The organism is Natrialbaceae archaeon AArc-T1-2 (genome assembly GCF_030273315.1).
GTDB lineage: Archaea > Halobacteriota > Halobacteria > Halobacteriales > Natrialbaceae > Tc-Br11-E2g1.
In genome coordinates, this window is sequence record NZ_CP127174.1 from 900,967 (window position 1) to 1,344,778 (window position 443,812).

Here is a 443,812-nt window from a genome sequence, read left to right on the forward strand (position 1 = left end):
AGTGGGAAGTAACGGAGTCCACGCTGTCAAAGCGTGATGGCGACTACTACCTCAACCTCGGGTTTCGCAAACCGAAGCCCGAGAAGCAGGCCGAAAGACAGGATGACGACGAGGACAGGACAGTTCTCGGCGTTGACCTCGGCATCGTCAACATCGCCACCACCAGCACGGCGTACTTCGCCTCGGGGAGAGAAGTCAGGCATCGACACCGGGAGTTCGAGCGGATTCGAGGCAACCTTCAGCAGACCGGCACACAATCAGCTCATCGGACGATTCAGCAGATGAGTGGGAGGGAGTCACGGTATCTTCGTGACGAACTCCATCAAGTCGCTAACCGGATTCTCGAAGAAGCGCGGACACACGACTGCGAGTACATCGCGTTCGAGAACCTGAAGCACATTCGAGAACGTGCGCCACCTGTCAAAGAGTTCCACCAGTGGGCGCACCGTCAGCTTGTTGATCTCGTGGAGTACAAGGCTGAAACCGAAGGGATAAGCGTCGAGTTTGTTGATCCGAAGAACACGAGTCGGCGATGTCCCGAGTGTGGGCACACGAGCGACGGGAATAGGGTGAAACAGGCGGATTTCGAGTGTGAGTCGTGTGGTGCGACGCAGAATTCGGATTACGTGGGTGCAAAGAATGTTGGGTGGCGGTATGTCCGTCGCGGCCTACAGTCGTCGCGGCGGACGGGCAACAGTCAACTCGCCCTGAAGTCAGGAACGGTGACGTCCTCAGGTTTCTGCGAAACCTGATGTGCGAACGAGACGCGACGCGTCTCGTCAACGCCGAACCGGGGATTTGTCCCGTCCGACTAACTACGGTCGGCAGAGGCCGAGTTCACTGACAAGCCCCGCGCCACCGTGCGCGGGGCAGTTGACGACGACGTACTTACAGCGAGAGCTCACGCGCTTTTCACAGCTGACGATCTACTGTGGCGTCCCGGCGATCGTCGCGGCGATGCTCATCGGGTTCCTGTACGCGGACACCGCCGGACCGACGATCAGCACCGACTACCTGCCGTTCGTCGTCAGCGGACTCGTCGTGGTCGTCGTCTCGCCGCTTGCTCTTTTGGTCTCGTACATCCTTCGGACGGCGACGGTGACGCGCCGGACGGCCTCCATCGGTCCGATGTTACCCCAGAAAGATCCCGCCGAGGGCCCGTTCGACGTCACCTACGGTGACGAGTCCGGGACCGACTGAATCAGATACCTCGTCCTTGCAACTGCTCCTCTTCGGGCAAGTCGACGTTCGCGTCGCCTTTCATCCCTTTGCCGAGGTTCTTCGAGATGTCGGCGAGTGTCTCCGGATCGTCCCAGTTGGTCGTCGCCGCGACGATCGCTTCGGCCATCGCCTCCGGGTTCTCCGCGCCGAAGATGCCGCTGCCGACGAAGATGCCGTCACACTCGTGGTACATCATGAGCGCGGCGTCGGCCGGCGTCGCGATCCCGCCCGCGGCGAAGTTCACGACCGGCAGCCGGCCGACTTCGGCGGCCTCGTGGACGAGTTCGGCGGGTGCTTCGATCTCGCGGGCGTAGGCCTCACGCTCCTCGTGGTTCATCCCCTCGAGCCGGCGGATCTCGCCTTTGATCGTCCGCTGGTGGTGGACGGCCTGGTTGACGTCGCCGGTGCCGGCTTCGCCTTTGGTGCGGATCATCGCTGCTCCTTCGTCGATTCGACGCAGGGCTTCCCCGAGATCGCGTGCGCCACAGACGAACGGTGCGGTAAACTCGCGTTTGTCGATGTGGTAAGCGTCGTCGGCCGGCGTGAGCACCTCAGATTCGTCGATCATATCCACGCCGATCGCCTCGAGGATCTCTGCTTCCTTCCGGTGGCCGATCCGTGTTTTACCCATCACCGGAATGGATACCTCGTCGACGATCGCCTCGACGTCTGCCGGGTCGGCCATTCGGGCGACCCCGCCGCGTTTGCGGATGTCCGCGGGGACGGCCTCGAGTGCCATCACGGCGACTGCGCCGGCGTCCTCGGCGATGCGAGCCTGCTCGCGGTCGACCACGTCCATGATGACGCCGCCTTTCTGCATCCGAGCGAAGCCGCGTTTGACGAGGTCGGTCCCGCGTCGAAGCTCCTCGAGATCGGTGTCGTCGGTCATGCTACGGCGTTGGGAGGGGGGGTACTTACGCGTGTCTCTTTCGCCAATACCACCCGGTGATCGCGACGATCGAGACGACTGGCGACGACCGCCGTTTCACGCCGTCGCCGTGCTCGACACGCGAAGCGAGTCAGGTCGTTTATACGAGCCGGGGTCGTCGAAGCGGATAGAATGTGGCCGCTCGGACACGTTGCTATCGCGTACCTCTGTTACTCGCTCGTCGCACGCACGCGGTACGAACGACCGCCGGATCACGTGCCTGCCGTGGTCGTGGTGTTCGCCAGCCTGTTTCCGGACCTCGTCGACAAACCGCTCGCGTGGTACCTTGGCGTGCTCCCGACCGGACGGACGCTCGCTCACTCGCTGCTCGTGTTGGTTCCGCTCGTGCTCGTCGTCGGCCTCGTCGCCGACCGGGCCGGATACGCGGCCGTCGGCGTTGCCTTCGCGATCGGTGCGCTCTCGCACGCGCTCGTCGACGCCCTGCCGGCACTGTGGGGCGGAACCGACCCGAGCTTTCTGCTGTGGCCCGCCCTTCCCGTCGAGAGCTACGAGAGCGGGTCCCCGTCCGTACTCGCGCTCCTGGCTGACTCGCTCGACGATCCGTACTTCCTCTCGGAGTTCGTGTTCGCGGCGATCGCACTCGTCGTGTGGCGTCGGGACGGCTATCCGGGGCTGGCACCGATTCGCTCGAGAATCCAACGCTGAGGGTCGGCGACCGCTACCGTTTTACAGTTTCCGTTCGTCGTCGCCTGACGATGACGGGATCGACCGGACTCCCCGAGCGGGATCCGCTGCCGACAGTGTTCGCTCCCCTCCCGAAGCGACTCGAGGACCTCGGGCTCCGGTACGCCTGGCTCGTCGTCGCGATCAACCTCGCCGGGACAGCGTTTGGCTTCTGGTACTACCGCCACCAGTTCGCCGAGACCGCAACGGTGATGTGGCCGTTCGTTCCCGACAGCCCCGTCGCGACGTTGCTCATCGCACTCGCGATCGCTGCCTGGAAACTCGGGTACGAACAGCCCTGGCTCACAGCACTCGCGTTTTTCGGAAATATCATTCTGGGGCTGTGGACGCCGTACACGCTGCTTGTCTTTCACGAAACGTATACGGCCCAGACCCATCCGCTGATGTACCAGTTCCTCTTCTGGAGTCACCTCGCGATGGTCGTCCAGGCGCTTGTCCTCCATCGAATCACCGACTTTCCGGTCTGGGCCGTCGCCGTCGCGCTGGCGTGGTACGGGCTCGACCTGATCGTCGACTACTTCGTCCCGATCGTCGGCGAGCCCCACCACACGACGATTCCCGTCCCCCGCGACGAGCCGATGTTCCTCGCGGCCGACGCGCTCGGAGTCATCGCTGCCGGCGAGACGACGTTTACCCTGCTCGCACTCTTTCTCGCACTCTCGGTCCGGGTGAAGAAACTCGAGACGGGTGCCGTCGACGGCGATCGGATCGAGTGACGGTCCGGAGCCGACGGGGACGGTCGAACGGCCCGGGAACGGTTCTCGAGCGACGGACGATGCGAGTGATTCGTCGGTCGTCACCGTTCACGCCTGTCGGTGGGAACGACGCGAAAAGAAGGGCGGTCCGCGAGAGGACGGTCGTCCGGTGACGGATCTTCGCCGGACGACGTCAACGATCAGAAGAGGCCGTCGTCGTTGTCGTCGTTGTTGTTGTTAACTTCGTCGTCTGGTTCGTCATCGACCTCGTCGTCTGGTTCGTCATCGACCTCGTCGTCTGGTTCGTCATCGACCTCGTCGTCTGGTTCGTCGTCGACCTCGTCGTCTGGTTCGTCGTCGACTTCGTCGTCGGGCTCGTCGTCAACTTCGTCGTCGACCTCATCCGGCTCAATGGTGACGTCCGTCTCCAGCAGGTTCATGTCGGGGTCACGGAAGGACGCGGTCTCGCCCATCGTTCCCATATCGCCGGCACTCGGGTCGACTGCGTCGTTTTCGACCATGATGTAGCCCAGCGGACCTGCCTCGCCGGCCTCGACGCGAATCGGATACACTTCCCAGTCGTCCGGATCGTCGAACTCTTCCTCGTCCGGATCGACGTTTTCGAGGAAGTCATTTTTCGACAGCGTCTCTAGCTGTGCCAGGACGTGGAACTCCGCCTCCGGATAGTAGTCCTGCCCGTGGATTACGATTTCGCCCTCTTCGTCTTCTTCTTGTGCCATCACGCCGGCGTAGGTGCCCGTCGCACCGGCACCGACTGCGAGAGCTGTCGCTGCCAGCGTTCCCTTTTTCATAAACGAACGCCGCGTATCGTCCGAACTCTCTTCTCGTGCCATGTTTCTCTCGTGCCCCGCGTGGGGCTATGGGCAGTGGAATCAGGACATGAATAATACTCAAGGACATAAGTACGTAAAGACGTTCGGCGATTCAATGGCGTCAAGCGCAGTCAGTGCAGCCTCTTGAAGTTCATCCAGTGTGTCGAACAGACGGTTGCCCAGTGTCTGGTTGAGTCGTCGCCAACACTCTTCCACGGGGTTCAGCTCCGGTGAACCCCGTGGAAGGTAACACAGTTCGATCGGCGTTCCTTCGGCGAATTCCTGCACCCTATTCGCTGTAAAATAAGACGCATTGTCCAAGACGACGCAGATCTTTTCGCCGAACTCGGTTTGGAGAGCGTCGAGCAACCGGATTGTGGTGTCGCTGTTGAAATTTTCTTCACACGGGAGAAAGAACGTCTCGCCGCTATCGCTGACTGCCCCGAGGAGTTTAACACTGTCCCACGCGCCCGTCACCGGGAGTGACGGGCGCTCTCCCTCCGGAAACCACGCGTAGATCAGCGTCGAGAGCACTTGACGCGTCTGATCAATGGTCAGGATCGTGTATTCGTCGTCCAGGTTGTCGAGCTTTTTTTGAACCCGTTTTTCCACGCTTTTTGGGCCCGTTCGTCGGACTTGTGGAACTCCGGCCGGGCTGTCTTCCAGGACAGCCCGGCCTCGGACATCAGTCGTCGGACGTGTCGTTCGCAGTACTCAACGTCGAACTCCTCAGCGAGATAGTGACGAGCGAGTGGAACAGACCAAGCAGGCGCGTCAAGTCCAACGTCCTCTGGTGAGCTATGGAGTGCTTCAACGAACCGCTCGTACTCTTGATCGGAGAGTTTTGAGGGCCTTCCTGAACGATGATCGTCGTAGACAACCTCCTCGAACGGCTCATCAGAGAGCCGTTCGAGTCGATCAAGCCACTGCGAGAGCCAGGCACCAGTATATCCATACCGCTCAGCGACTTCTTCTAACGTCGCATCGTCTTCTTCGAGGTAATTGATCGCCGCCATCAGCCGTTGTGCCGGCTTCTTTCCCTCGACCTCCGCCAAGACCTGGCGGAGGTCTTCGGTAGAGACGTTGTCGAGAGAGTTCATAATCGATCAATGTCTCGCCTTGTTTAAAATACTTTTAGCCGACAGTATAAGCGATATCTATTGTTGCACCGTCTCAGCGGAGTGGTCAGTGTCGCGTTCGGACACGAATCGACGAAACAGCACGGCGGCATCGGGATATCCGGAGTTCTAATACGAACTGTTTTTCTCATAGCCACATTTCGGCAACCATTAATTTTGCCGAAACGTAGTTACCATCGCTGCATTACCACCGGAGAACGCGTTGTGCCGTCTCGACGGACGCCCTCGGAGTCGGTTGGAGTCGAACAGTTTCTTCGAGGCGAGCAGTTGTCGCCTCGAGAATCCTGTCGTTATGTCGCACAATCGAACGTGTACGACGACGCCGTTTCCAGGAAACCTGAGACGATAGCGGCCGTCAACGGCCGGATCGTCGACGATACGATCTGATCGCGGGTCATCTGACAGGGTAAACCTATGTTACGACCGTTCCGGACGGGTAATTCACGTTTCATTGTCCTCGACCGTCGCGTCGACGACGGGGCAAAATCCGACTCCGGATCGAAGGCAACATCGGTTCGGTGACGGTGACGGTTCGATCGAGCGTCCGTTTCGGCCGGTACGCGCCGGATCGGTCACATCTGGTGTCAGAGACCTGTCGTCGTCGGCACCGCTCGGTCCGTCACCGGCGATCGACGTCAGTTCGTCCACGGATGCTGGTAGATCGCGGCGACTTCCTCCGTGGCAACCTCTCGAGCCGTCTCACGCTCTCCCTGATCGACACGTCCGTTCATCTCGGAGATCGTCGGTCGTGTCACTCGCCGGTACGTCGGTCGGACGAACGAAGACGCCAGTTCGATGACTCGTGTAAAGCCGATCGAGTCGGGTCTGTTCGATCGCTACTCGACGATGACGACCGCCGATTCGGTCTCGAGCATCTCGCCTTCGCCCGAGTAGGTGCGCTCGTACTCGACGTCGAACAACTCGCCTTCGAGTTCCTCGCCGGCGACGCACAAGACGTCGTCGTCTCGCGAGCGTTGCCCGCTCGCATCATCCACAGCGCGTGGCTCTGTGCCCTCAATCTCGTACTCGCCGCTCTCGATCGCGGCGTCGATCTCGCCGACTTTCTCGCCGTACCGCGGGCCGACCTGCGAGTAATCGAGGTCGATCGCGGCCACTTCGGTGGTGATCTCCGGCTGGTCGGCGAGTACCTCGAGGTCGTCGACGTGCATCACAGTTCTGACGGCGTCCTCAAAGCCTTCGATCGGGCCGTAGACCGACACCGATTCGAGCTCTTCGTTCAGCGGGAGCTGGCGTTCGCTTTTGTACCGCCGTAGCGCTGAGATGACCTCCATCGCCGTCTCGCCGGCCTCGAGGTCGGCCTCGTAGCCCCGGGGTTCGGGCCAGTCCTCGGTGTGAACGCTGTCGAAGGCGTCGTCTCGCGGCTCGCTATTCGCATACAGCGCCTGCCAGATCTCCTCGGTGATGTGTGGCAGGTACGGGGCCCACAGTTTGAGGAACGTCCGGTGAGCGACTCGCAACGCGTACGCCGTCGAGGGGTTGTCCTCGCGTTCTTTCGCGATCTCGAGGTAGTCGTCACAGAACGTCCCCCAGAAGAACGTCCGGAGCCGATCGCGGGCCTTCGCGAACTCGTAGGCCTCGAGGTGGTCGGTCAGGTCCGCGATGGCAGCGTCGAGTTCGGCGAGCAGCCAGCGGTCGATCGCCTCGAGTTCCTCGGGTTCGTCGGGCTCGGCCGGTGCGAGTGTGTCGACGAGCTTCGAGGCGTTCCAGAGCTTTCGCAGTAGCTTCTCGCCTGCGGTGAGGTCTTTCTCCTGATACGGGAAGTCGTCGCCGACGGAGGTGCCGGCTGCCCAGTAGCGGGCGGCGTCGACGGGATAGGCCTCGAGCACCTCGTCGGGAGCGACGACGTTGCCACGCGATTTCGACATCTTCTCTCGGTTCTCGTCTAAGACGTGGCCGTTGATCATCGTCGCGTCGAAGGGGACCTCGCCGGTGTGCTCGTAGCACTTGACGATCGTGTGGAACAGCCAGAACGAGATGATGTCGTGGCCCTGGGGACGGAGGTCGAACGGGTAGAGTTCGGGGTTGTCCATCCGGAACGCCGCCGCATCGGCGTCCCAGTCCCAGCCGGCGTTGATCAGTGGCGTGAGCGAGGAGGTCGCCCAGGTGTCGAAGACGTCGTCTTCGGGGTCGAACGCGTCCGCCCCACACTCGGGACAGGAATCGACTGGCGGCTCGTCGCTTAGCGGGTCGACCGGCAGGTCCTCGCGGTCGGCCATCACCGGGTGGTCACACGCCTCGCAGTACCACACCGGGAACGGGATCCCCGAGTCCCGTTGTCGGGAGATCAGCCAGTCCCACTCGAGGCCCTCGATCCAGTGTTTGTAGCGAGTAAACATCTTCTTGGGGTACCAGTCCATCTCCCGGCCGGCCTCCAAGTACTCCTCCTTGTGGTCCAGAATTTCGACGTACCACTGCTTCGAGACCCGGAACTCGACGGGCGTGTCACAGCGTTCGTGGACCTGGACGGTGTGGGAGATTTCCCAGCGGTCCCGAAGGTAGCCTTCCTCGTCTAAGTCCTCGACGATGGCCTCGCGAGCTTCCTCGGTCGACAGGCCCTCGTACTCGCCCGCGAGGTCGGTCATCGTCGCGGACTCGTCGATCGCCACCCGAAGCGGGAGGTCGTGGGCCTGGTACCACTCGATGTCCTTCTGGTCGCCGAAGGTACAACACATCACGACGCCGGTCCCTTTCTCCATGTCGACGCGCTCGTCCTCGATGATCGGCACCTCGTGGCCGAAGATCGGGATGCGAGCGGTCTCGCCGACGAGGTCGGCGTTGTCCTCGTCGTCGGGGTGGACGAACACGGAGACACACGCGGGCAGGAGTTCGGGACGGGTCGTCGAGATGACGAACTCCTCGCGTGGGGCGTCGTCACCGACAACTTCGAACGCGATGTCGTTGAAGTGCGAGCCCTGCTCCATGTCCTCCATCTCGACTTGCGAGATGGCGGTCTCACATTCGGGACACCAGATCGCCGGGGCCTTCTTGCGGTACTCCCGGCCCTGTTCGTAGAGATCGAGGAAGGAGAGCTGGGAGATCCGCTGGACGCGGGGCTCGATCGTCTTGTAGGTGTTGTCCCAGTCGATCGAGCAGCCGAGTGCCTGCATCTTCTCGGTGAAGTCCGCCTCGTACTCCTGACAGACCTCCCGGCAGAGCTGCTGGAACTCCCGGCGCTCGTAGTCCTGGTGACGGATGTCCAGTTCCTTCTCGGTCAGCCGCTCGCTCGCGATCCCGTTGTCGTCGTAGCCGAAGGGAAAGAGTACGTCGCCGTCGTGCATTCGCTGGAACCGGGCGGCGAAGTCCTGCAGCGTGTGACCGTAGAGATGACCCATGTGCAGATCACCCGACACCGTCGGCGGCGGCGTGTCGATCGCGTAGACGGTGTTCGGGTCCGTCTCGGGATCGTCCTCGTAGGCGTAGGTCTTCTCCTCGACCCACGTCCGTTGCCAGCGCGGTTCGGCCGTCTCGGGGTCGTACTCCCCCTCGAGGGAGACCTCGAGCTCGCGGTCTCGCTCCGGCGTGTCCGTACTCATGTTCTCACCGCCCTCCGTGGGCGCGGTCGATACCGGGTGCGTCGTCGGGAGCGTCGGTCGTACATACGTGTCCTTGATCGATGCATACCGGTCGGCCACAATACATCCGTCGAATCGTGGGTGATGAGGTTGGGGCTACGAGGCCCCTACGAAAACGGCGAGACGACTGCCGACGGACCGGCGCATACGCTTCGTTGAACGGGAACCCATTAGGACTTTTCGTGTTCACGTCCGCAAATCTGGCGGAACCGGTATCATTTTGCGGACGGGGACGGTGTCGTCTCGTATATGAAACACGCCAACGGCCCACTCTGTTCGATCGACGTCGGCGAGCGAACGGCGACGACGGAGGACGTAGACGACGTCCTCGAGTCGTTCGTCGGCGGGCGTGCGGTCGGGACGAAACTCGCCCACGACCGGATTCCCTTCGATGCCGACCCGTTTGGTCCCGAGAACCGCCTGTACTTCGCGACGGGCCCGCTCCAGCACTCGACGATGAGTTTTACCGGACGGATGTCGGCGACGGCTATCTCGCCGCTTACCGACGGCCTGCTGTCTTCGAACGCCGGCGGCTTCCTCTCGCGCAATTTCACCGCGACGGGCTACGGCGCAGTCGAGATCACAGGCGAGAGCGACGAACTCGTCGTCGTCCACGTCACCGACGGGATCGACGAGCCACACTCGTCGGGCAGCGAGACGGAGTCTCGCCCGCGTGTCGAGTTCGAGGAAGTACCAGAACTCGAGGGGGCCGAAACCTCCGAGATCTGTGCGTACCTCGAGGACGAACACGGGCTCGGCCCGGAACACACCGCCACCGTCGGCCCGGCCGGCGAGAACGAGGTTCGCTTCGCCTCGATCATGACCTCCCGCGAGCGGGCGTTCGGTCGGGGCGGTCTCGGCGCGGTGCTCGGCTCGAAGAACGTCAAAGCGATCACGTTCGAGGGCGACGCGACCTCCGACGTCGAGATCCCGTCCCTGCAGATGGACGTCCACCGCGAGGCCGCCCAGTCAGAGCACATCATGAAACGCCAGGGGACGACCTCGGTGACGGAGTATGCAAACCACGTCGAGGCCTTGCCGACGCATTACTTCTCCGAACTGTCGTTCGACGGCATCTCGGGAATCAGCGGCGACCGCGTCGAGGAGAAGAAGTACGAAAAAGGGACCTGTTCTGCCTGTGCGTTCGCCTGCAAACTGCCCACCCGTGACGAGGACGAAGACCTCGAGACGGAAGGCCCGGAGTTCGAGACGCTCATGGCCTTCGGCTCGAACTCGGGCGTCGACGACGTCGTCGAGGTGATGAAAGCGAACAAGCTGTGTGACGAACTCGGGATGGACACCATCTCGGCTGGCGACGTCGTCGCAGCGTACCTCGAAAGCGTTGACGAGTTCGGTAACGCCGAACTGATCCACGAGACCGTCGAAAAAATCGCCTCCCGGGAGGGCATCGGCGACACGCTCGCGGAAGGGATCGACCGCTTCCACGACGAACTCGGCGTCGAAAACTGGACCGTGAAAGGTCTCGAGTTTCCCGCCCACGACGGCCGCTCCTTACACGGGCAGGGACTGGGGTTTGCCACCTCGAACCGTGGTGCCGATCACATGTACGGCGAGTTTTACTCCTTCGAGTACCCGCTCGTCGACGAGGAGCGAGCGCTCGACAAAAGCGGTCTCGAGGGCAAGCCGTCGACGCTCGTCGAAAACGAGAACCTAAACGTCGTCAAAGACAGCGCCGTCCTCTGTAAGTTCTCTCGTGACTTCGTCACGCCCGACCGCCTCGAGACGTTGCTCGACGCCGACTACGAGCAGTTGCTCGCAGTCGGGGCTCGCGTCGTCTCCCTCGAGCGTCACTTCAACAACCAGCGCGGCTTCGACCACGAGGACGACCGCCTGCCCTACGAGCTGCCCGAATTCGAGACGGCACTCGAGAGCTACTACGCCGAACGCGGCTGGAACGACGACGGCACCGTCCCCGAGGAGACGCTCGAGGAGCGTCCGGCCTGACAGTCCGAGTTACTCGAGTCGATCCAACACGGCGTCTTTCTCGTAGGCCAGCGAGAGCGAGCGCGACCGTCCGCGACCCTCGACGTCCGCGTACTCGGCGTCGATCAGTCCGAGCTGGTCGAGTTTGTTGACGAGTTCGGAGTAGCGGGTGTAGCCGAGGTCGGTCTCCTCGTGGAAGGCCTCGTAGACGTCGCCGGCCTGATCGCCGTCGTTTCTGGCGACGATCTCGAGGAGAGCCCGTTCGTTCGCCTCGAGCCCCGAGAGGCTCCGGGAGAGGTGAACGTACTTCGAGGTCTCGTAGGCCTCCTCGACGTCCTCGCGTTCGACGACGCGGCTGGCACGCATCTCTGCGTTCAGCCCCGCTCGCCGGAGGAGGTCGATGCCGACGCGCAGGTCGCCGCTTTCTGCGGTCAGCTCGGCGACGCGTTCGAGCACCGGTCGGTCGACGACGCCGTCGTGAAAGCCCCGCTCGACTCGTTCCATGAGGATGTCGACGATCTCTGGTTCGTCGTAGACGGGAAAGTAGACGTCCTCGGGCCGGAAGACGCTCTGGACGCGGGAGTCCAGCTCCTCGATCGGCTCGAGGGTTGGGTCCGAGGAGACGACGACGACGCCGATTTTCGCGCCGGGATACTCCTCGTGGGCGCGCAACAGCGAGTACAGCGTATCAGAGGCTTCGTTCTCGTAGAAGAGGTAGTTGACGTCGTCGAGCGCGACGACGAGGATCCGGTCCTGTTCGACGAGTTTCTCGGCGATCTGACCGAAGAGCTTCTTGAACGAGATGCCGGAAGAGGGCGGTTCGTAGTCGAAGGTCCCCTCGAACAGTCGCGAGAAGACGGAGTAGCGAGTGGCGTTGACCTGGCAGTTGACCCGGATCGTCCGAACCGTGCGAGTCTGGGCACCGACCTCGTCGAACAGCTTCTGGATGGCGGTGGTCTTGCCGGTGCCGGGCGGCCCACGGACGACGACGTTGAGCGGCTGTGAGCCCCGGACTGCCGGCCGCAACGCGTAGCCGAGACTCTCCATCTGGGAGTCGCGGTGTTTGAACGTCTCGGGGAGGTATCCGAGTTCGAAGACGCGCTCGTCTCTGAACACGGACTCGTCCCACGATAGCATCCCCTCTTCGGGGTCGTCGGACATCACTTTCACCACGCTCTCGGAGCTACTTAGTTGTTTGCTGGTTCGCGCTGGTCCGTACTAGTGTCAGTGCCAGCGTCAGCGTTCGACCCTCGAGAACGCCGTCGGAGCCCCGACGAGCGTCAAGCCTCCGGGATCGGCTCGTCGATCCACTCCTCGTAGAACGTCTCGATGTCGGGTTCGAATTCGTGGATGATCGGATAGCCCGGCATCACGTTGTTCACCTCGAGCAGCGTCTTGCAGCCAGGGCAGAAGTACTCTCGAAGTTCCATGTAATCCGGATGAGGGTGCATGTTTTCCGGGTAGATTTCGAGGTAGTCTTCTTCCGTATCTCGAACGTTGATCAGCGCGTCTTTCTTCCAGTTCTCGTCGTGTTCACAGAACTCGTGGCCGCACTCACACTTGATGAGCCAGTGGTCCTCGGGCTTCGCAACGACGAACAGGTTGTCCGCATACGGGATGATGATCGGGTCATCCCAGTCGACCCGGTCCTGGAGAACGTCCCGGACCTGCTGGAACCGGTCCGAGTCTTTGAAGTCACTCATCATGTTGTGCAGCTGATTCCACTCCAGATTGTCGTCGACGAGGTCTTCGATTATCTCGCGTGGGTATGATTCTGGCATTGATGTTCACCTCTGTCTTAGTCGTCGTCCGTCGGTTGTTCTAGCGGTGTATCCTGGAACGATGCTTCAGGGCTCGGCAAATCCTTGATGGACCGCTCGCTCCCCCAGGTGTAGGGCACTGCCGGTTCGTCGTCTCGGCCAACGCCGAGCCAGGTTTCGTGGCTCTTCGTCGGGTTCTTCCACTTCTGTTTGAGGCCGGACGCGAAACGATTCTCGAGTGATGTCTCCGCCTTGTCGCTCACCGTGAACCGGAAGTCGTCCGGCAGGTCCCAGAAGTCGCGGTAGAAGTCGGCGAACTGCTTGCTCATCCGCATGCTGCTCTCGTAGGTCTTTTTGACGTCGTCGATGAGACCCTCTTCCTCGCGAATTCGCTGGCGCTCGTCCTCGTACCACTCCGAGACGGGCTGGGTGATCTCTTCGCGTTCTTCCATCCGTTCTGTCCGGAGCTGGTCGGTCGCCTCTTCGTCGAGTTCCCACTCGCCCTGCACGGCGGAGTTGTGTTGTGCCTCGTCGTCGACGTTCTCCACGACGACGGCGTAGGCGTCCTTGGCGTGGCGCGGCAGGACGTACCCGTCGTGGATGTCCTCGAGCACCTTCTCGGGCTCTCGTTCGAGCGGGTCACCGAGCCCTGACCCCCCACGGAGGTAGTTCAGATACATGTCGTAGTCGTCGAACTCCTTGGGCGTGCTGATGCCCTCCGGTCGGCGGGTTATCTCCCCGTCGATCTTGGACTCGAACTCGCCGCTTTCGGGGTCCAGGTCGTGTTGTGGGTACTCCTCGCCGTTCTCGAAGCGTTCTTCGAGGTCCGTGTTCCGGGCGTTGAGGATGTAGCCGGAGGCAGCGGGATAGCCACCGAAGAGGCCGCCGTCGCTGGTCATGTAGCCGTTGCCCATCTCGTAGAGCAACCACCTGCTCACGTCCTTGACCGTTCGCATCGACTCGAAGCCGGAACCACCTGTACGGCGGCCTGCGCCACCAGTATTTGGTTTGACAGCGCGGCCGAGGAACGGAAGCGGTTCGGTCATCTCCCACACTTCGGCGTCGCCCATGTCGCCTTCGGGGTTCCAGATCGCCGCCGCGTGCGGTTCGCCGTCCTCGACGTAGCGAGCGCCGACGCCTTCACAGGCCGACTCGAAGGAGTTGACGGCGTGGAGCTTGTCGAACTGGTCGATGCCGCCGCCCTGCAGCCAGTTCGACGTGTTGGCGTTGCCGGCGTTGATCTCCTCCCAGAACCCGCGGGCGAAGTATCCCCGCGAGAGGTGTTGCCAGAGCGGTGCCCACGCCGACACGAGGAAGTGCCAGGCGTAGGCGTGAGCCGTCTCCGTGTTCTGGGTGTTCGCCCACGAGCCGACCGGCAAGTGAAAGTCACACGCGTAGTAGGCACCGTCGTTGACCAGTTTGTTGGGTATGACCGTCTGTGTTAACATCACCCAGATGCCGCCCTGTATCGCGGCTGGCGTGCAGTTGTACGGGTGCCAGCCCCACTTATTCGCACCCTCGAAAGACACCTGAAACGATCCGTCTTCCCGAACGTGGAGTTCCGAGGGGGCGTGCATGAGGTGATTCTCGTTCGCGTACGCCCGGGTGAGATTATCCTGGCCCTCGTAGAGTGCGTCCACGAACGATGCACCGCGGTATGTCCCCGGCAACATCGTCTTCTGGATACGACTTCTGAACCCACGCCGGCCGTCCTCGACGACTTCACGAGACAGTTGTTTGAATTTCTCGATACCGTACTCGTCGATGAGATCGTTCACTGCTTTACGAATCATCAGACAACCAGTCATCCGGGTCCGTTCGTCGAGTTTCAGGAAGTCCGGCGTTCTGGTCTTATCGGGGAAGTCGTTTTTCCAGGAGTTGTAGATCTCGAGGTCTTCACCGATCTTTCGGGCCGTGTAGTGGGCACCGTCACCGAATCGGGAGGCCTGGGACACGTTCATGCTCCCGGGACCGACCGCACCGGTGTCGATAACGTGGGTCACACCGCCGGCCCAGGCAACGAGCTCCCCGTCGTGGAAGATCGGAATGATCGTCATGATATCACACGGGTGGACGTCGCCGACGTGTGTGTCATTATTCACGAAGATGTCGCCGGGCTCGATACCCGGACTCTCTTCGTAGTCGTGGTTGATCATGTACTTGATCGCCTCACTCATCGTGTGGATGTGCACGATGATCCCCGTCGAGATGGCGATCGAGTCTCCCTCTGGGGTAAACAGCCCATAGCACAACTCACCTTCCTGTTCGACGATCGGGGTTGCGGCGACCTCTTTCGAGGTCTCTCGCGCATTGACCAGTTCGCCACGTAGCTGGGCGAACATCTGCTCGTACTCGATTGGGTCTTCCTCTTTTAGCGAGAGCTTCTCGAACCCGGCATAGTGGCCCGTCTTTTCGGTCTCTTCTTCGAGTTCTTCGAACTGTTCGCGAAGTCCCGTTCCATCCCAGCCGATACCGTCTCCCTTCTCTTGTTTCTCTCTGAACCGTTCTTGCTCCCGGTGCATTCGAGGAAAGTTTTCCTCGGACTTCCCGTGGGTTCTCTCTCCTGACGCATCTGATGGATGCTGTTCTGAACTCATTGTTGCTTGTCTGGTGTTCTCATCTGATTACAGCCAGATGTGAGCTGGTGCAGCGCATCCACCTCACGGCCAGGACAGCCACCCGCCAGGTGACACCTGCAGTGAGGTAGATGCATGTCTACACGAGGGCGGTGGAACGCCCTCTCTCAGGTCTCCTGCCTGAGGTGGTGCACGCGGTGCTCGTCGAGACGGGTTTCGTACTCCGGCGGAACGATGTACGTCGTTGCCTCCCCTTCCAGCACTGCGGGACCGCCGAGTTCGTTCCCGGGTTGGAGCGCGTGGAGATCGTAGATCTCGGTCTCCAGCCACTCTCCGTCCCAGTAGGTCTCGCGGGGCTCTTTGTAGGCGTCCTCGGGTGGATCTGACCCCTGCAGTTCCTCGGTTGGAATTTCGGGCTTGACGACGTCGCGAACGCCACGGACGGACGCCTGCGTGATCGTGTGCCCGAGTTCTGGAGACCGCGCTTCTTCGGAGTACTGGCGCCGATACCCTTCTTCGAACGTGTCGATTAACTCCTCGAGTTTTTCCGGCGTATCGACTCGGCCCACTGGTGACCGGACGTCGATACTGTTGAGTTGACCCTGGTACTGGCCGAGGATGTGGTACTGGAACTCGACTTCGTCTAGTCCAATGTCACTTTTGGCGAACTCGTCTTCGACTTTCTGCTCGAGGGCTTTCCAGACCTCGGTCAGTTCCGCCCCGGCGGTGTCGGCCGCATCTTCCATCGACAGATCGGCGTCGATATCGATGCTGGTCGTCTGGTCGTACCGGTATTCGTAGTCGGCTGCACCACAGCCGAACGCGGAGAAGCCGGCCGCCCACTCCGGAACGAGAACTTCGTCGAAGCCGAGATCCGTGGTGTATCCAGCGGTGTGGACCGGGCCGCCCCCACCGTAGGAGAGACACTTGAAATTCGATGGTGCGTATCCCTCACCGGTCACGACGGACTCGAGGTCGTTGCGAAGCTTGTTTTCGAGGATGTCGATGACACCCTGGGCAGCCTCGTAGACGCCCATATCCAGCTTGTCGGCGACCTGTTCCTCGATCGCCGCTTCGGCAGCGTCACGATCGATGGGCATGTCACCACCCAGGAAGTTTTCCGGATCGATCCAGCCCAGCGCAACGTGACAGTCCGTAACAGTCACCGTCTCGACGTCGGTTTCGGTTGCACAGACGCCGACCTGGTCTCCCGCACTCTCCGGACCGAGTTCGATCTTATCGAACGTGGGATTCACACGGACGTAACTGCCGGTTCCCGATCCGACACTGTCCATATTGACCATCGGCAACGAAAGGAGGAGGCGAGCCATCTCCGGACTGTAGTCGATCTTCCAGTCGTTGTCGATGATGATCCCCATATCGAAGCTCGTTCCGCCGATATCGGTACAGACCAGGTTCTCGTAGCCGAGCTCTTTCCCGAAGTAGTTCGCTCCGATCATCCCACCGATAGGGCCGGAGATCAACGTCCGTGCCAGTTCGTTCGCGTAGATATCGATCGTTCCACCGTGGCTCGCCATCACACGAACGCCGACCTCGCCGCCGTGGTCGTCGACGGCCTCCTGAACGTTCTTCAACTGGTCACGTGATGGCTCCGCAGCGAAGGCTTCAGCAACGAGTGTGTTTAGCCGGCCGAGTTCTTTCAGAGTCGGATAGTACTCGCTGGACAACATCACCGAGGTATCGACACCCCGTTCGTCGATGACTTCCTCGGCAATTTCTTTCGTTCGTTGCTCGTGTTTGTCCTCCTGATAGGAGTGGAGAAACATCACCGCGATCTCGTCAACATCCTGATCGAGGAGATCCGTAACGGCCTCGCGGACGTCGTCCTCGTACTGCTCTAAGGGGATCAACTCGTTACCCTTGACGTCGATCCGTTCTCGCACACCCCGAATACGGTTACGTGGGATCAGCGGTTCGGGATGTTTGTGCGTGTTGACGTGCAGGCGATCCGAGTACGAAAACCCAGTGTAGGACTGTCGGCCACGTCCCATTCGGAGCGTGTCCTCCATCCCCCCAGTGGTGAGAATGCCGACGTCGACTTCGCTCTCGCGTTCGACCAATCGATTGAGCATTGCAGTTCCCGAATAGACCGTCGAAACGAGGTTCGGGAACGCATCTTCCACGCTCAGATCCCAGGTATCGAGGGCGTCCGCGGAAGATTTGATGAATCCTCGTGATTCGTCGTCCGGTGTGGTCTTTGCCTTTCCAACGGTGAACTCTCCCTCCGAATCCATGAGGAACGTGTCTGTCATCGTACCGCCAGCGTCGATGGACAGTGTTTCTGCGTTGTGGCGCTCCGAAGGGTTGTCTTCTGAACTTGCCATCGACGACTTCGTCAACATGTGACAAGTTATCTATTACCACGTACCTGGGAAAATCGGAGAAACGCGTCACGATAGACCGCGACATATGTCTCTCTTTAAGTGGGATGTACCCGGTTGCAAGAAGCGCCCGGATCGGTTCCGACGACCTCGTGCAGTTACCCGTGATCGCAGAATCGTCGATCGTACCCGACAGGACACCGCCACTGTCGATACACCCGGTCATGATTCGTTCAACAGTCGGCTGCCGGGAGTGGCCTCGATACGGGTTCAGTCGGCCGTTCAGTCCACGAGACCGTTGACTGGACCACGACCGGGTGTAGATCAGTCATCGTCAGCCGCTCGTTCCCGGTCACGAAAGGTCGACGCCGGACCAGGGAGGTCCCGAATAGAACGATCCGTCCACGTGTACGGGACATACGGTTCGTCCTCGACATCGAGCCACGTTTCGTGTCCCAGCGTGGGGCTATCCCACATCGGACGGAGTCCGGAATCGAACCGGTTGTCGAGAGATCGCTGGGCTTTCTCACTGAGTTCGAATTCGAACTCCGCTGGCAGGTCCCAGAAGCGACGGAAGAACGTCGCGAACTGCTTGCTCATCCGCATGCTGCTGACGTAGGTCTTTTTGACGTCGTCGATGAGCCCCTCCTCGTCGCGGATTCGTTCGCGTTCCTCGTCGTACCATTCCGAAACCGGTTGAGCCTTCTCGGTGCGTTCTTGCATTCGCTGCTCGCGGAGTCGTTCGGTCGCTTCCTCGTCGAGTTCCCACTCACCCTGCACGGCGGAGTTGTGTTGTGCCTCGTCGTCGACGTTCTCCACGACGACGGCATAAGCGTCCTTGGCGTGTCGCGGCAGGACGTACCCGTCGTGGATGTCCTCGAGCACCTTCTCGGGCTCTCGTTCGAGCGGGTCACCGAGCCCCGACCCGCCACGGAGGTAGTTCAGGTACATATCGTAGTCGTCGAACTCCTTGGGCGTGCTGATGCCCTCTGGCCGGCGGGTTATCTCCCCGTCGATCTTGGACTCGAACTCGCCGCTTTCGGGGTCCAGGTCGTGCTGTGGGTACTCTTCACCGTTCTCGAAGCGTTCTTCGAGATCCGTGTTCCGGGCGTTGAGGATGTAGCCGGAGGCTGCGGGATAGCCACCGAAGAGGCCGCCGTCGCTGGTCATGTAGCCGTTGCCCATCTCGTAGAGCAACCACCTGCTCACGTCCTTGACGGTCCGCATCGACTCGAAGCCGGCACCGCCTGCCCGACGGCCCACACCGCCCGTGTTTGGCTTGACAGCACGACCGAGGAACGGGAGCGGTTCGACCCGCTCCCACGCTTCGGCGTCGCCCATGTCGCCTTCGGGGTTCCAGATCGCCGACGCGTGCGGTTCGCCGTCCTCGACGTAGCGAGCGCCGACGCCCTCACAGGCCGACTCGAAGGAGTTGACGGCGTGAAGCTTGTCGAACTGGTCGATGCCGCCGCCCTGCAGCCAGTTCGACGTGTTGGCGTTGCCGGCGTTGATCTCCTCCCAGAACCCGCGGGCGAAGTATCCCCGCGAGAGGTGTTGCCAGAGCGGGGCCCACGCCGACACGAGGAAGTGCCAGGCGTAGGCGTGAGCCGTCTCCGTGTTCTGGGTGTTCGCCCACGAGCCGACCGGCAAGTGAAAGTCACACGCGTAGTAGGCACCGTCGTTGACTAACTCGTTGGGGATCACCGTCTGGGTGAGCATCACCCAGATGCCGCCCTGTATCGCGGCAGGCGTGCAGTTGAACGGGTGCCACCCCCACTTGTTCGCACCCTCGAAAGACACCTGAAACGTCCCGTCTTCCCGAACGTGGAGTTCCGAGGGGGCGTGCATGAGGTGATTCTCGTTCGCGTATTCTCGTGTGACGTTCTCCTGGCCCTCATAGAGGGCGTCGACGAACGAAACGCCACGATAGGTGCCAGGGAGCATCGTCCGTTTGATGCGACTCCTGAACCCGCGGCGACCGTCCTCGACGGCCTCACGGGAGAGTTGCTTGAACGTATCGACGCCGTGTTTGGCTATCATCTCCTTGACGGAGTGTCGTATCATCAGACAGCCTGTCATCCGGGTTCGTTCGTCGAGTTTCAGGAAGTTCGGCGTTCGCGTCTTGGCTGGATACTCTTTCTTCCAGGAGTTGTACAGTTCGAAGTTCTCGCCGATCTTTCGGGCCGTGTAGTAGGCGCCGTCGCCGAACCGGGAGGCCTGCGAGACGTTCATGCTCCCCGGACCGATCGCACCGGTATCGATGACGTGGTTGACACCGCCGACCCAGGCGACGAGTTCCCCCTCGTGGAAGATCGGAATGATCGTCATGAGATCACACGGGTGGACGTCGCCGACGTGGGGGTCGTTGTTGACGAAGACGTCTCCGGGCTCGATGCCGGGATTCTCTTCGTAATCGTGGTTGATCATGAACTTGATCGCTTCGCTCATCGTGTGGACGTGCACGATGATTCCCGTCGAGACGGCGATCGAGTCGCCCTCTGGCGTGAAGAGGCCATAACAGAGCTCACCCTCCTGCTCGACGATCGGCGTCGCGGAGACCTCTTTCGACGTTTCGCGTGCCGTAACGAGGTCGCCACGGAGCCGTGAGTACAGCTGCTCGAAACGGATCGGGTCTTCCTCTTTCAACGCCAGCTCCGACAGACCACAGTAGTGACCAGTCGCCGCCGTCTTGTCCTCGAGCTGTGCGATCTGCTCGCGGAGCGTCTTTCCGTTCCAGCCGATTCCTTCACCACGCTGGCGCTTCTCGCGCACTCGTTGTTTTTCACGCTTTGCTTCGGCGCGTCGTTTCTCGGTTCGATCGGACGAGTTCATGGATTGTCGTCTGCTGCTGGATTTGTGCGAACGGCGGGTACTCGAGGGAGTCCGGGCGGGCTAGGCGTCATATTCGAGTTCCTCGAGAATGATGACGTGGTCGCCGACCACGAAGTCACCCGAGATCGTTTCGTGGAGCAGAATCGACTGGGTGAGGTCGTCGATCCGTGCCTTGCCGGTCAGCGTTCGTTCAGTGATCTCGATGCAGATTCGGTTCGCGTCGGATTCGGTCGCAAACCCGACGAGTTCGGACACGTCGTATCCGTCCGGCAGACAGCTGATCGTGTAATCGACGTCGTAGTTGATCATGGGTTTTGTCTCCTGTATTAACGAACCGAGACACCGCACGGTCGGCACCCGGACGAAGTGAATCGTTTCGCCAGCACCCACGACCGAGCCGAGGACCTCCCTGACAGCGGATTGTTTGTCGGCCGATTTGAGCAGGACGATGGTTGTCATTCTTGTGGTCCGAAAAGTAGTGCACAGAAGTTGTGTTCGACACGACGGAGACGCGCGCTCAGCGTCGACCTGCTGATATCCAGTTCGTTCGCGATTTCCTCCGCCGTCACCTCCTGGGGCACCTTGAAATACCCCATCTGGTAGGCCGTTTCCAGGACCTCTAGCTGTTCGCTGGACAACTTCCCCGACAGGCTCTGTTTGATCTTGTTGCCCCCGAGTGGAAACCCGAGGCGGTCGGTCTGGGTCGTCCCCATCAACTCGAGGGAGCCGTGTTCGTCTTCGATCGCGGTCGCAACGTGTTTGAGGTGAGTCCAGTCCTGGACCGACGCCACGACCTCGAGGTGAGCGTTCTTCCCGACGATCCGGTGTGGAATCGCCCGGTTTTCCGTCAGAAGCGACAGCACGGATGCATCCGAAAGGCCGACCATCACGCTGAGATAGTACATATGCTGATTCAACTCCGTCCGGGTCACGTCCACGATCTTCACATCAGATAATTGATTAGATAGACGGCTCTCCGTGATTTCGGAGTCGAATGAGGCCGTTAAAAAGAGAAAAACCATGTCGCCAGCTACCGGCAGTGCGTTGTCGATCTCGACGCTTTCGACCGGTTCCTCGATGTCGAATAGTTGCGCCGGGATTCCTGCCAAGCCTATCTTGAATTCGATTCTGAGCATTTGTCAGCCGGGTCCGCAGTACTTCGGTTCCGAGGTCGTGAGTGCTGTGATCTCGTCACCGCCCGTACCCGGAGCGTCACAGACCGGAAGCTCCCGTGGCGGTAACTCGACGTGGCCCGCCGTGTGGTCGTGAGCCTCAGTTTGAGACACGGTAACAATAGACTACAGGAATCGGCCAAAAAGTGTGTCGGTGACACACCGGCGTTGCCGTCCCGAAACTTGTTTGTGAATAGATACCGATAAGCATGTTCGTATGGAACGGCCGAACGTGGCGAACGATCCCGAGCGAACGTCGAGACGCCTGCTCTCTCGAATCGCCGACGGAGGTGGAGACGGACCGGCACGGGAGACGCTTCGTCGATTCGACCCGGACCGTCTCGAGGCGGCGCTCGACGGACCGGACGTTCGGACGGCGTTTTGGCTCAACGTCTACAACGCGTTCTCCCAGCTGTTGCTCTCCGAATACGACGGACAATCCGTCGACGAGGGGCTGTTCGACGTCCCGTTCGCGTTCGCCCGTACCGAACTCTCGCTCAACGACGTCGAACACGCGATCTTGCGAAACGGCGACCCGTCGGGACTCGCCTACGAACCGACCGCACCGGCCGCGTTCACCGCGAGGTTCCGCGTCGGTCGGACCGACCCCAGGATCCACTTCGCGCTCAACTGCGGTGCGAGGAGCTGTCCGCCGATCCGGTGGTACACGTCCGAATCGCTCGAGCGAGAACTCGAATGCGCGAGCGAGCAGTATCTCTCCAGTGCGGTCGAGTACGACGCCACGACCGGGACTGTCTCGGTGCCGGAGCTGTTCGAGTGGTTCGCACCGGATTTCGGCGGCGAGTCGGGCGTCGTCTCGTTTCTTCGCTCTTACGGCGCGGTTCCGGACGCCGCCGACCCCCGACTCGAGTACCGCGAGTGGGACTGGACGGTAGTCGCCGGGAACGTCGCTTGCGGAGACGCCTGAGGTGACCGTCGTGCGGTCGAGCCGGGTCAGCCTCCCGGCCGCGTCGGTGGCGACCCCCCGCCAGAAGCCGACAATTATACGTACGGTAGTTACTTGATGAATTAGCGATAACGGATTGAACGATATGACGGCAGAACCCTCGGCCGATATCCCCGACTTTCTCCGCGAGCGGCTCGACGAACTCGGCCTCGAGGCACTCCGGGCGACGGCCGAGTTCGCACGCAACGGTAGCTACGTTGCACCCGAGGAGGTGCCCGACGATGTCGTCGAAGCGTTCGCGTTGCAAGACGACGAGACGCTCGAGGCGGTCGCGACGTACGTCGAAGAGCTGGGGACGACGAAAGCGTCGTCGATCGGAGCCACGGCCACAAAGAGAGACGACGACGCAGGGAACGACGATACGGAGGGCGACGACGGCGGATGGGCAACGAGCAAGATCAGAGACTGGCGCGGACGGTAATCCGGCAGGACCGCAAGGCAGCTCCGCGGTTGCATCGGTATCGACTCACGGCCGCCGGTATCACACCGTGTCGACGCGTTCGATTCGACGCTCGAGGTCGACCGGCGCGATGTGATCGCGATGGGCGAGACGGACGTGTGCTCTCCCTAGCTTTTCGACTTCGTCGTCACCGGCCGAACGGAGCACGAACGGACAGTTCTCACGCGGACACTCGAACCTGTATGCCATAGCGTGATGTACGATACCGAGCGACGAAGGGACTGTACTTGCAACTGCTGGCAGGCGAATACCCCCGGGTTCCGCCGACCACGTCACTCGAACTTCTCGAGCAGCCGATCGTAGAACGCGGCGTCGTCTCGAGTCGTCGATCCGGATCCGGCCCCGGACCCCTCGCGCGCCTCACCGGCGAGTTTCTCGACGATCAGCTCGGGCGTCGAGCGGGCGAGGTGATCGTTGACCGGCGAGCGGTTGACCCGGAGTTCGCCGTCGACGAGCCCGACTGCCTCGATGCCGTCGACGGTGACCGCGACGTCGGCCATCTCGCGGATTTCGCCTGCGAGGTGTGAGACGAACACCGCCGCCGCGCCGTTTTCGTGGAGCGCTTCGAGGATGCCGGCGATGATCTTCGCGCTCGCGCCCGGTTCGGTGATGCTCTCGAGTTCGTCGACGAGCACGAGCGACCCCTCGCCTCCCTCCGCCAGGTCGGCAAATTCCCGGACCGTCGACTCGAAGGCACCGGCGTCGAGGGTGCCCTGACTCTTGGCGTGATAGTGGAGGTCTTCGAAGCGTCGCAGCCGGGCGCTCTCGGCGGGCACCGCCAGCCCCATGTGCGCCAGCACGACGACGCTCGCGATCAGATCGAGCGTCGAGGTCTTTCCACCGCTGTTGACGCCCGAAAGCAAGGTGACGCCGGAGACCTCGTAGTCGACGGGATCGATCGCCTCGAGCGGCTCCTCGAGCAGCGGCGACCGGCCGCCCTCGATAGCGAAGCCGACATCGTCGTCAAAGACCGGCATCGTGCACGCGAACTCGCTCGCAAAACGGGCGATCGCGTACTCGACGTCGAGTTCGAGGGCGTTCCGAACGAGTCGGCTCGCACCCGCGCGTTGATCGGCCAGGTCGGCGGCGAGTTCGCGTTTGAGCCGGGCGGCGCGGCGTTCTTTCGCCGCCGAAAGCTCCTCGCGCAGCCGTGAAATCACCGCCTCGTCGCGCTCGACGGGAAACGTGGGTTCGTCGCCGAACGCCCGGCGGGCAATCTCGGCCTCGCCCGGATCGAGTTCGAGTGCGTCGATCAGATGGTCGCGGGCGGCTGCGACGGCGTCTGCGTACTCGTCTGCGAGCTCCCGGGAGAGCAGCGAGTCGACGCCGGCACCCCGTTCGACCAGCGAGAGCAGGTCCGAGCCCTCGATCGTGACGTCCTGCTCGCGGATCGCCTCCCTGAGCCGGTCGTTGGCGACGCTTTCGGCACTCGCGGCGGCTGCCTCGAGGTCGTCGACGGCGGTCGACAGTCGGTCGAGTTCGTCGTCGCCCGCGACGGTGCCGTCGGCGGCGAGTCGGTCGAGACAGCTCTCGAGCGTCTCGAGGTCACACTCCGTCTCGAGGTCGGCACGCCGGTGGACCGCAGCCGCGGCACGGAGCGAGTCACGGTTGCGCGCGAAAAACGAGAGCGTTCGTTCGGGGACGATCTCGGCGGGCGTCTCGAGGGCGTCGGGTCGGACCTGAACGTCGCCGTCGACGTCGATGCCGGCGAAGGAGTCGTCGAGCGCAATGACGGTCGCGTACCCGCGAGCGAGTTCCGCGAGGTCGCGGGCGTCCTCGACGACCTCGATTGAGAGTTCCGGGACCGCCTCGCGAGCCTCGCTGTATCGCTCGGCGTCTGCCGTCGCCAGACAGCGGTCCCGAACCCGAACGTCGCCGGGCGTCTCGAGCGGCTCGACGTCCTCGAGTGCGGTGAGAGTCTCCTCGTCGGGGTCGCGCTCGATCGCCTCGCGGGCGAACGACCGCACCTCCTCGATGCGCGATCGACTGGAACTCGGGTACAGCGTCTCGAGCCGGCAGGCCCCGTAGTGGGTGACGGTCCGCGCTTTGAGCAACGCGAGCAGCTCGCGGTAGATCTCTCGCGCCCGGTCGGTCGCGAGAAAGCCGCCGGGGTCGTCGTGTTCGTGGCGGATCGCCCCGCGGGCGATGCGTGCCGCACGTCCCTGCGTGATTCCCGGAGCCTGTGCGATCTCGGCGACGTCGCCCGCCCGAAGCGCCCGCTCGGGATCGTCCAGGTCGGCGAGTGCCCGTGCCGTCTTCTTTCCGACCCCCGGGATCGACTCGAGGTCCATCGGACGGCGTATCCCACCGAGGCGAGAAAAATCCCCCGCCCGTTTTTTCGTCCTCGAGCGGTAGTCGTAGGCATGGTCGACGCACGCGAGTACCACCAACGGACGAAACACGCCCCGCGGAACGTTCGCGGCGGCGGCCGACTCGACTTCGAGAACAAGCCGACGCCGTACAAGCAGTACGCCGAGCTGTCCCGAGAGGAGCTTCCCGACGACCCGTCCGGTCCCACGACGCCCGCACTCGAGGCGATAACCGTCGACGGACCGACGCCGCCGGGGCGTGACCTCTTCGGCGACCTCGAGGCCGACGAACTCGACCGCGAGACGCTCGGAGAGCTCTGTCACTACGCCGCGGGGATCACGAAAGAGATCGAACTCGAGAACCGAACCGTCGAGTTCCGGGCTGCGTCGTGTACCGGGGCGTTGTATCACGTCGACCTCTACCCCGTCTGTGGCGACCTCGAGGATCTCGAAGCCGGCGTCTACCACTACGATCCGCGAACCGAGTCACTCGACGTCCTCCGGCGGGGCGACTACCGCGGCGTGCTCGCGGCCGCAAGCGAGGACGACCGCGTCGCCGACGCGCCGGTTACGTTCGTGGCGACCTCGACGTGGTGGCGCAACGCCTGGAAGTACGGCGAACGGACGTTTCGTCACGCCTTCTGGGACTCCGGGACGATCCTCGCCAACCTGCTCGCGGTCGCTCACTCCCGGGGGCTCCCCGCGTCGGTCACGCTCGGTTTCGCCGACGATCCCGTCGGTTCCCTTCTCGGGCTCGATCCGAGCGACGAAGCTCCGCTCGAACTCGTCCCGGTCGGCGTTGCCGAGTCAGCTCCGGCCGAGCCGGATGTCGACCCTATCGATCCGGAGACGGACCCGCTCTCGCCGGACCCGAAGACGTACTCGCTCATCGAACGGGCCTGGCGGGCCGGCACCCTCGCCGACGGCGACCGTGCCGAGGAGTGGCGACGTACGGCCAGGGACGCGGCCCCCGTCGGCACTCGGAATCCGGGCGACGGCGACACCGTCTCCCTCGAACCCGTCTCCCGCGAGACCGCCTCGAGTCGGCCGCTCGCGAACACGATCGTCAGGCGAGGCTCCTGTCGGGAGTACGACCGGGAACCGATCTCGTTTCGCAAGCTCTCGACGATCCTCGACCGGGCGATCCGTGCCGCCCCGCTCGACGTCCGCGACGAGGACGCCCCGGCGCTGTCGTTCGTCGAGCCCTTTCTCGTGGTCAACGGCGTCGACGGACTCGAGGCAGGAACCTACCACTACCACCCGGACGAGGCCCAGCTCGAGCGGCTCCGTCGGGGCGAGTGTCGCCAGGAGGCAGGTCACCTCGCGCTCGATCAGCGCCTCGGTGCCGACGCCGCCGTCTGTCTGTACTTCCTGACGGACCTCGAGGCGGTCACTGACGCGCTCGGCGACCGTGGCTACCGGCTGGCCCAGCTCGAGGCGTCGCTCGCGGCGGGTCGGCTCTATCTCGCGACCTACGCCCACCGGGCGCTCGGCGGCACCGGGTTGACGTTCTACGACGACGTCGTCACGGACTTCTTCGAACCTCGGGCCGACGGCGCGACGCCGACGTTTCTGTACACGATCGGCCGGCCGGCGAAGTGACGGCCGGGAAACGCTCATGAGCTAGCACTGCGTACGTATTGGTATGGTATGACGACACATGAATGCACCCGGTGTGGGGCCGAGTTCGGCCCCACGTCCACGCACACGGAGATCGTCCGCCGGGACTTCCTCGGCGACCTCAACCCGCCGACGGTCGAACGCCTCTGTGAGACGTGTCGCCACACGTACCTCGAGGAGTTTCTCGAGTCCTAGGACTGCTCGCGAAACTCGAACCGAGCGCCGCCGTCTTCGCTCTCGGTGACGTCGAGGTCCCACTCGTGGGCGTCGGCGATCCGGGAAACGATCGCGAGGCCGAAGCCAGTCCCCTCCTCGGCGGTCGTATACCCTCGCTCGAGCACCCGGTCGCGTTCGTCCTCGGGGATGCCGGGGCCGTCGTCGGCGACGAAGAAGCCGTCGTCGAACGCGAGCGGGCCAGCACGGACGGTGACCGACGGATCGCCAACTGGCTCGCCGTTCGTAGAGCCGTGCGCTACGCTGTCGTCGGCCTGTGGCCGACTGCTCGTGGAACCGTGTTCCACGCTGTCGTCGGTCTGTGACCGACTGCTCGTAGAGCCGTGCTCTACGCTGTTTCGAAACAGATTCGACAGCAACCCCCGCAACCGTTCGGGATCTGCCTCGACGCGACCGTCCTCGACGACTAACTCGGCGTCTCGGTCGCCGACCTCTCGCCAGGCCTCCCGTGAGACCGACTCGAGTGAGGTCTCCTCGGCCTCGAGAACGAGCCGACCCTGCTCGGCCATCGACAGCAGGTCGTCGATCAATCGACGCATGTACTCGGCGATCTCTTCGAGTTCACCGACGTCGGATCGGATCGCGGGTGCGATCGACGCGAGTGGGGTGTCCGGGTCGGCGTCGAGGTGGCTTCGGAGCCGCTCGAGCTGGGCCTCGAGCAGGGTCAGCGGATTTCGCAGGTCGTGTGCGACCATGCGACCGTACTCGCCGAGTCGTTCGTTCTGTCGCTCGAGTTCCCGCTCGTAGTTTTTCAGTTCCGTGATGTCCTGGTTGATTCCGACGAATCCGACCGGGTCGTCGTCGCTGTCGTCGGTGATGGGCGCGATCGTCTGATCGACGACGTACCGGGTGCCGTCTGCACGCTCGTTGGCGATCTCGCCGCGCCAGACGTCGCCGTCGAGGATCGTCTCCCAGAGGTCTTCGTAGAACGACTCGTCGTGTTCGCCGGAGTTCAATATTGCTGGGGTCCGTCCGACCGCCTCCGAGACCGCGTAGCCGCTCATCTCCTCGAAGGCCTCGTTGACGTACTCGATCCGTCCGTCCCGGTCGGTAATGATGACGCCGTGGCCGGCGTGTTCGACGGCGCTGCGGAACCGCCGCAACTCCCGCTCGCGGCGTTTCCGGTCGGTGATGTCGCGGACGGTGCCGACCTGGTACGGGTCGTCGTCGACCGTGATGTGTGAGGTGACGGCCTCGACGGGGAGCTCCTCGGCGGTGTCGAGCCGACGCAAGCGCGTCTCCTGGACGCGGGTCTCGCCCTCCTCGAAGGAGCCCCAGTAGCGATCGAACTCGTTGCGATCGAGCGCCGGCGTTACGTCGGCGACGTGACGGTCGCGGAGCTCGTCGACGCTCGTCCCGAGCAGTTCGGCGAACCGGTCGTTGACGTATCCGAACGCCCCGTCTGTTCCGTAGGTGCCGATACCGATGCCGACCTGGTCGACGGCTCGCTTGAGAAAGGCCAGATCCCGTTCGCGACGTTTCCGGTCGGTGATGTCCTGGTTGATTCCGACGAAGCCGACGGTCTCGCCACGGTCGTCCTCGATCGGTGCGACGGTCTGGTTGATGACGTACCGCGTCCCGTCCCTGCGCTCGTTTATCACCTCACCTCGCCAGACCTCGCCGGCACGGATCGTCTTCCAGAGGTCCTCGTAGAACGAGTCGTCGTGTTCGCCGGACTGGAGTATCGACGGCGTCCGTCCGATCGCTTCCTCGCGCTCGTACCCCGTTACCGACTCGAACGCCGGATTGACGTACTCGATCTCTCCGTCGTCGTCGGTGATGAGTACGACGTGACCGGCGTGTTCGACCGCGTTGTGAAACCGTCTGCAGTCGACTTTCAGACGTATGGCGGATATCGCGTGGGCGATCTCGGGTCCGAGCTCCGACAGAAACGGTGGTCCGATGCCACGCCGTGCGGTCGTCACCGCCGCAACGAGGACGTGACGGCGCTCGCCTACTGCGGTCGAGTGAACCGTCAGTCGGTCGTCCGCCTCGAGGTCGATTCCGGCGGGGACGCGTCGCACGTCGTCGCCGGCCTCGACGGTCACCGGACGATCCGTTCGGATCGCATCGACGAGGACGTCGCAGGTCGCGTCGTGACAGGCTTCGAGCACCGAGCCGTCGTCGGTCGTCTCCGTTCCGCCAGTCGTCAACATCTCGAGCGTTCCCGTCGTCTCGTCGTAGGTCGCGACCTCGATTCGGGCGACGGGATCGTACTCGAGCAGCGCCTCCCGAACCGTCGTCACCACCCCGTTTCCGTCGTTGTCGGCGGCGATCGGACCCGGATCGATCGTCGACGGCAGCGTGTGGCGGGTGAGTCGCCGGCTGATCCGCCGACGGGCCTCGAGGGCTGTCGCCGTCGTCTGAGCCCGGTACCGAACGGCGGCGTTTACGATCCGGGCGGCGAGAATCTCGCGTCCGCCACCTCCCGTTCGAACGCAGTCGGCTCCCTCGACGGCGAGTAGCTCCCGAACGAACGACTCGTCGGTGTCGGCGTCGGTGTAACAGACGACCGGCAGGCGTGACGCCCGGTTCCGAACCGACTCGAGCAGCGACAGGACCGTCTCCGCCGCCATCGTCGGCCCGAAGACGAGACAGTCGACGCTGCCGGCTTCGACGGCCTCGATGGCGGCTCCCGCGTCCGTCTCGACCGTCACCGAGAGACGGCCGCGCCGTCGTTCGAGCCACGTCGCCGTCTGCGCCGCGGTGTCGCCGCCGTCGTCGGTGTCGAGGTAGCAGACGGGTATCGGTCCGTCCTCGAGCGGACCGTCCGACGCCGACGCCGTACTCGGAGCTATTCCACCCCCGAGGCGTCCGTCATCCTGATCCATCTTCTACACCATAGCCTACCGACGCTATTACGTTCTTTGGCCGCAATGAGGACGGAAATCAAAACACTCTCGCGACGCGATACGCCGTCGGTTGGGCCCACCGTTAAGGCGGCTGGGCTGGTACCGTTTCTCGGACCCGGCATGTACGAGGCGATCCTCGTCGCGATCGATCGGAGCGAGACGGCACGTGTCGTCCTCGAGAGCGCGATCGAGCTGGCCGACGGCCTCGAGGTGACGGTACACGTCCTCACCGTCGTCGAGCCATCTGGAAGCCCCAGACGGTTCGGCGTCGCGGAGGTCGACGCACTCAACCGTGCGGCCGAGCGTCTCGTCGACGACGTCGTCGACGCCTACGACGCTCGTCCCGATCGGGACGTCGACCTCTCCGTCGAACTTCGCCGCGGCCGACCGACCGAGGTGATCGTCGCGTACGCCGACGAGATCGACGCCGACTTGCTCTGTGTCGGTCGAAGGTCTCGAGGACGTCCGGCCAGCGTAGGAAACACGACCGATCACCTCGTACGGTCGTCGCCCGTCCCGGTCGTCGTCGTTCCGGATCCGAACGCCGACTGATACGGACCGCCACAATACATTTCCCCCCGGCCTGCGTCCGGCCGACCGTGACACACTACCTGGTTCCGACCGACGGCTCCGAACAGGCGACCGAAGCGCTCCGTCACGTCCTCGAGCGGGACGCAGACCCCGAAGTGACGGTCCTCTACGTGGTCGAACTCGGCCGCACCGGACCGGAAGAGTTCACGCCGAAGTGGGTCGACGCCGAGCTCCAACACGACGCCGAGAAGCGAGCCGAGGAGACGCTCGAGGACGCACAGTCACTCGCCGCGGAGTACGACCTCGAGATCGAGACGGCGACCGCCATGGGAAAGCCGGCGCGGTCGATCGTCGAGTACGCCGAGAAAGCGGACGTCGACCACGTCGTGATGGGAAGTCACGGCCGTGACGGCCTGTCCCGGGTCCTGTTAGGAAGCGTGGCCGAGACCGTCGTTCGTCGGGCATCCGTCCCGGTGACAGTCGTCCGGTGACGGGAGCAGGCGTGCGTTCTCGAGGCAATCTCGCAACCGACAACGCTTCATTGCTGCAGTCGTTGCCTGCGTCTAGATGAGCACGGAGCACATCGAGGTGCGAGGTGCACAGGAACACAACCTGAAGGACCTCGACGTCTCGATTCCTCGCGAGGAGCTCACCGTCGTCACCGGGCTCTCGGGCTCGGGGAAGTCCTCGCTCGCGTTCGAGACCGTCTACGCCGAGGGCCAGCGTCGGTACATCGAGAGTCTCTCGGCGTACGCCCGGAACTTCCTGGGCCAGATGGACAAACCCCAGGTCGAGACCGTCGAGGGGCTCTCGCCGGCGATCTCGATCGACCAGAAAAACGCCGCCAACAATCCTCGCTCGACGGTCGGGACGGTGACGGAGCTACACGACTACCTCCGGCTGCTGTACGCCCGCGTCGGGACGCCACACTGTCCGGAGTGCGGTCGCGAGGTCGGCGAGCAGTCGGCCCAGAACATGGTCGAACGGCTGTTCGAGCTCCCCGAGGGAACGAAAGCGAAACTCGCGGCCCCCGTCGTCCGCGACCAGAAGGGAGCGTTCGAGGACCTGTTCGAAGAACTCGTCTCGGAGGGATACGCCCGCGTCGAGGTCGACGACGAGGCCTACGACCTGACGGTCGACGACCCCGAGTTAGACGAGAACTACGACCACACCGTCGACGTGATCGTCGACCGCGTGAAGATCAGTGCCGCGGACCGGCCCCGCATCGTCGACAGCGTCGAGACCGCCCTCGCGGAGGGAGAGGGCATCCTGAAGGTGATCCTGCCGGATCCGCCCGCGGAGGCCGCAGACGACCTCGGCGAGGAGGCCCGGTCGACGGGCGCACTCGGCGACGAGAGCGAGAGCGACGACGACCGCCTCGTCGTCGAGTTCTCGAAGGACCTCGCGTGTACCCACTGTGGCATCGACGTCCCCGAAGTCGAGACTCGCTCGTTTTCCTTTAACTCGCCCCACGGTGCCTGTCCCGAGTGCGAGGGACTCGGCGAGACCAAGGAGGTCGACGAGGGTCTCGTGATCCAGGACGAATCAAAGCCCCTGAAGGAGGTCTTCGAACCCTGGAGCTACAACCGGTCGTACTACCGGACCCGGCTGGACGCCGTCGCTGCCCACTTCGACGTCTCCCTCGAGACGCCCTTCTCGGCGGTCGATCCGGAGATCCGGGAGGCGTTTCTCTACGGCACCGACGAGGAGGTGGTGTTCAAACGGCAGACGAAAAACGGCACCCGCCGGAAGAAAAAGCGCTTCGAGGGGATCATCCCCAATTTGGAGCGGCGCTACCTCGAGACGGATTCGGACTCCACCCGCGAGCACATCGAGGACTACATGTCGGTGACGGAGTGTCCAGCCTGTGAGGGCACGCGGCTGAAACCTGCCTCTCGCGCGGTGCTTATCGACGACGTCTCGATCACCGCGGTCAACGCGATGAGCATCGGCGACGCCCTGGAACACTTCGAGTCGATGGAGGCCGACCTGACCGAACGCGAGAAGGTCATCGCCGAGGAGATTCTCAAAGAGATCCGCGCCCGGCTGGGGTTCATGTGCGAGGTCGGCCTCGAGTATCTCACCCTCGATCGGGAGGCGTCGACGCTCTCCGGTGGTGAGAGCCAGCGCATTCGCCTCGCCACGCAGATCGGTTCCGGGCTCGTCGGCGTGCTGTACGTCCTCGACGAGCCCTCGATCGGGCTCCACCAGCGGGACAACGACCGGCTGCTCGACACCTTGGAGGAACTGCGCGACCTCGGCAACACCCTGATCGTGGTCGAACACGACGAGGAAACGATGCGTCGCGCGGACAACGTCATCGACATGGGTCCCGGCCCCGGCAAACGCGGCGGCGAGGTCGTCGTCAACGGTCCCGTCGAGGAGCTCAAGGCCTGTGAGGAGTCGATCACCGGCGAGTACCTCTCCGGGCGAAAACAGATCCCGGTGCCCGACGACCGGCGAGACCCCGACGGCGCACTGACGGTGCTCGGTGCCCGCCAGCACAACCTCGACGATCTGGACGTCGACCTCCCGCTCGGCTGTTTCACGGCGATCACCGGCGTCTCGGGCTCGGGCAAGTCCACCCTGATGCACGAGGTGCTGTACAAGGGACTCGCTCGCGAGATGAACGACAACACCTCGGTTATTCCAGGCGACCACGACGCGATCGAGGGCATCGAGGAGATCGAGACGGTGCGGCTGATCGACCAGTCGCCGATCGGCCGGACCCCCCGTTCGAATCCCGCGACCTACACCGGCGTCTTCGACTACATCCGGGAGCTGTTCGCCGAGACCAAGCTCTCGAAACAGCGGGGCTACGAGAAGGGGCGGTTCTCGTTCAACGTCTCGGACGGCCGCTGTGAGGAGTGTGGTGGCCAGGGGACGGTGAAGATCGACATGAACTTCCTCTCCGACGTCTACGTCCCCTGCGAGGAGTGTGACGGCACCCGCTACAACGACGCCACGCTCGACGTCACCTACAAGGACAAGACGATCGCCGACGTGCTCGAGATGTCCGTCGAGGAGGCTTACGACTTCTTCGAGTCCTCGAGTCGCATCCGCCGGCGGCTCCAGCTACTCAAAGACGTCGGGCTGGATTACATGAAACTCGGCCAGCCATCGACGACGCTGTCGGGTGGGGAGGCCCAGCGGATCAAACTCGCCGAAGAACTGGGGAAGAAAGACACCGGCGACACGCTGTACCTGCTCGACGAGCCCACGACCGGCCTCCACAGCGAGGACGAGCGCAAACTCATCGACGTCCTCCACCGGCTGGTCGACGACGGCAACACCGTCGTCGTCATCGAACACGAACTCGATCTCGTGAAAAACGCCGACCACGTCGTCGACCTCGGCCCCGAGGGCGGCGAACACGGTGGCGACGTGGTGGCGACGGGCACCCCCGAGGAGATCGCCCGCCTCGAGGACTCGCATACGGGTCGGTACCTCCGGGACCTGCTTCCGGACGTCGACCTCGAGGGCCCGCGTGGCGAACGCGTCGAACCTGTGACAGCACCGACCGACGACGACTGACGATCTAAGCCACGTCCTCGAGGACGCGGTGGGCGTAGAACGCGACCGAAAAGTCCTGCGGGCTCGGCAGGGCACAGCCGAGCCAGCCGACGACGGCCGCCGTCGCGACGGGATCGTCCGCCCCCGGAAGGTGGCCGCCGACGCCGAGTGCGAGCACCGGCACGGCGAGTGCAAGCGGCATCAGCGCCGCGATCCGGAGCACCCACGGCGACTCGTGGCCGGTCGGCCGCGGTTCGACCCGCGCCCACGGCGTGCTCGCGAGCGCGGCGACGACGCCGTCGGATCGGTCGGGAACGTACTCGAGCGTGTACTCGACGCCGGCGAGTTCGAGGACGAACGCGTGGGCGTGTTCGTGTACGATCAATCCGACCACGACGGCGAACGCGAGAACGGGGGCAGCGACGATCAGGTCCGATCCGATCATTCGTCCGCCGGATTCGTCGACCCGGCTATCAATCCGTCGGTTCCGTTCCGAACGCGGACGGCTCACAGCCAACAGTTAAATATAGGGAAGTGCTACCGCAGCCCATGCCATTCACCGAGGATCTCGAGTTCGGTCACGAGGACCGAAAGCGAATCTACGAGTACGTCGAACGACACGGGGCGGTCGAGCCCGATGAGATTCGGAAACAGTTGAATCTCGATCCGGGCGGGGCGCGCCATCACATCGCGATCCTCAAACGGGACGGTCGCCTCGAAAACCGGAACGGAACCCTCCAGGTCACGATCGACGCTGGAGCCGAAGAGGAGTACAGAAAAGAGGACCTCGAGTTTCACATCCGACCGGCCAGACAGGACGACCTCTCGGGCATCGTCGGTGCCATTCGACAGGTCGCCAGAGAGCGGACGTACATCGTCGCCGAGAGCGTCGCCGACGAGATCGACCACGAGGACGCACTGTTGCGGTACAACGAGGTCGAATCGCGGATGTTCTTCGTCGCGACGGTCAGCGACGAGGTCGTCGGCTGGGTTCACCTCCACAGTCCCGAACTCGACAAACTAAGCCACACTGCCGAGCTCACCGTCGGCGTCTTAGAGGAGTATCGCGGCCACGGCATCGGCTCACACCTGCTCTCGCGCGGGCTCGAGTGGGCCAGCTCGAACGGCTACGAGAAAGTGTACAACAGCGTTCCCTCGACGAACAAGGAGGCGATCGCCTTCCTCGAGTCACATGGCTGGGAGACCGAAGCGGTCCGGGAGGACCACTACAAGCTCAACGGTCACTACGTCGACGAAGTGATGATGGCCCTCAAGCTGTGATCGGTCGTCGACGGGGGCGGTTCAGGCCGGCGCTCCCTCGCTGTCGGCGATCTCGAACAGATACTCGTCCATCCCGAACCGTTCGACGTCGTCGACCGTCTCGAGGAACCGCCCGATCTCTTCGGGAAGCTGCGCGCCGAGGTTGTCCGCGTCGCCGGGCTGGACGCGTTCGGAGAGGGTCAGAAGCGTCGCCCGGGTGATATTCAGCGCCGCCTCGCGGGAATCGAGCTGTGCTCGGTGTTGGACCTCGCCGATGAAGTCGTCGTACTGCATACGCGACGGTTCGTAGCTCGAGCCGATGAGTCCAAACCTTTCAGGTGTAAGCGTACCGCCTTCCCGACTGTCGGTCGGTTCGCGTACCGCACTCGGACCGATCACCGCACGATCGTCACCGGCACCGGCGAGCGACGAGCGACTTTCTCCGCGACACTACCCAGCAGGATCCGGCTGGCACCTGTTCGTCCGTGGCTGCCGATGGCGACGTGGTCGACGTCCGCTTCCTCGGCGTACTCGATGATCGATCGGGAGACGCCGCCGATTACGTGCTCCGTTTCGATCTCGACGCCCTTCTCGTCCGCCCGGTCGCGGACGTCCCCGAGGAGGTTTTCGGCTCGCTGCTCGTGGTTTTCGCGGATCTGTTCGTAGTTCGCCATCGCGCCCCCCTCGATCCCGGTCGCCGCATAGAAGTCGGCCGGATCGATGACGTGGAAAGCCGTAATCGTCGCGTCCGGGTACTCCTCGAGGGCGAACTCGAGGGCTTGCATCGACTGCTCCGACTCGTCGACCGGGACGAGGACGTGTTCTGCCATGGTCCGGCTATTGTCGTCGGGAAATAAGTATCTAGTCACCTCGGTCGAGCCACGACTGGGCACAGGTTGTCGGTTCGCGATCGGAACTCGGCAGTCGCACGCTCGAGTCGGCGGCAGGAACGATCACTTCGGTCGTCTCCGACGTCGACGCGTCGGCGAAAAATCGGACGTCGAATCGATATTCGTTACTTCGCGCGACCCTGTCCGCCCGTGTTGCTCGGGCGAACCTTCTCGGCACCCTTACCGCGGGTATCGAGCCCGCGGTTTTTCTTGCCGGCGCTGGTGAGCCCGCGCAGCGCACGGTTCTCGTGGGCGTCGTCACAGATCCAGTTCAGGTCGTCGTCGTTCTGGATAGCGGGGTGGTTCGGATCCACGAGAATCACTTCGAACCACTTCTGACTGCCGTCCTCGCCGACCCAGTAGCTGTTTAGCACCCGCAGGTTGGGGTACTTTCGGGTGACGCGTTCCTCACCGATGCGCTGGATGTTCTTCCGGCGACCGATGCGGTTGACGCCCTGTCGCTTCGAGCGTCGACCGGCCGTGAACCGCTCTTTGCGCGCGGTGCCTTTCCGGACCGAGACGCGAGCGACGACGATGCCTTGCTTTGCCTTGTAGCCCAGTTCGCGGGCCTTATCGAGTCGCGTCGGGCGGTCGATTCGCTCGATTGCGCCCTGCTTGCGCCACTCCTGTTTTCGTTGCCACTGCAGTTCCCCGAGCTTCCCGTCGTCGGGGTTCTTCCATGCCTCCTTGATGTGAGAGTAGAAGCTTCGTGCCATCGTATCACCTGCGGGCTTGCTGGTTCAATCCGTCCGTGGATCACATCCCGACCTGTGGTAGTTCCGAACAGGTGCCCGCTGGTGCCCGCCGACCAGCGAGTTATCCGAACGTATCCAACTCTCGAGTATAAGCGCTTCGAACCGACCTCGTGACGGACGTCTGTCGACCGTCACCCGGAACGGGACACGACAGCACTGCGGGACCGTTCTATATATCTGAATGTGGTTTACCGGTGGCCGAAATCCGAATCAGATCCGGCCGATGACGCTCAACAGCGCCTTCGTCAGATCGCATCCGCCTCGAGCGATTCGAACGAGCCCGCTTCGATCGCGTTCGCGACAGTCGCTGTGTCGATCTCGGGCACCACCTGGGGATACTTTCGACGGAAGTAGCCGATCAGGTTCGTGACGTCACGGCGAAGGAACTCCGCGGCGTTTTCGTGGTCGGTCGGGACGGCCTGGGGCCAGTCGAAGATCGTGACGCCGTCTTCGCTCACGAAGACGTTGTACTCACTCATGTCCGCGTGGACGTACCTCGATTCGTGTGCTCGCGCGAGTTCGCGAAGCAGTAACTCGAGGACGCCGAGGACCTGATCGTCCTCGAACGTCGCTCGCGAGAGTTCGACGCCGTCCATCTTCTCCATGACGATCGCGTGACGGTTCTGGTCGATCGGCCGTGGTACCGACACGTCGGGATACAGCGTCTCGAGGGTCTCGTACTCGCGTTCGGCGGCCTTCCGGGCGGTGTACATCCAGGAGACGTGATCTCTGTCCGCCGTGTAGTCCCGTTCTTTGTGTACCTCCCGAAAGTTCGTGTACCCCTCGCGATGGTACTTCAACGCGAGCGGTTTGTACGACCGGACCTCGTAGACGTCGCTTTCCTTGCCGACCCCGAGCGAGGATCCGAACTCGGAGATCGTATCGCGTTCGACGAGCGTGTGCAACGCGAGCGCGTCGTAGCCTTCGAACGCGAGGGTGTAGCCTTCGTACTGGATCGTCTTTTTCTCGATCAGCCCGCGTTTGAGACAACGCTCGAGGCGGTACTCGACCTCCTCGGGAGTCAGTCCCGAAAACGTGGGGAGTTTCTCGCGTTGGACCCACTCGGAGAAGCGCATCCCCTGTTCGATCCCCGACAGCAAGTAGAAGTCTTCCGTCTCGAGTTCCGGCAACAGGCCGGCGACGTTCCGCACCATATCCTCCGTAGCCGGCGTGCACGTAAAAACGTCGTGACGGGTGATGACCAAGATAAACCAAATATAGCTATATGGAATTCCAGGGCGAGCTACCGGCAGGAGCACACGAGGAAAGACGTGTGACTCACAGCGGTCCGTATATCGAACACAGTCCGAACGGCCGGAAGCTTCGAGACCGGAGACAACGCCGAGTTACACCGACCTCGAGTCGGCGCGGCCGTCACTCCATGACGTCCAGATCGCGGAAGTACGTGACCGAACACGGCGCAGAAAGGATGATCTCTTTGGACACCGAACCGAGGACAGCCCGCTGTGCTGGCGACCCCCGCTGGCCGGCGAGAATCAGCCGATCCGCGTCGACGTCTCTCGCGAGTTCGACGACGGCCTCGTCGACGTCGCCGCGTTTTCCCCGGATCGCGGTGTCGACACCTGCCTCCTCGAGTCTCGATTGTAGATCCCCGACCGGCGGACGACGGGCGGCGACCTCGTCGGGATCGACGTCCTCGGCCCGGGCCTCGAACCCGAGGTTCTCACGGAAGTCCTCGTACTCCTCGGTCGTGAACGCGTGTCCGATCACCACGGTCGCATCGAGCGGCTCGGCGAGTTCGAGGGCCGTCTCGGCGAGGTCGTCCGCACGCGCCGTATCCATCGGCCCAACTGCAAGTAAAATTGTCTCGATCGCCATACTCGCATGTGCCGATTCCACCCGCTTAAGGGTTCTCGTCGGTGGCGGTGACGGTCCGAACGCACTCGAGACGTGGCTGCCCGGATCTGTCCGGCGAAAAACGCCGACGGGGTTCGGGGCCTCGGTTCTCACCTCGGCATCACGTTCCGTGGCCGCTGAGACGGACCGTTGTACGTCTTCACCGGCGCACTCGCGACCGTTCTGCGGGTGTACCGAGGCGTCGGTACAGCAATCCGCATAAAGTAGCCGGACAGATACGGCGTCAACAACATCCTGCAACAGTCCGAGCGGGGACACCGCGTCGTCGTAATCGCTAACTCGCTCGCCGACGAGACCTCGAGTATGACCGACGTTGCAGGCCGGGAGTGGCGACTGGTCCGGGACGACGCCCGCGACGGGCCGACCCAGATGGCACTCGAGGAGGTCGCTGGCGAGACGGCACTCGCGGAGGGGGTCCGGACAGTTCGGGTCTTCTCCTGGGAGCCGAGCACGCTCTCGCTCGGCTACCGGACCGATGCCGACGCGGTCGACTGGACGTTCTGTGAGCGAGCGGGGATCGACGTCACACGACGCCAGACGGGCGGCGGCGGCATCTACCACGACGCGTACGCGGACATCTCGTACACGATCGTCGCGCCCGCCGAGGACGTCCCCAGCGACCTGATGGACTGTTACCGGCTGTTCTGTGAGCCGATCCTCGCAGCCCTCGAGACGATGGGCGTCGACGCCGGCTTCGCGGCCACGGAACGGGCGGCGATCCTCGAGCCCTCCTGTTACCTCCGGGACGTTCATCCGGCCCACGACGTCGTGGCTCCAGCCAGCGACGGGCGTGCGAAAAAGCTCAGCGGTAACGCCCAGTACCGCCAGCGCGACGTCGTCATCCAGCACGGCTCGATCAGCTACGCCCGCGAGCCCGCCCGCCACCTCGGGGTCTTCGCCGATCACGAAACCTCGTCGGCGGCGTTCACCGACCGGGTGACGAGCATCCGCGAACAGGCAGCGATCGATCGCGAGACCGCCGTCGAGACGCTCGCGGACGCGCTCGGGGAGTGGTGTAACGCCGAGGAAGGCGACTGGCGCGAAGACGAACTCGAGGCCGCACGCGAACTCGCCGCCGACAAGTACGGCACCGACGCGTGGATCCGCGACCGGGACGCTCAAGCGGCGGACTCGAGCCGGTGACGGCCGCCGTCAGCGATCGGCGACGGCGTTCCGAAGCGTTCCGACGCCCTCGTAGGTGACCTCGACGTCGTCGCCGGGTTCGATCAGGCCGGGGTTCTCGGGGCTGCCGAAGGCGATCACGTCGCCCGGTCGGAAGGTGAACCGACGGGAGAGATGTGCGATCAGCTCGTACGGCCCGAACAGCATCAGGTCGGTGTTCGCCTCCTGGCGGCGCTCGCCGGCGACGTCGGTCCACATCTCGATCCCGCGCGGATCGAGGTCGGTCTCGAGCCACGGCCCCAGCGGCGCGGCACCGTCGAAGGCCTTCCGGGCGGTCCGACCGACCTGATCGAGCGCGTCGACGTCGTTCAGGATCGTATAGCCCCGGACGACCTCGGGGACGTCTTCGGGCTCGAGGTCGCGACAGCGCTCGTCGATCACGGCCGCCAGCTCGCCCGCGTAGGTCAGCTCGTCCGTGAAGTCGGGGTAGGGAATCGGTCGGTCGTGACCAACGAGTGCGGTCGGGGGTTTGATGAAGAAGTCGGGTTCCTCGGGTCGTTCGTATTCCATCTGCTCGAGCGTCGCCGCGTAGTTACGTCCGACGCAGTAAAGCGCCGAGGGCTCACACGGCGGGAGGAGGTGGCCGTCCCGGCCGACCTCGTAGCGACCGTCGTCGGCGTAGACGACGCCGTCTTCGTACCGCCCGGCAACCGGCCCCTCCGGAGTCGCAAGTCGTGCGAGTCGCATACGCCCGCTCGCCGAGCCGAGGGGTTAGGTATGTCGATCCGTCCGAACGCCGCTCGAGCGTGATCGACCCGCCCTCGGACGCATCGATCGGAACGTGGCGAACGTTGCCGGGGCTGTCGACGGGGCGAGACGGACCGTCCGGACCGGCCGGTCGGCGTATCGTCGGCAAAGCGGCGATCTGAACCGATAGACGCCGCCAATCGGCGTCACAGGCACGGTCCAGATTTACCCTCGCTGGTAGCTTTATCCCGTTGTCTGACCAACAGTATCGTGTATGTCCGACTACGACACCGACGTACTCGTCTCGGCTGACTGGGTCGAGGACCACCTCGAGGAGTTCCAGTCCGACGATCCCGAGTATCGACTCGTCGAGATCGAGAGCCCGAGTCCGCCAGACAACGACTTCCCCTCGCTGTACGACGAGGGCCACATCCCGGGCGCGATTGGCCTCAACTGGGACGAGGACCTCTCCGATCCCGACCAGCGCGACATCCTCAAAAAGGACGACTTCGAAGACCTCGTCGGCGAGATCGGAATCAGCGAGGACTCGACGGTCGTCTTCTACGGCGACGGCCACATCCCCAACTGGTTCGCCGTCTTCGCCTACTGGGAGTTCAAATACTACGGCCACGAGGACGCCCGGGTCTTAGACGGCGGGAAGGACTACTGGATCGAAAACGACTACCCGCTGACCGACGAGGAGCCGGAGTTCTCGGCCCAGGAGTACGAGGCCCGAGGGCCCTTCGAGAGCATCCGCGCGTACAAGGACGACGTCGACAAGGCCCGTGAGGCCGGCCTCCCGATGGTCGACGTCCGATCGCCCGAGGAGTTCACCGGTGACCTCATCGCGCCGCCGGAACTCGACGAGACCGCCCAGCGCGGCGGCCACATCCCCGGCGCGTCGAACGTCCCCGTGCCGACGAACCTCCGCGACGACGGCCGATTTCTGCCACCGGACGACCTCGAGGAGCTGTACGCCGAGGAGGGCATCGACGGCGACGAGTCGGTCGTCACCTACTGCCGGGTCGGCGAGCGCTCGGCGATCGCGTGGTTCGCCCTCTCCGAACTGCTCGGCTACGAGGACGTCCACAACTACGACGGCTCCTGGACCGAGTGGGGCAACCTCATCCGCGCGCCGATCGCGAAAGGCAAGGAGTAGCGACGCCCGGTTTCGATCTCCCACGATCACCGAGTCCGTCTCCTCGCGACTCAGCGACGAAACGAGACCGTATGCCCCGGAGCAGCCGTCACCGGAGCCCCGAAGCGGCAAGACGACTGCCCTCGAGCGAACGAACCGTTTCCCTGTGTCGCGATTCACCGGAACGTTACGCGAGTGGGTCCGGCGTGGCGAAGCTCACGCTGCGAGCAGGAGGTAGGTTCGAGCACCACATCGCTCGAGCGAGACGCGGTCGGTCTCGAGGTCCTCGCGGACGAGCCGTCGGATCGCCGTGAGATCGAGTCCTGTGACGTCGACGCGTCGTCGGACTGTCGGGTCGGCGACTCGCGGTTCGATGCCGGGTTCGACAGTTGCCGATTCGATGCCACCCTCGCTCTCGAGCCAGTTCGTGTCGACGTTCATAGCTCTCCGATCGGACCGACGGGACGTCAAACCGACCCGTCCGAAGTGAAAGTGAAAGTAGACAGCTGAGACGCTCGAGACGACTCCAAGTCCGGTCTGGGTCGGGCGTATCGGTCAGTCGAGACGGGCAACCGAGACGCGTGTCGTTCCGCAGTCGGTCTCGATGGTCGTCTCGTCGACGATCGCGTCCGTCGCCCGATCGCGCCACGCCTCGAGGGCGTCCGCGCGGGCCTCGCGAACCCGTTCGGGGGAAGCCTCGTCGGGGAGGTCTCCCTCGATCGCTGCGAGCGTCGGAAACTCCGAGACGACCGCATCCGCGAGCAGATCGGCCGGCGAGACGTGGATCGCGTCGGTAGCACGGTCGGTCCCGTGAGAGACGTGAATGCGGGCACGCATCCGGCCGTGAAACGGTGGCGTCACCCGAAGGACGGACGTGCCGGGGTTCTCTCGCGTGTAGACGAACGCGTCGACGACGTCCGCCGCGGAGATCGCGAGCGAGCGAATCACACCGGGATCGTCGTCTCCGGACATCGTCGTCGGTTGGCCCCAGGACGGTTTAGACGTAGTGGTTCGTCGATCAGTCCCCGAAAGACGGTGACGGTCGCAGTCGTCGCGCTTTTGCCAGCGTGGTCCGACGGCACAACTGGATGCACGTCGTCGTCCCGTTTGCTGCTGGCTCGCCAAAAACCCGTCTGGCCCCGGTACTCGACCCCGACGAACGGCTGGGGTTCGCCCGGGCGATGCTCGAAGACGTCGTCCACGCCGTCACCGAGACGGGCAGAGAGCCGACGGTGCTCGCGACCGAGTCGGTCGACGCCGACGTTCCGGTTCGGGTCGACGATCGGCCGCTGACCGACACAGTTAACGACGTCCTCTCGTCGGCGGACGGGCCGGTCGCGATCGTGATGGCTGATCTCGCACTCGCGACGGCCGACGCACTCGAGACGCTGTTTTCGGCCGACGGCGACGTCGTCCTCGCTCCAGGTCGCGGCGGAGGGACGAACGCCGTCGTTAGCCACCATCCCGGCTTCCGTGTCGACTACCACGGGGTCTCCATCCTCGACCACCGACGGGCCGCACGCGAGGTCGACGCCGACCTCGAGACGGTCGACTCGTTTCGACTGGCGGTCGACGTCGACGAACCCACTGATCTGGTGGAAGTGCTCGTCCACGGCGACGGCCGCTCGCGATCGTTCCTCGAGGACGCGGGATTCACACTCGAGACGAGCGACGGCCGGGTAAGCGTCGACCGCGATTCCGGTAGCGAGTGAGGACGGCGTTTCGTTGCCCGATACACGAGCGACTCGAGCTTAGCTCGCCATCTCTCGACACGACTCCGCACACGTCGGCAGAACCTCGGCACACACTCGACAGTGTTCGTGATCGAACTGCTCGCACTCCTCGGCACACGCTTCGCACACATCGGCACAGACGGCAGCCAGATCACCGTGATAGTCCGAGTCGCGAGCCATAAGCCTCGCGTGTAGCGTCGTCAGATCCGCGACGTCGCGACAGAGCCGGACACACTCGGCCATCGCTTCGCCCTCGTCGGCACAGGCGTCCGCACACCACTCACAGGCCTGTGCAGCCTCGAGGCAGTTGTCGATACACTCCTGCATAACCTCGTCCGCGTGTGAAAGGTCTTGTAACGACATGACAACACGGAGTACGCGTCGTCGTCCGGTCAACTCCGTGCATGCCGCTGCAAGCGGCTGTCACGGGAACACGGACAGCGGACGAGCCTCCTGACGGGAAGTTCTAGCTGTCGACGACGGCAGCACCATCGTCGACGTGCTCGTACTTGTCTTCGAACTCTTGGATCAGCAGCCCCATCTTCGCGTACCAGTCGTTCAACATACGCCGCATATCGCCCGCGATCTGAGACGGGTCGGTCGGGTAGTAGACGTGGTAGTACCCGCCCTGGTCGTAGTTGATCTGGTCTTTCTGGATGAACCCGCTCTGGAGCAGTCGCTGGATCGACCGGTAAGCGGTCGAGCGTTCGCGATCGACCCGCTCTGCGACCTCGTCGATCGTCATTGGCTCGTCGTGCTCGACCATCGCCTGAAAACACTCCGTGTCGAGTCGCTTGAGCCCGTGGATACACTCGAGCAGTCCTTCACACTGCATATCTCGTTGTAGCTGTTCTGCCATTGGATCGGCCATTACCCTGACATAGGAGAGCCGTCGATAAAAGGATTTTGTGAGTATTGTACAATTGTATTTGAAAGCTACTAGCGGATGCAGCGGTTTCGTTGCGTCCCACCACGGTGGTGCCGTCGGTCGCGTCGCGTTCGAAGCCGATATCGAGTAATCGCCCACCGGTCGACCCTCCCTTCCGGAGAATCAAGTGGTATCGAGGCCACTACACGTTCATGGTTATTTTTCTCTCTCTTGAACCAATATTCGATATCTGGGGAAGTGAATGCGTGGCCCAACACCGTATCACTGCGTATCGAATACCCTTGTATTGGGTTATCAAAACAATATTATACCGTCGGGACCTACCACCGGTATGAAAGCAGTACTGGCGACCGATCTGTCGGCAGCGAGCGAAGCGACGATCGAGAACGAGGTCTGTCTCGAGTGTCTCGGACGGATCGGCATCGATGAGATCCACCTGGTGACGGTCGTTCCGTCGAACGTACACGCCGGAATGCCGGGCATCGACTTCGAAAAGCGACGACGGAAGGCTCTCGAGCGCTACCGTCGCGCCATCGAGAGCGCCGGGTTCGACATCGAGACACACGTCGTCCGCGGGACGCCACACCGACGTATCACCGGCATCGCGGAGACGATCGGCGCCAGCCTGACGGTCGCTGGCTCGCGCGGACAGAGCCCACTCGAGAACCGCGTCATCGGATCGACCGCCAGAAACCTCGCTCGAACGACGGAGACGCCGCTTTTGATAAACCGGATCGAGCGCGAAGTCGACGAGCCCACCATGGTCCGAACACACCTCTTCCAGCGGATGCTGTATGCGACCGACTTCTCCGACAACGCCGAGCGGGCATTCGAGGCGTTCTCGTATCTCCGCCACGCCACCCAGGAGGCGACGCTCGTCCACGTACAGACGCCGAAAGATCCGGGACTGTCCGAAGGGGACGATCCCGGCGAGCAACTCGCGGAGTTGGCGAGCCAGCTCAACGCGTGGGGGATCGAGACGCAGACGGACGTCCGTCAGGGCGATCCAGCCGAGGAGATTCTCGCCGCCGAGGAGACGCACGATCCGACGACGATCCTCGTCGGTTCGCGCGGGCAAAGTCGACTCCGTCGACTGTTGCTCGGTAGCGTCTCCGAAGACGTCGTCGCTCGAGCGACCGGCAACGTACTACTCGTGCCGCCGGCTCGCGTGACCTGATTCCAAGCTCCGATCGAGCGCCGACGGTCGATCACGATAACCGACGCCCTTTTACTTTCGCACATTGTATTGTGTGATAGCTCCAATATAGAGCACAATAACCATGAGCACGGAATACGACGTTACGGAGACGCTCGACGTGAAAGGACAGTCCTGCCCAATGCCGGTCGTCAAGACGAAACAGGCGATCGACGACCTAGCAGAGGGTGACGTCCTCGAGGTGGTGGCGACGGATTCGGGGAGCATGAGCGACATCGACGGCTGGGCAGCGGGCACCGACGGCGTCGATCTCCTCGAGCAGGTCGAGGGCGACGGCGTCTACAAACACTACGTACAGAAGACTGACTGAGATGAGTACGGACAACCCCACACCGGCCGACGACGCCGATCCCGCGGTCGACGCCGCCGACTTCCAGGCGCTTCGTGAACGCGTCGACGACCTCGAGTCGTCGCTGGCCGACGCCGATAGCGACGACGACGGCAAGAAGATGACGATCATCGCCACGCAGGGGACACTCGACATGGCGTACCCGCCGCTTATCCTCGGGAGTACGGCCGCCGCCTTCGGCTGGGACGTCGTCGTCTTCCACACGTTCTGGGGACTCGACATCCTCCACGAGGAAAAGGCCAGAGAGCTCAAACTCAGCGCCGTCGGCAACCCGAACATGCCGGTGCCAAACGCCGTGGCGGCCCTGCCCGGCATGGACGCGATGGCCACCAAGATGATGCGAAAGAAGATCGCCGACAACGAGACCGCCACTATCGAGGAGCTGATCGAGCTCTCGCTGGATCAGGGCGTCGATCTGCAGGCCTGTCAGATGACGATCGAGCTGATGGACTACGACGAAGACGACTTCTACGACGGCGTCACCACCGGTGTCGGCGCGGCCACCGCGATCCAGCACATGGCCGAGTCGGACATCCAGCTGCTCGTCTAACCACTCACCAATGCATGGATCCGAAACCGAACACACCTTGGCGAAACCGAGTCTCCGCGTCGTCGAAGCGATCGCCGATGCGGAAGACGTCCACCCCGCAGATCTCGAACCACCGCTCAACGACGTCGTCGATCCGACCGCGCTCGACCTGTTGTTCGAATCGACCGCCGCAGACGACGACACCACTCGTCGTGGCCACGTCTCGTTCCAGTACCGGGACTACGACGTAACCGTCGACTCGAGTGGGACCGTCGAGCTGGCGTAACGACGGTTTTGTCGACGCTGTCGCGGTCGAGAGCCGACGGTGCGGCGTTCGCAACCGCTAGACGGCGAGACACCGCCCGCATCGTCACACCTATGGCTGAACCGCCCCTACGGGCGAGCGTGCAGATCGTCGGCTACGAGCGAAGCGGGGTCGGATCGGCGGTGCTCGTCAGCGACGACGGCGACGTTCGACGCCGCTCGCTCGAGTCCGGCACCGAACTCGACGGCACGCTGGGACGTCGCGTCTGTGCCGGCACGATCGACGGCGACGTCCATCAGCCGTGTGATCGACCGACCGCACCGTTTTGTGCATATCATACGAGCACGTGGGTGTGTGCGACGTGTACCGGCACGTGTCTGAAAGACGAGATGGACTGTCACGAGACTCACGCGGTCTATCTCGCAGCCTTCGCTCCTGACACGTTCAAAGTCGGCGTCACGAAACGCCGTCGCCTCGAGACCCGACTTCGCGAGCAGGGTGCGGATCGTGCCGCACACATCCGGACCGTCGAGAACGGCCGGATCGCCCGCGAGATCGAAGCCGAGATCGCCCGCCGGCTACCGGACCGCGTTCGGACGGCCGCCAAAATCGAGGGTCTCACAGCAGCCGTCGACGAGGACGCCTGGGAGACGCTGCTCGCCGAGTACGACGTCGCCGAGCGGTTCGATCTCGAGTACGGCCTCGACCTCGAGACCAGGCCGATCCGCGAGACGATCGCCGCGGGGACCGTCGTCGGTCTCAAAGGCCGACTGCTCGTGCTCGAGCAGGGTGGAACGAACTACGTCGTCGACCTGCGTGACCTCGTCGGGTACGACCTCGAGACGGGCGAGAGCGATCGGAGCCGTCAGTCCTCGCTCGACTCGTTCGGGTAGCCGGTCTCGTCTCGGCCTACGCGAACTCGACTGCCTCGCGTTCGAACCGTTCTGACTCCTCGCGCCATCGCCAGGATCCGATCTCGGGGTCGTCGGCGAGCGAGACGATGACGTACGATCGATCGGGCCAGGCCGCCGCCTCGACGTCCGTCTCGCTCGGCGAGAGTGGGCCACGTGGATGTGAGTGATAGAAGCCGACGATCTCTTCGCCGCGGTCCTCGAGTCGCTCGAAGATCGCCAGTTGCTCTTCGGGATCGATCCGGTACCGATTCAGAGGGGTGTCGGCCGCGTTTTCGGCGGGGTAGTGCGAGCGAACGCGACTGCATTTCTCGTCGAACTCGCCACCGAAGACGCCACAGATCTCCCGTGGGCTGCCCGCTCGAGCGTGTTCCAGGATCGCCTCGCGAACGTCGGCCGGGATGGAGATCACGGCTCCGTCGCCTCGCGTTCGAGGTCGGCGACCGAAACGGCGACGTCCGTGGGCGGCCCCACAAAGTGGTCGGGCTGGACGATCGCCGCGAGGTACTCGAGGGTGTCGACGAGTCGCGGGCCGGGCCGGTTGACGTAGTGGTGGCCGTCCATCGCCCACACCCGATCCTCGCGGACGGCGGTGAGGTCGCTCCAGCCCTCACGCTCGGTGAGATCACCGATATTTTCGGTGATCTGCTCGAGGTCGAACCCGCAGGGGGCGACGACGAGTACCTCGGGATCGTACGCGAGCACGTCGTCCCACTCCCGTGGCGTCGATCGATCGGCCGGATCGGCCATGCCGTACTCCCCGCCGGCGGCTGTGACGAGTTCGGGGGTCCAGTGACCGGCCACCATCACGGGGTCGGTCCAGTCGAGGACGGCGACGCGTGGCCGCTCGAGGGCGTCCGAAGCTGTCTCGCGCACGTCGTCGATCCGCTCGCGACGTCGCCGAACGATCTCGGTCGCCCGGCGTTCGCGGTTGGTCACCCGACCGATCCGTTCGATGTCGCCGAGAACGTCCGCGACCGTGTGCGGATCGGTCGTCACGATTTCGGGATCTGCCGTAATCGCTTCGACGGCGCGTTCGATTACCGCCTCGTCGACCGCACAGACGTCACACATTCCCTGGGTGACGATCACGTCCGGCTCGAGGTCATCCAGTAACCCGACGTCGACCTCGTAGACACCCTCGTCACCCGTCTCACGGACCTGCCGATCGATCTCGGTGCTCGACGCGTCGGCGTCGATTCGCGAGGTCGTGACCGAGGGAATCTCCCCGACCCAGGGTGGGTAGTCACACTCGTGGGAGACGCCGACCGGCTCGAATCCGAGTTCGGCGACGATCTCCGTCGCGGAGGGTAACGTCGTGACGATTCGCATACGTCAGATACGAACCCCGACGGCAAAAGGAGTCGCGTTAGCGGATCCCACGTGGGCCGTCTTCGTCCTCGTTCTTACCGTCGTCCTCGTCGAGTCCGCCGCCGTCGGCACCATCGGCCGGCGTCTCCGGATCGTCGTCCGTCGGCGCCTCGGTGACGTCGATCTCGGTGACGGTCGACTCGTCGGCGGTCTCGTGGCCGCCGGCCGACTCGAGATCGGTCCGTTCGACGTCGCCGTCCTCGAGCGCGTCGTCGACAGCGCCTTCGTCGATCTCGATGACGACCCCGTCGGCGGTTTCGCGACGGCCGAGTAGCGTCTCGAACGCCGTCTCCGTCTCTTCGTTTACGGCCCAGGCGAATCGGAGCAGCCGGTCGAGTTCCGGGTCGACGTCGGTGCCGAGCCGATCACGGGTGAGCTGGTCGATGCTTCGTGCGCCTTCGGGGTGGAGATACTGGAACGGGTGATCGTTCGGAACTTCGCGCAAGTCGACGTCGAACGACCACAGGTACGGCACCACCTGTACGGCGTATCCCTGTGGTTTCGGGGCGCGCCTGCCTGCGGCCGTCAGTGCGATCGTCAGTGCCGTCGAGCGGGCGTCCGTATCGTAGTAGACGCCCGGGACGCCGGGAATCGAGAGTCTCATCGTCGGGAGGTGGCGCGCGCTCGGCGTGAACGTGTACCCGGCACAGTCAGCCCCGTTTTGTAGGGACGGACATCGTCTGGACCGATGGTTGCTTCAGGTCACAGAAAATCCGGACGACGGTTCGAATCGGTACAGTGGCCGTCAGAATCCCGTGAACTTGTCCCGCCGGTAGAGATCGAGTTCGGACACCGAGGAGTGCTCTCGCGTCGCGGCGAACGCGATCGCCTCGGCGATCTCTTCGGGTTCGGTGACCTCGCCCTCCTCGAACCGCTCGGCGAACGTATCGCCGTCGGTCGTCTCGAACTCCGAGCGGACCTCCGAGGGGTTGACGATCGTCACTCCGATGCCGTCGTCGCCGACCTGTGCGGCGACGCTCTTGGCGAAGCCACGGACCCACCACTTCGTCGCCGCGTAGGCGGGGTTGAACGGCCGCGGGTACTGTCCCGCGAAACTCCCCACGAAGATCAGGTGTCCCTCGCGCTCGCGAACGTGAGGGATCGCTTCCCGCGTCGCGAAGAAGACACCGTCGACGTTCGTCTCCTGCATCGTCCGGTAGTCCTCGGTGGCCATCGTCTCGACGTCGCTGCCACGGCCCAGCCCCGCGTTGTTCACCAGGACGTCGAGTCCGCCGAACCGATCGACGGTCGCCTCGACGAGCGCCTCGACCTCCGCTTCGACGCGAACGTTCGTCGGCGCGACCAGCACCTCGACGTCGTACTCGGCCTCGAGGTCGGCCGCGATCTCCTCGAGTCTCGCCTCCCTGCGGGCTGCAATCGTCACGTTCGCGCCCTCGGCTGCGAGTTCGTGGGCCGTTGCCGTGCCGATGCCGGCGCTCGCCCCGGTGACGATCGCCGCCTGTCCCTCGAGTCGTCGGTCGTTCGTCATGGCCGGAGCAACGTCGTCGACCTTGTTCGGTGTTTCGCTCCGCGGGGATCAGTACCCCTCGAGGTCGTACAGCTCGCCGTACTTCGATTCGGCGTACTCGAGGAAGGGGTCGGCCGTCAGCCGCTCGCCGGTCGCCCGTTCGATCAGCTCGGGAGTGGTGTAGCGTTTGCCGTGGGCGTGGACGTTCTCGCGGAGCCAGCCGTTGAGGTCGTCGAACGCGCCCTCGCGGGTCCGGTCGTCGAGGTCGCCGAGGTCGTCCTCGGCAGCCGCGTACAGCTGTGCGGCGAGCACGGAGCCAAGCGAGTACGTCGGGAAGTAGCCAAAGGAGCCGTGCGACCAGTGGATATCCTGCAGACAGCCCTCCGCGTCGGTCTCGGGGCGGACGCCCAGATACGCCTCGTACTTGTCGTTCCAGACCTCGGGGACCTCGGCGACCTCGAGCTCGCCCCTGATGAGCTCGCGTTCGATCTCGAACCGGATCACGATGTGGAGGTGGTAGGTGAGCTCGTCCGCCTCGACCCGGATGAGGTTGTCGTCGTAGACCTGGTTTGCGGCCTCGTAGGCCTCGGCTGGCGTGACGTCGTCGGTCGCGGGGAACCTGTCGGCGACGGCAGGGAGAAACCGCTCCCAGAACGGCCGCGAGCGGCCGACGTGGTTCTCCCAGAGCCGGGACTGGGACTCGTGGACCGAGAGGTCACGGGCCTCGCCGAGTGGGGTGGCGTACCCCTCGTCGGGCAGCCCGAGGGTGTAGTTCGCGTGGCCGAACTCGTGGACCGTCGAGGTGAGCGAGCCGAGCAGATCCGTCTCGTCGAACCGGGTGGTCACGCGGGCGTCGAACTGAGTTCCCGAGGAAAAGGGGTGTGGCGCGGTGTCGAGTCGACCCCGGTCCCAGTCATAGCCCAGCGTGTCGAGGACGTCGCGACACAACGCTTCCTGGGCGTCCGGATCGAACTCGCCGTCGAACGCGTCCGTCGCGAGGTCGGCGTCAGCGTCGCCGATCGCGTCGATCAGTGAGACGAGTTCGTCGCGCAACCGCTCGAGGACGTGTTCGGCGGTCTCGAGGTCGACGTAGGGTTCGAACTCCGCGAAGAGCACGGCGTAGGGATCCGCGTCGGGGTCGACGTGCTCGGCGTACTCGCGTTTGAGCGAGACGAGTTCCTCGAGGACGGGTGCGAACGTCTCGAAGTCGTCCTCGGCTTTCGCTTCCTTCCACGTGGGGTGGGCGTTCGTCGTCGTCTCCGAAATCCGCTCGACGAGCTCTCGGGGGACGCTCGTCTGGCGATCGTACTCCCGGCGAATCTCCCGAACGACTGCGGCTTGCTCGTCGGCGAGGTCGGCCGACTCGAGTTCCTCGAGGAGGTCGCCGGTCTCCTCGTCGGTCAGCAGTTCGTGAGAAAGCGACGACAGCGTCGAGAGCTGCTGTGCCCGGGCTGGCGTCCCCTCGTCGGGCATCACGACCTCCTGGTCCCACTTGAGCACGCCGGCGGCGTTGTCGACGTTTCTGATTCGCGTGACTCGCTGCTCGAACTCCGCGTAGACGTCCGGGTCCGTCGTCGAGGTCTGGTCTGTCGCCATCGAATCGGGGTACGGCTGGAGGAGCTATCAACGTCGGGGTTCGAGGACGGACGCTCACTCCGCGTCCCGTTTCGACTCGCTCGAGTCCGAGTCTGGCTCGCCCGCGTTCTGGTCGCCGACGACCGCGCCCACGACTCGTTTTGCGAGCAGCGCGGGCACGTCCGTCGGCAGCGTGAGATACTGTTTGCCGGCTACGAGCCCACCGGCGAGCACCAGCAGGGCCGTCCCGACGACCGGCTCGCCACGGACGAGTACGAACTCGAGGCCGGCCAGCGCGGCCGGAATCGCGAGAATCAGCGTGCCGGCGAGCGTGATCGTATCGAGGATCCCTGCCATCGGCCGACAGGACGTGGGCGACGCCCAAAAACACGACGACCCGGAACGGCTTTCCCCTATCGCCCGTCATCCACGGCTATGTTCACGGGAATCGTCGAGGAGACGGGTGAGATCCTCGCCCGGACGGCAACGGACGACGGGCTGCGACTGCAGATCGGGGCCGACGAGGTCGCGACGGACCTCGAGCACGGCCAGAGCATAAGCGTCAGCGGGGTCTGTCTCACGGTCGAGACGTTCGAGGAGGGCGAGTCCTTCGAGGTCTTCCTGGCCGAGGAGACGATTTCCCGGACGTACCTCGGTGATCTCGAGGACGGCGACGTGGTCAACGTAGAACGGGCGATGCCCGCGGACGGCCGGTTCGACGGTCACGTCGTCCAGGGTCACGTCGACGCGGTGGCGACGGTCGAAGCCGTCGAGTCAGCGGGCGAGGACTGGTTCTTCGAGTTCCGGCTGCCGGAGGGGTACGACCGCTACGTCGTCGAGAAGGGCTCGATCACGCTCGATGGCATCTCGCTGACCGTCGCCGACCTCGCCGAGGACCGCGTGACCGTCGCGATCGTGCCGACGACCTACGAGGTGACGACGCTCTCTGCGAAGGAGCCCGGCGATCCGGTCCACCTCGAGGTCGACGTGATCGCGAAGTACGTCGAGGGGCTGCTCGAGGGATACGTCGAATAGCCCTAGCGTCGCGAGGGATCGAACTCGGTCAGCTCCGATCGGGGCTCGCCGGTGTCGCCGGCGCTTACGTCGCGGTAGGTACGGCGGTAGTGGGCGATCTTGCGATAGAGGTAGTAGCCGATCGCGACGTTGTATCCGACGACGTAGGTGACGAAGACGGCGTCGGCGGTGACGGGGTAGAGACCCGCGACGAAGCCGGGAATGAAGCCGACGGTGATGTTGTACGTCGCGTGGACGAATGCGGCGACGAGCAGTCCCTTGGCGATGAGCGGCCCTGCGTACTGGCGGTTGAACTTCGCGAGTCCGAGGTAGTAGCCCGCGATGGCGGAGTAGATGACGTGGCCGGGACCGACGAGCGCGCGGACGGTCGCGATCTCGGTCGCAGCCGTGTACAGCCCCGCCTCGGGACCGACCTCGGCGACAACTTGCGTAATGTAGATGACGTTCTCGATCGCCGCGAAGCCGAGGCCGGCGACGGCGCCGTACACCGTGCCGACGATGACGGCGTCGAAGCTCTCGCTTCGGTAGGCGAAGACCCGGACGGCGAGCAGCTTGACGATCTCCTCGACAGGGCCGACGATCAGGTAGAAAAAGAGGGCGGCACCGACGACCGGGATCGGGTAGAAGACGCCGGCACCGATCGTGTTGATGACGGCGGCGAACGTCGCAAACAGGACCGCGAGTGCGAACGTGGCCACGAGCAACCCGAGTGGCTCCCGCGTCGTGATGTCCGCCCGCCAGATGTACGCCGCGAGCAAGAGGGCGGGCACGATCGACAGCAGGAAGAAGACGCTGATCGCGGGCTCGTCGGCGACGAGCACGGCCGGCGAGGCGAGCAACGCGAGCGTGAACATGAACGCGGCCGCAAGAACGACCCCTCGGAGACCGTAGTTCAGTGCCGCGTAAACGCTGTACGCGAGGTGATCGAGCGTCGATCGGGGCTCCCACGTCGAGACGTCGTAGAGGTCGACGGAGTCGTCTGCGGCTCGCTCGACCGGATCGCGCCTGCGTGTCATGCCCGCACGTACGGGTTCCGCCCCGGTAATACGTTGGTTCGCGGAACCGTCTTCGACGGAGGATATGCGGCCGACGACTCGGAATCCACAAAGGCACCGCGTTCTAACTCGAGGGCATGTACTTCGACCGACGACTGCGGCCGATCGATCCGTGGACGGGGGTGGCCGGTCGACGATGACGACCGTTCGCGTTCGTGGCATCTACACGACGGCAGTGACCAGGCTGCTCGAGACGGCCGACTGTGAGGTCGTCCAGGCTTCCGAGCCGATCCGGGACCGGTTCGACGAGACGTTCGGGTTCGAGCCCGCCGACGTCACAGTCGAGACGACTCGCGACCGACAGGGCGTCTCGGTGTCGGGCGAACCGGACGCCGTCGAGGCGGTCACAGCCGAACTCGAGTCGGTCGCGATCGACACGTTCCGGTGGGACGCAGACGCTCCGCGAGGGGCGGTTTTCGACGCCGAGGTCGTCCAGACGGCCGGCGGCGGCGGTGCGGTCGAACTCGGCGACACCGTCCGGGGCTATCTACCCTACGACGACGTCGACGGCTACGTCGACGTTGGTGACCGCTACCGGGTACAGGTCCAGGATCCGAAGCCGCCGTGGGACGACGACCGTCCGCTCGTGCGCCCGACCCTCGCAGTCGAGGGCGGACTCCTCTCGCTCTCGCGGGACCGGACCGGCGTCTCGGCGGCAACCGACGGCGAGGAGGCGACCGAACTCGTGGGCATGACCGACCTGCTGTCGGCCGAGCCGCCGGAGGGGTGGGGGGTGCGCTGGAACCGCATCGCAGCCGAGGCCAATCTCGAGGCGATGGACGACGCGCTTGCACGTGCAGCCGAACAGGCGCGAACGCTCGAGGACGCCCTCGGAGGCGTCGACGACGAGCCGGGCAAGCCACGACGGCTCGCGACACCCGAAGCGACGGTGTGGCTCTGGTTCGGTCGCGAATCCAGGTTCGCGCTGGACGGAGTTCGTCGCGACGTCGAGACGACGATGCCCGGCCATCACCGGATCAAGGCCGCGGATCGAACGGCGAGTGCGGCCGTCGACTTCGCCGAATCGGTCTGTGGATCGCAGTGGAACGACGACGGCGACGACGATGGCGACGCGTTCGCGTTCCCGTTCGACGCCGTCTCGCGTCGGTTCGGCCCCTCCGACGACGATCGGCTCGCGCTCGGCCACGGCAAACCCGACGGCCGCCTGCTCACGCTCGGGACCGGCGACGTGACCGACTGGGATCCCGAGGGAACGATCACGCTCGAACGCCGGATGCACGGCGGCGGAACCTACGACGCACTCGACGTGCCGAAGGAAGACGGCGACGTCGCGGTCACCAAGCTCCGGGAAGGTCGGTGGTGGTATCCGACGACGTACAAAAACGAAGACGGGGAGACGAAGGGCACGTACGTCAACGTCTGTACGCCCGTCGAACTCTTTCCCGACTGTGCCCGGTACGTCGACCTCTACGTCGACGTGGTCCGTCACCGCGACGGTACCGTCGAGGTCGTCGACGACGACGAACTCGAGGCGGCCGTCGACGACGGGCTCGTCTCGACGGCGCTGGCCGAAACGGCACGGAACGTCGCAAGCGCCGTCGAGCGAGCGCTCTCGAAGTGACGACGTGGACGCGACTCGGCCTCGACGGTTCGGTGCCAGTAAGACAAGTCCGGCAAACGCAGCCGCACAACCGAACCCCTATCAAGGCAGCCCAGTAAGGAGCGGGTATGACAAAGCGGCACGTCTCGCTCCCCGACGAGGCCGAGGCGGGTATGCGTGAGTTCATCGAGACAGTCGACGAGCGACTCTCGAGCGACGAGGACACGTGTTCGATCGTCGAGGACGTCCTGGTCGACCTCTCGGGCGACCGAGACGCATACGACCGATGGCAGGCAGGTGCGGACGTCTCGCCCGCCGAACGGATCCGGCTCCAGAGTTACGACCCCTGTAACACCACCCTCGAGAGCGAGTACTACGCCGAGAAAGACGAAGCGAAGTTTCGCCGATCGAAACACCTCCAGTGGCTGTGGCGCCAGTTCGACAGCCTCCCGATCGCGGACAACGTCGAATTCGCCTTGCGGTTCCGACAGATGCTCGCGAACCACCTCTTCGAGGAGTGTGGCGAAAAATGCCGGTTCTTCAAGGGTATCACGTTCACCTACGGACACAACATCTCCGTCGGCGACAACGTCGTGATCCACGACGACGTCCACTTAGACGACCGCGGCGAACTCTCGATCGGCGATCGCGTTTCGATCTCCGACGGCGTCCACGTCTACAGCCACGATCACGACGTCGTCGACCAGACAGAGGTCCGCAACTACCACACGATAATCGAAGACGACGTCCGGCTCACCTACGACGCCGTCGTCCGTTCGGGCTGTAGGGTCGGCGAGAACGCCATCGTCGGCGCTCGCGGCGTCGTCCAGAACGACGTGCCCGCCCACCACATCGCCGTCGGCATGCCGGCAAAGAGCGTCAAGATCAAACCCGGCTGGGAGTCGACCGCGACGCCGGTCGACGAGGCCGGCGTCAACCGACAGGAACAGCGCCGGATCGAGTACGACCTCCCCGACGACCTCAAGCAGTTCGACGAGTTCGGACGCGACCTCGAGCCACCACGGTAACTCGTTCACATTCCCGTGACGGTCGCGGGTAGTGACGGGCCACGGAATATCCAAGTGCTTCGAGAACGTATGTCACACCGATGGAGCTCTGGGGCTGGCTCGTCGGGTACGTGGTCCTGTTCGCCCTGCTTCACCTGTTACTGTACTACGCCTACGTCCGCCGTGGAAGCGACGACGGCTCCCCGATGCCGTCCTTTGCCGACGGCAACCGCGCCGGTACCCAGTACTCTTCGAGCTCCGACGGCTACTCCGGATCGGGCGACGACACCGACGCCGAACCGGAGTTCGACGGCGAGACGATCAGGTGTCCCCACTGCGGCGTCCGGAACGACGCCGACAAGACGTACACGTACTGCTGGAACTGCATCTCGACGCTTCGGCAGTGATCGGCTGGTGGCAAGTTCCGCCACGAGTGACGCCCGCCCGGACAGCCAATCTCTCTCCGGTTGAAACGCACCACGAATCTGTACATCTAACCGAAAGTTCTGTAAATACTACGGGTAATAAACGATTGCGTTTTATATCAGGAGTTCTCTCGCAAAGACGCGATCGTATGTACGACCGAGACCCCACGTCCAACCACGACACGCCACGTCCTCCCGCAGTGTATCGCGTCACGCACGACCCGGACGGTCCCGCCACGCTTAGTACGACAGTCGTGCACGCACTCGCCGACTGCCTCGGCGTCGACGTCACCGACGCGACGTTCACGCTGTACGACTCGATCGACCCCGACGCGCTCGATGCCATCTTTCGACCACGTTACGACGGGGCGGCCCGCACCGGCGGTCACGTCTCGTTCGTCGTCCAACGACACTACGTCACGGTCTACGCCGACGGCGAGATCCTGATCGAGCCGACCGAGGCTACTCGGTAATCGCCGTCTCGAGCGCCTCGAGGTGATCGATCCCGACCACGGCGACGACGTCACCACGGTTGCGAATCGACTCGAGGCGATCGACCATACACCGTTCGCGCGTTTCGTCACGATACGCGGACGCGCCGTTGTCGTCCCCGATCAGCGCCCGAACGCCGGCGACGTGGGTCCGCTCGTGTGCTGCCTGGCGGGCCGGCGGATCGGCGTGATCCACCGCGTACTCGATCCGGTCGTCACACGCGACCGTCATCGCGGTCGTACGTGTCACCGTCGCTGCGAGTCGACACGTCATCGCCTCACGGGTCGCACTGCCGAGTCCCGACATCACCCGTTTCGCGGTCTCGAGCGGGACGCGATCGGCGACGAGTCGCGCGATCAACCGGCGCAGAAACGACCAGTTCGGCGCGTCGATTCCGACGACGTCGGCGTCGGGTGCGGCCTGGATCGCCGCGCTCATCTCGCCGCCGAACCGCGGCGGCGTCGCGTCCTCCCGGGCGTACATCCGATACAGATCGATCGCGGCGGAGGGCAACTCGAGGGCGAGCACGGCCGGTCGAACCGACTCGAGAACGCTCCGGACGCGGGCGACGCTCGCCGGATGATCGTGGACGACGCCGACGAGGAAGACGTCGCCGTCGTCGCCCGAAATTCGACGACAGAACCGGGGATCGACCCGGGGGTCGTCGAACGTAGCGGCAAACGAAGAGTCGGCCATGAACTCGCATGGACGTACGTGAGCGGCGATATAATCCTTCTGTTCCTCGGCTCAACGTCAGCTTGATCGAGCGGACGCTGAATGAGAATCTCGGCCCCAACGCGTTCTCGTCGCGGAACTCGATCGTTTCTGATGCCAATCGTCCGTTTTACCGACCGTTTTGGGATAACTGGGGGCGAGTCGGCAAAACGACGGCGTCGCTTTATTGCCGTCTCGACCGTCTGCTTTCGCAGGTCGTGAGAAAGGATCGACCGTGACGCCTCCCAGCCCGTCTCGCGGTCGTGACGACTATCGGATATACACATGTCCAGAACGACACTCACCGCGGACGACGAGGGGAAACGCGTCCTGAACACCGACGGAACGGCAGTCGGCCGAATCGTCGATGTCGAGGACGGTCGCGGCTACGTCGAGCCGGATCCGAGCCTCACCGACACGATCAAGGCAAAACTCGGCTGGGGCGACGTCAGCGAGACCGCTCACCCGCTCGACGAGGGCAGCATCGAGAGGATCACCGACGACGAGGTGTACCTCCGCGGCAATCTCTAAGTCGACCGAGTGTCGACCGCGTCGTGTCGCACCACCAGGTGTTCGCGTCGAGTGATACGCATCGAGAAAGATGGTGACGTTGGAACGGAAAGTGAATCGAGTATGGTGCCCTCGCTGTCTCGACTCACATGTCCAGTATCGCTTGACCTGGATCGTGTGACCCTGGTTAGCCCGATACCGGACGCCCCATCGGAGTAGGACCTGCTGGCCCTCTTACGCCATCCTCCGCCCGTCCAACCACCCCGACCGTTCGTGGCCGTCGTCGCCAGGTGGGACATGGGAAACCGGCGTATTTAGCGTTGTGGCCGCCTGCTCAGAGGGCTTAGCTCTTGTGGCCGACGGCGAGATAGACGTCCGAGCTCCGGGTTCGTTTCGGATCGATCGACGGCCCACGGGGCGTGTGATACTGCCGGACGTACGTCGTGAACGATTCTTGCCGCCCCGAAGTGGCGAGAACCGTCACACAGTTACGTCCGATAGTATGAGACCTACCGCATCTCCTCTAGCGTTTGAACGGTGTCCGACATGATCCACGCCGTTTCGCTACCAGGCTCTTCGAGGCAGATCGCAAAGAACGAATCTCGTCCATCGTCGACAGTAATCCGGTACCCACGGCTCGTTAGCACCTGGCCCTCGTCGGGAGGGGATTCACGACTAGTCACGGTTGTACTTCGAGGCAGTCGCGGATAACGACCTCGGTTCGCGACGAGCACAGGAGCGGTCGACGATCTCGAGTGACGGAAGCGATGCGCCGTCGAATCCAGCAGACGGAGGCGTGGATCACCGCACGAGGAGACAGAACCGGGTCCGGTATGCGCCGGCCGGGAATTGAACCCGGGCTATGAGCTTGGGAAGCTCATGTCCTACCACTAGACCACCGGCGCTCGTCTACGCATTCTTTCCGTTCTGGGCACTTGAACGTAGCGCTCTCGACGGAACGATCACGAATCTTGACGTCCGGTCACTTTTTCGCGGCGAGGCGAGTCTATTTGGCCGCGTCGGCCATACGGGCGAGCGATGATGGACCTTCGGTTCTCGGAGGCAGAACTGGAACTGCGACGCGAACACATTACCGACTTCATTCGCGAACAGGTCGACGCCGCGGGTGTCGACGGAGTCGTCCTCGGACTCTCCGGTGGGATCGACAGTACGCTCACCGCCTACCTCGCGGTCGAGGCCCTCGGTGCCGACGCCGTCCACGGCCTCGTTCTCCCCGCCCGAGTCAGCGACGACGAGCACATGGGAGACGCCGAACGGGTCGCTCACGACCTCGAGATGCCCGTCGACGTCATCGAGATCGAGCCGGTGATCGAGACGCTGCTCGAGGCCTATCCCGAGGCGGAGGACGATCACGTCGCCGTTGGCAACGCTCGGGCGCGCGTACGGGCAGTGTTCAACTACCTCGTGGCGAACCACGAAGACCGGCTCGTACTCGGCACCGGCAACCGCAGCGAGGCCGCGGTGGGCTATTTCACCAAGTACGGCGACGGCGCGGTCGACTGTCACCCAATCGGGAACCTCTACAAGGCACAGGTCCGCCAGCTCGCCCGTCACGTCGGCGTGCCGGAGGAACTGGTCACGAAGACGCCGACGGCCGAACTGTGGGCCGACCAGACCGACGAAGAGGAGATGGGACTGGACTACGACACGCTCGATGCCATCCTCGCGACGCACGTCGACGGCCCGCTGTCGTCTGCCGCTGCCGCCCGTCACCTCGCCGTCGACGAGGAGACCGTCGCGACCGTTCGCGGCATGTACGAGGCGAGTGCACACAAACGAACCGTACCGCCGGCACCCGAGCCGCTCGAGTAGCGGACTACTCCCGCAACGCGGCCAGCTCCTCGGCGTGGGCGACGACGAGGTCTGCGAACGCCTCGGCCTCGCGTCGTTCCTGGCGTTTTCGGTCGCCGTCGTCGCGCAGTCGTCGTTTCAGTACGGAGAGTGCGTCGGCGGCGTTGTCGGCGAGTTCCGTCGCAACCGTCCGGGGGTCGTCCTCGATCCGCGAGATGAGTCCCATCCGGAGTGCCTCCTCGGCGTCTACCACCCGTCCCGAGAGCGCAAGCTCGAGGGCGTCGCCCTCGCCGAGCACCCGCGGGAGCCGGACCGTCCCGCCCCACGCACCGAAGAGACCGAACGTTACGCCCGGCTCGCTGAACGTCGCCTCCGGCGTCGCGACCCGGAGGTCACAGGCGAGTGCGAGTTCGAGACCACCGCCTCGTGCCGGTCCGTCGATCCCGGCGACGACGATCGACGACGACTCCTCGATCGCGGTCGCGACCGCCTGGCCGCGTTCGGCGAATCGCCGTGCCTCCGGCCCGTCGAGTTCAGCGACGACGTCCAGATCCGCCCCCGCACAGAAGGCTGGTCCGGTTCCTTCGAGATAGACGATCGGTTCGGTGGCGTCGACGATCGCAGCCTCGAGTTCGTCGAGTCCCTCCCAGGGAAGCGCGTTGCGCGCGTCGGGACGATCGATCGTCACGGTGCAAATCTCGCCGTCGGCGTCGGGTTCGATCATGCCGAAACGTGGGATGGCGTTTCCAAAGGTCTTTGCCTCCTCCGCCGTAACCCCCCGATGATGGACAGGGCCGCCCGCTGCCGGCGCGCCGCCCGCGACGCCGTCGCGGACGTCGAACCGCCCCGGTTGCACGACGTTATCACCGACCTGCTCGAGGCCGCATCGATGACGCCGGGTGTACTCACGCTCGAGAGCGCCGTCGCGATCGACGCCGACGCCGACGCCGACGTCGAACCCGTCCTCGATCGCGCCGCCGGCGTCCAGCTCATCTACGAGGGCCTGCGCCTGACGCGATCGCTCGCACACGCCGAACCGTGGGCAGACGCCAACACCCACACCTACACCGATGCCGACGTCGTAAGCGACGACCTCGATGCCGACCTCGAGATCCTCGCCGCCGACATCCTCGTTGCCCGCGGGTTCTACCTGCTCGCACGAACCGGTGCCGCAGAGATGGCCGTCCGGACCGTCCAGGCGTTCGGCCGCGACCAGACGCTGCGCGAGCAGCCGGACGCCGACGCCGAGGCTATCGACGCCAACCTCGAGTGTGACGTCCTCGAGCTCGCGGTGACTGCCGGGACGTCCGCGGTCGGGTCGACGCCGCCGGCCGAGCTGTTCGCAATCGCAAACGACGTAAGCGACGCCGTTGGCGTCGGCTTTCCACCTGCGACAGAGTGTCTGTCCGATCTCGATATATCGGAGATGGACGCGACCCCGGGTGAGGAGGCTGCGACCGATCGAGCAACGTCGGCGACTGACTCGTGATCGCGTGACGCGCGACGGATGCACACCCCCGTGGTGAATCGAAACCCATAAAGATGACTCCCGGCAACAAGCAAGTGCGTGCCTGGGTAGCTTAGCGGTAAAGCGCGTCCTTGGTAAGGACGAGAGCCCGGGTTCAAATCCCGGCCTAGGCTTTGTCGTTTCCTTCAACTCTCATCGCCTGATATGGATTGCTGTACTCAGCTACCTGGGCAACCGAAAGACGAGTCGCGGTTGCCATGGGCTGACAGTAGTCAGTACGAATCGCACTGGCTCGAGACGGGTCTGCTCGGCCGACCTCGAGCAGTCAGACGGATTCCCGAAAGCCGAAACTCGGTTTCCGGTGGGTATCGCTACGAATCGAACTCGGCTCGGCGTCGATAGACGACCGGCTCGCGGGCGACGCGTTCGACGGTCCCCTCGCGCTCGAGGCGCTCGAGGTGAGCCGCCGCCTCGCCGGCTCCGAACTTGACGTGGACGTCCGCGAGGTCACCGAACAGCTCGCAGGCGAGTTCCCACGGCGTCGCCGGGCCGATCGCCTCGAGAGTCCGCGTGACGCGTTCGGTTCGCTCGCGGTGGTGGGCACGGACGACGTCGATGCGATCGGACTCGAGGCTCGTCCCGTGACCGGGCAGGAGCCGGCCCGGTCGCTCCTCGAGACGGTCGAGTGTGTCGCGATACGTCGCGAGTGGATCGGTCGTTCGGGTGTCGCTGCCGCCGACGTTCGGGGTGTACGTCGGCAAGACGGCGTCGCCGACGAACGTCACGTCGGCGGTCCCGAACGCGGTGTGACCAAGCGTGTGCCCCAGCGTGGCCAGCACCTCGAGGCCGGCGACTCGGTCGCCGTCGGAAAGCGTCTCGACCGGGTGGGTGTCGGACATCGACGACGGCTCGTCGCCTGCGATCACCGACGCGACCGTTTCGTGGGGGACGCCCCACGACCGCATCGCCGTCGCGTCTCGCTCGAGTCGGTTCTCGCGCTCGGCGGCGTAGTCGGCGACCAGGGTCGCGTCGTCTTCGCCCATCGCGACCGTCGCGTCCGCCTCCATCGCCAGCCGCGGCGCGAGTCCAGCGTGGTCTGCGTGCCAGTGTGTGACGAGTACGTGTTCGACGTCTGCGAGCGCTACGTCGGCGCGGTCGAGTCCGGCCCGGAGGTCGTCCCAGGCATCGTCGGTCGGCGGCCCGGGGTCGATTACGACACCCCGGTCGGGCAGGACGTACGCGCTGTTCGTTCCTTCCGGCGTTCCCTCGCCGACGGCGACGCGCTCGACGATCATGGCCGATCGATATACCGCGAGTTCCCTTACTCCGACGGTTTCGGGCCCTAGTAATGTTTGAACAACAGCGCACGGACGTCGTCTTTCGTCTGAACGTCCTCGGTCGTGCCGTCGGGAAGGGTGACCCGATACCGGTAGTCCGCAGACGGCGACTCCGCCCACTTGTCGTCGTGAGTCTCGAGCAGGCTCATCATCCGGTCGAGCATGTCGTCGTCGGTGGCGTCTCCGTTCGAGTCGTCCGCGGACGCGTCGTCCGAGTCGCTGGCGGTCCCGTCGTTATCCACGTCTTCGGTTGCGTCCGCCGTCTCGAGCTGGCTCTCCTCGTCGTACGACAGCGTCCCCTCGTCGGTTCCGGAATCGTCGGTCGTCGACGGGGACGGTTCCTCGAGTTCCGTGGCGCCGTTTTTCATCTCCCCCTCCTCTCGCGAAACCGCGAGATCGTCCATCGACGGCGCTTCGAACCCGCCATCGACCTCGAGGTCGTCCTCGAGGGTATCGATCAGGAACTGGATGGCGTCGTGGTCGCGGACGTGACCGTACTTGCCGACGACCGTTTCGGACAGCTCCTCGCGCAGGCGCTGGACGTAGGCGTACTGCTCGTCGGTGACCTCGAGCGTCTTCATGTCTCCCCGATGTCGTGGCGGGTACATAATAGTTCCAGCACGCACCGTCTCGACGTCACCGGGGTGGCGAGAATCGTCACACAGTTACGTCCGATAGTATAAGGTCGCCGCCGAGGTAGGCCCGGTATGGCACTGGAAGAGTCCCGGACGGATCTCGAAGCGGGCGAGCCCGCGCCCGCGTTCGAGCTGCCCGGCACCGACGGCGAGACGTACACGCTCGAGTCATTCGCCGACGACGAGGCGCTGTTGGTCGTGTTCACCTGCAATCACTGCCCGTACGCGAAAGCGAAGTTCGACCTGCTCAACGACCTTGCGTCCGAGTACGACGACGTCTCGGTCGTCGGTATCAACCCGAACGACGCAGCGGAGTATCCCGAAGACTCCGTCGAGAAGATGAAAGCGTACGTCGAAGACGGAACGATCCAGTACGACGCCTACCTCCGGGACGAGTCCCAGGAGGTCGCTGCCGAGTACGGTGCGGCCTGTACGCCCGATCCGTTCCTCTTCGAACGGGACGACGGCGAGTTCCGGCTCGTCTATCACGGCCGGCTCGACGACGCCCTGAACCCCGACGACGAACCCACTCGATACCACATCCGGGAGGCGATCGACGCCGTGCTGGTGGGCGAGGACGTCGACCTCGAGTGGCAACCCTCGCGGGGCTGTTCGATCAAGTGGAACGACGACTATTGACCTCCTTCCGCGTGAACGCGGCGGAATCCCACCACGGGATTGTAGGCCGAGCGAAGTGACCTGTTGGTTTCAAGACGCATACGTTCCACGCGTCTCCTGCTGGATTTCAGCATCGGCTTGGGTGTCTTGTGGCCCGATCATCAGCGTGCTCACACACGTCGCAGATTCCACTCGTTTGCAGGCGTGAGCTATACTATCGGACGTCTCGACCTCGCCACCGCGCTGTTCGGCAACGATGAACCGAACCTCGACGACGGCCGACTCGTCATGGGCCGAGACCCCGTCGTGGATCCGGTCTGCGAGTTCGGGTAACTGTCCGGGGTCGTCGCCGGAGACGGTGACGACGACCTGATCGATCGACCGGAACGGGTAGTCGTCGTCGAGGACTACCTCGACCGAATCGAGCTCGAAGTCGTCGTACACGGGCTCTTCGAGGGCCGTCTCGACCTCGTCGTCGGCCGCCGACGACAGCTGGGTCGACTGGAAGTCGAGCAGAGTGATGCCGGCAAGTGGCGCGGCGAGTACGAGTAACGCGACCGCGAAGACGGCCGCATACGTGTAGGTCGGACGGCGGGTCGGCGACACCTCGAACAGCCCCTGGGGACGGTAGCCGGCGACCCACAGCGTGGCCAGGGCGGCGAGGTTGATCGAGAGTACGTTGACGGCGACGAGTACGGCGGCACCGGCGGCCGCGCCGTACATCCCCCAGGCGACCGTGATTCCGACCGCGGCGGCGGGCGGGATGAGCGCGGCGGCGATCATCACGCCGACGATGGCCTCCGAGAATCCTCGAGTGAGACTCAGGATGCCGGCAACGCCAGCACCCAGCGCGACCGCGAGCGAGAACACGTTGGGCGAGACCCGCTCTTGTAACTCGGCGACGACGACGATATCGACGCCACCGGGCTCGAGCCCCGCCAGTCTGGCGAGCGAAGCGAGTCCGATCGAGGCGGCGACGACGACCGCCAGGCCGACGACCTGGTAGCGAAACCCCGTCGCTTTCAGCCCGTCGTCGCCGGTGACGATGCCGACGCTCGAGGCGAGTGCGGGGCCGATAAGCGGCGCGATCACCATCGAGCCGACGACGACCGCCGGCGAGTCCGCGAGCAGTCCGGACGTGGCGACGACGGCGCTTATGAGCAACATCACGACGTAGATGGGAAACGCTGGCGTGAGTTCGTCCGCTTTCGTCCGGAGCACCTGCCGCGAGGTCCGTTCGCCTTTCGCGCCGTCGTGGCTGTGTTGTTCGAGCAGGTCGTCGAACTGCTGGGAGATGACCGTCTCGGCGTCGACGACGACGACGCGTGCCTCCTCACCGACCCCGGCCTGGTTCAGGCGGTCGAGCGTCGGCTCGACGGCCCGCGTCGGGAGCGGAAATCGGACGACAGCCTCGTAACCCCGGCCGCTCGTCTCGTCGCTGACGACGTAGTCGACTCCTTCGTCCTCGAGGATAGTGAGCACGGCCTGGCGGCGTCCCTCCGGAACTGTGATCTCCAGGTACCGCATGGAGGGTTCGACCACGGACGGATGGATATACTCTCGGCCGTGATGGCCGACGTATAATCCGTCTCGGACGTAAACGCCGTCCGTGACTCACGATCCATTCGATACCGACACTCCCGTCGTCGGCATGGTCCACCTGCCGCCGTTGCCCGGCTCACCGCGGTTCGACGGCGACCGCGAGGCGATCCGCGAGCGCGCCCTCGAGGACGCCCGGACGCTCGAGGAAGGCGGCGTCGACGCCGTGCTCCTCGAGAACTTCGGGGACGCACCCTTCTATCCCGAGGACGTGCCGACACACGTCGTCGCCGACCTCGCCTCGGTCGCGACCGAGCTGACCGAAGCCGTCGACCTCCCCGTCGGGGTCAACGTCCTGCGAAACGACGCGACTGCGGCGCTGTCGGTGGCAGCCGCGTCCGACGCGTCGTTTATTCGTGTGAACGTCCACGTCGGGACCGCCGCGACCGATCAGGGGCTGCTCGAGGGACAGGCCCACGAGACCCTGCGACTTCGCGAGCGACTCGAAGCCGACGTGGCGATCCTCGCCGACGTCCACGTCAAACACGCCACGCCGGTCGGGGACGACACGCTCGAGCGAGCCGCCCGCGAGACGGTCGAGCGCGGGCTGGCCGACGGCGTGATCGTCTCTGGCCCGGGTACCGGTACCGAGACGGCCCTCGAGGACGTCGCCCGCGTCACAGAGACGCTCGCGGATCGAGAGGTCGGCGTCTTCGTCGGCAGCGGCGTGACGAACGAGACGATCGACGATCTGTTCGCGGCCGGTGCAGACGGTGCGATCGTCGGGACGGCGCTGAAACGAGACGGCGAAACGACGAATCCAGTCGCACTCGAGCGGGTTCGAGACGTCGTCGACGCCGTCATCGACCCCTGATACGGACGATAGTATGACTGTGGGTAAACGTTACGTGTATCGATCGCTAGCATTCCATGTGTGATGGTGTCAATTGACAATGCCCCCGGTGAACGCCGGGGCACAGAGACAGGACGTGCGTTCGAACTCGACGAGGTGCTCGCGGCCCTGCACACGAGGCGGCGACGGTACGTCGTCTACTATCTGCAGGAGGTCGAGGTGGCGACGGTCAAAGAACTCGCCCAGAAGAGCCTCGAGCTCGAACCCGACGGGACGGACGTGCAGGCGACGGACGTAGAGTGCCGGCGTCAGCGACTCGTCCACGGCGATCTCCCACAGCTCGCGACCCTCGACGTTCTCGAGTACGATCCGGCGAGCGAAACGGTTCGATACGACGATCCGCCGGCAGTACTCGACGGGATCTTGCACGTTTGCAAAGAACTCGAACGGTGACTCGAGCGCTGCCCGCTCTTACGGCTCGGTCGTCGCCGCCGAAACCAGCGTCGAAACGCGTGCGTTCTCTTTGATCCGGATGCCGCCGTCGGCGACCGACAGTGGCACGAGCGGCAGATGCGACCGAACCCGCACGGACGGGTGTGAGCCGCCGCGGGCGAGCAGGTCGTTTCGCGGCTGGAGGAGGGCCGGCTCCTCGAGATCGGTGAGAAACTCGTTGTGCTGGAGGACGTACTGGCCGCCCTCGAGGTGCCACCACTCGTAGTCGTCGTCGGGATTCCGTAGCTCGGTCGGGTGTGGCTCGAAGTCGGCGTCTTCGAGTTCGTCGCCGCCGAAGTCGAGGCGGCCGGGGGCAGCGACCTCGTAGATGGCGCTGACGGTGAGGTCGACGCCGTGGTCGTGGACCTGGACGGGTTCATACACCAGGTTGTCGACGCGTTCCGCGAGCGGATGTTCCGCGGACATATCACGCGGGACAACGGAACGAGCGGAGAAAAAGGTGAGCACTCGGCGTCGACCGCGACGACGGGGCCGGGTTCGGCGGGAGAGCTTTGGGACGCGAACCCGACGGTCGACTATGGTCCTGACAGACGAGGTCGCCCGGTTCGTTCGCGCGATCGGACCCGACCCGGACGAGACGCTGATCGAGATGGACGAGTACGCCGCCGCCGAGGGCTTTCCCCACGTCGGCCCCGAGGTCGGCGCGTTCCTACGGCTGCTCGCCCGGATGGTCGACGCCGAGCGAGCCTTCGAGTTCGGCTCCGGCTACGGCTACTCGGCGTACTGGCTCGCCGAGGCGTTACCCGACGACGGCGAGATCGTCCTCACGGAGGTCGACGAGGACGAACTCGAGCTCGCCCGTGAGTACATGGCCGACGGCGGCTACGACGAGCTCGCCCGCTACGAGCTCGGCGACGCCCTCGAGACGATCGAACGCTACGACGGCCCGTTCGACGTGGTCCTGATCGATCACCAGAAACACCGCTACCTGGAGGCGTTCGAGGCGGTTCGAGAGCAGGTACCCGTCGGAGGCGTCGTCGTCGCCGACAACGCGATCGCGGCGACGCCGATCCAGACCGAGAAGCTGCTGGCGATTCTCGACGGCGAGTCACCGTCCGAGCTCACCAAAGAGACCCGCGGCGTCGCCGACTACCTCGAGGCGGTGACAACCGATCCCGACTTCGAGACGGTCGCAGTGGCGCTCGGGGAAGGGATCGCGGTCAGCTACCGTACCGCCTGATCAGACGACGAGGTCCATCAGGGGATCGCCGACGAAGTAGAGAACGACGCCTGCGAGCACGATGATCAACACCCAGAGGATGAGATAGATCATGGTCTTTCGGACGAGCGCCTGTCCCTCCTCGAGTGAGGGTGCTTCGGATTCGTTGGTCACCATGAGCGGGTGTAGATCTCACCATCACTAAAAGTTGCCGGCATACGCCACTAAAACTTGCCAGTACGCCCCGCTGTTGCCGGTAGCCAGCTCCGGTCGGCGTCGCCAGGGACGGGAACCTATTTGGCCGTCTCGGCCACAACTCGAGACATGGTTTCGGCACTGTTCGATCCGGACCGGTGGGAACCGATCGACGAGCTCGACACTCGGGATATTACCTATCATCGAGCCGTCGACGGAGGCACCGTTCGGATCGCGTTCGACCGCCCCGAAGTACGAAACGCGTTCCGTCCCGGCACCGTCGACGAGCTCTACGACGCCCTCGACCACGCGAAGCGCCAGACCGACGTCGGCTGTGTCCTGCTTACGGGCAACGGTCCCTCGCCGGAGGACGGAGGTTGGGCCTTTTGCTCGGGCGGCGACCAGACGATTCGCGGCGACGCCGGCTACGAGTACGAGGGAACCGAGGAACGAGCATCCGAGCAGGGCCGGCTGCACATCCTCGAGGTCCAGCGGCTCATCCGGCACATTCCGAAGGTCGTCGTCTGCGTGGTGCCCGGCTGGGCCGTCGGCGGCGGTCACTCCTTACACGTCGTCTGTGACCTGACGCTTGCGAGCGAAGAGCACGCGAAGTTCCTCCAGACCGACCCGGACGTCGGCAGTTACGACGCCGGCTTCGGTTCCGCGTACCTCGCCCGCCAGGTCGGCCAGAAGAAAGCCCGCGAGGTCTTTTTCCTCGGAAAGACCTACTCCGCGGAGGAAGCCGCCGAGATGGGCATGGTCAACGAGGTCGTCCCCCACGAGGAACTCGAGGAACGCGCCCTCGAGTGGGGCGAGGAGATCAACGCGAAGAGTCCGAACGCGATGCGGATGCTCAAGTACGGCTTCAACATGGCAGACGACGGGCTCGTCGGTCAGCAGGTCTTTGCGGGCGAGGCCACCCGGCTGGGGTACATGACCGATGAGGCCAAAGAAGGCCGGGACGCCTTCGTCGAGGACCGGGAGCCGGACTTTTCGGAGTTCCCCTGGCACTATTAATCGGCTGATACTTCGTTCAAGCTGTGTGAACGTCGCATGAGCGGGAACCAACCCTTTTACGCCGGATTCGCCTTCTCTCCAACATGGACCGGCCGGACGACCGTGACCTCCTCGCACACGCCCTCGTCCCCGTCGCCCACGCCGAGGACGCCCGAAAGACCGCCCGTGCACTCGAGGTTTACGACCCCGCTCACGTGACGGCGCTGCACGTCGTCGAAAAAGGCGAGGGCGTCCCGGACAAGACGCCCGTCGAGTATTCACACGAACTGGCCGAGGAGTCCCACGCCGCCGTCCGCGAAACCTTCCCCGAGGCCGGAGAGCACATCGCCTACGCACGCGACGTCGTCGGGGCCACCCTCGAGGCCGCCGACGAGGTCGACGCCAGCGCCATCGTCTACCGCTCACGCGGGGGTGGACGGATCGTGCAGTTTCTCTCGGGAGACCTCTCGGTGAAACTCGTCATCCGGGCTGGCCGCCCCGTGGTCGCGCTGCCGACCGATTCCGGCGAGTGACCGTCGCGGCCTCTCGCTATCGAATGGTTTCACACGACGCGGACACCGAACTTACGCGGGATCTGGGCACGTTCGCGGTCTTTACCACTGCAGCCGGCACCATGATCGGGGCTGGCATCTTCATCCTTCCCGGGCCGGCTGCGGCCGGAGCGGGACCCTCCGCGGCACTCTCGTTTACCTTCGCCGGGATTATTGCGCTGGTCGCGACCATGTGTGCCGTCGAACTGGCGACGGCCATGCCTCGGGCCGGCGGCCCCTACTTCTTCGCGAGCCGAGCAATGGGACCGCTGGTCGGCACGGTCATCGGCCTCGGAGCCTGGCTCGCGCTCATCTTCAAGGGCTCGTTCGCCCTGGTCGGGCTCGGATGGTACGTTACCTACTTCTCGGCTGTTCCAGTGCTCGCCGTCGCCGTCGTCGGTGGTCTCCTTCTGATCGTGATAAACTGGGTGGGTGCGGAGAAAAGCGGCGGGCTTCAGAACCTCGTCGTGATCGGACTCGTCGCCATCCTCGCCGTCTTCGCCGGCCGGGGGATCTTCGCCGTCGAGACCGCGACCCTCTCGCCGTTCCTCGAGGATGGCTGGGGCGGCGTGGTCACCACGACCGGCCTCGTCTTTATCTCCTATCTGGGGATCGTCAAGGCCACCGCGATCGCAGGCGAGGTCAAAGAGCCGGGGACCACGCTCCCACGGGCGCTGCTCGCCGCCGTGGTGTTCGTGACGACTCTGTACGCAGCGGTCATGGTGATCGTCACTGGCGTGTTGCCGATCGACGCGGTCGTGGAGAGTACGGCTCCGGTCGCTGACACCGGGGAGGTGTTCCTCGGCGCGCTCGGCGGTGCGCTCGTTGCCCTCGCTGGCATCTTCGCGACGGTCTCGACGGCGAACGCGGCGATCCTCTCCTCGTCACGGTTCCCCTTCGCCATGGCTCGAGACGGCCTGATGACTCCGAAACTGCGCCAGTCCTCGCCCCGGTTTGGGACGCCGACGCGGTCGATCTGGCTGACCGGTCTCGTCATGATCGCCCTCGCGCTCGCCTTCGACGTCGAGGGACTGGCCAAACTCGGCGGCACGTTCGGCATCCTCGTATTCGCGCTGTTGAACGTGACCGTCGTCCTTCTGCGGAGTGCACGACCGGAGTGGTACGATCCGGACTTCCGGGTGCCGTTCTCGCCGATCCTCCCGCTCGCCGGTGCGGCGGCCGCACTTCTCTTGATCCCATTTATGGGACTCCTCTCGCAGGTGAGTGCGATCGCCTTCGTCCTGCTCGGGATCGTCTGGTACTACGCACAGACTCGAATCGGCGAACCGGTCGAGCCGGACCACAACATCGGCGATCAGCTCCAGCGGGTCCAGTACCGGAAAGCACTCGAGGAAAAAGAGTCACAGCTCGCCGACGGGTCGGCGGCGGGGCCGAAGATCGTCGTCGAGGTCGTCGAGGAGAAAGAAAACGAGGACCTACTCTCGATCGTCGCAGCCTTTGCCGACCGCCTCGAAGCGGACCTCGAGACCGTCGTCATCTCCGAGGTCCCGCCGCATATCCCGCTGTCGGAGTACGACCACGACATCGACGAGGAGTGGGTCGCCACGCTCTGGCAGCGACTGGAAGAGAAAGACTGCGAAGTCGACATCGAGCACGTCCTCGCTCGTGATCGGACCGACGCCCTGCTCGATTTGATCGACGACCGGACGGAACTCGTCGTCGTCGACTGGCACGGCCCGATCAGGGAGCGTCATCTCCGGGAGAGTCACGTCGACGAGGTCCTCCGGTCGGAACTCCCGGTTCGGGTGGCCGTGTTGAAACACCGGGATACGAGCGATCTCACGGACATCGTGGTCGCCACCGAGGAGAAACCCTACGACCGCGCCGAGGTCGAACTGGCCGATGCGATCGCCGCCGCGACGGACGCGACGCTGACGCTGACGAAAGTCATCCCCGAGGACGCCTCCGAGGAGAGGATCACCACGGCCGAGGAGTACCTTGCCAGCCTGGAAGAACTGGTCAGAAGCCCCGTCGAGACCGAACTGATCCAGCGCGACGACGTCAGAGCGGCCCTGGTCGAACGGGGCAACGCCGCGGATCTACTGGTACTCGGTGCCCCCTCCCACCCGGATCGGCTCCACGACTTCTTCGGTCAGACCACGGACGTCGTCGCCGCCGAAACCGAGGCGTCCGTCCTCGTGGCAAACGAGGCGGAAACACACCTCCCGTGGTACCGACGGGTGAAACGACGGATCGTGGGCGAAGGGTAATGGTGGGTCGATGACATTGCGCTGTACGACCACATCAGGTGCGAAATGTGAGTCTAGGACAGCGAGAGGCCGCGAATTTCGACGCTGTTACCGTCTTCTACCCGCCCAATCACCCGGCCGTCGGTCTCGGCGACGAGGTTCTCGGCTCGATCCTCGGAGACGGCGACGACGAAGCCGGTTCCCATGTTGAACGTCCGGTGCATCTCCTCGTCGGAGACGTTGCCCTCCGCCTGAACGAACTCGAAGACCGGCCCTGCCGGGAGTGGGTCGTCGATGACGTAGGCGTACTCGCCCATCCGGAGTAGGTTCGTCCACCCGCCACCCGTGACATGGGCTGCGGCGTTGACTCCGTGGGAACGCATCGGCTCGAGTAAGTCCGTGTAGATCCGAGTCGGCCGGAGCAGTTCCTCGCCGATCGTTCGCTCCTCGTCGCCCGGGAACGGGTCGGTGTACTCGTGGTCGCGGGTGACGGCCTCGCGGGCCAGCGTCAGCCCGTTGGAGTGAATGCCGTTCGACGGGAAGCCGACGAGCACGTCGCCGACCTGGGCCTCGCCCTCGAAAATCTCGTCTTTCTCGGCCAGTCCCACACAGGTCCCCGCGAGGTCGAAGCCCTTCACGACCTCGGGCATGACGGCGGTCTCGCCGCCCAACATCGCGAGGTCGGCCGTCTCGAGGCCGACGGCCAGCCCCTCGCCGACCTCGTTCGTGACGTCCTCGTCGGGCTCGTCGATCGCGAGGTAGTCGACGAACGCCACGGGGGTAACGCCGGCCGCGACGAGGTCGTTGACGTTCATCGCGATGCAGTCGATGCCGATCGTCGAGTAGTCCTCGATGGCCTCGGCGACGAGCAGCTTGGTGCCGACGCCGTCGGTCGCAAGCGCCAGGTAGCGGTCGCCGATGTCGAGCAGGCCGGCGTACTCGGTCGTCAGGCCGCTGCCGAAGGCCTCGAGCAGCGCCGCCGTGGCGTCCTCGCTGGCCTCGATGTCGACTCCGGTGTCGGCGTAGGTGAGTCCGTCGTCGTCTCGATCGCTCATACCCGGGAGAGCACGGGGCGCGAGCAAAAGGCCACCGGTCCGGGCTCGTGTGACGACGGAGGGCCCGATCGAGATCGGCCTCGCCGGCGTCCATCACTCCGGCCGGGCGGAACGGTAGCCGGCGACGGCCTCGTCGACGAAATAGACGAGGACGGTGAGGACGACGACGGCGATCCCGACCGACTCCAGCTCGACGCCGACGATGGAGCGATCCCCGGCGGAGACGATCACGGCTCCGGCCCCGAGGAGGACGACGAGCATCGCCAGGTACCGCCACCGTGCCTCGACGGGGACAATCCCGCCCTCGCCACGGAGAGCGAGATAGAGGTGTGCGCCGCCGAAGACGAGCCCGTAGAACAGCAGTGCCACCCAGACCGGTGCCGGCCCCGTCTCCGGTAGGATGCCGGCGTACTCGAGGGCGAACAGCAGGAACACCGCAAGCAGGACGGCACAGACGTGGACGATCGTTTCGCGGGAGACCATACGCGTACCTGCTCGAGTCGCGCAAAAAACGTTGCGTCGGTGTCGGATGGAACGCGTCTCCCACGAGCGGTACTGACTTCCCCTCGAGCGACGATACGTCAGCTATGACCGACGATCGCCTCGAGTACGAACCGATCGGAACGATCCACACGCCGTTCGAGTCGCCGGAGGAGATGCCGATCCAGCCCGCCGGGGCAGACGCGGACGGGACTGTCGAGCTGGCGCCCGCGTACACCGAGGGATTGCAGGATCTGGACAGGTTCAGCCACTGCCTGTTGCTCTATCACTTCCACGAATCGAACGACGAGGTCGCCATGACCGTTGAGCCGTTTCTCGACGACGTCTCGCGCGGTCTCTTCGCGACGCGAGCCCCCCAGCGACCGAATCCTATCGGCCTCTCGGTCGTCGAAATCGACGCGATCGACGAGAACGAGCTGACCGTCACCGGCGTCGACGTCGTCGACGGGACGCCGCTGCTCGACGTCAAACCGTTCGTCCCCCAGTTCGACGTTCCGGCGGACGACGTCGAGACCGGGTGGCTGGACGCCTCGACGTCCGCGATCGAATCGACGCGAGCGGACGACAGGTTCGTCTGATACGGATTGCTGTCCCTGTGTCCCGGGGCAACCGCGGCCCGTCTGTGGGTTCGCCGGTACTGATTTACATCGGACCGTATTACGCCCGGCTCCAGCCGAGGTCGGTCTCGAGGTCTGCCCGAAGCAGCTCCGCGACGTGGCAGGTCCGTTCGCCGGCCTCGACGATCCGCTCGAGGACGTCGTCGTCGGCGTCGGCGTCGATCGTCACGTCGAGCGCGATCGATTCGACGGACTCGCTGTCGTCCGCCGGTGAGCCGACCGCCCGAACCTCGAGGGTCGCGAGATCGACGTCGCGGATGTCGGCCTGGATGCCGATGCTCGAGGCCAGACAGGCAGACAGCGCCCCCAGGAAGTAATCGACGGGCGTCGGTGCACTGCCGCCGCCGAAGTCCTCGGTGACGTCGAAGGGCCAGCGCTCGCTGCCGGCGTCGACCGCCCCCGAGAGGTCGGGCTCGAGGCTCGCGGTGACGTCCCGTTCCGGGAGTTCGACCGCGCCCGCGCCGTCGCCCCGCCAGTCGACGTCCGCCGGGACGTCCGCGGCCGTCACGTCGGGAAGCAACGGCCAGGGCTCCTCGAGGTGGCCGACCAGCGTCTCGAGGAAGCGGGCGGCGTCGGCCCCGTCGACGACGCGGTGGTCGAACGAAAGATCGACCGGAAGCGTCCGCCGGACCGTGAGTTCGCCGTCGCGGGCGACCGGCCGTTCCCGCAGGGCGTCGACGCCGAGGATGGCGACCTGTGGCGGGTTGATGACGGGGTCGAACGATTCGACACCGAGCGGACCGAGGTTCGTGACGGTGAACGTGGCACCGGTGAGATCCGTCATGGTGTACTCGCCAGAGCGTGCCCGGTCGGTCATCCTGGCTCGTTCGCAGGCGAGATCGCCGATCGAGCGCTCGTCGACGTCCCTGACGACCGGGGTGAGCAGTCCGTCCTCGACGTCGACGGCGACGGCAATGTGATGTGACTCGTGGAGTCGGTGGACGCCGCCCTCGAAGGTCGCGTTGAACGACGGGTGTTCCTCGAACGTCGCCGAGAGGGCGGCGAGGAGGACGTCGGTCACCGTCACCGACTCCTCGTGGACGAAAGCGGCGGCCGTCGCGGCGGCGCGGAGCTCCTCGGCGTCGGCGATCCGGCGTTCGGTGACGTGGACGGCCTCGCGGTAGCTCCTGCCGAGTCGGTCGCTGATCGTCCGTCGCATTCCGTCGAGGGGGCGTTCCTCGAGAATTCCCTCGGGCGTGTCGTCGTTCTCCTCGTCCTCTTCGGCTTCGGTCTCGACGTCGTCGACCGGTTCGTCACCGCCGTCGGTCATCGCCTCGAGCCCGACGGTTGCCTCCCCGGATTCGACCGCCCCGCTCCGTTCTCCTGTCGCGACTGGCTCACCCTCGTCGACGAACCAGGCCGGGAGTCTCACGCGATCGCTCCCCGTCTCGAGGTCCGGAATCTCGACTCCGTCTCTCATGGAGAGACCAACACCAGGCGACGGCATAAAGTCGGGGAGTGGACGATCCACAGCCGTCAGCTCGAGTCGAGAGTGTCGAATGAGGAGGCGGTCCGAGTCGGTCTACCACCAGAATCCGAACACGAGGAAGAAGCCGACGAGCAAGGCGACGCTCAACGCGAACGTGCCGGCGAAGACGGCTTTGCTCCACCCGAGGACGGATTTACCATCCAGCGGGCCAAACGGGATCATGTTGAACGCGGCCAGAAAGAGGTTGATCAAGACCCCGAGGTGGCCGATCACGCCTAAGACGCCGGGGAACGCGATCAACGGGAAGAAAAGCACCGCGAGCACGAGGTTCGTCGACGGTCCGGCGACCGCGATCAGCCCGTTCTCTCGCTCGGTGATCCGGCCGCTGTGATAGACTGCACCCGGTGCAGCGACGAGAAAGCCGATCAGGGCGCTCATGACCGCGAGAAACAGCATCTGGTAGTCCGCCCGGAACTCGGCGACCTGTCCGAACTCGATCGCGACGACCTTGTGGGCGAGTTCGTGTGCCAGGAAGGCGACGCCGACGGTGACGAAGCTCAACGCCGTAAGCGTCAGAAACGAGCCGATCTCGAAGCCGCCCGCCGCCGGCGGGTCGAGAAACAACGCGAACGCGACGCTCAGGGTAACCCAGGCGACGCCGAGGTCGAACCGCTCTTTATCGCTGAAGGAAATCTCGGGTTCGGTACGGTAGCTCACGAGATCACCTCCCGGATCCCCTCGAGGGTGTTCTCGGCACCGGCGAGCAGTTCGGCCATCAGGGCATCGACACCGCCGATGTCGGGCGCGAGCCAGGGCAACACGACGAACGGGAACAGGACGGTCGCGATCATGCTCCCGACGTTCGTCAGCGCGACGATCATGATGAGCCGAAACAGGGGCACGTCGAGCATCTCCTCGAACAGCTCCCCGATCGGTTTCTCGGTGTCGCCGATGATGTCGTTGAGAAGCTGGATGTCGCCGACGTTGACCGGCCGGTGGCGCAGTTCGACGTAGCCGGCGAACCAGCCCGGAGCGAGCAGCGGATTGATGCTCGTCAGCCACGCGACCGCACCGCCGACACCCGCGCTGGTCCATCGCGCGCCGGCCAGGCGAGCAAGCGTGAACGCGAAGACGCCGTTGAACAGCACCCAGGCGAGAAACACCTGGAGCAAGAAGGTGTTCTGGACGCCCGCCATGAGAAGCAGGAAGAAAAAGCCGACAAAGCCGATCATGACGAGGTAGCTAAGGACTTTCAGCACCGAGAACCGTCGCCCCGAGTCGGTGCCGGTGATCGACTCCATCGGCGGCAACGAGTCGGGAGCCTCGAGGTGCCGTTCGATACCGGCTTTGTGGCCGGCGCCGACGACGGCGACGACGTCGTATCCCTGCTCTCGTAACGCGTGGAGCTTGTGGGCGATGTAGGCGTCGCGTTCGTCGATCAAGGCGTTTGCGCCCTGGGGACTGAAGCGTCGGAACTCCTCCATCATCGCCGAGACGACGTCGCCGTCGGTCAGCTGTTCGATGTCGATCTCGTCTAGCTCTTCGGGGTCGTCCGCGAGGGCATCGAGGGCGATTCCGATCATACCGCCGACGAGCACGCCCAGTCCCAGTCCGGCGAGTGCGCCGACACTTCCGCGGATCGTCAGGGTGCCGGCACTCTCGAAGGTGGTGGCCTCGAGCGGGCCGATTCCGGTTCCGGTGACGACGAGCGCGAGCGACCCGACGACGCCGATTCCGGCACCGGCGAACAGCCGCATCGAGAAGCCATCGAGGAGTCCGCCGGTGTACTCCGGGGCGTTCTCGAGCGACGGCAAGAACAGCAGTCCGAGTAAGAGTCCACCGACGACGCCGATCCCGCCCGCGCCGACGTACTGCAGCGTCGCGGAGTCAGTGACGCCGAGTGCGAGCGTCTCGCCCAGCCCGAGAAGCGGCGCGACGAACGCGGCGAAGATTAGACCGACGAAGACGCCGAGTCCGGCACCGAGAGAGAAGCCGATCGTCCGCGGATCGGTGATTCCGAGCGCGAGCCCGCCGACCATCCTCAGTTTTTCGGAAACCGAAAGCCGGGCCCAGAACCGCTGGATCGTCACCTGGATGTCCCGATCGACGAGGGCGACCCCGGAGCCGTTTCGCTCGGCGGCGTCGATCGCAGCCTGCATGTCAGCGCCGGGTTCGATGTCGAAGCGCTCGCCCAGCCGGGACTGGACGTACGACAGCATCCAGTAGGCGAGAAACTGGAAGACGGTGTTGCCGCTCAACAGATCACGGGCCTCGATGTCCTCGGGGGTTCCACCTTGCATCTGGCGGAACCGACTCTCGTCGAGTTCCACGGCGACGACGTCCGGTCGCTCCGCATCGACGGTCTCGTGTACCTCCTCGACGCTCGCCTCCGAAACGTGTGCCGTGCCGAGAACCGTGACGTCGCCACGCTCGCGTTCCGGCGGATCAGGAGGGTCCGGAACGCTCGCGTCGCCTGCATCACTCATTAGCGACTGTAAACGGACCACGACTTTTACCAGTATCGAAGCGCCCACCGGAGACGGCCGAGAAGAAACGAGGCCATGATCGGACGGGAAGACTGATCTCTCTCCCTCGGCAACCACCGCCGATGACCGACCTGATGGAGACCTACATCGAAAACCGCGAGATGGTCCAGCCGAACCACACGAACATGCTCGGGACGACCCACGGCGGGACCGTCATGAAGTGGATGGACGAGATCGGCGCGATGTCCGCGATGCGGTTTTCCGGCGAAACCTGTGTCACCGCCTGGGTCAACCAGATGAACTTCGAGCGGCCGATCCACCTCGGCGACACCGCCTTCATCACCTCCTACGTCTACGACGCGAGCGAGACGAGCGTCAACGTCCGATTGCGCGTCTATCGCGAGAACCTCCGGACCGGCAACCGGGAGAAGACGACCGAATCGTACTTCGTCTTCGTCGCCATCGACGACGACCACAACCCGACGTCCGTCCCCGAACTCACCGTCGCCACCGAGAAGGGCGAACGGCTCCGACAGGAGGCGATCGAGGGCGAGGCTGGCAGCCGGTAACCGAACGGTGGCTTCTACCCGTCGAGGACGGTCTCGAGGTCGGCGAGTGACTCGAGCACGTGATCCGGTTCGATCGACGACCGCTCGAGGTCGGCTCGCGTCGTGAGCCCGGTCAGGACGACGGCGGTGGTCATCCCGGCTCGTTCCCCGAGCGCGACGTCGGTGTCGAGTCGGTCGCCGACGACGATCGTGTCCGTGGGATCGGCTCCGAGCCGTTCGAGTGCGGCGTCGGCGGCGATCGACGACGGTTTGCCGAGGATGGCGTCCGGCTCCCGTCCCGCGATCGCTTCCATCGCGGCCAGTATCGCTCCCGAGCCCGGGACGGCCCCGTTCTCGGTCGGGATCGTCGCGTCGGGATCCGTGCCGTAAAAGGGGACGTCGCGCTCGAGGGCCACCAGAGCGTCCTCGAGGCGATCGTAGCCGAACGACCGATCGATCGATCCGACCACGAGATTCGCCGCCGTCGGATCGTCGGTCAGACTGAGACCGGCCGCACGCAAGATTGCGGCGAGACGGTCCTCGCCGACGAGGTAGACGGCGTCCCCGTGGTGGTTCGCCGCGAGATACTCGGCCGTAACCGTCGCCGACGTGAGCGCGTTCTCGGGGCCGATCTCGATCCCGTGAGTCTCGACCCGCGTTCGGTAGTGAGCCCCGCCACGCGTCGGGTTGTTCGAGAACAGAAGCGGCGAGATCCCCGCCGCCTCGAGCGCCGCCAGCCCGTCGGTCGCGCCCTCGAGCAGCCGATCGCCGCGGAGGATCGTCCCGTCGACGTCGACGATGGCCGCCTCGTAGCCTGTCATCGCTCGGAGAGACGAGCGCGGACCGGTTGAGCGTTCCGGGTTCCGCGGAAGGGAGACGAAGAGGCGATGGAACGAAACACGATACGCACCGCGTAGAATCGCTGTCGGTCGACGTCGATCACTGGAACGACGCCCTCGACTTCGGCGACGGGACTTGGGACGGCTCTACCCTCGAGGGTTCCGTCTCAGCGACATCTCAGAGTGCGACACCGGCGAAGAGGCAAGCCACGGCGGGGGACTCCGATCACGCGTCTAGAAGCCGCCGCCGGTGATGAGTTCGATAAAGTCCTGGACGGACAACGCCGCCAGCACGATCGCGAGAAACACCAACGCGGCGTTGGCGACGTTCAGCCGCCGCGAGTTGCGGTGTTCACCCATCGTCTCGCGGTCGTTGACCGCCCAGAACAACAGGACGGCCGCGACCGGCAGCGCGAAGATCCCGTTGTACATCGGAAACAGGATCACCATGTCCACGACCGACAGCTCGAGCCACCAGCTCACGGCCGGCGAGAGGACGCCGATGCCGGTCAGCGACGCGAAGATCACGTTGAACAGGCGATCGCCCTTGCTGACGTCGTAGCCGGCAGCCTGCGGAACGATGTACGCCGGCGTCCACATGATCGGGATGATACTGTTGAACGCGGCGGCGATCACGCCACCGACGAACAACACCATCGCCCACACTCCCAGCACTTCGACGAGCGCTTCGCCCGGCGTGATGAACGACTCGAGGGTCGTATACCCCATCGGACGCAACAGGGCAGCAGAGGCGATGAGGATAGCGATCGTCGTCACCCCGCCGACCGCGTAACCGACCGTCAGGTCCACGCGCGCGTCGGACAGGTCGCTCTTTTCGGTCCACCCCTTCTGGTAGACGAGGATCGACTCGAGAAAGAAGTTCGGCCACAGCGCGGTCGTCCCGAGCAAGCCGGCGGCCATCGCCAGCGCGCCGAACGTGTCCATCGTCGGCACGAACCCGACCGCTACCCCACCGGGATCGGCACCGCTTGGCAACGCGACGATGACGTAGACGACCATCAACGAGAGCATCATCGCGATCATCAGGTTCTCGACGGCGTCGTAGTTCAACACGCCGACGGCGATCGCCGCGAACGTCGTCACCACGGCGATCGGTTGCCAGGGAATCGTTCCGCCGAGCAGAAACGAGACGCCGGCGCCGACGGCCGCGACGAGCCCGAGCGTCCACGCTACGCAGCCGACCGACAGGAATATCGCGATCGCTGTGGCCGCGGGTCGACCGAGCTTCTCGCGGACGAACACCATCAGTGAATCGCCGTGAATGCCCAGTCGGGCGCTCATGTCTTGTGCCATAAACCCGAGCAGCGCGGCGCCGACGACGGCCCACAGCAACGTGTATCCGTGCATCACGCCCGCCTGGCTGGCAATGAACACCGACCCGGATCCGAAGTAGCTGGCGACCATCACGAACGCCAGCCCGTACTGCTGGACGTGACCGGTCAGATCCTCGACGAGGGTAGCTTCTCGGAGACTCATACGTCGATCCTCGAAGAAGGAGGCGTTCTCGAGCGCGAGGGGCAGTCTCTATCGTGTGATACCCGTTCGTCGTATCGAAGGTCGAACGTCGATGAGGGTCGATGCATGGTAGTTGTATTCGCGTTTGTGACGTGTCTCCGACCGAATAGTTACCGTTCGCGAGGGCGTTCGGTAGCTGGCTCCCAAACCCGAACCGACGTGGTCGTCATTGTAGCCGTTCCGGGGAGAGAACACTCCCGGAATATTCAAACAATTAACAGGGCTGACCTCTCCGTCTTGCCGTATGCGGGACGGTCAGCCTATCTCTCGTCACTGTGTCCGTTCGGGATCTCGAGACGACGTGGGAATCCTTATCCACGAACCCGCCCAACGGCGGGTATGGGACTCGAAGTCGATCCACCGGAACCGCCCGAGCTGTCGTTCGTCGACCCGAACGAGTACGAAGACGCCACGATCGGTGACGGCACCGCCACCGACGTCGACTATCGACGCGAGGAGCTCCAGGCGTTTCTCGAGAACGGTGCCTGGGCGGAAGCGTTCGACGAGTGGGCCGCCGAGACCGACCTCACCAACAGGGAGTACGAGATCGCCCGTGATCTCGAGTTGTTCGCCGAGTTCGATTTCTTCTGGGACGACTTCGCCGACCGGGTCGGCTATCACGCGCCGGGCATCCCGGAAGACTGGCAGGAACGGGCGTATCACTCCGAACTCGACTCCTGGGGGACAGTCTCGTCGATCAACGCCGAACTCACGGAGTTCGGTCAGATCGTCTGTGTAACGCTGAAATCGGAGTATATCGACTGGGAAGCCGAGTACGAGCCGCCGGAAGATCTGCCTGACTTCGAGTGAAGAAATCCGTCCGGGACCCAAAGGCACATTTACGGGCACCGACTAAGCGCACACATCAGATGTCTCGAAGCCCGTCTTTACCCGACCGCCCTCGACGTGAGATCGATCCGGACCTCCCGGACGACGAGCGGCTCGAGGCGCTTCGTGATCACTTCACGGACATCGTCGACGTCCACCAGCAGCTTTCGGAACAGCTCGAGACGGCACAGCAGCGCCGGCAGGATCTTCGCGAGAAGGTCGACCGCATCGAACGCGAAAACGAGACGCTAAAGAGTACCTCGCTGTACATCGCGACCGTCGAGGACGTCCTCGAGGCGGAGGTCGTCGTCAAACAACACGGCAACAACCAGGAGGTGTTGACCGAGGTCTCGCCACAGATGCACGACCGCCTCGAGGCGGGCGACCGCGTCGCCGTCAACGACTCTTTCGGTATCCAGACGATCCTGAACGCCGAGACCGACGCCCGCGCTCAGTCGATGGAGATCGACGAGAGCCCGTCGGTCGGCTACGAGGATATCGGCGGCATCGACGAGCAGATCCGCGAGGTGCGTGAGGCCGTCGAGCAGCCGCTTTCTCAGCCGGAGATGTTCGAGAAGGTCGGCATCGATCCGCCCTCGGGCGTGTTGCTGTACGGCCCGCCGGGGACCGGCAAGACGATGCTCGCGAAGGCCGTCGCGAACCAGACCGACGCCACCTTCATCAAGATGGCCGGCTCCGAACTCGTCCGGAAGTTCATCGGCGAGGGGTCGCGGCTGGTCCGTGACCTCTTCGAGATGGCCCGCGAGCGCGAACCCGCAATCATCTTCATCGACGAGATCGACGCCATCGCCTCGAAGCGCACGGAGTCGAAGACCTCCGGTGACGCCGAAGTCCAGCGGACCATGATGCAACTCCTTTCGGAGATGGACGGCTTCGAGGCACGCGGCGACGTTCGGATCATCGCCGCGACGAACCGCTTCGACATGCTCGATCGCGCCATCCTCCGGCCGGGGCGGTTCGATCGCCTCATCGAGGTTCCCGAACCCGACCACGAGGGTCGCGAGCAGATCTTCGAGATCCACACCCGCGGCATGAGCGTCGCCGGCGACGTCGACTTCGACGACCTGGCCGACGAGACGGACGGCTACAGTGGCGCAGAGATCGAAAGCGTCGCCACCGAAGCCGGTATGTTCGCCATCCGCAACGACCGCACCGACGTCCAGATGACCGACTTCGAGAACGCACTCGAGAAGATCGAAGACGACGACGGCAGCGACGTCATCTCCTCTGCTGGCTACTTCTATCAGTAACGGGCAACTCGCTCGAGCGGTGTCGACGTAACAAACCCACTAGAAGACGACGCGACGAAATCGAGAATACGCCGAGGACAGCGACCGGGTCCGAGAGCTGTGAGCCGGCCGATCCGGGAAGACAGGTCCGTGACGATCAGGGGAACGAGCCGGCTTCCTCGAAAGAGTCGACGACGCGTTGAATCGCGACGATGTACGCCGCTTGCCGGAGCGTCTCGAGGTCGTGTTTCTCGTAGGCGTCGGTCAGGGCGTCGAAGCCGTCGACGATGATCCCCTCGAGTTCCTCGTTGACCTTCTCCTCGCTCCAGTAGAACCGCTGGCGGTTCTGGACCCACTCGAAGTAGGAAACGGTGACGCCGCCGGCGTTTGCCAGAATATCAGGAATGATGAGAACGTCCTCGGTTGCCAGCACCTCGTCGGCGGCAGGGGTAAGCGGCCCGTTTGCGGCCTCTGAGATCACGTCGGCACTAACGTCCTCGGCGAGATCGGCGTCGATTGCGTTCTCGAGGGCGGCGGGGATGAGAAGGTCGACGTCGAGGGTGAGCAGTTCCTCGTTCGTGAACTCCTCGTTGGCCTCGCTGTAGCCCGAGACCGTCCCGGTCTCGTTTTTGAACGCCTTGACGTCGCGAGCGTCGAACCCGTCCGCGTTGTAGATCGCGCCGCTCGAGTCGGAGACGGCGACGACGTCCGCCCCACGGTCCTCGACGAGTTTCGCGGCGATCCAGCCGGCGTTGCCATAGCCCTGGATGGCGACGGTCGCGTCAGAGAGGTCACGCCCGAGGTAGTCGAAGGCCTCGCGGGCAGCGATGATCGTCGAGCGGCCGGTCGCCTCGACGCGACCCTCGCTGCCGCCGCTGTCGAGTGCCTTCCCGGTGATGACTCCTGGCTCGGTCGTGTTCTCTAAGGTCTCGTAGGTGTCTTTGATCCAGTTCATCTCCCGCTGGCCCGTGTTGACGTCGGGTGCGGGAATGTCTTTGTCCTCGCCGATGAACGGGCGGAGCTCCTTTGCGAACGCGCGTGTGAGCCGTTCGATTTCGCTGTCGCTGTACTCGGTGGGATCGACGACGATGCCGCCTTTGCCGCCGCCGAACGGGATGTCGACGACAGCACACTTGTAGACCATCCATCCCGACAGCGCCGTGACTTCGTCGCGGGTGACGTTTGGGTGGTACCGGATACCGCCTTTGTACGGCCCGCGGTCGCCGTTGAACTGGGACCGAAAGGCGGTAAAGCGCTCGAGCGACCCGTCGTCGAGCTCGACGGTGAGGTTCGTCTCGAGCACGCGTTCGGGGTGTTTGAGCCGCTCGATGACGTCGTCGCCAACGTCTAAGTATTCGGCGGCGTCGTCGACCTGTGACTGCAAGCTCTCGAACGGGTTCGCTTCCTCGGACATTGTACTGGATTTTCGGCGACCCCAAATTAAGCGTGTCGAATAACGCCGAAGGTATGAGATATAATAGCATATCATATGTAAATACAGTATTTATCCCATTGTATGGTAATACCACCGTTCGTCTTCGAGGGTGTTATCGAAGAAAACGAATGTTCAGTTATACGGCATCGTCGTCGACGTCGGCTGCTCCGGCGCGCTCGAGGATGCGCTCGGCCTGGGCGATCAGCGGGGCGTCGATCATCTCGCCGTCGACGGCGAAGACGCCCCGATCTTCGACGTCGGCCTCGCGTTCCCCCTCGAGGACGGCCCGGGCCCACTCGAGGTCGTCCGGGTCCGGCGTGAACGCTTCGTTGATCGTGGCGACCTGATCCGGATGGATCGCCAGCTTGCCGTCGTAGCCGAGTCCGATGGCGCGTTCGGTGGCCTCGACGAGCCCGTCTTCGTCCTCGAGATCGGTGAAGACGGTGTCGATCGCGTCGACGTCGAAGGCGGCGGCCGCGGTCACGACGCGTTGGTGGGCGTAGCGTGTCTCGGCTCCTGTACGGGTGCGGATCGCACCGACGTCGGCGACGAAATCTTCGGCCCCGAAGATCAGCGCGTCCGTCTCGCTGACGGCCGCGATCGCGTCGGCTTCGAGGACGCCACGAGCGCTCTCGACGAGCGCGAGGATCGAAACGTCGACGTCGTAGCTCGCGAGCCGACTCGACAGCGCTCCAACCTCGTCTGCGGACTCCACCTTCGGGAGCATGACGCCGTCGAGACGGACGTCTCCGGTGAGCACGCCCTCGAGGTCGTCGTTGACGCCGAAGCCGATGGGGTTGACCCGCAGGCAGACGTCGCAGTCGGGATCGAACTCGGGATCGGCGAGGACCTCGCGGACGGCCTCGCGTGCGTCCGCCTTTCGGTCCGGTACGACGGCGTCCTCGAGGTCGAAGACGATCACGTCGGCTCCCGATTCGGGCGCCGTTCGCATCATCCTCGGTCGATCGCCGGGCGTGAACATGACGCTTCTGCGAACCATACTCACGCTCTCGATAGGCGGCCGTTTCATACTACCGGCGCCTGCGGCCGGCTGTGGGTCTACGGCCAGAGACCGCGCATATCGTGGGCTTCGCCGACCCGTCGCAACGCGACGATGTACGCGGCGTCACGCCAGGTAACGTCGCGATTCTCGTACTCCGTTTGCATCGCCGCCCAGGCGTTGAGCATCTCGTTTTCGAGTTCCTCGTTGACCCGCGATAGGGTCCACGTGCGGCGGCTGATGTCCTGGAGCCACTCGAAGTACGAAACGGTGACGCCGCCGGCGTTCGCCAGGATGTCCGGGATCACGGGGATCTCGCGATCCTCGAAGATCCGGTCGGCCGTCGAGGTCGCTGGCCCGTTCGCGCCCTCGACGATGAGATCGGCCTGGATCTCGTGGGCATTCTCGCCCGTCAGGACGTTGCCGACCGCGGCCGGGATGAGGACGTCGACGTCCAGCGTGAGCAGTTCCTCGTTGGTCAGCGACTCCGGAGCGTCGTACCCCGAAACCATCCCGGGCCGTTCGTCGTGGTCCTCGACGTCGTTGGTGTCGAGCCCGGCGGGATCGTAGATCGCACCGTCGACGTCCGAGACGGCGACGACGTCCGCGCCGAGGTCCTCGAGGTAGCGGGCCGCGTTCGCGCCGACGCTACCGAATCCCTGGACGGCGACGGTCGTCTCGGTCACGTCGCGATCGTCGTACTCGAGTGCCTTCCGGGTGACGATGCCGACGCTTCGACCGGGGGCTTCCTCGCGACCGTACGAACCGCCGATGACCGGCGGCTTGCCGGTGACGATCCCGGGCGTGGTCTCGCCTTCCTGCATCGAGTAGGCGTCCATGAACCACGCCATCGTCTGTGGATCGGTCCCCATATCCGGCGCGGGAATGTCTTTCATCGGTCCGATCACCGGCCGGAGCTCCTGGGCCAGCCGTCGGGTGAGTCGTTCTTTCTCGTCTGTGCTCAGGTCCTTGGGATCGACGACGACGCCACCCTTGCCGCCGCCGAAGGGGATGTCCATCAGCGCACACTTCCAGGTCATCCACATCGCGAGCCCGATACACTCCTGTTCGGTGACGCCTGGATGATAGCGCATCCCGCCTTTGTAGGGTCCCCGGACGTCGTCGTGGTGAGCCCGGTAAGCGGTGTACACCTCCGTCGAGCCGTCGTCGCGCTCGAGCGGAACCGTGGTCCGGTAGACGGACGTCGCACGACGGAGTCGCTCGAGCGTGCTCTCGGTCACGTCGAGGTGAGCGGCCGCCCGCTCGAGCTGGCGGCGGGCGGTCTCGACGGCGGTCTCTTCTTCCGGTTCGTGAGCTGGGTCAGTAGAAGCCATGATCGGTCGGCTGTCTCCGGCGTGGAGTCACTGTCGGCGCGACTGGCTGTCGCCGCCGGCGCATTCGGTCAAATTTGACCGCCGAGATTCTTAGTCCTTGTCACCAATCTCAGGTACGTGCAATATTTGCACCACCGACTGACAGCGTGTCGGACGGCAGCCGTCGGTGCGACGCACTAGAGGAGCAACGACAGCGCCGCGAGCACCAGGAAGATCAACACGAGCCACTTCGCGATGCTCATGCTGATACCGGCGACGCCTGTCGCACCGACGGCAGCGGCGATGATCGCGATGACGAAGAACGCGAGCGCGAGTTCTAACATGCTCGGTGATATCGCCGTCGGACCGATAGGACCTCGCCTTGAATACGCCACCCATCGCGACGCCTCGACGACACGTGACGGTCGCGGTGAATCGGAGCCGGAACCGGTTCAAACCACCGTCGAGATCAGAGTCATATTGACGACGACGGCGACGAGCCACGGCAGGGCGAGCCCCGCTGGCACGATTGGCCGGTACGCGGGCTCGAGCAGCGACCGACAGGCGAGTCCGACGCCGACCGCTCCCGCTTTCAACGCGAGCATTCCGGCCAGCCCCCAGCCGTCGATCGCGGCTCGAGCGATCGGATTCGACTCGGCGAGCCCGAGGTGGAGTCCGACGAACGTCGTCACCACGTCGCCGACGAGCGAGATGGCGACCAGCAGCCAGAGATACCACTCGAGGTCAGTCATCCCGTCGAACCCGTCGTCGAGCCGTCGGACCCAGTTCGCGTCGTCGACGCTCATAGCCTCCCGGCCGGGATCGAACCGGCCCATACCCCAGCGGTGGGAGCGCGGCGGTCTCGCTATAGGCCGGGATATCGGATCGGCTATCATTGTTATGTCAACCGTAGACGCCGAGGATCGATCTTAGGGCGTCGTTATTACTGGCTTCACCGGTCCTCGAGGACGGCTCGTGCCGCCAGGCGGCCGCTTTCTATTGCGCCCTGGATCGACGACCACCGCGTGTAGTCGCCGGCGAGGTACACCGGGCCGGCGGGATCGCGGACGTCGGGCAGGTCGTCGTGAACCCCGGGCGGCTGGGCGAACTGGGCGAAGGGTACCCGCTCGGTGTGGACGAGTTCGATCCGGTCGAACAGCCGTTCGGGATACCACGACGCGAGCGCCTCGGCCGTCAGCTCGGCCAGCTCACGGTCGCTTTCCGCGCGGTCGCCGAGGAAGGTCGCGCTCACGAGCGTCGCGTCCTCGGGCGCGTACTCCGGGGCGACCTCGCTGTGTGGAACGATCTGGTTCGGTCCCGCCTCCCCGGCGTTCAACAGCAGCCGCCCGTCGGTCCCGAGGTCGGTTCCCTCGGACAGCGCGTAGTACTGGGTCACGCAGGCACGCGCCTCGGTCGGAACGGACTCGAGGCCGGTCAGCTCCGCGGCCGTCGGCGGATCGGTAGCGACGACGACCGCATCGGCCGTCCGCTTCTCGCCGGCTACGGTGACAGTCGCCGTCTGACCGTTCGCCGACACCGACGTCACCGTGGCGTCGGTCTCGATCGTCGCGCCGGCCTCGCGGGCGCGTCTCGAGAGCTGTCGCGGGATTGCGGCCATCCCCTCTGCGGGGACGCCGACCTCGCCCGTGGCGAGTGCCCGAAACGTGTACTCGAAGACGCGCTTGGAGGTCGACAGCGACCGATCGAGCGTGATTCCTCCGTAAAAGGGTGCGACGAAGTTCTCGCGGAACTGTTTGGAGAACCCCTGCTCGCGGAGGTACGTTTCGATCGAGGTGTCCGGTCCGTCGAAGATCGACGACGGATCCGACGCCGTCAACCGCCGACGGAGTCGGAGCACGCGCAGCTTGTCGCCGATCGTGAGATCGGGGTTGAAAAGCGTCGCCGGGAGCGCGGTCGGCTCGCGAAGCGGATCCGACAGCGTCGATCGGTGCCCCGGGCGGGCGATGCAGGCCCCCGGCGAGAACGTCCGGAGGTCGAGGGCCTCGAGGTCGAGCTCTCGTCTGACGGCCGGGTAGGCGGTAAACAACACCTGAAAGCCCCGGTCGAACTGGTAGCCGTCGCGTTCGACGGTCCTGACGCGGCCACCGATCTCATCGCGGCGTTCGAACACCGCCACCGTCGCCCCGCCGGCCGCGAGGTGGCGGGCGGCGACGAGCCCGGCGAGTCCCCCGCCGGCGACGATTACGTCCAGTTCCGACGTCATGTCAATACGTTCGAACGCGACACATAAAGACGTAGAGCCAATCCAGGTCGGGCCGAACTGAACGGATAGACAGGGATTTGGCCGCGGGACCGAAACCACCGGTATGGAGACGAACGAGACGCTCCTCGACCTCGAGTGCATCGACTGCGGGGAGACCGTCGACGCCGAGACGGCGGCCGCTCGCTGTCCGGAATGCGGAGGGATTCTCGACCCGGTCTACGACTACGACGCGATCGACCTCGATCGCGAGACGCTCGCGTCCCGACCGCGTGACTCGATGTGGCGCTACGAGGAGTTGCTCCCGTTCGCCCGCGAGCGGGCGGTGACGACGAACGAGGGGGCAACGCCGCTTGTCGACTGTGGGGGCCTCGCGGCCGAACTCGGCGTCGAGCGCGTACTCTTCAAAGACGAGGGTCGAAACCCGACGGGATCGATCAGAGACCGCGAGGCTGCCGTCGCCGTCACCGCAGCCGCCGAGGCCGGCGTCGACGACGTCGCACTCCCCGCCGCGGGCGACGCCGGCCAGGCCGTCACAGCCTACGCCGGACGGGCCGACCTCGAGGCACACGTCTATCTCCCCTCGCGTGCGAGTCACACGACGAAGTCGATGGTGAACGTCCACGGTGGAGAGATGACCGTCGTCGGCGGGCGGTTTCCCGACGCCGCCGGGGCCTACGAGGAGGCGCTGGCCGAACACGACGGCTGGGAGCCGCTTTCGGCGTTCGATACCCCCTACCGCCACGAGGGAGCGAAGACGATCCTGTTCGAACTGCTCGAGGACCTCGAGTGGACGACGCCGGACGCAGTCGTCGTCCCGGCCGGCGACGGCGTAGCGCTCGCCGGACTGTACAAGGCCGGCACCGAACTGCTCGAACTCGGACTGATCGACGAAATTCCCCCACTGTACGCCGCCCAGGCGGAAGGCTGTGCCCCGATCGTCGAGGCGTTCGACGTGGACGCGGAGGCCCACGAGCCGATCGACCACCCCGACACCATCTGTGGCGAGATCGAGATCCCCGATCCCGCCGGCGGTGCACTCGTCCTCGAGGCACTCCGTGCGACCGACGGCGGTGCGGTCGCGACCGACGACGACGCGATTCTCGAGGCGGGTATCGCCGTCGCGAAAGGCGAGGGCCTCGAGATGGCTCCCTCGGCCGCGGCGGCGGCAAGCGGGACGTGGGAACTCGGCGAACGCGGGACGTTCGACGGCGACGAGACGGTCGTCGTCCTCAACACCGGCGCGGGTAACAAAGAGAGCGACGTGTTACGCAGTCACCTGATGGGCAAGGGGATCTGAGACGTCCGAAGAACCGACGACGCTTAGTTTCCAGGTCCGACGCCGACGTCCGCCCACGGGACGTCGCCTTCCTCGAGGATGGTTTCGGGCTCTAACGCGTCGGCGTTGAACGCCGCGGCGAGTGCGGGCTCCGGTGGACGCTCCTCGCCCTCGTAGTCGGGATCTGCGGGCTCGGTTGCGGGACCGCCTCTCTCCTCACCGACGACGATCCGCATCCCCATGCCGAGGAACTCGTGTGGCGGACAGTACAGGTCCCAGACCCCCGGCTCGTCGAACGCACACAGCCAGTACGTGCCGGTGTCCATCATCGGCGAGGAGACGGGCTCTGCGTCGTCGGGTGCGCGGTGGGTTCGACCGAAGGCCCTGTGAAACGCCGCGACGGCGTGATCCGGCGTGTGGAAATCGAACCGGATCACGTCGCCGGGTTCGATCGCCAGCCCCGCGGGCTCGAAGAAAAACTCCGGTGGCCGATCCTCGTCTTCGTCGGGGTAGTCCATGAGAAGCTCGACGGTGTGGTCGTTCTCGACGGGCTGTTCGTCGTCCATCGAGACCGACGGGTAGCCGTAGCGAGGATGGAGATCGCCGGTATCACCGTTGCCGTTGCCCCCCTCGTCGTCATCGTCTTCCCCACCGTCGTTGCCGTTTCCACCGTTTTCCCCGTCGTCGGCTGGTTCCTCGGGGTCGTCGTCGCTTCCGAGACACCCCGCCGTCAACACTCCAGCCCCCACGATACCGCTGTACTGGAGGAATTGCCTTCGACTGTCAGAATTTTCTGACATTATATCCACACGATCATTTCGAAACCGGTTACAAAAGCGTGTCGGTTCAGCTATCGAACGCAGTGGACGTCGGAACTCGGCGAACGCGGGACGTTCGACGGCAACGAGGCAGTCGTGATCGTCACCACCGCCGCGGGAAACGACGGGAGCGACGTGTCATGCAGTCACCTGATAGCGGATCCCGAGTTCGCTCCCTCGCAGGTTGAAATCGCGTAGCGGAGCTTTGGCCGGTTTGGCTGATCGCTCCCGTGCTTGTGCCATCTCTTATCCCTGAATTTTACTCCGTACAACAGACTTATCTCACCGATAGAAATACCCCTACCGGTCGATGAGCCGGTAATGGCCTCACAAAACAGAACGGTCGAACCATCGACAGGTGTGTCAGGCCGCCTTCGTTCCGTCGCTTCTACAGTTGGCGTGTACGCGCCACTGATCGGATTGCTCATGACGATCGTCGCCCTCGGTGTGGTGTTCAGAACACAACTCGATTTCACACAGCAGCCACTCGAGTCCTATCGCATCTTTTTCGAGTTGCTCATCGCCGGACTCATCGTCGCGCTGATTCGAAGCAAGGTCGGTCTCGTCACGTATGGGATGTTCGGACCGATCATCATCTCGTTTATCCTGATCGAGAGTGGCATCTTCTGGGGACTCGTCCTGTTCACGAACGTGTTCCTTGTGGCGCTGGGGACGTACCTGATTTTCGAGCCGTTCCGACTCGGAACTGCCCACCGGATCGGTGGACTCGTCATGGTCGTCTCGATAGCCATTACGTCGTTTCACGTCATGAGTGACATCGGCGTGCTTCCGGAACGGGTCGACGCACTGCAGGTGTTCTTCCCGGCGATCGTCACCGCGTGGTACGCAGACCGCTTCGCTCGCGAACTCTCCGAACGCGGCTGGCGGGCACCTGCGGTCCGGTTCTCGTGGACGGTCGTCGCCATCGTCTTCGCCGCTTTCATCATCGGGAACGAGGCCCTCATCACCTGGTTCATGCAGACGCCGGAGACGTGGGCGCTCGTGCTGGCGGCGAACGTCTACCTCGGAACCCGATCGAACATGCGGATCAAGGAGTATCTACGGTTTTCGAACGTCTACAGCGGGTCACGGCTGGCTGCTGTGAGCAGCACGATCCGTGCAGGGATCCACAACATCGGGGCAGGTATCCGGACCCTGTTCGGCGGAAATGCCTCCCGCGTCGAACCGTCGACGGTGATGTCGATGAGCCGCCGAAATCGACTCATCAAGGAGTACAACCCATCACACCTCTTTCCGGAACTCGACAAGGCGTCGATGAAACGCGCGTTTCACGGCACTGGCGTGCCGACGCCGGAAACGTACGCACTCGTCGACTCGCCGAACGACCTCGAGACGGCAGCTGCGATCTTCGACTCGCGAGACGAGTTCGTCATCAAACCGGACAGCGGGTACGGAGGCGAAGGGATCATCGTCGTCACTGGTCGAACCGAAGACGGGTACTTCGAGACGTCGAAGGGAATCAAAACCCACGACCAACTGCTCGGTCACGTACGATCGATCGTCGAGGGACAGTACGAACCGATGGGACTCGAGGGCGTTGCGGTGATCGAGGGGCTAATTCACCCCGACGAGCACTTGCTCTCGATCGCCGGCCAGGGCGTCCCCGACGTTCGGGTGATCGTCTTCAAGGGATTCCCGATCATGGCGATGACCCGACTTCCGACCGAGGAATCGGACGGGGCTGCTAACCTCCACATGGGGGCGGTCGGCGTCGGTCTCGACATCGCAAATGGGGACGCCCTGGGCGGATACCAGAGTACGAACAAGTGGTTCGACGAGCATCCCGACACCGGCGTCGACCTCGAATCGTTCACCATCCCCAACTGGGAGGAGGTGCTCTCGACGGCGGTCAAAGCCGCCGAAGTCTCCCGGCTCGGCTACACCGGCGTCGACATCGTGATCGACGAAGACGAGGGGCCGATGGTCCTCGAGATCAACGCACGACCCGGTCTCGGGATCCAGAACTCGACGTTCGACGGCCTCCTCGAACGGACGGCGTTCATCGAGGCACTCCCCGACTCGTTCGATCTGAAATCCCCCGACGAAAAGATCACACTCGCCAGGCGGTGGGACAGCGCCGACTGGATCGACGAAGCCCTCGAGTTGTCAAAGCAGGTAGCGACGCCACAGTGGGAGACGGGAGACGGTGCCGACGATATCGGTACCGGTGTCGAACTCTCGATGCGGAACGATGCCGGTAGTGCAACCGACGGCGGTGTCGAGGACAACGATCCAACCGCCACCGATGGCGTTCGGCCGGAGGTGAACGACCGATGAATCGCCGGACCTACGGCGCGGTCGTGATGCTCGCACTCCTGTTACCGGGTGTGTGGCTTTCGAACGGCTACGTGGTGACGGTATCCGTCCCCGACGAGCTGCCGATCGCTGTAGCCGGTCCGATCGATATCGACGCCCCCGTGCTGTTGTTCGCCGGCATTCCCACGCTGTTCATCGTCTTGATGGCCATCGAGGCGACCGGCCACGTTCGCGAACGGAAGCCACCCAGCTAGACGTTCGCGCTCGAGTCGCGGTCACTAGAGCCGCGACAGCGTCGTCTCGAGCGCGTCGGCTGCGGCCTCGACGTCGGCGACTCGCACGTACTCTCGTGGCGCGTGTGCGACCGCACCCTCGTCGTCGGCCAGCACGCCAGGGCCGAAGACGACCGTGGGCGCGTCGGAAGCGAAGTACGACGCTTCGGTGGCAGCGGTGAACGGACGTATCTCGCCGCCGGAAGCGTCGGCGAGGGTCGTCGCGACCCGATCTTCGGGGTCGGTCTCCCAGGCCTCGAGAAACGGCGTCGGCCGGTCGGTAAAGGTAAAGTCGACGTCGACGCCGGACGCCGCGGGAACGGCCTCCCGCAGATGCGAGCGCAACGCCTCGCGGAACTCCGCGGCGCTCTCGGGCGGGACGCTCCGGCGGTCGATTGTCAGCCGACAGCTCGCAGGCACCTGGTTGGTCGCCTCGCCGCCCTCGACGACGGTCGGGGTGAGCGTCGCTTCCCCGAGCTGTGGGTGGTCGGGTGGGGCTTCGGCGCGGTCGGAAAACGTTTCGAGCGCCCCGAGGACGGACTCGAGGGCGGCGACCGCGTTGGTCCCGCTGTCGGGTTCGGCGGCGTGGGCGCTCGCGCCCGAGAGCTCGATCGTCCCCTGGAACCGCCCCTTCGCGGCGGTACAGACGTCGAGGTCGGTCGGCTCGCCGACGATTACGGCGTCGGCGTCGTGAACTGGCGAGTCGGGATCGGAGACGAGGTCGTACGCGCCGGTCGAGAGCACCTCCTCGTCGGGCGTGATCGCGAGCGTCAGCCGACCGTCGCCGGGGTCGACCGCGAGGAAGGCCGAGAGCAATGCGGCGAGTGGCCCCTTCGCGTCACAGGAGCCACGGCCGCGAATGACGCCCCCATCGCGTTCGAAGGGGACGTGTGGCGAGACGGTGTCGATGTGGGTGTTGAGCAGGACGTGTGTCCCGTCGCCGTCGCCACGCGTCGCGAGCACGTTGCCCGCGTCGTCGACCTCGGGTTCACACTCCTGTTCCTCGAGCGTCTCGACGAGAAACGACCGCATCTCGGTGACGTCCTCGTTCGAGGAGTACTGGACGGCTCGCTCGAGGAAGGCGATCGGATCGAATGCGTCGACGCGGGTCACTGTTCGGCGACGCCGACGGCGACCTCGCCGTCGAACTCGCGTTCGACCGGGCCGGCGAGCAAGACGTCGCCGTCGTCGAAGGTGACCTCGAGGTCGCCACCCGGCGGGGCCACCTCGATCACGTCGGCGTCGGTGTGCCCGAGCCGTCTCGCGACCGCCGCGATGGCGACCGCGCCGGTGCCACAGGCGTCGGTCTCGCCCTCGACGCCACGTTCGTAGGAGCGCTGGCGGAAGCCGCCGTCGCCGTCGGGGCTTGCGATCGTCACGTTCGTGCCCCGCGGGAAGCGGTCGGCGTGGCGGATCGGCGGCGCGACCGACTCGAGGTCGACCGCGTCGACGTCGTCGACGAACGCGACGGCGTGGGGGACCCCGGTGTTGACCATGGTGATCTCGAGACCCTCGAGCTCCGCTTCGATCACGGGTTCGTCGGCCGCGACCGGGATCGCGTCGGGCTCGAACGTCGGGTCGCCCATCTCGACGGCGACGCCGCCGTCGGTACGTTCCGCACGCAGCGTGCCCGCCTGGGTGTCGATCATCACGCTCTCGCGGCCGGTCTCGCGCATGGCCCACTCGGCGACACAGCGTGCGCCGTTGCCACACATCGGGGCCGGGCGGCCGTCGGGCTGGACCAGCGTCATCACGACCCGCGGCGGATCGAAGGCGGGCTCGAGTGCCAGAAAGAGGATGCCGTCCGCGCCGACGCCGTCCTCGCGGTCGCACTCGCGTTTCGCGAGCTCGCCGCGGTCGGGGACGAACTCCTCGGCGTCGATGATCAGAAAGTCGTTTCCAGTCCCGTGGTACTTCTCGAAAGCTACGTGCATTCTCCTGAGGGGGGCCGTTGTGGGAGCCTGGTCGTCCGCCGTCTTATCCCCCGCGATTTCCCGCGCGGCCCGTTCGGGTCGGGTGACGTCTGCGACGGTCTCGCGACGGCGGGCGAGACGGGCGACGCCCGCTTCGAGGACGACCGAGGCCGGCCGCGGCCGGGAGTTGTAGTGACTGCCCATCTCGTAGCCGTACGCGCCCGCGTTCCCGATCGCGAGGACGTCCCCGCGTCGGCTCGCCGGCATGGGACGATCCTCACAGAAGACGTCCGAACTCTCACAGATCGGTCCCGTGATCGTCTGGGCGACCGTCTCGCGGTCGTCGACGTCGGGCGCGAGGTTTCGGATCGGGTGGTAGGCGTCGTACATCGCCGGTCGAAGCAGCGTCGTCATGCCCGCGTCGACCCCGACCACGGTCGTTTCCGGGGCCTCCTTGACCGTATTGACTCGGGTCAACAGGACGCCGGCGTCGGCGACGAGGTAGCGGCCGGGCTCGATCACGAGTTCGGCGTCGACCTCGCCCAGGGCCTCCCGGGTCGCTTCAGCGACGGCCTCGAGGTCGAGTGGCTTCGCCTCGGCGCGGTAGGGGACGCCGAAGCCGCCGCCGACGTCGACGAACTCGAGGCTGCCGACAGCGCGTTCGACCTCGCGGGTAAGCTCGCCCATCCGTTCGACGAACGCGCGGTGGTCCTCGAGCGCGTCCGCGGAGACGCCCGAGCCAACGTGGGCGTGGAGCCCGACGACGTCGAAGCCGCTCGCGCTCGCGTCGGCGAGGACAGAGACGGCCCGTTCGGCCGGGACGCCGAACGTTGCGTCCGAGCCCGTCCGGACCTTCTCGTGGTGGCCCGCGCCGATACCCGGATTCACGCGGAGCGCCAGCCGTCCGTCGTAGCCCAGGTCGGCGAGGCGGTCGATCGTGTCTTCGGCTCCCGCGACGATCGTCAGCTCCGGGTACTCCGTGGCGGCCTCGACGGCGTACTCGAGGTCGCGTTCGGGCGGGCTGACAGCGGTGTAGTGGACCTGCGAGCCGTCGGCCCCCGCATCGAGCGCGCGCTCGAGTTCGCCCGCGGAGGCGCACTCGATGCCGCCGCCTTCCTCGAGGACGACGTCGAGGACGTCCCGGAGGGCGTTGGCTTTCGCCGCGTACAGCACCTCCTCGTCGGCGAACGCGCTCGCGAGTCGCCGATAGTTTGCCCGGACGCGCTCGAGATCGAGGACGTAAAGCGGTGTCTCGTAGCTCGCCGCGAGGCTTCGGAGCCTGCCGGCGTGCCACTCTCCGAGCCGACGGACCGGTGGATCCGCGACTGTCCCGGGCTCGGTCGCGAACGATGCCCCCATCCCGTCGTTTCTCACTCCCTGAGCACCTCCTCGCGCTCGGTCGACTCGAGGGTGCGGTCCTCAAGGTCGGTGGCGACGACGGCGGGTTTGTACGCGCCGCCCTCGAAGAGGTCGTGGTCGCCGACCGAGGACTCGACGAAGCGGGTGAACGCACGCCGTTCGGGCGGCAGTTCGCCGTAGAGGACCTCCTCCTCGACGAGGTCGTACACCGGGATCCGTGGCGTGAGCAGGGTGTTCTCGCCGACGACGCTGTCCGCGCCGACGACGAAGCCCGAGGTGACCCGACAGCCCGCACCGAGCGAGACGCCGTCCTCGACCACGACCGGGGCGCTCTCGACCGGCTCGAGCACGCCGCCGATCAGCGTGTTCGCGCCGAGTTTGACGTCCTCGCCGATCTGGGCACAGGAGCCGACGGTGTCACAGGAGTCGACGAGCGTGCCGTCGCCGACGTAGGCGCCGATGTTGACGAAGCTCGGGCTCATCATGATGCAATCCTCCCCGAGGTACGCGCCACGACGGATCGTCGTGCCGTCGGGGGTGTTCCGGGTGCCCCGCTCGCCCAAGTCGGCGGTCTCCCGCAGCGGCAGGACGTCGTAGTGGTCGACGCCGCCGTACTCGAACGCCCGGTTCTCCCGGAGGCCGAAGTTGAGCAGGATGCCGCGTTTGACCCACTCGTTGGCTTCCCACGAACCGTTGTGCTTCTCGGCTGCGCGGATCTCGCCGGCCTCGAGCGCCTCGAGGAACGCCTCGAGGGTGGCCAGGTCGTCCTCGTCGGCGGTGGCCGCGTCGACCTCGTCGTTCTCGTATCGCTGCTGTAGGTCCGTAATCTCGCGTTCCAGGCTCATTCGTCGATCACGTTCGCGAAGTCGTACCAGTCCGCCTTCCGTCCTACGATCCATTCGGCGGCGTCGACCGCCCCGGCGGCGAAGACCCCGCGGTCCTCCGCCCGGTGGGTCAGTCGCAGCTCCTCGTGGTCGTCCGCGAGGACGATCTCGTGTTCGCCCCGGATCCCGCCGGCCCGGAGCACGTGGACGCCGATCTCGCCCTCCTCGCGGGGCTGTTCGCCCTCGCGGCCGTACGTGCGGCCGGCGAACTCGCCGTTGTCCTCGATCTCGGCGAGCAGCCGGTTCGCCGTCCCGCTCGGGGCGTCTCGCTTCCCGTTGTGGTGGGTCTCGACGAGTTCGACGTCGTAGCCCGGCAGGTTCCGAACGGCCTGGCCGACGACGTTGAGAAGTGCCTGGACGCCACGGGCGAAGTTCGGCGCGTGCATGACCGGAATCCGCTCGCTCGTCTCCCGGAGTCGCTCGCGTTCGCCGTCGTCGAAGCCGGTCGTACCCGTGACGAACGCAACGTCGGCCTCGGCGCAGGTCTCGGCGTACGCGAGCGCCGACTCCGGTCCGGTGAAGTCGATCACGACGTCCGGCTCGCGGTCGGCGACCAGCCGGTCGAACTCGGCTGCCGGCTCGACCTCGACGCCGTCGATCGGCTCCGCGACCGGGCTCCGGTTGACCGCGAGGGCGGGCTCGCAGTCTTCGCGTGCGGCCAGGACGGCGAGGACCTCACGACCCATCCGGCCGGCCGCGCCGGTGACGCCGATCCGGACGGTCATTCACCACCCTCCGCGTCGGCGACCGCGACGGGTTCGGACTCGAGATCGGCGAGGATCGCCTCGAGTTCCTCTCGGTGGTCCTCGGCGAGTCGGGACAGCGGCGAACGAAGTCGGGCTGGGCCGTACCCGCGGATTTCCATGGCTTCCTTGACCGGAATCGGGTTGGTCTCGACGAACAGCTGGCGCATCAGTGGGCCGAGCTCGTGGTGGAGCTTGCGGGCGCGGTCGTAGTCGCCTTCGAGTGCCGCACCGACCATCGCACAGGTCCGTTCGGGCTCGACGTTCGCGACGACGCTGATCGTCCCTGCCCCGCCCATCGAAAGCAACGGCAGCGTCACCGCGTCGTCGCCCGAGAGGACGGAAAAGTCTTCTTCGACCGTGCGTTCGACGATCTCACCGATCGCCCACATGTCTCCTTCGGCGGCCTTGTAGCCTGCAACGTTGGGGTGTTCTGCGAGGGAAACGACGGTGTCGGGCTCGATCGTCTGGCCCGTTCGGGAGGGAACGTTGTAGACGATCTGGGGCAGGTCGACGGCGTCGGCGATCGTCCGGTAGTGCTCGAGCAGGCCGCGTTGTTCGGGCTTGTTGTAGTACGGCGAGATCAGGAGGAGGCCGTCGGCGCCGGCGTCGGCGGCGCGTTCTGAGAGTTCGAGTGCCTCGCGGGTGTTGTTCGACCCGGAACCTGCGATGACGGGAACGTCCTCGACGGCCTCGATGACGGCCTCGACGACCTGGACGTGTTCGTCGTGGGTCAGCGTCGCCGACTCGCCCGTCGAGCCGACGGGGACGAGCCCGTCGACGCCCGCGGCCTCGAGCCGTTGAGCGTCGGCCTGCAGCGTTTCGAAGTCGATACGTTCGTCGTCGCCAAACGGCGTACACATCGCCGGGAAGACGCCGGTGAAGTCGATGTCGTGTGTCATAGCTGGTGTGGTCGTGATCGGAGTCGCGATCGTGATCGGTCGCGGTCGCAGTCGGTTACAGGCGGTGCGATCCGGAACGCGCCCGAGACGAGGTCGCTACGCTCGCCTCGAGCACTCTTCACGCACGTTTTTTAAAAGGAACGGCGTTCGCTCCGCTACGGGAAACCTCGGCCGTGACGAACGCGGAGCGAATCATAGACGGACGGTCATCGGGAACGAACTTATGGATTTCGTTATTCCACAGAGATAGAAGCTGTCACTGGAGTCTCATAGTGGCAGTCACAACGTGTCGGAAAGTGTCATCGACGGTAGAGAGCGTTATACCGGGGAGAAATCCCGCGGAATTTATACGTGGTGAACGCTTACCGACGCCCATGACAGACTTCGGACTGAAAGTTCGAATGTTCGTCGTCGGCTCGATCCTGGCGGCACTGTATCTCTTCGTCGGGATCGTTGGCCTGACGATCCTTGGCACGGGCGCATGGCCGATCGTCCTGTTGTTGCTCGTTACGTTCCCGGTCATCCAGTACAAGATCGGGACCTGGGCCGCGACCAGAGGAGCCGAGAAGATGCCCGAGAGCGGCCAGTACGCGGACATCCATCGGATGACCGAATCGCTAAGCCGTGACATGGGGATCGACAAGCCCAAGCTGATGATCCAGGAGATGGGCGTCCCTAACGCCTTTGCGACCGGCCGCAAGGGCAACGGCGTCGTCGTCGTCAGCGAGGAACTCATCCGGCTGCTCGACCGTGACGAACTCGAGGGCGTCGTCGCCCACGAACTCGCCCACATCAAGAACCGCGACGTCCTGATGATGACGATCGGGAGTTCGATCGGGATGATGGTCGGCTACGCCGTTTACTTCGTCTACGTCTTCGCCGGCGAGGACAACCCCGGCGGCTTCATCGTGGGCTGGGTGCTCTCGATGGTCGCCCAGATGCTGGTGACGGTGCTGGTGATGGCGATCTCGCGGTACCGCGAGTACGTCGCCGACGACGACGCACGCCAGTACATCGGCAGCGGCGAACCCCTCGCCCGAGCACTCGAGAAGATCTCGAAGGGTGCACAGAACCGCGAGTCGACCATCGATGACAGCCAGGCCGCACTCTGTATCTTCAACTCAGAGCGCGGTCTGCTCCAGACGGTGTTTGCGACCCACCCACCGATGGAAAAGCGTATCGAGAAACTCCGCTACTGATACGGACCGTTGTACGTCTGTCCCGGTACAACCGCAGAATGGTCGCGGTTGCGCCGGTACACCGTTACAGCAATCCGTCTGAACCAACCGCCGTTTCTTCCGATCCATCCTCGAGTTCGTCCGATCGCATCCTCGAGTTCGTCCGATCGCATCCTCGTGAGCGGACGTCTCGAGGGAAGCGGTTTTGGGCGTCGCCGGCGCATCTTCGAGCATGACGGACATCCACCCGGGCCAGCGCGTCGCCATGCTGGTCGACGCCCAGAACCTCTATCACACGGCCCAGAGCCTTCACAGTCGTAACATCGATTACTCCTCGCTGCTCGAGAAAGGCGTCCAGGACCGCCAACTCACGCGCGCGATCGCGTACGTCATCCGCGCAGACTCACCCGAAGAGGAGAGTTTCTTCGAGGCACTGACCGACATCGGCTTCGAGACGAAGATCAAAGACATCAGGCGCTTCGCCGACGGGACGAAAAAGGCAGACTGGGACGTCGGTATGAGTCTGGACGCGGTGACGCTCGCGAACCACGTCGACACGATCGTCCTCTGTACGGGCGACGGAGACTTCTCGCGGTTGTGCTCGCACCTGCGTCACGAAGGCGTCCGCGTCGAGGTGATGGCCTTCGAGTCCTCGACCGCCGACGACCTCATCGCAGAGGCCGACACGTTCATCGACCTCGAGGACCGAACTGAAACGTTCCTGCTTTAGTCGATCGCGCCGTCCCGGACGGTTCCGACGAGGAACGCCCCGCCGGCGACAACGAGCGTCGCCAGCGCGAGTATCGAGACGTGAAGCGTCGAGTCGAGCACCGTCGGGCTGGCGAACGTTACCGCACCGACGGCGACGAGGACGAGGCCGAGACCGACCTGCGTGAGGTCCATATAGTCGTTATCTAGCGAGCACTAACCTAAAATATTACTTATCGTCGTTAACGTTGCTATGCCATTACGTACCATTCCTCGGAGTCTATCGCCGTGCCGCCGGCATCGCTCGTCTTCGAAGGGCTTTCGCCCCGTCGCACCGAACCGACGACGATGACCGAGCCAGTCGACGGACAGACGTCGCTGCCGTCGCTTCGAACGATCGCGGACTACCAGTTCGGGGCCGGCGCTGGCGAGACGCTGTTTCCACGCGGGGAGTCACCGACGATAAAGCGAACCTCCTCCGGCCGACCCCAGCAGGTCCACGTCGACGGGGACCGTCTCGTCTCCTTCGGCACCGACGGTCGGTTCACCCTCGGCCTCGAGGGCGGGCGACGGCTCGTGACGGCGCTCGAGTATCCCGCCTACCGCGTGGTCGTCGACGACGAGAGCGAGCCGTTCGTCCGCGACGGGAAAAACGTCTTCGCGAAGTTCGTCTGCGAGGTCGGCCCCGAGGTCCGGCCGGGCGACGAGGTGCTCGTCGTCCACGAACGCGGCGCGTTGCTGGCGGTCGGTCGCGCCGAGCTCGGAGCCGAGGCGATCGCTGACTTCGAGACCGGGATGGCCGTACACGTCCGCGAGAGTGCACCCGCGCGGGAGTAGTTATTCCTCGGGCGTCTCGTACTCGTCGTAGATTCGATCCATCCTGGCGGCCATGATGAAGTCCGTCTCGTGGAGGCCGTCGATCTTGTGAGTCCACATCTCGACGACGACCTCGCCCCACGAGAGGTGCAGATCGGGATGGTGCCACTCGTCTTCTGCCAGCTCGCCGACCTCGTAGGTGAACTCCAAGGCGTCCCGGAAGTCCTCGAACGCGTAGGTTCCCTCGAGGTGATGGTCGTCGACGATTTCCCAGACGTCGGTCTCGATCTCGTCGTACAGCTCCGTCAGCGCCGAGCCCGAAAGCGGCTCGTCGTCGCTCGTACAGGCCGTACACTCTCTGTCCGCGAGTTTGGTTTCTGTCATGTCGTCTCGACTCTTGGATACGTGGCGTGAAAACGCTTACACCGGTCCGCTACGCGAGGTCGCCGGTTACTTCCTCGCGTAAGGCCCCCATCTCGACGACGCGCTCGGCGTGAGCGTTGTGCTGGTGGATCGACTCGTCGTTCGACTGTTTCATCGTGATCACGGCGTCGTCTGGCAGCTCGTCGAACTCGGCGACGACGCCCTCTGCCATCGAGCGCACGCAGTCTTCGACGAACTTCGCGTCGTCGTGGGCGTCGAAGGTCATGTGATCTTCGTCTGGCCGTTTCGCGAGGTTGTAGATTCGGGCGCTCATCGCGTCGCGGGCGACGTCGATGATATCGTTCAAATCGACGTCGGGGTCGCCCGCAGATTCGACGGTCAGGGTGGCGTGGCCGCGCTGGGAGTGGCCTGGCTGTGGGACGTCCTCGAGGAACTCGCTGATCTTCTCCTCGGGAACGTCGAGCTCCTCGAGTTTCCCTTTCGCTCGTGCGACGGACATCCCCTGCGAGCAGGGACAGACGGTCATCCCGGTGGCGCGAGCGCCGATCTCCTCGCGGGTGCCTTCCTCGGTCGCCGTCGCCGAGGCGATGAGATCGACGCTGTACTGGGTTTCCCGATCCGTTTCGGGCGTGCGCTCGCGCCGGACGAACTCGGCTTCCATCGCCACCTCCGCACGCGTGGTGTAGTCGTGTTTCTCGAGCAGTCGTTCGGCGGCATCGCCACAGACGTCCTCGACCCGGTAGGCTTCCTCGCGGGTCGCCTCCTCTAAGATCTCGTCGATGACCTCCATGTTGCGGCTCATGTCCGCCCCCTTTCGCCAGGAGGGCAGATCGACGAACACCTCGAACTCGGCCATCAACACGATGGGGCGTTTCTCCTCGCGGGCGATTTTGACGAGCTTTTCGACGCCGGTGACGCCGACCTGGCTCAACCCGACGGTGACGTCGGGTGCGGTCGCCTGCACGTCCGGCAGTTGCTGACTCATTGTCTGACACTCGGGCGAGCGCGCGATTAGGGCTTTCGAATGGAGTACTTCCAACCGACCACGCGCCGGGTCTCCGTTACGTGTCTCTGGTGACACGGTGAAGCTACGAAGGGATTTTCGGATCGTATCCGTCTCCGCTTTAAGTGCCTCTGGTCACAAGGTAGAGCTACGAAGGGATTTTCGCCGTACTCGTCGATCGTACTGCAGAGCCGTGCTATCGTCTCTCGCGTTCGGGTGACGGGTTTATCCGTCTCTACGTATGACCACCACTGTATGAGTGGTGACGGCGCTGCTCCAGGAGCGAAGTCACGACGGCCGTCCGACGAGAGGCGTCGCCTCGAGACGCGTCCTGGGGCAGGGTCGCTCTCTCGCGTGGCTGCCCAACGCGATGCGACGGTTCGCCGGTGGGGCGTCGTCACGCCGAGTGCGACGGTCATCGGCCGGGCGGACACACCGGAGAACGACCTCTCCGAGAACGTCAGACGATTGCACGACGAACAGCACGCGGCGACGGCCGGTCACGGCGCACGCGCACATCGTCTCGACCGGCTGCGAACGACCCAGGCGATGTGCAACGCGTTGGAGCTTACGCCCTGGCAGCGAGACGTCACACTCGGGATCATGGACGAGATCGACCTCACCGAGTTCGGTAGCCAGCGGGCGATCCCGAAGGTCGCGCTCGTGGTGATTCGCCACGTCGTCGACGTCGACCGGCGACGGTACTTCGGGCTGGACGACGTCGACGTCGGCGAGCTCTCGCCCGACCGGATGGACGAGCTGTTCGCCCGCTACCGGGCCCACGACGTCACCGACGACCCGACGTTCGAGCACCTCGCCGCCCAGCACGGCCTCGACATCACCTCCCTCAATCGTCTGCGCCGGGTGCTGAAAGCACAACTCGAGGGCGAGCCGTTGCCGGCGTACGGCCGGAATCCGAACCGCGATCCGAACCTGCCGGCGCTTACCGACGACGCTGATTCTCCGGCTGCGGACGAGAACGCACGCGAGTGAACCGGTGACCCGACCCTATCGGATCGTCACTCGAGTTTCTCGAGCGCCTCGAAGAAGTTCGTCCGCGGTCCGGCGATCGTCACGGGGTCGTCCGCGACTGTGACGGTGACGGTCGTCGGCACCTCGAGTGCCCGCCTGTTACGGCCGTCGCTGATCGCCCAGGCGGTCTCGGCACCGGCCACTCGAAGTTCGATCTCGCTGTCGTCGTCGATCACGAGCGGCGGCATCGCGTCCTCGGCGCACATCTGTGTCACCACGAGCGCGTCAGCGGCCGGGTACACGAGCGGGCCGCCCTCGCTCAGGTTGTAGGCGGTCGAGCCGGTCGGCGTCGCGACGAGGATGCCGTCGGCGTGACTCCGGGCGTAGGACTCGCCGTCGACGCGGACGTCGATTTCTGCGCCCCCGCCGTGACCCCGTCGCGGTCCGTGGACGACGACCTCGTTGAGCGCCGGCTCGAGCTCCCAACCGTCACCACGGGCCGTGATCCGATCGACGGTCGTGGTCTCGAGTTCGCCTGTCGTCCGCAGCACGTCGACGAGCGACGTGACCGCGTCGACGGCCTCCTCCGGTGACACCGCGTTGAGAAACCCCACCTCGCCGAGGTTGACGCCGACGAGCGGTGCGTCGCCGGCTTCGCGTGCGACGAAGAGGAAAGTGCCGTCGCCGCCGATGCTCACGACCAGATCGGCCGTCTTCATCGCTGCGACCGGCGCGCTCGAGGCGTCGATCGCGGCTCCGGTTTCGTCGTCGACCGTGACGGTCACCTCGTCCGTCGAGAGCGCCTCGAGGAGGGTCGCGGCCAACTCCTGTGCACGTTCGGTGTCACGCTTGGCGACGATTCCGACCTCTACACCCATCGTCGGTCGATACCGCCTCGCGGGCAAAAAACCCCCCGTCGGCGTGGCTGTAAGGCAACGGTAACACGAAGGTAGGACCCCGTTTGCCATCCATACTTTTCCGAGCGTTCGTCGTCGATGGGCCATGGCAGAGCGAACGCACTCGAGCGAGACGATGACGCGTTCGGAACTGGCAACGTATCTCTCGGCGCTGGCGGCGGAGTTCGAAGCAGACGACGATGAGATCGCCGTCGAGGTCGGGAACAAAAGCGTCACGCTCCATCCGCCAGAGAACGTCGAGTGCGACGTCGAGGTCGTCGAGCGGTCGTCGGTGCTTCGCGGGAGCCGGGAGACGGTCGACATCGAACTCAGCTGGAAGCCCTGATGATGAGGCCGTGACGGCTCGCGGACTCGAGGTGGCTGTCGTCGCCGGGTTCGTGACGCCCGACACTCGAGCGAGGCCGAGTCATCTAGAAGTTCTTTTCCTCGCTCGCACACGCTATTCGTATAGATGTACGATACGATCCTCTTCCCGACCGACGGCAGCGATCACGCGAGTCGGGTCGCAGACCACGCCATCGACGTCGCGAAGACGCGAGACGCGACGCTACACGTCTTCTCGGTCGTCGACGACCGGGCGTTTCTGACCCTCTCGGACGATCGTATCGAGGAGGTCAGAAGCGAACTCGAGGAGAACGCACTCGAAGCGATCGACGAGGCCGTCACGGCCGCGGAAGACGACGGCGTCGACACCGAATCCGACGTCGACGTCGGCAATCCGGCGGAGTGTATCGTCGACTACGTCGCGGACAACGACGTCGACCTCGTGGTGATGGGGACGAGCGGCGACGACTACGAGCGAACCGTCGTCGGCAGCGTCTCTCGACGCGTCGTCGAGGCCTCGCCTGCCCCCGTGTTGACCGTCGGACTCGACGCCTGACCGGATCAGTTCAGTGAGATGAGACTGACGACCGAGTCGAAACGCCAGCGCCGTATCCGCAACGCCTAGAGTGATGTGGTTGTCGTCCGTGATGACGACCGATGCGCCGTTCGATCGTCGTCGCGGCCGTCTTGATCGCCATCGCGTTCGTCCTCGTCGGTGGTCCGTCGCTTTTGCTGTCGTCGTCGACCAGCGACGTTGCACCCGACGACGAGGCGGATCCGGAACTGGTCTCGCTCGAGGGAGCCGACGGCGGCTTCTGGCCCTATCTCAACGCCCGCGAGCGCCACGAGAAGCGAAGCCCGGTAAACGTCATCGTTCGCGGCGACACCGACGAGGTCGTGCGACTGCTGTCCGAGGCCGAGGACACTGACTGGGAGGAGACGGACGACGACCACTTCGACGCGGACGAGCTGCTCGAGTCAGCCACTCCGAGTAACGACAGCGACGCCGAGGAGCTGCGACCGCTGTCGCCGACTGCGATTCCCTGGTCACAGGCCGACGGCGCGACCCGGTACGCCTACCTCGACCCCGGTCCCAGCGGGGAGTCGACCTGGACCACGGAGACGCTCCAGCTCGAGGACGGCGAGTACTACGGCTACCGCTACCACATCCGCCTCTACGAGAGTCCGAACGACGACCAGTGGATCGTCATGCAGACGCACTCGGAACACTTCGACTGGTTCACACTCAGACACCGCGTCGACGGCGTCGAGGCCGCCCAGGCGCGTATCGAGGCCGACCTGTTCGCGAATCCGGCGCTCGACCCTCACGAGGACGTTCAGCGGATCTACATCGGCAACGACGGCCCGGCAGACGCCGACGGCTGGGCGACGAAGGCGGATCTCCGGGCCGCGGCGATCGTCGCGGTCGCGATCGGACTCGCAGCCGGCCGTGACCTCCTCGAGCGGACCGGCGAACGGATCGAGAGCCGACTGACCGAGACCGATCGTAGACGTCTCGAGGCCGCTTCCGATCGTTTCGAGGCCCGACACCTGGTCCTCGCGGCGACGATCCTCGCGGTGATCCTCGGCGTTCGTATCGCCGGTGTCGCGCTGGACCGGACCGTCGACACATTGACGGTGCACATGATCGCGGGATTGCTCTATCCCCTCATCGCCGTTTTCCTCCCGGTCGCGACGTACGCGATCGCAAGCGGCCTCGAGCGTCGCCTCGACGCGGCGGTCGTCGCCACGACGTCGCTCGCCGTCGCGATCTGGCTCGATTACGCCTTACTCGGAGTCGACGTGTTGCCGATCGACGTGGTCGTCCAGCGGATGCTCGTCGTCGTCGCGCTCGGGCTGATCGCCGGCGGTGCCACGACACGCGCGACGCGGGCCGGGTGGCGAAACGACGTGTTGCTCGTCGGCGTCGTGACGTGGGTGCTGGTACTCGCCGGGACGCTGTTTGGCTACCTCTAGCGGCGCTTTTGTCCACTAGTTTTTAAATCGGACGTCGAAGATGTACAGTCCAATGCCGAAGAGGACGCCGACGGTGGCGACATCGCCGAGTGCGGCCGATCCGGTTGCGATCCAGCCGAACTGGGCGAGCCCACCGGCGACGAGGGCGACGCCGGCGGCCATCGTCGGTGACTGCTCGCTCGCGTGTCGAACGAGCATGCCACCCATCCCGACCGCGATACAGCCAAAGAAGGCGTGTGCGACCAGCTGGACGGTCTCGCTTCCCGTGAGAATGCCGTACAGTACGAGCGCGAAGTAGAGCACGATCGCACCGACGAGCCATTTCCGTACCGACCCAAACGCGTCGTCGAACTCTCCCATGGCGGGCCAACGACGTCTAGCCGTTAGTTTCCAGCGGTTCGGTCCACTCGAGGCCGAGTCCCTCGTGAACGACGAACTCGAGGGCGTTGATCAGATAGTGCGCGACGACCACGACCAGGAGACTGCCGGTGAGGATGAATACGGCCGCGAGGACGAATCCGAGCGTACCTGTCACGAGGATGCCGGCCGTCCCCTGCATTCCGTGTCCGAGCGCGAACACGACCGAGGAGCCGACGGCGAGCAGCCACGGCGAGAGATCGAAGCCGGCGGCGAGGACGCCGATCAGCGCCGCCCGAAAGAGCAGTTCCTCGAAGACGGCGATGATGGGCAACACGATCAGCAACAGCGCGAGCCACCCCCTAAGCGTGTCGGGAGCGAGCATCCGTCTGAGCTCCTCGTTGTGGTCGATTCCGGCCCGCTTCGCACCCGCCGCCCCGAGTTCGTTCGCGACGTAGAGGACGAGCCCGACGCCGACACCGAGTACGAGCCCGGAGACGAGATACTCGCGGGTGAACGTGAGTCCGAACGCCTCGGCCGGGATCGCCGTGTAGATCGCGGCGCCGATCAACACTCCCGCGAACAGTCCCTGTGAGATCGCGACGTTCGCGAGCAACTCGGCGGTCGACAGCGACTCCGGCGAGACGCGGGGATCGGGCGTCTGCTCGCGTTCGTCGACCGTACGCGGCGTCTCCTCGTCGGTGGGTGTCGGTGTCGTCTCGGTCCCGCCGGGATCGGTCGCTGACGGCGTCTCGCTCGCGTCGATCGTCGTCGTCTCGAGGTCTACGCGACTCGTCCCATCTCGCGTCGGGGTCGGCTCCTCGCGATCGCGCGAGGACGTCGACGGTGCTGACTCGGGATCGGCGAACGCCTGCTGTGTGAGGTGTGAGAGAACGAGTAACAGTACGAGGACGACGCCCGTCACGCCGGCGAACGTCGTCCATTGGGGCATCTATTGTGGACTCGGGCTCGAGCTGCCGGCGACCTGTTGTCCTTCGAACGCCGAGCCGGTGATCGACTTGAGCCGATCGACCAGCGAGTCCTTCTTCGGCTCGCCCATCAGGGCGACGTCTAGGACCTCGCTGATGTTCGAACAGGGGATGATCTCGACCATCTCGTCGTACTCGTCTTCGATCATCACGTCCTGTTCGTTCGCCTTGGGGATGATGACCTTCTCACAGCCGGCTTTCGCTGCGGCCTCGATCTTGTGAGTGACGCCGCCGACGGGGAGGACGTCGCCACGCACCGACAGCGAGCCGGTCATCGCGACCGACTGGTCGACGGGGATGTCCTCGAGCGCGGAGATGACGGCCGTCGCCACCGTGATGGAGGCGGAGTCGCCGTCGACGCCCTGCTGGCCCGCCTGGACGAACTGGATGTGGACGTCCTTCTCCGAGAGATTCACGTCGGAGAACTTCTTGATGATCGCCGAGACGTTTTGGACCGACTCCTCGGCCATCTCCTTGAGCTGGCCGGTCGCGATCACCTGGCCCTGTCCCTGGGCGGGCGCGATCTCGGCCATCACGGGGAGCATGATACCGGAGTCTTCGCCCATGACGGCGAGGCCGTTGACCCGGCCTTCGACGCCGTCTTCGGTGACCTGTAGCTCGTAGTCCTTGCGCCGATCGATGTAGTCGTCGGCGAGCTGTTGCTCGATCGAGCGCGAGCGACCCTTGGCCTCGAGGACGTGCTCACGGGTGGTGTACTCGACGTCCTGGGCGCGGGCGATGTCGCCGGCGACGCGGACGAGTCCACCGAGGTTCCGGAACTCGAGCGTGAGGTGTTCCTTGCGACCGGCACGGCGTTTGGCCTCGAGGATGAGCTCCTCGACGGCCTCGCGGTCGAAGTGAGGAAGCCGACCGTCGCGGTCGACCTCCTGGGCGATGAAGCGGGCGTACTTGCGACGCATCTCGGCAGTGTCCTCGATGGTGTCGTCCATATACACCTCGTAGCCGTATCCCTTGATACGGGAGCGCAGGGCGGGGTGCATGTTCTCCATCGCGTCTAAGTTCCCTGCGGCGATCATGACGAAGTCACAGGGGACGGGCTCGGTCTGGACCATCGCACCCGAAGAGCGCTCGGACTGGCCCGTAATCGAGAACTCGCCTTCCTGGATCGCCGTCATCAGCTTCTGTTGGGTCCGGACGTCGAGCGTGTTGATCTCGTCGACGAACAGCACGCCCTTGTTGGACTTGTGGATCGCGCCGGGTTCGACGCGGTCGTGACTCGGCGTCTCCATGCCGCCGGACTGGAATGGGTCGTGGCGGACGTCACCAAGCAGGGCACCGGCGTGGGCGCCGGTCGCGTCCTCGAACGGCGCGGTCCGCTGATCGCCGTTATCGACGATCATGTTCGGCACCATCGCGTCCGTTCCACGACTCGTATAGCGGAAGATGAGCCAGATGATACCCGCCGCAAGGATGCCAAGCAGGATGTTGGTCGTCAGGATCGCGTACCCGATGATGATCGCGATGATGATCCACATCAGGATCGAGCGCATCTGGTTGCGCTTTCGGGCTTCCTCCTTGTGTGCTTCGATGATCTGTTCGCCCTTGCCGGCGGGGACGGTCCGGACTTTCGGCTCGTTGCCGTCGTCGGGGTTGTGATAGACGAGAACGTCCTGGAGATCTTCCTGTGGCAACAGCTGGCTCATCGCTTTCGCCAGCATCGACTTGCCCGTCCCGGGCGAGCCGATCATCATCACGTGACGGCGCTGTTTGGCGGCTTTGATGATGATGTCGCGTGCTTCGTCCTGGCCGATGACCTGATCGACGAGCCGATCGGGGACTTCGATCTCGGCCGTCGAATCGATCTTGAGCCCGCCGAGCAGATCGTCTTCGGCGATGTCCTCGTCGATCTCGACCCCCGGATCGACCTCGACCGCGCTGCCGAGGTCTTCGACGGTCTCGATGTCGTCGTCCTCTTCGTCGCGACCGTCGTCCCAGTCCTCGGTCGGCTCGGGGTCCGACTCGAGGTCGCCGTCGCCTCCGGCGTCCTCGTCTCGACCGTCGTCGGGCACCGACCAGCTGTCTCCCTGCTGGTCGGACGGCTCCTCGTCCGGAGCCGTCCCGTCGGCCGCTTCGGGAGGGTCGTCAACGTTCGTGTCGTTACTCATAGAACTGTGTTCGGTACCAGAACCGAAGGGATTGCGACTGATATACTTTCTCCCTTCTCACAACCGCTACCTCTCTCGTCACGGGCCAACGCGAGTGAATTCGGTCATTTCGGTCGGAACTGTTGCTCGCCACGCTTAAGAGTACGAGGTGAGAAGACGTCGGCAATGACCCGAGGGTTTTACATCGGTCGATTCCAGCCGTTTCACAACGGTCATCGCCAGGTCGTCGAAGCGATCGCCGAAGACGTCGACGAACTCGTCGTCGGGATCGGCAGCGCCGGCGACTCTCACTCGGCACGGGACCCGTTCACCGCCGGCGAACGCATCATGATGATCACGAAGGCGCTCGTCGACTCCGAACTCGTGACGTACGTCGTCCCGATCGAGGACTTAGAGCGTCACTCGGTGTGGGTAAGCCACGTCCAGAGCATGAGCCCCGACTTCGACGTCGCCTACTCGAACAATCCGCTCGTCATCCAGCTCTTTCGAGAAGCCAGCGTCGAGGTCCGTCAGTCACCCATGTTCAACCGCGACGTTCTCGAGGGTGCCGAGATCCGACGGCGCATGATCGAAGGCGGCGAGTGGAAACACCTCGTCCCCGACGCCGTCGTCGAGGTCGTCGACGAGATCGACGGCCTCGAGCGACTCCGAATGATAAGCGAGACGGACGCCAACGGTAAGTGACCGAACCGTGATCACCCTCGCCTCGGACTTCGGCTCGCCGTATCCGGCGGCGATGAAAGGCGTCTTGCTCGAGCGTACCGACGCCAGGTTGGTCGACGTCGCCCACGACTTCCCCCGCCAGGACGTCCGCGCGGCGGCGTTCTGGCTCCGGGAGACGCTGCCGTACTTCCCGCCGGCGACGCACCTCGTCGTCGTCGACCCCGGCGTCGGCACCGACCGGGATGCACTCGTCGTTCGGGCCGGACAGTGTACTCTCGTCGGCCCCGACAACGGCGTCCTCCGTCCGGTCGCACGCGAACTCGCCGGAGACGGCGCTCTCGAGTACTTCCGAATCGACGACGATCACGACGACCTCGTACCGGTCCGTCTCGGAAACGCGACCGCAGCGAAGAGCACCACCTTCCACGGCCGGGACGTCTTCGCCCCTGCGGCCGCTATCGTCCACGAGACCGACCGCGAGAGCCTGGCGGCACGTGCCGTCCTCTCGCCGACCGACGACGTCGTCGACCTCGTGCTTCCCGAGGCGACCGTCGCCGACGATCGTGCGACCGGCGAGGTGCTCGTCGTCGACGACTTCGGCAACGTCGTCACGAACGTCCCCGGCACGTCCCTCGAGGGTCGCGACGCCGTCCGGGCGAACGACGAACGGGTTCCCGTCGAACGGACGTTCGCCGCCGTCGACCCCGGCGAGCGGCTGGCGACTGTCGGCAGCCACGGCTACGTCGAACTCGACGTCAATCGCGGTCGAGGCGAGGAAGCGTTCGGCCTCGAACCCGGCGACGTGGTCGTCCTCGAGCTCGAGTCCGAGTCCGGGTAGTAACACATGGGAACGGCGACGTTCGACGGCAGAACCAAGAAAAATGGGCCGACGAGAGGGTGAACGGACGGCTATTCGGCAGCGATAACGTCGTCGATGCGGGCGATCATCGTCGCGGCCTCGGTCGCGCTCTCGACTGCTTCTCGTTTGACGTCGGCCGGGTCGACGACGCCATCGTCGACGGGATCGTCGATCGTGACTTCTTCGCCGTCGGTGATCAGGCCGGCCCGACCTTCGGACTCGTGGGCGGCACGCAGGTCGACCAGCGAGTCGATCGGGTCCTGCCCGGAATTCGCGGCGAGCGTCCGCGGGACGACGTCGAGCGCGTCGGCAAACGCCTCGACGGCGAGCTGTTTGCGGCCCTCGACGCCGGCGGCTTCGGCGCGCACGCGGTCGGCGATTGCGATCTCGGTTGCGCCGGCACCCGGGACGACCTCGCCCGAGGCGAGTGCGGTCGCGACGACGTCGAGTGCGTCACGGATCGTGCGCTCGAGTTCGTCGACGACGTGTTCGGTGCCGCCGCGGACGAACACCGTCACCGTCTCCGCGGCCGCGCCGCCTTCGACGAACGCGAGATCGTCGTCGCCGTATCTCTCGGTGCGGATCCGGTCGGCGTGGCCGAAGTCGTCCTCGGAGAGGTCCTCGAGGGCGCCGACTCGACCCGTGCCCGTCGCGGAGGCGATCTTGCGGGCGTCGGAGCTGCTGAGGTTCTCGAAGGTGAGCACGCCTTCGTTGGCGAGGTGAGTCGCGACGCGATCGTCGACGTCCTCCGTCGTGAACACGACGTCGACGCCGGAGTCGGCGATCGTCTCGGCGTAGCCACGGAGTTCGGACTCCTCGTGGTCGATGGCGGCGTTGAGCTGGTCGATCGAGTCGATCGCATACTCGGCGTCGACGTCGCCCGTTCGCACTTCCAGGGCGACGTCGAGAATCGCGATATCGGCGTCCTCGACGTCGCCAGGCATCTCGTCGTGGATGGGCTCTTCGTCGACGACGATACCGGGGACGAGTTCGGTCGCGCTCGAGGAGGCACCGACCTGGGTGTGGACGGCGACGTCGTCGCGTCGGACCTCGTCGTCGGCGACGTGACGGACCGCCTCGACGACGGTTTCGGCGAGCGCCTCCGCGGTGAGGCCGCCGGTTCCCTTGCCGGTCATGCTCGATTCGGCGACCTCCTCGAGGAGGTCGTCGTCGACGTCGGCCTCGAGAACCATCTCGTCGACGGCGCTCTGGGCGATGCGGGCGGCCTCGTGGTAGCCCTCGACGATCGTCGTCGCGTGGACGTCCTGTTCGATGAGGTCTTCCGCTTCACCGAGAAGGGTGCCAGCGAGCACCGCGGCCGTCGTCGTTCCGTCGCCGACCTCCTCTTCCTGGGTCTCGGCGACCTCGACGATCATCTGGGCTGCGGGGTGTTCGATGTCCATCTCGTCTAAGATCGTCGCGCCGTCGTTCGTGATGACGACGTCCCCGCTCGAGCCGACGAGCATCTTGTCCATACCGCGTGGACCGAGCGTCGTTCGTACCGATTCGGCGACCGCCTTGCCGGCGACGATGTTCGACGACTGGGCGTCGCGTCCCTGTGTTCGCTGACTGTCCTCGCTCAGGATGAACATGGGCTGTCCGCCCATGCGTCGCTGTTCTGCCATAGTTGGATCCTCAATAGAGGTATCATCAGCACTTCTATATAACTTTTGCCCTCCCGGATCGCTTCCGTCTGGCGATTGGTCCTCGATCACGGTGGCCGACGCCGGGAACCGGCCGCCGTCGGGATCGATGTCCACTTCTGTCGGATTCGGCCGGTAGCAAAATATAGGATGGCTTCCAATCGCCGGTCGATGCTCGAGTTGGAACACGAGTTCCGGGTCGTCGACGTCCACGCCCGGTTGACGCCGACCGAAGGAATGGGGGGACGTGGACGGACGACGACGCCGGACCGTCTCGAGCGCGAATTTCACCAGGCCGGAATCGTCAAGGCCGTCGTCACACCCGCACCTACTCCCGACGCGAGCTATCTCCGGGCGAACAACGGAGTCGCACGGCTCAGCGTCGACCGGCCGTTCGTCGCGTTCGCCCGTATCGACGGCTCCCGGGCTCCCGACGCGATCGCGAACCCCCTCCGCAGCGTCATCGGGGGCCAGCGATCCCACCACACCACGCCCGAGGACGTCGAACAGTACGGCTACGACGATCGGTTTCACGGGTTTGCGATCGACCCGTCCGTCGACGGCCTCCCCGGAGCGTCCGTCCTCGAGACGCTCGAGTCGGTCGGCCTCCCGGTACTCGTCAGCGGCGGCGTCGACGCCTCACCCGAGGTGCTCGCCGAGACGGTGCTCGGACGTTCGTTTCCCGTCGTCGTTGCCCACTTCGGCGGTCATCCGCTGAACCGCGAGCTGATGGATCGAATGATCGACCTGCTCGGAGAGTACGATGACTGCTATCTCGACACGAGTTTCGTCCGCTATCGCGAACAGCTCGAGCGCGCCCTGCTCGAACACCCGGACAGGGTCTTCTTCGGCAGCGGCGCGCCGGCGTGTCATCCCAACGTCGCCGTCATGGAGATCCTCACGCTCGACGTCTCCGAGGACATGCTGCGACGTGCGTTCTCGAAAAACGCCTGTCGCGTGATCGAACCGCTCGCGCCCGAGTGGGAGTGATTGTACCGTACTGTGACCGCTCCGAAGTCGATTATAGGATGAACAGGCGCAAAACCTCGCGCTTCAGCGCGGGGAGGATGTCAATCGTACACCCGAACGGCACGGTCGTGGCGCGTGGAGAGTCCAGCCGGGTTTCGACTCGGCGGATCGTCGGCACGACGGGCACGGAGTCCGTCCGCTAGACCGCGGACCGTACTGGTCGCGACGGCGATGCCGTTTTGCAGCCAGTCGGTCGGTGTTTCGTCGCCGCCGAGGACGCGCCGGGCGTTTGCGATCCCGTCCCGGATCGCACTGCCGAGCGGACGGGTAACGACCGTCGGATGGACGCCGTGGTTTTTTCCGAGCGTGTACGCGGTTGCCCAGTACTGATCTCCCCAGCCGCCGTCGTTCCAGCCGGTGTCGATCCGTCCCCCGTCGACGCTGAACTCGCTTCTGACGCGCAGCTCCGGACGCCAGGCGACGGTCACGTCGAGCGTCGCGAGCCGATACGCACAGTCGCGGACGCCGCCGACGGAGAGGTTCTCGTCGAAGCCGTCGAGTCGCTCGAGTACAGTGCGATCGAACGCGACGTTGTCGCCGGCGATGTCGTCGATCGAGCGACCTGCGACGGCCTGTGGCGACGTCGCGCTCTGATCCGGCCCGCCGCTGACGGGACCGGAGACGACGTCGGCACCGGTTCCGACCGCGGTCTCGAGGGCGTCGTACCACGACGGTGCGACGACGTAGGCGTCACCGACGAACGCGATAACGTCGCCTCCGGCGACGCCGATCCCCGCGTTCCGGGCGACGTTTCGGTTTCGCTCGGAGACTTCGACGAGCACGTCGACGTCGTCTCTGTCCCGGACGACTCCCGTCGTGCCGTCCGAGGACGGCCCGTTGACGACGACGACCTCGACGGCCGACGGAAGCCGAGACGCGAGCGCGTCGAGACAGGTGAGCAGTCGCTCCCGGTCGTTGAGCGTCGGAACGATCACCGAGAGCTCCATAGAGAGTGATAGCGATACCGAACGGTAAAAATACACTGGGATTCACCCTTAGTGAGACGTCGCTCGGCTGAGACTGGCCGTAACCGATCGACGCGATGGACGGCCCACTCCAGTCGGACCCTCATCGGACCCGCGTATTCCAGTACGAAACCGACGCGAGGTGGTCCACGTTGGGAACCCGTCCGAGCGTCCGATCGAGCGACCGGATCGGCTCGGCGAAGCTGTTGGGAAGCTGGCGATACAGTCCGTACGGAAAGAGAAAGTCGTCCTCGACGTCGACGAGCGTCAGGTTCGTCTTTGCGAGCAGGACACTCACTTCGCTTTTCGAGTACAGACGCGATCCCATCGGCAACGCCCAGTTGTAGATGCTGCGCGTCGAAAACCGGTTGAACGTATCGAAGACGATCTGTTCGCTGGAGACGCGACGCATCTCCGCTAAGAACGCTTCCGGGTCGTCTGCGAGGTGGAAAAACCGCATCGCGACGACGGTGTCGAAGTGATCGTCCGGAAACGGCAGCCGGCCCGCATCGCCACGGAGAAACTCGAGGGTGTCCGAGACGCCGGCCTGGCGTGCCTTCTCGCGTCCGCGCTGTAACATCGGTGCCGAGATGTCCAGTCCAACGACGTCAGCACCGCGCTCTGCGAGCATCACCGTGAACCGACCGGTCCCGCAGGCGATCTCGAGAATGCTCCGGTCTTCGACCGGTGCGATTGCCTCGAGGACCGCCTCCTTCTCCCGGCGGTCGATCAGCTGACCGCCTCGAGAGAACCGCTTGTCGTCGTACTCCGCGGCGACGTCGTCGGCCTGGTACCACTCCTGTCCTTTCACACTGGCTGTGACTAGTTCCGCCGTGGATAAAACGATACTGGAGTCGATCGATCGAAACCGAGTGCTTTTGTCCGGTGGTACCGTATAACATAGCATGCCGACCTGCAACCGATGCGGTGCGACGCCGGCGACGGACGACCTGGTTCGACACGAGTCCGGCGGTCTGTTGCTCGTCCACTGTCCGGAGTGTCGGGGACTGATGGGGACGTACCGCGAACCCGGTCGGCGTCGCTAGCCGCGTCGGCCGTCGGTCCGCCGGTCACTTCGCCTCGTCGGGCGAGTCGGACAGCCCCGGCCGCCGCCGCCGCCGTCGTGTCTCGAGCAACGTCCGACATCGTTTCCCCGGCCCGCCCTCGATCGGCCAGCCGCGGGTTCGCCAGGTTGGCGGCTCGGGCTCGTACTCCGAACAGGAACCGCGACATTCGCCAGCCGTCTGGCATCGTCCTTTCGAGACACACCACGGCAGCAACTGATCGCGCGCGCGAAGCTCGAAATATCGACAGTCTGGACGCATCGTCTCGACGAACGACCGCCAGCCACGTTCGTAGGCGCGCTCGGCGATCTCGAGTCGCGTCGTCGCTTTCGTCTCCGGAGAGACGGACTCGAATCGCGCGGCCGATCGGTCCCGGTCACCGCCGGACGGCCGCTCGAGGATCCGCGTCCCCGGCTCCTCGACCGGCAGCGTCCGTGGATGCCACGCGACCGTGGCCGCAAGCGTGCCCGGGTCGAACACGAGGATGCCCGCTTCGACCGGCAGATCCTCGAACAGGACCGGTTCGACCGGCTCGTTCGTCTTCCGTGTTGCCACCCAGACTTCGTCGGCCAGTCCCATCGCCACGTCGTACTCGAGTTGACTCGCCAGGTCGCGGGCGGCGCTGGCGTCGACGTCGGGTTTGTTCTCGATCGCGACGACGCGCTCGAGCCAGTCGGGGTAGGGCCACTTCCGGCGAATCTGGATGCGTCCGGAACGCTTGCGCGTCTCGAGGATTCCCCGGTCGGCCCCGCGGTGGATCGCCTCACGGACGTACCGCCACGGGTAGTCGGGTTCGGGGAGGCTCTCCCGGTAGTAGGTCCAGTCTGCGGGTGCGTTCCTGACGACGTGCAGGAGGTCGCCGTCGAGCCGGTCCGGACCGAATCGGGCACGTTCGCGGAGAGCCTCGCGGTCGCACTCGAGGACGATCGTGTCCCACAGCCTGTGTTTCGTCCCGAGCTGACGAGCGACGACGACGGCACGATCGTCGACGGGTTCCCAGTTCAGTTCGGCCCACCGGCAGGTCCGCAGCTCGAAGCCGAATTCGGCGTCGGTTCCGAGCGTTGGCCACGTCGATGCGTCGTTCGTCTCGTCGGTCACTGCTTTGTATAGCCGCAGTCGCTCCAAGAACGCTCCGGTCGTCTCGCCCCGACCGCGGCCACCGATCGAAGCGAACGCGTGTCGGCCGATGATGCCTGTTGGATGGAAAGTGTTTTTTCCCCTGGCAAACCACCCTTGGCACATATGCGGTTATCCACCGCCATCACAATCGCCCTCTCCGCCCTCCTCGTTACGTCCTCTCTTGGGGTGGTGGCTGCCGCACCGTCGGGCGTCGGCCCCTCGGCCGACCGGTCCCCGCAGGTGGCGGACGTCGACCACCCACCGCTCGAGCCCGCCGAGCCACAGCAGGTGATACGGATCAACGTCTCCGCCGACGGTGATACGACCTGGACGATCGAGAGCCGCTACGTACTCGAGGACGACGACGACGTCGACTCGTTCCAGTCGTTCGCCGACGCGGTCGCAGACGGTGACCGCGACGCCGGCTACGACGCCGCGACGTTCGAGCGGTTCCTCGACACCGCCGAGGAGTCGACCGACCGAGAGATGGAGATCGAGGACCTCGGCTGGGACGAGCCACGGGTGATCCCGGACGACGGTGACGACGACGACACCCGTATCGGAGTCATCTCGTACTCGGTCGAGTGGTCCGACTTTACCGCCGTCGACGACAACCGGATCTACCTCGGCGACGCGGTCACGACCGACGACGGGCCGTGGCTCTCGCTTGCCGACGGCCAGCGACTCGTCGTCGAGTCCCCCCCGAACTACGGCTTCGAGAACCCGCCGATCGGTGCCCAGGACGGGGCTCTCGTCTGGGACGGCCCACACGAGTTCGACGACGACGAACTCGAGGTGACGTTCCTGCGTGGCGTGACCAACGGCGGCACCAACGGCGGCGCCGGTCCGTCCCTCCTCGACTCGCTTCTGTCCCCGCTGACGGTCGTGACCGGGGTTGGGCTGGCCGTTCTGTTCGTTCTCGTCGGCGTCGGCGGCTACCTGCTGGCGTCACAGCGTCCGGTGCCGTTTCTCCGCTCCGACGAGGACGACTCGATGACTGCCTCTGACTCGGTAACGGGATTCGACGCCGACGGTTCGGCCAGAATGGAGCCGGACACAGACGATGGGAACGAGACCTACACCGTCAGCTACGACGACGACCGCGTTCCCGACGCAGACGAGGTCGACGTCGAACTGCTTAGCGACGAGGAACGCGTCCACCGGCTGCTCCGCCAGAACGGTGGCCGCATGAAACAGGCCTCGATCGTCTCCGAGACCGGCTGGTCGAACGCCAAAGTCTCCCAGCTGCTCTCTGAGATGGACGAAAACGACGAGATCGAGAAGCTCCGGATCGGTCGCGAAAACCTCATCACGCTGCCGGAAGTCGACCCGACCGAGATCGACTGACGATCCAGCCATAGCGCGGGTGTGAGTAGCCACCGATACCGTTTTCACGACGGCGTGTGTACACCTCCCATGGGGATTCTCGATTCGGTTCGTGCCGCGCTCGAGCCGTCCGATCGGGAGACACCCGCACCGATCGCCGGTGCGTACTGGTGTGATGACTGTGCAGTTCGGATCCCACTCGAGAGCCGACCCGACGGTAACGAGCAGCGACCGTGTCCTGACTGTGACGAGCCGATGCAGTTCGAGCTGTCGCCGGACGGCGGTAGCTGTGCGTGTTAGTCCGGCCGACGCTCGTCGCCTCGACCGTAGGTGAGCCGGTACGCGACCGCGTCGAGTCGCTCGCTTAGCGACGCGAGCAGGACCGCCGGCGAGACGCGCGCGAGTTCGGAGCGATCGACCTCGATTCGCTCGTCGGCGAACGGATTCCGATCGCCGTCGCCGTCACCGTCGTCGTCGTCCCGGGCCGCATCGACGACCGTCGACATCGAACAGCGACCGCAGGCCTCCGTGTTTTTCTCACCGGGCATGTACTATCGTAGCACGTGCGTGCTTATAAGCCGGCCGCCCGGCTCGGAGTGCGCGACGAGCTTATAAGCTCCGTGTCGTATCTATCGGTATGAACGCTCGGATCGTCGCGATCGTCTCACCGCTCGAACCGTCACTCGAGGACGGCGTCGACACATTCACGTTCGACGATGGCTGACCGGTCTCCCGACGACGAGGAGCCAGCGTGGCTATCGACCGAGGAGACGCGACGGGATCCCGAGGAGTTGCCGGCCGAGATTCGCGAGGAGGTCCCCGACTGGGAGGATCCGTACCTCGATCGGGTCTCTGACCGGCTGTTGTACAGCTTCGACCTGGAGAAAGACCGTCGCCTCCGTGGCGAACGGTTCGACCTCTACGCGGAGATGCGGATGCGCACCCAGCGACAGTTTTTCCACCCGGCGTTGCGCTACGCCAATCACGAGACTCGAGAGTACGTCTTCGTCCGCCGAAGCGACCGGCCGTCGCCCCCGGAGCTCGAACGCCTCCGTGGCCTCGGCCACGACCTCGCCGACGACTGGGTCGAGGCCGACGAGGAACACTACCGGACCGACTTCACGTTCGTCCTCGTCGCGGAGACGATCCCCGAGTCGGTCAGCGCGTACGTCGACGGCTTTCGCGACCGGACGCTGTTGAAGTGGGGCTACTACGGACACTATGAAGTAAATTTCGTCGTCGTCACCCCCCGCGAGCAGGACGCCGTCGCCAGCGAGGCCGCCGAGATCGCGGACGCGTTCGTCCTCTGGGAGGAGGTCGAGCCGCCCGAGGAGGGGATCCTCTCACGGTTTGCAAAGCGGTTCTGGACCTGACTCGAGTTCACCGCACGACCGTCACCGGGACCGGCGCTCGACGGACGACGACCTCTGAGACGCTGCCAAGCTTGAGATGTGAGGCTTCCCCGCGACCGTAGCTTCCGACGACGATGCCGTCGATGGCTTCCTGTTCTGCGTAGGCGACGATCGACTCCGCCGGTGCGCCGATCGAGGTCTCCCGTTCGATTCGCTCGGCGTCGACGCCGACGGCCTCGAGTGCGCGATCGAACAGCTGGTCGGCTCGCTCGTGTTCGCCCTCGAGCCAGGACTCGGTCAACGGTTCCGCGTCGGCGCCTTCCGGATCCGAGTCGAACGGATCGATCGCGTGAAAACACACGAGCGTCGCGTCGGGGAACGTGTCGACGGCGTAAGCCAGCGCGTTCTCGGACTGTTTCGAGCCGTCGAGAGCGACGAGCACGCGATCGGGCATAGTGGCCGTTCGTCGAGCGGCGGAATAAGCGTACCGGGCATCGCCTGGGACTAGGACTTTGGCAGCCGACGTCGAACGTGTCTGCCATGTATGACGACATCCTCGTTCCCACGGACGGTCGGGAAAACACCGAACTCGCGATCGAGGAGGCGATCGAACTCGCGTCGATCCACGACGCGGGGTTACATACGCTGTACGTGATCAACTCTGCGGCGGTCGCGCCCGGAATCGACTTCGACGACCTCGAGGCGATCGGCCGGGATGCGGTCGAGTACGTCGCCGATCTGGCAGCCGAGCGCGGGCTGACAGACGTCGAGACGACGGTCACTCACGGACTTCGCCACCGGGCGATCCTGCAGTACGCCGACGACCACGACGTCGACTTGATCGTGATGGGCCGGCATACGGGCCTCGAGCGACTCTTCCGACACAGCGTCTCGGATCGCGTCGAGGCGGAGGCGTCGGTCCCCGTCCTCGTCGTCGAGTGATTCGAACCGGACAGGGTTGCCGCTACCCGGGTGGCCTATACGCGACGCTCGGTACGCGTAGCCGTGACTGACCGAGGCAATCTCTTCGACCGACCGCCGTCGGAGCCGATCCGGCGACTCTCCGCCGATGGGGAACTGCTCGGTGGGGGTGAGGAGCCGGAGCTCACGGACGAGACGTTGGTGGGCATGTACGCCGACATGCGACTCGCCCGTCGGTTCGACGAACGGCTGTTGAGCCTCCAGCGTCAGGGTCGGCTCGGGACCTACGCCTCCCTGGCCGGCCAGGAAGCGACACAGGTCGGGTCGACGTACGCGCTGGCCGACGACGACTGGATCGCCTACCAGTATCGCGAGCACCTGGCGGTCACCGCCCGTGGCAAACTCGCCGAGTACCTGCTGTACTGGATGGGCCACGAACGGGGCAACGCCGAAATCGCCGACGTGAACGTCTTCCCGCTGAACATCTCGATCGGCTCGCACGTGCCACACATGACGGGTATGGGGATGGCAGCCCGGTACAGAGACGAGGAGACCGTCTTTCTGACACACTTCGGCGACGGAGCGACGAGTGAGGGCGACGTCCACGAGGGACTGAACTTTGCCGGCGTCTTCGATACGCCGACGATCTTTTGCTGTCACAACAACGGCTGGGCGATCTCGATTCCTCGGGATCGCCAGACCGCAAGCGCGACGATCGCACAGAAAGCCCACGCCTACGGCTTCGACGGCGTCCAGGTCGACGGGATGGACCCGCTCGCGGTCTACGAGGTTACGAACGCGGCCGTCGAGAAGGCACGCGACCCCGCCGACGACGAACCACGCCCGACGCTGATCGAGACGCTCACCTACCGCTATGGCGCACACACCACCGCCGACGATCCGTCGGTCTACCGCGACGAGGCGGACGTCGAGCGCTGGCGCGAGAAAGACCCGATCGATCGCCTCGAGACGTTCCTCCTCGAGACGGGCCGGCTCGATACCGAACGCATCGACGCGCTCGAGACCGAGATCGAGGCCGACCTCGAGACGGCGATCGACGCGGCCGAACGGTTCGACGGTGATCCCGAGGCGATGTTCGAGTACGTCTACGCGGAGCCGACGGCCGAACTCGACACACAGCGCGAGCAGTTTCGGGAACTGCGCGACCGACACGGCGACGAGACGCTGCTCGAGGACGATCTGCTGTGAGTCGGACCGACAGACACCGATGAATGGTTGATCGTTCGGTCAAACGCTTATACCCTGCTTCGTTGTACGTCCGGCGGTGTCCGGAATGGTACCACCAACCACACTAGAGCGGATGTACGAGGAGATGGTGACGGCTCGTCGCTACGAGCAGCGCCTCCAGGAGGAGTATCTCGAGGGCAAACAGCCGGCGTTCGACATCTCGGCGGGACCGATCCCGGGTGAACTCCACCTGGCGGCGGGCCACGAGGCCTCCGCGGCGGGCGTCTGTGCCCACCTCCGCGAGGAGGACACCGTGACCGCGCCGCATCGACCTCACCACGTCGCGATCTCGAAAGGCGTCGATCTGAAGCGGATGACCGCCGAAATCTTCGGCCGGGAGACGGGCCTCTCGAAGGGGAAAGGCGGCCACATGCACCTGTACGACCCCGACGTGAACTTCGCCTGTAGCGGAATCATCGCTCAAGGCGTCCCGCCCGCGGTCGGCGCGGCGATGGCGGCGAAAAAACGCAACACCGACGGGGTCGCCGTCGCCTTCCTCGGCGAGGGCGCGATCAGTCAGGGAGCCTTCCTCGAGTCGCTGAACCTCGCTGCCGTCCAGGAACTGCCCGTCGTCTTCGTGATCGAGGACAACGACTGGGCGATCAGCATGCCCAAAGCGCGCGTGACGGACGTCGACGACGGCTCACGACGGGCGGGCGGCTTCGACCTCGCGGGCGAGCGGGTCGATAGCGACGACGCCGTCGCCGTCTACGAGGCCGCCCGCGAGGCGATTGGACGTGCCCGCGACGGCAACGGCCCGACGCTGCTCGAGGTGCAGGTCCACCGCCGGATGGGTCACTTCATGGGCGACCCCGAGACCTATCGCCCCGACGAGGACGTCGACCTCGCGAACGAACGGGACTCGATCGAACGTCTCGCCGCGGACCTCCGGGACCACGGGTTCGACGAGGACGACCTCGAGGAGATCCGCGAGCGCGCTCACGAGCGCATCGAGGCGGCGATCGAGTGGGCCAAAGATCAGCCCCAGCCCGAGCCAGCGGAGGCCTACGACGACGTCTTCGTCGACGAGCTCGAGGGCTGGCCCGAGCGCCCGGAGCCCGCCGCGACCGACGGGGGTGAGCGGTGATGGCGCAAGTCGAGAAACCGGGGCCGGAGGCGACCGACCGCGAGTTGACGATGAGTCGGGCGATAGTCGAGGCGATCGCGACGGAGATGCGCGAGAACGAGGAGGTGTTCGTGATGGGCGAGGACGTCGCCGACTACGGCGGCATCTTCGACTCCACCGAGGGGTTGCGCGAGGAGTTCGGCTACGATCGGATCATGGACGTCCCCATCTCGGAGACGAGTTTCATCGGTGCAGGTGTCGGCGCGGCCATGGAGGGCATGCGTCCGATCGTCGAGTTGATGTTCGCCGACTTCTTCGGCGTCGCAATGGACCAGATCTACAACAACATGGCGAAGACGGCCTACATGTCCGGGGGCTCGGTGTCCGTTCCGATGGTGCTCATGACCGCCGTCGGCGGCACTTACAACGACGCCGCCCAGCACTCCCAGACGCTGTACGGAACGTTCGCCCACCTCCCCGGGATGAAAGTCGTCGTTCCCTCCACCGCCTACGACGCCAAGGGGTTGATGCATGCCGCCGTCCGCGACGACGACCCCGTCGTCTACATGTTCCACAAGCGCCTGATGGGGCTGGCCTGGATGCCCGCTCCCGAGGGGCCGAAGACCGGCGTCCCCGAGGACGACTACGAGATCGAGTTCGGCGAGGCAGACGTCAAACGCGAGGGCGAGGACGTCACCGTCGTCACGCTCGGCCTGCACGTCCACCGTGCGCTCGAGGCAGCCGAGACCCTCGCCGAGGACGGCATCGAGACGGAGGTGATCGACCTCCGGACGCTCGTCCCGCTCGATACGGAGACGGTGCTCGAGTCGGTTCGCAAGACCGGCCGCCTCGTCGTCGTCGACGAAGATTATCACTCCTACGGGGTCAGCGGCGAACTGATCGCGCGGGCGAGCGAGGGGGCGCTCGACGACCTCGAGGGCGTCTCCCGCGTGACGATGCCCGATACGCCGATCCCCTACGCGCGCCCGCTCGAAAACGAGGTCTTGCCCGACGCCGACGACATCGGCGCGGCCGTCCGGTCGGTTCACGAATGAGCGACTCGATCGAGATCGACGCGACCGACGTCTGGCCCGAGGACGCCGACGACGTCGACGAGGGGATGGTCGCGACGTGGTTCGCCCGCGAGGGTGGCGGCGTCGACGAGGGCGAGACGATCTGTGAGATCCAGGTCGAGAAGGTAAGCGTCGACGTGCCGGCCCCAGTGTCGGGAACGCTCGAGGAGATTCTGGTCGGCGAGAACGAGGAGTTCGACCGGGGCGACGCGCTCGGACGAATCGACTCCGACTGATCGCCTGTACTCCTCGAGTGCGTCCCACTCGCTGGTCATCATACTGTCGGTCATGGACCGGTGAACTGGTGTGTGCCAGAACCGGCGTTGCAGCGCATATCAGCGTCCGGCCGATCCCGTCGCCACGTTGCGAGCACAGGACGGCGACGCGAACCTCGAGGTCGTCCGATGACCATACCGCGTGCGTACGAACTCCGGTCCGGTGAGGAGTACGTTACGACACGAGAGAAAACGAAATCAGTGCCGAAAGGGGAACGTTCCCCAGAAGCCGGCGTACGAAAGCGTCTCGATGTTCTCGCAGCGGACGCGAGGACGAGAAACCCCTCTACGCGAGCTTCTCGATATTCTGAACGACTTCTTCTGCGAACTCGCTCGTGGCGAGCTTCTCGGCGTCCTCGAGCTGGCGTTCGAGGTCGTAGGTGACCTTGCCCGACGAAATCGTCTCCTCGACGGCGTCACGCACGAGGTCGGCGGCGTCGGACCAGCCCATGTACTCGAGCATCATGCGGCCCGAGAGGATGATGGCGGTGGGGTTGACCTTGTCCTGGCCCTCGTACTTGGGAGCCGAACCGTGGACGGGCTCGGCGAGCAGGCGGCCGTCGCCGAAGTTCGCGCCGGGTGCGATGCCGAGACCGCCGATCTGGGCGCCACAGGCGTCGGAGATGTAGTCCCCGTTTAGGTTCATCGTCGCGAGGACGTCGTACTCGTCGGTCCGGGTGAGGACCTGCTGGAGCATGTTGTCCGCGATGCGGTCGTTGACGACGACGGCGTCCTCGGGGGCCTCACCGTCACGCTCTTCCCAGAGGGTATCCTCGGTAATGACCTCGTCGCCGTACTCCTCTTCGGCGACCTCGTAGCCCCAGTCGCGGAACTGGCCCTCGGTGAACTTCATGATGTTACCCTTGTGGACCAGGGTGACCGAGTCGCGGTCGTGCTCTAAGGCGTAGTCGATGGCGCGGCGGACGAGGCGCTTGGTGCCGAACTCCGTGATCGGCTTGACGCCGATGCCGACGGGGCCGTCGTGGATGACGTCGTCGAAGCCCATGTCCTCCTCGACGAACTCCTTGACCTCCTCGACTTCGTCGGTGCCCTCTTCCCACTCGATACCGGCGTAGACGTCCTCCGTATTCTCACGGAAGGTGACCATGTCCATCTGGCCGGGTTCGGAGACGGGCGACGGGACGCCGTCTAAGTGGTAGGTGGGTCGGACGTTCGCGTAGAGGTCGAGCAGCTTTCGCAGGCCGACGTTCAGCGAGCGGAAACCGGCGCCGACGGGCGTCGTCAGCGGCCCCTTGATCGCGACGCGGTGTTCCTTGATCGCCTCGACGGTCTCGTCGGGCAGGTTCTCGTCGTATTTCTCGCGGGCGGACTCGCCAGCGTAGACGCGCATCCAGTTGATCTCGCGGCCAGTTGCCTCCGCGGCAGCTTCGAGCACCTGCTGGGCGGCGGGACCGACGTCCTTGCCGACGCCGTCACCGTAGATGATCGGGATAATCGGGTCGTCGGGAACCTCGAGTTCGTCGTCGGTACCCTCCGTGAGCGTGATCTTCGTCCCGTCTTCGGGGACCTCGATCTTGTCGTAGTCGGAACTCATCTCGTCTCTAGGATTCTCACACGACTGCTAAAAGGGCTGCCATTTGCGTTCGTGACCCACCGTTCGCCGCCAACTCTCGAAACCGACGTCCCAGGCTGTCGAAACGGCGTTTTCACGTATGGGCTTCGCTATCGGAAGCGGTCACCGGTGACGGACGATCACCGCGATGCCGATACACGAGGTGACTATTCCAGCGGCGGCAAACGACGGTCCGACGACACCGATCCCGATCGCTGCTGGAAGCCGAGCCACGCCAGTACGAACAGCGTGACCCCGGCGGCCACCGCCGTCGACCCGACGTCGGTCGGTTCCCGTCGATCCACGATCGCGAGTCGAACCGCAGCGAGGACCGTCATGCACGCACAGAAGACGGCAAGCAGGACCACCGGCGTCATCGTCGATACGTACGGGTACGTCCCGTATACACGATTCGACTGTCGAGGAGAGGTCGGCACGGTTTTGCCGATGCAGTCGATGGATGCTCGTATGCACGTCATCGTCCACGGAGGCGCCTGTAGCGACACCGACGAACCCGCTGCCCGCCAGCGGACGCTCGAGGAGGCGGCCGAAACCGGTGCCGACGCGGCGACGCCGCTCGACGCCGTCGAAGCAGCCGTGAACGTCCTCGAAGCTGCACCACTTTTCAACGCCGGGGTCGGAAGCGTCCCCCAGAGCGACGGCGAGATCAGAACCGACGCGGGGATCATGACCGACGATCGATCCGTCGGTGCGGTGTGTTCGATGCCGGGCGTCGAACGCGCCGTCAGCGTCGCCCGCGTCGTCTTAGCGGAGACGCCTCACATCCTTCTCTCGGGCGAGCATGCCGTCTCGCTGGCCGACGCCTGTGGAATCGACACCGGTGTCGACCTCTGGACTGACCGAACGCGCGAACTGTGGGACGACCTCGACGCGCCAGCCGCTGGTCCGACACGCCAACTCGAGTGGGTACGCGGGACGTTCGACGAGACTGATTCGGACGGCTCGACGTCTGATCCGGCCGACCACGACACGGTCGGTGCGGTCGCGTTCGACGGCGACGCCTTCGCCGCCGCGACGTCGACCGGCGGCCGCCTCGGTGCGCTTGCCGGCCGCGTCGGCGACGTCCCGCAGGTCGGGTCGGGCTACTACTGTTCGTCCGCCGGCGCGGCGGGCGCGACGGGCGCGGGCGAGGACATCGCCCGGACGATGCTCTCGAGGCGGGTCGTCCGTCACCTCGAGGACGGCCGCGACGCCCAGTCGGCGACCGACCGCGCGATCGAGGAGTTCGAAGAGCTCACCGGCTCGGCTGCCGGCGTCATCGCGATCGATGACCGTGGAACCATCGGATCGGCGTACAACAGCGATTCGATGGCGACTGCGAGCGTTCGACGCTGAGCCGGACTCGCGAATAACGATGGTTGTGATACGACGATCGTCGTAGATGAAGTTTATTATCGTCGAAAGCATCGTCGATACTGATGCTTCGAGCACCACAGCACACGACGCGACGGTGTCCACGATGTGACGCGACGCGGACGATCGTTCAGGGCATCGACGCCTGTCCCGACTGCGACTGGCTGGACGTCGACGGTGTGCCGTAAACGCCCCGCGCCTCCTCGACTCGCCGAAGTGCTCCGAGAGACGCAACCTCTTTTTGTCGACCCGGTCAACCCCGTTACATGGCCGAAACCGAGGTCGACCTCGAATCCGAACAGTACGAGAAACATCGCGAGGCGGGTGAGATCCTCGCACAGGTTCGCGAGGAGGCCGCAGACCGCGTCGAGGTCGGCACAACCCACCTCGAGGTCGCCGAGTTCGCCGAGAACCGAATCCGCGAACTCGGCGGCGAGCCGGCGTTTCCGGTCAACATCTCGATCGACGAGGAAGCCGCCCACGCGACGCCAGCGATCGACGACGAGACGACCTTCGGCGAGGAGATGATCAACCTCGATATCGGGGTTCACGTCGACGGCTGGCTGGCCGACACCGCGATCACGGTCGACCTCTCCGGCAATCCCGAACTCGCTGAAGCCTCCGAACAGGCGCTCGAGGCGGCGATCGACGTCGTCGAACCGGGCGTCGAGACCGGTGAGATCGGAGCCGAGATCGAGGACGTCATCGACGGCTACGGCTACAACCCCGTCGTCAATCTCACCGGCCACGGACTCGGCCACTGGGAACAACACACCAGCCCGAACATCCCGAACCGCGCCGTCTCGCAGGGGACGACGCTTTCGGTCGGCGATGTCGTCGCGATCGAGCCGTTCGCGACCGACGGCGGTGGGAAAGTGACCGAGGGGTCGAAAGAGGAGATCTTCTCGCTGCAGAACGAACGTTCGGTCCGCAACCGCCAGGCCCGCGAGGCCCTCGCACAGATCACCGAGGAGTTTCGGACACTGCCGTTTGCGACCCGGTGGCTCGAGGTCGATCGAGCGGAGATGGCACTTCGGCGGCTGAAGTCCCGGGACGTGATTCACGGCTATCCGGTGCTCAAAGAAGACGACGGCTGCCTCGTCAGCCAGAAAGAACACACGGTCATCGTAACCGACGACGGCTGTGAAGTGACGACACGATAACCTATCATGCGATAGGCATCCACCGGTCCACCGAACGGCCTCGTGCTCGAGACGGGCCGACCGACAGTGAGAGAGAAAGCGGGTGGCGATCGAAACTCAAGCGTTGTTCATCCGCTGGCTCTTCCGGTGGCCACACCGTTGACACTCCGTCACCCGGTACGGTTCACGCGAGAACTGGGCGTTCTCTTCTTTCAGACTCTCGGTACGAATCTGAACCGAGACCTCGTGTATCGTCTCGAGTCCACACTCCTCGCAGTGTTCGGTCATCCCGTTGACCGAGTTGTCTGTCGTTGCCATTGACTGGTCAATTTTCTAGGTGTGATATAAAACCCCACTTCATTTCGTGCAGTGATCACGATCGACTAGCTGTCGAGCCCGTGCTGAAATATCGGACGAGACAGACGCATACTTTTCACGAGTGCAGCTGCGACGTTCTTACGACGGTAAAATGTGATGGACCTATAGTACTATACTGTGAATTTTCAATGAAAATTACGCAAATATCGCCGTTCAACCCTGTCCTGAGGACGTTCTGGCAGCCGTAGTAGCGATCGAGCCGGAATACAATCGGCCGTAGAATCAAATACTATAGGATCGGACCGAATCCCACCGGATATGGAGCAGGTGTTTGCACCGTGGCGCATCGAGTGGGTTCGACGCGAGGACGACGCTGACGTCGAGGGTTGTGTCTTCTGTAATCTGCCCGAGCGGACGAACGATCGTGAGAACCTGATCGTCGCTCGAAGCGACCACGCGTTCGTGTTGTTGAACAACTACCCGTACAATCCGGGCCACGTTATGGTGATTCCGCGCGAGCACACCGGCGAGTACGGCGATCTGACCGACGACCAACTGCTCGACCACGCTCGCCTGAAGTCGCGGACGTTCGAGGCACTCGAGACCGCACTCGATCCGGACGGGTTCAACGCGGGGTTGAATCTGGGACAGTCGGCCGGCGGCTCGATCTCCGAGCACTTACACACTCACGTCGTCCCTCGCTGGGAGGGCGACACCAACTTCATGCCAGTCATCGGCGACACGAAAGTGATCGTCGAGGCACTCGAGGATACGTACGATCACCTCCACGAGGCGTTTGCAGCCCAGTCGGGGACGACCGTTCCCGGAACGGACCGCGCCGTCGTCGTCGAGTAGCACCTGCGAGCCGGTCAGTCCATCGCGATGTATGTCTTCGTGTCCATGACGCCGTCGAACCCCTGGATTCCCGAGGAGACGGCCTCGAGAATGTCGTACACCTCCTCGGCGTCGACCTCGGCGATGATGTCGTAGGTACCCGCGACGATGTGAGCGTCCACGACGGGCTCGAGCCCGCGTACGTCGGCGAGAAGCCCCTCGGACTTTCCGGCGGCCGTCTTCACCATGATGAACGCGTGAACCATTTCTCTGTGGTACTCTCTCACACGACTAAAGCTTTGCCCGGCGTTCGGGGCAAACTTATTCACCGGGGCGAGCGTAGCTCGACCATGCGGTTTGTGATCATTGGTGCAGGAGCGGTCGGCCTGCGGACCGCGCGCGTGCTTCGTGAGGAGGGCCACGAGGTGACGTCGATCGAGCGAGACGAGGCGAAGGTCCGTCGCGCGCGCAAAGAGGGGATCGAGACCGTCGCCGGCGACGGCTCCCAGGAGGACGTCCTCGAGGAGGCCGGGATCGACGACGCCGACGCCGTCGGTGCGTTGACCGGCGATCTGAACGCCAACTTCACGGCGTGTCTGATCGGGAACTACTACGACTGTCGAACCGTGATGCGGATCGACCAGGACTACCGTGAGACGATCTATCGAAAGTACGCCACCGAGGTCGACGAAGTGGTCTACCCGGAACGTCTCGGCGCGATCGGTGCCAAAAACGCCTTACTGGGCGGAACGATCCGCGCGATCGCCGACGTTGCCCAGCACTTACAGATCCTCGAGATAACGATCACCGAGGACGCCCCTATCACGGGGTACACGACGGAAGAACTGGAGTTACCCGCTGACGCGACCGTCCTCGCGTACGGGAAAGGAAACGGCGAACTCGCGGTTCCGGCTCCCGACGAGTCGTTCGCGGCGGGCGACCGACTCGTGGTACTCGCAGACTTCGAGGTCTTAGACGCCGTCCGCCAGCTTCTCGTCGGCGAGACGAGACACGACGCGACCGCGAGCACGGAGACAGGAGGTGTCAACTGATGGTTACGGCATTCGTCATGGTGAAAGCGAACACGGGCGAGGCGGATCGGCTCAGAGACGAGATCGAGGCGATCGAAGGCGTCGAATCGGCACACATCGTCGCCGGCGATGTCGACATCATCGCGAAAGCACGCGTCGAGACTCCGGCGGCGGTCAAAGACGTCGCCGCGACGAAGATTCAGGGCGTAGCCGGGGTCGAAGACACGCAAACGTACATCGCGATGGGGTGATACGGTCGGCTGTACCGATGGACCGGCGAACCACAGACGAGCCGTGGGCTCGCTGGCACTGACGTCCAGCGGTCCGTATGACTCAAAGCGGCGTTCCCGACTCCTCGTTTCCGGCTCCCTGGCCGCGTTCTCGTGCGCTCTCGAGCAGCGCCGCCGCCTCCCCGCGATACTCGTAGCCAGGGATGATCCCCTGGGCGTAGGTTCCCTCGACGAACTCGACGAGCGCCTTCGCGTCCGTGACGCCGTCGTCTGCGTCCCAGGCGACGTACTCGAGATGGACCCGGACGACGTCCTCGTCGCGTTCGACGCGTGGCTCTTCGTGGGTGTCCGTTCCGGCGACGGTAAAGACGTCCTCGAGGCGACGCTCGAGCGTCTCGACCCAGCCGTCTTCGACGACGTCGGCGACGTCGTCTACCGTCGCAGCTGATAGCGTCGGAAGGAAAACCGTGATAGCGATGCGACCATCGTGGCGGTCCTGATCCAGTGGCTGTTCGGCGGTGATCGTCGTCTCGAAGACGGTCGTCGTCAGGTCGTAGCCGTCGTCGGCGACGTCGAACGCCTCGTGAGATTCGAATGCACGCTCGATCTCCGGTGGAGTCATCACCTCCAGCGAGGCGATTGTCGAGCAAGGGCGTTACGTTCGCGGTGGGATGGGGAGGTGACCGTTCCGATCGTTTCACATCACCCGACCGACCGTTTCGCGTTCCAACCCGCCGTTGATGCGACGAACGAGCCGCATAACTACGACAGAATATGCCGTCTGTCGATGGCATGACACCGGATAAACGGCTCGCCGAACGACGACGATTCGCACGCCTGCTCGGGACTGTCGACGATGCGGTTGGACTTCCGGTGGGCTCGAGCGACGACGGCGACGGATCGCGACGCGAACGCAGACGGTAGGGACGCTCTTACTGATCGATCGTCGCAGTATGCGAGGGCTGGGATTCGAACCCAGGGACCCCTACGGGAGCGGGTCTTAAGCCCACCGCCGTTGGCCTGCTTGGCTACCCTCGCGCGGAACGCAGTCATCCGTTGTCGGGTAAGGGGGATGTGCGTTTCGGTGTTCGGTCGCTTTCGATCTCGAGTCGCTGGCGGCTCGACGCTGTCGCAACAGCTCGAGTCCGTATATTCAGGCACTCAGCTTACGCGAGTCGAACCCCGAGATCCGTCGATGAACGTTCCCACTGACCGCCTCCTGATCATGCTCGTGGTCGCGACCGGTCTGGCGGTCCTCGTCGGCGGCTGGGCAGGCGGACTCGTCCGCGCGGAGGCCACCGGTAGCGAGGAACTCGCGTTACGGGTCGGAATCGGTGCAGTGTTTTTCGTCGTCCTGCTCGGCGTCTGGCACGTCTTCAAGAACATCGACGAGGAGGCGAGTTGACTCGACCGTGACCGCCGGTCACTATACTTCCGGCCCTGGTCCTGTTTACGGAGTCACTGCCAGCATAGCATCTGAGAGCCTATCAGCGTTGAATCTGGTTATCGAGTGGCAACTGAATTATGACCGAGAGTCTATCTGTGCGAACGACGAGGATCCCGTCGTCAGTTCGACGCCAGCCGGCTCGCCTCGCGGATGTACTTGACGACAAGCCCCACGGTCGCGAGGCCGATGGCGCCAGCGAAGCCGACGACGATCGCCGAGACCGGATCGCTCGTGGCAGTCGGAATCTCTTCTGTGACGAACCCGACGGCGAGCACCGTTGTGATCGCGATCAACACCAGTGCGCCGATGTTCGCAATCGTTGGGTTCGTTTCCGGCACCGTTTCCGGATCGTTGAGCAGGTACAGCACGACGACGAGCGCGAACGGCGTTCCGACCAGCCCGAACGCGAGCACGAGCACGAGCAGCGGGAAGAACGCACCCTCGAGGAACGCACCGAGGCCGCCGGCAAACACGACGACGATGAGCGCAGCACGGAACCGGGTGTCGGAGACGTCACGTCCCCAGTCGAGTTTGTCGGCGATGAGATACGGCGGAACGACGGCGTTGGCACCGAGCGTCGAGATAGCCGCACCCCACAGACCGAGGAGGAAGAACCCGGCAGCCCAGTCCCCGGCAAGCGGACCGAGCGCTTCGGCAGCGGCGATGGCATCGAGATCCGCGGCGAGTTCGGGGGTGTGCAACACGCTCGCGGCGACGAGGAAGGTCGCGAGGCTGAACAGCCCGAACGCGATCAGCATCGACGTGCCGATGTCGAACAGCCCGAGATCGTACTCGTCGCGGGTCCAGCCACGCGCCCGCATCGTGTACGTCTGCATCGTTATGAGCGTGATGTGTACGGCACCGCCGAGGACGCCAGCCGCGACCAACGCGCCGCCGAGACCCTCGGGAATCGTCGGGACGAGTCCGGACGCTGCCGCCGTTCCGTCGATGGGAACGACGAAGACAGAGACGATGAACGCGACCACGACCGCGGAGACGATCACTTTTGCGCCGATCTCGGCGATGTAATATCCACCGCCGGCAAGCCCGAGTGCGAGAACGAGCGCCCACACGATGCCCCAGATCCAGGGATCGATCCCGGTGATCATCGCGCTCACGTCGGCGACGGTCTTCATGATCACGAGTTGTGCGAGACCGGAGGCGAGTACCGTATCGATAACCAGCACCCACGCCCAGAACTCGCCGAGGTTCTCCTCGACGGTCGCGACGATTCCCTGCTCGGTGAGTAGTCCGAGTCGCATCGAGAGGTACTGTGCCGTCGCCCCGAGGACCGCAGAGAGAACGACCACCCACAACAGCGCGTAGCCGAACGAGGCACCGGCAGTGAGTACGGCGGCCATCGTCGCCGGCCCGGCGGCGATCGCACCGGCGAGCCAGGCGGGTCCTAACTCCGAGAGATAGGACCGAACGTCGGTCGGACTTCGTGTTGGGGTTTCTACTGAAACGTCAGTCATTTGCTGACCAAATTAAGTACACGGTTAAAAATCCTTTCTTCGGTTGTACTACTGACCGGTAAACGGAAACTATTACTGTGTGCTACCCCCGTGAAATCGCATGGAACTGACCGACACGGAGTTCGAGCAGTATCAGACGGACGGGTATCTCGTCGTCGAGGATGCGCTTTCGCCGGCGGCCGTCGACCGCGTGAAAACTCGTCTCCGTGAGTACACACACGGTGATCGCGAGCACGAAACGTTCGAAAGCCAACTCGAGCCCCGCGTCGAACGGGGCGAACTCGAAGTCGAGGAGGAAGGCGACGCCGTTCGGAAGTTCGAAGGGCTCGGGATGGTCGAAGCGGACGACGTTTTCGCCGAGGTCGCGAACAACGAGACGATCGTCTCGGTCGCGAGTCAGTTGCTCGGTCCGAACCTCAAGCTCCTGCGGAGTGCAGCGATGTTCAAACCGCCGGAGATCGGCAGCGAGAAGGGGTATCACCAGGACGCCGCGTACTACCCGATCCACCCGATGGACCACGTCACCGTCTGGGTCGCTCTCGACGAGGCAACGACGGAAAACGGTTGTATGAACGTCGTCCCCGGTGGGCACAAAGACGGCATCCTCGGCCACGAGGCCGTCGAGTACGACACCGACATCGTCATCGCCGAGAAGGACTACGACGAGGACGACGCCATCCCGATTCCGATGGAGTCCGGGAGCGCACTCTTTACGCACTGTCTGGTCCCCCACTACACGGCACCGAACACGACCGACCAGTGGCGTCGTGCGTTGATCATGGCGTACATGCGCTCGCGGTCGCGATTTAGCAAACCCGACGAGGAACTCCCGCCGTGGGTCGACTCCGTCCACATCCAGGGCGAGGAGTTCCCCGGCTGCGTCTGAGACGCCGGCGATTCGTCCGCGATCGCCGCCGGCGACTAACAACATCTATTAAACCGTATTCTCGAATACCAGCAATGGATTTCGGGCAGGCCCTCAAGCTCCTCATCGCTGCGGTCGTGTTGGCAATTGCGTTTTCGGTGGCGACGACCAGCCTCCTGGCGGCGGCGTGTCTGGTTCAGTACTCGATCCTCGTTATGCTCGAGCACGACTCGGACACGTTCCAGTCCGTGGCCGAAGAACGCCGGACGGAACTTACGATCGTGAAGGTTGCTCTCTTGCTCATCGCTGCCGTTCTTATTCTCTAGTACCGTTCCAAGCGTCGACTGATGAGTGAAACCGGTCAACCGTACTCGGTTTCACCCATCAGTTCAGGCTTTGAACGCCACTAGTGGTTCGTCAAGCCTGAACGGGTGCGTCGAACCGACTGCGGATGTCCGGTCCGACTCACTCGTCGACGCTTGACGGAGTACTTTGGCTCCGATCACCGTGGCAGTTCCCGACGCTCTCTCAGTGGATTCTCCAAACGGGGTGATGCCCCACGAGAACGACTGGTAACCCTTCAACACAACCTGATTTCTAGCCATGTTTCTATACAATAAAGGCTATATCGACATCGGCTGTAACGGGTTACGTTGCTCGATGAGCCGGTGTCGGTGCCGACGTGTCGGTAACGTATGGAGATAGTATGAAACCAGATGCACGAGACCCCCAGGACGTAGGAAGCGAGCGTTCGGAAATCACTCCCACGAGGCTGTTTGCCGCTTTCTCGGAAGAGCGACGCCAGCACGTGCTCACGTACCTCGCACAGAAACCGGCGGCACTCCACCTCGACGATCTCACCGAATACGTCGCCCTCGTGGAAAACCGTTCCTCGGACGCCCGGCATCAACAGATTATCGTCGACTTACACCACCGGCACTTGCCACAGCTGCGTGACGCCGGTTTGGTCCGCTACGACGACGAGACCACCCTGGTGGAGCTAGCGGTCTCCCCGGACGTGATCGTGCCGTACCTGCGACTCGCTGGCCACGTCAGATAATATCGGTCCATTTCGTCCATCATAATAGCTAAGTCCGCCCCATCGAGAGCCGTTACCGATGGGAGAAACCCAGGAACTGTCCGAGTACGTAGCGTCAGTCACCTACGACGATGTACCCGCGGATGCGGTTGATCACGCAAAAACTGCCATCCGTGATTACATCGGTGTGGCACTGTACGGTTCGCACCACGATGTCGGTGATGCCGTTTACGAGTACGTCGACACCCAGTACGGTGAAGGTGACGCTACCGTGTTCCGTCGCGGGAATAAAACTGCACCAGCCGCAGCGTTAGCTAACGGCGCATTCGGCCATGCGATCGACTACGACGATACGTTCGAGTCGATCGTTATCCATCCCTCGTCTCCAATCTTTGCCGCGTCCCTCGCTGCTGCTGAAGAGGGTGGGGCTTCGACGACCGAACTCGTAACAGGATATATCGTTGGCTGTGAGGTCGCGTACCGGGTCGGCCAGAGCACGTATCCAGAACACTATCAGAACGGGTGGCACAGCACTGGCACGGCAGGGTCATTCGGCGCAGTCGGCGCAGCTGCGTCGATACTCGATCTCGGTTCGGAAGAGGTCGCCAACGCGTTTGGAATCGTTGCGTCGTCGTCCTCGGCACTGAAGAAAAACTTTGGCACGATGACCAAGCCACTCCACGCTGGTCATGCGGCCGAGTCCGGCATACGAGCAACGTTGCTCGCTCGTGACGGGTTCACCGCCGACTCGAGTATCTTCGAGGGCGAGATCGGTTACAACCGCGTGATGACCGTCGACGACGCGTACGACCCCGAGGAAATAACCGAGAACCTCTACGAGGAGTGGGCCGTGCTAGATATTGGGTTCAAACCGTATCCGTCCGGCGTCATCACTCACGCGGCGATGGATGCGATGAAAAGTCTCACCGAGGAACACAATCTCGAACCGGCAACCGTCGAATCGATCGTCGTCACGCTAGAAGACGCTGCCTCGGAAATGCTTCATCATACGCAGCCGGACGATGCGTTACAAGCAAAGTTCTCTATCGAGTTCTGTTTGGCTTCGATCCTTCGCGACGGTCGAGCAGGAATCCACGAGTTCACCGACGAATACGTTCAGCAGGAAGAAACTCAGAATGCGATCAAAACGGTGTCCCGCGCCTTCGAACCGGATCTATTCGGAGACGACTACGCAGGATACGGTGCCGTCGTAACGGTTACAAAATCTGATGGAGCCGAACTCCGTGAGGAAATTCGGTATGCTCCTGGAAGTCCAAATAATCCGATCGAGGAAGATCGTCTTCGACAGAAATTCTACGAATGTGCCGAATCACGGCTCGGTGAACGAAAGGCACAAGCACTAGAAGATTCGATTCAGGATCTTGAAAACACCGACCTCGATACGTTCACCAGCTATTTGACACCGCGTGCGTGAGCTGGCGAGGGGTTGATTACCAAACCAACTAAACCAGTCATAACGCCAGCATCATATAGTTTGTTACTATTTGGTAACACAGGAGTGACTAACCAGAAACACATTTCGGAGTTACCGATAGCCGTAAGAATCTGTTCTGTTATGGCAGAACAATGCGACAGCCCGGAGAGTGGATACAATTGCCGACAGATGAGAGAATCCTTGCAATCCTCTCGACGGGCCTGATTCTCCTCCTCCCCAAGTTATCCCGAAGAACATCGAAAAGTCGCGGGTTCACGTAAGTAGACGACTCTCGACCCTGGTTGAGTACGGTCTCGTCTCTCGAGTCGAACGTGGCTACTACGAGATCACCGACCTCGGTGAACAGTACCTCGAGGGCGATCTCGACGCTGCCGCGCTTGAGCCCGTCGGCGAGTGAATCCGACGCGCTCGAGTCGGAACGAACGTTTATCAGCGCCTTTCCCTTATTCGAGGATAGATGGCGAGTGCAACCCGAAACGGTCGATCGGAAGGTGTCGCATTCATCCACGAGGACGACGGGAGGATCACCGCTATCGATCTCGAGACGGGTGTCGCGTCGTACGGTGACACGAAGTCCGAGGCACTCGCGATGCTCGCGGAAGCCCTCGAGTTGCACGAGGGTGGTGGCGAGCCCGTCACTGACGACGATCTCGAAGAGTTGGGTCTCGACCCCGACGCGCAGGGTGAGACGGAACTCCCCGAGTTCATGCAGTGAATGGTTCGGACGTCCTTTTCTGGTCAGGAGATCGCAAAAGTCCGGTCCCGTCACAAACTCGTCTAGAGTTCGCCTCTGGTAGCGTCAACTGACACCTCCAATGTGATATTCCATATTTACGCCTCACGATGTTGTTCGGCGCAAAAGTATGGGGTCGGAGGGATTTGAACCCCCGATCGACTGATATCTCCGGTGCGCCTCGGAACTCCAGAGGGTCATCACACGGACAGTGATCAGCTGTCCGATCAGTATATCAGTCTGGAGTCTCGTCCCGGGCGCGTAGCCTCTGGAGTCAGTCGCCATGCCTGACTTGGCCACGACCCCTCGACCTCACGTTGGTGGATACCGCCTAAAGCCGTTACGGTTCCCGATCACAGCCAGGGAGACCGCCCCGAGGTGTCCGTGCTGTCGTCACCTGGATACGGTTTCTCGAGGCCGTCGTCGTCTTCGAGATCCTCGGCCTCCTCGTCCGGACGCGAGTGCGAATCGCCCGTCCAGGTTCCGTCGGCGATGAGGCGGTCGAACAGCGAGCCGTCGACGTCGGGATCGAACGCGAAGACGGCGGCGATGGCGAGTACGGCAAGCGGCGCGTTGCCGAAGGGCATTCCCAAAAGCGAGAGGGGGAGTAGCCCCAGTGCGACGGCGCTCCCGAAGCGGAATCGGTCGATATCCAGGTACTCCCGCAGGTACGGACCGGAGAGTGCGACCGCGAGCGCGGAGCCGACGCCGACGACCGCCGACAGCGTGGCGTAGGCGACGAGCGTCGGCTCCGCAAGCAGCGTCAGCGATGCGCCGGCGGGGTCGAAACTGGCGAGGAGCCCGAGCCCGATGATGACGGGCGGGCTGGGCAGGTAGTTGCCGACGGTCGCGCTCGCGGTCTGGGCGGCGATTGCAGCGATGACGACGGCGGCGAATCGTTCGAAGATCACGATGTCGAGTACACTCGCGATCGCCGGAGCGAGTGCCGCCTGGACGGCCGCGAGAACGATAAGTGGCAGGCCGACGGCGAGGACGATCCAGGCCTGTTCGCGCGGCGTTCCGTCCATGTCGGCGAGGATTACGGCGACGGTCGCACTCCCGCCGAAGATGAGCAACCCGACCTGGATCGCGCCGAGCGGATCGGCCAGCGCGCCACCGAGGATGAGTGCGGGAAAGACCCCGTCGATCAGGGGTAGCCCCATCACGAGCGCGAGCAGCCGTCCGTCGGCACCGACGAGGCGCTCGAACCGGAGGGCGACCGGATGCTGTGACGTGCTCATCGGCTACGGACGATGGCCGTCACCCGCGGCCGGTGGGCGATATCTCGAGCGACGTCGCACTCCGATCGACCGGTCGAGCGAGCGCTCGTTGCCCTGCACTGTGAGTTTACGTTTTTCGAATGTGTTCCCGAAGGTAAACGCGGCGTCGGAGTCGAAACTCGTCCGGCCTGCGATACGGGACTCACTGAAACTCACAGCGCGCATACCAGTTCGGTCGACGCGTCTGGCAATAAACGTTGTGTGGCAAGCGGGAACACTGTACTACGGTCGTGGCCCGAACCGGTGGAAAAAGTCAGGTATCGTCCACCGAACGTGTTCGACGGTGGACGGATTCGAGTATTGGCACAGTCGGTATCGAGTTCGACCGCATCCGGAAGCGTTCGTGTTCGTCGAAACCCACCGGTCGATGCAGATGCGGATACGACAGCATTCGTCTCGCAACGTTTTTCCCGTCCGACGGCGGACGGTTTACATGGCGAACGACGTTCCCGAGCACGAGCCCTATTCTTCGAAACTCGAGGTACCGGAGGCGCTGACGTTCGACGACGTTCTGTTGCGGCCCAAAGAGAGCCGAGTCGAACCCGACGACGCGGATCTCTCCTCGCGGGTCTCGAAAAACGTCGAGGTGTCGGTACCGATCATCTCGGCGGCGATGGACACCGTTACGGAAAGCGACATGGCAATCGCGATGGCTCGCCACGGCGGCCTCGGCGTGCTCCATCGGAACATGACCGTCGATCGGATGGTCGAGGAGATCGAACGCATCAAACGCGCCGACGAACTCATCATCCCTCTCGAGGAGGTCGTCACGGCCGATCCGGAGATGACCGTCCGCGAGGTCGACGAGATGATGATCCGAGAGGGCGTCGGCGGCGCGCCGGTCGTCAACACGAACGGCGAGGTGCTCGGTATCATCTCGAGTACGGACATTCGACCTCACCTCGAGGTCAACGAGGACGACCCGGTCACCGAGGCGATGACCGACGAGGTTATCACCGCCCCCGAGGACATCGACGCCCGCGAGGCGTTCGATCTGATGTACGACCACAAGATCGAACGCGTCCCGGTCGTCGACGAGGAGAACCTGCTGGTGGGACTGGTGACGATGCAGGGCATCCTCCAGCGTCGGGAGTACAAGCAGGCCGCCCGCGACGAGGCGGGGCGGCTTCGCTGTGGCGCCGCTGTTAGCCCGTTCGAACCCGAACGTGCGACCGCCGCCGACGAGGCAGGTGCGGACGTGCTCTTTATCGACACCGCACACGCACACAACCGGAACGTAATCGACGGTGCCCGCGAGATCAAGGAGTCGGTCGACGCCGACGTGGTCGTCGGCAACGTCGGCACGCGCGAAGCGGCCGCGGACCTGATCGACTTCGCAGACGGGATCAAGGTCGGAATCGGTCCCGGATCGATCTGTACGACCCGCGTCGTCTCGGGGGCGGGAATGCCCCAGATCACGGCGATCGCCCAGGTCGCAGACGTCGCGAGCGAACACGACGTGCCGGTGATCGCCGACGGCGGCATCCGCTACTCCGGCGACGCGATCAAGGCGGTCGCGGCCGGTGCCGACGCCGTCATGCTCGGATCGTACTTCGCGGGGACGGACGAGGCCCCCGGCCGCGTCGTTACGATGAACGGAAAGAAGTACAAACAGTACCGCGGCATGGGTAGCGTCGGCGCAATGAAATCCGGCGACAGCGACCGCTATCTCAAGGACGATCCCGAAGACGACGACGAGTACGTCCCCGAAGGCGTCGAGGCGGCGACGCCATACAAGGGAACGCTCGAGTCCGAGCTCCACCAGCTCGCCGGCGGTATGCAGTCGGGGATGGGTTACGTCGGCGCGGGGACGATCCCCGGGTTCAAAGAGCGAAGCGAGTTCGTCCGGGTCTCCGCAGCGGGCCAGACCGAGAGCCACGCCCACGACGTGGTTATCACCGACGAAGCACCGAACTACTCGCCGAACGAGGAGTGATACTATCGGACGTCACTGTGTGACGGTTCTCGCCACCCCGTGGCGGGGAGAATCGTTCACGACGTACGTCCGGCAGTATGACGCCACCACAGACGAGAACGGTAACACATACGGTCGTCCGGCACCCACGTGCGACTGTGAACCGCCGTACAGTACTTCGGTCTGCCGGCGCTCTCGGGGCGATCGGACTCGCGGGCTGTCTCGGAGACGTCGGCGTCGAAAGCCCGGTCCCGATCGAGGTCTACAACGAAGCCGACCGCACGTTCAACGTACAACTCGAGGCCCACGAACGGGGAATGGATCGTCAGACCTACGACGAGAGCATCGCGATGACACCTGGCGAACGGGCGATCCCCGGACGGCTGGAGCGAGGCGAACAGCGGTTTCGCGTGGTCCGCCACGGAGACGACGAATACGACGACTTAGTCGAGACGGGAACGATCACCTCGGAGACACAGCTCGTCGTCGTCAGGGTGTACGACGACTCACTCGAGCTCGAAATCGACGACGGCGACGGCGATGCGAAAAACGAGACGAGACGAAACGGCGGGAACGAGACGAGACGAAACGGCGGGAACGAGACGGACGCGACGAGCGACGACGCCGACGAGTAGTCAGGGGTAGGGGTGAAACGCCCGCTCGAGTCGCGGTTCGAACCCGAGTTCCGGCGGCACGGTTCGTGCTCGTTCTCCGAAGTACGGCTCGTCGGTAAACAGCGGCTGTGCGCCCGGAACGACGACCCGAACGGCCTCGAAACCGAGCCGGCTGACGTCACGGGTCGTAAGCCGCGTGGCGTACGGCGTTAGCCCGGCGGCGTCCGTTCTCTCGATCAGTTCCTCGAGCGCGTCACGACCCGTCGGGACGGTGTCGGGACCGACGGCGTCGGCGTCGATCGACCGCTCGACGTCGACGAACGACCGGGCGGGCTCGGGGAACTCGGCGTACGCTCCGATCGCCGCGCCGGCGTCGGCGGCGTCGTCGGGACCGATCGAACGCAGCTCCATCCAGTTTTGCAGCGCCTCCGCGAGTGCGGAGCGGGCCGCGGCGGCGACATCGAGGTCGGCCGCGGAGCCGGCTGCAAACCGCGGCCACTCACCCTCCCGATGGACGGCGACGGCGACGACGGGGACGTCGACGTCCTGTGTGACGAGAAGCGGCGTCACCGATAGCCCCTCGCTGCGGGCGCGTTTCGTGAGCGTCGTGACGCCCTCGTCGTCTGTCTCGAGCGCGAGCGGCTCGTACGTCGAGTACCACGCGAGCATCGTCGCGTCGCGTTCGAGGACCTCGGTCAGGCCCGATCGCAGGGCGTCGACCGTCGACGAGCCGAGGCCGAGCCCGGTCGTGATCGCGGGCACGAGCCCCTCGCCGGGCTGGGGGAACTGTACCGCGGCAGCAGGCACGTGCGTCGTCTCGCCGGTCGCGAGGTTTTCGCCGTCGACCCACCGATACTCCGCCGCGGGATCGAACTCGAGGGCGTTGTCCGGGCGGACCAGGTCGGTCGGGGAGACGACGGACGCGAGGTCGTCGGCGCTCGCGTGGACGAAGTCGTCCTCGCGATAGACGCCCGCACAGTAGCGCTCGAGGGCCTCGCCGACGGCTTTCATCAACGCGGCGTTCCAGTCGGCGTCGACGCCGGCGGCCTGGGTCGGCGCGCTCGCGTCGCTGAACCCCTCGGTCTCGGCGTTCGTCGCGAGGTAGTACGGAGCCGGGAACGACTCGAGTTCGCCGATGCTGCGGACGATGCCGACTCGGTCGTCGATGGCGGCTTCGGCGCGTTCGACTGCCGTCTCGAGGTCGACGTCGTCGTCGTCGCGCTCGAGGCTGCGGTCCCGGTCGGCGTCGTCACACGAACAGCCGGGGACGGACAGAACGCGTCGACGGGTGTGGGGGAGTTCGAGAACGTGGCCCACGATGGACGGCTCCTCGCCCGAGAAGAGCCGGACGCACTCTCTGCCCGCGATCGCTCCGGCCAGTCGGGCCGTGCTTCGGTCGGTACTCGGTTTCTCGGCGAGTGCTGTCGCGTTCGCACCGACGCGTGCGTCGAGACAGTCGAAACAGCCCGTCTTCGGGGCGAAGCCGGAGATGGCCGCGTCGACGTCGGCGAGTGGATGGCCGCCGACGCCGCCGATTTCGACAGCGATCCACGGGGTGTTTCCTGCAAGCGCCGCGTCGTTCGCGCTCCGGATCGATTCCGCGCCGGCGACGTCGCTGACGACGGCAAAGCGGGCGTTTTCGACGTCGGCCGGGTCAGCATCCCGGACCGTGACGTCGACGTCCGAGAGCGCGGCCACGACGGCCTCGCGAATCGGGTCTTCCGCGACGACGTGTACGTCCATACCGGCGACTATACGGCCGAACGTAAGTCAGTGAAGGTTTTCGACCGGTCTCTCGGTACGCTCTGCTACGCGGTCGACTCGCGGTCCTCGTCGCGAAGTCGCTCGAGGACCTCCTCGGCGTTTTCGATCGCCTGCTCTTTTTTCGCGGGGTAGGCCTCGACTTTCGCCCGGAACGTGATTCCGTCGCCGAGGCGGACCTCCCCTTCGAAAGCCGCCTGTTTGTCTAGCGTTACGAACAGTTCGGTGTTCTCGGTAACCCGCTGGTCGAGTTCCGCGAGCAGCCGGTCGAGTTCCGCGAGATCCGCCAGTCGCGAGAGGACGTACCGGACGTCGTCGGCGTTCTCGACGCGGGCCGAGAGGACGAGGATGCGGTCGCCGTAGTGACCTTCGGTCTCGGCGCGATCTATCTCGAACTCCTCGGGTAGGAACGTTCGAAGCGCCTCCTCGACGCGTTTCTCGTCCTCGGTGGCGTAACAGAACGCTCGCAGGTCGACGTAGTGAAGCGGGATCTTGGGCATCGACGGGAAAGCCGTAGCAGGTCGGGTGATTACTCTTCGGTGTCGTCGCCGTCGGCGGCTGCGAGAGCGTCTTCGGGAACGCCGGTCTCCTGACCATCCTCGAAGCTGATCGTGTAGGTGACGTCGCCGAACATCGACTCCATCGTCTGAGTGACGGTTCCGACTTCGCCGTCGAACTCGCTGTGCTCGTCGTGTAAGACGACGCGGTCGTCTTCCTCGAAGCTCATAGTCGCAGTTCCCCGGCATGGGGTAAAAAGGGACTGATTCGAATCGTCCGGTCGACAGGATGACTTGCCTTCGCGTCGTCGTCTCTCCCATGACCGACGACGAGTTTCGGTTCGAGACGCGATCGATCCACGCCGGCCAGGAGCCCGATCCGGAGACGGGCGCGTTGATGACGCCCATCCACGCCAACTCCACCTACGAACAGGACGCCCCCGGCGAACACCGCGGCTACGAGTACTCCCGGACCGGCAACCCCACACGTGCTGATCTCGAGGAGAACCTCGCGAGCCTCGAGAATGCCGAGTACGGCCGGGCCTTCGCCTCGGGAATGGCCTCGATCAACACCGTACTCAACCTGCTCGAGGCTGGCGATCACGTCGTCACCGGAACCGACGTCTACGGCGGCACTCACCGCATCTTCACGCAGGTCTACGAGGAGTACGACCTCGAGTTCAGCTTCGTCGACATGACCGACCTCGAGGCGATCGAGGCGGCGTGTCGTCCCGAGACCGAACTGCTCTGGCTCGAGACGCCGACGAACCCGCTCATGTCGATCGTCGACGTCGAGGGCGCAGCCGAGATCGCCCACGCGAACGACGCCATCTGTGCGATCGACAACACCTTCGCGACGCCGTACCTCCAGCGCCCGCTCGAACTCGGTGCCGACGTCGTCTCGCACTCGCTGACGAAGTACCTCGGCGGTCACTCCGATGTCGTCGGCGGGGCGCTCGTGACGAACGACGAAGACCTCGACGAGCGCTTCGGCTTCTACCAGAACGCCGTCGGCGCGACCCCCGGCCCCTTCGAGTGTTTTCTCGTCCTCCGGGGAACGAAGACCCTGCCCGTTCGCATGGGTCGTCACTGCGAGAACGCCCGCGCGATTGCCGACTGGTTGCAGGACCACCCCGACGTCTCCCGGGTCTACTACCCCGGCCTCGAGAGCCACCCCGGCCACGAACTCGCCCGCGAACAGATGGACGACTTCGGCGGGATGTTGAGTTTCGAACTCGATGCGACGCTCGAGGAGACGAGCGAGGTCGTCTCCGCGACGGAGGTCTTTACCCTCGCGGAGAGCTTAGGCGGCGTCGAGAGTCTGATCGAACAGCCTGCGCCGATGACCCACGCCGCCATTCCACGGGAGGAACGCCTCGCGGCCGGGCTCACCGACGGCCTGATCCGGGTTAGCGTCGGTATCGAGCACGTCGACGACTTGATCGGCGATCTGGAGGGGGCGTTCGAGGCGGGACTCGAGTAATTGCTATACCGGGAGGGCGCCATAGAACGGTTCGCGTCCTCTCTGCGACTACCCGACGAACGGTAAATACAGCTGACTCACTTACTGCTCGCTTCGCTCGCAGTGCGTTCGTCATCTCGCAGAGAGACGCGCTGTCGCGCGTCTCGGACGGCGAACTGTCTACTGGGAAACTGCGAGCGAAGCGAGCAGTTTGCACACCTACGTATCGGTTGGTTCATCGAAACAGAGGTGAAAACAACGGCAATGGACTGCTTCTATCGATCGTCGGCGAGCGTCGCTTCGATCCTCGACAACCGTTCGACGACGTTGTACAACATCCAGAGGACGACCACGAGGAGCAAGAGGATCGCAAGCGAGAGGACGTCGCCGGCCCAGATCGCATACAGGATCAGGAACGGAAGCAACAGTCCGCCGATCGCAACGGAGAGGAACACCCACGGCGAGTATATCCACGGCGAGTTCGTTCCGGTCATCGCCCGATAGTTCGCCTGTCGAACAATTGTTCTTTCGATGGTCGTCCAGTACCGAACGTGGAACCGGGTGGCGAAGGCGGCTGCGTCTGCGGGTCCGATCGTGCGCTCGGCCTCGAGCGGACACTACCACCCCTCCGATCGCCATCGACCCGACGGTGCCACGATCACATGACCCGATCCTGGAGATCCTCGTGGTGCTTGACGTTGTAGACGAGCGTGACCTCCTCGGTCGTCGGCGTCCCGACACAGGTGAGCCGGAATCCTTTCTCCTCGACTTCCTCGTCGCTCAGCTGCCGGTTCTCGTCCATCTCGAGGTCGCCCTCGAGGACGGCGGCGGTACAGTCCACACAGCCGCCGACGCGACAGTAAAAGGGCCAGTCTTCTCCCTCGGCCTCGGCAGCATCGAGGACGTACTCGCCCTGTTCGACCTCGAGGGTGCCGTAGGCGTCTTCCCCGAGGTCGGCCTCGGCGGCCTGCTCGAAGAGGTCCTCGTCCTCGAGCGACCAGCCCTGCTCTTCGAGCACCTGGTAGTCGAGGTACTCGACGGTCGTCGTCGGTCCTGGCTCCGGCCGGACGCCGGTCACGGGGACGGTGGCGAAGCGAACGACCCGCTCCGTGGTGCTCCCGAGCAGGTACCGGCCGAGACCGGTCCGACCGTGCGTGCCCATGACGATCGCGTCCACGTCGTGTTCGGTCGCGTACGCGAGGATCGCCTGGTGCGTTCGGCCGGGGACGACCGCGGTGTGGATCGTCTCCAGGTCGGTCCCCTGTGCTCGCTCGAGGACGTCGTCGATGGCGTCGGTTCCGATCTCCTCGCCGGGGGCGACCTCGACCGTCTCGCGCTCGCCGGCCAGCAGGGCGTCGGTCACGTGAACGACGTGTAGCGTCGCCCCCGCTTCCGTCGCGAGCTCGATCGCGTGATCGGTGGCTGCGGTTGCGCTGTCGCTGCCGTCGGTCGCGACCAGCACCCGCTCGAGGTCCGGTCTCGGGTCGGCTCCCTCGGTAACTGTCACCACCGGAAGCGGCGACTCGCGCAGGAGTTCTTCGGCGACGCTGCCCAGCAGGAATCGATCCAGTCCGCTTCGACCCTGGGTTCCCATCACGATACAGTCGACGTCGTGATCGGTCGCGTACTCGATGACGGTCTCGGCGACGGACGCCTCCCGATCGAGAATCTCCGTCGTCGCGTCGACGCCGCGTTCGGTCGCGTGCTCGGCAACAGCGTCGACCGCGCGCTCGGCGCGCTCGCGATCGTCGTCCTCGAGGACGGTGGCGACGGAGAGATCGGCACCGAAACGTCGTGCTAACTCGCATGCGTGCTCGCCTGCGCGCTCTGCGATCCGGCTTCCGTCCGTCGGAGCGAGAATCCTGTCGTACATCGTCCTGATTCGATACACTGTCTCGGCGTATCAATCGTGGGGGTGTCACACGATCCGACGAGTGATCGTGGTCCGATCACCGGCTGCGCTCGACGTGCCCCTCTGCTGTGAACCGCGAACAGTGTTAATACTGGGACCCCTTCTACGTCCATTGGTTACTGGGAAAGGGTTTAAATACTGTCAGTGCTTACCTCGAGTTAGTAATGAAGATCGAGCACCTCGCCCGCGACGACGGGCAGATGGCACGACAGTACGACTACGGCGACGAGACGATCGTGGCCGTCGACTTCGGCGCGGTCGAGGCCGACGCGGCCGTCGACGTCGTCGACGACACCGTGATCGTCGTCTTCGAGGACGACCAGCGCGAGCTCGAGCTCCCGGCCGACGTCGGAGACGCGCAAGCGTTTATGAAAAACGGTGTCCTCACTATCGAGGTGGAGGGCGACGCATGAAACTCACTGTCAAACCACTCAAACAGAAAGACGCAGGGCGTGGACTCGCAGCGATCGACCGCGCCTCGATGCGCAAACTCGACCTCGAGAACGGGGATTACATCCTCATCTCCGGCAACGGCGACGGACAGGCGGTCGCACGCGTCTGGCCCGGCTATCCCGAGGACGAGGGCAACGGCGTCGTCCGAATCGACGGCCGGCTCCGACAGGAGGCGAACGTCGGGATCGACGACCGGGTCACCGTCGAGAAAGCAGACGTCAAGCCCGCCTCGTCGGTGACGGTCGCTTTGCCACAGAACCTCCGGATCAAAGGCGACATCGGGCCGCTCGTGCGTGACAAGCTTTCCGGCCAGGCCGTCACCGAGGGACAGACGGTGCCGTTCTCGCTGTCCTTTGGCCCGATGAGCCGCTCCGGCCAGTCGGTGCCGCTGAAGATCGCGAGCACCTCTCCGTCGGGCACCGTCGTCATCACCGACTCGACGAGCATCGAGATCTCCGAGACGCCGGCCGAACAGATAAGCGAGGCCGCCGGCGAGACGCCCGAGGGCGTCCCGAACGTCACCTACGAGGACATCGGCGGCTTAGACGACGAACTCGACCAGGTCCGGGAGATGATCGAACTCCCGATGCGCCACCCCGAGCTGTTCCAGCAACTCGGCATCGAGCCGCCGAAGGGCGTCTTGCTCCACGGTCCGCCGGGGACGGGCAAGACGCTGATGGCGAAAGCCGTCGCCAACGAGATCGACGCTCATTTCCAGACGATCTCCGGGCCGGAGATCATGTCGAAGTACTACGGCGAGTCCGAAGAGCAACTGCGCGAAGTCTTCGAGGAGGCAGAAGAGAACGCGCCCGCGATCGTCTTCATCGACGAACTCGACTCGATCGCCGCCAAACGCGAGGAAGCAGGCGGCGACGTCGAGCGCCGCGTCGTCGCACAGCTGCTCTCGCTGATGGACGGCTTAGAGGAACGGGGTCGGGTCACGGTCATCGCTGCGACGAACCGGATCGACGACATCGACCCCGCACTCCGACGTGGCGGCCGTTTCGACCGTGAGATCGAAATCGGTGTCCCCGACAAGGACGGCCGCAAGGAGATCCTGCAGGTTCACACCCGCGGGATGCCCCTGTCCGACGCCGTCGACTTAGAGCAGTACGCCGAGAACACCCACGGCTTCGTCGGGGCCGACTTAGAGAGTCTCACTCGCGAGAGCGCAATGAACGCCCTGCGTCGCATTCGCCCCGACCTCGACTTAGAGAGCGAGGAGATCGACGCCGAAGTGCTCGAGTCGCTGCAGGTGACCGAACGGGACTTCAAGGAGGCGCTCAAGGGCATCCAGCCCTCCGCGATGCGGGAGGTCTTCGTCGAGGTGCCGGACGTCTCCTGGAACGACGTCGGCGGCCTCGAGGACACCAAAGAGCGTCTGCGCGAGACGATCCAGTGGCCACTCGACTATCCCGAAGTCTTCGAGCAGATGGACATGGAAGCCGCCAAGGGCGTGCTCATGTACGGCCCGCCCGGCACCGGCAAGACGCTGCTCGCGAAAGCCGTCGCCAACGAGGCCCAGTCGAACTTCATCTCGATCAAAGGCCCCGAACTGCTCAACAAGTACGTCGGCGAGTCCGAGAAGGGCGTCCGCGAGGTCTTCGAGAAGGCACGCTCGAACGCTCCGACCGTGATCTTCTTCGACGAGATCGACTCGATCGCGGGCGAACGCGGACAGACGACCGGCGACTCCGGCGTCGGCGAACGCGTCGTCTCCCAGCTGTTGACGGAACTCGATGGGCTCGAGGAGCTCGAAGACGTCGTCGTCATCGCGACGACCAACCGGCCGGATCTGATCGACCAGGCCCTGCTCCGACCGGGCCGGCTCGACCGGCACGTCCACGTGCCCGTTCCCGACGAGGAGGGTCGCAAGAAGATCTTCGAGGTTCACACCCGCGAGAAACCACTCGCCGACGCGATCGATCTCGAGTGGCTCGCCGCCGAAACGGACGGCTACGTCGGCGCGGACATCGAAGCGGTCTGTCGCGAGGCATCGATGGAGGCCACTCGCGAGTTCATCGACTCGGTCGATCCCGAGGAGATCGACGAAAGCGTCGGCAACGTCCGCATCAGCAAAGAACACTTCGAGAACGCCTTAACGGAGATCGGCCCGAGCGTGACTCCCGAGACCCGCGAACGCTACGAGGAGATCGAAGAGGAGTTCCAGACTGCCGAACCCGAGACCGAAGACCAGCTCGGACGCACGTTCCAGTGAGGACTGCGGGCAGTTGCGCTCTGCTACACCCCAGGGACATCGCGTTTGCGTCGCGTCGTCGCCGATCAGTGTGAGACCGCAGTCGATCCCAGATCCGCGAGGATCTCCTCGGCGTGGCCCTCGGGTGTGACGTCCTCGTAGACCGCCTCGATCGTCCCCTCGGCGTCGATCACGTACGTGTTCCGGAAGACGCCGTCGAAGGTGTTGCCGAACATCTGTTTCTCGCCGTAGGACTCATACAGTGTCGACACCTCGCCGTTTTCGTCCGAGAGCAGGTCGAACTCGAGGTCGTGATCGTCGGCGAAGGACGCGAGATCGGAGACGGGGTCGTCGCTAACGCCGACGATCGCGACGTCTCGGTCCGCGAAGACAGACCGCTCGTCTCGAAAGCCCTGTGCTTCGACGGTACAGCCTCTGGTGTTCGCCCGGGGGTAGAAGTACAGGACGAGACGCTGCCCCTCGAAGTCCGAGCGACGAACCATCTCGCCGTGTTGGTTCTGCAGTACGAATTCGGGTGCCGTTTCGCCGACGTCGAGCATAGCGACGTGTTCGACCGAGCGAAGGTATGTTTATCGGTCTCGAACGGGTGTCCGCCTCGAGGACTCGAGTCCGCTCACTCGAGTGGCTCCGCTGCGTCGCGTTCGACAAGCGGCGCCGCGTTCCGTTCGGGTAGGGTGACCACGTCGTCGCTTGCGAGCGTGTACTCGCGGTCGTCGACGCCGAGGATCGAGCCGACGTCGCAGGTGATCCGGACGGTGACGCGATCGACGTCGTCGCTCGAGCGATCCCCGGCGTTGTCTGTGGCCGATCTCGCCTCCGGCGACGTTTCGGTATCCGTCGTCGGTTCGTCGTCGGCTCCGTCGTCGGACCCCGGTGCCGTCGGCGACGGCGAATCGACGACGTCACCACCCATGACGTCCGCCGCAGTGATGTCGTCGGTGGCGTCGCTGTCGACGGCGGACGCTGACGGCCGTCGATCGGTCGGCGGCTCCGCCGGCGGAGGCGGCGGTGTGTCGTCTGTGTCGCTCGAGCGGTCGGCCGCCGTCTGGTCGGTCGGTGGATCGCCGTCGCTTTCTGTCGTCACCGGCTGTTCGCCCTCGAGGACGTCGAGGACGCGCCCCTTGTTCGATTCGATGCGAGCGACGAGATCCTCGAAGAGGTCCTGTTCCTCGGCCGTCAGGCCTTCGTCGTCGGCGTTCATGCCGGCGGCGGCGAGACTCGCCTGTTTGACGAGCTTTCCCATCCGGCGTTCGTAGACGGCTTCGACGACGTCTTTCGCGGTCTCGACCTCGTCGGTGAGCTGTCGTATCTCCGGCGACGAAAACGGGTCGTCGAGTTCCGCGGCGAGGCGGTCGCGCTCGGCCTCGAGATCGGCGATGTACTCGCCGACCTCCTGGTAGAACGACGGTCGAAGGTGCTGGAGGCTGTCCTTCGTTCGCTCCGTACTCTGGACCGTGCGCAACTCGTCTAGGTTCATTCGTTCTCTCTCACGTTCGTTCTTTCTCCTTTTCCGCCCTGCCGCGTGTCATAAGAAACATTGCGACGTACTCCGGGAGTGATTGGTCACCGTCCGATACCGTAAAGATATCGCCGCCGAGTTCGATCTCGCCCCCGCTGGTGACGTCGACGGCGACCTCGTGACCGTGGAACGTCTCGGGGACGGCGTCGACCAGCGGATCGAAGTCGTCGATCTCTTCGCGATCGATCCGGACCGTCTCGAGGGCGCTGCCGCCGTGGAGGCTCCCTGGCAGGCGGATCAGTCGGTTCGTATCGGTCGTGACGGGTTCGTCGATCGGTGCGTGCTCTCGCTCGACCGTCCGTGCGACAAAGCGTTCTGCGAGCTGGGAGACGGCGGCGTGGACCGTGACGTTACCCGCCTCGAGTCCCTCACGGTTGTTCCGGGCGGCGTTCAACATCGCCGCTGCTCTCCTTTCGCCGATGCCGTCGAACTCCTGCAGCCGCGCGATGGCGTCGTCTTCCTCGCACTCGAGCAGGTCGTCGACGAACGAGACGAACCGCTGGTGGGTGCGTCTCCCCCAGCCACCGTCTGCCTCGAGCAGACGTCGTTCGGTCGGGGTCTCGCGGCCCAGTCCCGCGACGGTCTCGGTCTCGATCAGCTCCTCGAACTCCAGTCCGATGCCGCGGACGTAGTCGACGATCTCGCGGCGGTGCTCGCTTTCGAGGTCCTGGACGCGCTCGTCGCGAACGTGGACGTGGTAGCCACGACCGCCGGAGAAGACGACTTCGAGCTCTTCGAAGGCGAAATCGTCCTCGAGAAAGTCGAGCAGTCGACGGAGCGCGTCTTTACACGTCGCCAGCATCTCGGCGTAGGAGTCCTCGCCCGGAGTGACGCCCGGAAGGTGGTCGGCGTCGAGGTCGAAGACGAGATCCGAACCGCGCCATCCCTTCTCGTTCATCGATCCCGCACCCGGGTCGTCGTATCGTCCGGCCGAGAAGTAGACGTGACGGGGACGCTCGCGCTCGAGAAACGACGACGGGTCGCCGAGCTCGAGCAGCGACCGGTGCCGGACCATCGTCGTTCCCGGACTGCTGGTCCACGGAATGTACCCCCACTCGCGTTCGGTGGCCGCAGGTGGCGGCGTGATCTCCGTCCGGCGGTAGTGATCCCGGAACCGTCCACGCAGGTACGCCCTCGTTCGCTCCTCCATGCGCTTTCCGTACTCGGAGCGGCGATGGTATAATGGTGCCGGACTGTCCGTCTCGTCCGACTGTCGGTCGCGATCGATTGTTACCGGTGATCGTATCTCGTCGCGAGCGACGGACGCCGGCCGGCCGCGGAACAAAGCGCTTATCATACGATTGTTAGAACGATACGAAAGCGTGAGTGAGGAGCCCGACCTCTCGGAACTGCTCGCTGTTCTCGACGACGAGTACGCACGAGCGATCCTCACCGAAACGAGCGTCGAACCCATGTCTGCCAGCACGTTGAGCGACCGGTGTGACGCTTCTCTGCCGACGATCTATCGTCGCCTCGAGCGACTGGAGGAGTGTCACCTCGTCACCGAAGAAACCGAACTCGCAGCGGACGGCAACCACTACAGCGTCTACGAGGCGAACCTCGACAGCCTGGAGCTCTCGCTCGACGACGGCGAGTTTGCCCTCGCTGTCGACTACCGGGACGAGGACGTCGCCGACAAGTTCACCCGCATGTGGGAGGGGATGCGATGAGCCGCGACGTCGTTCGCCTCGATCAGGCGACGCTGTTCGAGATGCTGACCGTGGCGAGTCTCTTTCTCGTCGCGCTCGTCGGGACGCTCATTGCCTACCAGGCCTACCGTGGCTACCGGCGAAACGACAGTACGTCGATGCTGTATCTCGCGATCGGTCTCCTGTTACTGACGCTGTGTCCGTTTCTCGTCAACGTCACCGTCAACACGCTCTTCGGTCCCGACTGGATCGTCATCGTCTTTCTCGAGAACGTAAGCCGGCTGCTCGGGCTGGTTGCGATCACGTATTCGCTGTACGGCCGGCACTGACCGGCGTCGTTCCGGTTCGCGTGGAGGGCCGATGGGACGGCGACACGCTGGCACGCGACGGGCGTCGCGTCCCGGCGGTCGACGTAAACCGGGAACAGGTGGGATGACCGACGTCGGTCGACTGTGTCAGAGGCGTCGACTGCAGCCGGCTGTCGGGAACACGGATCCGGCGTGTCCGCGTCCCCGTTCGATCGGTCGTCGCCGCGGGTAGTAATACCCTGACGGCGTTTTCTGACCGAGAAAACGCTCGGGATACCACGCCGGTGACGGCGCAGGCCCACCTCAGGACCCGAGCGTAGCCAGCGTAATCGTCCTTTGGCAAACTGCTAATAAACTTATGGGAGTAAATGAGATTCCATAATACAGGGACGGGTAGGTGTAGGTGGAGAATAACATATTTCTATCATATATTGGCGGCGGCTACAGAACGCTTCGCGTGCGATCGAAACCGTGCTATCTAAACGGCATATGGCGGCGAAATACGGCCAGTAGCGTCGGTATACGGACGGTATAGCTCGAATCGGTCGCGGCTACCACGTTAATATCTGGATCGACGTCGGAGTGTGACACCCGAATCGTTCCGTCGGACGAGAAGCCGGTGCAGAAACGACAAGATCTGATATAATGGGCTATAAAACCGCGAGAGGAGCGTCGGATCGTTCGCTGTCGGGAGCTTGGTGGTGCGTTAGCCCGACCGTACCGGACTTCGATGGAACTGGACGTTATGAATGGGTGAAATATACTAAATACCTGGCTGGCAGTCGGTCAGGGTCTATTAACTTTCAGAAATTATCTTTGTCAGACCAGGCTTGGATCGGGCGACTGACGGTAGTCTGCTCTCGACGGCTCGATCGTCGTTCGACCGTTCGTGATCGCTACGCGAAAGCGGTACAGATTTACCGTTCGTTCGTCTACGTATCGACATGGCTGACGACACTGACAGTTCTCGTTCGCGCTCGAAGGTCGGCCGCGTCATCGATACCTACGAGCTCGACGGTATCGAACGGGAACTTGCGCAGCGGTGGACCAGAGACGAGGATCGATACAGCCTCCGCGAACTCGCCGAATTCTTCAACAAGCGAACCCTCGAGTCGGCGCTTGCGGACGCTGGCGTCGACACGCTCGACGGGGAACTGGACAACATGTACCGTCTGTTGACTGACGACGTCAGCGGTGGCACGCGTGTGCAGGCTCGACGGCGGCTCGAGCGGGCGGGAATCGATGTCGACGCATTGGAGAACGACTTCGTCTCCTACCAGGCTATCCGGACGTACCTGACGAAGTATCAGGACGTCGAGTACGAACGAGACGATACCGATCCGGTCGAGAGCAGTCGCGACCGCATTCTTCGACTACAGGGTCGAATGCAGACGGTTTCGGCCGGCGAACTCGAGGAGCTAAAAAAACGGGACCACATCTCCCTCGGCGAGTTCGACGTGTTCGTCAACGCCCGCGTCTACTGCAACGACTGTGAAACGCAGTTTCCGATCGAGGACCTCCTGGAGGAACGTGCGTGCGACTGTTGATGCCCTTATCCATAACGGTACTATGGCAGTTACGGCTGAATGGCGTCTGCCACGACGAAAATAACACTGGTATGGCTGTTACGTACCGGTGACTCGACGCGTCTGCCCGCCGAAGATGTTCTCTAATAGGAAACGACACTACTGTTCCAGGGTCGCTGTATTATCAAGAGTATTGATATAGGGTGATCGAAACCGCCGCCAACAGGGTTCTTCTCCCGTTTTTCCACAATACCGTGGCTCGATTCGGCTGTCCGATCCTGGAACACCAGATATGAGGTGTTACAATCGAACTCAACGTCACTACCAGTCGCGCGCAGTCGTCAGCCGGAGCCGCGGGCGTTTATTGATACGAAACGCATGGCGCTCGCCCAGGTGGCTCGTCGATCGCGACGGGTAAGCGACCGCAGTCGTCGCGGCTTTCGGTTGACTTGCGGTAACGGGACTCCCGGTGACGTGATGGCGCTGGCCAGCAGACGGGACACGATCCTACGCGGCTGTCTGTGTCTGCCGTCTGCGGTCGGTGATCCGAGTCACGTCGACCCGTCTGTGTTTCTTGTAGAGAAACAGCTGTCAGTAGCGCATCTCGAGTTCAAGTTCGTTCACCGCGCCAAGCACGGCGTTTGCGTACGTCCCCTCGAGTTCCTGTTTCGGCAGTCGGTTCGCCGGGCCAGCAACGGTCATCGCACACGCCATTCCGGTTTCCGGATGGGTTGTAGCGGCGCTGACGGCTCGTATTCCGCGTTGTCGCTCCTCTAAGTTGAGTGCGTACCCTCGCTCCCTGATGACTCCGATCCGCTCGAGCAGTTCCGCCTTGTCGGTAATCGTACTCGACGTCAGCTCGGTCAGTCCGTTGTCGTCGACGATCTCTTCGATCTCCTCGTCGGCGTGTGTCGCGAGCATCGCCTTCCCGGAGGCAGTCGCGTGCAGGTGAAACCGTTCACCGAGAATGATGTTTTTGATGTCGTACCGACTCCGGTCGACGAACGTGAAGATCCCTCGTCCTTCCTCTTTGATCGAGACGAGTACCATCTGGTCGGTCTCGTTGCCGAGTTCGCCGGCTTTTACGTTGGCCTGGTGACAGAGGTCGTTCTCGTCACGGAGCGTTCCGCCGATCGTCAGAAATCTGAACCCGAGCCGGTACCGTCCACCGTCGTTAACGACGAAGTCTTCCTCCTCGAGAGACGTCAGGTGTTTGTGAACCGTGCTCTTCGAGAACCCGATCTCGTTTGCCAGCTCGGTGACGCCGGCTGATCCGCGTGTCTGGAGTTCGTCGATGATCGCAAACAGCGTTCGATTGGACTTTACTGCTGCACTCGACTCTATCTCCCCGTCCGCGTTCGCCGTCGGGCGTTGCGTCCTGTCGTCGGCCATTACTCCCTCGAGTATATGCCATGCTACTTAATCGTGCGTTTCGGCATAACACTTGACAGCATACGCCGTGTCGTCGATCCGAGGTCAGAGGTATGCGGCGTCCCAGCGCATCGGTTTCCGAACGTTCCCACACTCGCTGCACTCGAGACGGCCCATCGCGTCCATCGCTGTCGCGAGTCCGTCGCACCGATCGCAGTAGTAACCGTACTGGTCGTTTCGTTCGGGATCGGTGTAGACGGCACGGAACGCCCCGTTCGACCCCTGGTCCGTCTCAGATGCGACGTACAGCCGTCCCCCCTCCGGCGTCGTCACCGTCTTTCGCGTTGCCATCTCCGTCTCGCCGTAGACGTTCTCGACGAACGACCGTCCACCGATCTCGACTCGGTTGACGTCGATTTTCTGGAGCCCGTGGTGCTCGTAGAACGCGTTCCCGTCGGTGTTCACGTTCAGGACGCGTCCACGGAGGTGCTCTGCTCCCCTCGCCTGAAGCGCTGACCGACTTCGTTCGAACAGCTCCGAGCCGACCCCTCGGCCGCGGTGTCTGGGCATGACGTGAAGCCAGTTGACATCGCTGTAGGTCCCGACGGTGTTCTCGGAGAACCCGACGACCTCGTCTCCGCGGGTGGCGACCAAGACGAGCCGATCCGACTGCTCGAGCGTACTCGCGAACGCGTCGTGGCCGTACCACTGTGTGATCGCCTCGTCGATTATCGCCGGGCTGAGTGCATACGATGCCTGTAACGATCGACGAGCAATCTCCTCGATCGCATCCAGATCTGCACTGTTCGCTTCGCGAACTTCCATACGACTCCGTATGGGATGGCGACCCATGTAAAACTATCTGTAGGCGTGGCTCGGCTCGAGTCACAGCTCGCGTGCGCCCACAACACACGAAAGCCGCCCGAAAAACCATGGCTAAAAACGGGCGGCTCGGGACCAACGGCAGATCGGACTCCAGTGGGCCGCTGTCGTCGTGTTGTCGTTACACGTGCTCCTCGACGTAGGAGCCGAACAGCTCCTCGCTGTACGGTTCGGCGCCATCGAGGGGTCGCGCTATCGTCGTCGTCTGGATGAAGTGTTCGTAGTTCACGTTCCAGTCGAACTGGTTGCCGGCCCACGTGCCGCCGCCTTCCGAGAGCGTGTTCGGGAGACCGTTTTTGTACCAGCCGCCGTTTGCGAACGCGTGGGGCTGGTTGACGATGACGCGGGCGACGTCGACCTCGTTGCCGACTTTCCGAACGACGTCGTCGTCTTCGGTGTGGATGCCACAGGAGTGGCCGGCACCTTCGAACGCGAGGACGTCGTTCGTCACCTCGATCGCCTCGTCGATGTCAGCGACCTCGAAGACGTTCAGGACGACAGCGAGTTTCTCGCCCGAGAGCGGGTACTCCGGCCCGATGCCGGTTCCTTCGGTGATGAAGAAGTTCGCCTCGTGGGCTGCCTCGTTCTCGAGGTCGGCCGCCTCGGCGAGGACCTCCGCCGGCTTAGCGACGAGGTCGGTGTCGAGCGAGCCGTGGCCCTCGGGGAACAGCGTGTCTCGAATCTTCTGGCGTTCGGTCTCGTTACACAGGTATCCGCCCTCGTCCTGCAAGGCCTCGATGAGATCGTCGTAGACCTCCTCGACGATCGCGGCGTTGTTGTCAGCCGAGCAGCTGGTGGCGTGGTCGACGGTCTTGCTCTTGTGGATCCGCTCGGCGACCGTCTCGATGTCGGCGGTGTCGTCGACGAGTGCCACGGCGTTGCCCTCACCGACACAGTAGTTGGGGGTTCCACACTTCTGGCCCTGTTCAACGTTCGCGGACGAGCCCGTAACCTGGAGCAGATCGACCTGCTCCATCAGCTCGTAGGCTTTGCTCTTGCTCGCCGGTCGCGGGACCATCTGCACGAGGTCTTTCGGCGCTCCGACTTTCTCGAGTTCGTTGTGGATGTACTCGACGACCAGCTCACAGACCTCCTCGCCGCGGGGCGACGGCGAGAGGATGATCGCGTTACGACCTTTCAGCGCCATCATCGCGAGCGCGGTCGGCGTCGTTCCCGGGTGGGTCGAGGGGACGACGGCGCCGACGACGCCAACCGGCTTGGCGATGTCTACCAGCCCGCGTTCCTCGTCGACGTCGATGACGCCGACCGACTGCTCGCCGAGCGTGTCGTGGAGCACGCCCAGGATCTTGCGTCGCTTCTTCTGGATCTTGTCCTCGACCTTCCCGAGGTCGCTTTCCTCGACGGCGATCTCGGAGAGGTGAACGGCACGGTCTTCCTCGTAGACGGCCCATCCGACAGCCTGGACGAGTTCGTCGACTTCTTCCTGGCTGTAATCGCTGATCTCCGACATGGCGTCGCGGCCACGGGCAACGAGGTCGGCTACGATATCGCTTGCGTCTGCGTCCGCTGGGGATGATTGTGCTTCGACTCCCATCGTGTTACGGACGTCGCTACCGTGGCATATAATGTTAATGGACGAGTAGTTCGAGTCGATATAATGAGTTTAATGTGTTTGAAACGGCCGCCACCAGTGCGAGGTCGTCGGTCCGTTACTCGTCCAGCCCGGCCATATCCTCGTAGACGGTCACGACCGCGGAGAAGTCGAGTTCGCCCCGGCCTTTCTCTTCGAGCGATTTGAACAGTTCGTGGTTGATCGAAGAAAGTGGGATCGGCGCTCCGTACTCCTCGCCGTCGTCGACGGCGATCGAGAGATCCTTGTACATGTACGAGCCGAAAAAGCCCGGCTCGAGATCGCCGTCGATCATCCCCTCCGCGCGGGTCTCGAGCGCCCAGGTCTGTGCTGCGCCGCCCTCGATCGCCTCGACGAGTTTCTCTTGGGAGATGCCGGCTTTCTCGGCGAACACGAGCGCTTCGGAGAGACTCGCCACTTCGGCTGCGGCGATCATGTTGTTACAGACTTTTGCGACCTGTCCCGCGCCCGTATCGCCGACGCGCGTGACCTGTCCGCCGATCACTTCGAACATCTCTCGATACTCCTCGACGAGATGTTCGTCGCCGCCGATCATGATCCGCATCCACGCTTCCCGTGCACCCTGTTCGGAGCCGCTGACCGGGGCGTCGATGGTCCGAATCCCTTCGTCGGCGAGAGCGTCGGCGACCTCTCGGATCATCCCGGGCCCGATCGTGCTCATGTCGATCAGCACCTGTCCTTCGTCCGCACCTTCGACGATTCCGTCGTCGCCGAGTGCGACCTTCCGGACGTGCTCGCCTTTCGGCAAGAACGTGATGATAGTATCGCTTACCTCGGCGACCTCGGCCGGCGTTTCTCTCGATTCCGCACCGTGGTCCTCGAGTTCGGCGACCGGATCGTCGCGAACGTCGTTGACGACGACGTCGTATCCGGCATCGACGAGGTTCTTCGCGGTCGGTTTACCCATGATTCCGAGGCCGATAAATCCGATTCTGTTCGAACGCATGGGTACCGAGACTCGCTGGATCACCAAAAAATTTGGCTCGGTGACTATATTCCCGCGGCTGCAACCGGGCCAGTCGCGAAGACGGTGTATCCAACCCGTACACCCGCGTGAGTCGCCTACCAGCGGTTTTTGCTCCGCTACGAACTTTTTTATTGGTTGCCGATCACGTCGGGTGCATGGAACATCCAACACCGACGCACGGAACCCGACTCATCGTCTCACCCAGCCAGGTCGTGGTCGGCGCTGGCGCGGTCGAAGAAGTCGGCGACTACGCCGACCTCTACGGCAGCCGGGCGCTGCTCATCGCGACCGAGATGATCGACGACATCCACGGCGATGCAGTGCGCGAGCACCTGTCGGAAGCGGGGATCGAGACCGTCTCGTACACGGACGTTCGGCCCGACCCGACGGTCGAAAACATCGAGTCTGCGTACGAACTCTGGCAACGAGAGGAGTGTGACGTGATCGTCACCCTGGGTGGTGGTTCCTCGATCGACGCCGGAAAGGGCGTCGGCATCCTCGCCGCCAACGAGGGCTCGATCCGCGACTTCGGCGTCGACAGAGCGGGCTACGAGGGCGTTCCGAACCCGACCCCACCGCTTCTCGCCGTCAACACCACCGCCGGCACGGGCAGTGAGGCGACCCGGTCAGTCGTCGTCACCGACGAGAGCACCGACACGAAGTTCCTCATCGTCTCGAAAAACGTCGTGCCGGACGTGGCAGTCGAGGACCCGGAACTGACGCTGTCGTTGCCCCAGAGTCACACCGCGTTCACCGGGATCGACGCGCTCACCCACGCGATCGAGGCCTACGTCTCGGTCAAATCTTACAGCGTCCCACAGGACTTCGCACGGAGCGCGATTCGGCGCATCGGCCGCTGGATGCCGATCGCGTGGGCCAACGGCGACGACCTCGAGGCCCGGACCGAGATGATGATCGGCCAGCTCCAGGCCGGCCAGGCCTTTACCAACTCCTCGGTCGCGCTCGTCCACGGGATGGCCCGTCCGCTCGGCGCACAGCTGCACATCCCCCACGGGCTGGCAAACGCCATCCTGCTGCCGTACGTGATGGAATTCTCGGCGATGGCCGCACCCGAGGAGTACGCCGAGATCGCCCGGTTGATGGACGCGGCTGATCCCGACGACACCGATCGCGAGGCAGCCGAGAAGGCGAGCGAGGCCGTCCTCGAGCTGTGCGAAGACGTCAGCCTCGCGTCGTATCTGGACGACTTCGGTGAGATTCCGTCCCGCGAGGAGTACGTCGACGCCGTCGGCAAGATGGCCCAGGACGCGATCGACTCGGGATCGCCCGACAACAACCCCCGCAAACCGACCCGGGAGGAACTCGAGGAGCTGTTCGTGACCGTCTACGACGACGCGCTCGCACCCGACAGCCCGCGACGCTCCTGATACTGACGTCCGCCAGCATCGAATTACTTCCGGTGTATTCGGGCCGCTCGTCACCGGACTGTCGTCCGGTTTCTCGCGGCCCGCTGTCTCTCAGTTGTTCGATCAGCTGTCTTCTGTCCCCTCGGTATACTGCACCCGGAACTCGAGTGCCGGTAGCGACGACGTCGTCGCGGCGACTCCAAAAAAGAATACGGCCTGACGGTCAGCTTACTCGTCCTGGTCAGCCCACGCGAGGAACAGCTCCTCTTTCGTGGTCAGCCCCTCGTCGGGCAGGGCGTGCTCGACGACGTAGCTGCTCGCCTCGTGTTCGTTGTCCCACATCGCCTGGTGGGCCTCGGGTAGGTCGTCCCAGTCGACGACCGCTGGATCGGTGAGGTCGATCTCGCCGGCGTCGATCGCCTCGTTGAGCTGTTCGACCTCGTAGGCGTTGCTCAGGTGCGTGCCGAGGATCTCCGCGGTCGGCATCAGGACGTCACGCTGGCGCATCCACACCTGCGGGGCGTACATCGAGTAGCGGTTGTCCTCGAGATCCTCGCTGTAGACCACTTTGCCGGTGTGTGGTTGCGTGAGCATCGTACTCACGAACAGGGCGTCGTGGTCGGCGCGCTCGAAGACCACGTCGGGGTAGCCACGTGGGTTCTTCGGCGTCCGGAGGTGTGCGCCGACCGCCTGGCCGAGCGGCTTGAACACCTCGTCGGTGAACTCCTGGACCTTCCGTCGGAACGTCTCGGGGTCGTCCTGTGCGTTCGGTAGGTCCGGCAGCGTCTCCGGCCAGCGGAACTCGTCCTCGCGGCGTTTGAGGTCTTCTAAGCTGACCGTCCCCTCGACGGCGTCGCCGTAGCCGAGTGACTCGACGAACTCCTGTTGTTCGTCGGTGTAGGTGACCACGGCGATCCGACCGCCGGCCTCGCGGGCGTCCTCGATCGCTCGCAGGCCGGTCTCGTCGACGACGCCGTCGGGGCCGGTGTCGGTCCCGTAGTAGACGAGCACGCCGTCGCCGGCGCGGACGTCGGCACGCTCGTACATCTCCGCGGGCGTCGACGTGCCGGGCTTGCCAAGGAACGTCAGGTAGTAACCGGTCGAAGCGCCGTAGAACGTGAGCTTGCCACCCTCCTCGAGCATCTGGAACGTCCGTGGGAACGAGAGTTCGCCAGCGTGGCTCACGGCGTAATCGGCGCGTCGTCCGTCGTGTTGCTCTTCGAATTCCTCGACGAACTCACGGCCGGCTTCCTTCCAGTCGTCCCACTCGTCGGGATCGCGCGGAATGCGACCCCAGATGTCGCCGTACGGGCCGTCGGTCCGGTCGATCGCGTCGGCTCCGAGCGTCTCGATGCGTTCGGCCCGTTCCTCGCTGGAACACAGCCCCGTGACGTCGACGTCGTTTCTGGTCGCCAGCTTGGTCGTCTCCCAGCCGGTCCCCGTCGAGGCACCCTCGACGAACATCGTCGTCTGGGGATCGATGTCGAGCGTCGTAAACAGCGCGCGCCAGACGGTACCGGTCGCGAGGATGTACGCACCCGCCTGCTCGATGGTCGCCTCCTGTGGGATCGGCAGGACCTGCGGACCCTGGGCCAGCATGAACTGCTGGTGGCTCCCGTTCGGTCCCTGGTATCCCTGGATCGAGAAGTCGGCGTACATCGGATCGAGTCCCATCGTCGGCGAGAGCACGTCGCTCTGGCCGGAGTAGATCGTCACCAGGTCGCCGATCGCGACTCGACCCTCGCGCGTGACGGCCTCGCCCGCGTCGACGACGAGTGCGACCCCACCACTGCCGGTGATGTGGTAGTCCTGGTCGTGGGCGTCGAACTGGCTCACCGGGATGCCGGTGATCGCCCAGATGTCGTTGAAGTTGACCTCGCTCGCTAAGACGTACAGCAAGACCTCGTTCGGGCCGGGCTCTTCGACCGGGACGACCTCCTCGACCTCTGCCTCTTCGGGGTCGCCGTGGTCTGCCTCGCCGGTCTCGTCGTCTTTGGTAACCGCCTGGGCGTACTGGTACTCCGGCAGCTCGTCGACGCCGGGATAGAACGGCTCGCCGGGCTCGAGGAGTTTCCCCTCCTCGACGAGCTGTTGTTCCTCCTCGGGCGAGGGATCGAACCGTTCGCGCGTCGGCAACGGCTCGCTCGCACGGTCGAGGAACTTCTCGATGCCCGCCTTGCCGCCGACGGGATCGACGACGGCTTCGGCGAAGTGGGTCGCCTCGGCCTCGAGACCGGCATCGATACCGTCTTCGAAGCCGGTCCGGATCGCCTCGATCGCTCGTTCGAAGGCCTTCTCGCGGCCTTCGCTCATGTACGCACACTGATTGCGGTTGCGCTCGACGACCGGATCCTCGAGGACCGCCTCGGGGAACTCGTCGGGCTCGCTCCAGGCCTCGCGGTTCTCGAGACGCTGTTCGCGGGCCTCGGCCAGCACGCCGTCGCCGTCGGCGACGTGTTCGCGGGCGAGTTCGGACGCTCGCGCCCGGGCGGTCCGCTCGGTCTCGAGTTCGTCGATTAGGCCCATCTCGAGGGCGTCGTCGGCGTCGACGTTTCGGCCGTTCGTGATCACCTTCACCGCGTCACGGACGCCCGCTTCGCCGCGTCGTTCCGCGAGCAGACGGGGTAGTCGCTGGGTGCCACCGTAGCCCGGGATGAGGTTCAGGTTGAGTTCGGGCTGGCCGAACTCGGCTCCCGGATCGGCGACCGAGTAGTGAGCTGCGAGCTGTAACTCGTTACCGCCACCGAGTGCGGAGCCGTTGACGGCGGCGACGACCGGCACCGACAGCTCCTCGATCCGTCGGAACGCCTCGTGGGCCTTGTTCGGGAACGAAATCGCCTCCTCGAACTCGTGGACCTCCTCGAGGAACTGCTCGATGTCCGCGCCGGCGACGAAGTTGCTCGGGCCGGCACCGGTCACGACGACCGCGCCGACGTCCTCGCGCCGGTCGAGGTGCTCGAGGACCGTGTTGAGTTCGTCGAGTGCGCGCTCGTTGAGCGCGTTCACCGGCGGGCTGTCGATCGTCACCGTCGCGACCTGCTTGTCGGTGTCTGCCCCGCGGACCGCGTTGTACTGGACCGTGACGTTGCGGTACTGCTCTAAGATCTCCTGTTCGGCCGCCAGTTCCTGGCGACGTCGCCATCGCTCGCACTTGGGCTTGATGTCCTCGATCGTGCCCGGGTTCTTCAGCGTCGTCGTGTCGCCGATCTCCTCGCCGTTCAGCATGGCGGTGAGCATCCGGCGCATGTACTTCCCGGATCGGGTCTCGGGGAAGGCCTCGACCTCGATGAACTCTTCGGGCACCGCGGTGATGCCTTTCTCCTCTTTGACCAGCCGGGAGAGGCGATCTTCGACCTCGGTGGTCAGTCGGTCGTTTGGCTTGGTCTGGACGAACGCGACCGGTGTCAGTCCCTTCTCGTGATGGTCGGCACCGACGACGACGACGTTCGCCACCGGCGAGTCGGGATTGATCTGTTTGTCCTGGAGGATCGCGCCCTCGATCTCCTCGGTGCCCATCCGGTGGCCGGAGACGTTGATGACCTCGTCGGAGCGACCGTGGAGGCTGAACGAGCGGTCCTCGTACTTCTTGGCGAAGTCACCCTGGAGGTAGGCGTACTCGCCGTCGTTTTCGACCCAGTAGACGTCCTCGAAGCGTTCGGCGTTGCCCTTCCAGTCGTCCTTCCAGGAGTCGGGACCCCAGTTCTCGAGGTCGCCCCAGACGTACCGCATCAGGTACGGGTAGGGCTCGCGGATCATGATCTCGCCGCGTTCCTCGTAGTCGGCCTCTCGCCAGGTAATCGAGCCGTCCTCGTGTTCCTCCTCTTTGACCCAGACGTCGCCGAACACCCACGGCAGCGGGTAGTTGTGGGCGTCCGGACGCAGCTCGAAGTCGTCGTTACCGAAGAAGTGCGTCCAGGCGATCCCGCCGTGTTCGGTCGCCCAGTAGGAGTTGATGTACCACTCACACAGCTCGTCCATCCCGAACTGCTGGACAGCCGGGCTCACGGGCTCGGCACAGAAGGTCGCGACGCGCAGGGAGTCCGTGCTCCACTCACGCATGTCGCTTATGCTCTCGTCGTCCTCCATGATGCCCTTGAGGAAGGTCACGCCTGCCTTGAAGATCGTCGCGCCGTAGCGTTCGATCACCGAACTGAACCGGCCGGCGTCGGGGTAGACGGGCGCGCCCTCGAGCAGGACGCTCGTCGTCCGGGTCGACAGCGAGGCGCTGATGAGATAGGACTGGCCCGTGATCCAGCCGGGGTCGGCGATGACGAACATCGTGTCCTCGCCGGGGACGACGTCGAAGGAGGTCTTCATCGTGTGAGCGATGCCGGCGGTGTAGCCGCCGTGGACGTGGACGACGCCTTTCGGCTTGCCCGTCGAACCGCTGGTGAAGATGACAAAGAGCGGGTACTCGGCGTCGACCGGCTCGGGCTTCGAGCTCGCCCACATCGCCCGGACCAGCTCCCTGTCGGAGAGGTCATACAGGTCCTCGAACGCCTCGAGGTCGAAGCCAGCCTCGCGAGCGTTTGCGAGGACGTCCTCGCGGGCGTCGGCGAGCAGGTCCGCAGACCACGCATCCCGACCGTGCATCTGGATCTCCTGGCTCGTGTGTTCGACGACGATTACCCGTTCGACGCGTTCGTCGGAGTCGACGAGCGCCTGGGCGATCTCGGTTCTGATCTCGGATTTCTCCTCACCCGAGAGGTCGCCGAACTCGGCAAGCGCGTTGCCCACGCCACGCATCGCCTGGGCTCGTTCGACGGTTATCTCGCCCTCGATCGCTCCCTCGACCCCCTCGAGGATGGCCTCGGCGTGGTGGTCTTCGGTCGCGAGATCAGCGAGTGTCTCCTCGACAATCTCGGTCACGGTGTCGACGGGCAGGTAGTTGTCGAGCGCCGGATCGCCGTACTGCTCTTTGTACGGCACGACCTCGGCGTTGCGGTAGCCGCCGTCGCTCGTGATCAGGACGTCGGCGCCGAGCCGTGCGATGCGGTCGGAGAGCGTCTTGTCGCTGAAACCGCCGAACACCGGGGTGTAGACGATCCCGAGACGCTTTGCCGCCTCGGTGTAGTAGAGCTGCTCCATGATGTTCGGCATGTTCAGCGCGATCCGATCGCCCTTCTCGAGGCCGAGGTTTTTCAGCACCTGCGCTGCAGAGACGACGCGGACGAGCAGTTCGCGCCGCGAGATGTCCTCTGAGACGACGGGTCCGCCACGCCCGTCGTTTTTCGACTGGTCCCACCGGTCGCCTTCGAAGTGAAACGCCGTCTCGTCGCCGTGGCCGGCGAGGACGTTCCGATCGACCTCGTTGAAGCAGGCGTTCGTCTGTCCTCCGGAGAACCACTCATAGAGCGGGGCATCCGAATCGTCGAACGCCACGTCCCACGGTTCGTGTGACTCGTCGTAGTCGCGCTCGACCGGCGTTCCGTCCTCGAACTCGAAGCCGGACCAGGTCGCGTCGTCGTCGTCCCAGGACAGCCACTCGTCGTCTCCCTCGTGGTACCAGTGGATCTCCTGTTTCGCGATGGAACCGTGGAACGCGCCCGGATCCTCGCGTGCTTGTTCGCGCATCGACTCCCAATCCTCGGCGGTGCGGATCGGGTTCGATCGAATCTCTCTCTCTGTGCTCGGTCTGTCTGCTAATACGTCTGGGTCTGACATGGAACCGATGTCTGAAGTCGTTCATCTCGATAGCTTAAAGTGATTACGGATCACGTAGTCTTTCCCGTTCGGGACGCCCGAACTGGCTGCCGGTTTCGCCAGAATTGCCCACAACGCCGGCCGGCTGGGAGTCGTCTGCTACCATCCACCAGGATTTAAGGAAACCCACGCCAATCGAAGTAGTATGGCGTCAGTACCAGCGGTTGAGCTTCCCGTGTGTCAGGAGAAGATACTGCACGTATTGATCGAACTTCACGACGAGTCCGGCGGCGCGATCAGAGGCAAGGACGTCGCGGCCCGAGTCGACCGGAACCCGGGGACGGTCCGCAACCAGATGCAGCGACTGAAATCGCTCCAACTCGTCGAGGGCGTCCCCGGTCGCCACGGCGGCTACAAACCCACCGACGCGGCGTACGACACGCTCGAGGTCAGACGAGGAGACGATCCCGACGACGAGTCCGCGGTGCCGATCGAGCACGAGGGCGAGTCCGTCTCGCGGGCCGACGTCGACGATATCACGTTCTCGAGCGTCCACCATCCCGACCTGTGTCGAGCGGAGATTCACGTCCAGGGATCGATGACGGGGATGGAAAACGGCGACAGCGTCGTCGTCGGCCCGACGCCGGACTCGAACCTCGTCATCGAAGGCCGAATCGACGGCATCGACGACCTGAACAACGTCCTCGTGTTGCGGATCGACGAGATGACTGCTCCCGGCAGGACGCGGTAGCGCTGGTTTCTGTCGCAGGGATCGGCGGTCGTGAGTACGGAAACCACACACCGATACGGACTGCTGTGAGTCATTTTCCACGCAACCGCGAACCGCCTTGGGTTGCGCCGGTAAACCGGTACAGCAACCCGTAGAAACGACGTGACGGTCCGGCGTTCGAGCGTTCGAGACGAGAACAGTTGAGCCGAAACCTGTCTCTTGTGTCGGCCAGACTCGCTGGGTCGGCCGTCTCAGGCCAGTCCGATCCGCTCTTCGTACGCACCGTGGTGTTTCTTGAACACGTCCATGATCTCGCCCATCGTCGCGTACGCTTTCACGGCGTCGATGATCGGCGGCATTACGTTCTCGTCGTTCGCGATCGCGTCCGACACCGCCTCGAGAGCCGCCTCGACATCGGCGTCGTCTCGTTCGTCTTTGACGCGTTCTAAGCGACCGAGCTGTTTCTCTCGGACGCTGTCGTCGACCTCCAGAATCTCCGGGTTCGTATCCTCTTCGATGGTGAACTCGTTGACGCCGACGACGACTTCCTCGCCTGCGTCGACTCGGTTCTGGTACTCGTAGGAGGCTTCCTGGATCTCCCGGTGGAAGTAGCCCTCTTCGAGACCCACGAGAACGCCGTCACGGACCGAGCCGTTACCCATCTCACGGATCTCTTCGATGTAGGCCATCGTCTCCGCTTCGACCTCGCTCGTCAGCTTCTCGATGGCGAAACTACCGCCCATCGGATCGACGATGTCGGCCGCGCCGGACTCTTCGGCGATGATCTGCTGGGTGCGAAGCGCCACGCGAACGGCCTCCTCACTCGGCAGTGCGAGCGCTTCGTCGTAGCTGTTCGTATGCAGCGATTGGGTGCCGCCCATGACTGCCGCAAGCGCCTGAATCGTCACTCGAGCGATGTTGTTAAGCGGCTGCTGGGCCGTCAACGACTGGCCCGCGGTCTGGGTGTGGAACTTCAGTCGCTTCGACTCCGGTTTCTCCGCACCGTACCACTCGTCCATCACGCGAGCGTAGATCCGCCTGCCGGCGCGGAACTTCGCGATCTCCTCGAAGATCGAATTGTGGGAGTTGAAGAAAAACGAGAGCAACGGCGCGAACTCGTCGACGTCGAGGCCACGATCCATCGCGTCTTCGACGTAGCCGAAGCCGTCGGCGAGCGTAAAGGCCAGTTCCTGAATCGCCGTCGAGCCCGCCTCGCGGATGTGATAGCCCGAGATCGAGATCGGGTGGACGTTCGGCGTCTCCTCGACGGCGAACTCGACCGTGTCGGTGACTGCGTCCAGAGACGGCTCCGGGGGAACGACCCACTCCCGCTGTGCGATGAACTCCTTGAACATGTCGTTTTGAAACGTCGCACGGATCTCATCGCGGGGAACGCCCTGCTGGTCTGCAAGCGCGACGTACATCGCGTAGACGACCGGTGCTGAGGGGTTGATCGTAAACGACGTCGAGACTTCCCCGACGTCGATTCCCTCGAAGAGGATCTCCATGTCCCGAAGGGTGTCGACGGCGACGCCTTCCTTGCCGACTTCTCCCTCACTCATCGGGTGGTCCGAATCGAGCCCCATCAGCGACGGCATGTCGAAGGCCGTCGACAGTCCCGTCTGACCGTTCTCGATCAGGTAGTGAAACCGGTCGTTGGTCTCCTCTGCCGTCCCGAAGCCGGCGAACTGGCGCATCGTCCACGTCCGTCCTCGATACATCGTCGGGTACGGGCCGCGAGTGTACGGCTCCTCGCCGGGAAAGCCGAGATCCTCCTCGAAGTCGAGGTCGGCGACGTCTTCTGGCGTGTAGAGTCGATCTACGTCGTGGTTCGATACAGTGACGAACTCGTCTTTGCGCTCTCCGTGGCGGTCCAGGATGGGTTCTAACTGCTCGTCCTCCCATCGCTTTCGATGCTGGTTGATCCGCTCGAGGTCGTCTTCATCGTACATACGTTCAGAAACCCTCTATCGCCCTGATTATAACGTTTGTGCTGTCCATGGAACGATCTCCGTGCCAGATGGTTCTCGTAGGCGGAAAAATACGGTTGTGTGGGCCGTCCTATATGACCCGATCTTGCAGATAGTCGAGATGTTTCGCGTTGTAGACGATCCGGACTTCCTCGGCCGCGGGGTGGCCGATACAGGTCAGCCGGACCTGTCGTTCCTCGACTTCCTCGTCGCTCAAGATCTGTTGCATGTCCATCTCGATCTCGCCCTCTTTCAGAACCGACGCACAGTTCGCACACGCGCCAGCACGACAGGAAAACGGCCAGTCGTAGCCCTGGGCCTCGGCGGCCTCGAGGATGTACTCGCCTTCGGCGACCTCGAGTGTGCCGTAATCCTCCTCGTCGAGGCCGGCGTCGGCGGCCTTTTCGAACAGATCGTCGTCGTCGACGCTCCAGCCTTGATCGTCCAGTGCTTCGTAATTCAGGTATTCTACTGTCGGCATCAGTTTCCGATGAGGGCTCCGTATTGGTATACCTTGCCATTGCGGTACAATTTCCACTCGCTGTACGTTCCTGATCGCGAAAATACGACACGGTGACGGCAGATCCGATGACGCCGACTTACAGCGGGACGTTCCCGTGGTCTTTCGGCGGCCCATCGACGCGCTTTCGCTCGAGCAACTCGAGGTCGTCGATCAGTCGTCGTCTCGTATCCTTGGGCTCGATCACGTCGTCGATGTAGCCGCGTTTGGCCGGCTTGTACGGGTTCGTAAACTCTTCGCGGTATTCGTCGATCAGCTGTTCGCGACGCGTCTCTGTGTCGTCGGCTTCGGCGAGTTCGTTGCGATAGAGGATGTTCACGGCCCCGCGTGGCCCCATCACGGCCATCTCGGCGCTTGGCCAGGCGTAGTTGACGTCGGCCTCGAGCTCCTTCGAGGCCATGACGATGTAGGCGCCGCCGTAGGCTTTCCGCGTGATCACCGTCAGAAGCGGCACCGTCGCCTCGGCGTAGGCGTAGATGAGTTTGGCACCGTGTCTGATGATGCCGTTGTGCTCCTGGTCGGTACCGGGCATGAAGCCGGGCACGTCGACCAGCGTCACGATGGGGACGTTAAACGAGTCACACGTCCGGACGAACCGTGCGGCCTTCTGTGAGGCGTCGATGTCGAGCGTGCCGGCGCTGACCCGTGGCTGGTTGGCGACGATTCCGACCGACCGGCCGTCCATGCGGGCGAAGCCGACGACGACGTTGCGCGCATAGCCCTCGTGGACCTCGTAGAACGATTCCTCGTCGACCACCTCGTCGATGACGTTGGTGACGTCGTACGGTTTCTTCGGCTCCTGGGGGACGAGACTGCCGACGTCGGCGTCGCGGTCGGGGTCGTCCCACGGCTCGACGCGGGGCGGATCTTCCAGGTTGTTCTGTGGGAGATACGAGAGCAACGCACGGATGGAGTCGAGCGTCTCCTCTTCGGTGTCACAGGCCATGTGTGCGACGCCAGAGGTGTCGGCGTGGGTCTGTGCACCGCCGAGTTCGTTCATCGTCACCTGCTCGCCGGTGACCGTTTCGATCACGTCCGGGCCGGTGATGAACGCGTGGCTCGTGTCCTTCACCATGAAGGTGAAGTCAGTCAGCGCCGGCGAGTACGTCGCACCGCCGGCACACGGTCCCATGATCGCCGAGATTTGCGGAACGAGTCCGGAGGCGTCGGTGTTGCGCTTGAAGATCCGCGCGAAGCCGACGAGCGAGGTCACACCCTCCTGAATGCGTGCGCCACCCGAGTCGTTCAGTCCGATGATCGGGACGCCGGCGTTTACGGCCTGGTCCATCGCCTTCGTGATCTTGTCGGCGACGACCTCGCTGACAGATCCCCCCAGCACGGTGAAGTCGTGGGCGAAGACGAACACCTTCCGGCCGTCGACGTCGCCGTAACCGGCGACGACCGCGTCACCGGGGAAGCGCTTCTCGTCGAGACCGAAGTTGCTCGAGCGGTGTTCGACGAACGTATCGATCTCGTTGAACGTTCCGTCGTCCAGGAAGTAGTCAATCCGCTCGCGAGCGGTCATCTTCCCCTTCTCGTGTTGGGCTTCGATCCGCTCTTCGCCACCGCCGATGTGTGCCTGCTCGCGTCGGTCCCGGAGTTCTTCGACCGGGTCGTCCGCATCAGTCATCGTCTCTCACCTTGTCGTCGCCGACGACGATCGTCGTCATTTTCGGTGTAGTCGTCGCCACGCCGGTCGTGACGTGGCAGGGCTGTCGATTCCGCAGTAACGGGCGTTTCGGTTGTATCCTCAGTCATGTGTTAGTATCTGGGTTCTCGATGAGCACGGCAGTCGTTGTCGTTCGGTTCAACTGATTCATCGCGGGTCGCAGGGCAGTCGACGCGTTTCGGTTCGGTCACACCTTTCAGTGGCGGCCCATCCATAATGAATGTTCATGGCAGATGTTGCCTGAGCGCTCGTCGTTCGGTCTCCGATCGCGTCAACAACACCAGCTCGCATGACATGGCCGGAACGAAAGCACCCGTTCGCCGGTCGTCTCCGAGGTGACCACGTCGGGCTCGACCGTCATCCCGTTTTCGACGTCGTCGACGTCGATTTCGACGAGTTGTCCCGTGAGTCGGACCGGACCGAAGTCCGCGATCGCGACCGCGTACGGTGTGTCGTCTTCGAACGCCGGCGTCGCTACGCTGGTGACGGTAAACGTCTCGACGTCTCCGGTCGCCGGTAGTGGTGCTGACTCGACGGACGTCGACCCACAGTCCGGACAGACGCGCCGCGGTGGAAGAAAGCTGTGACCCTCTGTACACTTGAGGTAGTACGGCTCACCGCGCTCGACGGCGTCCAGCCAGTCGTCGAACCCCTCGTCTCTGACTGTTTCGCTCATGCGACCACCTCCGGAGCGAAGCCCCGGCGTAGTTGCTTTCGCTCACTGCGTTCGCTCATGCAACCACCTCCAAGACGTGCACGATCGCAGTCGCGACGGTCCCGCCAGCGTTGTGCGTAAGTGCCGTCGTCGCGTCCTCGAGGTGTTCGCTGTTGGGGTGGTCTCCCCGTAGCAGCGACGTCGCCTCCGCGATCTGTGCCGCACCGGTCGCGCCGACGGGGTGGCCCTTCGCTTTCAGCCCGCCGGAGAGGTTGACCGGCGTCTCGCCGTCCGCAGCCGTCCGGCCGTCCCGTGCCGCCGAGACCCCCTCGCCGAGGGGCTCGATGTCGAGCCCTTCGATCGCGAGCACCTCCGCGATCGTGAAACAGTCGTGGACCTCCGCGAGGTCGACGTCACCGGCCGTAACCCCAGCGTCGGCGTAGGCCTCCTGGCCCGCCTGCCGGGTCGCCGGCGTCCGTTCGAGAAACTCGCGATCGTGTAACGCGAGCCGGTCACCGCCCTGGCCGGTGCCGGTAATCGCGACCGGTGCCTCGAGGTCGTGGGCCTCGGCGTAGGACTCGCTCGTGAGTACGAGCGCCGCTGCACCGTCGGAGATCGGGCAGGCGTCGTACAGGCCAAGCGGCGTCGAGATTTGGGGTGCCTCGAGGACGTCTTCGGTCGCGATCGCCTGTCGGTGGTGGGCGTTCTCGTTTGCCAGTGCGTTTTCGTGGTTTTTCACCGCGATGTGAGCGAGATCTTCCTGGCCACCGCCGTAGCGTTCGAAGTACGCCCGGGCCATCAGGGCGTACGCACCTGGGAACGTGATCCCGGCTCGGACCTCCCAGAGTTCGTCGGCGGCCATCGCGAGCCCTTCGGTTGCGCCTGCGGTGCCGAGGTTCGTCATCCGCTCGGCACCGCCGACGAGAACGACGTCCGATTCGCCCGTCCGGATCTGTTTGACCGCCGTCCGGACGGGGACGCTTCCCGAAGCACACGCCGCTTCACATCTGGTCGCTGATCCTCGTACGCCCGCAGCTTCGGCCATCAGTGGCCCCTGGTGGCCCTGGTGCTCCGATAACTCCCCCATGAAGTTCCCGTAGAGCACTTCCTCGATGTCGTCTCTGGGAACGTCGGCGTCTTCGATCGCGTCGTTGCTCGCTTCTCCGAAGAGATCACGGCCAGTTCGATCGGGGAACTCGCCGAACTTCGTGAGTCCGATACCAGCTACTCGTACGTCACTCATGCCCGTACGCTCGTCGAACGACGTGTTATACCTCGTGATTCCCTCCAAACTCGCCGCATCTGTCGTACAAACGATACAAACATGATTAAGGAGTATGTATCGTGTTACCAGTTAGCTTTTATAGTTGGTTCTCGTTCTCTGCCAAGAACAGGTATGCAGAATGTCGAACAGGCAGTACTGACCGAATCGTCCACGTCACCGGACGCGGACGAGATCGCAGATGCAGTGTGCAACGCCGGTATCAGCGGCGCTGGTGGAGCAGGGTTTCCCTCGTACATGAAGTGGCAGGCACTGGACGACGTCCAGTATCTGATGGTGAACCACCAGGAGAGCGAACCGAACTTCTACGGCGATAAGTGGCTGCTCCGAGAGCGGACCGAGGAGCTCGCAGCGTTCCTCGAGACGCTCACGGAACAGCTGCTCGACGCCGTCGTGATCGGGGCCAAAGCGAAAGACCGCGACAAGTGGATGCAGGAGTTCGAGGCGGCGACGGACGCGACGACCTACGACCCGGACGAACTCCCGGCCGACGTCGAACAGGATTCCGGCGTCGTGATCACGTACACGGACGACAAGTTCCAGTACGGAATGGAGCAGGTGTTGCTTCCGACGACGACCGGCACAGCGATCGCCGGCGACAACGTGCCGACCGACCACGGCTGGATCGTTCACAACACCGAATCCCTGTACAACGTTTACCGGGCACTCGTCGACGACGCTCCAGTGACCCGCAAGCTCGTTCACGTCGGAATCGACGTTCCACGACACCGGTTCCTCCAGGTTCCGGTCGGCACACCGTCGTCGGTGTTGCTCGAGGCTGCGGAGACGTCGCTGGAGGCGGTACAGGACGAGAAGGTCGCGCTCAAAGGCGGCCCGGGCTGGTGTTTCGAAGTCGACGACCTCGCCGAATTTACCGTGACCAAGGCGACGAACGGGCTGTTGCTCTCGAGTCCCGAGACGGTCGAGGAACACAGACTTGGCGAAGAGCGGATCGACCTCCTCGATGTCGACGACTGGGACGATGACAATCACGAGACGACGCCATCGACGATCAGCCCCGAACGCGTCCGGATCCCGATGATCACCAACCCGGCCTACGAGGGGCTCGTCAAGCCGAGCGAGCCGGTCGTCACGGAGGGCCAGGACGTTACGGAAGGTGACGTCGTCGCCGAACCGGCCGCAGACGGTATCAGCATCGCACAACACGCCTCGATCGACGGGACGGTCACCGACGTGACCGACACCCACGTCGAGATCGAGCGCAACTAACCCCCAGAACAACACACATGATACGTATGGACCGAAACACGGACGTACCCTCCGGGAGGGAACCCCGGAGCATACCATCGATACCACACAGCGATCGCGCAGACGTCATCGACACCTCGGACGCTTCCGGAGACGACCAGCCACCGTCGCTGGCTGCCGTCATCGACGGTCTCCGGACGGCCGGCGCCGAGCGAATCAGTATCGTCATCGAGGACGAGTCCGGCCACAAGTACGTCGAAAACGGCGAGGTTCTGCTCGAGGTCAAAACGATCTACGACCGTGTGGAGATGGAAGACCGCCTTCGCGGCCGACTCGAGGACGTCGGCGACGTCGTCCGCTGGAACGGACGGAAGTACGAGTTCGATGCACGTGTCGCCGACGACACCGTCGCGACCGACTCGCTGACCGTCTACGGACGTTTCAACGACCACCGAGCAACGACGCGAACGGGCGGAACGCTTCATCCCGGCGCGTGAACTCGGCGTCGCGACCACCGCGTTGAGCCAGTGACGAGCTGATTTTCCCGCGTCGGCGATCGCCTCGCGTGTCGTCTCCGTGGCTCGAGACAGGGAGACGAACACGTCGGGTGACAACCGCTGTAAGTAACGGAGAGACTAAGGGCACGCCAGTACAACGGCGTGTCATGGAGCGGCGAAAAGTACAGCAGCTCGGAGGATCTACGCTGGCAGTAAGTCTGCCTCTGGAATGGGTCGAGGAAAACGGCGTCGAGAAAGGTGACGAAGTGTACGTTCCGGCCAGTCGGGGATGTCTGCGCGTAGTTGCTGATCAAGGGCTCACCGACCACTCGACGGCGACGATCCACGCCGAAGAACTCGGTGAGGATGCCCTCGAGCGAGCGATCATCGCACAGTACGTCCTCGGACGTCGGACGATTCGCATTACACACGCCGAGGACACACTCGCTAGCGGCCACATCACCGCCGTCTACGACGCCGAATCACAGCTCATGGGCCTTGGTATCGTCGAGGAAGCGCCAGGTCACGTCGTCGTTCGCTGTTCGGTCGACCCCGCTGATTTCAACCTCGCCGAACTGCTCGAGCGCCTCGAGTCGACGGGACGAACGATTCGTGACGACGCGATGAAAGCACTCGCGTACGCCAACCCCGAGCTGGTCAGGAACGTCACCGGACGAGAGCGGCAGGCGAATCGGATCTTCGTTCTCCTGTTGCGGCTCATCTACACCGGTTACCAGAACCCGATCGTGGCCCGCGAGATCTGTCTCGACGACGAGTTGCCGCTGATCGCCTACCGATCGATCGCCAAGAACCTCGAACTCACCGCCGACAGCTCGCAGGCACTCGCCGAACTCGTCGTCGAGATAAACCGCCAGGAGATCGACGTCGACGATACGACGGTACGAGAAATACGCAATCTGTCCGACCGCATCGACGAGATCGCTCGGGAAAGCGTTACGGCAGCGATCGAACGCGATTACGACCTCGCGATGACGCCGCGTGAACACTTCAGGACAATAGTCGACCACAAAGACGCGATTCTCGACGGTCTCGACGGCAGCGTCGAAACGCAGTCGTACGTCCGTGACGTGCTCGTTCGGTTCCAACAGATCGCGGAACACTCGCTGCGAAACGCCGAAATCGCCGCGAACATCGCACTCGTCGAGGACTCGGAGTACGTGACGGTCGGCAACTGAGCTGTCCGGTCAGCGTCCTCCGTGCTTTTCTTCCTCGCGCTCTCTGAGTTCGATGCGGCGGATCTTTCCGCTCGAGGTCTTGGGTAGCTCGTCGACGAACTCGACCCGGCGAGGGTACTTGTACGGTGCCGTCTCCGATTTCACGTGCTCTTGAATGTCCTCGACGAGGTCGTCGCTTTCTCGTCCGTGGTGTTCCTCGGCAAGCACGACGTAGGCTTTGACGACGTTGCCGCGTTCTTCGTGCGGACTGCCGACTGCGGCGGCTTCCGAGACGGCCTCGTGTGAAACCAGCGCGTCCTCGACCTCGAAGGGGCCGATGCGGTATCCCGAGGAGATGATGACGTCGTCAGCTCGTCCCTCGAAGAAGAAGTAGCCGTCCTCGTCTCTCCGGGCAAGATCTCCGGTGCGGTAGTACTCGCCGTCGAACGTTACCTCGTCGAGTTCGGGCTTTTCGTAGTAGCCGTCGAAGATCGCCGGACAGTCGACCGGCGCGGCGATCTCGCCGATCTCGCCCGGTTCGACCTCGGTTTCCTCTTCGGTGTCGATGATCGTCGCCCCACAGCCCGGAAGCGGCTTGCCCATGCTGCCGGGTTCGACGTCGATCCCGGGGTAATTGCCGACGATCGCAGTCGTCTCAGTCTGACCGTATGCGCCTCGGGGGGTCACGTCGAGTGCGTCCTCGAAGGCCTCGATCGGCTCGCGGTTGAGCGGTTCGCCGGCCGATAGCGCGTCGGTGAGCTCGAGGTCGTACGACGCGAGGTCTTCTTGGGCCCACATCCGGTACTGGGTCGGAACCGCACAGAGTTTCGTCACACCTTCTTCTTCCATCAACTCGAGGAACTGGATCGGTTCGAACTCCCCGTCGTAGATGAACTGGGTCACACCCGTCGTCAGTCCGACGCCGACGGGACTCCAGAACCACTTGGCCCAGCCGGTGCCGGTCGTGGCCCACATGAACTCGTCCTCGATGCCGTCGGCGTCGCGGCTCAGTCCCCACCAGTACGACGCGTTGATCTGCTCGAAACACCGCATCCACCGGTGGCGGTGCATTACGGGCTTGGGCCGTCCCGTCGTCCCGCTCGTGTAGTTTATCGACATCGGGTCGGACGCCCCGACCGCTGGGCCGTCGTGGTCCGTATCCTGCCCCTCGAGGAGGTCCGCAAACGACTCCCAGCCGTCCTGGTCGCCGTCGAGGGCGATCGTCTGCTCAAGCGGCGTCTCCTCGAGCACTGGTTCGACCATGTCGGTCAGCGACTCGTGGGCGACGATCGTGGTCGCTTCGCAGTCGGTCGCTCGGAAGTTGATGTCTTTCGGAGCGAGCATCGACGAACACGGGACGACTAACGCCCCTCGTTTCAGTACGCCGAGTTGGATGGCGAAGGTGTCGGGATGGCGCGGGAGCAAGTGCATCACGCGATCGCCCTTTCCAACGCCCATGTCGGCGAGTGCATTCGCAAACCGATTCATGTCCTCCCTGAGGTCGGCGTACGTTCGCTCGGCCGTCGTCCCTTCGTCGTCGCGAAACCGGACTGCGACCCTGTCGCCGAACGACGCTGCGTGTGATTCGATCGTTCCGGGAAGAGAGTAGTCTGTTGGAATATCCCAGTCGAAGTCCTCGAAACCCGATTCGTGACTTGCAGTCGTATCTGTCGACATGCTCGTCCGAACCCATGTGTAGATTACACATAATAGTTAGTGTGTGTTCGATACTGGCCAGCATACCACGCGCGTGAACGGACGTGATGGTGATTTCGACCGTCGCCGGTCGAAATCAAGTCACTCGGTACGTCCAACGGTATGACGAAACTGTCCGCCGGGGAAGGGCGGACGGGAATGGCTGAGATGAGTCCTCAACTACGAAGTGCTGTGTGCACAACTGGCCGCGAGCGGATGTCTAATCCAGCATCAGCCAGCAACAGAACATGTAAACTCCGTCCTATTAATCGTTTTGGTACCTGAGGGGACACCTCAGAGACGGAGGCACAATTTTAAGTGGTAGAGTCGATTCTACGTAGACGAATGCTTCAGTTCGACTGTCCACGGTGTGATACCACCGTCGCCGAGGAGGACGAGCCGTACGTCTGTCCCGAATGCGGATACGCGCCGCCGCACGGATCGGATTAGTCCCAGACGTCATCCGTCGACGCGCCGTTACGACCGCTGCTGCCGGTCGGATCGTACCGATCGCGTCCCGACTAGCGGTCGCTTCGTTGAATCACCGGGACGAACTTTACCGCGACATCAACAGTAAAGGACCGATCACCCGTTGGTCCGTGTATGGACTTCACGCTCTCCCCGGAGCAAGAACAGATCCGCGAGATGGTCGCCGAGTTCGTCGACGAGGAGATCGTTCCGGTCGCAGACGAGATCGACCATGACGACGAGTTTCCGGCCGAGCTCATACGCGAGATGGCCGAACTCGGCCTGATGGGGATGCCGTTTCCCGAGGAGTACGGCGGTGCGGGCCTCGATTACCACTCGTACGCGATCGGCCTCGAGGAGATTTCCCGTGGCTCGGGCGGGATCGGCACGATCCTCGCGGCCCACATCTCGCTTGCGGGCAACATGCTCTACGAGTTCGGCGACGAGGCCCAGAAAGAGGAGTACCTGACGCCGCTTGCGGCCGGCGAGGAGATCGGTGCGTTCGCGCTCTCGGAGGCCGGTGCGGGCAGTGACGTGCCGGCGATGGAGACGACCGCCGACCGCGACGGTAACGAGTACGTCATAAACGGTGGCAAGCTCTGGATCTCGAACGGCTCGGTCGCCGACACGGTCACCGTCTTCGCGAAGACCGACCCCGACGCCGGCACCAAAGGGGTCTCCTCGTTTATCGTCCGGCCCGATGAAGACGACGGCTTCCACGTCGAAGGAACGGAAGAGAAACTCGGCGACAAGGGCTGTCCCACCGCTGAACTCCGCTTCGACGACCTCCGGCTCCCCGAAGACCGTCTGATCGGCGAGGAAGGACGCGGATTCGTCCACGCCCTGAAGACGCTGAACGGCGGTCGAATCACCATCGCCGCCAGATCGATTGGCATCGCCCGCGCGGCCTTCGACGAAGCACGCGAGTACGCCAGCGAGCGCGAACAGTTCGGCCAGCCCATCGGCGAGTTCCAGGCGATCAAACACAAACTCGCGGACATGGACACGAAGATCCAGGCCGCGAAACTGCTCATGCACAAGGCCGCCGACAACAAGATTCGTGGCGAAGACTACATCAAAGAAGCCGCCCAGGCGAAACTGTACGCCTCCGAAGTGAGCACCGAGGTGGCAAACGAGGGCATCCAGATTCACGGCGGCTACGGCTACACCAAAGACTTCCCCGCCGAACGCTTCTACCGCGACGCCAAACTCAACGAGATATACGAGGGAACGAGCGAAGTGTTGCGAAACACGATCGGCGATCACCTGCTCGATTGAGTTCTGTCCTCCTGGACGCTGTCGCCGACCTGTCGAACTCTTTCGAACCTACTTGACCAATCCAGTGTCGCTCTGGATCTGAACGGAGTCTGCCGTTCACTCGAGGACGACTAAGGTGTCCCCCATGTCGACGCTGTCGCCTTCGGCGACGGCGATCTGTGAGACCTCGCCGCCGCGGGAGGCGACGATGTCGTTTTCCATCTTCATCGCCTCGAGGACGACGAGCACGTCGCCGGCGGCGACCTCCTCGCCTTCGTCGACGTCGACCGAGAGGATGGTGCCTTGCATTTCGGCGTCGACGACTTCGCCGTCGCCCTCGATCTCGACGTCGTCGCCGTCGCTGGCACCGATGTGGTCGGGTCGGGAGGCGGTGGCGTCGCCGCCGTCGACGGCGGGCATCGGGGGTGCGTCGCGTTCCTCGAGTTCGACCTCGAAGCGTTTGCCGTTGACTTCGACGGTGAACTCGCGTTCGACGACCTCGTCGTCGGCTTCCTCGCTCGTGGTGTCCTCGCCCCACTGTTGTTGGGCCTCCTCGATGCGGCTGTGGTCCATCTCCTCGTCGAGATACTTCGTGGTGTGGGTACTGGCGACGAACTCTTCGTCGGTGAGCATCAGCCGGTGGAAGGGGATGATGGTTGGGATACCCTCGATGTCGTACTCACGGAGGGCTCGCAGCGAGCGGGAAATGCACTCGTCGCGATCCTCGCCCCAGACGACGAGTTTGGCGATCATCGAGTCGTAGTCGGTGACGAGGTCGTCGCCCTGGCGCAGGGCGTCGTCCATGCGGACGCCGACGCCACCCGGCGGATCGTACGTTTCGAGGGTGCCGCCGGTGGCGGGGGCGAAGTCGTTGGCGGCGTTTTCGGCGTTGATGCGGAACTCGATGGCGTGGCCGTCGAACGTGACGTCGTCCTGCTCGAAGTCGATCTCCTCGCCGGCGGCGATCTGGAGCTGGCGTTTGACGATGTCGATGCCGGTGATCTCCTCGGTGACGGTGTGTTCGACCTGGATACGGGTGTTGACCTCGAGGAAGTAGAAGTTAGCGTCGGGTCCGAGTGGGCCGTCACGGCCGGGTTCCTCCTCGACGAGGAACTCGACGGTGCCGGCGTTGGTGTAGTCGGCGGCGGCGACGCCGCGGCGAGCGGCCTCGCCGATCTTCTCGCGGAGTTCGTCGGTCAGCGCCGCCGAGGGACCCTCTTCGATGACCTTCTGGTGGCGGCGCTGGAGCGAACAGTCACGCTCGCCGAGGTGACGGACGTTGCCGTGTTCGTCAGCGACGATCTGGACCTCGATGTGGCGGGGCTGTTCGAGGTAGCGCTCTAAGTAGACCGAGTCGTTGTCGAAGTAGGCCTCGCCCTCGCGTTTGGCGCTCTCGAGTTGGTCTTCGACCTCACTTTCGTCCCAGACGACCTTCATGCCGCGACCGCCACCGCCACCTTCGGCCTTGATGGCGATCGGGTAGCCGTGTTTCTCGCCGAACTCACGGACTTGCTCGGGGTCGGTGACGGGGTCGGTGGTGCCGGGAACGATGGGGACGTCAGCCTCGTCCATGATCGTGCGAGCTTTCGTTTTCTCGCCGAGGGCTTCCATCGCGTCGCCGGCGGGACCGACCCAGGTGATCCCCTCTGTGTCTTCGACTTTGCGGGCGAACTCGGCATTTTCGGCGAGGAAGCCGTAGCCAGGGTGGATGGCGTCGGCGTCGGCCTTTTTGGCGGCCCCGATGACGGCCTCGTGATCGAGATACGAGTCGGCTGCCCGGGCGGGACCGACGTTGTAGGCTTCGTCGGCGTAGCGGACGTGGCCAGCGTCTTTGTCGGCCTCCGAGTAGACCGCGACGGTGCCGATATTCAGTTCTTCACACGCACGCATCACTCTGACGGCGATCTCTCCACGGTTCGCGACGAGAACCTTCCTGAACATTCCTGATAGAACGGTTGCAGGGACTCTACCTTACTTTTTCGGATGGGGACGATTCTTTCGTTCGCCACACTACTGTCTACAGGGCTATGCCGAGCTATTGTATCGGTAGACGACGTCGTCAGAACTGACCGATACGGCCTGCAGCGGTCCAGGGATCGGTCGGGACCTCCGTCGGTACACGACCGTTCCAGCCGTTTTCCCCCGGCACGCGGCCGGCAAACGCCCATCGGTTGCCGTTCCACTTCTCTTCGGTCGCGTCTTCGGCCGCAGCGACGGCGGCTGCTCGCTCGAGGTCGGAGACGTGGGCTCCGATGGCAGCGACGATCGCGGCTGCCTCCGTGTCGGTCGCGGTCTGGGGAACGGTAACCGTAACGTCCCCGGCCGCGTCGTCGTCTGGTTCGAGTGCGATCTGTAAATCGTCGCCGGTAGCCGAGCGTTCTTTGGAAGCCATCGGTTGGGTCACTGTTTCGGTGTTCGCGTCGGTCGTGTCACTGGTCCGTTCGCTGCCGAAACCTTCCTGATCATTCCTGTCAAATAGCTCGTCCGGCTCACACCTTAGTTTTTCGGAAGGCGCAAACAGATGCGAAACCACAAGTCGAGTCATCTCGTTCGCGCAGTCGTCGAGACCGGTCGCTCGTCGGTCCGGGTCGAATCGGTACCTAGACGAACTCTTCGAGCTGGATCGACTGTGTCGTTTCCATCCACGCGCTGGGATTTTCCGAGTCATAGAGCACGATGCGCTCCTCGCTTTCGTAGGATTCGATCGTTCCCTCGGCTTTGGGACCGTCGTGCCTGCCGTCGCCGGTCCAGTCACTCCCGTCTACGGAATCGGACATATCAGTTACCTCTGTGCATGATAGGACCTATCACAGTATATGTGTTACGTCTGACGACTCATTTGCGACGGGCTCGACAGGCGGGTGGTTTTATACGATCGGCTCACCGATTTCTACCCGGTCATGACAGAACACGTCATCTACGAGTGCGACGGAGACGTGAGTACCGTTCGATTGAACCGACCCGACAAACTGAACTCGCTCTCGCTTTCGATGTGGGATGCGATTCCCGACGCGATCCAGCAAGCACGCCAGGACGGCGCACGTGCGATCGTTCTCACCGGAACGGGGCGTGCGTTCTGTGCTGGCGACGACATCGGTACACTCGAGGCGATCGACTCCGAATGGGACGTCCGCGAACTCACCGAGACGGCCTTCGAGTGTTTCCGAGCGATCGAACGTGCACCGATCCCGGTGATCGGGATGGCGAACGGGTCGGCATACGGCGGTGGGTTCGAACTCTTGCTGTCCTGTGATATGACCGTGGTGCCCGAGGACGCCACGTTCGCTCTCCCCGAGGTGCAGATCGGCGCGTATCCGTTCTACGCGACTAAACGTCTCGCAGTGTTGATCGGCAAGCAACGAGCGATGGAGCTGTCGATCGCTGGCCGGGAGATTTCCGGGCAGACGGCCGCAGACTGGGGAGTGTTCGCCCGCGCAGTCCCAGAAGACGAGGTGAGTGAGACGGTCGAGGAGATTATCGACGGTATCCGTGAGGGATCACCCGGTTCGATCGATGTGACCAAATCCTGGCTGAACGCGAGCCTTCGCTTCCCCGGCGAGGACGACGCCATGCGAAGTGGATTCGGGTACCTCTATGCCGGCCCGGACGCACACGAGGGTGCGGCTGCGTTCGGCGAGGACAGAGATCCCGAGTACACCGGTTCGGAGTAACTCGCCGCGAGACCGAGTGGTCCGAGAGTGTTCGTCGCCTCCCAGTACGGCGACCGGAAACGTTCCGTGCGACCCCGAGATATCGAACGAACGTTCGGGCAGGGTAGCGTTTACGTACGCCTCACGCGTTCAGTAATTTCACCTGACTCGAAACTCAAATATCTTCGCTAAAGACTGTCCGAGGAAGGGCCAGTCTAGCAGCCACGTGTTGCCATGGGATCGCGACTCGTCGGGATCGACAATACAGGTAGTATTTCTCGGTGGCTGCCATGTGTAGACGTGGCCCGGGGGATATTAAATCTTTCCCGGTCCGTGGCGAGGGATTCGACGTTTCATTGCGAGCTTAGCCGTTCACGACGGTCCGGAAGACGGTCAGTGCAGATGGTCCGCTTCGGCCTCGAGTAACTCGTGGTATCGGTTACGGATAGTAACCTCCGACACGTTCGCAACGTCGCTGATCTCGTACTGTGTAACACCTTCGTTGGTCAACTGTGCCGCGGCGTACACCGCCGATGCGGCGAGACTCACCGGGGATTTGCCACACTGGACGCCGTCTGATTTGGTGCGTTCCAGGAGACGGCATGCACGCCGCTGTGTCTCGTCGGAAAGCTCGAGCTCGCTCACGAAGCGAGGGACGTAGCTCTCCGGATCTGCGGGCTCTATCTTGAGCGAGAGGTCGCGTGATAGGTACCGATACGTACGTCCGATTTCGTCTTTCTCGACGCGGCTTACGACGCTGACCTCGTCGAGGCTTCGGGGCGTACCGGCTTTTCTGGCGGCAGCGTACAGCGACGCCGTCGCGACGCCTTCGATCGATCTACCGAGAACGAGGTCGTCGTCGAGTGCGCGCCGATAGATGACACTCGCCATCTCCCGGGTCGGCTTCGGCAGCCCGAGTGCACTCGCCATTCGACTGATCTCGCCGAGTGCTTGCTGGAGGTTTCGCTCTTTCGAACCCCGCGTTCGAAACCGCTTGTTCCAGGTCCGCAGTCGTTTCATCGTCCGCCGTCGCTCGCTCGAGAGCGTCGTTCCGTGTGCGTCGACGTTCTGCCAGCTGATATTCGTCGAGAGACCTTCGTCGTGTAACAGCTTCGTCGTCGGCGAGCCGACGCGGCTCTTTTTGTCGTTCTCGGTCGCGTCGGACGCGCGCCACTCGGGACCACGGTCGAGCTCGTCGACGTGAACCACGAGGCCACATCCGGCACAGACCGTTTCGGCGTGTTCCTCGTCGGATATCAGCTGTCCCTCGCATTCGGGACAGGACGATCGGCCGTCTGCTCGGTCGACGACGTCGTGACCGTCTTCCCGGTCGGATCGGCGTCGAATACTGGATTCTGTCATTGTGAGTAGTACGTATCGAGTCAGGTTGGGAAACCCGGTCGTCGTCTCGCGGTTGGCTCGTCTCGTCGCGTCGAGTGCTCCGTCAAGTTCGTAGTTACCACACCACTGTGTTAAATATTGTGATGGTGTCGAGTCATACCGCACTCGGCACTGTGATCGAGGGAGTCACGCGACCCCGTTATTTCCGCTCGAACCGAGCGACGAAAACGTTAAACCATCTCGTGATGTTTGTTCTCTCACGGCATGCAAGCGAAAGGTACCACGAGTGAGACAGTCGTTTTGCAGGAAATCGACGCTGTCGGTTCTCCCTCACAGATACGGCACGTAGATCAGCTCGACGAACGGACCAAAGAGGTATTCTACGAGGCGGTCGAATCGGGCGCTGTTGGTACCGACGAAGCCGATTTGACCGATGGTGAAGTGATCGTTTACACTGACTACTATCGCGTTACTCTCGTTTGACGCCACCGACGACGGGCGATATCGGACCGGGTAGAGTTTGGTAACTGGTAGTCGATCCGTTCTCAGTGGTCGTATAGCTCCGTAGCGGGTTTCTCGTAGGCCGGTGCAACGGTTCGAAGCGTATTTGCGACGTGTTGGAGCTCCATCCCGAGCAGTACAATCACGTCGCTTAACGACACGATTCCGACCAGGTCGCCGTCTTCGGTAATCGGGACGCGACGCGTTCCCGTTTCCGACATTCGCTCGACGAGATCGTAGATACCCGCGTCACTCGGCATCGTCACCAAGCCGCCGTTCAGATCGACTGCTTCCTCTACGGTAGTCGTCTCCGGATCGACCTCACCGCTGAGCATGATAAACGCCAGGTCACGATCGGACACGATGCCGATCGGTTTGTCTTCCTCGACGATGATGACGGTTGTGACGGACTGATCTTGCATCGTTCGAGCGACGTCGCTGACCGACGTCGTAGTCGGAAGACTGACGACCGATTCCCGTGCAATGTCCATGACGGTCATATCCGTCTACTCAAAGGGTAGACATACAACCGTTTCGGTTCGCCTCAAAATATTTACTTTTATTAGATAGTTCGGCTGAGGGAATCGTGGTGCGATCCGGCGGTGTCACCGACCGAATCGCACAATCGTACTCGGAGCGATGTCCGAACGCGATATCACAGTTCGCTGTCGGGGCGGACGACGACCTTGCCGAAGCCTTCGCGGTTTTCGAGCATCTCGTGTGCGCGGGCAGTTTCGCTCATCGGGAGAACGTCACGGATGGCGGGTTCGAAGGTGCCGTCCCAGACGAGGTCCATCACGTCGTCGACCTGTTCGGGGGTGGCCATCGTCGAGCCGATGATCTCGAGTTGGTTCCAGAAGATGCGGGGGATGTCGGTTTCGGGGTTGCCACCGCCGGTGCCGCCGCAGGTGACGAGCCGGCCGCCCTTCGCGAGGCTCTTGATCGAGTCCTGCCAGGTGGGTGCGCCGACGTGTTCGACGACGACGTCGACGCCGCGACCGCCCGTTTCCGAGTGGACCCAGTCGGCGAAGTTCTCCTCCTCGTAGTTACAGACGTGGTCCGCGCCGTGGTCTTCGGCGTACTGTAGTTTCTCTTCGGAGCTGCCGGTGGCGTAGACCTCCGCGCCCGCGTAGTCGGCGATCTGCAAGGCGGCGTGACCCACCCCGCCGCTGGCACCGAGCACGAGGACGTCCTCGCCAGCTTCGAGGTCGGCTCGGTCGATCAGCATCCGCCACGCCGTCTGAAACACCAGACAGCTCGAGCCCGCGACCTCCCAGTCGACGTCTTCCGGGACGGGAACCAGGTTGTCCTCGGGAATCGCCGCGTACTCCGAGTGGACACCCGTGATGTGTTCGCCGATGAGGTGATAGCCCGGATCGAGCGTCGGATCGTCCATCCGGAGATCGCCGATACCGGCAGAAACGGCGACCCGGTCGCCTTCCTCGAAACGGGTGACGTCCGGTCCGGTCTCGGCGACGACGCCTGCGCCGTCGCTTCCCGGGATGTGTGGCATCTCGAGATCGAGTGTCGGAAGTCCGCGTCGGGTCCAGACGTCGAGGTGGTTTAACGCCGCTGCTTTCACGTCGACTAGCACCTCGTCCCGACCGACTTCCGGGTCGGGGTACTCGCCGTACTCGATGACGTCCGTATCGCCGTGCTCCGTAATCTGGACTGCTTGCATGATACGTTCATCGGACATATCGTACAAAACGATACCGTTTCGAACAGAAACTACCCCGTCGCGTACGTATCACTCCGCGTGGCGAACGATGTGAACGTCGTATCGCGGATCCTCCGAAACCGGCGCGCCGACGCTCGTGACGGGCGTCGAGACGCGACCGGCGTTCTCGCTGCCGACAAAGATGACGTCGGCGTCGATGTCGTTTGCGACTTCTCGGATCGCACGCACCACATTCATCGTGGCGTCGGCGAACGGTTCGTCCTCGGGATCGCTTGGCCGTTCGACCCGGAACGTCGCCTCCGGTACGAGGTCGTGGGCGCGGGCCTGGAGCCGCTCGATGACGGTCTCTGGATCCGTCTCACCCCATCGGTCCTCGAGGTAGCGTTTCTCCTGTGGAACGACCGCTAGAACGACGACGTTCCGGTCGAGACACTCGCCGAACTCGACTGCACGCTCGAGTGCTGCTTCCGATAGCGTCGAGCCGTCGAATGGCACCAGTAATGGCATATTGTCATAAACGGAGCGCTGGTATATCAGCTTTCGGCCGTGACGACGATCTGCGGATGTGGGTCGACGATCCCACGTCCGATCGTGCGACCGAGTTCACGGGTCGTCAGTCGGCGAGGCAATACTTGCCCCGAGGGTACAGTGTATGGACCTTTGCGACGCGAATATGGTAGAGATGCCCGTTCACAGGCCCCTCGAGTTCGACCACACGGACCGAAAGCGGATATACGAATTCATCGAACGTCATGGTGAAACGAGCAAGGACGTGGTACGCAACCGGCTCGGAATCGATCCGCGCGGCTTCTGTCACCACGTCGCAATCCTCCGACGCGATGGACGCATCGAGACCAGCGGCGATACGTTACGCGTGACGATCGACGCCGGCACGGAAAACGTCTATGCCACCGACGATGTCGAGTTTTGTATTCGGCCGGCTCGCCAAGAAGATCTCTCTGGGATCGTCGGTGCCATCCGGCAAGTGACCGAACGGAAAGACTACATCGTTGCAGAGACCGTCGCCGACGAGATCGACTATCAGGACGTCGTGCTTCGGAACAACGAACTCGAGTCGCGGATGTTCTTCGTCGCGACGGTTGGCGACGAGGTGACCGGATGGGTTCACGTCCACGCGCCCGACCTCGACAAGCTGGATCATATCGCGGAACTCACCGTCGGCGTCTTAGCGGAGTATCGCAGTCACGGAATCGGCTCGCAGTTGCTGTCACGTGGTCTCGAGTGGGCTCGCACGAACGGATACGAGAAGGTCTACAACAGCGTTCCATCGAGCAACGGAGATGCGATCGAGTTCCTCGAACATCACGGCTGGACGACCGAAGCCATACGCGACAATCACTACAAACTCGGAGACGAGTATCTCGACGAAGTGATGATGGCGTACGAACTCTGATTACTGTTCTGGAAGGTCGACGACGCGTCCCTCGAGCGTATCGGTCAGCTCTTCGTGAAGTGGTCCGTTCGAGCCCAGAAGCTCCTTTCGCTCTTTGTCCTGGATGTCGAGATCGAGCTCGTACGGCTCGTCGGCCCCATCGGTGATCGTCGCACCGGCTGCACGCGCGATGACGATACCGGCGGCGACGTCCCACGGGTACGTGTCGTACTCCCACACCGCGTCTGCGCTTCCGCTCGCGAGATAGCAGAGGTTGAGTGCGGCCGATCCGATCCGGCGAACGCCACGGGAGTTCTGATAGAAGTGCGAGAGGAACGATCCGTCCGGGTCGTAGCCCGAGAGTAACATACTTTCGTCGAGGCTGTCGCGATTGGTCGTAACGATCTTCGTGTCGTCGACGTAGGCGTCACCGCCAGCCATCGCGCTGAACAGTTTGTCCGTTTCCGGCTCGTAGACGACTCCCATGATTGGTTCTCCCTCTTTGATCAGCGCGATAGACACCGAATAGTTCGGGTTGCCGTGTGCGAAGTTTCCCGTTCCGTCGAGCGGATCGATCAGCCAGGTGTACGGCCCCTCGCTTTCCTGCCGAGCGCTCTCTTCTGAGAAGATGCCGTGATCGGGGAACTCGTTTCCGATGACGGTCGTAATGATCCGGTCTGCCTGGTGGTCGGCTTCGGTGACGATGTCGGACTTGTCGGTCTTGTACGTGACCGATTCGACCTGTCCGTGCAGCTCCCGAAGCGGCTCACCGGCGCTCGTGGCAGCTTCTTTCGCGATCGTCATCGCTTGCCCGAGGAAGTCCGCTTTCGACTCGTCGGTGCGTGCCGATGTCAGCTCGACTGGCCCATCGTCGTCGGCGTCGCGGATTCCCCAGCCGAGTTTGTCGGCGATCGCGGGGAAGTACTCGTCGTCGTAGCTCGTTCGCACGACGTGTGCGGGCTGTTCTGCACCAGTAACGAGAATTTCTTCGTCTTCGGAGAGAATCGTGTGTGCGCGTCCGCCGTCGACCTGAAGGCTCGCCTGTCCTCTCGTAACGATCCGAAGCTCCGTCGACGGCGGCACGACGACGGGTCGGACGCCCATCTGATGGGTGTGAAGCGGAACGAGCTGTAGTGAGTGGTTGTTCACCGGGTAATGGATCGGACCGTCGGCCGACAGCGCGACCCCAGTCGATCCCGTCGGCGTCGATACTGCGATACCCGACCCTTCGAACTGACCGACGTACTCGTCGTCGGCATAAACGTCGAGCCTGGTGACCTTCCGATCGACGGGGTTCTCCGGTGGGACGTGACGAACCATCACGTCGTTGATTCCGGTCGCATCCACACCCGGCGCCGTCGCTTGAACCTGTTGGCGGCTGTCGACCGTTGCCCGCCCTTGGAGCGTTTCCTCCAGTGCAGCCTCGAGGTCGTCCGGTTCGACTCGAGCGAGAAACGCGAGCGTCCCCGTGTTCACACCGAGCAACGGAACGTTCCGGGGAGCAAACGTCTTGATTCCCTCGAGAAACGTTCCGTCCCCGCCGAAGGTGACACCGAGCGTCGCTCGGGTCTCGTCGTACACGTCGTCGATGTTCTCACCGAGCTCGACGGGAGATACGTTGATCCCCTGTTTCTCTGCCCACGATTCCAATCGCTGTAACTCGTCGTCGCTACCGGGGCTGACGATAGCGATGATCTCGTCCGTCGTTGCGAGTCTCCGTCCGTGCATATAGCCTCGCTCGGTTCAATTGCGTCTCACGCACTTATACTCTGTGTTGCGATCTCTCATGATATTTACCCCCTCTGTCCATGGCAATACTGCAAACGAGGAACCGACTCGGGAGCGACGACTGGGCCGTCCGTTCTCCGATATCGAGCGCGAATAAACATGATATATGTTTATTTATATGATGATCAAACTGGACCGACTCGAATAGTCCGAACACATCATAGAACATATGTTCTCGGCCATGTTCGTAGGATATAATAAAATACACTGGTAGGCGAAGCAAACGCCCTCTTCGACCCAATACCGAATCATAATAACAAGACTCGAACCGGGGATCCTACAAATGAATGCTAGTGGATATATAGTTGTCGTATATTGTTTATCTCGACGAGATCAGTCTCTACATGTATTTAACTATGGACTTTTACTACCTGAATGGCCATCGCTTTGACTGAGTTGTTCACCACGCTATCACTGATGTATGACACCTCTCGAATGTGCTTCTATATATTTGCAACAATTGTGAATAAGTTGTTATAGAGAAAGCGGGCGATAACCAACATCGGTCGACCGGCTCGTCAGTACGTATAGCTCACGGTGGTCTACCAGTCACAAACCGATCGTCTCGGCCGGGTGGCCCGCGCCGCTGATGCTGCCGGTGAGGACGTTCGCTATTCGATTGAGGAGCCTCAGGGACTCGCCGCCGGAAAGGAAGTTGCTGGCTTCTGTTACGCTCGCCTGCACGGGCTTATCTGGCCCAACAGGCGCTGTGACGGACGAAAGCCGTCGTCAGTCGTCGTCGGAAACCATACTCTCTTCGGAGGCTGCACAGCTGTTTGGACCCATCTCGAGCTGTCGTGCCTCGTCTTCGTCCTCCGGTTCGCGGTGACCGAGGTTGGTTTCGATGATCTGTTCGTAGTTCGGCGGCTTCGACGGAAGGTTGTCGAACATGTGCTCGACGAACTCCTCTTCGGGCAGCTGCAACACGTTGTTGTGCTTGCGCAGGTAGCCGACAGTCGCCTGGATCGGCTCGCCGGGCGTGACGTCGATCGCCGTTCCGTCGGGTCGGACGGAGAAGTGTGCCGGCAGAATCTTGATCGAGTCCGGCATTGACATCACGGTGCCGTGAAGCGTCTCGTACATCGTTCGTGCGCCGTCTTTCGCGCCGTCGCCCGTGAACTGCAGCTCCGTTCGACCGATCGACTCGACGAAGATCGTGTCGCCGGTCATGAGCGCTTCGTCTTCGACCAGGTAGCTCGACATGTCGGTCGTGTGCCCCGGCGTATAGACCGACTTGATGTCGATGTCACCGACCTGGATGACTTCGTTCCGGTCGAGCGGCGTGTACTCGAACTCGGGGTCGCGGGTTTCGACGAACTTGCTGGCGTAGTACGTCGCGTCGACTTCCTCTGCCAGAATCCGTCCGCCGGTGAGGTGGTCGGCGTGGATGTGCGTGTCGAACACGCTCGTGATCTCGTAGCCTGCTTCCTCGGCGACCTCCTGGTACATGTCGGGGTGGCGGGTCGCGTCGATGACGGCCGCCTCACCCGCGGATTTCGATCCGACCATGTAGGCCAGACAGCCCGTCGCCCGTCGCTGTAGCTGAATGAGCTCGAGGTCGTCGTTGTCGGTTTGGATCTCGGCCTGTGCCCACGCGCGGTGGTTCCAGCCTTCCATTCCGTCTTCGACGTTCGCGATGGTCGCGTCGCCGGTCTCGTCGCTCGCCTCGAGCATCTTCGCTGCCTGCTGGGACGACTTCCCGACGGCACAGACGACTGCAATCTCGTCCTCCCAGTCGACCTCGTCGATTTCGTCCTCGAGGTCGTGCAGCGGGATGTTCTCCGCGGTCGGAATCTGACTCGACGCGAAGTCGCCTTCGTTTCGAACGTCCACGATCTGGAGTGGGTCGTCGTTATCGATTCTGTCCTGAACTTCTTCCGGTGTGATATTTTCAACCATGTGTATTATCTGCTGTGTCGCTCTGTTGTTGAAATACGGTTCTCTTCGAGGGTGGACGCCTACGTTTACTGCCGCCTCAGGAAAATCCGGTAAAAGCCGTCGCCGCTTTTCCAGACTTTCCCTTGGGCCAGCTCTCCGACTGCGTCCGGGACGTTCTCGGTCGACGGCACGTGATCCGTTTCCTGAACGAGGAGTTCTCCCTCGTCCATACTCTGGAGTGCTCGTTTCGCTTCGACCTGTGGGTGTGGGCAAACCTCCCCGACTGCATCCTGTACCTCGTCTGCTTGGTCCAGGAGTTCTTCGGCGGTCTCATCATCAACCTCGTCGGGCATGTCCACGAAATCTTCCATCGACATGGTACATCATCACATACCTTCCTATGGTATATATACTTTTTGTATTCGTTTCAATATTTAGGGTGGGGGAAGGCCAATTTCGATCGCTTACTCTGTCGCCGGCTGAATGGTCGGTGATGATCGTGTCTCGCATGTATTGGGTGAGTTGAGATCATCGCCTGCACTCGGTTTCATCCTGGGTGTCTGGCTCCGGCGTACAAGCGGTGGGCGCCTGCCGTGCTCGTTCTGACACGGTTGGTCGAAAGACGGTGGGCCACCTGGACGATGTTACAGACGGGTAGACGTTGTGCCATCGGTCTACTGGCGAAGTCGGCAGGAGAAGCGCTACAAAAAGGTGACCCGTCCGTTCACGGCAGCCGCGGTGAATCTACGCCGCAAACGACGGCTCGTCGGTCGCGTCGTCAGTAGGCACAGCCCACGTCACGGTACATCCAGCGCGTCATGACGTAGGTGCCGATGACCATTCCCGTGCCGGCGATGATCGAGTGAGCCGAAAGGAGCGCGAGGCCGCTGAACAGGTTCGCCATGTTACAGCCGGGTGCGAGGCGGGCACCGACACCCATCAGGAGTCCGCCGATGATGGGGTTGTGGATCCGGTTGAGCTTGGGCCATCGAATCCGGAAGTCGCCGGAAAGGAACGCGGCGGTGAACGAGCCGACGATGAGGAACAGGATCATGAGCATGTCGACCGTGATCGTGATTCCTTCACCGGCGAACATGACCGCGCCGAAGTACTCGATCCCTTCGGCGTCGACACCGGCCTGTTGCAGCACCCAGCCAGTCCACCTGACCTCGCTCCCGGTGACGGTGAACGCGTCGAACACCACGAACCAGACGACCGCCGTCAGTGCGAGTCCGGCTCCCGCCGTGCGGGCGTCCCACGGATCCTGGAGCTGCTTTTTGATCGATCTGTCGCCGTCAATGAATCCTTTGAAGTACGCCTGGGTTCCGCTCACGATCTGCTGGAGCCCGATCACGACCGCATCGATCGGTCGCCGTAGCGTTGCGATGTTCAGCTGGGCGACGTCGCTGTCTTGGATGCCTTGGCCCGGTTTTTCGGGGAGTGACTTTCGCCCGATGAGTATGCTGTACAGGATAAGTATCGCGAACGCGACTGTCACGCCGGTAACGGCAGGGGACCAGGGAGCGGTGAGGTACAGCGACGTTCCCTCGCCGAACCGAAGTGGCTCGAAGAAGGTTCCCTGAAGCGTCGGGAACGCCAGCGCGATCGCGATGTATCCGATGCCCATGAACACGAGCGTTAACCAGAACTGCATGTACCCCTGTCCGCAGCGGTACAACACGCCGGTTGCACAGCCGCCCGCGATCGTCATCCCGAACCCGAAGATGAGTCCGCCGATGAGCGACGTCAGTCCCCACGGCGGGATCCACCATCCACGGAAGTAGCCGGCCGCGGCTGCTGTGCTCCAGAAGATCAACAGTATGCCGAGGCCGACGAGAACGCCTTTGAGGACGCGTGTATCTTTGAATGCGACGAAGTCACGGATTCCGCTCACGAAGCAGAACCTCCCCTTCTGGAGGAACACTCCAAACAGGAATCCGGTCATGATCGATACTGCTATGTAGCCTGTTGCGCTACCGACTGGCATGCGAACACTGTTCACACTGGTTGGTTATAATTGTTTGGGTACGCCGGTAGTTTCAAGCGTCGTCCCGTGCGATTCACGGGTAGGACGTAACGCACATAACGAGCAATATTCCCACGTCTCGTAAAATAAACGGCAAATGAGGAAATAATTTCAATCCATAACTCCCCTACGGTTGTTATCCGCACTCGAAGTTCGCAATAACTGCAGCAAAATGCCACCAGTCGAAGCGGTCACAGGGTGGGGCCCCTCGAGCGTCTCGTATGCGAGTGCTTGCTCCGGCAGTGCGAGGTCGTCGACGTCGTATCGCATACTGTTGTGTGCCGGTACCAATCGCACTTCTCCTCAATATATTAGGTGTTTATATACTATGTACTGTTCCACCTGTTAATATTCCTTAGAAACGCTTTTATCCACTTGCTCGGTAGGTCCACGTGCAAAGCGGTAGAGCTAGATAATCACATACGCTGTGTGCTCTCGGATGGGTTGGGTTGTGGGGGACGACGGCTGGTAAAACGGGCACGCACCGACTACCGACGATACCATGACAGGAAAACGCATGAAACGACGGACGTTTCTGGTGGCAACGACTGCAGCAACAGTTACGGCTTCAGCGGGTTGTCTCGGCAACGGCGACGATGACGAACCCGAACTTTACACGACGCCGGCGGCGACTGAGTTCGACGACGTCGTCGACGTCCAGTGGCTCGAGGACAACCTCGACGACGTTGCGCTCCTCGATATTAGAGAGGAGGGTGATTTCACGGTGTCTCACATCGAGGGTGCCCACCGGTTGCCGGATTACGAGATGATGCGCGACCACTACGAAGAGACCGACGACGGATACGAGGCGTCGCCCGAAGTCATCGCGGGGATCCTCGAGGATGCCGGAATCAGCAGGGACGACGACGTCGTCGTCTACGGAGAAAGCTCAAACCTCTGGGAAACGTACGGGATATACACACTCCATGCGATCGGCCACGACGGGAACGTGTCCCTGCTCGACGGTGGCTTTCCGGTCTGGGACGAAGCCGGCGGCGAAACCGACTCGGGCGTGCCCGACGACGGAGATGGATCCTACGAACCGGAACTGGATATGGACGTTATCGCAACCCGCGAGTACGTCGCCGATCACGTCAACGAAGACGGCGCGGATATCCCGATCGTCGACAACCGCGACCCCGAGGAGTACTTCGGTCAGGACACCGACGACGATCGGTTCGATCGACACGGCCACGTTACGGGCGCGATAAACATCACCTTCCCACAGAACATGATCGAAGACGCCCGACGGCTCCGATCGCCGGAGGAACTCGAGGAGCTGTGGTTCGACGAAGCTGGGCTCGATCCCGACGAGGAGACGATTTCGTACTGTGTCTCTGCCGTCCGCGCTTCCGTCGGCTGGTTCGTCATGAAACAACTTGGCTGGGACGAGGTCAGAAACTACGAGGGAAGCTGGCTCGACTGGGGGACCCTCTCTGACGACGACGGCTACTACTACACGACTGGTGAGGGAACGGGGACGGTGATTGACCCGTTCATATAACATACCAAACACTGTATTTTTAATATCGGTGGACGCCCCACGAGGCGCGCTCGTGGTACACAATTCTTACAGCTCGGAAAAACGCGAGGTTATCTATAATATATATGCCTGTATAATATAGGTACTTTCGAATGATTTTAGTTCCTCTACCTGAAATGGGCTGAACGCATCGGTAGAGAATAGCATGCATATGGTGGTACTCTGGGCGGGTCTGTCGGGTCACAGAGACCGCAGGTCAGCGAACACGAGTACTTGTTACGAACCCAACAACCGTAAACGAAACTATGACAGAAAATAGCATGAAACGACGGACGTTTTTGATAGCATCGGGAGCAGCGGCAGTGACGGCCTCGGCAGGCTGTCTCGGCGACGACGGCGAGCCGGAGCACTACTCGACGCCCGCCGCGGACGACCTCGACCGCGTCGTCGACGTGCAGTGGCTCGAGGACAACCTCGACAATGTCCAGCCACTCGACGTGAGATCCAAAGCCGACTTTACGAACTCGCGCATCGAGGGCGCGCACTTCTTCGGCGACGACGGCGCGGAGGACATGAACTGGGCCCGAGCGGCCGCCGAAACGGACGAGGGGTATCTCCCGGATATGGAGGCAGTCGAAGAAGGGGCAGCACGCGCCGGAATCGGCAGAAGCGACGACATCGTGTTTTACGGGACCTCCCCTGACCACGAGGTGATGCGCGCGTCGGTGATGTTCTGGTCGGCCGGTCACGAAGGGGACCTCTACATCCTCGACGGCGGCTACTCGGTGTGGAACGAAGCCGACCTGCCGACCGAGTCGGGAGATGCAGACCACGAGGACGGCTCGTACGATGCGGACGGGGTCCCCGAGGACCTGATCGTTACTCACGAGTGGCTCAGCGAGCGCGTCAACGAAGACGGGGCAGAGATCCAACTCGTCGACGCGCGGGGTCGAGACGAGTTCCTCGGCAACGTCGAACCGGGATATCACCACACGTTCGAGTTCGAGCGCTTCGGCCACATCCCCGGTGCGACGAACATCAACCACCCACAGAACGGGATCGGATCGGGCGACAACGCCTACGAGCGCCTCCGGTCACAGGAGGAACTCGAGGAGCTGTACCTCGACGCGGCCGGACTCGATCCGGACGAGTTGACGGTGTCGTACTGCGTCTCCGGCATTCGTGCTGCGCCAGGGCTGTTCATGCTTGACCAGCTTGGCTGGGACGACATCCGGATGTACGAAGGCAGCTGGCGGGACTGGGGGAACTTGCCGGAAGACGAGCACCCCTACTCCCAGGAAGCGGAGAACATCGTCGAGCACTTCGATAACGCGTAGCGAGAGAACGAGTCTCGATCGCGATTCGAGAACTGTTCTGAGACGGGATGGCGGTCACGGACCGCCCGCCGGACGCGGAACGAGAACCGTGATCGACTCGCTCGCGTACCACGGCTATCCACCGTCCGGTATCGTTTTCCCACCGTCCTGATCCGTAACGTATTCCGTTTACACTGTCGAAAGACACGGCTTTGCGCTTATATATACACCTGTATAATACAGATTTGTCCGAAAGGCTTTAGTGTCTCTAGCCAGAACAATCTGGATGAATCGTTAGAGAATAACAGGCATACTGGGTACTCGGGATGAGTTCGTCGGGCCACGAAGCCGAAGGGTTGTGACACGAGTGCCACCGCGAACACGATACCAACGAAAAAACCATGGCAGAAAACCGTATGAAACGGCGAACGTTTTTGGTAGCATCGGGAGCAGCGGCGGTGACGGCCTCGGCAGGCTGTCTCGGAGACGACGGCGAGCCGGAACACTACTCGACACCTGCTGCAGCCGACCTCGACACCGTCGTCGACGTGCAGTGGCTCGAGGACAACCTGGACAACGTCCAGCCGCTCGACGTGAGGACCAAAGCAGACTTCACGAACTCGCGCATCGAAGGTGCGCACTTCTTCGGTGACGACGGCGCAGAGGACATGAACTGGGCCCGGGCGGCCGTCGAAACGGACGATGGATACCTTCCGGACGTAGAGGCGGTCGCAGAAGGCGCAGAGCGTGCTGGAATCGGCAGAAACGACGACATCGTGTTTTACGGGACCTCTCCCGACCACGAGGTGATGCGCGCGTCGGTGATGTTCTGGGCGGCCGGTCACGAAGGGAACACCTACATCCTCGACGGCGGCTACTCGGTGTGGGACGAAGCCGACCTGCCGACCGAGTCGGGAGACAAAGACCACGAAGGTGGCTCGTACGATGCGGACGACGTCGAAATCGGCGACCTGATCGTCACTCACGAGTGGCTCAACGAGCGTATCGACGAAGACGGTTCGGAGATCCCGCTCATCGACGCGCGAGGCCGAGACGAGTTCCTCGGCAACGTCGATCCCGGCTATCACCACACGTTCGAGTTCGAACGATTCGGTCACATCCCCGGTGCGACGAACATCAACCACCCCCAGAACGGGATCGGATCGGGCGACAACGCCTACGAGCGGCTCCGGTCACAGGAGGAACTCGAGGAGTTGTACATCGACGCGGCCGGACTCGATCCGAGCGAGTTGACGGTGTCGTACTGCGTCTCCGGCATTCGGTCCTCGCCGGGGATGTTCATGCTGACCACGCTCGGCTGGGACGACATGAAGATGTACGAAGGCAGCTGGCGGGACTGGGGGAACTTGCCGGACGGCGAGTACCCCTACTCCCAGGAAGCCGAGAACATCGTCGAGCACTTCGATAACGCGACGTAGGCATCGTCGTCGAGGACAACATTTTTATGCCTGCTAGAGAACCATTACCTAGGACTGCAAACGATGACAGAAGATAACATGGCGAACTCGGGCTCTGACGCACCGAGCGACGACAACGACACCACACGGCGTGCACTGTTGATGGCGACGGGAGCGACGGCGACGGCTGTAACCGCAGGCTGTATCTCGACGCCGATCGACCTCGCGTCCACGCCGGCGGCCGAACAGCTATCGCACGTCGTCGACAGCGCGTGGCTCGAGGACAACTTGAGCGACGTCAAACCGCTCGACACCAGAGACCAGAGCGCGTTCCAGGCCCAACGGGTTCGGGGCGCGAGCCGGGTCGAGCTCGAGAGCGTCAGCGCCCAACAGGAAGAAAGCGATGGGATCGAACCGGACGTCGCGGAGATCACGACCGCGCTTTCAGACGCTGGGGTCGATCAGAACGACGACGTTGTCGTGTACGGAGATGGCGTCGACGAACGGGTCACGCGGACGGCGTATGCGCTGCACGTCGCTGGACACGACGGCGAGGTGTACGTGCTCGACGGTGGCATCGACTCGTGGCACGGGTACTCCCAGGCAGGGCCACACGACCCGGAGCCGTCGTCGTACGACCCGGATCCGAACACCGACCTCTTCGTCACCCGTACCTGGCTGGAGGATCACCTGGACGACCTCGCCGAGGAGGAAGCCGAGATCGACCTCATCGACGTCCGGGACGAGGACGCGTATCTCGGACTCGATAACGACGACCGGTTCGACCGTCACGGTCACCTCCCCGGTGCGATAAACATCTACTGGGACTCGAACGCCTCCGGCGGAGCCTTACACGAGCCGGACGATATCAACACCCTGTACTTCGAGGACGCGGGTCTCTCCCCGGGTCGTACTGTCGTCGTCTACTGTGTGTCCGGAGAGTTCGCGTCTAACACGTGGTTTACGCTGCGATCGCTCGGCTTCGAGGACGTTCGGATCTACGAGGGCGGCTGGAACGAGTGGGGCAACCTCCCCGGAGACGACTACCCGCTCGAGACGCAGGCACGGGCCGTTCTCGAGATCGAAGCCGGCGAAGACGGTGCCGACACCGACGCGTTCTCATGCTGATCGATGCTGATCGCTACCTGTTGTCAAGGTGCTAATCGGCTTTCTCTCAACTCGTTCGACACCGGCGAGCAGATCGGAACGGTTCCGACCGGCGGCCATCCAGTTCATCTGACGGTCGCGGAGGACAACGTGTTCGTCGCGACGATGGACGAGCGGACGGTGACGGTCGTCGACACCGACGGGGCCGTCTCGACGATCCCGACGGGAGTGCTCGGGCCGTCTCACTTCGTTACCGCCGCGGGAACGCTGTTCGTTGCGTGTACCGGCGGCGACGTCGTCGCCGCGATCGATCCGACCGCCCTCGAGCGGATTGGACGCACTTCAGTCGGCCGCGAACCGCACGAACTCGCGGTCGCCGACGGCCGCGTGTTCGCCGGCAGCCGACGAGACGGAACCGTCTCGGTGATCGACCCGAACGAGATAACGACGGAGCGATCGATACCCGTCGGTCCGGACGCCTACGTCGAAGACGTCGAGGCAGCCCCGGACGGCGAATGCGTGTACGCGATCGACGAAGCCAACGGACGGGTGGCATCGCTCACTCGGACCGATCTCCTCGCAACCGCCGATCTCGACGCCGAACTAACCGGTATCGACGTGACCGACGATCGGGTGTTCGTCCTCGAGGAGACGCGAGGGGTCGTCCACGAACTCGACCGCGATCTCGAGCGGATCACAGAACACGATGTCGGACGAGAGCCGATCGCCGCGACGACCGTTGCCGGTGCACACTGGATCGGTCATCGTGACGACCAAACGATACAGACGCTGTCGGGGACTGTTCTCGAACTTCCGTATCCGGTGCGCGCGTTGACGAGCGTGGGTACGTCACGAATCCTCGTCTCTCACTATTACGACGATTCGATCACGATGATCGACGCCGAGCGACGAACTGTCGATTGGACGGCCGAAACGGAAGCGAACCCACTCGGCGTCGCCGTGATCTGACCGTCCCATCGCTACGTTGACGTTGGGCGTGTTTCGTCACGTTGAATACATCACCATCCATCGTCGAACGGATGCATCGATAGTAATGTCACTGTCTAGCTAATCACTTCTGGCGTATATCGACGTTTCAGAGGCTGTAGCGGCATCAATCATGAAGAATATGATACTCATTCATAGTGAGAAGTGTGCTGAAGTAGTCGAATCGTCGCCATTCGTCGGTCGAGCCCCTCTTGTATCAGAGGATAGATGACAATGATACAGGTTTCGTCATCCCTTCATCGTTTCCACGTCTTGCGGCTTCCCTTATCCAGACAGTGCCATAATGCTGTTCTAGTCATCAATCAACCAATACCGAACCGTCCGATCGTGCATGCATTGATATGTGATATATGATATTTCTTCGACGTCACGTACTGTAACGACGCGAACGAAACGGGGCCGTGGAGGTCGGCATGTCGGCACGCTGTCGTCCGTTCTGACCAACAGGTTTATGAACGTTCTTTCTCTCAGCACGAGTAACGCTGTCGATGATAATGAACCACATGCTCCGTGACCCCGGACGGCTGCAAATGCAGACCGATACTCGGTTACGTGGCGGCGGTCTTGGAGCTGACATTCCGGACCAGATACATTCAGCTAACATTACACTCGAAAAAGCTGATACTATCGAACAGGTGGTAGCAACTCCGGCATTCCGATCGTCCGTCGTATCCGACCGTTTCGTACGGTTGAACTCGCCGCTCGGGATAAAAACTGGGCGATATCTGATACAATGTGGCCCGTCGACCGGTTCAACTGTTCGTGTAAGACCAAAACTGTCTGAACATCTTATGTATCAACAAAACAATAACATGTCCGAAAGATTGGGGGCGTAACAATGGTCGCCGTTACCATCTTACTCGTCTTTGCTGCCGCCGCGAGTCTCTTCGCTGCCTGGACGATCGGCGCCAGCTCTTCGGGTGCGACGCCGTTCGCACCGGCCGTCGGGGCGAACGCGCTCACGACCATGCGTGCTGCGTTTATCGTCGGGACGCTCGGGTTTGCCGGCGCAGTGTTGCAGGGTGCAGCAGTGACCGAAACGGTCGGCGAAGGGCTCATCCAGGGCGTTACGCTGTCACCGATCGCAGCGACGCTGGCGCTCGTTATCGCGGCGTTTTACATCGGTGCGGGGGTGTTCAAGGGATATCCCATCGCGACCGCGTTTGCGATCACGGGAAGCGTCGTCGGCGTCGGACTGGCGATGGGTGGCGAGCCCGCCTGGGGAGAGTACACCGAGATCGGGCTTTACTGGCTGTTGACGCCGGTCATGGTCGCCCCACCGTCGTACGTGTTCACGAAGCTCCTCCTAAGCGATCGCGTGTCGAACCAACGGATACTTCCGGTGTTCGTCGCGTTCGTCGCGGTAATCGTCGTCCACATGGAGTTTCTGCTGCTCGGATCGTCCGGCGAAGAGGCATCCATTGCCGATACCGCAGCCGCCACCCTCGCGGACGGTGCGTTCGTTGCCGAGGTAGCGTTCACGGTCGTCGTCGCCGCCGTGATGGCGCTGTACACGGCGAGGGCGTTCGGTCGCCACCCGTTCCGTACGCAACGGCGCTTTCTGTTGGCACTCGGTGGGTTAGTCGCGTTCACCGCTGGTGCCGGCAAAGTCGGTCTCGCCGTCGGTCCCCTGTTGCCGCTTGCAGACGACGTCTGGGGGACCGTCCCGATCACCGCCATCCTTCTTTTCGGCGGCGTGGGCATTCTTGCGGGCTCGTGGATGCTCGCCCCGCGAATGATCAAAGCGCTCTCGCAGGACTACGCGATGCTCGGTCCGGATCGATCGATCGGCGTGCTCATCCCCTCGTTCGTGATCGCTCAACTCGGCGTCTTCTTCGGCATCCCGATGTCGTTCAACGAGATTTTCATCAGTGCCATCGTCGGAACCGGATACGCCGCCGGTGGCAGCGGCGTGAGCCGGGAGAAGTTGTTCTACACGACCGTGATCTGGATTGGATCGATCATCTTCTCGCTGGTGGTCGGTTACGTCGCGTTCATGGGCGTCGAAATGGCGATCGAAGCGCTGTAACGAACGCCGCCGACGTGAGGCCTTCTCGCCTCTGATGTACCGTATCGACGCCTCGACGTCGAAAGATGGTTCGGTTTGGTCGCGTCGTCTTCGATCGAGTCTGCATCGCGTACCCACCGAGTGACACACCCCGTGGTGTGTGTCTGATACTATCGGTCATAAATACGCAAACACGTCGTGTGTCAGACCGGTCCGACACACGCTGAACGGCCGCATCCACGCCAGGCTCCGTTCATAGAGTCATGAGCTCGTAAGCGAACAGCTGAACGATGAATGCGGATCGGTTCGATCTTCCTGCCGGATTCGGCCAAGCAGAAGAATGAGACGCGACCGCAGATTACTCGGTTACCTGATCGCTCGCTCGAGGCTGACTGTTACTGCTCTCGAGCAGCGTTGCAGCGGCGTTGATGCGTCCGGCAGTACGTCCTGCGAGTCTCCGGAACGCATGCCGGGCCTGGCCGCCGTCGTCTCTAATCGCGATCGGCGCGACGGTCTCCTGTTGCCGGCGTTCGCGCTCGGTTTGGGGCAGCTGCAGCCGACCGAGTAGCGGAATGTCGATCCCAGGAGCGCCCGCTCCGTCCTGTTCGACCGTTCCTAGCTCCGAATCGATCGGGATCTGACCGAGCACGGGCACGTCGAACTCGCCTGCCAGCCTCTCTCCACCGCCCGTTCCGAAGATGTCGTGGACGGTGCCACAGTCGTCACACGCGAACGTGCTCATGTTCTCGACGATCCCCAGGATCGGGACGTCGTAGTCGACGAAGCCCTCGAGCGCACGCTTTGCGTCTGCAACGGCGACGTCCTGTGGCGTCGTGACGATGACCGCGCCGGTGACCGGAAGCGACTGGACGAGCGCAAGGTGTGCGTCCCCGGTGCCGGGTGGGAGGTCGACGAACAGGTAATCGAGTGATCCCCACTCGACGTCGTCGAACAGCTGTTTGATGAAATCGGTCACGAGCGGGCCCCGCCAGATGACCGGGTCGTCTTCCTCCGTGACGAAACCCATGCTCATCACGTTGATCCCGTAGGCCTCCTGCGGGACCATCTGGTCGTCGAGCGTCGGCTCGGGCGCTCGCTCGGACAGTCCAAGCATCGTCGGCGCGTTCGGTCCGTAGACGTCGGCATCGAGTAGCCCGACGTCAGCACCGGCGTCTGCGAGCGCCGCCGCGAGGTTGACCGCGACCGAACTCTTTCCGACGCCGCCTTTGGAGCTTCCGACAGCGATGACGTGTGTCACGTCCGGGATAATGTCGGCCTCTGTCCCCGGGTCGACGGGGTCGGGCTGCCAGTCGACCTCGACGGTATCGATCTCGGTACGGTTCGTGACCGCGGCGTTGAGTTCACGTTCGAGCGACTCCCGTAGCTCGGCGGACGGGACCGGGATTGTCACCGGAATCGTCGCCACATCGCCGTCGCCGGCGACGGTGACCGGTCCGATCGCCTCGAGCGCGACGAGATCGTCCGTCAGCGCGTCCCGTCCGACGCCTGCTGCCTGGATCGCAGCTTCGACGTCGTCGTTTTCCGCGGGAGTCGTCTCGTCGATCATCAGTCGTCGTCGTGAACCGGGCTACGGGAGTCGACGTCCCATCGCTCGGATCGCCCGATCGGGCCGTCGGCGTACCAGGCGTCGTCCTCGCCGTCCCCGGTTGGGGGTGAGAACGGTCGCTTGAGCCACTTCGGCCGCCGGAGGTTGTTCGGTCCCGGTGCCGGTTCGGTCTTGTCGACCCACTCGCGGTAGATCTCGAACGCGCGGTCGGTGTCGACGTAGACGTCGCCGTAGTGGTCGTCTCCTTCGGCCGGTCGGACGGTCACCTTCTGGTGCCAGCAGTGCATCCCCGAGATCGGGTCCGGATGTGGCGCGTGGGTCAGGTTCTGGGCGACACCGCCGTCGTTCCACCAGACCCGTTCGCTGTCCGGATCGGTGCTCTCGAACGGCTTGATGCCTTCGGCCTGTCGCAGTCCCCACTGGCTATTCTCCGAGTCGAGGTCAACGGTGACCTTGCCGTACGGATCGCCACCTTCTTCGATATCGCGGTTGTCGTCACGGTTTATCTTCCACTGGCCCATGTGGTGGCTCATTGCCACGATTCCGGGTTTGATCGACTCCGTCACCCACACCTCGTTGACGAAGTAGCCGATCTCGGTGACCACCCGGACGAGATCGCCCGTCTCGACGCCCATCCGTGCGGCGTCGTCGGTGTGTATCCACACCGGGTTCTTATGCGAGATCTCCTCGAGATATTTCGAGTTCGACGATCGGGAGTGGATCTGTGTCGGCAGCCGGAACGTCGGCACCAGCACCCGCTCGCCGTTCTCGTAGTCGATCTCGTCGGGGTGGACGTGGGATTTGATGTAGTGTGGCAGCGTGTACTCGGGATCGTCGAGGCCCCACTCGGCCATCGTCTTCGAGTAGAACTGCTGTTTGCCCGTCGGCGTCGGGAACCCACGTTTGGGCTCGCCGTCGACCATCACGCCCAGCATGTCCGAGCCGTCCATCTCGGAGTAGGTGTCCGGTTTCTCGCCGCGGCGGATCGTTCCGTAGTCGTCGACGTAGACGTCGTCTTCCTCGAGGATCGACTCGTCGAGTGTCTCCTCGTGGATCTCGTACTCGTTCGTCGAGGCTTCGAACGCCCCGTAGTGTTTCATGTACTCGAGTGGCTCCATGCCCGCCTCTTCGGCTTCCTCGACGAGCCGCTCGTCGTTTTCGAAGACGTAGCGGTAGTACTCGTCGATCGTCATCTGAGCCGGCTCGCCGTCTTCGCCGTCGCGGTAGGGGCTCTCGAAGTGTTCACGGATACCGAGCTCGCCGTCCTCGTCGACGCGCCAGGACAGATCCATCCAGAACTCGTCTTCCTCCCAGACCTCGCCGGGGTTGGCCTCGTAGGTGCGCTCGACGTCTTCGCCTTCGCGTTCAGCGAACTCGCGGTGGACGGGCTGGCGGTAGGTCACCCACGTGGCGGCGTGGGTCTCTTGGCTCTGGATGTCGTGGCGTTCCGGCGAATGACCCATCGGCAGGACGTAGTCGGCGAAGTAGGCCGTCTCGTTCCACGTCGGGGTGAGCGCGACGTGCATGCCGACCTTGTCCTCGTCGGTCAGTGCCTCGATCCAGGAGAAGCCGTCGGGGTAGGTGTAGACGGGGTTGAACACCCGCGTGAAGTACACCGAGAGCTCTCCGCGGCCCTCCTTGAGGAAGTACGGCAGCAGCTGGCTGAGCTCGTAGTGGGCGAAGGGCCACTCCTGGGGCAGCTGGAGCTCGTCCCAGAGTTTCTGCCGCGGTGGCTCGTTGGGCAGTTCGGGATCGTAGGCGTGCCAGGCGTTCGGCGAGGTTCCTCCTTTCGTGCCGACGCTGCCGGTCAGCACGGACAGGAAGTGAAGCGTCCGAGAGACCTGCCAGCCGCCTTCGTTGCCCGACGCTGCCGAGCGCCAGATGTGACTCGCGAACCGGTCGCCGGCGCGACCGATCTTTCGTGCGACCGTCTGGATCTTCTCGGCGTCGACGCCGGTTTCGGCTTCCGCGTACTTCGGCGTGAAGTCGGCGTAGACGTCCTCTCGCAGGAGGTCGATGTACGCATCGAAGTCGTGACCGACGTCGGGATACTTCTCGTCGAGGAACTGCTCCCAGTTGACCCAGTTCCGGACGAACTCGGCGTCGTAGAGATCCTCGTCGAGGATGGTCCTTGCCATCGAGAGCAAGCCGGCGGCCTCGCTGCCGGGTTGGGTCGGCAGCCAGTAGTCGGACATCGCTGCCGTATTCGACAGCCGCGGATCCATCACCGCCAGCTGTCCGCCATCCTGCATTCCCTCCATGATCCGCTGGGCGTGCGGGTTGAAGTAGTGGCCCGACTCGAGGTGAGCCGACAGCAACAGGATGAACTCGGCGTTGGCGAAGTCACCGCTCGGGCGATCGTACTTGTGCCAGAGCGCATAGCCCGTACGGGCACCCGAGCTGCAGATGTTGGTGTGGGAGTTGTGACCGTCGAGTCCCCACGCGTTGATCACCCGGTCCATGTAGTCTTCGTGGCCTGGACGACCGACGTGGTAGGTAATTTCGTTTTCGCGGCCGTCCTCGATGGTCTCGCGCATCTCGCTTGCGATGTCGTCTAGGGCCTCGTCCCAGGACACCTGGGTCCACTGGCCACTTCCGCGCGGCCCGTCGCGCTTGAGCGGGTGGAGGATCCGGCCGGTGTCTTCGAGCTGGTTGATCGTCGCCGGTCCCTTCGCGCAGTTTTTACCCCGGCTGCCGGGGTGTTCGGGGTTGCCCTCGATCTTGCGGATCTCGCCGGTCTCCTTGTCGATGTAGGTCAACAGCCCACAGCCGGCCTCGCAGTTGAAACAGGCCGTCGGCACCAGCGAGTAGTCACGGGGTTCGCCCGTCTCGTCGTACTCAGTCCAGTTGTTCCACTGGTCGGGGCCGGGGTAGGAGCCGAGATGGCCCTCCTTGGCAATCGGGTCGACGTCGCCGTTGACGCCGCGTCGCTGGCGCTGTTTTTTCGTTTCTTCGGTCCTGTTAGACAGGATGCCGAGCTTCTGTGCCACTTTCTCGATCGTACTTGGGTCGAATTGTGTTCCCATAGTGGTATACGGACGAAATTTTCTGTTGGAAGGTTGAGTTGGACGTGTGTTACGCGAGCGAAATCGTTTGCGGAGCGATGATCCAGCAGTACTCGAACGCGAACAGTCCAATCAGCGCGAGCACGCCGGCGGCTGCGACCAGCGGTGCGCTCGCACCGACTGCGAGCACGGCGAGCGGGGCGACGATACCGACGACGATACCGCCGAGCCAGAACGCGGTCTTGAAGCGTCCTTTCGTGATCCGGGCCGCTGCCTCCTCGGCGTCCTCGGTCTGGTGTGGCGTAAAGATCTCTGAGGCGATCAACACGACGTGAGCGACCAGTCCGGCGGCGAGTGCCATCGCGGACGGGCCGACGAGTTGATCGAACGCGACCAGGCCCATGATGCCGGTCGTTGCCGCGCCGGCGACGACCGCCTGCACGAAGATGTGAAGCGGCATGGCCGGGCTCTGCCAGAGGTCACGTCCCTTCGATTGGCTAAGCAGGAATGCGGTGTAGACTGCAGTCGCCGCTCCGAGGATGGCGCTGATTCCGAGCGAGACCGGGTGGACGACCGCCTGGACCTCGAGTAGCCAGCCGACGACGAGCAGACCGATCCATGCGCCGGCAGCGCTGATGATGTAGGCTCCTTTCACCAGCCAGGAGTTCCAGTTCGGGCGTAACAACACCCAGTGGAACCGCTGGGGCTGATCCAGGTCGAGGATGAGGAGAATCCCGGTCAGTCCGAGGAAGACGCCGCTGACGAGCGCGCTCACGCCCATTAGCGTGATACTGGTCTCGATGATCCCACCGAGCATGAGCAACGCCGGCAGCAACAACGCGCCGGCGGAGATCGACTTCGTCCAGGTGTAGGAGTACACCTCCCAGCCCCAGGACGCGTAGTGGTCCTCGCCGACGTCGTAGACGCGTTTAGCTTCCTCGTGGAGCAGTTCGTAGGCCTCTTCCATCCGGCCACTGCTTCCGGTAGCGACGCCGCCGTCGGAGGCGAACGACGCGTCGTCGTTGCAGCCACAGTTGGCGCTGTTACAGCCACCGTCGGCACGCGCGTCGGCTTCGACTTTCGAGTCGTCAGAGCCTGCCGATCCGCTACGAGAGAAGGTGACGTCGGATTCGGCAAGCGACTTCGCCGCTTTCTCGATGTCGAAATCCTCGCGTTTGCCACCCTCGACTTCGATGTCGGATGGCGCGTCGCTCCACATGTAGTGTTCTTCCCTGGCGGTCGTCCCCGGGGTGATGCTGCCTTCGTCCCCGTTGACGTAGGACAGGTTTGGCTCGGTACCTTTCTCTGGCTTGCGTGCCTGTGTCTCCTGTCGGGACTTGACCTCCGAGATCTCGGTCTCGGGGTTTTCCAGGTCCCCAGCGATGATCGCATCCTCCGGACAGACGGTCACACACGCAGGCTCCCGACCGGAATCGACGCGGTGGGAACAGTAGTTACACTTCGCTGCGGTCGACGTCTCCGGATCGATGTACAATGCGTCGTAGGGACAACCCTGCATACAGGCTTTACAGCCGATACACCGTTCCGTATCGAAGTCGACGATCCCGTCTTCCCGCTCCCAGAGTGCGGTGACGGGACAGACGTCGGTACACGGGGAGTCGGCACAGTGGTTACAACGAATCACCGAGAAGTTCCGATTCGTGTTCGGGAACTCGCCCTTCTCGATGTATTTCACCCAGGTCTTGTTGACCCCGATTGGATCGTCGTGCTCGGCCTTGCATGCAACAGTACATGCATGACAACCGATACATCGACGGTTATCGATGACAAATCCGTAGTTTGTGATAGTGCTCACCTCGTTGGCGTGGCTGCATCTCATTGTTGACGTACCTTAACGCTTGCGAACGTTGCACAACATACCACGCGACAAATTGCGTCGAGCTGTGTGCTCGAGTGGCTTTCGATGCCGCGTCCCGATGGTGATCGATCGTCGACGTCGACAGCCGGTGCGAGCACGCTGGTAACGTCGCCTCTCTCACAGCTGGCGTGCCAGCAAAAGATATATCACATCCCCCACCATCGCCCTAACCGAATGGAAGAGAGCATCTCGGGATTCAAGACCAACGGTGACTGGGGCGACGTCGTCGAACACGGCGAACGCATCACCCAGGCACTCGTTGAAGTCGGCGTCTCCGACCTCGAGACCGACCTCGAGACCGCCTTCGAGGAGTGGGACGACTGGCGGCCAAAAGCCCACGAACGTCTCGAGACCGACGTCAACGAAAAAACCGCAGAGCAGGCCCACCTTGAGGAGGGCGAAGGCGAAAAAGCCGGGAAGGGCCCCGGCGACGACATTCGAACCGCCGGCGAGAAGCTCACGGAGTCGTACGAACGACTCGACGACGACGACACCGAGCAGGCGGTGCGTGGCTGGAAGAAGTCTGTCGGGTTCGTCAGACGGGCAGCCGACACCGCCGGCCGGAAAGCAGTCCGACGGTTCGAGGACACGGTCTACCAGCGCGTGATGACACAGATGTCGCCGTACTACTTCGATAACGAGCTCGTCAGCGCAAACATCCAGCAGACGAGTCGCGGCAACGGTGACGAGTTCGTGTTCGAGGTGAACATCAACGACGACGAGCTGAAGTCGGAGGTATCCGATGCGCTCGCTGTGTTCGACGACGAGATCGACCGCTGGCACGTCGAAGTCGAGAAAGACACCGATAGCGCCGAGGTCATTGAGGGGGCCGAACCGCCGCCGGAGTTCGACGACCCCTCGCGGCCGACGCGAAACTGAGAGCGACGCAGAGTTGTTCTACCGACGTCACGACCCGGCCCAGTCACACCGTTGATGGCAGGGCGTATCCGACCACGACAATCACGGCCGAGAGCGCGCCCAACGCGAGAAACGCAGCCGAAAACGAGCCGATATCAACCACCAGCCCAGTGGCCACTGGGCCGACCGCGCCAAAGCCGATGTACACAGTCCGAACGACGCCGTATCCGGTACCCTGAATCGACGACGGAAAGGCGTTCACCAGATACGAGTGTGCCGGCGGAAAACAGCCCAACAACGCACTGAGAAATGCGACGCCGAGCAGGACAGCTCCGAGCCCGTCTGCCACGAGCATCATCGCGAATCCCGGCAAGCTCAGCGACGCGAATACACCGATGGTCGTTCGGACACCGATCCTGTCAGCGAGGAGTCCGGCCACGAGCTGTGCGAGCACTGCCACTGCGAAAAATCCGCCGTAGACCGCGGCCGCTTCGCTCGAGGAGGCGCCTTTCGAGTCGACCAGGTACGTCGGGAGGAATCCGGTGAGGCTCTGGTAGACGACCATCAACGCGAGAAGCAGCCCCGTCCCGACGTAGACGGGCGGGCTGGTGAGAGCACCGCCGGCTCTGGCGACTAGCTCGCGAGCCGGACTCGAGGATGGTCGAGGCGAGGCCGTGGCGGGTATCGTCAGCCACAGCCCGACGGTGACGACGACGAGAAGCGGTGCGAGAAACCCGAGGCCGAGTCGCCAGCCAACGTACGCGCTCGAGACTCCGGCGACGACGGGAAAGACGGCATTACCGACGTTTCCTGCCGCCTGGCTCACGCCGATCGCCGTCGAATCGTTGTCGGGATACGCATTCGAGAGAACGGTGACCCGGCTCGTACCGTAGATCCCCGTCCCGGCTCCCATCACGAACGTCGCGAGGACGAGCAACCCGAAAAGCGGCGAGACGATCACCGCACAGATTCCGACCGCGGTGAGCGCCGTTCCGGCGACGAGAGCCGTTCGTTCGGTCGTCACGTCCGCCAACAGTCCGCCCGGAAACTGCGTGATCCCGTACGCCGCCCAGACGAGTCCGACGAGCACGCCCGCCGTCGTGTATCCGAACGCGAACTCGAGGCGGATCTCCGGGAGCAACGCCGGATAGACGATCCGGGTACCGATCGTAAGCGCCCAGCCAAGCGAGACGGTGAGAAGGATCCACCCCTGGCCGTCGTTCCAGAGCGTACGCCAGAGGCGTTGCCCTCGTTGGCGGACGCCCGAGGCGGTAGTTTCGGCCATCCTATGCGAACCGTTCGTCCACCTGAGCCCGACTACCGTGCTGGCGATAGACGTCGTGGTCGAACGACGTGTCGGTTCGCAACGGAGCGTCTCCGCTCGGGATCGGGCGTCGACCGGCACCTTCGATCGAGCCACGGCGAGTCCTCACGAGCGGTCTCCGCTCCCGCTTCGGGTTATTTCTCCCGCTCGATAGCATCCATAACCGTCACGAGATCGTCGAGATACCGCATCGCCTTCCAGACGTCGACGAGACGCGCCATTACGGTCTGTTGACTGATGCTGTCTGGGTAGATACGACACTCGAGGAAGATCCGTTGCATCTCCGCAAAGTGCACGTTCGCTCCGGTTTCGTCGGTAAAGCCGTAGATGACGGGAACGGTCGTGAGAGTTTCGCGAACGCGACTGACGAGCTCGCCCCGATCCGATTCGGACAGTCCCTGGATCCGCGATTGGATCTGATCGTCGTACTCGATCTCCTGTCCGATCAGGATCGGTCCGCCCGGTTCCCTGTAAATGATGTGGATCATGATGTTGGACATCTCGACGAGTAGATTGACGTCCGCCTCGGGATCGGGCATCGTATCCACCGATTCGACGAGTTCGTTGTCGATCCAACCCCGGATCGTGTCTTCGGTAATCCGATCGGCCATGGGCAGACTACTGAACGACGGTATATAAGAGTGGAGGATGTCGGAGCCCGCCTCGACCGATCGCGTTCTCACGTCGATTCGCTCAGGTCTGATCCGCCTTTGATCGGCGCATCGACCAGATTCCCCCACTCGATCCACGACCCGTCGTAGTTAGAGACGTCCGGATAGTTGAGCAGCTCCGAGAGAACGAACCAGATCAACGCCGACCGCCAGCCGACGTGACAGTATGCAATCACTCTATCGTGTGGGTATATGTCCTTTTCATGAAATATGTCTTCGAGCTGACTTCGCTCTTTGAACTCGCCGCTGTCGTCGAGCACCGATGTCCACTCGAGGTGGATCGTCTGCGGAATGCGGCCCGTGTTCCTCGCCTCTGGCAGGTCGGGAATCGGACAGGCGCTTTCGCCCGTAAACTCTTCGGCCGTCCGGACGTCGAGCAACGCCGCGTCCTGTTCGAGTGCCTCTTCGATGTCGTGTCGGTACGCTCGAATTCGCTCGTTGGACGGATGGGCGGAGTACTCCGTTTTCGTGGTCGACGGTTCGTGTTCGACGAGCTGACCCCCGTTCTCTTGCCAGCGCTCTTTCCCCCCCTCGAGCAAGCGCACGTCGGTGTGTCGATAGTACTTGAACAGCCAGTAGAGATACGCCGCGAGCTGGTTCTGTCTCGTACTGTAGATGACGACCGTACTGTTTTCCGTGATCCCACGAGTGCTCATGCGGTTTTCGAACTCCGGCCTGTCGACCAGCGTGTGTCGTCCCGGCTCGTTGAAATCTTCAGTGACGTCTACCTGTACGGCACTGGGAATGTGCCCCTGGTCGTACTCGTCGTCTGCCTCGATGAGCCGTAACTCGGGATTATCGCGTTCGAACTCGTCGAGGTTGTCCTCGACCCACTCCGCCGACACCAGCGGCGATGGTTGTTCGCCCGAGCGAGTGTTGGCCCGGTCCGTTGACGTCAGGCTATAGAGGTTCTTTCGTCTGTCCTCCTCGAGTGGGATGCTCTCGATGAGGTCTGCTTTGTGCAGTTTCTCGAGACCCGATCGTGCCGTCCGTGACGACAGTAGTGTCTCCTCGCTTAGCGAATGCAGCGTCATGGGGCCGTTTCTCGCCAACGTCTGGTATATGAGCTTCGAACTCGGGGGCAAGTCCTCGAGGGTTTCCCTGACCTGATCGCTCGACTTTTTGGAGTTCATCGTCGGGGGCTGTTGATACGTATTCACACACGTCCTTAATACTCTTGTCAAAATTTTCTGACGGGAGTTACCAATAAGCGTGATCGGTTACTGAACGTATTGCGCTGGATGTCCGGATAATTAGACGGCGCTGTCGCGCCTGATCGGCGATCCTCGTACCTGGACTCGATGCGAATCTGATATTTCTGGGAGACAATAACTGAATTGATAGGATGAGATTGCTATCAATCGTGTGGATGGAACCGTTTCACGGCTCGATCGACCGCGTCAACCTGTCCGATGAAGGTAACCCGATCGCACGGACGGAGCTCGTGATCGCCCGTCGGGACTTCCGTTTCGCCGCTTTCACGGGTTACGAGCCCGACGATACAGCCGTCGGGAATCTCAGCGTTGACCTCGGAGATCGTCTTTCCGACCAGATCCGAGGCGGTCACTTCGATCTCCTGGACGTCCCCGGTCCGCCCGAGTTCGTTCATCCAGGCCGACAGCGAGGGACGCTCTAAGACGTTCTCGAGCGACCAGGCGGTCGCCATCGAGAGATCGATCGCGCGAACTCCCAGTGATTCGAACGCCTCGACGTTGTCGGGTTGGTTGACCCGCGAGGCGAGCGTGGAGACGCCGAACGACGTCTTCGCGAGCTGACAGACCAGCAGGTTGACGTCGTCGTCCGGCGACACGGCGATGACCGTCTTCGCGTCCCCGGCGTCGGCACGTTCTAAGACGTCGGCGTCGGTACCGTCGCCCTTGACGGTCCGGAAGCCACGGTTGCGTGCTTCTTCGACGGCGTCTGGATCGGGGTCGACGATGAGTACGTTCTCTCCATCCTGTTCGAGGCGTTCCGCGAGCGAGAGGCCGACTCGCCCCCCGCCGACGATTATCGTGTGCATTGGTGATACCTCGAGGTAGTTTGCGATCTGTCGTGCGAGGCCGGCCTGGAGGACGACCGTCGCGAAGATGATCAGGAAGACGGTTCCGGCGAGTAGCTGGGCCTCCTGGGGCCGGCCGAGCGCCTCCAGCTCGACGGCAAACAGCGTCGCGACGCTCGCCGGGATGATGCCACGGGGGCCGACCGCGCTGAGAAACAGTTGCTCTCTGGTCGTGAATCGCTCGTCAGTCGTCGAAAGGTAGATCACTGCCGGCCGAAGCACCAGCGTAACTGCGACCACGATGGCGAGTCCGGCGAGCCCCAGTGTGCGGATGTCGTCGAAGTCGATCAGGGCCGCCAGCGCGACGAAGATAAACGAGAGGACGACGACCGAGAGGTCGTCCAGGAAGTCGATGACCGCTTCGTGGTGGGGAAGGTCGACGTTTCCCAGGGCGAACCCGGCCATCGCAGCGGCGGCGATCCCCGTCTCGCTCGCGATCAGCTCCGCACTCCCGTAGGCGACGATGACCCCGGCGAGGACGACCAACCGCGCGTGAAGCGGTCCGTCACTCGGCGTGAGATTGCTACGGGTGAGCAACAGCCACACGCTGCCGGCGACGAGTGCTCCGACCGCCAGTCCGAGGAGGAGCCGCTGGAGGAAGTCAACGACCAACAGCGCCCAGCCGCCGTTGCCGGCAACGAGCACTTCGAAGACGACGACGACGAGAATCGCCGCCGTCACGTCGTTGATGATGCCTTCACCCTCGAGGAGGGAGGCGACGTGATCGCGAACGGTAACGACCTGCAGGATCGGTCCGACCACCGTCGGCCCGGTCGCGATCAACAACGCCCCGACGAGCAACCCGACCTCGAGACTCGTCTCGAGAAACGTGATAACTGCAACGGCAGTTCCGAGCCAGGTGACGACCGCGCCGACGGTGACGAGTCGGATCATCGCCGACGGGCTCTCTCGAAGTTTCTCGAGACGTAAGTGATAGCCTCCTTCGAAAAGAATAATCGCGACACAGACACCGACGATAGCCGTCAGCCCGTCACCGAACGTCGCCCGTGAAACGATGCCGATTCCCTCGGGCCCGATCAGGATGCCTGCGAGAATCAGAAACAGCACGCTCGGAATCCGCAGCCGGTCCGCGAGGACCCGCGAACCGACTCCGAGTGCCAAGATGAGCGCAACGGCGGCGAGGAGCATCAGTAGTCACAATCCGAGCCGGAACCCATATACTTCACCTTGTTCCCATATATTTCGGTCTCGAACGATAGCGTCCCGCTCGTCTCTCCAGATGCAACCTCCCGACACGCGACGATGACGTCGAATGGAAAATATAACATTCGAAAGCTATGCTTATGATATGACTACCGTGGATAAAAACACGTTACCCGAACATCCGCCGGCAGTAGTTTGTAATTTCAAATACAACCGAAAGAAAATGGTGGTATAATGGCTCTATGCCGCGATTGGGTTGCAAAATGTTTCACTTCACTCCGACGGTTGCCTTCGTCCGAATACGCGACTACGAATATCGGAGAGCGACGTCTAGACATCCGGTCGATATCTCTGCCGTTGCTCCCGAATGTTCTCTCACAGGCCGCTAGTGCTCACTGTTATCGGTAGTCGTCGTCGCCGGTATCAATGTCGTACCCGAGGCGGTCGGCGGACTCCTCGTGCTCGGTTCCTGGCTCGGTCTGCCGATCGCGATCTACCTGGACAGCCGGACGGTTCGACGGCACACCGACTGGCCGACACATCGGTGGGCCTACATCGGTGGTGCACTCGTCTGGATCTCGCCATCGTTCCAGGCGTCCTCTATCTGTGGCGACGGCGAACGCTGGCGAACGCGGCCGAATCGACCGCGAGAACGCTCGAGTCCGACGGAAACTCGACGAGCGACTCCCGGGATCACGGGAACACGCGAACGATCGAGTACGGGGACGATCGCTTCTCGTGTACCGTTGTACGCTCGCCGAATGAGACGTGGACGGTCGCGTACGGATGCGGGACCGGCACGGACGAGTGTCGCGCGTTCGTCTTCAGGGAGGCCGACCGCCGGTTCAGCGTGACCACCGAGCAGCCGGTAGCAGCTGCTATCGCCGACACCGGTCACATCGCCGTCCTCGAGGCGCTTGGTCCCGATGGAGACGCCGGCAAACTCGCGGTGTTCGACCTCGACGGCGAGGTCGTCCTGACGCACTACGTCAACGCGGCCGTCACGGACTGTGCAATCACCGCCGACGGTAGCTACGCTGCAGCCGGAACGTCTGACCCTGACCGCCGAGTCTACGTCTTCGACGTCGCAGCCGGCGAGTTGCGGGCGGAACACGAACCGAGCGTCGGTGTCGAGCGACTCGATTTCAGTCGTAGCGGCGGGGACGTCCGACTCGAGCTCCGCGACGGCGAGGACGTCTCCGCGATTTGATCAGTGCTGCCCGATAGTAGTAGACGTCGTGCGGTCGACGGATCTCGGCGAGAGTCCAGTCGGTTTCGGTCGTTGCCTCGCGAAGACGGTCAGGACTACCCAGGCGAAAAAGCAACGTTCGACCGATCCGGTCTTCGTACTCGTAGTGGAGCACGCGGAAGGCGAGACCGGGCGTCGGATCCGACCGAAATCCCAGGCGGGTTGTGGTTTCACCGGTAAACGGTTACAGCAATCCGTATCAGTCGTCAGCCGCCGTCTCGGCGTCGATCTCCTCGCCGAGGATCTCCTCCTGGTGTTCGCCGAGCAGCGGCGCACGACCTCGGGGCTCGGGGTTCGTCTCGGACATCTTGATCGCGCTGCCGGCGATCTCGACCTCGGTGTCCGCGCCGGGCTGTTCGACCGGAACGAGCATGTCCCGCGCGTGGATGTGGGGGTCCTCGAAGATGTCCTCCGTGTTCTGGACGGGGGCGACCGGAATGCGTCCCTCGAGGGTGTCACAGATCTCTTCGCTCGAGCGTTCGCGGGTCCACTCGGCGACTTCTTCTCGCAGGAAGTCACGATTTTTCAGCCGGCTTGCAGGGTCGGGGTAGTCCTCCGCTAAGTCCTCCCGCCCCATCGCGTCACAGAGTTCCTGCCAGTGGTTCGTGCCGAAGGCGGCGATGACGACGTAGCCGTCTGCGGCCTCGAAGGCGTTGTAGGGGAAAAGCGTCGGGTGGGAGTTACCCCGCCGAGTCGGAGGGTTGCCGGTGTAGGACTGCTGGTAGATCGCCCGTTCGGCCATGCTGATCATCGAGTCGTACATCGCGGTGTCGACGTGTTGGCCCTCGCCGGTCTGTTCGCGGTGGTTGACCGCCGCGAGGATGCCGATACAGTTCAGCGTCGCCGTGAAGAGGTCGCCGATGCCGGGACCGACTTTCGTCGGCGGGCCCTCGGCCTGGCCCGTGATCTCCATGACGCCACCGAGCGCCTGGGCGATGAGATCGAAGGAGGGCTGGCCCTGCCGGTTGGTCTCGCCGGTCCGGGGGTCGCCGAAGCCGCGGATCGATGAGTAGATGATTTCGGGGTTGTGCTCGGAGAGGGTCTCGTAGCCGAGATCGAACTTCTCCATCGTGCCCGCACGGTAGTTCTCGACGACGACGTCGGCCTCCTCGACGAGCGAGAGGAAGTCCTCGCGGTCCTCCTCGTCGCCGAGGTCGAGTTCGATGCTCCGTTTGCCGCGGTTGACACTCTGGAAGTAACCGCCGTAGGCCTCTTCGTCCGGATCGTCGACGAACGGCGGGTTCGACCGGATGAGGTCTCCGCCCGGACGCTCGATCTTTACGACGTCTGCGCCCATGTCCGCGAGCAACATCGTACAGTACGGTCCGGCGAGCACCTGCGTCAGATCCAGGACGCGTAAGTTCGAGAGCGCTCCCATGCGTGGCCAATGTACCGACGGGCGCAAAAACCTTTACTATAGATCATGATGATGCTCACACGTCACAAACGCTGCGTGGAAACACGTCCCGATCTGATGCTGGAAGGCAATATAAGGTGTATTATCATGAAAGACCATTAGGTTTAATACCCCATTCCTCATGTTCTCTCATACAATGGCCCGAACGGTCGTCCTCGGTGTGATCGGATCCGACGCACACGTCGTCGGCATCACGATCCTCGAGCAGGCGTTCAGTGCAGCTGGCTTCGACGTCGTCAACCTCGGCGTCCAGACCTCCCAGGCGGAGTTCGCCGAGGCAGCGGTAGAACACGACGCGGAGGCTGTACTGGTCTCCTCGCTGTACGGTCACGCCGAGCAGGACTGTCGGGGCTTCCACGACGTCCTCGAGGACGCCGGCGTGGACGCGATCACGTACATCGGTGGTAACCTCGCGGTCGGTCAGGACGACTTCGAGCAGACCCGCGAGACGTTCGAAACGTTCGGATTCGACCGGGTCTTCGACTCCGAGACCGACCCCGAAGAGGCGATCGCCGCCCTGGAACGAGATCTAGAGACCACGACGACAGAGACGGACCGTGCCACGGTCACCTCATAGGACCTAGATGATACGAGACGAGCGCATTCCTTCCGACGAGCTACGGCGTATCGACGAGGAAATTCGATCCAACTGGCCTAGCGGTTCGGCAGTCGACTTCGAGGAGGCCATCGAGTACCACGAGTCGCTGCCGGCCGAAAAGCAGTTCGCGGACGTCCTCGAGTCGGCCGACAAACCCCTCCTCCAGCCGCGGGCGGGGGTGCCCCGACTCGACGACCAGATCGAGCTGCTCGAGTACCTCCACACGGAGGGGCGAGCGGATCTGCTTCCGACGACGATCGATTCGTACACCCGCGACAACGAGTACGAGAAAGCCCAGACGGGCTTGGAGAAGGCCCAGGAGACGGGCGAAGACACCCTAAACGGCTTCCCGGCCGTTAACCACGGCGTCGAGGGCTGTCGGAACCTGATCGAGGCGATCGACGCCCCGATCGAGGTCCGTCACGGAACGCCGGACGCTCGCCTGCTCGCGGCGGTCACGTTTGCAGGCGGCTTCCAGAGTTTCGAGGGTGGACCGATCTCGTACAACATTCCCTACACGAAAGAACACGGACTCGAGGAGACGATGAAACACTGGCAGTTCGTCGACCGGCTGGCCGGCGCGTACACCGAACGCGGCGTCCGGATCAACCGCGAGCCGTTCGGTCCCCTGACCGGCACGCTGGTGCCACCCTCGATCGCCATCGCGATCGGGATCGTCGAGTGCCAGCTCGCGGTCACCCAGGGCGTCCGCTCGGTGACGCCGGGCTACGGCCAGGTCGGTAACGTCGTCCAGGACGTCGCCGCCCTGCGTGCCTTACGGAAACTCGCAACCGAGTACCTGCCCGACGAGGTCGAGGTCACGACCGTCTTCCACGAGTGGATGGGCGGGTTCCCGCCGGACGAGGCCCGGGCCAACGGCGTCATCAGCCTCGGCGGGATGACGGCAGCGATTGCCCAGCCGGACAAAGTCATCACCAAGTCGCCCCAGGAGTTCCAGGGTGTGCCGACCAAGGAGGCAAACGCCTCCGGGCTGCGCACCACGCGCCAGGTCATCGACATGGCGATCGAGCAGGACATCGACATCGACGGCATCGACGAGGAACAGGAGCTGATCGAACGCGAGACCCGCTGTCTAATGGATACGATCTTGGCACACGGCGACGGCGACGTTGCACAGGGGACGATCAAGGCCTTCGAATCCGGTGCGCTCGACGTGCCCTTCGCGCCGAGTGACAGCGCCAAGGGTGCGGTGCTCCCGGCCCGGGACGACGACGGTCGAGTCCGGATCTTCGAGTGGGCCGACCTCGAGATGGACGAGGACATAAAAGAGATCCACCGCGCCCGGCTCTCCCAGCGAGCCGAAACCGAGGGACGGGACGAATCGTTCCGGATGGTCGCCGACGACGTCGACGCGATCAGCGACGGGAAGCTGATCGGCCGTCCACACAGCGGTACCGGAGGTGTTAGCAATGCGGATTGAGAACGTCTACGCCACGCCCGGCTTCTCGGGCTTTTACTTCGACGACCAGCGCGCGATCAAGCGGGGCGCAGCAAAGGACGGCTTTTCCTACGTGGGTGAGCCCGTCACCGACGGCTTCGACTCGATTCGGCAGGCGGGTGAGGCCCTGATCGTCGACATCGAACTCGAGGACGGCTCCGTGGTCCGTGGCGACTGTGCCGCGGTCCAGTATTCGGGAGCTGGCGGGCGCGACCCCCTCTTTCAGGCCGAGGAGTACGCCCCCGTCGTCGAGGAGCCGGTCGCCGACGAACTCGTCGGTCGTGACGCCGAGGCGTTCCTCGAGAACGCGGAGTTGCTCGAGGAGATGGAGGTCGATGGCGACCGCCTGCACACGGCGATCCGCTACGGTGTCTCCCAGGCCTTACTCGCCGCGGCCGCCGAGGCCACGGGGACGACCCGGACGGACGTCTTGGCCGACGAACTCGGCACCGACCCCTCGAGCGAGCCGATCCCGGTGTTCGGCCAGTCCGGTGACGACCGCTACGTCAACGCCGAGAAGATGTTCGTCAAGGGCGTCCCTGTCCTTCCCCACGGGCTGATCAACAGCGAAGAAAAGATCGGCTCCGAGGGAGAGACGTTGCTCGAGTACGTCGAGTGGCTCGTCTCCCGATCACAGGAACTCGGCCCCGAGGGCTACGAGCCTCGCATCCACATCGACGTCTACGGGATGATCGGCGAGATCTTCGGGGCTCCCTACGACCGCCCCGAGGTGGTCGCGTACTTCGCCGCTCTCGAGGAAGCAGCGGGAGATCTCCCGATCCAGATCGAGGGGCCGATGGACGTCGGCGACCGCGAAGCACAGATCGAAGCGATGTGTGAGCTTCGTGACGGTCTCGCGGAAGCCGGCGTCGGCGTCGACATCGTCGCCGACGAGTGGTGTAACACCTTCGAGGACGTGACGGCGTTCGTCGACGCGGGTGCCGCCGACGTGGTCCAGGTGAAGACGCCGGACCTCGGTGGCATCCAGCGCAGTGCCCGCGCAGTCCAGTACTGTGAGGGGACCGACACCCGCGCCTATCTCGGTGGTACCTGCAACGAAACAGAAACGTCCGCGCGCGCCTGTGCTCACGTCGCACTCGCGACAGACGCCGCACAGGTGCTCGCAAAGCCCGGCATGGGCTTCGACGAGGGCTACATGATTGTCGAAAACGAGATGCGTCGCACGGTCTCCCGCCGACAGCGCGGGCGACTCGAAATCGAAGAGGAGGTGACTGCAGATGACTGACTGGACAGACCCCGACACGTTTACACAGGCGTTAGAACAGGTCGAGACGAAAGAGAAAGGCAACTGCTTCGAGGACTTCGAAGAGGGGCAGGTGATCGAACACGATCCCGGCCTCACACTCACCAGCCACGGCAACGAGGCGTGGATGAGCCAGACGCTCAATCACGACCCGGCCTACTGGCGTCAGGACGCCGCCGAGGCGCGGGACTTCGACGAACCCCCGGTCCACCCCGACTACCTCACCGCCGCGACGCTTGGCATCACCGTCGAGGACCTGAGTGAGAAAGGCGGCTACTTCCTCGGGCGAACCGACGTCCGGTTCCCCGGGACGCCGGTCTACACCGGTACCGAACTCACCGTCGAGAGCGAGGTCGTGACGAAGAAGTCCTCGAGTTCCCGGCCGAACTACGGCATCGTCTCCTGGCGTACCCGCGGGAAAGACGCCGAGACGGACGAGGTGCTCTGTTCCTACGAGCGAACGAACATGATCCCGCGGCGTCAGCCCCTCGAGACCGACGGGGGGACTGCGGAAAGCGCCGAGGCGGAAGACGACGAACCCGACCTCCCCGGGGAGTTCCTCACTCCCGAGGGCGGCTACTTCGAGGACTTCGTCGACGCCCTCGAGCAAGCGGAGGGCCGAGACGCCGCGGTGGCCTACCGCCACGAGCGCGGCCGGAGCCAGGACGCCGTCACCGTCGCCTACCTGCCACTGGCGACGCTTAACACGGCAAAACAGCACCACAACGTCGACGTGATGGAAGACTCGCCCTCGGGCGATATCGTCACCTACGGCGACGTGACCCGCTCGACGGCGCTTGGACACGCCCGTTCGGACGAACGGACCTACCGCGAGGTCGGCTTCGACGACGAATCGTTCCACACCTTCGTCACCCACGGCGACACCGTCTACGCCTTTACTCGCGTCCTCTCCGCCGAGGACGACGGCGACGTCGCCGGCACCGTCCGGTTCGAACACATCGCGTTCAACCAGGACGACGAACCCGTCTACTCGGGAACCCGGACGGCGAAGATTCGTAAGCGAGAGAACTGAATTTACAATCGAAACGATTAACCATAACCTTTCGAATCTACGAAACACATGGGAAACGTTAGACTCTGTCGCACGTTCCAGACCGCACCGGCCGCCGTTCCGAAAGACGACTCCGCGAAGTACCTGCGATCCGGTCTCGAGGCCGAGGGCTTTCAGGCGCCCGACTGGCTCGTGCCCGACATGGAAGACGGCACCGCACCGGATATGAAAGACGAAGGGCTCGAGAACACGATCGAGCTCATCCCCGAGTACGACTTCCCCGGCTCGATCTGGCCCCGCGTCGAGTGGAGCTACGAGGACGCCTCGTTCCGCGACCGTGGCCGCGAGCAGATCGACCGACTGGTCGCCGAGATCGGCGACGAGATCGACGGCGTCGTCGTCCCCAAGGTCGGTCGCCTGTCGGACGTCGAACGCGCCGCCGACGCCGTCGCCGAAGCCGAAGCGGAACACGGCTACGCCGACGGCTCGATCGGACTCTCGGTCATCATCGAGACTGCCCGCGCGAAATCCGACCTCCGGAAGATCGCCGCGTTCGGAGCCGATTCCCGGCTCACCGCGCTCGTCTTCGGCCCTGTTGACTATACCGCCGAACTCGGCGGTCGCGACCTCGGTGACGGCCGGCCACGCTGGGACGGACTGCTCGAGGAGCTGTCGAACGAAGCGAGCGCCGGCGACCTGCTCTCGATCGGCGGTCCGTTCGACGACCTGTTCAAAGAACGCGCCGGCCTGACCTACTACAACGCCGAAGACTACGCCGACCAGGTCGAACGCGAAGCCGAACTCGGACTGGACGGCTCCTGGTCGCTGTACCCCAAACAGACGATCCAGGCGAACACGATCCACATGCCCACGCCCGAGGAACTCGAGCGTGACGTCAGCAAGATCGAGCGGTTCAACGAGGCCAAACGCGAGGGCACCGGCGCGGTCACGCTCGACGGCCAGATGGTCGACGAGGCGACGTTCAAGAACTTCCGGAACACGGTCGAGCAGGTCCGGACGATCCACGAGACCCGGCCCGAACAGACCGACGAGCGCTACGACGAGGAGCTGCTCGAGCGCGCGCTCGATCTCGAGCTCTCGTACAACTAATACTACCGGACGTACGTCGTGAACGATTATCGCCGCTCCGGGGTGGCGATAATCTTCACACAGTTCCGTCCGATAGTATAAGCCGCCGACACTGACGCGGACCCCCCTTCGTTACGCCTCGACGTCCCAGCTTCCGAGTTCGTACGTCGTCTCCTCGTAGCTCTCGCCGCCGATCGTCGTCTCGCCGGTCTCGACGGGCTCGAAGCCCGCGCTCCGGTAGAAGGCGTTGCCGAGGTCGTTTTCCGAGAGCACCATCGCCGTGATCCGGTCGGCCGCACGGTTGTCGGCCTCACGGATCGTTCGGCCGAGTACCTCCCGTCCGATCCCCTCGCGTCGTCGCTCGGGATGGACGTACAGCCGGAGGATCGTCGCCTCGCCGCCGGTGACGACGGCGTGGGCAAACCCGACGACCTCGTCGTCGTCTTCGGCGACGAGTACGACCGAGCCCGGAGCCTCGAGTTCGCGTTCGATCGTCTCCCGGCCGTACCACTCCTCGACGGCCTCGTCGGCGGCCGTCTCCCGGCTTAGAATCTCCGGATAGTCGGCTTCCCAGGACGCCCTGGCGATTCGTCCGATCGCCTCGAGGTCACCACGCGTCGCCTCACGGTACTCCATACCACGACTGGCAACGTGATGGACAATCGTTCTTTCCCCGGCCGCCGGCCGAAACCCGCAGGCTCTTTTGCCGGCGATCCGAATCGCCCACATGGGATTTCACACGTTCCCGATCGACCGGGCCGACGACCTCGAGGATCCGTCCCGGTATCGGTACTGCTCGCGCGAGGAACTCCTCGCGATGCTCGACCCCGGCCCGGACGCGACCGTCGCGGATCTCGGCTCGGGCACCGGTTTCTACGCCGACGACGTGGCCCCGTTCGTCGACTGTCTCTACGCCGTCGACGTCCAGGAAGAGATGCACGACTGCTACCGGGAGAAAGGCGTCCCTGACGCCGTCGAGTTCGTGACCAGCGACGTGGCTTCGCTGCCGTTCGACGACGACGCCCTCGACGGGGCCTACTCCGTGATGACCCATCACGAGTACGCGAGTGACGGGACGTTCGCCGAGCTCGCGCGCGTCCTACGTCCTGGGGGACGGCTGGTGACGGTCGACTGGTCGGCCGACGGCCCCGGAACGGACGGTCCGTCGCTCGAGGAACGGTTCGGCCTCGCGGCGGCGACCGACCAGCTCGAGACGGCGGGATTCGAGATCGAACGCGCCCGGAACAGGCCCGAGACGTTCGCGATCGTTGCACGCCGGTAACCCAGGACAGCAGTCGTATCACGCAACCGACTCATCGACACGGACAGCTGTCTGTAATGTAGGAATCGAACAACACTGCCCAGAGGAACAGGGACGTTGGGGATCTGTAAATTGAGCCTATAGCGCGTGCATACGCTATAATAGCGGTTTGAACTACTGTCGAACCACCAGCAACCTTTGATGGTATGGACTTGTTTATGAACTACAGATCGCGAGCCGGGGACACACGATGGAGATCAGCTACACGCCGATCGGCCACGTCCGCTCGCCACACGACACTCCTGCCGACGTCGCCCACGACGAGGTCGCCGAGACGGCGGGTGAAATCGTCCTCGAGGAGGCGTACGAGCGTGGTCTCGAGGGGCTCGAGGAGTTCTCTCACGTCGTCGTCCTCGCACACTTAGACGAGATCGACGAGAGTCGGCTCACCGCCCGACCGCCACACGTCGACGACCTCGAGGTCGGCGTGTTCGCGACCCGGAGTCCACACCGGCCGACCCCGATCGCCCAGACCGTCGTCGAGGTGTGTGCGGTCGACGACACGACACTGCAGGTCCGTGGGCTCGACCTCGTCGACGGCACGCCCGTACTCGATCTGAAACCACACGTCAGGTCAGTCGAGGGCGACCTCGAGGTCGGCTGGCTCGAGGACCGATAGTCGTACTATCGACGCCAGCCGGCAGATCAGGAAAGCTGTGTCAAAAACCCAGAAGTTCGCGGGTGCGCTGGAGCTGAGTTCGGAGCCAGTTCACCTCCGCTTCGGTATCAGCCCTCGAAGGGAAGCTCGGGCTCGTAGTCGATCGCCTCGATGGCCGCCTCGAGCACCTCGTCGACGTTCTCGCCGGTTTCGACGCTCATCTCGTGGTCGGCCGCCGTCTCGACCTCGCGTGGCAGGCGGTCGACTCGGTCTACCTTGTTCGCGACCGTGATGACCGGAATGGCCTCGAACTGGGCCGCGATCGCATCGCGCAACTCGAGTTGGGAGTCGATCGGGTAGCCACACTCGCCGCTTGGATCGAGCAACACGAGCACGCAATCGGCCAGATGCTCTAGCGCGCTTACGGCCTGGGACTCGATCTCGTTTCGCTCTTCCGGCGGGCGGTCGAGTAGGCCGGGTGTGTCGACGATCTGGTAGCGAAGATGATCGCTCATCGCGGACCGTTCGGTCCGCTCTGAATCGGCGGACAAGTCCGCCCCCTCGAAGTGACCGACCCCGACGCCTTTCGTGGTGAACGGATACGACGCCGTCTCGCCGCGGGCGCGCGTGACGTCGTTGACGAACGAAGATTTTCCGACGTTCGGGTAGCCGGCGACGACGACCGTCGGCTCGTCGGGGTCGATGTCGGGCAGGTCACGCAGGTCGTTGCGCGCCTCGTTGATCTGTCGCAGGTGGTCGTCGACCTGCTCGACGACGTCCGCAAGCCGGGCAAAGGCCTGCTTGCGGTGTTTCCGGGCCGTCTCGACGTCGGTCTTTCTGAGTCGTGGCTGGTACTCCTCGTGGATCTCGCGGGCCTTGCGACTCGCCCAGCTCACCTCCGAGAGGCTCTGTCGGAGCGCGTCGACGTCGACGATCGCGTCCGCCAGCTCGTAGTAGAATGGGTCGACCTCGTACTCGAAGTCGGGCCAGGCGGTGACGACGTTCTCTAAGTTGTCCGAGATGATGTTCGCCGCCGTCTGGAGCATCGACTGCTGGGCCTCGAGTCCGCCCTTGGCCCTGCCGGCCCGCGCAGCCCGGGAGAACGCCTTGTCGATCAGCTCTTCCGACGTGGGCGTCGTCGGAAGATCTTCGAAAATCATACCCGGTAGTACGGCAGCCGCTCATAAAAGGGCGTTCGTTGCCCGGCGAGGGCTTTTGCCCGCCCGAACCGACGGTTCGATACGATATGACGAACTGGCGAGCAGTAATGATCGGGTTCGTCGTGGCGGTCGTGATCGGAATCGTCGGCATCGCCTTGCCGGGGCTCGGACAGCTCACCGCGGGCCTCCTCGGCGGCTTCGTCGCCGGCTACCTCGCCGGTGGCGGCCTCCTGAGCGGCTTCTGGCACGGACTACTCGCCGGCGCGCTCGGCGGGATCGTCGGCGGGCTCATCATCGCAGTCGCCGTCGGGGTCGCCGGTCTCGCGCTCGGCCCCGTCGGCGGCCTGCTCTCCGGGCTTGCCGGCGTTGGAATCTTCGGATTCGCCGTCCTCGTCGCGTTCATCATGGCCCTCGAGAGCGGGCTGGCCGGCGCGATCGGCGGCCTGCTCAACGCCTAAGCTGGTTCTGGCACACGCCAGTTCACAGGTCCATCACCAACAGTATGCTACCGACGCGTCTCGAGCTCCGCCTCGAGATCCTCGAGGTCCATCCCCTTCATCGAGAGCAACACCAGCAGGTGATAGACGATGTCGGCGGCCTCGTGGGACAGCTCCTCGCGGTCGTCGTCTTTGGCCGCCAGTATCAGTTCGGTCGTCTCCTCGCCGAGTTTCTCGAGGACGGCGTTCTCGCCTTTCTCGTGTGTGAACAACGACGTCGTATACGAGTCCTCGGGCAGCGTTTCCTTGCGATCCTCGATCACGGCAAACAGCTCTGTGAGCGTCTCGTCCATCTATAGTTCACCAGCGACCTCACGGATGTCCTCGAGATCGGCGAACTTGTCACTGTCGTCACGGCCGTTCTCGAAGACCGACTCCGTGACCTCGATCGGCGCGTTCGTCCGGGCAGCAAGCGCCATCGAGTCGCTGGGGCGGGCGTCGATCACGGCCGACCCGCGTGGTGTCTCGACGTGGAGGTCGGCGATGTAGGTCCCGCCCTGGCCGTCTCGTCGTTCGATCTCGCTGACGACGACGCGGTCGATCCGCCCACCCAGTTCCTCCATCACGTCGAGCAGGAGGTCGTGGGTCAGCGGTCGGCCGATGTCCTCGGCCTCGAGGCCGCGGGCGATGCTCGTCGCTTCTTCGAAGCCGATGAAGATCGGCACGACGTCGTCTTCGTCCTCGACCGTGAGTACGAGCACGGGGACCGGTCCCTGCGGCGTTCCGGCGACCCGCACCGCGTCGATGGATGCGTTCATACCTCCACGCATGGGTGCGAGTGGCAAAAACCTGTGCGGCCGGTCGGTCTTTCGTCGGCGACTCATCGCGTTTCGTCGCCGTCGAAAAACGCGAGTCGGTGCAACCGCGGATCGCCGGTCAGTTCGGGATGGAACGCAGTCGTCAGAACCGGCCCATCCCGGGCAGCGACGGGGCGGCCGTCCCACGTCGCGAGCACCTCGGCGTCGCCGACGTCATCGATCGCCGGTGCACGAATGAACACTGCGGGAAACGGCTGCGCAAGTCCGTCGACCTCGAGCGGAGCCTCGAAGCTGTCTCGCTGGCGGCCGAAGGCGTTTCGTTCGACCGCGACGTCGACGAGTTCGAGTTCGTCGACGCGGTCGTCGCGGGCGTCACGCGAGGCGACGATCAACCCTGCACAGGTCGCAAACAGCGGCTCCCCGTCGTCGACGTGGGCGCAGATCTCGGAGGCAATCCCCGTCTCACGGAGGAGCCGGGAGATGGTCGTCGACTCGCCACCGGGCAGGGCAAGCAGGTCACAGTCGGGGACGACGCCGGCCTCACGAACCTCCCGAACGTCGACGTCCTCGCCGACGGAGGCGGCCGCACGCTCGATCGCAGTGACGTGTTCGGCGACGTTACCCTGGACGGCGACGACACCGGCAACGAGCGTCATGCGGACCGCTACGGACCGGCGTCTCAAAAGTGGGTCGCGTCGCGACGGATTCGCGGCAGACGAACGCAGCCGACAAACACTTGCGTTGGAACGTCCTACCGAATGTCTCAGTATGGTCTCCGAGTACGACTTCTGGCTGCTCGATCTCGACGGGACGCTCGTCGACGTCGAGTGGTCCTACACCCGCGAGGTGTTCGACCGGGTCGGCGACCGCCTCGGTCGGGAGTTCACCGACCGGGAGGCGGACATCATCTGGAACGGCCTGACCGGATCACGGGACCATCAGCTGCGCGAGTGGGGCGTCGATCCGACCACGTTCTGGGAGGCGTTTCACGCCGAGGAAGACCCGCTCGTGCGAGCCGAGCAGACCTACCTCCACGACGACGCCGCGTTCGTCGCCGACCTCGAGGATCCGGTCGGACTCGTCACACACTGCCAGCGCTACCTGACCGAGCCGGTGCTCGAGCACGTCGACATCCGCGACTGGTTCGACGTCGTGGTCTGTTGTACCGACGAGACGGGCTGGAAGCCCGATCCCGACCCCGTCGAGCAGACGATGTCGAAGCTGGGCGTCGGCTACAACGGCCACCGGGGCGTCCTCGCCGGTGACGGGGCAAACGACGTCGGCGCCGCCTGGAACGCCGGCCTCGACGCGATCCACGTCGAACGAGTCGGTCACGGCCGACGCGGCCAGTGCGTGCTCGGGGACTACCGCGTCGAGTCGTTCGACGAACTGGAGTAGCCACTGGACACGTCGGTCACGAAGAACCGTTCGTCGGCTGTAACTCCGCGTCGACGAGCGTCTCGTAGGCCCGTCGCAACCGCTCGGACAGCGCCTGGTGGGAGATGTCGAGCTCGTCGGCTAGCTCTTCCATCGAGATTCGACGCGGGATCTCGAAGTAGCCGAGCTCGAACGCAGCCGAGAGCGCCTCCTGTTGCTCCGGCGTCAGTCGGGTGTGTGTCGCCGTCGTCTCGTCGAGGTCGGTCACGCGTCTGACGTCGATATTGACCCCGGATTCGAGCAGTCGGTCGTGGGTTCGACAGAGCTTCTCGCGGTCGCGAAACCGCATCCTGACCTGCCAGGAGCCGTCGGCTCCGCGAGCCTCGAGCAGGGAGCCACCCTCGGCGAGCAGTTCGTCACAGAGCCGTCGAGCGTCCTCGGCGAACTCGACGTCGTAGAGCAGCCCTTCGTCGGTCCGAACGAGCAGCGTCGCCGACTCGACGGTGGGATCGGCCTCGAACGCCGACTCGATCGCCTCGCGCTCGGCGTCGAGCACCCACAGGCCGGACAGGGTCCGTGACACGGCGGTCTCGAGACGAACCGTCGCATCCGGAACGTACTCGAGCGTGTCAGCGAGTGCCATCTCCGTGGTCGACAGACGAAATTCGGCGATCGTCGACATCAGGGGTCATACACCGTTCGGCGGTAAAACTGCTACTTCGAGGACGGAGACTGTCAGTTCGTGTGATCGATCGGGGCGTCGTCTACCGGTAGGCGTCGTCCGCGAGCAACGCCGGGTTCGACTCGAGTGCCTCCCGAAGTTCCCGGACGCCGGGTTTCTCGAGGCGGTCGGGGTTCGCGAGTGCGCGGACGTCCTGGTCGCCGAGTCGGACGAATCCGAGGTCGAGGCGATCTGCGGTCTCCCGGAGGCCGAGGGCGACGTCGGCCTCGCCGGCGATCACCCGCCGAGCGGGACTTTCGTGTGCGCGCAGTCCCAGATCGAAGCCGTCGATGGCCTCGACGACCTCGCGACGGTCTCGTCCGCGATCCGTCGCGAACGCCTCGAGGGTGGCCTCGAGACTCGTTCGCAGCCCGGAGTCGCTCGTTCGGTTGACGAACCGGAGGTCCCGATCGACGAGGTCGGCGAGCCCCTCGACGTCGTCGGGGTTGCCGGGTCGGACGATCAGTCCCCACTCGCGAGTCCACGCACCGAGTGCTTCGGCGTCGAGGTCGCGATCCGTGGGACCGGCGAGGACGGCCACGTCGGGGACGCCATCGCGGAGCCGACGGGCCGCGGGTCGGGTGCCGACGGAGAGGTGTCGCGGATTCTCGAGGCGATCGAGCAGACGACCGAACGCGGGATCGTCCTCGCCGACGCCGAACAGGGTCGGCGGCCTCACCTCCGGCGAGAACAGCGACACGGTGACGTCGGTGCCGGCCTCGAGGTAGTCGGTGTCGGGGTCGATCTCGACGAGCCCGTCGGCTTCTGCGAGGCTGGTCGTCGCGCCGCTTCCCTTGTCGACGGGGTAGACGAGCGTCTCGCCGTCGCCGTCGGTGAGCAGACCGACGGGCATGAGCCGATGTCGCCCCTCGGTGTACCGTTCCGCGACGGCCATCGATCCCGAGACGGTCGCCGTGTCGGGTTCGGGGACGCCCGCAGCCTCACGGATCGCCGGCGCGACGAACGTTCGGAAGATCATCATCGCCGACACCGGGTAGCCGGGGAGGCCGACGTACGCCGAGTCTGCGAGCCGACCGACGAGCATCGGCTTGCCGGGTTTGATGCTCACGCCGTGGAGGAGCAACTCGCCCTGGGCTTCGATGACGCGGTAGACGACGTCGACGGCGCTTGCACTCGTCGAGCCCGACGAGAGCACGAGATCGCACTCGTCGGCAGCCTCCCGGAGGACCCGTTCTAACTCCGCTGTGTCGTCACCGGCGTGGGGATAGAGGACGGCTTCGCCGCCGGCGTCCTCGATGCCCGCGGCGATCGTGTAGCTGTTGACGTCGTAGATTTCGCCGCTGTCGGCGTCGAGATCCTCGCCGGGTCGGACCAGTTCGTCGCCGGTCGAGACGATACCGACCCTGGGGCGTGCCCGGACGGGAACCTCCTCGATTCCGAGCGCCGACAACAACCCGATGTCGCGAGGGGTGATACGGGTACCGGGCCCGAGCGCGCGCTCGCCCGCTGCGACGTCAGCGCCGGCGAACATCACGTTGTCCCCGGGTGCGACCGACGTCCGGACGAGGACGTCAGTGCCGTCGTCTCGCGGCTCCGCCGCGTGACCGTCCGTGGAACGTCGTTCCGCGCTACTCGCTCCGTCCGTCGAGTCCGGCTCGGCGCGGTCGGTGCGTTCGACGGGAACCATCGCGTCCGCTCCCGGCGGCATCACCGCACCGGTCGAGATCTCGACGGCCTCGCCCTCGCCGACGTCGATGTCGGGTTCCTCGCCGGCGTGTACCTCGCCGACGAGCTCGAGGCGGGCCGGTTCGGCCTCGTCAGCACCGAACGTGTCCCGAGCGCGAAGCGCGTAGCCGTCCAGACTCGCCCGGTCAAAGCCCGGGACGTCGAGGTCAGCGTCGATCCGGCTCACCAGCACCCGTCCCCGTGCCTCCGCGAGCGGGACGCGGTCGATACCACCCTCGAGCGAAAGCGACGCGATCGTCTCCTGTGCCTCCGCCGGGGTCGCGAGATCGCGAAACTCCTTGCGGTCCATGCGTGGCCTTTGGAGCGAGGGGGCAAAAACGTCTGCCGACTCACGCGCCGAGTTCGTCGGCCAGCTCGTGAAACGTCTCGACGGTCAGGTCGGGCTCGGGACCGAACAGTTCCCAGGGCGAACCCTGTCGGTCGATCCATACGCCCTGCATTCCCGCGTTCGTCGCTCCCTGAACGTCCAACGGGAGCGCACTCGCGTGGGCGATCTCCGCGATCGGCGTCCCCGTCCGGGCGGCGGCGTGGCGATACAGCTCGCGGGACGGCTTGTACGTCTCGATCTCGTCGGCGCTTATCACGCCCGCGAGGAGGTCCTCGATGCCGGCGTGGTCGACCATCGACGCGAGCATCGCCGGGTTGCCGTTCGAGAGCACGAAGACGCCGTAGCCGCCCTCGGCGAGGCGGGCGAGGCCGTCACGGACGTCCTCGAAGACCGCGAGTTCGTGGTAGGTCTCGAGGATTTCCTCACGTTCCGCGGCCGACAGTGAGACGTCGCTCGCCTCGAGGGCGTACTCGAGGGCCGCACGATTCAGCTCGTAGAACGTCTCGTAGGTCTCGAGGTGGTTCGCCACCATCGTGTACTGCAGCGAGCGGGCACGCCAGCGCCGGGAGATCGGTTCGGGGTCGCCGACGCGGGCGGCCAGCGCCCGCTCGACGGAGTCGACGTCGACGAGCGTACTGTAGGAGTCGACGGTGATCGTGGAGACGCGGTCGGGATCGAATGCCATGTGGTACCGTCTCGCTCGAGGACCGTAACCGGTGTGGGGTGGAGACGGGCCAGGCGTCGGCGATCACTGCTCGCCCGGAAGCTCCTCGGCGTCGGGGCCGAACTCGGCCTCGAGCAGGTCGGGGACGTCCGCGGGTGTGACCTCGTCGTACCACTCGTCACGTGGCTGGATCGTCACCGCCGTTCCCTCCTCGCTACAGAGGCCCAGACAGGACGCACTCGAGACGGAGACGGTCGACCAGAAGGCGTTTCGCTCGCGCAGCCACTCCTTGATCGCCGCCTCGACCTCGGGGCCGTGTGCGTCCCGACAGCAGGCGTACTCGGAGTCGCGGTCGTTGGTACAGACGAAGACGTGATCGGTCAACCCCCGCCCCTTCTGTTCGTCGGTCCGACGGTTCATGCGATCACCGAGCGTGTACGCTCGCCAGACATCAATATAATTTTAATTTGTGAAGTTCGGGTTGTAAACGTTCCGATCCGGGCAACCGCACGGTTTATCAGCAACTGAGAGAGTCAGTCGACCATGCACCGTCGACGGCTCATCACGACGGGAGTGACGGCGGCACTCGCCGGCTGTCTGTCCCGCGAAGACGAACCACCGACGAGTTCGGAACTCGTCGCGGAGGCGATCGAGACGCGGGCCGGCCTGTCGGACGTCCAGGCAGTACGGACCACGACGGCCGAGACCGCCGACGGGACCGTCGAACGAGTCGAGCGGGTCACAGAGCGCCCGCCGGCGGACAACCGCCGCGAGGTCCTCGAGTCGAGCGATCCCCTCCACCCCGAAGGCACCGTCTCGGTGCGTAACCGCTTGGTCACGTGGGAGTACGATCCCGCAGCGGGGGAGGTGACCGAGCGACACCACCCGAACAGGGTGATCGACGACCGGACGCGACTCGTCCTCGAGTCCCTGCTCGAGGAGTACGACCTCACGTACGACGGTACCGAGACGGTCGACGGCCGAACGGCACACGTCATCGACGTGGAGCCGCCGGCGGACGACGACTTCGAGTACGCGATCAGCGTCGCCGTCGGGAACACGGAGTACGTCATCCCCTTGCAGGACGTCGACGACGCGGACGAAGACGAGCTCACGGTGAGACGCCGGCTCTGGATCGACGACGAGCGTCGCTATCCGGTCAAAGAGTGCACCGTCGTGACCGACGGCGACGACGTCTATCACAGCGTCACGTTCAGCTACGAGGACGTCGCGATCGACGAGGGAGTCGACGACGACGTCTTCACGTTCGATCCGCCCGCCGACGTCGACCTCGTCAGGCGAGGCATCGAGCCCGAGGGCGTCTTCGACTCCGCCGAGGCCGCAGGAAGCGTCGTCCCGTACGACCTTCCGGAGCCCGACGTCTCCGACGCCTACGAACTCGATCGGGTCACCGTCCTCGAGCGGGACGAGGATACGACCACGACGCTGTGGTACGTCGATCCGGAGCGAACCCACCGGGAGCTGTTCGTGGTCGTCCGAGAGGAACAACGGTTCGACGAGGAGGTCCTGGACGCGATCGAGTTCGACGGCCAGACGGGCTATCTCCGGGACGGACGGATCGAGAGCGTCTTCTGGACGTGCGACGGGCTGAGTTACGAGGTCTCGAGTCCTCGCGGCGAGGAGCCGGTCGTCGAGATCGCGTCGTCGATCGGCTGTCCGTACGATCCCCGGTGACGTCGGATATCGTCAGCACCCGTTCGGTGATCCGACCGACTTTATAGTTCCGCACCGTGGCCACGGCTATGGCGGCGGAACTCGAGGAGAAGACCGACCGGTACGAGACGTTGCTCGCCGAGGCACTCGAGGAGGCGACGGTGGCACCGCCGGCAGGAACGCCGATGGCCGAAGCAGCGACGGAGTGTCGGGAAATGGCAGCGTCGTATCTCGAGGACGGACGACACTTCCGGTCGGCCGACGATCCGGTCAACGCGCTGGCGGCGTTTTCGTACGGTCACGCCTGGCTCGATGCGGGTGCCCGGATCGGTCTGTTCGACGTCCCGACGGAGGGTCACCTCTTTACCGTATAGACCGGCCGGCACCATAACGATTAATTGGTTACTAACCAAAACGTACTTACCACTCAACCCGACACCCTTATCAGGTAGGGAAAACATTTATAGCCGTTTCGGTCTAACTATACGTTAGCTGACGACCGGGTTTTTCTGGTTTCCCCGCCCGGGAGTCCCGAGTAACAGCGTGATACACCATGACAGATACAGCTACCCGAACCTACGCCGACGAGCGGGAACGACAGGAGGAATCGGTCGACCGAGCGGACGAGAGAGAGCAGTGTCCAGAGTGTGGCGGCCGGCTCGTCTCGGACACGGAACACGCCGAGACGGTCTGTGAAGACTGCGGTCTCGTCGTCGAGGAAGACGAGATCGACCGCGGCCCCGAGTGGCGCGCGTTCGACGCCGCCGAGAAAGACGAGAAGAGTCGCGTCGGTGCGCCGACGACGAAGATGATGCACGATCAGGGCCTCTCGACGAACATCGGCTGGCAGAACAAAGACGCCTACGGCAAGTCCCTCTCGAGTCGCCAGCGACAGAAGATGCAGCGACTACGGACCTGGAACGAGCGCTTTCGCACGCGTGACTCGAAAGAGCGCAACCTGAAACAGGCACTCGGCGAGATCGACCGCATGGCAAGCGCACTCGGCCTCCCCGAGAGCGTCCGCGAGACCGCCTCGGTGATCTACCGGCGTGCGCTCGAGGAGGACCTGCTTCCGGGTCGCTCGATCGAAGGCGTCGCGACGGCCTCGCTGTACGCCGCCGCCCGCCAGGCCGGCACGCCCCGCAGCCTCGACGAGATTTCGGCGGTCAGCCGCGTCGACCGCATGGAGCTCACTCGCACCTACCGCTACGTCGTTCGAGAGCTCAACCTCGAGGTCAAACCCGCGGACCCGGAACACTACGTCCCGCGGTTCGTCAGCGAACTCGAGCTCTCAGACGAGACCGAACGGATGGCTCGCACCCTGCTCGACAGCGCCCGCGACGAGGGCGTCCACTCGGGTAAATCGCCCGTCGGGCTCGCCGCTGCCGCGGTGTACGCCGCCGCGTTGTTGACCAACGAGAAGGTGACCCAAAACGCGGTCAGCGAGGTCGCGAGCATCTCCGAGGTGACGATCCGCAACCGGTACAAGGAGTTGCTCGAGGCGTCGGATACGACGACACCGGCCTGAGGTGGACGAGACGAATCGGTCGGGGCGGTAACGTTTTTGCATCCTGGTGTGAAAGCCACCCGCATGGAGGAGACGACCGTCCAACTATTGTGTCCCGAATGTGCGAAAAACTGGCAAGCGTCGCCGGGAGAGTTACCGAACGCGGACGAAATGTTTCACTGTCCGAACTGTCACGCGTCGCGGAGAACGGCCGAGTTCACCCGGACGGATCGAGACCTTCGAACGCTGAAACAGTTCGGCTAACCCCGCGTCGCCGTCTTTCGTCGAAAACATCGTATTGACGTCGAGAAACGGCTTCTTAGACGGAGGGTAAATACACGATACTCACAGACAGCGTTCGTTTCGTCCAGTTTGGTCTCACTGTTACACTGTTCACGACACGTAGCCATCGGAAAACCGGCATAAAGTTCCGTGTTAACGAGCCTCAAGATAATAATATAACCCTGCAGTGGGTAGAACGTGATGGTTATGAAAAAACAGGAGCTCATCCACCTCCACGGCCTTCTCGCGGAGGTATCAAACCAGTGTACAGAGTGGGACAACTGTCGAATCGATCTCGACGAGTACGAATCGCTCGGTATTCGCCCGACATCGATCCACAAATCGAAAACCGACCACAAGGACGCTGTTTTTGCACTCGCTGGTGGAATCACCCAGCACATGCGCGAAGAAGAGACGGAAACTGTCGCCGCAACTGCAGACTAAGCACGAACGCTGTATCCTCGAGAACTCACGACCGTCTACTGGAGAGACTCAGATATCCTCGGTATCGACGCTCCGGCTCGCAGCCAACGCCACGTCTCACCGAATGAAAACAGACGAACCGTCGGTGAATACGTCGTTACTCGACTAAATCTTCGAACTCCGGTAAAACGTCGTCGTCCGCCGAGTCGGTCTCGACGTCGACGTCCTCGCTTTCGTCTTCGGCTTCGACCTCGTCTTCGGCTTCGACCTCGTCCTCGTCTTCGTCCTCGTCCTCGTCTTCGAGTTCTTCTTCGTCGAGCTCTTCGACGCGAAGTACCTCGAGCGGAATGTTCTCGAGGCGCTGGCCGATCTCCTTGCGAGCGATCCGGGAGGCGTGTTCGTTGCGTTCGACGTTGAACACCGTCATCTCGAGTTCGAGCGCGACGAGTGCCTCGTCGGCGGCGATAAACGCCGGCGGTAGCTCCTCTCCCGACGGCGCGGTCCGTTCCCCCATGTCTATCTCGACGTAGTTCAGGTCAGGGTTCAGCATCTCCCCCGTCTTCGAGATGGCGATCCGGATCGCCTCCTCTTCCGTCTCGACGTCAAACACCGGCACGGCGGCTTCGACGACAACCCTGCAGTTCATACCGTGACATTGTGTGTCCTGCAGTATGAAGCTTCGCCCCGTCTCCAGGGGCAGGACGCCGTCGAGACGCCGCGTGGAGTTCGAAAGGACAAAGCGTTCGCTCTCGAAGATCAACGCGATGGAGACGGGCACGATCCCGGTCGCCGACCTCCCGGGCGGACTAGACCTGTATCGCACGCTCGAGAGCGGCCAGAGCTATCTCTGGCGACGAGACGACGGCGCGATGTACGGCGGCGACCCGAACCCGGAGGCGTGGTACGACACCGTGGTCGACAACAGCTTCGCGAGCAACGCCGGCGGTGATCCGGACGACGTCTCCGCCCACGAGGTCGTCCGCGTCCGACAGCGCGACGGCGTTCTCGAGTGGGAGTCGACGACCGACGCCGACCGACTCGTCCGGCGACTCCTGCGTCTCGAGGACGATCTCGAGGAAATCGTCGCCACAGCCCCGGACGACCCGTTACTCCAGGCGGCCTACGACGCCCACCGCGGGTTGCGACTGGTCGCCGGTCCGCCGTTCGGGACGTTGATCTCGTTTATCTGCTCGGCGCAGATGCGCGTCGCGCGGATTCACGAGATGGTCTCCGCACTCGCCCGCGAGTACGGCGATGTCGTCTTCCTCGAGGGAACGCGATATCACGCGTTTCCAACGCCGACACAGCTCGCTGACGCGACCGAAGCCGAGTTGCGCGAACTCGGGCTGGGATATCGCGCGCCCTACGTCGTCCGGACGGCAGCGATGGTCGCAGACGGCGAGGCCCATCCACGAGAGGCTCGACACCTGCCCTACGAGGAGGCCCGCGAGTACCTCACGCAGTTCGTCGGCGTCGGCGAGAAGGTCGCCGACTGCGTCCTGTTGTTCTCGCTTGGCTTCGACGAGGCCGTCCCGCTCGATACCTGGATCAAAACCGCCATCGAGGACCACTATCCCGACTGCGATGGCGGGAGCTACGCCGAGACCTCCCGGGCGATCCGAACGCGACTGGGTGGTGAGTACGCAGGCTACGCCCAGACGTACGTCTTCCACGAACTCAGAACGCGAAGGTGAGACGCTTAGAGACGCGAAAACAACACATTCACAGTATCACGGAACGGGACTTAACCGTGCACTACATACCACGATAGCTAGTACCGTTCCAAGCGTCGACTGATGAGTGAAACCGGTCAACCGCACTCGGTTTCACCCATCAGTTCAGGCTTTGAACGCCACTAGCGGTAACGGAGGGGTCCCGGCATGATCGGCCGGCGGTCCTACTCCGGCGACTCGCTCGACGTCACCTACCAGGCGATCACCGAGCGTCCCGAACTCGAGGAGGAAGCCGAGGACGTCATCTATGCGACCGACCCCGAACCGATCGGTGAGGAGCGGACTGACGGCGTCCCGGAACTCGACGACCAGGACGACGTCGAACGACCCGACGTCGACGGCCAGTCGGCGTTCGAGGACTGGGGGTGGTCGACGTGAGCGACGGCGGGATCGTCGGCGCGAAGGCTGACCGGACGTCCCAGATCGATCCCGCCACCCTCGAGGCGCGCGATCTCACCTCGTTCAAACACGTCTGCCACCGGTGTCAGACAGCGGCGTGGTGGAACCCGGTGGCGGTGCGTTCGGGGCTGATCGAGCGCGAGGGGAAGAACGATGGTGCGTGACGCCGATCGTGACGACCTCGAGGACGTCGTCGACGACGTCCTCGACGCGATCCTCTCCGGCGAGGCCGTCGATCCGTCCGACGACGTCGACGTCGGGATCGACCAGGACACGCCGACCGCTGGCGGTGACGAGGTCGGCGGCACCACATTCGAGTTCGACGAGGACCGCGACGTCGACGAGCCACCCGTTCGGACACAGTGCCGGTTTTGTGAGCAAGAGTTCCGGACGCTGACGTTCGAGCGTCGCCACCAGTGCGACGGTCGTCGCGACCTCGAGCTGTCCGAGGACGACGGTCGACCGCTGATCGATCCCCAGCTGCACAAGTTCAGCGGCAAGTTCCTAGACGGACACAGGGAATGTGGTCATTCTATCACTCCTTCTTCTGGTTTTTGAAACGAGATCACGCTCAGTTTCCCGTTCCAGATCTCCTTCTGGAATGTGTTCGTTGCAATGTCTGGAACGATCTCTAATGCGGCTTCCCAGGGTCCAGGTTCTGATGGTATCCCGAACCACTTCAGACCGGCTTTCACAAAGAGATTCAAATCGAGTAACTTTGCTGTGGGCGTCACAAACGCAACTTGTCCACCAGGTTTGGTGACCCGAGTCATTTCCTGAATAGTTGTCTCGACCTTTTCTGGCACGAACAGAATCCCACCGAACTCGAATACGACATCGAAGGTATCGTCCGCATAGGGGAGTTGTTCTGCATTCCCCTGAACCAGTCCGACGTTCATCCCCCATTTTCGAGCATTTTTCCGACATTTCTTCAGCATTCCATACGAGATATCCACTCCAAAATAGTCAGCCTCCTTCCCGTTTTCCTGGAGGTTTCGAAGCTGCAATCCCGTCCCCACGCAGCTTTCGAGTACACGGTCTCCGGGGTTCACATCCAACTGTTCGGAGTATTCCGATCGCCCGGCTTCGAGACCGGACAGTATCCTCGTTCTCGACAAATCATATATATAACTCTGTAAATCGAACGTCCATTGCATCCGTCGGTTGATTCCAACCACGTCACCCTCGCGGAGAAGCACTGGAATTCCATCACGGATCGGGAACTGCTCTCCCGACTCCGAATCAATCAGCACGTCGTCGTCACGAACTACTGTATTGCCTGTGTATGGATTCCGTAGTAACCGAAGCCGTTCAGCCGGTTTGGTTCGTTGTTCTTCGCTTGTCCCCATGCATGGATTACGGATTGTAGGGGAGTAAAGCCATGCGCGACTTCTAAAGGAGCAGGAATCCACACAACAGCTAATCGCTCTCGAATGGTATCAATTGGCATGGCTAGTGAGAGTGGACCCGAGACTGTTCAAACCAAACAACGTGAAATACACTCTCTATTGTGGAATCCGACTACTGGAAATTCGCTTGTTTTTGAAGATGGTGTGATGGTCGATCCGACTACAGAAGAGCGGTTCGAAGTCAGGGACGGAATACCGGTGATTCTCCGGAAAGGCGATGTTTTCGGGAACAGTCGGAAACAACAAGCCGCCTACGATTAGTTCACATGAGCTCGCCGAAATCATAACGATCGAATCAGGCGATCGTGTGCTTGAGACCTCTATTGGAACGGGACAACAATTCCAAAACTTCACTCGACGTAGTGTAGTATGTTAACAGCCCACATCTTTGCCAGTGTTACAGGCTGAGACGTCGGAACACATGTGAGTGGCAAAACTCGGCACAACGTTCGATCCAGTTCCGCAGTACTACAGAAGAGCGTTCGCCTTATCTGCTGTAATGGCGTCCGCGACGTTCAGCTAACGACGGTGACCGGTACGGGCGCTCGAAGGACGAGTGATTCAGCCACGCTGCCGAGGAGTACCCGCGGCCATCCGGAGCGTCCGGACCGACCGACGACCAGGTGATCGACGTCTCTCTCGGTGACGCGTTCGGCGATCGTTCGGGCTGGATCACCGCGTTCTGACTCGGTCCGGATCGTCGAACCGCGGTCATCCGCGCGCTGTCGTGTCGTTTCGAGGATGGAGTCAGCGTTGGTAGCCGTCGCGAACGCCTCCGACGGATCGATGACGTGCAAGACGGTGATGGTACCGTTCGAAAATTCGTGCAGGGCGAACTCGAATGCATCGTACGCACGTTCGGATCCGTCGACCGCAACGAGAACCTGTTCGGGTGGCGTGGCGTCCTCACGGTCGACGTTCCGCACTACCGTAACGGTCGTCGGTGATCTACGGGTTACGGTTTTCGCGACGCTGCCGACGAACACGGTGTCGATGCTCGAGCGTCCCTTGCTTCCGACCGAGATCTGGTCGATATCGTTTTGGTCGACGTATTCGAGGATTTGCTCGGCTGGAGCCCCTCGTCGCGTTACTGTCCCTTCGAGGGTTACCCCACGGTGTTCGGCCATCTCTCGTGCTGTGTCGTGAACCTCTTCGGTCTCTTGCTCGGCTTTCGTTAACCAGTTTTCATCGCGTCCCGGCCCCTCGTATCGTTTCTTCGTCGGATTGATCACGTATAGTGTGGTGTGGGAAGCGTCGGGAAACGTCACGAAACTGTATTCCAATGCGTCGAACGCCTCGTCCGACCCGTCGATCGGATCGAGAACACGTTGTACCATTTGGTTCGACCCCTCGCGGGGGACGTACCATGTCGAACGCAATAATGCTATCCGGAGGACTCGCACGACGCTGGGCCGTTCGAGGTGAACTGCAGTGAGTACGTCGCACGAGCGAACCTGGCGTCCCTCATGCTTTATTACTTGGTTCGTGGCCAGATCAAGTCGGAACGGCTATGGTCCAGAATATCGTCTCCCCGACAGACGGTAGCGACACCAGTTTTCGAGCAATGGAGCGGGCGGTTCACATCGCAAAACCGTTCGATGCGAAAATCCACGCGCTTGCGGTGATCCCGCAAATGACTAGGGGGAGTCAGGCCCGTACGAAATGGGAAGAGCGTGTCAAAGAGTCCCACGATCGGGCCCGGGAACTTGTCGAATCGGAGAACCTCGAGTTGACGGTAGAAACGCTGGAAGGCCCGGTAGCGAGCCGAATCGTGCAGTACGCCGACGAGCACGACGTCGATCTGATCGTCATGGGAACCCACGGGCGAACCGGCCTCCATCGATTCCTGGTGGGGAGCGTCGCCCAACGAACGATACAGATGTCATCCGTGCCAGTTTTGACGGTACCGCCTGCGGAGTGAGGCCGATCGGGGCGACTCCCGAAACCGGATGACACTCCAAGGCAGTCCGGGTACCTTGTGGCTTACCGGTCGGGGAATCGGAAACCGGTCATCCCCCGTCACCGGAGGGGTGCTCCGACACAGCGACGACCGGGACGTCTACTCGCCGCAGCACGCGTTCGGTCACGCTCCCGAGAAAGTGACGGCTCACTCCCGATCGGCCGTGGGTCCCCATGACGACGAGGTCGACGTCGTGGGATCCTACGAAATCGGTGATCGCCCGATGTGGAACGCCCGTGAGGAGCGACGCCTCCACCGGAGCGACGTTCGACTCTCGCGCCACGTCCACGACAGCCTCGAGCGCCTGTCGGCCACGTTCCTCGAGGTCGCTAGCCGTTCCCGAGAGATCGTCGACGACCGTCGAAGGAACGACGTGAACGACGTGGACTGACACGTCCACCGCCGCCGCGATGTCGACAGCGTGCGCGGCCGCCGCCATCGCGCCATCGCTCCCATCGGTCGGGACGAGGATCGTGTCGAACGTCGACGCCAGGGCCGCACCTTCGTTGACCGTCACGACCGGGACGGGGGCCGTCCTGATCGTTCGTTCGGCAACGCTCCCCAGCACCCGCCGGTCCGGGTGCGCCGCGCCGTGGGTCCCCATTACGACGCAATCGACCCCGTGCTCGCCCACATAGTCGACGATCGCGTCGTGGACGTGCGTTGCGCCGTCAAGAACGGACGTCTCCGTTCGCACATCAACGTCGGGGCCACCTCCTCGACGGCCGCCACTAGCCGGTCGCCGCGGGCAGAGTCCCCATCTTCGAGCACGTGGACGGCGTGCACCACCGAGTCGAACCGCCGGGCAAGCGAGAAGGCGGTCTCGGCCGCGACCACCGAGACGTCGCTCCCGTCGGTCGGCGCCAGGATTCGTGCGTACATCGGTACTTCGACTCTCACAAGCCCTGGAGACATAATATAAGGAGGTCTCGTCGGACGCCGTCGCCTTCAGCACTGGATGAGTGTGATCGGCGCGGCCGGCGCGTCGGACCAGGAGTACGACGTGTTCGTCGTCAGGTCCCCGCTCGACAACGACGGCGGGACGAACGGCGGTCGTCGCCGTTCCCCGAGGGCTCGTCCCGAGTTCTCGGGGGCATCGGATCAGCGATCATTATCGTAGCCGATGAGGATACCGACCGCCGCCAGCCCGATTGGAACGACGACGGCGAGGAATTTCCAGTTGCGTTTGATCTTCGCCGAAATCGGCTCTTTGGTGTCGTCCTCGGTCGTATGTGGGTCGGCGATCTCGTCGATGTCTCGAAACTCGTCGGTGGTGAATCGCTTCCGATCTGAGGGTGGTGTCTCCTCTGTCACGGACGCTCACCCCCACAGGGTTCGAACGGGTCGAATCGGGTTCCTCGTGGTCGGTGTTGGATTGCATGGGTTCGGTGGATAGATCGATCGACAGGCGGTACGACTCGGGTGCGTGTACGGTGACCTCGAGCGGATAGTCACAGCTCGTCGACGGCGGCAACAAGAGAATGGCCTCGCTGGGAACGAGCACGGCACGAAACTCGCCGCCGGGTTCCAGCGGGAAACCGACCTGTTGGGTGGACTCCTTCGGGAAGTACACAAGTACGTCTTTCACCATCTCCGGGCCGGTGAGTGATACGGATTGCTGTAACGATTTACCGGTGCAACCGCAGAACGGTCGCGGCTGCGCCGGTAAAGGCTTACAACGGTCCGTATGACGCCTCGAGGGTCGGCTTTTTGTCTCTCACGGTCGATTCCTCGCACGTGACCGATCGAAAACGCGCACACGTCCTCGTTTCCGGCAGGGTACAGGGCGTCGGCTACCGTGCGAACACACGGCGGACGGCTCGCAGGAACCGCGTCGACGGCTGGGTGAAAAACCTGGACGACGGCCGCGTCGAGGCCGTCTTCGAGGGTCCCGAGGACGCCGTCGAGTCGATGATCGAGTGGTGTCACGAGGGGAGTCCGGCCGCGAGCGTCGAAGACGTCACGGTCGAGTACGAACGGCCTCGAGGCGAGGACGGATTCGAGATCCGGTACTGATGGCGACGAGACGAGATCAGACGGCCAAGACGGAGGGTTCATTTCGACGGCGACCAACGTGTCGACATGGTATCGAGACGACAGCTGCTCGCGGCGGCCGGGGCCGGAGTTGGGCTCGGGGTCGCTGGCGTCGGCGTCGGCACTGCGGTCCACCGGGGCACGGTCTGGGAGAAGTGGGTTCGTGGCCGACGGGACGGCGAGAGCGACGACCTCCACGCCGTAGTCGCAGACAGCAGCCGTAGCCCGTACGTCACGGACCGACTCGAGGACGTCGACGTCTTCGGGCCGGGAGCCGAGCGGACGCCGGTCGTCTCCGCGGACGATCACGATCGGCTCACCGACCAGTACGCCGACGTCGAGTACGGTCTCACGATCTGTGTCGAGAACGGCCAGCTCGAGTGTGAGGGCGATACGGTCGACCGGTCGACGTTCAACGCGGTACAGGTCGGCGAGGAGGCCACGGCGATCGCGGCTGGCGGTCGGTTCCGGCTCCTTCGACGGTAGCCCCACACGTTTTTCGCGACCGCGGGCGAACCACTGTGAGTACATGATCACTGGGAGACGGATGGCCGTCGTCGACGAGAACGCGGCCAGCCTCGGGGTACCGCGAAAACAGCTGATGGAGTCGAGTGGCAACGCCGTCGCCCGCGTCGTCCGGTCGGTCGCCGACCCGGGCGCTCGCGTCGCGATCGTCGCCGGCCGCGGGAACAACGGCGGAGACGCGTTCGTCGCCGCCCGCTTTCTCGAGACGTACGACGTCACCACGCTGTTGCTCGGCCGGGCCGAGACCATCGGCACCGAGATCGCCCGCGAGAACTGGGCGGCCCTCGACGCCGGCGCGTACGACGTCCGCGAGGTGACCGACTCGAGTGCGTTCGCCCTCCCCGAGGCGGACGTGATCGTCGACGCGATGCTCGGGACGGGAGTCAGCGGCGACCTTCGAGAGCCGGCGGCGACGGCCGCGCAGGCGATCAACGAAGCGGACGCGACCGTCGTCGCCGTCGACGTCCCCTCCGGGTTCGACGCCGACGCGGGCGAGCACGCGACAAACGGCGTCGCCGCCGACCACGTCGTCACGTTCCACGACACGAAACCGGGACTCGACGACCTCGGCGCCGAGGTCACCGTTTCGGACATCGGTATCCCGGCCGCGGCGGAGCGATTCGTCGGTCCCGGTGACCGGCGACTCGCCCGTCCCGAGCACCGAGACGGTCGGGCGTTCGTGATCGGCGGCGGCCCTTACACGGGTGCGCCCGCGCTCGCAGCCCAGGCCGCCCTCCGGACGGGCGCGGAGCTGTCGTTCGTCGCCGCACCCGAATCCGTCTCGGGCGAGATCCAGGGCTACGCCGAGGACCTCATCGTCCAGCCCTACGAGGGGGACGTACTCACACCCGAGCAGGTCGAGGACCTCGTCGAGACGGCAGAACGCTACGACGATGTCGTGATCCTCGGTCCCGGACTCGGCACCGCCGACGAGACGCTCGAGGCGGCTCGCGAGTTCCTCGAGTCCTACACCGGACCCGCGGTGATCGACGCCGACGCGCTCGCGGTCGTTCCCGACGTCGACACCGACGCGACGCTCGTCTGTACGCCCAACCGCCGGGAACTTGCGGGGATGGGTGGCCCCGAGACCGACGACCTCCGAAGCGTGACAGACGAGATCGAAGCGTTCGCCGCCGACCTCGGTCACGTCGTGCTCGCGAAAGGGGTCGACGACGTGATCACCGACGGCGAGCGAACCCGGATCAACCGCGCTGGCGCGTCCGGACTGGCCGTCGGCGGCAGCGGCGACACGCTCGCGGGGATCGTCGCGGCTCTCCTCGAGCACGCCGCTCCCTTCGACGCAGCCTGTGTCGGAGCCTACGTCAACGGGACGGCAGGCGAACGGCTGGCCGAGCGAAACGGGAACGGCTTTCTCGCATCCGAACTGCTTTCTGCGATCCCGCCCGCACTGTGGGGTGAGAACGATGAGTGAAGACCCTGACGCAGACACAGACGAACTCACCCACACCACGGCAGAAGGTGACGTCCAGATGGTCGACGTCGGCGACAAACCCGACACGAAACGGCGGGCCGTCGCCGCCGGCGAGATTCGCCTCCAGCCCTCGACCGTCGAGGCGATCCGCGCGGACGAGGTCGGCAAGGGTGACGTGCTCGCCACTGCCCGCGTCGGCGCGATCCAGGCCGTCAAACACACCTGGGAGACGATCCCGATGTGTCACCAGATACCAATCACGAACGTCGACACGGGTTTCGAGCTTCGTGAGGACCGGATCGAACTCACCGTCGCCGTCGAGACGACGGGCAAGACGGGCTGTGAGATGGAAGCCTTAGAGGGCGTCACGACCGGGCTGAACGTCGTCTGGGACATGGTGAAAGCGATCGAGAAAGACGGCGACGGCCAGTATCCCGAGACGGGCATCGAGAACGTCCGGGTGCTCGAGAAAGAAAAACGGCGGGCGTAGCCGCCGTTTCAACGTGCTGGCGGCCGCTCGATCACTCGAGGTACTCGATCAACTCGATACGCTCTCCAGCGGGGCCCTCGAAGAACGCGATCTTCAGATCGCCGAACGTCGTCGGTTCCATGACGAACGAGACTGCGGACTCGAGGTCGGCGGCCGCGGCGTCGACGTCGTCGACGACGTATCCGAAGTGCAAGACGCCGTAGGGAAGGTCCTCGACCAGGCCCGCAGCCTCGTACGGCGCCCGATCGAAGAGGTAGACCCGCTTGTCACCGACCGACAGGGCTGCGTGTTCGACAGCCTCGGCGCCCGCGTCGTCGGCCTCGGCTCGCTCGTGCTCGAGGCAGTCGCCGTCTACGTGCTCGCGATAGAACGCAAGCGCCTCCTCGACGTCGGGCACGTTCAACGCAACGTGGAAGAACGACCCCGGTGAGACCATGATTCGAACCGTCGTAGCGACCTCAGAGGTCCATTCCGCCGTTGACGTCGATCACTTCGCCGGTGATGTACGAAGACTGCTCGCTCGCGAGAAACTGCACGACGGCAGCGATGTCCTCGACTTCGGCGAGTCGCTCGAGTGGGACGCCCGCGATGATCCGCTCGAGGACTTTATCGGGGACCGACTCGATCATGTCGGTCTTGGTGTAGCCGGGGGCGACGCAGTTTGCCGTCGAGCCACCCTGGGCGAGCTCGAGGGCGATCGTGCGGGTAAAGCCGAACATCCCGCTTTTGGCGGTGGCGTAGTTCGCCTGGCCGAAGTTACCCTGTTTCCCGACGACGCTCGAGATGTTGATGAGCCGTCCCTCCTCGGCGTTCCAGATGTCGTCGTAGAACTCCTGGGTGCAGTTGAACATCCCCCCGAGGTTGACGTCGATGACCCGATCCCACTCCTCGCGGGTCATCTCGATGAACTGGGTGTCGGCAGTGAGTCCGGCGTTGTTTACGAGTACGTCCGCCGGACCGAACGCCTCGTGACAGACCTCGCGCATGTGCTCGACGTCCTCTCGGTTCGTGACGTCTGCTCGTGCGGCGACTGCGTTCCCGCCGAGATCCTCGATCGTTTCGACGGCGTCGTACGCCGCGTCCTCCGAGGAACGGTAGTTGATGACCACGTTCGCACCTTCGTTGCCGAGGTGCTCTGCGATGCCACGGCCGATCCCGCGTGCGGAGCCGGTGATGACGCAGGTGCGTCCCTTCATTGACATGGCTATGACCGTATTGAACACCCGACAGTACATAAGATCACGTGGGTATCACGACCGATCGATATCTCGAACGGACGAAACGGCTACAGCGGTGCTATCGATCCCGCGCCTGCTCGACCCAGTTTTCGATCCGGCCCGGGGAGATGCCGGTATCGGCGGCGAGGGCTGTGACGTCAGCGGTCGCGAGATCGCTGAACGTCTCGATGCCGGCTGCACGGAGGTCGTCGGCGTAGGAGTCGCCGACGCCGTCGAGTGCCGTCAGATCGTCCACGTCCATCGCCGACGTCACGCCCGCGCCGTCCGCTTCGGTCGATTCGACGTCCGCGCCCGTCTCGTCACCGGCGGCGTCCTCGGCGAGGGAAGGCTCCTCGGCGAGAGCCTCGTCGCGGTCTGTCGGACCGGTCGCCTCGGTTTCGGACTCGAGCGTCTCGCCGTCCTCGTCGAGCCGGGAGCGCTCGGCGAACCAGTCACAGACATCCGGCCAGAGTTCGCCGTGGCTGCGCGAGGAGACCGACATCCCGATGTGGCCGGTCGGGAACTCCATGATCTCCGTGTCCTCGCTTGGAATCGCGTCGTTGAACGGCTTCGACGCACCCGGCGGGATGAGGTGGTCGTACTCCGCGACGATCTGGAGGATCGGCATCTCGAGGTTCTCGACGTCGACGTGGTCGTCGCCGAGGTACAGTTCGTTCTCGATCAGCTTGTTCTCCTGGTAGACGTCGCTGATGAACTGATCGTAGGTCGCACCGGCGACGTCGATGCCGTCGCCTAACCACTTCTCCATCCGGGCGAAGTTCTCGACGAAGTCCTCGTCCGCCATGTTCTCGTAGAAGCGGACGTACTTCGTGACGTTGTTCTGGACGGGATCCATCAGCGCGAATCCGAGATCCAGAAACTCCGCCGGGACGTTGCCGAACGTGTCGGTCACCGCCTCGGGATCGTAGTACTCCTCTGCGCCCCAGAGTTCGAGGACGCCACCCTCGCCGGTGAAACAGAGGCCGGCGGCCATCAGCCCGAGGTTGCGGACCTTTTCGGGGTCGAGGGCGGCGTACATCGCCGACATGGTGCCGCCCATACAGTAGCCGAGCAGGTTGATCGCGTCGACGCCGGAGCGTTCGCGAACCACGTCGACGCAGTTGTCGATGTAGCGACTGACGTAGTCCTCGAGCGTGAGCGAGCGATCGAGCGGCGAGGGCTCGCCCCAGTCGATGAGGTAGACGTCGAACCCCTCCTCGAGCAGCGTCTGGACGACCGAACGATCGGGCTGGAGGTCGAGGATGTACGGGCGATTGATCAACGCGTAGGTGATCAGGATCGGGACGTCGTGTTGTTCCTCGGTCAGCGGTTCGTAGTGTTTGAGATGGAGCTTGTTCTCCTCGTAGACGACCTCGTGGGGCGTCTGGCCGACCTCGACCTCGTTTAACGTCTCCGAGCGATCCGGCGCGACCGCGAGGTTCTCGGCTGTCTCGGCCGCTCCCTCCCAGGCCTGCCGTTGCATGTCCATCGCGAGTGCGTACGGGTTTTTCATTCTTGGAGTTCCTCGAGGACGCGGTCGAGTTTCTGCTCGACTGCGTGTTGTCGTCGCTCGAGTTCGACGAGGCGGTCGCCGACCTCGACGACGTCGCGTTCGGTCGCGAACCCGAGCGTCCGAAGTGTCGACTCGGCGGTCTCGTCGGCCTGTTGTTGCGCGTCGAGGACGTCGCCGACGGTCTCGCCGGTCATCTTGGCGAAGGCGGTCGTCGACATGACCTCCTTGAACGCCTCGTTTGCGGTGTTGAGCCAGATGTCACGGAACTCTTCGACGTCGACGTCCTCGCCTTCGGCGACGTCGTTGACCCGCTCGACCATCTGGCGGGAGGCGTCCATCCAGGCCTCGTAGGCGCGGGCGTATCCCTCGACGCCGTCGGCCATCTCCTCGTCGTCGGTCGTCTCTTCGACCGTCTGCGTCCAGCTCTCGACGAACTGGGCCTGTGCTTCCATGTTCTCCTCGAGTGCCTCGAGGAGTTGCTCGTTCCACTGTTCGACGAACGCGTTCCAGTTTTGCGTCTGGGGCTGAGAGTCTGTCATTGAAAGAACGTGCGGCCGCGAATGGGGAAACGTTGTCGCTATCTCGGAACGTCGAACTCCTCGGTGGCCGACTCGAGTCGGTCAGCCGCCTGCGTGACGTTCGTCTCGACGTGCTCGTGGGCCTGGAGGAACGAATCGAACGAGGAGTCGACGGCGTCCGTGTAGCTCGCAGCGAACTCGTCGTAGGCGTTGCCGGCCTCCGTTGTCGCTTCGGCGAGCGCCTCGAGCGATTGAATCTGGGTCTCGGTGGTGGCGTCGACGCCCTCTTCGACCATCTCGCGGATCTCGGTGAAATCAGCCGCCTCCTCTGGTGTGTTCGCCTCGAGGGCGTCGAGCGAGGTGAAAACGGCACGTTTCGTCAGCTCGGCGTTTTGCTCGACGAGCGCCTCCGAGGCCGAGACGGCGTCGGCGACGGCGTCGAAGGAGGTTCGCTGTGCCTCGATCGCGTCGTGGGTCAGGGCCTGACTCTGTTCGACGGCGGTGCGCTGTGCATCGAAGACGGTGGTAACTGGGTTCTGCTGGCTCATGGTTGTGGTCACTCCTGATCGCGGTCTCGTTTGACCGGAACGACGATCGTCTGGACGATGTCGCCCTCTTCGATGTCGAGGGCTTCCCGTTCCGGTTCGGGAATACTGATCCGGCCGCCGCTTTGGACGCGGGCTTTGAACGTCGCGGTCCCCAGGCTCGTCGGGCCAAGTGTCGACAGCTCGTCGAACGGCGACTGCGTTTGCATGAACTGCTGCCAGAGCTCCTGTTGGGACTCGGCGACGTTCTCGCCTGCCTCCTGTATCTCCTCGAGTTGCTTTTTCATCATCGCCGGCGGAAACCAGGGTGGCTGACCGGAATCGTCCGTCATCACTCGAGCAGTCGTGCGGCGTCGTAATAAGCGTTTCCATAGAAACCCATTCTATGGTATCAGATGGGGCGGCTTTTCGGATCGGTCGATACCGACGCTCGTACCGAGGAGGGCCGTCTCGACGTTACTGACGATCGTTACCGGTCGAAATAGTTCATTACCAACCGAAAACAGACGTTATCGGCCGGAAAACCGACGGCCAACGACACGGTCGGTGTCTCATCGTCACGGTTTTACACCGGTTGTCCCACACTGGCGAATCGGTCTCGTCGGCCGTGACCAAAGGAGTCATAACTCCGCAACCGTTCCTTGCGATTGTATGTCACAGCAGAACGTTGGGGGGGACAATATTTCAACTCTAACGAACGTGTGGACGACGATGGCAAGCAGCTTCCTCCAGGGAGCGACCGCCGCAAACCGCGCCGCCGTCTCCGCACTCGTTCCCCCAGCCGCCAGCAAGAACGGTTCCGACTCCGCCCCGAAAGCCGTCACCGCCCCGATCTCCTCGCTCGAGTACTCCGATCTCGACTGGGAGTTCGAACGAACCGTCGACGACCCCGACCAGATCGACGTCGGCGACACCGTCACCTTCGGCAAGACGCTTACTGACGAGGACGTCGCCGCGTTCGCGCGAGCGAGCGGCGACACGAACCGACTCCACCTCGACGAGGAGTTCGGTGCCGACAGTCGCTTCGGCGAACGGATCGTCCACGGCACCCTGGCGTCCGGACTCATCAGCGCCGCCCTCGCTCGCCTGCCGGGGCTGACCGTCTATCTCTCCCAGGACCTCGAGTTCCGTGCACCGGTCGGCGTCGGCGACCGCGTCTCCGCCCGGGTCGAAGTCGTCGAAGACCTCGGAAACGGCCAGTATCGCCTCGAGACGATCGTCCACGACGAGGACAGCGACGAGACGGTCATCGGCGGCGAAGCCGTCGTGTTGATCGACGACCTCCCCGAAGAGTAGTCGCCCGCGACTCCACACTCTGCGTTTCTCGCCGTCGGCACCGACCGACGAGCGCCGCCTCTCACGCCATTTATAAGTTACTCGGCACGAATCGAACCACCATGACGCGTTTCGGGACCGCCGGAATTCGCGGCCCTGTCGAAAGCGAGGTGACGCCCGAGCTCGCGGTCGCCGTCGGCCGGGCCGCAGGCGAGCCGGGCGAGACGGTCGTCGTCGGCCGCGACGGCCGCGAAACCGGTCCCGCCCTGGCGGCAGCGCTCGAGGCCGGCCTCGCAAGCGCCGGGGCCGACGTCCGTCGTCTCGGCGTCGTGCCGACACCCGCGCTCGCGTTCGCCTCGCGGGGGCGACGTGGCGTGATGGTAACCGCGAGTCACAACCCGCCCGCCGACAACGGGCTCAAACTCTTCGTCGACGGGGTCGAGTACGACCGCGACGCCGAGGCGACGATCGACGCCCGAATCGAAGACGAGCCCGGTCCGGCTCCGTGGGACGAGTGGGGCAGCTCCGAGCGGGTCGACGTTCTCGAACCGTACCGCGAGGCCGTCACGGCGTACGTTCGCGATCGGTTCGGCGACGAACCGCTCGCGAGGCTGTCGGTCGTCGTCGACTGCGGGGCGGGCGTCGGCGGGCTCGCGACGCCACAGGTCCTCGATCGACTCGGCGCGGACGTCGTCGCGTTGAACGCCGCCGTCGACGGACACTTCCCGGCCAGAGAGAGCAAACCGACCCCGGAGACGCTGTCGGACCTCTCGGCGTTTCTCGCCGAGGGCTCGTTCGATCTCGGGCTGGCACACGACGGCGACGCCGACCGACTCGTCGTCCTCGACGGGAACGGCGACGTCGTCCACGAGGACACCGTCCTCGCGGTCGTCGCCGCCGACTACGTCCGCCGCTCCGAGGCGGCCGATCCCGTCGTCGTCACCACGCCCAACGCCTCGGCCCGGATCGACGAGCAGGTCCGGGCGGCGGGCGGACGCACCGAACGCGTCCGACTCGGTGCCCTCCACGAGGGGATCGCTCGAGAACGCCGCGAGGGCGGCGACGGCACCGCCGTGGTCTTCGCCGCCGAACCCTGGAAACACGTCCACCCCGCCTTCGGCGGCTGGATCGACGGGGTGGCAAGCGCCGCCGTCGTCGCCTGTCTCGTCGCAGACGCCGACAGCGTCGACGCGCTTCGAGCCCCGGTCAGCGAACGCCCCTACCGCAAACGAAGCGTCGACTGCGCCGACGAGGCCAAATCGGCCGTCATGGACCGCCTCGAGACCGCACTCCCCGAGGAGTTTCCCGACGCGACCGTCGAGACGGCCTACGGGGTTCGCCTCGAGTTCGACGACGCCTCCTGGACGCTCGTCCGTCCGAGCGGCACCGAGCCGTACGTCCGGATCTACGCCGAGAGCGACGACGTCGCGGCGCTCGTCGCCGACGTTCGCGAGGTCGTCGAGCGAGCGATCGCAGACGCCGTGTGACGGCTGTCGTCGTGGTACCGGGCTCGAGCGGTCTCGAGTTCGGATTCGAACGCCGCGTCGGTTCGTCGATCGCCCCGAGAACGTCGTGTGCTGTCCGAGGAACGCGACGCCCACCGGCGGCGATCACTTCACCCGAAACGGGTTGTCGTCGGCGTCGTCGTCCTCGTCGCTCTCGTAGGGCTTTCTCGCCGTGATCGTCACCGTCGCCTCGGGATCGTCCTCGTCTTCCCACGGACTGTCGTACGCCGAGAGTTCGACGTCGGTTACCTCCCAGCCCTCGGCCTCGACCAGCTCGATCAACCGCCGCTGATCGGCGAGCATATCGTCGTCCATACCCACCCGTACGCCGGCGCGTGGCCTTAGTACTGTCTCACTCGCCGACGGGCTCGGCCGAGGTCGGTCACCACGACGGCCACGCCGTTTTTTCACCTCGCGGCGCGTACAACGACCGATGACCGAACGCTGGGAGGAACTGTTCGAGCGCGGTGAGGCCTACGACGTCTCGCTGTCGGACGTCCGCGAGGAACTCGATCGACATCGGACCGACGACGGTGATACGGATGGCTGAATCAGCCTCCAACCCCGACCGACCGAACCCGGCTCGCGTCGTCGCCGACGCAGACGTCCTCGCGGCGGACGTACTCGTCGGGGGCGACGCCCGCGAGGCGCTCGACGTCGTCCGTCGACACTCCTGGGTCGAACTGGTCGCGAGCGATCCGTTGCTCGCCGAGACGGAGTCGCTCGTGGCAACCCTCTCGGATCCCGACCTCGCCGCGTCCCACCGCGAGCGCCTCGCGGACGAGCGCGTCCGCGTCGAACACCCCGACGGCGACCACGCGGCGCTCGCCTCGGCGTACGCGGGCCAGGCCGCACACCTGCTGTCGTACAACGAAGGGCTGGGATCGGCGAAAGCCGGACTGACGATGCAACGCCAGCTCTCGGTGAGCGTTCGCTCGCCCGACGCCTTCGTCCGGGTCTTCGACGCCGACAGCCTCTACGAGGCCGTCGAGGGTGGGTCGTACCCGGGTCCGGACCGGGATCCACGGACAGAATGACATCCTCCCCGCCGTGAACAGTAGACGCCGAATCTAATTCACGACACTGCTGGTGAGGTTGTCTACTGTGAACGGCGGGACGCTCTCGCTGTTGAAAGGTAGCCTCGAGAGCCCCACCGTCTCCGGCGTCGGCCGGAACTGCGCTGTCAGTTCGATCGGACGGATCTCGGTCGCCGACGCGACCGAACGTCGAACGCGAACCGAACCGGGCGACGGCCGCTACTCGCGACGGAACGACGCCAGCACGCTGGCAGCGAGCAGCGAAACGGCGGCGACGACGACGCCGAAGCCGGGCTGTGCGTCGTCGTCAGCCGGCTCGTCGTCAGCGTCGTCGACTGTCTCGTCCTCGTCGCGGTCGTCGTCCGCGACAGCCTCGTCGTCGGCGTCGTCCTCCTCGAGATCGTCCGCGTCGTCGTCGTCAGCCTCGGCCTCGGCGGTCAGGGTCGCCGTCACGTCGACGTCCGCGCCGTCGATCGTCACCGCCTTCGCGACGTCCTCGTAGCCCGCCGCCGAGATCTCGAGGTCGTACTCGGCGTCCTCGAGGGCGAGCGTAGCGACGCCGTCGGCGTCGGTCTGGTTCGTCTCGTCGCCGACCGCGACCGTGGCGTCGGTGACGGGGTCGCCGGCCTCGTCGGTGACCGTCGCCTCGAGGAGGGCGGGCGTGGGTTCGTCGTCCGGGTCGTCGTCTTCGTCCGGATCCGGATCGGGGTCGGGGTCGACGAACGTCGCGTCGGGATCGTGCTCGTCGGCGTCGACGGTGCTCGGACACGTAACGCCCGTGTCGGTGACCAGAAACTCGAACTCGTAGCCTCTCTCGTCGATGCCCTCCTCGTCTGCGAGGTGTTCGAAGTCGGCGACGATACCGTCTGCCTGGTCGACGTCCGAGAGGTCGAGGCCGACGTAGCCGTCGCCAGTGAACGAGTCGACGCCGCCTGCGTCGCGGTCGTACCCGAGGCGATCGAGCGGGAGGTGGTCGGGGTCGTCGATCTCCTCGACGTCGCTTTCGGGGTGGGTGATAAACAGCGCCCGGAGCTGGTCGGCGTCGAGGCCGTCGGCCGAGACCGTCACGTTGTAGTCGCCGCGGTTGCTGTCGAACGCGACGTCGACCTCGTCGCCAGTGGTGACGTCGGTCTCCGCCCAGCTGACGGTCAGCTCCTGGGCGACGACCTCGAAGATCGGCGAGTCGCCCGCTGCAGAGCGCAGGACGTACTCGCCCTCGAGGTCGTCGGTGTCGAACTCGACGACGTCGCCGTCGACGGCGAGTTCGCGGACGAACGACGAGGAGTCGACCGCGCCGGCGCTCGAGTCGGTCACCTCGCGGAGTTCGACGATCTCGCCGTCGTCGAACGTCTCGTCGGTGGCGACGATCGTCTGGCCGGCCCAGACGACGCCGCGGTCGAGGTCGTCGGCGTCGGTCTCGATCGGTGGCGTGGCGGTAGCCGTCCCCGCCCCGACGGCAAGCGTCGCACAGACGACGACGGCGGCGAGAACCAGCGTGCGGCCGGTCCGGCGGTTCGGGTTCGGACGTGTGGTATCGGTGGTCATGGGAGGGTTCGCATCCGGTCACAGGTCGCGGAGACCGGAGACGGGTAGCCGTTGGAACTGATCACGCAAATTGATTGTGGCGGTGGCTGTCGCTATCGGGGATCGTCTCGGGATCAGTCGCACGAAAAATGAAACCGCGATCGGAAATGGCCGAATCGAACCGAACCGATTCGGTGGTTTCAGGCTGGGATTGCTGCTGGTGCCTTAGTTCTGCCGGCGCAGGGCCAGCATCGCAGCGGCGAGCAGCGCGACGACGGCGACGGCGACACCGAAGCCGGGCTGTTCGTCGTCGTCAGCCGGCTCTTCGTCGTCGGTGTCGTCGACAGCGTCGTCATCTTCTTCGACGTCGTCATCTTCTTCGACGTCGTCATCGTCCTCTTCCTCGGCAACCGTCAGGGTGCCGGAGGCAGCGTCGTCGTCGGTGGTGACTTCCCAGTCGAGCTCGGCTTCGTCGGCGGTGTCGAAGTCGTAGCTCTCGCTGACGCTGTCGCCACCGTCGAGCTCGAGGTCGTCGGCGTCGACGGTCTCGCCGTCGATGGTGACCTCGTAGCTGGTCGTGCCAGTTTCGTCGCCGACGTTCGTGACCGTCACGTCGAGGCTGGCGTCGTCGCCAGGTTCGACTTCACCGGGTGCGGCAGCGTCGACGTCGAAGTCAGCGGGCAGCTCGGGGTCGTCGTCGACCGCTTCGACGACGACTAGGTCAGCGTCCGCAGTGTCCGAGCCGCCGACACGGAAGGTTGCGTCACCGGTGTCGCCCTCCTGGTTGCCCGAGAGGTCGTCGATTTCGCCCTCGAAGGAACCGTCGGCAGCGATTTCGGCGTCAACGGTGTAGGTGAACGATGGCTCGACTTCGCTGTCGGACGTGACGCGGACATCAGCGTCCGAGCCGGGTGCGACGTTGGTCGTTCCTTCGATCAGCGCGTCTTCGACGTTCTCGACCTGGACGCGTTCGTCAGCGTCGAGGTTGTCGAATTCGGCGTCAGGTTCGACGACCGTGAACTCTTGGGTAGCGACTTCGGTCTCGTCTTCGTCAGCGCCGAAGTACGGGAAGGCCGGTTCGCCAGTTGCATCAGCACTACCTTGTGGGCTGTTGCTGTGGAATTCGAACCGGTCGTCGTCGTCAGCCTCGTACTCGATCGTTGCGGTGAAGTCCTGATCGGGGTCGAGGTCGCGGTCGAAGGCGTCGCTCGAGCTGGTGTCGACGACGATGTACATCTCGCCCGCGTCGTTGTCGACGATGACGAAGATGTCTTCCTCGTCAGCACTGTCGAAGGCTGCAGAGGTCGGGTCCTGACCCGTGATGTCGTCGGCTTCGATTTCGATCGTGACACCCTCACCGGTCTGGTCGTTCAGCTCGTGGATCGTCTCGGGGTGGAAGCCGTCTTCGTCGGTGATGGCCTCGAAGCCGTTGTCGTCTTCGGCGACCATCCAGCCGAAGATACCGCTCGCTTCAGCCTGGACGACGAGCCGGTCGTCTTCGGCGACGTCCATGCGCTCGGTGGCGATGTCGTCGATGTCCTCGAGGGAGTCGTCCTCGTCGGCGTCGTCTTCGGGTGCGACGTGGGTGTTCACCGCGTCGACACCGGGTCGGACGAGGTCCATCGTGGCGAATCCGATCTCGTCGTCGAGTTCGGACTCACCGCCGTCAACGATGAAGTTGCCGTTGTTGTCGGCAGCGACATCGTAGCTGATCGGCTGGAGCGGTCGGACGATCTGGTCGAAGCCGTCGTCAGGACCAGCTTCGTCGATCAGGTTGAGTTCTTCGAGGTACTCCTCGTAGGTAATCACGTCTTCACCAACGTCATCGTCCCAGAAGGTAGCGTCGGTACCTTCGTAAAGTTCACTCTCGATTTCATCATCATCGGAGTAGTAGACGTTTTCGACGTCGGTGTCGGCACCGAGCATACGGGTGTTCACCGCGAACTCGACGGATCCGCTATCGTCGTCATCCTCGACGTAGAGAATGTCGACGAATCCGGAGTCTTCGTCACCGATCTGGATGTATGCATCGTCGGTGTCCTCGAGTTCGATTTCGTACTCGACGATGTCACCGGCGTGCTGTTCGTAGACACCCTGGTCGAAGTCGGCGTCAGCGTCTTCCTCGCGGACCGTAATGTCGGCCGTGGCTTCGGCTTCAGTGTCGTCGACACTGAGTTCAAAGGTGTAATCGCCGTCGTCGATGTCATAGAACGAGACATCTGCGTCCGTGTCACTGATGCTCGACATCGCAACCTTCTCGTCTGCGTCGTCCTCACCATCGGCGTAGACGAGGACATTGAACGGGTTCGCATCCGTTTCGACTAGGTCTTGGAGTTCGGCACCAGTTTCAGGCCCAGTCGCAGTTTCATCATCGATGTAGAGTCTGTCGTCCCCATCCGTCACGACTTCGTCACGAATGTCGTCAGAGAGGAGGTCCGAACGGATGTCACCGATTTCTTCTCCATCGAGGGGGTCCGCACCATCGTCGACTTCAACACCATCTGAATCGACGTTCTCTAGCGTGACGAGGATGTCGACGAGTTCTTCCTCATCGAGATCACCGTCAGCACTCACGTTCACCGAGTACGTGCCACGGTCGGAATCAACGTCAAGCTCGGTGACGGAATCTTCACCTTCGTCGGTGACTTCGTCGTCATCGAACTCGGCGTCGAAGTCCTGGATCGTCACTTCGAAGACATCATCCTGGTCCACAGGACGGTCGACGTCCGGACCGAGGATGAAGTAATCTCCTTCGTCGAGGTCGCTAGTATCGATTTCGACCTCCTCATCGTCAGCTGTCAATTCCTCTTCGAAGGAGCTGTCGGAGACTTCATTCTGGTCGTTGTAGTCGTTAACGCTCCGAAGCTCGTACGTATCGTCCTCATCAATCTCTGTTTTATCTGCAATCACGTCCTGTCCCTGGAACACCACACTAACTTCGTCACCATCGACGTCTTTGTAGGTAACCCCGTCGTGTGCTGCCGCCGAGCCCGCAAACGCTGCGGACATGGCAAACACGGACAGAACCATCATCGCTGCGAGGAACACTGCACGTCCCTTTTCGCGATATGATACTGAATCGCTTGTCATGTTGTGTTGTATTGTCGTATTTCGTTGGTTGATTAGCGCGCGATCCATCACCGCTGGCAGACGTCCCCTGGCTGGACGCGGCTTGTCCTGCCGGGTCGCCTCCCGGATAGGGGTATCAGGGATTCATCCGAGGTGTGTAATAAGTTTTGTGTAACAGAATTTCGAACCAGTAAGGTACTATTTCGAAAACGAAATTAGCTCATACGGAAGGTAAGGTACTATTTCGGTACTGAAATCGCCAGACATGACGGTGGTGAATGCGGTCCCGGCGACTATTCGACTCGAGAGTCAACCGAGAGACAACCGGATCGGTCAGGGTCGACGAACGGGTCACGAGTCCGCGTCTGCCGTGCATATAACTACCCCGATATGAAATCTATCAGTACAGTGCCGGTTCGAAACTGTTTCAGCTCCGGAACAGCGTCGTCGTTCCGGCAAACGTCGGTAGTCAGTGTCGGCGACGAAGTGACCACGATGGGGGAGCTACCCGCCCAATCGCTCCCGGATCGTACCGAACCCGATCCCCGATCCGGTTACCTGCGCCCACAGGAAGATCGCCGGCGGCAACGCGACGACCGAGGCGACGAACGAGTAGAAGACGCTCAGCGCCATCAACAGCCCGAAGTCGCCGAGCACGGGCGTGATCGCGAACGCGAGCGCCCCCGTCCCGAGCGAGGTCGTCAGCATGCTGCCGGTCAGCGCGCCGCCGGTGCCCGAAAGCGTCGTCGTCAGCGCGTGATGCGTCGGTGTCGACTCGTCGTACTCGTCGACGAACCGGGCCGTGACGTGGACGGAGTAGGCGATGCCGATCCCGATCGAGATCGACAGTATCGTCGCCGTCAACGCGTTCAGCGGCATGCCGAGCAGCCGCATCGTGGCGATGAGCGCGGCGACGGCGATCAGAATCGGGAAGACGTTGACGACGCCGAGCAGTGGCCTGCGCTCGAGGACGCCGTAGGCGACGACCAGGAAGACGCCGGTGAGCACGAGCGCGATCGACAGTCCCTGGATCGCCGACGCGAAGATGACGTCGCTGACGGCGTCGAAGATGACGATCTCGCCGGTGGCGGTCGCGCTGTAGCGGAACTGGTCGGCGAAGGCGGCGGCGTCTGCCGACACCGCCTCCTGTGAGGCCTCGGCGTCGATCGCGTACTCGAGCTGTGTGGCGCGTCTGTCGTCGGTCAGGAAGCGATCGGTCTGGGCCGCGGGTAGCTCGTCGTAGATCCGATCGAGGTTGCGGTCGGGGATCCCGTTTCCGCTGCGGTCGTTGCGCGCGACGAGGGCGGCGAACTCCTCGTCGTCCTGGGCGTGGGCCTGGATCGCCGTCACGATGCTCTCGGCATCTGCCTGGCCGCCCTCGCCGACGGCGAGGCTGTCGGTCGGCTCGTCGTTGGGACTGGCGAGCGCCTCGAGCGCGTGGTCCTCCTCGAAGGAGCCTTCGACGTATATCGTGACCGACTCGTCCTGGTTGGCCTCGAAGCGGTCCTCGAGCAGGGTGATCGTCCGGGTGACCGTGTACTCGCCGGGGGCGAACGGCTCGGGGATGTGCTCGACGTACCACGCCTCCTCCTCGGGCGGGAGGAAGTCCTCCTCGTCGAAGCTGGTGTCGACGCCCGCGCCGTAGGCACCCATTCCACCGCCGAGGAGAAGGAGGACGACGACGAAGACGACGGGTGCCCGCCGACTGACGGTGACGGAGACCGACAGGAGCCGACCGAGCGCCGACTCCTCGGAGGCGATCGGCGTCGAGTTGAACTCGGGGACGGTATAGCGTGCGCGAAGGCGGTCGACCTCGAGTTTCGCCGCCGGGAGGAAGAGGCCGAAGATGAGAAACGTAAACACGATGCCGACGCTCGAGACGATCCCCATGTTCCGGATCGGCCCGAGGTCGGAGACGACGTTCGCGCCGAAACCGAAGACGGTGGTGACCGTCACGATGATGAAGGCGACGACGAGCTGGTTGGTCGCCGTCCGCATCGCCGGAATCGGCTCGTATCCCTGGACGGTCTCCTCCCGGTAGCGGTTGATGATGTGGATGCCGAAGTCGACGCCGACGGCGAGCAACAACACGGGGACGGAGATGAGCTGCTGGTCGAACGGGATCCCGGCGTAGCCCATGAAGCCGAACGTCCAGACGATCGTCATGAGCAACGCCAGCAGTCCGAGCGCCAGATCGATCGGGTCCCGGTAGGCGACGACCAGGAAGGCGAGCAACAGGACGACGACGATCGGCATCACGATCGCGAGCGAGTCGCCGATGATCGCACCGAACTCGTCGTTGACGACGCCGCCGCCGAAGGCGTAGATAGCCGAGGGTTCGTCGTCGGCGATCGAGTCCACGGTGGTCTGGAGGGTGACGAGATCGTCGTTGTCGAACTCCTGGGGGACGTCGTGGGTGACGACGGTGACCGACGTCGAAGCCGACGCCTCCTTTTCGGTGAAGTCGTCGGAGACGATCGTCGTAAACGCGGGCCGGTCGCTCGCGGCCCGGATCGCCTGTCGGATCTCGGTGCCCGACGCCCGCTCGACGGCGCGGCGTTTCTCGGCCATCGTCTCCGCCTCGGGGTCGAGTTGCTGGGCGACGATCGTCGCCGGCCCGTTTGCCGACTCCATCCGGAGGTCGTCGCGTTGTTCGACCCGCTCGAGAACGGTGAGAATCGCCACGAGCTCCGCCTGGGACAGGACGTTCGTGCCGTCGTGGATCAGCTGTGTCGTCTCGTCGTCGGTCGTGAACGGCCCCTCGAACTCCTCGTTGATGGCGTCGAACGCCTCCTGTTCGGGCAGGTCGTCGGTGAACGCGTCGGTCGCGTCGTCGTCGTCCTCGACCGCCGCCATCCCGCCAGCGAAGACGGCGGTCAACAACAGGAAGGCGACGACGACCGTCTTCGGTCGCGAGACGATCGTCTCGTTCACCCGGGCCGTCGCCGTCTCGATCCGCTCGTCTAGGCCGGCCATGGGGGGGGTTAGCGGTGTCGGTAGACGTACGCGCCCCCGCCGAGTCCCGACGCCACGACGAGACCGACGAGCAGCCACGGGAAGTCGTCCTCGGGGGCGTCGACGTCGATGGCGACGCGGGTCGTCTCCGACAGCTGGCTGGTTCCGCGTTCGTCGTCGTACCGGAAGTCGAACGAGATCGGGTACGTCTTCGCGGTCGCTCCCGACGCCGCCTCGAGTTCGAACGTCATCGTCACGGACTCGCCGGGCTCGAGCTCCTCGACGAACCCCTCGTCGTCGTCGCTATCCAGCGGATCGTCGGCGAACAGCCGCGCCTCGACGTCGGTCACCGTCTGGTCGAGGTTGTTCGTCACCTCGACGTCGACGGATTTCGTCTCGCCGGCGGCGATCTCGCGGTCCGTGACGTCGACGTCGAACTGGTCGCGTTTGGGCTCGACGGCGGCGAGGAGTTCGACGTCCTCGTAGAGCCGTTGTTCGAGGTCGGCGGTGCGATACTGGACGCCGACGTCGAGCGTGCGGTCGACGGCGTCGGCCTCGCCGGTGACCTCGAGTGGCAGGCGGAACTCGCCGGACTCGCCGGGCTCGAGCGTGCCGACGGCGACGGCGGTCTCGATCGGGACCACGTTGGGCGTCTCGTCGGTGTACCGGAGGACGACGTTCTCCGCTTTCGTCGGCCCGTCGTTTCTTACGGTGCCGTAGATCGCGCCGTCCTCGCCGACGCGCAGGCTCGTCTCGGTCGATTCGACGCTGAAGCGCTGTTCTCCGGCCGGGGTCAGTCCCCAGGTGATCCCCTCGTCGGCTCCCGGAACGCCCTCGGAATCGTCGTACCGGGCCGTCGTCTCGAAGGCGTAGCTCCGGGCGCTCGCGTCCGGCGTCGCCACGACGTCGTAGGTCACCGTTTGTCGCTCGCCGGCTTTCCACTCGTCGACGTGGGTCGTGTCGGTCTCGCGCTCTCCGAAGGCGAGCCTGGAACTCGTCGCCTCCGAGGTCAGCCTGACGTCGCGTGCGTCCTCGTCGCCGACGTTTTCGACCGCGAGAGTGGCCGTCCCCTCCTCACCGACCTGGACGTCGGAGTGTGCGTCGACGACTTCGAAGCGGGGTGCGTCGTCGACCTCGATCGTGATCGTCTCCGTCGTCGTCGTCGTTCGTTCGCGGGCCGACTGTGCCCGCGGGAAGTACCGATCGGTGTAGGAGTACTCGAGTTCCACGTCGACCTCGTACTCGCCGTGGTCGACGTCCTCGGGGACGTGGACCTCGAACGGCACCTGCTCGCGGGGCTCGTTCTCCGAGACCGAGCCGATCGCCTGCGTGCCGGTCCGGACCTCGAAGGGGACGCTGTCGTCGTCGACCGCGACCCGGACGTTCCGGGCGGTCGTGACGAGCTCGCGGGCGTCGGGATCGCCACTCGAGAACTCGCCGTCGTTTGCGACCTGGAGCGATAGCTCGCTCGCCGTCCCCGGCACGAAGTGACGATCGGGCGCGAACGCCTCGAGGTCGGGCTCGCCGTCGATGATCGCCGGCGACGGTTGGGTCGGCTCGCTCTGTTCGCCGGCCTGGACGAATCCAAGCGCCGGCAACGAGACGACGAACGCGACGGCGACGGCAGCGACGAGGACGGAGCGTGCGTTCATCGTCTCTCACCCCCGTCGGCGTACACGCGCGTCTCGAGGTAGGTCGCAAGCTCCGCCCGGAGAGCCGGAAGCCACGTCGTCTCGTCGTCGGTCGTCGACCGACGTAACATCACTCCCGCGAGCATCGTCACGATCGTCGTCGCGACTCGGTCGGGATCGCAGTCACGGAACGCCCCCCGGTCGACGCCGGTTTCGATCACGTCCGCGAGGTAGTTCTCGAAGACCCGGTCGCTTCGGGTGAAGTGTCGCTCGTAGTCGTCGTCGTGGCACGCTCGCGCGCGGAGTTCGATCAGGCTCGCGAAGAACTGGTGGCTGTCGGCCTCGAGGTCGGCCGCGAGCACCAGCTCGACGAACGCCTCGAGGCGGTCGCGGGGTCCGGCGAGCTCGTCGTCGGCGAACGCCTCCTCGAAGCGTTCGAGCATGTACTCGAGACAGGCGAGTACGAGTTCGTCTTTGCTATCGTAGTGGTGGTAGATCAGCGACTGGCTCTTCGCGAACTCGTCGCCGATTCGCTGGATCGTCAGGTCGCTGTAACCGTGTTCACAGAGGGCGCGATACGTCGCCGCGAGGATCGCTTCGCGGGTACCGTCGGGCTCTGCGAAGACGTCCGTCGTCACGTCGACCACCTGCCGCGGCGAGACGGAACGGCGATCGAGGGGCCGACAGCGCGTCTGCGCCGGAGCCGCGTCCGGACGCGACGAATCGTCGGGTTCATGGGCCAACCTTGGACCGATCGATCATAAACCAGTTGATTGAACGTTCAATCACAAGGACTATGTCACGAAAGACGACATCGGGGACGGATCGTCAATGCTCACGCTGGTCCCCCTCCCCGACCGCCGGCTGGTGCTCGCGGTCGCGTTCGTCGGCACGGCGGCGGTCGTCGCCGGCCAGACGGACGGACTCATCCGCGGCGAGCCGAACATCGACGCCCACCTCCCCGACAACGAGGTCTCACCCGGTAGCGAGGACGCACTCGAGATACAGCTCCAACACGACGGCACGCTCCGGACCGGCTCCGACGGGTTCGAGTCGGCTCGAGGCTGACGTCGTCTGCCCCTCACCGGTCGTTCAGCTGCTCGCGAAGCTGTATAGATTTCTGATAGTACACCCGGTTCGAGAACACCGCGAGCGCACCGAACGCGAAGACGACGATCCACCACCAGGTTCTGACGTAGTAGTAGCCGACCAGACAGAGCAAAAACAGTGCCGTAATCGTCGGGGCTGCGTCCGCGATCGCTCGTCGGTACCGCACCGGTTGATCCGCCATCGGGTATCACACTACGGCCGTCGACTTATACCTCCGTCTCGCTCGAGACTGGCGGTCAGCGGCGCTCGAGCAGGTCCGACAGCGACTCGAGTTCGATCGCGCCGTCGGGACAGGTCGTGTCGGCGTTGTGCGGCCGACGGAGGTACGCCGCCTCGAGGCCGGCGCGGGAGGCCGCGACGACGTCCGTCTCGCGGTCGCCGACGTAGAGCCCGCCGTCTTCGTCCAGCCGCTCGAGGGTTTCCTCGAGGTAGTCGGGGCGTGGCTTCCGGCGGCGAAACCCCTCGGGCGTCGGATCCCGGCCCCGGACGAGGTCGAACGGCAACTCGAAGTGATCGGCGACGAACGAGACGGTCTCGTGGCGGTTGTTGCTCACGAGCGCGAGCGTCGTCTCCGCGGCGAGGGCGTCGATCGCGGCGACGTCGTCGTAGACGCCGCGCTCGCCGGCGCGAAGGCGGTCGTGACAGAGCCGGGAGGCGTGGCGCTCTTTCAGCTGCCAGAACCGCGCCGGGTCGACCCCGAGGGCCGTACAGGCGCGTTCGACGGACTCGTACTCGTACTCGCGAAGGGCTGCCCGTCGGCGCTCGTCGGGCTCGAGTCCGAGTTCTGTGAGTGCGGCGTCGGCCGCCCGATCGTAGACCGTCGGGTGGGTGCCACGACCCTCGAGGACGACGCCGTCCATGTCGAAGAGGATCGGCTGGGTCATGGCCTGTGGCTACGACACGAACCGCAAAAACACCGTCGCCGTCCCCGGGCTAGACGCTGACCTTCCAGGTCGTACTCGAGGAGTAGCCCCACTTCTCGATCTCGATGTCGAAGTCGCCGTCCTGAATCGCGGTGATGTTCGCACCGACTTCCTTCGCGGTCATCCCCAGTTCCTCGCCGATGAGCCGGGACTTGAAGTAGGTCTTCGTTGCGGCGTGTTCTCTCAGGTACTGGAGGATCCGGTGTTGCTTGGTCGTCAGTTCGGCGGGGGCCATTGCACTGCTCATACTACACGAGAGGCCAGCGACCTCCTTAGGGGGTTTGGTACGCGTAGTTAATCCACCGCAGTCGTGCGGTTTTGGTGCCCAATACCGGTGTGGTGTCGACGGGGTAACGTGCCGTTGGTACGGGTGGTTAATTGATTCTTTTCGAGGAAAATCACCGATAAGAGAACATTGGGCGAAGCGTAATCGATCCGGCGGTCGGACGCCGGAAGTAATGGCGGCTTTCCCACGGAGGGAGGCGGGATCGGTCGCCGCCGCCCGTGGATCGTCGTCGGCGTCGGTGTCGGCGTACGCAGCCCCAAACGAGCGCTCTCGAGAGAACGTCTCGGTGCGGCGTCGGAAACCGCCGCCGATAGCCGACGCTAACGGTTCTCTAGGCGAGATGAGCCGCGACGAACGGGCCGAACGCGGACGCGACCGCCACCTCGAGCGCCCGCGTCCGGTCGACCAGCCCACCGGTGAGCGCGCCGATTGCACCCTCGTCCGTCCGGTCGGCACCGAATACGTCGGCCATGACGGGACCGAGCTCCTCGCCGCCGTCGATCCGGGCCGCGACCCGGTCCGGGAGCCGGAGGCTCGGTCCGCTCGCGCGTTCGATCCGATCGCCGTCGGTGACCGCCGCCCACATGATCAGAAACAGTCCCGGCGTCGACTCGAGGTGGGCGACGCCGCCCTCGAGCCCGACGCCGAACGCGCCGACTCCCGGACCAGCGCGCCCGTCGCTGGCTGGGACAGTGTCGACCGCCTCGAGCGCCCTCCTCGCGCGCGTCTCGGCTCCCTCGATTGTCTCGGCGATCGATCGGGGTTGGTCGCTCACGCCCGAGTCGACGTCGACGGCGGTCACCGTCGGCTCGTATCGCTCGAGTGCGCGCGCCGTAGCGTCTGCTTTCGTCGGGTTGGTACTGCCGACCGCGAGTTCCATATCGGGCGTTCCGCGCGGGGAAGTAAGTGTCACCCGGTGACAACCCACCCGTATGAATGTTTTGATTTTTAATGCTAGTTCCGGCGAATTCCTCGTTTCTCGGCGCTTTCTCGCCCCTATTCCGGAACCTTTAACTGGGGTGGCTCGGAACGACAGTGGTAACGAATCCGCCCGAGCTTTTCCCGCAGGTTCGGCCGGACAGCATTTGCCATCGTATGACGAACGCATCCCAGAGTACCAGCGTACGGAGAACCGACCAGCGAGCAACTGAAACCGAAACTGAAACCGAAGACAGCGATCTCTGCTGTCCCGAGTGCAGCGGACAGCTCGTCACCGACGACGAACACGGCGAAACCGTCTGTGCGGACTGTGGCCTCGTCGTCGAAGAGGATTCGGTCGACCGCGGTCCCGAGTGGCGCGCGTTCGACGCCGCCGAGAAAAACGAGAAGTCCCGCGTCGGCGCGCCGACGACGAACACGATGCACGACAAGGGGCTGTCGACGAACATCGACTGGCGCAACAAAGACGCCTACGGCAACTCGCTCGACTCCCGCCAGCGCGAGAAGATGCAGCGGCTGCGAAAGTGGAACGAGCGGTTCCGGACGCGCGATTCGAAAGAGCGAAACCTGAAACAGGCACTGGGCGAGATCGACCGGATGGCGAGCGCGCTCGGATTGCCGAACAACGTTCGCGAGACCGCCTCGGTCATCTACCGCCGCGCACTCGACGAGGACCTGCTGCCCGGTCGCTCCATCGAGGGCGTCTCGACCTCCTGTGTCTACGCCGCTGCCCGACAGGCCGGCGTCCCCCGAAGCTTGGACGAGATCGCCGACGTGAGCCGCGTCGAGAAAAACGAGATCGCCCGCACCTACCGCTACGTCGTCCGCGAACTCGGACTCGAAGTCCAGCCCGCAGATCCCGAGAGCTACGTCCCGCGGTTCGCCTCGGGGCTGAAACTCTCGGACGAGGCCGAACACCGCGCTCGAGCGTTGCTCCAGAACGCCAAAGAGAAAGGCGTCCACTCCGGCAAGTCGCCGGTCGGACTCGCCGCCGCCGCGGTGTACGCCGCCGCGTTGTTGACGAACGAGAAGACCACCCAGGCCGCCGTCAGCGAAGTCGCCGACATCTCCGAGGTGACGATCCGCAACCGGTACCACGAGCTGCTCGAGGCCGAGGAGTCACTCGGCATGGCCTGATCGGGGAACCCACGACCCGTCTGTGATGCCGTCTGACCGGTCAGCCAGACGGTGTTACACGCCGAACGTCAACTGGGTTCTAAGTAGTGTACTGTCGTGCCGTGCTGTACCATGAGAAGCCAGGAGTGCGTACAGCTTCATGCGTTATTACAGCTCCTGCGCGAGCACGTCGAGGAACACCACCACGTCGGCGACGCCTTCGACGCGTACGACAGACAGCCGGTTCGGCCGGTCCACGTCCACCGCTCGAAGGACGACCATCGACAGGCGATCGGGCTGTTACTCGAGGGCATCGGCGACGTGATCGACGAACGGTCACGGGAGGCCCCGGCTGTGCGGGCCTGATCGTCCCGCACCCGTCGTCGACGCACCCGCGAGGAGACGCCTTTTTGTCGATCCGAGCGAGTCACCACCACATGGAGTTCGATTCGTTCGTCCTCGCCGCATCGACGGCCGATCTCGCCGACGCGACAGACGCCCGCGAGCACGCCGATTGCATCGAGTTCCGGCTGGACCTCGCCGACGACCCCCTCACGGCGCTCGAGTCCGCCGACGTCGCGTTGCCGATCCTGGCGACGAACCGCGCCGCGTGGGAAGGCGGCGAGTGGGCCGGCGACGACGACCGACGACTCGAGGTCCTCGCCGAGGCGACCGCCACAGACGCCGTCGAGGCGATCGACGTCGAACTCGAGGCGGTGCTGGCGGGCGACGCGGAGGACGTCCTCGAGACCGCCCGCGAGCGCGACGTCTCGGTCGTGGTCTCGGCCCACGACTTCGAGGGGACGCCGTCGCGACCCGAGCTGGTGCGGACGTTGACCGAGGCGGGCAAGTACGGCGACGTCGCGAAGCTGGCGGTGACGGCGGAGTCGAGGGCCGATACGCTCGCCGTGCTCTCGGCGACCGAGCAGCTGACCGCCCACGGCGACGCCGTCGCGACGATGGCGATGGGCGAACTCGGCAGCCACACCCGTGCGGTCGCGCCGGTGTACGGCTCGAAGATCGGCTACGCGCCCGTCGACCCCGCGGCGGCGACCGCGCCGGGCCAGTACGACCTCGAGACACTCGCCGACCTCGTCGCGACGCTGTCGAGCTAAGCGGCCGTCGTCGGCCGGGCAGGACCGAGAGTATTAACCGCGCTCGCTAACGAGTACCGACAGCGATGATGACCTGGATTCGCGCGCTGGCTGCGGCCGGGCTCTCGGTGTTTCTGCCCGGCGCCGGCCACGCCCTGCTTCGAGACTGGATTCGGGCCCTGCTGTTTGCCGGTCTGTTCGTCTCGTCGGTCGTGATCTTCTTTCCAATCGCAGAGCTATCAGCGGCCGGCTCGACCGCGGACGCGATGGCGGTCGTCGAAGCCGAAACCTCGACCGTAAACCAGCTGTTCGTCACGTTCATCGTGTTGTTTGCCGCCGTCGACGCGGCGCTGCGGGCGGTGAACGTCCCGCCGGGCACAGGCGGCGACACCGACGGCACGAGCTGTCCGAGCTGTGGCAAAGAACTCGACGAGGACCTCGAGTTCTGTCACTGGTGTACGACCCGCCTCGGAGGCGGAGACGAAAACGAGACCGAGGAAAAACCGGCCAGCTGAAAACGATACCGGAACACTCACCGGCGCTCGATGGCGATCCAGGCGTCGGTCACGTCGACGACCGTCCCGTCGATCGGCGCGTGCTGGGCGGTGCTGATGCCGTCGCCGGGTCGAGCGACCACCTCGCCGGCCGAGACGGTCTCACCCGACTCGACGATCGGGTCACTCGGCGTCACCAGCCCCTCGAAGTCCGGGTTGGTAATTAGCGGGACGCTGACCCGACCCGGCGACAGCGTCGCGTCCGGTTCGGTCTCGTGGGGCACCCGTTTCCACGCGCTGGGCCCGAGGACGTTGACCCGACCGCCGCCGAGGCGGTTCTCCTCGACGACCCGTTCGTCCATCACCAGCAGGCCGTTGGTTCGCTTTCGGACGCCGAACGACGCCGGGTCGGTCCCGACTTCGAAACACCAGCCCGGTCCGCCGTCGAGCACGACCTCGTCGTCGCGAAGTCCCCCCTCACGGCCCGCTGCAGCCAGCAACTCCTCCGCTGGGGTCCCGACCGGAACCTCGAGGAAGCGATGCTCCGGCACCCGGCCGTCGACGTGAACGAGTTTTCGCGTCATCGCCTCCTCCCGTGTCAGTGCCCGGTAGACGTTGTACAGCGTCTCGGTGTTCTGGACGATCCAGCCGTGGTCGACGGGAAGGTCGTCGCCACGGACGACGACGTCGGCGATCAGTCCCAGCAGGACGCCTTCCATCCCGTACTCGTACCGATCCTCGGTGTACGCGAAGACGACGCCGTCTTCGTCCGGATCGATCGGGAGTTCATCCGGTTCGTAGACGGTGCCGTCCGTCGCCGCCTCGAGGTCGGCGTGCCACTCCTCGCGATCAGTTCGTTTCGCACCGACGACGACCCGGTCGAACGTCGTCTCGAGCAACGCGTCGAACAGCGACGCGAGGTCGTCGGCGCGCTCGCGACCGAGCCACTTGTCGATGTAGTAGTTCGGTTCGCTCTCCTGATGGTTGACGAGCAGGGAGTCTACCGACTCGAGGTGTTCCCACTTCGCGTAGGTGGGAAAGCCTGCACCGCCGGCACCCGCGACCCCCGCCTGGCGGAGCGTCGCGGGAATCTCGGATCCCTCGAGTTGCCGTAACGTCTCGTGCGTTGTTCCCATAGCTCATATGAACGACGACGGCTCCGAAGTAAGTTCTTTGGTCACATCCACAAGATAAACAATATTAGTACTCAACTGTTTTCAATAAGTGCGGTAGGAGTACACATTCGTTTCATATGTCACAATCGGCTGTCGATCGGGTAGCGTCGTCTCCCGTTACGCCTATTGTGACCTATTAACACACATAAGAGATTTTGTGCTAACGGGTACACATCACGAACGCGGAAAAACGATCGTCGATTACTTCTCGATGATCGACTCTTCGACGGCTTCGCCGAAGTGTCGAGCCGTATCCTCGTAGTAGAGTGTGAGCTCGTCGCCGGCCTCGAGGTCGGTCACCGCCTTCCGACCGTCGGACGTGGCGACTTTGATCGTCTCGGCGTTTTGCAACAGCGTCTCGACGCGGTCGCCGTCGTCGGTCTCGAGTGCGACCCGGAACATCGGTCGTTGCTCGATTTTGACCCGACCGACGATCGCCTCGCGGGTGTGGCCCTCGAGGTCGACGACCTGGACCTCGTCGCCGCTTTGTAACTCCGAGAGGTACTTCGTGCCACCGTCGGGGGTGCGGACGTAGGCGTGGACCGCGCCCGCGTTGACCCGGAACGGCCGGGAGGCGACGTAGGGAGACTCGGCGGTCTCGGCGTGGACGAAGACGAGCCCGCGAGACATCGAGCCGACCAGCATTCCCTCGTCGTGATCCAACAGGTTGCCGGTGTCGACACAGACCCGGTCTGCAGAGCCGGCGCGTTCGATCTCCGTCACCTCGGCGTACTCGAGTTCGAGCGACTCGCGGTCGGCCTCGTCACGAACCTCGACGGTGCGGCGAATTTCGTCGGGGTCGTCCGAGTCGAGCAAGACGGCGTCGGCACCGATCTCGAGCGTCTCGAACGCCGTCTTCGCCTCCTCGGCGCTCGTCACGCCCGCGACGAGGTCTGTCTCCTCGCCGATGCGGGCGATGAGGTTCTCGAGCGGGATGATCGTCCAGTCCTCGCCGACGACGATCGTGTGATCGGCTTCCGCGGCGGCCGTCTCGGCGAACCGTTCGTACTCCTTGCCGAGAATACGGACGTACGCGCCCCGATCGAGGTCGCCGTCCCGACGCAGCGTCGAGAGGTCCGCAGAGCCCGAGAAGTCCTCGGGAAGGTCGATCGTCGCGTCGCCTTCGCCGTCTTTGCCGACGACGACGGCGTCGGGTCGCGTCTCCGGTCCGTCGTCGCTCTCGGCGTCGTCGACCAGCGTCACGTCGCCGTCGGTTCGAAACGCGGCGACGTTTATCTCGCCCAGCTCGCGGACCCGATCGACGTCGTCTTCGTCGACCAGCACCCAGTCGACGCCCGCCTCGAGGGCGGCCGTGATCCGCGCCCGTCGGTCGTCCCAGTCGCCGACGGTGTCGTCGGCTTTGACCCAGACTGCTCTCGTCATGGCTCGACTCTCGTACGGGACCGGCTTGAACGTGGCGGATTCGACAGCGGTCGCCGCGGTCGCCTCGTGTTGTACCCACACCGTGGTCCGCAGTGTGGTACCGTCGTACACGATCGCCGAAACGTTCAGGAGTCGAGACGGCGTAGTTTTCGGTATGGCTTCCTACGATGCGATCTTCTTCGATCTCGACAACACCATCTGCGAGCCTATCCGCGATCGAGCGGAACTGCTCGAGACCGTCTTCGAGCGCGCTGGCGTCGAGCAGTTCTGTACGGTCGCCGGCCTCCGGGCCGCCACGCGAGAGGTGTCCGACGCCGACACCGACACGGAGTTCTTCGAGCGCGTCTTCGCGGCGGCCGCCGGCCGCGCCGACGCGGATCCGGCAGACGCACCGCGACTCGCCGAGACCTACCTCGAGGCGATCGACCCCGCACGCGTACGCTTTCGACCCGGGGCCGAAGACGCCCTCGAGCACGCGAGCGAGCTCGGACCGATCGGACTCATCACCAACGGAAGTGAGGAGACTCAGACGAAGAAACTCGAGGCGCTCGGGCTCACCGACGCCTTCGATACGGCCGTCTTCGTCGATCCGCGAAACGGCCTCCCGCCGAAGCCCGATCCGGCACCGTTCGAACACGCGCTGTCGGCGCTCGAGGTCGAACCGGAGCGGACGATCCACATCGGTGACACCCTCTACGCCGACGTTGCCGGAGCCAACGCCATGGGAATGGACTCGGCGTGGATCGACCTCGGCCACCGGAGTCCGGTCGACCACGAACCGACCTACGAGCTGACCACGCTCGAGGAGTTCGATCGAATTCTCTAGCACGGACGTCCGTCGATGCGTGACGATCAGTCCACGGCACCGGCACAAGACATATAGACGGCGGTGCGGATGGAGATAGCAAGACCCGAACGGTCCCCTACGCGTCACGTGGTACCATGACAGACGCCGATACGCCGTCGCTCGAACAGGGCGACGCGCCGACGACCGTCGAGCCCCTTCCGCCTCGCGAGGTGACACAGCTGTGTGCGGACGTCGAGTCGAACGTCGGTCGCGTGATCGTCGGCCACGACGAGGCGGTCGAGCACGTGATCACGGCCGTCCTCGCTCGCGGCCACGTCCTGCTCGAGGACGTCCCCGGCGTCGGCAAGACGATGCTCGCTCGCGCGCTCGCGAGATCGATCGACTGCACGTTCAGCCGGATCCAGTTCACCCCCGATCTGTTGCCGACCGACGTCACCGGCGTCAACGTCTTCGACAAGCAACGACGCGAGTTCGAGTTCCAGCCCGGCCCCATCTTCGGAAACGTCGTGCTGGCCGACGAGATCAACCGCGCGCCGCCGAAGACCCAGTCGGCGTTGCTCGAGGCGATGGCGGAGAGTCAGGTCACCGTCGACGGCGAGACGCGGTCGCTTCCGACGCCGTTTACGGTCGTCGCGACCCAAAACGCCGTCGAGCGCGACCGGGCCTACGAGTTGCCGTTCGCGGAGGTCGACCGGTTCACGAAGAAACTCGAGTTGGGCTATCCCGACGCCGACGAAGAGATCGAGCTGCTCGACAGGGCCGTCGGCCACCACCCCATCGAGACGCTCGACCCCGTCACCGATCTCGAGTCGATCCGCAGGGCCCGAGAGACGGTCGCACGGGTGTCGGTGCGAGAGCCGGTCCGGGAGTACGCGACACGGCTCGTAACCGACACCCGCGAGCACGCACGCATCGGTGCGAGTCCGCGTGGAACGATCTCGCTCTTGCGGGCGGCACAGGCCCGGGCGATCACCGACGGTCGAGAGTACGTCGTTCCGGGCGACGTCCAGCACGAAGCCCCCGTCGTGTTGGGCCATCGCATTCGGACGGCGACGGGCGAGAACGGACGCGACGTCGTCGAAGATGCCCTCGAGCGCGTCCCGGTACCATGAGACCGACGGGACGCGGGCTGGCGGTCGTCGTCGTTGTGATCGCCAGCCTGGCCATGGCCCGGGCGTTCGGACCACGGGCGTTGAACGCCGTCGTCGCGCCGCTTGCCGTCGCTGCACTCGTCGGCCTGATCGCGGTCGTCCGGGCGGGCGAGCCGACGATCGATCGTCGGCCGGTCGCGGCGGGGTTTCCCGGCGAGACCCGACCCGTCTCGCTCTCGATCGACGGCGGCGGGGCAACGCCGGCACGGATCGACGACGCCGTCGACGACGGGCTCTCGGCGACGGGCAACGTCGCGACGACGACGCTTACGGACGACTACCGCTACGAGATCGAACTCGAGGAGCGAGGCGAACACGAGCTCGGTCCGCTTTCGATCGCGGTGACCGACGCCTTCGGACTCGTCAGACGGCGCTTCGAGCTCCCCGACCGGGGCCGCGTCCTCGTCTATCCCCGCGTCTACGAACTGCGCGGCGACGGAGCCGAACTGCGGTCGGCGCTTTCGGCCACCCGCGGGTTCGACCGCGGCGAGTTCGACCACCTCCGGGAGTACGAACGCGGCGATCCGGTCCGGGACGTCCACTGGACGGCGACGGCGAAACGAGCCGACGACGAGCTGCTCGTCGCAGCAGACGCGGCCGACGGCGACGGTCGGACCGCGACGATCGTCGCCGAAGCGAGTCCGGGCCAGGGCGACGAGATGGCCGCCGCGACCGCGAGCGTGGCCACGGCCCTGCTCGAGGCGGCCGTTCCGGTCCGCGTCGTCACGCCCGAGGGCACCCGGTCGGCGTCCGGGCGGGACGACCGCCGGGACCTGCTCGAGTTGCTCGCGACGGTCGGGCCGGGCGAGGTCGAGGGCGACGACCGACGCGAAGCGGACGTGCTCGTCCGGGCCGACGCGGGCGGAACGGTCGTCGTCGTCGGGGACCGCGAGTTCCCGTTCGATCGACTCTGCGGAGAGATCACGGAACGAACCGAACCGGCTCGAGGGTGATCACGTGAGGACGACGACACAGCGATCGGCGACGGTCGCCGTCGACGCGACGACGGCGTTTCGCCTGCTCGCACTCGGGAGCGTCCTCGCGCTGACGGGCTCGTACGTGTGGGTGTTACGGGACGTGGCGCTGGTCGTCGGCGACGCGACGTCGTTGCTCGCGCTCGTCGTCGCGATACTCGCGGCGGCGACGGTGCTCGCCCGGGCGATCCGACCGCGAACCGCGATTGGCCTCGCCGCCGCAGCCGGCGCGGGCGGATTCGGCTACTATCTCGTCACGACGGACGCCGGCCTCGGCGCGACGGTCGCGACCGCACGCGACCTGCTCGCAGACACCGCCGCGCTCGCGACCGGGCTGTCGGTGTTGCGAATGGTCGATGCGGGAACCTGGGCGCTCGCGTTCGTCCCCGCGCCAGTCTTTCTCTCGTGGTATCTCGCGCTCCGGCGTCAGTACGCTGCAAGCGTCGTCCCGGGTGCGGTCGCACTCTTCTTTCTCGTGCTTACCGGCGACGCGTCCGTCGCCGCCACCGCCGTCGGAACCGTCGGCGCACTCGCCGCCGTCGCCCTCGGCGACCTCGAGCGTCGCGGCGGGACGGTCGCCCAGCTCGAGCTCGTCTCGCTGGTCGTCGCCGCTATGCTGGTGCTCTCGATGACCGTGCCACTCGTCCCCGGAAGTGCGGGCACGAACGGACCGGCGATAGGCGGCGGCGACGGCGTCGACACCCTCGAGGAGACGAGTGCAACCGCGCCCGACCGGTCGCCGATCGCCGGCGAGGTCGACCTCTCGCCGGAGGTCCGCTTTACCGTCCAGAGCGAACGACCGAGCTACTGGCGAACAGGTGTTTACGACCGGTTTACCGGCGACGAGTGGATCCGGACGGGACAGGAACAGGCGTACGACGGAGAGCTGGCGCGACCGCCTGGCGAGTACGAGACGGTCGAACAGACCGTTCACGTCGAGGCACCAGCCGAAATCATGCCCGCCGCAGCCCACCCGATCGCCGTCGACGGCGAACTCGCATCGGACACCGCGGTCACGACGCACGGTCAGATCCGGCCCGACGGGCCGTTGTTCGCGGGCGACACCTACACCGTCCGAAGCGCCATCGTCGATCCTCCATCCGACGAGCTCCAAGCGGCTGAAACGGCGTATCCGGAACCGATCACAGAGACGTACCTCCAGACGCCGGGTGACGTCTCGCCGGCGTTCGAGACCTACACCGAAGCGGTCACCGCCGACGCCGACACACCGTACGAGAAAGCAGTCGCCGTCGAACGCTACCTGCGAACCTCGAAGGAGTACTCCCTCGAGGTCGAGAAGCCGGATGGCGACGTCGCGGAGGCGTTTCTCTTCGAGATGGACGACGGCTACTGCGTCTACTTCGCGACGACGATGGTCCAGATGCTCCGGACGGCTGACGTCCCCGCACGGTACGCCGTCGGCTACACGAGCGGCCAGGAGATCGACGACGGCGAGTACGTCGTCCGCGGGACCGACGCCCACGCGTGGGTCGAAGTGTACTTCCCCGATCACGGCTGGGTCACGTTCGAGCCGACGCCGGGCGGTCCTCGCGAGGAGACTCACGACGCGTTCGTCGAACAGGCCCGCGAGGACGGCTCCGCGAGCGTCGACACCGACGATAGCGAGGACGCCTCGATCGAGGAGGGAGACGACGAGGACCCGCCCGAAGACGCGTTCGACCTCGGCGAACTGGAGCTACCAGACGGTGACAACGAGAGCGACGCCGACGGCGCGGGCGATGACCGAGTCGACTCGAACGGGGAAGACGAAGACGGCATCGATCCCGGACCGGACGTCTCGGCTCCCGACGACGACGGGATCGCGATGCCGGGACTCGAGACGACCATCGTCGGGCTGGCCGCACTCGTCGGGCTCGTTGCTGGCGTACGCCGAACACGCATCCCGAGCCGCCTCTATCGCGGCTACCGGCTACACTGGCAACGACCCGGCGACGAACCCGGCCGAGACGTCGAACGGGCCTACGAACGTCTCGAATTGCTACTCGAACGCGAGTACCGGCCGCGACGTCGATCGGAGACGGTCCGGGACTACCTCGAGCGGCTCGCGTCGGCACACGGCCTCGACGACCGGGTCGTCGCCGTCGGTCGTCGGTACGAACGAGTAGCTTACGGCGACGGCGTCACCCGCGAGGAGGCGACCGAAACGATCGCAGCCGTCGACGCGCTCGTTCGAGATCGGACACCGATCCTCGGCCGACGCCGTCGCGACCGGAATCAGAACCGAGATCCCTAAAAAAGACCACACGAAGGCGTACAGGTCCCGATAGTGTTTAATATGGTCATTTCGTAGATTCAGCCGTAATGTCGGAAGTCTGCTCGACGTGCGGGCTCCCCGAAGAGCTCTGCGTCTGTGAAGACGTGGCCAAGGGGCAACAACAGCTCAACGTCCGCATTGACGAGCGCAGATACGGTAAGGAGGTAACGATCATCGAAGGATTCGATCCGAAGGACGTCGACCTCGACAGTCTATCGTCGGATCTCAAGTCCAAATTCGCCTGTGGGGGGACCGTCGAAGACGGGCAGATCGAACTACAGGGTAACCACACCGGTCGCATCGAAGAGTTCCTTCGGGACCGCGGCTTCAACGTCGCCTGAGCCCGCAATGCTCTGAGACGACTTCCGATCCCGCGACTTCTCCGTTCGGCGATCCGGTCAGCGACCGCTTTCGTCCGGACGAGCCGATCCACTCGGCACCGACGAAAAGCTAAAACGGCGTCTCCGATTCGCCAGCGTCTCCCTCGAGGTCGTACGAGTCGGCCCACTCGGTGAGTCCACCCGCCATACTCTCGACGCGGGCGTTTGCCGTCCCCTCGTAGGAGGCGATGAGTCGTGCCGCCTGAATGCTCGATTTTCCGTGCGGACAGACGGTCACGATGCGATCGGCCCCGGCGAGTCCCTCGACGCGGTCTGGCAACTCGTCGAAGGGAACGTTCTCGCTGTCGGGGATTCGGCCGCGCTCGAAGCTCTGTTCGTCACGAATGTCGACGATGCAGACGTCTTCGTCGGCCTCGAGCAGTTCGTGGACTTCGTCGGTCGATATTTCGCCGTCCATAGACGGGGTTCGTCCGCGAGCCCGATAAGCACCACGGGGTGAGGTTATACTATCGGACGTACCTGTGTGACGAGTCTCGCCACCCCGGGGCGGCGAGACTCGTTCACGACGTACGTCCGGCAGTATACAACAGCCCGTCGGCGTCAGCCAGCAACAGCCCGCTGATCGAGGCGTCGTTCGCCGGCTGCTCGCGCGCGACCGTGAGCGCCTCCTCGACCGCCACCGGCCGCACCTCGAGGAACTCGTTGGTGTCGCGGTCGCGCTGGCCGGGTTCGAGTCCCTCGGCGTAGACGATCGCCCGGTCGTGACGAAGCACCCCCGTCGCGACGCTGTAGGTCTGGAGAACGGCGAGACTCGACGGGCACAGCCCGGTCTCTTCCTCGAGTTCGCGTCTGGCCGCCTCGGTGTAGGACTCGCCGTCCTCGACGATGCCGGCGGGTAACTCGAGGTGGGTCTCGCGGATCGACGGCCGGTACTGTTCGACGAAGATCACCTCGTCGTCGGTCCGGGCGACGATCACCACGGCGTCTGGCAACTCGGCCCAGTAGTAGCGCTTTTCGGTGCCGTCGGGCTGTTCGACGAGGTCGTAGCCACCGTCGTACCAGCCCGTCTCGTACTCGGTTTCCGATTCGATCACCGGCCACTCCGTCTCGTCCATGCGCGTGGAGTGCGGACTCGAAAGGCTAGTAGATAGCGGTCGCGGACGAGCGGGTGATACGGATTGCTGTCACACCAGCTCCCGGTAGAGCCGACCGAACGCCTGTCGCCGCAACGTCGCGACCGCCGCCGCCTCCTCGTCCTGGAACGTCGCTGCCACCGCTTCGTCGCCGGGGCCGGCGTGCCAGACGACGTTGTCGACGCGCTCGTGGCCGACCTCGATGACCTCGCCGTCGTAGCTCTCACACCAGTCCTCGTACTCCTCGCGCGTGCCGACGGTGACCGCGAGTCGGCTCGCAAACAGCACGTCCCGTGCCGTCTCGACGACGTCGCCGGTGACGCGGTCGTCGTACTCCTCGCGGTCGAACGCCATCGCACGGGCGACTTCGCGAACGACCGTCTGGGCTGTAGGGCCGAGCGACTCGTATCGCTCGCGGACCTCGTCTATCGTTTCGGGCGAGAACGTCCCCTCCGTGTGCATACCAGTGGGCTCGAGGTGCGTGCAGTTACGCGTTTTCGTCTTCGTCGCCGTCGTCCTCGTACATCCGCCGGGTCAGCTCTCGAGCCTCCTCGAGAACCGCCTCCGTGTCGGCAGACAGTGCACCGTCGGTTCCACCCCGGGCGGTCATCGAACCCCGACCCATCCCCTGGGCCTGGCGGGCGAGTTCGTCCTCGAAGGGACGGCCGCGGTCGTCAGCGTGACCGTGAGCGTGGTTTTCGCTCTCGAACTCGGGCGTTTCGACCTCCGGGGCGTACTCGCGGACTCGTTCGGCAAGCTCCCGTTGGGTGCAGTCGGTCCAGTCGGGAGCGTGTGCAGAGAGCCACTCGAGATGATCCTCTCGGCCGAGCGAGGCGGTCACGGCGAGGTGGTTTGCGAGGTGAACATCGTCTGCCTGCTCTCGAGCACACACTGGACAGGCGTATCCCATATTCGGACGTAGCGTCGCCGGTCCTATAATGACCACGGCTGTGGCCACGTCCACGCCCGCGTCCGATCACTCGAGTTCCCGAACCATGATGATCGCGTCCTCGTCGTCGTCGTAGTACCCGCGAATCCGCCGTAGCGACTCGAAGCCGTACTCGCGATAGAGCCGCTTTGCGTCCTCGTTCGACGTCCGGACCTCGAGTTTTACCGAGTCGGCACCGTGGGACGCGAGGGTCACGAACGAACGGGTAAGCAGTCGTGAGCCGACGCCGCGTCCGCGACAAGCAGGGTGGACGGCGATGTCTTTGATGTGGCCGATCGAACGGCCGTGGGTCGTCGTCACGTCGGCGACGACGTAGCCGACGATCCGATCGTCATCGGTTACGGCGACGAGAAACCCGGGTTCGCCGAGAAAAGTCTCGAACGCATCGTACGGCCACGGCTGCGGAAACGAGGCGTTCTCGATGCGAACGATGGCGAGCAGATCCGCACGTCGTGCTCGTCTGACGACGACGTCGTCGGCGTCGACGTCGGGGGCCGAAATCGTCACGCGTACGTATTTGTGTCCATCGTACATATACTGTCGCGTCTCGAGCAATGCGTCGACGGCAGTCGAGCACGTATCGAGAGTAAGATATATGGCTACCGCCACTCGTCCCCCTGGACTGCATGAACGAAGACCGGGTCGGTGACGGTCACGAAAACGCACGCGAGGTGCCCCCATGAACGACAACGATCGATCGATCGTCGGCTACGTGATGGTCGGACACGCGATGGTCCACACCTACGAGCTCTCGATTCCGATTCTCATGACGGTCTGGCTGCTCGAGTTCTCGGTGTCGGCTGCAGTGCTCGGTGCGTCGGTCACCGTCGGATACGGGCTGTTCGGCGTCGGTTCCCTTCCTGGCGGCGTACTCGTCGACCGGTTCGGCCCCCGAGCGCTGATCAGCGCCTGTCTCGCCGGGATGGGGCTTTCCTTTCTCCTGTTGAGTCTCGCTCCAGGGATCGGGGCCATCACCGTCGCACTGGCCGTCTGGGGGCTCGCCGCGAGCGTCTATCATCCAGCCGGACTCACGCTGATCAGCAACGGCGTCCGGCAACGCGGTGTCGGCTTCGCCTACCACGGTATGGCGGGTAACGCCGGTATCGCCTTCGGTCCGCTCGCGACGGCCCTGCTGTTGCTAGCGTTCGACTGGCGACTCGTCGCCGCGATCCTCGCAGTCCCGGCACTCGTCGGTTCAGTCGCCGGGTTGCTGATCGCGTTCGATCCCACAGCAGCCGTCGAACTGACCGACGGTGGCGAAGACGGGGGATCGGACAGCCGATCGCTCGGTGACGTCGTCGGCGACACGCGTCGGCTGTTCACTGTCGGTTTTCTCACCGTCTTCGTCGTCGTCTCGTTCAACGGCCTCTACTACCGCGGCACGTTGACCTTCCTTCCCGACCTCCTCGGAGACTTCCTCGCGGTCGCCGTCGGAGACGTCCAGCTGTTCGACCCCGACACCCCGATGGCCGAGGAGTTCGACCTCGCACAGTATCTTTACGTCGGTCTGCTGACAGTCGGTATCGTCGGTCAGTACGTCGGCGGAAAGCTCACGGACGCGATCGAACCCGAACGAGGGCTCGCTGGAATGTCGCTCGGACTGACCGTCGTCGCCCTCCTTTTCGTCCCGGTTGCCGAAACCGGTCTCGTGCAACTGCTCGTCGTAAGCGTCGTCCTCGGGTTCGTCCTGTTTGCCCTCCAGCCGTTCACGCAGGCCACGATCGCGAAGTACTCCCCGCCAGAGGCACGCGGACTCTCCTTTGGCTACACCTACCTGGCTATCTTCGGCATCGGCGCGTTGGGCGCGGCGATCACCGGAACCGTCCTCACCCTCGGCTCGGAGTCGATCACGTTCGTCGTTCTTGCCGGGTTCTCGGCGATGAGCTGTCTGCTCGCACTCTCGCTCGTCGCGAGGTCGGTCTCACGACGCTACTGACTCGGTGGGGCTATCGAGGCGACGCCCGATCCGGGATAGAGGCAGCTGTTTCCGCTATTGCCGAGTCAGGGTATCGTTTGCTCATGTAGCGCCACTTACCCACATCCGGTACGAACGTGGGCTCGATATGCAGACCACGACTGGAGAGCGCTTTTTACCGAACCGCCCGTATCCGTGTTCATGACTGACGATCCCGACGCCCGATCCCGAGACGACCGCGACGGCGCAGTTCCCACAGACCGCGAATCGCCCGTGGGTGCCCCGGTCATCCGGGGCGACGAATCGGTCACCGGACAACGTGCGCGCGAAGCCGTACAGTTCGATCCCGACGATCCCGAGAGCGTCGCAAACGCCGCCGAGATTGTCTATCAGTTCGCGACCGGTGACGCCGAGGGAGACAACCTCGTCATGCTCCGTGGAGCCGCCGCCTGTGCTGCACTCGTCAGAGGCGTCGGCTCCTACAAGACTGCCACAGAGCAGGCCAATGCGGTCGGCGACGACGACAGCACGGTTACCGTCTCGTTCATCCGCAAGTGGGCGCGCGTCCACGACCTCCCGCGGTCAGTCCGCCGGCAGGTCGCACTCGGAGCCATCGCACCCACCGCCGCAAAGCACATCGCCCGCGTTAGCGGTGAAGCACGGCTGTTGCTCGCCTGGGCGACCCTCGACGGCGACCTGACGGTTCGTGAGGTCCGTGCCGCCGCGAGCGCGATAAACGACGGCGTCCCGATCGATGAGGCACTCGCCGATCACGGCGTCGTCCTCGGTAGACTCGAGCTCATCCTGCCACGAACGACCTATCGCGATCTCCGGCGACAAGCGTCCCTCGAGGGCGTCACACCAGGCGACGTCGTCGCCGATGCCTTCGAGCAATACCTCGAGTGAACCGCACGACAGGGCGATGTCGGCGTCGGACCGGGAGAACGAGAAAGAAACGTTTAACCGGCGCTCACGAGAAGGTGAAATTGGAGGGCCGGTAGCTCAGTCCGGCAGAGCGTCTGGCTTTTAACCAGACGGCCGCGTGTTCAAATCGCGCCCGGCCCGCTTCTCGCCGCGAGCAAATCCGCGAGCGGCGAGCATCGGAACCGGCGGGATTTGAACGCAGGGAACACGCAGCGCGAACGAAGTGAGCGACCGTGTGACCGTGTGTTCAAATCGCGCCCGGCCCGCTTTTGCGACGAACAATCGACTATCGAACGGTGAACGGTCGACGGTCTCGACATCACTTTGTGTTAGAACGATAACTATCGGGTTGGGAACGTTGGGTGTGTGACTTTGTACCTCGGCCGTTACTAGACCGTATGGGATCGATTCCTGCTGACGTCCAGGACGTGTTCGAGAAGCGAACGTTCGCTCACATAGCGACGGTTCTACCCGACGGATCGCCGCATTCGACGCCGGTGTGGGTTGACTACGACGCCGATGCGGATCGGCTGTTGGTGAACACCGAACGCGGCCGCCGAAAGGAGAAAAACGTTCGAAACGACCCGCGAGTCGCCATTAGTATGACTGATCCGGACGATCCCTACCGAATGCTCTCGGTGACGGGTGAAGTCGATGAAGTTACCACGGATGGGGCGCGCGAGCACATCGACGAGCTGTCAGAGCGATATACAGGAGAGGACGAGTATCCCAACCCAATCGAGACGGAACGCGTCATCATCTCAATCAGACCCAAGAAGGTCAGTCACTTCGAAGGATAACGATGCGGTCTGTTTCCGACACGAAGTCCGAGAGCCGGTGAGGGGTCGATGTAGTGCCGCGAGAGTCCAGATAGGTAGACGGGGATAACCGCTTGCTGATTCAGAGTTATCCAAGAAGTCGCTATAAGCCAAGGGCCGGATTTGAACCGGCGGTGGGCGGCTCTGCAGGCCGCTGCGTTCGGCCGGACTCTGCCACCTTGGCGCGCTTGGTCGTAGTCACTGCGGTCGTTTAAGCGTAGCGGTACGATTCTGTACCCGATCGCCCAATATATACAAAAGGCCACACAGCCACAGCTGTGGCTGTGTAGGGCCGTAGATAAGTATGAAAGTATGAGTGGAGGCGGCGAACCAGCGTTTCCAGAGGGTCTCCCACTCCAGTACTTGCCGGAACGCTGGCGGGCTTATCTTCCGTGTTCGAGATGGGTACGGGAGCGCCCCGCCGCTGTGGCCGCCCGAACGCCGATCGACGGAATCGAACCGTCGCCACTCCAGTATCGGTCTCTCTCCGCCACAACCGTGTCGTACGTGTAGTCCAGTCTGCGCCTGGACCCGTTTCCGGGTCATGATCCATGCGGTATGAATGGTGGCTCGATCGGTTAGTGCTCGCGGGCTCAACGCCTCGTTGCCTTGGCGCGTACACCCCGAGTCTATCGACCTCCTCTTCTAGGAGGGATCTCAGGTGGTTCCTCGTTTCCAGGTGGGTTTCCGGCTTAGATGCGTTCAGCCGTTACCCCGTGGTGCGTCGCTGCCCGGCACGTGCTCTCTCGAACAACCGGTACACCAGTGGCACCCATTCGTAGTTCCTCTCGTACTATACGAACGTTCCTGTCAGGAACCGTAACACCCCCAATAGATAGCAGCCGACCTGTCTCACGACGGTCTAAACCCAGCTCACGACCTCCTTTAATAGGCGAACAACCTCACCCTTGCCCGCTTCTGCACGGGCAGGATGGAGGGAACCGACATCGAGGTAGCAAGCCACTCGGTCGATATGTGCTCTTGCGAGTGACGACTCTGTTATCCCTAAGGTAGCTTTTCTGTCAGCAATTGCCCGCAACGAGCGGGCTAATTGGTTCGCTAGACCACGCTTTCGCGTCAGCGTCCGTCGTTGTGCCGGACACTGTCAGGCTCCCATGTGCTCTTGCGCTCTCTCCCGCGTCTCCGACGCGGGTGAGGGAACCGTGGGGCGCGCCCGATATCTTTTCAGGCGCGTACCGCCCCAGTCAAACTGCCCGGCTACCGGTGTCCTCCTCCCGGAGTGAGAGTCGCAGTCACCATCGGGTAGTATTTCAATGCTGCCTCGGTGACCCGCTGGCGCGGGTACCTGTGTACTGGCTCCTACCTATGCTGCACAATGGCGACCACGTCTCAGCGACAGCCTGCAGTAAAGCTCTATAGGGTCTTCGCTTCCCCTTGGGGGTCTCCAGACTCCGCACTGGAATGTACAGTTCACCGGGCCCAACGTTGGGACAGTGGCGCTCTCGTTGATCCATTCATGCAAGCCGCTACTGAAGCGGCAAGGTACTACGCTACCTTAAGAGGGTCATAGTTACCCCCGCCGTTAACGGGTCCTTCGTCCTCTTGTACGAGGTGTTCAGATACCCGCACTGGGCAGGATTCAGTGACCGTACGAGTCCTTGCGGATTTGCGGTCACCTATGTTGGTATTAGACAGTCGGAGCGCCCGAGTCACTGCGACCTGCCCCGAAGAGGGCAGGCATCCCTTCTTCCGAAGGTACGGGACTAACTTGCCGAATTCCCTAACGTCGGTTGCTCCCGACAGACCTTGGCTTTCGCCGCCACGAGTACCTGTGTCGGTTCTCGGTACGGACAGTGTGCTCGCCTTTTCACGGGCTCTCGGTTGACCTGACTTGCGCTATCCAGCCATTCGCTCGCTTCCTGCCATTACGGCTTCCACGAACTTCGACTGTTCGACCGGGCGATAGCCCGGCTCAGGCGGCCCCAAAGCGTCGGCTTTGAGTGCACACTGGCACAGGAATATTAACCTGTTTCCCTTTCATCAGCTTCGACTTACGGGCTGATTTAGGACCGGCTAACCCTCAGCTGATCAGCAGTGCTGAGGAACCCTTACTCGTTCGGCCGTCGGGGGTCTAACCCGACTCACGCTGCTACTATGACCAGGATTTTCGTTACTGAACGGTCCACACGACCTCTCGGCCGTGCTTCCACCCGAACAGAACGCCAACCTACACGATCACCCGGTAAAGGGTGCGGCTAGGTCTCGGTGGTGGACTTGAGCCCCGATCATTTTCGGCGCCCCGAACCTCGGCCGGTAAGCTGTTACGCTTTTCTTAGAGGGTAGCTGCTTCTAAGCTCACCTCCCGGCTGTCTAGGGCTCGGGACCACCTTCGATCGCACTTAGTCCACACTTGGGGACCTTAACCCAGCTCTGGGTTGTCTCCCTCACGGTACACAGGCTTACCCCGCATACCGGACTCCCTGCGTCGACGGCGTCCGTAGGTTCGGAGTTGGACAGGGGGGCGTACTCCTCTCGGAGTACGGTCCCCCAATCCGTCGCTCTACCCCACGGACTACCTCGGCAGAGGTCATGCTTCGACATGTTTCGGTTGGAACCAGCTGTGTCCGGACTCGATGGGCCTTTCACCCCTAGACGTAGGTCACGCGAGGGTATTGTAGGACACCAACGCTAACAGGCCTCCACGCACCTTTCGGCACGCTTCACCTTGCCCACGCCTAGATCGTCCGGTTTCGGGTCGTGTCCGATTGACTCCCCGCGCTTGAACACGGCGGCCCTCGCAATGCTGCGGCCATGTCGGTTTCCCTGCGCCTTCCCCGATGATCGGGTTAGACTCGCCAATCAGACACACTCCCTGGTTCGTTTTTCAAAACGTACGACGGAACACCGGCTTCCCGATCTTCCTACTGTACCCTCGCGGGTAGGTCGTTTTGATCGGGACCTTGTATGCCCCGTCGTTCCATCGCCAACTGATTTCACGCCCTATTGCACCTCCCTTCGTGGGGTGCTTTTCAGCGTTCGCTCACGCTACTTGTTCGCTATCGGTCTCGAGGAGTGTTTAGTCTTCGCGGTCGATGCCCGCGAGATTCACGAGGGATATCCAACCCCCGATACTCTGGAGCTGACGCGTCCCGTACTACGCTTCACTACGGGGTTGTCACCCTGTTTCACGCTCCGTTCCAGGAGACTTCGTGAAGCGGTTCGAGGAGTGGTTGTCAGTCCGAACACCACATTGCCCACGCGGAACCTGACGGTCCCACACAGGCTTCGGTTTGGACTGTGTCGCGTTCACTCGCCGTTAGTAACGACATCGCGATTGCTTTCTTTTCCTGCCGGTACTGAGATGTTTCAATTTCCGGCGTTCCCCATTGCGCGAAGCAATTGCGGTGGGGATTCCCATTCGGAGATCCTCAGTTCTTTCCCTCCGTGCGGGTCCCTGAGGCTTATCGCAGCTTGGCACGTCCTTCATCGGCTCTCGAGCCGAGCGATCCACCAGCTGGCACAGTAGCCACGTTCGACGGATCGGCGTTGCGACGAAGTCGCAACGATGTAGTGACCCGGGAACGGGTCCAGTGGACGCCTGGACTACACGTACACACGGTCTCATCCGCACGCCAGTAGACAGCTGGCCTGCATTAACCCTTCCCACCCGCGTTTACACGGGGTGGTGCATCGGTTCTGTCGTACCCAATCGTCGCGCCGTCTCCCACTTAAGGGGAGCGATTCGACGACGGGCCGAGACATGGACCCACTGGGAGTCGAACCCGGGGCGACCGCCGTCGGCGGCGGTCGCCCTTCCAGTCAGGTATGGGTCCAGCCCGCTCGCGTTCTCGTACAGAGCGAGCGGGAACGAGGTGTGAGCCCTGGTAGTTCAAAGGTGCCCGATCGGCCTACGGGTGGGCGATCGAACGTGGTGGTGTGGCACAACGGGCCACGAGTGGTGGGCTGGGGCGACGCCCCAGTCCCGGGCTGTGGAGGTGATCCAGCCGCAGATTCCCCTACGGCTACCTTGTTACGACTTAAGCCCCCTTGCGAAGCCCAGATTCGACCCCGATCGGGGCCTCATCCGGACCTCACTCGGGTGCTTTGACGGGCGGTGTGTGCAAGGAGCAGGGACGTATTCACCGCGCCCTTCTGAGGCGCGATTACTACCGAATCCAGCTTCATGCGGGTGAGTTTCAACCCGCAATCCGAACTACGACCGAGTTTCGGAGATTAGCGTCGCCTTTCGGCGTGGCATCCCACTGTCTCGGCCATTGTAGCCCGCGTGTCGCCCAGCACATTCGGGGCATACTGACCTACCGTTGCCCGTTCCTTCCTCCGCTTTGGCAGCGGCAGTCCTCCTAATGTACCCAGCTACCACAAGGGTACTGCTGGCAATTAGGAGTGCGGGTCTCGCTCGTTGCCTGACTTAACAGGACGCCTCACGGTACGAGCTGACGGCGGCCATGCACCTCCTCTCAGCAGGTCAGGTAAGCTCATCACACTGACCGTCACTCCTGCTGTCGATGCTGGTGAGATGTCCGGCGTTGAGTCCAATTAAACCGCAGGCTCCTCCGGTTGTAGTGCTCCCCCGCCAATTCCTTTAAGTTTCATCCTTGCGGACGTACTTCCCAGGCGGTCTGCTTCACGGCTTCCCTACGGCACACCACAGGCTCGTAGCCTGTGGCACACCTAGCAGACATCGTTTACGGCTCGGACTACCCGGGTATCTAATCCGGTTCGTGACCCGAGCTTTCGTCCCTCACCGTCGGATCCGTCTTCCAGAGGCGCTTTCGCCACCGGTGGTCCGTCCAGGATTACGGGATTTCACTCCTACCCCGGACGTACCCCTCTGGTCTTCCGGTCCCAAGCCAGGCAGTTTCCGCCGGACGCCCGCACGTTAGGCGTGCGGATTTCCCGACGGACTTGCCCGGCCGGCTACGGACGCTTTAGGCCCAATAATAGCGGTCATCACTCGAGCTGCCGGTATTACCGCGGCGGCTGGCACCGGTCTTGCCCAGCTCTTGTTCCACGACCACCTTACGGTAGTGAAAAGCGAGGACTGTATGCCCTCGCACTCGGAGTCCCCTTATCGCACTGTCGTGCAGTGTAAAGGTTTCGCGCCTGCTGCGCCCCGTAGGGCCCGGTATCTTGTCTCAGATACCGTCTCCGGGCTCTCACTCTCATGACCCGTACCGATTACTGGCACGGTGGGCCGTTACCCCACCGTCAACCTAATCGGCCGCAGCCACATCCTATGGCGCGAAAGCGTTTCGGACTCGACCCATTCCAGGGGTCGAGTCGTATGCGGGATTAGCCTCAGTTTCCCGAGGTTGTCCCGCTCCATAGGGTAGTTTGGCCACGTGTTACTGAGCTATCTGCCACGAGCCTGAACTCGTGCGACTAGCATGGCTAAATCGGACTCCAATAGCAATGACCTCCGGCAGGATCAACCGGAATGCTATCTCCCCGTGAAGGGGAGGGTTTGGCGGTGAATGTAGATACACACTCACACAAATGGTCCACGTTCGGTGATCGACCCACGATCGCGAACCGATCGGGCGTCACCGAACTACCAAGGCTCACATCAGATCCCATCTGTACGGAAGACCGCAGGGGTAGGATCCTCATTTCCTTCGGACGTAATCGTACGCTTCGAGGAGTACTTAACCCCTTCGAAGCGCACCGTCCGTGCCGACGGGGCTGATGCCCCGTCGATCACGCATCGTTGCGTTTTCATCCCAACGCCCTCGAACACTTAAGGGCATCGGATCATCCACCACCTGGAAGTCGGCCCAGGTGACGGGATCGCGTATCCGGTCGAAATTGCCCTGGGTATATAAGGGCGTCGTCTCCGTCCAACCGGGTCGTGCTCGAGTCGGCGTGGAATGCGTTTCCTACCTCCGCACCGGGAACGGTCGGAGGACGTGACGATCGTCGCCACGTTGTGTGCATTCGGTTCGAGGTGGGGTGGATATATAAAGCCGTCGAACGAATCCATCATCGGATCCCGGTACCATGGGACGATTCTCCACGTGGGATGCCGTCTCGAGCACTGATAAAGCCGCGACGGCCGTCGACGCGGTCCGTCGCGCACGGGCCGCGACGCTGCCGATTTCCCAAACGGAAATACGCCGAGTTGCAAACGCTGGCAGTGGCCGGCCAAACTGGTTTTTCCTGCCGTCGGGTACGTCGTGTTCGATGGTAACCGATCCAGTGTGCGGGCGTGACGTGAATCCGAACGAAACCGAAATCCAGTCCGAACGCGACGGAGAGATGTACTACTTCTGTTCGATCGATTGCCGGGAAGCGTTCGGGCAGGAGCCAGAACGGTATACGAACGGACAAAACGGGTGACCGGCAACGACGGCTGTGAGTCGTGTACAACTTACAGCCGGTGGGGTACTGTTCTCGGCAACGCAGTCAGCTCTGAGATGGCTGTGGTGTTTCTCGCCATCGATGGCTCTAAATCAACCGCGTGAAAAGTAGCGCACGAATGGTCCGGGACTCGATCGCTTCGGAGTCGGCACCGTCGGCGGCGGAGATCTGCTCCGCGCTCGACGATCCCGACTGTCGGGAGATCATCCGGAATCTCGACGAACCAATGACTGCCGCTGAACTCACCTCACACTGTGACATTCCACAATCGACACTGTATCGGAAGCTCGAGTTACTGACCGACGCGACGCTGCTCGAGGAGTCGACCGAGATCCGAAAGGACGGCCACCACGCGAGCAAGTACGCGGTCGCCTTCGAGGAGGTGACGATCGTTCTCGAGGACGATCAGTCGCTCGCAGTCAAGATCGAACGGCCGGCCCGGACGGCAGAGGAACGGCTCGCAGAGCTGTGGTCTGAGGTGCGAAAGGAAACATGAGTCCAGACACCATCGGAATGGAAGCCGCGATCGCTCTGACCGTCGTGAAGACGCTCGTGTTGATCGTCGGCGGAATCATCACCTACTTCTCGTTCAAGGCGTATCGGCGGACACGACAGCGAGCGCTCGGGTATCTGGCGACGGGCTTTGGGATCGTCACGCTCGGACTGGTGATTGCGGGATTCGCCCACGAGTTGCTCAACGTGCCGCTTGCAATCGGGATCCTGATCGAGAGTCTGCTCGTGCTCGTCGGCTTCGTCATCATCGCATACTCGCTGTACGTACAGTAATCGATCGGCCGTCGATCACGGGTCTCGGTTCGGCGCCGCCTCACCCTGCCCTTAGCGATTCAGCGTGTGAATCGCTCGACCGAGGGCGTTCTCTGCGGCTTCCATCACCGACTCCGAGAGTGTGGGATGGGTGTGAACGGTGGCAGCGACGTCCTCGAGGGTCGCACCGAGTTCGATCGCGAGCCCGAGTTCGGCGATCAGTTCCGACGCCTCGGGGCCGACGATCTGGGCACCGAGGACGAAGCCGTCGTCCGCCTCGGCGACGATCCTGACGAATCCGTCAGTGTGACCGGTCGTCAAGGCGCGGCCGCTGGCTCGGAACGGGAACTCGCCGACGACGGTCTCGAAGCCCTGCTCGGTGGCCTCGGTTTCGGTCATTCCGACGGTGCCGATCTCGGGCTCGGTGAAGACCGCGGCGGGCATCGCCTGGTGGTCGAGCGCCGCGGGTTCGCCGGCGATCACCGCCGCGGCGACCTGGCCCTCGACCATGCCGGTGTGAGCGAGCATCGGCTCGCCGGCGACGTCACCGACGGCGTAGATATCGTCGACGTTCGTCCGCGTGCGGTCGTCGACCTCGATGAAGCCGCGGTCGTCGGTCTCGACGCCAACGGTCTCGAGGTCGAGCGTGTCAGAGACCGGTTCGCGACCGACGGCGACGAGAACCTTCTCGGCGTCGACCTCGAGCGAGTCGGTCTCGGCGTCGAGTTCACCGCCGTCGGCTGCGGTCTCCTCGGCAGGATCGGCGACGACGCGGATGCCGTCGTCTCGTTCGTGCCAGCTCGAGGCGGTGTAGCCGAACTGGAAGTCGACGCCGAGTTCCTCGGCGCGGTTTCTGACCGGTCGCGCGAGGTCGTCGTCGTAGCCGGGCAGGACGTCCTCGAGCATCTCGACGACGGTGACGTCGGTGCCGAGTTTGGCGAAGACGCCGGCGAGTTCCATCCCGATGTAGCCTGCACCGACGACGACGAGCGAGTCGGGAACCGACTCGAGTGCGAGTGCCTGTTTGGAATCGAGGACCGGATCGTCGGCGAAATCGAAGTTCGGAATCTCGATCGGACGCGAGCCCGTCGCGACGATCGCGTGTTCGAACGAGAGCGTTTCGCTGCCCTGGCCGTCGCCGTCGTGAGAGAGCCGGACGGTGTCCTCGCCGGCGAAGCGTGCGGTTCCCTCGAGCAGGGAGACGCCGTTTGCCTTGCAGAGTTTCTCGACGCCGGAGGTGAGCTGGGAGACGACGTCGTCTTTCCAGCCGACCATTCCCGCGAGGTCGACGGCGGGATCGGCGTGGATCCCCATCTCCTCGGCGGTGGCGGCCTCGTGGGCGACGTTCGTGGCGGAGATCAACGCCTTCGAGGGGATACAGCCGTGGTTCAGGCAGGTCCCGCCGTAGGCGTCCTTTTCGACGAGCGTGACGTCCAGATCGAGCTGGCCGGCACGGATCGCGGCGGCGTAGCCTGCAGGCCCCGCACCGATTACCAGTACGTCAGTTCCAGTCGTAACGTCCCCGACGACCATACTCGTCTTTCGCCGAGCCGACGTATAAGTACCCTCCTCCAGCCGTCGGGCGTGTCGGTGAACACGAACGTTACGAGCGGGTTCGAAACCCGAACGTCACTGCAACAGGAGCAGTTCGGGGTCCTCGAGGTACGCCATCACCGCGTTGGTAAAGCGTGCGCCGACCGCGCCGTCGATCAGCCGGTGGTCGAACGACAGCGACAGCGTCATCACCGACCGGGGCTCGATCGACTCGGTCCCATCCTCGTCGGTGACGACGCGGGGTTTGCGTTTGATCTCGCCGATCGCGAGGATGCCCGACTCGGGGTAGTTGAGAATCGGCGTGGCGTACTCGCCGCCGATGCCGCCGACGTTCGTCACCGTGAACGTCGAGCCCTGCAGTTCCTCGGGGGAGATCGTTCGCTCGCGGGCTTTCTCGACGAGTTCGTTCATCTCCGAGGCGAGCTGGAGCAGCCCCTTCCGGTCGACGTCCTCGACGACGGGCACCATCAACCCGACGTCGGTCGCGGTCGCGACGCCGACGTTGTAGTAGTCGCGGTAGACGATCTCCTCGGCGTCGTCGTCGAGCACGGCGTTCATCTCGGGAAACTCCGCTAACGCGGCGACCACCGCCTTCATGATAAACGGCATGTACGTCAGGGTGATTCCCTGCTCGTCGGCCCTCGCGGCGAGGCGCTCTCGAGTCGCGACGAGGTCGGTGACGTCGACTTCGTCGTGGTGGGTGACGTGTGGGGCAGAGTACTTCGACTCGACCATCGCGTCGGCGATCCGCTTGCGGACGCCACGAAACGGCTCGCGTCGTTCCCCACGCTCTGTGTCGGCCGCCGCCTCGAGAGCCTCGACGTCCGCCTCCTGAGCCTGCTTCTGGGCGTCGGCGTACGCCATCACCGCCTCCGGCGTGACGAACGGTTCGCCGTCGCGTTCCTCGGCCGCCGGGACGGCGTCGATGTCGACGCCTGCTTCCTCGGCGATCCGACGCGTCGCCGGCGCGGCGAGGGTCCGATCGCGGTCAGCCGACTCGAGCGTCGGTTGCTGGCCGGTCTCGTTCTCGTCCGTCGCCGGTTCGTCGGTCGGTGCGGGCTCGGGCTCGGATTCGTGTTCGAGTTCTGACTCGCCGTCGTCGGCCGCCGTCGCTGGCTCCGCACTCGCGTCGACGGCTGCACGAACGTCTCCCTCCGTGATCCGGCCGCCGGGGCCGCTGCCCTCGAGCGTCGCGAGGTCGACGCCCTCCTCGCGAGCCAGTCTTCGAACGCGCGGGGGCGCGAAGACGCGTCCGCCGGGCGTGGTGACCCCCCCGGTCTCGTCGTCGGCTTCGTCGGAGCGTTCCTCGGCGTCGGCCTCGACCGCCTCGTCGGCGTCGCCTTCGGCCTCCCCGTCGGCGACGTCGTAGGTGACGAACAGGTCGCCGACGGGGACGACGTCGCCTTCCGCCCAGTGGAGTTCCTGGACGGTACCGTCGACGGGCGAGGGAACCTCGACGAGTGCCTTGTCGGTCTCGACCTCGGCGACGGGCTGGTCTTCGCTCACCACCTCGCCCTCGGCGACGAGCCAGGAGACCAGTTCGCCCTCGGCGACGCCCTCACCGACGTCGGGGAGGTGAAACTCACGAACCATCAGAAGTTCACCGCCTCGCGGATGCCGTCTTTGATGCGGGCCGGCTCGGGCAGGTAGTAGTCTTCGAGTGCGTACAGCGGGAACGGCGTGTCGAAGCCGGTGATACGTTTGACCGGGGCCTCCTGGTACAGCAGGGCCTCCTCCTGGATTGTCGCGGTAATCTCGCCGGCGAGCCCGCCGGTCTTGGGGGCCTCGTGGACGACTGCGGCACGACCGGTCTTTTTGAACGAGTCGACGATGGCGTCGGTGTCAAGCGGCGACAGTGTCCGGAGATCGACGACCTCGACGTCGATTTCGCCCGCGAGGTCGTCGGCAGCCGAAAGCGTCGGCCGGGTCATCGCTCCCCAGGTGAACACCGAGACGTCCGCGCCTTCGCGTCTGACCGCGGCCTCGCCGAGGGGAATCTCGTAGGACTCGCTCGGGACCTCTTCGCGGAACGCCCGGTAGATGAGCTTGGGCTCGAGAAAGACCACCGGGTCCGGATCGCGGATCGCGCTCGTCAACAACCCCTTCGTGTCGGACGGCGTCGAGGGGACGACGACCTTGAGGCCGGGCTGGTGGACGAAGAAGGCCTCCGTCGACTCGGAGTGGTGTTCGGGCGCGCGGATGCCACCGCCGTAGGGGGCGCGGACGACCATCGGACAGGTGTATCGTCCGCGCGAGCGCGTCCGCAGCCGGGCCGCGTGCGAGACGAGCTGGTCGAACGCGGGGTAGATAAAGCCCATGAACTGGATTTCCGGGACCGGCCGGAGGCCGTAGGCGGCCATCCCGATCGCGGTGCCGACGATGCCGGACTCGGCGAGTGGCGTGTCGATCACTCGCTCCTCGCCGAACTCCTCGTAGAGACCCTCCGTCGCCCGGAAGACGCCGCCGTTTTTCCCGACGTCCTCGCCCATCACGAGGACGTCCTCGTCACGTTCCATCTCTGCGTGGAGTCCGTCCCGAACCGCTTGTACGAGCGTGAGGTTTTCCGTATCCGTAGCCATGATCTTACTCCTCGAGGAGGGCGTCGTCGCCGTGTCGTTCGCGCACCGATTCGAACCACTCGAGTTGTTGCTGTAACCGTTTGGGCATCCCCTCGTAGACGTGTGCGAAGATCTCCTCGGGGACGGGCCGTGTGGAGGCTTCCGCCTCGTCGATCGCGTCGGCGACTGCCTCCTCGACGCGGCGTTCGATCGCGTCGACGCGTTCGTCCTCGAGTATCCCGTTCGACCGCAGGAACGTCTCCAGCCGTGGGATCGGGTCTTTCTGCTTCCAGCGTTCGACCTCCTCGTCGTCGCGATATACCGACGGATCGTCCGCAGTGGTGTGAGCGCCGAAGCGATACTGGACGGCCTCGATGAGCGTCGGTCGAAGCTCGTCCTCGTCGGGATCTTTGGCCTTTGCGATGGCGTCGCGAGTGACCTGATAGACCGCAAGTGGGTCCATCCCGTCGACCTGCACGCCCTCGAAGCCGTAGGCGGTCGCCTTCTGGGCTAAGGTCTCACTCGCCGTCTGGCGTTCCCGGGGAACCGAGATCGCCCACTGGTTGTTGTTACAGAAAAAGACCGCCGGTACGTCGAAGACGCCGGCGAAATTAAGCCCCTCGTGGAAGTCGCCTTCGCTCGTCGCGCCGTCGCCGAAGTAACAGAGGAAGGCGGTGTCGTCCTCGTCTTTGAGTTTCGACGCCCAGGCGGCACCCGTCGCGTGTGGAATCTGGGTCGCGATCGGCACCGCGACGGTGAAGACGTTCGCGTCCTCGGGGATCAGGTTCCCGTCCTCGTGGCCCATCCAATACAGAAGCGTTCGCTTCAGCGACATTCCGCGCACGAGCGCAGCCCCGTGTTCGCGGTAGCTAGGGAAGATCCAGTCGCTGTCCTCGAGTGCGTGGGCGCTGCCGATCTGGGCACCTTCCTGTCCCGACAGCGGCGGATACGTCCCCATCCGGCCCTGACGCTGGAGACTTACCGCGCGCTGATCGAAGTGTCTGGCCAGGCGCATCTGTTCGTACATCTCGACTAACTCGTCCTCCGAGAGGTCCGGCACCGCCGCTCCCTCGAGGACGCGACCGGCGTCGTCGAGTACCTGCACCCGATCGTGGGGATCGCGCTGTAACGTACTCACGGATAGCGGCACCTGTGCATACCCACCTATCTATCGCCTGCGTTATAGGAGTTTCGTAAATACGTTGCTATCAAAGTTATTCTCGCATATACGACGAAGAGTGGAACCACTATGAGTTATAATCACCCACTCGTTTCTGCAACAAGTTTATCAAAGGACGTGTGAACAGTTCTTTCTTCGGGCGATGGCGCGAGTGAACGTGCGTGCGATTCGATCAGTTCTAGGCGGGATCGACCCTAGGCGGGATCGATCGGTGCTGGCGCGACAGCGTCGTGACCGCCGAGGAACTCCCGGACGCGTTCGGTCTCCGGTCGTTCGAAGAACGACTCGGCGTCGTTCGCCTCGACGACCTCGCCGAGATAGAGGAAGACGACGTCGTCGGCGAGCGCTCTCGCTTGGCTCATGCTGTGTGTAACCATGACGATCGTGTACTCCGATTTGAGCGACTCGAGGGTCTCTTCGACGGTCTCGGCCGAGACCGGATCGAGCGCAGAGGTCACCTCGTCACACAGCAAGACGTCCGGTTCGACGGCCAGCGACCGGGCGAGACAGAGCCGCTGGATCTGTCCCCGGGAGAGTTGTGCGCCGGGGGTCTCGAGTCGGTCCGCGACCTCCTCCCAGAGATCGACTTTTCGCAGGGATTGCTCGACGCGCTCGTCGAGTTCGGCGGTGGAGAGGTCGCCGTGGAGTCGCGGGCCGTAGGCGACGTTGTCGTAGATCGACATCGGCAACGGCGTCGGCTCCTGGGGGACGTAGCTGACCCGCCGGCGAATCTCCGGCAGCGGCTCGTCGGTGTCGTAAAGCGGCTGATCGCCGATGTAAACCTCTCCCGAGATGTCGACGGCGGTGTTGATCTCGTGAAGCCGGTTCAACGACTTAAGCAGCGTCGACTTGCCACAGCCCGAGGGACCGATGATGGTCGTCAGGCGGTTCTCGGCGAACGAGACGTCGACGCCTGCAAGCGCCTCGACGTCGCGAGCGCCGGTGTAGGTCAGTGCGAAGTGTTCCGTTCGGATCGCGTTGGTCTCTCGTGGTGTCGTCATGAATATCTCCCTCCTGGTGTGTAGCGTGCGAACCGCCCTGCGAGCAGTTTCGAGACGAGAATCAGCGTCAGGGCGGCCACGATGAGCAGAAACGAGGCCGCGTACGCGTGCGAGCGCACTTCGGCGTTGAACGACGCCGCCTGCTCGAAGATGAGAATCGGCAAGGTCGTCGCCGGTTCGAACGGGCCGGCGGGCATCTGCGTGCTCCGGCCGGCGGTAAAGAGCACCGTCGCGGCGTCGCCGATGCCGCGAGCGAACCCCATGACGACACCCGCGACGACGCCCGGCAGAGCCGCCCGGAGTGTCACGCGAGCCGCCTCGAACCGGGTCGCGCCGAGTCCGTACGTCGCCTCCCTGACCGTGTCGGGAGCCGACCGCAACGCCTCGTCGGCGTATCGCGTGATGATCGGATACTGGAAGATGGCGATTGCGACGATCCCGAAGACGAGACTCGTCTGTGCGCCGACGGCGATGATCACCGTCAGAACGAACACGCCGTAGACGATCGGGGGCGTCCCCCAGAGGACGTTCAGGAACATGTTGATGACGTCCGACGTGCGCTCGCTCGAGTAGTCGCTCTGGAGAAAGACCGCCGTCGAGATCGAAAGCGTCGTCGCGACGACGGTCGCCGGGACGACGATGAAGATGCTTCCCAACACGGCGTGGAGGAATCCGCCGCCGCCGTCGAGCATGTACCGCGACCCAGGCGGCGTTACCGCGACTGCTGGGTCGGTGAGAAACACGCGCCCGCCGCGATAGAGCGTCACGCCGACGACGATCAGAAGCACCGCGACGACGAGCGCGGCGCTTGCACGGGCGAGCAGGCCGAACAGTCGCTGTTCGAGGTATCGGTCCATCAGTACTGCCACCTCCGTTGCAGTCTGCGACGGACGAGCATCGCCCCGACGTTGAACAGCCAGACGATCACGAGTAACAGCAACCCGACGAGAATCAGCGCCGACTGCGTAATCGGGATCGACATCAACTCGCCGAAGTCGTTGACGATCAGCGTCGGCAGCGTCTCGCCCGCGTCGAACGGGCTCTCCGGGACCGCCGTCTGGCCGCCGATGAGCATCGCGGGGACGATCGTCGCACCGAAGACGCGCCCGAAGCCGAGCAGGATCGCCGAGAAGATGCCCGGCCCCGCTGCCCGCAAGAGGACCGTCCGGATCATCTCCCACTTCGTCGCGCCGACGCCGAGTGCCGACTCGCGAAGTTCGTCGGGAAGCGCCTCGAGGGACTCGACCGACAGCGAGATCATGAACGGGGTGACGATGATCGCCATCACCAGACTCACCGTGACGATTCCCAGGCCGATGCTGTGTGTGCCAACCGCCGGCGCGAGGTAGTCGCCGACGAACGGGACGACGACGATCAGTCCGACCAGTCCGAAGACGACCCCCGGGATCGCCGCGAGGACGTCGATGAACGACGCGACGAGAACTTTCGTTCGTCCCTCGGCGTACTCGGCGATGTAGATCGCCGCGAGGATCGCGATCGGCGTCCCCATCGCCATCGAGAGCACGGTGACGTAGATCGTCCCCACGATAGCCGGCAGGAAGCCGAACTCGTTCTGTGCGGGATCCCAGTTCGAGGAGGTCACCATCTCGAGCAGCGAGTGCTCGGAGACGATCGGTATCGACTGCTGGACGAGCGTCAGGACGATCAGTCCGAACAACGCGACGGCGAACAGTCCGGCACCGAGCAGCCAGTAACTGCTTAGCCGTTCGATCAGCAGCCGTCGATCGAGTCCGTTCGACCGGTCGGGTTGGTTCGTGTCAGTCGTCGCCATACTTACGACGCCTCCGCCAGCGCGTCTCGCTGTTGGGCCAGCCGATCGTCCTCGAGCGTGGCGTAGCCGTTCTCTCGAACGTACTCCTGGCCGTCGGTGAGGACCCACTCGACGAACGCCGCGGCCTCCGACTCGAACTCCCCGTTAGCTGCGAGAAACATCTCGCGAGCCGGTGGCGACGGATAGATGCCGTCTTCGACGGCGGCGAGAAACGCGTCGCGAGTCTCGTAGAAGTCCTCCGTCGGCGTAAGCGTCCCGGTTCCCTCGAGATCGAGCGGAACGGGTCGGACGTTCATCTCGAGGTCGCCGGTGTTGAAGTCGTAGACGTAGTTGATGTTGTTCATCGAAATCCCGTGTGCGTCGTTGTCGATCGCTTGCGCGATCTGCTGGTCGCCGTCGAAGTTCCCGTCGGCGAGGTTCTCGAGTTCGTTCTCGGTGTACCCGCCGAGGAACTCGCCCCACTGTTTGTAGGCAGCCGAGGAGTCGGACCGGCCGTAGACGTAGATCGGTTCGTCGACGTCCGCCTCGACGACCTCGCCCCAGTTCGTGACCGTCTTCGTGAAGATCGCCTCGAGGTCGCGCTGGGTGAGACCGTGCTCTCTGAGTTGCTCGTAGACGGGATTGTCGACGTTGACCGTGCCGACGACGGTATCGACGAGCATTGCGACCGCGACCAGTCCCCGATCGAGTTCGTCCGGGTCGGGCGCTCGTCCCATCATAGCGACGTCGACCTGACCGTGCAAGACGTCGGAGACGCCGACGCCAGTGCCGCCGCCGGAGACGTCGATCGAAACGCCGGTCGCCCGTTCGTACTCGTCGGCCCACACCTGCATCATCGGAAGTGGTCCCACGCCGCCTGAGATTCGGATCGCCGAGTCGCCGTTCGAACCGAGACAGCCGGCGAGACCGAGTGCCGAACCGGCTCCGATCGATCCGAGCAACGAGCGCCGCGAGTAGCCACGTTCTAGGGACATTGGTACCAGTCGTTCCATTCCGATTCCGGAGTACTATCCTTTCTTTTCCTCTCAAGACTTGTGGTAAGAACGTGATGGTCGCAATACTTTCCTGAACCGGACAGACAACGCTGCGATCACGAACGAGAGAGAGTACCAATCCAGCCGCCAGAACGCGCGCTTGCGGCCGTTCGGCGCAGTTTACGACGTCACGCGTCACGTCCACGGACGCCGCCGGCGAATATGTTGCCGGTATCTGTATCGACAGACTGCGTCGATCGACCGGGGCGAATGTCAGCCACGAGTGGTTTCGTTACCTCTCGTCACGGGAGTGAATCACGAGACGTGACAGTGACAGCTTCGCTAGTACTCGAATCCCGTAACCAACATACGTTACGTATCGTCGAAAGCTATTTTGCCACGGGCAACGACGATGTGCCCATGTCGATACAACGTCGGGAGGTCGTCGCATCGATCGGGGGTGTCGCGGCAGCCGGACTGGCAGGCTGTCTCGGTGGGGACGATGGCGACGAGGAACGACCCGGCGTCAGCGGCGAGACACTCACACTGACGACGACGACGAGTACCGACGACACGGGGCTGCTCGACGAACTGAACGCGCCCTTCGAGGATCGGTACGGCGTCACCGTCGACGTCGTCGCACAGGGAACCGGAGCCGCCCTCGAGACGGCGAGAAACGGCGACTCAGACGTCGTGATGGTCCACGCCCGCTCGCTCGAGGACGAGTTCATGCGGGAGGGATACGGCGTGAACCGCCGGGACCTGATGTTCAACGACTTCGTGATCGTCGGTGCCGAGGACGATCCGGCGGGTATCGAGGGGATGGAGTCGGCGGCCGACGCGTTCGCCTCGATCGCGGATTCGGAGGCGTCGTTCGTCTCCCGGGGGGACGAATCCGGCACCCACACCAAAGAGCTCGAGGTCTGGGAGGAAGCCGGGATCGATCCCGGCGGTGACTGGTACCAGGAGATCGGCGGCGGGATGGGGGATGCGCTGAACAACGCAACCCAGCAGGGCAGCTACACGCTCTCCGACCGCGGGACGTTTCTCTCCCGGGACGACGACCTGGTGATCCTCGTCCAGGGTCCGATCGAGGACGGTCCGGAACAGCTCTCGAACCCCTACGGGATCGTCGCGGTCAATCCGGCGGCCCACGACCACGTCGTGTACGACCTCGCGATGGCCTACATCGGATTTCTCACGAGCCCCGAGGGTCAGGACCGCATCGAAGCGTACACCGTCGAGGGCGAACAGCTGTTCTTCCCCAGGGCCGTCCCGGAGGATCCGAACTTCCAGCAGTACGTTCCGGAGGACTGGAGCAGTGAGGAGTAACCCCGGCGGAATCCATCGCCACACACGCCAGAAATGACAGTCGACGTCGCAACGATCGATCCCCTGCTCGCCACGTTCCCGTTCGAGTGGAACTACGTCAGGAGCATCGCCCGCGTCTCGCTGTACGTGAGCCTGACCGCGGTCTTCCTGAGCACGCTCGCCAGTCTCCCGATCGCGTTGTTCGTCGGGATGCGGGAGTTTCCCGGCAAGGGGCTGGTGACGGCGCTCATCAACACCGGGATGGGGTTTCCGAGCGTCGTCGTCGGACTCGCCGTGCTCTTTCTCGTCTCGAGTCAGGGACCACTCGGCACGTTCGATCTCGTGTTCACGCCGGAGGCGATGATCATGTCCCAGTTCGTGCTCGCGATGCCGGTGATCACCGGCGTCAGCCTCGCGGCGGTCTCGAGCGTCGACCAGGGCGTCCGTGACGCCGCCTTCGCGATGGGCGGGACGAAACTCGACGTCGCCCTGGTGACGATCAAACAGGCCCGCTACGGCATCGCGACGGCGGTGCTTGCGGGCTTTGGCCGGGCGATCAGCGAGGTCGGGTCGGTGCTGATCGTCGGCGGAAACATCGCCGGTGCCGACGGCACCTCGAAGACCCGCACGCTGACGACCGCGATCCAACTCGAGGCCCGTCAGGGCCGCTTCGAGACGGCGATGTTACTCGGCGCAATCCTGCTCGTCCTCGTGTTGATCGTCAACGGCGTCGTCGTCCGGCTGGGAAGCGACACCGGGAGGATACGATGACGCTTCACGCGGCTGATATCTCCCACGGCTTCGACGGGACGGCCGTCCTCGAGGACGTCACTCTCGGCGTCGAGGGCGGCGAGGTCGTCGCGATCATCGGCCCCTCCGGGGTCGGCAAGACCACGCTGCTTCGTCTGTTCGGACTGTTCGACGAACCCGACGCGGGTACCCTCGAGTACGACGGCGTCGACGTCTGGGACGCCCCCGAGCAGCGACGCCTCGAGCTCCGTCGACGGATCGCCATGGTGTTCCAGGACGCGAACCTCTTCGACGCGAGCGTCAGGCGAAACGTCGAGTACGGCCTCCGGGTGCGCCAGGACTGGCGCGAGCGGCTCCGGCGTGAGGTGGCCGCGCTCGTCGGCAAGCGAAACGGCACGAGCGAGGCCGCCGCGACCGCACTCGAGGTCGTCGGGCTCGAGGACAGTCTCGAGCAAGAGGCCAGCTCGCTATCCGGCGGCGAGGCCCAGCGGGTGGCCTTTGCCCGAGCACTCGCCTACGAGCCGGACGCCCTCCTGCTCGACGAGCCGACGTCGGATCTCGACCCGCGGAACACGGCGGTCATCGAGGAGGCCGTCGGCGAGGCCAGCGACCGGGGGATCGGCGTGGCGATCGCGACCCACGACATGCACCAGGCCAGGCGGATCGCCGACCGAGTCGCGGTGTTGCTCGGGGACGGGATCGTCGAGGCCGGCGAGACCGACCGGGTGTTCGAGCGACCGTCCGACGAGCGAACGAGAAAGTTCATCGACGGCGAACTCGTCTACTGAGTATGGACAGGACGGCAGAGCCGGGACTCGCGGTCGAAGACGTCCGGATCGACGAACGCGACGTCGAGATGCTCGAGGCGATCGATCGCTACGGTTCGATGCATCGGGCCGCCGAGGAACTCGGCCGTTCCTACGCCCGGATCCAGCGTCGCGTCGTCGAACTCGAGGAGGCCGTCGGCCAGTTGACCGAACGCAAACGCGGTGGGACAGACGGCGGCGGAACCGAACTGACCGCGACTGCGACTCGGCTGTGTCGACAGTTCGACCGACTCGAGGCCGAACTCGACGGCGTCGCGTCGGTCACCGAGTCGGTCTTTACGGGCACCGTCGAGTCCCGGACGGGCGAGCTCGCGACGGTCTCGACGTCCGTGGGACCGGTCCGGGCGCTCGTCCCGGCCGAGGCGAGCGAGGTCCAGGTGACCGTTCGCTCGGACGCCGTCGTCCTCACCGACCCGGACGAGACGCCCGACGCCGACGGAACCAGCCTCCGCAACCAGTTCGGCGGGGTCGTCGTCGACGTCGAACCGGGCGAGGCCATCGCCAGGATCCGGATCGCCCTCGCCGACGAGACTGGCAAGCCGGACGGCGTCGACCTCGAGGCGCTCGTGACCCGCGAGAGCCGCGAACGGCTCGCTCTCGAGCCCGGCCGGGAGGTCGTCGCCTCCTTCAAGGCGACGGCCGCGCGAGGGATCGACCTCTCCTAGCCGCTCCACTCGCCGGCCAGATCGCCGGCGACGTTCTCCCGCCAGATCTCGAAGCCGGACGCACAGTCGGGGCTCTCCGCCAGGTGGTCGACGAAGCCGGCACCGGGAGTTGCAAGCGCCGATCCGCAGAACGGACACGTCCCGGGATCGCTCCAGTTCGTAGCAGCGTTAGCTGACATCGTACGCGGGACGTGACCGAACTGGCACAAGAAGCTACCCAATAAACATATAATATACTACCCACGTGATTATATGTCCCTAATATTACTGGAACTGGTTAAGGAGCGAGAGCTCTCGGGACGGAGTTTCTCGAGGACGAGGGCGGTACCGGATTGTGCCGGACACTACTCGTCGTCGTCCCTGCGGGATTCGTGGATGTTGTAGTTGCCACCCGCGTAGGGATCGGTCTCCGGATCGTAGTCGAGTTCGCTTCGCGTGAGGAGATAGAGGAAAAAGCCGAAGATCGGGACGAGCAAGACGATCGCCGTCCACTTCGTCTGCGACAGTCCCACCTTCTCCGAATCGTAGTAAGTGAACCCCGTGAGAGCGGCGTGCCACACCAGCGGAATGCCGACGAGGAGAAGAAGCAACGCGTTGCTCATGGCGTGAAGTACGGCCCCGCCCGATAAACCCGTTGTGCTACGCGGGAGCGGCGGGCGATCCGCGTCGACCCCCTAGCGTGGCATAGCGGTTTCAGAAGAGATGACGCGTCCAGCCGCCGTCGACGTCGATCACGCTTCCGGTAACGTACTCCGCTGCGTCCGAGGAGACGAACGCGACGACCTTCCCGAACGACTCTGGCTCCGTATACCGACCGAGCGCGTGGTCCTCCTCTCCCGTGATGAGCCGGAGGATACCCTGCTCTCGTGCCTCCTCGCGGGTGAGATCCTCGCCGAGCGTTCCGAATCGGTCGCGGCGGTTTCGGACTCGGTCGGTCATGATCCCACGCGGCGTCACGCAGTTGACCCGAACGTCTTCGTCGCCGTACTCTACGGATAGACTCTTCGAAAGGCCGTAGATCCCGGGTCGGATCGTGTTCGCCAGGACGTGGTTTTTCTGTGGCTCTTTCACCGACGTGGCGATGATGTTCGTGATCGCCCCGCCGCCGTCGGTCAGCGCGGGCATCGCCGCCTTGATCGCGATGATCTGGCTCTTCAAGACGGACGTGTAGACGTCGTCGAAGTCCTCGATCGTGGACTCCTCGAAGTTCTGTTCCGGCGGCCCGCCCTTGTTGGTGACGAGAATATCCAGGCCGCCGAGCGTCTCGATCGCGTCCTCGACTCCGGAGGCGATTCCCGCTTCGCTCGAGAGGTCGATGACACGCGTCTCGACGAGGTCGTCACTCGCACCGGTCTCTGCGAGAATCGCCGCTTTCGCCTCGCGTAGATTCTCCTCGCTACTCGAGGTGAGCACCGTCTGTGCCCCCTCCCTGACGAGTTCCGTCGCGGATGCCCGTCCGAGTCCCTTGCTCGCTGCGAGAACGAGCGCCCGTTTGCCGTCTAAGTGCAGCTCCATACCGCTTCGATACCAGAGTTCCAGCTCATTTATAATTTTACGTGGGGGTGATTCCGTCGGTGAGAGCCATCGGTCTGAGACGAACCGCACGAACGGGGCTCGTCTCCGTGAGATCGCATTCGCAGGCTCTTCGAGCGCCTACGGGACCTCGAGTTCGATCGCCGCCCCCTGGCCGAAGCCGACACACAGCGTCGCCAGCCCGCGGCCACCGCCGCGTCGCTCGAGTTCGTGAGCCAGCGTGACGGGCAGGCGCGCGCCCGACGCCCCGAGTGGGTGTCCGATCGCGATCGCACCGCCGTTTACGTTGAACCGGTCAGGGTCGACTCCCAGCTCGTCCCGGCAGTAGACGGTCTGGCTCGCGAACGCCTCGTTTAACTCCACGAGGTCGTAGTCCTCGATCGTACGGCCGGTTCGCTCGAGCAGCCCGCGCGTGGCGGGAACGGGCCCGATACCCATCACGGTCGGATCGACGCCGGCGACCTCGTTCGCGCCGACCTCGGCGACGACCTCGAGGTCGTGGTCGTCGGCGAACGCCTCGCTGGTGACGAGCAAGGCGGCCGCGCCATCTGCGACCTGGGAGGCGTTGCCGGGCGTGACCGTCCCGTCGCTTTTGAAGACCGTCGGCAACCCGGCGAGCGTCTCGCGGTCGGTGTCGGGGCGGATGCCCTCGTCTTCGGTGACGGTGCCGTCGTCGTCGACGGCGTCGCCGTCCGCTCGGTGCGTTCCCGACGCACCGCTGGTCTCGATGGGGACGATCTCGTCGTCGAACCGTCCCTCCTCGGTAGCGGCGGCGGCCCGGCGGTGGCTCTGCAGGGCGTACTCGTCCTGTTGTTCGCGGGAAATGTCGTACTCCTCGGCGACCGTTTCGGCGGTCATCCCCATCTGGAGTTCGCCGACGTTGTACTCCGTCGCCAGTCGTGGGTGCAGGGAAGCGACGCTCTCGCCCATCGGCTGGCGAGTCATGCTCTCGACGCCGCCGGCGATGAGACACTCCCGCTGGCCCGCCCGGATCGCGTCGGCAGCGGAGATAAGCGCCTGCATCGAGGAGGCACACCAGCGGTTGATCGTCGTTCCCGGCACGTCCTCGCCGAGCTCCGAGAGGAGGCAGACGACGCGAGCGAGGTTGTTGTCCTGTTCGTCGCGTTGCTGGGCACAGCCCCACAGCAGGTCGTCGACGTCCGCACCCGAGAGTCCGGTCTCGGCGAGAATCTCGTTGACGAGCGGGATCGAGAGGTCCTCGCTGCGGACGTCCGCGAAGACGCCGTCTTCTTTCCCCTGTGGGGTCCGGACCGCGCGGACGATCACTGGCGTCCGTGACATACCGTACCGAACTATCGTCATCGACTTAAAAACGGGTAGAACGGCGAACGACGCGTCTCGAGTTTACGGCCCCGAGGACAACCCTTATCCCTGACGTTTCGGAATGAGTCCTCATGAACGAGGAGTCGGAGGGAGCGGACAGTTCCGACGGCACACGAACGGGCGACGACCCGATGCCAGGCGTTCCCGATCCCGAGTCCGTCGACGAGGACGAGGCCGAGGGGGTCCCCGGGGACGTCCGCAAGTACGCCCGCTTCACGAAGATGGACGGCGCGGAGTACGACCGGGTTAACGACTTCCTGCGCGATCGAACCTACATCACCGCCCGCGAGTGGGCCATCGCCAGGCTCTGTGCTGACTTTCGGACGGAAACCGGCGTCGAGATGACCAAAATCGGCGAGAACCTGCCCGAGCTGGTCCCGTTCATGACCGACACCTACACGCCACAGGCGGTCAACCAGGCCCGCTCGTCCTTCGAGGAGAAGGTCCGCAAGTCCGGTGCGACCTTCCTCTACGGCGCGATGTGTGATTTCTTCACCGCCGAGGAACTCGACGACGTCATGTACGAGGCCACCGAGGTCGCGAAGTTCTTGCTCGAGGTCGAAGGTGTCGACCTCGACGTCGAGGACGAACTCGAGGCCGAAGAGCGCATCTCGTCGGTGATGCGAGAGGTTCGGGAAGCGAGCAAGGAACTGCGCGAGGAAGAGAACAGCTAGCGGGACAGCAGACCGTATCACGCGTCCGCTTTCGCCTCGAGCAAGGCGTCGTACATGTCACCGGCGAGTGCTGCGGCGCGGTCGCGGTCGCGAGCCTCGGCGTACACCCGCACGAGCGGCTCCGTGCCGGATGGACGAGCGAGTACCCACGCGTCGCCGTAGTCGAGCCGGTAGCCGTCGCGGGTGTTGAGTTCGGCGTCCGCGGCGTGGGCCTGGTTGGCAGCGGCGTCTAACATCGCGTCCCGCTGTGCCGTCGAGTCGTAGCCGACGTTGTGCCGGACGTTGGCGTAGCCGTCGTAGGGAGCGACCAGCTCGCTGACGGGCTGGTCAGCAACGAGTTCGAGAAAGCGCGCGGCGGTGTAGGCACCGTCCCGGGCGAGCCGGTAGCCGGGGAAGAAGACCCCGCCGTTTCCCTCGCCCGCGATCGGGACCGAGCGATCCTCGAGTTCGCGGATGCGGGTGATGATGTTCGTCGATCCGATGGGGGTAAGCTCGAGGTCGGCGCCCACCTCGTCGACGATGTCGACCAGCCGCTGGGAGACGTTGACCGCGGAGACGGTCGTGTCGCCGGCTTCGAGTTCGGCGGCGGCGAGGGCGGCGAGAGCGGCGTCGCCGGAGACGTACTTGCCGCGTTCGTCGACGAAGACGGCCCGATCGGCGTCGCCGTCGTGGGCGATGCCGACGTCGGCGCCGCTTGCACGGACGAGCCGTTCGAGATCGCGGAGGTTGTCCTGGACCGGCTCGGGGTCGCGACCGGGAAAGCGTCCGTCGGCCTGGCCGTTGACGGTGACGACCCGACAGCCCAGTTCCCGGACGAATTCGGGACTGGTCAGCGCGCCCGCCCCGTGGCCGGGATCGAGTGCCACCGTGAGCTCTGCGTCGTCGATCCGGTCCCGGTCGACGGCCGCGAGTAGCTCCTCGAGGTAGGCCCGGCGGACACCCTCGACCTCGCGACTCCGGCCGGTGCCGTCCCAGGGAGCGACGTCGACCGTCTCCGCCAGTAAGGTCTCTTCGATCCGCTCGAGGTCGCGAACCCCGAGTTCGACGCCGTCGGAACCGACGAGCTTGACGCCGTTGTACTGCGGCGGGTTGTGTGAGGCGGTGACGATCATCGCGGGCACGCCCTCTCGATCGGCGTACGCCTGTGCTGCCGGCGTCGGGACGGTTCCCAGCCGATCGACGTCGGCACCCGTACTCGCCAGCCCGCTGGCAGCTGCGTCGGCGAGCATCCGCCCGGTGAGCCGCGTATCCCGAGCGAGCGCGACCCGATCGTGCCCCCAGGCCGTCCCCGCGGCCGTCGCCACCCGCAGGACGAACTCGGGGGTCAGTTCCTCGTTCGCGACGCCCCGCGTCCCGCTCGAGCCGAACACTTCCATCGACTCCTACTCGGGAGGGAATCCCCAAAGGGATTCCGGACGAACGCGATCGTAGACGCCGTCGAGCCGAACTCGCGTCCCGGCTCGTCGTCGGAACGCTTTCGAATGGCGCGGACGAGTCCAAACGTATGCTCTCTATCGAAGAGAAACGCGTCTACGACGACCGAACGGGCGTGACGGAAGCGTACGTCGCCTCCGGTATCGGCGTCTGCTGGGTCCGGATCTCCGAGGAGATCGTCGGCGAGTTCGGCCTCGTCACACGTTGTAGCGCCCGCGACGTCGCCGTTACGGCCGAGGCCGTCGCCGTCGCGACAGACGAGGACGTGCTGGTGTTCGAAGACGAGCGTGTTGACAGCACCACAGCGGGCACTGCCCGCGAGGACGGCACCACAGCGGGCACTGCCCGCGAGGACGGCACCACAGCGGGCACTGCCCGCGAGGACGGCACCACAGCGGGCACCGCCCGCGAGGACGGCTTCACCGCGACCGGCTTCGGCCCCGCCGTCGCCGTCGGCTACGACGACTCGAGTCTCCTCGCTGTCGCCCCGTCGGGACGCGTCGCACGCTTTCGGGACGGGGTGTGGACGGACCTCGAGTCGCCGGCCGACCTCGCGGTACGAGCGATCGATCGCGACCTGTTCGCGACCGACGACGGCATCTACCGAGTCCACGGCGGCGCGCTCGTACACGCCGGCCTCGAAGCCGCCCGCGACGTCTCCGCGCCGGGTGTCCCCCTCGCGGCGACCGACGACGGTCTCTACAAGCTGGGCAACGGCTGGATGCGCGAACGCGAGGGGCGGTTCGACGCCGTCGCGGCAGATCCCCGGCTGGAGCCGGGCAGCCTCGAGCGGGCGTACGCGGCTTCGGGGACGACGGTTCTCGCACACGGCGAGGACGCGTGGGAACCGCTCGAGGCGACTCCCGAGCCGGTCGTCGACGTCGGGTACGGCGAGACGGTCTACGCCGTCACCGGATCCGGGACGTTCCTCGCGGCGGGCCAGGACGGCTGGCGCTCCCGGGCGCTCGGGCTGACCGACGTCACGGGACTCGCCGTGTCGGCCCCGATCGACGGCGTCTGACGGACGTCTGACGGGGAGTTATCCCGTCCGGACCCCATTCGACCACCGATGAACGAACTGACGCGCCGGCGCGCGGTGGCCGCCGTTGCCACCGCCGCCGTGGGGGGAGTTGCTGGCTGTTCGGGCGTCGCCGAGGAGGCCGACGACGAGCCCGAGGGAAGCGACGACGAACCGACGTCGGACGCCGGAGACGGTTCCGGGGCCGACGACGCCGAAAGCGACGAGACGGCTGCCGAGTCGGGAGACGGGGGAACGATCCTCGGCGAACTCGCCGTCGAAAACTTACACGACGAGACGCACACGGTCGACGTCCTCGTCGAGTTCGGCAGCGAGATCGAACACTGGTCGACACACGAGTTAGCACCCGGCGACGCCGGCGTCGACCTCGAGCGCGACTGGCCGGACGACGCCGGCGACTTCCGCGTCACGATCCGAACCGACGGCGAGGAGATCCAGCAGGTCACCGCCGCGAAGTGGAACGAGCCCGACTGTCTCAACCTGCTCGTGTTGATCGGCCGCGACGGCGAGGTCAGGGTCACCGGCGACACCGACGGCGGGCCATGTGAGGACGGCGACGACTGATCGACGGCGAGGACGGAGCCGGGAGAACGAAAACGGGTTTAGCCCGCGTGCTGTGGCTTCGAGCATGATCGTCAGCGGATCCACGTCACAGTCACTCGCCGCCACGCTCTCACGAGAGCTCGAGAAGCCGCTCGCTGCCGTCTCCTACGACCGGTTTCCCGACGGTGAGCGACTCGCTTCGGTGCCCGATTTCGAGGGCGAGCGCGCGATACTCGTCGCCTCGACGACCTCGAGCGACGCCCACCTCGAGCTGCTGCAGTTGCAAGACGCCGTCCGGGAGGCCGGAGCCGAGCACGTGACGACGGTCCTGCCGTACATGGGCTACGGCCGCCAGGACGCGGCGTTCGAATCCGGACAGCCGATCTCGGCGCGGGCGGTCGCGCGGGCGATCTCGACCGGCACCGATCGGGTGCTCACCGTCACGCCCCACGAGGAGGCCGTCTGTGACTTTTTCGAACCGACGGCCGAGTCGATCGATGCGGCGGGCCGACTGGCCGAACCGTTACCGACCGACCTCGAGGACCCGGTCTTCCTCTCGCCCGACGCGGGCGCGATCGACCTCGCTGAGACGGTCCGTGACGCCTACGGGGCAGGCGAGACCGACTACTTCGAGAAAGTTCGACACACCGGTACTGACGTCGAGATCACCCCGAGCGACGTCGCGGTCGCAGGTCGTGACGTGGTCGTCGTCGACGACATCATCGCCACCGGCTCGACGATGAGTGAGGCGATCGCCGTGTTAGGCAACCGGGACGTGGGCCGCGTATTCGTCTCCTGTGTCCACCCGCTGCTCGTCAGGGACGCCTACACCAAACTCGCCCGTGCCGGCGTCGAGGCGATCTACGGCACCGACACGATCGAACGGGAGGCGAGTGCGGTCTCGGTCGCGCCCGCAATCGCCGAATCCCTGACAGAGTGACCCAGCCCGGACCCAGACCGGTCGAGAATCTTCGATTTTCGGACGAGTCCACGCACCCGGAATCCGACGATGCCGACCGCGGTCAGAGCTCGATCGTCGATCCGACCCCGACCCGATCGAACCGATCGCCGAACTCCGCCTGCAGGATTCGTCGGGCGTCGTGGCCGGTACAGTGTGTCGGGACGACGTACTCGAGTCGATCCTCGAGCCACCGCGCGATCGCAGTCAGCTCGTCGGCGTCGCTCGAGCGTAGGTGAGTCCCGCCGACGACCGTCCGGACGGGTTCGTCGAAGACGGCTTCGGCGTGAACGACCGTGTTCTGCAGTCCCGCGTGACAACAGCCGAGGACGAGTGCGATCCCGTCGTCGATCTCGACCACGAGCGACTGGTCGTCACGGACGGGATCGTCGACGCGACGACCGTCGTCGTCGATCGTCTCGCCCGTCGGGTTGTCCGGAAACTCCCGTGGGATCTCGCCGAGCGCGTAGATTCCGTCGGCCACTTCGACGGGATCGCTGTGAGTCCGGACGTCGACCTGGGACTCGAGCCACGCCCGATCGTACGGCATCCCGGTGGGCTCGTCGTCGTCGCCGTACTTCGGATCGAAGGCCGCGGGGTGGCAGTACAGCTCCGTGGCGTCCTCGAGAAACGGTGGCAGTCCCGACGTGTGGTCGTAGTGGCCGTGGCTCAGGACGATCGTCTCGAAGGGACCCGCCTCGAGCGTCGCGGCGTTGTCCGCGGCGACGCCGGTCTGTCCGGCGTCGAAGAGGACGTCGCCGACGGCCGCGGCGAATCCCCACTCGGCGCACAGTCCTTTCGGTCTCGACGTGGCGACCTCGTTGTCCGAGAGGATCGTAACCGTCGTCATCGTTCACACCGTCGACTCCGCACGAGGGGCGATTGCGAGTTCGATCGTGACGCCTTCGACCGCCCACTCCTTTCGGTGGCCGTCCTCGACGGTGCCGACCTCGTCGGCTCTGACCTCCTCGCGGATCAGTTCCTCGCGGTCGTCGACCAGCGAGGCGACGCGGTCGTCGTCGATCTCGAGTTCGAGTGCGATCCGTTCTTCGACGTCCAGGTCGAGCTCTTTGCGCATCTCCTGGACGCGCCGGATGACCTCGCGGGCGTAGCCCTCGCTCTCGACGTCCTCCGTGAGCGAGGCGTCGACGTAGACGACGCCCCGGTCGTCCCCGTTCAGACCGAACGCCGCACCCGCGACGTCCGCGGGCGTCTCGGTGACGAACGACACCATCTCCTCCTCGAGCTCCTCGTCGACGGCGTCCTCGAGCGAGTCAAGCGTCGGCTCCTCGATGCGTGCCTCGTTGAGCGCGTTCATCACTTCGCCGGCGCGGTCGCCGAAGGCGGGGCCGAGTTCGCTCATGTCGGCTTCTGCGCTGTAGGCGAGTTCGCCCCAGCGCTCGCCGGGTTCGACGAGTTCGATCTCGCGGGCGTTGAGCCGGTCGGCGAGTAAGGCCTCGTGGCGGGAGATCGCCTCGACGACCCGGTCGTCGTCCGCCGCGACCACGATGCGTTGGACCGGCCAGCGCAGTTTGCGGCCGGCCTGCTGGCGGGCGTTCGCACCGGCTTCCTCGATCGCTCGCAGGAGGGCGACGTCGTCCTCGAGCTGTTCGTCGGTCCAGTACTCCTCGCGTTCGGGCCAGTCACACATGTGGACCGTCGGATGTTCGGCCTCGCCAGTCAGCGTCCCGTAGATCTCCTCGCTGACGAAGGGGGCAAACGGCGCGAGCAGGGCGACGACCTCGCGGAGGACCCGGTAGATCGTCGCGTATGCGGCCTCCTTCGAGGCGCTGTCTTCTTCTTCCCACATGCGTTCCCGGACCGCCTGGACGTAAAAGCGGGAGACGTCCTCGAGGACGAACTCGAGCAAGGCCTCCAAGGCCTTGTCCTGGTGGAACTCCTCCATCGCTTCTGTCATCTCGGCTTTCGTCGACTGCAGGCGCGCGAGCACCCACTCGTCGACGAGTTCGAGGTCGTCGTCGACGGTCGCGAGGTCCGTCTCGGACGGGTCGAAGCCGTCTAAGCGCATGTACGGCAGCGGAAACCGGAAGACGTTCCACAGCGTCCGGAGGTTGTTCTCCATCGTCGCCATCTCGTCCCAGGAGAAACGCATGTCCTCACCCTGGGGGTTCGCCGACAGCAGGAACAGCCGCATCGGGTCCGAGCCGTGGCGGGAAATCGCCTCGCCGGGTTCGACGACGTTGCCGACGGATTTGGACATCTTGCGGCCGTCCTCGTCTAAGGCGTGGCCGTGCATGAGCACCGTGTCGTAGGGGATCTCGCCCAGCGCGGCGGTACCCATCCCCAGCTGGGACCAGAACCAGCCACGGGTCTGGTCGTGAGCCTCGAGGATGAAGTCCGCAGGCCAGAGCTCGTCGAACCGGCTGTCGTCCTCGGGGAAATCGAGCGTGCCAAGCGAGGCGACCGAGGAGTCGAACCAGACGTCGAAGACGTCGGGGACGCGGGTGTAGGTGGTGCCGGCTTCGGTGATCGTCAGCTCGTCGACGGTGTCCTTGTGGAGGTCGACGGTCTCGGGGTCGACCGCCTGATCGACCCGTTCAGCGAGTTCCGCCCGATCGCTGATGACGATCATCTCCTCGTCGTCGTCCCGGTCTTCGGGCGTCCAGATCGGCAGCGGGATGCCCCAGTAGCGTTGCCGGGAGACGTTCCAGTCGGGGGCCTCCTCGACGAAGTCCCGGAAGCGGTTGTCACGGGCCCAGTCGGGGTACCACTCGCTGTCCTCGATGTTCGCGAGCAGTTCGTCCTTGACGTCCGTGATCGTGATGAACCACTGGTCGGTGACGATCTGGAGGATGCCCGTGTCACACCGCCAGCAGTGGCCGTAGCTGTGCTCGACCGTTCCCGAGGAGAGCATCGCACCCTTCGCCTCGAGGTCGGCGATGATCTCCTCGTCGGCGTCTTTGACGAACTGGCCGGCGTACGTACCCGCCTCGTCGGTGTAGCTGCCGTCGCCAGCGACGGGACAGAAGATCGGGAACCCGAGCTCGCGGCCGCGCTCGAAGTCCTCCTCACCGTGGCCGGGCGCAGAGTGAACCAGACCCGTGCGATCGGCCTCGACGTAGTCGGCCCCGTAGACCTCGAGTGCGCCCTCGTGGTCCGGATGCGCGGGCACCTCCTCGGCCAGCGGGTGCTCGTAGGCCCAGCCGACCATCTCCTCGCCGGGCAGTTCCTCGACGATCTCGTAGTCGTCGTACCGCCCCGCTTTCAACACGCCTTCGACACACTCCTCGGCGACGTAGAGCACGTCTTCCTCGCCGTCTTTCTCGGCGCGGACGCCCTGGTACGTGAGCTCGGGGTCGACCGCGACGAAGGTGTTCGCCGGGATCGTCCACGGGGTGGTCGTCCAGATGACCAGCGACCCCTCGCGGTCCTCGAGATCGAACGTCACGTAGATCGAGGGGTCCTCGACGTCCTCGTACTCGACCTCGTTGTTCGCGATCGCCGTCTCACATCGGGGACACTGCGAGATCGACCGTTTCCCTTTCTCGACGAGCCCGCGTTCGGCCGCCTTCGAAAAGCCCCACCAGGCCGCCTCCATGTACTCCGGCGAGACCGTCTTGTAGGGGTCGTCCCAGTCCATCCAGACGCCGAAGGACTTGAAATCGGACTGGAGCCCCTCGAGTTGCTCCTCGGCGAAGGCCTTGCACTCCTCGATGAAGGCGTCCTCACCGAACTCCTCGATGTCTTTCTTGTTCTCGAAGCCGAGTTGCTCCTCGACTTTCGTCTCGATCGGCAGCCCGTGCATGTCGTAGCCGGGTCGGTCGGTGACGTCGTAGCCGCACATTCGAAGGTAGCGGATGTAGACGTCTTTCAGCGTCTTGTTCCAGGTCGTCCCCATGTGGGCCGACCCAGAGGTGTACGGCGGCCCGTCGACGAAGAAAAACGATTCGCCGTCTGCGCGGTGTGCTTTCGTCTGCTCGTAGGCGTCGACCTCGTCCCAGTACTCGAAGATCGCCTCCTCGAGTGCGTGTGGGTCGTACTGGTCGTCGACCTCGCCGAACCTGCTCATACGTGAGGTGATTGGCTCCGACACTAAAGGAGAATCGGTCCGGCGGACCGACGTCAGCGAGTCAGCCGTGTGAGCACTTTCCGGTAGCCGAGCCCGACGCCGGCATACAGCATGACGGCACCGATGGCGGCGAGCCAGAGTGCCACCGTCGTCTCGCCGGCTCCGAAGTGCTGAAAGCTCGTGTACTCGACGAGAACGCCGCCGACGGTCAGGATGGCGGCGAGGGCGGCGTACACGAGAAGCGACAGCGATTCAACGAGAAGTTCCGAACTCATAGTAGCTGTAGGCGAGTCGACGAAAGTAAACTTGTCCCCTCGAGGAGGTCCGAAAACGGATTCGAAGCGATCGATTCCGCGTGAGCTATAGTTTCCGGCCGTCGATCGAAAGACCGTGCCCGAGTTTCCGACCGAACGCCACGTGGTAGAGTCCGACTGTGCTCGCTGTCCGTCTCTCAGCGACGCTCGCGAGTGCATCTCCTGGGGTACCGGCGATCCGGACGCGGACGTCCTGGTCGTCGGCGAGGCTCCCGGCTACGGAAATCCCGACGCCGACCGCTGGCGCGGCGGCAACTGGACCGGAATGGCCTACACCTCGAGACACTCCGGCCGTCGCATCCGCGAGTTGCTCACAGCGACCGGCTACGCCGCGGACGCCTACTACACGAACGCGGTGAAGTGCTTTCCTGCCGATCCGGACGATCCGGCGACGAATCGCGAACCGACCGACGAAGAACGGTCGAACTGCCGTCGGCACCTGCTCGCCGAACTCGAGACCGTCGCCCCCGTCGTCGTCCTCGCGACGGGCAAACACGCCACGACGACGATACTCGAAGCGGAGGGGCGATCGCTCGATGGCTTTCTCGAGGCCGTCCTCGAGCCGGTTCGCTGTGACGACCTCGGCGTCTGGCTCGTCCCGATCCTGCATCCGTCCTACCAGGACGTCTGGCTCGCCAGGCTGGAGTACGACTCCGAGGAGTACGTGACGGCGATCGAAGAGACGCTCGCGAACTGTCTCGTGCAGCCGGTCCCACGCGAGCACGGTCCGGACCACGTTTCCGGTTAGACGATCACTCTAAAGTACACTCATTTCTCACACATATTCGACTGTCGGTCCAGAAGAGTAGGAAATTTTCCACCAGTTCGACAGTCACGCCAACAGATGTATTATTGGTGCACTCCTACTGACTGATGGCGGGACGGATACGGACATCGAACACCCGTCAGTGCTCACCACCTGAACCCGCCACTGCCGTCTGCTCCATGCGGCCTCCAGCCGCTTGCAGAAACCGAACCCATTCTCGAGTGATCTTACGGTTTCGTTCATCGAGGACGAAATCCGGACTATTACGCCCGCCTGAACGTCCGCCGGTTCCGGCCTGTCCCGACCTACATCCGTCCTGCCAGGACGTCTGTCTCGTCCGGCTGAAATGCGACTCCGAGGAGTACGTGACCGCGATCGCAGGGACGCTCGCGAACGACGGCTACGCACTCGACTCGACGATTGTTTCACATCCATAGGACAATATTCCAATCATTCGACGCACACGCCAACAGATGTATTATGCCCCCGGTACTACCTGAAGATGGCGGGGCGAATACGGACATCGAACGCCGTATCGATGCCAAGTGCTCACCCTCGCTGTCGATACCCGCCACAATTATCCGTTCTACCCGGCCCCAGTCGCTCCTGAACAGCCGAACCTGTCTCTAGGACCGTCCGGACAGCAACATTCTTCAAATTGAATTTCACTACTGCTATTATGGTTTCGTTCACCGAGGAGGAGACCCGGGCCGTTTACGAGGCGATCTACGCTCGCCGGGATATCCGGCGATTCCGGAGCGAGCCGATCCCCGATGACGTGCTCGAGCGACTCGTCGACGCCGCCCACCACGCCCCGAGCGTCGGATTCTCCCAGCCCTGGGACTTCGTCGTGATCCGCGACGAGGAGACGAAAAGCGATATCAAAGAGATCGCCTCGCGGGCGATCGCGGCCGCACAGGCGGCCTACGAGGAACCCAGACAGTCCGAGTTCGGGCAGTTGAAACTCGAGGGAATCGAGGAGTCGCCGGTCAACCTCTGTGTCACCTGTGATCCGACCCGTGGCGGTCCACACGTCCTGGGACGGAACTCGATGCGTCGCACCGACGTCTACTCGACGTGTCTCGCCGTGCAGAACCTCTGGCTCGCCGCCCGGGCCGAGGGAGTCGGCGTCGGCTGGGTGAGCTTTCTCTACCCTGCCGAGGTCCGCGAGGTACTCGGGATTCCGCCACACGTCAAGCCGATCGCCTACCTCTGTCTCGGCTACCCCGAGTCGTTTCCCGACGAGCCGACCCTCCAGACCGAGGGCTGGCGCGATCGCATCGACCTCGAGGAACTCGTCCACACCGGCGGCTGGGACGCCCGGGCTGGAAGCGAGTAACCTTCTTGAGGTCTGCGGCCACACGCTCGGAGTATGAGCACGATCTTCACCCAGATCGTCGACGGCGAGATTCCAGCCGATATCGTCTACGAGAACGAGACGACCTGTGCGTTTCTCGACGCGAACCCGCTCGCGCCGGGACACACGCTCGTGATTCCGAAAGACGAGTACACACGTATCGACGACCTGCCAGCGGACGTGGCACGGGAGCTGTTCGCGACGGTCCACCGGCTCGTGCCGGCGGTCGAAGACGCCGTCGACGCCGACGCCACGACGGTCGGGTTCAACAACGGGACGGCTGCTGGCCAGGAGGTCGACCACGTCCACTGTCACATCGTTCCTCGATTCGAGGACGACGCTGGCGGCACGCTACACAGCGCCCTGGGCGGGCCCACAGAGCTCGCCGACGACGACCGCGAGTCGATCGCCGCCGACATCGAGTCTCGAGTGTGAGTCTCCGAACCGACCTCGCCGAGTTGGTAACCGACCTCCGTGCACACCCCGTCGCGGCGACGGTCGAGTTCGGCAGTCTCCTCGTCTGTGGCGTACTGTTCGTCTGGACGACCGTCGCGCTCTCGAGCGGTCCGCCCGCCGAACACGGCTGGCTCTGGCTGGCGACGATCGTCCTCGGCGCGGCGTTCGTGTTGCTGTGGACGGTCGTGATCCCGCTCGTCGACGGTCACGCGTGACGGTAGTCGGTCACGGCGACCGGCGTTTCACCGGGAGATCGGTCCGACAGAGAACCCCGTCGACGAACAGCTGGCCGTCGCTCGTGATCGTCACCTCGTGGTCTTCGAGTTCGAACGTGAACTCCCAGTTCCCCTCGTCCATCGCCGACAGCGCCACAAGCACCTCCGGATCGACGTGATCAGCGAGCGTAATCGAAAGCTCCTCGACGGCGACGCGATCGGCCTCGGCGACCGCCTCGAGAACGTCAACGATGAGATCGCGACGGTTACTCATCGTTCCGGCGCTCCTCCTCGAGACGATGACAGCCTTCTACCAGCGGATCCGGGACCACGTCCGCCCGCGCATAGAGCGACTCGAGGACGACGGCCGCCTGATCGAACGTCGGACCGCGCCAGGCACGGAACGGGTCACGCTTCCACTCGACGAACCCGCCGTCGGCGAGCATCGGGAGGTGGCGGTGACGCAGGTGGATCCGAATGCGGTCGTGATCGACGGAGCCGTTTGGGGGCACTGCCGCGTCGGGAAGCGAGACGTGTCTGCCGGCCGGTGCATCCGCGAGCGTGGTGAGTAGCTGGCGACGGGGTTCCGCCGAGAGAACCTCGAAAACCCGGTTCCACCGCTCGGCGACCCGTCGTCCGTCCCGGGATGGCTCCACTGTCATGGTGTCTCAATCTGGAGTCTGACACATAACGGTTATGAACGGGTCGAATACTGGCACGGTACGTCGCTACCGGTCGCCGACGTTCTCAGTCGACGCCGACGGCGACGCCCTCGCGCTCGAGCAGTGCCCTGAACTCGTCTTCCTCGAGGGTCTCGACGTCGTATTCGGCCGCATCCTCGCGCTTTCTGGTGCCGGGGTTTTCGCCGACGACGAGGTAGTCCGTATTGCCCGAGACACTTCCCGTCGCCGACCCGCCGTGGGCCTCGACCGTCTCCTGGGCCTCGGCTCTGGTCATGCCCGACAGCGACCCGGTGAACACGAACGTCAGCCCCTCGAGTTCGTCGCCGCCCGCTCGGTCCGTTTCCCGGGGGGAGACGCACTCGAGAACGTCGTCGACGACCGCGGCGTTTGCCTCGCTCGCGAAGAAGTCGTGGATCGTCCGGGCGACGGTCTCGCCGACGTCGTCGACGGCCTCGAGCCGTTCGGGTTCCTCGAGAGCCGTTTCCCTGACGGCCTCGACCGTCCCGAACTCGGCGGCGAGTTCCCGGGCCGTCGCCGGCCCGACCTGGGGGATGCCCAGTGCGGAGAGAAAGTCCGCGAGCGGGGGCTCGCGACTGTCCTCGATCTCTGCGAGCAGATTCGTCGCGCTCGTCTCGCCCCAGCCCTCGAGTTCGACCAGCTCCTCGCGCTCGAGGCCGTAGAGATCTGCGACGGTCTCGACAAGCCCCGCGTCGACGAGCTGGCGGACGCTCTTCTCACCGAGTCCCTCGAGGTCGAGGCCGTCGTCGCCGGCGTAGTACTCGATCGAGCGCCGACGCTGGGCGTCACAGGCCAGCCCGCCGGTACAGAAAGCCATCGGCCCGTCGCGTTCGATCTGGCTGTCACAGACGGGACAGCTCTCGGGCAGTTCGTAGTGGCCCTCGCTTCCCTTCTCGATCACCTCCTCGACGTAGGGGATGACGTCGCCGGCCCGCTTTACGCGGACGGTGTCGCCGACGTCGACGTTCTTCGCGGCGATTTCCTCGGGGTTGTGCAGGCTCGCCCGCGAGACCGTGACGCCGCCGACGTCGACCGGCTCGAGCAAGGCGACGGGGGTCACCCGGCCCGTTCGACCGACCTGTACCGCGACGTCGGCGATCCGCGTCACCTCGCTGCGGGCGGGGAACTTGTAGGCGAACGCCCAGCGGTCGTGTCTCGCGGTGCGTCCGAGTTCCTTGCGAGCCGACCGATCGTCGACTTTGATCACGACGCCGTCGATCTCGTAGTCGAGGTCGTCACGCTCCTCGAGCAGCCGGTCGCGGTAGTCGATGGCCTCGTCGACGCCGTCTACCACCTCGACCCGCTCGTTCACCCGGAGCCCCCACGCCGGGAACCGCTCGAGTTCCCCGCGGTGGCTGTCCTCGAGGTCGCTCGCCTCGAGCACGTCGAAGAAAAAGACCTCGAGGGGGCGGTCAGCGACGACCGCGGGATCGAGCTGGCGGATGGTTCCCGCGGTTGCGTTCCGGGGGTTAGCGAAGGGGTCCTCGCCGCGTTCGACCCGCTCGCGGTTGTGGGCCTGGAAGGCATCTTTGGGCATGTATACTTCGCCACGCACCGCGAGGAAGTCGGGGTGGTCGCCGTGGAGCCGCCCCGGAACGGAGCCGATGGTGCGGGCGTTCGGCGTGACGTCGTCGCCCTCGTGGCCGTCGCCGCGGGTGACCGCCCGCTCGAGCGAGCCGTCCTCGTAGACGAACTCCATCGAGACGCCGTCGAACTTGGGTTCACAGACGTACTCGACCTCGCCGACCTCGCGACGTACGCGCTCGTCGAACTCCCGGACGTCATCGGCCTCACCGCTTCCTTCGATCGAGAGCATCGGCGCGACGTGCTCGACGGTCTCGAACGCCTCGATGGGGTCGCCGCCGACGCGTCTGGTGGGGCTGTCGGGGTGAGCGAGGTCGAACGCCTCCTCGAGGTCCTGCAGGCGGGCAAACAGCGCGTCGTAGGTCCGGTCGGCGATTACGGGATCGTTCTCGACGTAGTACCGGCGGTCGTGCTCGCGGATTGCCTCCCGCAACAGTTCGATCTGCTCGCGGGCGTCCTCTTCGGTGAGCTCCTCGAGCGGCTCGAAGTCGGTGGGTGGCTCCCTGAGGTACGGGTTCTCGTCCGCGTTCTCGTCGGCGAGAGACATCGTCGTGCTCGAGGATTGGGTTGGTATCCCCCTAAAGGTCGCCGACTCTCACCGTCCGCGTTCGGACCGACTCGAGTCGACCCTGCCACTTTACCGGCTCGGCCTCGTACCTGCTGGTAGATGCCACGGGAGTACGGGCTGGTCGATCCCGACGAGGTCGACACGCCGGGCGACGAGTGGGAAGAGATCGACGTCTCCGATACGGAGGCCGACCGCATCGCCCGCAAGCGCGACCGCGAGTTCAACGAGTTCCAGGAGCGGATCAAAGATGCCGACCAGTTCAAAGTCGAACAGTCCGTCTTCGACGACGCGACCTTCGCCGCGCTGTACAAACTCGTTCAGGACGGCCACGTCGAGGCCTTCGGCGGACCGATCTCGACGGGCAAGGAGGCAAACGTCTACCACGCCCTGGGCGACGACCGCGACGTCGCCGTGAAGATCTACCGGATCAACGCCTCGAACTTCCGGCAGATGCGCGACTACCTGGAGGGCGACCCCCGCTTCGAGGGACTCGGCGGCAAGAAAAAAGACGTCGTCCTCGCGTGGGTGAAAAAGGAGGCCGCCAACTTAGAGCGCGCCCAGCGAGCCGGCGTGCGGGTGCCCGAACCGATTGCCGCCGAGCGTAACGTGCTCGTGATGGAGTACATCGGCGACGAGGGCGGCCGGGCGAAGCGACTCGGCGAGGTCCACGTCGAGAACCCGGAGACAGCCTACGAGGTCATGCGCGAGTACATGCGCCGACTGTACGCCTCGGGACTGGTCCACGGCGACTTGAGCGAGTACAACGTCGTCTTCCAGGAGGGCCAGCTCGTGATCATCGACCTCGGCCAGTCAGTAACGGTCCATCACCCCAACAGCCGCGCGTTCTTAGAGCGCGATTGCGAGAACGTCGCGAGCTTTTTCTCCCGGCAGGGGCTTGGCGTGACCGGAGACGAGTTGCTCGAGTACGTCCTCGAGGCCGACCCGGATCCGTCGCGAGAGTGATCGATCCAAACGCCCTTGCGGGCGGACGTGGGAACGAAACGACACAGGCACATGAACCGTCGCTCGTTCCTCGCGGTCCCGATTACGCTCCTTCTTAGCGCATGCTTTCGTCGGGAAGATGGGACACAGACCGACTCTCCCGGATCGAGAACCCACCGGGAGTCTCTCGGAGACGAGGGGTGATGTTTCGGAAACGGACGGCGACGACACGCCTCGTCGGGATCAGGACGGAGATCCGCGTGCGAGCACGACCGACGGCTAGCTCGACGGTACCTCGAGCGGATCGTCCGGACTCGGACTCGAATCGACGATCAGAAGAGATGCATCGCCGGCATGGCGATCATCGACGTCGCCATCAGGATGGCAAACAGCAGGGCGATGACCTTGTTTCGCCTGTTCATGCGTGCGGATACTATCTCCTGACGTATGAATCCAACGACCATCGGTGGCTGGTCGTGCTGTCGCCGTCTAGGCATTTACGTCGTTCGCCGCTCATACTGTCGGTCATACCGACGTGAACACGGCTGGTGACAGCACGACCAGACACACGTTCAACGGCCGGATCACCCGGACACCAGCTCACAGGTCCATGACCGACAGTATCACTATCGGAGGTTCGGCACTCACTTCGCTCGTGCCGCTTTGCTCGCGGTTCCATTCGTCACCGCTCGCTTTTCCGGCGCTCACGCTGTTCGCGCCGCCTTCCTCGCTTCCTCGAGACTCTTCCCCTCCCTGAGTACCGCGTCGACGAAGAGTTCGCCGGCCTTGTACGACGACCGGACCATCGGGCCACTGGCACAGTACAGAAAGCCGAGTTCCTCCTCGGCGACGCGTCGCCAGGTCTCGTACTTGTCGGGGTGGTCGTAGCGCCGGACCTCGAGGTGGTCTCGCGAGGGCCGGAGATACTGACCCAGCGTGACGACGTCGACGCCGTGTTCCCGACAGTCCGCAAGCGTCTGGTAGACCTCGTGGTCGTACTCGCCGTGGCCGAGCATGATCGAGGTCTTCGTGTAGATGTCGGATTCGCGATCGACCTGGTCGAGCACCGAGAGGCTCTGTTCGTAGCCCGCACGGCGGTCCCGGACGGGAAACTGCAGTCGTCGTACGGTCTCGACGTTGTGGGCGATGACGTCGGGGCCGGCGTCGATTATCTTTCGGACGAGCCGTTCCTCGCCCTGGAAGTCCGGAATGAGGACCTCCACGAGGATGCCCGGATGTCGGGCCTTGATCTCACGGATCGTCTCGGCGAAGTGACCCGCTCCCTGGTCGGGCAGGTCGTCGCGGTCGACGCTCGTCAGGACGACGTAATCGAGGCCGATCTCGGCGATCGCCTCGGCGACGTTTGCGGGCTCGTCGGGATCGAGCGGTTCCATTCCGCCCGTCTTCACATCACAGAAGTTACAGGCTCGAGAACAGCGATCGCCCATCAACATGAACGTGGCGGTGCCGCCGCCGTCGTCGCCCCGACCCGACCAGCACTCGCCCAGGTTCGGGCAGTTCGCTTCCTCACAGACGGTGTGGAGATCGTGATCGCGAAGCGTCTCGCGGATGCCGGCGAACTCCCGGCCCGACGGCGGACGGCTCTTCAGCCAGTCGGGCTTTCGCGAGCGGCTCATACGTCGTCCGTCGGGACGCGTCGTCAAAGTCGTGATGGTCCCCGGCCTCCAACTCGCTCTCGGTCGTGATGCCTCCGTGATCCAGACAGTCCACTTATTGTTTAGATTACGACAGGTTTACAGACGCGAGGGGTGTATGCTTACACTATGGCAACCGAGACGAGTCCGGACTGGGTCCATCTGGGGAACGGGGAGGACGTCGTCTGGGAGAGCCGTCCGCATCCGGTTGCGATGGGGCGACGGTTACTCGTCGGTGCCGCTCTCGTCCTCGTCGGCGTCCCGCTGCTCGTCTGGGGCGTCACCGAGGGCCGGACGATCCTGACGGCCGCAGGGATCGTTCTCGCGGTCGCCGGAACGGGGCTGCTCGCCGTGTTGTACCTGTTCTGGACCCACACGCGGTACGTGATCACCTCGTCGGAGCTGTACGAGAAACGCGGCGTCGTCACCCACGACGTCACGCAGTTTCGTCTCAATCGCGTCCAGAACACCACGTTACGTCAGTCGGCGCTCGGCCGGCTGCTCGGATACGGCGACCTGACCGTCTACACTGCCGGTTCCGGCGATCCGGAACTCACGTTCGAGCGACTGCCACGGCCACACCGTGCGAGTATCATCCTCTCGGAACAACTCGACGGCGTCGACGCCACGCGGACGACGCCGTGAGGTGACGAGACGAGCGCGTTCGTGCGACCGTAACAGAAACGCCTTTCAGCACCCGACTCACGTCTCCACCTGATGGAGGTCGCCGAGGTTCTGCCCGAGTTTGCCGACGCCTTCGCCTTCGAGGAGTTCAACCGGATGCAACGTGAGGCGCTGCCCGCCCTGCTCGAGCGCGAGGCAAACGTCGTCGCGAGCGCGCCGACGGCCTCCGGCAAGACCGCGCTGGCGGAACTGGCGATCTGTAAGACACTCGCCGAGGACGGGACCGCACTCTTTATCGCCCCGTTGCGGGCGCTAACCAACGAGAAAGAAAGCGACTGGGATCGCTTCGAGGAACTCGGCTACTCGGTGTACGTCGTCACGGGCGAGCGAGAGCTCAACCCGCGTCGGGCGCGTCACGCGGACATCCTCGTGATGACTCCCGAGAAACTCGACTCGGCGACGCGCAAACACGACTCTCGGCGGTACGAGTTCGTCACCGACGTCGACGTCTGCGTCATCGACGAGGTCCACTTACTCGACGCCGACCGACGGGGGGCGGTCCTCGAGGTGACGGTCTCCCGGCTGCGTCGGCTCTGTGAGCCACGGATCGTCGCACTGTCGGCGACGATGCCAAACGTCGACGACGTGGCGGCGTGGCTCGACGCCCCGGACGAGTGTACCTTCGAGTTCGACGACGACTACCGTCCGGTCGATCTCAACGCCGGCGTGAAGACCTACACCCACGGCGAGAACTCCTTCGCGGACAAGTACCGCCGGCTCTACCGGGCGCTCGATCTGGCCGAACCCCACCTCCGGGAGGACGGCCAGGCGCTCGTGTTCGTCGCCTCGCGACAGGACACCGTCGAGGCGGCGAAGACGGCCAGAGACGAGATCGCCGACCGCGACCTGCAGGTCGGCCCGCGGGGCGACTACGACTTCCACGCCGAGACCAAAGACGCCCTCGACGACGAGACGCTTCGGAAATCGGTGCTCGACGGCGTCGCCTTCCACCACGCCGGGCTCTCGAAAAACGACAAGGACCTGGTCGAGGAGTGGTTCAAGGAGGGGACGGTCGAACTCCTCTTTTCGACCTCGACGCTCGCCTGGGGCGTGAACCTCCCCGCCCGCTGTGTCGTCATCCGCGACACCAAGCTCCACGACCCCCTCGAGGGCGAGGTCGACATGAGTCCGCTGGACGTCCTCCAGATGCTCGGGCGGGCGGGTCGGCCCGGCTACGACGACGTCGGCTACGGCTGGGTCGTCTGTGACCGTGCCGACGCCGACCGGTACCGGCAGCTGCTCCGGGACGGCAAAGAGATCGAGTCCCGGCTGGCCGCAGAGCTCGAGTCCCACCTCAACGCCGAGATCGCGATGGGGACGATCACCGACCTCGAGGACGTCATGGACTGGCTCGAGACGACGTTTTACTACGTCCGGGGCCAGTCCCGGCCCGACGAGTACGACTTCCCGAACCTCCGGGAACGGGTCCGGGACACGCTCGAGGAGCTCGTCGATCGGGGGTTCGTCGAAATGGACGGGCTCTCGATCGACGCGACGCCACTTGGCGTACTCGCCTCGAAGTACTACCTCCGGCTCGACACTGCTGCAGCCTTCGCCCAGCTGTGCGAACGCGACGACCTCGCGGCCGGCGACCTGTTGCGTGCGGTCGCGACGGCCGCGGAGTTCGACTCCGTCTCCGCGCGCCAGGCCGAACGCGACGCGATCAGTGCCGTCCTCGTCGGTCAGGAAACCGACGACCTCGAGCCGGGCGAACGGAAAGTGCTCGCGATCCTCCGGGGGGCCGCAAGCGGGACGACCCCCGGGGAACTGCAAAGCGACGCCTGGGTGATCCGCCAGAACGCCCTCCGCCTGCTCGCGGCGTTGCGTGCCTTCCTCGAGCGCTTTCACGGCCCCCACGCGGCGAACCTCGCTCGCCGGCTCGAAGGTCGCGTCGAAAACGGCGTCGCCGAGGACGCAGTCGGGCTGACGGCCATCGACGGCGTCGCCGCCGGCCGGGCGAGCAAACTCGCCGCAGAGGGACTCTCGACGCCCGGCGACGTCCTCGAGGCGGGCATCGAGGGGATCGGCGACGCCGGACTCGCAGAAGGCATCGCCGAACGCGTCTACGAAGGTGCCCAGTCGCTGCCGGCGATCGAACTCGAGTGGGGATCGTTCCCCGAACGCGTCGCACCCGGCGAGAGCGACGTCCACGAGGTCACGATCAGAAACGTCGGCGAGCCGGCCCAGGTGGGCATCCGGGTGACGGTCAACGGCGTCGAGATGACGAGTACGAGTACCTACCTGCGGGATAGCGAGACCGTCCCCGTGGGCGTCTTCGGGGCCGACGAGGACATCCTCGAGTTCACCGTCTCCGTCGTCACGCCCGAGGAGCCGCTCGTTCCCGTCGTCGAGACACGGACCGTCGATGTCGAGTGACCGCCAGAAGAACGAAGTGTGAGAGCGTCGACGTTTCGATTATGACCTCGAACGACGACGGTCCAGTCGATCCGTTCGCACTCGGGCTCGCGGCTGGCGTGCTCTGGGCGGTTGCCATGGCCGTCCTCGGGCTTACGTCCCGGTTCGGCTGGGGAGACGGGTGGCGCGAGTTGTTCGCCGATCTCTACATCGGCTACGAAGAGTCGACGACGATCGGCACGGCCTGGGGGTTCGTCGACGGTTTCGCCGCCGGCTACATCCTCGGCTGGCTGTACAACCTGTTCGCCCGTCGCTGACGCCTCGGTCCGGTCGAGAAAGCCCGCGAGTCGCTACTCGTCTCTCGGTCCGGTCGAGCGGGACACGAGCACCGAGCAGTCGGCGTTTCGCAGCACGCTCTCGGTGACGCTGCCGAGCAGGAACCGGTCGAGCCCGCGTCGACCGTGGGTCCCCATCACGATCGCGTCGACGTCGTGGTCGCCGGCGTACGCGAGGATGGTCTCGTCTGCCTCACCTTGCTCGACGGCGGTCACCGTCTCGAGGTCGTCGGGGGCCCGGTCGACGGCCTCCTGGGTGATCTTCTCGCCTTCCGTTCGCAGTCCCTCGACGACGGGTTCGCTCGAGATGGAAAGCGGCGTCCGTTCGTCGACGTCGACGACGAACAGCGCGTGCAACGTCGCGTCGAACCGGGCTGCGAGTTCGACCGCCTGGTCGACGGCACGGTCGGCCGGCTCGCTCCCGTCAGTCGGCACCAGTACGTGCTCGTACATACACAGAGCTTTGCCCGCCAGCGTCATTACTTACCGTGGTAGCCGCGAGAACGAGTCTCACGAACCGACTGTCGCTGTGGTCGACCTGCTACTCGGCCGTGAGCTGCCGGCGCGTGGGTGCTGTCAGGCCAGTTCGACGTCGACCGCCGTCTCACCCTGGACGGTGTCGTTGACCGGACAGCGCGTTTCGACGGCTGCGAGCCACTCCTCGAGAGTCTCCTCGTCGGCGTCCGCCGCGACGTCCAGTGTGATCTGCAGGTCCCCGAACCCGGCGCGGGCGTCCTCGTCCTTGCCGAGGAACGCCGCGTAGTCGATATCGCCCTCGACCGTCGCGGTCAGGTCGTCGACCTCGAGATCCATCTCGCTCGCGACTTTCGTCGCCGTCGCGTTGAGACAGGCGAGCATCGACCCGAGCAGGTACTCGACCGGGCTCGCGTCCTCGCCGATCACGAACTCGGCGTCGTCGGCGTCGATGCGCGTCCGTCGCGGGCTGATCCGTTCACCCGTCAGCGTGTACGTCTTCTCGGTCACACCCACACCTCCCGTCGCCGCCGGCTAATCGGTTCCGATCGCAGTACGCGAGCGACCACAGGTCGTCGCCGGGTCAGCGAAACGGCCGGTTGCGCGAGGCCGTCACGTCGAGCCCGCGGCTGTAGTAACAGACGGGGCTGCCCGCAGGCTCGTCGAAGCCGTTGGCCTCGAAGAGCGTGTTCTCCTCGAGGGTGACCGTCGCCGCCTGCAGCGTCCAGGGCTCGTGGTCGACGTCGGCGTAGCGGACCTGCCCGCTCGCGTCCTGGCTGTAGTAGCGGTAGCGTTCGGTCAGGAACGCAGCGAGCGAGCCGGGTGCGGGAGTGAACGACTCCCCGACGGGTTCGTAGCTCGCGTCGAACAGCACCGGCCGCGCGCCGGGATGGCGTCTGACGGTGCGAAACCGGACGACGTCGTTCCGTTCTCGCATCCCGATGCGGGCGTAGTAGTACGGCAGGTAGTGGGTCACGCGTGCCCCGAGGACGCCGGCGATTCCCTCGGCGTCGAGGCTGAAGAAGTAGACGCCCGGCTCGCCGTCACACCGGACGTACGTCCGGAGGTTGAGTTCGGGCAGGTCCAGTCCCAGCCACGCGGGCAGCCCGCGCGGCCGGACGTCGACGTTGCGAAAGGGGACGATCGACAGCCAGGCCCGCCCCTCGTGGGTGTCGGCCGCGAGCGCGTCCGGGAGCCGGGCGTCGACGGCCTCGGGCTCGAGCGGCCAGTTCGCGAACAGCAGCCGTCGCCATCCCATCGCGATCGGGAGCATAGGCGAGTCGAAGACGGGCAAAACCGAAAAGCCACGGCTCGCGGCAGCGGTCCGGGTACGGTCGTCACGGCGGTCTCCAGCCGAGGTTCTCGAGCGGAGTGTCGGGTCCGACTCGAGTCGTACTCGAATAGCACCACTTACGGTTTCGCCGTTACTACCGCGGATCGATGACAGACGCTCGAGGGACGCCGACGGTCCCGCAGGTCGCACTGATCGGGCTGTTCGTCACGGCACTCGTGACCGCACAGCTGACGGCCTCGAAGGTGCTCGCGTTCTCGCTGCCGTTCTCGCTCCCGGTGACGGGTGCCGACCTCGTCCTGCCAGGTGCGGCGCTTGCGTACGCGCTCACGTTCTTCGCCAGCGACTGTTACGCCGAACTCTACGGTCGGCGAGCGGCACAGATCGTCGTCAACGTCGCGTTCGCGATGAACTTCGTCGTCCTCCTGTTGGTGTGGTCGACGATCGCCGCGCCCGCTGCCGAGAATAGCGTCGATCCCGCCGCGTTCGCCGACGTGCTCGGCGCGTCGACGAACATCGTCGCCGGCAGCCTGCTCGCCTACGTCGTCAGCCAGAACTGGGACGTCTGGCTCTTCCACGAGATCAGAGACCGCACCGGCCCCGACCGGCTCTGGCTGCGCAACATCGTCTCGACCGGCACCAGCCAGGCCATCGACACCCTCATCTTCGTCTCCGTCGCGTTCACAATCGCGCCCGCGCTGTTCGGCGTCGGCGCCGTCCTCCCACTCGAGGTCGTCGCCGCCCTGATCGTCGGCCAGTACCTGCTGAAACTCGCCATCGCCGTGGTCGACACGCCGTTTGTCTACCTCGTCGTTGCACTCGCACGCTCCCGGGACGGGCTCGAGGTCGCCGGGACGACCTCGTAGACCGGTGGGAGTTTTGCTCGCCCCGCTCGCAGTGGAGGTATGGACGAACGCGTTCGCGAACACGCCGAGATTCTGGTCGACTGGAGTGCACGGGTCGAGCCCGGCGACGACGTCGTCGTCTCGGTCGGCCCCGAAGCTCACGAACTGGCGGTCGCCGTCGCCGAGGCACTGGGCGAGCGGGGGGCCAACCTGCTCGCGACCTACAGCTCCGGAGAACTGCAGCGGGCCTACCTGCAGGCACACGACGGCGAGTTCGACGAGGCCGACCACGAGCTCGCACTCGCCCGCGAGGCCGATGTCTACCTCTCGCTGGGCGGCGGGCGAAACACGAGCGCCACTGCGGACGTCCCCGGCGAGGCTCGCAACGCCTACCGCGAGGCCCGCCAGGACATTCGAGAGGCCCGCTACGACACGCGCTGGGTATCGACGGTCCACCCGACGCGCTCGCTCGCCCAGCAGGCGACCATGGCCTACGAGGAGTACCAGGAGTTCGCCTACGGCGCGATCATCCGGGACTGGGAGTCTCTCGCCGCGGAGATGGACCGGGTGAAAGAGATCCTCGACGCGGGCAGCGAGGTCCGACTCGTCTCCGGGGACACCGACCTGACGATGTCGATCGCAGACCGCACGGCGGTCAACAGCGCCGCGAGCGTCGCCTACGACTCGCACAACCTCCCCAGCGGCGAGGTCTTCACTGCACCCGCCGAGACCGAGGGCGAGGTCGTCTTCGACGTCCCGATGACGATCCGCGGCGAGTCGGTCCGGGGCGTCCGCCTCGAGTTCGCCGACGGCGAGGTGGTCGACTACGGGGCGAGCGAAGGCGAAGACGTCATCGGCGACGTACTCGAGACCGACGACGGTGCCCGCCGACTCGGCGAACTCGGGATCGGGATGAATCGCGACATCGACCGCTACACCGACAACATCCTCTTCGACGAGAAGATGGGCGACACCGTCCACCTCGCGCTCGGGCGGGCCTACGACGCCTGCCTCCCCGAGGGCGAATCCGGCACCGCGTCGGCCGTCCACGTCGACCTCATCACCGACGTGAGCGAGGACTCGCGGCTCGAGGTCGACGGCGAGGTGATCCAGCGGAACGGACGCTTCCGGTGGGAGTAACGAGGGCGACGTGCCCGCAGGCAGGAGCCCTCGGGATACCGAGCGGCGACCACTGGGAGCCGCGAGGACGATTTCGAGGAGTGATCGGACGGCTTTTGGATCAATTCGAACCAAAAGCAACAGGATAGTCAGTGTGTCGGCTGAGAGTGAAAGGGTAAAAATAACGAAACGTCTGGAGGCGGCGAAAGCCAGAGGGCGACGATCCAGCCGAGAACGTAGAGGAGAGCGACGGCAACTGCCGGAACGTGAATGCCAAGATAGGTCCTCACCACGTCCCGGATCCACGGATTTGCGATGGTTCCAGCGGCGATTATCGGGACGCCGAAACCGATAGCGCTTGCGAACACGTAAACCGTTCCGAAGACGATCGTGAAGATTGATACTAGGTACGCGGTAATTTTGCGGCCGTTAGTCTGGGGCGACATCATAGTACGTATCTCCGCATCGGAGTGGTACTGATCCGTGTGAACGGGGTGTGTTCGAAGTGGTGTATCTTCCCTTGTCTTCGTTTTTTGGTGTCATTGATGTACGCCTCCGCAAAAGCAGCTTCCGAATCGAACCGCCCGCATCTGTCACTCGAGGCCGCCTTCCGTCGCGCCGACGCCTCGCTTTTCACGCCGGCGGCCGTACCACGACCATGCGCGACGCGCTCCGTGCCGGCGTCGCCGTCTACAACGACGGCTACTACCACGCCGCCCACGACGCCTGGGAGGATCGCTGGCTCGCCCTCGAGTCCGGCACCGACGACGAACGGCTCCTCCACGGGTTGATCCAGTTCACCGCCGCGGTCTACCACGCTCGCGATCGCAACTGGACGGGTGCGGTCGGGCTGGCCGAAAGCGCACGCGAGTATCTCGAGGGGCTGCCGGCGGCCTACCGCGACGTCGATCTGCCCCCGGTGCGGGACTACCTCGAGTCGCTGGCGTCCGATCCCGAGGTGATCGAGCGCCGATCACCGATCCGACTCGTCCACGAGGGCGAGACGCCCGGTCTGAACGACCTCGACGTCCGGCCGACGGCGATCGCCGCCGGCGTACTGGCCGCGGAGTTGGACTTCGACGACGACCCCGTCACGGCCGCAGCCGAGTACGCGATCGACGACCTCGAGGCGGGACGGGACGACAGTCGCTTCATCGCCGTGGTGTTCGCTTTCGTCCGGAGCGACCACCGCGATGTCGTCTACCGGCGGCTCTCGGCACACGTCGAGCGCCGGCGAGCGAAAGAAGACGACGTCGAGGGGTTGTTCTGAGAGAGACGGAACGAAGCGGAGTGTCCGACACGAACGGCAACGAGCCATCCCTCCGTCTGTGCCGACACGTTCGCCGTCGTCACATCATCGGCTATGTCCGCAACCAGTCACAACCGTTTCGTTCGCGGTGCCATTATTACCCGCCGCGTCCACCGAACGAGCATGAGTCTCGACGACATCTCCGAAGACCGAAAGATCGAACTCGCCGCCAGCTACATCCGTCGAGCCGCCGACGTGCGAGAACCGATCCCGGAGGCGTTGGCGTACCGACACGCGGGCTACTCGAGTAGCGGGATCGCGAAGCGATTGGATACGAGAGAGGATACCGTCGAAAGCTGGATGGATCGCGTCGCTGCCCAGTACGGGTTGTCCGCTATCGAGGCGAAAGAAGCCGGTGCGAAACCGGAGTTCGGGGAGCTGACACAAGACGAGCTGAAACGCTACAGCGAGCCCGTCAAGGCCCAGTGGTGGCAGAGAGCCAAAGACAACCACGGACACATTCCTGACGGACTGCTCGAGGGCGTCTCTATCGACGACAGCGCCTGGTGAACGGGTGCAGCCGGCCAGGTGAGTGTGCATGTATCGCTTCAGGTCGGACAGATCAAAAGTGGACTTCACACCAGCGGAAAGAGTTCCCAGTCGCCGAGACGACTGGGGAGTCGACGACCCTAGAACTCCTCGCTCGGCGGTGCGACCCCGGCTTCGTCGTCGCTGTCCTCGAGGTCGAACTCCTCACGGATCTCCCGAATGCGATCCCGGATGTCCGCCGCGAGTTCGAACTCGAGGTTGTTCGCTGCCTCCTGCATCTGCGTCTCGAGGTCGTCGACGTAGCGGGCGGCCGCCTCGGCGTCCTCGAGTTCCTGCCCGGAGACCTCGCTGGTGTCGGTCTTGCTGCCGGGCAGGTTCGTCTCGCCGATCTCTTTCTCGATCGTCGTCGGCTCGAGGCCGTGTTCCTCGTTGTACTCCTGTTGAATCTCCCGGCGACGCTTCGTCTCCTCGATGGCCGACTCCATCGCCGACGAGGGGTCGTCGGCGTAGAGGACGACCTCGCCGTTGACGTTGCGTGCGGCCCGGCCCATCGTCTGGACGAGCATCGTCTCGCTGCGAAGAAAGCCCTCCTGGTCGGCGTCGAGGATGGCGACCAGCGAGACCTCGGGGATGTCGAGTCCCTCCCGCAGGAGGTTGATCCCCACGAGGGCGTCGATCTCGCCCAGCCGCAGCGAGCGGATAATCTCGTGTCGTTCGAGCGTGTCGGTCTCGTCGTGCATGTACGCGACGTCGATCCCTGCTTCCTCGAGATACGCCGTGAGATCTTCGGCCATCCGCTTTGTCAGCGTCGTCACGAGGACGCGCTCGTCGCGGTCGATACGCCCGTCGATGCGGTCCATGAGGTCGTCGACCTGACCGGTGGCGGGAGCGACCTCGATCGCCGGGTCGACGAGGTGGGTGGGTCGGACGATCTGCTCGACGATCTGTGCCGAGTGCTCGCGTTCGTACTCGCCCGGTGTGGCGGAGACGTACAGCGTCCGGTCGGTCTTTTCTTCGAACTCCTCGAAGGTGAGCGGACGGTTGTCGTAGCTCGTCGGCAGACGAAAGCCGTTCTCGACGAGCGAGTCCTTGCGGGACTTGTCGCCCTCGTACTGGCCGCGGATCTGGGGCAGCGTCTGGTGGGACTCGTCGACGACGGTCAGAAAGTCCTCGGGGAAGTAATCGAGCAACGTGTAAGGCGAGTCGCCCGGCTCTCGATCCGAGAGATACACCGAGTAGTTCTCGATACCCGAACAGTAGCCCGTCTCCGCCATCATCTCGAGGTCGAACGTCGTCCGTTCCTCCAGCCGCTGGGCGGCGACGAGATCACCCTGGCGCTCGAAGTAGCTGACCCGGTCCTCGAGATCCTCGCGGATCTCCGCCATCGCCCGCTCGAGTTTCGGTTCCGGGATCGAGTAGTGTTCTGCGGGGTGGATCAAGACTGCGGGCTCTTCGCTTACGACCTCGCCCTCGAGGGGATCGACTTTCAGCATGCGATCGATCTCGTCGCCCCACAGCTCCACCCGGACGGCGTAGCGGCCGTACATCGGGTAGATCTCGATCGTGTCGCCCCGAACGCGGAAGGTGCCCTGGGTGAAGTCGACGTCGTTGCGCTCGTAGTTCAGATCGACCAGCCGCGCGAGCAGGTCGTCGCGGCCGACCTGCTCGCCGACCTCGAGGCGCATCGACATGTCGACGTAGTTGCGCGGATCGCCGAGCCCGTAGATCGCCGAGACGGAGGCGACGACGATGACGTCTTCCCGGGTCAGGAGCGACCGGGTCGCGCTGTGTCGCAGGCGGTCGATCTCGTCGTTGATCGAGGCGTCCTTGTCGATGTAGGTGTCGGTCTGTTCGACGTAGGCCTCGGGCTGGTAGTAGTCGTAGTAGGAGACGAAGTACTCGACGGCGTTGTCGGGAAAGAGGCTCCGGAACTCCTCGTACAGTTGCGCTGCCAGCGTCTTGTTGTGGGCGATCACCAGCGTCGGCTGCTGGATCTCCTCGATCAGCCAGGAGACAGTGTTCGTCTTCCCGGAACCGGTGACGCCGAGCAGGGTCTGCTTGTCCTTTCCCCGTCGAAATCCCGCGGCCAACTGCTCGATTGCCTCGGGCTGATCGCCCGCAGGCTCGAAGGGCGCGTCGACCGCGAACGGTCGATCGACGTCGGGGCGGTCCGGCTGGAGGGGGCCTCGCGTATCGCTCACGAGAGTCGCGTACGGACGCGAGCTACTTGACCGACACGCTCACGTCTCGAATACGTCATCCTGGAAGCGCCGTATGCCGTGACCGACCCGTCAAAAGGAAGCGCCGAAGCCAGGACTCGAACCTGGGACCGCCTCGTTAACAGCGAGGCGCTCTACCATCTGAGCTACTTCGGCTCGCGGCAGTTCTGGGTAGCCGCGGGCATTTGATAGGGCTTTCGTTTTCACCCAACGGCGGGTCGACACGCTTTCACGCACCGCCGGAGTACGTCCGCCTAATGACCGACGAGGGAGCCGACGAGCACACACGTAGCGACCTCGAGGGAGTCCTCTCCCGGGTCCGCGAGCGGATCGATCCCGACGAGGACGAACGCGACCGACTCGAGGCCGTCGCCGACGAACTGCGTGCACGCGCCGAGCAGGCGGCGACCGAGCGCTGTCCCGACGCCGACGTCATGCGGGTCGGGTCGACGGCGCGGAACACCTGGATCAGCGGCGACCGGGACGTCGACGTCTTCGTCAGGTTCCCGCCCGATCTCGATAGCGAGTGCCTCGAGGAGTACGGTCTCGCGGTCGGCCACGCGACCCTGCCCGACGGCCGCGAGGAGTACGCCGAACACCCCTACGTCACCGGCGAGTACGAGGGGTTCGACGTCGACGTCGTCCCCTGCTTTCGGCTCGAGGACGCGACGGAGATCCGATCGGCCGTCGACCGGACTCCCTTCCACACCGCGTACGTTCAGGAGCGACTCGATCCCGAGCTGGCGGCCGACGTGCGGCTGACGAAGGCGTTCACGAAAGGCGTTGGCGTCTACGGAAGCGACCTGCAGACCAGGGGATTCAGCGGCTACCTGACCGAACTGCTCACTCTCGAGTATGGCGGCTTCGAACCACTGCTCGAGGCCGCCGCGGACTGGGAGCCGCCGGTCCGGCTCGATCCCGAAGCTCACGGCCGCGAGACGTTCGACGACGCACTCGTCGTGATCGATCCAACGGACCCGGAGCGCAACGTCGCTGCGGTCTGTTCGGCGGCGAACGTCGCCCGGTTTCAACACTACGCCCGCGAGTTCCTGGCGAATCCTCGCCAGGAGTGTTTCGAACCGACGACGGTCGACCCGCTCTCCGAATCCGACCTCGAGGCTCACCTCGAGCGCCGCGGGACGACGCCGATCGCAATCCGCTTTCCGGCTCCGGACCTGGTCGACGACCAGCTCTACCCCCAGCTCCGAAAGTCACTCGGAGGGATCACACGCGAGTTAGAAGCGCGCGGGTTCGACGTCTTCCGGGCGGCGACGTTCGCCGACGAGACCGCCGTCTTGCTCGTCGAACTCGCGGTCGCCGAGCGACCCCTCCTCGAGCGCCACGACGGCCCCCCGGTTCACGTCCGCGGCCATGCCGAGGGGTTTTTCGAGGCGTACGCAGACGATCCGGACGTCTACGGTCCGTTCGTCGAGGGCGAGCGCTACGTCGTCGAACGTCGCCGGGAGTGGACGAGCGCCGTCGAATTCCTCGAGAGCGACCGGCTGTTCGACGTCTCGCTGGGTGCCCGCGTCGAGACGACGCTCGAGGACGGCTACGACCTGCTGGTCGGCGAGGAACTCACCGCCGTCCTCGAGGAGTTCGGCGAGGAGCTGGCCCGGTACGTCGATCCGCGTCCGTAGTCAGTAGTCGATCCCGTGGACGTCGGCGACCGCAGAGAGCGTCTCGTCGACGTCGTCGCTCACGTCGCCGTCGGGAACGATCGGCCGCTGGCCGTCGAAGACCTCGTGGACGATCGCGACGCTTTCGGCGAGCAGCTCCAGACCGTACCCCCCCTCGAGGACGAACGCGAGCGCAGCGTCGGTGTCGTTGGCGATCGTTCGGAGTCGATCCGTCATGACGGCGTAGGCGTCCGTCGAGAGGCGAATGCGAGAGATCGGATCGTGACGGTGGGCGTCGAAGCCGGCACTGACGAGCAGGAGGTCGGGGTCGAACGACTCGAGTGCGGGCGCGAGCACGCCCTCGACGGTCCGCAGGTAGTCGGCGTCGTCGGCTCCTGCGGGCATCGGAACGTTCACCGTCGTGCCCTCACCGTCTCCCTCGCCGGCTTCGTCGACGTCGCCGGTGCCAGGGTAGAGCCCGCTCTCGTGGATCGAGGCGACGAAGACGTCACCCCGATCGTAGAAGATGTCCTGTGTGCCGTTGCCGTGGTGGACGTCCCAGTCGACGATCGCGACTCGTCGTGCACGCAGGTCCTCGAGTGCATGCTGGGCGGCGACGGCGACGTTGTTGGCGAAGCAAAACCCCATCGCGTCGTCGGTAACAGCGTGGTGTCCCGGCGGGCGTCCGAGCGAAAACGGCGTCTCGCGTCCGTCTTCCCCCTCGAGGGCCGCCTCGGCGGCCCAGCAGGCCAATCCGGCACTCCGGAGAGCTGCGTCCCAGGTTTCTTCGACCGCGATCGTATCGGGGTCCCAGTTGCCCCCACCGTCGGCACAGAACGATCGAATCTCCTCGAGATACTCGCGGTCGTGAACTGCCGCGAGCTGTTCGATCGTGGCGGGGTCGGCCTCGACGTACTCGACGCCGTGTTTTCGTTTCAGCCCCTCACGGATCGCACGTAGCCGGTCGGGCGACTCCGGGTGGCGGGAACCGGGGTCGTGCTCGAGACAGGTGTCGCTGTAACCAAATCGCATCTCACTCGAACAGCGAGAAGTACGTCTCGATGTCTTCGGCCTTGATCGTCCGCCGGTCGGCGTGTCGAGCGAGCGTCGCCGCCGCACGGGCGACGTTGTCAGCGTAGTCTTCGAGGATGTCAGCCAGGGCGATTCGGGCGTCCATCGAGACGCGGTACCGGTCGTCGATCTCGATACGGGCGATCCGGTCGACCGGTGCGACCGGAAGCTCCAGATCGTCCTTGTCGACGACCACCTCGACGTCGAAATCCGCCGCCATGAGCGTCTTTCGACCGTCTTCCGTCGCCCGACGGGCCGCATCGCCTGCGAGGTCGGCACCGTGTTCCTGGATGCGTTTTGCAAGTTCCTCCGACGCCTCGGCACTCACCCTGAGGTTTCCTGCGTTTCGCCGGATAATAGAGTCTACTGGGGCGAACGGAAGCTCGACGTTCATACCTTAATGCCTGCAGTTGACACTCTTAATGGTTTTCCTAGCGGGATCGAACCGCGGATCGGTCGACCGGCCGTATCAGAACACGTCGCTCGCCTCGAGGCGTCCGTCGCGGACGACGCCGCGGGCGGTGACTTCCTCGCCGAGTCCGACGTCCGCGTCCGTTTCGACGCTCATCGTCTCCTCACCGTCGTCTAACACCACCGGGTCGCCGGCCTGGACGACCACGCCCGTGAACTCGAGTTCTTCGCCGTCCGCGTCCGTACCCGTACCCGTAGCTCCGTCGCCCCCGCCGACATCGCTCGAGGTGGCCGTCGAGTCCTCCGTGCCGTCGTCTGAAAACGCCGAGAGCCCGGCCGACTCGTCGTCCGCGTCGGATTCGTCCGCACCGGCATCGTCGGCGTCGAGCACCGTCACCGTCGATCGCCACCCCGCCGAGGCCTCGAGGTCGTCCTGCCAGCCGTCCTGGACCTCGACGTCCGTGAACGCGACCTCGTCGCCGGGGCCGAGTTCGATATCCGCTTTCTCGCCCCACAGCGCGACGCGAACGTCGCCGGTGGCGTCCTGCAGGCGAACGTTTCGAACCTGACCCTCCGAGCCGTCGTCGCGATCGAAGGTGCGTTTGGGATCTGCCGACCGGATTACCCCCGCGACGTCGACCGTCTGACCGATCTCGAGGTCCTCGATCGGCGTGCTCTCGGGGACGTACTCGACCTCGGCATCGACCTCCTCGACTGCACCCCGGTTGCCGACGTGGAGTTCGAGGTCGCCGTCGCGTTCGCGGACGTAGCCGTCGACGACCTCGACGGTCGTCCCGGACTCGAGGTCCGCGACGCGGTCGGCTCGCTCGTCCCACAGCGTCACGCGAACGCGACCGGTCGAATCGCCCAGCGTGAGGTTCGCGACTCTCCCTTCGGAGCCGTCGTCGCGGTCGAACGTCCGCACCGAGTCAGTATCGAGTACGACCCCCACGAGGTTGACGTTCGAGAGCCCGAGCGAGAGGTCCTCGACCGTCTGCGTATCGGAGAGCTGGACGTCGACGTCCGCGTCTGGATCGGGTTCGACCTCGTCGACGCTGACCTCGACGCCGGAAAAGCCCTCCTTCGGACGACCCTTGAGCCGTAACACCTGGCCCTCCTCGAGTTCTCCGATTGCAGCCTCGGCGTGTTCGTCCCAGAACGCGGCGCGAACGGAGCCCGTCTCGTCTGCGACCTCGACGTTGACCACGCGACCGTCCTCGTCCTCGCCGTCGCGTTCGAACGTCCGTAGCTCGCCGATGCTCACCACCTTCGCGACGAACTTGGCTTCCTCCATGCCGGGTTCGACGTCCGCGACGCCGCCGACTTCGCTCTCGCCGAGTTCGTGAGCGACGAGCATCGCCGCCGTCTCCTCGTCCGCGAGTCCACCCATCTGCTCTACTTTCGCCTCGACGGCCTCGCGAAACTCCTCGAGGGAGACGTCGGCCTCGAGGTCCTCGTAGACGCCCTCGATGTCGCTCATTCTATACTCGTGCATGAATAGCCCGCGCATAAACGTTGTCGTTGCCCGGTTCGTGCTCCCGTCGTCGGTGACATGGCGGAGTCTGGTCGCGGGTTGATACCTAAAGGTTCGGTCCGTCGCCTCGAGTCAACGGCCACGGCCCGCGAAACCGCCCGACAGCACGACAGCCCTTTCGAAAGGGCTTTAACGTGGACCGCTCTACGAAGAGATGAGTCCTGATAGGGTAGTGGACTATCCTCTTGGCTTGCGGAGCCAGGGACCGGAGTTCAAATCTCCGTCAGGACGTTTTCACCGACGCAGAACGCCGAGCGTAGCGAGGCGTCCGCGTCGGTGTAAATCTCCGTCAGGACGCTCACTTATCGCGGGCGCTTCGCATCGCTCAGCGCTCGCTCTTGTGTTCGGTCCTGACGTGCCCACCGCTCGTTTCACTCGCGTTGGACTCCGTCAGGAAGTCACGACAGAGTTATGACGTCTCACGACAAATGCCAGCGAGTGACAGCCGTTCCCGAAGACATCACGGAGTATCAGCTGTTCGTCGACGGCGAGCACCGTGACGCCTCGTCCGGCGACCGGATCGAAATCGAGTATCCGTACACCCGTGACGTCTGGGCGACCGTTCCGCGGGCGACGGCAGCGGACGTCGAAGACGCCATCGGCGCTGCGAGACGGCGGTTCGAAAGCGACGAGTGGCAGTCGCTATCGGCGTCTGACAGGGCGGAGCTGCTGCACTCGCTCGCCGACACGCTCGCCGAACACGCCGAGGAGCTGGCACGTCTCGAGGTGTTCGGAAACGGGAAAGCGATCCGCGAGATGCGCGGCCGTATGCAATCGCTGCCGGAGTGGTATCGCTTCTACGCGGGAGCCGCCGACAAGATCCGCGGAAGCACGATCCCGACCGATCAGGACGGGATGTTCGCGTTCACCCGTCGGGAACCGTACGGCGTGGTGGGCGCTATTACCCCCTGGAACTCGCCGCTGAACCTCGCTACGTACAAAATTGCGCCCGCGTTGGCGGCCGGAAACACCGTGGTCATCAAACCGTCGGAGGTGACCCCCGTCTCGACGATCCGACTCGCAGAACTCGCACACGAGGCGGGCGTTCCCGCCGGAGCAATAAACGTCGTCACCGGATACGGAGACGAAGCCGGTGCCGAACTGGCGAACGGAGACGTCGACAAGATGGCGTTCACCGGGAGTACGGCGGCGGGACGAGAGATCGGCGCGACCGCCGGCGAGAACGTCGTCCCCGTAACGCTCGAGTTAGGCGGCAAGAGCCCGAACATCGTGTTCGAGGATGCGGACCTCGAGAACGCGGTAAACGGCGCGGTGAAAGGCATCTTCGGATCGGCCGGACAGACCTGCGTCGCCGGTTCCCGCCTGTTTCTCCACGAGTCGATCCACGACCAGTTCGTCGACGCCCTCGTCGATCGGATCGACGACATCGTGCTGGGAGACCCGTTCGATCCGGAGACGGATATCGGTCCGATCGCGAACGAACACCAGTTCGAGAAGATCTGCGAATACGTCGATATCGGTCGAGAGGAGGGGGCGACGCTGCAAGCGGGCGGCAGTTCCCGGGACGACCTGCCGGGTGGACTCTTTTACCCGCCGACGGTCTTCACCGGGGTGGACAACGAGATGCGGATCGCTCGAGAGGAGATCTTCGGTCCTGTCGTGTCGGTCATCCCGTTCGAAAGCGAGTCGGAAGTCGTCGAGTTGGCCAACGATACCGAGTACGGACTCGCCGCCGGCGTCTGGACCACGGACGTGGGGCGGGCGACCCGTCTGTCCCGACAGCTCCGGGCAGGAGTCGTGTGGGTCAACACGTATCGTGATTCGTCACTCGCCGCCCCATTCGGCGGGTACAAACAGAGCGGGATCGGCCGCGAGAACGGCACCGAGGTCATCGACCACTACACGCAACTGAAGACCGTGTACCTCAATTCGGAGGACGTGTCCGACCCGTTCGTGCCGTACGACTGATACTGTCGGTCATACCGACGTAACACGGCTGGTGACAGCACGGCCAGATACACGTTCAACGGCTGGATCACCCGGACACCAGTTCACAGGTCCATGACCGACAGTATGACCGCCGCGTCGGTTCACGTCGGATACCTTGTCGCTCTCTTCCCCCGGCCGTGCGTGATCGCCCCACTCAATCACGAGAATCGAAGCGTCGGTTCCGTATCACAAAACTCATTTCGAGACGCTCGATAGTCGTGCCCGAATGCCCTCCAGACGTGATCTCCTCCTCGGGACCGGGACTGTCGCCACTGCGGTGCTTGCTGGCTGTCTCGGCGGCACCGACACCGGTCCCGGAACGGACGGCGACTACGCGTGGTCGACGACCGGTGCCGACCTCCGAAACTCGAGAGCGATCCCCGACGGCGTTGCCCCGCGGGACGAGCCAGGCGTCGACTGGCGCGTCAGCCTCGAGTCCGTGAGCGCACTCGGCGAACCGATCGTGACCGACGACACCGTCTTGGTTCCCACGGGCCTCGACGTCGTTGCGTTCGACAGGGAGACGAGAGAACGACGCTGGTCGATCGATCCCGAGAACGACGCCTACACGTACCGCGGGTCGCCGGCGGTGTTCGACGATACGGCGTACGTCCCGGAGGTGAACACGCTAACCGCTCGAGACCTCGAGGAAGGCGACGTCGACTGGTCGTACGAACTCGACGACCCGATCGGCAGGGATTCGCTGACCGTCACGGAGACGGACGACGGCCGCGTCTACGTGGCCGCCGGCACCGCCGTCCACGCGCTCGATGCAGGAAGCGGCGAGCACCTGTGGGAGCACGCACTGCTCGGGGCCGCCCGCTACGCACCCGCGAAGTACGCGGACTGGCTGTTCGTGGCGACGAGAGGCGGCGAGTTGCACAAGATCAACCGATGGGATGGTGACATCGAGTGGCGACGGACGGTCGAGGCGGGGCTCTCGAGCGCTCCGGTGGTGTTGACTTCGGGGGATCGTCGGACCGGAATGGGCGTCGCCGTCGCAGGCGGTGACGGTTCGATCACGTACTTCGATATCGGCGGGGCACGGGAGTGGACGACCGAACTCCGCGGATTCGGCGACGACGGACTCGCGATCGGCCATCGAACCCTGCTCGCTCGGTCGGGGTCGACGCTGTACGCTCTCGACGCAAACGACGGGGACGAGCGCTGGCGCGTCGACCTCGGTCGCGGCTCCCGGAACCCGCCGATCGTCGTCGGCGACACGGTGTACGTCGGCGGCGATCGGCTCCGGGCGATCGACATCGACGGCGGCTACGGCGTTCGCTCGCTTCGCGTCGGCGAGCAGCGGTTCGAACGCGAGATAGAAGGTGACGTCAACTTCGTGACGGCGGCCGACGGAACGCTGTTCGTGACGACGGACGGCAGACAGCTCGAGGACGAAACCGGGGAGTTGATCGTTCTCTCGTGACGGCCCCTCGAGTCGTCGGATCGTCCGAACGCCCGTTGTGAAGCAAGCACAGCGTCTATCGGTTCGAGTGTGTCGTCACTCGAGTACGAAACCTGGGCGAGAGGAGTAAGCCCCCTTCTGTTCGTCCTGGCATTCGGCTAAGCGTCCGCGTCTCCCGCGAAATCGCGGCGTGTTCGGGCTACCAGCGACGCGGACTTGCACCGGTGAGGGTTCGCCGTTCCATCGATCCTCGACCGTCCGGCGTTTGAGTCGCCGTCCCTCTGCGGGTCAACTTCCCTTCCTCGCGGTCGGGTTCGCACGCATCATCGGTCGGGTCGAGACGTGTCGTTTCTGTTCCAGAGCCAGCGGTCTCCCGCTCCGGGCTTGCGCCCGGTCACCCGCCCGAACGGTGGGGGGACTTTCCTCGCGGGCGCGGACAGTCTCGATGAGACGATCCGCGTTGGACGGACGCGCTGTCACCGGCGCGACCGCCGCGGCAGCCAGGCTCTCTCTCCCATGTAAGGTAGGGCTCTCGGCCGAATAAGTCCCTCGGTCGGCAAGTGTCGCCGGAGCTTCGAATGGAAGCGCTTTAGACAGGGAAGGATCATGTACGAGTGTATGTCCCAGCGACAGGGCGTCGACCTCTCCTTCGAGGATGGTGCGCGTGCCGTCGAACTCGCGCGTGAGGCCGTCGAATCCTACGTACGGAACGGGCAACGAGAGCAGCCGGGTAGCATGCGCGATGCGTTCTATGCACGGACGGGCGCGTTCGTCCGTCTCGAGTCTACCTGTGGCCGAGGAAGTCTCAGGGGGTGTGCCGGCGGCTACCAGTCGGGCGATCAGCTCGGACACGTCATCGTCGACTCGGCGATCCAGGCCGCGAGCGACTCCTCCTGCGGGTCGGAGGTGACTCCCTCGGAGCTGTCGAACCTCACCGTCTCGATCTGTGCGGTGACGAACGTCGTCCTGACCGACGATCCGCTCGCCGACCTCGAGGTCGGCGTCCACGGCGTCGCGGTCGACGGGAGCGGAAACAGCGGCTGGCTCTATCCTACGGTGCCCGTCGAGAACGGCTGGAGCGGACGCGAGTACCTGGACCGAGTCTGCCGAAAGGCGCGACTGCCGCCGACGGCGTGGCAGAACGACGACGTCGTGGTCACCCTCTTCGAGGGTCAGGTCTTCCGCGAACGCGAAGCAAACGGCAGCATCGAACAGCTGTAGCCTGTCACCGTCGATCCGACCAGGCCTGTCTGCGCTCTGACGTCCGGGCGTCTCGACCGCGTGGGTTATCGGTCGGTAGAGATGTCGAAGCCGACTGTCTCGGCGTCGGCCAGACAGCGCCCTGTCGCGGCCTCGAGGTCGTCCTCCCGGACGATCTCGCCGTCGCGAACGAGTGGCTCGAGCAGCGACTCGCCGTTTTCCGGCCCGTCACGATCCGCAAGTACGACGTGGTGGCCGCCGTCGGGGGTGCGATAGACGTCCTTTCGTCCCGCGAGTTTGCCCCGCTTCGAGACCGGCTCGCCCTCGAGTTCGACGATGTCGAGACTGAAGTCGATCGGGTCGGCGTTCGTGACCGCGCTGCCGACGCCGAAGCCGTCGGCAAACTCGCGTAACTCACGCAGCTGCTCGGGTCCGAGGCCGCCGCTACAGAAGATGTCGACGTCCTCGAAGCCACGGGCGTCGAGCTCCCAGCGAACCTCGCGGACGATGTGTCGGAACTCGCCCCGGCGCGAACCCGTCGTGTCGAGGCGGACGCCGTCGAGGCGATCACCGAGCGTCTCGGCTGCAAGCAGGCTCTCGGCTTTCTCGTCCCAGAACGTATCGGTCAACGCGATCCGCGGGACGTCCTCGGGGACGGCCGCGTCGAACGCGTCCCAGGCCTCGTCCTGGTTGCCCTCGCCGAAACAGAACATGAGCGCGTGTGGCATCGTTCCGCTTGCGTCCCGGCCGAGGAGGTCGCCCGCGGCGACGTGTGAGAAGCCGTCAAGCCCCGCGAGCAGGGCCGCACGTTCGACGACAGACGCGATCACCGGGTGGACGTGTCTGGCACCGAACGAGAGGACGGTCGACTCCGGAGCTGCACGGCGGGCCTCGAGTGCGGCCGTCGCGAAACCGCTCGGCTGAGAGAGCAAGCCAAGTAGTGCGGTCTCGAGTTCGCCGAACTCGAGGTAGGGACCCTCGATCCGCATCACCGGACCGCCGTCGAACAGGCGTCCGTCCCGGAGCGCGTCGACGTCGACCGCCCGTCCCGAGAGCAGGCGTGCGGCCTCGGAAACGCCGGTGAACACTTCGAACGAGCCCGTGGGAAACTGATCGGCGGTCACCTCGGCGACCACGTGGGGGTTCTCGCCGACGTGCTCGAGGGTCGTACGCGTTCGCTCGAAGTAGGCGTCGGTCGCCTCGCCGGCGAGGATCGCCTCGGACGATACGGTTCCGAACGGGTTTGACATACCCTCGCTTGCCAGTCCGAGGCGAAAAAGGTCCCGTCTCGGCTTACGGCGGTGCCGTCGCCGACTCGGTCGGCACACCGATGGCCACCGCCGTCGACGCGGCCGGCGACTCGAGCGATGGCGTCGCAGTCGACGCCTGTTCGCCGTCGTGGATCGCGTCCAGACTCTCGACGGTGGGACCACCCACGATCAGGACCTCGTCGCCCTCGAGTGAGATTTCGTAGGCTCCGGCGAAGGGGTCGCCGTCGGCGATCCGGTAGACGTCGTTGTCGTCGTCGACCGGCTCGGCGTCGTGTGCGGCGAGTAATTCGCGGTAGGCCTGTGCGAACCGTTCGGCGTCGTCGGCGCTTTCCCAGGCGAGTCGCCAGACGTGGCCGTGTCGGTCGCCGTTTCGGTAGGCGACGAACGTGTCGCCGCCCCAGCCGTTCGTGATCGGGTGGGAGTAGTTGTACTGGCTGTCGTCGTCGGCCCCGTCCTCGAGCGGTCGCTCGATGACGCCGTTCGCCCACAGCGTCGCGAACAGGGTCGCCTCGCCGACGGTGTGTTTCTGATCGCCGTTGCTGTCGGTGAGGGGCTCCCACCCGTCGGTCGACCGATCGGGGACGCCCACCTCGAGCGGGCGGTCGTCGGGGTACGTCTCGGGACGGATCAGCTGTGACGTACTCGCCGGCCGCTCCTCGTAGGCGGCGTCGACGGCGTCCCAGCCACCACTCTCGTGGAGGTGCTGTACGAACGCCGGCCCCTCGGAGTAGGGGGCGTACATCGAGAGGAACAGACCGGCGTTGAACGGTCGTTCGTCGGGATCGTCGGGGTCTGGCTCGACGTCCTCGAGACACTCCCACTCCGTCTCACAGCGGTCGTCGTACAGGGTCGGGAGATAGTCGGCTTCGCCCTCGATCAGCCCGGTCTCGGCGCGACGCTCGTCGAGGGTTTCGCCCTCGACCGAGAGGGCGAGTCGCTGGTCCTGTAACGCGTGGACGAGTTCGTGGACGAGCGTCGTCCGGTCAATCCGGGCGTCGTCGGGATCGTCGACGACGAGCGCGACCGTCCCGTCCTGGTAGTACCCCCGAATCGAATCACCGTAGAGCTCGTCGTAGGCCTCGTTGACGTCCGTCTCGCCGTCGACGACGAACGCGCCACGCCACAGTTCGTTCGTGGCCGGCTGTGCCGGTCGGACGTCGCGATCACGGTACTCGTCGCGGTCGACGATCTCGACGTCGACGGCTCGCTCGAACTTGTGACCGCGCAACACCTCGATCCGGGCCATCGCGCGGTAGGTGACCGCCTCGAGTTCGTCCTCGGAGAGCGTCTCGCTCCCGTCGAGACCGAAGGTGTCGTCGTAGCCGTACTCGTCGACGTAGCCGAGTTCGCGGTCGGTGTCGAGGCTGCCGTCCGAGACGGCGAACGGGGACGCACAGCCCGACAACGCGACGAGGACGACGACGGCGACGAGGACGCTTCGACGTCGTCGCATTACCGACAGCATCGATCGGTCGAACCAAATCGTTTCCGACGGTTATCGTGAATACGTCCGCCGTGTCGCGAACGCGACGGCGAGCAGTGCGAGTGCAACTGCACCGAGAGCGAGCGACCCGCCGAACCCGGGCGTCTCGTCGTCGGCTGCGTCGTCTGTCGCGTCGGTCGTGTCGTCGACACCGGTGCCGAGTTCGAGGGTATTCTCGCCGTCGGGTGCAGCCCCCTCGTAGAGTTCCGACAGTTCGTCGACCGACGGCGCACGGACGATCGTCACCGTCTCGCCATCGTGCTCGAGATAGTATGCGCCGGGGAATCCGTCGTCGATCGTGACGGTCGATTGGTGGCCGTCGACGGACTCTGCGCCGGTTATCGCGAGTAGCTCGAGATAGCCCTCGCGGAACTGCTCGGCGTCTCGCTCCGTCGTCCACTCGGTGTGCCAGACGTAGCCGCTCTCGTCTACCGTCTCGTCGTCGGTGGCGTACGGAACGAGCTTGTCGCCGGCCCAGCCGTCGGTGTACTCGTGGTCGTAGTTGTACGGATTTGTTTCGTCGACGCCGACGGCACCGACGTTGATGACCTCGCCGTGATCGACGATGGCAGGTCGGTCGTCGAGCGTGGGAGCGGCGATCATCGAGGCCAGTCCCACCTCTCCGACGGAGATGTGATCGGGGGCGGCGTCGCGCTCGAGGCGCTCCCAGCGGTCGCTCGAGCGATCTTCGTGGTCGATCTCGACCGGCTCGCGCGTTTCGCCGGGCCGGATGATCTCGCTCGAGCTCGCCGGCGGCTCCTCGTAGGCTTCGTTGACGGCGTCCCAGCCGCCGTTTTCACGGAGGTGGTCGACGTACGCCGGACCGTCGCTGTAGGGCTGGAAGAAGGTGAGGTACATCCCCCAGTTGATATCCGGCAGCTCTCCTTGCTCGTCTGCCGGCACCACGCAGTCCCACTCCTCCTCACAGCGGTTCTCGTACTCGGTGTCGACCCAGACGGCGTCGCCCTCGATCAACCCGAGCTCCGCACTGTTTTGGTCTACGGTCGCGCCGTCGTACTCGTCGAGGTCGAAGTGCTGGTCCTGGAGGGCGTGTAACAGCTCGTGGCCGAGTGTAATCTCGTCGAGTTCGGGCGTCTCGGGGTTGTCGGAGACGATCACGATCTGGTCGTCCCCGGTGTCGTAGTAGCCGGCCACGGAGCCACTGTACAGCGTCTCTTCTTCGTCGACGGCATCGGTCCCTCGATCGACCATAAACAGCGCCTCGTAGCGGAGGTTCTGGTAGAGTCGGTCGGACTCGTTGGTGTCGTCGGTCATTCCGTCGACGTCCGCTTCGAACTCTTCGCGGCTGATGACGTCGACGGGGACCGTCTCCTCGAAGGTCAGCTCGCGAACGACCTCGACGCGAGCCATCGATCGGTAGACGACCGCCTCGAGTTCGTCGTCCTCGAGGACGGCGTCGTCACGGTCGTCGACCGGCAGTGAATCGTTGTACCAGTAGCCCTCGACGTAGCCGACCGTCTCCGTCGTCGTCGGCTCGTCGTCGGCGTCGACGTCGGTCTCGGTGTCGGTATCCGCCAGGACGGACGGGACAGCCGTCGACTCGAGTCGGTCGACGCTTTCGGGTTCGGACGGCGACGTACCCGTGCCTGCGTCCGCCGCGACGAGTGGCATCGCCGAAAGCGACGTTACGACGAGGACGGCGAGAACGAACGCGCGAAGGGGTGTCATGGACGGGGAATATACACGTATTCGGAATCAAACGCAAAAAGCGCCCCGGTCGGCGTGGACGTTTTTGTGATCGGACCCCTACCACCAGTTATGAATCTCGAACCAGACACTACCGCTGTCGTGGTCGTCGACATGCAAAACGGCTTCTGTCACCCCGAGGGGGCGCTGTACGCCCCCGGCAGCGAGGCGGTCATCGAGCCGATCGCCGAACTCCTCGAGCGGGCCCAGGCGGCCGGCGTGGCGATCGTCTACACCCGCGACGTCCACCCGCCCGAACAGTTCGAGGATACCCACTACTACGACGAGTTCGAACGCTGGGGCGAACACGTCGTCGAGGGGACGTGGGGAGCCGAAATCGTCGACGAACTGCCCGCCGAGGAGGCCGACCTGATCGTCGAGAAACACACCTACAACGCCTTCTACGAGACCGAACTCGAGGGATGGCTAAGCGCGCGGGGAATCACAGACCTCGTCTTCTGTGGCACGCTCGCGAACGTCTGCGTGCTCCACACCGGCGGCAGCGCCGGCCTCCGTGACTTTCGGCCGGTGCTGGTCGAAGACTGCATCGGCCACATCGAGGAGGACCACCGTGAGTACGCCTTAGAGCACGCCGACTGGCTGTTCGGGGAAGTCGTCGAGAGCGACGACCTCGAGTTCGCATCAACGCGCCGGCGGGACGACCCCGCGTCGTCTGGGTAGCTACCGGTACGCCTCGAACTCCTCGCCGAAGATCGCGAAGTAGCCGACGCCGATCAGTCCGACGACCGTCGCGACCGTAAACGAGAGTTCCGGCGCGACGAACTCCCAGAGGAACCCACCGAGTGCACCGCTTGGAATCACGATCGCACCGCGGACGAAGTAGTACGAGCCCGTCACGCGACCGCCTGCCCCTCGCTCGGCCGGCCCCACGATCAACGCCTTGTGCGCCGGCAACCCGGCAAAGCGCAGTCCCGAAAAGGCAAACAGCGCGATCAGGATCCAGACGTTCTCCGGCGCGAAGATCAACGCGACCGGGAAGACGGCGTAGACGAGAAAGCCGAGTCCGACGACCGGCTTGAGCCCGGTGTATTCGGCGACCTTCGCGGCCGGCGCCATCGTCACCAGCGCGACGAGCATCTCGATTGCGAGCAACACGCCGAAGAACGCGGCGGGCGAGAGGTCGATCGTGCCGACGAGAGGAAGGGTCGCCGTCAGTCCGATCTCCATCAGTTGTGTGATCACGAGGATGAAGAAGGCGTACACCATCCCGTTGGCGAACCTGACGAACGTGTCCGCCACGAGCAACGGCCGGAGCGGGTCGGGAAGCGCCCGGAGGTCGTCGACGATCTGGCCGAATCCCTCGAACTCCTTGCCGACGGTGTCCTCGCCGGTCTCGTACAGCAGGTGCTGTGTAATCGTGCCGAAGATTGCGACGGCGATGGCGATCGCGAGCACCCACAGGAACCCGGGCATGAGGTCGTCGGCGACGAGGACGGCGACGATCAGCGGCGCGATCAGAAAGGCCGTCCGCCGGAACGTCTCCGTGCTGGCAAATCCACGAGCCAGCCGGCTGGGTTCGGTCGCCTGCTTGACGATCGCGTAGTGGCCGCCGATCCCGAACGACTTCCAACACTGGGCCAACAGCAGACCGACGAACACCCAGACCCACGGCTCGACAGTCGTGACGCCGAGGTCGATCGCCGGAACGTAGGCGGAGACGAGCCAGATCCCGAACCCGAACGTCGAGAGGAACCCGAACACGGTCAGGGCGTATCGCGAGCCGACGCGGTCGGAGACGACTCCTCCGTAGTACGGATACACCGCGCCGATGACGTTCCCGAGCGTCGCGAACAGCCCCACGACGAATCCGGTCGCCCCGAGGTAGACGAGATAGTCGGGGAGAAACCGGTTCGTCATCTGAAAGCCGAGACTGAACGCGAACATCGCAAGCGAGAGCACCAGGACGTCTCGCTGGAGCGAGAAAAACTGCCGAAACGCGTCAAACGGACCGGCGACTTCGGCTCGCTGTCGTGTCATACGACACAGTTGCCCAACCCCCGGTGAAATATCCCGTGAAACCGGTGAGCCTGGTTACCAGCTAGCGCGGGTCGATTCCCCGGTGGAGCCGTCGTCGGACGTCTCCCGGGTCACCTCGAGGAAGACGTCCTCGAGACTCCGCTGGTCGCCGGTCTCGGCGCGACGTTTCAACGTCGCAGGTGCGTCCTCTGCGACCAGTCGACCGTCGTGGAGAACGCCGACGGTGTCGGCGAGGTCGTCGGCGACGGGGAGGATGTGCGTCGAGAGGAAGATCGTCATCTCCCGGTCGGCGAGATCGGCGATCGTCTCCCGCATCGTGCGTGCGGCACGGGGATCCAGCCCGCTCGTCGGCTCGTCGAGGAAGGCGACGGCGGGTTCGTGTAATACGGCCTGGATGACGCCGATCTTCTGGCGCATCCCCTTCGAGTACTGCTCGATGCGCTTGTCTGCATCCTCGAGCAGGTCGAACCGCTCGAGTAAGGCGGCGATGCGTTCGCCGGTCTCGGGCTCGGGGAGGTCACGCAGGCCGGCGGCGTACTCGAGCTGTTCGCGGCCGGTGAGCTCGTCGTAGACCGGCGGCTCTTCGGGCAGGTAGCCGATGTGGGGCGTGACGGCCGCGCGGTCGTCGATCGGATGGCCGTCGACGCGGGCCGTGCCGGCGGTCGGTCTGGTGAGCGTCGTCAACATTCTCATCGCCGTCGTCTTGCCGGCCCCGTTGGGACCGAGAAAGCCGTAGACGGTTCCGGCATCGACCGTCGTCGTCAGCCCCTCGACGGCCGTCGCTTCACCGTAGCGTTTGGTGAGTCCGTCGATCTCGATGACGGGCGTACACTCGGAGGGCATCCGTGATCACGTTCGAACGCGACGGCTATAAAGCCGTCTCAGATGGACGGGCGGACCAGTCGATCGGCGCTGCCGTCAGCCCGTTCCCGAGACGGAAACGGTACGCGTCTCCTCGTCGTCGTCGGTGGCGACGATCACGGGGAACGAGACGTCCCGTCGGACCGGATACGTCACGTACCCGAGCGTCACGGTCGACGTCCCGCCTGCACCGAGCGACACTGACGCCGAGTCGACCTGGTCGCGATCCTCGCCGACGAGGAGTCGGGCGGTCCCGCTCGCCTGTGAATCGCCGGTGTTCCGGACCGTCGCGGTCACCTGCAGGAACTCGCCGGCGTCGACCGGATCGTTCGTCCCGGTGATCGACACCGCGAGCGCGCCCGGATCCGGCGGTTCGTCGGCGTACACCTCGACGGTTCGAGTCGCCGCATCGTCTCCTGCCGCGACCGTTACTGGAAACGAGACGTCCTGTCTGACCGGGTACGTCTCGTACCCCACGTCGGCGACAGCCCGTCCACGAGCCGGGATCGATACCCACGCGCGGTCGACGATCTCGCCGCCAACCTCGAGCGTGACCTGCTCCGTCGTCGGGCTGTACTCGAGGTTCCAGATCTCCGCCGACACGCGCAACTGTCCGCCCGCGGCGACCGGACTGTTCGTCGCCTGGATCGCTACCTGTAGCCGCGACTGTGCTATCGCCTGCCCCGAAACGCCGGCGACGGCGGCCGCGCCTCCGGCGAGGCCGAGGAACGTACGTCTGTCGTACCCCTCCATGTGCCGTGCTACCATTCCATGGCACATCAACCGTGTTGGCCCCTGAACCGACACTCACGCGTGGTGACGCGATCGAGAGCGGTCACGCCGGTTCGACTCGAACGCGGACGTCCTCGCCGATCGAGACCGAGCGGTCGGGACAGATCAGCTTCGCCCCGAAGCCGGCGTCACGAGCACAGAACGTCGACAGGCCGGTCACCGGCTCGCCGTCGACCGTCACGACGACGTCGTCCCAGGTGACGGTTCGTGGACTGGCAACCCCGAGTCGGTCGCCGTTCAGTCGGACCGGGCCGTCCGGTCCCGCGAGCAGACCGCCGCCGTCGTAGTGGGGGACGCCGCCGTCGAGCACTCCACCGCCGTCGGCACCGATGCCGACGAATCCGGCTCCCGGATCCGGGTGTCGGGGCGCGTCGAGAACGGCGTACGTTTCGCCGGTCGCGACGACCGTTCCGGTCCCGTCCCACGACAGGGGGGAGACGTCGACGCCGACCTCGAGCGGGAGCGATCCCGCCGCACGGTGGAGGTTCTGTGTCGGCTCGCGAAATCCCACGTGGAGGTGGTTGTCGACCCAGGGGGCGAAGAAGCCGGCCCGGACGAGCGTCCCGAGTTCCTCGCCGATCGCCACCCGGTCGCCGGCCGAGACGGCGGGGTCGACGTGCAGGATCCGGGCGACGAGCCCCTCGAGATCGCCGGGACCGTCACATGCGAGCAAGAGCAGGTGGTCGTGGGCGGGAGCGTACGGCTTCGACGGAGCGCGGACGGTCCGCGTCTCGAGGACGGTTCCCGAGACGGGACTGGGCGCGGCGGTCGTCCGGCCGTCCCGGAGCGTCCCCGGGTAGCAGTCGATCGCCCGCCCCTCGTCGTGAGCCCGGTACGGCGAGTTGTACAGCGAAAAGCGCACGTACTGGGTGAGCATCGATTCGGGAAGCGTGACGGCCATCGGTTGCGAGTGTGCGCCGGGAGCGTTTAGAGCCGTCGGCTCCAACGATACCGCATGCGCGTCTTCCGTGGCCGCACCGGAACGATCCCGGCCGACCGCGAGGCAAGCGCCCGCCTGCTCGAGGTCGCCGCCGCCGGCGAGCCCGCGGTCCGGGTCTGGACCCCGCACCGGCAGGTCGCGTTCGGCCGTCGCGACGCCGGCCTCGAGGGGTACGACCGCGCTCGCACGGTCGCCCGCGACCGTGGCTTCCCGCCGGTCGAGCGAAGCGTCGGCGGTCGGGCCGTCGCCTACGACGGCGAGACGACGCTCGCCTTCGCCCGTGCGGAGCCGGTCGCAGATTTCCGTCGGGGAACCGACGAGCGATACGAGCGCCTGATCGGGGAGCTCGAACGGGCACTCGCCGACCTCGGCGTCGACGTCGCCCGCGGCGAGCCGATGGACTCGTTCTGTCCCGGAGCCCACTCACTGCAGGCCGAAGGCGGCAAACTCGCTGGCATCGCCCAGCGAGTGCGACACGACGCCGCCGTTGTCTCCGGCGTTCTCGTTGTCGACGCGGCCGACGAACTCGCAGGGGTGTTAGAGCCGGTCTACGACGCGCTCGCGGTTTCGTTCGATCCGGGCTCGGTTGGCAGCGCCGCGGCCGCGGGCGGACCCGCCGATCCGGACCGGGTGCAAGCGGCGCTCGAGGACGCCCTCGTCGGCGATCGAGAGACCGTCGAGACGTGCGTCGACGACGAAGACGGCGAGTAAGCGGGCGGCTTCGTCACGTCGCTTTGACCACTATCTCCAGCCGAGTCAACACGCATCGAACTCGAACTCGCCATTGAGCGCCATCGAGTGATCGTCGTAGTACGCATAGAGGTTCTGTGGCGCGACGTACCGTCCGCCGTAGTGGCCGACGGGGCCGTTCGTGTCGATAACGTTGTCCTCGTAGTCTTCCGTGAACCGGAGGTCCCGGCGCTGGTAAATGGGCTCGCCGTCGAGGCTGTAGCGCACGACGCCGTCGGGGTTTGCAACGCCGTCGGTCATCGTGTTCACGCAGATGTAGTACTCGAGTTCGTACCACTCGCCGGGTTCGATCGAGGCCTCCTCGATCGTGTACTCCTCACCGTCGACGATGTAATCGTGATCCTGATACTGATCCATGTGATACGTTATTGACAGGAGATTGAACGGTCCCGCCGCGTCGGCGTCGCGCGTCGTGACGTACAGACGGTTGCTCCAGCCGTTGGTGCCGTCGGGAACGCCGCCACCGGCGCTTCCCTCGCCGAGTGCTATCGCACAGTTCCAGAGTCGACAGTTCGATGGGTCTCGCCCTTCCATCGACCAGCCGGTGTCGAGCGCGAAGTCGACGCGCCCGGTGAGTTCGAACAGCCCATCTTCGAAGCCGTAGTGGAGACTCGCCCCCCAGTGGTCGTCCTCGCGGACCTGAAGCTGGAGGGCGGTCTCGTCGGACGCTCTCGGGCTGGACACGAGGTCGACGGTGTCGCCATCGCCGCTTGAGAGCCAGTATACGTCGTCCCAGCTGTCGTACTCGTCGTACTCGAGGTGAACCACCTCGTCCGGCCTGTTACCGTGGTCTGCCATCGCCGTGTCGACACCGGCTCCGAGGACACCGAGGACGCTTCCGGCACCCACGAGGCTGCCCATCCGGAGCGCTCGTCGTCGCGTCATTCCGGCTCCAGCGTCGTCGGTCGCTTTAGTGGTCTGTTCTGGCACGCGCGAATCGACATCGGTGTCGACGGCGGGAGTATTCGAGTCCATCCGCGTGACGCTATCTGCCAGCCGGTAATTGTATTGGAGCTGTTACCCGTACGTTTCGGCGCGTCCAACTGTCTACCCCGACGATTGGTACGCGCGGGACGGTAGTAGTGACCCGACTACCGCTCTCGGTTCGTCGCCCGCCGTCGGAACGGATCACCGATGACTCCGTCGAGCGCCTGGCCTGCGGGCTGACCGGCCGCTCCCGACGCGGGACGGCCGAGACGCGTCGAGGACTCCCCTCTGCGAGTCGGTGGATAACGCTTTTGGCCTCGACTCTCCCGGACTCGAGCATGGACGCGCGAACGCGTGGAGGGTCGCGATGACCGGAGCCGACGGCACCGACGGCGGGACGGACGTCGCCCCCGAGCCGGACGATCCCTGGACGGAGCTTCTCGCCGACACCGAGGAGATCGCCACGGAGTACCGCGAGGCGGGCTGGGAGGCCGTCGCCGTCCGACCCACGGACGTTACGGCCGTCAACCGCGAGGAGCGCGCCTGGCTCACCGTCTTCGCCACCGACGCCGAGTACGAGCCTGTGGCGTCCGTCGTCGACCGTGACGAGGCCACCTTCGAGGGGGCCGACGTCTATCGACGGCAGGTCAAGGAGACGACCTACGTCCTGGCGGTCGAACTCGACGCTGCGACCGAGACCGCCGTCGTCGTCCCGCTCTCGTACGATCTCGCGGAGGGCCGGGGTGTGCTCGAGTCGGCTCTCGAAGCCGGCGAGCTGACCGTCCGCGTTCGTCCCCCCTCGATCGACGACGGCTGGGTGTCGTTCGCTCACGACGAGCCGTCGCTGTTCGTCGCGGACGACGCTTTCGAGAGGTGAACTGACCGTTCGAATCGGTTCCGGATCGAGGACGTTCGCGCACCCGGCACCGTTTTGGTCGCGCGGTCGGTTCGAACGGCTAGGATGCAACTCGAGGCCGACGCGATCGACATCGGGACGAGCCGGCCGACGGTCCTGTTGAACGTCGCCGACGCGGCGGAGCTGGGTGCCCACCCGCTAGACCGCGTCCGGATCGACTACGACGAGACGACGACGACCGGGATCGTCAAGGTGACCGACGAGCTGGTCGACGCCGGGACGATCGGCGTCTCCGAACCCTTAGAACACGTCCGCGGCCCCGTCGAGGTGGCCCTGGCCGGCACGCCGGGGTCGGTCCGGTACGTCCGCAAGAAACTCGACGACGTCGAACTCGAGCGCGACGAACTCGAGGCAATCGTCCGAGACGTCCACGAGAATCGCCTCTCGGACGTCGAGTTGAGCGCGTACGTCTCGGGCGTCTACGCAAACGGGCTCTCACTCGAGGAGACCAAACACCTCACGGAGGCGATGAGCGCGATCGGCGAACGCCTCGAGTGGGAGGAGCCGGTCGTCGCCGACAAACACTCAATCGGCGGCGTCGCGGGCAACCGGACGACGCCGATCATCGTCCCGATCGTCGCCGAGGCGGGGCTGACGATGCCGAAGACGTCCTCGCGGGCGGTGACCTCGCCCGCGGGCACCGCCGACGTGATGGAAGTGTTCTGTGAGATCGAATTTACGACCGCCGAGATCGAATCGATCGTCGCCGAGACGAACTGCTGTCTCGTCTGGGGTGGCGGCGTCGACCTCTCGCCGGTCGACGACGAGATCATCCGCGCGGAGAACCCCCTCTCGATCGACCCGCCGGGCCAGCTCATCGCCTCCGTGCTCTCGAAGAAACGGAGCGCGGGCTCGACCCACGTCGTCGTCGACGTCCCCTACGGCGAGGGCGCGAAAGTCGAGAGCCTCGTCGCCGCCCGCGAACTCGCAGACGACTTCAAACGCGTCGGCGACCACCTCGGGGTCGACGTCGTCTGTGCGATCACCCACGGCACCGACCCGACGGGCTATGGCATCGGCCCCGTCCTCGAGGCCAGAGACGTCCTCTCGGTGCTCGAGGGCGGCGGCCCCGAGTCGCTCCGGCTGAAGTCGCTTCGGCTCGCGAACATCCTGCTCGAGCACTGCGGCGTCGAGGCCGACGCGACCGAGATCCTCGACTCCGGACGAGCGCTCGAGCGCTTCCGTGATCTCGTCGCGGCCCAGGGTGGCGATCCCGACGTCGTCGTCAGTGACCTCGAGCCGGGATCGGAGACGGCGACGATCCGGGCCGGGCGAGCGGGGCTGATCTCGCGGGTCGACAATCGCCAGCTGAGCGATCTCGCCAGACGGGCCGGCGCGCCGAAAGACCTCCGGGCCGGGATCGCTGTCCACCGGACGACGGGCGAGCCAGTCGACGAAGGCGACGACCTCTATACGATCCACGCCGAGACACCGAGCAAGCTCGACGAAGCTGAACGGCTCGCAGAGAAACTCGAGCCGATCCGGATTCGGAGCAAAGCCGACGCGCTCGTCGAACGGCGATGATCGACGGTCCCCGATGTTTGTGTCCCGTACGCCCGCGCGACCGTCGAACTGCCGCCTGCGCCTGCCAATCTATAAGAACCCGTTCGTGGTACGGAGACCAGCATGTACGACACGATCCTCGTCCCGGTCGACGGCAGCGAACCGGCAAACCGGGCGACAGAGCACGCGATGGACATCGCGTCGACGTTCGACGCGGACCTCCACGCGCTGTACGTCGTCGACACCCGTCGGTACGGTGGCGTCTCGGACGCCGGTGGCGTCCTCGAGGACCTCGAAGAGAGCGGACGGGGGATTCTCGAGGATCTCGAAACGCGTGCTGACGTCGAGATGACGACCGAGATTCGACGCGGACGGCCGAGCGAGGAGATCGACGCCTACGCGGACGCGATCGGTGCCGATCTCATCGTCCTCGGAAACCGAGGACTCGCCGGACCGCCGGGTGGCGAGATCGGGAGCGTCGCCGAACGGGTCGTCAGATACGCCGGCCGGCCCGTGATCACGGCCTGAACCGTATCCGAACCCTATCGACAATCTATGTACGATACGATCCTGGTCGCGACGGATGGCAGCGATCCCGCGAACCGCGCCGTCGAACACGCGCTGACGCTTGCAGACCGCTACGACGCCGAGGTCCACGCGCTGTACTGCGTCGAAACCCACCGCTACGGCGAGCCCGCGCTAAGCAGCTCCGCGATCGTCCTGAACAAACTCGAAGAACAGGGACAGGCGATGCTCCAGGACCTCGTCGACCGCGCCGACAACGAGGGTATCGAGATGGGCTGTACCGTCTGTCACGGGCGTCCCTGGGAGGAGATCCACGACTGCGCCGAGAAGTGCGACGCGGATCTCATCGTCATCGGCTACCAGGGCCAGAGCCACTCGCGTGACATGAAAATCGGCAGCGTCGCCGAACGGGTCGTCCGGACGGCCGATCGACCCGTCCTGACGGCCTGATATCGCCGAGTGCTCACCTGACCGTCAACACCGGCCGCTCGGACCGACGCACGACGCGGGCGGTCGTACTTCCGAGCAGGCGATCCGAGCGGCCGCCACCGCCCCGGCCGCGCGTTCCCATCGCCAGCAGGTCGGCGTCGACGCCGTCTGCGTACGCGAGGATCTCCTCGTCGGGTGCCCCGCGGAGAACCTCGGTGTTCACGCCGAGTCCGCGCTCGGTCGCCTCGGCTGCAACCTCCTCGAGGACGGTCTCACCGCCCTCGCGGAGGTTCCCGATGATACTCCGGGGGGCGTCCTCTAAGTCGTAGATCGTCCGGTCGATCACGTAGACGACGTCGACGGTCGCGCCGGTGAGGTCGGCGATCTCGAGAGCGCGGTCTGTGGCCCGGTCGGCGGCGTCGCTGCCGTCGGTCGGGACGACGACGCGGTCGGTCGTCACGCCCGCGACGGAGGGGACATCTTCGGGACCGTCGGCAAGTCGGACCGCCATCACGGGGACGTCGGCGGTCGCGATCACACGTTCGGTCGTGCTGCCGAGTCGGACGTCGCGCTCGCCGTGAGTCCCCATCACGATCAGGTCGGCGTCCGCCTCGTCGGCGTAGGCGACGATCTGGCGGTGGGAAACGCCGTCCCGGACGTGTCGAACGACCTCGACGCCCGCGTCGTCGGCCAGTTCCATCACGTGTTCGGTCGCCTGCTCGCCCCGTCGTTCCGTCGAGCGACGGACCTGTTCGCGTTCGTCGGCATCGAGGGCCGCGAGGTCGTCTCCGGACTCGATTACGGAGAGCGCGTGAACGGTCGCACCGCCGACTCGAGCGAGCGAGAGTGCGCGGGCGATCGCGCCCTCCGCGCCGGGCGTGCCGTCGACCGGAACGAGGATACTGTCGTACATCGCGTCGGACGTACCACGTCGGGGTTCAAGAAGCTACACGCCACGCTGTGGGCTCTCTCCACCCTCGTACCGGTAGCCTCTTTGAGCAGTTGTGCGAACGGAGAGATATGTACGGCCAGCTCATCGACGACCGTCCCGATCGACGACGATGAGGGGCTTTTACCGTCGGTACCTCCAGGTCGTCGTTCGCTTTCTGCCGTTCGCGATCGCCTTTCTCCGGGACCGGCGACGGTTCCTGCTCGTCGGCTCGCCCCGTCGGCTCCCCGAGTCGGCCCACCGCGAACGCGCCGAGGCGATGACCGAGACGATGCTCGAGCTCGGCCCCGCGTTCGTCAAGGTCGGACAGGTGCTCTCGACGCGACCCGACGTCGTCCCGCCGACGTACGTCGACGTCTTCGGGACGTTACAGGACGAGGTCCCGGAGGACGCAGGCGGGGAACCGCGAGACGTCCTCGAGGCCGAACTCGGCGACGAGCTCGATCTCGGGACGCTCGAGCCGGTCGCCGGCGGTTCGCTCGCGTTCGTCTACACCGCTCGCTACGAGGGCGAGCGGATTGCGTTGAAGGTCCGTCGACCCGGCGTCAGGACGGTGATCGAACGCGACCTTCGGGTCGTCAGGGCGCTGGTCCCGATCGTCGGGCTCTTCGCCGACGAGCGCCAGCAGTACTCGATCGAGAACGTCGCCGACGACTTCGAGGAGATCATCCTCGAGGAACTGGACTTCGAGCGCGAGGCGCGGATGATGGTCGATATCGGTGCGAACGTCGAGGACGAGGATCGGGTCGTCGTGCCCGGAGTCTACGAGGACCTCTCCGCCGAACGGGTGCTGGCGATGGAGTACGTTCCCGGCGAGAAGATCACGAACGAGGATGTCCTGGACGCCCACGAGCTCACCCCCTCGGAGATGGCGACGCTGATCGCCCGAACGTACCTGAAGATGGGGCTGATCGACGGCGTCTTTCACGCCGATCCTCACCCGGGCAATCTCGCAGTTACCGACGAGGGACAACTCGTCATCTACGACTTCGGGATGAGCGAACGGCTCACGCCAGCCGAACAGGAGGACATCGTCTCGCTGTACCGGACGCTCGTCCGTCGGGACGTCGACGGTCTGATGGACGCGCTGATCGCACTGGAGGTGCTCGAGCCGACGGTCGACCGGGCCGCCGTCCGGGACGTCCTCCGGCTCGTCATCGAGAACCTCGAGGGACGCTCCGAGATCACCTGGCGGCTGATCATCACGGAGCTGCTGACGATGTTGCAGGACTTTCCGTTCCGGATCCCGCCCGACGTCATGTTGCTCGTCCGGGTCGGCACCGTCGGCGAAGGCGTCTGTCGGTCGCTCGACCCTGACTTCGACTTCATCGCCGTTATTCGCGACTTTCTGATCGACTACGGCTTCATCGAGACCGAACTCCGGGCGCTGCTCGAGGACGTCCGTACCGACCTGCGTCAGTCGGCTCCCGTCGCGGCCGGACTGCCCGCACGAGCCGATCGGGTCCTCGGACAGCTCGAGCGTGGCGAACTCCTCGTCCGGACCGAGCCCGTCGAGACCGACGACGGCGACGGGGGCGTCGGCTACGCGATTCTCGCTGCTGCCGCCGTCGTCGCCGCGGCGATCCTGACCTTCCACGAGGCCTCTTACGAGATCGCTGGCCTCGCACTCGCCGTCGCGTTCTTCCTGTTGTACCTCCGGAGCCGGCTGTCAGCGTAACCGAGCGCCTCGAGAGTGGACGAACGTCGATCGAACTCACGGAAATGTTAATGTGCGTGGGCGTTGGAGCCGAGTCCGGGGCCGTGGACGTCCCTGTCACACGTCCCAGCTTCCGACCCCACCCCCTGTTTCGCCTCGAGGCCGCGGCGACGGCGCACCTTCTTACCGCGTTCGGCCGTACACCCCGTGATGGACCGGATCGAGTACATCTACACGTTCGGCATGGACGAAACCGAGATCGGCGACCGACTCGACGCTCACGACGTCGGCGTCCTCTCGCTCGCGAACGAGGGCGCGGCGTATGCGATTCCCGTCGGCTATCAGTTCGACGACTCCTCACTTTACATCCGGCTTTCGGCGACGGATTCGAGCAAGAAGATGGCGTTTCTCGAGGCGACGACCGAGGCCAGTTTCCTGCTGTACGAGGTCGAGCCGCCCGATGACTCCTGGAGTATCGTCGCCACTGGCGAGTTACGTCGGCTGACGGGCGAGGAACGCGAGGCGTTCGACGCGACGACGGTCAACCGGGAGTTTCGCCGGCTACGGATCTTCGACGAGGACGTCGCCGAGGTCGACCTCGAGATCTACGAACTCGAGATCGAGACGCTGACAGGCCGGAAGACGGGTCAGTAGCCGCTACGGCAAGAGGCGCTTGAACCGGGAGGAGACGGGTTCGTACCGCTTCGCCAGCACGACCGAGCCCGCGGCGTGACGACCAACCGCCTCCGAGACCGTCCCGAGGAGCGTTCGCTCGAGAACGCCCCCGCGGGAGACGCCGAGGAACGTGACGTCGTGGTCCGCCGTTCGGTCGGTGATCGCACCGGCGACGTCGTCGCGCTCGACGATCACCCGTTCGATCGACGAGACACCCTCGAGCGACCCCGTCGCCTGCCGAAGGAGCGTCTCCGCGTCCCGCCGGCTCAGCTCGGGGTCGTCGGTCGCCATCACGTGTACCAGCTGTACCGAGGCGTCGTGCTGGCGGGCGGTCGCGCCGGCGACCTCGGTAGCGAAGGCGTCGTGTGGACCGCCGGCGACCGGCACCAGTACGGAGTCGATCGACTCGGGCCGGGGCGTCTTGATGCGCTCGACGAGGACGTCACACGTGGCCTTTTTGAGGACGGTATCGAGGTATCCACCGAGAACGCGGTCCTCCCGTGGCGGTCGTCCCCGCCAGCCCATGAAGACAGCGTCGGCGTCGTAGGCCTCGATCGAGCTGAGGATGCCGGCGGCGACCCCCCGCGCGATCCGGATACGACGCTCGGCCGGGACTCCGGCCGACTCGACCACCTCCATGGCGTCCGCGAGCATCGTCTCGTCTTCGTCTTCGAGGAGGTACTCCTTTCCGTCCTGTAAGGACAGCTGTGGCGGGACGTCGAGGACGTAACAGAGGATGATCTCGAGGTTTCGATCCGTGGCGACGTCGATCGCGGTGGGAAGCTGTCGCTCGGCGGCTTCGGCGTTCGCGATCGGCACCAGCAACCGCCCGTCGGCGTCCGTCGTGTTGACAGTCATGTTCGTTGCTGTGAAATACGTGGTCCAGTACCATTACTCGTGGTGACTCGGGCAAATCTCGGACGGGAGAACTACCAAGGCGTCTGCGAGCGTACGTTCGACGATGTACGACGACGTCTTGCTCGCGACAGACGGGAGTACCATCGCGGCGACGGCTGCCGAACAGGGGCTCGCGATCGCCGGCCGGTTCGGCTCGGACGTACACGTGCTCTCGGTCGTCGACGACCGCGGACGCAACGCCGTACGCGAGCCGATGCGCGCTCGATGTCGCCGATCCGTCGAGGACCTCGCAGTCGAGGCGACCGATCGGAACCTGGCAGTCGAGACAACAGTCCGCGAGGGGTCGCCGACACGAGAGATCCTCGCGTACGCCGACGACCGCGACGTCGACCTGCTCGTCGTCGGAACGCGTGGTCGGTCCGGGCTGGGTCGGCTCTCGCTCGGGAGCACGGCACTCGGCGTGATCCGGGCGGCCCGGCGACCGGTGCTCTCTGCCGGGCCGGACGTGTGGGACGTCTCGGACCCGCTCGAGAAGATTCTCGTCGCGACGGACGGCCGACCGGGGGTCGATGCCGCCGTCGACCAGGCGATCGGACTCGCTGACGCCTACGACGCGACCGTTCGCGTGCTCTCGGTCGCTGATGAGACACGGGCCCGGTCCGAGACCGCCCGCGAGGCGTTCGAACGCGCCGCCGAAAAGGCGACGAACGAGGTGGCCGTCCGCGCAGCCGATCGCGGCGTCGGCGTGGTCCAGGCAGTCGAGCGCGGACGTCCGAGTGCAGAGATTCTCGCGTACGCCGAGGCCCACGCGGTCGATCTGCTCGTGATGGGGACCGAGGGACGATCCACGCTCGAGCGCGTCGTCGTCGGCAGCGTCTCACAGCGGGTCGTAAGCGACGCCCCGGTTCCGGTGATGACCGTGCGAACGGTCGACGACGAGGCGTGATGCGACCAGTTACGATCGTCACGTCGGGAAAACGTCTTTGGTCGTCGCCGCCCTACCGATCCCGATGGTCGTTCTCCGTTCCACCCGCGACGACGAGACCGTCGATCCACGGGCGGTCCTCGAGGCCCTGGAGGACGAGACCTGTCAGTCGATCGTCGAGGCACTCGACGAACCCCGGACCGCACCGGAGCTTGCAAGCATCTGTGACGTCTCGACGTCGACGCTGTACCGGAAGCTCGACTTGCTCGTCGACGCGTCGCTCGTCCGGAGCGCAGTCAAGATCAGAGACGACGGCCACCACACGCTCCGGTACAGCCGCGACTTCGAGACGGTGATCGTCGCCGCCGACGAGCGAGATGGTCTCGCCGTCGAGATCGAGCGCCCGTCGCCGTTCGGCCCGTTCTACGGGCGACAAACCGGAGATCGAGACCGAGACCGAGGCTGAAACCGGTTCCAGACCGCCCTGACCGTCACTCGCTAAGCCACCAGCCGTAGACCTTCTCGAGGTCGTCACCGTCGGCCGGCTTCTTGCTCCGGCCGTAGGTCTTGCCCTCGAGGATCTGGCGCTCGACGGCGTTCAACGCGAGCGAGACGGCGTGGCGGTCGCCGTAGCCCTCGTCGGCGGCAACGAACGTCCCCTTGTCGGTGAACAGGCGGACGCGAGCGTACAGCAGCGGGATGCCCCGGAGCTGCTCGTCGTGTTCCTGGAAGTGGACTTTCGCCTCGAGGACGCGCATGTCCCGGTACTTCCGGGTGGCGTCTTCGATGCGTTTCGCGAGCTCTTCGTGGCTGAGTTCGGTCATCAGGTCGGCTCCAAACACCTGGACCGGCAGGCGGTCTTCGTCGGTCCAGGTCAGCGACTCGAGCAGGTCGGTCTTGGTGACGATGCCGACGAGCGACTCGTCGTCGTCGACGACGATCGCCGAGGAGGCGTCGAACTCGAGCATCGTATCGAGCACCGCCTCGAGATCGGCGTCGGGGCGCGTCGTTCCGATCGCCTCGACCATCACGTTGCGGACGGGCAACGCGAGCATGTCGTCGCTTTCCCCTTCCCGGGCACCGAAGCCGCCGTGGTGGCCGCCAGAGCTCGCGTCCATCTGTTCGCCCGGATCGCCGCCCCGGGAACGCCGGAGCTCGCGGGTGACGAACTCGAGGACATCGTAGAGGCTGACGATGCCGACGACGCGTTCGCCGTCGTCCTCGGCGACGACCGGCAGGTGTTCGATCCGCTCGTTCCGGAACGTCGACAGCGCCTTTCCAAGCGTGGTCGAAGGCTCGACCGAGACGACGTCTGCCGTCTGGACGTCGGCGGCGGTGAGCACGGAGAGATACGACTGGACGTGCTCGAGGAGGTCGTCGGCCCGGACGACGCCGGCGAGGTCGTCGCCGTCGACGACGGGCAGCAAACGGGTGTCGCCACCGACCATGAGCCGGGCGGCCTCGCGGAGGTCCTCGTGGCGGCCGATCGTCGGAACGGGACGAACGAGCGTGCCGGCTTTCCGTTCGGCAGGCTGGTGCGAGGAGAGCACGTCGCGTCGGGTGACGATGCCCTCGAACTCGCCGTCTGCCGTGACGAGCAGGGCTTTCCGGTTCGTATCCTCGAATGCGCTCCGGAGCTTCGAGACGGGCGTCGTCTCGTCGAACGTCTCGAACTCCTCGTCGATGAGTTCAGTTATCTTCATACGTCGAACTTCGCTCTCCCGAGGTAATGCTCTTTGTCCTTCATCGACGGCTCGGCTGCGTCCGGGACGAGGGTTCTCGTATCTCCGACTGGAAGTGTCGTGTATGCGTATCGCCGTCGCCGGCACGTTCGGCCCGATCCACGATGGACATCGCGTGCTGTTCGAACACGCCCTCGAGTTCGGCGAAGACGGCGTCGTCGTGGCACTGACGAGCGACGAGCTCGCCGTCGAGACCCGTCACGAGCCACGTCCGATCCCGCGGTTCGAAAAGCGCAAGCGTCGCGTCGCCGAGGAGTTCGCGGCGCTCGACGAGTGGGGACGCGACATCGAGATCAGGACACTCGAGGACGAACTGGACATCGCCTCGAGCGATCCCAGCCTCGACGGCCTCGTGCTCTCGCCCGAGACTGCACCCGAACTCGAGGCGATCAACGACCGTCGCCGAGACCGCGACCTCGAACCGCTCACTGGGATCGTCGCCCCCTACGCCCTGGCCGAAGACGGCGAGCGCATCTCATCGACCCGGGTCGTAAACGACGAGATCGACGAACACGGGCGCGTCCTCGAGTGAGTCCCGTGTACGCCTGTCCGGCCCTCGTGTGAACGTGTGACCCACCCGAAGTTTAACGCCACAGCGTGGAGTCGTGGCTATCGTGTCGCGGACAGACGCATCCACCGCTTTAGAGCAGGAGACGCCTCCTTCCAACGACTGGCACGCCCGGGATCTCGAGGACGTCTACGACGCTCTCGAGACCTCAGACGCGGGACTGAATTCGAGTGAGGCGCGCGAACGCCTCGAGCGCGAGGGCCCGAACGAAATCGAGGCCGAAGAGGGCGTCTCGCCGTGGCAGATCCTGCTCGAACAGTACACGTCGGCGCTGATCTGGGTGCTGATCGTCGCGGCGATCGTGATGGCCGGCGTCGGGCACACGATCGACGCGGCGGTCATCGCCGGCATCGTCGTCTTCATCACGCTGTTTGGCTTCCTCCAGGACTACCGGGCCGAACAGAGCATCCAGGCGCTGAAGGAGATGGCGACGACGTACGCGCTCGTCAGACGCGACGGCGAGAAACGAGAGCTCGACGCCACGAAGCTCGTCCCCGGTGACGTGGTCTTCGTCGAGTCCGGCGACGTCGTCCCCGCCGACGCCCGCATCGTCGAGGAGTCGAACCTCAGCGTCGACGAGGCCGCACTCACCGGCGAGAGCGTCGGCGTCTCCAAGGAGGTCGGCACCGTCGATGCGGACACCTCGCTGGCCGAACGCGAGAACATGCTCTATAAGGACACCGTCGTCGAGCGCGGCTCCGGGACGGCGGTCGTCGTCGAGACCGGCCCCGAGTCCGAGATCGGCCAGATCGCGACCGCACTCGAGGAAGCAGAAGAGCGGGAGACGCCGTTTCAGTCCGAGATGGATCGGCTGGGAAAGATCATCGCCGCCGGCGTCATCGGTGCGGTCGCGGTGATCGCGATCGCCGAACTCGTCGTCGGTGAGACCGAACCGCTGCAGGTCTTTCTGACGGCGGTCGGTATCGCCGTCTCCGCGGTCCCCGAGGGTCTGCCCGCGGTCGTCACGCTCTCGCTCGCACTCGGCGCTCGCCGGATGGCAGACCAGAATGCCCTGGTGCGTCGACTCCCGATCGTCGAGGCGCTGGGATCGGTCGACGTCATCTGTACGGACAAGACCGGGACGCTCACCGAAGAGGAGATGACCGTCCAGCGCATCGTCGCCAACCGCGAGGTCTACGAGGTTACCGGCACCGGCTACGATACCGACGGCGAGTTTCGCCGAGACGGCGAGCCCGTCGACAGAGAGCGGGTCGCGGCGGTGCTTCGCTGTAGCATGCTGTGTAACAACGTCGACGTCGGGACGCGAGAACGCGACGAGGACGGGGCAGCGAGTGAGTCCGGCGAGGGAGAACGGACCTACCTCGGCGACCCCACCGAGATCGCGCTGTTCGTCGCTGCACAGAAGGGCGGCTTCGACCACGAGGAACTCGCCGCGGAGTACCCCCGGCTCGGCGAGGTCGAGTTCACCTCCGCGCGAAAACGAATGACGACGGTCCACGAGACGCCGGACGACGGCCCGGTCGCGTACATGAAAGGCGCTCCCGAGACCGTCCTCGAGCGCTGTGACCGGGAACTCCTCGACGGCGAGGTCGTCGACCTCACCGACGACCGCCGCGAGGAGATCGAGGCCCGCAACGAGTCCTTCGCCGAGGACGCCCTCCGCGTGATGGGGTTTGCCTACCGGCCCGAGGTTCCCGCCGACCAGGCCGAGAGCCCGGACGCAGACCTCGAACAGGAGATGGTCTTTCTCGGGCTCCAGGGGATGCTCGATCCGCCCCGCTCTGAGGTTCCCGACGCGCTCGCGGGCAGTCTCGCCGCCGGTATCGACGTGGTGATGATCACCGGCGACAACGCCGTCACTGCACGGGCGGTCGGCGAAGAAGTCGGCCTCCGCTCGACGACGGTGATCACGGGGCCGGAACTCGAGGAGATGGGAGACGAGGAACTCGCCGACGTCGTCGAGGATGTCGACATCTTCGCGCGGACGTCGCCGGATCACAAGACGCGCATCCTGCAGACGCTCCAGGAGAAAGGACACACGGTGGCGATGACCGGCGACGGCGTCAACGACGCCCCCGCCGTCAAAAACGCCGACGTCGGCGTCGCGATGGGCATCCGCGGCACCGACGTCACCGAACAGGCCTCCGACATCGTGTTGCTCGACGATAACTTCGCAACGATCCGCGATGCGGTGAAAGGCGGCCGGCGCATCTTCGACAACGTCCGCAAGTTCGTCAACTATCTCCTCTCTGGTAACGGCGGCGAGGTGACGATGGTCTTTACGGGCTCGATGGTCGGGCTCGGTCTCGTCATCACGCCGATCCAGATCCTCTGGATCAACGTCGTCACCGACGGCATTCCCGCGCTCTCGATGGGCGTCGACCCGCCCGCGGAGGACATCATGGAACGCGATCCGCGGCCGCCGGGTGAGGGCGTGATCACCGACCGGATCGTCACCTCGATCGTCGGCATCGCCGCCTTCATGACGGTCTGTCTGCTCCCGTTGTTTACGCTGAACTTCTACGGCGAAGTGATTCCAGGATACGACGTGACCGGTGCCCTCTTCGGCTGGAGTCCCGGCTACGAGACGGGTAGAGAACTGGCCCAGACGATGGTGTTCACCGGCTTCGTCGTCTTCGAGATCGTCCGCATCCAGGCGATCCGGTACCGCTACGGGCTCGGGCTCTTCTCGAATCGCTGGCTCGTGCTCGCGGTCGCGGTCGCGGCCGCGCTCCAGATGCTCGTGCTCTATACTCCGACGGGGCAATTCCTGTTCGACGTCGAACCGCTCGCGCTCGTCCACTGGGTCCAGATTGCCGTCGCCGCGGTCGTCTTCGCACTGCTCATGGCGATCTTCGTGAAGGTGCAGGACCACCACTTCGAGCGGTACTGAATCCGATCACACGTTTCACCCTCATCGATGTCCCGGCCACCCGACAGCGTTAATCGTTCTGGACGACTAGCCTGTGACATGGGATGGCAATGCCGCCTGTACGGCCACCAGTGGCGTCACCCCGACGAGCACGCGGTGATCGTCACGGACGAACGGCCCCCGTCGTACCCGTTTCGATGTGCGGTCTGTGACACCGAGATGGTACTCGACGTCGAGGGTAACCGCCGTCCAGACGTCTCCCTCCCGTCAGTCGACGAACCGGAACTCGAAGCCGACGTCGAACCGATCGACGAGTCGACGTCCGACCTCGAGCCGGCTACGGGAAGCGACCTCGAGGACGAGTAGTCACCTGACGACCATCACGGGTACCGGCGCACGTTTGACGACTCGCTCGGCGACGCTACCGAGCAGAAACCGTTCGGCCCCGGTCCGACAGTGACTGCCCATCACGATGCGATCGACCTCGTTCTCCTCTGCGTACTCGAGGATCACGTCGTCCGGTTCGCCGAACTCGAGGACGGTCTCGGCCGACAGGTCGTGTTCGGCAGCCGTCTCCCGGGCGTTCTCGAAGACTGCCTCGGCCTTGCGTTCAGCCTGTTCGTGCCACTCGCGCCAGTACTCCGGGCTCACCGAGCCGGCCGGCGCGCCGTCGTCGAACGTCGGCCGCATGACGTCGATGAGACTCAGTCCGGAGCCGATCGGGTCCATGACGTGGAGCACGACGAGGTCGGCGTCGGGGTAATCGGAGAGTGCGACCTCGAGGGCTTTCTGCGAGAGCGGTGATCCCTCCGTCGGCACGAGGATCGTCATCGACATATGCTACCAACTCTCTGGGAGGACAAAAACCGTCTGTCACCGCTCGCGACGGTCCGTCGAACGAAACTGTCGGTGAGAGAGGGTTCCCAGCCAGCAGAGCGTGCCACGTAACCTTTGACGATCCGGAACGAAACTACCGTATGGAACTCGACTACTACGACAAACTCCTCCTGGGGATCACGGGGAGTTTTCTGGTTGGGATCGTCGTCGGCGTCGCAACGGCCGTCCCGTTGCACGTCGCGATGGTCGCTGGCGCGATCGGCGCGGCGCCGTTCGTCTACGCCGCGATGTTCCAGCACCCGCCGCTTCCGGAGAGCCATCCGGCGGTCAAAGCCAGCGCGCTCGCCTGGCACGTCGTCGCCGTGCTCGCCGTCGGAGCCGCCGCGTTGTGAGCGAACCGACCGAACCCGACAGGAATAAATAGGGCCGACACCAATCCGCTGGTGCGACGCAGTCCCCTGGGGTAGTGGCCAATCCTGAAGCCTTCTGGGGGCTTCGACACAGGTTCGAATCCTGTGGGGACTACTCCTTTCGGTTTCAGTTCACCTCGAGCAATTTCTCGACGTTGTCCCGTGGTTTCCAGTTGAAACGAGGGGGTTTCTCACGTGTCGTCGGCGATCGGCCGCTGTGCCGTCTCGAGGTCCTCGATCGTCGAGTCGTCGACGACGGGATCGGCGGCATCGTCACGAGCGTCGGTTTCGAACCGGTCGAGCGCCTCCGAGAGTCGCACGGCCCGGTCGGCGAGTTCGTCTGCGCTCTGTGAGACGTCCGTCAGCGCCGTGGTCTGTTCTTCGGCGGCGGCGGCGACGGTCTCGCTTTCGGCGGTCGTCTCTTCGGCGATCGTCGCGGCCTCGTCGACCATCGCGACGACCTGCTGGGTCGAGGCCGCCTGCTGTTCGCTCGCCGCCGAGATCTCCTGGACGCCGGTGTTGGTTTCGGCTGCGTACTCGGCGATGTCCTCGAGTGCGTCGACGGCGCGTTCGACCGACGTCGCGTGCTCGGAGACGTGCTCGCTCGTGGCCCGGATCTCCGATGCCGTCCGCTCGCTCTGGCGCTGGATGCGCGCGAGGCGGTCGTCGATGTCCTCGGCGGCGGCTTTGGTCTCCTCGGCGAGTTCTTTGACCTCGCCGGCGACCACCGAGAACCCCTCGTCGGAGCCGCCGGAGCGAGCCGCCTCGATGTTCGCGTTCAGCGCCAGCATGTTGGTCTGCTCGGCGACCTCGGTGATGAACTCGAGGAGGTCGTCGATCTGTTCGATCTCCGCTTCGAGGCGTTCGAACTCCTCGACGGCGGCGTCGGACTCGGTTTCGATCTCGCGCATCCCCTCGATGGCGTCCTGGGCCGCCTCTCGACCCTGGTCGCCGGCGTTGGCGGTCTTTGCGGCGATCTCTGCGACCTCGTTCGAGGAGGCGGCGATCTGCTGGATCGTCGTCGAGAGCCCGTTCATCTCGTGGGTGACCGACTGGAGGTGCTCGTTCTGCTCGTCGGCTCCGGCGGAGATCTCCTGGACGGACTCGGTGACCTGCTCGGAGGCCGATCTGACCTCCTCGGAACTCGCCGTGACCTGCTCGGAGGCGGTCGCGACCTCGCGTGCGAACGCTTTGATCCGCTCGGTCGTCTCTTCGATCTCGGCGATCATCTCGTTGAACTCTTCGGCGATGTCCGCCATGGCCTCGTTGTCCGCGTCGGGGCTCATCCGGGCGGTGAAATCGCCGTCGGCACAGGTCTGCATCACCTCGCTGTACTCGTCGGCTTTCGCCTCGAGCTGGCGGTTGACCCGCTCGGTCTCCTCGCGTGCCTGCTCTGCCTCCTGGCGAGCCTGTTCTGTCTCCGCTTTTTCGGCCTGAAGCGACTCGCGTTTTTCCTGTAGATCAGTGATCGTCGCCAGTCCAGTGTTGACGACCAGGAAGACGAACACCGCACCGAACAGGAACACGAGCCCCGTGAGAGCCTGAAAGAGCGTGTCGTGGCCGGCGAAGACGACCCACAGGGAGCCGGCGTATCCGAGCAGGAAAAACACCATCAGTGCGAACAGACCGCGCCACCGTCGTCGGTAGACGCCGTCGTCCAGGCGCACGAACAGGCGACGTGTATAGAGGATCGAGACGAACAGCACGACCGCTCCGGCGGCGACGAGTAGCTGCATGGCCGTCGATAGCGCGATCACCGTCTCTCACCCCCCGTTTCGGAAACGTTTCCCCTCGGTCGTGACTTGCCAGCTGCGTCGTGTCGGTGTTGTCTCATACTCGATGTGCCGGCGTCGGTCCCCACCGTGACGACCAGACGCGTCTCATTCGAACACTGTTGGAACTACTATACAATCGTGTCCATTTATGATTGTTGGTCAATGACACGCATAGAGGGCAGAGAGTTAGACAACTGCGATCCTAACGCCGCAGTCGATTCCGTTACGAGCTACGATCGACGTCGTACGCGCCCGCTCGCTCGAGTTCGCCGCGTCGTCGTAACACGGACGGCGTCCGACACATCCCCGGCGCGCCGGTCGCCTGGGGCACTGCACAGTTGTTACAGCTCTCACAGAGGACGCGCGCGTCGGACTCGAGCAGACGGGCGGCGAGTCGGGGCTCGGCGTAGAACGGCCGGGCCATCCCGACCACGTCACAGGCCGGCTCTGCACCGGTGTCGCCCAGCAATCGATCCATCTCCGCCCGCTCGCGGATACCACCCTCGGCGAGGACGGGGATCGAGACGGCCTCGCGCACCCGCCGACAGAACTCCTCGTTCCAGGCCGACTCGGTGCCGTACTGCAGCGACTGGAGTCGATTGGCCGCGGCCACCAGCCGCCGTCGCCACGGACCGCCGAAGGCGGCGTCGTACGCCGCCTCGAGGTGTTCGAGCTCCCACGCCCGCTTCGGGTACTTTCCGCGGACGATACTCATGTCCCAGGTCACCGACGTCTGCACCGGCACGACCGCGTCGTAGCCGATTTTCTCGAGTCGGCGGGCGATCTCGACGCCGTCTTCGAGTGAGAGCTTCCGGCGGACAATCGGCGACGGCGGGGCAGGCGTCTCGGCGGGGACCTTCGTCGTCAGCGGGACGTCGCCGGCTCGCTCGCGGATCTCGTCGTGGACGAGCGCGAGAAACGAAAGGCGAGCTTCGGGCGAGCCGCCGAACTCGTCCTCGCGGCGGTTGTAAAACGGCGAGAGAAACTGCTGGACGATTCCCATGTTCGCCCCCGAGAGGTGCAGTCCGTCGTAGCCCGCCTCGACGAGCCACGCCGCCGACCGTCCGAAATCCGCCGCGAGTTCGTACACCTCCGCCGTCGAGAGGACGTGGGGATCGTACGAGAGGACGCCGAACCGATCCAGCGCGCGCAACTGCCACGGGGGCCGCGAGACCGCGAGTTGTTCGAGGTCCGGATTCGCCGCCCGGAACTCGGCGTGCCAGGTTTCCATGCTCCGAAGGCCGCCGTGTTCGAGCTGGGCGAAGATCCGGCCGCCGTGGTCGTGGATGCGCTCGGTCAGCGCCGAAAGTCGCGAGACGAACTCGGGATCGTGGACGCGGGTCATCCCCGGCGCGGCACAGCCACCCTCGCCGCGGACGATCACCGCTCCCTGGAAGATCAGGCCGACCCCGGAGGCAGCCGCCGGCTCGAGGTCGTCGATCAACGTTGCGACCGCGTCCGGGCCGTTGCCCGCACACTCGAGCAACGGCGCGCGATAGAGTCGGTTCGGGATCGTCACGCCGCCGATCTCGATCGGATCCTCGAGGGAAGCCATGACGGCGGTACGGGCCGGGCGTACAAGAGCGTGTGTTCGCCGGGACGGGCGACGCGGTTCTCGGGTCGATCCGATCGACGACACCGTCGACGTCGTCGCCAGGTATTAAGTCACCTGTGCGATTAATTCACACGCATGTCACGAATCGCGTTCGGATTGCTGGGGAGTCTCATCGCGCTGTTCCCGGCGGACGTCCTCGAGGCGTTCGAGAGAGCCACGCTCGAGAACCCCGAGGAGAGCCGGCCGAAGTCGTGGCTCGTCTCGGGCATCCGTGCGGAGGGGATCGGCTACGTGCTGGTCGGCGTCGTCGGCGGAAAGAGCTACGCCTGGCTGATGAATCTCATCGGGATCGTCGGCGTCGTCGTCACGCTGTTTCCGAAACGGTACCTCGAGGTCGGTGGCAGACTCGCCTACGAGAATTCCGAGGACCTCGAGTGGCGAGAGGGGTTCGTCACCGCAACCCGCGGAATCGGTGTCCTCTGTGTGCTTCTGGCACTCAGAGCCGCCAAAAACCGCGATGGCTGATCGCTATTCGTCGATCTCGATCGCCGGTCGACCCGGCTCGGCCCGCTTCAAGACGCCGTCGTCTTCGACCTCGGCAGCCTCGATGACCCGAACCGACGCGTCGAACTCGCGTTCTAACAGCCAGGCGGCAGCCTCGAGCGCCTCGCGTTCTTCGTCTGGCTCGAGCGTGTACTCGAGGGCCTCGCGTTCGGCCTGCAGGTCCTGGCCGTAGTCTGCGGCGGCGTCGCCCTGCTCGCGGATCTCGGGTTCTTGCATGAGTTCGCCGATCAGGTTCTCGGCGTCGGAGTCGATTGCGATCTCTAAGGCGTCGTACTTCCACTCGGGGGCAACGACGACGTCGATTCCGGTCGGGTCGTCGATGCCGGCGACCTCGACGATGTCCCGGACGTCCTCGCGGGTGTTCTCGACGAGCTGGCGGCGCTTCCGGACGCTCTCGCGGTCGATCTCGGCAGTGGGCCAGTCGGCGTCGACGACGAGCCCGTCGTTGCCGAGTTCGTCGTACAGCTCCTCGGCGAGGTGTGGTGTGACCGGAGCGAGCAGTCGGACGACCGCCGAGAGGCCGCGCTCGTAGGTCTCGGCGTGAGGTTCGGTGTAGTCGGCGTACTGCCGGAGCGTCCCGACGAGGTCCTGGGTCTCCCGGAGCGCCTCGTTGAACGTCAGCTCGTCGTACTCCGCGTCGGCGATGGCGATCGTCGCGTCGATCTCCGCGTCGACGTAGCTCGCGACGGCGTCGTCCACACCGGCCGGTCGGTCGGTAGCGTACTCCTCGACCATCCCCTTGAGCCGCCCGAGGAAGGCGTTCGTCGAGCGGACGCCCTCTTCGCTCCAGTCGAAGTCACGCTCGGGCTGGGCGGCCTGCATCATAAAGAGGCGTGCGGTGTCTGCGCCGTACTCCTCGACGATCCGCTGGGGCGAGACGACGTTGCCCTTCGATTTGGACATCTTCTCGCCCTCGAGCTGGACCATCCCCTGGGCCAGCAGGTTCGTGAAAGGTTCGCGGTGCTCGAGTCCCTCGTAGTCGGCGAGCACCTTCGTGAAAAACCGCGAGTAAAGCAGGTGCATCACGGCGTGTTCGATGCCGCCGACGTACTGATCGACGGGCATCCAGTCGTTGGCGCGCTCGCGGTCGAACGGGGCCTCGGCGAGGTCGGGCGAGACGTACCGCAGGAAGTACCACGAGGAGTCGACGAAGGTGTCCATCGTGTCCGTCTCCCGCTCGGCGGGGCCGCCACACTCCGGACAGGTCGTCTCCTTCCACTCCTCGGCGGCGTCTAAGGGATTTCCGGGAGTGTTGATGAACTCGGGGAGTTCGACCGGCAGCTCTTCTTCGGGGACCAGCACGGGGCCACAGTCCTCACAGTGGACGACCGGGATCGGGGTCCCCCAGTAGCGCTGGCGGGAGATGCCCCAGTCCCGGAGCTGGTACTGTTTCGCGTGCTCGGCGCTTTCGATCTCTTCGGTCAGGCGTTCGCGGGCGGTCTCGCTGTCCAGTCCGGAGTACTCCCCCGAGTTGACGAGCACGCCGTCGTCGGTGAACGCCGCCTCGCTGACGTCGGGTGCGTCGGGGACCGTCTCGCCGTCCCAGTCCTCGGGCTCGGGTGCGACGACCGGAACGATCTCTTCGCCCATCTTCTCGGCGAAGGCGTGGTCGCGCTCGTCGTGGCCCGGCACGGCCATCAGCGCGCCCGTCCCGACGTCAGAGAGGACGAAGTCGGCGACGTAGACCGGGATCTCCTCGCCAGTGACCGGGTTCGTCGCGGTCAGGTCGGTCTCGACGCCGTTTGGTTCGTCACCCTCCGGATCGGCCTCGTGTTCGATGAAGTGTCGGACGTCCTCGTCTTCCTCGGCGAGTTCCTCGCTGATCGGATGATCCGGCGCGAGCGCGAAGAAGGTCGCGCCGTAGATGGTGTCGAGGCGGGTGGTGAAGGCGGTGACTGGTCCGTACTCCCGCGGCTCGGTTCCCTCGCCGCGTCCGTCCGAGGCGCGTTGTGCCTCGCTGATCTCGAAGTCGACTTCGGCCCCGTACTGGCGGCCGATCCAGTTGCGCTGCATCTGCCGGACCGAGTTCGGCCATCCCTCGAGGTCGTCGATCGCCTCGAGCAACGCGTCTGCGTACTCGGTGATTTTGAGAAACCACTGCTCGAGTTCGCGCGTCTCGACGGGCGTGTCACAGCGCCAGCACAGTTCCGCCTCGCCTTCGACCTGCTCGTCTGCGAGGACGGTCTCACACTCTGGACACCAGTTGACGTCGGCGTCGCGCCGTTCCACGAGCCCTTCGTCGTGAAAGCGCGAGAAGAGCCACTGGTTCCACCGGTAGTACTCTGGCGTACAGGTCGTGACCTCACGCTCCCAGTCGTAGCCAAAGCCCATCGCGTCCATCTGCTCGCGCATCGTCTCGATACAGTCGAACGTCCAGTCCCGGGGATTCGTGTCGCGGTCTTTGGCCGCGTTCTCGGCGGGCAGGCCGAACGCGTCCCAGCCCATCGGGTGGAGGACGTCGTCGCCGCGCATTCGACGGTAGCGGGCGTAGGCGTCCGTGATCGTGTAGTTGCGGACGTGGCCCATGTGGAGTTTGCCCGAGGGGTAGGGATACATCCCGAGGACGTACGTCGGATCGTCGACGTCGTCGGGCGTCCGGTAGGCCTCGGCCTCGTCCCACGCCTCCTGCCAGCGTCGTTCGACCGTCGCGTGGTCGTATCCCGCGTCGCTGTCGCTCATTTGCTTACGTATGGAGGGGACGGAGCCCTATACCTTTCCATACTACTGGCAACGAGAGAACGGGACGGGCACGCAGACCCGGATTAACAGCTACGGGTGTCGGGCGAGCGATCCAGACAGGAACAGGTCCGCTCGAGCGTCTCGTACGTTCGCGCGAAAGCCGGCCCCCGGCTGACGGTGCCCGTATCGCGGTCGTACTCGAGAACGTCGGCAGCCTCGAGTTTCGGCAGATGTCGGTGCTCGAGTTCGATGCGAACCGTCGCAGTGTCGCCGGTAGCGTTGGACAGCCACTCCTCGAGGTGCGTCGCAAGTCCGGAGACAGAAAGCGGATCAGAGCGATCGGACAAGACGAAAAGAATAGCACATCGATGCTTCTCCGAGAGGAGCTCGAAGACGTCGGCGATGTCCGACGAGAGCGGCCGGTCGAGTGTCGCCGTTTCAGTCTCGGTGTCGGTCATCGTATCCGTCATCGGCGCTGATTCGAATAAGCACCGTCCCTAAATGCTTAGTGTCAATCAGTTCGCTCTTTATCCTCGTCGAGCAACGCAGCAAACAGCTCCTTTTCGGCTCGCCGGACGTGCTGGTGGAAGGTCGGCGACGACACCCCGAGCGTATCGGCGACGTCCTCGCCGGAGTTCTCCCGTGGCCACTCGAAAAAGCCCGAGTAGTACGCGACCTCGAGTGCCGTTCGCTGGCGGTCGGTCAACGCGTCCGTCCAGGCCCGGCCGAGCCGTGCCGACGGCTCGTTCGAGTGTGAACGCTGGCGGTGTGCGAGGACGGTCGCGGACGGATGAACAGCTTTGACCGCGTCGATCACGCGCCGGACGTCCCCGTCCTGGGGAAGCCGGACCGTCAGATACAACGCCGCGTCCTCGATCGTCGCCGCGCCGACCGAGCCGCCGTGTGAGGCGACGGTCGAGATGACCGGCGGCTCCGAGAGCCGGAGTTCGAACCAGATCTCGCCGAATTCTTCGCTGACGACGGTCACGTCCGTCCAGGACGAGCGCGTCGCACAGAGTCGCTCGAGCACGTCGAGTCCGTCCGCGGTCGTCGTGCCGTACTGGACGTACTCCCCGTCGCCGATGGGGACAGTCCGCTCGAGATCGATCGAGGCGTCGGTCGCGTCGGTGGCGTCGACCGGATCGAAGACGTCCTCGATGCGAATCTCGAGTTCGACGACGTCGTCGCTCATCAGCGCCCGTTTGCGTTCGGCTGCCGCGATGGCGTGGCCGACGATCTCGCCGAGTCCGCCGACGACCGTTCGTTCGTCGTCTGCGAACGCGTGCGGCCGATCGGCGTAGACGTTAAGGACGCCGTAGAGCGTTCCCCCGTGTACGATCGGAATCGCCGCCGCGGACTGGAATCCGAACGCGGCGGCTCGATCGCACCACCCCTCGTCCTGTCCGTCCCGAACGACCCGAATCTCGCGGCTCCTGACCGCATTGCCGGCCGGTCCCGTACAGCGATCGTCGTCGGGATCGGTCGAGATCGTAACGCCGTCCAGATAGCCCTCGACGCCGGCTTCGGTCCGCAGCTCGATCGTCTCCGTCCCCGGATCGAGTCCGCCGATCCAGGCGAACGCGTACGAGTCCGCGGCTGCGAGACGCTCACAGACGACCTCCTCGATCTCCTCGCGGGTCGACCGCTCCAGGATCGCGTCGGTGATCTCCCGGACGACGCCGTTGAGTTCGTTCAACGCCTCGAGCTGTTCGCGTCTGCGCTCGAGGCTGCGTTCGCGTTCCTTTCGCTCGCTGATGTCACGGACGACGCCGACCCGTCCACGGTACTCGCCGTGTTCGTCCGTGAGTGGGGTGAACCGGCTCTCGGCCGGTACCCGCTCGCCGTCGGGCCGGCGGGCTGACGCGTCGATCGTCGCGTACTCCCTGTCCTCGTCCACGAGGTCGTCGGTCAGCGATCTCGCTTTCCGGGCGACCGCCTCGCCCGAGATCAGCGAGATGTGTGAGCCGAGTAACTCCTCGCGCGAGTAGCCGCTTAGCTCGACGAGCGCGTCGTTGACCGTGACGGTCCGGTCATCCTCGTCGAGAACGAACACTCCGTCGGTCATCGTCTCGACGATCGTCTCGTAGCGCTCGAGTTCGCGTTCGCGCTCCGTGCGGTCGGTGACGTCCTGGGCGACCGCCATACCGGCGAAAGCCTCGCCGTTCTCGTCGGTCACCGGTACCGTTCGGAGTTCGAACTCGTAGCCCTCGAGCGTGAGTTCGAACGCGTTCTTCTCACCGTCGAGCGCGGCGCGAAAGTGCTCCTCGAGGGCGTCGGCGACGCGTGGCTGAAAGAGGTCGCGAGGACGCTCGCCGTGCATCGTCTCGGGATCGATCTCGAGTTCGTCGAACTTCCTGCCTTCGACGAGCGTGTACCGCAGGTCCCGATCGAAGAGGATGACCACGCCGTCCGGGAAGTGTTCGACGAGCGTCCGGTAGCGCTGTTCGGGCTCCACCAGGGCCTGCTCGCGTTTCTCGCGGTCGCTCACGTCCCGGAAGTACACCGAGAGGCCGCTCTCGGACGGGTAGATGCGGACCTCGAACCAGGCATCGATCGTCTCGGAGTACTCCTCGTAGGTCACCGGCTGCTGGCTCTCCATCGCCCGTTCGAACCGGTCCCGTCGCTCGGCGTTCGGGTACTCCATCCAGATGTTCTTCCCGAGAAGCTCCGTCTCCGACCGGCCGAGAAGCGCCTCGGCACGCTCGTTCAGATACGTAAAGCGCCACTCGTCGTCGAGCGCGTAGAAGGCGTCGGTCACGCGATCGAAGACGTCGTCGAGTTCGCGCCGGAGTCCGTCGCGCTGGCGCTCGAGCACTGCCTCGGACTGGATGCGAGCGATCAGCCCGCCCAGTTCGGCCCCGACCGAGACGACGTGTTCGATCAGCCGATCGTCCGGGGCGCGTCGCTCGGACGCGCCGAAGACCAACACGGCGGTCACGTCGCCGTCGTCGACGACCGGCACCCCGAGTACGGCCGTCAGGCCGACCGACTCGGCGATCTCGGCCCGGACGACGTCGTCGACGGTCGAGACGTCCGCGATCCACTCGGGTTTGCCCGACGCCCAGACGCGGCCAGGCAATCCCTCGCCGCGGTCGAACCGCGCGCCGGTGGACGCCTCGTCGAACGGCTCGAATCGATCGGACTCGAGCCAGGAGACCGGAGCCCGCCCGATCGTCTCGGATCCCTCCGGCAGCCAGGCCTCGCCGTACTCCCAGTCGGTCTCCTCACAGACCGCTCCGAGGACGCCCTCGAGCCCCTCCGACAGCGACGAGGCCGCGGCGATCGCCCGGCTCGCCGCGTACTGGAGACCGTACCGGTCGTGATCGTCTCGCTCGCTAACGACGGCGAGCACCCCTCCCGAATCGCTGTCGGTCGCCTCGAGCGCCGACAGTCGCCACTCACAGCGTCGCGTCTCGCCGTCGGTCGTCCGGAGCGATCGGTCCGTCGTGTAGACGTCGTCGGGATCGTCGCGGAACCGGGCGATCGCATCCGTGAGCGCGTTCTCGCCCTCGGCCAGCACGGTCGCGACGGGCTCGCCACAGATGGCATCGCGGTCGGCACCGACGAGATCGAGAAACGCCCCGTTGGCCTCGACGACGTGGCCGTCGTCATCGAGTCGAACGACGCCGTCGTCGACGGTCTCGAGCAAAGTCCGGTACCGGTGACGTGCCGACGAGGACAGCGAACCCCCACTCACGGAACGGTCGTTCATATACGGTTTCAGTTGGTTGATGCGGATAAATCACTCGCGGAGCCTGTGAGATATCCAGTCGATCATCGACGCTGGCTCGTAGCCTACTCGACGTCGATTCGGGTCGTCTCTTCGCCGGTGTCCTCCTTCGGGAGTTCGACCGTCAACACGCCGTCGTCGTACGACGCCGAGACCTCGTCCTCCTCGACGGGTTCCGGGATCCGGAGCGTCCGACTCGCCGATCGACGCGTCCGCTCGCGGCGGATGTACCGTCCCTCCTCGTGTTCGTCGTCGCGGGTCGCCTCGAGTCGAAGCGTCCCCTCAGAGAGGGTCAACTCGATGTCGCCGGTCTCATAGCCCGGCAGGTCGGCCGTGACGACGTAGGCATCGTCGGCATCGAGGACGTCGACGGCGACTTCGCCGGGAACCGGAAAGCCGGTTCCGCGGGACATGCCCGTTTCGATCTGGCGGCTCACGCGCTCGAGTACGTCCTCGAGTTCCTCGAACGGGTTGGGTCGCATACGTGCGGGTACGCAACCGACGGGGATAAATCTGCCCACAGCACGAGGTCAGAAGCGCAGACGGGTTACTCGACGACGTGTTCGGTGTCGTACGATCCGAGCCAGCGCACCCAGCCGTTCTCTGCGATCTCCTCGAGGTCGGCGACGGCGTCTTTCGTGCGCTGTTCGTACATTCCCGCCGCGACGTCGATGTGGAAGACGTAATCGCCCAGCCGCGCCCCGCTCGGACGGGACTCGACGCGGGTGAGGTTGATGTCCCGATCGGCGAAGGGCACGAGCAACTCGAGCAACAGACCGGGGTAGTTCGCGTTCGGGTAGACGACGAGCGAGCTCTTTCCGCCGCCTTCCGAACGTTCGGATTCGGGCGCGAGCGCGAAAAACCGCGTCGAGTTCGAGGACTGATCCTGGATGTCCTCTGCGAGCACCTGGAGACCCTCGCCAGCGTTCGCCGGGTGGCCGATGCCCGCTACGGCGGGATCCTCCCGGGCCCGTTCGACGCCCTGGGCCGTGCTCGCGACGGCCTCGAGGCTCGCCTCGGGGTGTTCGTCCTCGAGGTAAGACCGGCACTGGGCAAGCGCCTGAGAGTGACTGGCGACGACCTCGAACCCGTCGTGTTGGGCAAGCAGGGCGTGGCGGATCGGCGTGACGATCTCGCGGACGACGGCGACATCGTACTCCGCGACGGCGTCTAAACTCTCGGTGACGCTCCCTTCGATGCTGTTTTCGACCGGAATGACGCCCCTGTCGTATTCGCCGCTTGCGACGGCGTCGACGATCGCAGTCACGGACTGTCGGAAGTCGATCTCGTCGCCGATCGCACGCGCTGCGCGGTGAGAGTACGTCCCTTCGGGCCCGAGCGTAACGGCGGTCATACCATCCCGTAGCGGGGCGGCCGGGAAAAACGCGTCGAGAGCGCCACGTCGACGAGACGAGATCGAATCGGCACTCAGAACGCGACAGCCGACAGTTCGAACTAGCTACGAACGCTCGATGCCGCCGAGAAGACGTCCACAGAGTCCACTACTCCTCTAAGTGTTCGATCCCCTTCTTCGAGACGTTCGCTTCGGTGATCTCGTCCGGCATCCAGTCCGGCTTGTCCTCTGGTGCCGTCTCCTCCCAGGCCCAGCCGTCGTAGATGTGAACCTTGTCCGTACCTTTCTCGCGGAGTCTGAGTTCGGTCATCTCGGCGTCGTCCTCGCTCGGTGCCGGCTCGAGCCGGCGGGCCGCTTTCAGCGCCGCCTGTCGCGGAGTGTTACCCGAGAAGACGCTCGACTCGTCGCCATCGGAGTCGCGCAATGCGAAGTTCCGTTTCCCATCTTCACGTACCATGGTTTTACCTCCATGCCAACCCAGCACAGGGCCCGACATAAAGATATCCCCCAAAACCGAGTGCAAGCGTCGGTATCTTTAAGTGGGTTCGGGTCACCACCGTTCCGCAATGTCGGTAGACGGAGACGACTCTCGTTCCGTCGACCGAGACAGTGCTGTCGAGTTCGGCGGGCAGCGTGACGGATATTCAACCCATGTCGTAGAAAACACTTAAGTATATCCTACGGCGAAGTTCGGAGTAGAATCCCGCGATGGTCCGGAAAAAGAAGTTGAGTCCAAGCGGTGCGAAAGACGAAGACGGCAACTACCACAACGTCCACCTCAACCTCCACGAGGACGAACTTGCAGTCGCGGGCATGGATATCGGCGACGAAGTTTTCGTCCGGGTACGGGACGGCAAGATCATCATCCAGAAAGCCGACAAAGAGGACGTAGAACACGAGTTCTGACCGATCCCATCACACCGCTGGCCGAATCCGCCCGGTGGGTTCACGTAGCGGTCGGTCGACGGCCACAACCGGCCGACTCGCCCCGATGTGACGTTCGGAGTGGCGACACGTCCCCCGACGCGCACCCGCTTACCGGAGCGCGTCGAGTTCGAACTCGAAGGCTGCGACGGGTACCTCGAGGTCGTGTTCGACGAGCACCGTCGGGTGGAGTTCGCCGACGACGCCGACGTCCTCGCCGTCGATGACGACCGCGGCTGTGCGCCCGTCGATGAACGACGGATGGGTCGTCGGTGGCGTCTCGAGGGAGACGTCAAACGTCCGGGCGAGTGCCTGCAGGCGGGCCTTGGCGTCCTCGTAGGCGGCGTCGTGGCGCGCGAGGGCGGCCCCGACGTGGCGTCGTTCGGCGACGCCCGTGTTCGCCGTCTCGTCGATCCGTGCCGTGAAGCCGACCTCGGCGAGGTCCTGTGGGTACGCCCGATGGGTGTTGTTCTCGAGTACCTGCACCAGCGAGGGCAGCGTCCAGGTCCGCAGGATGGTGTAGTCCTCGCTGTAGGGCTCTTTGATCGTCGCGGGCGAGCCCGCGCCGACGACCTCGTCACCGGGAGCGAGGGCCATCCGCTCGAAGTTCGCTTCCTCGTTCGTCATGTGGAAGTTCAGCAGGTCCTCGAACCCGAGCCCGACCAGCCGGGTCCGGGTCGCCTCCTCTATGCGGCTACGGTCGTGACGGCCGCCGACGGTGCCGACGTCGGGGTAGGTCGGCTCGAGGTCGTTGAAACCGTACGCGCGCCCGAGGTCGTCGATGACGTCCAGCGGGTGGAGCACGTCGACGCGGTAGGGTGGGATCGTCACCTCATAGACCAGCTCGCCGTCGTCCTCGGCGCGCTCGGCGTCGAGGCCCGCCCGTTCGGCGAGGTCGAGCACCTCCTCGGGGTCGACGTCGATGCCGAGAATCGTCTCGATGCGATCGTGGGCGACGGTCTTCGTCTTCGTCGAGAAGTCGGGCCGGACGAGGTCGCGTTCGCCGTCGGGCGTGGACGGACCGTACTCGACGCGAACCTTCTCGATCGTCGCCCCGCGGGCCGACAGCGCGTAACAGACGACGTTGAGCATCTTGTCGATCGTCCACTGGTCGGTGCCGGTCATCTCGACGAACAGCTCCCGGGAGTCCGTCGAGACCTCGGTCCGGCGGCCGTTGATCACGGGCGGGAACGAGAACAGCCCGATGTCGTCGTAGATCGCCGGATACCGCTCGTAGTCGGCGACGAGGTCGGCGTAGGTCTCGCCGGTCGGGTGCTCCTCGAGCACCTCGGCGAGGGTCATCTCCGCGTCCGAATCCAGCGGGACGAACCGGTCGCCGTCGGGCTCGACGCCGACGTACCGGATCGTCGGCTCCCCTTCGGTGGCGGGGCTGCCTTTTAACATCGTCAGATCGTGAATCCCGATCGCGCCCTTCGCGCGCTTGCGGCCCATCGTCGCGTGGAGTTTCTCCTGGAGCTGGATGAGCGAGTCCAGCGCGTCTTCGTCCAGGTCGACGCCACGGATCACCGCACCCGTGACGTAGGGTCGCTCGTCGGGAACGGTCTCGTCGACCTCGATCGTCCACTCCGGACTGTTCGTCGACGGGACAGTCACGCCGCGGTCGTCGCCGTACTGGTAGCGAAGCGAGCGGGCGACGCCCTCGACGGAGAGTCGGTCGAGCCGATCGGGCGCGAACTCGAGTTCGAACTCGCCCTCCTCGGTGCGGCCCTCGAACTCGAGGCCGAGCCCGAACAGGTCCTCGATCAGGTCGTCGTCGCTTTTCTCCTCGTGGCCGGTCAGGGTTCGCAGTTCGTCGGGGTCGACGTCGACGGTTGGCATCAGTAGATCACCTCCGCGTTACGCAGGAACTCGAGATCGGCAAGCGTGCCGTGCAGGTCGCGGATGTCCTCCGCGCCGGTGACGAGCATCGCGAGTCGCTCTAAGGCCAGTCCCCAGGCCATCACGTCACAGTCGACGCCGAGCGGTTCCAGCATCTCCTCGCGGAAGATGCCGGAGTTGCCGATCTCGATCAGTTCACCGGTCGTCGGGTGAGTGCCGAACAGCTCGAAGCTCGGTTCCGTGTAGGGGTTGTAGTGAGGTTTGAACTGGATGTCCTCGATCCCGAACTGGGCGTAAAACTCCTCGAAGGTGCCCATGAGATCGCGAACGGAGAGGTCCTCGGCCATCACCCAGCCCTCGATCTGGAAGAACTCGAGCAGGTGGGTCGCGTCTAAGGTGTCGTTGCGGTAGGCCTTCTCGACGCTGAAGAAACGCGCGGGCGGATCGATCTCGCCGATCTCGGTGCCGGAGAGGTATCGCGTCGACAGCGAGGTCGTGTGTCCGCGAAGCGCGAGCGCACGGGCGAACTCCTCGTCCCACGGCGAGTGATAGCCCTCGCTGTCCTCGCCGACGCCCTCGCGGTGGGCGCGTTCGACCCGGGAGACGAGATCCTCGGGCAGTTCGTCGATGTGGCTCGGCTCCTCGAGTGCGAACCGGTCCCAGTGGGTCCGGGCGGGGTGATCCTGGGGCATGAACAGGCAGTCGTTGATCCAGAAGTCCGCGTCGGCGTGCGGGCCGTCCATCTCCTGGAAGCCCATGCCGACCAGCACGTCCTTGACCCGTTCTGCGGTCTGACGCAGGACGTGGACCCGACCGCCCTCGAGGCGTTCGGCGTCGGCCTCGACGTTGTACTCGGCAAACTCGACGGCCTCCCACTCGCCGCTGGTCAGCAGTTCGGGCGTGACCTGGCCGACGGTCTCGGCGACCTCGACGCCGGCCATCAGTTCCGTGACGCCCGTCTCGGTCAGGACGATCTCGCGGACCGTCCGTTCGTGGCGCTCGATCAGGTCGCGTCGCTCGAGGGTCTCGATCGTCTCCTCGTCGACGTCGCCGCCATCGCCGGCCTCGATCGCCTCGAGGGCGGCCGCCTCGGGGTCGGAACCGGGGTCGGCGTCGGGGTCGGCGGTGATCTCGCCGCCCTCGATCGTGCCGTACCCCTTCCGGGCGTAGTTCGACAGCGCGATGTCGACGCCCCCGCCCTCGAGTCCCGAGGCGCCGATGACACGGCCCATCTCGACGGGCTCGTCGTCGGCCCCGGCCTCGAGGGCGGCCTCGTAGAGGGAGATTTCGGGCAGGGCGGTCGCGACGTACTCGCTGCCCTCGTCGGTCGTCGTCGTCGTCTCGTCTGTGCGTTCCTCGACGGCGAGGAGGCCCCGGTCCTCGAGTTCGAACGCCGCCCCGGTGACGGTCTCGGGTGGGAGCTCCGTCGCCGCCGCGAGCTCGTCGACAGACTGTGCCTCGTCTGCGCTCGCGGCCTCTAAGACCGCGGCCTGTGCCTGTGGTAGTTGCATTCGCTTACTTCGATCAGCGTGTGTCGGTCAGTTAGCGGTTCCGATACTGGGGGCGGCCGCCGGTCGTCTCGAGTCGTCGACGGCCGAGTGCCGGCGTGGACGGTTTCACGCCGGGGACTCGGTGTGAGGCCCCGACGGTCCACCGGCCGATCACCGGGCGAAGAAGAAGCCGAACCCCGGACGCGTCGCTGGTTGGCGGGCGAGACACCGGCTGTGGGGTTCGGGTGCCATACGCGAACGGTTGTGACAGGCTCCCAAAAGCGTTACGCGTTCGGTCGGACCGGGGTAGTACCGATGCCGCTCGAATCGGCGACACCTTATCAGAAACGACGCCAGGACCGCCGAAAGGTTTGACTCCCTCCGTGTCGACGTCCGCTCGATGGACGACATCGTCCTCGTCGACGGGGCACGGACGCCCCACGGAACCCTGCTGGGATCGCTCGCCGACGTCGAGGCGGTCGAACTCGGGCGAACCGCGATCGACGGCCTGCTCGAGCGGGTCGACGTCGGCCCGGAGGAAGTCGACTGGGTCTCGCTGGGCAACGCGATCCAGGCCGGGATCGGCCAGGTGCCGGGCCGACAGGTCGTGATCAAGTCCGAGTTGCCGAATTCGACCCGGACCACGACGATCAACGAGGCCTCCGGCTCCGGCTTGCGGGCGATCACGCTCGCGGCGGATCGCATCGCGGCCGGGGAGGCGTCGATCGCGATCGCCGGCGGCTTCGAGTCGATGACGAACGCGCCCTGGATCGTTCCCGACTACCGGACGGGGGTCCGCCACGGCGACGTCACCATGAAGGACTCGATGATCCTCGATTCGCTGTGGGACTGCAACCTCGATATCCACATGGGGGAGATCGCCGAACGACTGGTCGATCGGTTCGACGGCGAGGCGATCTCCGAGAGGAGCGACCGCTACGATCTCTCGCGGGAGGCCCAGGATCGCTACGCGCTCGAGAGCCACCGCCGGGCCGCCGAGGCGATCGAGGACGGCGTCTTCGACGACGAGGTCGTCCCCGTCCAGACGGGCGAGACCACCGTCGACCGCGACGAAGGACCACGCCCGGAGTCGACGATCGACGATCTCGACGCACTCTCCCCGGCGTTTCGCTCCGACGGCACCGTCACGCCCGGGAACGCCTCGAAGCTTTCCGACGGAGCCGGCGTCGTCTTGCTCGCCGACCGCGAGACTGCCGCAGACGCCGGCCTCGAGCCGACGGCCCGCCTCGTCGACTACGACCTCGTCTACCGGGAGCCCGACGAGTTCAACGAGGCCGTCGGCGACGTCGTCGAGGAGGTACTCGCCGCAAACGACCTCGAGCCCGCGGACGTCGATACCTGCTGGATCAACGAGGCCTTCGCCGTCCAGTCGGTGTACGTCATGCAACGGCTCGGGATCGACCGCGAGGCGATGAACCCGCTCGGCGGGGCCGTCGCGTTCGGCCACCCGATCGGTGCGTCGGGCGGCATGTTAGCCGCGAGTCTTGCCTCCCAGCTTCGTCGCGAGAGCCTCGAGTACGGGCTCGTCGGAATGAGCATCGGCGGCGGCGGCGCGATCATGTCCCTGTGGGAAAACGTAACCGAGTAGCCTACGGCGGGGAAACGGTAGGTTCCGTCGAGCGTCGCCGAGAAACGGAGCCGTGGATTTTTCCGTTCCAAGTTCGTACCATCATACGTATGGGATTCGGAAGTTACGACGAATCCGAGCAGCAGGACCTCGACGCCGATTTCGACGACGACGACGCAGTTGAGTCCGAACAGAACACGCACGAGGGTACGATCGAGTTCGAAAACGGTGCCTCGAGTGACGAACTGATCGACCGTCTGAAGGACATCAAAGACGAGGAGTGATGAAACCCGGCGTCCGGGCGCTGGGTGTCGCCGAGTCCTTCAGAGACGACCGAAGTACGTTGGCCGGCGCAGTGGTGCGGGCCGACAGGGTCGTCGACGGACTCTCGTTCGCGTCGTGTACCGTCGGTGGGACGGACGCAACTGACGCCATCGTCTCGCTTTCCAATCGACTCGCGCGCGAGGACGTCCAATACGTCCTGCTCGGGGCCGTCGCCCCCGCGTGGTACAACGTTCTCGATCTTTCAACGCTCCACCAGCGCGTCGACCGGCCAGTCGTCGCCGTCACCTTCGAGGAAAGCGACGGCCTCGAGGCCGGCATTCGGGAGGCGTTTTCCGGTTCCGAACGCGAGGAGCGCCTCGAACTGTATCGGAGCCTGCCGCCCCGTCGGGAGGTCGCCGTCGGCGACGAGACGGTCTACGTCCGGGCGGTCGGACTCGCGGACGAGGAGGCTGACACGGTCGTCCGGGCGTTCACCCCCGAGGGCGGCCGGCCGGAACCGCTCCGGGTCGCACGGCTCGCTGCGCGCGCCGCAGACGCGTACCGCCGCGAGCGACGCGGATAAGAGGCTGTGGCCGCCGGAACAGCCCATCAGCTATAGTAGGTGCCGTTGCTCTCGGGCGTAAAATACTGCAGTCAAGTGCCGATACGCTACGAAATCGCCTTACAGGCGCTCGACGTTCGTCGCGCGCGGGCCCTTGGGGGCCTGCTCGATGTCGAACTCGAGTTCCTGTCCTTCTTCGAGATCCGGGCCGCCGATGTCTTCCATGTGGAAGAACACGTCGTCGTCCGCGTCCTCAGTTTCGATGAATCCGTAGCCGCCAGTGTCGTTGAAGAAATCAACGGTTCCTTTCGCCATTGCCTCTGAAGAGAGCGTCCGCCCACTCATAACCCTTCCGACTCACTCGGACGGCAGTCGAGCGCGACTACGCACACGCCCACCAGTATCGCTCACTGGTCGTACTCGAACCGTTCGATGGTCGTGTCGTACGGCATACGGCCCGGATGGCAGGGATGCCCTGCCGCGGTCGTATCGAGAGCGTACAGCTCGACGTCGACGGCCGTTGCGACGTCGCGGCCCCGGCCTCGTTTCGCTCCGTGGCGTCCCCACCCGGCGATGACCCTGTCGGCTTTGTCACAGGTCGCCCGAAGGTACCGCTCGTTCTCGGGTCCGATCGGTTCGGGGTGGGTATCGATCGCCGCGGGATCCGAACTCCGAACGGCGAACAGATTGGCGACGACGAGCTTCCCGAACCCCATCCCGTTCGCGTACTTCACGCATCGTGTGATGGTCCGGTCGTCATTGTCACCGTCGGCGCTACTGGGATTTACCATCAGAAACGCCAGCACCGGTCTCTCCTCGTCCCACGTTCGCGAGAGACGGTAGCGATACTCCCCGTCGTCGCTGATCACGGCAGTTGCGTCCGTATACTCCGGTTTGGCCGGATCCGGACCCGGCGTCTCGCGTACGTTCATGTCCGTCCTGTCGTTCCGATCGACAGTTACACCCCGTCGCCGTCCTCGAGTCGCTGGACGGAGATGGAGACGAAATACACGAGCATGTAGACGAGAAAGCCGACGGTCAACGCGGCCATCGTCGACACGTCGACGAATCCCGGGTAAACGACCGCGAGGACCGCCAGCCCGAGGACGAAAACCGCGATCGTAAACGCGCCGATCGCGAAGTAAAACCGGGTATCGGGCCCGAGAAACGCCTGCATGGGACGGAGTTCACGTTCGACGTCTAAAACGGTGTCGGCAGTCAGTACAGCAGACTCGCCACGGCGTCGTCGTAGGCGTCGGGAACCTGCGTTGCGATCTCGTCGGGGTCGGTTACGCCGTCGAGGTTGACGAGGTACGCCCGTCCCTTCGACTCGCCGTAGACGCCGTGAAAGTCGTAGACGAAGCCGTAGACGGCGACGTCCTCGGGTACGTCCCCGGAGTCGCGGAGAAACTGCGCCTGGTGGTCGACGTTGTACTCGACGAGCTGGTTGACGACGTCGGTCTCGGGCACGTCCCGATCGACCAGATCGCTCTCGAGCCCGTCCTCGACCACCGGTACGAGCAACTCGACCCACTTGGCCACTCCCTCCGGTTCGGGGAGTTCACCGCCGGCCGCGACGTCGTAAGCCGCCGTCACCGCGCCACAGCCCGTGTGGCCGACGACCGCCACGGCCTCGGTGCCCGCGTGGTGGATCGGATACAGCAAACTCCCGTCGACGATCCGTTCGCCCTCGTGGGCGTCCCAGGTCTGGTTTCCGATGTTGCTCGGTGTGAAGATCGTTCCCGGTTCCTCGACGTCCCACATCCCTTCTTGTGAGACCCGCGAGTCGGAACAGCAGATCGATACCACCGACGGGTGTTGTGCCTCCTGGACATCTGCGAAGTGGCCCTCGGACAGTCTCTCGAGGTGAGCTTCGTTTCCGGCGAGTAACTCCTGGAGTACGTCGTCCGTGTCCCCGGTCATGGTATCGTTAGTGCCAGAGGGAGACGGCAAAAGGCTTGTGTCTCAGCCCGACGCGACGGGTGGTTTCCGTCTCTCCCGCACCATTATCTTCGACCGGACGAATAGCCCGGACGATGGTGCATCCCTTCCTCCGGGCGATGGTCGTTCCGTCTCTGATGGCGCTGTTTCCGGCGCTGTGGTTCGTCAACCGGAACGTGACGACCGCGGTCCTGTGGCCACACCTCGAGCCGACGGCCGACGTGATCGTTGGAGCTGTCGTACTCGCAGTTCTGGGAGCGCTCGTCGTCGGCGTGATCGGCGCGGCCCTCGTACGAAGCGTCGTCGGCGATCGGCCGGGCTCGTTTCCTGCTCGCGTGTTCGTTCCGGACGATCGCTCCCTCGGCGTGCTCGCGATCTGGCTCGTCGTCATCGCCGGCTGGGCAGCCGTCGCGATGGTCGACGTCGGTCCGTTCTGGCTCGAGTATCCCTTCTGGCCGATCGTGGTCGTCGCTGGACTCCCGTTTCTCGTGCTCGCGCCGGTCGCAATTCACTCCTGGACCGCGGTCGTGATCGGGCTCGTAGCCTGTGCGCTCTGGCTGTCGGCGCTCTCGGCGGTTCTCGCAGACGCACTCGAGTCGCGGGAACTCGTGGGCGAGCGGGGAGAACGACTCGGATCGTAAGTCAGTACCGCCGCGACCGGGGACCGTCCCGCGACCGCGCCAGTACACAGTTCCAGCAGTCCGTATCAGTCGGAGAGCCCGTACCCAATCTTGAACAGGTAAACGTCGAGCGCGAGCACGAGGAGGGTGAGCGCGGTGAGCACGCCGAGTGAGAGCACCGGGACGACCTCGCCGTAGGCCGCCGGCGCGAGCTCGAGGAAATCCGAGTGGCCGAGTAGGCCGTACCGGACGCTGTCGACCATGTAGACCATCGGGTTCAGCAGGGAGGCGTACTGGGCGAACGGCTCCAGCATGGTCAGCGAGTAAAAGACCGCCCCGAAGAACACGAGCGGGCGCAGGATGAACTGGTTCATCACGGTGAGGTCGTCGAAGTCTCTGGCGACCAGCCCGCCGATGATCCCGAAGCCGGCAAACAGCGCCGAGATGACGACCATCGTCGCCACGAGGAAGACGGCGTTTTCGACCGTGAACGAGCCGCTCTCGACGGTGAAGGGAACGAACACCCACCCGACGACGGCGATGATGAGCCCGACGATCAGTCCCCGGACGGCACTCGCGGCGACGTAGGCGACCACCATCTCGAGATACGACAGCGGTGAGGTGAGCGTCTCGTGGATGTACTCGTTCCAGCGGCCGTGAAAGATCGAAAAGGAGGCGTTCTCGAAGGCGTTCGAGATCGTCCCGAGGACGATCAGGCCAGGCAGGATAAAGAGGAGATACTCGTAGCCGGCGATGTCGTCGATGCGCGTCCCGAGGATCACCCCGAAGACGGCGAAGTAGAGCACGTTCGTGATCGCCGGCGGCATGAACGTGTTCTTGGGCCGGCGGACGAATCGCAACAGTTCGCGTTTGAACAGCGCCCGGGAGCCGACCGACCACATCAGGCGATCCCCTCCTGTTCGAGTTCGGCCGACTCCTCGCCGTCCGCTTCGCTCGCACTCGAGCGCGTCACCGTCCGGTCTTCCCGCTCGGTGAGGTCGACGAAGATCTCCTCGAGCGACGTTCGCGAAATCTCGAGGTCGGTGATCTCGTAGCCGTCGGCCTCGAGGTCGTTGAGCAGGCGCGGCGCGAGCCTGCTGCCGTTGTCGACTTTGACCTCGAGGCGGTCGCCGGCGAGGGAAGTCTCGTGGGCGTACGCGCCGAGCGCCGGGGTCGTCTCGGGGACGGGCTCGAGGGTGACGTCCACGGTGTCGGTGCCACGCGTTTTCAGCTCGTCGGGCGTCGCGACGGTGACTTTCCGGCCCTCGTTCAGGATTGCCACCCGGTCACAGAGCCGTTCGGCCTCCTCGATGTAGTGCGTCGTCAGGAGGATCGTCGTCCCCTCCTCGTTGAGTTCGGTCACGAGCTCCCAGAGGTCGTGACGGAGCTGGACGTCGACGCCCGCCGTCGGTTCGTCTAAGATCAGCAGATCGGGTTCGGTGACGAGCGCCCGGGCGAGCAGCAGGCGGCGTTTCATCCCACCCGAGAGCCAGTCGAACCGTTCGTCTCGCTTGTCGTAGATGCCGACCCGCTGTAAGACCTCGTCCGCTCGGTCGGCGGCTTCCGCCTTCGGAATCCCGTGATAGCCGGCCTTGTGGATCAACACCTCTCGAATCGGGAAAAACCGATCCACGTTGAACTCCTGAGGGGCGACGCCGATCGCGTCCCGGACCTGCCGGTACTCGTCTTCGACGTCGTGACCGAAGACGGACGCCTCGCCGCCGCTTTTCCGGACCAGCCCGACGAGGGTGTTGATAAACGTCGTCTTGCCGGCGCCGTTTGGCCCGAGCAGACCGAAGAACTCGCCTTCCTTGACGGTCAAATCGAGCCCCGACAACGCCTGGAGATCGCCGTACTCCTTGACGAGGTCTTTCGTTTCGATGGCCGGTGGCATTCAATCGTTGGTCGGCCACGACGGCGGTTAAGGATGTTGGACTCGGCATTCGGTGTGTCACCCGTCGTCGATTCGCACTTCGTCGCCGACCTCGACATCCGTCTCGTTCGTGTAGCTACGTGGCACCTCGAGCACCCACTTCGCCCGACCCGAGTACCGGAGCTCCTCGCCGTCCTCGCCGGGCTCCGGTGCGCGTGCGTGATGGATCGTCGTGATCTCGCCGTCCGCACCGATGAAGACGATGTCGATGTCGAACGCCATCTCGCGCATGACGTAGGTTCGTTCGTCTTCGCTTCCGTGGACGAACAACATCCCCTCGCCGTCCTCGAGGGAGTCGTGCTCGCTGAGTCCGACGTACCTGTCGCGATAGGTGTCTGCGACCTCGGCGTCGACGACGGCTTTCGTCGTTCCGTCGTCAACGATCCGAACCTCCGTCTGATCCTCGTGCCACGGCGCTGGAAGAAACCCAAGTATTGCGAAGCCGCCGCCTGCAGCGACGACGACGGCGAACGCGACTGCGAATGCACGTCGCGTCTCCATTCGAACGGGGGTGTGCGACGAGAAGGTAAAGGTTATTCGGACGGGGCGACTTTCCTCAAGTGCGGGCTCGTGGTCTAGCTGGTCATGACGCGGCCTTTACAAGGCCGAGATCGGTGGTTCGAACCCGCCCGAGCCCATATTTCTGCCGCGAACAGCCCGTGAGCGGCAGGAATTTGTCGCGAGCGGCGGTTCGAACCAGGGAGGAGCTTTGCTCCGACCGAGGTTCGAACCCGCCCGAGCCCACTGGGCCGTCTCGAGCAGCCTCGAAACACACGTCCAGTATCGTGCCTGCGTTTCGGTTCGACCGCTGTACGCGTCGAATCGAGAGACCTCACGACGCTTGGGTGTAGCCCCGTATTGCAGGGAGTAGTCAGGGCTTGAGTCGGGCGACGTTCTCGCGTATCTGACGGATAAAGCCCTCGCCCGAGTCGGCCTCGAGTTCGGCATGTAGCGTGGAGTCTTTTGGCTCGTCCAACACCACCAGCTGGAGGTACGGCTCGAGTTGCTCGAAGTTCTCCGAGAGCACCACCGTGTGGTTGTCCTCGTCGTGGTCGACGACGCCAGCGTCGGCGAGTTTCGGAACGTGACACTGAACAGACGAGACGTAAACGCTTTTGTACTCGTTCTGTGCGACCTCTTCGGGTGGGACGTCGTGTTCCCAACCGGCGACAGTTTCGGCGAGTTTCGAGAGTTCGGTCGGATCGTCACGTCCCCGGAGCGCATAGAGGAGATACCGGCGGCGGCGGTTCGCGAGGAGTTCGAGGATCGTATCCGCGCTCAGTTCCTCCGTCTCATTTCCGGTGGTAAGGGCCGCCATAACATACGCTTACTCCCGAGAGCGGAAAAGGGTGACTGGAATATCTGAAAATTAGACACAGAATGACCGAAACTTCGGACGATCTGAACGTATTGTCGGAATCACCAATGAAAGGTTGAATTGTACTGGACGTTGTGTTTGCAGCTACTACTGCGAGTAAGGGGATCGGTATCGGCGGCGATTCGAAATCCTTTTTTGCTCCATCCACCCACCTTCGAGTGCGCGCCGCCTTAGCTCAGACTGGGAGAGCACTCGACTGAAGATCGAGCTGTCCCCGGTTCAAATCCGGGAGGCGGCATTTCTCTCGCGAACAATCCGTGAGCGAGAGAAATCTATCCGAGCGGATTTGAACTAGACCGAGGTTCTGCGAGCGATGCGAGCAGGTTCTCGGGCGTAGTTCACAATCCGGGAGGCGGCATCCCGATTTTACGCGATTCTCGCTCCCGTTCCCGTGAGCGAGCACAACCGTCTTGGCGAGGTTCAAATCCCGAAGACAGACTCACGGCCGTCGGCATCACTCCGTACGTTCAGCGACGTCGTGTCGGGTGGTACCTCGGGTCGAGCGGTCGTGGAGCCGTCGGAGCAAACCGTGACGAACGAGAAGTAAGAACGCACAGAACTCGGCCTGACGGCGCGTCTCGGTGAAGTGAAACGCTACGTTGTAGTGGTTGCTCCATGCCGTGACCGTCCCAGCGACCTGTGCTGGATGCACATCTCGTCTCGCCATACAGCCGCGGTTGCGAAGCAGCGTCTGCCACGACGTTTCGACGACGACGGGGAGCGGTTGTGGCCAGTGGGCTGCCCGCTTTACCTCGCGTTTGAATCGGTCCCGCTCCCAGGTGAGCGCAGTGAGAAAGTCGTGGCCGGACTTGCGTTCGATCGCGAATCGTGGGTGATACGTATCCAACTCGAGATCGTGCGTACAGTCCGTCGGTACGGCGTAATCTCCCGTCGAGAGCGTCACGTCTCGCGTCTCGACCGGGTAGCAGTCGAACGTCCACGGGCGTCGTTCGCGCGTATCTCGTAGGATCGTCGTCGGGATCGGACTCGAGTCTCGTGTCTCGACCATCGGCGGCGTCTGGCTCCGGTATCACGGGTAAACGTTCGTTGCGTCGGCGAGCGTACTGCCGTCGCTGGCTCGGTCGGTACGGAACCATCAAACCCGGCGGGAACGTAACTGTCGGGAGATGGTGGCAAGTGCCGACGGTTCGATCCGAGAGCGCGTGACCGAACTGACCGCCGAACTCGTGGCCTATCGGACGACGGCGGACAGACCGGAAGAGATCGAGGCCTGTATGGATCGCGTCGCGGCGTTTTTCGAGGACGCGGGCGTCCCCATCGACCGATACGAAGATGGTGGCGTCCCGTCGCTCGTGGCCTCACTCGCGGACTCGAGCGCGCCCGAGGTCGTGTTTCACGGCCACCTCGACGTCGTGCCCGCCCAGGAACGGCTGTTTTCCCCGGAGGTGAGAGGCGATCGGCTGTACGGTCGCGGAGCTGCGGACATGAAAGGCGGACTCGCGGCGATGATGTACGTCATAGAGCGGATCGCGACGGCGGAGCGGACCCCGTCGGTCGCGATGATGGTCGTCGCCGACGAGGAACGCGGCGGCACCCACGGCGCACGGTATCTCCTCGAGGACGTCGGCTACGATCCCGACTTCTGTATCACCGGGGAGCCGAACAACCTCGATGGCTACATGGACGTCATCAACCGACAGAAAGGGATCGTCCAGGTGAGCGTTTCGGCGACGGGCGAGCCGGCCCACGCCGCGACGCCGGAGCAAGGCGAAAACGCCATCGAGAAGATCATGGCAGCCTATCCGGATCTTCGGCAGGTGTTCGACGATCGAGACGGCGAGTGGGGACCGACGCTCAACGCCGGCCGGATTCGAGGCGGCGAGGCGTTGAACCAGGTGCCCGCGGAAGCGACCCTCGAACTCGACGTCCGCTACCCGGACGAGGAGACGAGAGACGAGGTGCTCTACGAGCTGCGACAGCTTCCCGACCTCGAGGTGAAGACGATGGGACACGGCAACCCGGTCGACACTGACCCGGACGAGCCACACGCGCGGGCGTTGCTCGAACACGCCCGGTCGGTCACGGACCGGGGCCGGGAGGTCGAGTTCACCCGGAAACCACACACGAGCGACCTTCGCCACTTCGCCCGCAACGACGTCCCCGGCGTGGCGTTCGGTCCGGAGGCCTACGGCTCCCACGAGGAGTTCGAACATCTGCTCCTCGAGAGCCTCGAGGACTACGTCGAAACGCTGTACGAGTTCGCTACCGGCGGCCCGTACGGCTGACAGCGGCCGAAGTTGCGACTCGAGCGAACGACGATCCACGCGCCACCCTGGATGGAGGCATCACGCGTCGACGGCTGGAAGCGTAAACGAGAACGTCGCTCCGTCGCCGGACTCGGACTCGACCCACATCTCGCCGCCGTGGCGCTCGACGATCCGTTCACAGAGCGCGAGTCCGATCCCCATGCCGTCGTTCTCGCCGTGGGTGTGGAGCCGTTGGAAGACCTCGAAGATCCGTTCTTGGTCGTCCGGATCGATCCCGATCCCCTCGTCACGGACCGAAACGATCCACTCCGATCCGTCGCGATCAGCCGACACGTGGATCCGTGGCGGCTCGTCGCCGCTGTACTCGATCGCGTTGTCGAGCAGGTTCTGGAATACTTGCCGGAGCTGGTTGCCGTCTCCCTCGACCGTGGGCAGGGAGTCGGCGGTGATCTCGGCATCGTGGCGCTCGACTTTCACCCCCAGATCCGTGCGAGCGTTCTCGAGGACCGTATTCAGGTCGATTGGTTCGAACGGCTCTCCCTGCGTCTCGACCCGCGAGTACGCGAGCAATCCGTCGATCATCTCGCGCATCCGTTCGGCACCGTCGACGGCGAACTCGAGAAACTCTTCGCCGTCCTCGTCGAGCGCGTCATCGTAGCGTCGTTCGATGAGTTGCAGGTAACTCGAGACCATCCGCAACGGCTCCTGGAGGTCGTGGGAGACGGCGTAGGCGAACTGCTCTAACCGTTCGTTCGAGGTCTCGAGTTTCCGTTCGTACTCCTTGCGTTCGGTGACGTCCTGGCCGATGCCGATGACCCGGTCAGGGCCGTCCCCGGCTTCGACGCGGCTGCCGCGGACGTGGAGCCAGCGGGTCTCCCCGTCGGGTCTATCGATCCGGAACGTCTCCTCGAACGGCTCCGTCGGGAGTTTCGCGAAGTTCTCGCGGACGCGGTCGCGGTCTTCGGGGTGGACCCACTCGAGATAGGCGTCGGGATCGTCGTACAGCTCGTGGCGGTCGATGCCCCAGACGTCGTCGAACGAGGGGCTGATATAGAGATACGCCGAGGCATCGGCCGTCATGATCCAGACGATCTCATCGAGGTTCTCCGCGACCATCTGGAACTTCGCCTCGCTCTCGTGCAGGGCCCGTTCGGCCTCTTTGCGCTCGGTAATGTCGATGAGTGCACCCGGAAACGTGGTCGGATCTCCCTCCGCGTCGCACTCGACGTGGCCCCGGGCCAGCACCCACCGGAGGTTCCCGTCGTCGTTCCAGACGCGATACTCCGCCTCGTACTCGCCACAGGATTCGAGCGCCGCGTCGATCTTCGCCTCGACGCGGTCGCGGTCGTCCTCGTGGATGGCCTCGACGAAGTGCTCGAGCGAGACGCCCTCGCGGGCCGCCGCCGGATCGACGCCGAACGTTCGGGCGAAGGACGCGCCGACGACCATGCGGTCCTCGGGGGCGTGCCACTCCCAGGTCCCGATCGCGCCGGCCTCGACCGCGGCTTCGAGTTGGGATTTGGCGTCCTGTAGCTCCTGTTCCATCTTCCGGCGCTCGGTGACGTTCTGGGACAGGCACATGGCGGCGAAGATCTCGCCGTCGTCGTCCCGGACCGGATGGAAGTGAAACCGGTATATCTCGTCGTCGACCGGTGCCTCGAACTCGCTGGGTTCGCCCTCGAGGGCGGCTTCATAGCGGGGAACGACGATCTCGGCGATCTCCTCGGGCAACACGCCGGGGAGATACTGCCCCTCGAGTTCCTCCCTGGGGATGTCGGCTCGTCCTTCGAGCGTTCCGCCGAAGGTGGCGTAATGAAGGTCCTCGTCGACGAGGGCGACGACACCGTTCGGGAAGTGCTCGATCAGCGTCCGGTAGCGGCGTTCGCTTCGCTCGAGTTCGCGTTCGCGCTCTTTGCGCTCGGTGACGTCCCTGAAGTAGACCGAGAGGCCGGTCTCGGAGGGGTAGACGTCGATCCGGTACCACGCCTCAAGCGGCTCGGGATAGTAGAGTTCGAACGACGTCGACTCCTGGGTCTCCATCGCCCGCTCGTACTCCTCGCGGAGCCTCGAGTCGGCGGCCCACTCGAACGTCTCCCAGACGCGTTTTCCGACGAGCCCATCACCCTCGACGTCGATCAGCTCTCGGGCCCGGTCGTTGGCGTACGTAATCCGCCAGTCGGTGTCGAGTGAGTAGAACGCATCCGAGATGCGACCGTGGAGTTCCTCGAGTTCGTGCTCCCTCTCGATTGCCGATGCGAGAACGTTCGCGACGTTTCGGACGAACGTGGCGTCGTGCTCCGTGAACGTCCGCTGGTCTCGCGTGTACACCCCCAGAACGCCCCACGGGTCATCGCCTGGGCCGACGGTTACGCTTACGGCACTGACGACGTCGTGGCTGGCGAAAAACGACGCGTCGGAGAACCGCTCTTCGGCAGAGAGATCGTCGACGATGACCGGCGTCTCCGAACGCAGCGTCTGTCCCACCTGCGAGTCGTCGGTCGCCGGTACCGTCGCCTCGCCGACGAGGCCGTCGCGCCAGCCGACACCCCCCTCGAGAACCGCGTTCTCTCCCCTGGGGCACAACTCGAACACTGCTGCGCAGTCGGCGTCGAACGTCTCGGCGACGGCGTCGGCGGTATCGGAGATCAATCGATCGAGGTCGTCGGTTTCGAGTGCCCGCTGCCCGAGGTCCGCGACGACTTTCTGTCGCCGGAGCCACGTTCGACGATCGGTGTCCGCCGGGGTCGGATCCATCAGGTGATGTAATGCTCGAGAACCGGTAAAGCCTGCTGTTCACTCACTGTTACCGGAACTGATTATCGTCGTCGCCGCGTTCGACGTCGATTCGGTGGGGTTCCTCGCTCCGTTCGTCGTCGCCGCCGACCGGGATCTTCGTTCGAAGATCGGACGCGAACGACTGGACCTGATCGAGCAGTGTGCTGACTTCCTCTTCGAACTCCTCGACGGACCGTTCGACGTAGTGGACTCGTCTGGCAGGAACCCGCCGGACGATATCGTTCCCCTCTTCGTCCTCGTCAGTCTTGATGATCCAGTGGTCCTGGAAGTACGCGACGTGTTCGTTCGGAACCGTCTTCCTGACGGTCCCCTCGTCCGGTTCTTCGTAGACGATCGTCGCCTCTCCGAGGTCACGCTCGAGTTCGAGGTCTTCGTCGACCATACGAAACGTCCCATAGCGACGGGAATAGACGCTGTGCTTGCTTATACTGTCGGTCATACATACGTAACCTACCCGTGAGAGCGGACGGGCTGACATGCGCTGTACCGCCGGTTCTGGCACACGCCAGTTCACCGGTCCACGACCGACAGTATACACCCGGTCATGATTCGTTCAACAGTCGGCTGCCAGGAGTGGCCTCGATACGGGTTCAGTCGGCCGTTCAATCCACGCAACCGTTGACTGGACCATGACCGGGTGTATATCAACAACGGGCCTTCGGACGACTCGACGACTCGAGGGCGATCGACTGCACACCCTCTGTCGGTTTCCCCAACCGGGTACGGATTTCCTAGATTTCGAGGGTCCAGTACCGGTCGTGTTCCTCGAGGACGCGGTAGTCGGTTCCGAGCACGTCGAGCAGCGCTTTCACGTCGTCGATGACGTCGACCTCGGCCGGCGTTTCGTCCGGATCGTGCTGGAAGACGAACGCGTCGCGGTTCGTGCCGTTTCGGGTGAGCCAGTCGGGCAGGAAACCGGCCGGCTCGAGGCCGCTGCTTTCGAGGGCTCCATACAGCGACCACAGCTCCTGGGCGTTCGCGTCGATCGGGACCATCATGTGGGTGTCGTTTCGTTCCATCGCGGCCAGGATCTCCCGTTCGGATTCGGCCCACGACTCGTCGCCGGCTGCGGTCACCTCCCAGAGGAACTCGCGGCTGTGTTCGAGGCCGATTTCGAGCCACTCGAGGGCGACGCCCGGGGAGGTCGTTCCCTCGGTGATCTCGAGGTCTCGCCCGAGGAGATCGAGCGATGCCTGCGCGAGCGTTCGCTCGACGACGTGGCGGTAGGCCTCGGGGACGTAGACGGTCCGTTCGTCGTACGCGATGCTGTCGGTGTAGAGCATGATGATCTCGCTTTCGTTCGCGACGCCGAAGTATCGGCCCTGGAAGTGTCGCTGGAACGAAAACGGGGCGAATCCGCGCGCGACGAGGTTGTGCTGGGAGGCGGGATGGGAGGTGACGGCGCCGGCGTAGATCAGCCCCCGAAAGGAGTCGTCGGTCTCGAGGACGTTCACCCGGTGTTTCAACAGCGCACGGCCAAGCCCCTTCCCGCGAAACGGCGGTTTGACCGCGAGCTTTCCGATCTGTGCGTTTCCCGTCTCGAGCGAGTCGTACTCGATCGCCGCGGCCGCGACGACGTCCTCGCCGTGTTCGACGACGAACGGGCGGGTTCGTTCGTCCGCGAGGAGGTCCGTCCGGACGGCTCGTTCCGAGACGAGCGGGTACTCGGTTCCGTCGGGATACGCGTCTGCGTACACGCTCGCGACGTCCGCCGCGTCGCCCGCGGCGGCCTCGCGGACGGCGTACCCGTCCGGCAGGTCGAGTACGAACGGGGCGTCCCGGTTTCCCATGGGCTCGATTCGACGCGGCCAGCCATGTCGGTTTCGGACGGGCAGACGCTACGACCGGGAGGCCGAAGACTCGAGAGCGGAGACGAACCGATCGAGCAGCGAGTTCGGCTCGCGCGGACGCTCGGTGATTTCGTACTCGCTGGTCAACTCGTCGTCGCGCTCGCTCAGGACCGTCACCCCCTCGGCGTCGATCAGGTCCGCGACCCGTTCGTCGACCGTTCCGTCGGTCGCGAGGACGACCGGGCGGGCATCGACCTCGCGTGCGGCCTCGCACAATCGGGAAACGTCGTCTTCCGTCGGCGACTCGTGGACGTCCGCGACGATGCAGTCCTCGAGGAGGCCGTCCTCGGCGTAGACGTGGACCGGAATCTCGCCGTCTGCCGTCGTGATCGTCGTATCGACGCTCGTTTCGTACCGGCGCGCGTCGAAGGCGTCCGCGAGCGATCGACGGCCTTCGAGCTGGGCGACGGTCCACTCCTCGCCGGCGACGGTCAGGTGGTAGTGATAGAGCGGCTCCTCGCGTGTTTCCGCCGGCGGGTAGATCCCGTCACAGTCCCGACACCAGAGTCGATGCGTCGGATCGTCGAACGACGACCCGCAGTCGTGACACCGATACCGGCGCTGGCGCTCGAGGTCGGCTTCCGTGACGTCCTCGCTACAGCCCGGACACGTCGCGTCGTCGCCGTCCTCGAACGAATCGGACTCGAGCGTTCCGCCACACGTCGCGTGGACGATCACGGGCTCTCGCGTCGCGTGCACCGAGCCACAGCTTGGACAGCCGCTGCTGTATTGCATCCCTTCGCCGGCACAGTCCGGGCAGATGTACACCTTGTACTCGAACGCCGGGCGCAACAGCTCGCGATCGGTCATCGCCTCGAGGAACGCCTCGGGGTCGCCGTCCCGATCGTCGAGCTGTTGTTCGACGAACGGGTACGTAACCGCACCCGTCTTCGCGACCGTCGGCTCGATCACGTCCCGATCGCTCTCCCGTAGCTCGGCCAGCACGCGGAGCGTACCCGGTGATACCATCGAATAGACACCTACTCGACACCGTGGAGTCGGAGCGGCTTTAGTATGATTCGGCTACAGAGACGGTGGTGTGAGACGCGATACTCGTGAACCGCCGAACCGCCCGACCGCCGCCACCGACCACGGGATCCATCAGTTCTATCAATAGTTCGAATCGTAGGGAACGCTTATTGCCGGCAGGCCATTCAACCGGCACAATGAGCGGCGTCGACTGGGAGAAAGACGATCCGTTCGAGACGCAGCGAGCGGAGATCGAGAACCCGATGAAACGGCTGTTTCTCGAGTACGGACGCGCCTACGCTTCGTACTCGATCGTCGGTGTCCTCGCGAGCGTCACAGCCCGGGTCCTCGATCTGCTCCCGCCGTTGATGCTCGGCGTCGCGATCGACGCCGTGATCTTACAGGAGGCGGGCTACGCCGAGTCGTTCCCCATCGGGGGCGGGCTCGTCGCGCCGTACGTGCCGGACGGCCGGATGGCACAGTTCTGGCTGACGATCGCGATCGTCGCCGGCGCGTTTCTGTTCGGGGCCGCGTTTCACTGGGTCCGCAACTGGGGGTTCAACGCCTTCGCCCAGAACGTCCAACACGACGTCCGGACCGACACCTACGATCAGATGCAGCGACTGGACATGGGGTTTTTCGCCGACAAGCAAACCGGCGAGATGATGTCGATCCTGTCGAACGACGTCAACCGCCTAGAGAAGTTTCTCAACGACGGGATGAACTCGCTGTTTCGGATGCTCGTGATGGTCGTCGGGATCGGTGTCTTGCTCGTCGCGATCAACTGGCAGCTCGCGCTCGTCGCACTCTTTCCCGTTCCGCTGATCGCGGTGTTCACCTACCTGTTCATCAAGATCATCCAGCCCAAGTACGCCACGGTGCGCTCGACGGTCGGGTCGGTCAACTCCCGACTCGAGAACAACCTCGGCGGTATCGCGGTGATCAAATCGAGCACGACCGAGGGCTACGAGTCGGACCGGGTCGAGGACGTCTCCCGGAAGTACTTCGACGCCAACTGGTCTGCTATCCGTACGCGAATCAAGTTCTTCCCGGCCCTGCGCGTCCTCGCCGGATTCGGGTTCGTGCTCACGTTCGTCGTCGGCGGGCTCTGGGTCGTCGACGGCGCACCCGGCCCGTTCACCGGCGAACTCAGCGCCGGTATGTTCGTCGTCTTCGTCCTCTACACCCAGCGTTTCATCTGGCCGATGGCCCAGTTCGGACAGATAATCAATATGTACCAGCGAGCCCGCGCCTCGAGCGCGCGCATCTTCGGCCTGATGGACGAACCCAACCGCGTCGCGGCCGATCCGAACGCCCCAGACCTCGAGGTCACCCGTGGCCGGGTGGCGTACGACGACGTCACCTTCGACTACGAGGACGACGGAGACGACGAGCGTTCGAACGGGAGCGAGGAGACCGACGCCGGGTCCGAGACCAGCCCGATTCTCGAGGACGTCGAGTTCACCGTCGACGGCGGCGAGACGCTCGCGCTCGTCGGTCCAACTGGGGCGGGGAAGTCGACGGTTCTGAAACTCCTGCTCCGGCTGTACGACGTCGACGAGGGAGCGATCCGGATCGACGGCCAGGACGTCCGCGAGGTGAACCTGCGGAGTCTCCGGGAGTCGCTCGGCTACGTCAGCCAGGACACGTTTCTGTTCTACGGTACCGTCGCAGAGAACATCGCGTACGGCTCGTTCGAGGCCGATCGCGAGGACGTCGTCGAGGCCGCGAAGATGGCACAGGCCCACGAGTTCATCGCGAACCTGCCCGACGGCTACGATACCGAGGTCGGCGAACGCGGCGTCAAGCTCTCGGGCGGCCAGCGCCAGCGGATCTCCATCGCCAGAGCGATCCTCAAAGATCCCGACGTCCTCGTCTTAGACGAGGCAACCAGCGACGTCGACACCGAGACGGAGCTGCTCATCCAGCGTTCTCTCGACGAACTCGCGGCCGATCGAACCACCTTCGCGATCGCACACCGGCTCTCGACGATCAAAGACGCAGACACCATCGCCGTCTTAGAGGACGGGCGGATCGTCGAGCGTGGAACCCACGAGGAACTGCTCGCAAACGACGGACTCTACGCCCACCTCTGGGGCGTCCAGGCCGGCGAGATCGACGACCTTCCCCAGGAGTTCATCGAACGCGCGAAGCGTCGGCAGGCACGAACCGACCTCGACGATTAACGGAGTTCGGCAAGAACACTTTTTGCTATCAGGGCTGAACATCGTCCGAGAGAGTATGACCGTCCGTCCTCCAGACGCAGGTAGCTCGCTACTCGGGACGATCGACAGCCGGGTGTCGTTTCTCTCGTCTCTCGAGGACGGGCCACGGGACAAACGAGCGCTCGTCGGGGAGCTCGAGTGCTCGCGGTCGACGGTCGACCGGGCGATCCGCGAACTCGAGACGCTCGCGCTGGTCGAGCGCGTCGATGACGCGTACCGGCTCACGATCGTGGGCCGGCTCGCACTCGAGGAGTACCGCCGGAGCCGGGACCGACTCGAGGCAATCGCGGGGCTTGGCGAGTATCTCGGGACGGTTCCACAGACTGTGCCGCTTTCTCCCAGCGTGCTCGAGGGGGCGACCGTCCACGAACCGGAGCCACACGCGCCACACGAACCGCTCGCACACCTCCTCGAGCGGATCGACGACGCCGATCGGTTTCGCGGGTTCGACGGGACGGAACGGATCCCACAGATCCGGACGCGACTCTACGAGCGCACCGTCGAGGGCTCGCTGACAGGTGAGCTCGTTCTCGCCGACGATCTCGTCACGTTTCTGCTCGAGCGTCATCCGGACCAGGTCCGTGACGTCCTCGACGGCGGTTTCGACTTCTATACGGTCTCGTCGGTCCCGTACGGGCTCGTTCGCCTCGATACGCCGTCGCAGTCCGAGACGGTGCTCGTGTTCACGAGCGACGTCGGCGACGTCGTCGTCCGGAACGACTCGGACGCCGCCTGCGAGTGGGGTGACGCCGTCTACCGACGCTACCGGGCGAGGGCACAGCGACTCGAGCCGCCGGAAGACGGCGTCCGGGACCGATAAGTTCCGTCCGCCCGCACCACCGGACATGTGCGCTCACGGAGGGTGGTCGGCGTGACGGTACAACTCCCCAGCGAGATCGTCGTCGAACGGGTCCTGCCGACGATTCGCTCGAGTCTGGCCGTCGCGCTCGAGCAGCGAGGGTTCACCCAGCGCGAGATCGCCGACCGCCTCGGCGTCTCGCAGGCGGCCGTAAGCCAGTACTTAAGCGGCGATCGGACCGGCGACGACCGCTTCGCGCGGGAGCGTCGGCTCCAGGAGACCGTCGAGCGGATCGCCGACGGCTTCGCCGACGGGACGATGGACGACTACGAGGCGCTCGCCGAACTGCTCGCGATGATCCGGGCCTTCGAGGACCGGGGACCGATCTGTGCCGTCCACGAAGAGGAGATGCCGGCTCTCCAGGGACTGGGCTGTGACCTCTGTGTGCGCGGCCAGGACAGGCGGCTCCAGGCCGAACGGGACGTCCTCGAGAACGTCCGCCGGGCGGTTCGGACGATCTCGAACGCGCCGGCGATCGTCGATCACGTCCCGAACGTGGGGACGAACGTCGCGATGGCGCTGCCCGACGCCGCGGACGCGACCGACGTCGCGGCGGTTCCCGGCCGCATCCACGCGATGCGGGGCCAGCTCAACGTTCCGGCAAACCCCGAGTTCGGGGCCTCCCAGCACGTCGCGACGACCGTGCTCGCGGCCGCAGCCATCGACCCGTCCGTCCGGGCTGGGATCAACCTCGCTACGTCCGACTCGCTGCTCGAGGCCGCCCGCGAGCGCGGTCTCGACCCCCTCGAGTTCGACCCGGACTACGAGGACCGACACGAGCGACTCCGGTCGCTGTTTTCCGAGTCGGACGTCCCGCGCGTGCTCTATCACGACGGTGCGTTCGGGATCGAACCGATCACGTACGTGCTCGGCGAGACCGCGGTCGACGCCGTCGAGACAGCGGTAGCGCTGACGGCCTGACGGACTCGGGTTACGGCTCGGACGAGAGCGAGACAGGAAGTCGATCGGAGATCACGGACAGCGTCTCGAGGCCGTGGACTTCGCGTTCGGTTTCGGGCAGGGTCACGACCTCGAGGTCGGGAACCGTCTCGCGGATCTCGGCGACGCGTCGCTCGTGGCGTTTCGTGCGCGAGCGACAGCGCGAACAGTCCTCGCCCGGGTCCTCAAGGACGCGGTTGACGACGATCGTCCGGACCGACACGCTGGCCTCGCGCAGTCGCTCGAGTAAACGTTCGGATTCGGCAATCGCCATCCGTTCGGGGACGGTGACGATCCGGAACTCGGTGCGGTCGGGATCGACCATGAGCGCGCGGGCTCGTTCCATCCGGGCCTGGAGATGTTCGAGGTCGTCCGCGTCGTCGTCCCGACCGGAGACGTACGACAGGGGGCCAAGCGTCATCCGTCGGGCGGTGTCGCCGATCCGCCGGACCTGGCCCCGCAACGAGCGGGTCGTCTCGAGGGTGCGACCCATCACGTCGGGCAGGTCGAACAGTCGAAGCGTGTGACCGGTGGGTGCGGTGTCGAAGACGACGACCTCCCACGCGTCGGCGTCGACGTACTCGACCAGCAGGTCGAGGGCGGCCAGTTCGTCGCCGCCCGCGGGCGTACCCGCGGCGAAGATTCGTTCGACGTCCTCGTCGGCGAGTCGGATGCCGGCCGACCGGAGGTCGGAAGCGAGCGCGGTCGCGATCCGCTCGTATCGATCGGCGCGTGAGTCGGTATCGATTTCGACGGCCTGGAGGCCGGGACGGATCCGACTGGGATCGGAGCCGAGGTCGATCTCGAAGGCGTCCGACAGCGAGTGAGCGGGATCGGTCGAGACGACGAGCGTCTCCCGACCGGCGTCGGCGAGTGCCAGTCCGGTGGCGGCCGCACACGTGGTCTTGCCGACGCCGCCTTTCCCGCCGTAGAAGATACACTCGGTCACGGGCGTGGCTACGTCGCGGGTCGTCCTAAAACGATCCCCGGTCCCGGACTCGGACCCGACGGCAGTCGGTCGCTACGCGTCGGCTTCGTGATCGACGACCTCGAACAGCGCGTCGTACTCCTCGGGCAGCCCGTTGCGGACCTTCTCGAGGTTGCCCGGCGGAACGACCTCGGCGACGACGGCGACGATCTGCTGGGCGTGGTGGTTCGCGTCCGCGCGGTCGACGCCCTCGCGGTCGGCGACGCGATCGAGGAACTCGTCGTAGTCAAATCGCGTGACGCCCTCGTGCTCGGTGAGATAGCGGTCGATCTCCATCGGGAGCGGACTCGCGAGGTCGGTCGCCTCCCCCTCGTGGAGCCGTTCGCCAAGCGTCGTAAGCGTTGCCCGCGTCGCCCGGACGGCCTCGCCGAACGTACCGAGTTCGAGTCTGTGCTGGACCTGTCCGACGAACTCCTTGTAATTCATGCTACAAGTTGTAGCACACATGGCGACTTATACTGCCGGGCAACCCACGCACATTTCATCCCGGTTCGCCCGTCGCCTCCTCTTCGTGTGGCCACGTCGTGATCTCGTCGTAGTCGGCGGGCGGGACGGGGCCGTCGAGTAACGGATCGTCGGTCGTCTCCATCCACTCCCGGAGCTGTCGTGAGAGGTCGATGCGGACGTCCTGGTAGCCGGGCTCGTAGACCACGTTGTCGGACTCCTGGGGATCGGCCTCGAGGTCGTACAGCTCCTCGGCGGGACGAAGCGGCACACCGTAGGATTCACGCACCTCGCGACCGGCCTCGCTCGCGAAGATGTCAGTAGAGAGGTATACCGTCGGCAGGTGCCAGAGATTTCTCACGTACTTGTAGCGGTCGGTGCGGATCGCCCGGACCGGGTTGTACATGTCGTGCCAAGTCATCTCCGCGAACACGCGGTCGCGCTCGTCGTAGCCGTCGTCGACCAGCAACGGATGGAAGCTCCGACCGTTCAGGTCGTCGGGGACGTCGATGTCGAGACACTCGAGCAGCGTCGGCAACACGTCGACGTTGCTCACGAGTTCGTCGTATCGGACGCCGTCGTCGACGACCCCGGGCCACCGGACGAGCAATACCGCCTCGATGCCCGCATCGTAGGGACTGCCTTTCGCCCGGGGGAAGGCGATGCCGTGTTCGGTGGTGAAGACGACGATCGTCTCCGACTCGAGGTCGGCCGCTGCCAGCGCGTCGAGGATCGTCCCGACGCCGTCGTCGAGCGCCGACACCATGCCCCGAAACTCCCCAAGATCACGTCGGATACCCCGCCGGTCGGGCAGATACGGCAGCGGGCGCACCTCGTCGGGATCGTCGGAATCGTAGAAGTCGGCGTCGAAGCCGAACCGGCCGTTTTCCTCCTCGACGCGGTGACACTCGAAGAAGCCGACCGAGGCGAAAAACGGCGCGTCGTAGGCCTCCTTCTCGAGGAACGTCGCGACGACGTCTGAGACGTTTCGTGCCCGGTTGACCTGGTGAACTTCGGGCGAGACGCCGGGGTAGAGGTTTCCTTCGGAGTGGACGTGATCGAAGCCGAGCCGGTCGGTGTCGCCCGTGACGTGCTGGAGTCCGAAGAGGTGTGTCTCGTAACCCGCGTCGCTCAGGTACTGCGGCAGGATCCGTTCGCCCTCGTCGAGTTCCCAGTTTCCGTGTGCGAGCCCCATCAGCCCGTTGATGTGAGGATACCGGCCCGTCAGCAGACTCCCCCGCGAGGGCGAACACTGTGGCGCGGTAACGAAGTGATTCTCGAACAGCGCACCCTCGTTCGCGAGCTCGTCGATCCGCGGCGTTTCGACGTCGACGCCGTAACAGCCGAGATACTGTCCCAGATCGTGACAGTGCACGAGAAGGACGTTCGGGTGAGAGGCCGCCATAGGAACGCCACCACGACGCGTGAAATAACGCTTGGGTGTCGTTTCATAGTCACTCGAGTGCGTCCGCCAGGAACGACGCGACCTCGTCGGCGATCGTCTCTTGCTGGCCGACGAAGAAGTGATCGCCCGACAGCGCGACCGTCTCGTAACCGAGTTCGCGCGCTCGCTCGGTGATCGGTTCCCAGTCGGCGGTCGTGTCGCGTTCGCCGTACAACACCTGGACGGGACAGTCGAGTTCGCCGAGCGCGGGGACGACCGCGAGGCTCTCGCCGAGGCTCGCAGTCGGTGCGAGTGCTGTGACTCCCTCGACCGGCCTGTCGACGGTCGCACTCGCGAGGATCGCCTGGGACGCGCCGAAACTGTAGCCGAAGACACCCACGTGGTCGTGCCGGTCGCTCGCCCAGCGAATCGCGTTCCGAACGTCCTCGCGTTCGCCGTAGCCCTCGTCCCACGGGCCGTAGTCGAATCTGAGGGAAGCAACGTCGCGCTCGAGAAGCGCCTCGGCGACCGCGAGGAGCCGGCGGTCGCCGCGGTGGCCGCCGTGTCGGGGATGGGGGGGACAGGCGACGACGATCGCGTCCGTCTCCTCGGGCGTCTCGGGCGTCTCGAGCGTCCCCCGGACGTCGCGCCCGCCGGGAATCGGTACGTCGGTCACGCCGTCCGGTTCGTTCTCGACCACTATGATACTGACTGCTGTACGTCCTTTCCGGGGCAACCGCGACTCGTCTTGCGGTTGCCCCGGTAAATGGTTACAGCAATCCGTAGAATCGTCCGCGTCGGCCGATTCCGATCCGTCGTTTCGGCGCGTGTTGCCGATGTGAGGTTTTTAAGGGCTCCGAGGCCCACGGTACTCGTATGGGCATCCTCTCTCGGACTTCGTACGTCATCCGGTCGAAGATCAACTCGGTGCTCAACCGGGCCGAGGACCCGACGGAGACGCTCGATTACTCCTACGAGCAGATGCGCGACCAGCTCCAGCAGGTCAAACGCGGCATCGCCGATCTCACGACGCAGAAAAAACGCCTCGAGATGCAGAAACGCCGCCTCGAGGAGAACGTCGAGAAACACAACGAGCAGGCTCGCACGGCCGTCAAGCAAGACCGCGAGGACCTCGCGCGACAGGCCTTAGAGAAGAAAAAGACGAAGATGAGCCAGATCGAGGACCTGGAACGCCAGATCGCGGAGTTACAGGACCAGCAGGATCAGCTCATCGAGCAGAAAAACGAACTCCAGAGCCGCATCGAGGAGTTCCGCACCAAGAAAGAGACGATGAAAGCCCGCTACGAGGCCGCCGAGGCGAGTTCGACGGTTTCGGAGGCGATGACGGCCACGGGCGAGGAGTTCGAGGACGTCGGCCGCGCGATCGACCGCGCCGAGGAGAAAACCGAGGACATGGAAGCTCGTGCCGCTGCGCTCGACGAACTCCACCAGTCGGGTGCGTTCGAGGACGTTCTCTCCGATAAAGACCGGATCGATCGCGAACTCGAGGAGCTGTCGGCCGGAAGCGGCGTCGAGGCCGAACTCGAGACGCTCAAAGCCGAGATGGGTGAGAGCGAAGGAGAGACCGAAACCGACGACCTCGAGGACGAACTCGACGAGGACGTCGAAGCAGAGCTATCCGAGCTTCGAGAAGAAGAACAGTGATACTGTCGGTCATACCGACGTGAACACGGCTGGTGACAGCACGGCCAGACACACGGTCAACGGCCGGATCAACCGGACACCAGTTCACCGGTCCATGACCGACAGTATGAGCCCCGCTCGGGGTCACCTGGTGTAACACCGATCCTACGAGCTGTCGCGCAGGTTCGCCAGGCGATCGACTCGTATTACGACACTCGATGGCGTCTGCCGATCGGTGAACCGAAAGAACTTACAGATCGTCAATGAACGATCATGTATGACGGATCGAACAGATCTCGAGTCGACGTCGCTGACCGACCGGCTCGTCTTGCTCGGTCTGACCGAGTTACGCCAGCGCGGGGAGACGCCGGCACAGACTCACGACCTCCGTGAGATCTGTCGGAAACAGCTTCCAGACGAGTCTGAAGCGGTCGTCGGCAGCGTCGCCGAACCTGACGTCATGCGCTCGCTTTACACTCTCGAGTCGGCAGGACTGGTCGAGGAGACCGAGCCGGAGTCGACCTCACCCGTCGGGAAGGGCCGACCCGCCTACGCACTCGCCGTCGACCCCGACGCCGTCGTCGACGCCGTCGCGGACTCGCCGCTCGAACCGGCGCTCGAGGAGTGAGCGGAACGGAATCGCATCCGGCGAACGGGCAGGGGCTTTTACCGACCGGCGTCGTTGTCGTGGACGACCGATGGTCGATTCGGAGCCGGATCCCGGCGGCGACACGACGAGCGAACGGGGCAGACCGAGCGGTCGCTGGTCGTACCTGTTGCTCCGCGTGAATCGCTGGCTGTTCACGGCGGCCGTACTGGCGGCCGTATTCGTCGCACTCGTCGCATTGAGCCAGGTCGGACTCTCCCCGTTGCGACGGATCGTCGAGGCCCAGGACGGCCTCGAGTTTCTCTTCTCGGCGTTCATCGGCGCGATCATCACGGGCACCTCGATCGTCGTCACCATCAACCAGCTCGTCCTCTCCCAGGAACTCGGCGCCGTCGGCGACCAGCGAGAGCGGATGCAACAGTCGATGGCGTTTCGACAGAACGTCGAGAACGCGATCGACACGGCGGTTACCCCACCCGAACCCGCGGCGTTTCTCCACGAACTCGTCAGTGGTATCCGGACACAGGCCAATCAGCTCGCGGCGACGGTCGACGCCGGCGTCGACGAGGACGCACGATCGGCCGTCGGGGCCTACGTCGACGACCTCGCCGAGAACGCCCGGGTCGTCGAGGGGAACCTCGAGGACGCCCAGTTCGGAACGTTCGAGGTAATCTGGAACGCGCTCGCGTTCAACTACTCCCGGAAGATCTACGACGCACGTAAGCTCCAGGCCGACTACGCTGAAGCGCTCTCGGACGACGCACACGAGGAGCTCGAGGGGACGATCGAGACGTTGCAGCTTTTCGGTCCCGCTCGAGAGCACTTCAAGACGCTTTACTTCCAGTGGGAACTGATCAACCTCTCGCGGGCGCTACTCTATATCTCGGTTCCTGCACTCGCGGTGATGGCGACGATGATCATGTACGTCGACGCGGGCGCACTTCCCGGAACGACGGCCGGCGTCGACAACCTCGTCTGGGTGACAAGCGCCGGGTTCGTCGTCGGCATCGCCCCGTTCGTCGTCTTCACGGCGTTCATCCTCCGGATCGCCACCGTCGCGAAACGAACGCTCGCGATGGGACCGTTCATCCTCCGGGAGTCAGAACGCGACGAGGACCTGGGGTGAACCTGAACCCGTGATCGTCGTCGTCTGTGGACCACCGGCTGCGGGCAAGACGACGATCGCACGCGGTGTCCGGAACGCCCTCGACGAGCAGGATATAGACGTCCGACTCTTTCACTCCGAGGACGTCTCGAGCCCGACCTACGAGCGGTTGTACCGGCTCGCTGACGCCGCCGCCGACACCGACGCTGACGTCGTGATGATCGACGGCACCGTCTACAAACGCGAGTGGCAGACCCAGTTTCGCACCCTCGACCTCGAGGACGTCCGGTTCGTCTACGTGACCGCGAGCCTCGAGACCTGCCTCGAGCGAAACCGTTGCCGGGCGGAGCCGATCGACGAGAGCGGTGTTCACGTGATCTACCGGGAGTTTCACGAGCCAGACGCCGACCTCGTGATCGACACCGACAAACTGTCGGCGTCGACGGCGGTCGACCGGATCGTCGACGCGATCGACCGGTGGATGGAACCGTCGTAGGCGTGACGATCCTCGCCGTTACGGGGTAGTGATACTGTCGGTCGTGGACCGGTGAACTGGTGTGTGCCAGAACCGGCGTTGCAGCGCATGTCAGCCCGTCCGCTCTCACGGATGGGTTACGTATGTATGACCGACAGTATGAGAACCGTCACACAGTTACAGCCGATAGTATGAGGATCTCCCACGACGTATCAGCTGTCGGTCTCGTCCGTCGCGGTCGGTAACGCGATCACCGGTCGGTCGGCTCTCGTGACGAGTTTCAGCGAATGATCGCCCGAGAGAAAGCGGACGATCCGCCCGCCCTCGCGGGGTCGGTAGGCGACCGCGCTCGCGTCGACCTCGTCTGCTGCCTCGAGGATTGCGCTGACGACGTCTCTGGCGTAGGCGGTGTGATCGTCGGCGTCGGGAAACGTCTCCCGGACGGCGGCATAAGACTCGGCTGCGACCTCTCTCGATTTCTCGACGGGCGTCTTGTCGGGAACGCCGTCGCCCTTCTCGACGACGTGTAGCACCGTCACCCGGTCAGGGTCGTACGGCGAGAGCGCGCGTGCGCTCTCGCGGGCGTCTGCCTCGTGTGCGACCGGCAAGAGGACGTGTGCGAGCAACTCGCCGTCCGCAGTCGGTTCGGTCATACGTGGTACGTGGTTCATCGACGACATAAAGCTACACGTGACGTGACGTGGAGCGCTCGTCGGAACCCGACACCCCTTTACTCCCCGCCGAAATACGGGCGGGTATGTTCCTTGCCTTACGCAGCGAGGTCGAAGACGCCCTCGAGGGGGCGCTCTCTCGCCTGGAACTCCCGACCGACGACCTCGGGCTCGAAGAGCCACCCGAGGACGTCGACAGCGTCCTCGCCTCGAGCGTCGCCTTCCGGCTTTCCGGCGAACTCGGTGTCGCGCCGCCGGAGGCAGCCACGGAGGTGGCCGAGGAGATCGACGACGACGAGTTGACCTACGTGTCCGAGGTGCAGACACAGGGGCCGTATCTCAACTTCCTGCCGAGCGAGACGTATTACGGGACGACGCTCGCAAACGGCACCGACGCCGAGTACGGCCGGTTGCCCGACCGCGAGGAGTCGATCGTCGTCGAACACACGAGCGCGAACCCGACGGGACCGGTCCACGTCGGCCGCGCCCGGAACCCGATCATCGGCGACGCCGTCGCGAACGTCCTCGAGTTTGCCGGCTACGACGTCTCCCGTCACTACTACGTCAACGACGCTGGTCGCCAGATCGCGACGTTCACCTGGGCCTACGAGACCTTCGACGAGGAAGACCTCGAGGGAGAGCCCGAACGCGACCGGGCCGACTACGACCTCGTTCGCTACTACCGCACGGGCAACGAGTTCCTCGAGCACGGCCCCGAGGCCGAGGTCGAGGCCGCCGAGGCCGAGATCGAGGCGATCATGCAGGGACTCGAGGACGGCGACGAAGAGACCTACGAGCGGGTCAGCGAGGTCGTCGATCAGGTGCTCGGCGGGATGCAGGCCTGTCTCTCCCGCCTACCCGCCGAGTTCGACGAGTTCGTCAAGGAGACCCGGTTCATGTTCGACGGCTCGACCGACGACCTCGTCGCCCGCCTCAAGGAGCTCGACGAGGCCGTCTACGAGGACGACGCCTGGCAACTGGACCTCTCGGCCCACGGCATCGAGAAGAACCTCGTCTTCCTCCGGTCGGACGGCACCTCGCTGTATCCCACCCGCGACCTGGCCCACCACGAGTGGAAGTTCGACGAGTACGACCGCGCCGTGACGGTGCTTGGCGAGGACCACAAGCTTCAGGCCCGCCAGCTCCGGACCGCCCTCGAGTTGCTCGGCACCGACACCGACGGCCTCGAGCAGGTGCTGTATTCGTACGTCAACCTGCCGGAAGGGAAGATGTCGACCCGGCGTGGCACGGGTGTCGACTTAGACGACCTGTTGGACGAGGCCATCGACCGCGCCCGCGAGGAGGTCGAGACCCGGCTCGACGATCGCATCCGCGACGACGAACTCGAGGAGGACGACATCGAGCGCATCGCCCACCAGGTCGGCATCGGCGCGGTTCGTTACGACATCGTCGCCAAACAGCCGACGAAGGCGATCACCTTCGAGTGGGAGCGGGCACTCGACTTCGAGGCCCAGTCCGCGCCGTACGTCCAGTACGTCCACGCTCGCTGCTGTGGCATCTTAGAGGAGGCTGGACTCGACCCCGAGGCGGCGTTCGAGACCGAGGCCGGCGAGGACATCGACGCCACCGTCCTCGAGGCCGAGGCCGAACGGGACCTGCTCGAGACGATCGCTCGCTTCCCGGGCGTCGTCGAGACGGCCGCCGACGACCTCGAGCCCCACCGGGTCGCGACCTACACCCGCGAGTTCGCCGAGCGGTTCAACGCTTTCTACCGGGAGTGTCCGGTGCTCGCCGACGACGTCGACCCCGAGCTTCGAGACGCACGACTCGCGCTCGTGGCCGGCTCGCGACACACGATCGCGAACGCCCTCTCGCTTTTGGGCGTCGAGGCCCCGCGGTCGATGTAGGCGCGGGACCCGCCTCGAGGATCAGCCGAGATCCGATTCGGCCTCCGTGATCGCACTCGAGACCTCGTCGTGAGACGTCGTCGTGTCGTCGTCACCGTCGTCGGTGTCGGCGACCGCCACCTCGAGATCGGCGAGCTCTGCAGCGAGGCGTCGGTAGGCCGTCGCCGCGGGACTGTCGGAGTCGTAGACGACCAGTGGCGTCCCGGCGTAGACGCTGTCACGGACGGTCGGATCCTCGGGGACCGTTCCGAGCAGGGACACCTCGAGTCGGTCGGCGATCTCTTCATAGGAGACGTCAGAGGCCGGTCGGGTTCGGTTGATGACGAGCCCTTCGATCGTCCCGCCGGCGCGGTCGGTCAGCTCGATCGTCTTTTTCGTGTCGTGGACGGCTGCGGGTTCGGGCGTCGAGACGAGGACGACGGCGTCGGCGAGTCCGAGTGGCAACACGGTCTCGTGGCTCACACCAGCTCCGACGTCGAGCAACACGTAGTCGAACTCCGAACGGAGGCCGTCGACGACCTCCCGGAGTTTCTCCGGCGCAGTCGCCGCGTACTCGGTGAGGTCGGTGCCGCTCGGGACGGCGACGATGTCGTCCGTGAGCGTATACGTCGCCTCCGCGATCGGGACCTCGCCGGCCAGGACGTCGTGGAGGGTGTGCGAGTCTGGACGCAAACTGACGAACCCGGCGAGGTTTGCCATCCCGAGGTCGGTATCGACGACGGCGACGCGCTCGCCTGCCTGTGCGATGGCCGTGCCGATGTTCACCGTCGCCGTCGTCTTTCCGACACCGCCTTTGCCACTCGCGATGGCGTACACCGTCTGCTGGGACATATTCGTTGTCTGGACAGTGTGACGGGAACACCTTAACTTCTTACAGGCGGTGTCGACTCGCTCGAGCGGCGCTGCACGCGTACCGATTCCGGAAACTCCACTGCAGTCGGCGTGTCAAAGGATACTTACACGCAGCACCGTTTTGTTTACTCGATGAGCCAGGAGGGCGAGCAGGACCACTCCGACCGGAAGAAATACGAGTTTCGGAAGGTCATCGAGGACTTAAAGAGCTACGAGGGGTCGGGGACACAGCTGGTCACGATCTACGTGCCCGAGGATCGCCAGGTCAGCGACGTCGTCGCCCACGTCACCCAGGAACACAGCGAAGCGGCCAACATCAAGTCCAAACAGACCCGGACGAACGTCCAGGACGCGCTGACGAGCATCAAAGACCGGCTCCGGTACTACGACACCTATCCGCCCGAGAACGGTATGGTGCTGTTCTCGGGTGCCGTCGACTCAGGCGGCGGTCGGACCGAGATGGTGACCAAGGTACTCGAGAACCCGCCCCAACCCGTCGAGTCGTTCCGCTATCACTGCGACTCGGATTTTCTCACCGAGCCGCTCGAGGAGATGCTCGCCGACAAGGGTCTGTACGGCTTGGTCGTGCTGGATCGGCGCGAGGCGAACGTCGGCTGGCTCCGTGGCAAGCGGGTCGAACCCGTCAAATCCGCCTCTTCGCTCGTCCCCGGCAAACAGCGAAAAGGTGGCCAGTCCGCACAGCGATTCGCCCGCCTGCGCCTCGAGGCGATCGACAACTTCTACCAGGAGGTCGCCGGGATGGCAAACGACCTGTTCGTCCCCGAACGCCACGACTTAGATGGCGTCCTCGTCGGCGGTCCCTCGCCCACCAAAGACGAGTTCCTAGACGGCGACTACCTCCATCACGAACTCCAGGACAAAGTGATCGGCAAGTTCGACGTCGCCTACACCGACGAATCCGGCCTCTACGACCTCGTCGACGCGGCCGAGGACGCCTTAGCCGACGCCGAGGTGATGAAAGACAAACGGGAGATGGAGGAGTTCTTCGAGGAACTCAACGCCGGCAATCTCGCGACCTACGGCTTCGAGCAGACCCGTCAGAACCTCGTGATGGGATCGGTCGACCGCCTGCTGATCAGCGAAGACCTGCGCGAGGACGTCGTCGTCTACGACTGTCCCGACTGTTCGAACACGGACTACGTGACGATCGATCGTCGCAAGTCGACGCCAGAACACACCTGCAGCGAGTGCGGAGCCGAAATCGAAGCCGACGAGGACGACCGCGAGGACGCCATCGACCACCTCATCGAGATCGCCGAACAGCGAGGGACCGAAACGAAGTTCATCTCGACGGACTTCGAGAAGGGCGAACAGCTCTACAACGCCTTCGGCGGCGTCGCGGGTATCCTCCGGTACTCGACCGGCGTCTAGGGCTAGTACCGTTCCAAGCGTCGACTGATGAGTGAAACCGAGTGCGGTTGACCGGTTTCACTCATCAGTTCAGGCTTTGAACGCCACTAGAACGACTCCTGATCGCCCTGTCCCTTCTGTCCCGGTGCGCCCTCTTCCTGTCGACTCTCACCCAGTGCCGGAGAATCCCGGTCGCTGTAGTTCTTGCGCCCGATTGCCTCGTCGCCGACCATGTTCATGATCGCCCCCTCGACTTCGTCGTATGATCTGTACTCCTCCTCGTTCAGCGGTCCGATGAGTTCCTCGAGCGTCGTCGTCTCCTCGGCTACCTCGAGCTCTCGATCCCCGTACGCCGAGAGCAGTTCGTCCTGGCTCGCGGGGTAGTCGTGGTCTCGCAGCTGCGTGGCGAGGTCGCCCAGTTCGACGCCGAGTTCGCGGTTCTCGTCGCTCATACGGGAGTCGTACTCGGACGAGCAGATAGCGGTTGGGCCTGCGTTCGCGGGGCGGCTCGGTCGCGTCGAACGCCGTTTACAAGTCGGCGGGAACCGTCGCCGACGGTATGGAACTCGCTCGCGCTACCTGGACCGAGGTGGCGACACTCGAGACCGACCTCGCAGTCCTTCCGGTGGGCAGTACGGAACAGCACGGGCCACACGCCCCGCTCGGAACGGACGCGATCGCCGCCGAGGCGGTCGCCGAGGCCGGCGTCGACGCCTTCGACGGCGAGGTCGCCGTCGCACCGACCGTTTCGATCGGCGTCGCCGAGGAACACCGCCACTTTCCGGGGACGATGTGGGTCTCGCCCGACACCTTTCGGGCGTACGTCCGGGACGCCGTGGAGAGTCTGGCCTCCCACGGGTTCGATCGGGTCGTCCTCGTCAACGGCCACGGCGGCAACGTCGGCCCGCTCCGGGAGGTCGCCGGGACGATTTCTCGTCACGACGACGCCTACGCCGTCCCGTTCACCTGGTTCGACGCGATCGGCGAACACGGCACCGAGATGGGCCACGGCGGACCCCTAGAGACCGCGATGATGAAACGAATCGATCCCGACCTCGTTCGGGAGGACCGACTCGAGGACGCCCGTGAGGGCGCAAGCGACGGCTGGGGAGCGTGGACGAGCGGAACGAATCTCGCGTACGACTCGGCTGCGTTTACCGAAAACGGCGTCGTCGGCGATCCGACGGCGGGAGACGCCGAACTGGGCGCAGAGCTACTCGAGCTCGCGGCCGACGCGCTGGCGGAGCTGCTCGAGGCGGTCGCGGACCGAGACCGCTCGGAGCCTACGTATCGGGCCAACGAGTAGGATAGCTAGTACTACTCTGTGGCGTCTGCATCGCACTCGTCGTCGACGTCGACACCGTCGTCTCCGGCGTTCTCGAGGCTGCTTCGCAACGCGGGAACCGTGGTGGTGAGGTCGCCGACCTGTTCGCTCGCCGTCTCGAGATCCGCGATCGTCTCCTCGAGTTCGTCGATCTCGGCTTCGAGATCCGCGGCGTCCTCGAAGGCGTCGGCACGTTCGCCCATCGTGTACCACTTCTTTGCGTCCCGGAGGTGCTCGGCGGCGTCGCCGGCGTCCAGTGCCGTCTTCAGTCCGTTGAGCACGCCCAACACGTTGTCGGCGTCGGTCTCCCAGACGTCGTCGGCTGCCGGCAGCGCGTCCCAGGCGTCGGCCAGCGAGGATTCGACGTCCGCACGCATCTCGGTTGCCGCCTCGCCGAACAGTTCGTCGTCGTCGCCGAGCGTCGCTTGGCTCATGTCATCTCCTTCACGCTCACCGTGGTTAAAAGATCGCCCGAAAGTGAAAGTGAAATCTCGACTCTGAGGCGACTTGCCGCGAAAGTAGCCGATCGATTCCGAAAGAGATGTCCTCTATCGATTGGTCCTCCGGACCGAGACGATTCGCATCAGCGGGTAGCCGTCGTCCATCTCCATGCGGGTGTGGACCGTCCGGCCCTCGTAGTCGACGTCGATCTCGACCTCGAGAAACCGGCCCGTCAGTTCGGTGTAGTCGGCGCTCGAATCCTCCAGAGCGTCCGCGAGTTCCTCGCGCAGGATGTCGACGCGAACCGCCTCGCAGTGGGGCTGGTTCTCGATCGCCTCCTCGATCGCCGTCTCGAGACTCGCCGCACTCGCCGGCGAGACCGGGGTGCCGGCGAACTGGTGGTACAGCGAGCCGAACTTGATACCCGCCTCGAAGCAGGCGCGTTCGGCACCCGTCGGATCGTCTGCCATGATCGGCTCGAGGTCGGCGACCGGAATGGGCGTTGCGGTCGGTGGACGGCCACGACGGCGGCGACCGGAATCGCACGTTACTTATTGGCGCTGTCCGTTCTTTCGACCGAGAATGGCACAGTCGGTTCTGCTCACCGGGGCGGAAGGACACGTCGGGGAGGCGATCCTCGACGGGCTCGCCGACGCCTACGAGTGGCGGTTGCTCGATCGCGATCCCCCGACGGGCGACCCGCCGGGAGAGTTCGTCGTCGCGGACATCACCGATGAGGCAGCCGTCCGCCAGGCGATGGAAGGCGTCGACGCGGTGCTTCACGTCGCAGGTGACCCCCGTAAGACCGCACCCTGGGAGAGCGTGCTCCCGAACAACATCGACGGCACCAAGGTCGTCTACGACGCCGCGGTCGACGCTGGCATCGAGAAGGTCGCGTTCGCCTCCTCGAACCACGCCGTCGGTCACTACGAGACCGACGAGCGCACGCCAGAGATGTACCGCACGGACGACGAGTTCCGCCTCGATGGCACCGAACTCCCCCGGCCGGGCAACCTCTACGGCGTCTCGAAGGTCACCGGCGAAGCACTCGGGCGGTACTACCACGACGAATACGGCCTCTCGGTCGTCAACGTCCGCATCGGCAACTTGACGAAGGGTCATCCGCCGATCGACTACGAGCGCGGGCAAGCGATGTGGCTCTCCTATCGCGACTGTGCTCACCTGTTCGATCGCTGTATCAAGGCCGACTACGACTACGAGATCGTCTACGGTATCTCCGACAACGACCGGAAATACTACTCCCTCGAGCGCGCGAAAGAGGTCCTCGGCTACGAACCGCGGGATAACTCCGCAGAGTGGGACGGCGACGAGATGGTGGCGTAGATGCGTCCAGTCCGCGTTCAACACGCTGACTGCCGTCCCCTCTACAGCCGATCGAGTAACCAGAGCACGATCAGGACCGCGATCATCAGCTGGACGAGAACGAAAAACGGGCCAAGCAGTGCCGCGATACCGCTTATCAACGTCTGGAGAACGCGGAGAACGAGCAACACGGCGACTAACACCAGGATGATCTTCAACAGGGTCTCGACCTCGAGTTCACCACGCAGACCGGGCATACGTTCACGTACGTGTGACTGTTTGAAAAATATCCGGTTCGCACTCGGAAAGATCTATTTGGGCGGACACACCATCACTGTGTAATGGACGAACGGGGGCTTGGGGTGTTGCTGTGCTGTCTCGTGGTCCTTGGTGGCCTGCTCGCAGCAGCCCCGGCGATCGCCGCCGACGAGCGCGGAGCCAACACGCCGAATGCGATCTTTCAGACGGAAGACGAGCCCTCACTCGAGGGATACGACGATCTAGAGTACCGGATCGAACTCCACGAGAACGGCTCCGCATCGTGGACGGTCGAGTACCAGTACCGACTCGACGACGACAACGACACCGTCGACTGGGAGAGACTGGAAGCAGACGTCAACGAGAACCGGGAGGCGTACCTCGCGGCGTTCGAGGAGCGCTGGGATGAAACGCTCACCGAGGCCGAGAACGAAACCGACCGAGAGATGCAGGCTACGGACTTCTCGCTCGAAACCGACGAGAGCGCGGCGGCTCACGAGTACGGCTACGTCCGCTTTACGTTCGAGTGGGATTCGTTCGCCCACGTCGAGGTCAACCGGATCGAAGCCGGCGACGCGCTCGTCGGATTCGAACTCGACGAGCGGATCAAACTCGACGTCTCTTGGCCCGAGGCGTACAACGACAGCGCGATCGAACCCCAGCCGGACGACCGCCGCGAGACGGCCGCGATCTGGGACGGCGAGGAGACCGACTTCCGCGAGGACGAACCTCGAGTCGAGGTGATCGAGACGGGCGGAGCGCCGGTTGAATCGCCCGATGAGTCCGAATCACTCGTGTCGCTGCCGTTGCTCGCCGCCATCGGCGTCGCCGTTGTCGCGCTGATCGGCGCAGCGGGGTGGCTGGTCACGAGAAACGGCCGCACCGAGATCGACGCGGAGACGTCCTCGAGCGACGACCCCGATGCGACCGATGCGACGCCACCTCCGGAGCTGTTGAGCAACGAGGAGCGAGTCCTGCGCTTGCTCGAGCAACACGGCGGTCGGATCAAACAACAGGACGTCGTCTCAGAGCTAGAGTGGACCGAGGCGAAGACGAGCCAGGTCGTCGGCGAACTCCGGGAGGCAGGTGAGATCGACGTCTTCCGGATCGGCCGCGAGAACGTGTTGACGTTACCCGACAACGAAGTGACGGTGCCGGACGACGAGGAGTGAACCGGGTGCGGAATCGATCTGGCGAACGCCGTTCCGACAGACTTTAATAACGACGCCGTAGTACGGCCGTACAGATGCATTTGACCGCGTCCACCGCCGCTGGCGACGTCGATAGCGACGCGGCCCGAACTCTGCGACGACTGCGACGGGGCCGATAGGCCCACACTATCCTCCACTCCGTTTCCCGTCGTTCGTTCCTCACAGAAATCCACTGATTCTGTAGGTAGCTCCTGCTTCGAATAAAAATTACGTGGCTGAAATCAGTGAACTTAAGTCCGTACGGGAACTGGATTCGAGTACGACATGACACGCGTGGCACTTGCGTTCTCGGGCGGGCTGGACACGACTGTCTGTGTGCCGCTGCTCGAGGAAGAGTACGGATACGACGACGTGATCGGCGTCACCGTCGACGTCGGCCAGCCGGCCGCGGAGTTCGACGAAGCCGAAGCAACCGCCGAGGCACTCGGCCTCGAACACTACGTCGTCGACGCGCGAGCGGAGTTCGCTCAGCTCTGTCTCGAGAGCGTGCGCGCGAACGCGACCTACCAGGGCTACCCGCTTGGCACCGCACTTGCACGCCCGGTGATCGCCGAGGCGATCCTCGAGGTCGCGAAAGAACAGGACTGTGACGCCGTCGCCCACGGCTGTACGGGCAAGGGCAACGACCAGCTGCGCTTCGAGGCGATCTGGCGTGACTCGGATCTCGACGTCTACGCGCCCGTGCGCGAACTCGGACTCACCCGCGAGTGGGAACAGGAGTACGCCGACGAGAAAGACCTCCCCGTCGAAGGGGGCAGCGGCGGCGACTGGTCGATCGACACCAACCTCTGGAGTCGGTCGGTCGAGGGCGACGACTTAGAGGACCCGAGCTACGTGCCGCCGGGGGACATCTACGACTGGACCGACGATCCCTCGGGTGAGACCGACGAGATCGAGATCAGCTTCGAGAACGGCTACCCCGTCGCCGTCGATGGCGAGGAACTCGAACCCATCGCGCTCATCGAACAGCTGAACGAGGTCGCCGGGGCCTACGGCGTCGGTCGCACCGACATGATGGAAGACCGTATGCTCGGGCTGAAGGTCCGGGAGAACTACGAGCACCCCGCCGCGACGACGCTGCTTGCCGCCCACGAGGCCCTCGAGGGACTCGTTCTCACCCAGGAGGAACGCCAGTTCAAGACCCAGATCGACAATCAGTGGGCCCAGAAGGCCTACGAGGGACTGGTCGACGCGCCGCTCGTGTCCGCCCTCGATGGGTTCATCGCGGAGACCCAGAAACGCGTCACGGGAACGGTGACGATCCGCTTCGAGGGCGGCCGGGCCCGCCCGGTCGCTCGCGACAGCGAGTACGCCGCCTACTCCGCCGCCCACGCTTCCTTCGACACCGAGACGGTCGGGAAGATCGAACAGGAAGACGCCACCGGCGTCGCCAAGTACCACGGCTTCCAGCGTCGCCTGGCCAACGAGTCGATCGCGGCACTCGGCGGCGAGGACGAGACGACCGACGTGGCAACCGACGGCGGCGACGCCGACGAGGACTAACATGACCGACGAGGGGACAGACGAAAGCGTCGTTCGCCGCGATCGCTTCAGCGGCGGCCCCGCGCGCTCGTTTCTCTCCTCGCTTGCGGCCGACCGGCGGATCTTCGCGGCCGACCTCGCGGTCGACCGCGCCCACGTCGTGATGCTCGCGGAGTGTGACGTCATCGGCGACGACGTCGCCAGCGAGATCTTAGAGGCGCTCAAGGAGATCGAAGCGGCCGGCCACGACGACCTCCCGGACGGCGAGGACGTCCACGAGGCGATCGAGACCGCCGTCATCGAGCGGATCGGTCCCGATGGTGGGAAGATGCACACCGCCCGCTCGAGAAACGACGAGGTCGCGACCTGCATCCGCTACCGGCTGCGCGAGGACGTCCGCGAGGCCCTCGAGGCGACGCGTGGCCTGCGCGAGGCCTTGCTCGAGGTCGCCGACGAGAATCGAGAGACGATCATGCCTGGCTACACGCACCTCCAGCCCGCCCAGCCGACGACGGTCGCCCACTGGGCGCTGTCCTACGAGGCGGCCGTCCGGCGCGACACGGCCCGGCTGCTCGAGGCCTACGACCGGATCAATCAGTCGCCACTGGGCGGGGCGGCCTTTGCGGGCACCACCTTCGAGATCGACCGCGAGCGCACCGCCGAGTTGCTCGGCTTCGAGTCGGTCGTCGAGAACTCGATGGACGCCGCCTCGAGCCGGGACTTCTTGCTCGAGACGATCCAGGCGCTGTCGACGCTCGCGACGACGCTGTCGGGACTCGCCGAGGACGTCATCATCTTCGCGAATCGCGGCTTCGTCTCCCTCTCCGACGACTACGCCTCGACGTCGTCGATCATGCCCCAGAAGAAGAACCCGGACACGCTCGAACTCGTCCGTGCGGTCGCGGGCGACGCGGCCGGCGAGGTCCAGGGGCTGACCACGACGCTAAAAGGATTGCCACGCGCGTACAACCGCGACCTCCAGCGTGCAACGGGCCACGCCTGGGAGACCGTCGACGCGGTGACGGAGGCGACCGAGGTCGCCGCGGGCGCGGTCGCGACGGCCGACTGGAACGAAGAAGTCCTGGCCGACGCCGCCGGCGAGGGCTTTGCGACGGCGACCGGTGTCGCGGATCTGCTCGCTGCCAACGGAGTGCCGTTCCGGACGGCTCACGAAGTGGTAGCATGGGCGGCGGAAAACGGCGCGGACTACGATGCCATCGAGGCAGCCGCCGCCGAGATCCTGGAAGACGACCTCGAGAGCTGCGTCGAGCCCGCGGCCGTCGAGGCGGCGCTCGAGCCGGCCGAAAGCGTCGCCAGCCGGAACTCCCGTGGCGGCCCCGCACCCGCGGCCGTCGCGACGACGCTCGAGTCGGCCCGTGCGGACCTCGACGCCGACGAGGCGGCGCTTGCGGACCTCGCAGCCGACCTCGAGGACGCAGCCGAGACGCTTCGGTCGGAGGTGGCCGGGTATGTCTAAGCGCGTTCACGTCGGTTCCACGGGGAATACGGCGGGGAATCACGGCGAACACCGACCGAACGGGCCGGTTTCGTCGTATCGACCGCCGCCGCGATCCCCGCGAGGGGATGAACTACCTACTGAATGATATACGGGATACAAACGGCCGCAAAGTTCGGTTGAAACACGCATAGAGGATACTCCGGGTTCTATAAACTTCCTGGTAAGTTCGAAGGGTTTAAGGTCGATGCTCCCAGAGTTGGGAATACAATGACCGAATGTCCCGAGTGTGGGGCCGACGTAACCCTGCACGACGACCTCGAAGTGGGAGAGATCGTCGACTGTACGACCTGCGGTGCAGAGCTGGAAGTCGTCGACGTCGAGCCACCAGTCCTCGAGCGAGCGCCGGAGCTCGAAGAGGACTGGGGTGAGTAACCTTGACCGCGGTCGCGACACAGTCGCTTTCCGCTGATCCCGACCAGGGGTGGTTCGCATGAACGTCGGCGTACTCTATTCCCGGATCCGCAAAGACGAGAAACTCCTGCTCAACGAGCTGCGCGAGCGGGGCCACGACGTCGAGAAGATCGACGTCCGCAAGGAGACGTTCAGCATCTCCGAGCCGCCGGCGGCGTTCGCCGACCTCGATATCGTCGTCGACCGCTGTCTGGCGACGAGCCGGAGTCTCTACGCCACGCGGTTCTGTGAGGCCTACGGCGTTCCCGTCGTCAACAGCAACGGGACCGCCGAGGTCTGTGCGGACAAAGTAAAGAACAGCTTAGCGCTCGAGGAGGCGGGTGTGCCCACGCCCGAGACGGAGGTCGCGTTCACGAAGGAGTCGGCCATGGAGGCCATCGAGAGCTTCGGCTACCCCTGCGTGCTCAAACCCGTCGTCGGCTCGTGGGGGCGGCTGATGGCCAAGATCGACTCCCGGGACGCCGCCGAGGCCATCCTAGAGCACAAGGCGACGCTCGGCCACTACGAGCACAAGGTGTTCTACGTCCAGGAGTTCGTCGAGAAACCCGGCCGCGACATCCGCGTACTCGCCATCGACGGCGAGCCCGTCGCGGCGATGGCCCGCTCGTCCGAGCACTGGCTCACCAACGCGGCCCAGGGAGCCGAGACCGACGTCTTCGAGCTCGACGACGAGGCGAAAGCGCTCGTCCAGCAGGCAAGCGACGCCGTCGGCGGCGGTCTGCTCGGCGTCGACCTCATGGAAAGCGGTGACGGATACACCGTCCACGAGGTCAACCACACCGTCGAGTTCAAGGCCTTAAACGACGCCGTCGAGGCGGACGTGCCAGGTCAGATCGTCGACTGGCTCGAGACGAAAGTCGAGACCGAGGACACCGCGGAGGTGACCGCCTGATGGGCGAGACCGTCACCGCCTCCGTCGTCGGCGGCAGCGGCTTCACCGGCGGCGAGCTGCTCCGGCTGCTCGATGGCCACCCGAACGTCGAACTCGCACAGGCCACCAGCCGGAGCTACGCCGGCAAGAGCGTCGGCTCGAAACATCCGCCGCTGCGCGGCGAGGACCTGCGGTTTACGCAGCCGGACGAGTTAGAAAGCGTCGACGTCCTCTTTACGGCGACGCCTCACGGCGTCTCGATGGAACAGATCGACGACTTTCTCGAGATCGCCGACACCGTCGTCGACCTGTCGGCGGACTTCCGGCTCGACACCGAGGCCCAGTACGACGAGTGGTACGACGGCCACGACGCACCCGAATACTTAGAGCAGGCCGAGTACGCCCTGCCGGAGATCAACCGCGAGAACCTCCCCGGGGCCGACCTGATCGCAAGCGGCGGCTGTAACGCCACCGCGACGATCCTCGGGCTCTACCCACTCGTCGAGGCCGGCATCGTCGACGGGGACCAGCAGATCGTCGTCGACGTGAAAGTCGGCTCCTCGGAGGGTGGCGCGGGTGGCGGCGAGGCCTCCTCGCATCCGGAACGGTCGGGCATCGTCCGACCGTACGCGCCGACTGGCCACCGTCACGAAGCCGAGATCGAGCAGTTCCTCGAGACTTCGGTCTCGTTCACCTGCCACGCCGTCGATATGACCCGTGGCGCGAGTGCGACGAGTCACGTCTTCCCGTCGGGGCCGGTCTCGAAGGGCGACCTCTGGCAAGCCTACCGTGGCGCATACGAGGACGAGCCGTTCGTCCGGATGGCCGCCGGCGGCTCCGGGGTCTATCGCTATCCCGAACCGAAGGCCGTCGCGGGCACGAACTACGCCGAGGTCGGCTTCGAACTCGATCCCTCGAACAAACGCGTCGTGGTCTTTTCGGCGATCGACAACATGATGAAGGGATCGGCCGGCCAGGCCGTCCACGCGGCAAACGTCGCGCTGGGCTTCGAGGAGACGGCCGGCCTCGAGTTTACGGGACTGCACCCGGTGGGAGCACCATGAACTCGCTTCGCTCGTTCGTGATGATTCGAGGGAGCCGCATCGCTTCTCTCAGCGCTCGCCACCGGAGGTGGCTCGCGTGACTGTCGTCGTGAAAATCGGCGGCGCACGCGCCGTCGATCCCGAAGGTGCGCTCGCGGACGTCGCCTCCCTGGTCGACGAGGGTGAAGACGTCGTCCTCACTCACGGCGGCTCGACTGCCGTCGACGAGATCCTAGAAGAGCTCGGCGAGGAGCCCACCTACGTCGAGACGCCCGGCGGCGTCGTCGGCCGCTTCACCGACGAGGAGACGATGGACGTCTTCAAGATGGTAATGCCGGGCAAGCTCAACACCGACCTCGTCGAGAGCCTCCAGAACGAGGGCGTGAACGCGGTCGGCCTCTCGGGGACCGACGGCAAGCTGCTCGAGGGCAAGCGCAAATCGGCCGTCCGGATCAAAGAGGACGGCAAGAAGAAGATCAAACGCGGCGACCACTCGGGCAAAATCGAGTCCGTCAACGCGGACCTGCTCGAGACCGTCCTCGCTGGCGGCTACACCCCCGTCGTCTCCGTCCCGATGCTCGGGAAAGAGAAGTCCGGCGGCTACACCGCGGTCAACGCCGACGCCGACCGCGCCGCGGCCGCGATCGCGGGCGCACTCGAGGCCGACCTCGTTCTCCTGACCGACGTCTCGGGGATCTACGAGGACCCCGACGACGAGTCGACGAAGATCGACGCGGCGTCGACCCCCGCGGAGTTCGAGACGGTCAAATCCGCCGCGGAGGGGTTCATGACGAAGAAGGTCATGGCCGCCGAGGAAGCCCTCGAGGACGGCGCGAGTTCGGTCGTCGTCGCCGACGCCAATAGCGAGGAACCGATCTCGAGTGCACTCGCGGGTGAGGGGACGACCCTCGAGCCCGGGGTGCTCGCGGACGAAACGGAAACGGAAACGGAAACGGAGGCTGCAGAATGAGCGACCACGACTTCGTCTCCGGCAGCAAGCCGATCGGAATCGAACGCGGCGACGGGCCGTATCTCTACAGCACCGACGGGACGGCGTACGTAGACGCGGGCGCGAGTTTCGCCTGCACACCGCTTGGACACAGCCATCCGGCTGTCGTCGACGCGGTACAGGAACAGGTCGGCAGGCTGACGTTCGTCGACTCCTCGTTCCCGGTCCAGTCCCGCGAGGACGCCTACGCCGCGTTCGTCGCGTCGACGCCCGAAGGCCTCGAGTCGGCCTGGTTCTGTAACTCCGGCACCGAGGCAAACGAGGCCGCGCTGAAGTTCGCCCGCTCGGCGACCGGCGACTCGACGATCGTCGCCGCGACCCGTGCGTTCCACGGCCGAACGATGGGTGCGCTCGCGGCGACCTGGAAGGACACGTACAAGAAGCCGTTCGAGCCTCTGGCCGGCGACGTCGAGTTCGTCCCCTACGGCGATAGCGAGGAACTCACGGCGGCCGTCGACGACGAGACGGCGGCCGTCATCCTCGAGCCGATCCAGGGCGAAGGCGGGATCAACGTCCCGCCCACGGGCTACCTCGAGACCGCCCGCGAACTCACCGAGGAAGCAGACGCGGCGCTGGTCTTCGACGAGGTCCAGACCGGGATGGGCCGGACGGGTTCGATGTGGGCCTGTCAAAACGTCGGCGTCACGCCCGACATCCTCACGACGGCGAAAGGCCTCGGTAACGGTCTGCCCGTCGGCGGCGTCGCCGTTCGGGACTGGATCGCAGACGGCGCGGGCTCGCACAACGCCACCTTCAGCGGCGGCCCCGTCGTCACCGCGGCGGTCCACGCGACGATCTCGACGCTGGTCGAAGAGGAGTGGCCCGCCCACGCCGCCGGGATGGGCGACTATCTCGCGGGCGAACTCGAGGCGACCCTCGGTGACGAGGTCCGCGAGGTCCGCGGCGAGGGACTGCTCGTCGGCATCGAGTTGAAACGGGGGGCCAACCGCGTCGCTCGTGACCTGGCGATGAACCACCAGGTGCTCGCGCTGCCGGCGGGTCGGACCGTCCTGCGCCTGCTGCCGCCGCTGGTGATCGACCGGGAAGAGGCCGATCAGCTCGTGGACGCGTTAGGCGCGGTCGTCGCACCAGAGACGGACGCCGAAACCGAATCATGAACGCGAGCACGAGCGACCCGACGAACGTCTCACTCGAGGCGGCCCGGGAGCTCCTCGTCGATCTCGTCTCGACCCCCTCGCCCTCCGGCGAGGAACGCGAGGCGGCGAAACGGCTCGTCGACTTCTTCGAGGCCCACGACCGGGAGGCCAGGATCGACGGGATCGGCAACGTCCGTGCGCCAGCCGACGATGCCGTTCTCCTCACCTCGCACATCGACACCGTGCCGGGTGACATCCCGGTCGAGGTCGAGGAAAGCGGCGACGACGAGATCCTCTGGGGTCGTGGCAGCGTCGACGCGACGGGGCCACTCGCCGCGATGGCGGTCGCCGCCGTCCGCACGGGGGTCTCGTTCGTCGGCGTCGTCGGCGAGGAGGTCGACTCCCGTGGCGCACGCTACCTGGTCGAGAACCGCGAGGAGCCTGCGGCCGTCGTCAACGGGGAGCCCTCCGGCGTCAACGGCATCACGCTCGGCTATCGCGGACTGCTCGCCGGAACCTACGTCGCGACCAGCGAGTCCGGGCACACCTCCCGTCCCGACCCGAACGCGATCCAGCACGCGATCCGGTGGTGGACCGCCGTCGAGGAGACCTTCGAGGCCGACGAGTACGACCCCATCTTCGAGCAGGTGACGACCAAGCCGGTCGAGATCGACGGCGGCACCAGCACGGACGGCCTCTCCGTTGAGACGACGATGGACGTCCAGTTGCGGGTCCCGCCCGAACTCGACACTGATGCGGTCCGCGAGACCGCCGAAGCCGAACTCGAGGTCGGCACCGTGACCTGGAAAGACGCCGTCGAGCCGGTGATGACGAGTCCACGCACCGAGGTCGCACGGGCGTTCCGGGTCGCCATCCGCGAGGTCGGCGACGAACCGCGTCTGCTCCGAAAGACCGGCACCAGCGACATGAACGTCTACGCCGGCGCGTGGGACTGTCCGATGGTCACCTACGGCCCGGGCAACTCAGAGCTCGATCACGCACCCGACGAACGCCTGTCGCTGTCGGCGTACGACCGCTCGATCGCCGTCCTCGAGCACGTTTCGAAGACGCTTCAGGAGTAATACGATCCGATACGATACATGACCGAACCACGACACTTTCTCACCGTCGACGACCTCTCGCAACCGGAACTGCTGTCGGTACTCGACCGCGCCGAGGAGTACAGAACCGCCGTCGCAAACGACGAAGACCACCACGAGCTCGCCGGACAGACGCTCGGGATGCTCTTTCAGAAACCGAGCACCCGTACCCGGGTCTCGTTCGAGACGGGGATGACCCAACTCGGCGGCCACGCCGTCTTTCTCGGCAAAGACGACATCCAACTCGGTCGCGGCGAGCCGCTGAAAGACACCGCACGGACGCTCTCGCGGTACGTCGACGGCGTGATGGCCAGACTGTTCGAACACGAGAACGTCGAGATCCTGGCCGAGTACGCCGACGTCCCCGTCGTCAACGGACTCACCGACGACGCTCATCCCTGTCAGATCCTCGCGGACCTGCTGACGATCCGCCAGCAGTTCGGCGACCTCGAGGACGTCTCTGCGACCTGGATCGGCGACGGCAACAACGTCGCCCAGTCGTTCGTGCTGGGCTGTGCGATCGCCGACATCGACCTCACCGTCGCGACTCCGCCCGAACACACCGTCGACGACGCCGTCCTCGAGCGAGCGGCCGAACTCGGAGCCGAACCGGAGACGACGACTGATCCCGTCGAGGCGGTCGCGGGCACGGACGTCGTCTACACCGACGTCTGGGTGAGCATGGGTCAGGAGGACGAACGCGAGATCCGTCTGCGTCGCTTCGACGGCTTCCAGGTCAACCAGGAGTTGCTCTCGAACGCTCCGGAAGCCGTCGTCATGCACTGTCTGCCCGCCCACCGCGGCGAGGAGGTCACCGACACCGTCTTGGAGGGTGATCGCTCGATCGTCTTCGACCAGGCCGAGAACCGGCTGCACGCACAGAAAGCGTTGCTCGTCGAACTGCTCGGTGACGACTGATCCGGACTTTCGAACGCGGGTCCATGTCCGTCCCGTCTCGAGTCGAACCCACCCCACTTTTCTCTCTCGACCCCCTCCCCGGGGACAATGAGTCTTCGTCTATCCGCGACGACGCCGGAGACGCCGACCGAGGCGACCGACGGCACCTGGCTCGAGTGTATCGAGTGTGCCGAGAGCTACGCCCCCTTCGAGGACGTCCGCTACACCTGCGACGAGTGCAACGGCCTGCTCGAGGTCCGCTACGACGAGCCCCCGACGTTCGACGAGTTCGAGGGCGAGGGCGTCTGGCGCTACGACGCGGCCCTGCCACTCGAGTCCGGCGTGACGACCCAGGAGGGTGCGACGCCGCTTTACGAGGTCCCTCGCCTCGAGGAATCGGTCGGCGTCGAGGCCCTGCGGATCAAACACGAGGGGATGAACCCAACGGGGTCGTTCAAAGACCGCGGGATGACCGTCGGCGTCGCCGTCGCTCGTAAACTCGGCGTCGACCGGCTGGCCTGTGCCTCGACGGGCAACACGAGTGCCGCGCTCGCGGCGTACGGTTCCCGGGCCGACATGGAGACGCTCGTCCTCTTGCCCGCCGGGAAAGTCGCCGCCGGGAAGGTCGCCCAGGCGAGTCTCCACGGCGCTCGCATCTTGGAGGTCGACGGCAACTTCGACGCCTGTCTCGACGTCGTCCAGGAACTCGCCGAACGCGGCGAGGCTTACCTGCTGAACTCGCTGAATCCGTTCCGGCTCGAGGGCCAGAAGACGATCGGGCTGGAGATCCTCGAGGGGTTCCAGGCCGACTACGGCGTTTGGCCCGACCGAATCGTCCTCCCGGTCGGCAACGCCGGCAACACGGCGGCGCTGTACAAGGCCTTTCGCGAACTCGTCCAGGCAGACGAACTCGAACCCGAGGACGTACCTAAACTCACGGGCGTCCAGGCCGAGGGCGCAGCGCCGATGGTCGAAGCGATCGAGAACGACGCCGACGAGGTCCGTCGCTGGGAGGAGGTCGAAACCCGCGCAACCGCGATCCGAATCGGCAACCCCGTGAACGCGCCGAAAGCGCTGCCGGGCATCCGCGAGACCGGCGGCACCGCAGTCAGCGTCACGGACGGGGAGATCACCGAAGCCCAGCGCGACCTCGCCACGGAAGGCGTCGGCGTCGAACCCGCCTCTGCCGCCTCGGTCGCCGGGCTCCGGAAACTCCGCACCGAGGGCGTCGTCGGCGACGACGAACGCGTCGCCTGCCTGACGACGGGCCACCTGCTGAAAGACCCCGACGCCGCCGCCGCGGCCGGCAACGATCCCGAGCCCGTGCCCGCTGATACGAAAGGCGTGCTCGAGCACCTCGAGAACTGAGTCGGCGGCCGAACGACGCGCGTCAGACGCGTCTGACGTCAGACTGACTGACTTTTTTGGTCGACCACACAGTACGTTCGTCCGCGATGTCCATCGATCCCCGAGCTCACGGCTACACCGCAGCCACACCGTCGGCGCACTCTCCCGGTCACGGGTTCGACTCCGGCCCGCGAATCCGCCACCATAGCCCCCCAGGTACTCGTCAACCGCTTGCCGACCGCATCGAACGTCTGCAGTTGCGCGCACGGGTCGCTGCCCTCGAGTACGCACTCGCCGAGAGCGAGCGCCAACGACAGGCGATCATCGACCAGTACGAACTGCTCCTCGAGACCGACGACGAGTCGACCGTCAGCGAATCAGACGACGGCCTGCTGGCCCGCGTGTGCCAAGCGTCGGTCACACTCGGCCGGTAGCCGTCCGGATCGTCCGCGGTCGTGTACCGAATCGACCTCGTACGCACCTCTTATGAGGTCGTGAGAGCGAGTTCCCCAGCCGCGCAAGGTACCGTTACCAGATATATCATTCAGATACATGGAAGCATTTTAATAATACTATAGTTTAAGTTAGATGGTGTGCGGAAGAATTACCGATGAGCGAACCTGATACGATTCCTGTCTGTGCCGAGTGCGGCGGGCGCTTGCGGACGCTGGCGACCGAAACCGTCTGCGAGGAGTGTGGACTCGTCACCGCGAGGGATACGATCGATCGCGGTCCCGAGTGGCGGACGTTCGACGACGAAGACGAAGACCGGAAGCGAACCGGCGCGCCGCTGACTCGATCGCGTCACGATCGTGGACTTTCGACGGAGATCGGGTACGGATCAGCGGTGCGACTCACCGGTCGCAAGCGCCGCCAGCTCGCGCGAATGCGCCGAGAGCACGACCGTGCGCGGATCCCCTCGACAGCCGACTCGAACAGAGTGTGTGGCTTCACCGAGATCCGGCGCGTCGTCTCGCAACTGTCGTTGCCGATCGACGTGCGGGAGCAAGCCTGTGCGCTGTTCGAGTCCGCTCAGTCTGCGGATCTACTCCGTGGTCGCTCCATCGAAGGCTTTGCCGCCGCGGCGATCTATGCGATCTGTCGAACGCTCTCGATCGCCCGAACGGTCGACGAGATCGTCGCCATCGCACGGGCAGACGAGGGCGAGCTCGTGGCTGCGTACGATGCGCTCAACCGTGAGCTCGGGTTGCCGACGGGCCCGATCGATCCCGCCGAGTACCTCGCTCGGTACGCGTCGAAACTCGAACTCGAGACGGCCGTCGAACGCCGCGCACGCGAACACGTGGCGGCGCTTCGCGACGCCGAACGTATCGGCGGCAAGAACCCAAGCGGCGTCGCCGCGGCCTGTCTCTACGCCGCTGCCGGCGACGACGACGCGACACGAACCGTCACGCAGGCCGACGCGGCGGCCGTCGCCGACGTCGCTCCGGTGACGATTCGATCGACCGTCGACGATCTCCGGAGTCTCTTCTGAGACGGACCGCTGCCAGTGCCGGCACGAGCAGATCGCGGCTGTGCCAGGACGTCGGTACGGCAACCGTTGGCGGGCCGGGCTGGCTACTCGTCGTCGAACAGCACCCGATCGCGCATCTCCGGCGGCATCGGATGGTCCGTTCCGGCCGCGAATTTCGGATACGGCGTGTGCTCGTTCTCGCGTTCCTCGAACGCGACGGCCGCCTCGTAGGCCCGCCGATAGTCCGGCCGATCCACATCGACCGGCTGGACGCGTCGCACCTGCACTGACTCCCCGTGTTTGACACGCAGGCGAAACGCGAGAAACGCCCCGAACTCGGTCGCCTCGAGCAGGACAGCTCGACCGAACCGCCTGCTGACGGTCTCTTCGTGTGCGTTACAGATGTTTCGAAGCGTCTGGCGTGCCCCCGGTGTGTCGGCAATGACGAGAAACGCCGCCCGGCTCCCATCCACAACCATGGTTAGTGGTAGCAATAACTAATTAAAATTCTTTACTGTTCCCGTTGACACGAGCGCGGCGGCGTCGCGCCGTGTGGCTCGTCCCATCCGGAACGATCGCGGACGTGCCGACACCGACCGGTCTCAGGTCGTCCGCAGCGTATCCGTGCTCGGCTCGTACACCTCGCCTTTCTGTTTGAGCTTCTCGATCTCGTGTTCGGCTTTCGAGCGGTCCAGACCGACCTCGTCGGCTCGCTCGAGCACCACGTCGGTCGGCGCGCCGTCGTCGTACTCCTCCTCGACGTCGCTGATGAGCTGTTTGAGGTTCTTGATCCGATCGCGCTGGGATTTGGAGGTCCCGGCCTCGACGATGTCGGCGTCGAACTCGCCCGTCTCGGGGTCGACGCCGATGTCCTGGAGACACGACCGGACGATCTCGATCACTCGTTCGGCGTCGGCTTGCTCGACCGTATCCGACAGCCGCACCCGGGCGCTGGCCTCGGAGAGCCGAACCAGCGCCTCGAGTTTCCGGGCCGTGACCGGCACCGGCGCGTCCTCGTCGGTGCCTTTCGCACGCAGGTCGACGTAGAAGTCCCGGATCGCCTCCCGGGCCTCCTCGGTCATCCGCGGGTGACAGTTCTGTTTCGCGTAGGCGACGTACTTGCGCAACAGTTCGGCGTCGATCACCGGATCGACCTGGTCGGTCATCTCCTCGATCTCCTCGGCGGAGACCTCGAGCGAGGGCATCTCCTCGCGCTGGGTCGTCAACTCGCCCGCGTAGTTCGTCGTCAGAATGTGCTCTGCGAGGTCGCGATCTTTCTCCTCGTCGGGCTGGTCGGTGACCGTAAAGATCAGGTCGAACCGCGAGATCAACGCCGGCTCGAGGTCGATCTGCTCGCCGATGGGCTCGTACTGGTCGAACCGGCCGTACTTGGGGTTTGCCGCGCCCAGCAGCGAACAGCGCGACTGCAGCGTCGCGTTGATGCCAGCTTTCGAGACCGAAATCTTCTGTTGCTCGAGCGCTTCGTGCATGGCACTGCGGTCCTCGGAGTTGTGGACGACCATCCCGTTCGCGACGAAGTTGTGCGTGCCCTCGACAGTGAGGTCGTAGACGAACTCGAACGTGTCGCCGTCGATCCGGCGAACGTCGGTGATCTCTCGCGGTTCGACGTCACGAAGACCCGAGTCCGCGGACGATTCGACGAGTACGGCACCACCATCGGTCACAACGGTGGACTGGTTGCAGGGCGCGAGCGTCTCGTCTCCTGGCTCGAGGTCCGCCGCGGCCCGCTCGGTGACGTCCCCGTTCTCGTGAACGAAAAACGGATGATCGGGTGTCGACCGAACCCAGTTCCCGTCTTCCGTGACGACCTCGACCAGTTCCGACGGCGCGTCGTACTGGTGGATGGCGGTCACCGGGCGTTCGACGATCGTTCCGTCGTCAGCCATCGTGCGAACGGAGCGGTCCACGTCGCGAATTGTTCGCCCGTTCTCGAGCTCTTCAACGGTTCCCTCGGCTATCGCGTCGTGGGCCAGTTCGCGGATTTCCACCTCTCCACCGGATGTCGAGACGGTCGAATCGCCGGTGACACACCGCATCTTATCGAGCTCGTCGACTGCGGCGATCCCCTGGTCGGCGAGCACCAGCGCGCCGGCCTCTAAGGTCCACTGCTGGCCGTCGCCGAAGTCGTCGCGAACGGCCGCGGCCGTGTTGTGCGTGACGACCCCGTTCGCGAGGAAGTTGTGCGTCTCCGGAACGGTGAGGTCGAACACCTCTTTCTCACCGGTATCGACCGCCGCGACGACCTCGTCCCAGCGGAGGTCGGCCTCGACCGCTTCCTCGACGATCGACTCGGCGTCGCCAAGGTCCCGATCCTCGAGCATTCGGCGGGCTCGCTCCCGACCGGGGTTGTCACCCCGATTGAAGTTCATGTAGTATTCGCCTCCCGCAGCGTCGACGGCGGTCAGAACGCTCCCGACCGGAATCGTCTCGCCGCGCCGCTTTGCGTCGCCGACGACGCGCTCGAGCGCGGCCTGCTTCGTCGGACAGCCGAACCCGATCGCGTCCGCGAACCGATCGATGTCCGTCCCGTAGCATTCGAGGTGGTACTGGACGTGGTTCGACTCGATCTCGTACCCGTTCTCGAGGACGGAGACGCCACGCCGGTCGCGTTCGCGGACGCGAGCGCGGACGCCGTAGGTCTCGAGCATGAGCTGTACCTGCCGGGCGAACGTCTCGCTGATCGTCGAGAGGTGGATGCTCGAGCCGCCGTTCGTCCGTGCCGAGACGGAGCCGTCGGCATCCATCAGGCCACGAAGGAACGCGTCGGCGTGTTCCGCGGTCGCCAGTGCCGGATCGAGTTCGAGGTGGGCTTTCGGCGTCTCCATCCCGACGTTGGAGACGAACCTGGCGATCGTGGCGCTGTGGACCCGGATACACGGGACCCTGTCGTCCTGGTACTCGATCACGGGGCGCTTGTCGAACGTCTCGTCGAAAATGTCGACGGCGCGCTCCAGGATCGCCTCGTCGCCGTTCGAGATCCGGACGTGACCGCGATTCTCCCCGCGCCGGGAAAGCATAATATCGCCGTCACCGAAGACGAGTCCGAGCAGGTAACACAGGTCCTCATCGAACTCGTCAGGGATGCGAACGCTGTCGCCGTGTCGGAGCATCGCCCGGTCGATCGACAGCTCCTCGAGGTCGACGTCGATCGCCTCGAGTATTCGTCCGAGTCGATCCAGCGGGACGTGCCGGTTCGGAACCGTGTCATAGAGGAAATCCTCGGTGAGATCGAGTGCGGCCGCCGCGTCCCGGAGCGTCCCGAACTCCTCGCACAACCGCCGGCGAATCAGGGCGACCGACTCGTCGTCGAGTTTCAGCTTCTCGTTCGTGAACTCGAAGTAGTCCTCGATCGGAGGCGTCGATCGGTCGACCCCGTCGTATCTGGGGGCTGCGACGTACTCGCCGGCCTCGACGTCAGCGATCGGTTTCCACTCGAGGCCGTCGTTGCCACATGTCAGGACCGGCGTGTTTCGCGAGGCCTCGAGTTCCTTGCCGCGTGCCGTCTCGATACGGCGACACTGCTTCGGCGGCATTCGCCAGACGTGTGACGTCGATGCGGTCTCGAGCGTTCCGCCGTCGCGATCGAACGTGTAGAGTTCGATCTCGTCCTCGACGGCGGTTTCGGCGTCGACCGGTTCCGGGAGCCGTCGTTCGACGACGTTCCGGATCTCCGCGAACCCGTTCTCCGTGTGGACCAGGGTGTCACCCGTGACACAGAGACCGGCCGAGGACGAGCCCTTCCCAGAGGTGTAGACGGACCTGGGCGCGATGTTCTGGATGTAGCCCAGCATCTGCGACTTGCCCGTACCCGGATCCCCGATCAGCAGCATGTGCAGGTCCCCGCGAATCCGCGAGCCGTCGGGTAACTGCTTCGTCACACCCGAGAACAGCTGCAGGATCATCGCGAGCTTCTCCTGGTCGTAGCCGTAGATCGAGGGCGCGACGGAGCCGATCATCTGCTCGTAGATGTCCGACGACTCCGAGAGGCGGACGATCTCCGCTTTGTCCTCGTCGGTGATGTCCATGTCCTCGAACTGCTCTTCTTCGATCTCGACCGCGACCCCCTCCATGTAGAAATCGAAGATGGGCGACTTCTCGCCCTGGTTGGTCTGTTGCTCGAGTCGCAAGACGCCGGTCGCGGAGACGTGGTCGCCAGGGGTGACCTCCCCGGTGATATCGTCTTCGACGTGGACGTCGATCGACTGGGGGGTCTCCCCGCCTCTAAGCCCTTCGGGACTTTCTTGGATGCGAAGCTTCTGGGCGTCGACGAACTCGGACTGGTCGAAGTTGACCTGGAATGGTCCCTGGCGTTCACAGCCCTGGCACTCGTGAGGCTCCTGGAAGTCACCGGTCGACTGGGGAACACGGTTCAGGGTGCCACAGAGCTGGCATTCGAAGGCTGCTTCCTCGATTTTTGGGCGGACGTCGGTGGCCTTGCGGACGATCCCCCGGACCTCGACGAGCTGGTTCATGTGGCGCGCGCGGATGTCCCGAATCTCGGGCGACTCCGTCTCGGGGAGGTTCCGCACGCGGACGTGTGCCTGACCGAGGCTCACGTCGATCGGTAAGTCGTACAGCCGGAGCGCTTCCTCGGCGTAGCGCTGGAGCTGCTCGGGTTTGTTGAGATAGTCGTCGGCGAGGTCGGGATCGTACCGATAGAGGTCCTGCCAGTCGACGTACAGCGAGCGCTGTTCGGTCGGATATCGCTGCGCAAGCTGCTTGATCCCGTTGTCGTAGTAACTCCGGAAGAACTGCTCGAACGCATCGACGAGCTCGGAGGTTCCCGCTTGCGCCATTGCACTGGGTTAGGTGCGCCATCGGCCATAAAAGGTCGTATACCGCGCCGAAAGTGATCGTGGGATCGCTCGGGTTGTGAACCACGGGCGGAGCACTCCTCCCTGGTTCAAATCCGTGTTCTTTCCAGCCTCGCTGCTCACGGGGTTGTTCGCAGCGAGAATGGGACCGCGCGGTCTAGATCCGTTTCCTCTGGCGTTTTCTTGACTTGCTATTCTACTCGATCGGGACTTGTGATTCGGTGACATCGTTACTCGAAGGTCAGTTTCTGCAGGTGTGGTCGTCGGCACTGTTCCATCCGGTCGCGCTTGCTCGCCTTGTCGTAGTACTTCTCAATCACGTCCTGACTGGCGTCGACCCGCTCACGGACGACTTCACGAGGAACGCCACAGTCTCGGTGCCAAGTGATTGAGCCGGTTCGAACGTGGTGGGGTGCTCGCGACGACGGGCACTGGCTCGAACTGCTGTGGTTGGTGAAGTCGCACGTCGGCCGGGAGTGGCCGTGCGGGCACGCCTGTCGGACACACGGGAACGTCGCCCGGTACATCCAACTCCGGAGGGTGTTGGTCGTCGGTCGTCCCTGAAGCGACGAGAAAAGGGGCTGGCGGCCGTACTCGTCGTGTCTGTCGGCTCGATTCGTTCGAATGTACGCCGATACCGACTTGGCGACCGGTTCATCAATTCCGACGATTCGCTCGCCGTTGAGCTTGTTCTTGAGCGGGGTATCCGTTTCCGGACGGTGCGCGAATTCGATCGACTGCTCGCCGGCGTCGAAATCCCGGAGATCGAGCGCACGAATCCCACCGAGTCTGGCACCGGTGTTCCAGGCGACTTCCAGCAGCGCGTGATACTTCGAGCCGTATCGATCACTGCTCCGGTAGTGCTGGAGCAGCTGGATTGCTCGCTCGGCGTCGAGTTTCGTCTCGCGGGATTGCTCGTCTTCGGGAACGTCGGGGACGTGGACCTTTTCGGCCAGCCCACCGCCCACCGCTTCAATCCGTTCGAGGTACGCGATGAATGCCTGCAGCGTATCCATCTCGTTGTGAAGAGTGTACGAAGCCACGTTCTGACCCGATCGGACGGACTCGAACTGATCGAGAATCCAGCCGTCGAGTTCGTCGACAGTCTCGATCTCCTGGCGTTCACACCACTCCACGAACAACTTCAGCCGATACCGGTACGTGACGAGCGTTTCGTCCGTCAGTTCGGTCTTGCGAGCGTTTAGATACCGCTCGAATCCCTCGCGGGGTGAAAGGTCGGTCGGCCGCTTCATTGCCCACCCTGGCTGACTGGGGAGCGATTCGCCGTCGGTTCGGCCGTCAGTGCGGGACGTTCAAGGCCCCGCCGGTGGTTCTCCAACATGGCTTCGGTAGCTTGGTTACCGGAGCCGCCGCGGATCCAGTGCCCTAACACTGGTCCGCATTTTACTGCCGGACCCGACGGACAGTCAGATCCGCGTGAGTCTCCGGTTAGCAAACCAGTCTCTACCGAGAGAGTATAAATGTTCACATGGATTCGTGTGCTTGACCACACGTATCCATTATCCAAATGTGATATGTTCGTCGCGTAACGAACGAGTTGTAGGTGTGACTGAGAGTGCGAAAAAGCGCTGACTGGATGCAACTCCCGATTGATGAGAGAATTCTTGAAGCCTTCTCTACCTCCGGTATGATCCTGTCTCCGGCAGTTATCGCGAAGAACATCGACAAGAGTCGAGACGAAGTAAACCGTCGCCTTTCGGTCCTTGTCGAGTACGGTGTTGTCACGCGCGTCGAGCGTGGGTACTACGAGATCACCGAGCTCGGCGAGCAGTACCTCGCTGGCGAGATTGACGCCAACAGTATCGAACCGGACAGCTAACCTCACGCCTCACCTCCCCGGAGCGTGAGCGCAAGCCGATCGCGTGGGATCAGCGCCCCAGTCTTCCGGTCACGCAGTTCGTCGAACTCCGGTTCAGCGTTTGCGTATCCAGTCGCACATTGCTGACACCAGAAGTGGTTATTCGTTACTTCCCAGGACCGATGCCCCTTCGGGCAGGTGTATCGCCACCTGTCGGCGGGCGAACGCAGCCGTATCAACTGTTTTGAAGACATTCAGGCAAACCGACAGTCGAGAGTGTAAAAGTGAATGCCCTAAGCCGGTTAGTGAAAGTGAAAGTGATTTACCGAAATTTCCGATTATCAAGACTGATACCTACGCCAAGGATGAAATATATTGGTCGTGTCCCAAACTCGTCTAGAGTCGTAACTGACTCCTGTGGAAACAGGGTCACCTCTGGTACCTACCCCGAAGTGACCCATGCACGCCACAATCGACGCGCAAGTCACGGTTAGCATCGACTTAGACAAAACGCTACCGCTTGCCACTCTCGCTGAATCTCTCACAGAGCTTCACCTCGAGGCGACGATCCTCGAGGAGCTTGTCAAAAGCCTCGACGAGCGCCTCGTCGAGGCGTACTGTGGGGAGAAACACGCGCGCGGAAACGGCGATCGCCGTTTCCAGCGCGCCGGAACCACAACACGAACAGCTGTGACAACCGCAGGAGAGCACGAATTTTCCCTTCATCACGTCAAAGACACCGCTGCCACCGGTGACGATCCTACCTACTTCCGCCCTCTCGAAGATCTCATCAAATTCGACGGGCAGCGCATCTATCAAGAGGATATTTCGCTCCAGAGTACCGAACTCGCTACGTCGCTCAGCTTTCGTGATGCCGTTGCCCACGGCGACGGCTTCACTCCGATGCCTTCGAGAACCACGATCAACCGCCGAGTCCGTGAGTACGGCAGCAAACTCGGTGACTTCGTTCGTGATCGGCTTCCTGGGACGAATGCAGACACTGTCGTTCCTGACGGAACGAAGTGTCATAGCCAGGACGATCACTGCACGTACCACGACGTCAACGTCACTCTCGGACAGATCACCGAAGACAACGCGGAAACCACGCTCTTAGACGTCAATGTCAACGAACCGTGGGACGATACAGCAGAAGATCTCGAAGAGAACGAGGCGATCACTGACGACGCGACGGTCGTCAGTGACGCCGAGGAATCCCTCGTCGACGCCTTCGAGACCAGCTATCGATCTCATCAGCTCGATCTCGTTCATGTCGGTCGAACGCTTGGATACAAGCTGTGGAAGGACGGTACCTTTTCGCTCAAAACGCGGAAAGCGATCGCCTCAGACGTCACAAACGACTTGTTCCATCTGAAAAACTCGGTTGCGCTCCATGCACCGAGGAATGAGCGTTTGGCGATCCGCGAGCGGATCGACCAAACGCTCGAGAACCTCACGAAGGAGGCGTGGCGCTTAGAGCAACAGGACTCTCCAAAAGCAGCGGCGTACCTCCGAAAATGGGCACAAGCAACCGTCACATTCGCCGAACTCGCACTCGAGGGACAAGAGGTTCTGTGGACATCGAACGTGGTTGAACGAGCCATGGGCGAAATCTCGAAGCGGTGTAAAAACCAGTGGATGAGATGGACAGAGTCCGGCTTAGAATCGCTCCTCTGGCTCAATCTCGTGAGATATGCCGATTCCGAGCAGTTCGCGGCGTTCGCCGACGAACTGCTCGAGCGTTCAGCCAAAACAGCCATGACATTGGAGGTGTCAGTTGACGCTACCAGAGGCGAACTCTAGACGAGTTTGTGACGGGACCAGAAAATGGGACCACTCGTCTACAAAATCCGGAAGTACGGCGGATCGCTCATCATCATCGGACACGATGGCGGGGACGTTCACCCGAT

At 64.4% G+C, this 443,812-nt stretch carries 443 protein-coding genes, 10 tRNA genes, 3 rRNA genes, 1 other RNA gene and 4 pseudogenes (2 of these 461 running past the window's edge); 220 read left to right on the forward strand and 241 right to left on the reverse strand.

The annotated features are described in order from the left end of the window. Together QQ977_RS04570 and QQ977_RS04575 are read left to right on the forward strand one after the other, a co-directional pair. Window positions 1-752 carry the 3' portion of an RNA-guided endonuclease InsQ/TnpB family protein gene (locus QQ977_RS04570; RefSeq protein ID WP_285927797.1) on the forward strand. The gene continues 460 nt to the left of window position 1, outside the view, so the window shows 752 of its 1,212 coding nt (coding positions 461-1,212); its start codon lies beyond the left edge, outside the window; the stop codon is at window positions 750-752. A gap of 127 nt (window positions 753-879) precedes the next feature. Then, window positions 880-1,200 (forward strand): annotated as a pseudogene (locus QQ977_RS04575) (hypothetical protein); the annotation flags it as partial. Window position 1,201: 1 nt separating this feature from the next. Here the strand turns inward: QQ977_RS04575 and pdxS are convergent. Beyond that, entirely contained in the window at window positions 1,202-2,110 is a 909-nt protein-coding gene (gene pdxS / locus QQ977_RS04580) for a pyridoxal 5'-phosphate synthase lyase subunit PdxS (protein ID WP_285927798.1), read from the reverse strand. Between the two features lie 171 nt (window positions 2,111-2,281). On the opposite strand from pdxS, the gene QQ977_RS04585 reads away from it, so the two are divergent. Continuing rightward, window positions 2,282-2,815, forward strand: coding sequence for a metal-dependent hydrolase (locus QQ977_RS04585; protein ID WP_285927799.1), 534 nt, complete (start codon window positions 2,282-2,284; stop codon window positions 2,813-2,815). Window positions 2,816-2,865: 50 nt separating this feature from the next. Further along, window positions 2,866-3,570, forward strand: a complete 705-nt coding sequence (locus QQ977_RS04590; RefSeq protein ID WP_285927800.1) for a DUF1405 domain-containing protein — start codon at window positions 2,866-2,868, stop codon at window positions 3,568-3,570. A 179-nt stretch (window positions 3,571-3,749) separates the two neighbouring features. Here QQ977_RS04590 and QQ977_RS04595 read toward each other — a convergent pair whose 3' ends face one another. The 3 genes from QQ977_RS04595 to QQ977_RS04605 all read right to left on the reverse strand — a co-directional run bounded on the left by QQ977_RS04595 (window position 3,750) and on the right by QQ977_RS04605 (window position 9,075). Then, complete coding sequence (locus QQ977_RS04595; protein ID WP_285927801.1) at window positions 3,750-4,403, reverse strand: calcium-binding protein; 654 nt, start codon at window positions 4,401-4,403, stop codon at window positions 3,750-3,752. A 57-nt stretch (window positions 4,404-4,460) separates the two neighbouring features. Then, window positions 4,461-5,482, reverse strand: a protein-coding gene (locus QQ977_RS04600; RefSeq protein WP_285927803.1) for an IS630 family transposase whose coding sequence is annotated in 2 segments (ribosomal slippage) — window positions 4,461-4,969 and window positions 4,969-5,482 — 1,023 coding nt in all. Because the reading frame shifts where the segments join, the coding sequence is not laid out codon by codon here. Between the two features lie 875 nt (window positions 5,483-6,357). Beyond that, window positions 6,358-9,075 carry a valine--tRNA ligase gene (locus tag QQ977_RS04605; protein WP_285927805.1) on the reverse strand — a complete coding sequence of 906 codons (2,718 nt, stop codon included), beginning with the start codon at window positions 9,073-9,075 and terminating at the stop codon, window positions 6,358-6,360. Window positions 9,076-9,363: 288 nt separating this feature from the next. On the opposite strand from QQ977_RS04605, the gene QQ977_RS04610 reads away from it, so the two are divergent. Next, a complete protein-coding gene (locus QQ977_RS04610; protein WP_285927806.1) occupies window positions 9,364-11,079 on the forward strand; it encodes an aldehyde ferredoxin oxidoreductase family protein in 1,716 nt (571 codons plus the stop codon). 9 nt (window positions 11,080-11,088) lie between these two features. Here the strand turns inward: QQ977_RS04610 and QQ977_RS04615 are convergent, their stop codons facing one another. The 7 genes from QQ977_RS04615 to QQ977_RS04645 all read right to left on the reverse strand — a co-directional run bounded on the left by QQ977_RS04615 (window position 11,089) and on the right by QQ977_RS04645 (window position 21,704). Beyond that, entirely contained in the window at window positions 11,089-12,219 is a 1,131-nt protein-coding gene (locus QQ977_RS04615) for an ORC1-type DNA replication protein (protein ID WP_285927807.1), read from the reverse strand. A 119-nt stretch (window positions 12,220-12,338) separates the two neighbouring features. Next, the gene (locus QQ977_RS04620; protein ID WP_285927808.1) at window positions 12,339-12,839 is read right to left on the reverse strand and encodes an acetone carboxylase subunit gamma; all 501 of its coding nucleotides are present in this window, start codon (window positions 12,837-12,839) and stop codon (window positions 12,339-12,341) included. A gap of 17 nt (window positions 12,840-12,856) precedes the next feature. Continuing rightward, complete coding sequence (locus QQ977_RS04625; protein ID WP_285927810.1) at window positions 12,857-15,340, reverse strand: hydantoinase B/oxoprolinase family protein; 2,484 nt, start codon at window positions 15,338-15,340, stop codon at window positions 12,857-12,859. Window positions 15,341-15,561: 221 nt separating this feature from the next. Beyond that, window positions 15,562-17,757, reverse strand: coding sequence for a hydantoinase/oxoprolinase family protein (locus QQ977_RS04630; RefSeq protein WP_285927812.1), 2,196 nt, complete (start codon window positions 17,755-17,757; stop codon window positions 15,562-15,564). A gap of 303 nt (window positions 17,758-18,060) precedes the next feature. Next, complete coding sequence (locus tag QQ977_RS04635) at window positions 18,061-20,568, reverse strand: hydantoinase B/oxoprolinase family protein (RefSeq protein WP_285927813.1); 2,508 nt, start codon at window positions 20,566-20,568, stop codon at window positions 18,061-18,063. Between the two features lie 60 nt (window positions 20,569-20,628). Further along, window positions 20,629-21,027, reverse strand: coding sequence for a hypothetical protein (locus tag QQ977_RS04640; protein WP_285927814.1), 399 nt, complete (start codon window positions 21,025-21,027; stop codon window positions 20,629-20,631). Continuing rightward, entirely contained in the window at window positions 21,024-21,704 is a 681-nt protein-coding gene (locus tag QQ977_RS04645; RefSeq protein WP_285927816.1) for a helix-turn-helix domain-containing protein, read from the reverse strand. The genes QQ977_RS04640 and QQ977_RS04645 overlap by 4 nt, the downstream gene beginning before the upstream one ends. A 253-nt stretch (window positions 21,705-21,957) precedes the next feature. On the opposite strand from QQ977_RS04645, the gene QQ977_RS04650 reads away from it, so the two are divergent. Next, window positions 21,958-22,668, forward strand: a complete 711-nt coding sequence (locus tag QQ977_RS04650; protein ID WP_285927817.1) for a DUF547 domain-containing protein — start codon at window positions 21,958-21,960, stop codon at window positions 22,666-22,668. A gap of 124 nt (window positions 22,669-22,792) precedes the next feature. Next, on the forward strand, window positions 22,793-23,128 hold the full coding sequence (locus tag QQ977_RS04655) for a hypothetical protein (RefSeq protein ID WP_285927819.1): 336 nt from the start codon (window positions 22,793-22,795) through the stop codon (window positions 23,126-23,128). Between the two features lie 60 nt (window positions 23,129-23,188). Here the strand turns inward: QQ977_RS04655 and QQ977_RS04660 are convergent, their stop codons facing one another. Together QQ977_RS04660 and QQ977_RS04665 are read right to left on the reverse strand one after the other, a co-directional pair. Continuing rightward, window positions 23,189-23,356 (reverse strand): hypothetical protein, encoded by a 168-nt coding sequence (locus QQ977_RS04660; RefSeq protein WP_285927821.1) that lies wholly within the window; start codon window positions 23,354-23,356, stop codon window positions 23,189-23,191. 83 nt (window positions 23,357-23,439) lie between these two features. Beyond that, the gene (locus tag QQ977_RS04665; RefSeq protein WP_285927822.1) at window positions 23,440-25,458 is read right to left on the reverse strand and encodes a MutS-related protein; all 2,019 of its coding nucleotides are present in this window, start codon (window positions 25,456-25,458) and stop codon (window positions 23,440-23,442) included. Between the two features lie 72 nt (window positions 25,459-25,530). Here QQ977_RS04665 and QQ977_RS04670 point away from each other — a divergent pair, with 72 nt between their 5' ends. Further along, window positions 25,531-27,078, forward strand: coding sequence for a SagB/ThcOx family dehydrogenase (locus tag QQ977_RS04670; protein ID WP_285927823.1), 1,548 nt, complete (start codon window positions 25,531-25,533; stop codon window positions 27,076-27,078). Between the two features lie 48 nt (window positions 27,079-27,126). Then, complete coding sequence (locus QQ977_RS04675) at window positions 27,127-27,291, forward strand: hypothetical protein (protein ID WP_285927824.1); 165 nt, start codon at window positions 27,127-27,129, stop codon at window positions 27,289-27,291. Here the strand turns inward: QQ977_RS04675 and QQ977_RS04680 are convergent. After that, a complete protein-coding gene (locus tag QQ977_RS04680) occupies window positions 27,288-30,161 on the reverse strand; it encodes a PAS domain-containing sensor histidine kinase (protein ID WP_285927825.1) in 2,874 nt (957 codons plus the stop codon). The two genes, QQ977_RS04675 and QQ977_RS04680, sit on opposite strands and share 4 nt — an antisense overlap. 141 nt (window positions 30,162-30,302) lie before the next feature. Between QQ977_RS04680 and QQ977_RS04685 the strand changes: the two genes are divergently transcribed. The 3 genes from QQ977_RS04685 (at window position 30,303) to uvrA (ending at window position 34,247) form a co-directional block, all read left to right on the forward strand. Beyond that, window positions 30,303-30,734 (forward strand): universal stress protein, encoded by a 432-nt coding sequence (locus tag QQ977_RS04685; RefSeq protein WP_285927826.1) that lies wholly within the window; start codon window positions 30,303-30,305, stop codon window positions 30,732-30,734. A 47-nt stretch (window positions 30,735-30,781) separates the two neighbouring features. After that, window positions 30,782-31,204, forward strand: a complete 423-nt coding sequence (locus QQ977_RS04690) for a universal stress protein (protein ID WP_285927828.1) — start codon at window positions 30,782-30,784, stop codon at window positions 31,202-31,204. A gap of 76 nt (window positions 31,205-31,280) precedes the next feature. After that, the gene (uvrA, locus tag QQ977_RS04695) at window positions 31,281-34,247 is read left to right on the forward strand and encodes an excinuclease ABC subunit UvrA (protein ID WP_285927830.1); all 2,967 of its coding nucleotides are present in this window, start codon (window positions 31,281-31,283) and stop codon (window positions 34,245-34,247) included. 4 nt (window positions 34,248-34,251) lie between these two features. On the opposite strand, the gene QQ977_RS04700 is transcribed toward uvrA, so the two are convergent. Continuing rightward, window positions 34,252-34,671, reverse strand: coding sequence for a hypothetical protein (locus QQ977_RS04700; protein WP_285927831.1), 420 nt, complete (start codon window positions 34,669-34,671; stop codon window positions 34,252-34,254). A 104-nt stretch (window positions 34,672-34,775) separates the two neighbouring features. On the opposite strand from QQ977_RS04700, the gene QQ977_RS04705 reads away from it, so the two are divergent. Then, window positions 34,776-35,507 (forward strand): bifunctional helix-turn-helix transcriptional regulator/GNAT family N-acetyltransferase, encoded by a 732-nt coding sequence (locus QQ977_RS04705; RefSeq protein ID WP_285927832.1) that lies wholly within the window; start codon window positions 34,776-34,778, stop codon window positions 35,505-35,507. Window positions 35,508-35,528: 21 nt separating this feature from the next. Here QQ977_RS04705 and QQ977_RS04710 read toward each other — a convergent pair whose 3' ends face one another. From QQ977_RS04710 to QQ977_RS04730, 5 genes are all read right to left on the reverse strand, one after another. Continuing rightward, window positions 35,529-35,780, reverse strand: a complete 252-nt coding sequence (locus tag QQ977_RS04710; RefSeq protein ID WP_285927833.1) for a DUF2267 domain-containing protein — start codon at window positions 35,778-35,780, stop codon at window positions 35,529-35,531. A 101-nt stretch (window positions 35,781-35,881) separates the two neighbouring features. After that, entirely contained in the window at window positions 35,882-36,316 is a 435-nt protein-coding gene (locus QQ977_RS04715; protein WP_285927834.1) for a universal stress protein, read from the reverse strand. A gap of 185 nt (window positions 36,317-36,501) precedes the next feature. Next, a complete protein-coding gene (locus QQ977_RS04720; protein WP_285927836.1) occupies window positions 36,502-37,092 on the reverse strand; it encodes a 50S ribosomal protein L15e in 591 nt (196 codons plus the stop codon). Between the two features lie 284 nt (window positions 37,093-37,376). Next, window positions 37,377-38,285, reverse strand: coding sequence for a serine/threonine-protein kinase RIO2 (locus QQ977_RS04725; protein ID WP_285927838.1), 909 nt, complete (start codon window positions 38,283-38,285; stop codon window positions 37,377-37,379). 220 nt (window positions 38,286-38,505) lie between these two features. Continuing rightward, entirely contained in the window at window positions 38,506-38,970 is a 465-nt protein-coding gene (locus QQ977_RS04730; RefSeq protein WP_285927839.1) for a universal stress protein, read from the reverse strand. Window positions 38,971-39,312: 342 nt separating this feature from the next. On the opposite strand from QQ977_RS04730, the gene QQ977_RS04735 reads away from it, so the two are divergent. After that, window positions 39,313-40,152 (forward strand): lipoate--protein ligase family protein, encoded by an 840-nt coding sequence (locus QQ977_RS04735; protein WP_285927840.1) that lies wholly within the window; start codon window positions 39,313-39,315, stop codon window positions 40,150-40,152. A 9-nt stretch (window positions 40,153-40,161) separates the two neighbouring features. Here QQ977_RS04735 and QQ977_RS04740 read toward each other — a convergent pair whose 3' ends face one another. After that, complete coding sequence (locus QQ977_RS04740; RefSeq protein ID WP_285927842.1) at window positions 40,162-40,878, reverse strand: fumarylacetoacetate hydrolase family protein; 717 nt, start codon at window positions 40,876-40,878, stop codon at window positions 40,162-40,164. Between the two features lie 274 nt (window positions 40,879-41,152). Here QQ977_RS04740 and QQ977_RS04745 point away from each other — a divergent pair, with 274 nt between their 5' ends. Then, window positions 41,153-42,037 carry a sulfurtransferase gene (locus QQ977_RS04745; RefSeq protein ID WP_285927844.1) on the forward strand — a complete coding sequence of 295 codons (885 nt, stop codon included), beginning with the start codon at window positions 41,153-41,155 and terminating at the stop codon, window positions 42,035-42,037. Window positions 42,038-42,232: 195 nt separating this feature from the next. Here QQ977_RS04745 and QQ977_RS04750 read toward each other — a convergent pair whose 3' ends face one another. Further along, complete coding sequence (locus QQ977_RS04750) at window positions 42,233-42,457, reverse strand: hypothetical protein (RefSeq protein WP_285927847.1); 225 nt, start codon at window positions 42,455-42,457, stop codon at window positions 42,233-42,235. 114 nt (window positions 42,458-42,571) lie between these two features. Next, window positions 42,572-42,988: a hypothetical protein gene (locus tag QQ977_RS04755; protein ID WP_285927848.1), complete on the reverse strand. Its 417-nt coding sequence runs from the start codon at window positions 42,986-42,988 to the stop codon at window positions 42,572-42,574. Window positions 42,989-43,104: 116 nt separating this feature from the next. Here QQ977_RS04755 and cofC point away from each other — a divergent pair, with 116 nt between their 5' ends. Further along, window positions 43,105-43,728 (forward strand): 2-phospho-L-lactate guanylyltransferase, encoded by a 624-nt coding sequence (gene cofC, locus QQ977_RS04760; RefSeq protein WP_285927849.1) that lies wholly within the window; start codon window positions 43,105-43,107, stop codon window positions 43,726-43,728. 39 nt (window positions 43,729-43,767) lie between these two features. Here the strand turns inward: cofC and QQ977_RS04765 are convergent, their stop codons facing one another. Together QQ977_RS04765 and QQ977_RS04770 are read right to left on the reverse strand one after the other, a co-directional pair. Beyond that, window positions 43,768-44,112, reverse strand: a complete 345-nt coding sequence (locus tag QQ977_RS04765) for a four-helix bundle copper-binding protein (RefSeq protein WP_285927851.1) — start codon at window positions 44,110-44,112, stop codon at window positions 43,768-43,770. 103 nt (window positions 44,113-44,215) lie between these two features. Continuing rightward, window positions 44,216-44,620 (reverse strand): helix-turn-helix domain-containing protein, encoded by a 405-nt coding sequence (locus QQ977_RS04770; protein ID WP_285927853.1) that lies wholly within the window; start codon window positions 44,618-44,620, stop codon window positions 44,216-44,218. A 349-nt stretch (window positions 44,621-44,969) separates the two neighbouring features. Between QQ977_RS04770 and QQ977_RS04775 the strand changes: the two genes are divergently transcribed. The 5 genes from QQ977_RS04775 (at window position 44,970) to QQ977_RS04795 (ending at window position 47,890) form a co-directional block, all read left to right on the forward strand. Continuing rightward, window positions 44,970-45,815 (forward strand): universal stress protein, encoded by an 846-nt coding sequence (locus QQ977_RS04775; protein ID WP_285927854.1) that lies wholly within the window; start codon window positions 44,970-44,972, stop codon window positions 45,813-45,815. A gap of 103 nt (window positions 45,816-45,918) precedes the next feature. Then, window positions 45,919-46,164 carry a sulfurtransferase TusA family protein gene (locus QQ977_RS04780; RefSeq protein ID WP_285925886.1) on the forward strand — a complete coding sequence of 82 codons (246 nt, stop codon included), beginning with the start codon at window positions 45,919-45,921 and terminating at the stop codon, window positions 46,162-46,164. A gap of 1 nt (window position 46,165) precedes the next feature. Continuing rightward, window positions 46,166-46,753 carry a DsrE/DsrF/DrsH-like family protein gene (locus tag QQ977_RS04785; protein ID WP_285927855.1) on the forward strand — a complete coding sequence of 196 codons (588 nt, stop codon included), beginning with the start codon at window positions 46,166-46,168 and terminating at the stop codon, window positions 46,751-46,753. Window positions 46,754-46,763: 10 nt separating this feature from the next. Continuing rightward, entirely contained in the window at window positions 46,764-47,018 is a 255-nt protein-coding gene (locus QQ977_RS04790) for a HalOD1 output domain-containing protein (RefSeq protein ID WP_285927857.1), read from the forward strand. A 119-nt stretch (window positions 47,019-47,137) separates the two neighbouring features. Further along, the gene (locus tag QQ977_RS04795) at window positions 47,138-47,890 is read left to right on the forward strand and encodes a DUF2797 domain-containing protein (protein WP_285928744.1); all 753 of its coding nucleotides are present in this window, start codon (window positions 47,138-47,140) and stop codon (window positions 47,888-47,890) included. Between the two features lie 16 nt (window positions 47,891-47,906). Here the strand turns inward: QQ977_RS04795 and QQ977_RS04800 are convergent, their stop codons facing one another. From QQ977_RS04800 to QQ977_RS04825, 6 genes are all read right to left on the reverse strand, one after another. Beyond that, entirely contained in the window at window positions 47,907-48,320 is a 414-nt protein-coding gene (locus tag QQ977_RS04800) for a desampylase (RefSeq protein ID WP_285927859.1), read from the reverse strand. Then, window positions 48,317-49,240, reverse strand: a complete 924-nt coding sequence (locus tag QQ977_RS04805; protein ID WP_285927860.1) for an ABC transporter substrate-binding protein — start codon at window positions 49,238-49,240, stop codon at window positions 48,317-48,319. Before QQ977_RS04805 ends, QQ977_RS04800 begins: the two co-directional genes overlap by 4 nt. A gap of 37 nt (window positions 49,241-49,277) precedes the next feature. Continuing rightward, a complete protein-coding gene (locus QQ977_RS04810; protein ID WP_285927862.1) occupies window positions 49,278-49,883 on the reverse strand; it encodes a hypothetical protein in 606 nt (201 codons plus the stop codon). Between the two features lie 141 nt (window positions 49,884-50,024). Then, window positions 50,025-50,768 (reverse strand): SDR family oxidoreductase, encoded by a 744-nt coding sequence (locus QQ977_RS04815; protein ID WP_285927863.1) that lies wholly within the window; start codon window positions 50,766-50,768, stop codon window positions 50,025-50,027. Window positions 50,769-50,816: 48 nt separating this feature from the next. After that, the gene (locus QQ977_RS04820; protein WP_285927864.1) at window positions 50,817-52,343 is read right to left on the reverse strand and encodes a carboxypeptidase M32; all 1,527 of its coding nucleotides are present in this window, start codon (window positions 52,341-52,343) and stop codon (window positions 50,817-50,819) included. A gap of 54 nt (window positions 52,344-52,397) precedes the next feature. After that, on the reverse strand, window positions 52,398-52,679 hold the full coding sequence (locus tag QQ977_RS04825) for a DUF7533 family protein (protein WP_285927866.1): 282 nt from the start codon (window positions 52,677-52,679) through the stop codon (window positions 52,398-52,400). Window positions 52,680-52,757: 78 nt separating this feature from the next. Between QQ977_RS04825 and QQ977_RS04830 the strand changes: the two genes are divergently transcribed. Further along, window positions 52,758-53,357: a riboflavin synthase gene (locus QQ977_RS04830; RefSeq protein ID WP_285927867.1), complete on the forward strand. Its 600-nt coding sequence runs from the start codon at window positions 52,758-52,760 to the stop codon at window positions 53,355-53,357. A gap of 2 nt (window positions 53,358-53,359) precedes the next feature. Here QQ977_RS04830 and QQ977_RS04835 read toward each other — a convergent pair whose 3' ends face one another. After that, window positions 53,360-54,373 (reverse strand): PrsW family intramembrane metalloprotease, encoded by a 1,014-nt coding sequence (locus tag QQ977_RS04835; RefSeq protein WP_285927868.1) that lies wholly within the window; start codon window positions 54,371-54,373, stop codon window positions 53,360-53,362. Window positions 54,374-54,548: 175 nt separating this feature from the next. On the opposite strand from QQ977_RS04835, the gene QQ977_RS04840 reads away from it, so the two are divergent. The 4 genes from QQ977_RS04840 to QQ977_RS04855 all read left to right on the forward strand — a co-directional run bounded on the left by QQ977_RS04840 (window position 54,549) and on the right by QQ977_RS04855 (window position 57,878). After that, window positions 54,549-55,994, forward strand: coding sequence for a DUF402 domain-containing protein (locus QQ977_RS04840; protein WP_285927870.1), 1,446 nt, complete (start codon window positions 54,549-54,551; stop codon window positions 55,992-55,994). Between the two features lie 107 nt (window positions 55,995-56,101). Next, window positions 56,102-57,001, forward strand: coding sequence for an acyltransferase (locus tag QQ977_RS04845; RefSeq protein WP_285927871.1), 900 nt, complete (start codon window positions 56,102-56,104; stop codon window positions 56,999-57,001). Between the two features lie 80 nt (window positions 57,002-57,081). Then, entirely contained in the window at window positions 57,082-57,387 is a 306-nt protein-coding gene (locus QQ977_RS04850) for a DUF7577 domain-containing protein (protein ID WP_285927872.1), read from the forward strand. 167 nt (window positions 57,388-57,554) lie between these two features. After that, window positions 57,555-57,878: a HalOD1 output domain-containing protein gene (locus QQ977_RS04855; protein ID WP_285927874.1), complete on the forward strand. Its 324-nt coding sequence runs from the start codon at window positions 57,555-57,557 to the stop codon at window positions 57,876-57,878. Here the strand turns inward: QQ977_RS04855 and QQ977_RS04860 are convergent. Beyond that, window positions 57,868-58,593 carry a hypothetical protein gene (locus QQ977_RS04860; protein ID WP_285927875.1) on the reverse strand — a complete coding sequence of 242 codons (726 nt, stop codon included), beginning with the start codon at window positions 58,591-58,593 and terminating at the stop codon, window positions 57,868-57,870. The genes QQ977_RS04855 and QQ977_RS04860 overlap by 11 nt on opposite strands. A 303-nt stretch (window positions 58,594-58,896) precedes the next feature. Here QQ977_RS04860 and QQ977_RS04865 point away from each other — a divergent pair, with 303 nt between their 5' ends. After that, window positions 58,897-59,142: a PRC-barrel domain containing protein gene (locus tag QQ977_RS04865; protein ID WP_285927876.1), complete on the forward strand. Its 246-nt coding sequence runs from the start codon at window positions 58,897-58,899 to the stop codon at window positions 59,140-59,142. A gap of 813 nt (window positions 59,143-59,955) precedes the next feature. On the opposite strand, the gene QQ977_RS04870 is transcribed toward QQ977_RS04865, so the two are convergent. Continuing rightward, a tRNA-Gly gene (locus tag QQ977_RS04870) sits at window positions 59,956-60,026 on the reverse strand. A 133-nt stretch (window positions 60,027-60,159) separates the two neighbouring features. Between QQ977_RS04870 and QQ977_RS04875 the strand changes: the two genes are divergently transcribed. Then, the gene (locus QQ977_RS04875) at window positions 60,160-60,954 is read left to right on the forward strand and encodes an NAD+ synthase (RefSeq protein WP_285927877.1); all 795 of its coding nucleotides are present in this window, start codon (window positions 60,160-60,162) and stop codon (window positions 60,952-60,954) included. A 4-nt stretch (window positions 60,955-60,958) separates the two neighbouring features. Here the strand turns inward: QQ977_RS04875 and QQ977_RS04880 are convergent, their stop codons facing one another. Then, the gene (locus tag QQ977_RS04880; RefSeq protein ID WP_285927878.1) at window positions 60,959-61,657 is read right to left on the reverse strand and encodes an enoyl-CoA hydratase/isomerase family protein; all 699 of its coding nucleotides are present in this window, start codon (window positions 61,655-61,657) and stop codon (window positions 60,959-60,961) included. A gap of 60 nt (window positions 61,658-61,717) precedes the next feature. Between QQ977_RS04880 and QQ977_RS04885 the strand changes: the two genes are divergently transcribed. Both QQ977_RS04885 and QQ977_RS04890 read left to right on the forward strand, forming a co-directional pair. After that, window positions 61,718-62,422 carry a DUF7114 family protein gene (locus tag QQ977_RS04885; protein WP_285928746.1) on the forward strand — a complete coding sequence of 235 codons (705 nt, stop codon included), beginning with the start codon at window positions 61,718-61,720 and terminating at the stop codon, window positions 62,420-62,422. Window positions 62,423-62,502: 80 nt separating this feature from the next. After that, window positions 62,503-62,574: transfer RNA gene (locus tag QQ977_RS04890), tRNA-Thr, on the forward strand. 198 nt (window positions 62,575-62,772) lie between these two features. Here QQ977_RS04890 and QQ977_RS04895 read toward each other — a convergent pair. After that, window positions 62,773-63,696 carry an MBL fold metallo-hydrolase gene (locus QQ977_RS04895; protein WP_285927879.1) on the reverse strand — a complete coding sequence of 308 codons (924 nt, stop codon included), beginning with the start codon at window positions 63,694-63,696 and terminating at the stop codon, window positions 62,773-62,775. 47 nt (window positions 63,697-63,743) lie between these two features. Beyond that, on the reverse strand, window positions 63,744-64,319 hold the full coding sequence (locus QQ977_RS04900) for a hypothetical protein (RefSeq protein WP_285927880.1): 576 nt from the start codon (window positions 64,317-64,319) through the stop codon (window positions 63,744-63,746). A 126-nt stretch (window positions 64,320-64,445) separates the two neighbouring features. On the opposite strand from QQ977_RS04900, the gene QQ977_RS04905 reads away from it, so the two are divergent. Continuing rightward, window positions 64,446-65,012 (forward strand): thioredoxin family protein, encoded by a 567-nt coding sequence (locus tag QQ977_RS04905; protein ID WP_285927881.1) that lies wholly within the window; start codon window positions 64,446-64,448, stop codon window positions 65,010-65,012. A 69-nt stretch (window positions 65,013-65,081) separates the two neighbouring features. Here the strand turns inward: QQ977_RS04905 and QQ977_RS04910 are convergent, their stop codons facing one another. Next, entirely contained in the window at window positions 65,082-66,518 is a 1,437-nt protein-coding gene (locus tag QQ977_RS04910; RefSeq protein WP_285927883.1) for a TIGR00341 family protein, read from the reverse strand. An 82-nt stretch (window positions 66,519-66,600) separates the two neighbouring features. On the opposite strand from QQ977_RS04910, the gene QQ977_RS04915 reads away from it, so the two are divergent. Then, window positions 66,601-67,404 carry a BtpA/SgcQ family protein gene (locus tag QQ977_RS04915; RefSeq protein WP_285927885.1) on the forward strand — a complete coding sequence of 268 codons (804 nt, stop codon included), beginning with the start codon at window positions 66,601-66,603 and terminating at the stop codon, window positions 67,402-67,404. A 63-nt stretch (window positions 67,405-67,467) separates the two neighbouring features. After that, a complete protein-coding gene (locus QQ977_RS04920) occupies window positions 67,468-67,836 on the forward strand; it encodes a DUF7344 domain-containing protein (protein WP_285927886.1) in 369 nt (122 codons plus the stop codon). An 18-nt stretch (window positions 67,837-67,854) separates the two neighbouring features. Here the strand turns inward: QQ977_RS04920 and QQ977_RS04925 are convergent, their stop codons facing one another. Further along, the gene (locus tag QQ977_RS04925) at window positions 67,855-68,301 is read right to left on the reverse strand and encodes a dCTP deaminase (protein ID WP_285927888.1); all 447 of its coding nucleotides are present in this window, start codon (window positions 68,299-68,301) and stop codon (window positions 67,855-67,857) included. Window positions 68,302-68,413: 112 nt separating this feature from the next. Here QQ977_RS04925 and QQ977_RS04930 point away from each other — a divergent pair, with 112 nt between their 5' ends. After that, a complete protein-coding gene (locus QQ977_RS04930; RefSeq protein ID WP_285927889.1) occupies window positions 68,414-69,076 on the forward strand; it encodes an O-methyltransferase in 663 nt (220 codons plus the stop codon). Here QQ977_RS04930 and QQ977_RS04935 read toward each other — a convergent pair whose 3' ends face one another. Next, window positions 69,077-69,232 (reverse strand): hypothetical protein, encoded by a 156-nt coding sequence (locus QQ977_RS04935; RefSeq protein ID WP_285927891.1) that lies wholly within the window; start codon window positions 69,230-69,232, stop codon window positions 69,077-69,079. A gap of 147 nt (window positions 69,233-69,379) precedes the next feature. Between QQ977_RS04935 and QQ977_RS04940 the strand changes: the two genes are divergently transcribed. The 3 genes from QQ977_RS04940 (at window position 69,380) to QQ977_RS04950 (ending at window position 73,028) form a co-directional block, all read left to right on the forward strand. After that, window positions 69,380-70,267: a 1,4-dihydroxy-2-naphthoyl-CoA synthase gene (locus QQ977_RS04940; protein WP_285927893.1), complete on the forward strand. Its 888-nt coding sequence runs from the start codon at window positions 69,380-69,382 to the stop codon at window positions 70,265-70,267. An 83-nt stretch (window positions 70,268-70,350) separates the two neighbouring features. Beyond that, a complete protein-coding gene (locus QQ977_RS04945) occupies window positions 70,351-70,779 on the forward strand; it encodes a universal stress protein (RefSeq protein ID WP_285927895.1) in 429 nt (142 codons plus the stop codon). A 23-nt stretch (window positions 70,780-70,802) separates the two neighbouring features. After that, a complete protein-coding gene (locus tag QQ977_RS04950) occupies window positions 70,803-73,028 on the forward strand; it encodes an APC family permease (protein WP_285927896.1) in 2,226 nt (741 codons plus the stop codon). Between the two features lie 53 nt (window positions 73,029-73,081). Here the strand turns inward: QQ977_RS04950 and purM are convergent, their stop codons facing one another. Together purM and QQ977_RS04960 are read right to left on the reverse strand one after the other, a co-directional pair. Continuing rightward, complete coding sequence (gene purM / locus QQ977_RS04955; RefSeq protein ID WP_285927897.1) at window positions 73,082-74,062, reverse strand: phosphoribosylformylglycinamidine cyclo-ligase; 981 nt, start codon at window positions 74,060-74,062, stop codon at window positions 73,082-73,084. A gap of 93 nt (window positions 74,063-74,155) precedes the next feature. Next, the gene (locus QQ977_RS04960) at window positions 74,156-74,545 is read right to left on the reverse strand and encodes a hypothetical protein (protein ID WP_285927899.1); all 390 of its coding nucleotides are present in this window, start codon (window positions 74,543-74,545) and stop codon (window positions 74,156-74,158) included. A gap of 104 nt (window positions 74,546-74,649) precedes the next feature. Between QQ977_RS04960 and tsaA (QQ977_RS04965) the strand changes: the two genes are divergently transcribed. Continuing rightward, entirely contained in the window at window positions 74,650-75,141 is a 492-nt protein-coding gene (gene tsaA, locus QQ977_RS04965; protein WP_285927901.1) for a tRNA (N6-threonylcarbamoyladenosine(37)-N6)-methyltransferase TrmO, read from the forward strand. 79 nt (window positions 75,142-75,220) lie between these two features. On the opposite strand, the gene QQ977_RS04970 is transcribed toward tsaA (QQ977_RS04965), so the two are convergent. The 3 genes from QQ977_RS04970 to QQ977_RS04980 form a co-directional block, all read right to left on the reverse strand. Further along, window positions 75,221-76,600: a 2-oxo acid dehydrogenase subunit E2 gene (locus tag QQ977_RS04970; RefSeq protein WP_285927902.1), complete on the reverse strand. Its 1,380-nt coding sequence runs from the start codon at window positions 76,598-76,600 to the stop codon at window positions 75,221-75,223. A 102-nt stretch (window positions 76,601-76,702) separates the two neighbouring features. Further along, the gene (locus tag QQ977_RS04975; RefSeq protein WP_285927904.1) at window positions 76,703-77,326 is read right to left on the reverse strand and encodes a metalloprotease; all 624 of its coding nucleotides are present in this window, start codon (window positions 77,324-77,326) and stop codon (window positions 76,703-76,705) included. Further along, window positions 77,323-79,095, reverse strand: a complete 1,773-nt coding sequence (locus tag QQ977_RS04980) for a TraB/GumN family protein (RefSeq protein ID WP_285927906.1) — start codon at window positions 79,093-79,095, stop codon at window positions 77,323-77,325. The genes QQ977_RS04975 and QQ977_RS04980 overlap by 4 nt, the downstream gene beginning before the upstream one ends. A 122-nt stretch (window positions 79,096-79,217) precedes the next feature. Here QQ977_RS04980 and QQ977_RS04985 point away from each other — a divergent pair, with 122 nt between their 5' ends. Continuing rightward, window positions 79,218-79,664: an acyl-CoA thioesterase gene (locus QQ977_RS04985; RefSeq protein WP_285927907.1), complete on the forward strand. Its 447-nt coding sequence runs from the start codon at window positions 79,218-79,220 to the stop codon at window positions 79,662-79,664. A 14-nt stretch (window positions 79,665-79,678) separates the two neighbouring features. On the opposite strand, the gene QQ977_RS04990 is transcribed toward QQ977_RS04985, so the two are convergent. Then, complete coding sequence (locus QQ977_RS04990; protein WP_285927908.1) at window positions 79,679-80,464, reverse strand: HAD-IIA family hydrolase; 786 nt, start codon at window positions 80,462-80,464, stop codon at window positions 79,679-79,681. A gap of 252 nt (window positions 80,465-80,716) precedes the next feature. Beyond that, complete coding sequence (locus QQ977_RS04995) at window positions 80,717-81,979, reverse strand: NRAMP family divalent metal transporter (protein WP_285927910.1); 1,263 nt, start codon at window positions 81,977-81,979, stop codon at window positions 80,717-80,719. 378 nt (window positions 81,980-82,357) lie between these two features. On the opposite strand from QQ977_RS04995, the gene QQ977_RS05000 reads away from it, so the two are divergent. Then, window positions 82,358-82,828: a hypothetical protein gene (locus QQ977_RS05000; protein ID WP_285927912.1), complete on the forward strand. Its 471-nt coding sequence runs from the start codon at window positions 82,358-82,360 to the stop codon at window positions 82,826-82,828. A gap of 59 nt (window positions 82,829-82,887) precedes the next feature. Next, entirely contained in the window at window positions 82,888-84,117 is a 1,230-nt protein-coding gene (gene pan2, locus QQ977_RS05005) for a proteasome-activating nucleotidase Pan2 (protein ID WP_285927914.1), read from the forward strand. Between the two features lie 136 nt (window positions 84,118-84,253). Here pan2 and QQ977_RS05010 read toward each other — a convergent pair whose 3' ends face one another. From QQ977_RS05010 to QQ977_RS05035, 6 genes are all read right to left on the reverse strand, one after another. Then, a complete protein-coding gene (locus QQ977_RS05010) occupies window positions 84,254-85,510 on the reverse strand; it encodes a Glu/Leu/Phe/Val family dehydrogenase (protein ID WP_285927915.1) in 1,257 nt (418 codons plus the stop codon). A 157-nt stretch (window positions 85,511-85,667) separates the two neighbouring features. Then, window positions 85,668-86,531: an HpcH/HpaI aldolase/citrate lyase family protein gene (locus QQ977_RS05015; protein ID WP_285927916.1), complete on the reverse strand. Its 864-nt coding sequence runs from the start codon at window positions 86,529-86,531 to the stop codon at window positions 85,668-85,670. Window positions 86,532-86,590: 59 nt separating this feature from the next. Then, on the reverse strand, window positions 86,591-87,865 hold the full coding sequence (gene gdhB, locus QQ977_RS05020; protein ID WP_285927917.1) for a glutamate dehydrogenase GdhB: 1,275 nt from the start codon (window positions 87,863-87,865) through the stop codon (window positions 86,591-86,593). 176 nt (window positions 87,866-88,041) lie between these two features. Then, a complete protein-coding gene (locus QQ977_RS05025; RefSeq protein WP_285927918.1) occupies window positions 88,042-88,188 on the reverse strand; it encodes a DUF1328 family protein in 147 nt (48 codons plus the stop codon). A 108-nt stretch (window positions 88,189-88,296) separates the two neighbouring features. Continuing rightward, window positions 88,297-88,596, reverse strand: a complete 300-nt coding sequence (locus QQ977_RS05030) for a DUF5658 family protein (protein ID WP_430540856.1) — start codon at window positions 88,594-88,596, stop codon at window positions 88,297-88,299. 200 nt (window positions 88,597-88,796) lie between these two features. Further along, a complete protein-coding gene (locus QQ977_RS05035) occupies window positions 88,797-90,068 on the reverse strand; it encodes an NAD(P)/FAD-dependent oxidoreductase (RefSeq protein ID WP_285927922.1) in 1,272 nt (423 codons plus the stop codon). Between the two features lie 103 nt (window positions 90,069-90,171). Here QQ977_RS05035 and QQ977_RS05040 point away from each other — a divergent pair, with 103 nt between their 5' ends. After that, a complete protein-coding gene (locus QQ977_RS05040; RefSeq protein ID WP_285927923.1) occupies window positions 90,172-91,365 on the forward strand; it encodes a threonine synthase in 1,194 nt (397 codons plus the stop codon). Window positions 91,366-91,388: 23 nt separating this feature from the next. Here QQ977_RS05040 and QQ977_RS05045 read toward each other — a convergent pair whose 3' ends face one another. Then, complete coding sequence (locus tag QQ977_RS05045) at window positions 91,389-92,144, reverse strand: twin-arginine translocation signal domain-containing protein (protein ID WP_285927924.1); 756 nt, start codon at window positions 92,142-92,144, stop codon at window positions 91,389-91,391. Window positions 92,145-92,561: 417 nt separating this feature from the next. Between QQ977_RS05045 and QQ977_RS05050 the strand changes: the two genes are divergently transcribed. Both QQ977_RS05050 and QQ977_RS05055 read left to right on the forward strand, forming a co-directional pair. After that, window positions 92,562-94,460: a sugar-transfer associated ATP-grasp domain-containing protein gene (locus QQ977_RS05050; protein WP_285927925.1), complete on the forward strand. Its 1,899-nt coding sequence runs from the start codon at window positions 92,562-92,564 to the stop codon at window positions 94,458-94,460. Beyond that, window positions 94,457-94,693, forward strand: coding sequence for a hypothetical protein (locus QQ977_RS05055; protein ID WP_285927927.1), 237 nt, complete (start codon window positions 94,457-94,459; stop codon window positions 94,691-94,693). The genes QQ977_RS05050 and QQ977_RS05055 overlap by 4 nt, the downstream gene beginning before the upstream one ends. 24 nt (window positions 94,694-94,717) lie before the next feature. On the opposite strand, the gene QQ977_RS05060 is transcribed toward QQ977_RS05055, so the two are convergent. The 6 genes and pseudogenes from QQ977_RS05060 to dapA all read right to left on the reverse strand — a co-directional run bounded on the left by QQ977_RS05060 (window position 94,718) and on the right by dapA (window position 100,512). Next, window positions 94,718-95,824 (reverse strand): M20 family metallopeptidase, encoded by a 1,107-nt coding sequence (locus tag QQ977_RS05060; protein WP_285927928.1) that lies wholly within the window; start codon window positions 95,822-95,824, stop codon window positions 94,718-94,720. Then, window positions 95,821-96,645, reverse strand: a complete 825-nt coding sequence (dapF, locus tag QQ977_RS05065) for a diaminopimelate epimerase (RefSeq protein ID WP_285928747.1) — start codon at window positions 96,643-96,645, stop codon at window positions 95,821-95,823. Before dapF ends, QQ977_RS05060 begins: the two co-directional genes overlap by 4 nt. 27 nt (window positions 96,646-96,672) lie before the next feature. Continuing rightward, a pseudogene (gene lysA, locus QQ977_RS05070) lies at window positions 96,673-97,983 on the reverse strand (diaminopimelate decarboxylase); the annotation flags it as partial. Between the two features lie 11 nt (window positions 97,984-97,994). Continuing rightward, window positions 97,995-98,828: a 2,3,4,5-tetrahydropyridine-2,6-dicarboxylate N-succinyltransferase gene (locus tag QQ977_RS05075; protein WP_285927930.1), complete on the reverse strand. Its 834-nt coding sequence runs from the start codon at window positions 98,826-98,828 to the stop codon at window positions 97,995-97,997. Next, complete coding sequence (dapB, locus tag QQ977_RS05080) at window positions 98,825-99,592, reverse strand: 4-hydroxy-tetrahydrodipicolinate reductase (RefSeq protein ID WP_285927931.1); 768 nt, start codon at window positions 99,590-99,592, stop codon at window positions 98,825-98,827. The genes QQ977_RS05075 and dapB overlap by 4 nt, the downstream gene beginning before the upstream one ends. Next, window positions 99,589-100,512 carry a 4-hydroxy-tetrahydrodipicolinate synthase gene (gene dapA, locus QQ977_RS05085; protein WP_285927932.1) on the reverse strand — a complete coding sequence of 308 codons (924 nt, stop codon included), beginning with the start codon at window positions 100,510-100,512 and terminating at the stop codon, window positions 99,589-99,591. Before dapA ends, dapB begins: the two co-directional genes overlap by 4 nt. A 374-nt stretch (window positions 100,513-100,886) precedes the next feature. Between dapA and QQ977_RS05090 the strand changes: the two genes are divergently transcribed. Both QQ977_RS05090 and QQ977_RS05095 read left to right on the forward strand, forming a co-directional pair. Continuing rightward, on the forward strand, window positions 100,887-101,711 hold the full coding sequence (locus QQ977_RS05090; RefSeq protein ID WP_285927933.1) for a M48 family metallopeptidase: 825 nt from the start codon (window positions 100,887-100,889) through the stop codon (window positions 101,709-101,711). A 211-nt stretch (window positions 101,712-101,922) separates the two neighbouring features. Continuing rightward, window positions 101,923-102,420 (forward strand): NYN domain-containing protein, encoded by a 498-nt coding sequence (locus tag QQ977_RS05095; protein ID WP_285927934.1) that lies wholly within the window; start codon window positions 101,923-101,925, stop codon window positions 102,418-102,420. Here QQ977_RS05095 and QQ977_RS05100 read toward each other — a convergent pair. Beyond that, complete coding sequence (locus QQ977_RS05100) at window positions 102,417-102,593, reverse strand: hypothetical protein (protein WP_285927935.1); 177 nt, start codon at window positions 102,591-102,593, stop codon at window positions 102,417-102,419. The two genes, QQ977_RS05095 and QQ977_RS05100, sit on opposite strands and share 4 nt — an antisense overlap. A 153-nt stretch (window positions 102,594-102,746) precedes the next feature. On the opposite strand from QQ977_RS05100, the gene QQ977_RS05105 reads away from it, so the two are divergent. Next, window positions 102,747-103,235: a PUA domain-containing protein gene (locus QQ977_RS05105; protein ID WP_285927937.1), complete on the forward strand. Its 489-nt coding sequence runs from the start codon at window positions 102,747-102,749 to the stop codon at window positions 103,233-103,235. On the opposite strand, the gene QQ977_RS05110 is transcribed toward QQ977_RS05105, so the two are convergent. Together QQ977_RS05110 and mptA are read right to left on the reverse strand one after the other, a co-directional pair. Then, window positions 103,236-103,598 carry a 4a-hydroxytetrahydrobiopterin dehydratase gene (locus QQ977_RS05110; protein WP_285927939.1) on the reverse strand — a complete coding sequence of 121 codons (363 nt, stop codon included), beginning with the start codon at window positions 103,596-103,598 and terminating at the stop codon, window positions 103,236-103,238. A 49-nt stretch (window positions 103,599-103,647) separates the two neighbouring features. Next, window positions 103,648-104,583, reverse strand: coding sequence for a GTP cyclohydrolase MptA (gene mptA, locus QQ977_RS05115; RefSeq protein WP_285927940.1), 936 nt, complete (start codon window positions 104,581-104,583; stop codon window positions 103,648-103,650). A 273-nt stretch (window positions 104,584-104,856) separates the two neighbouring features. On the opposite strand from mptA, the gene QQ977_RS05120 reads away from it, so the two are divergent. Beyond that, window positions 104,857-105,594: a DNA-directed RNA polymerase subunit epsilon gene (locus tag QQ977_RS05120; protein WP_285927942.1), complete on the forward strand. Its 738-nt coding sequence runs from the start codon at window positions 104,857-104,859 to the stop codon at window positions 105,592-105,594. A 26-nt stretch (window positions 105,595-105,620) separates the two neighbouring features. Here the strand turns inward: QQ977_RS05120 and QQ977_RS05125 are convergent, their stop codons facing one another. Continuing rightward, window positions 105,621-106,451 (reverse strand): NAD(+)/NADH kinase, encoded by an 831-nt coding sequence (locus tag QQ977_RS05125; protein ID WP_285927943.1) that lies wholly within the window; start codon window positions 106,449-106,451, stop codon window positions 105,621-105,623. Window positions 106,452-106,575: 124 nt separating this feature from the next. Between QQ977_RS05125 and QQ977_RS05130 the strand changes: the two genes are divergently transcribed. From QQ977_RS05130 to QQ977_RS05140, 3 genes are all read left to right on the forward strand, one after another. Then, window positions 106,576-106,815, forward strand: coding sequence for an amphi-Trp domain-containing protein (locus QQ977_RS05130; RefSeq protein ID WP_285927944.1), 240 nt, complete (start codon window positions 106,576-106,578; stop codon window positions 106,813-106,815). A gap of 126 nt (window positions 106,816-106,941) precedes the next feature. After that, window positions 106,942-107,370 carry a universal stress protein gene (locus QQ977_RS05135; RefSeq protein ID WP_285927945.1) on the forward strand — a complete coding sequence of 143 codons (429 nt, stop codon included), beginning with the start codon at window positions 106,942-106,944 and terminating at the stop codon, window positions 107,368-107,370. 101 nt (window positions 107,371-107,471) lie between these two features. Next, window positions 107,472-108,791, forward strand: a complete 1,320-nt coding sequence (locus QQ977_RS05140; RefSeq protein ID WP_285927946.1) for a hypothetical protein — start codon at window positions 107,472-107,474, stop codon at window positions 108,789-108,791. Window positions 108,792-108,806: 15 nt separating this feature from the next. Here QQ977_RS05140 and QQ977_RS05145 read toward each other — a convergent pair whose 3' ends face one another. Genes QQ977_RS05145 through lonB form a run of 3 tightly spaced genes read right to left on the reverse strand, consistent with a single transcriptional unit; the run spans window position 108,807 to window position 112,263 of the window. Then, entirely contained in the window at window positions 108,807-109,151 is a 345-nt protein-coding gene (locus QQ977_RS05145) for a hypothetical protein (protein WP_285927947.1), read from the reverse strand. Window positions 109,152-109,167: 16 nt separating this feature from the next. Further along, window positions 109,168-110,100: a CPBP family intramembrane glutamic endopeptidase gene (locus QQ977_RS05150; RefSeq protein WP_285927948.1), complete on the reverse strand. Its 933-nt coding sequence runs from the start codon at window positions 110,098-110,100 to the stop codon at window positions 109,168-109,170. Beyond that, a complete protein-coding gene (gene lonB / locus QQ977_RS05155) occupies window positions 110,101-112,263 on the reverse strand; it encodes an ATP-dependent protease LonB (protein ID WP_285927949.1) in 2,163 nt (720 codons plus the stop codon). A 165-nt stretch (window positions 112,264-112,428) separates the two neighbouring features. Between lonB and QQ977_RS05160 the strand changes: the two genes are divergently transcribed. Both QQ977_RS05160 and QQ977_RS05165 read left to right on the forward strand, forming a co-directional pair. Next, a complete protein-coding gene (locus QQ977_RS05160; RefSeq protein ID WP_285927950.1) occupies window positions 112,429-112,947 on the forward strand; it encodes a nicotinamide-nucleotide adenylyltransferase in 519 nt (172 codons plus the stop codon). A 7-nt stretch (window positions 112,948-112,954) separates the two neighbouring features. After that, window positions 112,955-113,764, forward strand: a complete 810-nt coding sequence (locus QQ977_RS05165; protein WP_285927951.1) for an SAM hydrolase/SAM-dependent halogenase family protein — start codon at window positions 112,955-112,957, stop codon at window positions 113,762-113,764. A gap of 71 nt (window positions 113,765-113,835) precedes the next feature. Here QQ977_RS05165 and thsA read toward each other — a convergent pair whose 3' ends face one another. Next, window positions 113,836-115,377, reverse strand: a complete 1,542-nt coding sequence (gene thsA / locus QQ977_RS05170; RefSeq protein WP_285928748.1) for a thermosome subunit alpha — start codon at window positions 115,375-115,377, stop codon at window positions 113,836-113,838. Window positions 115,378-115,599: 222 nt separating this feature from the next. Here thsA and QQ977_RS05175 point away from each other — a divergent pair, with 222 nt between their 5' ends. Further along, window positions 115,600-116,418: an amidohydrolase family protein gene (locus QQ977_RS05175; protein WP_285927953.1), complete on the forward strand. Its 819-nt coding sequence runs from the start codon at window positions 115,600-115,602 to the stop codon at window positions 116,416-116,418. Between the two features lie 80 nt (window positions 116,419-116,498). Here the strand turns inward: QQ977_RS05175 and QQ977_RS05180 are convergent, their stop codons facing one another. Then, on the reverse strand, window positions 116,499-117,404 hold the full coding sequence (locus QQ977_RS05180) for a glycosyltransferase family 2 protein (protein ID WP_285927954.1): 906 nt from the start codon (window positions 117,402-117,404) through the stop codon (window positions 116,499-116,501). 121 nt (window positions 117,405-117,525) lie between these two features. Then, on the reverse strand, window positions 117,526-118,233 hold the full coding sequence (locus tag QQ977_RS05185) for a class I SAM-dependent methyltransferase (protein WP_285927955.1): 708 nt from the start codon (window positions 118,231-118,233) through the stop codon (window positions 117,526-117,528). 94 nt (window positions 118,234-118,327) lie between these two features. Here QQ977_RS05185 and QQ977_RS05190 point away from each other — a divergent pair, with 94 nt between their 5' ends. Beyond that, the gene (locus tag QQ977_RS05190) at window positions 118,328-118,468 is read left to right on the forward strand and encodes a hypothetical protein (protein WP_285927956.1); all 141 of its coding nucleotides are present in this window, start codon (window positions 118,328-118,330) and stop codon (window positions 118,466-118,468) included. Window positions 118,469-118,492: 24 nt separating this feature from the next. Here the strand turns inward: QQ977_RS05190 and QQ977_RS05195 are convergent, their stop codons facing one another. After that, window positions 118,493-119,584, reverse strand: coding sequence for a DUF5787 family protein (locus QQ977_RS05195; RefSeq protein ID WP_285927957.1), 1,092 nt, complete (start codon window positions 119,582-119,584; stop codon window positions 118,493-118,495). 144 nt (window positions 119,585-119,728) lie between these two features. Between QQ977_RS05195 and QQ977_RS05200 the strand changes: the two genes are divergently transcribed. Together QQ977_RS05200 and QQ977_RS05205 are read left to right on the forward strand one after the other, a co-directional pair. Then, window positions 119,729-120,952 (forward strand): helix-turn-helix transcriptional regulator, encoded by a 1,224-nt coding sequence (locus QQ977_RS05200; protein WP_285927958.1) that lies wholly within the window; start codon window positions 119,729-119,731, stop codon window positions 120,950-120,952. A 69-nt stretch (window positions 120,953-121,021) separates the two neighbouring features. Then, window positions 121,022-121,231, forward strand: a complete 210-nt coding sequence (locus tag QQ977_RS05205) for a hypothetical protein (RefSeq protein ID WP_285927960.1) — start codon at window positions 121,022-121,024, stop codon at window positions 121,229-121,231. Here QQ977_RS05205 and QQ977_RS05210 read toward each other — a convergent pair. Continuing rightward, on the reverse strand, window positions 121,228-121,479 hold the full coding sequence (locus tag QQ977_RS05210; RefSeq protein WP_285927961.1) for a hypothetical protein: 252 nt from the start codon (window positions 121,477-121,479) through the stop codon (window positions 121,228-121,230). The genes QQ977_RS05205 and QQ977_RS05210 overlap by 4 nt on opposite strands. A 168-nt stretch (window positions 121,480-121,647) precedes the next feature. Between QQ977_RS05210 and QQ977_RS05215 the strand changes: the two genes are divergently transcribed. Beyond that, complete coding sequence (locus tag QQ977_RS05215; RefSeq protein WP_285927962.1) at window positions 121,648-122,304, forward strand: hypothetical protein; 657 nt, start codon at window positions 121,648-121,650, stop codon at window positions 122,302-122,304. 7 nt (window positions 122,305-122,311) lie between these two features. On the opposite strand, the gene QQ977_RS05220 is transcribed toward QQ977_RS05215, so the two are convergent. After that, a complete protein-coding gene (locus tag QQ977_RS05220) occupies window positions 122,312-122,737 on the reverse strand; it encodes a universal stress protein (protein ID WP_285927963.1) in 426 nt (141 codons plus the stop codon). A gap of 86 nt (window positions 122,738-122,823) precedes the next feature. On the opposite strand from QQ977_RS05220, the gene QQ977_RS05225 reads away from it, so the two are divergent. From QQ977_RS05225 to QQ977_RS05245, 5 genes are all read left to right on the forward strand, one after another. Beyond that, the gene (locus QQ977_RS05225; protein ID WP_285927964.1) at window positions 122,824-123,225 is read left to right on the forward strand and encodes a universal stress protein; all 402 of its coding nucleotides are present in this window, start codon (window positions 122,824-122,826) and stop codon (window positions 123,223-123,225) included. Window positions 123,226-123,288: 63 nt separating this feature from the next. After that, window positions 123,289-124,413, forward strand: coding sequence for a pyruvate dehydrogenase (acetyl-transferring) E1 component subunit alpha (pdhA, locus tag QQ977_RS05230; RefSeq protein ID WP_285927965.1), 1,125 nt, complete (start codon window positions 123,289-123,291; stop codon window positions 124,411-124,413). Between the two features lie 112 nt (window positions 124,414-124,525). After that, on the forward strand, window positions 124,526-125,539 hold the full coding sequence (locus QQ977_RS05235; RefSeq protein ID WP_285928750.1) for a thiamine pyrophosphate-dependent dehydrogenase E1 component subunit alpha: 1,014 nt from the start codon (window positions 124,526-124,528) through the stop codon (window positions 125,537-125,539). Further along, window positions 125,539-126,573, forward strand: coding sequence for an alpha-ketoacid dehydrogenase subunit beta (locus QQ977_RS05240; RefSeq protein WP_285927967.1), 1,035 nt, complete (start codon window positions 125,539-125,541; stop codon window positions 126,571-126,573). Before QQ977_RS05235 ends, QQ977_RS05240 begins: the two co-directional genes overlap by 1 nt. After that, window positions 126,570-126,827 (forward strand): lipoyl domain-containing protein, encoded by a 258-nt coding sequence (locus QQ977_RS05245; RefSeq protein WP_285927968.1) that lies wholly within the window; start codon window positions 126,570-126,572, stop codon window positions 126,825-126,827. The genes QQ977_RS05240 and QQ977_RS05245 overlap by 4 nt, the downstream gene beginning before the upstream one ends. 325 nt (window positions 126,828-127,152) lie before the next feature. On the opposite strand, the gene icd is transcribed toward QQ977_RS05245, so the two are convergent. Further along, a complete protein-coding gene (gene icd / locus QQ977_RS05250; RefSeq protein WP_285927969.1) occupies window positions 127,153-128,421 on the reverse strand; it encodes an isocitrate dehydrogenase (NADP(+)) in 1,269 nt (422 codons plus the stop codon). Window positions 128,422-128,606: 185 nt separating this feature from the next. Next, window positions 128,607-128,816 carry a hypothetical protein gene (locus QQ977_RS05255; RefSeq protein ID WP_285927970.1) on the reverse strand — a complete coding sequence of 70 codons (210 nt, stop codon included), beginning with the start codon at window positions 128,814-128,816 and terminating at the stop codon, window positions 128,607-128,609. Window positions 128,817-128,907: 91 nt separating this feature from the next. Here QQ977_RS05255 and QQ977_RS05260 point away from each other — a divergent pair, with 91 nt between their 5' ends. The 3 genes from QQ977_RS05260 (at window position 128,908) to map (ending at window position 130,976) form a co-directional block, all read left to right on the forward strand. Continuing rightward, a complete protein-coding gene (locus QQ977_RS05260; protein WP_285927971.1) occupies window positions 128,908-129,795 on the forward strand; it encodes an isoaspartyl peptidase/L-asparaginase in 888 nt (295 codons plus the stop codon). 83 nt (window positions 129,796-129,878) lie between these two features. Continuing rightward, a complete protein-coding gene (locus QQ977_RS05265) occupies window positions 129,879-130,001 on the forward strand; it encodes a hypothetical protein (RefSeq protein ID WP_285927973.1) in 123 nt (40 codons plus the stop codon). A 78-nt stretch (window positions 130,002-130,079) separates the two neighbouring features. Further along, entirely contained in the window at window positions 130,080-130,976 is an 897-nt protein-coding gene (gene map / locus QQ977_RS05270; RefSeq protein ID WP_285927976.1) for a type II methionyl aminopeptidase, read from the forward strand. A 96-nt stretch (window positions 130,977-131,072) separates the two neighbouring features. Here the strand turns inward: map and QQ977_RS05275 are convergent, their stop codons facing one another. Further along, window positions 131,073-131,273 carry a hypothetical protein gene (locus tag QQ977_RS05275; RefSeq protein ID WP_285927978.1) on the reverse strand — a complete coding sequence of 67 codons (201 nt, stop codon included), beginning with the start codon at window positions 131,271-131,273 and terminating at the stop codon, window positions 131,073-131,075. Between the two features lie 318 nt (window positions 131,274-131,591). Here QQ977_RS05275 and QQ977_RS05280 point away from each other — a divergent pair, with 318 nt between their 5' ends. Continuing rightward, window positions 131,592-132,128, forward strand: coding sequence for an HIT family protein (locus tag QQ977_RS05280; protein WP_285927980.1), 537 nt, complete (start codon window positions 131,592-131,594; stop codon window positions 132,126-132,128). Between the two features lie 14 nt (window positions 132,129-132,142). Here the strand turns inward: QQ977_RS05280 and QQ977_RS05285 are convergent, their stop codons facing one another. Continuing rightward, window positions 132,143-132,373 (reverse strand): Lrp/AsnC ligand binding domain-containing protein, encoded by a 231-nt coding sequence (locus tag QQ977_RS05285; RefSeq protein ID WP_285927981.1) that lies wholly within the window; start codon window positions 132,371-132,373, stop codon window positions 132,143-132,145. An 84-nt stretch (window positions 132,374-132,457) separates the two neighbouring features. On the opposite strand from QQ977_RS05285, the gene QQ977_RS05290 reads away from it, so the two are divergent. Together QQ977_RS05290 and QQ977_RS05295 are read left to right on the forward strand one after the other, a co-directional pair. Next, the gene (locus QQ977_RS05290; protein ID WP_285927983.1) at window positions 132,458-133,159 is read left to right on the forward strand and encodes a potassium channel family protein; all 702 of its coding nucleotides are present in this window, start codon (window positions 132,458-132,460) and stop codon (window positions 133,157-133,159) included. After that, window positions 133,159-133,389, forward strand: coding sequence for an Lrp/AsnC family transcriptional regulator (locus QQ977_RS05295; RefSeq protein ID WP_285927985.1), 231 nt, complete (start codon window positions 133,159-133,161; stop codon window positions 133,387-133,389). Before QQ977_RS05290 ends, QQ977_RS05295 begins: the two co-directional genes overlap by 1 nt. Window positions 133,390-133,471: 82 nt before the next feature. On the opposite strand, the gene QQ977_RS05300 is transcribed toward QQ977_RS05295, so the two are convergent. After that, on the reverse strand, window positions 133,472-133,990 hold the full coding sequence (locus QQ977_RS05300) for a DUF5813 family protein (RefSeq protein ID WP_285927986.1): 519 nt from the start codon (window positions 133,988-133,990) through the stop codon (window positions 133,472-133,474). Window positions 133,991-134,160: 170 nt separating this feature from the next. Between QQ977_RS05300 and QQ977_RS05305 the strand changes: the two genes are divergently transcribed. Next, window positions 134,161-134,292, forward strand: a complete 132-nt coding sequence (locus QQ977_RS05305) for a hypothetical protein (protein ID WP_285927989.1) — start codon at window positions 134,161-134,163, stop codon at window positions 134,290-134,292. A gap of 30 nt (window positions 134,293-134,322) precedes the next feature. On the opposite strand, the gene QQ977_RS05310 is transcribed toward QQ977_RS05305, so the two are convergent. After that, a tRNA-Leu gene (locus tag QQ977_RS05310) sits at window positions 134,323-134,406 on the reverse strand. Between the two features lie 157 nt (window positions 134,407-134,563). Between QQ977_RS05310 and QQ977_RS05315 the strand changes: the two genes are divergently transcribed. Next, window positions 134,564-134,773: a hypothetical protein gene (locus QQ977_RS05315; RefSeq protein WP_285927992.1), complete on the forward strand. Its 210-nt coding sequence runs from the start codon at window positions 134,564-134,566 to the stop codon at window positions 134,771-134,773. A gap of 161 nt (window positions 134,774-134,934) precedes the next feature. On the opposite strand, the gene QQ977_RS05320 is transcribed toward QQ977_RS05315, so the two are convergent. Continuing rightward, window positions 134,935-136,290, reverse strand: coding sequence for an NRAMP family divalent metal transporter (locus tag QQ977_RS05320; protein WP_285927994.1), 1,356 nt, complete (start codon window positions 136,288-136,290; stop codon window positions 134,935-134,937). Window positions 136,291-136,390: 100 nt separating this feature from the next. Here QQ977_RS05320 and QQ977_RS05325 point away from each other — a divergent pair, with 100 nt between their 5' ends. From QQ977_RS05325 to QQ977_RS05350, 6 genes and pseudogenes are all read left to right on the forward strand, one after another. Next, a complete protein-coding gene (locus QQ977_RS05325; protein WP_285927996.1) occupies window positions 136,391-137,176 on the forward strand; it encodes a phytanoyl-CoA dioxygenase family protein in 786 nt (261 codons plus the stop codon). A gap of 74 nt (window positions 137,177-137,250) precedes the next feature. Continuing rightward, window positions 137,251-137,481, forward strand: coding sequence for a hypothetical protein (locus QQ977_RS05330; protein WP_285927998.1), 231 nt, complete (start codon window positions 137,251-137,253; stop codon window positions 137,479-137,481). A 380-nt stretch (window positions 137,482-137,861) separates the two neighbouring features. Further along, window positions 137,862-138,215 (forward strand): DUF7344 domain-containing protein, encoded by a 354-nt coding sequence (locus tag QQ977_RS05335; RefSeq protein WP_285927999.1) that lies wholly within the window; start codon window positions 137,862-137,864, stop codon window positions 138,213-138,215. A 58-nt stretch (window positions 138,216-138,273) separates the two neighbouring features. Continuing rightward, window positions 138,274-139,629: an MmgE/PrpD family protein gene (locus QQ977_RS05340; protein WP_285928001.1), complete on the forward strand. Its 1,356-nt coding sequence runs from the start codon at window positions 138,274-138,276 to the stop codon at window positions 139,627-139,629. A 152-nt stretch (window positions 139,630-139,781) separates the two neighbouring features. Continuing rightward, window positions 139,782-140,047 (forward strand): annotated as a pseudogene (locus QQ977_RS05345) (transcriptional regulator). 60 nt (window positions 140,048-140,107) lie between these two features. Then, entirely contained in the window at window positions 140,108-140,365 is a 258-nt protein-coding gene (locus QQ977_RS05350) for a type II toxin-antitoxin system HicB family antitoxin (RefSeq protein WP_285928004.1), read from the forward strand. A gap of 149 nt (window positions 140,366-140,514) precedes the next feature. Here QQ977_RS05350 and QQ977_RS05355 read toward each other — a convergent pair. Together QQ977_RS05355 and QQ977_RS05360 are read right to left on the reverse strand one after the other, a co-directional pair. Next, window positions 140,515-140,689 (reverse strand) — tRNA-Trp (locus QQ977_RS05355). 47 nt (window positions 140,690-140,736) lie between these two features. Then, complete coding sequence (locus QQ977_RS05360; RefSeq protein WP_285928007.1) at window positions 140,737-141,624, reverse strand: DUF5794 domain-containing protein; 888 nt, start codon at window positions 141,622-141,624, stop codon at window positions 140,737-140,739. Window positions 141,625-142,096: 472 nt separating this feature from the next. On the opposite strand from QQ977_RS05360, the gene guaB reads away from it, so the two are divergent. Both guaB and QQ977_RS05370 read left to right on the forward strand, forming a co-directional pair. Next, window positions 142,097-143,599 (forward strand): IMP dehydrogenase, encoded by a 1,503-nt coding sequence (gene guaB / locus QQ977_RS05365; protein WP_285928009.1) that lies wholly within the window; start codon window positions 142,097-142,099, stop codon window positions 143,597-143,599. A gap of 137 nt (window positions 143,600-143,736) precedes the next feature. Continuing rightward, entirely contained in the window at window positions 143,737-144,213 is a 477-nt protein-coding gene (locus tag QQ977_RS05370; RefSeq protein ID WP_285928011.1) for a hypothetical protein, read from the forward strand. Here QQ977_RS05370 and QQ977_RS05375 read toward each other — a convergent pair whose 3' ends face one another. From QQ977_RS05375 to QQ977_RS05385, 3 genes are all read right to left on the reverse strand, one after another. Then, window positions 144,214-145,935, reverse strand: coding sequence for a YcaO-like family protein (locus QQ977_RS05375; RefSeq protein WP_285928014.1), 1,722 nt, complete (start codon window positions 145,933-145,935; stop codon window positions 144,214-144,216). Window positions 145,936-146,000: 65 nt separating this feature from the next. Then, on the reverse strand, window positions 146,001-146,453 hold the full coding sequence (locus QQ977_RS05380) for an RNA-binding protein (protein WP_285928016.1): 453 nt from the start codon (window positions 146,451-146,453) through the stop codon (window positions 146,001-146,003). Between the two features lie 29 nt (window positions 146,454-146,482). After that, window positions 146,483-146,680 (reverse strand): DUF1918 domain-containing protein, encoded by a 198-nt coding sequence (locus tag QQ977_RS05385; protein ID WP_285928019.1) that lies wholly within the window; start codon window positions 146,678-146,680, stop codon window positions 146,483-146,485. Window positions 146,681-146,769: 89 nt separating this feature from the next. Here QQ977_RS05385 and QQ977_RS05390 point away from each other — a divergent pair, with 89 nt between their 5' ends. Next, window positions 146,770-147,933: a cystathionine gamma-synthase gene (locus QQ977_RS05390; protein ID WP_285928021.1), complete on the forward strand. Its 1,164-nt coding sequence runs from the start codon at window positions 146,770-146,772 to the stop codon at window positions 147,931-147,933. A 254-nt stretch (window positions 147,934-148,187) separates the two neighbouring features. Here the strand turns inward: QQ977_RS05390 and QQ977_RS05395 are convergent, their stop codons facing one another. Further along, window positions 148,188-148,406 carry a hypothetical protein gene (locus QQ977_RS05395; RefSeq protein ID WP_285928023.1) on the reverse strand — a complete coding sequence of 73 codons (219 nt, stop codon included), beginning with the start codon at window positions 148,404-148,406 and terminating at the stop codon, window positions 148,188-148,190. Window positions 148,407-148,570: 164 nt separating this feature from the next. Further along, entirely contained in the window at window positions 148,571-149,785 is a 1,215-nt protein-coding gene (gene fer, locus QQ977_RS05400; protein ID WP_285928024.1) for a ferredoxin Fer, read from the reverse strand. Between the two features lie 203 nt (window positions 149,786-149,988). On the opposite strand from fer (QQ977_RS05400), the gene QQ977_RS05405 reads away from it, so the two are divergent. Together QQ977_RS05405 and QQ977_RS05410 are read left to right on the forward strand one after the other, a co-directional pair. Then, complete coding sequence (locus QQ977_RS05405) at window positions 149,989-150,237, forward strand: Hsp20/alpha crystallin family protein (protein WP_285928026.1); 249 nt, start codon at window positions 149,989-149,991, stop codon at window positions 150,235-150,237. After that, window positions 150,234-152,495, forward strand: coding sequence for a CDC48 family AAA ATPase (locus QQ977_RS05410; RefSeq protein WP_285928027.1), 2,262 nt, complete (start codon window positions 150,234-150,236; stop codon window positions 152,493-152,495). The genes QQ977_RS05405 and QQ977_RS05410 overlap by 4 nt, the downstream gene beginning before the upstream one ends. Before the next feature lie 65 nt (window positions 152,496-152,560). On the opposite strand, the gene bcp is transcribed toward QQ977_RS05410, so the two are convergent. From bcp to priS, 3 genes are all read right to left on the reverse strand, one after another. Beyond that, window positions 152,561-153,034, reverse strand: a complete 474-nt coding sequence (gene bcp / locus QQ977_RS05415; RefSeq protein ID WP_285928028.1) for a thioredoxin-dependent thiol peroxidase — start codon at window positions 153,032-153,034, stop codon at window positions 152,561-152,563. A gap of 74 nt (window positions 153,035-153,108) precedes the next feature. Continuing rightward, window positions 153,109-153,972 (reverse strand): hypothetical protein, encoded by an 864-nt coding sequence (locus QQ977_RS05420; protein WP_285928029.1) that lies wholly within the window; start codon window positions 153,970-153,972, stop codon window positions 153,109-153,111. A gap of 10 nt (window positions 153,973-153,982) precedes the next feature. Next, window positions 153,983-155,164 carry a DNA primase small subunit PriS gene (gene priS, locus QQ977_RS05425; RefSeq protein WP_285928030.1) on the reverse strand — a complete coding sequence of 394 codons (1,182 nt, stop codon included), beginning with the start codon at window positions 155,162-155,164 and terminating at the stop codon, window positions 153,983-153,985. A gap of 172 nt (window positions 155,165-155,336) precedes the next feature. On the opposite strand from priS, the gene QQ977_RS05430 reads away from it, so the two are divergent. The 3 genes from QQ977_RS05430 (at window position 155,337) to rdfA (ending at window position 157,518) form a co-directional block, all read left to right on the forward strand. Then, complete coding sequence (locus QQ977_RS05430) at window positions 155,337-155,684, forward strand: winged helix-turn-helix domain-containing protein (protein WP_285928031.1); 348 nt, start codon at window positions 155,337-155,339, stop codon at window positions 155,682-155,684. Further along, the gene (locus QQ977_RS05435; protein ID WP_285928032.1) at window positions 155,681-155,992 is read left to right on the forward strand and encodes a DUF7521 family protein; all 312 of its coding nucleotides are present in this window, start codon (window positions 155,681-155,683) and stop codon (window positions 155,990-155,992) included. Before QQ977_RS05430 ends, QQ977_RS05435 begins: the two co-directional genes overlap by 4 nt. A gap of 923 nt (window positions 155,993-156,915) precedes the next feature. Continuing rightward, the gene (gene rdfA / locus QQ977_RS05440; RefSeq protein WP_285928034.1) at window positions 156,916-157,518 is read left to right on the forward strand and encodes a rod-determining factor RdfA; all 603 of its coding nucleotides are present in this window, start codon (window positions 156,916-156,918) and stop codon (window positions 157,516-157,518) included. Between the two features lie 570 nt (window positions 157,519-158,088). Here rdfA and QQ977_RS05445 read toward each other — a convergent pair. From QQ977_RS05445 to QQ977_RS05460, 4 genes are all read right to left on the reverse strand, one after another. Beyond that, complete coding sequence (locus tag QQ977_RS05445) at window positions 158,089-158,889, reverse strand: IclR family transcriptional regulator (protein ID WP_285928036.1); 801 nt, start codon at window positions 158,887-158,889, stop codon at window positions 158,089-158,091. Between the two features lie 84 nt (window positions 158,890-158,973). Next, window positions 158,974-159,693 (reverse strand): GNAT family N-acetyltransferase, encoded by a 720-nt coding sequence (locus QQ977_RS05450; protein ID WP_285928038.1) that lies wholly within the window; start codon window positions 159,691-159,693, stop codon window positions 158,974-158,976. A gap of 178 nt (window positions 159,694-159,871) precedes the next feature. After that, window positions 159,872-161,305, reverse strand: a complete 1,434-nt coding sequence (locus QQ977_RS05455) for an aldehyde dehydrogenase family protein (RefSeq protein WP_285928040.1) — start codon at window positions 161,303-161,305, stop codon at window positions 159,872-159,874. A 115-nt stretch (window positions 161,306-161,420) separates the two neighbouring features. Further along, window positions 161,421-162,308 carry an NAD(P)-dependent oxidoreductase gene (locus tag QQ977_RS05460; protein ID WP_285928042.1) on the reverse strand — a complete coding sequence of 296 codons (888 nt, stop codon included), beginning with the start codon at window positions 162,306-162,308 and terminating at the stop codon, window positions 161,421-161,423. Window positions 162,309-162,484: 176 nt separating this feature from the next. On the opposite strand from QQ977_RS05460, the gene QQ977_RS05465 reads away from it, so the two are divergent. Then, the gene (locus QQ977_RS05465) at window positions 162,485-163,717 is read left to right on the forward strand and encodes an iron-containing alcohol dehydrogenase (RefSeq protein WP_285928043.1); all 1,233 of its coding nucleotides are present in this window, start codon (window positions 162,485-162,487) and stop codon (window positions 163,715-163,717) included. A 207-nt stretch (window positions 163,718-163,924) separates the two neighbouring features. Here QQ977_RS05465 and QQ977_RS05470 read toward each other — a convergent pair whose 3' ends face one another. Further along, entirely contained in the window at window positions 163,925-169,360 is a 5,436-nt protein-coding gene (locus tag QQ977_RS05470; RefSeq protein ID WP_285928046.1) for an AMP-binding protein, read from the reverse strand. A 184-nt stretch (window positions 169,361-169,544) separates the two neighbouring features. On the opposite strand from QQ977_RS05470, the gene QQ977_RS05475 reads away from it, so the two are divergent. Further along, window positions 169,545-170,090 (forward strand): Rrf2 family transcriptional regulator, encoded by a 546-nt coding sequence (locus tag QQ977_RS05475; protein WP_285928047.1) that lies wholly within the window; start codon window positions 169,545-169,547, stop codon window positions 170,088-170,090. A gap of 230 nt (window positions 170,091-170,320) precedes the next feature. Here the strand turns inward: QQ977_RS05475 and QQ977_RS05480 are convergent, their stop codons facing one another. From QQ977_RS05480 to QQ977_RS05500, 5 genes are all read right to left on the reverse strand, one after another. Then, on the reverse strand, window positions 170,321-172,021 hold the full coding sequence (locus QQ977_RS05480) for an acyl-CoA mutase large subunit family protein (RefSeq protein ID WP_285928049.1): 1,701 nt from the start codon (window positions 172,019-172,021) through the stop codon (window positions 170,321-170,323). Window positions 172,022-172,130: 109 nt separating this feature from the next. Further along, window positions 172,131-172,520, reverse strand: coding sequence for a ferredoxin Fer (fer, locus tag QQ977_RS05485; RefSeq protein ID WP_285928051.1), 390 nt, complete (start codon window positions 172,518-172,520; stop codon window positions 172,131-172,133). A 118-nt stretch (window positions 172,521-172,638) separates the two neighbouring features. Continuing rightward, window positions 172,639-174,189, reverse strand: a complete 1,551-nt coding sequence (locus QQ977_RS05490; protein ID WP_285928052.1) for an acyl-CoA carboxylase subunit beta — start codon at window positions 174,187-174,189, stop codon at window positions 172,639-172,641. A 310-nt stretch (window positions 174,190-174,499) separates the two neighbouring features. Further along, entirely contained in the window at window positions 174,500-174,904 is a 405-nt protein-coding gene (locus QQ977_RS05495) for a Zn-ribbon domain-containing OB-fold protein (protein WP_285928054.1), read from the reverse strand. 55 nt (window positions 174,905-174,959) lie between these two features. Beyond that, window positions 174,960-176,126 carry a thiolase C-terminal domain-containing protein gene (locus QQ977_RS05500; protein ID WP_285928056.1) on the reverse strand — a complete coding sequence of 389 codons (1,167 nt, stop codon included), beginning with the start codon at window positions 176,124-176,126 and terminating at the stop codon, window positions 174,960-174,962. 153 nt (window positions 176,127-176,279) lie between these two features. On the opposite strand from QQ977_RS05500, the gene QQ977_RS05505 reads away from it, so the two are divergent. The 3 genes from QQ977_RS05505 (at window position 176,280) to QQ977_RS05515 (ending at window position 179,067) form a co-directional block, all read left to right on the forward strand. Beyond that, window positions 176,280-177,395 (forward strand): NADH dehydrogenase subunit, encoded by a 1,116-nt coding sequence (locus tag QQ977_RS05505; RefSeq protein WP_285928057.1) that lies wholly within the window; start codon window positions 176,280-176,282, stop codon window positions 177,393-177,395. A 26-nt stretch (window positions 177,396-177,421) separates the two neighbouring features. Continuing rightward, on the forward strand, window positions 177,422-177,871 hold the full coding sequence (locus QQ977_RS05510; RefSeq protein WP_285928059.1) for a hypothetical protein: 450 nt from the start codon (window positions 177,422-177,424) through the stop codon (window positions 177,869-177,871). A gap of 167 nt (window positions 177,872-178,038) precedes the next feature. Next, a complete protein-coding gene (locus QQ977_RS05515; protein ID WP_285928060.1) occupies window positions 178,039-179,067 on the forward strand; it encodes a phosphate signaling complex PhoU family protein in 1,029 nt (342 codons plus the stop codon). Window positions 179,068-179,076: 9 nt separating this feature from the next. On the opposite strand, the gene QQ977_RS05520 is transcribed toward QQ977_RS05515, so the two are convergent. After that, on the reverse strand, window positions 179,077-180,723 hold the full coding sequence (locus QQ977_RS05520; protein WP_285928061.1) for an acyl-CoA synthetase: 1,647 nt from the start codon (window positions 180,721-180,723) through the stop codon (window positions 179,077-179,079). A gap of 621 nt (window positions 180,724-181,344) precedes the next feature. On the opposite strand from QQ977_RS05520, the gene QQ977_RS05525 reads away from it, so the two are divergent. Further along, window positions 181,345-182,487 (forward strand): acyl-CoA dehydrogenase, encoded by a 1,143-nt coding sequence (locus QQ977_RS05525; RefSeq protein ID WP_285928062.1) that lies wholly within the window; start codon window positions 181,345-181,347, stop codon window positions 182,485-182,487. 96 nt (window positions 182,488-182,583) lie between these two features. Here QQ977_RS05525 and QQ977_RS05530 read toward each other — a convergent pair whose 3' ends face one another. From QQ977_RS05530 to QQ977_RS05540, 3 genes are all read right to left on the reverse strand, one after another. Then, window positions 182,584-184,407: an acetyl-CoA carboxylase biotin carboxylase subunit gene (locus tag QQ977_RS05530; RefSeq protein ID WP_285928064.1), complete on the reverse strand. Its 1,824-nt coding sequence runs from the start codon at window positions 184,405-184,407 to the stop codon at window positions 182,584-182,586. A 118-nt stretch (window positions 184,408-184,525) separates the two neighbouring features. Continuing rightward, window positions 184,526-184,858, reverse strand: coding sequence for a hypothetical protein (locus tag QQ977_RS05535; RefSeq protein ID WP_285928065.1), 333 nt, complete (start codon window positions 184,856-184,858; stop codon window positions 184,526-184,528). Window positions 184,859-185,066: 208 nt separating this feature from the next. Beyond that, window positions 185,067-185,243 carry a DUF7331 family protein gene (locus QQ977_RS05540; RefSeq protein ID WP_285928067.1) on the reverse strand — a complete coding sequence of 59 codons (177 nt, stop codon included), beginning with the start codon at window positions 185,241-185,243 and terminating at the stop codon, window positions 185,067-185,069. Window positions 185,244-185,366: 123 nt separating this feature from the next. Here QQ977_RS05540 and QQ977_RS05545 point away from each other — a divergent pair, with 123 nt between their 5' ends. Continuing rightward, window positions 185,367-186,137 (forward strand): enoyl-CoA hydratase/isomerase family protein, encoded by a 771-nt coding sequence (locus QQ977_RS05545; RefSeq protein WP_285928069.1) that lies wholly within the window; start codon window positions 185,367-185,369, stop codon window positions 186,135-186,137. Between the two features lie 372 nt (window positions 186,138-186,509). On the opposite strand, the gene QQ977_RS05550 is transcribed toward QQ977_RS05545, so the two are convergent. Beyond that, window positions 186,510-187,478 (reverse strand): transcription initiation factor IIB, encoded by a 969-nt coding sequence (locus QQ977_RS05550; protein ID WP_285928070.1) that lies wholly within the window; start codon window positions 187,476-187,478, stop codon window positions 186,510-186,512. Between the two features lie 243 nt (window positions 187,479-187,721). On the opposite strand from QQ977_RS05550, the gene QQ977_RS05555 reads away from it, so the two are divergent. Beyond that, window positions 187,722-187,940: a hypothetical protein gene (locus QQ977_RS05555; protein ID WP_285928072.1), complete on the forward strand. Its 219-nt coding sequence runs from the start codon at window positions 187,722-187,724 to the stop codon at window positions 187,938-187,940. 62 nt (window positions 187,941-188,002) lie between these two features. Here QQ977_RS05555 and QQ977_RS05560 read toward each other — a convergent pair whose 3' ends face one another. The 3 genes from QQ977_RS05560 to QQ977_RS05570 all read right to left on the reverse strand — a co-directional run bounded on the left by QQ977_RS05560 (window position 188,003) and on the right by QQ977_RS05570 (window position 190,146). Then, the gene (locus QQ977_RS05560) at window positions 188,003-188,458 is read right to left on the reverse strand and encodes a CBS domain-containing protein (RefSeq protein ID WP_285928073.1); all 456 of its coding nucleotides are present in this window, start codon (window positions 188,456-188,458) and stop codon (window positions 188,003-188,005) included. A 155-nt stretch (window positions 188,459-188,613) separates the two neighbouring features. Then, window positions 188,614-189,639, reverse strand: a complete 1,026-nt coding sequence (locus QQ977_RS05565) for a zinc-binding dehydrogenase (protein WP_285928751.1) — start codon at window positions 189,637-189,639, stop codon at window positions 188,614-188,616. 69 nt (window positions 189,640-189,708) lie between these two features. Continuing rightward, window positions 189,709-190,146, reverse strand: a complete 438-nt coding sequence (locus tag QQ977_RS05570; RefSeq protein ID WP_285928074.1) for a universal stress protein — start codon at window positions 190,144-190,146, stop codon at window positions 189,709-189,711. 175 nt (window positions 190,147-190,321) lie between these two features. Between QQ977_RS05570 and QQ977_RS05575 the strand changes: the two genes are divergently transcribed. Continuing rightward, the gene (locus QQ977_RS05575; protein WP_285928753.1) at window positions 190,322-191,053 is read left to right on the forward strand and encodes a GNAT family N-acetyltransferase; all 732 of its coding nucleotides are present in this window, start codon (window positions 190,322-190,324) and stop codon (window positions 191,051-191,053) included. Here the strand turns inward: QQ977_RS05575 and QQ977_RS05580 are convergent, their stop codons facing one another. The 4 genes from QQ977_RS05580 to QQ977_RS05595 all read right to left on the reverse strand — a co-directional run bounded on the left by QQ977_RS05580 (window position 191,054) and on the right by QQ977_RS05595 (window position 196,685). Then, on the reverse strand, window positions 191,054-192,760 hold the full coding sequence (locus QQ977_RS05580) for an NAD(+)/NADH kinase (RefSeq protein WP_285928076.1): 1,707 nt from the start codon (window positions 192,758-192,760) through the stop codon (window positions 191,054-191,056). Between the two features lie 789 nt (window positions 192,761-193,549). Next, on the reverse strand, window positions 193,550-194,719 hold the full coding sequence (locus QQ977_RS05585; RefSeq protein ID WP_285928079.1) for an MBL fold metallo-hydrolase: 1,170 nt from the start codon (window positions 194,717-194,719) through the stop codon (window positions 193,550-193,552). A 65-nt stretch (window positions 194,720-194,784) separates the two neighbouring features. Then, on the reverse strand, window positions 194,785-195,075 hold the full coding sequence (locus QQ977_RS05590) for a sulfurtransferase TusA family protein (RefSeq protein WP_285928081.1): 291 nt from the start codon (window positions 195,073-195,075) through the stop codon (window positions 194,785-194,787). A gap of 401 nt (window positions 195,076-195,476) precedes the next feature. Next, window positions 195,477-196,685, reverse strand: coding sequence for a YeeE/YedE family protein (locus tag QQ977_RS05595; RefSeq protein ID WP_345783354.1), 1,209 nt, complete (start codon window positions 196,683-196,685; stop codon window positions 195,477-195,479). Window positions 196,686-197,226: 541 nt separating this feature from the next. Here QQ977_RS05595 and QQ977_RS05600 point away from each other — a divergent pair. From QQ977_RS05600 to QQ977_RS05625, 6 genes are all read left to right on the forward strand, one after another. Further along, the gene (locus QQ977_RS05600; RefSeq protein WP_285928082.1) at window positions 197,227-198,228 is read left to right on the forward strand and encodes a sulfurtransferase; all 1,002 of its coding nucleotides are present in this window, start codon (window positions 197,227-197,229) and stop codon (window positions 198,226-198,228) included. A 284-nt stretch (window positions 198,229-198,512) separates the two neighbouring features. Continuing rightward, window positions 198,513-199,544, forward strand: a complete 1,032-nt coding sequence (locus QQ977_RS05605; RefSeq protein ID WP_285928084.1) for a sulfurtransferase — start codon at window positions 198,513-198,515, stop codon at window positions 199,542-199,544. A 395-nt stretch (window positions 199,545-199,939) separates the two neighbouring features. Beyond that, window positions 199,940-200,962, forward strand: a complete 1,023-nt coding sequence (locus tag QQ977_RS05610; RefSeq protein WP_285928086.1) for a sulfurtransferase — start codon at window positions 199,940-199,942, stop codon at window positions 200,960-200,962. Between the two features lie 63 nt (window positions 200,963-201,025). Beyond that, entirely contained in the window at window positions 201,026-202,069 is a 1,044-nt protein-coding gene (locus QQ977_RS05615) for a sulfurtransferase (protein ID WP_285928088.1), read from the forward strand. A 3-nt stretch (window positions 202,070-202,072) separates the two neighbouring features. Further along, the gene (locus QQ977_RS05620; RefSeq protein ID WP_285928090.1) at window positions 202,073-203,017 is read left to right on the forward strand and encodes a hypothetical protein; all 945 of its coding nucleotides are present in this window, start codon (window positions 202,073-202,075) and stop codon (window positions 203,015-203,017) included. Window positions 203,018-203,894: 877 nt separating this feature from the next. Further along, window positions 203,895-205,085, forward strand: coding sequence for an inorganic phosphate transporter (locus QQ977_RS05625; RefSeq protein WP_285928091.1), 1,191 nt, complete (start codon window positions 203,895-203,897; stop codon window positions 205,083-205,085). A gap of 337 nt (window positions 205,086-205,422) precedes the next feature. Here the strand turns inward: QQ977_RS05625 and QQ977_RS05630 are convergent, their stop codons facing one another. From QQ977_RS05630 to QQ977_RS05640, 3 genes are read right to left on the reverse strand one after another with little or no spacing between them, the layout of a single operon-like run. Then, window positions 205,423-206,631: an Mrp/NBP35 family ATP-binding protein gene (locus tag QQ977_RS05630; protein WP_285928092.1), complete on the reverse strand. Its 1,209-nt coding sequence runs from the start codon at window positions 206,629-206,631 to the stop codon at window positions 205,423-205,425. Next, the gene (locus QQ977_RS05635) at window positions 206,631-209,657 is read right to left on the reverse strand and encodes a molybdopterin dinucleotide binding domain-containing protein (protein WP_285928094.1); all 3,027 of its coding nucleotides are present in this window, start codon (window positions 209,655-209,657) and stop codon (window positions 206,631-206,633) included. The genes QQ977_RS05630 and QQ977_RS05635 overlap by 1 nt, the downstream gene beginning before the upstream one ends. A 49-nt stretch (window positions 209,658-209,706) precedes the next feature. Next, complete coding sequence (locus QQ977_RS05640; RefSeq protein WP_345783355.1) at window positions 209,707-211,476, reverse strand: 4Fe-4S dicluster domain-containing protein; 1,770 nt, start codon at window positions 211,474-211,476, stop codon at window positions 209,707-209,709. Window positions 211,477-211,689: 213 nt separating this feature from the next. On the opposite strand from QQ977_RS05640, the gene QQ977_RS05645 reads away from it, so the two are divergent. Next, complete coding sequence (locus tag QQ977_RS05645; RefSeq protein ID WP_285928098.1) at window positions 211,690-212,394, forward strand: DUF5828 family protein; 705 nt, start codon at window positions 211,690-211,692, stop codon at window positions 212,392-212,394. Window positions 212,395-212,437: 43 nt separating this feature from the next. On the opposite strand, the gene QQ977_RS05650 is transcribed toward QQ977_RS05645, so the two are convergent. From QQ977_RS05650 to QQ977_RS05665, 4 genes are all read right to left on the reverse strand, one after another. After that, on the reverse strand, window positions 212,438-213,658 hold the full coding sequence (locus QQ977_RS05650) for an MFS transporter (protein ID WP_285928100.1): 1,221 nt from the start codon (window positions 213,656-213,658) through the stop codon (window positions 212,438-212,440). Window positions 213,659-213,831: 173 nt separating this feature from the next. Beyond that, the gene (locus QQ977_RS05655) at window positions 213,832-214,308 is read right to left on the reverse strand and encodes a DUF2299 family protein (RefSeq protein ID WP_285928101.1); all 477 of its coding nucleotides are present in this window, start codon (window positions 214,306-214,308) and stop codon (window positions 213,832-213,834) included. A gap of 68 nt (window positions 214,309-214,376) precedes the next feature. Continuing rightward, the gene (locus QQ977_RS05660; protein WP_285928103.1) at window positions 214,377-215,402 is read right to left on the reverse strand and encodes a sulfurtransferase; all 1,026 of its coding nucleotides are present in this window, start codon (window positions 215,400-215,402) and stop codon (window positions 214,377-214,379) included. Between the two features lie 323 nt (window positions 215,403-215,725). After that, window positions 215,726-217,576 carry a cation:proton antiporter gene (locus QQ977_RS05665; protein ID WP_285928104.1) on the reverse strand — a complete coding sequence of 617 codons (1,851 nt, stop codon included), beginning with the start codon at window positions 217,574-217,576 and terminating at the stop codon, window positions 215,726-215,728. 559 nt (window positions 217,577-218,135) lie between these two features. Here QQ977_RS05665 and QQ977_RS05670 point away from each other — a divergent pair. Beyond that, window positions 218,136-218,801, forward strand: a complete 666-nt coding sequence (locus QQ977_RS05670; RefSeq protein WP_285928105.1) for a hypothetical protein — start codon at window positions 218,136-218,138, stop codon at window positions 218,799-218,801. Window positions 218,802-219,039: 238 nt separating this feature from the next. On the opposite strand, the gene mct is transcribed toward QQ977_RS05670, so the two are convergent. Then, window positions 219,040-220,218: a succinyl-CoA:mesaconate CoA-transferase gene (mct, locus tag QQ977_RS05675; RefSeq protein WP_285928106.1), complete on the reverse strand. Its 1,179-nt coding sequence runs from the start codon at window positions 220,216-220,218 to the stop codon at window positions 219,040-219,042. A 160-nt stretch (window positions 220,219-220,378) separates the two neighbouring features. Between mct and glmS the strand changes: the two genes are divergently transcribed. The 5 genes from glmS to citE are packed head-to-tail and all read left to right on the forward strand — an operon-like array spanning window position 220,379 to window position 225,700. Beyond that, complete coding sequence (gene glmS / locus QQ977_RS05680) at window positions 220,379-220,834, forward strand: methylaspartate mutase subunit S (RefSeq protein ID WP_285928108.1); 456 nt, start codon at window positions 220,379-220,381, stop codon at window positions 220,832-220,834. 7 nt (window positions 220,835-220,841) lie between these two features. After that, a complete protein-coding gene (locus QQ977_RS05685) occupies window positions 220,842-222,296 on the forward strand; it encodes a methylaspartate mutase subunit E (protein WP_285928109.1) in 1,455 nt (484 codons plus the stop codon). Beyond that, on the forward strand, window positions 222,286-223,560 hold the full coding sequence (locus QQ977_RS05690) for a methylaspartate ammonia-lyase (RefSeq protein ID WP_285928111.1): 1,275 nt from the start codon (window positions 222,286-222,288) through the stop codon (window positions 223,558-223,560). The genes QQ977_RS05685 and QQ977_RS05690 overlap by 11 nt, the downstream gene beginning before the upstream one ends. After that, window positions 223,553-224,611, forward strand: a complete 1,059-nt coding sequence (mch, locus tag QQ977_RS05695; RefSeq protein ID WP_285928112.1) for a 2-methylfumaryl-CoA hydratase — start codon at window positions 223,553-223,555, stop codon at window positions 224,609-224,611. Before QQ977_RS05690 ends, mch begins: the two co-directional genes overlap by 8 nt. A 48-nt stretch (window positions 224,612-224,659) precedes the next feature. After that, on the forward strand, window positions 224,660-225,700 hold the full coding sequence (gene citE / locus QQ977_RS05700) for an L-malyl-CoA/beta-methylmalyl-CoA lyase (RefSeq protein WP_285928113.1): 1,041 nt from the start codon (window positions 224,660-224,662) through the stop codon (window positions 225,698-225,700). Window positions 225,701-225,811: 111 nt separating this feature from the next. Here the strand turns inward: citE and QQ977_RS05705 are convergent, their stop codons facing one another. Continuing rightward, on the reverse strand, window positions 225,812-226,315 hold the full coding sequence (locus tag QQ977_RS05705; RefSeq protein WP_285928115.1) for a GNAT family N-acetyltransferase: 504 nt from the start codon (window positions 226,313-226,315) through the stop codon (window positions 225,812-225,814). A 91-nt stretch (window positions 226,316-226,406) separates the two neighbouring features. On the opposite strand from QQ977_RS05705, the gene QQ977_RS05710 reads away from it, so the two are divergent. Both QQ977_RS05710 and tsaA (QQ977_RS05715) read left to right on the forward strand, forming a co-directional pair. Further along, window positions 226,407-226,961: a class I SAM-dependent methyltransferase gene (locus tag QQ977_RS05710; protein ID WP_285928116.1), complete on the forward strand. Its 555-nt coding sequence runs from the start codon at window positions 226,407-226,409 to the stop codon at window positions 226,959-226,961. Window positions 226,962-227,190: 229 nt separating this feature from the next. Beyond that, a complete protein-coding gene (gene tsaA, locus QQ977_RS05715; RefSeq protein ID WP_285928117.1) occupies window positions 227,191-227,619 on the forward strand; it encodes a tRNA (N6-threonylcarbamoyladenosine(37)-N6)-methyltransferase TrmO in 429 nt (142 codons plus the stop codon). A 107-nt stretch (window positions 227,620-227,726) separates the two neighbouring features. Here the strand turns inward: tsaA (QQ977_RS05715) and QQ977_RS05720 are convergent, their stop codons facing one another. Continuing rightward, entirely contained in the window at window positions 227,727-228,758 is a 1,032-nt protein-coding gene (locus QQ977_RS05720) for an NOG1 family protein (RefSeq protein WP_285928118.1), read from the reverse strand. 86 nt (window positions 228,759-228,844) lie between these two features. Between QQ977_RS05720 and QQ977_RS05725 the strand changes: the two genes are divergently transcribed. Then, window positions 228,845-229,216 carry a DUF5518 domain-containing protein gene (locus tag QQ977_RS05725; protein ID WP_285928120.1) on the forward strand — a complete coding sequence of 124 codons (372 nt, stop codon included), beginning with the start codon at window positions 228,845-228,847 and terminating at the stop codon, window positions 229,214-229,216. 47 nt (window positions 229,217-229,263) lie between these two features. Here the strand turns inward: QQ977_RS05725 and hisE are convergent, their stop codons facing one another. The 3 genes from hisE to pdxT form a co-directional block, all read right to left on the reverse strand. Next, on the reverse strand, window positions 229,264-229,548 hold the full coding sequence (gene hisE / locus QQ977_RS05730) for a phosphoribosyl-ATP diphosphatase (RefSeq protein WP_285928121.1): 285 nt from the start codon (window positions 229,546-229,548) through the stop codon (window positions 229,264-229,266). Further along, window positions 229,549-230,013, reverse strand: coding sequence for a bifunctional nuclease family protein (locus QQ977_RS05735; RefSeq protein WP_285928122.1), 465 nt, complete (start codon window positions 230,011-230,013; stop codon window positions 229,549-229,551). Between the two features lie 62 nt (window positions 230,014-230,075). Further along, window positions 230,076-230,669 carry a pyridoxal 5'-phosphate synthase glutaminase subunit PdxT gene (pdxT, locus tag QQ977_RS05740; RefSeq protein WP_285928124.1) on the reverse strand — a complete coding sequence of 198 codons (594 nt, stop codon included), beginning with the start codon at window positions 230,667-230,669 and terminating at the stop codon, window positions 230,076-230,078. Between the two features lie 112 nt (window positions 230,670-230,781). Here pdxT and QQ977_RS05745 point away from each other — a divergent pair, with 112 nt between their 5' ends. Next, window positions 230,782-231,411 (forward strand): HAD family hydrolase, encoded by a 630-nt coding sequence (locus QQ977_RS05745; protein ID WP_285928125.1) that lies wholly within the window; start codon window positions 230,782-230,784, stop codon window positions 231,409-231,411. Between the two features lie 16 nt (window positions 231,412-231,427). Here QQ977_RS05745 and QQ977_RS05750 read toward each other — a convergent pair whose 3' ends face one another. From QQ977_RS05750 to QQ977_RS05765, 4 genes are all read right to left on the reverse strand, one after another. Then, window positions 231,428-232,072, reverse strand: a complete 645-nt coding sequence (locus QQ977_RS05750) for a helix-turn-helix domain-containing protein (protein ID WP_285928127.1) — start codon at window positions 232,070-232,072, stop codon at window positions 231,428-231,430. Between the two features lie 82 nt (window positions 232,073-232,154). After that, a complete protein-coding gene (locus QQ977_RS05755) occupies window positions 232,155-234,107 on the reverse strand; it encodes a molybdopterin biosynthesis protein (protein ID WP_285928130.1) in 1,953 nt (650 codons plus the stop codon). Between the two features lie 40 nt (window positions 234,108-234,147). Further along, window positions 234,148-234,831, reverse strand: a complete 684-nt coding sequence (locus QQ977_RS05760; RefSeq protein ID WP_285928132.1) for a haloacid dehalogenase type II — start codon at window positions 234,829-234,831, stop codon at window positions 234,148-234,150. Between the two features lie 63 nt (window positions 234,832-234,894). Then, window positions 234,895-235,230, reverse strand: a complete 336-nt coding sequence (locus QQ977_RS05765; protein ID WP_285928133.1) for a (2Fe-2S) ferredoxin domain-containing protein — start codon at window positions 235,228-235,230, stop codon at window positions 234,895-234,897. A gap of 123 nt (window positions 235,231-235,353) precedes the next feature. Between QQ977_RS05765 and QQ977_RS05770 the strand changes: the two genes are divergently transcribed. The 5 genes from QQ977_RS05770 to QQ977_RS05790 all read left to right on the forward strand — a co-directional run bounded on the left by QQ977_RS05770 (window position 235,354) and on the right by QQ977_RS05790 (window position 238,717). Continuing rightward, a complete protein-coding gene (locus tag QQ977_RS05770; protein ID WP_285928134.1) occupies window positions 235,354-236,505 on the forward strand; it encodes a LolA family protein in 1,152 nt (383 codons plus the stop codon). A 68-nt stretch (window positions 236,506-236,573) separates the two neighbouring features. After that, window positions 236,574-236,858, forward strand: coding sequence for a DUF357 domain-containing protein (locus tag QQ977_RS05775; RefSeq protein WP_285928135.1), 285 nt, complete (start codon window positions 236,574-236,576; stop codon window positions 236,856-236,858). 179 nt (window positions 236,859-237,037) lie between these two features. Then, window positions 237,038-238,012 (forward strand): transcription initiation factor IIB, encoded by a 975-nt coding sequence (locus QQ977_RS05780; protein ID WP_285928136.1) that lies wholly within the window; start codon window positions 237,038-237,040, stop codon window positions 238,010-238,012. A 63-nt stretch (window positions 238,013-238,075) separates the two neighbouring features. Next, the gene (locus QQ977_RS05785; RefSeq protein WP_285928137.1) at window positions 238,076-238,255 is read left to right on the forward strand and encodes a hypothetical protein; all 180 of its coding nucleotides are present in this window, start codon (window positions 238,076-238,078) and stop codon (window positions 238,253-238,255) included. A 225-nt stretch (window positions 238,256-238,480) separates the two neighbouring features. Further along, window positions 238,481-238,717 (forward strand): UPF0058 family protein, encoded by a 237-nt coding sequence (locus QQ977_RS05790; protein WP_285928138.1) that lies wholly within the window; start codon window positions 238,481-238,483, stop codon window positions 238,715-238,717. Window positions 238,718-238,853: 136 nt separating this feature from the next. Here QQ977_RS05790 and QQ977_RS05795 read toward each other — a convergent pair whose 3' ends face one another. Further along, the gene (locus tag QQ977_RS05795) at window positions 238,854-239,342 is read right to left on the reverse strand and encodes a DUF555 domain-containing protein (RefSeq protein WP_285928139.1); all 489 of its coding nucleotides are present in this window, start codon (window positions 239,340-239,342) and stop codon (window positions 238,854-238,856) included. Window positions 239,343-239,460: 118 nt separating this feature from the next. Here QQ977_RS05795 and QQ977_RS05800 point away from each other — a divergent pair, with 118 nt between their 5' ends. The 4 genes from QQ977_RS05800 to QQ977_RS05815 all read left to right on the forward strand — a co-directional run bounded on the left by QQ977_RS05800 (window position 239,461) and on the right by QQ977_RS05815 (window position 241,386). Next, the gene (locus QQ977_RS05800) at window positions 239,461-240,390 is read left to right on the forward strand and encodes a DNA-3-methyladenine glycosylase family protein (protein ID WP_285928755.1); all 930 of its coding nucleotides are present in this window, start codon (window positions 239,461-239,463) and stop codon (window positions 240,388-240,390) included. 186 nt (window positions 240,391-240,576) lie between these two features. Continuing rightward, complete coding sequence (locus QQ977_RS05805) at window positions 240,577-240,807, forward strand: hypothetical protein (protein ID WP_285928140.1); 231 nt, start codon at window positions 240,577-240,579, stop codon at window positions 240,805-240,807. Beyond that, entirely contained in the window at window positions 240,804-240,992 is a 189-nt protein-coding gene (locus tag QQ977_RS05810; protein ID WP_285928764.1) for a hypothetical protein, read from the forward strand. Before QQ977_RS05805 ends, QQ977_RS05810 begins: the two co-directional genes overlap by 4 nt. Beyond that, a complete protein-coding gene (locus QQ977_RS05815) occupies window positions 240,982-241,386 on the forward strand; it encodes a hypothetical protein (protein ID WP_285928141.1) in 405 nt (134 codons plus the stop codon). The genes QQ977_RS05810 and QQ977_RS05815 overlap by 11 nt, the downstream gene beginning before the upstream one ends. Here QQ977_RS05815 and QQ977_RS05820 read toward each other — a convergent pair. Both QQ977_RS05820 and QQ977_RS05825 read right to left on the reverse strand, forming a co-directional pair. Then, window positions 241,356-242,177: a methyltransferase domain-containing protein gene (locus QQ977_RS05820; protein ID WP_285928142.1), complete on the reverse strand. Its 822-nt coding sequence runs from the start codon at window positions 242,175-242,177 to the stop codon at window positions 241,356-241,358. The genes QQ977_RS05815 and QQ977_RS05820 overlap by 31 nt on opposite strands. Before the next feature lie 575 nt (window positions 242,178-242,752). Next, window positions 242,753-243,574, reverse strand: a complete 822-nt coding sequence (locus QQ977_RS05825) for a universal stress protein (RefSeq protein ID WP_285928151.1) — start codon at window positions 243,572-243,574, stop codon at window positions 242,753-242,755. A 173-nt stretch (window positions 243,575-243,747) separates the two neighbouring features. Here QQ977_RS05825 and QQ977_RS05830 point away from each other — a divergent pair, with 173 nt between their 5' ends. After that, window positions 243,748-244,158 carry a universal stress protein gene (locus QQ977_RS05830; RefSeq protein WP_285928152.1) on the forward strand — a complete coding sequence of 137 codons (411 nt, stop codon included), beginning with the start codon at window positions 243,748-243,750 and terminating at the stop codon, window positions 244,156-244,158. An 88-nt stretch (window positions 244,159-244,246) separates the two neighbouring features. Here the strand turns inward: QQ977_RS05830 and QQ977_RS05835 are convergent, their stop codons facing one another. The 3 genes from QQ977_RS05835 to QQ977_RS05845 all read right to left on the reverse strand — a co-directional run bounded on the left by QQ977_RS05835 (window position 244,247) and on the right by QQ977_RS05845 (window position 245,511). Beyond that, a complete protein-coding gene (locus QQ977_RS05835) occupies window positions 244,247-244,801 on the reverse strand; it encodes a universal stress protein (RefSeq protein WP_285928153.1) in 555 nt (184 codons plus the stop codon). Continuing rightward, the gene (locus QQ977_RS05840; protein WP_285928154.1) at window positions 244,801-245,079 is read right to left on the reverse strand and encodes a universal stress protein; all 279 of its coding nucleotides are present in this window, start codon (window positions 245,077-245,079) and stop codon (window positions 244,801-244,803) included. The genes QQ977_RS05835 and QQ977_RS05840 overlap by 1 nt, the downstream gene beginning before the upstream one ends. A 219-nt stretch (window positions 245,080-245,298) precedes the next feature. Next, window positions 245,299-245,511, reverse strand: a complete 213-nt coding sequence (locus QQ977_RS05845) for a hypothetical protein (protein WP_285928155.1) — start codon at window positions 245,509-245,511, stop codon at window positions 245,299-245,301. A 423-nt stretch (window positions 245,512-245,934) separates the two neighbouring features. On the opposite strand from QQ977_RS05845, the gene QQ977_RS05850 reads away from it, so the two are divergent. The 4 genes from QQ977_RS05850 (at window position 245,935) to moaC (ending at window position 248,678) form a co-directional block, all read left to right on the forward strand. Further along, window positions 245,935-246,213, forward strand: coding sequence for an acylphosphatase (locus tag QQ977_RS05850; protein WP_285928156.1), 279 nt, complete (start codon window positions 245,935-245,937; stop codon window positions 246,211-246,213). 66 nt (window positions 246,214-246,279) lie between these two features. Then, complete coding sequence (locus QQ977_RS05855; protein ID WP_285928157.1) at window positions 246,280-246,717, forward strand: hypothetical protein; 438 nt, start codon at window positions 246,280-246,282, stop codon at window positions 246,715-246,717. Window positions 246,718-246,760: 43 nt separating this feature from the next. Further along, window positions 246,761-248,188, forward strand: coding sequence for an NAD(P)H-hydrate dehydratase (locus QQ977_RS05860; protein ID WP_285928158.1), 1,428 nt, complete (start codon window positions 246,761-246,763; stop codon window positions 248,186-248,188). Next, window positions 248,181-248,678, forward strand: coding sequence for a cyclic pyranopterin monophosphate synthase MoaC (moaC, locus tag QQ977_RS05865; protein ID WP_285928160.1), 498 nt, complete (start codon window positions 248,181-248,183; stop codon window positions 248,676-248,678). Before QQ977_RS05860 ends, moaC begins: the two co-directional genes overlap by 8 nt. 31 nt (window positions 248,679-248,709) lie before the next feature. Here the strand turns inward: moaC and QQ977_RS05870 are convergent, their stop codons facing one another. The 6 genes from QQ977_RS05870 to QQ977_RS05895 form a co-directional block, all read right to left on the reverse strand. Continuing rightward, entirely contained in the window at window positions 248,710-249,114 is a 405-nt protein-coding gene (locus tag QQ977_RS05870; protein WP_285928161.1) for a VOC family protein, read from the reverse strand. Window positions 249,115-249,136: 22 nt separating this feature from the next. Next, on the reverse strand, window positions 249,137-249,880 hold the full coding sequence (locus QQ977_RS05875; protein ID WP_285928162.1) for a beta-ketoacyl-ACP reductase: 744 nt from the start codon (window positions 249,878-249,880) through the stop codon (window positions 249,137-249,139). Between the two features lie 94 nt (window positions 249,881-249,974). Then, a complete protein-coding gene (gene phaC, locus QQ977_RS05880) occupies window positions 249,975-251,408 on the reverse strand; it encodes a class III poly(R)-hydroxyalkanoic acid synthase subunit PhaC (protein WP_285928163.1) in 1,434 nt (477 codons plus the stop codon). Beyond that, window positions 251,405-251,947, reverse strand: coding sequence for a poly(R)-hydroxyalkanoic acid synthase subunit PhaE (locus tag QQ977_RS05885; RefSeq protein WP_285928164.1), 543 nt, complete (start codon window positions 251,945-251,947; stop codon window positions 251,405-251,407). Before QQ977_RS05885 ends, phaC begins: the two co-directional genes overlap by 4 nt. 38 nt (window positions 251,948-251,985) lie before the next feature. Beyond that, a complete protein-coding gene (locus QQ977_RS05890) occupies window positions 251,986-252,474 on the reverse strand; it encodes a hypothetical protein (protein ID WP_285928165.1) in 489 nt (162 codons plus the stop codon). An 8-nt stretch (window positions 252,475-252,482) separates the two neighbouring features. After that, window positions 252,483-252,803, reverse strand: a complete 321-nt coding sequence (locus tag QQ977_RS05895; RefSeq protein WP_285928166.1) for an AbrB/MazE/SpoVT family DNA-binding domain-containing protein — start codon at window positions 252,801-252,803, stop codon at window positions 252,483-252,485. 319 nt (window positions 252,804-253,122) lie between these two features. Between QQ977_RS05895 and QQ977_RS05900 the strand changes: the two genes are divergently transcribed. Further along, window positions 253,123-253,767 (forward strand): MaoC family dehydratase, encoded by a 645-nt coding sequence (locus QQ977_RS05900; protein WP_285928168.1) that lies wholly within the window; start codon window positions 253,123-253,125, stop codon window positions 253,765-253,767. A 101-nt stretch (window positions 253,768-253,868) separates the two neighbouring features. After that, on the forward strand, window positions 253,869-255,233 hold the full coding sequence (locus QQ977_RS05905; RefSeq protein WP_285928169.1) for a phosphomannomutase: 1,365 nt from the start codon (window positions 253,869-253,871) through the stop codon (window positions 255,231-255,233). Between the two features lie 123 nt (window positions 255,234-255,356). On the opposite strand, the gene QQ977_RS05910 is transcribed toward QQ977_RS05905, so the two are convergent. Beyond that, the gene (locus QQ977_RS05910) at window positions 255,357-255,566 is read right to left on the reverse strand and encodes a hypothetical protein (RefSeq protein ID WP_285928171.1); all 210 of its coding nucleotides are present in this window, start codon (window positions 255,564-255,566) and stop codon (window positions 255,357-255,359) included. Between the two features lie 227 nt (window positions 255,567-255,793). On the opposite strand from QQ977_RS05910, the gene QQ977_RS05915 reads away from it, so the two are divergent. Further along, a complete protein-coding gene (locus QQ977_RS05915) occupies window positions 255,794-256,288 on the forward strand; it encodes a DUF7384 family protein (RefSeq protein ID WP_285928173.1) in 495 nt (164 codons plus the stop codon). A 219-nt stretch (window positions 256,289-256,507) separates the two neighbouring features. Here QQ977_RS05915 and QQ977_RS05920 read toward each other — a convergent pair whose 3' ends face one another. The 5 genes from QQ977_RS05920 to QQ977_RS05940 form a co-directional block, all read right to left on the reverse strand. After that, a complete protein-coding gene (locus QQ977_RS05920) occupies window positions 256,508-257,833 on the reverse strand; it encodes a carboxypeptidase regulatory-like domain-containing protein (RefSeq protein ID WP_285928175.1) in 1,326 nt (441 codons plus the stop codon). 204 nt (window positions 257,834-258,037) lie between these two features. Continuing rightward, window positions 258,038-260,950 carry a BGTF surface domain-containing protein gene (locus QQ977_RS05925; protein ID WP_345783356.1) on the reverse strand — a complete coding sequence of 971 codons (2,913 nt, stop codon included), beginning with the start codon at window positions 260,948-260,950 and terminating at the stop codon, window positions 258,038-258,040. A 435-nt stretch (window positions 260,951-261,385) separates the two neighbouring features. Continuing rightward, window positions 261,386-263,857: an efflux RND transporter permease subunit gene (locus tag QQ977_RS05930; protein WP_285928178.1), complete on the reverse strand. Its 2,472-nt coding sequence runs from the start codon at window positions 263,855-263,857 to the stop codon at window positions 261,386-261,388. Between the two features lie 8 nt (window positions 263,858-263,865). After that, window positions 263,866-265,488 (reverse strand): COG1361 S-layer family protein, encoded by a 1,623-nt coding sequence (locus QQ977_RS05935; RefSeq protein ID WP_285928179.1) that lies wholly within the window; start codon window positions 265,486-265,488, stop codon window positions 263,866-263,868. Next, entirely contained in the window at window positions 265,485-266,105 is a 621-nt protein-coding gene (locus tag QQ977_RS05940; RefSeq protein ID WP_285928180.1) for a TetR/AcrR family transcriptional regulator, read from the reverse strand. Before QQ977_RS05940 ends, QQ977_RS05935 begins: the two co-directional genes overlap by 4 nt. 193 nt (window positions 266,106-266,298) lie before the next feature. Between QQ977_RS05940 and QQ977_RS05945 the strand changes: the two genes are divergently transcribed. Beyond that, on the forward strand, window positions 266,299-266,535 hold the full coding sequence (locus QQ977_RS05945) for a hypothetical protein (protein ID WP_285928182.1): 237 nt from the start codon (window positions 266,299-266,301) through the stop codon (window positions 266,533-266,535). 13 nt (window positions 266,536-266,548) lie between these two features. On the opposite strand, the gene QQ977_RS05950 is transcribed toward QQ977_RS05945, so the two are convergent. The 4 genes from QQ977_RS05950 to QQ977_RS05965 form a co-directional block, all read right to left on the reverse strand. Continuing rightward, window positions 266,549-266,758, reverse strand: a complete 210-nt coding sequence (locus QQ977_RS05950; RefSeq protein WP_285928183.1) for a hypothetical protein — start codon at window positions 266,756-266,758, stop codon at window positions 266,549-266,551. Window positions 266,759-266,813: 55 nt separating this feature from the next. After that, window positions 266,814-267,461, reverse strand: coding sequence for an HAD family hydrolase (locus QQ977_RS05955; RefSeq protein WP_285928184.1), 648 nt, complete (start codon window positions 267,459-267,461; stop codon window positions 266,814-266,816). Between the two features lie 49 nt (window positions 267,462-267,510). Continuing rightward, the gene (locus tag QQ977_RS05960) at window positions 267,511-267,747 is read right to left on the reverse strand and encodes a DUF7123 family protein (protein WP_285928185.1); all 237 of its coding nucleotides are present in this window, start codon (window positions 267,745-267,747) and stop codon (window positions 267,511-267,513) included. Window positions 267,748-268,117: 370 nt separating this feature from the next. Beyond that, window positions 268,118-268,666 (reverse strand): inosine/xanthosine triphosphatase, encoded by a 549-nt coding sequence (locus QQ977_RS05965; protein ID WP_285928186.1) that lies wholly within the window; start codon window positions 268,664-268,666, stop codon window positions 268,118-268,120. A 215-nt stretch (window positions 268,667-268,881) separates the two neighbouring features. On the opposite strand from QQ977_RS05965, the gene QQ977_RS05970 reads away from it, so the two are divergent. The 4 genes from QQ977_RS05970 to QQ977_RS05985 all read left to right on the forward strand — a co-directional run bounded on the left by QQ977_RS05970 (window position 268,882) and on the right by QQ977_RS05985 (window position 271,450). Then, the gene (locus QQ977_RS05970; protein ID WP_285928188.1) at window positions 268,882-269,862 is read left to right on the forward strand and encodes a transcription initiation factor IIB; all 981 of its coding nucleotides are present in this window, start codon (window positions 268,882-268,884) and stop codon (window positions 269,860-269,862) included. A gap of 111 nt (window positions 269,863-269,973) precedes the next feature. Next, window positions 269,974-270,207, forward strand: a complete 234-nt coding sequence (locus QQ977_RS05975) for a UPF0058 family protein (RefSeq protein ID WP_285928189.1) — start codon at window positions 269,974-269,976, stop codon at window positions 270,205-270,207. A gap of 71 nt (window positions 270,208-270,278) precedes the next feature. Next, window positions 270,279-270,956 carry a type I 3-dehydroquinate dehydratase gene (locus tag QQ977_RS05980; RefSeq protein WP_285928190.1) on the forward strand — a complete coding sequence of 226 codons (678 nt, stop codon included), beginning with the start codon at window positions 270,279-270,281 and terminating at the stop codon, window positions 270,954-270,956. Window positions 270,957-271,024: 68 nt separating this feature from the next. Continuing rightward, window positions 271,025-271,450, forward strand: coding sequence for a DUF7575 domain-containing protein (locus tag QQ977_RS05985; protein ID WP_285928756.1), 426 nt, complete (start codon window positions 271,025-271,027; stop codon window positions 271,448-271,450). Window positions 271,451-271,467: 17 nt separating this feature from the next. Here the strand turns inward: QQ977_RS05985 and QQ977_RS05990 are convergent, their stop codons facing one another. After that, on the reverse strand, window positions 271,468-272,565 hold the full coding sequence (locus tag QQ977_RS05990) for an NADH dehydrogenase subunit (protein ID WP_285928191.1): 1,098 nt from the start codon (window positions 272,563-272,565) through the stop codon (window positions 271,468-271,470). A 240-nt stretch (window positions 272,566-272,805) separates the two neighbouring features. Then, window positions 272,806-273,987, reverse strand: coding sequence for a 3-dehydroquinate synthase II (locus QQ977_RS05995; protein WP_285928192.1), 1,182 nt, complete (start codon window positions 273,985-273,987; stop codon window positions 272,806-272,808). Between the two features lie 154 nt (window positions 273,988-274,141). On the opposite strand from QQ977_RS05995, the gene QQ977_RS06000 reads away from it, so the two are divergent. The 5 genes from QQ977_RS06000 (at window position 274,142) to yciH (ending at window position 279,536) form a co-directional block, all read left to right on the forward strand. Continuing rightward, complete coding sequence (locus tag QQ977_RS06000; protein WP_285928193.1) at window positions 274,142-274,813, forward strand: HAD family hydrolase; 672 nt, start codon at window positions 274,142-274,144, stop codon at window positions 274,811-274,813. Window positions 274,814-274,929: 116 nt separating this feature from the next. After that, on the forward strand, window positions 274,930-275,907 hold the full coding sequence (locus tag QQ977_RS06005; RefSeq protein ID WP_285928194.1) for an AAA family ATPase: 978 nt from the start codon (window positions 274,930-274,932) through the stop codon (window positions 275,905-275,907). After that, on the forward strand, window positions 275,904-276,899 hold the full coding sequence (locus tag QQ977_RS06010) for a DUF58 domain-containing protein (protein WP_285928195.1): 996 nt from the start codon (window positions 275,904-275,906) through the stop codon (window positions 276,897-276,899). Before QQ977_RS06005 ends, QQ977_RS06010 begins: the two co-directional genes overlap by 4 nt. Window positions 276,900-276,903: 4 nt before the next feature. Continuing rightward, entirely contained in the window at window positions 276,904-279,174 is a 2,271-nt protein-coding gene (locus tag QQ977_RS06015) for a transglutaminaseTgpA domain-containing protein (protein ID WP_285928196.1), read from the forward strand. A 68-nt stretch (window positions 279,175-279,242) separates the two neighbouring features. After that, window positions 279,243-279,536, forward strand: coding sequence for a stress response translation initiation inhibitor YciH (gene yciH / locus QQ977_RS06020; protein WP_285928197.1), 294 nt, complete (start codon window positions 279,243-279,245; stop codon window positions 279,534-279,536). A 109-nt stretch (window positions 279,537-279,645) separates the two neighbouring features. Here yciH and QQ977_RS06025 read toward each other — a convergent pair whose 3' ends face one another. The 5 genes from QQ977_RS06025 to rimI all read right to left on the reverse strand — a co-directional run bounded on the left by QQ977_RS06025 (window position 279,646) and on the right by rimI (window position 282,152). Further along, window positions 279,646-279,993, reverse strand: a complete 348-nt coding sequence (locus tag QQ977_RS06025) for a rhodanese-like domain-containing protein (protein WP_285928198.1) — start codon at window positions 279,991-279,993, stop codon at window positions 279,646-279,648. A gap of 103 nt (window positions 279,994-280,096) precedes the next feature. Further along, the gene (locus QQ977_RS06030; protein ID WP_285928199.1) at window positions 280,097-280,651 is read right to left on the reverse strand and encodes an NUDIX hydrolase; all 555 of its coding nucleotides are present in this window, start codon (window positions 280,649-280,651) and stop codon (window positions 280,097-280,099) included. Between the two features lie 69 nt (window positions 280,652-280,720). Then, the gene (locus tag QQ977_RS06035; protein WP_285928200.1) at window positions 280,721-281,131 is read right to left on the reverse strand and encodes a DUF5809 family protein; all 411 of its coding nucleotides are present in this window, start codon (window positions 281,129-281,131) and stop codon (window positions 280,721-280,723) included. A gap of 25 nt (window positions 281,132-281,156) precedes the next feature. Then, window positions 281,157-281,579, reverse strand: a complete 423-nt coding sequence (locus QQ977_RS06040) for a DUF5810 domain-containing protein (protein WP_285928202.1) — start codon at window positions 281,577-281,579, stop codon at window positions 281,157-281,159. A gap of 66 nt (window positions 281,580-281,645) precedes the next feature. After that, window positions 281,646-282,152 carry a ribosomal protein S18-alanine N-acetyltransferase gene (rimI, locus tag QQ977_RS06045; protein ID WP_285928203.1) on the reverse strand — a complete coding sequence of 169 codons (507 nt, stop codon included), beginning with the start codon at window positions 282,150-282,152 and terminating at the stop codon, window positions 281,646-281,648. 145 nt (window positions 282,153-282,297) lie between these two features. On the opposite strand from rimI, the gene QQ977_RS06050 reads away from it, so the two are divergent. The 4 genes from QQ977_RS06050 (at window position 282,298) to QQ977_RS06065 (ending at window position 285,257) form a co-directional block, all read left to right on the forward strand. Beyond that, window positions 282,298-283,554 carry an MFS transporter gene (locus QQ977_RS06050; protein WP_285928204.1) on the forward strand — a complete coding sequence of 419 codons (1,257 nt, stop codon included), beginning with the start codon at window positions 282,298-282,300 and terminating at the stop codon, window positions 283,552-283,554. Between the two features lie 180 nt (window positions 283,555-283,734). Next, window positions 283,735-284,439, forward strand: coding sequence for a DUF7119 family protein (locus QQ977_RS06055; protein WP_285928205.1), 705 nt, complete (start codon window positions 283,735-283,737; stop codon window positions 284,437-284,439). 85 nt (window positions 284,440-284,524) lie between these two features. Further along, window positions 284,525-284,598: transfer RNA gene (locus tag QQ977_RS06060), tRNA-Lys, on the forward strand. A 257-nt stretch (window positions 284,599-284,855) separates the two neighbouring features. Then, window positions 284,856-285,257: a PPOX class F420-dependent oxidoreductase gene (locus QQ977_RS06065; RefSeq protein WP_285928206.1), complete on the forward strand. Its 402-nt coding sequence runs from the start codon at window positions 284,856-284,858 to the stop codon at window positions 285,255-285,257. 126 nt (window positions 285,258-285,383) lie between these two features. Here the strand turns inward: QQ977_RS06065 and QQ977_RS06070 are convergent. The 4 genes from QQ977_RS06070 to QQ977_RS06085 all read right to left on the reverse strand — a co-directional run bounded on the left by QQ977_RS06070 (window position 285,384) and on the right by QQ977_RS06085 (window position 290,696). Further along, window positions 285,384-285,459, reverse strand: a tRNA-Cys gene (locus tag QQ977_RS06070). Between the two features lie 133 nt (window positions 285,460-285,592). Next, window positions 285,593-285,713 (reverse strand): 5S ribosomal RNA (rrf, locus tag QQ977_RS06075). Window positions 285,714-285,835: 122 nt separating this feature from the next. Continuing rightward, a 23S ribosomal RNA gene (locus QQ977_RS06080) occupies window positions 285,836-288,771 on the reverse strand. Window positions 288,772-289,226: 455 nt separating this feature from the next. Continuing rightward, window positions 289,227-290,696: ribosomal RNA gene (locus QQ977_RS06085) — 16S ribosomal RNA — on the reverse strand. Together the 16S, 23S and 5S rRNA genes with 1 tRNA gene alongside form the textbook arrangement of a ribosomal RNA operon. Before the next feature lie 741 nt (window positions 290,697-291,437). On the opposite strand from QQ977_RS06085, the gene QQ977_RS06090 reads away from it, so the two are divergent. The 3 genes from QQ977_RS06090 (at window position 291,438) to QQ977_RS06100 (ending at window position 292,400) form a co-directional block, all read left to right on the forward strand. Beyond that, window positions 291,438-291,593 (forward strand): YHS domain-containing protein, encoded by a 156-nt coding sequence (locus QQ977_RS06090; protein ID WP_285928207.1) that lies wholly within the window; start codon window positions 291,438-291,440, stop codon window positions 291,591-291,593. Between the two features lie 139 nt (window positions 291,594-291,732). After that, on the forward strand, window positions 291,733-292,110 hold the full coding sequence (locus tag QQ977_RS06095) for a winged helix-turn-helix domain-containing protein (protein WP_285928208.1): 378 nt from the start codon (window positions 291,733-291,735) through the stop codon (window positions 292,108-292,110). Further along, window positions 292,107-292,400 (forward strand): DUF7521 family protein, encoded by a 294-nt coding sequence (locus QQ977_RS06100; protein ID WP_285928209.1) that lies wholly within the window; start codon window positions 292,107-292,109, stop codon window positions 292,398-292,400. The genes QQ977_RS06095 and QQ977_RS06100 overlap by 4 nt, the downstream gene beginning before the upstream one ends. A gap of 51 nt (window positions 292,401-292,451) precedes the next feature. On the opposite strand, the gene lpdA is transcribed toward QQ977_RS06100, so the two are convergent. From lpdA to QQ977_RS06140, 8 genes are all read right to left on the reverse strand, one after another. After that, window positions 292,452-293,912 carry a dihydrolipoyl dehydrogenase gene (gene lpdA / locus QQ977_RS06105; protein WP_285928210.1) on the reverse strand — a complete coding sequence of 487 codons (1,461 nt, stop codon included), beginning with the start codon at window positions 293,910-293,912 and terminating at the stop codon, window positions 292,452-292,454. 96 nt (window positions 293,913-294,008) lie between these two features. Further along, window positions 294,009-295,526, reverse strand: a complete 1,518-nt coding sequence (locus tag QQ977_RS06110) for a dihydrolipoamide acetyltransferase family protein (protein ID WP_285928211.1) — start codon at window positions 295,524-295,526, stop codon at window positions 294,009-294,011. Then, a complete protein-coding gene (locus tag QQ977_RS06115; RefSeq protein WP_285928212.1) occupies window positions 295,526-296,512 on the reverse strand; it encodes an alpha-ketoacid dehydrogenase subunit beta in 987 nt (328 codons plus the stop codon). Before QQ977_RS06115 ends, QQ977_RS06110 begins: the two co-directional genes overlap by 1 nt. A gap of 4 nt (window positions 296,513-296,516) precedes the next feature. Further along, window positions 296,517-297,629 (reverse strand): pyruvate dehydrogenase (acetyl-transferring) E1 component subunit alpha, encoded by a 1,113-nt coding sequence (pdhA, locus tag QQ977_RS06120; protein WP_285928213.1) that lies wholly within the window; start codon window positions 297,627-297,629, stop codon window positions 296,517-296,519. Between the two features lie 236 nt (window positions 297,630-297,865). Next, complete coding sequence (locus QQ977_RS06125; protein WP_285928214.1) at window positions 297,866-298,672, reverse strand: phosphate ABC transporter ATP-binding protein; 807 nt, start codon at window positions 298,670-298,672, stop codon at window positions 297,866-297,868. Next, on the reverse strand, window positions 298,669-299,529 hold the full coding sequence (locus QQ977_RS06130) for a PstA family ABC transporter permease (protein ID WP_285928215.1): 861 nt from the start codon (window positions 299,527-299,529) through the stop codon (window positions 298,669-298,671). The genes QQ977_RS06125 and QQ977_RS06130 overlap by 4 nt, the downstream gene beginning before the upstream one ends. Then, window positions 299,529-300,464, reverse strand: a complete 936-nt coding sequence (gene pstC, locus QQ977_RS06135; protein WP_285928216.1) for a phosphate ABC transporter permease subunit PstC — start codon at window positions 300,462-300,464, stop codon at window positions 299,529-299,531. The genes QQ977_RS06130 and pstC overlap by 1 nt, the downstream gene beginning before the upstream one ends. 2 nt (window positions 300,465-300,466) lie before the next feature. Next, window positions 300,467-301,438 (reverse strand): PstS family phosphate ABC transporter substrate-binding protein, encoded by a 972-nt coding sequence (locus QQ977_RS06140; protein ID WP_285928217.1) that lies wholly within the window; start codon window positions 301,436-301,438, stop codon window positions 300,467-300,469. A 420-nt stretch (window positions 301,439-301,858) separates the two neighbouring features. On the opposite strand from QQ977_RS06140, the gene QQ977_RS06145 reads away from it, so the two are divergent. From QQ977_RS06145 to QQ977_RS06160, 4 genes are read left to right on the forward strand one after another with little or no spacing between them, the layout of a single operon-like run. Next, window positions 301,859-302,770 carry a substrate-binding domain-containing protein gene (locus tag QQ977_RS06145; protein ID WP_285928218.1) on the forward strand — a complete coding sequence of 304 codons (912 nt, stop codon included), beginning with the start codon at window positions 301,859-301,861 and terminating at the stop codon, window positions 302,768-302,770. Between the two features lie 33 nt (window positions 302,771-302,803). Then, complete coding sequence (locus tag QQ977_RS06150) at window positions 302,804-303,520, forward strand: ABC transporter permease (RefSeq protein WP_285928219.1); 717 nt, start codon at window positions 302,804-302,806, stop codon at window positions 303,518-303,520. Continuing rightward, complete coding sequence (locus QQ977_RS06155) at window positions 303,517-304,287, forward strand: amino acid ABC transporter ATP-binding protein (RefSeq protein WP_285928220.1); 771 nt, start codon at window positions 303,517-303,519, stop codon at window positions 304,285-304,287. The genes QQ977_RS06150 and QQ977_RS06155 overlap by 4 nt, the downstream gene beginning before the upstream one ends. Window positions 304,288-304,289: 2 nt before the next feature. Further along, window positions 304,290-304,991: a TOBE domain-containing protein gene (locus tag QQ977_RS06160; RefSeq protein ID WP_430540844.1), complete on the forward strand. Its 702-nt coding sequence runs from the start codon at window positions 304,290-304,292 to the stop codon at window positions 304,989-304,991. Here the strand turns inward: QQ977_RS06160 and QQ977_RS06165 are convergent. From QQ977_RS06165 to QQ977_RS06180, 4 genes are all read right to left on the reverse strand, one after another. Then, entirely contained in the window at window positions 304,988-305,170 is a 183-nt protein-coding gene (locus QQ977_RS06165) for a DUF7501 family protein (protein WP_285928221.1), read from the reverse strand. The genes QQ977_RS06160 and QQ977_RS06165 overlap by 4 nt on opposite strands. Window positions 305,171-305,335: 165 nt before the next feature. Continuing rightward, the gene (locus QQ977_RS06170) at window positions 305,336-305,593 is read right to left on the reverse strand and encodes a PLD nuclease N-terminal domain-containing protein (protein WP_345783357.1); all 258 of its coding nucleotides are present in this window, start codon (window positions 305,591-305,593) and stop codon (window positions 305,336-305,338) included. A gap of 91 nt (window positions 305,594-305,684) precedes the next feature. Further along, the gene (locus QQ977_RS06175; RefSeq protein WP_285928222.1) at window positions 305,685-306,506 is read right to left on the reverse strand and encodes an SDR family oxidoreductase; all 822 of its coding nucleotides are present in this window, start codon (window positions 306,504-306,506) and stop codon (window positions 305,685-305,687) included. Between the two features lie 138 nt (window positions 306,507-306,644). Then, window positions 306,645-307,826: a thiolase family protein gene (locus tag QQ977_RS06180; RefSeq protein ID WP_285928223.1), complete on the reverse strand. Its 1,182-nt coding sequence runs from the start codon at window positions 307,824-307,826 to the stop codon at window positions 306,645-306,647. 113 nt (window positions 307,827-307,939) lie between these two features. Here QQ977_RS06180 and QQ977_RS06185 point away from each other — a divergent pair, with 113 nt between their 5' ends. Continuing rightward, window positions 307,940-308,542 carry a DUF5806 family protein gene (locus QQ977_RS06185; RefSeq protein ID WP_285928224.1) on the forward strand — a complete coding sequence of 201 codons (603 nt, stop codon included), beginning with the start codon at window positions 307,940-307,942 and terminating at the stop codon, window positions 308,540-308,542. A gap of 17 nt (window positions 308,543-308,559) precedes the next feature. Here the strand turns inward: QQ977_RS06185 and glmM are convergent, their stop codons facing one another. After that, window positions 308,560-309,918, reverse strand: coding sequence for a phosphoglucosamine mutase (glmM, locus tag QQ977_RS06190; protein ID WP_285928225.1), 1,359 nt, complete (start codon window positions 309,916-309,918; stop codon window positions 308,560-308,562). Between the two features lie 128 nt (window positions 309,919-310,046). Between glmM and QQ977_RS06195 the strand changes: the two genes are divergently transcribed. The 3 genes from QQ977_RS06195 (at window position 310,047) to QQ977_RS06205 (ending at window position 312,498) form a co-directional block, all read left to right on the forward strand. Further along, entirely contained in the window at window positions 310,047-310,997 is a 951-nt protein-coding gene (locus tag QQ977_RS06195) for an HVO_0234 family beta-propeller protein (RefSeq protein WP_285928226.1), read from the forward strand. Between the two features lie 48 nt (window positions 310,998-311,045). Then, complete coding sequence (locus QQ977_RS06200; RefSeq protein WP_285928227.1) at window positions 311,046-311,579, forward strand: hypothetical protein; 534 nt, start codon at window positions 311,046-311,048, stop codon at window positions 311,577-311,579. Window positions 311,580-311,643: 64 nt separating this feature from the next. Beyond that, on the forward strand, window positions 311,644-312,498 hold the full coding sequence (locus QQ977_RS06205) for a ribose-phosphate diphosphokinase (RefSeq protein WP_285928228.1): 855 nt from the start codon (window positions 311,644-311,646) through the stop codon (window positions 312,496-312,498). 82 nt (window positions 312,499-312,580) lie between these two features. Here QQ977_RS06205 and QQ977_RS06210 read toward each other — a convergent pair whose 3' ends face one another. Genes QQ977_RS06210 through QQ977_RS06220 form a run of 3 tightly spaced genes read right to left on the reverse strand, consistent with a single transcriptional unit; the run spans window position 312,581 to window position 316,821 of the window. Next, entirely contained in the window at window positions 312,581-313,366 is a 786-nt protein-coding gene (locus QQ977_RS06210; RefSeq protein ID WP_285928229.1) for an MBL fold metallo-hydrolase, read from the reverse strand. Between the two features lie 3 nt (window positions 313,367-313,369). Beyond that, on the reverse strand, window positions 313,370-316,546 hold the full coding sequence (gene ileS / locus QQ977_RS06215; protein WP_285928230.1) for an isoleucine--tRNA ligase: 3,177 nt from the start codon (window positions 316,544-316,546) through the stop codon (window positions 313,370-313,372). Between the two features lie 53 nt (window positions 316,547-316,599). Then, window positions 316,600-316,821, reverse strand: coding sequence for a hypothetical protein (locus QQ977_RS06220; protein ID WP_285928231.1), 222 nt, complete (start codon window positions 316,819-316,821; stop codon window positions 316,600-316,602). A 115-nt stretch (window positions 316,822-316,936) separates the two neighbouring features. Between QQ977_RS06220 and QQ977_RS06225 the strand changes: the two genes are divergently transcribed. The 4 genes from QQ977_RS06225 (at window position 316,937) to QQ977_RS06240 (ending at window position 319,654) form a co-directional block, all read left to right on the forward strand. Then, the gene (locus QQ977_RS06225) at window positions 316,937-317,608 is read left to right on the forward strand and encodes a uracil-DNA glycosylase (RefSeq protein ID WP_285928232.1); all 672 of its coding nucleotides are present in this window, start codon (window positions 316,937-316,939) and stop codon (window positions 317,606-317,608) included. 697 nt (window positions 317,609-318,305) lie between these two features. Beyond that, on the forward strand, window positions 318,306-318,965 hold the full coding sequence (gene bluB, locus QQ977_RS06230) for a 5,6-dimethylbenzimidazole synthase (protein ID WP_285928233.1): 660 nt from the start codon (window positions 318,306-318,308) through the stop codon (window positions 318,963-318,965). Window positions 318,966-318,998: 33 nt separating this feature from the next. Then, complete coding sequence (locus QQ977_RS06235; protein ID WP_285928235.1) at window positions 318,999-319,418, forward strand: HIT family protein; 420 nt, start codon at window positions 318,999-319,001, stop codon at window positions 319,416-319,418. Continuing rightward, window positions 319,415-319,654: a hypothetical protein gene (locus QQ977_RS06240; RefSeq protein ID WP_285928236.1), complete on the forward strand. Its 240-nt coding sequence runs from the start codon at window positions 319,415-319,417 to the stop codon at window positions 319,652-319,654. Before QQ977_RS06235 ends, QQ977_RS06240 begins: the two co-directional genes overlap by 4 nt. A 10-nt stretch (window positions 319,655-319,664) precedes the next feature. On the opposite strand, the gene QQ977_RS06245 is transcribed toward QQ977_RS06240, so the two are convergent. The 3 genes from QQ977_RS06245 to ligA form a co-directional block, all read right to left on the reverse strand. Further along, window positions 319,665-319,928, reverse strand: coding sequence for a HalOD1 output domain-containing protein (locus QQ977_RS06245; protein ID WP_285928237.1), 264 nt, complete (start codon window positions 319,926-319,928; stop codon window positions 319,665-319,667). Beyond that, window positions 319,921-320,316 (reverse strand): DUF7344 domain-containing protein, encoded by a 396-nt coding sequence (locus QQ977_RS06250; RefSeq protein ID WP_285928238.1) that lies wholly within the window; start codon window positions 320,314-320,316, stop codon window positions 319,921-319,923. The genes QQ977_RS06245 and QQ977_RS06250 overlap by 8 nt, the downstream gene beginning before the upstream one ends. Window positions 320,317-320,401: 85 nt before the next feature. After that, window positions 320,402-322,486 carry an NAD-dependent DNA ligase LigA gene (gene ligA, locus QQ977_RS06255; RefSeq protein ID WP_285928239.1) on the reverse strand — a complete coding sequence of 695 codons (2,085 nt, stop codon included), beginning with the start codon at window positions 322,484-322,486 and terminating at the stop codon, window positions 320,402-320,404. 120 nt (window positions 322,487-322,606) lie between these two features. On the opposite strand from ligA, the gene rio1 reads away from it, so the two are divergent. Beyond that, window positions 322,607-323,470, forward strand: coding sequence for a serine/threonine-protein kinase Rio1 (gene rio1 / locus QQ977_RS06260; RefSeq protein ID WP_285928240.1), 864 nt, complete (start codon window positions 322,607-322,609; stop codon window positions 323,468-323,470). A gap of 683 nt (window positions 323,471-324,153) precedes the next feature. On the opposite strand, the gene lipA is transcribed toward rio1, so the two are convergent. Beyond that, a complete protein-coding gene (gene lipA, locus QQ977_RS06265; protein WP_345783358.1) occupies window positions 324,154-325,086 on the reverse strand; it encodes a lipoyl synthase in 933 nt (310 codons plus the stop codon). Window positions 325,087-325,233: 147 nt separating this feature from the next. On the opposite strand from lipA, the gene QQ977_RS06270 reads away from it, so the two are divergent. From QQ977_RS06270 to QQ977_RS06280, 3 genes are all read left to right on the forward strand, one after another. Continuing rightward, window positions 325,234-325,749, forward strand: a complete 516-nt coding sequence (locus QQ977_RS06270) for a PH domain-containing protein (protein WP_285928242.1) — start codon at window positions 325,234-325,236, stop codon at window positions 325,747-325,749. 72 nt (window positions 325,750-325,821) lie between these two features. Next, entirely contained in the window at window positions 325,822-328,164 is a 2,343-nt protein-coding gene (locus QQ977_RS06275; protein ID WP_285928243.1) for a DEAD/DEAH box helicase, read from the forward strand. A 41-nt stretch (window positions 328,165-328,205) separates the two neighbouring features. Next, a complete protein-coding gene (locus tag QQ977_RS06280) occupies window positions 328,206-328,460 on the forward strand; it encodes a bacteriophage holin (RefSeq protein WP_285928244.1) in 255 nt (84 codons plus the stop codon). Between the two features lie 33 nt (window positions 328,461-328,493). Here QQ977_RS06280 and QQ977_RS06285 read toward each other — a convergent pair whose 3' ends face one another. The 3 genes from QQ977_RS06285 to QQ977_RS06295 form a co-directional block, all read right to left on the reverse strand. Then, entirely contained in the window at window positions 328,494-328,931 is a 438-nt protein-coding gene (locus QQ977_RS06285; protein WP_285928245.1) for a universal stress protein, read from the reverse strand. A gap of 123 nt (window positions 328,932-329,054) precedes the next feature. Continuing rightward, window positions 329,055-329,462, reverse strand: a complete 408-nt coding sequence (locus tag QQ977_RS06290) for an OsmC family protein (RefSeq protein WP_285928246.1) — start codon at window positions 329,460-329,462, stop codon at window positions 329,055-329,057. A 73-nt stretch (window positions 329,463-329,535) separates the two neighbouring features. After that, window positions 329,536-330,225, reverse strand: coding sequence for a YqjF family protein (locus QQ977_RS06295; RefSeq protein WP_285928247.1), 690 nt, complete (start codon window positions 330,223-330,225; stop codon window positions 329,536-329,538). 167 nt (window positions 330,226-330,392) lie between these two features. Between QQ977_RS06295 and QQ977_RS06300 the strand changes: the two genes are divergently transcribed. Both QQ977_RS06300 and QQ977_RS06305 read left to right on the forward strand, forming a co-directional pair. After that, window positions 330,393-331,109, forward strand: a complete 717-nt coding sequence (locus tag QQ977_RS06300; RefSeq protein WP_285928248.1) for a queuosine precursor transporter — start codon at window positions 330,393-330,395, stop codon at window positions 331,107-331,109. 39 nt (window positions 331,110-331,148) lie between these two features. Further along, a complete protein-coding gene (locus QQ977_RS06305; protein WP_285928249.1) occupies window positions 331,149-332,228 on the forward strand; it encodes an aminopeptidase in 1,080 nt (359 codons plus the stop codon). Window positions 332,229-332,356: 128 nt separating this feature from the next. On the opposite strand, the gene QQ977_RS06310 is transcribed toward QQ977_RS06305, so the two are convergent. Beyond that, the gene (locus QQ977_RS06310) at window positions 332,357-332,656 is read right to left on the reverse strand and encodes a hypothetical protein (RefSeq protein ID WP_285928251.1); all 300 of its coding nucleotides are present in this window, start codon (window positions 332,654-332,656) and stop codon (window positions 332,357-332,359) included. 209 nt (window positions 332,657-332,865) lie between these two features. Between QQ977_RS06310 and QQ977_RS06315 the strand changes: the two genes are divergently transcribed. Both QQ977_RS06315 and QQ977_RS06320 read left to right on the forward strand, forming a co-directional pair. Continuing rightward, window positions 332,866-333,477, forward strand: coding sequence for a DUF309 domain-containing protein (locus tag QQ977_RS06315; protein WP_285928252.1), 612 nt, complete (start codon window positions 332,866-332,868; stop codon window positions 333,475-333,477). A 162-nt stretch (window positions 333,478-333,639) separates the two neighbouring features. Then, window positions 333,640-334,026 carry a hypothetical protein gene (locus QQ977_RS06320; protein ID WP_285928253.1) on the forward strand — a complete coding sequence of 129 codons (387 nt, stop codon included), beginning with the start codon at window positions 333,640-333,642 and terminating at the stop codon, window positions 334,024-334,026. Between the two features lie 119 nt (window positions 334,027-334,145). Here QQ977_RS06320 and uvrB read toward each other — a convergent pair whose 3' ends face one another. Further along, window positions 334,146-336,206, reverse strand: a complete 2,061-nt coding sequence (gene uvrB / locus QQ977_RS06325; protein ID WP_285928254.1) for an excinuclease ABC subunit UvrB — start codon at window positions 336,204-336,206, stop codon at window positions 334,146-334,148. 101 nt (window positions 336,207-336,307) lie between these two features. Further along, window positions 336,308-336,380 (reverse strand) — tRNA-Asn (locus QQ977_RS06330). Window positions 336,381-336,481: 101 nt separating this feature from the next. On the opposite strand from QQ977_RS06330, the gene cca reads away from it, so the two are divergent. After that, a complete protein-coding gene (gene cca, locus QQ977_RS06335; protein WP_285928255.1) occupies window positions 336,482-337,864 on the forward strand; it encodes a CCA tRNA nucleotidyltransferase in 1,383 nt (460 codons plus the stop codon). Here cca and QQ977_RS06340 read toward each other — a convergent pair whose 3' ends face one another. From QQ977_RS06340 to QQ977_RS06350, 3 genes are all read right to left on the reverse strand, one after another. Next, on the reverse strand, window positions 337,865-338,875 hold the full coding sequence (locus QQ977_RS06340; protein ID WP_285928256.1) for a histone deacetylase family protein: 1,011 nt from the start codon (window positions 338,873-338,875) through the stop codon (window positions 337,865-337,867). Between the two features lies 1 nt (window position 338,876). Continuing rightward, entirely contained in the window at window positions 338,877-339,308 is a 432-nt protein-coding gene (locus QQ977_RS06345; protein ID WP_285928257.1) for a histone, read from the reverse strand. A gap of 75 nt (window positions 339,309-339,383) precedes the next feature. After that, the gene (locus QQ977_RS06350) at window positions 339,384-340,805 is read right to left on the reverse strand and encodes a single-stranded DNA binding protein (RefSeq protein WP_285928259.1); all 1,422 of its coding nucleotides are present in this window, start codon (window positions 340,803-340,805) and stop codon (window positions 339,384-339,386) included. Window positions 340,806-341,017: 212 nt separating this feature from the next. Between QQ977_RS06350 and QQ977_RS06355 the strand changes: the two genes are divergently transcribed. From QQ977_RS06355 to QQ977_RS06365, 3 genes are all read left to right on the forward strand, one after another. Continuing rightward, window positions 341,018-341,090 (forward strand) — tRNA-Arg (locus tag QQ977_RS06355). A 207-nt stretch (window positions 341,091-341,297) separates the two neighbouring features. Next, window positions 341,298-342,788, forward strand: a complete 1,491-nt coding sequence (locus QQ977_RS06360; RefSeq protein ID WP_285928260.1) for an aldehyde dehydrogenase — start codon at window positions 341,298-341,300, stop codon at window positions 342,786-342,788. A 247-nt stretch (window positions 342,789-343,035) separates the two neighbouring features. After that, complete coding sequence (locus QQ977_RS06365) at window positions 343,036-344,238, forward strand: PQQ-binding-like beta-propeller repeat protein (RefSeq protein WP_285928261.1); 1,203 nt, start codon at window positions 343,036-343,038, stop codon at window positions 344,236-344,238. Window positions 344,239-344,332: 94 nt separating this feature from the next. Here QQ977_RS06365 and rnpB read toward each other — a convergent pair. After that, window positions 344,333-344,733, reverse strand: an RNA gene (rnpB, locus tag QQ977_RS06370) — RNase P RNA component. A 102-nt stretch (window positions 344,734-344,835) separates the two neighbouring features. On the opposite strand from rnpB, the gene QQ977_RS06375 reads away from it, so the two are divergent. Beyond that, complete coding sequence (locus tag QQ977_RS06375) at window positions 344,836-345,438, forward strand: TIGR00296 family protein (protein WP_285928262.1); 603 nt, start codon at window positions 344,836-344,838, stop codon at window positions 345,436-345,438. A gap of 65 nt (window positions 345,439-345,503) precedes the next feature. Here the strand turns inward: QQ977_RS06375 and QQ977_RS06380 are convergent, their stop codons facing one another. The 3 genes from QQ977_RS06380 to QQ977_RS06390 are packed head-to-tail and all read right to left on the reverse strand — an operon-like array spanning window position 345,504 to window position 349,860. After that, on the reverse strand, window positions 345,504-346,667 hold the full coding sequence (locus QQ977_RS06380; RefSeq protein ID WP_285928263.1) for a nicotinate phosphoribosyltransferase: 1,164 nt from the start codon (window positions 346,665-346,667) through the stop codon (window positions 345,504-345,506). A gap of 43 nt (window positions 346,668-346,710) precedes the next feature. Beyond that, window positions 346,711-348,141 (reverse strand): Hvo_1808 family surface protein, encoded by a 1,431-nt coding sequence (locus QQ977_RS06385; protein WP_285928264.1) that lies wholly within the window; start codon window positions 348,139-348,141, stop codon window positions 346,711-346,713. A 42-nt stretch (window positions 348,142-348,183) separates the two neighbouring features. Continuing rightward, entirely contained in the window at window positions 348,184-349,860 is a 1,677-nt protein-coding gene (locus QQ977_RS06390) for an Hvo_1808 family surface protein (protein WP_285928265.1), read from the reverse strand. Window positions 349,861-349,950: 90 nt separating this feature from the next. Here QQ977_RS06390 and QQ977_RS06395 point away from each other — a divergent pair, with 90 nt between their 5' ends. Then, on the forward strand, window positions 349,951-350,559 hold the full coding sequence (locus tag QQ977_RS06395; RefSeq protein WP_285928266.1) for a cysteine hydrolase family protein: 609 nt from the start codon (window positions 349,951-349,953) through the stop codon (window positions 350,557-350,559). On the opposite strand, the gene QQ977_RS06400 is transcribed toward QQ977_RS06395, so the two are convergent. From QQ977_RS06400 to QQ977_RS06415, 4 genes are all read right to left on the reverse strand, one after another. Then, window positions 350,560-351,876 (reverse strand): MFS transporter, encoded by a 1,317-nt coding sequence (locus tag QQ977_RS06400; RefSeq protein ID WP_285928267.1) that lies wholly within the window; start codon window positions 351,874-351,876, stop codon window positions 350,560-350,562. A 54-nt stretch (window positions 351,877-351,930) separates the two neighbouring features. After that, window positions 351,931-352,719: an ABC transporter ATP-binding protein gene (locus QQ977_RS06405; RefSeq protein WP_285928268.1), complete on the reverse strand. Its 789-nt coding sequence runs from the start codon at window positions 352,717-352,719 to the stop codon at window positions 351,931-351,933. Window positions 352,720-352,794: 75 nt separating this feature from the next. Then, window positions 352,795-353,490: a CARDB domain-containing protein gene (locus QQ977_RS06410; protein ID WP_285928269.1), complete on the reverse strand. Its 696-nt coding sequence runs from the start codon at window positions 353,488-353,490 to the stop codon at window positions 352,795-352,797. 82 nt (window positions 353,491-353,572) lie between these two features. Beyond that, a complete protein-coding gene (locus QQ977_RS06415; protein ID WP_285928270.1) occupies window positions 353,573-354,430 on the reverse strand; it encodes a hypothetical protein in 858 nt (285 codons plus the stop codon). Between the two features lie 54 nt (window positions 354,431-354,484). On the opposite strand from QQ977_RS06415, the gene QQ977_RS06420 reads away from it, so the two are divergent. Beyond that, entirely contained in the window at window positions 354,485-355,180 is a 696-nt protein-coding gene (locus QQ977_RS06420) for a lipoate--protein ligase family protein (protein WP_285928271.1), read from the forward strand. Window positions 355,181-355,225: 45 nt separating this feature from the next. Here the strand turns inward: QQ977_RS06420 and QQ977_RS06425 are convergent, their stop codons facing one another. Continuing rightward, window positions 355,226-356,104: a hypothetical protein gene (locus QQ977_RS06425; protein ID WP_285928272.1), complete on the reverse strand. Its 879-nt coding sequence runs from the start codon at window positions 356,102-356,104 to the stop codon at window positions 355,226-355,228. Window positions 356,105-356,513: 409 nt separating this feature from the next. On the opposite strand from QQ977_RS06425, the gene QQ977_RS06430 reads away from it, so the two are divergent. From QQ977_RS06430 to QQ977_RS06445, 4 genes are all read left to right on the forward strand, one after another. Beyond that, entirely contained in the window at window positions 356,514-357,023 is a 510-nt protein-coding gene (locus QQ977_RS06430) for a DUF7529 family protein (RefSeq protein ID WP_285928273.1), read from the forward strand. Between the two features lie 84 nt (window positions 357,024-357,107). Beyond that, window positions 357,108-358,586 (forward strand): AMP phosphorylase, encoded by a 1,479-nt coding sequence (locus QQ977_RS06435; RefSeq protein ID WP_285928275.1) that lies wholly within the window; start codon window positions 357,108-357,110, stop codon window positions 358,584-358,586. A 102-nt stretch (window positions 358,587-358,688) separates the two neighbouring features. Beyond that, entirely contained in the window at window positions 358,689-359,093 is a 405-nt protein-coding gene (locus QQ977_RS06440; protein WP_285928276.1) for a universal stress protein, read from the forward strand. Window positions 359,094-359,120: 27 nt separating this feature from the next. Further along, window positions 359,121-359,540, forward strand: coding sequence for a universal stress protein (locus QQ977_RS06445; RefSeq protein WP_285928277.1), 420 nt, complete (start codon window positions 359,121-359,123; stop codon window positions 359,538-359,540). A 13-nt stretch (window positions 359,541-359,553) separates the two neighbouring features. On the opposite strand, the gene QQ977_RS06450 is transcribed toward QQ977_RS06445, so the two are convergent. Beyond that, entirely contained in the window at window positions 359,554-360,432 is an 879-nt protein-coding gene (locus QQ977_RS06450; protein ID WP_285928278.1) for a universal stress protein, read from the reverse strand. A 148-nt stretch (window positions 360,433-360,580) separates the two neighbouring features. Between QQ977_RS06450 and QQ977_RS06455 the strand changes: the two genes are divergently transcribed. Beyond that, window positions 360,581-362,146, forward strand: a complete 1,566-nt coding sequence (locus QQ977_RS06455; protein ID WP_285928279.1) for an ABC1 kinase family protein — start codon at window positions 360,581-360,583, stop codon at window positions 362,144-362,146. A gap of 189 nt (window positions 362,147-362,335) precedes the next feature. Then, entirely contained in the window at window positions 362,336-362,779 is a 444-nt protein-coding gene (locus QQ977_RS06460; protein ID WP_285928281.1) for a pyridoxamine 5'-phosphate oxidase family protein, read from the forward strand. Window positions 362,780-362,782: 3 nt separating this feature from the next. On the opposite strand, the gene QQ977_RS06465 is transcribed toward QQ977_RS06460, so the two are convergent. After that, window positions 362,783-363,658, reverse strand: coding sequence for a universal stress protein (locus QQ977_RS06465; protein WP_285928283.1), 876 nt, complete (start codon window positions 363,656-363,658; stop codon window positions 362,783-362,785). 103 nt (window positions 363,659-363,761) lie between these two features. Between QQ977_RS06465 and QQ977_RS06470 the strand changes: the two genes are divergently transcribed. Together QQ977_RS06470 and QQ977_RS06475 are read left to right on the forward strand one after the other, a co-directional pair. Next, window positions 363,762-364,604 (forward strand): universal stress protein, encoded by an 843-nt coding sequence (locus QQ977_RS06470; protein ID WP_285928284.1) that lies wholly within the window; start codon window positions 363,762-363,764, stop codon window positions 364,602-364,604. 64 nt (window positions 364,605-364,668) lie between these two features. Further along, on the forward strand, window positions 364,669-365,049 hold the full coding sequence (locus tag QQ977_RS06475) for a winged helix-turn-helix domain-containing protein (RefSeq protein ID WP_285928285.1): 381 nt from the start codon (window positions 364,669-364,671) through the stop codon (window positions 365,047-365,049). Between the two features lie 25 nt (window positions 365,050-365,074). Here QQ977_RS06475 and QQ977_RS17320 read toward each other — a convergent pair whose 3' ends face one another. Together QQ977_RS17320 and QQ977_RS17325 are read right to left on the reverse strand one after the other, a co-directional pair. After that, entirely contained in the window at window positions 365,075-365,611 is a 537-nt protein-coding gene (locus QQ977_RS17320) for a CBS domain-containing protein (RefSeq protein WP_430540847.1), read from the reverse strand. A gap of 147 nt (window positions 365,612-365,758) precedes the next feature. Beyond that, a pseudogene (locus QQ977_RS17325) lies at window positions 365,759-366,286 on the reverse strand (CBS domain-containing protein); the annotation flags it as partial. Between the two features lie 103 nt (window positions 366,287-366,389). Between QQ977_RS17325 and QQ977_RS06485 the strand changes: the two are divergent. From QQ977_RS06485 to QQ977_RS06495, 3 genes are all read left to right on the forward strand, one after another. Next, the gene (locus QQ977_RS06485; RefSeq protein WP_285928287.1) at window positions 366,390-366,857 is read left to right on the forward strand and encodes a phosphopantetheine adenylyltransferase; all 468 of its coding nucleotides are present in this window, start codon (window positions 366,390-366,392) and stop codon (window positions 366,855-366,857) included. An 82-nt stretch (window positions 366,858-366,939) separates the two neighbouring features. Continuing rightward, window positions 366,940-369,747, forward strand: a complete 2,808-nt coding sequence (locus QQ977_RS06490; protein ID WP_285928288.1) for a cation-translocating P-type ATPase — start codon at window positions 366,940-366,942, stop codon at window positions 369,745-369,747. A gap of 78 nt (window positions 369,748-369,825) precedes the next feature. Further along, window positions 369,826-370,092 carry a hypothetical protein gene (locus QQ977_RS06495; RefSeq protein WP_285928289.1) on the forward strand — a complete coding sequence of 89 codons (267 nt, stop codon included), beginning with the start codon at window positions 369,826-369,828 and terminating at the stop codon, window positions 370,090-370,092. On the opposite strand, the gene QQ977_RS06500 is transcribed toward QQ977_RS06495, so the two are convergent. Beyond that, entirely contained in the window at window positions 370,093-370,563 is a 471-nt protein-coding gene (locus QQ977_RS06500; protein ID WP_285928290.1) for a universal stress protein, read from the reverse strand. 140 nt (window positions 370,564-370,703) lie between these two features. Here QQ977_RS06500 and QQ977_RS06505 point away from each other — a divergent pair, with 140 nt between their 5' ends. Next, complete coding sequence (locus QQ977_RS06505; protein ID WP_285928292.1) at window positions 370,704-370,955, forward strand: hypothetical protein; 252 nt, start codon at window positions 370,704-370,706, stop codon at window positions 370,953-370,955. Window positions 370,956-371,164: 209 nt separating this feature from the next. Here the strand turns inward: QQ977_RS06505 and QQ977_RS06510 are convergent, their stop codons facing one another. Continuing rightward, window positions 371,165-372,730, reverse strand: a complete 1,566-nt coding sequence (locus tag QQ977_RS06510) for a methyl-accepting chemotaxis protein (RefSeq protein ID WP_345783359.1) — start codon at window positions 372,728-372,730, stop codon at window positions 371,165-371,167. 241 nt (window positions 372,731-372,971) lie between these two features. Beyond that, window positions 372,972-374,303 carry an NADH:flavin oxidoreductase gene (locus QQ977_RS06515; RefSeq protein WP_285928293.1) on the reverse strand — a complete coding sequence of 444 codons (1,332 nt, stop codon included), beginning with the start codon at window positions 374,301-374,303 and terminating at the stop codon, window positions 372,972-372,974. A 135-nt stretch (window positions 374,304-374,438) separates the two neighbouring features. On the opposite strand from QQ977_RS06515, the gene QQ977_RS06520 reads away from it, so the two are divergent. Then, complete coding sequence (locus tag QQ977_RS06520; RefSeq protein ID WP_285928294.1) at window positions 374,439-374,828, forward strand: hypothetical protein; 390 nt, start codon at window positions 374,439-374,441, stop codon at window positions 374,826-374,828. Window positions 374,829-374,831: 3 nt separating this feature from the next. Here QQ977_RS06520 and leuS read toward each other — a convergent pair whose 3' ends face one another. From leuS to QQ977_RS06550, 6 genes are all read right to left on the reverse strand, one after another. Next, the gene (gene leuS, locus QQ977_RS06525) at window positions 374,832-377,546 is read right to left on the reverse strand and encodes a leucine--tRNA ligase (RefSeq protein WP_285928295.1); all 2,715 of its coding nucleotides are present in this window, start codon (window positions 377,544-377,546) and stop codon (window positions 374,832-374,834) included. A gap of 83 nt (window positions 377,547-377,629) precedes the next feature. Beyond that, on the reverse strand, window positions 377,630-378,004 hold the full coding sequence (locus QQ977_RS06530; RefSeq protein WP_285928296.1) for a DUF7344 domain-containing protein: 375 nt from the start codon (window positions 378,002-378,004) through the stop codon (window positions 377,630-377,632). Between the two features lie 53 nt (window positions 378,005-378,057). Then, window positions 378,058-381,258, reverse strand: a complete 3,201-nt coding sequence (locus QQ977_RS06535; RefSeq protein WP_285928297.1) for a PAS domain S-box protein — start codon at window positions 381,256-381,258, stop codon at window positions 378,058-378,060. An 83-nt stretch (window positions 381,259-381,341) separates the two neighbouring features. Then, complete coding sequence (locus QQ977_RS06540) at window positions 381,342-381,758, reverse strand: Hsp20/alpha crystallin family protein (protein WP_285928298.1); 417 nt, start codon at window positions 381,756-381,758, stop codon at window positions 381,342-381,344. 65 nt (window positions 381,759-381,823) lie between these two features. Then, window positions 381,824-382,630, reverse strand: coding sequence for a prephenate dehydratase (gene pheA / locus QQ977_RS06545; RefSeq protein WP_285928300.1), 807 nt, complete (start codon window positions 382,628-382,630; stop codon window positions 381,824-381,826). Window positions 382,631-382,778: 148 nt separating this feature from the next. Continuing rightward, window positions 382,779-383,087: a non-histone chromosomal MC1 family protein gene (locus tag QQ977_RS06550; RefSeq protein ID WP_285928301.1), complete on the reverse strand. Its 309-nt coding sequence runs from the start codon at window positions 383,085-383,087 to the stop codon at window positions 382,779-382,781. Window positions 383,088-383,338: 251 nt separating this feature from the next. On the opposite strand from QQ977_RS06550, the gene QQ977_RS06555 reads away from it, so the two are divergent. After that, window positions 383,339-383,536, forward strand: a complete 198-nt coding sequence (locus QQ977_RS06555; protein ID WP_076583016.1) for a hypothetical protein — start codon at window positions 383,339-383,341, stop codon at window positions 383,534-383,536. A 129-nt stretch (window positions 383,537-383,665) separates the two neighbouring features. Here the strand turns inward: QQ977_RS06555 and pheT are convergent, their stop codons facing one another. Then, window positions 383,666-385,393 (reverse strand): phenylalanine--tRNA ligase subunit beta, encoded by a 1,728-nt coding sequence (gene pheT, locus QQ977_RS06560; protein WP_285928302.1) that lies wholly within the window; start codon window positions 385,391-385,393, stop codon window positions 383,666-383,668. Further along, window positions 385,393-386,904, reverse strand: coding sequence for a phenylalanine--tRNA ligase subunit alpha (locus QQ977_RS06565; protein ID WP_285928304.1), 1,512 nt, complete (start codon window positions 386,902-386,904; stop codon window positions 385,393-385,395). Before QQ977_RS06565 ends, pheT begins: the two co-directional genes overlap by 1 nt. A 379-nt stretch (window positions 386,905-387,283) precedes the next feature. Here QQ977_RS06565 and QQ977_RS06570 point away from each other — a divergent pair, with 379 nt between their 5' ends. The 3 genes from QQ977_RS06570 to QQ977_RS06580 all read left to right on the forward strand — a co-directional run bounded on the left by QQ977_RS06570 (window position 387,284) and on the right by QQ977_RS06580 (window position 389,318). After that, entirely contained in the window at window positions 387,284-388,492 is a 1,209-nt protein-coding gene (locus QQ977_RS06570; protein ID WP_285928306.1) for a thiolase family protein, read from the forward strand. A gap of 89 nt (window positions 388,493-388,581) precedes the next feature. Beyond that, window positions 388,582-388,755: a DUF5786 family protein gene (locus QQ977_RS06575; protein WP_285928307.1), complete on the forward strand. Its 174-nt coding sequence runs from the start codon at window positions 388,582-388,584 to the stop codon at window positions 388,753-388,755. Next, on the forward strand, window positions 388,755-389,318 hold the full coding sequence (locus QQ977_RS06580) for a DUF99 family protein (RefSeq protein ID WP_285928310.1): 564 nt from the start codon (window positions 388,755-388,757) through the stop codon (window positions 389,316-389,318). Before QQ977_RS06575 ends, QQ977_RS06580 begins: the two co-directional genes overlap by 1 nt. A 99-nt stretch (window positions 389,319-389,417) precedes the next feature. Here QQ977_RS06580 and QQ977_RS06585 read toward each other — a convergent pair whose 3' ends face one another. The 4 genes from QQ977_RS06585 to QQ977_RS06600 form a co-directional block, all read right to left on the reverse strand. Then, window positions 389,418-389,612: a cold-shock protein gene (locus tag QQ977_RS06585; RefSeq protein ID WP_005554588.1), complete on the reverse strand. Its 195-nt coding sequence runs from the start codon at window positions 389,610-389,612 to the stop codon at window positions 389,418-389,420. A 92-nt stretch (window positions 389,613-389,704) separates the two neighbouring features. After that, a complete protein-coding gene (locus QQ977_RS06590; RefSeq protein ID WP_285928321.1) occupies window positions 389,705-390,229 on the reverse strand; it encodes a DUF1643 domain-containing protein in 525 nt (174 codons plus the stop codon). Between the two features lie 26 nt (window positions 390,230-390,255). Next, window positions 390,256-390,474 (reverse strand): hypothetical protein, encoded by a 219-nt coding sequence (locus tag QQ977_RS06595; protein WP_285928322.1) that lies wholly within the window; start codon window positions 390,472-390,474, stop codon window positions 390,256-390,258. Between the two features lie 41 nt (window positions 390,475-390,515). Next, on the reverse strand, window positions 390,516-391,220 hold the full coding sequence (locus tag QQ977_RS06600) for a carbonic anhydrase (RefSeq protein WP_285928323.1): 705 nt from the start codon (window positions 391,218-391,220) through the stop codon (window positions 390,516-390,518). Between the two features lie 113 nt (window positions 391,221-391,333). Between QQ977_RS06600 and QQ977_RS06605 the strand changes: the two genes are divergently transcribed. After that, on the forward strand, window positions 391,334-391,879 hold the full coding sequence (locus QQ977_RS06605) for a hypothetical protein (protein ID WP_285928325.1): 546 nt from the start codon (window positions 391,334-391,336) through the stop codon (window positions 391,877-391,879). Window positions 391,880-391,944: 65 nt separating this feature from the next. Here the strand turns inward: QQ977_RS06605 and QQ977_RS06610 are convergent, their stop codons facing one another. From QQ977_RS06610 to QQ977_RS06620, 3 genes are read right to left on the reverse strand one after another with little or no spacing between them, the layout of a single operon-like run. Further along, window positions 391,945-392,760, reverse strand: a complete 816-nt coding sequence (locus tag QQ977_RS06610; RefSeq protein WP_285928326.1) for an ABC transporter permease — start codon at window positions 392,758-392,760, stop codon at window positions 391,945-391,947. Next, window positions 392,760-393,752: an ABC transporter ATP-binding protein gene (locus QQ977_RS06615; RefSeq protein WP_285928327.1), complete on the reverse strand. Its 993-nt coding sequence runs from the start codon at window positions 393,750-393,752 to the stop codon at window positions 392,760-392,762. The genes QQ977_RS06610 and QQ977_RS06615 overlap by 1 nt, the downstream gene beginning before the upstream one ends. Before the next feature lie 57 nt (window positions 393,753-393,809). Then, on the reverse strand, window positions 393,810-394,292 hold the full coding sequence (locus QQ977_RS06620) for a DUF192 domain-containing protein (protein ID WP_285928329.1): 483 nt from the start codon (window positions 394,290-394,292) through the stop codon (window positions 393,810-393,812). Window positions 394,293-394,355: 63 nt separating this feature from the next. Here QQ977_RS06620 and QQ977_RS06625 point away from each other — a divergent pair. Continuing rightward, window positions 394,356-394,429 (forward strand) — tRNA-Val (locus QQ977_RS06625). A gap of 233 nt (window positions 394,430-394,662) precedes the next feature. On the opposite strand, the gene QQ977_RS06630 is transcribed toward QQ977_RS06625, so the two are convergent. Next, on the reverse strand, window positions 394,663-395,109 hold the full coding sequence (locus QQ977_RS06630) for a DUF7344 domain-containing protein (protein ID WP_285928331.1): 447 nt from the start codon (window positions 395,107-395,109) through the stop codon (window positions 394,663-394,665). A gap of 224 nt (window positions 395,110-395,333) precedes the next feature. Between QQ977_RS06630 and QQ977_RS06635 the strand changes: the two genes are divergently transcribed. Next, window positions 395,334-395,407 (forward strand) — tRNA-Phe (locus QQ977_RS06635). Between the two features lie 216 nt (window positions 395,408-395,623). Here QQ977_RS06635 and QQ977_RS06640 read toward each other — a convergent pair. After that, the gene (locus QQ977_RS06640; protein WP_285928333.1) at window positions 395,624-396,178 is read right to left on the reverse strand and encodes an ERCC4 domain-containing protein; all 555 of its coding nucleotides are present in this window, start codon (window positions 396,176-396,178) and stop codon (window positions 395,624-395,626) included. Window positions 396,179-396,296: 118 nt separating this feature from the next. Here QQ977_RS06640 and QQ977_RS06645 point away from each other — a divergent pair, with 118 nt between their 5' ends. Next, window positions 396,297-397,415 carry a M20 family metallopeptidase gene (locus QQ977_RS06645; RefSeq protein WP_285928334.1) on the forward strand — a complete coding sequence of 373 codons (1,119 nt, stop codon included), beginning with the start codon at window positions 396,297-396,299 and terminating at the stop codon, window positions 397,413-397,415. Between the two features lie 60 nt (window positions 397,416-397,475). Here the strand turns inward: QQ977_RS06645 and QQ977_RS06650 are convergent, their stop codons facing one another. The 4 genes from QQ977_RS06650 to QQ977_RS06665 form a co-directional block, all read right to left on the reverse strand. Beyond that, complete coding sequence (locus QQ977_RS06650) at window positions 397,476-400,151, reverse strand: PAS domain S-box protein (RefSeq protein WP_285928335.1); 2,676 nt, start codon at window positions 400,149-400,151, stop codon at window positions 397,476-397,478. A gap of 49 nt (window positions 400,152-400,200) precedes the next feature. After that, a complete protein-coding gene (locus QQ977_RS06655) occupies window positions 400,201-400,575 on the reverse strand; it encodes a hypothetical protein (RefSeq protein ID WP_285928336.1) in 375 nt (124 codons plus the stop codon). A gap of 349 nt (window positions 400,576-400,924) precedes the next feature. After that, window positions 400,925-401,983, reverse strand: a complete 1,059-nt coding sequence (locus QQ977_RS06660; protein WP_285928338.1) for a GNAT family N-acetyltransferase — start codon at window positions 401,981-401,983, stop codon at window positions 400,925-400,927. 48 nt (window positions 401,984-402,031) lie between these two features. Then, a complete protein-coding gene (locus tag QQ977_RS06665) occupies window positions 402,032-403,012 on the reverse strand; it encodes a hypothetical protein (protein ID WP_285928340.1) in 981 nt (326 codons plus the stop codon). A gap of 197 nt (window positions 403,013-403,209) precedes the next feature. On the opposite strand from QQ977_RS06665, the gene QQ977_RS06670 reads away from it, so the two are divergent. The 3 genes from QQ977_RS06670 to QQ977_RS06680 are packed head-to-tail and all read left to right on the forward strand — an operon-like array spanning window position 403,210 to window position 407,017. Next, window positions 403,210-405,198, forward strand: coding sequence for an ABC transporter ATP-binding protein (locus QQ977_RS06670; RefSeq protein WP_285928342.1), 1,989 nt, complete (start codon window positions 403,210-403,212; stop codon window positions 405,196-405,198). 55 nt (window positions 405,199-405,253) lie between these two features. After that, complete coding sequence (locus tag QQ977_RS06675) at window positions 405,254-406,057, forward strand: helix-turn-helix transcriptional regulator (RefSeq protein WP_285928344.1); 804 nt, start codon at window positions 405,254-405,256, stop codon at window positions 406,055-406,057. A gap of 51 nt (window positions 406,058-406,108) precedes the next feature. After that, a complete protein-coding gene (locus QQ977_RS06680) occupies window positions 406,109-407,017 on the forward strand; it encodes a thiamine-phosphate synthase family protein (protein ID WP_285928346.1) in 909 nt (302 codons plus the stop codon). A 10-nt stretch (window positions 407,018-407,027) separates the two neighbouring features. Here QQ977_RS06680 and QQ977_RS06685 read toward each other — a convergent pair whose 3' ends face one another. The 4 genes from QQ977_RS06685 to QQ977_RS06700 form a co-directional block, all read right to left on the reverse strand. Next, the gene (locus tag QQ977_RS06685) at window positions 407,028-407,984 is read right to left on the reverse strand and encodes an ArsA family ATPase (protein WP_285928348.1); all 957 of its coding nucleotides are present in this window, start codon (window positions 407,982-407,984) and stop codon (window positions 407,028-407,030) included. 72 nt (window positions 407,985-408,056) lie between these two features. Further along, window positions 408,057-408,449, reverse strand: a complete 393-nt coding sequence (locus QQ977_RS06690) for a DUF2267 domain-containing protein (protein ID WP_285928350.1) — start codon at window positions 408,447-408,449, stop codon at window positions 408,057-408,059. A 55-nt stretch (window positions 408,450-408,504) separates the two neighbouring features. Beyond that, window positions 408,505-409,872, reverse strand: a complete 1,368-nt coding sequence (locus tag QQ977_RS06695) for a sulfatase family protein (protein WP_285928352.1) — start codon at window positions 409,870-409,872, stop codon at window positions 408,505-408,507. Window positions 409,873-409,921: 49 nt separating this feature from the next. After that, entirely contained in the window at window positions 409,922-410,527 is a 606-nt protein-coding gene (locus QQ977_RS06700) for an alpha/beta hydrolase (protein ID WP_285928353.1), read from the reverse strand. 200 nt (window positions 410,528-410,727) lie between these two features. On the opposite strand from QQ977_RS06700, the gene QQ977_RS06705 reads away from it, so the two are divergent. From QQ977_RS06705 to QQ977_RS06720, 4 genes are all read left to right on the forward strand, one after another. Beyond that, window positions 410,728-411,516, forward strand: a complete 789-nt coding sequence (locus QQ977_RS06705) for a PspA/IM30 family protein (RefSeq protein WP_285928355.1) — start codon at window positions 410,728-410,730, stop codon at window positions 411,514-411,516. A 256-nt stretch (window positions 411,517-411,772) separates the two neighbouring features. Further along, on the forward strand, window positions 411,773-412,123 hold the full coding sequence (locus QQ977_RS06710; protein ID WP_285928356.1) for a hypothetical protein: 351 nt from the start codon (window positions 411,773-411,775) through the stop codon (window positions 412,121-412,123). A 70-nt stretch (window positions 412,124-412,193) separates the two neighbouring features. Further along, window positions 412,194-413,228 (forward strand): hypothetical protein, encoded by a 1,035-nt coding sequence (locus QQ977_RS06715; RefSeq protein ID WP_285928357.1) that lies wholly within the window; start codon window positions 412,194-412,196, stop codon window positions 413,226-413,228. A gap of 10 nt (window positions 413,229-413,238) precedes the next feature. Next, entirely contained in the window at window positions 413,239-413,703 is a 465-nt protein-coding gene (locus tag QQ977_RS06720; RefSeq protein ID WP_285928358.1) for an AAA family ATPase, read from the forward strand. Window positions 413,704-413,894: 191 nt separating this feature from the next. On the opposite strand, the gene QQ977_RS06725 is transcribed toward QQ977_RS06720, so the two are convergent. Next, window positions 413,895-414,335, reverse strand: coding sequence for a universal stress protein (locus QQ977_RS06725; RefSeq protein WP_285928359.1), 441 nt, complete (start codon window positions 414,333-414,335; stop codon window positions 413,895-413,897). Window positions 414,336-414,439: 104 nt separating this feature from the next. On the opposite strand from QQ977_RS06725, the gene argS reads away from it, so the two are divergent. Then, window positions 414,440-416,221 (forward strand): arginine--tRNA ligase, encoded by a 1,782-nt coding sequence (gene argS, locus QQ977_RS06730; protein ID WP_285928360.1) that lies wholly within the window; start codon window positions 414,440-414,442, stop codon window positions 416,219-416,221. A 21-nt stretch (window positions 416,222-416,242) separates the two neighbouring features. Here the strand turns inward: argS and minD are convergent, their stop codons facing one another. Beyond that, on the reverse strand, window positions 416,243-417,052 hold the full coding sequence (gene minD / locus QQ977_RS06735) for a cell division ATPase MinD (RefSeq protein WP_285928361.1): 810 nt from the start codon (window positions 417,050-417,052) through the stop codon (window positions 416,243-416,245). Between the two features lie 153 nt (window positions 417,053-417,205). On the opposite strand from minD, the gene prf1 reads away from it, so the two are divergent. Next, window positions 417,206-418,465 (forward strand): peptide chain release factor aRF-1, encoded by a 1,260-nt coding sequence (gene prf1, locus QQ977_RS06740; protein WP_285928362.1) that lies wholly within the window; start codon window positions 417,206-417,208, stop codon window positions 418,463-418,465. An 86-nt stretch (window positions 418,466-418,551) separates the two neighbouring features. On the opposite strand, the gene QQ977_RS06745 is transcribed toward prf1, so the two are convergent. After that, window positions 418,552-418,896: a DUF5789 family protein gene (locus tag QQ977_RS06745; protein WP_285928364.1), complete on the reverse strand. Its 345-nt coding sequence runs from the start codon at window positions 418,894-418,896 to the stop codon at window positions 418,552-418,554. A 107-nt stretch (window positions 418,897-419,003) separates the two neighbouring features. Between QQ977_RS06745 and QQ977_RS06750 the strand changes: the two genes are divergently transcribed. Continuing rightward, a complete protein-coding gene (locus tag QQ977_RS06750; RefSeq protein WP_285928365.1) occupies window positions 419,004-419,750 on the forward strand; it encodes a creatininase family protein in 747 nt (248 codons plus the stop codon). 11 nt (window positions 419,751-419,761) lie between these two features. Here QQ977_RS06750 and QQ977_RS06755 read toward each other — a convergent pair whose 3' ends face one another. Together QQ977_RS06755 and QQ977_RS06760 are read right to left on the reverse strand one after the other, a co-directional pair. Then, complete coding sequence (locus tag QQ977_RS06755; RefSeq protein WP_285928366.1) at window positions 419,762-420,202, reverse strand: DUF5790 family protein; 441 nt, start codon at window positions 420,200-420,202, stop codon at window positions 419,762-419,764. A 114-nt stretch (window positions 420,203-420,316) separates the two neighbouring features. Further along, complete coding sequence (locus QQ977_RS06760) at window positions 420,317-420,679, reverse strand: dihydroneopterin aldolase family protein (protein ID WP_285928368.1); 363 nt, start codon at window positions 420,677-420,679, stop codon at window positions 420,317-420,319. A 112-nt stretch (window positions 420,680-420,791) separates the two neighbouring features. Between QQ977_RS06760 and azf the strand changes: the two genes are divergently transcribed. Continuing rightward, the gene (gene azf, locus QQ977_RS06765) at window positions 420,792-421,553 is read left to right on the forward strand and encodes an NAD-dependent glucose-6-phosphate dehydrogenase Azf (RefSeq protein ID WP_285928370.1); all 762 of its coding nucleotides are present in this window, start codon (window positions 420,792-420,794) and stop codon (window positions 421,551-421,553) included. 41 nt (window positions 421,554-421,594) lie between these two features. Here azf and QQ977_RS06770 read toward each other — a convergent pair whose 3' ends face one another. Next, window positions 421,595-421,789, reverse strand: a complete 195-nt coding sequence (locus QQ977_RS06770; RefSeq protein WP_285928371.1) for a DUF7554 family protein — start codon at window positions 421,787-421,789, stop codon at window positions 421,595-421,597. Between the two features lie 84 nt (window positions 421,790-421,873). On the opposite strand from QQ977_RS06770, the gene QQ977_RS06775 reads away from it, so the two are divergent. The 13 genes from QQ977_RS06775 (at window position 421,874) to QQ977_RS06835 (ending at window position 435,272) form a co-directional block, all read left to right on the forward strand. Continuing rightward, window positions 421,874-422,962 (forward strand): helix-turn-helix transcriptional regulator, encoded by a 1,089-nt coding sequence (locus QQ977_RS06775; RefSeq protein WP_285928372.1) that lies wholly within the window; start codon window positions 421,874-421,876, stop codon window positions 422,960-422,962. Window positions 422,963-423,265: 303 nt separating this feature from the next. After that, complete coding sequence (locus tag QQ977_RS06780; RefSeq protein WP_285928373.1) at window positions 423,266-424,504, forward strand: argininosuccinate synthase; 1,239 nt, start codon at window positions 423,266-423,268, stop codon at window positions 424,502-424,504. A gap of 1 nt (window position 424,505) precedes the next feature. Next, a complete protein-coding gene (gene argH, locus QQ977_RS06785) occupies window positions 424,506-425,960 on the forward strand; it encodes an argininosuccinate lyase (protein WP_285928374.1) in 1,455 nt (484 codons plus the stop codon). Window positions 425,961-426,209: 249 nt separating this feature from the next. Then, on the forward strand, window positions 426,210-426,374 hold the full coding sequence (gene lysW, locus QQ977_RS06790) for a lysine biosynthesis protein LysW (protein ID WP_247108592.1): 165 nt from the start codon (window positions 426,210-426,212) through the stop codon (window positions 426,372-426,374). Window positions 426,375-426,432: 58 nt separating this feature from the next. Continuing rightward, the gene (gene lysX, locus QQ977_RS06795; RefSeq protein WP_285928375.1) at window positions 426,433-427,305 is read left to right on the forward strand and encodes a lysine biosynthesis protein LysX; all 873 of its coding nucleotides are present in this window, start codon (window positions 426,433-426,435) and stop codon (window positions 427,303-427,305) included. Further along, a complete protein-coding gene (gene argC, locus QQ977_RS06800; RefSeq protein WP_285928376.1) occupies window positions 427,305-428,348 on the forward strand; it encodes an N-acetyl-gamma-glutamyl-phosphate reductase in 1,044 nt (347 codons plus the stop codon). The genes lysX and argC overlap by 1 nt, the downstream gene beginning before the upstream one ends. Window positions 428,349-428,424: 76 nt before the next feature. After that, a complete protein-coding gene (locus QQ977_RS06805; protein ID WP_285928377.1) occupies window positions 428,425-429,297 on the forward strand; it encodes an acetylglutamate/acetylaminoadipate kinase in 873 nt (290 codons plus the stop codon). Further along, window positions 429,294-430,454: an aspartate aminotransferase family protein gene (locus QQ977_RS06810; protein ID WP_285928379.1), complete on the forward strand. Its 1,161-nt coding sequence runs from the start codon at window positions 429,294-429,296 to the stop codon at window positions 430,452-430,454. Before QQ977_RS06805 ends, QQ977_RS06810 begins: the two co-directional genes overlap by 4 nt. After that, window positions 430,451-431,515, forward strand: coding sequence for a [LysW]-lysine hydrolase (locus tag QQ977_RS06815; protein ID WP_285928380.1), 1,065 nt, complete (start codon window positions 430,451-430,453; stop codon window positions 431,513-431,515). Before QQ977_RS06810 ends, QQ977_RS06815 begins: the two co-directional genes overlap by 4 nt. A gap of 18 nt (window positions 431,516-431,533) precedes the next feature. Beyond that, window positions 431,534-432,451, forward strand: a complete 918-nt coding sequence (argF, locus tag QQ977_RS06820; protein WP_285928381.1) for an ornithine carbamoyltransferase — start codon at window positions 431,534-431,536, stop codon at window positions 432,449-432,451. 87 nt (window positions 432,452-432,538) lie between these two features. Next, window positions 432,539-433,798 (forward strand): threonine synthase, encoded by a 1,260-nt coding sequence (thrC, locus tag QQ977_RS06825; protein ID WP_285928382.1) that lies wholly within the window; start codon window positions 432,539-432,541, stop codon window positions 433,796-433,798. Between the two features lie 86 nt (window positions 433,799-433,884). After that, complete coding sequence (locus tag QQ977_RS06830; RefSeq protein WP_285928383.1) at window positions 433,885-434,211, forward strand: hypothetical protein; 327 nt, start codon at window positions 433,885-433,887, stop codon at window positions 434,209-434,211. A gap of 176 nt (window positions 434,212-434,387) precedes the next feature. After that, window positions 434,388-435,272 (forward strand): transcription initiation factor IIB, encoded by an 885-nt coding sequence (locus QQ977_RS06835; RefSeq protein WP_285928384.1) that lies wholly within the window; start codon window positions 434,388-434,390, stop codon window positions 435,270-435,272. Window positions 435,273-435,355: 83 nt separating this feature from the next. Here QQ977_RS06835 and QQ977_RS06840 read toward each other — a convergent pair whose 3' ends face one another. The 3 genes from QQ977_RS06840 to QQ977_RS06850 form a co-directional block, all read right to left on the reverse strand. Beyond that, window positions 435,356-435,730, reverse strand: coding sequence for a hypothetical protein (locus QQ977_RS06840; RefSeq protein WP_285928385.1), 375 nt, complete (start codon window positions 435,728-435,730; stop codon window positions 435,356-435,358). Between the two features lie 123 nt (window positions 435,731-435,853). Then, window positions 435,854-440,068, reverse strand: coding sequence for an LAGLIDADG family homing endonuclease (locus tag QQ977_RS06845; RefSeq protein WP_285928386.1), 4,215 nt, complete (start codon window positions 440,066-440,068; stop codon window positions 435,854-435,856). 248 nt (window positions 440,069-440,316) lie between these two features. Further along, window positions 440,317-441,339: a tyrosine-type recombinase/integrase gene (locus tag QQ977_RS06850; protein ID WP_285928387.1), complete on the reverse strand. Its 1,023-nt coding sequence runs from the start codon at window positions 441,337-441,339 to the stop codon at window positions 440,317-440,319. Between the two features lie 323 nt (window positions 441,340-441,662). Here QQ977_RS06850 and QQ977_RS06855 point away from each other — a divergent pair, with 323 nt between their 5' ends. The 3 genes from QQ977_RS06855 to QQ977_RS06865 all read left to right on the forward strand — a co-directional run. Continuing rightward, a complete protein-coding gene (locus tag QQ977_RS06855; protein ID WP_345783360.1) occupies window positions 441,663-441,926 on the forward strand; it encodes a transcriptional regulator in 264 nt (87 codons plus the stop codon). Between the two features lie 438 nt (window positions 441,927-442,364). Next, window positions 442,365-443,705, forward strand: a complete 1,341-nt coding sequence (locus QQ977_RS06860; protein ID WP_285925768.1) for an ISH6 family transposase — start codon at window positions 442,365-442,367, stop codon at window positions 443,703-443,705. A gap of 24 nt (window positions 443,706-443,729) precedes the next feature. Then, window positions 443,730-443,812, forward strand: the 5' portion of a protein-coding gene (locus tag QQ977_RS06865; RefSeq protein ID WP_285928389.1) for a hypothetical protein. 391 nt of this gene lie beyond the right edge of the window; 83 of the gene's 474 nt are visible here — the first part of the coding sequence; it begins with the start codon at window positions 443,730-443,732; its stop codon lies beyond the right edge, outside the window.

Excerpts from the sequence above, each read along its gene's own strand:
- ileS (WP_285928230.1), bottom strand. The coding sequence starts at position 316,546 with ATGAGCAGGTTCGGCGAGGTCGACGACCAGTACGACCCACACGCACTC.
- QQ977_RS06050 (WP_285928204.1), top strand. The coding sequence starts at position 282,298 with ATGAACGACAACGATCGATCGATCGTCGGCTACGTGATGGTCGGACAC.
- tsaA (WP_285928117.1), top strand. The coding sequence starts at position 227,191 with ATGGAGATCAGCTACACGCCGATCGGCCACGTCCGCTCGCCACACGAC.
- QQ977_RS05550 (WP_285928070.1), bottom strand. The coding sequence starts at position 187,478 with ATGACAGAATCCAGTATTCGACGCCGATCCGACCGGGAAGACGGTCAC.
- pheA (WP_285928300.1), bottom strand. The coding sequence starts at position 382,630 with ATGACCGCCGTTACGCTCGGGCCCGAAGGGACGTACTCTCACCGCGCA.
- QQ977_RS05405 (WP_285928026.1), top strand. The coding sequence starts at position 149,989 with ATGAAGATCGAGCACCTCGCCCGCGACGACGGGCAGATGGCACGACAG.
- QQ977_RS06535 (WP_285928297.1), bottom strand. The coding sequence starts at position 381,258 with ATGAACGACCGTTCCGTGAGTGGGGGTTCGCTGTCCTCGTCGGCACGT.
- QQ977_RS04825 (WP_285927866.1), bottom strand. The coding sequence starts at position 52,679 with ATGGCAGGGATCCTCGATACGATCACGCTCGCCGGCACGCTGATTCTC.
- QQ977_RS04970 (WP_285927902.1), bottom strand. The coding sequence starts at position 76,600 with ATGAGAGACGGAGTCGAGATTCCGGACCTCGAGACGGGGAGCGATCGC.
- QQ977_RS05150 (WP_285927948.1), bottom strand. The coding sequence starts at position 110,100 with ATGCCCCAATGGACGACGTTCGCCGGCGTGACGGGCGTCGTCCTCGTA.
- QQ977_RS06810 (WP_285928379.1), top strand. The coding sequence starts at position 429,294 with ATGAGCGACCACGACTTCGTCTCCGGCAGCAAGCCGATCGGAATCGAA.
- QQ977_RS05285 (WP_285927981.1), bottom strand. The coding sequence starts at position 132,373 with ATGGTTCACGCGTTCATCATGGTGAAGACGGCCGCCGGAAAGTCCGAG.
- QQ977_RS06645 (WP_285928334.1), top strand. The coding sequence starts at position 396,297 with ATGGTGGCAAGTGCCGACGGTTCGATCCGAGAGCGCGTGACCGAACTG.
- QQ977_RS05325 (WP_285927996.1), top strand. The coding sequence starts at position 136,391 with ATGGAACTGACCGACACGGAGTTCGAGCAGTATCAGACGGACGGGTAT.
- QQ977_RS05445 (WP_285928036.1), bottom strand. The coding sequence starts at position 158,889 with ATGGCCGACGACAGGACGCAACGCCCGACGGCGAACGCGGACGGGGAG.
- QQ977_RS04730 (WP_285927839.1), bottom strand. The coding sequence starts at position 38,970 with ATGGCGATCGAGACAATTTTACTTGCAGTTGGGCCGATGGATACGGCG.
- QQ977_RS05980 (WP_285928190.1), top strand. The coding sequence starts at position 270,279 with ATGGAGTTCGATTCGTTCGTCCTCGCCGCATCGACGGCCGATCTCGCC.
- pheT (WP_285928302.1), bottom strand. The coding sequence starts at position 385,393 with ATGCCAACCGTCGACGTCGACCCCGACGAACTGCGAACCCTGACCGGC.
- QQ977_RS04700 (WP_285927831.1), bottom strand. The coding sequence starts at position 34,671 with ATGATCGGATCGGACCTGATCGTCGCTGCCCCCGTTCTCGCGTTCGCC.
- QQ977_RS06540 (WP_285928298.1), bottom strand. The coding sequence starts at position 381,758 with ATGCGACCCAACCCGTTCGAGGAACTCGAGGACGTACTCGAGCGCGTG.
- QQ977_RS05945 (WP_285928182.1), top strand. The coding sequence starts at position 266,299 with ATGCTCACGCTGGTCCCCCTCCCCGACCGCCGGCTGGTGCTCGCGGTC.
- QQ977_RS06100 (WP_285928209.1), top strand. The coding sequence starts at position 292,107 with ATGAGTCCAGACACCATCGGAATGGAAGCCGCGATCGCTCTGACCGTC.
- QQ977_RS05495 (WP_285928054.1), bottom strand. The coding sequence starts at position 174,904 with ATGAGCGAAACAGTCAGAGACGAGGGGTTCGACGACTGGCTGGACGCC.
- QQ977_RS05960 (WP_285928185.1), bottom strand. The coding sequence starts at position 267,747 with ATGAGCAGTGCAATGGCCCCCGCCGAACTGACGACCAAGCAACACCGG.
- QQ977_RS04830 (WP_285927867.1), top strand. The coding sequence starts at position 52,758 with ATGTTCACGGGAATCGTCGAGGAGACGGGTGAGATCCTCGCCCGGACG.
- QQ977_RS06130 (WP_285928215.1), bottom strand. The coding sequence starts at position 299,529 with ATGGACCGATACCTCGAACAGCGACTGTTCGGCCTGCTCGCCCGTGCA.
- bluB (WP_285928233.1), top strand. The coding sequence starts at position 318,306 with ATGGTTTCGTTCACCGAGGAGGAGACCCGGGCCGTTTACGAGGCGATC.
- QQ977_RS06000 (WP_285928193.1), top strand. The coding sequence starts at position 274,142 with ATGGCTTCCTACGATGCGATCTTCTTCGATCTCGACAACACCATCTGC.
- QQ977_RS06310 (WP_285928251.1), bottom strand. The coding sequence starts at position 332,656 with ATGATGTCGCCCCAGACTAACGGCCGCAAAATTACCGCGTACCTAGTA.
- QQ977_RS06410 (WP_285928269.1), bottom strand. The coding sequence starts at position 353,490 with ATGGAGGGGTACGACAGACGTACGTTCCTCGGCCTCGCCGGAGGCGCG.
- QQ977_RS05600 (WP_285928082.1), top strand. The coding sequence starts at position 197,227 with ATGACAGGAAAACGCATGAAACGACGGACGTTTCTGGTGGCAACGACT.
- QQ977_RS06630 (WP_285928331.1), bottom strand. The coding sequence starts at position 395,109 with ATGGCGGCCCTTACCACCGGAAATGAGACGGAGGAACTGAGCGCGGAT.
- QQ977_RS05560 (WP_285928073.1), bottom strand. The coding sequence starts at position 188,458 with ATGACCGTCATGGACATTGCACGGGAATCGGTCGTCAGTCTTCCGACT.
- dapF (WP_285928747.1), bottom strand. The coding sequence starts at position 96,645 with ATGCACGTAGCTTTCGAGAAGTACCACGGGACTGGAAACGACTTTCTG.
- QQ977_RS05820 (WP_285928142.1), bottom strand. The coding sequence starts at position 242,177 with ATGGGGACAAGCGAAGAACAACGAACCAAACCGGCTGAACGGCTTCGG.
- QQ977_RS05930 (WP_285928178.1), bottom strand. The coding sequence starts at position 263,857 with ATGGCCGGCCTAGACGAGCGGATCGAGACGGCGACGGCCCGGGTGAAC.
- azf (WP_285928370.1), top strand. The coding sequence starts at position 420,792 with ATGGCACAGTCGGTTCTGCTCACCGGGGCGGAAGGACACGTCGGGGAG.
- QQ977_RS04845 (WP_285927871.1), top strand. The coding sequence starts at position 56,102 with ATGACAAAGCGGCACGTCTCGCTCCCCGACGAGGCCGAGGCGGGTATG.
- QQ977_RS06550 (WP_285928301.1), bottom strand. The coding sequence starts at position 383,087 with ATGGTACGTGAAGATGGGAAACGGAACTTCGCATTGCGCGACTCCGAT.
- QQ977_RS05615 (WP_285928088.1), top strand. The coding sequence starts at position 201,026 with ATGACAGAAGATAACATGGCGAACTCGGGCTCTGACGCACCGAGCGAC.
- QQ977_RS05010 (WP_285927915.1), bottom strand. The coding sequence starts at position 85,510 with ATGTCCGAGGAAGCGAACCCGTTCGAGAGCTTGCAGTCACAGGTCGAC.
- phaC (WP_285928163.1), bottom strand. The coding sequence starts at position 251,408 with ATGAAAAACCCGTACGCACTCGCGATGGACATGCAACGGCAGGCCTGG.
- QQ977_RS05815 (WP_285928141.1), top strand. The coding sequence starts at position 240,982 with ATGGTGCGTGACGCCGATCGTGACGACCTCGAGGACGTCGTCGACGAC.
- QQ977_RS06395 (WP_285928266.1), top strand. The coding sequence starts at position 349,951 with ATGAATCTCGAACCAGACACTACCGCTGTCGTGGTCGTCGACATGCAA.
- QQ977_RS04625 (WP_285927810.1), bottom strand. The coding sequence starts at position 15,340 with ATGCACCGGGAGCAAGAACGGTTCAGAGAGAAACAAGAGAAGGGAGAC.
- QQ977_RS06770 (WP_285928371.1), bottom strand. The coding sequence starts at position 421,789 with ATGCCCGGTCTGCGTGGTGAACTCGAGGTCGAGACCCTGTTGAAGATC.
- QQ977_RS05640 (WP_345783355.1), bottom strand. The coding sequence starts at position 211,476 with ATGAGATGCAGCCACGCCAACGAGGTGAGCACTATCACAAACTACGGA.
- QQ977_RS05130 (WP_285927944.1), top strand. The coding sequence starts at position 106,576 with ATGGCAGAGCGAACGCACTCGAGCGAGACGATGACGCGTTCGGAACTG.
- QQ977_RS04705 (WP_285927832.1), top strand. The coding sequence starts at position 34,776 with ATGCCATTCACCGAGGATCTCGAGTTCGGTCACGAGGACCGAAAGCGA.
- QQ977_RS04640 (WP_285927814.1), bottom strand. The coding sequence starts at position 21,027 with ATGACAACCATCGTCCTGCTCAAATCGGCCGACAAACAATCCGCTGTC.
- QQ977_RS04950 (WP_285927896.1), top strand. The coding sequence starts at position 70,803 with ATGGTTTCACACGACGCGGACACCGAACTTACGCGGGATCTGGGCACG.
- guaB (WP_285928009.1), top strand. The coding sequence starts at position 142,097 with ATGGCGAACGACGTTCCCGAGCACGAGCCCTATTCTTCGAAACTCGAG.
- QQ977_RS05840 (WP_285928154.1), bottom strand. The coding sequence starts at position 245,079 with ATGTACGCACGAATCCTGGCGCCGACCGACGGGAGCGACGTCTCGGTG.
- QQ977_RS06845 (WP_285928386.1), bottom strand. The coding sequence starts at position 440,068 with ATGGCGCAAGCGGGAACCTCCGAGCTCGTCGATGCGTTCGAGCAGTTC.
- rio1 (WP_285928240.1), top strand. The coding sequence starts at position 322,607 with ATGCCACGGGAGTACGGGCTGGTCGATCCCGACGAGGTCGACACGCCG.
- QQ977_RS06400 (WP_285928267.1), bottom strand. The coding sequence starts at position 351,876 with ATGACACGACAGCGAGCCGAAGTCGCCGGTCCGTTTGACGCGTTTCGG.
- QQ977_RS04840 (WP_285927870.1), top strand. The coding sequence starts at position 54,549 with ATGACGACCGTTCGCGTTCGTGGCATCTACACGACGGCAGTGACCAGG.
- QQ977_RS06275 (WP_285928243.1), top strand. The coding sequence starts at position 325,822 with ATGGAGGTCGCCGAGGTTCTGCCCGAGTTTGCCGACGCCTTCGCCTTC.
- QQ977_RS06340 (WP_285928256.1), bottom strand. The coding sequence starts at position 338,875 with ATGCGATTTGGTTACAGCGACACCTGTCTCGAGCACGACCCCGGTTCC.
- QQ977_RS05145 (WP_285927947.1), bottom strand. The coding sequence starts at position 109,151 with ATGGGAGAGTTCGACGACGCGTTTGGGTCGGTACGGAAATGGCTCGTC.
- QQ977_RS06420 (WP_285928271.1), top strand. The coding sequence starts at position 354,485 with ATGCGCGTCTTCCGTGGCCGCACCGGAACGATCCCGGCCGACCGCGAG.
- QQ977_RS04780 (WP_285925886.1), top strand. The coding sequence starts at position 45,919 with ATGAGCACGGAATACGACGTTACGGAGACGCTCGACGTGAAAGGACAG.
- QQ977_RS05885 (WP_285928164.1), bottom strand. The coding sequence starts at position 251,947 with ATGACAGACTCTCAGCCCCAGACGCAAAACTGGAACGCGTTCGTCGAA.
- mct (WP_285928106.1), bottom strand. The coding sequence starts at position 220,218 with ATGGGAGCGCTCTCGAACTTACGCGTCCTGGATCTGACGCAGGTGCTC.
- hisE (WP_285928121.1), bottom strand. The coding sequence starts at position 229,548 with ATGGACGAGACGCTCACAGAGCTGTTTGCCGTGATCGAGGATCGCAAG.
- QQ977_RS04945 (WP_285927895.1), top strand. The coding sequence starts at position 70,351 with ATGGACCGGCCGGACGACCGTGACCTCCTCGCACACGCCCTCGTCCCC.
- QQ977_RS06485 (WP_285928287.1), top strand. The coding sequence starts at position 366,390 with ATGCGTATCGCCGTCGCCGGCACGTTCGGCCCGATCCACGATGGACAT.
- QQ977_RS06840 (WP_285928385.1), bottom strand. The coding sequence starts at position 435,730 with ATGGTTGTGGATGGGAGCCGGGCGGCGTTTCTCGTCATTGCCGACACA.
- QQ977_RS06235 (WP_285928235.1), top strand. The coding sequence starts at position 318,999 with ATGAGCACGATCTTCACCCAGATCGTCGACGGCGAGATTCCAGCCGAT.
- QQ977_RS05525 (WP_285928062.1), top strand. The coding sequence starts at position 181,345 with ATGGACTTCACGCTCTCCCCGGAGCAAGAACAGATCCGCGAGATGGTC.
- QQ977_RS06430 (WP_285928273.1), top strand. The coding sequence starts at position 356,514 with ATGACCGGAGCCGACGGCACCGACGGCGGGACGGACGTCGCCCCCGAG.
- QQ977_RS04995 (WP_285927910.1), bottom strand. The coding sequence starts at position 81,979 with ATGAGTCTCCGAGAAGCTACCCTCGTCGAGGATCTGACCGGTCACGTC.
- QQ977_RS05100 (WP_285927935.1), bottom strand. The coding sequence starts at position 102,593 with ATGGACCTCACGCAGGTCGGTCTCGGCCTCGTCCTCGTCGCCGTCGGT.
- QQ977_RS05895 (WP_285928166.1), bottom strand. The coding sequence starts at position 252,803 with ATGACGGACGATTCCGGTCAGCCACCCTGGTTTCCGCCGGCGATGATG.
- QQ977_RS06320 (WP_285928253.1), top strand. The coding sequence starts at position 333,640 with ATGAGTCTCGACGACATCTCCGAAGACCGAAAGATCGAACTCGCCGCC.
- QQ977_RS05705 (WP_285928115.1), bottom strand. The coding sequence starts at position 226,315 with ATGGAGTACCGTGAGGCGACGCGTGGTGACCTCGAGGCGATCGGACGA.
- QQ977_RS04660 (WP_285927821.1), bottom strand. The coding sequence starts at position 23,356 with ATGGCATACAGGTTCGAGTGTCCGCGTGAGAACTGTCCGTTCGTGCTC.
- QQ977_RS05190 (WP_285927956.1), top strand. The coding sequence starts at position 118,328 with ATGCCGACCTGCAACCGATGCGGTGCGACGCCGGCGACGGACGACCTG.
- QQ977_RS05140 (WP_285927946.1), top strand. The coding sequence starts at position 107,472 with ATGCGCCGTTCGATCGTCGTCGCGGCCGTCTTGATCGCCATCGCGTTC.
- QQ977_RS05535 (WP_285928065.1), bottom strand. The coding sequence starts at position 184,858 with ATGGCTTCCAAAGAACGCTCGGCTACCGGCGACGATTTACAGATCGCA.
- QQ977_RS06580 (WP_285928310.1), top strand. The coding sequence starts at position 388,755 with ATGAAACCCGGCGTCCGGGCGCTGGGTGTCGCCGAGTCCTTCAGAGAC.
- QQ977_RS05750 (WP_285928127.1), bottom strand. The coding sequence starts at position 232,072 with ATGTCGACGATCGCCGAATTTCGTCTGTCGACCACGGAGATGGCACTC.
- QQ977_RS06160 (WP_430540844.1), top strand. The coding sequence starts at position 304,290 with ATGGACAGGACGGCAGAGCCGGGACTCGCGGTCGAAGACGTCCGGATC.
- QQ977_RS06860 (WP_285925768.1), top strand. The coding sequence starts at position 442,365 with ATGCACGCCACAATCGACGCGCAAGTCACGGTTAGCATCGACTTAGAC.
- QQ977_RS06515 (WP_285928293.1), bottom strand. The coding sequence starts at position 374,303 with ATGGCTTCCCTCGAGGATCCGATCGAGATCGGCGGCGTGACGATCCCG.
- QQ977_RS05710 (WP_285928116.1), top strand. The coding sequence starts at position 226,407 with ATGGGATTTCACACGTTCCCGATCGACCGGGCCGACGACCTCGAGGAT.
- QQ977_RS06115 (WP_285928212.1), bottom strand. The coding sequence starts at position 296,512 with ATGGCTACGGATACGGAAAACCTCACGCTCGTACAAGCGGTTCGGGAC.
- QQ977_RS06750 (WP_285928365.1), top strand. The coding sequence starts at position 419,004 with ATGGAACTCGCTCGCGCTACCTGGACCGAGGTGGCGACACTCGAGACC.
- QQ977_RS06010 (WP_285928195.1), top strand. The coding sequence starts at position 275,904 with ATGAGACCGACGGGACGCGGGCTGGCGGTCGTCGTCGTTGTGATCGCC.
- QQ977_RS04610 (WP_285927806.1), top strand. The coding sequence starts at position 9,364 with ATGAAACACGCCAACGGCCCACTCTGTTCGATCGACGTCGGCGAGCGA.
- QQ977_RS05380 (WP_285928016.1), bottom strand. The coding sequence starts at position 146,453 with ATGCCCAAGATCCCGCTTCACTACGTCGACCTGCGAGCGTTCTGTTAC.
- QQ977_RS05340 (WP_285928001.1), top strand. The coding sequence starts at position 138,274 with ATGGGAGAAACCCAGGAACTGTCCGAGTACGTAGCGTCAGTCACCTAC.
- QQ977_RS05075 (WP_285927930.1), bottom strand. The coding sequence starts at position 98,828 with ATGAGCCTGGAACGCGAGATTACGGACCTACAGCAGCGATACGAGAAC.
- QQ977_RS06610 (WP_285928326.1), bottom strand. The coding sequence starts at position 392,760 with ATGTGGTCGGTCGGCTCCCGGGCGCTGTTCAAACGCGAACTGTTGCGA.
- QQ977_RS06305 (WP_285928249.1), top strand. The coding sequence starts at position 331,149 with ATGGACGAACGCGTTCGCGAACACGCCGAGATTCTGGTCGACTGGAGT.
- QQ977_RS04720 (WP_285927836.1), bottom strand. The coding sequence starts at position 37,092 with ATGGCACGAAGCTTCTACTCTCACATCAAGGAGGCATGGAAGAACCCC.
- QQ977_RS05605 (WP_285928084.1), top strand. The coding sequence starts at position 198,513 with ATGACAGAAAATAGCATGAAACGACGGACGTTTTTGATAGCATCGGGA.
- lipA (WP_345783358.1), bottom strand. The coding sequence starts at position 325,086 with ATGAGCCGCTCGCGAAAGCCCGACTGGCTGAAGAGCCGTCCGCCGTCG.
- QQ977_RS05770 (WP_285928134.1), top strand. The coding sequence starts at position 235,354 with ATGCACCGTCGACGGCTCATCACGACGGGAGTGACGGCGGCACTCGCC.
- pdxT (WP_285928124.1), bottom strand. The coding sequence starts at position 230,669 with ATGACGCTCGTTGCCGGTGTCGTCGCCGTCCAGGGTAACGTCGCCGAA.
- QQ977_RS06280 (WP_285928244.1), top strand. The coding sequence starts at position 328,206 with ATGACCTCGAACGACGACGGTCCAGTCGATCCGTTCGCACTCGGGCTC.
- QQ977_RS05420 (WP_285928029.1), bottom strand. The coding sequence starts at position 153,972 with ATGAACCTAGACGAGTTGCGCACGGTCCAGAGTACGGAGCGAACGAAG.
- QQ977_RS05800 (WP_285928755.1), top strand. The coding sequence starts at position 239,461 with ATGGAGACGGGCACGATCCCGGTCGCCGACCTCCCGGGCGGACTAGAC.
- QQ977_RS05630 (WP_285928092.1), bottom strand. The coding sequence starts at position 206,631 with ATGATCGACGAGACGACTCCCGCGGAAAACGACGACGTCGAAGCTGCG.
- QQ977_RS05225 (WP_285927964.1), top strand. The coding sequence starts at position 122,824 with ATGTATGACGACATCCTCGTTCCCACGGACGGTCGGGAAAACACCGAA.
- QQ977_RS06295 (WP_285928247.1), bottom strand. The coding sequence starts at position 330,225 with ATGCTCCCGATCGCGATGGGATGGCGACGGCTGCTGTTCGCGAACTGG.
- QQ977_RS06675 (WP_285928344.1), top strand. The coding sequence starts at position 405,254 with ATGACCGTCCGTCCTCCAGACGCAGGTAGCTCGCTACTCGGGACGATC.
- QQ977_RS06835 (WP_285928384.1), top strand. The coding sequence starts at position 434,388 with ATGAGCGAACCTGATACGATTCCTGTCTGTGCCGAGTGCGGCGGGCGC.
- QQ977_RS06250 (WP_285928238.1), bottom strand. The coding sequence starts at position 320,316 with ATGACAGTGGAGCCATCCCGGGACGGACGACGGGTCGCCGAGCGGTGG.
- QQ977_RS06460 (WP_285928281.1), top strand. The coding sequence starts at position 362,336 with ATGGACCGGATCGAGTACATCTACACGTTCGGCATGGACGAAACCGAG.
- QQ977_RS04605 (WP_285927805.1), bottom strand. The coding sequence starts at position 9,075 with ATGAGTACGGACACGCCGGAGCGAGACCGCGAGCTCGAGGTCTCCCTC.
- QQ977_RS05735 (WP_285928122.1), bottom strand. The coding sequence starts at position 230,013 with ATGAACGCATCCATCGACGCGGTGCGGGTCGCCGGAACGCCGCAGGGA.
- QQ977_RS04710 (WP_285927833.1), bottom strand. The coding sequence starts at position 35,780 with ATGCAGTACGACGACTTCATCGGCGAGGTCCAACACCGAGCACAGCTC.
- QQ977_RS06660 (WP_285928338.1), bottom strand. The coding sequence starts at position 401,983 with ATGGGAAACCGGGACGCCCCGTTCGTACTCGACCTGCCGGACGGGTAC.
- QQ977_RS06425 (WP_285928272.1), bottom strand. The coding sequence starts at position 356,104 with ATGACGCGACGACGAGCGCTCCGGATGGGCAGCCTCGTGGGTGCCGGA.
- QQ977_RS06690 (WP_285928350.1), bottom strand. The coding sequence starts at position 408,449 with ATGAATTACAAGGAGTTCGTCGGACAGGTCCAGCACAGACTCGAACTC.
- QQ977_RS05245 (WP_285927968.1), top strand. The coding sequence starts at position 126,570 with ATGAGCGACTCGATCGAGATCGACGCGACCGACGTCTGGCCCGAGGAC.
- QQ977_RS05920 (WP_285928175.1), bottom strand. The coding sequence starts at position 257,833 with ATGACCACCGATACCACACGTCCGAACCCGAACCGCCGGACCGGCCGC.
- gdhB (WP_285927917.1), bottom strand. The coding sequence starts at position 87,865 with ATGGCTTCTACTGACCCAGCTCACGAACCGGAAGAAGAGACCGCCGTC.
- QQ977_RS06005 (WP_285928194.1), top strand. The coding sequence starts at position 274,930 with ATGACAGACGCCGATACGCCGTCGCTCGAACAGGGCGACGCGCCGACG.
- QQ977_RS05330 (WP_285927998.1), top strand. The coding sequence starts at position 137,251 with ATGGATTTCGGGCAGGCCCTCAAGCTCCTCATCGCTGCGGTCGTGTTG.
- QQ977_RS05240 (WP_285927967.1), top strand. The coding sequence starts at position 125,539 with ATGGCGCAAGTCGAGAAACCGGGGCCGGAGGCGACCGACCGCGAGTTG.
- QQ977_RS06415 (WP_285928270.1), bottom strand. The coding sequence starts at position 354,430 with ATGGCCGTCACGCTTCCCGAATCGATGCTCACCCAGTACGTGCGCTTT.
- QQ977_RS06725 (WP_285928359.1), bottom strand. The coding sequence starts at position 414,335 with ATGACCGAACCGACTGCGGACGGCGAGTTGCTCGCACACGTCCTCTTG.
- QQ977_RS06090 (WP_285928207.1), top strand. The coding sequence starts at position 291,438 with ATGGTAACCGATCCAGTGTGCGGGCGTGACGTGAATCCGAACGAAACC.
- QQ977_RS05975 (WP_285928189.1), top strand. The coding sequence starts at position 269,974 with ATGAGAAGCCAGGAGTGCGTACAGCTTCATGCGTTATTACAGCTCCTG.
- QQ977_RS06145 (WP_285928218.1), top strand. The coding sequence starts at position 301,859 with ATGTCGATACAACGTCGGGAGGTCGTCGCATCGATCGGGGGTGTCGCG.
- lysW (WP_247108592.1), top strand. The coding sequence starts at position 426,210 with ATGACCGAATGTCCCGAGTGTGGGGCCGACGTAACCCTGCACGACGAC.
- QQ977_RS05290 (WP_285927983.1), top strand. The coding sequence starts at position 132,458 with ATGCGGTTTGTGATCATTGGTGCAGGAGCGGTCGGCCTGCGGACCGCG.
- QQ977_RS05220 (WP_285927963.1), bottom strand. The coding sequence starts at position 122,737 with ATGCCCGATCGCGTGCTCGTCGCTCTCGACGGCTCGAAACAGTCCGAG.
- QQ977_RS06585 (WP_005554588.1), bottom strand. The coding sequence starts at position 389,612 with ATGGCGAAAGGAACCGTTGATTTCTTCAACGACACTGGCGGCTACGGA.
- QQ977_RS06500 (WP_285928290.1), bottom strand. The coding sequence starts at position 370,563 with ATGTCGATGACGATCCTCGTGCCGACGGAGGGATCACCGCTCTCGCAG.
- QQ977_RS06210 (WP_285928229.1), bottom strand. The coding sequence starts at position 313,366 with ATGACGACGGTTACGATCCTCTCGGACAACGAGGTCGCCACGTCGAGA.
- QQ977_RS06195 (WP_285928226.1), top strand. The coding sequence starts at position 310,047 with ATGCTCTCTATCGAAGAGAAACGCGTCTACGACGACCGAACGGGCGTG.
- QQ977_RS06165 (WP_285928221.1), bottom strand. The coding sequence starts at position 305,170 with ATGTCAGCTAACGCTGCTACGAACTGGAGCGATCCCGGGACGTGTCCG.
- QQ977_RS05315 (WP_285927992.1), top strand. The coding sequence starts at position 134,564 with ATGAACGTTCCCACTGACCGCCTCCTGATCATGCTCGTGGTCGCGACC.
- QQ977_RS05690 (WP_285928111.1), top strand. The coding sequence starts at position 222,286 with ATGCGGATTGAGAACGTCTACGCCACGCCCGGCTTCTCGGGCTTTTAC.
- QQ977_RS06185 (WP_285928224.1), top strand. The coding sequence starts at position 307,940 with ATGAACGAGGAGTCGGAGGGAGCGGACAGTTCCGACGGCACACGAACG.
- QQ977_RS04805 (WP_285927860.1), bottom strand. The coding sequence starts at position 49,240 with ATGCGAATCGTCACGACGTTACCCTCCGCGACGGAGATCGTCGCCGAA.
- QQ977_RS04810 (WP_285927862.1), bottom strand. The coding sequence starts at position 49,883 with ATGAGACTCTCGATTCCCGGCGTCCCGGGCGTCTACTACGATACGGAC.
- QQ977_RS05795 (WP_285928139.1), bottom strand. The coding sequence starts at position 239,342 with ATGAACTGCAGGGTTGTCGTCGAAGCCGCCGTGCCGGTGTTTGACGTC.
- QQ977_RS06530 (WP_285928296.1), bottom strand. The coding sequence starts at position 378,004 with ATGACCGACACCGAGACTGAAACGGCGACACTCGACCGGCCGCTCTCG.
- QQ977_RS05780 (WP_285928136.1), top strand. The coding sequence starts at position 237,038 with ATGACAGATACAGCTACCCGAACCTACGCCGACGAGCGGGAACGACAG.
- QQ977_RS05500 (WP_285928056.1), bottom strand. The coding sequence starts at position 176,126 with ATGAGTGACGTACGAGTAGCTGGTATCGGACTCACGAAGTTCGGCGAG.
- fer (WP_285928024.1), bottom strand. The coding sequence starts at position 149,785 with ATGTACGACAGGATTCTCGCTCCGACGGACGGAAGCCGGATCGCAGAG.
- QQ977_RS05890 (WP_285928165.1), bottom strand. The coding sequence starts at position 252,474 with ATGAGCCAGCAGAACCCAGTTACCACCGTCTTCGATGCACAGCGCACC.
- QQ977_RS05585 (WP_285928079.1), bottom strand. The coding sequence starts at position 194,719 with ATGGTTGAAAATATCACACCGGAAGAAGTTCAGGACAGAATCGATAAC.
- tsaA (WP_285927901.1), top strand. The coding sequence starts at position 74,650 with ATGACCGACGATCGCCTCGAGTACGAACCGATCGGAACGATCCACACG.
- QQ977_RS05645 (WP_285928098.1), top strand. The coding sequence starts at position 211,690 with ATGGAAGAGAGCATCTCGGGATTCAAGACCAACGGTGACTGGGGCGAC.
- QQ977_RS05965 (WP_285928186.1), bottom strand. The coding sequence starts at position 268,666 with ATGGAACTCGCGGTCGGCAGTACCAACCCGACGAAAGCAGACGCTACG.
- QQ977_RS05665 (WP_285928104.1), bottom strand. The coding sequence starts at position 217,576 with ATGCTCCTCGCCGCCGTTGCGCTCATCTTGGCACTCGGAGTCGGTTCG.
- QQ977_RS17320 (WP_430540847.1), bottom strand. The coding sequence starts at position 365,611 with ATGGTCGAGGCGATCGGAACGACGCGCCCCGACGCCGATCTCGAGGCG.
- QQ977_RS04875 (WP_285927877.1), top strand. The coding sequence starts at position 60,160 with ATGATGGACCTTCGGTTCTCGGAGGCAGAACTGGAACTGCGACGCGAA.
- QQ977_RS05650 (WP_285928100.1), bottom strand. The coding sequence starts at position 213,658 with ATGGCCGAAACTACCGCCTCGGGCGTCCGCCAACGAGGGCAACGCCTC.
- QQ977_RS04725 (WP_285927838.1), bottom strand. The coding sequence starts at position 38,285 with ATGGTGCGGAACGTCGCCGGCCTGTTGCCGGAACTCGAGACGGAAGAC.
- QQ977_RS04900 (WP_285927880.1), bottom strand. The coding sequence starts at position 64,319 with ATGAAGACGCTCGAGGTCACCGACGAGCAGTACGCCTACGTCCAGCGC.
- QQ977_RS06505 (WP_285928292.1), top strand. The coding sequence starts at position 370,704 with ATGGAACTCGACTACTACGACAAACTCCTCCTGGGGATCACGGGGAGT.
- QQ977_RS05460 (WP_285928042.1), bottom strand. The coding sequence starts at position 162,308 with ATGCGTTCGAACAGAATCGGATTTATCGGCCTCGGAATCATGGGTAAA.
- QQ977_RS05350 (WP_285928004.1), top strand. The coding sequence starts at position 140,108 with ATGGCGAGTGCAACCCGAAACGGTCGATCGGAAGGTGTCGCATTCATC.
- QQ977_RS04755 (WP_285927848.1), bottom strand. The coding sequence starts at position 42,988 with ATGTCCGGAGACGACGATCCCGGTGTGATTCGCTCGCTCGCGATCTCC.
- dapB (WP_285927931.1), bottom strand. The coding sequence starts at position 99,592 with ATGACCGTCCGGATCGGCGTCACCGGCGCGGCCGGCCGGATGGGTCGT.
- QQ977_RS05215 (WP_285927962.1), top strand. The coding sequence starts at position 121,648 with ATGGCTGACCGGTCTCCCGACGACGAGGAGCCAGCGTGGCTATCGACC.
- lysX (WP_285928375.1), top strand. The coding sequence starts at position 426,433 with ATGAACGTCGGCGTACTCTATTCCCGGATCCGCAAAGACGAGAAACTC.
- QQ977_RS06655 (WP_285928336.1), bottom strand. The coding sequence starts at position 400,575 with ATGGTCGACGAAGACCTCGAACTCGAGCGTGACCTCGGAGAGGCGACG.
- QQ977_RS06285 (WP_285928245.1), bottom strand. The coding sequence starts at position 328,931 with ATGTACGAGCACGTACTGGTGCCGACTGACGGGAGCGAGCCGGCCGAC.
- QQ977_RS05935 (WP_285928179.1), bottom strand. The coding sequence starts at position 265,488 with ATGAACGCACGCTCCGTCCTCGTCGCTGCCGTCGCCGTCGCGTTCGTC.
- QQ977_RS06595 (WP_285928322.1), bottom strand. The coding sequence starts at position 390,474 with ATGCAGGCGTTTCTCGGGCCCGATACCCGGTTTTACTTCGCGATCGGC.
- QQ977_RS05875 (WP_285928162.1), bottom strand. The coding sequence starts at position 249,880 with ATGTCAATGAAGGGACGCACCTGCGTCATCACCGGCTCCGCACGCGGG.
- QQ977_RS06590 (WP_285928321.1), bottom strand. The coding sequence starts at position 390,229 with ATGAACGTACGCGAGACGCCGGGTCCGGATCCGGCCAAACCGGAGTAT.
- QQ977_RS06035 (WP_285928200.1), bottom strand. The coding sequence starts at position 281,131 with ATGCACACGGAGGGGACGTTCTCGCCCGAAACGATAGACGAGGTCCGC.
- QQ977_RS04735 (WP_285927840.1), top strand. The coding sequence starts at position 39,313 with ATGACCGACGTTGCAGGCCGGGAGTGGCGACTGGTCCGGGACGACGCC.
- cca (WP_285928255.1), top strand. The coding sequence starts at position 336,482 with ATGACCGACGAGGGAGCCGACGAGCACACACGTAGCGACCTCGAGGGA.
- purM (WP_285927897.1), bottom strand. The coding sequence starts at position 74,062 with ATGAGCGATCGAGACGACGACGGACTCACCTACGCCGACACCGGAGTC.
- QQ977_RS05910 (WP_285928171.1), bottom strand. The coding sequence starts at position 255,566 with ATGGACGACGATATGCTCGCCGATCAGCGGCGGTTGATCGAGCTGGTC.
- QQ977_RS05475 (WP_285928047.1), top strand. The coding sequence starts at position 169,545 with ATGGCGTCAGTACCAGCGGTTGAGCTTCCCGTGTGTCAGGAGAAGATA.
- QQ977_RS06170 (WP_345783357.1), bottom strand. The coding sequence starts at position 305,593 with ATGAGCAACGCGTTGCTTCTTCTCCTCGTCGGCATTCCGCTGGTGTGG.
- QQ977_RS06570 (WP_285928306.1), top strand. The coding sequence starts at position 387,284 with ATGGACGACATCGTCCTCGTCGACGGGGCACGGACGCCCCACGGAACC.
- QQ977_RS04740 (WP_285927842.1), bottom strand. The coding sequence starts at position 40,878 with ATGCGACTCGCACGACTTGCGACTCCGGAGGGGCCGGTTGCCGGGCGG.
- QQ977_RS06555 (WP_076583016.1), top strand. The coding sequence starts at position 383,339 with ATGGTCCGGAAAAAGAAGTTGAGTCCAAGCGGTGCGAAAGACGAAGAC.
- QQ977_RS06575 (WP_285928307.1), top strand. The coding sequence starts at position 388,582 with ATGGGATTCGGAAGTTACGACGAATCCGAGCAGCAGGACCTCGACGCC.
- QQ977_RS05395 (WP_285928023.1), bottom strand. The coding sequence starts at position 148,406 with ATGACCGGAACGAACTCGCCGTGGATATACTCGCCGTGGGTGTTCCTC.
- QQ977_RS04880 (WP_285927878.1), bottom strand. The coding sequence starts at position 61,657 with ATGATCGAACCCGACGCCGACGGCGAGATTTGCACCGTGACGATCGAT.
- QQ977_RS05970 (WP_285928188.1), top strand. The coding sequence starts at position 268,882 with ATGACGAACGCATCCCAGAGTACCAGCGTACGGAGAACCGACCAGCGA.
- QQ977_RS06650 (WP_285928335.1), bottom strand. The coding sequence starts at position 400,151 with ATGGATCCGACCCCGGCGGACACCGATCGTCGAACGTGGCTCCGGCGA.
- QQ977_RS05870 (WP_285928161.1), bottom strand. The coding sequence starts at position 249,114 with ATGGTCTCACCGGGGTCGTTCTTCCACGTTGCGTTGAACGTGCCCGAC.
- QQ977_RS06450 (WP_285928278.1), bottom strand. The coding sequence starts at position 360,432 with ATGTACGACAGTATCCTCGTTCCGGTCGACGGCACGCCCGGCGCGGAG.
- QQ977_RS06365 (WP_285928261.1), top strand. The coding sequence starts at position 343,036 with ATGCCCTCCAGACGTGATCTCCTCCTCGGGACCGGGACTGTCGCCACT.
- QQ977_RS05635 (WP_285928094.1), bottom strand. The coding sequence starts at position 209,657 with ATGGGAACACAATTCGACCCAAGTACGATCGAGAAAGTGGCACAGAAG.
- QQ977_RS06385 (WP_285928264.1), bottom strand. The coding sequence starts at position 348,141 with ATGCGACGACGTCGAAGCGTCCTCGTCGCCGTCGTCGTCCTCGTCGCG.
- QQ977_RS05490 (WP_285928052.1), bottom strand. The coding sequence starts at position 174,189 with ATGACTGATGCGGACGACCCGGTCGAAGAACTCCGGGACCGACGCGAG.
- QQ977_RS05805 (WP_285928140.1), top strand. The coding sequence starts at position 240,577 with ATGATCGGCCGGCGGTCCTACTCCGGCGACTCGCTCGACGTCACCTAC.
- QQ977_RS05610 (WP_285928086.1), top strand. The coding sequence starts at position 199,940 with ATGAAACGGCGAACGTTTTTGGTAGCATCGGGAGCAGCGGCGGTGACG.
- QQ977_RS05755 (WP_285928130.1), bottom strand. The coding sequence starts at position 234,107 with ATGGACCGCAAGGAGTTTCGCGATCTCGCGACCCCGGCGGAGGCACAG.
- cofC (WP_285927849.1), top strand. The coding sequence starts at position 43,105 with ATGCACGTCGTCGTCCCGTTTGCTGCTGGCTCGCCAAAAACCCGTCTG.
- QQ977_RS06180 (WP_285928223.1), bottom strand. The coding sequence starts at position 307,826 with ATGTCACGGACGCCAGTGATCGTCCGCGCGGTCCGGACCCCACAGGGG.
- QQ977_RS05745 (WP_285928125.1), top strand. The coding sequence starts at position 230,782 with ATGGTCTCCGAGTACGACTTCTGGCTGCTCGATCTCGACGGGACGCTC.
- QQ977_RS05295 (WP_285927985.1), top strand. The coding sequence starts at position 133,159 with ATGGTTACGGCATTCGTCATGGTGAAAGCGAACACGGGCGAGGCGGAT.
- QQ977_RS06155 (WP_285928220.1), top strand. The coding sequence starts at position 303,517 with ATGACGCTTCACGCGGCTGATATCTCCCACGGCTTCGACGGGACGGCC.
- glmM (WP_285928225.1), bottom strand. The coding sequence starts at position 309,918 with ATGGAAGTGTTCGGCTCGAGCGGGACGCGGGGCGTCGCGAACGAGGAA.
- QQ977_RS06435 (WP_285928275.1), top strand. The coding sequence starts at position 357,108 with ATGCAACTCGAGGCCGACGCGATCGACATCGGGACGAGCCGGCCGACG.
- QQ977_RS06470 (WP_285928284.1), top strand. The coding sequence starts at position 363,762 with ATGTACGACGACGTCTTGCTCGCGACAGACGGGAGTACCATCGCGGCG.
- rdfA (WP_285928034.1), top strand. The coding sequence starts at position 156,916 with ATGGCTGACGACACTGACAGTTCTCGTTCGCGCTCGAAGGTCGGCCGC.
- QQ977_RS05565 (WP_285928751.1), bottom strand. The coding sequence starts at position 189,639 with ATGCAAGCAGTCCAGATTACGGAGCACGGCGATACGGACGTCATCGAG.
- QQ977_RS05300 (WP_285927986.1), bottom strand. The coding sequence starts at position 133,990 with ATGACTCCACCGGAGATCGAGCGTGCATTCGAATCTCACGAGGCGTTC.
- QQ977_RS05570 (WP_285928074.1), bottom strand. The coding sequence starts at position 190,146 with ATGCCATTACTGGTGCCATTCGACGGCTCGACGCTATCGGAAGCAGCA.
- QQ977_RS04715 (WP_285927834.1), bottom strand. The coding sequence starts at position 36,316 with ATGGCAGAACACGTCCTCGTCCCGGTCGACGAGTCGGAGCAGTCGATG.
- QQ977_RS04680 (WP_285927825.1), bottom strand. The coding sequence starts at position 30,161 with ATGGATCAGGATGACGGACGCCTCGGGGGTGGAATAGCTCCGAGTACG.
- leuS (WP_285928295.1), bottom strand. The coding sequence starts at position 377,546 with ATGAGCGACAGCGACGCGGGATACGACCACGCGACGGTCGAACGACGC.
- QQ977_RS04850 (WP_285927872.1), top strand. The coding sequence starts at position 57,082 with ATGGAGCTCTGGGGCTGGCTCGTCGGGTACGTGGTCCTGTTCGCCCTG.
- moaC (WP_285928160.1), top strand. The coding sequence starts at position 248,181 with ATGAGTGAAGACCCTGACGCAGACACAGACGAACTCACCCACACCACG.
- QQ977_RS06715 (WP_285928357.1), top strand. The coding sequence starts at position 412,194 with ATGGTCGATTCGGAGCCGGATCCCGGCGGCGACACGACGAGCGAACGG.
- QQ977_RS05120 (WP_285927942.1), top strand. The coding sequence starts at position 104,857 with ATGAGTGGTGACGGCGCTGCTCCAGGAGCGAAGTCACGACGGCCGTCC.
- QQ977_RS06350 (WP_285928259.1), bottom strand. The coding sequence starts at position 340,805 with ATGAGCGACATCGAGGGCGTCTACGAGGACCTCGAGGCCGACGTCTCC.
- QQ977_RS06095 (WP_285928208.1), top strand. The coding sequence starts at position 291,733 with ATGGTCCGGGACTCGATCGCTTCGGAGTCGGCACCGTCGGCGGCGGAG.
- QQ977_RS05095 (WP_285927934.1), top strand. The coding sequence starts at position 101,923 with ATGACGGACATCCACCCGGGCCAGCGCGTCGCCATGCTGGTCGACGCC.
- QQ977_RS04765 (WP_285927851.1), bottom strand. The coding sequence starts at position 44,112 with ATGTCGTTACAAGACCTTTCACACGCGGACGAGGTTATGCAGGAGTGT.
- QQ977_RS05725 (WP_285928120.1), top strand. The coding sequence starts at position 228,845 with ATGACGAACTGGCGAGCAGTAATGATCGGGTTCGTCGTGGCGGTCGTG.
- QQ977_RS04820 (WP_285927864.1), bottom strand. The coding sequence starts at position 52,343 with ATGGCGACAGACCAGACCTCGACGACGGACCCGGACGTCTACGCGGAG.
- QQ977_RS05390 (WP_285928021.1), top strand. The coding sequence starts at position 146,770 with ATGACCGACGACGAGTTTCGGTTCGAGACGCGATCGATCCACGCCGGC.
- QQ977_RS04860 (WP_285927875.1), bottom strand. The coding sequence starts at position 58,593 with ATGGCCGACTCTTCGTTTGCCGCTACGTTCGACGACCCCCGGGTCGAT.
- QQ977_RS06040 (WP_285928202.1), bottom strand. The coding sequence starts at position 281,579 with ATGGGATACGCCTGTCCAGTGTGTGCTCGAGAGCAGGCAGACGATGTT.
- QQ977_RS06465 (WP_285928283.1), bottom strand. The coding sequence starts at position 363,658 with ATGACTGTCAACACGACGGACGCCGACGGGCGGTTGCTGGTGCCGATC.
- QQ977_RS06455 (WP_285928279.1), top strand. The coding sequence starts at position 360,581 with ATGAGGGGCTTTTACCGTCGGTACCTCCAGGTCGTCGTTCGCTTTCTG.
- QQ977_RS04675 (WP_285927824.1), top strand. The coding sequence starts at position 27,127 with ATGACGACACATGAATGCACCCGGTGTGGGGCCGAGTTCGGCCCCACG.
- QQ977_RS06220 (WP_285928231.1), bottom strand. The coding sequence starts at position 316,821 with ATGAGTTCGGAACTTCTCGTTGAATCGCTGTCGCTTCTCGTGTACGCC.
- QQ977_RS05280 (WP_285927980.1), top strand. The coding sequence starts at position 131,592 with ATGGAGCAGGTGTTTGCACCGTGGCGCATCGAGTGGGTTCGACGCGAG.
- argC (WP_285928376.1), top strand. The coding sequence starts at position 427,305 with ATGGGCGAGACCGTCACCGCCTCCGTCGTCGGCGGCAGCGGCTTCACC.
- QQ977_RS05925 (WP_345783356.1), bottom strand. The coding sequence starts at position 260,950 with ATGGATCGCGCGCTAATCAACCAACGAAATACGACAATACAACACAAC.
- QQ977_RS05030 (WP_430540856.1), bottom strand. The coding sequence starts at position 88,596 with ATGACTGACCTCGAGTGGTATCTCTGGCTGCTGGTCGCCATCTCGCTC.
- QQ977_RS04750 (WP_285927847.1), bottom strand. The coding sequence starts at position 42,457 with ATGAACGTCGACACGAACTGGCTCGAGAGCGAGGGTGGCATCGAATCG.
- QQ977_RS06445 (WP_285928277.1), top strand. The coding sequence starts at position 359,121 with ATGTACGATACGATCCTGGTCGCGACGGATGGCAGCGATCCCGCGAAC.
- QQ977_RS06565 (WP_285928304.1), bottom strand. The coding sequence starts at position 386,904 with ATGCAACTACCACAGGCACAGGCCGCGGTCTTAGAGGCCGCGAGCGCA.
- QQ977_RS05025 (WP_285927918.1), bottom strand. The coding sequence starts at position 88,188 with ATGTTAGAACTCGCGCTCGCGTTCTTCGTCATCGCGATCATCGCCGCT.
- lonB (WP_285927949.1), bottom strand. The coding sequence starts at position 112,263 with ATGAGTAACGACACGAACGTTGACGACCCTCCCGAAGCGGCCGACGGG.
- QQ977_RS04590 (WP_285927800.1), top strand. The coding sequence starts at position 2,866 with ATGACGGGATCGACCGGACTCCCCGAGCGGGATCCGCTGCCGACAGTG.
- QQ977_RS04815 (WP_285927863.1), bottom strand. The coding sequence starts at position 50,768 with ATGACGAACGACCGACGACTCGAGGGACAGGCGGCGATCGTCACCGGG.
- QQ977_RS06815 (WP_285928380.1), top strand. The coding sequence starts at position 430,451 with ATGAACGCGAGCACGAGCGACCCGACGAACGTCTCACTCGAGGCGGCC.
- QQ977_RS05520 (WP_285928061.1), bottom strand. The coding sequence starts at position 180,723 with ATGTCGACAGATACGACTGCAAGTCACGAATCGGGTTTCGAGGACTTC.
- QQ977_RS05595 (WP_345783354.1), bottom strand. The coding sequence starts at position 196,685 with ATGCCAGTCGGTAGCGCAACAGGCTACATAGCAGTATCGATCATGACC.
- bcp (WP_285928028.1), bottom strand. The coding sequence starts at position 153,034 with ATGCTCGACGTCGGCGAAACGGCACCCGAATTCGTACTGCAGAACCAA.
- QQ977_RS05470 (WP_285928046.1), bottom strand. The coding sequence starts at position 169,360 with ATGTCAGACCCAGACGTATTAGCAGACAGACCGAGCACAGAGAGAGAG.
- QQ977_RS04930 (WP_285927889.1), top strand. The coding sequence starts at position 68,414 with ATGGTCCTGACAGACGAGGTCGCCCGGTTCGTTCGCGCGATCGGACCC.
- QQ977_RS06600 (WP_285928323.1), bottom strand. The coding sequence starts at position 391,220 with ATGACCGGGGACACGGACGACGTACTCCAGGAGTTACTCGCCGGAAAC.
- QQ977_RS04855 (WP_285927874.1), top strand. The coding sequence starts at position 57,555 with ATGTACGACCGAGACCCCACGTCCAACCACGACACGCCACGTCCTCCC.
- QQ977_RS04980 (WP_285927906.1), bottom strand. The coding sequence starts at position 79,095 with ATGAGTGATGCAGGCGACGCGAGCGTTCCGGACCCTCCTGATCCGCCG.
- QQ977_RS06745 (WP_285928364.1), bottom strand. The coding sequence starts at position 418,896 with ATGAGCGACGAGAACCGCGAACTCGGCGTCGAACTGGGCGACCTCGCC.
- QQ977_RS04940 (WP_285927893.1), top strand. The coding sequence starts at position 69,380 with ATGGTTTCGGCACTGTTCGATCCGGACCGGTGGGAACCGATCGACGAG.
- QQ977_RS05625 (WP_285928091.1), top strand. The coding sequence starts at position 203,895 with ATGGTCGCCGTTACCATCTTACTCGTCTTTGCTGCCGCCGCGAGTCTC.
- QQ977_RS04925 (WP_285927888.1), bottom strand. The coding sequence starts at position 68,301 with ATGTCCGCGGAACATCCGCTCGCGGAACGCGTCGACAACCTGGTGTAT.
- QQ977_RS05275 (WP_285927978.1), bottom strand. The coding sequence starts at position 131,273 with ATGGCAACGACAGACAACTCGGTCAACGGGATGACCGAACACTGCGAG.
- pstC (WP_285928216.1), bottom strand. The coding sequence starts at position 300,464 with ATGGCGACGACTGACACGAACCAACCCGACCGGTCGAACGGACTCGAT.
- glmS (WP_285928108.1), top strand. The coding sequence starts at position 220,379 with ATGTTCTCTCATACAATGGCCCGAACGGTCGTCCTCGGTGTGATCGGA.
- QQ977_RS05260 (WP_285927971.1), top strand. The coding sequence starts at position 128,908 with ATGCACGTCATCGTCCACGGAGGCGCCTGTAGCGACACCGACGAACCC.
- QQ977_RS05575 (WP_285928753.1), top strand. The coding sequence starts at position 190,322 with ATGCCCGTTCACAGGCCCCTCGAGTTCGACCACACGGACCGAAAGCGG.
- minD (WP_285928361.1), bottom strand. The coding sequence starts at position 417,052 with ATGTCCCAGCAGACGGTGTACGCCATCGCGAGTGGCAAAGGCGGTGTC.
- QQ977_RS06475 (WP_285928285.1), top strand. The coding sequence starts at position 364,669 with ATGGTCGTTCTCCGTTCCACCCGCGACGACGAGACCGTCGATCCACGG.
- QQ977_RS04935 (WP_285927891.1), bottom strand. The coding sequence starts at position 69,232 with ATGGTGACCAACGAATCCGAAGCACCCTCACTCGAGGAGGGACAGGCG.
- QQ977_RS04670 (WP_285927823.1), top strand. The coding sequence starts at position 25,531 with ATGGTCGACGCACGCGAGTACCACCAACGGACGAAACACGCCCCGCGG.
- QQ977_RS04835 (WP_285927868.1), bottom strand. The coding sequence starts at position 54,373 with ATGACACGCAGGCGCGATCCGGTCGAGCGAGCCGCAGACGACTCCGTC.
- QQ977_RS05660 (WP_285928103.1), bottom strand. The coding sequence starts at position 215,402 with ATGACGCTGCATTCGCTAAGCGAGGAGACACTACTGTCGTCACGGACG.
- QQ977_RS06300 (WP_285928248.1), top strand. The coding sequence starts at position 330,393 with ATGACAGACGCTCGAGGGACGCCGACGGTCCCGCAGGTCGCACTGATC.
- QQ977_RS06065 (WP_285928206.1), top strand. The coding sequence starts at position 284,856 with ATGGGATCGATTCCTGCTGACGTCCAGGACGTGTTCGAGAAGCGAACG.
- QQ977_RS06695 (WP_285928352.1), bottom strand. The coding sequence starts at position 409,872 with ATGGCGGCCTCTCACCCGAACGTCCTTCTCGTGCACTGTCACGATCTG.
- QQ977_RS04745 (WP_285927844.1), top strand. The coding sequence starts at position 41,153 with ATGTCCGACTACGACACCGACGTACTCGTCTCGGCTGACTGGGTCGAG.
- QQ977_RS06670 (WP_285928342.1), top strand. The coding sequence starts at position 403,210 with ATGAGCGGCGTCGACTGGGAGAAAGACGATCCGTTCGAGACGCAGCGA.
- ligA (WP_285928239.1), bottom strand. The coding sequence starts at position 322,486 with ATGTCTCTCGCCGACGAGAACGCGGACGAGAACCCGTACCTCAGGGAG.
- QQ977_RS05905 (WP_285928169.1), top strand. The coding sequence starts at position 253,869 with ATGACGCGTTTCGGGACCGCCGGAATTCGCGGCCCTGTCGAAAGCGAG.
- QQ977_RS05765 (WP_285928133.1), bottom strand. The coding sequence starts at position 235,230 with ATGAACCGTCGGACCGACGAACAGAAGGGGCGGGGGTTGACCGATCAC.
- QQ977_RS04615 (WP_285927807.1), bottom strand. The coding sequence starts at position 12,219 with ATGTCCGACGACCCCGAAGAGGGGATGCTATCGTGGGACGAGTCCGTG.
- QQ977_RS05045 (WP_285927924.1), bottom strand. The coding sequence starts at position 92,144 with ATGTCAGAAAATTCTGACAGTCGAAGGCAATTCCTCCAGTACAGCGGT.
- QQ977_RS06520 (WP_285928294.1), top strand. The coding sequence starts at position 374,439 with ATGTCACGAATCGCGTTCGGATTGCTGGGGAGTCTCATCGCGCTGTTC.
- QQ977_RS05530 (WP_285928064.1), bottom strand. The coding sequence starts at position 184,407 with ATGTTCAGGAAGGTTCTCGTCGCGAACCGTGGAGAGATCGCCGTCAGA.
- QQ977_RS05775 (WP_285928135.1), top strand. The coding sequence starts at position 236,574 with ATGGCGGCGGAACTCGAGGAGAAGACCGACCGGTACGAGACGTTGCTC.
- QQ977_RS05655 (WP_285928101.1), bottom strand. The coding sequence starts at position 214,308 with ATGGCCGATCGGATTACCGAAGACACGATCCGGGGTTGGATCGACAAC.
- QQ977_RS05210 (WP_285927961.1), bottom strand. The coding sequence starts at position 121,479 with ATGCCCGGTGAGAAAAACACGGAGGCCTGCGGTCGCTGTTCGATGTCG.
- uvrA (WP_285927830.1), top strand. The coding sequence starts at position 31,281 with ATGAGCACGGAGCACATCGAGGTGCGAGGTGCACAGGAACACAACCTG.
- QQ977_RS05480 (WP_285928049.1), bottom strand. The coding sequence starts at position 172,021 with ATGTACGATGAAGACGACCTCGAGCGGATCAACCAGCATCGAAAGCGA.
- QQ977_RS05620 (WP_285928090.1), top strand. The coding sequence starts at position 202,073 with ATGCTGATCGCTACCTGTTGTCAAGGTGCTAATCGGCTTTCTCTCAAC.
- QQ977_RS06205 (WP_285928228.1), top strand. The coding sequence starts at position 311,644 with ATGATCGTCAGCGGATCCACGTCACAGTCACTCGCCGCCACGCTCTCA.
- QQ977_RS05360 (WP_285928007.1), bottom strand. The coding sequence starts at position 141,624 with ATGAGCACGTCACAGCATCCGGTCGCCCTCCGGTTCGAGCGCCTCGTC.
- dapA (WP_285927932.1), bottom strand. The coding sequence starts at position 100,512 with ATGACACACGACATCGACTTCACCGGCGTCTTCCCGGCGATGTGTACG.
- QQ977_RS04630 (WP_285927812.1), bottom strand. The coding sequence starts at position 17,757 with ATGTTGACGAAGTCGTCGATGGCAAGTTCAGAAGACAACCCTTCGGAG.
- QQ977_RS05860 (WP_285928158.1), top strand. The coding sequence starts at position 246,761 with ATGATCACTGGGAGACGGATGGCCGTCGTCGACGAGAACGCGGCCAGC.
- QQ977_RS06620 (WP_285928329.1), bottom strand. The coding sequence starts at position 394,292 with ATGGAGACGCGACGTGCATTCGCAGTCGCGTTCGCCGTCGTCGTCGCT.
- QQ977_RS06200 (WP_285928227.1), top strand. The coding sequence starts at position 311,046 with ATGAACGAACTGACGCGCCGGCGCGCGGTGGCCGCCGTTGCCACCGCC.
- QQ977_RS05825 (WP_285928151.1), bottom strand. The coding sequence starts at position 243,574 with ATGGTACAACGTGTTCTCGATCCGATCGACGGGTCGGACGAGGCGTTC.
- QQ977_RS06705 (WP_285928355.1), top strand. The coding sequence starts at position 410,728 with ATGGGCATCCTCTCTCGGACTTCGTACGTCATCCGGTCGAAGATCAAC.
- QQ977_RS05110 (WP_285927939.1), bottom strand. The coding sequence starts at position 103,598 with ATGACAGAAACCAAACTCGCGGACAGAGAGTGTACGGCCTGTACGAGC.
- QQ977_RS06390 (WP_285928265.1), bottom strand. The coding sequence starts at position 349,860 with ATGACACCCCTTCGCGCGTTCGTTCTCGCCGTCCTCGTCGTAACGTCG.
- QQ977_RS06850 (WP_285928387.1), bottom strand. The coding sequence starts at position 441,339 with ATGAAGCGGCCGACCGACCTTTCACCCCGCGAGGGATTCGAGCGGTAT.
- QQ977_RS05305 (WP_285927989.1), top strand. The coding sequence starts at position 134,161 with ATGACACCGGATAAACGGCTCGCCGAACGACGACGATTCGCACGCCTG.
- QQ977_RS05785 (WP_285928137.1), top strand. The coding sequence starts at position 238,076 with ATGGAGGAGACGACCGTCCAACTATTGTGTCCCGAATGTGCGAAAAAC.
- QQ977_RS06830 (WP_285928383.1), top strand. The coding sequence starts at position 433,885 with ATGTCCATCGATCCCCGAGCTCACGGCTACACCGCAGCCACACCGTCG.
- QQ977_RS05720 (WP_285928118.1), bottom strand. The coding sequence starts at position 228,758 with ATGATTTTCGAAGATCTTCCGACGACGCCCACGTCGGAAGAGCTGATC.
- mch (WP_285928112.1), top strand. The coding sequence starts at position 223,553 with ATGACTGACTGGACAGACCCCGACACGTTTACACAGGCGTTAGAACAG.
- priS (WP_285928030.1), bottom strand. The coding sequence starts at position 155,164 with ATGGAGGAGCGAACGAGGGCGTACCTGCGTGGACGGTTCCGGGATCAC.
- QQ977_RS05545 (WP_285928069.1), top strand. The coding sequence starts at position 185,367 with ATGACAGAACACGTCATCTACGAGTGCGACGGAGACGTGAGTACCGTT.
- QQ977_RS04885 (WP_285928746.1), top strand. The coding sequence starts at position 61,718 with ATGGACAGGGCCGCCCGCTGCCGGCGCGCCGCCCGCGACGCCGTCGCG.
- QQ977_RS06025 (WP_285928198.1), bottom strand. The coding sequence starts at position 279,993 with ATGGACGGCGAAATATCGACCGACGAAGTCCACGAACTGCTCGAGGCC.
- QQ977_RS05335 (WP_285927999.1), top strand. The coding sequence starts at position 137,862 with ATGAAACCAGATGCACGAGACCCCCAGGACGTAGGAAGCGAGCGTTCG.
- QQ977_RS06315 (WP_285928252.1), top strand. The coding sequence starts at position 332,866 with ATGCGCGACGCGCTCCGTGCCGGCGTCGCCGTCTACAACGACGGCTAC.
- pdxS (WP_285927798.1), bottom strand. The coding sequence starts at position 2,110 with ATGACCGACGACACCGATCTCGAGGAGCTTCGACGCGGGACCGACCTC.
- QQ977_RS05265 (WP_285927973.1), top strand. The coding sequence starts at position 129,879 with ATGCTTCGAGCACCACAGCACACGACGCGACGGTGTCCACGATGTGAC.
- QQ977_RS05685 (WP_285928109.1), top strand. The coding sequence starts at position 220,842 with ATGATACGAGACGAGCGCATTCCTTCCGACGAGCTACGGCGTATCGAC.
- lpdA (WP_285928210.1), bottom strand. The coding sequence starts at position 293,912 with ATGGTCGTCGGGGACGTTACGACTGGAACTGACGTACTGGTAATCGGT.
- QQ977_RS05450 (WP_285928038.1), bottom strand. The coding sequence starts at position 159,693 with ATGGAAGTTCGCGAAGCGAACAGTGCAGATCTGGATGCGATCGAGGAG.
- QQ977_RS05540 (WP_285928067.1), bottom strand. The coding sequence starts at position 185,243 with ATGTCCGATTCCGTAGACGGGAGTGACTGGACCGGCGACGGCAGGCAC.
- QQ977_RS06140 (WP_285928217.1), bottom strand. The coding sequence starts at position 301,438 with ATGTCCCTAGAACGTGGCTACTCGCGGCGCTCGTTGCTCGGATCGATC.
- QQ977_RS06405 (WP_285928268.1), bottom strand. The coding sequence starts at position 352,719 with ATGCCCTCCGAGTGTACGCCCGTCATCGAGATCGACGGACTCACCAAA.
- QQ977_RS05985 (WP_285928756.1), top strand. The coding sequence starts at position 271,025 with ATGACCTGGATTCGCGCGCTGGCTGCGGCCGGGCTCTCGGTGTTTCTG.
- QQ977_RS05950 (WP_285928183.1), bottom strand. The coding sequence starts at position 266,758 with ATGGCGGATCAACCGGTGCGGTACCGACGAGCGATCGCGGACGCAGCC.
- QQ977_RS06760 (WP_285928368.1), bottom strand. The coding sequence starts at position 420,679 with ATGGCAGACGATCCGACGGGTGCCGAACGCGCCTGCTTCGAGGCGGGT.
- QQ977_RS04910 (WP_285927883.1), bottom strand. The coding sequence starts at position 66,518 with ATGCGGTACCTGGAGATCACAGTTCCGGAGGGACGCCGCCAGGCCGTG.
- argH (WP_285928374.1), top strand. The coding sequence starts at position 424,506 with ATGACCGACGAGGGGACAGACGAAAGCGTCGTTCGCCGCGATCGCTTC.
- QQ977_RS06175 (WP_285928222.1), bottom strand. The coding sequence starts at position 306,506 with ATGGAGCTGCACTTAGACGGCAAACGGGCGCTCGTTCTCGCAGCGAGC.
- QQ977_RS05955 (WP_285928184.1), bottom strand. The coding sequence starts at position 267,461 with ATGACCCAGCCGATCCTCTTCGACATGGACGGCGTCGTCCTCGAGGGT.
- QQ977_RS06440 (WP_285928276.1), top strand. The coding sequence starts at position 358,689 with ATGTACGACACGATCCTCGTCCCGGTCGACGGCAGCGAACCGGCAAAC.
- QQ977_RS04595 (WP_285927801.1), bottom strand. The coding sequence starts at position 4,403 with ATGGCACGAGAAGAGAGTTCGGACGATACGCGGCGTTCGTTTATGAAA.
- QQ977_RS05515 (WP_285928060.1), top strand. The coding sequence starts at position 178,039 with ATGGAGCGGCGAAAAGTACAGCAGCTCGGAGGATCTACGCTGGCAGTA.
- icd (WP_285927969.1), bottom strand. The coding sequence starts at position 128,421 with ATGAGTTCCGACTACGACAAGATCGAGGTCCCCGAAGACGGGACGAAG.
- QQ977_RS05555 (WP_285928072.1), top strand. The coding sequence starts at position 187,722 with ATGCAAGCGAAAGGTACCACGAGTGAGACAGTCGTTTTGCAGGAAATC.
- QQ977_RS04655 (WP_285927819.1), top strand. The coding sequence starts at position 22,793 with ATGACGGCAGAACCCTCGGCCGATATCCCCGACTTTCTCCGCGAGCGG.
- QQ977_RS06665 (WP_285928340.1), bottom strand. The coding sequence starts at position 403,012 with ATGGTATCACCGGGTACGCTCCGCGTGCTGGCCGAGCTACGGGAGAGC.
- pan2 (WP_285927914.1), top strand. The coding sequence starts at position 82,888 with ATGTCTCGAAGCCCGTCTTTACCCGACCGCCCTCGACGTGAGATCGAT.
- QQ977_RS05900 (WP_285928168.1), top strand. The coding sequence starts at position 253,123 with ATGTCACAGCAGAACGTTGGGGGGGACAATATTTCAACTCTAACGAAC.
- QQ977_RS05205 (WP_285927960.1), top strand. The coding sequence starts at position 121,022 with ATGGGGATTCTCGATTCGGTTCGTGCCGCGCTCGAGCCGTCCGATCGG.
- QQ977_RS06755 (WP_285928366.1), bottom strand. The coding sequence starts at position 420,202 with ATGAGCCAAGCGACGCTCGGCGACGACGACGAACTGTTCGGCGAGGCG.
- QQ977_RS05180 (WP_285927954.1), bottom strand. The coding sequence starts at position 117,404 with ATGGAGCTCTCGGTGATCGTTCCGACGCTCAACGACCGGGAGCGACTG.
- QQ977_RS05590 (WP_285928081.1), bottom strand. The coding sequence starts at position 195,075 with ATGTCGATGGAAGATTTCGTGGACATGCCCGACGAGGTTGATGATGAG.
- QQ977_RS06780 (WP_285928373.1), top strand. The coding sequence starts at position 423,266 with ATGACACGCGTGGCACTTGCGTTCTCGGGCGGGCTGGACACGACTGTC.
- yciH (WP_285928197.1), top strand. The coding sequence starts at position 279,243 with ATGTCGGAAGTCTGCTCGACGTGCGGGCTCCCCGAAGAGCTCTGCGTC.
- QQ977_RS04985 (WP_285927907.1), top strand. The coding sequence starts at position 79,218 with ATGACCGACCTGATGGAGACCTACATCGAAAACCGCGAGATGGTCCAG.
- argS (WP_285928360.1), top strand. The coding sequence starts at position 414,440 with ATGTTCCTTGCCTTACGCAGCGAGGTCGAAGACGCCCTCGAGGGGGCG.
- QQ977_RS06775 (WP_285928372.1), top strand. The coding sequence starts at position 421,874 with ATGGACGAACGGGGGCTTGGGGTGTTGCTGTGCTGTCTCGTGGTCCTT.
- QQ977_RS04775 (WP_285927854.1), top strand. The coding sequence starts at position 44,970 with ATGAAAGCAGTACTGGCGACCGATCTGTCGGCAGCGAGCGAAGCGACG.
- mptA (WP_285927940.1), bottom strand. The coding sequence starts at position 104,583 with ATGAGTCAGCAACTGCCGGACGTGCAGGCGACCGCACCCGACGTCACC.
- QQ977_RS05090 (WP_285927933.1), top strand. The coding sequence starts at position 100,887 with ATGACAGACTTCGGACTGAAAGTTCGAATGTTCGTCGTCGGCTCGATC.
- QQ977_RS06345 (WP_285928257.1), bottom strand. The coding sequence starts at position 339,308 with ATGAACGTCGAGCTTCCGTTCGCCCCAGTAGACTCTATTATCCGGCGA.
- QQ977_RS06615 (WP_285928327.1), bottom strand. The coding sequence starts at position 393,752 with ATGCCACCGGCCATCGAAACGAAAGACCTCGTCAAGGAGTACGGCGAT.
- thsA (WP_285928748.1), bottom strand. The coding sequence starts at position 115,377 with ATGTTCATCCTGAGCGAGGACAGTCAGCGAACACAGGGACGCGACGCC.
- QQ977_RS05510 (WP_285928059.1), top strand. The coding sequence starts at position 177,422 with ATGGACCGAAACACGGACGTACCCTCCGGGAGGGAACCCCGGAGCATA.
- QQ977_RS04665 (WP_285927822.1), bottom strand. The coding sequence starts at position 25,458 with ATGGACCTCGAGTCGATCCCGGGGGTCGGAAAGAAGACGGCACGGGCA.
- QQ977_RS05135 (WP_285927945.1), top strand. The coding sequence starts at position 106,942 with ATGTACGATACGATCCTCTTCCCGACCGACGGCAGCGATCACGCGAGT.
- QQ977_RS04645 (WP_285927816.1), bottom strand. The coding sequence starts at position 21,704 with ATGCTCAGAATCGAATTCAAGATAGGCTTGGCAGGAATCCCGGCGCAA.
- QQ977_RS05255 (WP_285927970.1), bottom strand. The coding sequence starts at position 128,816 with ATGACGCCGGTGGTCCTGCTTGCCGTCTTCTGTGCGTGCATGACGGTC.
- QQ977_RS05320 (WP_285927994.1), bottom strand. The coding sequence starts at position 136,290 with ATGACTGACGTTTCAGTAGAAACCCCAACACGAAGTCCGACCGACGTT.
- QQ977_RS04585 (WP_285927799.1), top strand. The coding sequence starts at position 2,282 with ATGTGGCCGCTCGGACACGTTGCTATCGCGTACCTCTGTTACTCGCTC.
- QQ977_RS05040 (WP_285927923.1), top strand. The coding sequence starts at position 90,172 with ATGGAGACGAACGAGACGCTCCTCGACCTCGAGTGCATCGACTGCGGG.
- QQ977_RS06125 (WP_285928214.1), bottom strand. The coding sequence starts at position 298,672 with ATGACGACACCACGAGAGACCAACGCGATCCGAACGGAACACTTCGCA.
- prf1 (WP_285928362.1), top strand. The coding sequence starts at position 417,206 with ATGAGCCAGGAGGGCGAGCAGGACCACTCCGACCGGAAGAAATACGAG.
- QQ977_RS05580 (WP_285928076.1), bottom strand. The coding sequence starts at position 192,760 with ATGCACGGACGGAGACTCGCAACGACGGACGAGATCATCGCTATCGTC.
- QQ977_RS05505 (WP_285928057.1), top strand. The coding sequence starts at position 176,280 with ATGCAGAATGTCGAACAGGCAGTACTGACCGAATCGTCCACGTCACCG.
- QQ977_RS05125 (WP_285927943.1), bottom strand. The coding sequence starts at position 106,451 with ATGGGTGTAGAGGTCGGAATCGTCGCCAAGCGTGACACCGAACGTGCA.
- QQ977_RS06495 (WP_285928289.1), top strand. The coding sequence starts at position 369,826 with ATGGGATGGCAATGCCGCCTGTACGGCCACCAGTGGCGTCACCCCGAC.
- QQ977_RS05375 (WP_285928014.1), bottom strand. The coding sequence starts at position 145,935 with ATGGACGTACACGTCGTCGCGGAAGACCCGATTCGCGAGGCCGTCGTG.
- citE (WP_285928113.1), top strand. The coding sequence starts at position 224,660 with ATGGGAAACGTTAGACTCTGTCGCACGTTCCAGACCGCACCGGCCGCC.
- QQ977_RS04920 (WP_285927886.1), top strand. The coding sequence starts at position 67,468 with ATGGTGTCAATTGACAATGCCCCCGGTGAACGCCGGGGCACAGAGACA.
- QQ977_RS04895 (WP_285927879.1), bottom strand. The coding sequence starts at position 63,696 with ATGATCGTCGAGCGCGTCGCCGTCGGCGAGGGAACGCCGGAAGGAACG.
- QQ977_RS05465 (WP_285928043.1), top strand. The coding sequence starts at position 162,485 with ATGGAACATCCAACACCGACGCACGGAACCCGACTCATCGTCTCACCC.
- QQ977_RS05410 (WP_285928027.1), top strand. The coding sequence starts at position 150,234 with ATGAAACTCACTGTCAAACCACTCAAACAGAAAGACGCAGGGCGTGGA.
- QQ977_RS06270 (WP_285928242.1), top strand. The coding sequence starts at position 325,234 with ATGGCAACCGAGACGAGTCCGGACTGGGTCCATCTGGGGAACGGGGAG.
- QQ977_RS04905 (WP_285927881.1), top strand. The coding sequence starts at position 64,446 with ATGGCACTGGAAGAGTCCCGGACGGATCTCGAAGCGGGCGAGCCCGCG.
- QQ977_RS05015 (WP_285927916.1), bottom strand. The coding sequence starts at position 86,531 with ATGGTTCGCAGAAGCGTCATGTTCACGCCCGGCGATCGACCGAGGATG.
- QQ977_RS05435 (WP_285928032.1), top strand. The coding sequence starts at position 155,681 with ATGAGCCGCGACGTCGTTCGCCTCGATCAGGCGACGCTGTTCGAGATG.
- QQ977_RS06710 (WP_285928356.1), top strand. The coding sequence starts at position 411,773 with ATGACGGATCGAACAGATCTCGAGTCGACGTCGCTGACCGACCGGCTC.
- QQ977_RS06245 (WP_285928237.1), bottom strand. The coding sequence starts at position 319,928 with ATGAGTAACCGTCGCGATCTCATCGTTGACGTTCTCGAGGCGGTCGCC.
- rimI (WP_285928203.1), bottom strand. The coding sequence starts at position 282,152 with ATGTACGATGGACACAAATACGTACGCGTGACGATTTCGGCCCCCGAC.
- QQ977_RS04960 (WP_285927899.1), bottom strand. The coding sequence starts at position 74,545 with ATGGTCTCCCGCGAAACGATCGTCCACGTCTGTGCCGTCCTGCTTGCG.
- QQ977_RS05000 (WP_285927912.1), top strand. The coding sequence starts at position 82,358 with ATGGGACTCGAAGTCGATCCACCGGAACCGCCCGAGCTGTCGTTCGTC.
- QQ977_RS06375 (WP_285928262.1), top strand. The coding sequence starts at position 344,836 with ATGTCCCAGCGACAGGGCGTCGACCTCTCCTTCGAGGATGGTGCGCGT.
- QQ977_RS06110 (WP_285928211.1), bottom strand. The coding sequence starts at position 295,526 with ATGGTTCGTGAGTTTCACCTCCCCGACGTCGGTGAGGGCGTCGCCGAG.
- QQ977_RS06055 (WP_285928205.1), top strand. The coding sequence starts at position 283,735 with ATGACTGACGATCCCGACGCCCGATCCCGAGACGACCGCGACGGCGCA.
- QQ977_RS04620 (WP_285927808.1), bottom strand. The coding sequence starts at position 12,839 with ATGCCAGAATCATACCCACGCGAGATAATCGAAGACCTCGTCGACGAC.
- QQ977_RS05105 (WP_285927937.1), top strand. The coding sequence starts at position 102,747 with ATGACCGAGCCAGTCGACGGACAGACGTCGCTGCCGTCGCTTCGAACG.
- QQ977_RS05055 (WP_285927927.1), top strand. The coding sequence starts at position 94,457 with ATGAATCGCCGGACCTACGGCGCGGTCGTGATGCTCGCACTCCTGTTA.
- QQ977_RS06640 (WP_285928333.1), bottom strand. The coding sequence starts at position 396,178 with ATGGTCGAGACACGAGACTCGAGTCCGATCCCGACGACGATCCTACGA.
- map (WP_285927976.1), top strand. The coding sequence starts at position 130,080 with ATGGCCGAAACCGAGGTCGACCTCGAATCCGAACAGTACGAGAAACAT.
- QQ977_RS05830 (WP_285928152.1), top strand. The coding sequence starts at position 243,748 with ATGGTCCAGAATATCGTCTCCCCGACAGACGGTAGCGACACCAGTTTT.
- QQ977_RS05235 (WP_285928750.1), top strand. The coding sequence starts at position 124,526 with ATGTACGAGGAGATGGTGACGGCTCGTCGCTACGAGCAGCGCCTCCAG.
- QQ977_RS05790 (WP_285928138.1), top strand. The coding sequence starts at position 238,481 with ATGAAAAAACAGGAGCTCATCCACCTCCACGGCCTTCTCGCGGAGGTA.
- QQ977_RS04865 (WP_285927876.1), top strand. The coding sequence starts at position 58,897 with ATGTCCAGAACGACACTCACCGCGGACGACGAGGGGAAACGCGTCCTG.
- QQ977_RS05200 (WP_285927958.1), top strand. The coding sequence starts at position 119,729 with ATGCGGTTATCCACCGCCATCACAATCGCCCTCTCCGCCCTCCTCGTT.
- argF (WP_285928381.1), top strand. The coding sequence starts at position 431,534 with ATGACCGAACCACGACACTTTCTCACCGTCGACGACCTCTCGCAACCG.
- QQ977_RS04635 (WP_285927813.1), bottom strand. The coding sequence starts at position 20,568 with ATGAACTCGTCCGATCGAACCGAGAAACGACGCGCCGAAGCAAAGCGT.
- QQ977_RS06605 (WP_285928325.1), top strand. The coding sequence starts at position 391,334 with ATGGTGCATCCCTTCCTCCGGGCGATGGTCGTTCCGTCTCTGATGGCG.
- thrC (WP_285928382.1), top strand. The coding sequence starts at position 432,539 with ATGAGTCTTCGTCTATCCGCGACGACGCCGGAGACGCCGACCGAGGCG.
- QQ977_RS05160 (WP_285927950.1), top strand. The coding sequence starts at position 112,429 with ATGACCCGAGGGTTTTACATCGGTCGATTCCAGCCGTTTCACAACGGT.
- QQ977_RS05760 (WP_285928132.1), bottom strand. The coding sequence starts at position 234,831 with ATGGCATTCGATCCCGACCGCGTCTCCACGATCACCGTCGACTCCTAC.
- QQ977_RS04790 (WP_285927857.1), top strand. The coding sequence starts at position 46,764 with ATGCATGGATCCGAAACCGAACACACCTTGGCGAAACCGAGTCTCCGC.
- QQ977_RS05035 (WP_285927922.1), bottom strand. The coding sequence starts at position 90,068 with ATGACGTCGGAACTGGACGTAATCGTCGCCGGCGGGGGACTCGCCGGG.
- QQ977_RS05915 (WP_285928173.1), top strand. The coding sequence starts at position 255,794 with ATGGCTGAATCAGCCTCCAACCCCGACCGACCGAACCCGGCTCGCGTC.
- QQ977_RS05835 (WP_285928153.1), bottom strand. The coding sequence starts at position 244,801 with ATGGGGACCCACGGCGCGGCGCACCCGGACCGGCGGGTGCTGGGGAGC.
- QQ977_RS04650 (WP_285927817.1), top strand. The coding sequence starts at position 21,958 with ATGGAACGGCCGAACGTGGCGAACGATCCCGAGCGAACGTCGAGACGC.
- QQ977_RS05385 (WP_285928019.1), bottom strand. The coding sequence starts at position 146,680 with ATGAGCTTCGAGGAAGACGACCGCGTCGTCTTACACGACGAGCACAGC.
- QQ977_RS05175 (WP_285927953.1), top strand. The coding sequence starts at position 115,600 with ATGCTCGAGTTGGAACACGAGTTCCGGGTCGTCGACGTCCACGCCCGG.
- QQ977_RS04785 (WP_285927855.1), top strand. The coding sequence starts at position 46,166 with ATGAGTACGGACAACCCCACACCGGCCGACGACGCCGATCCCGCGGTC.
- QQ977_RS05455 (WP_285928040.1), bottom strand. The coding sequence starts at position 161,305 with ATGGGAGTCGAAGCACAATCATCCCCAGCGGACGCAGACGCAAGCGAT.
- QQ977_RS04990 (WP_285927908.1), bottom strand. The coding sequence starts at position 80,464 with ATGACAGGCTACGAGGCGGCCATCGTCGACGTCGACGGGACGATCCTC.
- QQ977_RS05855 (WP_285928157.1), top strand. The coding sequence starts at position 246,280 with ATGGTATCGAGACGACAGCTGCTCGCGGCGGCCGGGGCCGGAGTTGGG.
- QQ977_RS04770 (WP_285927853.1), bottom strand. The coding sequence starts at position 44,620 with ATGGCCGATCCAATGGCAGAACAGCTACAACGAGATATGCAGTGTGAA.
- QQ977_RS05995 (WP_285928192.1), bottom strand. The coding sequence starts at position 273,987 with ATGACGAGAGCAGTCTGGGTCAAAGCCGACGACACCGTCGGCGACTGG.
- QQ977_RS06150 (WP_285928219.1), top strand. The coding sequence starts at position 302,804 with ATGACAGTCGACGTCGCAACGATCGATCCCCTGCTCGCCACGTTCCCG.
- QQ977_RS06380 (WP_285928263.1), bottom strand. The coding sequence starts at position 346,667 with ATGTCAAACCCGTTCGGAACCGTATCGTCCGAGGCGATCCTCGCCGGC.
- QQ977_RS06030 (WP_285928199.1), bottom strand. The coding sequence starts at position 280,651 with ATGGACGAGACGGAGTGGCCGGTGATCGAATCGGAAACCGAGTACGAG.
- fer (WP_285928051.1), bottom strand. The coding sequence starts at position 172,520 with ATGCCGACAGTAGAATACCTGAATTACGAAGCACTGGACGATCAAGGC.
- QQ977_RS04685 (WP_285927826.1), top strand. The coding sequence starts at position 30,303 with ATGTACGAGGCGATCCTCGTCGCGATCGATCGGAGCGAGACGGCACGT.
- QQ977_RS05990 (WP_285928191.1), bottom strand. The coding sequence starts at position 272,565 with ATGGGAACAACGCACGAGACGTTACGGCAACTCGAGGGATCCGAGATT.